The sequence below is a fragment of the Rhodanobacter sp. ANJX3 genome (genome assembly GCF_014200755.1).
Lineage (GTDB): Bacteria > Pseudomonadota > Gammaproteobacteria > Xanthomonadales > Rhodanobacteraceae > Rhodanobacter.
Genome location: NZ_JACHCM010000003.1, coordinates 167,864 through 629,236, shown reverse-complemented (window position 1 = coordinate 629,236; position 461,373 = coordinate 167,864). Strand labels below are relative to the sequence as shown.

General features: G+C 63.6%; 404 protein-coding genes, 9 tRNA genes and 1 pseudogene (2 of these 414 only partly in view). 249 read left to right on the top strand and 165 right to left on the bottom strand.

Annotation, left to right across the window (positions count from 1 at the left end):
* The 4 genes from lptD to HDE76_RS11305 form a co-directional block, all read right to left on the bottom strand.
* Window positions 1–438 carry the 5' end (the start) of an LPS assembly protein LptD gene (lptD, locus tag HDE76_RS11320; RefSeq protein ID WP_184507492.1) on the bottom strand. It extends 2,001 nt beyond the left edge of the window, so 438 of the gene's 2,439 nt are visible here — the first part of the coding sequence; the start codon lies at window positions 436–438; its stop codon lies beyond the left edge, outside the window.
* A gap of 197 nt (window positions 439–635) precedes the next feature.
* On the bottom strand, window positions 636–1,559 hold the full coding sequence (locus HDE76_RS11315; protein ID WP_184507784.1) for a histone deacetylase family protein: 924 nt from the start codon (window positions 1,557–1,559) through the stop codon (window positions 636–638).
* A gap of 29 nt (window positions 1,560–1,588) precedes the next feature.
* The gene (locus HDE76_RS11310; protein ID WP_184507489.1) at window positions 1,589–2,161 is read right to left on the bottom strand and encodes a cob(I)yrinic acid a,c-diamide adenosyltransferase; all 573 of its coding nucleotides are present in this window, start codon (window positions 2,159–2,161) and stop codon (window positions 1,589–1,591) included.
* A 1-nt stretch (window position 2,162) separates the two neighbouring features.
* On the bottom strand, window positions 2,163–2,768 hold the full coding sequence (locus HDE76_RS11305; protein ID WP_179477794.1) for a hypothetical protein: 606 nt from the start codon (window positions 2,766–2,768) through the stop codon (window positions 2,163–2,165).
* A gap of 96 nt (window positions 2,769–2,864) precedes the next feature.
* Between HDE76_RS11305 and ubiH the strand changes: the two genes are divergently transcribed.
* The 4 genes from ubiH (at window position 2,865) to HDE76_RS11285 (ending at window position 7,422) form a co-directional block, all read left to right on the top strand.
* Complete coding sequence (gene ubiH, locus HDE76_RS11300) at window positions 2,865–4,094, top strand: 2-octaprenyl-6-methoxyphenyl hydroxylase (protein WP_184507487.1); 1,230 nt, start codon at window positions 2,865–2,867, stop codon at window positions 4,092–4,094.
* A complete protein-coding gene (locus tag HDE76_RS11295) occupies window positions 4,091–5,302 on the top strand; it encodes a UbiH/UbiF/VisC/COQ6 family ubiquinone biosynthesis hydroxylase (protein ID WP_184507484.1) in 1,212 nt (403 codons plus the stop codon). The genes ubiH and HDE76_RS11295 overlap by 4 nt, the downstream gene beginning before the upstream one ends.
* Before the next feature lie 73 nt (window positions 5,303–5,375).
* Complete coding sequence (locus HDE76_RS11290) at window positions 5,376–6,170, top strand: dienelactone hydrolase family protein (RefSeq protein ID WP_184507481.1); 795 nt, start codon at window positions 5,376–5,378, stop codon at window positions 6,168–6,170.
* Between the two features lie 43 nt (window positions 6,171–6,213).
* Window positions 6,214–7,422, top strand: coding sequence for a DUF2252 family protein (locus HDE76_RS11285; protein ID WP_184507478.1), 1,209 nt, complete (start codon window positions 6,214–6,216; stop codon window positions 7,420–7,422).
* 170 nt (window positions 7,423–7,592) lie between these two features.
* Here HDE76_RS11285 and HDE76_RS11280 read toward each other — a convergent pair whose 3' ends face one another.
* A complete protein-coding gene (locus HDE76_RS11280) occupies window positions 7,593–8,594 on the bottom strand; it encodes a polyprenyl synthetase family protein (protein WP_184507476.1) in 1,002 nt (333 codons plus the stop codon).
* 157 nt (window positions 8,595–8,751) lie between these two features.
* Between HDE76_RS11280 and HDE76_RS11275 the strand changes: the two genes are divergently transcribed.
* From HDE76_RS11275 to HDE76_RS11235, 9 genes are all read left to right on the top strand, one after another.
* Window positions 8,752–8,892 (top strand): hypothetical protein, encoded by a 141-nt coding sequence (locus HDE76_RS11275; protein ID WP_184507473.1) that lies wholly within the window; start codon window positions 8,752–8,754, stop codon window positions 8,890–8,892.
* Window positions 8,893–8,979: 87 nt separating this feature from the next.
* On the top strand, window positions 8,980–9,072 hold the full coding sequence (gene kdpF / locus HDE76_RS11270; protein WP_179477788.1) for a K(+)-transporting ATPase subunit F: 93 nt from the start codon (window positions 8,980–8,982) through the stop codon (window positions 9,070–9,072).
* Complete coding sequence (kdpA, locus tag HDE76_RS11265) at window positions 9,069–10,871, top strand: potassium-transporting ATPase subunit KdpA (RefSeq protein ID WP_184507470.1); 1,803 nt, start codon at window positions 9,069–9,071, stop codon at window positions 10,869–10,871. The genes kdpF and kdpA overlap by 4 nt, the downstream gene beginning before the upstream one ends.
* 36 nt (window positions 10,872–10,907) lie before the next feature.
* Window positions 10,908–12,995, top strand: a complete 2,088-nt coding sequence (gene kdpB, locus HDE76_RS11260) for a potassium-transporting ATPase subunit KdpB (RefSeq protein ID WP_184507467.1) — start codon at window positions 10,908–10,910, stop codon at window positions 12,993–12,995.
* Window positions 12,996–13,070: 75 nt separating this feature from the next.
* A complete protein-coding gene (locus HDE76_RS11255) occupies window positions 13,071–13,280 on the top strand; it encodes a hypothetical protein (protein WP_179477785.1) in 210 nt (69 codons plus the stop codon).
* A 101-nt stretch (window positions 13,281–13,381) separates the two neighbouring features.
* On the top strand, window positions 13,382–14,878 hold the full coding sequence (locus HDE76_RS11250) for an outer membrane beta-barrel protein (RefSeq protein WP_184507464.1): 1,497 nt from the start codon (window positions 13,382–13,384) through the stop codon (window positions 14,876–14,878).
* Between the two features lie 8 nt (window positions 14,879–14,886).
* Window positions 14,887–15,465 carry a potassium-transporting ATPase subunit KdpC gene (gene kdpC, locus HDE76_RS11245; RefSeq protein ID WP_221262386.1) on the top strand — a complete coding sequence of 193 codons (579 nt, stop codon included), beginning with the start codon at window positions 14,887–14,889 and terminating at the stop codon, window positions 15,463–15,465.
* Between the two features lie 206 nt (window positions 15,466–15,671).
* Window positions 15,672–18,353: a sensor histidine kinase KdpD gene (locus HDE76_RS11240; RefSeq protein WP_184507461.1), complete on the top strand. Its 2,682-nt coding sequence runs from the start codon at window positions 15,672–15,674 to the stop codon at window positions 18,351–18,353.
* A 63-nt stretch (window positions 18,354–18,416) separates the two neighbouring features.
* Window positions 18,417–19,112, top strand: coding sequence for a response regulator transcription factor (locus tag HDE76_RS11235; protein WP_179477781.1), 696 nt, complete (start codon window positions 18,417–18,419; stop codon window positions 19,110–19,112).
* A gap of 112 nt (window positions 19,113–19,224) precedes the next feature.
* Here HDE76_RS11235 and HDE76_RS11230 read toward each other — a convergent pair whose 3' ends face one another.
* Window positions 19,225–19,962, bottom strand: a complete 738-nt coding sequence (locus HDE76_RS11230) for an ABC transporter substrate-binding protein (protein WP_184507458.1) — start codon at window positions 19,960–19,962, stop codon at window positions 19,225–19,227.
* Window positions 19,963–20,211: 249 nt separating this feature from the next.
* Window positions 20,212–20,886, bottom strand: a complete 675-nt coding sequence (locus tag HDE76_RS11225; RefSeq protein WP_221262385.1) for a TetR family transcriptional regulator — start codon at window positions 20,884–20,886, stop codon at window positions 20,212–20,214.
* Window positions 20,887–20,969: 83 nt separating this feature from the next.
* Here HDE76_RS11225 and HDE76_RS11220 point away from each other — a divergent pair, with 83 nt between their 5' ends.
* The gene (locus HDE76_RS11220) at window positions 20,970–22,091 is read left to right on the top strand and encodes an NAD(P)/FAD-dependent oxidoreductase (RefSeq protein ID WP_184507450.1); all 1,122 of its coding nucleotides are present in this window, start codon (window positions 20,970–20,972) and stop codon (window positions 22,089–22,091) included.
* Between the two features lie 86 nt (window positions 22,092–22,177).
* On the opposite strand, the gene HDE76_RS11215 is transcribed toward HDE76_RS11220, so the two are convergent.
* Complete coding sequence (locus HDE76_RS11215; RefSeq protein ID WP_184507447.1) at window positions 22,178–23,716, bottom strand: MFS transporter; 1,539 nt, start codon at window positions 23,714–23,716, stop codon at window positions 22,178–22,180.
* Window positions 23,717–23,827: 111 nt separating this feature from the next.
* On the opposite strand from HDE76_RS11215, the gene HDE76_RS11210 reads away from it, so the two are divergent.
* A complete protein-coding gene (locus tag HDE76_RS11210; protein ID WP_218862103.1) occupies window positions 23,828–24,751 on the top strand; it encodes a LysR family transcriptional regulator in 924 nt (307 codons plus the stop codon).
* On the opposite strand, the gene HDE76_RS11205 is transcribed toward HDE76_RS11210, so the two are convergent.
* The 4 genes from HDE76_RS11205 to HDE76_RS11190 all read right to left on the bottom strand — a co-directional run bounded on the left by HDE76_RS11205 (window position 24,744) and on the right by HDE76_RS11190 (window position 27,594).
* On the bottom strand, window positions 24,744–26,030 hold the full coding sequence (locus tag HDE76_RS11205) for an MFS transporter (protein ID WP_184507444.1): 1,287 nt from the start codon (window positions 26,028–26,030) through the stop codon (window positions 24,744–24,746). The two genes, HDE76_RS11210 and HDE76_RS11205, sit on opposite strands and share 8 nt — an antisense overlap.
* 6 nt (window positions 26,031–26,036) lie before the next feature.
* The gene (locus HDE76_RS11200; RefSeq protein ID WP_184507441.1) at window positions 26,037–26,366 is read right to left on the bottom strand and encodes a hypothetical protein; all 330 of its coding nucleotides are present in this window, start codon (window positions 26,364–26,366) and stop codon (window positions 26,037–26,039) included.
* A gap of 2 nt (window positions 26,367–26,368) precedes the next feature.
* Entirely contained in the window at window positions 26,369–26,929 is a 561-nt protein-coding gene (locus HDE76_RS11195; protein WP_184507438.1) for an isochorismatase family protein, read from the bottom strand.
* A gap of 212 nt (window positions 26,930–27,141) precedes the next feature.
* Complete coding sequence (locus HDE76_RS11190; protein ID WP_184507435.1) at window positions 27,142–27,594, bottom strand: MarR family transcriptional regulator; 453 nt, start codon at window positions 27,592–27,594, stop codon at window positions 27,142–27,144.
* A 261-nt stretch (window positions 27,595–27,855) separates the two neighbouring features.
* Here HDE76_RS11190 and HDE76_RS11185 point away from each other — a divergent pair, with 261 nt between their 5' ends.
* The 8 genes from HDE76_RS11185 (at window position 27,856) to tfpZ (ending at window position 35,319) form a co-directional block, all read left to right on the top strand.
* Complete coding sequence (locus HDE76_RS11185; protein WP_184507432.1) at window positions 27,856–28,563, top strand: FadR/GntR family transcriptional regulator; 708 nt, start codon at window positions 27,856–27,858, stop codon at window positions 28,561–28,563.
* Complete coding sequence (locus HDE76_RS11180) at window positions 28,560–29,489, top strand: 2-dehydro-3-deoxygalactonokinase (protein ID WP_184507429.1); 930 nt, start codon at window positions 28,560–28,562, stop codon at window positions 29,487–29,489. Before HDE76_RS11185 ends, HDE76_RS11180 begins: the two co-directional genes overlap by 4 nt.
* Window positions 29,486–30,118: a 2-dehydro-3-deoxy-6-phosphogalactonate aldolase gene (locus HDE76_RS11175; protein ID WP_179477770.1), complete on the top strand. Its 633-nt coding sequence runs from the start codon at window positions 29,486–29,488 to the stop codon at window positions 30,116–30,118. Before HDE76_RS11180 ends, HDE76_RS11175 begins: the two co-directional genes overlap by 4 nt.
* Complete coding sequence (dgoD, locus tag HDE76_RS11170; RefSeq protein WP_184507426.1) at window positions 30,115–31,263, top strand: galactonate dehydratase; 1,149 nt, start codon at window positions 30,115–30,117, stop codon at window positions 31,261–31,263. Before HDE76_RS11175 ends, dgoD begins: the two co-directional genes overlap by 4 nt.
* Before the next feature lie 46 nt (window positions 31,264–31,309).
* Window positions 31,310–32,077 carry an SDR family oxidoreductase gene (locus HDE76_RS11165; RefSeq protein WP_184507423.1) on the top strand — a complete coding sequence of 256 codons (768 nt, stop codon included), beginning with the start codon at window positions 31,310–31,312 and terminating at the stop codon, window positions 32,075–32,077.
* Window positions 32,074–32,970 (top strand): SMP-30/gluconolactonase/LRE family protein, encoded by an 897-nt coding sequence (locus HDE76_RS11160; protein ID WP_184507420.1) that lies wholly within the window; start codon window positions 32,074–32,076, stop codon window positions 32,968–32,970. The genes HDE76_RS11165 and HDE76_RS11160 overlap by 4 nt, the downstream gene beginning before the upstream one ends.
* A gap of 70 nt (window positions 32,971–33,040) precedes the next feature.
* Window positions 33,041–34,426, top strand: a complete 1,386-nt coding sequence (locus HDE76_RS11155; protein WP_184507417.1) for a sugar porter family MFS transporter — start codon at window positions 33,041–33,043, stop codon at window positions 34,424–34,426.
* A 152-nt stretch (window positions 34,427–34,578) separates the two neighbouring features.
* Window positions 34,579–35,319 (top strand): TfpX/TfpZ family type IV pilin accessory protein, encoded by a 741-nt coding sequence (gene tfpZ / locus HDE76_RS11150; protein WP_179477765.1) that lies wholly within the window; start codon window positions 34,579–34,581, stop codon window positions 35,317–35,319.
* A gap of 67 nt (window positions 35,320–35,386) precedes the next feature.
* Here the strand turns inward: tfpZ and HDE76_RS11145 are convergent, their stop codons facing one another.
* Window positions 35,387–35,566 (bottom strand): hypothetical protein, encoded by a 180-nt coding sequence (locus HDE76_RS11145; RefSeq protein ID WP_179477764.1) that lies wholly within the window; start codon window positions 35,564–35,566, stop codon window positions 35,387–35,389.
* 354 nt (window positions 35,567–35,920) lie between these two features.
* Between HDE76_RS11145 and HDE76_RS11140 the strand changes: the two genes are divergently transcribed.
* On the top strand, window positions 35,921–36,817 hold the full coding sequence (locus tag HDE76_RS11140) for a tetratricopeptide repeat protein (RefSeq protein WP_184507414.1): 897 nt from the start codon (window positions 35,921–35,923) through the stop codon (window positions 36,815–36,817).
* 206 nt (window positions 36,818–37,023) lie between these two features.
* Here HDE76_RS11140 and HDE76_RS11135 read toward each other — a convergent pair whose 3' ends face one another.
* Complete coding sequence (locus HDE76_RS11135) at window positions 37,024–37,833, bottom strand: hypothetical protein (protein WP_184507411.1); 810 nt, start codon at window positions 37,831–37,833, stop codon at window positions 37,024–37,026.
* A 244-nt stretch (window positions 37,834–38,077) separates the two neighbouring features.
* On the opposite strand from HDE76_RS11135, the gene ssb reads away from it, so the two are divergent.
* Window positions 38,078–38,602 carry a single-stranded DNA-binding protein gene (ssb, locus tag HDE76_RS11130; protein ID WP_179477761.1) on the top strand — a complete coding sequence of 175 codons (525 nt, stop codon included), beginning with the start codon at window positions 38,078–38,080 and terminating at the stop codon, window positions 38,600–38,602.
* 105 nt (window positions 38,603–38,707) lie between these two features.
* Here ssb and HDE76_RS11125 read toward each other — a convergent pair whose 3' ends face one another.
* The 5 genes from HDE76_RS11125 to HDE76_RS11105 all read right to left on the bottom strand — a co-directional run bounded on the left by HDE76_RS11125 (window position 38,708) and on the right by HDE76_RS11105 (window position 45,426).
* Complete coding sequence (locus HDE76_RS11125) at window positions 38,708–40,651, bottom strand: M1 family aminopeptidase (protein WP_184507408.1); 1,944 nt, start codon at window positions 40,649–40,651, stop codon at window positions 38,708–38,710.
* Between the two features lie 71 nt (window positions 40,652–40,722).
* Entirely contained in the window at window positions 40,723–41,964 is a 1,242-nt protein-coding gene (locus tag HDE76_RS11120; RefSeq protein WP_179477759.1) for an AGE family epimerase/isomerase, read from the bottom strand.
* Window positions 41,961–42,938, bottom strand: coding sequence for a carbohydrate kinase (locus tag HDE76_RS11115; RefSeq protein ID WP_179477758.1), 978 nt, complete (start codon window positions 42,936–42,938; stop codon window positions 41,961–41,963). The genes HDE76_RS11120 and HDE76_RS11115 overlap by 4 nt, the downstream gene beginning before the upstream one ends.
* 84 nt (window positions 42,939–43,022) lie before the next feature.
* Entirely contained in the window at window positions 43,023–44,258 is a 1,236-nt protein-coding gene (locus HDE76_RS11110) for a sugar MFS transporter (RefSeq protein WP_255481570.1), read from the bottom strand.
* A gap of 115 nt (window positions 44,259–44,373) precedes the next feature.
* On the bottom strand, window positions 44,374–45,426 hold the full coding sequence (locus HDE76_RS11105; RefSeq protein ID WP_343205694.1) for a LacI family DNA-binding transcriptional regulator: 1,053 nt from the start codon (window positions 45,424–45,426) through the stop codon (window positions 44,374–44,376).
* Between the two features lie 155 nt (window positions 45,427–45,581).
* Between HDE76_RS11105 and HDE76_RS11100 the strand changes: the two genes are divergently transcribed.
* From HDE76_RS11100 to HDE76_RS11085, 4 genes are all read left to right on the top strand, one after another.
* On the top strand, window positions 45,582–47,942 hold the full coding sequence (locus HDE76_RS11100; protein ID WP_184507775.1) for a GH92 family glycosyl hydrolase: 2,361 nt from the start codon (window positions 45,582–45,584) through the stop codon (window positions 47,940–47,942).
* Between the two features lie 147 nt (window positions 47,943–48,089).
* Window positions 48,090–49,892, top strand: a complete 1,803-nt coding sequence (locus tag HDE76_RS11095; RefSeq protein ID WP_184507402.1) for an ATP-binding protein — start codon at window positions 48,090–48,092, stop codon at window positions 49,890–49,892.
* Entirely contained in the window at window positions 49,889–50,335 is a 447-nt protein-coding gene (locus HDE76_RS11090; RefSeq protein ID WP_179477755.1) for a response regulator, read from the top strand. Before HDE76_RS11095 ends, HDE76_RS11090 begins: the two co-directional genes overlap by 4 nt.
* 202 nt (window positions 50,336–50,537) lie before the next feature.
* Window positions 50,538–52,100, top strand: a complete 1,563-nt coding sequence (locus tag HDE76_RS11085) for a response regulator (protein WP_179477754.1) — start codon at window positions 50,538–50,540, stop codon at window positions 52,098–52,100.
* A gap of 46 nt (window positions 52,101–52,146) precedes the next feature.
* On the opposite strand, the gene HDE76_RS11080 is transcribed toward HDE76_RS11085, so the two are convergent.
* From HDE76_RS11080 to pgmB, 8 genes are all read right to left on the bottom strand, one after another.
* Window positions 52,147–53,532, bottom strand: coding sequence for a sigma-54 dependent transcriptional regulator (locus HDE76_RS11080; protein WP_179477753.1), 1,386 nt, complete (start codon window positions 53,530–53,532; stop codon window positions 52,147–52,149).
* 125 nt (window positions 53,533–53,657) lie between these two features.
* Complete coding sequence (locus tag HDE76_RS11075; protein WP_255457678.1) at window positions 53,658–54,725, bottom strand: alpha/beta hydrolase fold domain-containing protein; 1,068 nt, start codon at window positions 54,723–54,725, stop codon at window positions 53,658–53,660.
* A gap of 42 nt (window positions 54,726–54,767) precedes the next feature.
* Window positions 54,768–57,038 carry a glycoside hydrolase family 65 protein gene (locus tag HDE76_RS11070; RefSeq protein WP_184507398.1) on the bottom strand — a complete coding sequence of 757 codons (2,271 nt, stop codon included), beginning with the start codon at window positions 57,036–57,038 and terminating at the stop codon, window positions 54,768–54,770.
* Entirely contained in the window at window positions 57,035–58,864 is a 1,830-nt protein-coding gene (locus HDE76_RS11065) for a putative 2OG-Fe(II) oxygenase (RefSeq protein ID WP_184507395.1), read from the bottom strand. Before HDE76_RS11065 ends, HDE76_RS11070 begins: the two co-directional genes overlap by 4 nt.
* Before the next feature lie 92 nt (window positions 58,865–58,956).
* Complete coding sequence (locus HDE76_RS11060) at window positions 58,957–61,224, bottom strand: glycoside hydrolase family 65 protein (protein ID WP_179477750.1); 2,268 nt, start codon at window positions 61,222–61,224, stop codon at window positions 58,957–58,959.
* A gap of 66 nt (window positions 61,225–61,290) precedes the next feature.
* Window positions 61,291–62,544, bottom strand: a complete 1,254-nt coding sequence (locus tag HDE76_RS11055; RefSeq protein WP_184507772.1) for an MFS transporter — start codon at window positions 62,542–62,544, stop codon at window positions 61,291–61,293.
* A 147-nt stretch (window positions 62,545–62,691) separates the two neighbouring features.
* Window positions 62,692–65,256 (bottom strand): TonB-dependent receptor, encoded by a 2,565-nt coding sequence (locus tag HDE76_RS11050; protein WP_179477749.1) that lies wholly within the window; start codon window positions 65,254–65,256, stop codon window positions 62,692–62,694.
* Window positions 65,257–65,325: 69 nt separating this feature from the next.
* Window positions 65,326–68,358, bottom strand: coding sequence for a beta-phosphoglucomutase (gene pgmB / locus HDE76_RS11045; RefSeq protein WP_179477748.1), 3,033 nt, complete (start codon window positions 68,356–68,358; stop codon window positions 65,326–65,328).
* 411 nt (window positions 68,359–68,769) lie between these two features.
* Here pgmB and HDE76_RS11040 point away from each other — a divergent pair, with 411 nt between their 5' ends.
* Window positions 68,770–69,729, top strand: coding sequence for a LacI family DNA-binding transcriptional regulator (locus HDE76_RS11040; protein ID WP_184507769.1), 960 nt, complete (start codon window positions 68,770–68,772; stop codon window positions 69,727–69,729).
* A 36-nt stretch (window positions 69,730–69,765) separates the two neighbouring features.
* Here the strand turns inward: HDE76_RS11040 and HDE76_RS11035 are convergent, their stop codons facing one another.
* A complete protein-coding gene (locus HDE76_RS11035; RefSeq protein ID WP_343205693.1) occupies window positions 69,766–71,361 on the bottom strand; it encodes a HAMP domain-containing sensor histidine kinase in 1,596 nt (531 codons plus the stop codon).
* Window positions 71,362–71,638: 277 nt separating this feature from the next.
* On the opposite strand from HDE76_RS11035, the gene sucC reads away from it, so the two are divergent.
* The gene (sucC, locus tag HDE76_RS11030; protein ID WP_343205692.1) at window positions 71,639–72,841 is read left to right on the top strand and encodes an ADP-forming succinate--CoA ligase subunit beta; all 1,203 of its coding nucleotides are present in this window, start codon (window positions 71,639–71,641) and stop codon (window positions 72,839–72,841) included.
* Window positions 72,842–72,856: 15 nt separating this feature from the next.
* Complete coding sequence (gene sucD / locus HDE76_RS11025) at window positions 72,857–73,732, top strand: succinate--CoA ligase subunit alpha (protein WP_179477745.1); 876 nt, start codon at window positions 72,857–72,859, stop codon at window positions 73,730–73,732.
* Between the two features lie 100 nt (window positions 73,733–73,832).
* On the opposite strand, the pseudogene HDE76_RS11020 reads toward sucD, so the two are convergent.
* Window positions 73,833–74,752: pseudogene (locus HDE76_RS11020) on the bottom strand (LysR family transcriptional regulator ArgP).
* A gap of 128 nt (window positions 74,753–74,880) precedes the next feature.
* Between HDE76_RS11020 and HDE76_RS11015 the strand changes: the two are divergent.
* Window positions 74,881–75,498, top strand: coding sequence for a LysE/ArgO family amino acid transporter (locus HDE76_RS11015; protein WP_179477743.1), 618 nt, complete (start codon window positions 74,881–74,883; stop codon window positions 75,496–75,498).
* 70 nt (window positions 75,499–75,568) lie between these two features.
* Window positions 75,569–77,191, top strand: a complete 1,623-nt coding sequence (locus tag HDE76_RS11010) for an NAD+ synthase (RefSeq protein ID WP_184507389.1) — start codon at window positions 75,569–75,571, stop codon at window positions 77,189–77,191.
* A 76-nt stretch (window positions 77,192–77,267) separates the two neighbouring features.
* On the opposite strand, the gene HDE76_RS11005 is transcribed toward HDE76_RS11010, so the two are convergent.
* Window positions 77,268–78,101 carry an outer membrane protein assembly factor BamD gene (locus HDE76_RS11005; RefSeq protein ID WP_255457676.1) on the bottom strand — a complete coding sequence of 278 codons (834 nt, stop codon included), beginning with the start codon at window positions 78,099–78,101 and terminating at the stop codon, window positions 77,268–77,270.
* Between the two features lie 92 nt (window positions 78,102–78,193).
* Here HDE76_RS11005 and rluD point away from each other — a divergent pair, with 92 nt between their 5' ends.
* Window positions 78,194–79,168, top strand: coding sequence for a 23S rRNA pseudouridine(1911/1915/1917) synthase RluD (rluD, locus tag HDE76_RS11000; RefSeq protein WP_184507386.1), 975 nt, complete (start codon window positions 78,194–78,196; stop codon window positions 79,166–79,168).
* 24 nt (window positions 79,169–79,192) lie between these two features.
* Window positions 79,193–79,960, top strand: a complete 768-nt coding sequence (gene pgeF, locus HDE76_RS10995) for a peptidoglycan editing factor PgeF (RefSeq protein WP_179477739.1) — start codon at window positions 79,193–79,195, stop codon at window positions 79,958–79,960.
* Here the strand turns inward: pgeF and otsA are convergent.
* The 3 genes from otsA to otsB are packed head-to-tail and all read right to left on the bottom strand — an operon-like array spanning window position 79,951 to window position 83,959.
* Entirely contained in the window at window positions 79,951–81,354 is a 1,404-nt protein-coding gene (otsA, locus tag HDE76_RS10990) for an alpha,alpha-trehalose-phosphate synthase (UDP-forming) (RefSeq protein WP_179477738.1), read from the bottom strand. The genes pgeF and otsA overlap by 10 nt on opposite strands.
* Entirely contained in the window at window positions 81,351–83,156 is a 1,806-nt protein-coding gene (locus tag HDE76_RS10985; RefSeq protein WP_184507383.1) for a glycoside hydrolase family 15 protein, read from the bottom strand. Before HDE76_RS10985 ends, otsA begins: the two co-directional genes overlap by 4 nt.
* Complete coding sequence (gene otsB, locus HDE76_RS10980) at window positions 83,153–83,959, bottom strand: trehalose-phosphatase (protein ID WP_255481542.1); 807 nt, start codon at window positions 83,957–83,959, stop codon at window positions 83,153–83,155. Before otsB ends, HDE76_RS10985 begins: the two co-directional genes overlap by 4 nt.
* Before the next feature lie 167 nt (window positions 83,960–84,126).
* Here otsB and clpB point away from each other — a divergent pair, with 167 nt between their 5' ends.
* Window positions 84,127–86,724: an ATP-dependent chaperone ClpB gene (gene clpB / locus HDE76_RS10975; protein ID WP_179477736.1), complete on the top strand. Its 2,598-nt coding sequence runs from the start codon at window positions 84,127–84,129 to the stop codon at window positions 86,722–86,724.
* Between the two features lie 78 nt (window positions 86,725–86,802).
* Here the strand turns inward: clpB and HDE76_RS10970 are convergent, their stop codons facing one another.
* Window positions 86,803–89,283, bottom strand: coding sequence for a TonB-dependent receptor (locus HDE76_RS10970; protein ID WP_184507380.1), 2,481 nt, complete (start codon window positions 89,281–89,283; stop codon window positions 86,803–86,805).
* Between the two features lie 248 nt (window positions 89,284–89,531).
* Window positions 89,532–92,000 carry a TonB-dependent receptor gene (locus HDE76_RS10965; RefSeq protein WP_343205691.1) on the bottom strand — a complete coding sequence of 823 codons (2,469 nt, stop codon included), beginning with the start codon at window positions 91,998–92,000 and terminating at the stop codon, window positions 89,532–89,534.
* 534 nt (window positions 92,001–92,534) lie between these two features.
* Here HDE76_RS10965 and HDE76_RS10960 point away from each other — a divergent pair.
* The 18 genes from HDE76_RS10960 (at window position 92,535) to HDE76_RS10875 (ending at window position 108,006) form a co-directional block, all read left to right on the top strand.
* On the top strand, window positions 92,535–92,882 hold the full coding sequence (locus HDE76_RS10960) for a zinc ribbon domain-containing protein (RefSeq protein ID WP_179477734.1): 348 nt from the start codon (window positions 92,535–92,537) through the stop codon (window positions 92,880–92,882).
* A 103-nt stretch (window positions 92,883–92,985) separates the two neighbouring features.
* Complete coding sequence (aspS, locus tag HDE76_RS10955) at window positions 92,986–94,752, top strand: aspartate--tRNA ligase (protein WP_184507377.1); 1,767 nt, start codon at window positions 92,986–92,988, stop codon at window positions 94,750–94,752.
* Between the two features lie 153 nt (window positions 94,753–94,905).
* The gene (locus HDE76_RS10950) at window positions 94,906–95,577 is read left to right on the top strand and encodes an alpha/beta fold hydrolase (protein ID WP_184507374.1); all 672 of its coding nucleotides are present in this window, start codon (window positions 94,906–94,908) and stop codon (window positions 95,575–95,577) included.
* Between the two features lie 94 nt (window positions 95,578–95,671).
* Complete coding sequence (locus tag HDE76_RS10945; RefSeq protein WP_184507371.1) at window positions 95,672–96,406, top strand: YebC/PmpR family DNA-binding transcriptional regulator; 735 nt, start codon at window positions 95,672–95,674, stop codon at window positions 96,404–96,406.
* An 81-nt stretch (window positions 96,407–96,487) separates the two neighbouring features.
* Window positions 96,488–97,009, top strand: coding sequence for a crossover junction endodeoxyribonuclease RuvC (ruvC, locus tag HDE76_RS10940; RefSeq protein ID WP_184507367.1), 522 nt, complete (start codon window positions 96,488–96,490; stop codon window positions 97,007–97,009).
* Window positions 97,010–97,073: 64 nt separating this feature from the next.
* The gene (ruvA, locus tag HDE76_RS10935; protein WP_184507364.1) at window positions 97,074–97,670 is read left to right on the top strand and encodes a Holliday junction branch migration protein RuvA; all 597 of its coding nucleotides are present in this window, start codon (window positions 97,074–97,076) and stop codon (window positions 97,668–97,670) included.
* A gap of 43 nt (window positions 97,671–97,713) precedes the next feature.
* Entirely contained in the window at window positions 97,714–99,576 is a 1,863-nt protein-coding gene (locus HDE76_RS10930; protein WP_184507760.1) for a potassium transporter Kup, read from the top strand.
* Window positions 99,577–99,730: 154 nt separating this feature from the next.
* A complete protein-coding gene (gene ruvB, locus HDE76_RS10925; RefSeq protein ID WP_179477728.1) occupies window positions 99,731–100,780 on the top strand; it encodes a Holliday junction branch migration DNA helicase RuvB in 1,050 nt (349 codons plus the stop codon).
* Window positions 100,773–101,189 (top strand): tol-pal system-associated acyl-CoA thioesterase, encoded by a 417-nt coding sequence (gene ybgC / locus HDE76_RS10920; RefSeq protein ID WP_179477727.1) that lies wholly within the window; start codon window positions 100,773–100,775, stop codon window positions 101,187–101,189. The genes ruvB and ybgC overlap by 8 nt, the downstream gene beginning before the upstream one ends.
* A 144-nt stretch (window positions 101,190–101,333) precedes the next feature.
* A complete protein-coding gene (gene tolQ, locus HDE76_RS10915) occupies window positions 101,334–102,017 on the top strand; it encodes a protein TolQ (protein WP_179477726.1) in 684 nt (227 codons plus the stop codon).
* Window positions 102,018–102,031: 14 nt separating this feature from the next.
* On the top strand, window positions 102,032–102,481 hold the full coding sequence (locus HDE76_RS10910) for an ExbD/TolR family protein (protein WP_179477725.1): 450 nt from the start codon (window positions 102,032–102,034) through the stop codon (window positions 102,479–102,481).
* A complete protein-coding gene (locus tag HDE76_RS10905; RefSeq protein WP_184507361.1) occupies window positions 102,468–103,409 on the top strand; it encodes a cell envelope integrity protein TolA in 942 nt (313 codons plus the stop codon). The genes HDE76_RS10910 and HDE76_RS10905 overlap by 14 nt, the downstream gene beginning before the upstream one ends.
* On the top strand, window positions 103,406–104,743 hold the full coding sequence (gene tolB, locus HDE76_RS10900) for a Tol-Pal system beta propeller repeat protein TolB (protein ID WP_179477723.1): 1,338 nt from the start codon (window positions 103,406–103,408) through the stop codon (window positions 104,741–104,743). The genes HDE76_RS10905 and tolB overlap by 4 nt, the downstream gene beginning before the upstream one ends.
* Window positions 104,744–104,988: 245 nt before the next feature.
* Window positions 104,989–105,501 (top strand): peptidoglycan-associated lipoprotein Pal, encoded by a 513-nt coding sequence (gene pal / locus HDE76_RS10895; protein WP_179477722.1) that lies wholly within the window; start codon window positions 104,989–104,991, stop codon window positions 105,499–105,501.
* A gap of 51 nt (window positions 105,502–105,552) precedes the next feature.
* On the top strand, window positions 105,553–106,341 hold the full coding sequence (ybgF, locus tag HDE76_RS10890; protein ID WP_184507358.1) for a tol-pal system protein YbgF: 789 nt from the start codon (window positions 105,553–105,555) through the stop codon (window positions 106,339–106,341).
* A gap of 10 nt (window positions 106,342–106,351) precedes the next feature.
* Window positions 106,352–107,044, top strand: coding sequence for a 7-carboxy-7-deazaguanine synthase QueE (gene queE, locus HDE76_RS10885; RefSeq protein WP_184507355.1), 693 nt, complete (start codon window positions 106,352–106,354; stop codon window positions 107,042–107,044).
* Window positions 107,045–107,182: 138 nt separating this feature from the next.
* Window positions 107,183–107,869, top strand: coding sequence for a 7-cyano-7-deazaguanine synthase QueC (gene queC / locus HDE76_RS10880; RefSeq protein WP_184507352.1), 687 nt, complete (start codon window positions 107,183–107,185; stop codon window positions 107,867–107,869).
* A 61-nt stretch (window positions 107,870–107,930) separates the two neighbouring features.
* A tRNA-Lys gene (locus HDE76_RS10875) sits at window positions 107,931–108,006 on the top strand.
* A gap of 65 nt (window positions 108,007–108,071) precedes the next feature.
* Here the strand turns inward: HDE76_RS10875 and HDE76_RS10870 are convergent.
* Genes HDE76_RS10870 through HDE76_RS10860 form a run of 3 tightly spaced genes read right to left on the bottom strand, consistent with a single transcriptional unit; the run spans window position 108,072 to window position 111,135 of the window.
* Complete coding sequence (locus HDE76_RS10870; RefSeq protein WP_179477718.1) at window positions 108,072–108,788, bottom strand: VTT domain-containing protein; 717 nt, start codon at window positions 108,786–108,788, stop codon at window positions 108,072–108,074.
* Window positions 108,785–109,345 (bottom strand): nucleoside deaminase, encoded by a 561-nt coding sequence (locus HDE76_RS10865; protein ID WP_184507349.1) that lies wholly within the window; start codon window positions 109,343–109,345, stop codon window positions 108,785–108,787. The genes HDE76_RS10870 and HDE76_RS10865 overlap by 4 nt, the downstream gene beginning before the upstream one ends.
* A 14-nt stretch (window positions 109,346–109,359) precedes the next feature.
* Window positions 109,360–111,135, bottom strand: a complete 1,776-nt coding sequence (locus HDE76_RS10860; RefSeq protein WP_184507346.1) for a glutamine--tRNA ligase/YqeY domain fusion protein — start codon at window positions 111,133–111,135, stop codon at window positions 109,360–109,362.
* A 134-nt stretch (window positions 111,136–111,269) separates the two neighbouring features.
* Here HDE76_RS10860 and HDE76_RS10855 point away from each other — a divergent pair, with 134 nt between their 5' ends.
* On the top strand, window positions 111,270–111,548 hold the full coding sequence (locus tag HDE76_RS10855; RefSeq protein ID WP_179477715.1) for a DUF2007 domain-containing protein: 279 nt from the start codon (window positions 111,270–111,272) through the stop codon (window positions 111,546–111,548).
* A gap of 66 nt (window positions 111,549–111,614) precedes the next feature.
* Window positions 111,615–112,133: an adenine phosphoribosyltransferase gene (locus HDE76_RS10850; protein ID WP_184507343.1), complete on the top strand. Its 519-nt coding sequence runs from the start codon at window positions 111,615–111,617 to the stop codon at window positions 112,131–112,133.
* A 41-nt stretch (window positions 112,134–112,174) separates the two neighbouring features.
* On the opposite strand, the gene HDE76_RS10845 is transcribed toward HDE76_RS10850, so the two are convergent.
* Both HDE76_RS10845 and HDE76_RS10840 read right to left on the bottom strand, forming a co-directional pair.
* Window positions 112,175–112,777, bottom strand: coding sequence for a hypothetical protein (locus HDE76_RS10845; RefSeq protein WP_184507340.1), 603 nt, complete (start codon window positions 112,775–112,777; stop codon window positions 112,175–112,177).
* A gap of 69 nt (window positions 112,778–112,846) precedes the next feature.
* Window positions 112,847–113,791, bottom strand: coding sequence for a LysR substrate-binding domain-containing protein (locus tag HDE76_RS10840; RefSeq protein ID WP_179477712.1), 945 nt, complete (start codon window positions 113,789–113,791; stop codon window positions 112,847–112,849).
* A gap of 190 nt (window positions 113,792–113,981) precedes the next feature.
* On the opposite strand from HDE76_RS10840, the gene HDE76_RS10835 reads away from it, so the two are divergent.
* The 3 genes from HDE76_RS10835 (at window position 113,982) to HDE76_RS10825 (ending at window position 118,070) form a co-directional block, all read left to right on the top strand.
* Window positions 113,982–114,521: a peroxiredoxin gene (locus tag HDE76_RS10835; RefSeq protein WP_179477711.1), complete on the top strand. Its 540-nt coding sequence runs from the start codon at window positions 113,982–113,984 to the stop codon at window positions 114,519–114,521.
* 160 nt (window positions 114,522–114,681) lie between these two features.
* Window positions 114,682–115,221 (top strand): carboxymuconolactone decarboxylase family protein, encoded by a 540-nt coding sequence (locus HDE76_RS10830; RefSeq protein ID WP_184507337.1) that lies wholly within the window; start codon window positions 114,682–114,684, stop codon window positions 115,219–115,221.
* 167 nt (window positions 115,222–115,388) lie between these two features.
* On the top strand, window positions 115,389–118,070 hold the full coding sequence (locus HDE76_RS10825) for a M1 family metallopeptidase (protein ID WP_184507334.1): 2,682 nt from the start codon (window positions 115,389–115,391) through the stop codon (window positions 118,068–118,070).
* A gap of 86 nt (window positions 118,071–118,156) precedes the next feature.
* Here the strand turns inward: HDE76_RS10825 and HDE76_RS10820 are convergent, their stop codons facing one another.
* A complete protein-coding gene (locus HDE76_RS10820; protein WP_184507331.1) occupies window positions 118,157–119,089 on the bottom strand; it encodes an alpha/beta hydrolase in 933 nt (310 codons plus the stop codon).
* A 211-nt stretch (window positions 119,090–119,300) separates the two neighbouring features.
* Between HDE76_RS10820 and HDE76_RS10815 the strand changes: the two genes are divergently transcribed.
* Together HDE76_RS10815 and prmC are read left to right on the top strand one after the other, a co-directional pair.
* On the top strand, window positions 119,301–123,461 hold the full coding sequence (locus tag HDE76_RS10815) for a hypothetical protein (protein ID WP_184507328.1): 4,161 nt from the start codon (window positions 119,301–119,303) through the stop codon (window positions 123,459–123,461).
* Window positions 123,454–124,275 (top strand): peptide chain release factor N(5)-glutamine methyltransferase, encoded by an 822-nt coding sequence (prmC, locus tag HDE76_RS10810; RefSeq protein WP_184507325.1) that lies wholly within the window; start codon window positions 123,454–123,456, stop codon window positions 124,273–124,275. Before HDE76_RS10815 ends, prmC begins: the two co-directional genes overlap by 8 nt.
* Before the next feature lie 44 nt (window positions 124,276–124,319).
* On the opposite strand, the gene dxs is transcribed toward prmC, so the two are convergent.
* Window positions 124,320–126,206 carry a 1-deoxy-D-xylulose-5-phosphate synthase gene (dxs, locus tag HDE76_RS10805; protein WP_184507322.1) on the bottom strand — a complete coding sequence of 629 codons (1,887 nt, stop codon included), beginning with the start codon at window positions 126,204–126,206 and terminating at the stop codon, window positions 124,320–124,322.
* A gap of 179 nt (window positions 126,207–126,385) precedes the next feature.
* Here dxs and HDE76_RS10800 point away from each other — a divergent pair, with 179 nt between their 5' ends.
* The gene (locus HDE76_RS10800) at window positions 126,386–126,778 is read left to right on the top strand and encodes a low affinity iron permease family protein (RefSeq protein ID WP_255481540.1); all 393 of its coding nucleotides are present in this window, start codon (window positions 126,386–126,388) and stop codon (window positions 126,776–126,778) included.
* A 13-nt stretch (window positions 126,779–126,791) separates the two neighbouring features.
* Here HDE76_RS10800 and HDE76_RS10795 read toward each other — a convergent pair whose 3' ends face one another.
* Window positions 126,792–127,418 (bottom strand): HNH endonuclease, encoded by a 627-nt coding sequence (locus HDE76_RS10795; protein ID WP_179477703.1) that lies wholly within the window; start codon window positions 127,416–127,418, stop codon window positions 126,792–126,794.
* A gap of 291 nt (window positions 127,419–127,709) precedes the next feature.
* Here HDE76_RS10795 and HDE76_RS10790 point away from each other — a divergent pair, with 291 nt between their 5' ends.
* Window positions 127,710–128,492, top strand: coding sequence for a SapC family protein (locus HDE76_RS10790; RefSeq protein WP_179477702.1), 783 nt, complete (start codon window positions 127,710–127,712; stop codon window positions 128,490–128,492).
* A gap of 52 nt (window positions 128,493–128,544) precedes the next feature.
* Here HDE76_RS10790 and HDE76_RS10785 read toward each other — a convergent pair whose 3' ends face one another.
* Window positions 128,545–129,018: a GNAT family N-acetyltransferase gene (locus HDE76_RS10785; RefSeq protein ID WP_184507757.1), complete on the bottom strand. Its 474-nt coding sequence runs from the start codon at window positions 129,016–129,018 to the stop codon at window positions 128,545–128,547.
* A 167-nt stretch (window positions 129,019–129,185) separates the two neighbouring features.
* Between HDE76_RS10785 and HDE76_RS10780 the strand changes: the two genes are divergently transcribed.
* Window positions 129,186–129,422 (top strand): hypothetical protein, encoded by a 237-nt coding sequence (locus HDE76_RS10780; RefSeq protein ID WP_184507316.1) that lies wholly within the window; start codon window positions 129,186–129,188, stop codon window positions 129,420–129,422.
* A gap of 203 nt (window positions 129,423–129,625) precedes the next feature.
* Here the strand turns inward: HDE76_RS10780 and HDE76_RS10775 are convergent, their stop codons facing one another.
* From HDE76_RS10775 to HDE76_RS10765, 3 genes are all read right to left on the bottom strand, one after another.
* The gene (locus tag HDE76_RS10775) at window positions 129,626–131,533 is read right to left on the bottom strand and encodes a CocE/NonD family hydrolase (protein WP_343205690.1); all 1,908 of its coding nucleotides are present in this window, start codon (window positions 131,531–131,533) and stop codon (window positions 129,626–129,628) included.
* 237 nt (window positions 131,534–131,770) lie between these two features.
* Window positions 131,771–133,558: an acyl-CoA dehydrogenase C-terminal domain-containing protein gene (locus HDE76_RS10770; protein ID WP_184507310.1), complete on the bottom strand. Its 1,788-nt coding sequence runs from the start codon at window positions 133,556–133,558 to the stop codon at window positions 131,771–131,773.
* A 90-nt stretch (window positions 133,559–133,648) separates the two neighbouring features.
* Window positions 133,649–134,131, bottom strand: a complete 483-nt coding sequence (locus tag HDE76_RS10765; protein WP_184507307.1) for a hypothetical protein — start codon at window positions 134,129–134,131, stop codon at window positions 133,649–133,651.
* Here HDE76_RS10765 and HDE76_RS10760 point away from each other — a divergent pair.
* From HDE76_RS10760 to HDE76_RS10730, 7 genes are all read left to right on the top strand, one after another.
* Window positions 134,130–134,294, top strand: coding sequence for a hypothetical protein (locus HDE76_RS10760; protein ID WP_184507304.1), 165 nt, complete (start codon window positions 134,130–134,132; stop codon window positions 134,292–134,294). The genes HDE76_RS10765 and HDE76_RS10760 overlap by 2 nt on opposite strands.
* Window positions 134,291–134,767 carry an SET domain-containing protein-lysine N-methyltransferase gene (locus tag HDE76_RS10755; protein ID WP_179477695.1) on the top strand — a complete coding sequence of 159 codons (477 nt, stop codon included), beginning with the start codon at window positions 134,291–134,293 and terminating at the stop codon, window positions 134,765–134,767. The genes HDE76_RS10760 and HDE76_RS10755 overlap by 4 nt, the downstream gene beginning before the upstream one ends.
* A 102-nt stretch (window positions 134,768–134,869) precedes the next feature.
* Window positions 134,870–135,415, top strand: coding sequence for a type 1 glutamine amidotransferase domain-containing protein (locus HDE76_RS10750; protein ID WP_179477694.1), 546 nt, complete (start codon window positions 134,870–134,872; stop codon window positions 135,413–135,415).
* A gap of 479 nt (window positions 135,416–135,894) precedes the next feature.
* Window positions 135,895–136,788: a hypothetical protein gene (locus tag HDE76_RS20895; RefSeq protein WP_184507301.1), complete on the top strand. Its 894-nt coding sequence runs from the start codon at window positions 135,895–135,897 to the stop codon at window positions 136,786–136,788.
* 128 nt (window positions 136,789–136,916) lie between these two features.
* On the top strand, window positions 136,917–138,932 hold the full coding sequence (locus HDE76_RS10740; protein WP_184507298.1) for a hypothetical protein: 2,016 nt from the start codon (window positions 136,917–136,919) through the stop codon (window positions 138,930–138,932).
* Window positions 138,933–139,110: 178 nt separating this feature from the next.
* A complete protein-coding gene (locus tag HDE76_RS10735; RefSeq protein WP_184507296.1) occupies window positions 139,111–139,443 on the top strand; it encodes an SMR family transporter in 333 nt (110 codons plus the stop codon).
* Between the two features lie 88 nt (window positions 139,444–139,531).
* Complete coding sequence (locus HDE76_RS10730; protein ID WP_343205699.1) at window positions 139,532–140,005, top strand: GNAT family N-acetyltransferase; 474 nt, start codon at window positions 139,532–139,534, stop codon at window positions 140,003–140,005.
* A gap of 74 nt (window positions 140,006–140,079) precedes the next feature.
* Here HDE76_RS10730 and HDE76_RS10725 read toward each other — a convergent pair whose 3' ends face one another.
* The 4 genes from HDE76_RS10725 to HDE76_RS10710 form a co-directional block, all read right to left on the bottom strand.
* Window positions 140,080–142,353, bottom strand: a complete 2,274-nt coding sequence (locus tag HDE76_RS10725) for a molybdopterin cofactor-binding domain-containing protein (protein WP_179477690.1) — start codon at window positions 142,351–142,353, stop codon at window positions 140,080–140,082.
* Complete coding sequence (locus tag HDE76_RS10720) at window positions 142,350–142,880, bottom strand: (2Fe-2S)-binding protein (protein WP_184507290.1); 531 nt, start codon at window positions 142,878–142,880, stop codon at window positions 142,350–142,352. Before HDE76_RS10720 ends, HDE76_RS10725 begins: the two co-directional genes overlap by 4 nt.
* Window positions 142,881–143,058: 178 nt before the next feature.
* Window positions 143,059–144,375 carry an amino acid permease gene (locus tag HDE76_RS10715; protein WP_184507287.1) on the bottom strand — a complete coding sequence of 439 codons (1,317 nt, stop codon included), beginning with the start codon at window positions 144,373–144,375 and terminating at the stop codon, window positions 143,059–143,061.
* A 351-nt stretch (window positions 144,376–144,726) separates the two neighbouring features.
* A complete protein-coding gene (locus HDE76_RS10710) occupies window positions 144,727–146,688 on the bottom strand; it encodes a S53 family peptidase (RefSeq protein WP_184507284.1) in 1,962 nt (653 codons plus the stop codon).
* Window positions 146,689–146,995: 307 nt separating this feature from the next.
* On the opposite strand from HDE76_RS10710, the gene HDE76_RS10705 reads away from it, so the two are divergent.
* Complete coding sequence (locus HDE76_RS10705) at window positions 146,996–147,769, top strand: outer membrane beta-barrel protein (protein ID WP_255481539.1); 774 nt, start codon at window positions 146,996–146,998, stop codon at window positions 147,767–147,769.
* A gap of 73 nt (window positions 147,770–147,842) precedes the next feature.
* On the opposite strand, the gene HDE76_RS10700 is transcribed toward HDE76_RS10705, so the two are convergent.
* Complete coding sequence (locus HDE76_RS10700) at window positions 147,843–148,724, bottom strand: PhzF family phenazine biosynthesis protein (RefSeq protein ID WP_184507281.1); 882 nt, start codon at window positions 148,722–148,724, stop codon at window positions 147,843–147,845.
* Window positions 148,725–148,928: 204 nt separating this feature from the next.
* Here HDE76_RS10700 and HDE76_RS10695 point away from each other — a divergent pair, with 204 nt between their 5' ends.
* The 5 genes from HDE76_RS10695 (at window position 148,929) to murD (ending at window position 156,412) form a co-directional block, all read left to right on the top strand.
* Window positions 148,929–150,443 carry a fumarate hydratase gene (locus tag HDE76_RS10695; RefSeq protein ID WP_184507278.1) on the top strand — a complete coding sequence of 505 codons (1,515 nt, stop codon included), beginning with the start codon at window positions 148,929–148,931 and terminating at the stop codon, window positions 150,441–150,443.
* 139 nt (window positions 150,444–150,582) lie between these two features.
* Entirely contained in the window at window positions 150,583–153,207 is a 2,625-nt protein-coding gene (locus tag HDE76_RS10690; RefSeq protein ID WP_343205689.1) for a bifunctional aspartate kinase/diaminopimelate decarboxylase, read from the top strand.
* Window positions 153,208–153,354: 147 nt separating this feature from the next.
* Window positions 153,355–153,714 (top strand): endonuclease domain-containing protein, encoded by a 360-nt coding sequence (locus HDE76_RS10685; protein WP_184507275.1) that lies wholly within the window; start codon window positions 153,355–153,357, stop codon window positions 153,712–153,714.
* The gene (gene murL, locus HDE76_RS10680; protein ID WP_184507272.1) at window positions 153,711–155,054 is read left to right on the top strand and encodes a UDP-N-acetyl-alpha-D-muramoyl-L-alanyl-L-glutamate epimerase; all 1,344 of its coding nucleotides are present in this window, start codon (window positions 153,711–153,713) and stop codon (window positions 155,052–155,054) included. The genes HDE76_RS10685 and murL overlap by 4 nt, the downstream gene beginning before the upstream one ends.
* Entirely contained in the window at window positions 155,054–156,412 is a 1,359-nt protein-coding gene (gene murD, locus HDE76_RS10675) for a UDP-N-acetylmuramoyl-L-alanine--D-glutamate ligase (RefSeq protein ID WP_184507748.1), read from the top strand. The genes murL and murD overlap by 1 nt, the downstream gene beginning before the upstream one ends.
* Before the next feature lie 17 nt (window positions 156,413–156,429).
* Here murD and HDE76_RS10670 read toward each other — a convergent pair whose 3' ends face one another.
* The 8 genes from HDE76_RS10670 to HDE76_RS10635 form a co-directional block, all read right to left on the bottom strand.
* Window positions 156,430–156,948, bottom strand: a complete 519-nt coding sequence (locus tag HDE76_RS10670; protein ID WP_184507268.1) for a DUF4019 domain-containing protein — start codon at window positions 156,946–156,948, stop codon at window positions 156,430–156,432.
* 100 nt (window positions 156,949–157,048) lie between these two features.
* Window positions 157,049–157,369: a hypothetical protein gene (locus HDE76_RS10665; RefSeq protein WP_184507264.1), complete on the bottom strand. Its 321-nt coding sequence runs from the start codon at window positions 157,367–157,369 to the stop codon at window positions 157,049–157,051.
* An 81-nt stretch (window positions 157,370–157,450) separates the two neighbouring features.
* The gene (locus HDE76_RS10660; RefSeq protein WP_184507261.1) at window positions 157,451–159,511 is read right to left on the bottom strand and encodes a M13 family metallopeptidase; all 2,061 of its coding nucleotides are present in this window, start codon (window positions 159,509–159,511) and stop codon (window positions 157,451–157,453) included.
* 208 nt (window positions 159,512–159,719) lie between these two features.
* On the bottom strand, window positions 159,720–161,447 hold the full coding sequence (locus tag HDE76_RS20585) for a DUF3300 domain-containing protein (RefSeq protein ID WP_221262383.1): 1,728 nt from the start codon (window positions 161,445–161,447) through the stop codon (window positions 159,720–159,722).
* A 197-nt stretch (window positions 161,448–161,644) separates the two neighbouring features.
* Window positions 161,645–165,469 (bottom strand): translocation/assembly module TamB domain-containing protein, encoded by a 3,825-nt coding sequence (locus HDE76_RS10650; RefSeq protein ID WP_179477679.1) that lies wholly within the window; start codon window positions 165,467–165,469, stop codon window positions 161,645–161,647.
* The gene (locus HDE76_RS10645) at window positions 165,466–167,244 is read right to left on the bottom strand and encodes an autotransporter assembly complex family protein (RefSeq protein WP_179477678.1); all 1,779 of its coding nucleotides are present in this window, start codon (window positions 167,242–167,244) and stop codon (window positions 165,466–165,468) included. The genes HDE76_RS10650 and HDE76_RS10645 overlap by 4 nt, the downstream gene beginning before the upstream one ends.
* 217 nt (window positions 167,245–167,461) lie before the next feature.
* On the bottom strand, window positions 167,462–170,083 hold the full coding sequence (locus HDE76_RS10640) for a glycosyltransferase family 2 protein (RefSeq protein ID WP_179477677.1): 2,622 nt from the start codon (window positions 170,081–170,083) through the stop codon (window positions 167,462–167,464).
* 231 nt (window positions 170,084–170,314) lie between these two features.
* Window positions 170,315–170,782, bottom strand: coding sequence for a Dps family protein (locus HDE76_RS10635; protein WP_179477676.1), 468 nt, complete (start codon window positions 170,780–170,782; stop codon window positions 170,315–170,317).
* Window positions 170,783–170,896: 114 nt separating this feature from the next.
* Here HDE76_RS10635 and hrpA point away from each other — a divergent pair, with 114 nt between their 5' ends.
* A complete protein-coding gene (hrpA, locus tag HDE76_RS10630) occupies window positions 170,897–175,099 on the top strand; it encodes an ATP-dependent RNA helicase HrpA (RefSeq protein ID WP_184507259.1) in 4,203 nt (1,400 codons plus the stop codon).
* A 31-nt stretch (window positions 175,100–175,130) separates the two neighbouring features.
* On the opposite strand, the gene HDE76_RS10625 is transcribed toward hrpA, so the two are convergent.
* Window positions 175,131–175,610 (bottom strand): hypothetical protein, encoded by a 480-nt coding sequence (locus HDE76_RS10625; protein ID WP_184507255.1) that lies wholly within the window; start codon window positions 175,608–175,610, stop codon window positions 175,131–175,133.
* A 198-nt stretch (window positions 175,611–175,808) separates the two neighbouring features.
* Between HDE76_RS10625 and HDE76_RS10620 the strand changes: the two genes are divergently transcribed.
* The 8 genes from HDE76_RS10620 to tsaB all read left to right on the top strand — a co-directional run bounded on the left by HDE76_RS10620 (window position 175,809) and on the right by tsaB (window position 188,428).
* Window positions 175,809–177,938, top strand: coding sequence for a bifunctional (p)ppGpp synthetase/guanosine-3',5'-bis(diphosphate) 3'-pyrophosphohydrolase (locus HDE76_RS10620; RefSeq protein WP_184507252.1), 2,130 nt, complete (start codon window positions 175,809–175,811; stop codon window positions 177,936–177,938).
* A gap of 136 nt (window positions 177,939–178,074) precedes the next feature.
* Complete coding sequence (locus HDE76_RS10615) at window positions 178,075–179,811, top strand: hypothetical protein (RefSeq protein WP_184507247.1); 1,737 nt, start codon at window positions 178,075–178,077, stop codon at window positions 179,809–179,811.
* Window positions 179,812–179,850: 39 nt separating this feature from the next.
* Entirely contained in the window at window positions 179,851–180,696 is an 846-nt protein-coding gene (locus HDE76_RS10610) for an NAD-dependent epimerase/dehydratase family protein (RefSeq protein ID WP_184507244.1), read from the top strand.
* 133 nt (window positions 180,697–180,829) lie between these two features.
* Window positions 180,830–183,190, top strand: a complete 2,361-nt coding sequence (mrcB, locus tag HDE76_RS10605; protein WP_184507241.1) for a penicillin-binding protein 1B — start codon at window positions 180,830–180,832, stop codon at window positions 183,188–183,190.
* A 2-nt stretch (window positions 183,191–183,192) separates the two neighbouring features.
* A complete protein-coding gene (locus HDE76_RS10600; protein ID WP_184507238.1) occupies window positions 183,193–183,732 on the top strand; it encodes a tetratricopeptide repeat protein in 540 nt (179 codons plus the stop codon).
* 58 nt (window positions 183,733–183,790) lie between these two features.
* Window positions 183,791–185,746 carry an ATP-dependent DNA helicase gene (locus HDE76_RS10595; RefSeq protein ID WP_184507234.1) on the top strand — a complete coding sequence of 652 codons (1,956 nt, stop codon included), beginning with the start codon at window positions 183,791–183,793 and terminating at the stop codon, window positions 185,744–185,746.
* A gap of 610 nt (window positions 185,747–186,356) precedes the next feature.
* Complete coding sequence (gene creD, locus HDE76_RS10590) at window positions 186,357–187,739, top strand: cell envelope integrity protein CreD (RefSeq protein ID WP_179477667.1); 1,383 nt, start codon at window positions 186,357–186,359, stop codon at window positions 187,737–187,739.
* On the top strand, window positions 187,736–188,428 hold the full coding sequence (gene tsaB, locus HDE76_RS10585) for a tRNA (adenosine(37)-N6)-threonylcarbamoyltransferase complex dimerization subunit type 1 TsaB (RefSeq protein WP_184507231.1): 693 nt from the start codon (window positions 187,736–187,738) through the stop codon (window positions 188,426–188,428). Before creD ends, tsaB begins: the two co-directional genes overlap by 4 nt.
* Before the next feature lie 215 nt (window positions 188,429–188,643).
* Here the strand turns inward: tsaB and HDE76_RS10580 are convergent, their stop codons facing one another.
* The gene (locus tag HDE76_RS10580; RefSeq protein WP_184507228.1) at window positions 188,644–189,840 is read right to left on the bottom strand and encodes an FAD-dependent monooxygenase; all 1,197 of its coding nucleotides are present in this window, start codon (window positions 189,838–189,840) and stop codon (window positions 188,644–188,646) included.
* 129 nt (window positions 189,841–189,969) lie between these two features.
* Between HDE76_RS10580 and HDE76_RS10575 the strand changes: the two genes are divergently transcribed.
* Entirely contained in the window at window positions 189,970–190,803 is an 834-nt protein-coding gene (locus tag HDE76_RS10575; RefSeq protein WP_184507225.1) for a helix-turn-helix transcriptional regulator, read from the top strand.
* A 298-nt stretch (window positions 190,804–191,101) separates the two neighbouring features.
* Here the strand turns inward: HDE76_RS10575 and HDE76_RS10570 are convergent, their stop codons facing one another.
* Window positions 191,102–192,139 carry a YeiH family protein gene (locus tag HDE76_RS10570; protein ID WP_184507222.1) on the bottom strand — a complete coding sequence of 346 codons (1,038 nt, stop codon included), beginning with the start codon at window positions 192,137–192,139 and terminating at the stop codon, window positions 191,102–191,104.
* 87 nt (window positions 192,140–192,226) lie between these two features.
* Here HDE76_RS10570 and HDE76_RS10565 point away from each other — a divergent pair, with 87 nt between their 5' ends.
* Window positions 192,227–193,114, top strand: a complete 888-nt coding sequence (locus tag HDE76_RS10565; RefSeq protein WP_184507219.1) for a LysR family transcriptional regulator — start codon at window positions 192,227–192,229, stop codon at window positions 193,112–193,114.
* Between the two features lie 13 nt (window positions 193,115–193,127).
* Here the strand turns inward: HDE76_RS10565 and HDE76_RS10560 are convergent, their stop codons facing one another.
* From HDE76_RS10560 to HDE76_RS10485, 16 genes are all read right to left on the bottom strand, one after another.
* Window positions 193,128–196,232: an error-prone DNA polymerase gene (locus HDE76_RS10560; protein WP_184507216.1), complete on the bottom strand. Its 3,105-nt coding sequence runs from the start codon at window positions 196,230–196,232 to the stop codon at window positions 193,128–193,130.
* A complete protein-coding gene (locus HDE76_RS10555) occupies window positions 196,229–197,635 on the bottom strand; it encodes a DNA polymerase Y family protein (protein ID WP_184507213.1) in 1,407 nt (468 codons plus the stop codon). The genes HDE76_RS10560 and HDE76_RS10555 overlap by 4 nt, the downstream gene beginning before the upstream one ends.
* A 10-nt stretch (window positions 197,636–197,645) precedes the next feature.
* Complete coding sequence (gene imuA, locus HDE76_RS10550) at window positions 197,646–198,281, bottom strand: translesion DNA synthesis-associated protein ImuA (RefSeq protein ID WP_184507210.1); 636 nt, start codon at window positions 198,279–198,281, stop codon at window positions 197,646–197,648.
* On the bottom strand, window positions 198,281–198,889 hold the full coding sequence (gene lexA, locus HDE76_RS10545) for a transcriptional repressor LexA (protein ID WP_184507207.1): 609 nt from the start codon (window positions 198,887–198,889) through the stop codon (window positions 198,281–198,283). The genes imuA and lexA overlap by 1 nt, the downstream gene beginning before the upstream one ends.
* Before the next feature lie 111 nt (window positions 198,890–199,000).
* Window positions 199,001–200,764, bottom strand: a complete 1,764-nt coding sequence (gene ptsP / locus HDE76_RS10540; protein WP_184507204.1) for a phosphoenolpyruvate--protein phosphotransferase — start codon at window positions 200,762–200,764, stop codon at window positions 199,001–199,003.
* A 246-nt stretch (window positions 200,765–201,010) separates the two neighbouring features.
* A complete protein-coding gene (locus HDE76_RS10535; RefSeq protein WP_179477656.1) occupies window positions 201,011–201,280 on the bottom strand; it encodes an HPr family phosphocarrier protein in 270 nt (89 codons plus the stop codon).
* Between the two features lie 8 nt (window positions 201,281–201,288).
* Window positions 201,289–201,681: a PTS fructose IIA subunit family protein gene (locus tag HDE76_RS10530; RefSeq protein ID WP_179477655.1), complete on the bottom strand. Its 393-nt coding sequence runs from the start codon at window positions 201,679–201,681 to the stop codon at window positions 201,289–201,291.
* 37 nt (window positions 201,682–201,718) lie between these two features.
* Window positions 201,719–202,639 (bottom strand): RNase adapter RapZ, encoded by a 921-nt coding sequence (gene rapZ / locus HDE76_RS10525; RefSeq protein ID WP_184507201.1) that lies wholly within the window; start codon window positions 202,637–202,639, stop codon window positions 201,719–201,721.
* Window positions 202,640–202,643: 4 nt separating this feature from the next.
* Window positions 202,644–203,594 carry an HPr(Ser) kinase/phosphatase gene (gene hprK / locus HDE76_RS10520; protein WP_179477653.1) on the bottom strand — a complete coding sequence of 317 codons (951 nt, stop codon included), beginning with the start codon at window positions 203,592–203,594 and terminating at the stop codon, window positions 202,644–202,646.
* 177 nt (window positions 203,595–203,771) lie between these two features.
* Entirely contained in the window at window positions 203,772–204,095 is a 324-nt protein-coding gene (raiA, locus tag HDE76_RS10515; RefSeq protein WP_179477652.1) for a ribosome-associated translation inhibitor RaiA, read from the bottom strand.
* Window positions 204,096–204,244: 149 nt separating this feature from the next.
* Window positions 204,245–205,723: an RNA polymerase factor sigma-54 gene (locus tag HDE76_RS10510; protein ID WP_184507198.1), complete on the bottom strand. Its 1,479-nt coding sequence runs from the start codon at window positions 205,721–205,723 to the stop codon at window positions 204,245–204,247.
* Window positions 205,724–205,823: 100 nt separating this feature from the next.
* Window positions 205,824–206,543, bottom strand: a complete 720-nt coding sequence (gene lptB, locus HDE76_RS10505; RefSeq protein ID WP_179477650.1) for an LPS export ABC transporter ATP-binding protein — start codon at window positions 206,541–206,543, stop codon at window positions 205,824–205,826.
* Window positions 206,544–206,546: 3 nt separating this feature from the next.
* A complete protein-coding gene (gene lptA / locus HDE76_RS10500) occupies window positions 206,547–207,032 on the bottom strand; it encodes a lipopolysaccharide transport periplasmic protein LptA (protein WP_255481537.1) in 486 nt (161 codons plus the stop codon).
* On the bottom strand, window positions 207,016–207,696 hold the full coding sequence (gene lptC / locus HDE76_RS10495; protein ID WP_179477648.1) for an LPS export ABC transporter periplasmic protein LptC: 681 nt from the start codon (window positions 207,694–207,696) through the stop codon (window positions 207,016–207,018). The genes lptA and lptC overlap by 17 nt, the downstream gene beginning before the upstream one ends.
* On the bottom strand, window positions 207,693–208,238 hold the full coding sequence (locus HDE76_RS10490; protein ID WP_184507192.1) for an HAD hydrolase family protein: 546 nt from the start codon (window positions 208,236–208,238) through the stop codon (window positions 207,693–207,695). Before HDE76_RS10490 ends, lptC begins: the two co-directional genes overlap by 4 nt.
* Before the next feature lie 68 nt (window positions 208,239–208,306).
* Window positions 208,307–209,317, bottom strand: coding sequence for a KpsF/GutQ family sugar-phosphate isomerase (locus HDE76_RS10485; RefSeq protein ID WP_179477646.1), 1,011 nt, complete (start codon window positions 209,315–209,317; stop codon window positions 208,307–208,309).
* Window positions 209,318–209,557: 240 nt separating this feature from the next.
* On the opposite strand from HDE76_RS10485, the gene HDE76_RS10480 reads away from it, so the two are divergent.
* Both HDE76_RS10480 and murA read left to right on the top strand, forming a co-directional pair.
* Window positions 209,558–209,797, top strand: a complete 240-nt coding sequence (locus tag HDE76_RS10480; protein ID WP_179477645.1) for a BolA/IbaG family iron-sulfur metabolism protein — start codon at window positions 209,558–209,560, stop codon at window positions 209,795–209,797.
* An 85-nt stretch (window positions 209,798–209,882) separates the two neighbouring features.
* Window positions 209,883–211,142 carry a UDP-N-acetylglucosamine 1-carboxyvinyltransferase gene (gene murA, locus HDE76_RS10475; RefSeq protein ID WP_184507189.1) on the top strand — a complete coding sequence of 420 codons (1,260 nt, stop codon included), beginning with the start codon at window positions 209,883–209,885 and terminating at the stop codon, window positions 211,140–211,142.
* 70 nt (window positions 211,143–211,212) lie between these two features.
* Here the strand turns inward: murA and HDE76_RS10470 are convergent, their stop codons facing one another.
* The 3 genes from HDE76_RS10470 to purM are packed head-to-tail and all read right to left on the bottom strand — an operon-like array spanning window position 211,213 to window position 213,724.
* Window positions 211,213–211,926, bottom strand: a complete 714-nt coding sequence (locus HDE76_RS10470) for a DUF3108 domain-containing protein (protein WP_184507186.1) — start codon at window positions 211,924–211,926, stop codon at window positions 211,213–211,215.
* Window positions 211,927–211,967: 41 nt separating this feature from the next.
* Window positions 211,968–212,645: a phosphoribosylglycinamide formyltransferase gene (purN, locus tag HDE76_RS10465; RefSeq protein WP_184507183.1), complete on the bottom strand. Its 678-nt coding sequence runs from the start codon at window positions 212,643–212,645 to the stop codon at window positions 211,968–211,970.
* 11 nt (window positions 212,646–212,656) lie between these two features.
* Window positions 212,657–213,724, bottom strand: coding sequence for a phosphoribosylformylglycinamidine cyclo-ligase (purM, locus tag HDE76_RS10460; protein WP_255481536.1), 1,068 nt, complete (start codon window positions 213,722–213,724; stop codon window positions 212,657–212,659).
* Between the two features lie 115 nt (window positions 213,725–213,839).
* Here purM and HDE76_RS10455 point away from each other — a divergent pair, with 115 nt between their 5' ends.
* The 16 genes from HDE76_RS10455 (at window position 213,840) to HDE76_RS10380 (ending at window position 229,871) form a co-directional block, all read left to right on the top strand.
* Window positions 213,840–214,823 carry a DUF2066 domain-containing protein gene (locus HDE76_RS10455; RefSeq protein WP_184507176.1) on the top strand — a complete coding sequence of 328 codons (984 nt, stop codon included), beginning with the start codon at window positions 213,840–213,842 and terminating at the stop codon, window positions 214,821–214,823.
* Between the two features lie 142 nt (window positions 214,824–214,965).
* Window positions 214,966–216,162 (top strand): AI-2E family transporter, encoded by a 1,197-nt coding sequence (locus HDE76_RS10450; RefSeq protein WP_255457667.1) that lies wholly within the window; start codon window positions 214,966–214,968, stop codon window positions 216,160–216,162.
* Entirely contained in the window at window positions 216,159–216,866 is a 708-nt protein-coding gene (gene hda, locus HDE76_RS10445; protein ID WP_184507173.1) for a DnaA regulatory inactivator Hda, read from the top strand. Before HDE76_RS10450 ends, hda begins: the two co-directional genes overlap by 4 nt.
* 593 nt (window positions 216,867–217,459) lie before the next feature.
* Complete coding sequence (locus HDE76_RS10440; protein ID WP_343205688.1) at window positions 217,460–217,705, top strand: Flp family type IVb pilin; 246 nt, start codon at window positions 217,460–217,462, stop codon at window positions 217,703–217,705.
* A gap of 113 nt (window positions 217,706–217,818) precedes the next feature.
* Window positions 217,819–218,352, top strand: a complete 534-nt coding sequence (locus HDE76_RS10435; RefSeq protein ID WP_255481535.1) for a prepilin peptidase — start codon at window positions 217,819–217,821, stop codon at window positions 218,350–218,352.
* 5 nt (window positions 218,353–218,357) lie between these two features.
* On the top strand, window positions 218,358–218,885 hold the full coding sequence (locus tag HDE76_RS10430; protein WP_255457665.1) for a TadE/TadG family type IV pilus assembly protein: 528 nt from the start codon (window positions 218,358–218,360) through the stop codon (window positions 218,883–218,885).
* A 35-nt stretch (window positions 218,886–218,920) separates the two neighbouring features.
* Window positions 218,921–219,985: a Flp pilus assembly protein CpaB gene (gene cpaB / locus HDE76_RS10425; RefSeq protein ID WP_184507170.1), complete on the top strand. Its 1,065-nt coding sequence runs from the start codon at window positions 218,921–218,923 to the stop codon at window positions 219,983–219,985.
* Window positions 219,986–220,068: 83 nt separating this feature from the next.
* Window positions 220,069–221,325 (top strand): type II and III secretion system protein family protein, encoded by a 1,257-nt coding sequence (locus HDE76_RS10420; protein WP_179477904.1) that lies wholly within the window; start codon window positions 220,069–220,071, stop codon window positions 221,323–221,325.
* A gap of 17 nt (window positions 221,326–221,342) precedes the next feature.
* A complete protein-coding gene (locus HDE76_RS10415) occupies window positions 221,343–222,617 on the top strand; it encodes a fimbrial protein (RefSeq protein ID WP_184507167.1) in 1,275 nt (424 codons plus the stop codon).
* Between the two features lies 1 nt (window position 222,618).
* Window positions 222,619–223,914, top strand: a complete 1,296-nt coding sequence (locus tag HDE76_RS10410; RefSeq protein ID WP_184507162.1) for a CpaF family protein — start codon at window positions 222,619–222,621, stop codon at window positions 223,912–223,914.
* A complete protein-coding gene (locus tag HDE76_RS10405) occupies window positions 223,911–224,837 on the top strand; it encodes a type II secretion system F family protein (RefSeq protein ID WP_184507160.1) in 927 nt (308 codons plus the stop codon). The genes HDE76_RS10410 and HDE76_RS10405 overlap by 4 nt, the downstream gene beginning before the upstream one ends.
* 36 nt (window positions 224,838–224,873) lie before the next feature.
* Window positions 224,874–225,830, top strand: coding sequence for a type II secretion system F family protein (locus HDE76_RS10400; protein WP_184507157.1), 957 nt, complete (start codon window positions 224,874–224,876; stop codon window positions 225,828–225,830).
* Window positions 225,831–225,832: 2 nt separating this feature from the next.
* Entirely contained in the window at window positions 225,833–226,723 is an 891-nt protein-coding gene (locus HDE76_RS10395; protein ID WP_179477633.1) for a Flp pilus assembly protein TadD, read from the top strand.
* A 44-nt stretch (window positions 226,724–226,767) separates the two neighbouring features.
* Complete coding sequence (locus HDE76_RS10390; protein WP_179477632.1) at window positions 226,768–227,169, top strand: DUF3613 domain-containing protein; 402 nt, start codon at window positions 226,768–226,770, stop codon at window positions 227,167–227,169.
* A gap of 39 nt (window positions 227,170–227,208) precedes the next feature.
* Complete coding sequence (locus HDE76_RS10385; RefSeq protein WP_179477631.1) at window positions 227,209–228,966, top strand: TadG family pilus assembly protein; 1,758 nt, start codon at window positions 227,209–227,211, stop codon at window positions 228,964–228,966.
* A gap of 161 nt (window positions 228,967–229,127) precedes the next feature.
* The gene (locus HDE76_RS10380) at window positions 229,128–229,871 is read left to right on the top strand and encodes a DUF2968 domain-containing protein (RefSeq protein ID WP_179477630.1); all 744 of its coding nucleotides are present in this window, start codon (window positions 229,128–229,130) and stop codon (window positions 229,869–229,871) included.
* A gap of 99 nt (window positions 229,872–229,970) precedes the next feature.
* Here HDE76_RS10380 and HDE76_RS10375 read toward each other — a convergent pair whose 3' ends face one another.
* Window positions 229,971–230,774, bottom strand: a complete 804-nt coding sequence (locus HDE76_RS10375) for an inositol monophosphatase family protein (RefSeq protein ID WP_179477629.1) — start codon at window positions 230,772–230,774, stop codon at window positions 229,971–229,973.
* Between the two features lie 145 nt (window positions 230,775–230,919).
* On the opposite strand from HDE76_RS10375, the gene HDE76_RS10370 reads away from it, so the two are divergent.
* The gene (locus HDE76_RS10370) at window positions 230,920–231,696 is read left to right on the top strand and encodes an RNA methyltransferase (RefSeq protein WP_179477628.1); all 777 of its coding nucleotides are present in this window, start codon (window positions 230,920–230,922) and stop codon (window positions 231,694–231,696) included.
* A gap of 104 nt (window positions 231,697–231,800) precedes the next feature.
* Here the strand turns inward: HDE76_RS10370 and HDE76_RS10365 are convergent, their stop codons facing one another.
* The gene (locus HDE76_RS10365; protein ID WP_179477627.1) at window positions 231,801–233,126 is read right to left on the bottom strand and encodes a hemolysin family protein; all 1,326 of its coding nucleotides are present in this window, start codon (window positions 233,124–233,126) and stop codon (window positions 231,801–231,803) included.
* A gap of 134 nt (window positions 233,127–233,260) precedes the next feature.
* Here HDE76_RS10365 and HDE76_RS10360 point away from each other — a divergent pair, with 134 nt between their 5' ends.
* Both HDE76_RS10360 and HDE76_RS10355 read left to right on the top strand, forming a co-directional pair.
* A complete protein-coding gene (locus HDE76_RS10360) occupies window positions 233,261–233,890 on the top strand; it encodes a pit accessory protein (RefSeq protein WP_179477626.1) in 630 nt (209 codons plus the stop codon).
* Window positions 233,891–233,983: 93 nt separating this feature from the next.
* The gene (locus HDE76_RS10355) at window positions 233,984–235,102 is read left to right on the top strand and encodes an inorganic phosphate transporter (RefSeq protein WP_179477625.1); all 1,119 of its coding nucleotides are present in this window, start codon (window positions 233,984–233,986) and stop codon (window positions 235,100–235,102) included.
* An 8-nt stretch (window positions 235,103–235,110) separates the two neighbouring features.
* On the opposite strand, the gene HDE76_RS10350 is transcribed toward HDE76_RS10355, so the two are convergent.
* Window positions 235,111–235,515, bottom strand: coding sequence for a hypothetical protein (locus HDE76_RS10350; protein WP_179477624.1), 405 nt, complete (start codon window positions 235,513–235,515; stop codon window positions 235,111–235,113).
* Between the two features lie 139 nt (window positions 235,516–235,654).
* On the opposite strand from HDE76_RS10350, the gene HDE76_RS10345 reads away from it, so the two are divergent.
* The gene (locus HDE76_RS10345) at window positions 235,655–235,996 is read left to right on the top strand and encodes an MGMT family protein (RefSeq protein WP_179477903.1); all 342 of its coding nucleotides are present in this window, start codon (window positions 235,655–235,657) and stop codon (window positions 235,994–235,996) included.
* Window positions 235,997–236,070: 74 nt separating this feature from the next.
* Here HDE76_RS10345 and HDE76_RS10340 read toward each other — a convergent pair whose 3' ends face one another.
* Window positions 236,071–236,502 (bottom strand): hypothetical protein, encoded by a 432-nt coding sequence (locus HDE76_RS10340; RefSeq protein ID WP_179477623.1) that lies wholly within the window; start codon window positions 236,500–236,502, stop codon window positions 236,071–236,073.
* A 145-nt stretch (window positions 236,503–236,647) separates the two neighbouring features.
* Entirely contained in the window at window positions 236,648–237,085 is a 438-nt protein-coding gene (locus HDE76_RS10335; protein ID WP_179477622.1) for a hypothetical protein, read from the bottom strand.
* 200 nt (window positions 237,086–237,285) lie between these two features.
* On the opposite strand from HDE76_RS10335, the gene HDE76_RS10330 reads away from it, so the two are divergent.
* The 3 genes from HDE76_RS10330 (at window position 237,286) to HDE76_RS10320 (ending at window position 241,356) form a co-directional block, all read left to right on the top strand.
* Window positions 237,286–237,837: a helix-turn-helix transcriptional regulator gene (locus tag HDE76_RS10330; RefSeq protein WP_179477621.1), complete on the top strand. Its 552-nt coding sequence runs from the start codon at window positions 237,286–237,288 to the stop codon at window positions 237,835–237,837.
* Window positions 237,838–238,299: 462 nt separating this feature from the next.
* Window positions 238,300–240,114, top strand: a complete 1,815-nt coding sequence (gene recQ, locus HDE76_RS10325; protein ID WP_179477620.1) for a DNA helicase RecQ — start codon at window positions 238,300–238,302, stop codon at window positions 240,112–240,114.
* A 183-nt stretch (window positions 240,115–240,297) separates the two neighbouring features.
* A complete protein-coding gene (locus HDE76_RS10320; RefSeq protein ID WP_179477619.1) occupies window positions 240,298–241,356 on the top strand; it encodes a LacI family DNA-binding transcriptional regulator in 1,059 nt (352 codons plus the stop codon).
* Between the two features lie 47 nt (window positions 241,357–241,403).
* Here HDE76_RS10320 and HDE76_RS10315 read toward each other — a convergent pair whose 3' ends face one another.
* From HDE76_RS10315 to HDE76_RS10280, 8 genes are all read right to left on the bottom strand, one after another.
* Window positions 241,404–242,879, bottom strand: coding sequence for an MFS transporter (locus tag HDE76_RS10315; RefSeq protein ID WP_179477618.1), 1,476 nt, complete (start codon window positions 242,877–242,879; stop codon window positions 241,404–241,406).
* Window positions 242,876–245,080 (bottom strand): Six-hairpin glycosidase-like protein, encoded by a 2,205-nt coding sequence (locus HDE76_RS10310; RefSeq protein ID WP_184507154.1) that lies wholly within the window; start codon window positions 245,078–245,080, stop codon window positions 242,876–242,878. The genes HDE76_RS10315 and HDE76_RS10310 overlap by 4 nt, the downstream gene beginning before the upstream one ends.
* 203 nt (window positions 245,081–245,283) lie before the next feature.
* On the bottom strand, window positions 245,284–247,671 hold the full coding sequence (locus HDE76_RS10305; RefSeq protein ID WP_255481534.1) for a TIM-barrel domain-containing protein: 2,388 nt from the start codon (window positions 247,669–247,671) through the stop codon (window positions 245,284–245,286).
* Window positions 247,672–247,885: 214 nt separating this feature from the next.
* Window positions 247,886–248,989, bottom strand: coding sequence for a putative zinc-binding peptidase (locus HDE76_RS10300; protein WP_179477615.1), 1,104 nt, complete (start codon window positions 248,987–248,989; stop codon window positions 247,886–247,888).
* Window positions 248,990–249,189: 200 nt separating this feature from the next.
* The gene (locus HDE76_RS10295; protein WP_184507152.1) at window positions 249,190–250,146 is read right to left on the bottom strand and encodes a transglutaminase family protein; all 957 of its coding nucleotides are present in this window, start codon (window positions 250,144–250,146) and stop codon (window positions 249,190–249,192) included.
* A 36-nt stretch (window positions 250,147–250,182) separates the two neighbouring features.
* Window positions 250,183–252,672, bottom strand: a complete 2,490-nt coding sequence (locus HDE76_RS10290; protein WP_184507149.1) for a circularly permuted type 2 ATP-grasp protein — start codon at window positions 252,670–252,672, stop codon at window positions 250,183–250,185.
* A 175-nt stretch (window positions 252,673–252,847) separates the two neighbouring features.
* Entirely contained in the window at window positions 252,848–253,594 is a 747-nt protein-coding gene (locus HDE76_RS10285; RefSeq protein ID WP_184507146.1) for a sulfite exporter TauE/SafE family protein, read from the bottom strand.
* 114 nt (window positions 253,595–253,708) lie between these two features.
* The gene (locus tag HDE76_RS10280) at window positions 253,709–257,026 is read right to left on the bottom strand and encodes a transglutaminase family protein (RefSeq protein ID WP_184507143.1); all 3,318 of its coding nucleotides are present in this window, start codon (window positions 257,024–257,026) and stop codon (window positions 253,709–253,711) included.
* 275 nt (window positions 257,027–257,301) lie between these two features.
* On the opposite strand from HDE76_RS10280, the gene HDE76_RS10275 reads away from it, so the two are divergent.
* Window positions 257,302–258,498: a cation:proton antiporter gene (locus HDE76_RS10275; RefSeq protein WP_184507140.1), complete on the top strand. Its 1,197-nt coding sequence runs from the start codon at window positions 257,302–257,304 to the stop codon at window positions 258,496–258,498.
* 136 nt (window positions 258,499–258,634) lie between these two features.
* Window positions 258,635–261,100: a TonB-dependent receptor gene (locus HDE76_RS10270; RefSeq protein ID WP_255481533.1), complete on the top strand. Its 2,466-nt coding sequence runs from the start codon at window positions 258,635–258,637 to the stop codon at window positions 261,098–261,100.
* Between the two features lie 97 nt (window positions 261,101–261,197).
* On the opposite strand, the gene HDE76_RS10265 is transcribed toward HDE76_RS10270, so the two are convergent.
* Window positions 261,198–262,781: an alpha-amylase family glycosyl hydrolase gene (locus HDE76_RS10265; RefSeq protein ID WP_184507137.1), complete on the bottom strand. Its 1,584-nt coding sequence runs from the start codon at window positions 262,779–262,781 to the stop codon at window positions 261,198–261,200.
* Window positions 262,782–262,912: 131 nt separating this feature from the next.
* On the bottom strand, window positions 262,913–265,897 hold the full coding sequence (locus HDE76_RS10260) for a TonB-dependent receptor (RefSeq protein WP_184507134.1): 2,985 nt from the start codon (window positions 265,895–265,897) through the stop codon (window positions 262,913–262,915).
* Window positions 265,898–266,344: 447 nt separating this feature from the next.
* Here HDE76_RS10260 and HDE76_RS10255 point away from each other — a divergent pair, with 447 nt between their 5' ends.
* Window positions 266,345–268,018, top strand: coding sequence for an alpha-glucosidase family protein (locus tag HDE76_RS10255; protein ID WP_184507132.1), 1,674 nt, complete (start codon window positions 266,345–266,347; stop codon window positions 268,016–268,018).
* 54 nt (window positions 268,019–268,072) lie between these two features.
* On the opposite strand, the gene HDE76_RS10250 is transcribed toward HDE76_RS10255, so the two are convergent.
* The 10 genes from HDE76_RS10250 to HDE76_RS10205 all read right to left on the bottom strand — a co-directional run bounded on the left by HDE76_RS10250 (window position 268,073) and on the right by HDE76_RS10205 (window position 276,603).
* Window positions 268,073–269,731 (bottom strand): M28 family metallopeptidase, encoded by a 1,659-nt coding sequence (locus tag HDE76_RS10250; protein WP_184507129.1) that lies wholly within the window; start codon window positions 269,729–269,731, stop codon window positions 268,073–268,075.
* Window positions 269,732–269,824: 93 nt separating this feature from the next.
* Window positions 269,825–270,580, bottom strand: a complete 756-nt coding sequence (locus HDE76_RS10245; protein ID WP_184507126.1) for a molybdopterin-binding protein — start codon at window positions 270,578–270,580, stop codon at window positions 269,825–269,827.
* Window positions 270,573–271,505 carry a cytochrome b/b6 domain-containing protein gene (locus tag HDE76_RS10240; protein ID WP_255481532.1) on the bottom strand — a complete coding sequence of 311 codons (933 nt, stop codon included), beginning with the start codon at window positions 271,503–271,505 and terminating at the stop codon, window positions 270,573–270,575. Before HDE76_RS10240 ends, HDE76_RS10245 begins: the two co-directional genes overlap by 8 nt.
* Window positions 271,506–271,623: 118 nt before the next feature.
* Complete coding sequence (locus HDE76_RS10235) at window positions 271,624–272,079, bottom strand: molybdenum cofactor biosynthesis protein MoaE (protein ID WP_184507123.1); 456 nt, start codon at window positions 272,077–272,079, stop codon at window positions 271,624–271,626.
* Window positions 272,076–272,318 carry a MoaD/ThiS family protein gene (locus HDE76_RS10230; protein WP_179477602.1) on the bottom strand — a complete coding sequence of 81 codons (243 nt, stop codon included), beginning with the start codon at window positions 272,316–272,318 and terminating at the stop codon, window positions 272,076–272,078. The genes HDE76_RS10235 and HDE76_RS10230 overlap by 4 nt, the downstream gene beginning before the upstream one ends.
* Window positions 272,315–272,920 carry an NTP transferase domain-containing protein gene (locus HDE76_RS10225; RefSeq protein ID WP_184507120.1) on the bottom strand — a complete coding sequence of 202 codons (606 nt, stop codon included), beginning with the start codon at window positions 272,918–272,920 and terminating at the stop codon, window positions 272,315–272,317. Before HDE76_RS10225 ends, HDE76_RS10230 begins: the two co-directional genes overlap by 4 nt.
* Window positions 272,917–273,396 carry a cyclic pyranopterin monophosphate synthase MoaC gene (gene moaC, locus HDE76_RS10220; protein WP_184507119.1) on the bottom strand — a complete coding sequence of 160 codons (480 nt, stop codon included), beginning with the start codon at window positions 273,394–273,396 and terminating at the stop codon, window positions 272,917–272,919. The genes HDE76_RS10225 and moaC overlap by 4 nt, the downstream gene beginning before the upstream one ends.
* Window positions 273,397–274,452 carry a GTP 3',8-cyclase MoaA gene (gene moaA, locus HDE76_RS10215; RefSeq protein ID WP_184507116.1) on the bottom strand — a complete coding sequence of 352 codons (1,056 nt, stop codon included), beginning with the start codon at window positions 274,450–274,452 and terminating at the stop codon, window positions 273,397–273,399.
* Between the two features lies 1 nt (window position 274,453).
* Entirely contained in the window at window positions 274,454–275,677 is a 1,224-nt protein-coding gene (locus HDE76_RS10210) for a molybdopterin molybdotransferase MoeA (RefSeq protein ID WP_184507113.1), read from the bottom strand.
* Window positions 275,678–275,949: 272 nt separating this feature from the next.
* Window positions 275,950–276,603 (bottom strand): DUF2968 domain-containing protein, encoded by a 654-nt coding sequence (locus tag HDE76_RS10205; RefSeq protein WP_255481531.1) that lies wholly within the window; start codon window positions 276,601–276,603, stop codon window positions 275,950–275,952.
* Between the two features lie 449 nt (window positions 276,604–277,052).
* Here HDE76_RS10205 and HDE76_RS10200 point away from each other — a divergent pair, with 449 nt between their 5' ends.
* On the top strand, window positions 277,053–278,066 hold the full coding sequence (locus HDE76_RS10200) for a helix-turn-helix domain-containing protein (protein ID WP_179477901.1): 1,014 nt from the start codon (window positions 277,053–277,055) through the stop codon (window positions 278,064–278,066).
* A 504-nt stretch (window positions 278,067–278,570) separates the two neighbouring features.
* Here the strand turns inward: HDE76_RS10200 and HDE76_RS20765 are convergent.
* Window positions 278,571–278,870 carry a hypothetical protein gene (locus tag HDE76_RS20765; protein ID WP_255481575.1) on the bottom strand — a complete coding sequence of 100 codons (300 nt, stop codon included), beginning with the start codon at window positions 278,868–278,870 and terminating at the stop codon, window positions 278,571–278,573.
* A gap of 769 nt (window positions 278,871–279,639) precedes the next feature.
* Here HDE76_RS20765 and HDE76_RS10195 point away from each other — a divergent pair.
* The 3 genes from HDE76_RS10195 (at window position 279,640) to HDE76_RS10185 (ending at window position 285,861) form a co-directional block, all read left to right on the top strand.
* Window positions 279,640–284,016, top strand: a complete 4,377-nt coding sequence (locus HDE76_RS10195) for a YadA-like family protein (protein ID WP_343205687.1) — start codon at window positions 279,640–279,642, stop codon at window positions 284,014–284,016.
* Window positions 284,017–284,180: 164 nt separating this feature from the next.
* Window positions 284,181–284,945 carry a YadA family autotransporter adhesin gene (locus HDE76_RS10190; RefSeq protein ID WP_184507104.1) on the top strand — a complete coding sequence of 255 codons (765 nt, stop codon included), beginning with the start codon at window positions 284,181–284,183 and terminating at the stop codon, window positions 284,943–284,945.
* Window positions 284,946–284,997: 52 nt separating this feature from the next.
* Window positions 284,998–285,861, top strand: coding sequence for an OmpA family protein (locus HDE76_RS10185; RefSeq protein WP_184507101.1), 864 nt, complete (start codon window positions 284,998–285,000; stop codon window positions 285,859–285,861).
* Window positions 285,862–286,051: 190 nt separating this feature from the next.
* Here HDE76_RS10185 and HDE76_RS10180 read toward each other — a convergent pair.
* The 5 genes from HDE76_RS10180 to ftsY all read right to left on the bottom strand — a co-directional run bounded on the left by HDE76_RS10180 (window position 286,052) and on the right by ftsY (window position 289,813).
* Window positions 286,052–286,127, bottom strand: a tRNA-Phe gene (locus HDE76_RS10180).
* Window positions 286,128–286,198: 71 nt separating this feature from the next.
* A complete protein-coding gene (locus HDE76_RS10175; protein WP_184507098.1) occupies window positions 286,199–286,477 on the bottom strand; it encodes an oxidative damage protection protein in 279 nt (92 codons plus the stop codon).
* Between the two features lie 57 nt (window positions 286,478–286,534).
* Entirely contained in the window at window positions 286,535–287,581 is a 1,047-nt protein-coding gene (mutY, locus tag HDE76_RS10170) for an A/G-specific adenine glycosylase (protein ID WP_184507095.1), read from the bottom strand.
* Window positions 287,578–288,657, bottom strand: coding sequence for an AsmA family protein (locus tag HDE76_RS10165; RefSeq protein WP_184507091.1), 1,080 nt, complete (start codon window positions 288,655–288,657; stop codon window positions 287,578–287,580). Before HDE76_RS10165 ends, mutY begins: the two co-directional genes overlap by 4 nt.
* 22 nt (window positions 288,658–288,679) lie before the next feature.
* A complete protein-coding gene (gene ftsY / locus HDE76_RS10160) occupies window positions 288,680–289,813 on the bottom strand; it encodes a signal recognition particle-docking protein FtsY (RefSeq protein WP_184507088.1) in 1,134 nt (377 codons plus the stop codon).
* A gap of 86 nt (window positions 289,814–289,899) precedes the next feature.
* Between ftsY and rsmD the strand changes: the two genes are divergently transcribed.
* The 6 genes from rsmD (at window position 289,900) to HDE76_RS10130 (ending at window position 294,942) form a co-directional block, all read left to right on the top strand.
* On the top strand, window positions 289,900–290,466 hold the full coding sequence (gene rsmD, locus HDE76_RS10155; protein ID WP_179479152.1) for a 16S rRNA (guanine(966)-N(2))-methyltransferase RsmD: 567 nt from the start codon (window positions 289,900–289,902) through the stop codon (window positions 290,464–290,466).
* 135 nt (window positions 290,467–290,601) lie between these two features.
* The gene (gene coaD / locus HDE76_RS10150) at window positions 290,602–291,141 is read left to right on the top strand and encodes a pantetheine-phosphate adenylyltransferase (RefSeq protein WP_179479727.1); all 540 of its coding nucleotides are present in this window, start codon (window positions 290,602–290,604) and stop codon (window positions 291,139–291,141) included.
* The gene (locus tag HDE76_RS10145) at window positions 291,134–291,637 is read left to right on the top strand and encodes a hypothetical protein (protein ID WP_184507085.1); all 504 of its coding nucleotides are present in this window, start codon (window positions 291,134–291,136) and stop codon (window positions 291,635–291,637) included. The genes coaD and HDE76_RS10145 overlap by 8 nt, the downstream gene beginning before the upstream one ends.
* Window positions 291,638–291,820: 183 nt before the next feature.
* Window positions 291,821–292,081, top strand: a complete 261-nt coding sequence (locus HDE76_RS10140; protein WP_179479162.1) for a YfhL family 4Fe-4S dicluster ferredoxin — start codon at window positions 291,821–291,823, stop codon at window positions 292,079–292,081.
* The gene (gene ggt / locus HDE76_RS10135) at window positions 292,078–293,832 is read left to right on the top strand and encodes a gamma-glutamyltransferase (protein ID WP_184507082.1); all 1,755 of its coding nucleotides are present in this window, start codon (window positions 292,078–292,080) and stop codon (window positions 293,830–293,832) included. Before HDE76_RS10140 ends, ggt begins: the two co-directional genes overlap by 4 nt.
* 54 nt (window positions 293,833–293,886) lie before the next feature.
* Entirely contained in the window at window positions 293,887–294,942 is a 1,056-nt protein-coding gene (locus HDE76_RS10130) for a TMEM43 family protein (protein WP_184507079.1), read from the top strand.
* 81 nt (window positions 294,943–295,023) lie between these two features.
* Here HDE76_RS10130 and HDE76_RS10125 read toward each other — a convergent pair whose 3' ends face one another.
* From HDE76_RS10125 to HDE76_RS10115, 3 genes are read right to left on the bottom strand one after another with little or no spacing between them, the layout of a single operon-like run.
* Entirely contained in the window at window positions 295,024–295,599 is a 576-nt protein-coding gene (locus tag HDE76_RS10125; protein WP_179479167.1) for an NUDIX hydrolase, read from the bottom strand.
* 25 nt (window positions 295,600–295,624) lie between these two features.
* A complete protein-coding gene (locus HDE76_RS10120) occupies window positions 295,625–296,539 on the bottom strand; it encodes a 5'-3' exonuclease H3TH domain-containing protein (RefSeq protein ID WP_184507076.1) in 915 nt (304 codons plus the stop codon).
* Entirely contained in the window at window positions 296,527–297,096 is a 570-nt protein-coding gene (locus HDE76_RS10115; RefSeq protein ID WP_184507073.1) for a nitroreductase, read from the bottom strand. The genes HDE76_RS10120 and HDE76_RS10115 overlap by 13 nt, the downstream gene beginning before the upstream one ends.
* 206 nt (window positions 297,097–297,302) lie before the next feature.
* Here HDE76_RS10115 and HDE76_RS10110 point away from each other — a divergent pair, with 206 nt between their 5' ends.
* On the top strand, window positions 297,303–297,794 hold the full coding sequence (locus tag HDE76_RS10110) for a DUF3465 domain-containing protein (protein ID WP_179479172.1): 492 nt from the start codon (window positions 297,303–297,305) through the stop codon (window positions 297,792–297,794).
* A 61-nt stretch (window positions 297,795–297,855) separates the two neighbouring features.
* Here the strand turns inward: HDE76_RS10110 and HDE76_RS10105 are convergent, their stop codons facing one another.
* On the bottom strand, window positions 297,856–298,512 hold the full coding sequence (locus tag HDE76_RS10105) for a MarC family protein (RefSeq protein WP_179479174.1): 657 nt from the start codon (window positions 298,510–298,512) through the stop codon (window positions 297,856–297,858).
* A 109-nt stretch (window positions 298,513–298,621) separates the two neighbouring features.
* A complete protein-coding gene (gene cdd / locus HDE76_RS10100; protein ID WP_184507070.1) occupies window positions 298,622–299,035 on the bottom strand; it encodes a cytidine deaminase in 414 nt (137 codons plus the stop codon).
* 180 nt (window positions 299,036–299,215) lie between these two features.
* Here cdd and HDE76_RS10095 point away from each other — a divergent pair, with 180 nt between their 5' ends.
* On the top strand, window positions 299,216–300,316 hold the full coding sequence (locus HDE76_RS10095; protein WP_184507067.1) for an NAD(P) transhydrogenase subunit alpha: 1,101 nt from the start codon (window positions 299,216–299,218) through the stop codon (window positions 300,314–300,316).
* 47 nt (window positions 300,317–300,363) lie between these two features.
* Here HDE76_RS10095 and HDE76_RS10090 read toward each other — a convergent pair whose 3' ends face one another.
* The 3 genes from HDE76_RS10090 to HDE76_RS10080 are packed head-to-tail and all read right to left on the bottom strand — an operon-like array spanning window position 300,364 to window position 301,916.
* Entirely contained in the window at window positions 300,364–300,885 is a 522-nt protein-coding gene (locus HDE76_RS10090) for a DUF3106 domain-containing protein (protein WP_184507064.1), read from the bottom strand.
* 3 nt (window positions 300,886–300,888) lie between these two features.
* Entirely contained in the window at window positions 300,889–301,332 is a 444-nt protein-coding gene (locus tag HDE76_RS10085; protein WP_184507061.1) for a DUF3619 family protein, read from the bottom strand.
* The gene (locus HDE76_RS10080) at window positions 301,329–301,916 is read right to left on the bottom strand and encodes an RNA polymerase sigma factor (protein WP_179479182.1); all 588 of its coding nucleotides are present in this window, start codon (window positions 301,914–301,916) and stop codon (window positions 301,329–301,331) included. Before HDE76_RS10080 ends, HDE76_RS10085 begins: the two co-directional genes overlap by 4 nt.
* A gap of 138 nt (window positions 301,917–302,054) precedes the next feature.
* Between HDE76_RS10080 and HDE76_RS10075 the strand changes: the two genes are divergently transcribed.
* Together HDE76_RS10075 and HDE76_RS10070 are read left to right on the top strand one after the other, a co-directional pair.
* A complete protein-coding gene (locus tag HDE76_RS10075; protein WP_179479184.1) occupies window positions 302,055–302,369 on the top strand; it encodes an NAD(P) transhydrogenase subunit alpha in 315 nt (104 codons plus the stop codon).
* Window positions 302,369–303,841: an NAD(P)(+) transhydrogenase (Re/Si-specific) subunit beta gene (locus tag HDE76_RS10070; RefSeq protein ID WP_184507058.1), complete on the top strand. Its 1,473-nt coding sequence runs from the start codon at window positions 302,369–302,371 to the stop codon at window positions 303,839–303,841. Before HDE76_RS10075 ends, HDE76_RS10070 begins: the two co-directional genes overlap by 1 nt.
* 3 nt (window positions 303,842–303,844) lie before the next feature.
* Here the strand turns inward: HDE76_RS10070 and HDE76_RS10065 are convergent, their stop codons facing one another.
* Window positions 303,845–304,285 carry a hypothetical protein gene (locus tag HDE76_RS10065; protein ID WP_179479188.1) on the bottom strand — a complete coding sequence of 147 codons (441 nt, stop codon included), beginning with the start codon at window positions 304,283–304,285 and terminating at the stop codon, window positions 303,845–303,847.
* Window positions 304,286–304,560: 275 nt separating this feature from the next.
* On the opposite strand from HDE76_RS10065, the gene sufT reads away from it, so the two are divergent.
* Together sufT and HDE76_RS10055 are read left to right on the top strand one after the other, a co-directional pair.
* A complete protein-coding gene (gene sufT / locus HDE76_RS10060; RefSeq protein ID WP_179479190.1) occupies window positions 304,561–305,118 on the top strand; it encodes a putative Fe-S cluster assembly protein SufT in 558 nt (185 codons plus the stop codon).
* 457 nt (window positions 305,119–305,575) lie between these two features.
* Window positions 305,576–307,393, top strand: a complete 1,818-nt coding sequence (locus HDE76_RS10055; RefSeq protein ID WP_179479192.1) for a M4 family metallopeptidase — start codon at window positions 305,576–305,578, stop codon at window positions 307,391–307,393.
* A 142-nt stretch (window positions 307,394–307,535) separates the two neighbouring features.
* On the opposite strand, the gene HDE76_RS10050 is transcribed toward HDE76_RS10055, so the two are convergent.
* A complete protein-coding gene (locus HDE76_RS10050; protein WP_179479193.1) occupies window positions 307,536–308,027 on the bottom strand; it encodes an asparaginase domain-containing protein in 492 nt (163 codons plus the stop codon).
* Between the two features lie 118 nt (window positions 308,028–308,145).
* Entirely contained in the window at window positions 308,146–309,804 is a 1,659-nt protein-coding gene (locus HDE76_RS10045; RefSeq protein WP_184507055.1) for an acyl-CoA dehydrogenase family protein, read from the bottom strand.
* 120 nt (window positions 309,805–309,924) lie between these two features.
* Between HDE76_RS10045 and HDE76_RS10040 the strand changes: the two genes are divergently transcribed.
* From HDE76_RS10040 to HDE76_RS10010, 7 genes are all read left to right on the top strand, one after another.
* The gene (locus tag HDE76_RS10040; RefSeq protein WP_255481530.1) at window positions 309,925–310,692 is read left to right on the top strand and encodes a thioesterase family protein; all 768 of its coding nucleotides are present in this window, start codon (window positions 309,925–309,927) and stop codon (window positions 310,690–310,692) included.
* A 102-nt stretch (window positions 310,693–310,794) separates the two neighbouring features.
* On the top strand, window positions 310,795–311,205 hold the full coding sequence (locus HDE76_RS10035) for a hypothetical protein (protein WP_221262380.1): 411 nt from the start codon (window positions 310,795–310,797) through the stop codon (window positions 311,203–311,205).
* A gap of 120 nt (window positions 311,206–311,325) precedes the next feature.
* Window positions 311,326–312,024 carry an MgtC/SapB family protein gene (locus tag HDE76_RS10030; protein WP_184507049.1) on the top strand — a complete coding sequence of 233 codons (699 nt, stop codon included), beginning with the start codon at window positions 311,326–311,328 and terminating at the stop codon, window positions 312,022–312,024.
* Between the two features lie 103 nt (window positions 312,025–312,127).
* The gene (locus HDE76_RS10025) at window positions 312,128–312,409 is read left to right on the top strand and encodes a hypothetical protein (RefSeq protein ID WP_179479201.1); all 282 of its coding nucleotides are present in this window, start codon (window positions 312,128–312,130) and stop codon (window positions 312,407–312,409) included.
* A 99-nt stretch (window positions 312,410–312,508) separates the two neighbouring features.
* The gene (locus HDE76_RS10020) at window positions 312,509–312,853 is read left to right on the top strand and encodes a hypothetical protein (protein WP_179479203.1); all 345 of its coding nucleotides are present in this window, start codon (window positions 312,509–312,511) and stop codon (window positions 312,851–312,853) included.
* A 38-nt stretch (window positions 312,854–312,891) separates the two neighbouring features.
* On the top strand, window positions 312,892–313,872 hold the full coding sequence (locus HDE76_RS10015) for an NADPH:quinone oxidoreductase family protein (protein WP_179479205.1): 981 nt from the start codon (window positions 312,892–312,894) through the stop codon (window positions 313,870–313,872).
* A gap of 249 nt (window positions 313,873–314,121) precedes the next feature.
* A complete protein-coding gene (locus tag HDE76_RS10010; protein ID WP_179479207.1) occupies window positions 314,122–315,351 on the top strand; it encodes a GAF domain-containing sensor histidine kinase in 1,230 nt (409 codons plus the stop codon).
* A gap of 46 nt (window positions 315,352–315,397) precedes the next feature.
* Here the strand turns inward: HDE76_RS10010 and HDE76_RS10005 are convergent, their stop codons facing one another.
* Both HDE76_RS10005 and wrbA read right to left on the bottom strand, forming a co-directional pair.
* Complete coding sequence (locus HDE76_RS10005) at window positions 315,398–315,766, bottom strand: DUF2069 domain-containing protein (protein ID WP_179479208.1); 369 nt, start codon at window positions 315,764–315,766, stop codon at window positions 315,398–315,400.
* Window positions 315,763–316,365, bottom strand: coding sequence for an NAD(P)H:quinone oxidoreductase (gene wrbA, locus HDE76_RS10000; protein WP_179479210.1), 603 nt, complete (start codon window positions 316,363–316,365; stop codon window positions 315,763–315,765). Before wrbA ends, HDE76_RS10005 begins: the two co-directional genes overlap by 4 nt.
* A 130-nt stretch (window positions 316,366–316,495) precedes the next feature.
* Here wrbA and HDE76_RS09995 point away from each other — a divergent pair, with 130 nt between their 5' ends.
* From HDE76_RS09995 to HDE76_RS09985, 3 genes are read left to right on the top strand one after another with little or no spacing between them, the layout of a single operon-like run.
* Entirely contained in the window at window positions 316,496–317,776 is a 1,281-nt protein-coding gene (locus tag HDE76_RS09995) for a YihY family inner membrane protein (protein WP_179479212.1), read from the top strand.
* Window positions 317,773–318,258, top strand: coding sequence for a TlpA disulfide reductase family protein (locus tag HDE76_RS09990; RefSeq protein WP_179479214.1), 486 nt, complete (start codon window positions 317,773–317,775; stop codon window positions 318,256–318,258). Before HDE76_RS09995 ends, HDE76_RS09990 begins: the two co-directional genes overlap by 4 nt.
* Window positions 318,258–318,539: an acylphosphatase gene (locus tag HDE76_RS09985; RefSeq protein WP_179479216.1), complete on the top strand. Its 282-nt coding sequence runs from the start codon at window positions 318,258–318,260 to the stop codon at window positions 318,537–318,539. The genes HDE76_RS09990 and HDE76_RS09985 overlap by 1 nt, the downstream gene beginning before the upstream one ends.
* A 9-nt stretch (window positions 318,540–318,548) precedes the next feature.
* Here the strand turns inward: HDE76_RS09985 and ppk2 are convergent, their stop codons facing one another.
* The 4 genes from ppk2 to hemA all read right to left on the bottom strand — a co-directional run bounded on the left by ppk2 (window position 318,549) and on the right by hemA (window position 323,988).
* Entirely contained in the window at window positions 318,549–319,334 is a 786-nt protein-coding gene (gene ppk2, locus HDE76_RS09980; protein ID WP_179479218.1) for a polyphosphate kinase 2, read from the bottom strand.
* Window positions 319,335–319,349: 15 nt separating this feature from the next.
* On the bottom strand, window positions 319,350–321,455 hold the full coding sequence (locus tag HDE76_RS09975) for a tetratricopeptide repeat protein (RefSeq protein ID WP_179479220.1): 2,106 nt from the start codon (window positions 321,453–321,455) through the stop codon (window positions 319,350–319,352).
* A gap of 59 nt (window positions 321,456–321,514) precedes the next feature.
* Window positions 321,515–322,594, bottom strand: a complete 1,080-nt coding sequence (gene prfA, locus HDE76_RS09970) for a peptide chain release factor 1 (RefSeq protein ID WP_179479222.1) — start codon at window positions 322,592–322,594, stop codon at window positions 321,515–321,517.
* A 98-nt stretch (window positions 322,595–322,692) separates the two neighbouring features.
* Window positions 322,693–323,988 (bottom strand): glutamyl-tRNA reductase, encoded by a 1,296-nt coding sequence (gene hemA / locus HDE76_RS09965; protein ID WP_179479224.1) that lies wholly within the window; start codon window positions 323,986–323,988, stop codon window positions 322,693–322,695.
* Between the two features lie 247 nt (window positions 323,989–324,235).
* Here hemA and HDE76_RS09960 point away from each other — a divergent pair, with 247 nt between their 5' ends.
* The 57 genes from HDE76_RS09960 to HDE76_RS09680 all read left to right on the top strand — a co-directional run bounded on the left by HDE76_RS09960 (window position 324,236) and on the right by HDE76_RS09680 (window position 370,367).
* Window positions 324,236–325,888 (top strand): tetratricopeptide repeat protein, encoded by a 1,653-nt coding sequence (locus HDE76_RS09960; RefSeq protein WP_255481528.1) that lies wholly within the window; start codon window positions 324,236–324,238, stop codon window positions 325,886–325,888.
* Window positions 325,889–325,899: 11 nt separating this feature from the next.
* Window positions 325,900–326,511, top strand: coding sequence for a lipoprotein insertase outer membrane protein LolB (lolB, locus tag HDE76_RS09955; RefSeq protein ID WP_179479228.1), 612 nt, complete (start codon window positions 325,900–325,902; stop codon window positions 326,509–326,511).
* Window positions 326,512–326,576: 65 nt separating this feature from the next.
* Window positions 326,577–327,995: a 4-(cytidine 5'-diphospho)-2-C-methyl-D-erythritol kinase gene (gene ispE / locus HDE76_RS09950; protein ID WP_179479230.1), complete on the top strand. Its 1,419-nt coding sequence runs from the start codon at window positions 326,577–326,579 to the stop codon at window positions 327,993–327,995.
* Window positions 327,996–328,072: 77 nt separating this feature from the next.
* A tRNA-Gln gene (locus HDE76_RS09945) sits at window positions 328,073–328,149 on the top strand.
* 50 nt (window positions 328,150–328,199) lie between these two features.
* Window positions 328,200–329,141 (top strand): ribose-phosphate diphosphokinase, encoded by a 942-nt coding sequence (locus tag HDE76_RS09940; RefSeq protein ID WP_179479731.1) that lies wholly within the window; start codon window positions 328,200–328,202, stop codon window positions 329,139–329,141.
* 175 nt (window positions 329,142–329,316) lie between these two features.
* A complete protein-coding gene (locus tag HDE76_RS09935; protein WP_179479232.1) occupies window positions 329,317–329,985 on the top strand; it encodes a 50S ribosomal protein L25/general stress protein Ctc in 669 nt (222 codons plus the stop codon).
* A 53-nt stretch (window positions 329,986–330,038) separates the two neighbouring features.
* Window positions 330,039–330,635, top strand: coding sequence for an aminoacyl-tRNA hydrolase (gene pth / locus HDE76_RS09930; protein WP_184507043.1), 597 nt, complete (start codon window positions 330,039–330,041; stop codon window positions 330,633–330,635).
* A gap of 81 nt (window positions 330,636–330,716) precedes the next feature.
* Complete coding sequence (ychF, locus tag HDE76_RS09925; RefSeq protein WP_179479236.1) at window positions 330,717–331,808, top strand: redox-regulated ATPase YchF; 1,092 nt, start codon at window positions 330,717–330,719, stop codon at window positions 331,806–331,808.
* Between the two features lie 43 nt (window positions 331,809–331,851).
* Window positions 331,852–332,340 carry an acyl-CoA thioesterase gene (locus HDE76_RS09920; protein WP_179479238.1) on the top strand — a complete coding sequence of 163 codons (489 nt, stop codon included), beginning with the start codon at window positions 331,852–331,854 and terminating at the stop codon, window positions 332,338–332,340.
* Window positions 332,341–332,440: 100 nt separating this feature from the next.
* Window positions 332,441–332,526 (top strand) — tRNA-Tyr (locus HDE76_RS09915).
* A gap of 215 nt (window positions 332,527–332,741) precedes the next feature.
* Window positions 332,742–332,815 (top strand) — tRNA-Gly (locus HDE76_RS09910).
* A gap of 121 nt (window positions 332,816–332,936) precedes the next feature.
* Window positions 332,937–333,012: transfer RNA gene (locus HDE76_RS09905), tRNA-Thr, on the top strand.
* An 83-nt stretch (window positions 333,013–333,095) separates the two neighbouring features.
* Entirely contained in the window at window positions 333,096–334,286 is a 1,191-nt protein-coding gene (gene tuf / locus HDE76_RS09900) for an elongation factor Tu (protein ID WP_179479240.1), read from the top strand.
* A 176-nt stretch (window positions 334,287–334,462) separates the two neighbouring features.
* Window positions 334,463–334,538, top strand: a tRNA-Trp gene (locus HDE76_RS09895).
* 81 nt (window positions 334,539–334,619) lie between these two features.
* Entirely contained in the window at window positions 334,620–335,018 is a 399-nt protein-coding gene (gene secE, locus HDE76_RS09890) for a preprotein translocase subunit SecE (protein ID WP_179479242.1), read from the top strand.
* Between the two features lie 10 nt (window positions 335,019–335,028).
* Window positions 335,029–335,589, top strand: a complete 561-nt coding sequence (nusG, locus tag HDE76_RS09885; protein WP_179479244.1) for a transcription termination/antitermination protein NusG — start codon at window positions 335,029–335,031, stop codon at window positions 335,587–335,589.
* 219 nt (window positions 335,590–335,808) lie between these two features.
* Window positions 335,809–336,237 (top strand): 50S ribosomal protein L11, encoded by a 429-nt coding sequence (gene rplK, locus HDE76_RS09880; RefSeq protein ID WP_179479246.1) that lies wholly within the window; start codon window positions 335,809–335,811, stop codon window positions 336,235–336,237.
* A 3-nt stretch (window positions 336,238–336,240) separates the two neighbouring features.
* Window positions 336,241–336,951 carry a 50S ribosomal protein L1 gene (gene rplA, locus HDE76_RS09875; protein WP_179479248.1) on the top strand — a complete coding sequence of 237 codons (711 nt, stop codon included), beginning with the start codon at window positions 336,241–336,243 and terminating at the stop codon, window positions 336,949–336,951.
* A 339-nt stretch (window positions 336,952–337,290) separates the two neighbouring features.
* Complete coding sequence (gene rplJ / locus HDE76_RS09870; protein ID WP_179479250.1) at window positions 337,291–337,827, top strand: 50S ribosomal protein L10; 537 nt, start codon at window positions 337,291–337,293, stop codon at window positions 337,825–337,827.
* Window positions 337,828–337,871: 44 nt separating this feature from the next.
* A complete protein-coding gene (rplL, locus tag HDE76_RS09865; RefSeq protein ID WP_179479251.1) occupies window positions 337,872–338,243 on the top strand; it encodes a 50S ribosomal protein L7/L12 in 372 nt (123 codons plus the stop codon).
* A 344-nt stretch (window positions 338,244–338,587) separates the two neighbouring features.
* A complete protein-coding gene (gene rpoB / locus HDE76_RS09860; RefSeq protein WP_179479733.1) occupies window positions 338,588–342,751 on the top strand; it encodes a DNA-directed RNA polymerase subunit beta in 4,164 nt (1,387 codons plus the stop codon).
* Window positions 342,752–342,776: 25 nt separating this feature from the next.
* Window positions 342,777–346,991, top strand: coding sequence for a DNA-directed RNA polymerase subunit beta' (rpoC, locus tag HDE76_RS09855; protein WP_179479253.1), 4,215 nt, complete (start codon window positions 342,777–342,779; stop codon window positions 346,989–346,991).
* A 191-nt stretch (window positions 346,992–347,182) separates the two neighbouring features.
* Complete coding sequence (gene rpsL, locus HDE76_RS09850; RefSeq protein WP_056386848.1) at window positions 347,183–347,557, top strand: 30S ribosomal protein S12; 375 nt, start codon at window positions 347,183–347,185, stop codon at window positions 347,555–347,557.
* 12 nt (window positions 347,558–347,569) lie between these two features.
* Entirely contained in the window at window positions 347,570–348,037 is a 468-nt protein-coding gene (rpsG, locus tag HDE76_RS09845; protein ID WP_179479260.1) for a 30S ribosomal protein S7, read from the top strand.
* 48 nt (window positions 348,038–348,085) lie between these two features.
* Window positions 348,086–350,176, top strand: a complete 2,091-nt coding sequence (gene fusA / locus HDE76_RS09840; RefSeq protein ID WP_184507040.1) for an elongation factor G — start codon at window positions 348,086–348,088, stop codon at window positions 350,174–350,176.
* A 140-nt stretch (window positions 350,177–350,316) separates the two neighbouring features.
* Window positions 350,317–351,507 (top strand): elongation factor Tu, encoded by a 1,191-nt coding sequence (gene tuf / locus HDE76_RS09835; RefSeq protein WP_179479240.1) that lies wholly within the window; start codon window positions 350,317–350,319, stop codon window positions 351,505–351,507.
* A gap of 260 nt (window positions 351,508–351,767) precedes the next feature.
* Entirely contained in the window at window positions 351,768–352,079 is a 312-nt protein-coding gene (rpsJ, locus tag HDE76_RS09830) for a 30S ribosomal protein S10 (protein ID WP_017461875.1), read from the top strand.
* 20 nt (window positions 352,080–352,099) lie between these two features.
* The gene (gene rplC / locus HDE76_RS09825; RefSeq protein ID WP_179479264.1) at window positions 352,100–352,741 is read left to right on the top strand and encodes a 50S ribosomal protein L3; all 642 of its coding nucleotides are present in this window, start codon (window positions 352,100–352,102) and stop codon (window positions 352,739–352,741) included.
* 10 nt (window positions 352,742–352,751) lie between these two features.
* On the top strand, window positions 352,752–353,354 hold the full coding sequence (rplD, locus tag HDE76_RS09820; RefSeq protein ID WP_179479266.1) for a 50S ribosomal protein L4: 603 nt from the start codon (window positions 352,752–352,754) through the stop codon (window positions 353,352–353,354).
* Entirely contained in the window at window positions 353,351–353,644 is a 294-nt protein-coding gene (rplW, locus tag HDE76_RS09815; protein ID WP_179479268.1) for a 50S ribosomal protein L23, read from the top strand. The genes rplD and rplW overlap by 4 nt, the downstream gene beginning before the upstream one ends.
* Before the next feature lie 17 nt (window positions 353,645–353,661).
* Entirely contained in the window at window positions 353,662–354,483 is an 822-nt protein-coding gene (rplB, locus tag HDE76_RS09810; protein WP_179479269.1) for a 50S ribosomal protein L2, read from the top strand.
* A 12-nt stretch (window positions 354,484–354,495) separates the two neighbouring features.
* Window positions 354,496–354,768, top strand: a complete 273-nt coding sequence (gene rpsS / locus HDE76_RS09805) for a 30S ribosomal protein S19 (protein ID WP_007082178.1) — start codon at window positions 354,496–354,498, stop codon at window positions 354,766–354,768.
* Window positions 354,768–355,103, top strand: a complete 336-nt coding sequence (gene rplV / locus HDE76_RS09800) for a 50S ribosomal protein L22 (RefSeq protein ID WP_179479277.1) — start codon at window positions 354,768–354,770, stop codon at window positions 355,101–355,103. The genes rpsS and rplV overlap by 1 nt, the downstream gene beginning before the upstream one ends.
* Before the next feature lie 15 nt (window positions 355,104–355,118).
* Window positions 355,119–355,877 carry a 30S ribosomal protein S3 gene (gene rpsC / locus HDE76_RS09795; protein WP_179479279.1) on the top strand — a complete coding sequence of 253 codons (759 nt, stop codon included), beginning with the start codon at window positions 355,119–355,121 and terminating at the stop codon, window positions 355,875–355,877.
* 11 nt (window positions 355,878–355,888) lie between these two features.
* Window positions 355,889–356,302, top strand: a complete 414-nt coding sequence (rplP, locus tag HDE76_RS09790) for a 50S ribosomal protein L16 (protein WP_179479281.1) — start codon at window positions 355,889–355,891, stop codon at window positions 356,300–356,302.
* Window positions 356,302–356,487 (top strand): 50S ribosomal protein L29, encoded by a 186-nt coding sequence (rpmC, locus tag HDE76_RS09785; RefSeq protein ID WP_179479283.1) that lies wholly within the window; start codon window positions 356,302–356,304, stop codon window positions 356,485–356,487. The genes rplP and rpmC overlap by 1 nt, the downstream gene beginning before the upstream one ends.
* A gap of 11 nt (window positions 356,488–356,498) precedes the next feature.
* Window positions 356,499–356,777 (top strand): 30S ribosomal protein S17, encoded by a 279-nt coding sequence (gene rpsQ / locus HDE76_RS09780; protein ID WP_179479285.1) that lies wholly within the window; start codon window positions 356,499–356,501, stop codon window positions 356,775–356,777.
* A 14-nt stretch (window positions 356,778–356,791) separates the two neighbouring features.
* Entirely contained in the window at window positions 356,792–357,160 is a 369-nt protein-coding gene (gene rplN / locus HDE76_RS09775) for a 50S ribosomal protein L14 (protein ID WP_007513359.1), read from the top strand.
* Window positions 357,161–357,174: 14 nt separating this feature from the next.
* On the top strand, window positions 357,175–357,489 hold the full coding sequence (gene rplX / locus HDE76_RS09770; RefSeq protein WP_179479286.1) for a 50S ribosomal protein L24: 315 nt from the start codon (window positions 357,175–357,177) through the stop codon (window positions 357,487–357,489).
* Between the two features lie 8 nt (window positions 357,490–357,497).
* Window positions 357,498–358,040: a 50S ribosomal protein L5 gene (gene rplE, locus HDE76_RS09765; protein ID WP_179479735.1), complete on the top strand. Its 543-nt coding sequence runs from the start codon at window positions 357,498–357,500 to the stop codon at window positions 358,038–358,040.
* Window positions 358,041–358,055: 15 nt separating this feature from the next.
* The gene (rpsN, locus tag HDE76_RS09760) at window positions 358,056–358,361 is read left to right on the top strand and encodes a 30S ribosomal protein S14 (RefSeq protein ID WP_179479294.1); all 306 of its coding nucleotides are present in this window, start codon (window positions 358,056–358,058) and stop codon (window positions 358,359–358,361) included.
* Window positions 358,362–358,584: 223 nt separating this feature from the next.
* Window positions 358,585–358,980: a 30S ribosomal protein S8 gene (rpsH, locus tag HDE76_RS09755; RefSeq protein WP_179479296.1), complete on the top strand. Its 396-nt coding sequence runs from the start codon at window positions 358,585–358,587 to the stop codon at window positions 358,978–358,980.
* A gap of 11 nt (window positions 358,981–358,991) precedes the next feature.
* The gene (rplF, locus tag HDE76_RS09750) at window positions 358,992–359,519 is read left to right on the top strand and encodes a 50S ribosomal protein L6 (protein WP_179479298.1); all 528 of its coding nucleotides are present in this window, start codon (window positions 358,992–358,994) and stop codon (window positions 359,517–359,519) included.
* 93 nt (window positions 359,520–359,612) lie between these two features.
* Window positions 359,613–359,972, top strand: coding sequence for a 50S ribosomal protein L18 (gene rplR / locus HDE76_RS09745; protein ID WP_179479737.1), 360 nt, complete (start codon window positions 359,613–359,615; stop codon window positions 359,970–359,972).
* Between the two features lie 112 nt (window positions 359,973–360,084).
* Window positions 360,085–360,594 (top strand): 30S ribosomal protein S5, encoded by a 510-nt coding sequence (gene rpsE / locus HDE76_RS09740; protein ID WP_077515254.1) that lies wholly within the window; start codon window positions 360,085–360,087, stop codon window positions 360,592–360,594.
* Window positions 360,587–360,787: a 50S ribosomal protein L30 gene (gene rpmD / locus HDE76_RS09735; RefSeq protein ID WP_179479300.1), complete on the top strand. Its 201-nt coding sequence runs from the start codon at window positions 360,587–360,589 to the stop codon at window positions 360,785–360,787. Before rpsE ends, rpmD begins: the two co-directional genes overlap by 8 nt.
* Before the next feature lie 3 nt (window positions 360,788–360,790).
* On the top strand, window positions 360,791–361,222 hold the full coding sequence (gene rplO, locus HDE76_RS09730) for a 50S ribosomal protein L15 (RefSeq protein WP_179479302.1): 432 nt from the start codon (window positions 360,791–360,793) through the stop codon (window positions 361,220–361,222).
* 6 nt (window positions 361,223–361,228) lie between these two features.
* A complete protein-coding gene (gene secY / locus HDE76_RS09725) occupies window positions 361,229–362,551 on the top strand; it encodes a preprotein translocase subunit SecY (protein ID WP_184507036.1) in 1,323 nt (440 codons plus the stop codon).
* A gap of 126 nt (window positions 362,552–362,677) precedes the next feature.
* Entirely contained in the window at window positions 362,678–363,034 is a 357-nt protein-coding gene (gene rpsM / locus HDE76_RS09720; RefSeq protein ID WP_179479306.1) for a 30S ribosomal protein S13, read from the top strand.
* A gap of 12 nt (window positions 363,035–363,046) precedes the next feature.
* On the top strand, window positions 363,047–363,433 hold the full coding sequence (gene rpsK / locus HDE76_RS09715; RefSeq protein ID WP_007513384.1) for a 30S ribosomal protein S11: 387 nt from the start codon (window positions 363,047–363,049) through the stop codon (window positions 363,431–363,433).
* Between the two features lie 11 nt (window positions 363,434–363,444).
* Window positions 363,445–364,071: a 30S ribosomal protein S4 gene (gene rpsD, locus HDE76_RS09710; RefSeq protein WP_179479314.1), complete on the top strand. Its 627-nt coding sequence runs from the start codon at window positions 363,445–363,447 to the stop codon at window positions 364,069–364,071.
* A gap of 17 nt (window positions 364,072–364,088) precedes the next feature.
* Complete coding sequence (rpoA, locus tag HDE76_RS09705) at window positions 364,089–365,087, top strand: DNA-directed RNA polymerase subunit alpha (RefSeq protein ID WP_179479316.1); 999 nt, start codon at window positions 364,089–364,091, stop codon at window positions 365,085–365,087.
* Between the two features lie 310 nt (window positions 365,088–365,397).
* Window positions 365,398–365,781, top strand: coding sequence for a 50S ribosomal protein L17 (gene rplQ, locus HDE76_RS09700; RefSeq protein WP_179479318.1), 384 nt, complete (start codon window positions 365,398–365,400; stop codon window positions 365,779–365,781).
* Between the two features lie 183 nt (window positions 365,782–365,964).
* A complete protein-coding gene (locus HDE76_RS09695) occupies window positions 365,965–366,468 on the top strand; it encodes a disulfide bond formation protein B (protein ID WP_179479320.1) in 504 nt (167 codons plus the stop codon).
* Window positions 366,465–367,862, top strand: coding sequence for a 3-deoxy-7-phosphoheptulonate synthase class II (locus HDE76_RS09690; RefSeq protein ID WP_179479322.1), 1,398 nt, complete (start codon window positions 366,465–366,467; stop codon window positions 367,860–367,862). The genes HDE76_RS09695 and HDE76_RS09690 overlap by 4 nt, the downstream gene beginning before the upstream one ends.
* A gap of 448 nt (window positions 367,863–368,310) precedes the next feature.
* The gene (locus HDE76_RS09685; RefSeq protein WP_179479323.1) at window positions 368,311–369,075 is read left to right on the top strand and encodes a c-type cytochrome; all 765 of its coding nucleotides are present in this window, start codon (window positions 368,311–368,313) and stop codon (window positions 369,073–369,075) included.
* Window positions 369,075–370,367 (top strand): cytochrome c, encoded by a 1,293-nt coding sequence (locus tag HDE76_RS09680; protein ID WP_184507730.1) that lies wholly within the window; start codon window positions 369,075–369,077, stop codon window positions 370,365–370,367. Before HDE76_RS09685 ends, HDE76_RS09680 begins: the two co-directional genes overlap by 1 nt.
* 5 nt (window positions 370,368–370,372) lie before the next feature.
* On the opposite strand, the gene HDE76_RS09675 is transcribed toward HDE76_RS09680, so the two are convergent.
* Together HDE76_RS09675 and HDE76_RS09670 are read right to left on the bottom strand one after the other, a co-directional pair.
* Window positions 370,373–370,897, bottom strand: coding sequence for a mismatch-specific DNA-glycosylase (locus HDE76_RS09675; protein ID WP_184507033.1), 525 nt, complete (start codon window positions 370,895–370,897; stop codon window positions 370,373–370,375).
* 14 nt (window positions 370,898–370,911) lie between these two features.
* Window positions 370,912–371,622, bottom strand: coding sequence for an ATP-binding protein (locus HDE76_RS09670; RefSeq protein WP_184507030.1), 711 nt, complete (start codon window positions 371,620–371,622; stop codon window positions 370,912–370,914).
* 93 nt (window positions 371,623–371,715) lie between these two features.
* Between HDE76_RS09670 and HDE76_RS09665 the strand changes: the two genes are divergently transcribed.
* The 3 genes from HDE76_RS09665 (at window position 371,716) to HDE76_RS09655 (ending at window position 378,402) form a co-directional block, all read left to right on the top strand.
* The gene (locus HDE76_RS09665) at window positions 371,716–372,819 is read left to right on the top strand and encodes a mechanosensitive ion channel domain-containing protein (protein ID WP_184507027.1); all 1,104 of its coding nucleotides are present in this window, start codon (window positions 371,716–371,718) and stop codon (window positions 372,817–372,819) included.
* Between the two features lie 120 nt (window positions 372,820–372,939).
* A complete protein-coding gene (gene rng, locus HDE76_RS09660; protein WP_179479331.1) occupies window positions 372,940–374,427 on the top strand; it encodes a ribonuclease G in 1,488 nt (495 codons plus the stop codon).
* 45 nt (window positions 374,428–374,472) lie between these two features.
* Window positions 374,473–378,402 carry a YhdP family protein gene (locus HDE76_RS09655; RefSeq protein WP_184507024.1) on the top strand — a complete coding sequence of 1,310 codons (3,930 nt, stop codon included), beginning with the start codon at window positions 374,473–374,475 and terminating at the stop codon, window positions 378,400–378,402.
* Between the two features lie 15 nt (window positions 378,403–378,417).
* Here HDE76_RS09655 and HDE76_RS09650 read toward each other — a convergent pair whose 3' ends face one another.
* Window positions 378,418–379,644 (bottom strand): sterol desaturase family protein, encoded by a 1,227-nt coding sequence (locus tag HDE76_RS09650; protein WP_184507020.1) that lies wholly within the window; start codon window positions 379,642–379,644, stop codon window positions 378,418–378,420.
* A gap of 195 nt (window positions 379,645–379,839) precedes the next feature.
* Here HDE76_RS09650 and tldD point away from each other — a divergent pair, with 195 nt between their 5' ends.
* Window positions 379,840–381,279, top strand: a complete 1,440-nt coding sequence (gene tldD / locus HDE76_RS09645) for a metalloprotease TldD (RefSeq protein WP_179479343.1) — start codon at window positions 379,840–379,842, stop codon at window positions 381,277–381,279.
* A gap of 505 nt (window positions 381,280–381,784) precedes the next feature.
* Window positions 381,785–383,197, top strand: a complete 1,413-nt coding sequence (locus HDE76_RS09640; protein ID WP_343205686.1) for a putative sulfate exporter family transporter — start codon at window positions 381,785–381,787, stop codon at window positions 383,195–383,197.
* A 284-nt stretch (window positions 383,198–383,481) separates the two neighbouring features.
* On the opposite strand, the gene yjgA is transcribed toward HDE76_RS09640, so the two are convergent.
* Together yjgA and HDE76_RS09630 are read right to left on the bottom strand one after the other, a co-directional pair.
* Window positions 383,482–384,078 carry a ribosome biogenesis factor YjgA gene (gene yjgA, locus HDE76_RS09635; protein WP_179479349.1) on the bottom strand — a complete coding sequence of 199 codons (597 nt, stop codon included), beginning with the start codon at window positions 384,076–384,078 and terminating at the stop codon, window positions 383,482–383,484.
* A gap of 30 nt (window positions 384,079–384,108) precedes the next feature.
* A complete protein-coding gene (locus HDE76_RS09630) occupies window positions 384,109–384,360 on the bottom strand; it encodes a DUF1653 domain-containing protein (RefSeq protein WP_179479351.1) in 252 nt (83 codons plus the stop codon).
* Window positions 384,361–384,497: 137 nt separating this feature from the next.
* Here HDE76_RS09630 and pmbA point away from each other — a divergent pair, with 137 nt between their 5' ends.
* The gene (gene pmbA, locus HDE76_RS09625) at window positions 384,498–385,895 is read left to right on the top strand and encodes a metalloprotease PmbA (RefSeq protein WP_184507014.1); all 1,398 of its coding nucleotides are present in this window, start codon (window positions 384,498–384,500) and stop codon (window positions 385,893–385,895) included.
* A gap of 89 nt (window positions 385,896–385,984) precedes the next feature.
* Entirely contained in the window at window positions 385,985–386,368 is a 384-nt protein-coding gene (locus HDE76_RS09620) for a DUF4870 domain-containing protein (RefSeq protein ID WP_179479355.1), read from the top strand.
* A gap of 79 nt (window positions 386,369–386,447) precedes the next feature.
* Here the strand turns inward: HDE76_RS09620 and HDE76_RS09615 are convergent, their stop codons facing one another.
* From HDE76_RS09615 to HDE76_RS09595, 5 genes are all read right to left on the bottom strand, one after another.
* The gene (locus HDE76_RS09615; RefSeq protein ID WP_179479357.1) at window positions 386,448–387,338 is read right to left on the bottom strand and encodes a farnesyl diphosphate synthase; all 891 of its coding nucleotides are present in this window, start codon (window positions 387,336–387,338) and stop codon (window positions 386,448–386,450) included.
* A complete protein-coding gene (locus HDE76_RS09610; protein WP_179479359.1) occupies window positions 387,322–387,579 on the bottom strand; it encodes an exodeoxyribonuclease VII small subunit in 258 nt (85 codons plus the stop codon). The genes HDE76_RS09615 and HDE76_RS09610 overlap by 17 nt, the downstream gene beginning before the upstream one ends.
* 74 nt (window positions 387,580–387,653) lie before the next feature.
* On the bottom strand, window positions 387,654–389,048 hold the full coding sequence (gene tilS, locus HDE76_RS09605; protein ID WP_343205685.1) for a tRNA lysidine(34) synthetase TilS: 1,395 nt from the start codon (window positions 389,046–389,048) through the stop codon (window positions 387,654–387,656).
* Between the two features lie 46 nt (window positions 389,049–389,094).
* Complete coding sequence (locus HDE76_RS09600) at window positions 389,095–389,481, bottom strand: diguanylate cyclase (RefSeq protein WP_184507012.1); 387 nt, start codon at window positions 389,479–389,481, stop codon at window positions 389,095–389,097.
* A gap of 4 nt (window positions 389,482–389,485) precedes the next feature.
* Window positions 389,486–390,442, bottom strand: a complete 957-nt coding sequence (locus HDE76_RS09595; protein WP_179479363.1) for an acetyl-CoA carboxylase carboxyltransferase subunit alpha — start codon at window positions 390,440–390,442, stop codon at window positions 389,486–389,488.
* 164 nt (window positions 390,443–390,606) lie between these two features.
* Here HDE76_RS09595 and HDE76_RS09590 point away from each other — a divergent pair, with 164 nt between their 5' ends.
* Window positions 390,607–390,987 carry a YajD family HNH nuclease gene (locus HDE76_RS09590; protein ID WP_179479365.1) on the top strand — a complete coding sequence of 127 codons (381 nt, stop codon included), beginning with the start codon at window positions 390,607–390,609 and terminating at the stop codon, window positions 390,985–390,987.
* A 47-nt stretch (window positions 390,988–391,034) separates the two neighbouring features.
* Here the strand turns inward: HDE76_RS09590 and dnaE are convergent, their stop codons facing one another.
* From dnaE to rpsB, 17 genes are all read right to left on the bottom strand, one after another.
* On the bottom strand, window positions 391,035–394,607 hold the full coding sequence (gene dnaE / locus HDE76_RS09585; protein WP_184507724.1) for a DNA polymerase III subunit alpha: 3,573 nt from the start codon (window positions 394,605–394,607) through the stop codon (window positions 391,035–391,037).
* A gap of 106 nt (window positions 394,608–394,713) precedes the next feature.
* Window positions 394,714–395,283 (bottom strand): TlpA disulfide reductase family protein, encoded by a 570-nt coding sequence (locus HDE76_RS09580; protein WP_184507009.1) that lies wholly within the window; start codon window positions 395,281–395,283, stop codon window positions 394,714–394,716.
* A gap of 70 nt (window positions 395,284–395,353) precedes the next feature.
* Complete coding sequence (locus HDE76_RS09575; protein WP_221262378.1) at window positions 395,354–396,643, bottom strand: Nramp family divalent metal transporter; 1,290 nt, start codon at window positions 396,641–396,643, stop codon at window positions 395,354–395,356.
* A 122-nt stretch (window positions 396,644–396,765) separates the two neighbouring features.
* Window positions 396,766–397,443, bottom strand: coding sequence for a ribonuclease HII (gene rnhB / locus HDE76_RS09570; protein ID WP_184507006.1), 678 nt, complete (start codon window positions 397,441–397,443; stop codon window positions 396,766–396,768).
* Window positions 397,433–398,650 carry a lipid-A-disaccharide synthase gene (lpxB, locus tag HDE76_RS09565; protein ID WP_184507004.1) on the bottom strand — a complete coding sequence of 406 codons (1,218 nt, stop codon included), beginning with the start codon at window positions 398,648–398,650 and terminating at the stop codon, window positions 397,433–397,435. The genes rnhB and lpxB overlap by 11 nt, the downstream gene beginning before the upstream one ends.
* A gap of 69 nt (window positions 398,651–398,719) precedes the next feature.
* Complete coding sequence (lpxA, locus tag HDE76_RS09560; protein WP_179479375.1) at window positions 398,720–399,493, bottom strand: acyl-ACP--UDP-N-acetylglucosamine O-acyltransferase; 774 nt, start codon at window positions 399,491–399,493, stop codon at window positions 398,720–398,722.
* A complete protein-coding gene (fabZ, locus tag HDE76_RS09555) occupies window positions 399,490–399,963 on the bottom strand; it encodes a 3-hydroxyacyl-ACP dehydratase FabZ (RefSeq protein ID WP_179479377.1) in 474 nt (157 codons plus the stop codon). Before fabZ ends, lpxA begins: the two co-directional genes overlap by 4 nt.
* A complete protein-coding gene (gene lpxD / locus HDE76_RS09550) occupies window positions 399,956–400,999 on the bottom strand; it encodes a UDP-3-O-(3-hydroxymyristoyl)glucosamine N-acyltransferase (protein ID WP_184507001.1) in 1,044 nt (347 codons plus the stop codon). Before lpxD ends, fabZ begins: the two co-directional genes overlap by 8 nt.
* A gap of 139 nt (window positions 401,000–401,138) precedes the next feature.
* Entirely contained in the window at window positions 401,139–403,544 is a 2,406-nt protein-coding gene (gene bamA / locus HDE76_RS09545; protein ID WP_179479381.1) for an outer membrane protein assembly factor BamA, read from the bottom strand.
* A gap of 195 nt (window positions 403,545–403,739) precedes the next feature.
* Window positions 403,740–405,086 (bottom strand): RIP metalloprotease RseP, encoded by a 1,347-nt coding sequence (gene rseP, locus HDE76_RS09540; RefSeq protein WP_184506998.1) that lies wholly within the window; start codon window positions 405,084–405,086, stop codon window positions 403,740–403,742.
* 50 nt (window positions 405,087–405,136) lie between these two features.
* Window positions 405,137–406,324 carry a 1-deoxy-D-xylulose-5-phosphate reductoisomerase gene (locus tag HDE76_RS09535; protein WP_184506995.1) on the bottom strand — a complete coding sequence of 396 codons (1,188 nt, stop codon included), beginning with the start codon at window positions 406,322–406,324 and terminating at the stop codon, window positions 405,137–405,139.
* Between the two features lies 1 nt (window position 406,325).
* Complete coding sequence (locus HDE76_RS09530) at window positions 406,326–407,162, bottom strand: phosphatidate cytidylyltransferase (RefSeq protein WP_184506992.1); 837 nt, start codon at window positions 407,160–407,162, stop codon at window positions 406,326–406,328.
* A gap of 8 nt (window positions 407,163–407,170) precedes the next feature.
* Window positions 407,171–407,911, bottom strand: coding sequence for a polyprenyl diphosphate synthase (gene uppS, locus HDE76_RS09525; protein WP_179479389.1), 741 nt, complete (start codon window positions 407,909–407,911; stop codon window positions 407,171–407,173).
* A gap of 17 nt (window positions 407,912–407,928) precedes the next feature.
* Window positions 407,929–408,486, bottom strand: a complete 558-nt coding sequence (gene frr, locus HDE76_RS09520; RefSeq protein ID WP_179479391.1) for a ribosome recycling factor — start codon at window positions 408,484–408,486, stop codon at window positions 407,929–407,931.
* Window positions 408,487–408,576: 90 nt separating this feature from the next.
* The gene (gene pyrH / locus HDE76_RS09515) at window positions 408,577–409,299 is read right to left on the bottom strand and encodes a UMP kinase (protein ID WP_179479393.1); all 723 of its coding nucleotides are present in this window, start codon (window positions 409,297–409,299) and stop codon (window positions 408,577–408,579) included.
* Between the two features lie 169 nt (window positions 409,300–409,468).
* Window positions 409,469–410,350, bottom strand: a complete 882-nt coding sequence (gene tsf / locus HDE76_RS09510; protein ID WP_184506990.1) for a translation elongation factor Ts — start codon at window positions 410,348–410,350, stop codon at window positions 409,469–409,471.
* 104 nt (window positions 410,351–410,454) lie between these two features.
* Window positions 410,455–411,330 carry a 30S ribosomal protein S2 gene (gene rpsB, locus HDE76_RS09505; protein ID WP_184506987.1) on the bottom strand — a complete coding sequence of 292 codons (876 nt, stop codon included), beginning with the start codon at window positions 411,328–411,330 and terminating at the stop codon, window positions 410,455–410,457.
* Window positions 411,331–411,654: 324 nt separating this feature from the next.
* Between rpsB and map the strand changes: the two genes are divergently transcribed.
* The 13 genes from map to HDE76_RS09440 all read left to right on the top strand — a co-directional run bounded on the left by map (window position 411,655) and on the right by HDE76_RS09440 (window position 424,446).
* Window positions 411,655–412,419 (top strand): type I methionyl aminopeptidase, encoded by a 765-nt coding sequence (gene map / locus HDE76_RS09500; RefSeq protein ID WP_184506984.1) that lies wholly within the window; start codon window positions 411,655–411,657, stop codon window positions 412,417–412,419.
* 132 nt (window positions 412,420–412,551) lie between these two features.
* Window positions 412,552–415,200, top strand: coding sequence for a [protein-PII] uridylyltransferase (gene glnD / locus HDE76_RS09495; RefSeq protein WP_184506981.1), 2,649 nt, complete (start codon window positions 412,552–412,554; stop codon window positions 415,198–415,200).
* A gap of 111 nt (window positions 415,201–415,311) precedes the next feature.
* The gene (locus tag HDE76_RS09490; RefSeq protein ID WP_179479752.1) at window positions 415,312–415,761 is read left to right on the top strand and encodes a CopD family protein; all 450 of its coding nucleotides are present in this window, start codon (window positions 415,312–415,314) and stop codon (window positions 415,759–415,761) included.
* Window positions 415,762–416,025: 264 nt separating this feature from the next.
* Window positions 416,026–417,927, top strand: a complete 1,902-nt coding sequence (gene thrS, locus HDE76_RS09485) for a threonine--tRNA ligase (protein WP_184506978.1) — start codon at window positions 416,026–416,028, stop codon at window positions 417,925–417,927.
* A 44-nt stretch (window positions 417,928–417,971) separates the two neighbouring features.
* Window positions 417,972–418,499 (top strand): translation initiation factor IF-3, encoded by a 528-nt coding sequence (gene infC / locus HDE76_RS09480; protein ID WP_343205698.1) that lies wholly within the window; start codon window positions 417,972–417,974, stop codon window positions 418,497–418,499.
* A 234-nt stretch (window positions 418,500–418,733) separates the two neighbouring features.
* Window positions 418,734–418,931, top strand: coding sequence for a 50S ribosomal protein L35 (gene rpmI / locus HDE76_RS09475; protein ID WP_077445148.1), 198 nt, complete (start codon window positions 418,734–418,736; stop codon window positions 418,929–418,931).
* A gap of 16 nt (window positions 418,932–418,947) precedes the next feature.
* Window positions 418,948–419,331: a 50S ribosomal protein L20 gene (gene rplT / locus HDE76_RS09470; RefSeq protein WP_179479405.1), complete on the top strand. Its 384-nt coding sequence runs from the start codon at window positions 418,948–418,950 to the stop codon at window positions 419,329–419,331.
* A gap of 200 nt (window positions 419,332–419,531) precedes the next feature.
* Window positions 419,532–420,527 carry a phenylalanine--tRNA ligase subunit alpha gene (pheS, locus tag HDE76_RS09465; protein ID WP_179479407.1) on the top strand — a complete coding sequence of 332 codons (996 nt, stop codon included), beginning with the start codon at window positions 419,532–419,534 and terminating at the stop codon, window positions 420,525–420,527.
* A 123-nt stretch (window positions 420,528–420,650) separates the two neighbouring features.
* The gene (gene pheT, locus HDE76_RS09460; RefSeq protein ID WP_179479409.1) at window positions 420,651–423,029 is read left to right on the top strand and encodes a phenylalanine--tRNA ligase subunit beta; all 2,379 of its coding nucleotides are present in this window, start codon (window positions 420,651–420,653) and stop codon (window positions 423,027–423,029) included.
* 1 nt (window position 423,030) lies between these two features.
* On the top strand, window positions 423,031–423,330 hold the full coding sequence (gene ihfA, locus HDE76_RS09455; protein ID WP_179479411.1) for an integration host factor subunit alpha: 300 nt from the start codon (window positions 423,031–423,033) through the stop codon (window positions 423,328–423,330).
* Window positions 423,311–423,667 (top strand): MerR family transcriptional regulator, encoded by a 357-nt coding sequence (locus tag HDE76_RS09450; RefSeq protein ID WP_056386704.1) that lies wholly within the window; start codon window positions 423,311–423,313, stop codon window positions 423,665–423,667. The genes ihfA and HDE76_RS09450 overlap by 20 nt, the downstream gene beginning before the upstream one ends.
* Before the next feature lie 71 nt (window positions 423,668–423,738).
* Window positions 423,739–423,815 (top strand) — tRNA-Pro (locus HDE76_RS09445).
* A gap of 217 nt (window positions 423,816–424,032) precedes the next feature.
* On the top strand, window positions 424,033–424,446 hold the full coding sequence (locus tag HDE76_RS09440; protein ID WP_179479756.1) for a host attachment family protein: 414 nt from the start codon (window positions 424,033–424,035) through the stop codon (window positions 424,444–424,446).
* A gap of 251 nt (window positions 424,447–424,697) precedes the next feature.
* Here HDE76_RS09440 and serA read toward each other — a convergent pair whose 3' ends face one another.
* On the bottom strand, window positions 424,698–425,930 hold the full coding sequence (serA, locus tag HDE76_RS09435) for a phosphoglycerate dehydrogenase (protein WP_179479413.1): 1,233 nt from the start codon (window positions 425,928–425,930) through the stop codon (window positions 424,698–424,700).
* A 122-nt stretch (window positions 425,931–426,052) separates the two neighbouring features.
* Here serA and HDE76_RS09430 point away from each other — a divergent pair, with 122 nt between their 5' ends.
* Together HDE76_RS09430 and pip are read left to right on the top strand one after the other, a co-directional pair.
* Window positions 426,053–427,444, top strand: a complete 1,392-nt coding sequence (locus tag HDE76_RS09430) for an FAD-binding oxidoreductase (RefSeq protein ID WP_184506975.1) — start codon at window positions 426,053–426,055, stop codon at window positions 427,442–427,444.
* A gap of 77 nt (window positions 427,445–427,521) precedes the next feature.
* Entirely contained in the window at window positions 427,522–428,466 is a 945-nt protein-coding gene (gene pip / locus HDE76_RS09425; RefSeq protein ID WP_221262396.1) for a prolyl aminopeptidase, read from the top strand.
* Between the two features lie 499 nt (window positions 428,467–428,965).
* Here pip and upp read toward each other — a convergent pair whose 3' ends face one another.
* The 3 genes from upp to HDE76_RS09410 form a co-directional block, all read right to left on the bottom strand.
* On the bottom strand, window positions 428,966–429,613 hold the full coding sequence (upp, locus tag HDE76_RS09420; RefSeq protein WP_179479758.1) for a uracil phosphoribosyltransferase: 648 nt from the start codon (window positions 429,611–429,613) through the stop codon (window positions 428,966–428,968).
* 136 nt (window positions 429,614–429,749) lie between these two features.
* On the bottom strand, window positions 429,750–430,022 hold the full coding sequence (locus tag HDE76_RS09415) for a PsiF family protein (protein ID WP_255481525.1): 273 nt from the start codon (window positions 430,020–430,022) through the stop codon (window positions 429,750–429,752).
* A gap of 265 nt (window positions 430,023–430,287) precedes the next feature.
* Window positions 430,288–431,787: an aminotransferase class III-fold pyridoxal phosphate-dependent enzyme gene (locus HDE76_RS09410; protein ID WP_179479423.1), complete on the bottom strand. Its 1,500-nt coding sequence runs from the start codon at window positions 431,785–431,787 to the stop codon at window positions 430,288–430,290.
* A gap of 316 nt (window positions 431,788–432,103) precedes the next feature.
* On the opposite strand from HDE76_RS09410, the gene HDE76_RS09405 reads away from it, so the two are divergent.
* The 10 genes from HDE76_RS09405 (at window position 432,104) to queA (ending at window position 444,357) form a co-directional block, all read left to right on the top strand.
* Entirely contained in the window at window positions 432,104–433,048 is a 945-nt protein-coding gene (locus HDE76_RS09405) for an ABC transporter ATP-binding protein (RefSeq protein ID WP_184506967.1), read from the top strand.
* A gap of 1 nt (window position 433,049) precedes the next feature.
* Entirely contained in the window at window positions 433,050–433,832 is a 783-nt protein-coding gene (locus HDE76_RS09400; RefSeq protein ID WP_184506964.1) for an ABC transporter permease, read from the top strand.
* Window positions 433,833–433,838: 6 nt separating this feature from the next.
* Window positions 433,839–435,086 carry a sensor histidine kinase gene (locus HDE76_RS09395; protein ID WP_255481524.1) on the top strand — a complete coding sequence of 416 codons (1,248 nt, stop codon included), beginning with the start codon at window positions 433,839–433,841 and terminating at the stop codon, window positions 435,084–435,086.
* A 46-nt stretch (window positions 435,087–435,132) separates the two neighbouring features.
* Window positions 435,133–435,735 carry a response regulator transcription factor gene (locus HDE76_RS09390; protein WP_184506961.1) on the top strand — a complete coding sequence of 201 codons (603 nt, stop codon included), beginning with the start codon at window positions 435,133–435,135 and terminating at the stop codon, window positions 435,733–435,735.
* 658 nt (window positions 435,736–436,393) lie between these two features.
* Window positions 436,394–436,465 (top strand) — tRNA-OTHER (locus tag HDE76_RS09385).
* 494 nt (window positions 436,466–436,959) lie between these two features.
* The gene (locus tag HDE76_RS09380; RefSeq protein ID WP_184506957.1) at window positions 436,960–438,081 is read left to right on the top strand and encodes a slipin family protein; all 1,122 of its coding nucleotides are present in this window, start codon (window positions 436,960–436,962) and stop codon (window positions 438,079–438,081) included.
* An 85-nt stretch (window positions 438,082–438,166) separates the two neighbouring features.
* Complete coding sequence (locus HDE76_RS09375) at window positions 438,167–439,390, top strand: RtcB family protein (RefSeq protein ID WP_184507714.1); 1,224 nt, start codon at window positions 438,167–438,169, stop codon at window positions 439,388–439,390.
* A 159-nt stretch (window positions 439,391–439,549) separates the two neighbouring features.
* Window positions 439,550–440,773: a DUF3142 domain-containing protein gene (locus HDE76_RS09370; RefSeq protein ID WP_184506955.1), complete on the top strand. Its 1,224-nt coding sequence runs from the start codon at window positions 439,550–439,552 to the stop codon at window positions 440,771–440,773.
* Complete coding sequence (locus HDE76_RS09365) at window positions 440,760–443,207, top strand: hypothetical protein (RefSeq protein ID WP_184506952.1); 2,448 nt, start codon at window positions 440,760–440,762, stop codon at window positions 443,205–443,207. The genes HDE76_RS09370 and HDE76_RS09365 overlap by 14 nt, the downstream gene beginning before the upstream one ends.
* Before the next feature lie 118 nt (window positions 443,208–443,325).
* On the top strand, window positions 443,326–444,357 hold the full coding sequence (gene queA / locus HDE76_RS09360) for a tRNA preQ1(34) S-adenosylmethionine ribosyltransferase-isomerase QueA (protein ID WP_184506949.1): 1,032 nt from the start codon (window positions 443,326–443,328) through the stop codon (window positions 444,355–444,357).
* Between the two features lie 9 nt (window positions 444,358–444,366).
* Here the strand turns inward: queA and HDE76_RS09355 are convergent, their stop codons facing one another.
* Window positions 444,367–444,648, bottom strand: a complete 282-nt coding sequence (locus HDE76_RS09355; RefSeq protein WP_184506946.1) for a PepSY domain-containing protein — start codon at window positions 444,646–444,648, stop codon at window positions 444,367–444,369.
* Window positions 444,649–444,784: 136 nt separating this feature from the next.
* On the opposite strand from HDE76_RS09355, the gene HDE76_RS09350 reads away from it, so the two are divergent.
* The 7 genes from HDE76_RS09350 to motB all read left to right on the top strand — a co-directional run bounded on the left by HDE76_RS09350 (window position 444,785) and on the right by motB (window position 452,304).
* A complete protein-coding gene (locus HDE76_RS09350; RefSeq protein WP_184506942.1) occupies window positions 444,785–445,393 on the top strand; it encodes a flavin reductase family protein in 609 nt (202 codons plus the stop codon).
* A 52-nt stretch (window positions 445,394–445,445) separates the two neighbouring features.
* Window positions 445,446–446,585 (top strand): tRNA guanosine(34) transglycosylase Tgt, encoded by a 1,140-nt coding sequence (gene tgt, locus HDE76_RS09345; RefSeq protein ID WP_184506939.1) that lies wholly within the window; start codon window positions 445,446–445,448, stop codon window positions 446,583–446,585.
* Window positions 446,586–446,818: 233 nt separating this feature from the next.
* On the top strand, window positions 446,819–447,157 hold the full coding sequence (gene yajC, locus HDE76_RS09340; protein ID WP_179479443.1) for a preprotein translocase subunit YajC: 339 nt from the start codon (window positions 446,819–446,821) through the stop codon (window positions 447,155–447,157).
* Window positions 447,158–447,284: 127 nt separating this feature from the next.
* Window positions 447,285–449,168, top strand: a complete 1,884-nt coding sequence (gene secD / locus HDE76_RS09335) for a protein translocase subunit SecD (RefSeq protein WP_179479445.1) — start codon at window positions 447,285–447,287, stop codon at window positions 449,166–449,168.
* A gap of 9 nt (window positions 449,169–449,177) precedes the next feature.
* Window positions 449,178–450,140 (top strand): protein translocase subunit SecF, encoded by a 963-nt coding sequence (secF, locus tag HDE76_RS09330; protein WP_179479447.1) that lies wholly within the window; start codon window positions 449,178–449,180, stop codon window positions 450,138–450,140.
* Window positions 450,141–450,325: 185 nt separating this feature from the next.
* A complete protein-coding gene (motA, locus tag HDE76_RS09325; RefSeq protein WP_179479449.1) occupies window positions 450,326–451,195 on the top strand; it encodes a flagellar motor stator protein MotA in 870 nt (289 codons plus the stop codon).
* Window positions 451,192–452,304, top strand: coding sequence for a flagellar motor protein MotB (gene motB, locus HDE76_RS09320; protein ID WP_179479451.1), 1,113 nt, complete (start codon window positions 451,192–451,194; stop codon window positions 452,302–452,304). Before motA ends, motB begins: the two co-directional genes overlap by 4 nt.
* A gap of 70 nt (window positions 452,305–452,374) precedes the next feature.
* On the opposite strand, the gene murU is transcribed toward motB, so the two are convergent.
* Both murU and HDE76_RS09310 read right to left on the bottom strand, forming a co-directional pair.
* On the bottom strand, window positions 452,375–453,043 hold the full coding sequence (gene murU, locus HDE76_RS09315) for an N-acetylmuramate alpha-1-phosphate uridylyltransferase MurU (protein ID WP_179479453.1): 669 nt from the start codon (window positions 453,041–453,043) through the stop codon (window positions 452,375–452,377).
* Entirely contained in the window at window positions 453,043–454,113 is a 1,071-nt protein-coding gene (locus HDE76_RS09310) for a phosphotransferase (RefSeq protein WP_184506936.1), read from the bottom strand. The genes murU and HDE76_RS09310 overlap by 1 nt, the downstream gene beginning before the upstream one ends.
* A gap of 248 nt (window positions 454,114–454,361) precedes the next feature.
* On the opposite strand from HDE76_RS09310, the gene HDE76_RS09305 reads away from it, so the two are divergent.
* The 3 genes from HDE76_RS09305 to HDE76_RS09295 are packed head-to-tail and all read left to right on the top strand — an operon-like array spanning window position 454,362 to window position 456,935.
* The gene (locus HDE76_RS09305; RefSeq protein WP_184507711.1) at window positions 454,362–455,942 is read left to right on the top strand and encodes a flavin monoamine oxidase family protein; all 1,581 of its coding nucleotides are present in this window, start codon (window positions 454,362–454,364) and stop codon (window positions 455,940–455,942) included.
* Window positions 455,939–456,391 (top strand): cytochrome c, encoded by a 453-nt coding sequence (locus tag HDE76_RS09300; protein WP_179479457.1) that lies wholly within the window; start codon window positions 455,939–455,941, stop codon window positions 456,389–456,391. Before HDE76_RS09305 ends, HDE76_RS09300 begins: the two co-directional genes overlap by 4 nt.
* Before the next feature lie 43 nt (window positions 456,392–456,434).
* A complete protein-coding gene (locus HDE76_RS09295; protein WP_179479459.1) occupies window positions 456,435–456,935 on the top strand; it encodes a RidA family protein in 501 nt (166 codons plus the stop codon).
* Window positions 456,936–456,975: 40 nt separating this feature from the next.
* On the opposite strand, the gene HDE76_RS09290 is transcribed toward HDE76_RS09295, so the two are convergent.
* Window positions 456,976–457,314, bottom strand: a complete 339-nt coding sequence (locus tag HDE76_RS09290) for a P-II family nitrogen regulator (RefSeq protein WP_179479461.1) — start codon at window positions 457,312–457,314, stop codon at window positions 456,976–456,978.
* Between the two features lie 252 nt (window positions 457,315–457,566).
* Between HDE76_RS09290 and HDE76_RS09285 the strand changes: the two genes are divergently transcribed.
* The 6 genes from HDE76_RS09285 to sufC form a co-directional block, all read left to right on the top strand.
* Entirely contained in the window at window positions 457,567–458,091 is a 525-nt protein-coding gene (locus HDE76_RS09285) for an SUF system Fe-S cluster assembly regulator (protein WP_179479463.1), read from the top strand.
* Window positions 458,092–458,099: 8 nt separating this feature from the next.
* Window positions 458,100–459,563: a Fe-S cluster assembly protein SufB gene (gene sufB / locus HDE76_RS09280; protein WP_179479465.1), complete on the top strand. Its 1,464-nt coding sequence runs from the start codon at window positions 458,100–458,102 to the stop codon at window positions 459,561–459,563.
* An 8-nt stretch (window positions 459,564–459,571) separates the two neighbouring features.
* The gene (locus HDE76_RS09275; protein ID WP_343205684.1) at window positions 459,572–460,093 is read left to right on the top strand and encodes a GNAT family N-acetyltransferase; all 522 of its coding nucleotides are present in this window, start codon (window positions 459,572–459,574) and stop codon (window positions 460,091–460,093) included.
* A gap of 43 nt (window positions 460,094–460,136) precedes the next feature.
* Window positions 460,137–460,655 (top strand): hypothetical protein, encoded by a 519-nt coding sequence (locus tag HDE76_RS09270; protein WP_184506929.1) that lies wholly within the window; start codon window positions 460,137–460,139, stop codon window positions 460,653–460,655.
* Between the two features lie 65 nt (window positions 460,656–460,720).
* On the top strand, window positions 460,721–461,155 hold the full coding sequence (locus tag HDE76_RS09265; RefSeq protein ID WP_184506926.1) for a hypothetical protein: 435 nt from the start codon (window positions 460,721–460,723) through the stop codon (window positions 461,153–461,155).
* Window positions 461,156–461,160: 5 nt separating this feature from the next.
* Window positions 461,161–461,373, top strand: the 5' end (the start) of a protein-coding gene (gene sufC / locus HDE76_RS09260; protein WP_179479764.1) for a Fe-S cluster assembly ATPase SufC. It continues 552 nt past the right edge of the window; only the first 213 of its 765 coding nucleotides appear in the window; the start codon lies at window positions 461,161–461,163; its stop codon lies off the right edge, out of view.

Below are 461,373 nucleotides of genomic sequence, written 5' to 3'. Positions count from 1 at the left end.
GCCGGCGATCAGCTGGCTGGCCTCCTGATAGCGCACGTTACCGCGCGCGTCGTAGTCGGTGGTGTCGTCGTGGTAATCGATCGTGTCCGCCTGCAGCTTCTGGTCGGCACGCTGCAGCATCACATTGCCTTCCAGGTGGTAGACGGTCTGATTGGAGCTGTCGACCCGATCGGACTTCACGTAGGTTTTGCTGATGTTGCGTAGCGACGGATCCTTGCCCAGCGTCGGATCGTAGAAATCCAGCAGCGCATTGGGCCGGCATATGGCGTAGTTGTAGGGGCGCGGCGCGCAGTGAAAGGTGCCCAATGGGCACACCGTCTCCGACCCGTCCAGCGACGTTTGAGGACGAGGCTGACCCTTGGCCTCGGCTTGGTTACCGATCAGGGCGAGTGCGGCGGCGACGGCCAGGAGGCGGCGCGGAGGTAGCTTATGCGTCACGGGCAAAGTCTGTCGGCTTCGAAGGCTCGTTAAGCTAACAGAAAGACCGCGTGTACGGCAGGCATACCTCGAGCGGCCGCGGTCGGATTCAGCTTGGTGAGGCCCGAGCCGGCCCGGGAGCCGACGGGGCCGCTGGTTTGCTGCGCCGTCCTGGTCGAATGCCCTGCCCGGGCAGCGGGTCAATGTCGACGTGGCGATCAGTCCATCAACGCCCCGACATGCGCCGAGGCGCTGGCCGCCAGCGCAGCCAGGTCGTAGCCGCCTTCCAGCGTGGACACCAGCCGGCCGTCGGCGTGTCGGCGGGCGAGGGCCACCAGCTGCTCGGTAATCCACACATAGTCGTCCTGGCCGAGCCGGATATCGGCCAGGGGATCGCTGCGGTGCGCGTCGAAGCCGGCCGACACCAGTATCAGCTGCGGCTTGAACGCGTTCAGCCGCGGCAGCAGCAGGTCGTTCCAGAGCTCGCGAAATTCGCGCGAGCCGTCGCCGGCCGACAGCGTGCCGTTGACGATGTTGCCGACACCTTGCTCGCTCTCGAAGCCGGTGCCCGGGTAAAGCGGCGACTGGTGACTGGAAACGAACAGCACGCGCTTGTCCGCTTCGAAAATGGCCTGGGTGCCGTTGCCGTGGTGTACGTCGAAATCGGCGACGGCGACACGCTTTAGGCCGTGCGCCGAGATCGCGTGCGCGGCGGCGACGGCAACGCTGTTGAACAGGCAAAAGCCCATTGCCTGATCGCGGGTGGCGTGGTGGCCGGGCGGACGCACGGCGCAGAAGGCGCGCTGCCCGTGATTTCCGCTCATCACGGCATCCACCGCGGCAACGACCGCGCCGGCGGCCCGCAGCGCGGCGTCCAGCGAGCCGGGCGACATCACCGTGTCTTCGTCGAGCCGGTGTGCGCCTTCCCGTGGCGCGTCGGCGAAGATGCGGTCCACGTACTCGGCGCTGTGCGCGCGCAGCAGCTGTTCGCGCGTGGCCAGCGGCGCTTCGATGCGGTCGAGCGCGGCGTAGCGGTCCATATCTAGAGCGTGCAGCACGGCCGACAGTCGCGCCGGACGCTCGGCGTGACCGGCACCCGGATCGTGCATCAGGCAGTCGGCGTGGGTGTAGAGCTGGAGCATGGCGTGGTGCTCGTCGGTCTTTGGGTCGGTCAGTTCGCGGCGGCGGGTTTGCGGCGGCGCTCGTGCTGCCACAGCACCTCGCCATGGCCGCTGGCGCGCGCCAGCACGCGGCAGAGCACAAACAGCAGATCGGACAGCCGGTTGAGATAGCGCGACGCCTGCGGACGAACGTCTTCGACGTGCGACAACGCCACCACATCGCGCTCGGCGCGCCGACACACGGTGCGCGCCAGATGGCAGGTGGCCGCGGCCATGCCGCCGCCGGGCAGGATGAAATCCTTCAGCGCCGGCAAGGGCTCATTGAAAGCGTCCAATACTGTTTCCAGCCGGTCGATATCGGCATCGTCGATCATCGCCATGCCGGGGATGCACAACTCGCCGCCGAGGTCGAACAGCTCGTGCTGCACCTGCGTCAGCGTCTCGCGCACCGCGTCGTCGACGCCTTCGCAGGCCAGCACCACGCCGATCGTGCTGTTGAGTTCGTCCACCGTGCCGTATGCGGTGACGCGCAGGGAATCTTTCGGCACGCGCGAGCCGTCGCCCAGGCCCGTGCTGCCGTCGTCGCCCGTGCGGGTGTATATCTTGGAAAGGCGGTTGCCCACGTCAGTGCAGCTGTGCGCCGCGCTGGCGCATGCGCGACAGCTGAACCGCCAGTACATGCATCACGGCGCCCAGGCCAACCCACACGGCGGTGGTTTCAAGGAACGGCAGATACCAGTCGCCGAGGTTTTCCAGCCAGCCGCTGAAGTTGCGCGCCGCCGCGGGCACGCTGGCGCTCAGCCAGAAGAAGCTGCCGTTGGAAATCAGGTAGCACACCGACACGCTGACCAGCAGCGCGACGGCGGCCGTCCCCAGCGTGGCAAGGCTCAGGCCGCGCTGATATTTGGCTACAACGCTGCCGCCCAGCCACAGGCTGAAATACGACGGGATCAGGAACCAGTAAGCCACCGACACGCAGTAGTGGCTCCAGAAATCCATGCCCTGATTCGTGATGACGACGTAGTCGACCAGCACCGCCTCGATCATCAGCAGAGGAAACGCCCAGCGCGCCGAACCGCGCAGCCAGACGCCGGCCAGGAAAAACACGCCCCACGACGCGTCCGGCAGTGCGTCAAAGTGATGCAGGAAAGAGTGATGAATGCGGGTAACCGCCATCACCAGGGCAAGGGCGAGCAAAATGCCCAGGCGTTGGGTCTGCGTCTTGGCCATGCGTTGCTCCGTGGCATCGTTTTATAGGGTCGAGTTAGGCCGATAGTCTAGCCCACCGGCCGCGATCCGGTCCGGTCGAACGGGTATCATCGGCGAATGAATGCCACCCAGTCTTCTTCTTGCAGCCGGAACAGCGTGCTGATCATCGGCGGCGGACTGGTCGGCGCCAGTCTGGCCATTGCGCTGGATGCGGCGGGCGTTGCCGCCACTCTGGTCGAGGCCGCGGCGCCGCGCATCGATGCGCAGCCCAGCTATGACGAGCGCAATCTCGCGCTGGCCCGCGCCACCGTCAACGGGCTCGACGCCATCGGCGTGTGGCGACACGCCGCGGCGCGCGCCACCCCGATCGAGCACATCCACGTCAGCCGCTCCGGCGAATTCGGCAGTGCGCGCATCGACGCGCATCGGCAGGGTGTCGACGCGCTGGGTTGGACCTTGCCTGCGCGCGAACTCGGCGCTGCGCTGCTGCGCAGGCTGGACGAGTGCACACGGCTCACGCGACTGGCGCCGGCCAGCCTCGTGGCGCTGGAGCCGATAGCCGATGGCTGGCGTGCCGACATCAAAACGGCTGACGGCGTACAGCGCGTCGATACGTCGTTGCTGGTCGGTGCCGACGGTACGGAATCCTTCGTACGCACCCGCTTGGGCATCGACGCCGAGCGGCACGATTATGAGCAGACGCTGTTCGTCTGCACCATCACGCCCGAGCGTGAGCACCGCAACCGCGCGTACGAACGTTTTGCCGACAGCGGCCCGGTGGCTCTGCTGCCGCTGGCCGAGCGCCGTTGCGGGCTGGTGGTGACCGTACCGGCGGCGGAGGCCGATGCCATCTCGGCGCTCGATGACGCTGGCTTTGCCGCCTTCGCGCAGCAGCGCTTCGGCTGGCGGTTAGGCCGGCTCAGCCGGCCGGGCAAGCGCCATCCGTATGCGATTCGCGCGCTGGCGGCACAAGCGCTGACCGCACCACGCGCTGTGCTGGTGGGCAATGCCGCGCAGACCGTGCATCCGATCGGCGCGCAGGGATTCAACCTCGGCTTGCGCGATGCGCTGACCCTCGCCGAGCTGGCGGCCGCTGCGGCTGATCCCGGCGCGGCGGATGTGCTGGCTCGTTACGCCGCACGCCGCGCGCCGGATCGCGAAGGCACGATCGCGATGAGCCATAGCCTGGTGCGTCTGGCCTGCCTGCCGCAGCCGCTGATCGCGCCGCTGCGCTCGCTGGCGCTGCTGGCATTCGACCGCCTGCCGCCGCTGCGCGATGCCATGGCCAGGCGCGGCATGGGCTTTCGCGGCGAGCCGCCGCTCGCGGTGCTGGAGCAGATGCCATGAGTGCATCGGTGCAGGATCTTTCAACCCGTCGCCGTCCGCCGACACTCGATGTGGCCGTGGTGGGTGGCGGCATGGTTGGCGCGGCCGCTGCGCTGACCCTGGCTCGCGCGGGTTTTGCCACAGCGCTGTTGGAGGCGCGTGCGCCAGCGCTTTGGCAGGTGCAGAACGAGGTCGATCTGCGCGTGGTCGGCCTCGCGGCATCGTCGATCAAGCTCCTCGACGATATGGACGTCTGGACTTCTATTCGAAAAGCGCGTGCCTGTGCGTATGCGCACATGCACGTATGGGATGCCGAGAGCGGGGCGTCGATTTCCTTCGACGCGGCCCGCGAAGGTCGCCAGCAGCTCGGTTACATCGTCGAAAACGCTCTGGTGCAGTGGGCGCTGTGGCAGGCCTTGGAATCCGCCGGCGTCCGTCGGCTCTGCCCTGCCCAGGTGCAGGCCTTCGAGGCGCGCGGGGATCGTATCCAGCTCGAACTCGCCGATGGCGAAGCGCTCAGCGCGGGTCTGGTGGTTGCCGCCGACGGCGCATCTTCGCCGCTGCGCCAACTGGCAGGCATCGCCACGCGCGGTCGCGACTATGGACAAAGCGCCGTGGTCGCGCACCTGCAGACCGAACGGCCGCACGAAAATACCGCGTGGCAGCGCTTTCTGCCGACCGGCCCGCTGGCCCTGCTGCCGCTTGCCGACGGCCGCAGCTCGCTGGTGTGGTCGCTGCCGGAAGATGAAGCGCGGCGCGTGCTGGCGCTGGACGACGACGCTTTTCTCGGCGAACTGGGTATCGCCAGCGATTTTCGACTGGGCCGTATCATCAAAACGTCCGCCCGCGCTGCTTTCCCGCTGAAGCTTCAGCTGGCCCGGAGCTATCAGGCCGAACGGTTCGTGCTGCTAGGCGATGCGGCGCACGCCGTGCATCCGCTGGCGGGGCAGGGCGTAAATCTTGGTCTGCGCGACGTCGCCGAGCTGCGCGACACGCTCGTCGCCGCCCGTAAGGCCGGTCGGGATATCGGCGCCCAACACGTGCTGCAGCAATACGCGCGCCGCCGACGCAGCGCCGATACGCTCGATGCACTCGGTCTTGACGCGCTGGCACGTATCTATGCGTGGCGGTCGACGCCGCTGGTGGCTGCTCGGGGGTTAGGCGTTCGGCTGCTGGACACCCTTTCGCCCATCAAACGTCATATTGCCGATCACGCAGCAGGAATCTGATCCGCGCTTGGCGCATCGCTCAAGCGCCGTTTTGAAGCGACATATTTTCCATCAACGCACCGAGGATTTCGTCATGCGACTCGTTCGACTTTGCTGCGCGCTCGTCCTTTGCACCGTCGCCATGGCGACTCAGGCCAAGATGGTCAACAAGCCGGTTGAGTGGACCCAAGACGGCACCCGCTTCCACAGCGTGCTGGTGTATGACGATGCGGTCAAAGCCAAGCGTCCGGGCCTCGTGATGGTGCCGAACTGGTACGGCATCAACGACATGGCGGTGCAAAAGGCCGAGATGATTGCCGGCAAGGATTACGTGATCCTGCTCACCGACATGTACGGCGCGAATGTGCGTCCCACGCAGGGCAACGCTGATCAGGCGATGGCCGCGGTCAAGCCGCTGTACGGCAATCGCGAACTCATGCGCAAGCGCATCAACGAAGCGCTGGCGCAGTTGAAGGCACAGGCCGGCAGTGCGCCGATCGATCTGAATAATCTGGCCGCCATCGGTTTCTGCTTTGGCGGTTCGGCCGTGCTCGACCTGGCGCGCAGCGGCGCCGATGTCAAAGCGGTCGTCTCGTTCCACGGCGGCCTGACGACTGACAATCCCGCGCTGGGCAAAAACATCAAGGCACGCGTGCTGGCGATGAACGGTGCGGATGATAAGAGCACGATGCCCGATGCCGACAAGTTCATGGACGAGATGCGCGGCAGCCCGGCCGACTGGCAGTTTGTGGTGATTGGCCACGCTGTGCATTGCTTCACCGAGAAAGGCGAGAATTCCGCCGGCTGCCGCTACGACGAAAAAGTGGCGCAGCGCAGCTACCGCCTGATGCACGACTGGCTGCGCGAATCGTTCGCCAACCAGCCCTAACGTTTACTCCATCGACCATTCGGTCGACTCTTCGGAAACATTGATGAAAGCCAGCAAGGGTGCAGTAAGGGTCGAAGATCGCGCAGCGGTATTGCACGCGCTGCAGAACGCCAAGATGGCGGCGTCGGCGCACGCGTACGTGCGCGGCGCCACCGTGCGGTTTTATCAGTGGCTGGAGGCGAACCACAGCTGGTCGATTCCGCAGGGGCCCGCGGTCTGGATCTGCGGCGACTGCCATCTCGGCAATCTCGGCCCGCTGGCCGATACCGAAGGCCGTGTGCAGGTACAGATTCGCGACCTCGATCAGACGGTGATCGGCAATCCCGCGCACGATCTGATCCGCCTCGGCCTGTCGCTGGCCACCGCGGCGCGCGGCTCGGACCTGCCGGGCATCACCACGGTGCGCATGATCGAGACCTTGATGGAAGGTTACGAATCGGCGTTCCCCGAGAACGACGAGCCGCATCCGGAAAAACCGCAGGCGGTGAAGCTGGTGATGAAAAAGGCCATGAAGCGCACCTGGAAGCAGCTGGCGCGCGAACGCATCGACGATCCCTCGCCGCAGATTCCGCTGGGCAAGCGCTTCTGGCCGCTCGCAAAAAACGAGCGCAAGGCGATCGAAGAGCTATTCAGTACCCCGGCGCTGGACGAATTGGTCACGCAGATCAACCACCGCGCCGACGGTTCGCGCATCAAGGTGCTCGACGCGGCTTACTGGCGCAAGGGCTGCAGCTCGCTCGGCAAACTCCGCTATGCAGTGCTGCTCGACGTCGATGGTGGCAACGTCAATGGTGACGATCTGTGCCTGATCGATATCAAGCAAGCCAACAAGGCTGCTGCACCGCATGCGGCGCGCGCCGTCATGCCGCGCGACCAGGCACGGCGCGTGGTGGAAGGCGCGCGGCATCTGTCACCGGCGCTCGGCGATCGCATGCGCAGCGCCACGCTGCTGGACATCCCAGTCATCATTCGAGAGCTGCTGCCGCAGGACTTGAAGCTGGAGATCGAGCATCTGGACGAGGAGGAGGCCATCAAGGCCGCACGCTTCCTCGCCAGCGTGGTCGGTCACGCGCACTGCCGTCAGATGGATGCCAAAACCCGCCGCGCCTGGCGCAAGGAGCTGCAGCGCAACCGCTCCAAGACCCTCGATGCGCCCTCGTGGCTATGGTCCAGCGTGGTCGATCTGGTCGCCGAACACGAGCGCGGATACCTGGAGCATTGCCGCAAGTATGTGTTGCTGGATCAGGGGTGATGGAGAGCGGGGAACGGGGACGTGCGAGTTCGCGGCAGACGGATAGGCTGCGCCTGAGTTGCCTACCCGATTTTTTCGCCATTCGTCTGCACTGCATGAGCGAAGAACGTGATCGTGCAACGCTTTACCGTTCCCCGTTCCCCGTTCCCCGTTCCTCGTTCCCCGCAACCTCAGCTCTTGCGTTCTACCGCATAAGCCGCCAATGCCAGCAGCGCATCGCGATGTGCTGAATCCGGTAGCACCTGCAGCGCGGCGCCGGCCGCATCGGAATGAAAGACGGCGCGCTGATGCGTGCGTTCCAGCGCACCGGAGTCGCGGATGGCGGCGATGATGCGGTCCAGCGAATCCAGGCCGCCGTGTTCGATGGCATGGCGCAACGATTGCGCCTGCTCGGGGGTGGATTTTTCCAGCGCGTAGATGACCGGCAGCGTGGGCTTGCCTTCGGCCAGGTCGTCGCCGATGTTTTTGCCCAAGGTGTCGGCATCGGAGACGTAGTCGAGCAGGTCGTCGGCGATCTGGAAGGCGTAGCCGAGCTGCATGCCGTACTCGCGCAGCGCGGCGATCTGTTTTTCCGGCAGGCCGCCGAGAATGCCGCCCAGTTCGGTGGCGGCGGCGAACAGCACCGCGGTCTTGCGTTCGATCACGGCCAGGTAGGCGGCCTCGTCGACGTCGGCATTGCCGATGTTCAGCAGCTGCAGCACCTCGCCTTCGGCGATGGTGTTGGTGGTGTCGGCCAGGATGCGCATGATCCGCATGTCGTCCAGCTCCACCATCAGCTGGAACGAGCGCGAGTACAGAAAATCGCCGACCAGCACGCTGGCGGCATTGCCCCACAGCGCGTTGGCGGTCTTGCGGCCGCGGCGCAGGTCCGATTCGTCGACTACGTCGTCGTGCAGCAGGGTCGAGGTGTGGATGAACTCGATGATCGCCGCCAGCTTGGTGTGCTGATCGCCGCGGTAGCCGGAGGCACCGGCGGCCAGCACGTGCAACATCGGGCGCAAGCGTTTGCCGCCGCTGGCGATGATGTGGTCGGCAATCTGGTTAATCAGCACCACGTCGGACGACAAACGCTGGCGGATCAGCGCGTCGACGCGCTGCATGTCGGCAGCGGCGAGAGCACGCACTTGGGAGAAGTCGGCGGGGCGGCTGGCGTCGGCTGGCATCGAGTTCATGAAGGCTTCAAATCGGCGTGTGCGTCGATTATAGGGTGCGACAGGTAATTACGCCGAGACACGACGCCGCGCGCACCGGCGAGCCCCGCCCAGCAGGCTCTTGCGAAAAACTTTACGGCTTGTTTACGCCCCGGCGCCGAATCGATACCCCTTTCTTATGCGCCAATTCCTACAGTGCGCTCCTTACTTTACCGAGCCTGCGCCGATGGATTTCGTCTACCTGCTGCTGCTGATCGTGCTGTGCGCAGCCACCCTGGGTCTGTTGCTGATCTGCGACCGACTCAGTCCGCGCAAGTAATCGTGAACGGGACAAACCCCGCCGAAACGCCTCCGCCGTTGCCTCGATCGACACGGCTTCTTCAGCAACGTTACTGAGTTCCCTCTCATGAATGTCCTCTATGTCCTCGCCGGGCTGATCGCTGTGGCGCTGACCGGCTACCTCTGCGTAGCTCTTCTCAAGCCGGAGTGGTTCGAATGACCACGAATGACTTCGTCCAGATCGGGTTTTTCCTGGTCATCCTGCTGCTGCTGGTCAAGCCGCTGGGCGGCTACATGGCCAGCGTGTTTTCCGACACCCCCAATCGCCTCACGCGTTTCGGCGGCGGTGCGGAGCGGCTGATCTATCGACTTTGCGGCATTCGCCAGGACGAAGACATGGGCTGGAAGCGCTATGCGCTGGCCGTGCTGGTGTTCAATGTCCTCGGCCTGCTGGTGGTCTATGCGCTGCAGCGCCTGCAGCAGTGGCTGCCGCTCAACCCGCAGCACTTTGCCGCCGTGTCGCCCGACTCGGCGCTCAACACGGCGATCAGTTTTGCCAGCAATACCAACTGGCAGGGCTACGGCGGCGAGTCGACGATGAGCTACTTCACCCAGATGCTCGGACTGGCGGTGCAGAATTTCCTCTCGGCCGCCACGGGTATCGCGGTGCTGATTGCGATCATCCGCGGCTTCAGCCGGCGCAGCGCGTTGGGCCTGGGCAATTTCTGGGTCGACATGACGCGCAGCACGCTTTACATCCTGATGCCGCTGTCGCTGGTCCTGACGCTGCTGCTGGTGTCGCAGGGCGTGGTGCAGAACTTCAAGTCCTACGTCGACGTGCCGGTGGTGCAGACCACGACGGTTAGCGAACCGGTGCTGGATGCTTCCGGCGCGGCGGTGAAAGACAAGGCCGGCAACCCGGTAATGAAGCCGACTGAAGTCTCGACGCAAACCCTGCCGATGGGCCCGGCCGCCTCGCAGATCGCGATCAAGCAGCTCGGTACCAACGGCGGCGGCTTCTTCAACGTCAACTCGGCGCATCCGTATGAGAACCCCACACCTTTCAGCAATTTCCTCGAGCTGCTGTCGATCCTGCTGATTCCCGCCGCGCTCTGCTATACCTTCGGCGAGCTGGTGAAGGACAAGCGCCAGGGCTGGGCACTGCTGGCGGTGATGCTGGTGATCTTTGTGCCGCTGCTGATCGCCTGCACGGTGGCCGAGCAGGCGGGTAATCCCGCGTTCAACGCGCTGCATGTCGACCAGACGGCCTCCGCGCTGCAGGCCGGCGGCAATATGGAAGGCAAGGAGACGCGCTTCGGTATCGTCAATTCCACCCTGTGGGCGACGGCGACCACCGCGGCGTCGAACGGCTCGGTCAATGCGATGCATGACTCGTTCACGCCGTTGGGCGGGTTGATTCCGATGTGGCTGATGCAGTTGGGCGAGGTGATCTTCGGCGGCGTCGGCTGTGGGTTGTACGGCATGCTCGCCTTCGCGGTGGTCGCCGTGTTCATTGCCGGACTGATGGTCGGCCGTACGCCGGAATACCTCGGCAAGAAGATCGAAGCCTACGAGATGAAAATGGCCAGCCTCGCCGTGCTGCTGCCGTGCGCCCTGGTGGTGATCGGCACGGCGATCGCGGTGATGGTGCCGGCCGGCTTTGCCGGTGTGGCCAACCCCGGCGCGCACGGCTTCACCGAAATGCTTTATGCGGTGAGTTCGGCCTCCAACAACAACGGCAGCGCGTTTGGTGGTTTGTCGGCCAACACGCCGTTCTGGAACGTGCTGCTGGGCATCTGCATGTTCCTCGCGCGGTTCCCGCTGATCATCGCGATGCTGGCGATGGCCGGCGCGCTGGCGGCCAAGCGTCATGTGCCCGCCACGGCCGGCACCTTGCCGACGCATACGCCGCTGTTCGTCACGCTGCTGGCTTGCGTGGTGATCGTGATCGGCGCGCTGACCTTTCTGCCGGCGCTGGCCCTGGGGCCGATCGCCGAATACCTGATGTCCGCCCACTGATGCACTCGCCATCGATCTTATCGGGACACTGATTGCATGACTTCGCATACTGAAACGATGGGCAATGCGCCCGTCAGCAACTTCAACCGCGCGCTGGTGATTGCCGCGCTCGGAGATTCATTCCGCAAGCTGTCGCCGCGGCTGCAGTTCCGCAACCCGGTGATGTTCGTGGTGTTCGTTTGCAGCGTGCTGACCACCCTGCTGTGGGTGCAGGCGCTGGCCGGTCACGGCGAGGCGCCGACGGCCTTCATCTTCTGGGTCAGCCTGTGGCTGTGGTTCACCCTGCTGTTTGCCAACTTTGCCGAAGCGCTGGCCGAAGGTCGCGGCAAGGCCCAGGCCGACGCGCTGCGCAGTTCGCGCAAGGACGTGATCGCCAACAAGCTGGCCAGCGCCGATCGCAACGCTGCGATCACGATGACGCCATCGAGCGAACTGCGCACCGGCAACTTTGTGCTGGTGATGGCGGGCGATCAGATTCCCGGCGACGGTGAAGTAGTGGTTGGCGCGGCCAGCGTCGACGAAAGCGCGATCACCGGCGAGTCTGCGCCGGTGATCCGCGAATCCGGCGGCGACCGCAGCGCCGTCACCGGCGGCACCAAGGTGCTGTCCGACTGGGTGGTGGTGCGCATCACCAGTAACCCGGGCGAGAGCTTTCTCGATCGCATGATCGCGATGGTGGAAGGTTCCAAGCGTCGCAAGACGCCGAACGAAATCGCGCTGACGATTCTGCTGGCCAAGTTCACCCTGATCTTTCTGCTTGCGTGCTCCACGCTGCTGCCGTATTCGATCTACAGCGTGAAAGTGGCCGGCGCCGGCAATCCGATCACGCTGACCGTGCTGATCGCGCTGCTGGTGTGCCTGATTCCCACCACCATTGGCGCGCTGCTGTCGGCCATCGGCATCGCCGGCATGGACCGGATGATCCGCGCCAATGTCATCGCCACCTCCGGTCGCGCCGTGGAGGCGGCCGGGGACGTCGACGTGCTGCTGCTGGACAAGACCGGCACCATCACGCTGGGCAACCGTCAGGCCGTGCAGTTTCATCCGGCGCCTGGCATTGCCGATCACGTGGTGGCCGAAGCCGCGCAGCTGGCTTCGCTGGCGGACGAAACGCCGGAAGGCCGCAGCGTGATCGTGCTGGCCAAGGAGAAGCATGGTCTGAGCGAGCCGCAGCTGGCCGAGGGTGAAGCGCAGTTCGTGCCGTTCACCGCGCAGACGCGTATGAGCGGCGTCGATATCGGCTCGCGCCAGATCCGCAAAGGTGCGCTGGACGCGGTCGAGCGTCATCTGGAAGCACAGAGCAGCCACCTGCCGCCGCTGGTCAAGCGCATGGCCGAGGACATCGCCCGTCGCGGTGCCACGCCGCTGATCGTCACCGAAGGCGCGCGCGCGCTCGGCGTGATCGAGCTGAAGGACATCGTCAAGGTCGGCATCAAGGAGCGCTTCGCCGAGATGCGCAAGATGGGCATCAAAACCATCATGATCACCGGCGACAATCCGCTCACGGCCGCGGCCATCGCGGCCGAAGCCGGCGTCGATGATTTCCTCGCCGAAGCCACGCCGGAAGCGAAGCTGAAGCTGATCCGCGACATGCAGGCCGAAAACCGCCTGGTCGCGATGTGCGGCGACGGCACCAACGATGCTCCCGCGCTGGCGCAGGCCGACGTGGCGGTGGCGATGAACACCGGTACGCAGGCGGCGAAAGAAGCCGGCAACATGGTCGACCTGGATTCGAACCCGACCAAGCTGATCGAAGTGGTGGCCATCGGCAAGCAGATGCTGATCACCCGCGGCGCGCTGACCACGTTCTCGATCTCCAACGATATCGCCAAGTATTTCGCGATCATTCCGGCGGCATTTGCCACCACGTATCCCGCGCTCAACGCGCTGAACGTGATGCATCTGGCCACGCCACAGAGCGCGATTCTGTCGGCGGTGATCTTCAACGCGCTGATCATCATTTTTCTGATCCCGCTGGCGCTGAAGGGCGTGAAATATCGCGCGCTGGGCGCAGGCGCGCTGCTGCGGCGCAATCTGCTGGTCTACGGCCTGGGCGGCATCGTGGTGCCTTTCATCGGCATCAAGATCATCGACATGCTGCTCGTCGTTTGCGGATTCGCCTGAGCATAGCTGGCCTGATGCATTTTCACCGTCATGCCTGAGTTGACATGACGACTTACTTCTCTCTGGAGTCTGTCGATGCAAACCCTGAAGCTTTCTGTCTCGCTACCCGACGCAACCCATCCCGATATGGAGCTGCGCCTGTCGGCCAATGATTCGGACTGCGAAGTCGTTATCGCCTTGCCCGCGGGCACACGCGTCGACCTGGCCAAGCCAGCGGTCGTCAGCGTCAACCCGCTGAGCGCGGTCAACGACGAATACGAGCTCGGCGGTTACGCCGGCATCTGATCAAAAGAATTACCGCGACACACTTCACCACTCACTTATTTCACCTATTTCACCACCAGTCTGGTCCGGCACGGACCGCAGTTGCAGGGGCTTTGACTTTTATGCAGTACAAAAAACTTCTTTCCGGCGCGATTCTCGTGGCGATGATGCCGGTCGGTCAGGCGATGGCCACGGTCAACGCCTCGTCCGACGCGGCGCTCAACTCCGATTCGCAGTCGGCCATGTCCGCTCCGGCGACGGCCAAGGTATCGAGCGGCGATTGTTCGGTCGGCTTTTTGAGCCGTTTTGCGGCGGCCTATCGCGAAGACGCGGAGCCGGCCGATCCGAACGCGCCTGCCACGCCGCGTCGTGCCATGCCGGCGCCGCTGGACTCGCCGCCTTTTCCCAACTCCGAATGGCAGCTGGGCGGCGTCGACGCGCCGATCGGTGTGCCGGATACGAACTCGCAGTATCCGCTGGAAAAAGCGCTGTCCTGCACGGCCTTCGGGCAGTGGATGAAAAACAACCGCATCGAGGTGTTCGGCTGGATCAATCCGTCGGCCAACGCCAGTACCTCCAACACGAGCAACTATCCGCTGTCGTACGCCACGCGGCCGAACCGATTGGAGTTCAACCAGTGGGTGCTGAATATCGAGCGCGTGCCCGACACGGTGCAGACCGATCATGTCGACTGGGGCTTCGACATCTCCAACCTGTACGGTTACGACTACCACTTCACCACCATGAAGGGCGTTTTCAGCAATCAGCTGTTGAACAATCCGGCCGGCGCCAACGAACCGCTGACGGGGAAGATCTACGGTGACGACCCGATGCTTTTTTACTACGACCTGTATATCCCTTCGGTCGCGCAGGGCATGGAGATACGTTTCGGCCGCTGGCTGTCGCTGCCGGATATCGAAGCACAGTTTTCGCCGCAGAACTATCTGGTCACGCACTCGATTCTGTACACCGTCGATCCCTACACCCAGATGGGTGTGATGACGACGACCAAGCTCAATAACCAGTGGACGGTGCAGCTTGGCGTCAACGGCAGCAACGATACGGCAATCTGGAATTCGGCTGCGCGGCCGTCGCTGCAGGCCTGCGTACGCTGGGTTTCCAAAAGCAACGACGACATGCTTTACCCCTGCGTCAATAATTTCAACGAGTCGGACTACAACTACAACAACGTGCAGATGTACGTGATGACCTGGGGCCATCGCTTCAGTCAGAGCTTCCATATGCTCACCGAGTCCTACTACATGTACGGCCGCAACGTGCCCGGCTTCGGCCCGGGCGAAACGCCGGGAATCACGGGATCCTCGCCGCTGCCGGGCAAGGCGGGCGAATACGGCATCGTCAATTATCTGAACTTCGAACTGAGCCCGAGCAACATGCTGTCGTTCCGCAACGAGTTCTACAACGACCAGAAGGGTCAGCGCACCGGTTTCGCCACTCGCTACACCAGCCACACGGTAGGCGTCACTCATTGGGTGTCACAGGACCTGGAGATTCGTCCGGAGCTTCGCTACGAGCACTCCTACGATCTTCCGGCCTATGACGAAGGCAAGAAGAGCAGCCAGACCGTGGCGCTGCTCGACGCCATCATTCACTACTGAGAAACATTATGGGCAAATTACTGCGTCAATCCATTGTCATGCTGCTGCTGATGACGGTTATTACCGGCATTGCTTATCCGCTGCTCGCCACCGGCTTGGCGCAGGTGATATTTCCCGGGCAGGCCAACGGCAGCCTGATCGAGAAGAACGGCAAACCGGTCGGCTCCGCGTTGATTGGTCAATCGTTCACCGATGCCAGGTACTTCTGGGGTCGTCCATCGGCCACGTCGCCGAACCCGAATAATTCGGCGTCGTCGAGCGGTTCGAACACCGGCCCGAGCAATCCGGCGCTGATCGACACGATCAAACAGCGCATCGACGCGTTGCACGCGGTCGATCCCGGCAACACGGCGCCGGTGCCGGTGGACTTGATCACCGCCTCGGGCAGCGGCCTCGATCCGGAAATCTCGCCGGCAGCGGCACAGTATCAAGTGTCGCGTGTGGCGCAGGCGCGCAAGCTCAGCGTGTCGCAGGTGCAGGCGCTCGTCGCCGAGTACACCAGCGGTCGCACGCTGGGCATCCTCGGCGAGCCGCGGGTCAACGTGCTCAAGCTCAACCTGGCGCTCGACGCGCCGCACGGCAGCTGACGCATCGAGTCGTTGAATGGGCGGTGGCACGCGTTTGTCGGGCCGCCGTCGCGAGGCGAGACCATCCGGCGTTGTCGCGGTGGCTTGCCGCGTTTTTTTGAGCCTTTCGCCGTCCTCGTTTTATCCGGCGCACGCTGGCATGCTTGATACTGAAGATGTGCGGACACCCCGACGTTCGAGGGGTGTTCTAACCGGAGTGGCACCGCATGAACGAATCCTCCCGTGACGCTCGTGCCGATGCGCTGCTCAATACCGCGCAGCAGGAGCAGGGCAGCCGGCTGAAGATTTTTCTCGGCGCCGCGCCCGGCGTCGGCAAAACCTACGCCATGCTTTCCGCCGCGCGTGAGCTGAAGCGGCAGGGCGTCGACGTGGTGGTCGGCCTGGTGGAAACGCACGGCCGCGCCGAAACGGCGGCTCTGCTCGAAGGCATGGAGGTGTTGCCGCGTCGGGCCGTGCGCTACGAATCGTTCAACGGCGGCGACCGCGAGTTCAGCGAGTTCGATCTGGACGCCGCGCTGGCGCGCAAGCCGGCCGTGCTGCTGGTCGACGAGCTGGCCCATCGCAACCTGCCCGGCGGCCGGCACGAGCGCCGCTGGCAGGATATCGCCGAGCTGATCGACGCCGACATCGAGGTCTACACCGCGCTCAACGTGCAGCACCTGGAAAGCCTCAACGATCAGGTGCAGCGCATCACCGGCATCACCGTGCGCGAAACCGTGCCCGATGCCTTTCTCGATCACGCGCGCGACATCGTGCTGATCGATCTGCCGCCGCGCGAGCTGATCGCGCGGTTGAAGCAGGGCAAGGTCTACGTGCCGGAGACGGCGGCCGCCGCGCTCAATGCGTTCTTCTCACCCACCAACCTCGCCGCGCTGCGCGAGCTGGCCCTGAGCACCATCGCCGATCACGTCGACAGCGATCTGCGCGAGCACATGCTGGCGCGCGGCAGCGCCATGACCGTGCGGCGTCGGGTGCTCGCGGCCATCGATGGCCATGCACAAAGCGATTACCTCGTCCGTGTGGCGCGGCGCATCGCCGAACGTCGCGGCGCGCCGTGGAGCGTGGCCTACGTCGATACGGGTGCTCGGCTTGATCCCGCAAGACGCGAGCAGCGGGACGCGGCGATGCGGCTCGCGCGTCGGCTCGGTGGCGAAACCATCATCCTGCGCGGCCATTCGATCGCGGACGAGTTGCTCGCCCATGCCGATCGCGAGGGCGTGGGCCAGATCATTCTCGGCCGTACACGCGAACGTCCGATCGCGCGCATGCTGGGTCGTTCGCTGACCCAGATGCTATTGCGTCGCGGCGCGCATATGGAGCTGACGATCATCGCCACGCCGGCCGAACGGGCCAAGGCACGCCGACGCCTGAAGCTGCCGCGCGATCGCGGCAGCCGCAGCGAATATGTCTACGCGACGCTGGCCACCTTCGTGGCATTCGGGCTTTCGTTCATTGCCGATCGCTATCTTTCGGTTGCCAATCTGTCGTTGATTTTTCTCACTGCCGTGCTGGTGGTGGCGGTTCGTACCCGCATGACGGTAGCCGTCTATACGGCTATCTTGTGTTTTCTTGGCTACAACTTCTTCTTTGCGCCACCGCGTTATACGCTGGAAATCGCCAATTTCGACGATGTGCTGGCCGTTACGCTGTTCCTGGTGGCCGCGCTGGTCTGCAGCCGTCTGGCCACGCGTCTGGCCAGTCAGGTGGAGTCACTGCGCGCCTCGCATGCGCAGACCCGCGCATTGCTGTCTCTGGGTCAGCAGCTGAGTACCAGTACCGATGCCGGCGGCATCCGCGATGCGGGCAGCAAGGGACTGGCTCAGGCGCTGCATTGCGACGCCTCGATGCTTGCGCGTGACGCCGACCAGGTACTGCGTGTCGTGGCCAGTGCACCGCGGGAGTACGCGCTGACCGCGCAGGATATGGCCGCGTCCGACTGGAGCGATCATCACGGCGAACAGGCCGGCCGTTTTACCGACACCTTGAATGCGGCGCCGTGCTGGATCCTGCCGCTGGGCACCGAGGCACGCCCGCTCGGCGTAGCGGCTCTGCGTTTTGATCCGAAGGAGGGCGAACCCGACGCCGACCGCCGCAGCCTGGCGCTGGCGATGGCGCAGGACATCGGTCAGGCGCTGGAGCGCGCGCGGCTGTCTGACGAGCTGGAGGGTGCGCGCGTGCAGGGCGAAACCGAGCGCCTGCGTAATGCGCTGCTGTCGTCCGTTTCGCACGATCTGCGCTCGCCGCTGGCCTCGATGATCGGCGCCGCCGGCACGCTGATAAGCTATGAGGCCAAGCTGCCGCAGGCCGAACGCACCGAGCTGCTGCAATCGATTCTCGGCGAAGGTCAGCGGCTGGATCGTTACATCCAGAATCTGCTCGACATGACCCGGCTTGGCCATGGCACGCTCAAGCTCAGCCGCGACTGGACCGACAGCAGCGAGATCATCGCGGCCGCTATCACGCGCCTGCGCAAGCTGTTTCCCGATCTGCGCGTGGAAACAGTGACGCCGCACGAGCCCATCCTGCTGTACGTGCACCCGGCGCTCATAGAGCAGGCGCTGTTCAACATTCTGGAGAACGCGGCGCGCTTCTCGCCGGCCGATGAAGCCGTGCGCGTCACCGTGCAGACGAAGGACGAACGCCTGCTGATCGACGTCAGTGACCGCGGCCCCGGTATTCCCGAGGCCGAGCGCGCGCAGATCTTCGATATGTTTTATTCCGTGTCGCGCGGCGATCGCGCACCGCAGGGCACCGGCCTTGGACTGGCGATTTGCCGCGGCATGATCGGCGCGCACGGCGGCAGCGTCGAGGCCTTGCCAGGCGATGGTATCGGCACCACCATCCGTATCAGCCTGCCGCTGCCGGCGCCGCCGGGTTCGGAGCCGTGACGCTGGCTCGCCAGTGGATTCGCGCGAAATGCTTTGCCATGACCTTATGACGATCAATCTGCCATGACCTCGGCTTCTCCACGCATTCTTGTGATCGACGACGAGGCGCAGATCCGGCGCTTCCTCGATATCGGCCTGCGCGCGGAAGGTTACGAGGTGTTTCTCGCGGCCAACGCGGCGGAAGGGCTGGCGCTGGCGGTGACGCAGTCGCCCGATCTGGTGATTCTCGATATTGGCCTGCCCGATCGCGAGGGACACGACGTGCTGGCCGAGCTGCGTCAGTGGACGCAGGTGCCGGTGATGATGCTGACCGTGCGCGATGCGGAAAAGGAAAAAGTGCGCGCGCTCGATGCCGGTGCCAACGATTATGTGACGAAGCCCTTCGGCATTCAGGAGCTGATGGCGCGACTGCGCGTGCTGCTACGCAGTCGCCCCGGAGAGCCTGCGACCCAACAGCGTTACGACGACGGCCATCTCATCATCGACCTGGCGCGGCGCGAAGTGCATCTGAACGGTGCGCTGCTATCGCTGACGCGCAAGGAATACGCCGTGCTCGCGCTGCTGCTGCGCCATGCCGGCCGCGTCGTCACGCAGCAACAGCTGCTGCGCGAACTGTGGGGCGCTACCCACGTGCAGGACACTCACTACCTGCGCATCGTGCTGGGCAAGCTGCGCCAGAAACTCGGCGACGATGCCGCCGCCCCGCGCTGGCTGAAAACCGAACCCGGAGTCGGCTATCGCTTTCTCGGCGTCGGCTGAGCAACGTCGCAGATGGCGTGGGTTGGGCTGAGCGCACGCGACCCCCAACATGTTGGCGCCGCGATGTTGGGATCCGCTAATGCTCATCCCAACCTACCAATGCCTGAGACACTTACTCTTTGGGCGGCGCCACCGACGCGCCGTTGATGCCGTGTCTGGCAAGCGCATCGGCCACGAAGCCTGAGGCTTTCATCTCTTCGACGAATTGCCGCAAAAACAGCGCGGCCTCGTCGCCGCGGCTCTTGGGCGTACCCATCGCTTGCTGGATCACCATGAATCGCTCGGGCAACAAATGCAGTCCAGGTTCTCCGGCGGCCTGCTGCTCCAGCTGCTGCTTGACGCCGGCGGCGACCTCGAGCTGTTGCTCGAGAAATGTCCTGACGACGGCCGGTGAACTCGGGGCGCGGACGATCTGCGCATGCTTGAGTTCACGGCTCAGAAAAAGATCGTAGGCGCTGCCCTGTCCAACGACTACACGATGCTCCGGTCGATCGACGTCGGCGTTGGTTTTTATGGGGGACGTTTCGCGGACCAGATAAAAGCCCTCGATCAGTACATAGGCCGCGGTGAACGCGATGCTCGCACCGCGTGCTGGATCGATGGCGAAGAAACCGACGTCGGCGTTCTCTTCGGCCACTGCCTGTACCGACTTGCCTGCCGTGTCGAACGCAATCAGTTCGACGTCGACACCCAGACGTCGCCCCATTTCCATCGCGAGGTCGATGGAAACGCCGCGTAGTCTTCCCGTGACCGGATCGGTGCCGGCAAGGATGGGATTGCCCAGATTGATCGAGGCGCGTAGGCGGTGATGAGGCGCAAGGCTTGCCCTGGTCGTGCTGTCTGGCTTCATGGCTTTATCCGAATACGCGGTTCGCGGGCTGCGAGCTTATGCTGTCGGCGCTTTATAAGGCCCGCCTCCGATATGCATGGTTGCCATCTGCGGAAAGGTGCTGCAAATTTTTTTCGGTTTCGAAAGAGTCCGGTCATGAATATCCGAAAATACTCGTGCTGATGAGCGGCATCCGAACGCGAACTGGACGACAACGAGTTGGCCGGCAACGCTCGCAAAGGGAACACGATGGCAGCGAGGTCAAATCCGTCAAGCTGGCTTGACGCAGGCCCCCAACAAAATCAGGTCCACGCCGGCGAGGAACTGCTGGCGATCGTCATGGTCGCGCAGTTGCGCCGCCACCTGCCGCAAAAACGGCCGTGAATCCGGGTCGCCCTGCGTCCACCGTGCGGTCATGGCCGTAAGGAAGTCCCCTCGATCCGTCTCGCGAGGAAGCAGGCGGGCGTTGGCCGCATTCTGGCAGGCCACGCCGAGGATATAGCTCGTCAGCGCGGAGGCGCAGTCGAATTGCGCGTCGGCAGGGACACCGATCGCCTGCAGTCGTCCGCCGATGTGTTCGAAGATCTCGCCGATCGCGGGATGCCACGGCTCGCGAGAAAGATGCGCACCGGCCCAGGGATGGGCGTCGATGGTGTCGAATACCCCGAGCGCGATAGCTCGGATAGTGGCTTTTGAATCTGTTTCCTCGCCCACCGCTACCAAGGCGGGAGCGAGAACATCCTCGGTCGCGGCCGAAAGAAGGCCGTTCCGATCAGCGATATGCCAATAGATCGCCCCGCTGCCTGTCGCCAACCGCGCGGCCAATCCCCGAAAAGTCAGTGCAGCTTCCCCCTCGGCATCGAGGATCTCGATCGCTGCCCGGACAATCCGCGCTTTTGAAAGTGCTTCAGCGCGATGCGCGGTTTGTTTGAGTCGTTTGGGCACGCGGTATCGTGGCATGTATGGAACACTGTTCCAACCAGTGCTATAAATGGAACACTGTTCCAGTCGTGCTTTGAGGCGAAGTTATGACCCATTCCATCGCAATCATCGGCGCAGGCCTAGGTGGTTTGGTCCTGGCCCGCGTGCTCCACGTCCACGGTATCCGCGCCACAGTCTATGAAGCGGAGGCTTCGGCCCAAGCCCGCACCCAAGGTGGCCAGCTCGATATTCACGAGCATGACGGCCAGCGCGCGCTCGCTGCAGCCGGTCTGACGGACGCGTTCCGCGCGATTATCCATGAAGGCGGCGACGCCATGCGTGCGCTCGACCGGATGGGCAACGTGCTGCTCGACCAGCCGGAAGATGGCAGGCGTCCCGAGGTGCTCAGAGGGGAGCTACGGCGAATCCTCGTCGACTCCTTGCCAGCGGGCACGATCCGGTGGGGATGCAAGCTCGACAGACTGATATCCACGAGGGCGGGAAGCCACGAACTGACGTTCGCCGACGGCTCAAGCGTGGAGGCCGACTTGCTGGTCGGCGCCGATGGCGCTTGGTCGAAGGTGCGGCCGCAGCTCTCGGACGCCGAGCCCACCTACGTCGGCGTGTCCTTGGTCGAAACTTACCTGCACGATGTCGATCGGCGGTTCCCCGCGTCCGCAGCGGCGGTCGGCGCCGGGGGCATGTTTGCGTTGGAGCCCGGCAAGGGCATCACCGCGCATCGGGAGCCGGGAGGCGTACTCCACACCTACGTTCAGTTGATGCGCCCGGTTTCCTGGTTCGCCGACATCGATTTCAGCGACGCCGCGACTGCTAAGGCGCGGATCGGAGCGGAGTTCGACGGCTGGGCCTCGCCGCTGACCACGTTGATCAGCGGGAGTGACACTTCGCCGGTCCTGCGACCGATCAACACACTGCCGATCGGCCATCGATGGGATCGCACCCCCGGCGTGACGCTGCTTGGCGACGCTGCCCATCTGTCACCGCCAGCCGGCGACGGCGCAAACCTGGCCATGCTCGACGGAGCCGAACTCGGCCTGGCCATCGCTGCCCATTCTGACGATGTCGAGGCCGCATTAGCCGCATACGAAACAGCGATGTTCCCCCGCAGCAAGGTCGCGGCCGTGGACGCGCACCGGATGTTGGACCTCTGCCTGGGCGCGCACGCTCCCTTCAGCCTTACCGACTTCCTCGCGGCGGCACATCGTTGATGCCGCCACCGTCCGTTCTTCGTCACTCAACCTGCTCGGGTACATCGATTCCCATCTTCACAAATTCACCCTGACATCTTAAGAGTTCAGTCGACCGAATCTCGTACGTCCGGCACTTTTGGTCTGGTCAGCAGGGTAAAAACGACGAGCGACGAAATCAGCGTCACGACAACCAGCAGATGGAGAAGTATTCGGAACGCCTCGCCGTATTGCGTAACCAGCATCGCGGCGCCGAGATCGGGTAATCGCAGAACAGCATGAGCAAGGTCGCCGGACGACAGGCGTGCAGCGGCCTCGTGGATCGACGAACGATCGTGCGCGTGCCGATCGGGCAGTAGACGAGCGAGCCGGGACTGCGTCAACACGCTGAGAATCGCCGTAACGATCGCCAGTGCAATGCTCTCTCCCGCGACGCGGGTCGTGCTGAAAATTCCCGTGGCCATGCCTGCACGCTCTTTGGGCACCACGCTTATCGACAAACCATCCATGAGTCCCCAGGGCAATCCGGTGCCGCATCCGATCAGCAGCATCGGCAACACCAGCTCGCCACTGGTTTCGCGAATGGCGACGCGGCTGAGCAGGTAGAGACCCGCCGCTGCGATCAGCAGGCCGGTGCCGGAAAGTAGGCCGGGCGAGAGCCAGCGAGTCAGCCATGAGGCGAACGTCGGCACGACCAGCATCGGCGCCGACAAGGCGAGCATGAGCATGCCGGCATCCGTTTCATGCAAACCGTTGACGCCGATAAATCGAAGCGGAAGCAGCACCAGCAGTACGATATAGCAGTAGCAGGTGCCGATCGGCAGCACCTGCACGCCGACGAAACGTGGATAGCGGAAAAGCGCCAGGTCGAGCATCGGACGAGGCACCCTCCGTTCGATCGCCACGAATAGCGTCGCAAAAATCGTCGATGCGAGCAGCGGGCCAACCACGGCGAGACTCGTCAACGCATGATCGGTGGCTTCGACGATGCCGCTGGTCAACAGCACCAGCGTCAGGGTGAAAGTCAGCGCGCCCGGCATATCCAATCCGGCCGCCTGCGGGTCGCGCGATTCTTGCATTCGCGGCACGCCGAAAACGAATGCGGCGACAGCCACCGCTGCAATGAATAAAAATATCGAACGCCATCCCGCATGAGCGATAAGAAAACCGGCCAATATCGGGCCAAAAGCGAGACCCGTGCCAAAACTTGTTCCCAGCATGCTGAAAGCTCGCGTACGTGCATGGCCGTCGAACACTTGGGCAAGCGCCGCAGATCCGCCCGACAGCGCGGCTGCAGCGGCAAGCCCCTGCAGCGCGCGCAGCATGTCGATCCATAACACGGACGGGGCTGCGGCCAGCAGCAGCGAAAGCACTGCAAAAGCACCGACGCCGATGGCAAAGAGTTTCTTTCTGCCATAGGCGTCGGCGAGAGCGCCGGCGGCCATCAGCGTGCTACCAAAAGCCAGCATGAAAGCATTGGTAATCCAGATCAGGCTAGTACTGCTTCCGCCGAGCTGTCTGCCGATGATCGGCGTGGCTATTGCACCGGCCGAAAAGCTCAACGGCAGAATCAGGGCGGCGAGGCAGACCGCGGCGAGTATTAGCCGTGAGGCTTTCGGTGAAGCGACACTCAATGAGCTGGACATGACGTTATTCCGGTCGATGAAAAGACGGCGCTGGTTGATCGGCGCGTGCCCAATACATGCTATAGAAGCGTCAATCGAGAATAATCAGCCTAAATATCCTCACACTGCGGAATGAATCGCTTGAATAAGTCGATCGAAAGCCTGGGGCGCGTCGCAACGTTTGTGCAGGCCGCCGAAAGCCTCAGTTTTGTGGGCGCTAGCCGCATTCTCGGTGTGTCGGCCTCTGCCGTAGGCAAGACCATCGCCGCGCTCGAGCAGGCGCTCGGTGTACGGCTGTTCCAGCGCAGCACGCGAACCGTCAGACTGACCACCGAGGGCGAGCTTTTCTACGAGCGCTGCCGCAAAGTGCTCGATGAGTTGCACGACGCCGAATCGATGCTTTCGCAGTCGGCCGAATTGCCGCGTGGCCGGTTACGCGTGAGTCTGCCGACCATCGGCTATCGCTTTCTGGTGCCGCATCTGGCCGAGTTTCAGCGGCTGTACCCGCAGATCGAACTCGATCTCGACTTCAGCGATCGGCTGGTCGATATCATCGAGGATGGCTTCGACGCGGTGATCCGCAGTGGCGATCTACCGGATTCGCGACTGATGTCCAAGCACCTCGGCCCATTTCGCTTCGTGCTTTGCGCGGCGCCGAAATACCTTGCGCAACATGGCGCGCCAAAAAAAATCGCGGACCTGGCCGATCACGCATGTCTGCAGTTTCGTTTTCCCACCAGCGGAAAAATTCGCGGCTGGCCGTTTCCGGATAACGCCGCTTCGCCGCAGCGAAGCCAGCTGTCGATGCTCACCTGCAGCAATATGGAAGCGATTCGCGCGCTGGCCATCGAAGGCCTCGGTCTGGGTTACATGCCGGACTTTCTCGCCAGCGACGCCATCGCGGAAGGACTGCTTGAAATGGTATCGCTGCCCCTGCCGAAAGATGAGGGGCAGTTTTCCGTGATCTGGCCATCGAGCCGTCAGCTGTCGCCGAAGATTCGCGTTTTTGTCGATTTCGTCTCTTCGCGGCTTTTCAAGGGGGCGCGGCTCACGTGATCGCCGAGTGCGAATCGTTCAACGCGCTGGCATCGGCCACGCTGAAACGGATGCGCCGCTCGCTGAAGCGCACGCGCAGTTGCCGATACTTGGTGAGATAGCGCACCCCTACCAACGCTGCGGCCAAACCTGCGCTGGCGCCGACGGCCATGGCCCAGCGGGGGCCAAACGTATCCGCGACCCAGCCGACGATGGGGGCGCCGATCGGCGTGCCGCCCAGGGCGATGGCCATGACGATCGCCATCACGCGGCCACGCATCGCCGGCGCTGTACTCAGTTGCACGGTGCTGATCACCGTGGTGGTGAAGGTTTGCGCAGCAATGCCGACAATCACCAGGGCCACACCGAACAGCCACACCGTTGGCATCAGCGCGGCGAACGCCAGGCCGAAGGCGAATACCGCGGCCGCCGAAAAAAGCAGTGCGGCATGGGCTTTGGCGCGCTGGGCCGCCAGGAGCGCGCCGACCACGGAGCCGATCGCCATCGTCGACGTCAGCAATCCGTACTCGCCGGCACCGGCGTGAAATGCCGTCACCGACATGGTGGAAATAAAGATGGGAAAGTTCAGGCCGAAGGTGCCGACGAACAGCAGCATGCACAGCACGGATTTCAGATCGGGGCGTTGCCACACATAGCGAAAGCCTTCGATCAGGCTGCCGCGTTTGCGCACGGCGCGCTCCCCGCGATGCAGCGTGTCCACCCGGATCAGGCAGAGCGAGAGGATCACGGCGGCGTACGAAACGGCATTGATCAAGAAGACCCATCCCGTGCCGACGCCGGCGATAAGCACGCCGGCAACCGCGGGCCCGATCATCCTCGCCGCGTTGAACGAGGTGGAGTTCAAACCCACGGCGTTGGATAGATCGTCCTCGCCCACCAGTTCGGAGACAAAGGTTTGTCGCGCCGGCGCGTCGAAAGCGGCGGCGCAGCCGAGCAGGAAGGCGAATACATATACATGCCACAGCTGTACCAGCCCCGTGACGGTCAACAGGCCCAGGCAAAGCGCCAGCAAACCCATCGATGCCTGGGTGGCCAGCAGCAGTTTGCGTCGGTCCAGATGGTCGGCGGCAAAGCCGCTGAAGGGCAGCATCAGCAGCTGCGGTCCGAACTGCAGGCCCATCACGATACCGACAGCCGTCGCGTTGTGATGAGTCAGCTGGGTCAGCACGATCCAGTCCTGGGCGGTGCGCTGCATCCAGGTGCCGACATTGGACACGATCGCGCCCCCGGCCCAGAGCCGGTAATTGGGATTGTGCAGCGAACGGAACGTACCCTTCATCCAGATTTACTTGGCGACCGTCGCATTGCCGCCGTGAAAGCGCCCGAAGTGCCGCGCCATCATCACGCCCATCAGGATCATGCCCAGGCCGAGTGCCATGGCGTCGTCGGCAGCGCGCAGGTCGAACTCGCCGACGTGACACAGCAATAGATAACTGAAGACCAGATTCAAGAATCCCCACAGCACGTTGACCGTGGACGAAGACAGTCCGCGACCGGGCGGTTTGGCGAACGGGCTCTGGAAGGCGCGGCCCAGCATGCCGCTGACAAAATGCGGGATGGCGTTGGCGAGAAAGGCGCCGCCGAAGAACCAGGCGATATAGTGGGTCCATGGCATGATCAGGCGCTCCTCTCCAGTCGATCGATGACATCTTGGGTGGTGCCGGTTTCCGCGATTCTCGGGAAAATTTGCGTGATGCTGTGGGTGTGATGGTCGAGGCTCATATCCGTCATGGCATCGACCGCCAGCGTGACGTTGAAGCCATTTTCGTAGGCATGCCGAGCCGTCGATTCGACGCCGGAACTGGTCGCGACGCCGACCACCACGACTTGCGTGACGCCCCGCTGCTTGAGGTAGGCATCGAGGTCCGTGCCGGTGAATGCGCTGCGGGTCTGTTTGGTCACCAGGTGATCCTGCGGCTGCGGATTCAGTTGCGGAATGAGATCGGCCCAGCCGGCAGGGAACTCGCCGCGCAGCCGCGACTGCTCGACGCGGCCCGGCGACACGCCTGTTACGTTGACCAGTACCACCGGCAGATCGTGCCGGCGGAAGGCCTCGATCAGGCGGCCAGCGTTGCCGATCACGTCGTCGATGGGATGAGCGGTGGGCAGGCCGACGATGCCTTTTTGCAGATCGATCACGATCAGCGCGGTGTGCTTGTCCAGCGTGGTGAGCGGCATGGGGTTCTCCTTGGAAGTCTTGTATGGCGAATGTGGCGTAAGCTGGGCTGAGCAAAGCGATGCCCAACACCGCCGGGCCAGACACGTTGCGTATACGGCGCGCTCCTGCGCGCCGCCCTTCGGGCCATTCGCTTCGCAAATGTTCGTTACGGCATCCTGCCTCCACAGTCGCTGCGCTCAGCCCGATATATAGGGCGCGCGAAGATGTGCGCCTATTCCTCGCTCAACCTTTTGAGCAACGCGATGCCTTGAGCGAGCTTCACCTGCTCCTTTGCGGTGAGCTTGCTGCTGATGGCGCGGCAGAGCCAGTCCTCCCGTGCCGCGCGACCGGCCTTCATCAATTTTCGGCAGTTCGCGGTCAGCGAAAGAACCGTTTGCCGGCCGTCGGTGGGATGCGGTGCGCTGGCGATCAGGCCCGCGGCCTGCAGCGACGAGACCGTGGCGCCCATCGACTGCGGGCGCACCCCGTCGGCCTTCGCCAGCGCCGTGATCGACGCCGAGCCCTCGCGTTCCAGATGCAGCAGCACCGATTTTTGCGAGGCGGTGAGATCGCTGGAGTGTGCCAGTTCACGCAGGCGCCGATTCAGGCGGCCGATCACGACGCGCATCTCGCTGGCCAACGCCAGTGCGCTGGCGGCCTCGTCCGTGTGCTGCGGATCGCCCATGCGTTTGCCTCGGATTAAAAGAAAAACTACAAAGTTAAACTTGTTATTTGGATCATCGTCCTACATGGGCTCGCTGTCAAGCGGCGGATGCCGCGATGGAATATTCTGCGGGGAAAAGTGGACGCATCGGTCGGCCGGGATGCGCTTATCCATCCCGCGCACCGAGCGGTTTGTCTTACGGCGATGGCCGCGGCCGCAAGCTTTTGGGCTGTCGATTGTGCTAAAACTATATTGTCGTACAAATGGATTCGAGCCAGCGCCATGCCTCCCGATGCTTCGCAACCCAACGTTCACCGGCAGGTCGTCGACCAGTTGGGTCGGTTGATCGTAGGCGGTTCGCTGGCGCCGGGTGACGCGCTGCCGAGCGAGGAGCTGCTGGCCGGCCAGCTCGTTGTCAGCCGTTCCGCGCTGCGTGAGGCGATGAAGGTGATCGGCGCCAAAGGCCTGATCGAAAGCCGCCAGAAAACCGGGGCGCGCGTGCGCGAGCGACGGTTCTGGCATCAGCTCGATGCCGACGTGCTGGGCTGGCGCTTCGCCACCATGCCGACCCAGGCCTTTATTGCCGAGCTGGTCGAGATGCGCGAGATCATCGAGCCCGCCGCTGCCGCTGCCGCCGCCAAAAAGCGCGATCGTGATCAGCTCGCCGCCATCGCCGCGGCCTATCAGGCCATGGCGGCGGCTGGCGATCGGGATGCATGGGCCAAAGCCGACGCAGAATTTCACAGTGCCGTACTGAACGCGGCGAATAATGAGCTGATGAGCTCGCTCTTCAACGTCATTGCCACGGCGCTGCACGGATTCTTTCTGCTCTCCGCGCGCGCGTCGGACGATTTCAAATATTCGCTGCCGCACCATTTCAACGTCTACGACGCGATTCGCAAGCGCAGCGCCCCGCAAGCCCGCATGGCCATGCAGAAAATGGTCGACGATTCACGGCGCCATCTTCAACACACGGGAGGAGTGGCATGAGCGGGTTGATCGCATTGGACTGGGGCACGTCGAGCCTGCGCGCCATACGGATGGATGCCGACGGCACGGTCTTGGAGACGCGCCGACAGCCCTGGGGTATCCGGCAGCTGCCGGACAGCGGCTTTGCCGGGGCGCTCGAGGCCGTAACCCAGGGCTGGCCGGCGCTGACCCGCATTGCGTCCGGCATGATCGGCAGCCGCAGCGGTTGGCGCGAGGTCGCCTATCTTGATCTGCCCGCCGGCGGGGACGACCTGGCCGGCGCGCTGGAGACCGCCGACGGCCTGACGATTGTGCCGGGCCTGCGCAATCCGCGCGGACCGGACGTGATGCGCGGTGAGGAAACCCAGATTGTGGGCCTGATGGCGCTTCATCCGACCGCCGCCGACGCCACGGTGCTGCTGCCCGGCACCCACAGCAAGTGGGTATCGCTGCGCCAGGGCAGGGTGGTCGATTTCTGCACGCTGATGACCGGCGAGCTGTTTGCATTATTGCGTCAGCATTCCATTCTTGCGGCCGGTGTCGATGCCGGAGCCGTGTTCGATGACGGCGACGCTTTTCTCGACGGCGTGCGGCAGGCGCGCGATAGCGGTGCCGCCGGTGTCTTGAGCCGTCTATTTGCCACGCGCGCACGCATGCTCGACGGCGATCTGCAACCGGCCTCCATTCCCGACTATCTCTCCGGCCTGCTGATCGGAGAGGAGTTTCGCTCGATGCGAGCCGACCGGCGCATGCCCACCGACCAGCCGCTGTGGTTGATCGGTGACGCGGCGCTGTGCGCGCGCTACCGCCTGGCCGCGGCCGAATGTTCCATCGCGCTGGCTCCCGCCGTCGACGATACCGCTGCCGCCGGGCTTTGGTGGCTGGCACGCGCGGCGGGTCTGCCGGGAGCCACTACGTCTCATTCTTCTGCAGGAGTTTCCCGATGATCGATCCCTGGTTCGAACCGCTGCCGCTGGTGGCGATACTGCGCGGCCTCACCCCGGACGAGGCTGTCGACGTCGGCAATGCCGTGCTCGATGCGGGCTTTCGCATCCTCGAGGTGCCGCTCAATTCCCCCGACCCGATGCGCAGCATCGGATTGATGGCTGAGGCCTTTGGCCATCGCGCGCTGGTCGGTGCAGGCACCGTCTTGAGCAAGGCGCAGGTGGGCCAGGTGGTGGCCGCCGGCGGCCAGCTCATCGTGATGCCGCATGGCGATGTGGAGGTGATTGCCGAAGCCAAGCGTCACGGCCTGTTCTGCATTCCCGGTATCGCCACGCCGACAGAAGCGTTTGCCGCCATCCATGCCGGTGCCGACGCGCTGAAAATCTTTGCCGCCGAGCACATCAGCCCCGCCGTGGTGAAGGCCTGGCGTGCGGTGCTGCCGAAGGATCTGGCCTTGCTGCCTGTCGGCGGCATCACGCCGGAAAACATGGGGCCATACGTGGCCGCCGGCGTACGCGGCTTCGGCATCGGCTCGGCGCTGTATGCGCCCGGTCGCAGCGCGGCGGAAACCGGTGAGCGCGCGAAGAAGTTCGCCCAGGCATGGGCCGAGGCGAAGACGTACGCGGCATGAAAATCACCGGCCTGAAAACGTATCTCGTGCCGCCGCGCTGGCTGTTTCTGAAAATCGAAACGGACAGTGGCATCGTCGGCTGGGGCGAGCCGGTGGTGGAAGGGCGCGCGCAAACGGTCGCCGCCGCCGTGGAAGAGCTGTCCGATTACCTGATCGGCAAGGACCCCGGCCGCATCGAGGATCTGTGGAGCGTGATGTATCGCGGCGGTTTTTATCGCGGCGGTCCGATTCTGATGAGCGCGATCGCCGGCATCGACCAGGCACTGTGGGACATCAAGGGCAAGCATCTCGGTGTGCCGGTGCATACCTTGCTGGGTGGTCCGGTACGCGATCGCATCCGCGTGTATTCGTGGATCGGCGGTGATCGTCCGGCCGACACCGCGCGCGCGGCCAGTGATGCGGTAGGCCGGGGGTTCACCGCGGTCAAGATGAATGGCACCGAGGAAATGCAGTACATCGACTCGCACGACAAGGTCGACAAGGTGCTGGCCAACGTCCAGGCGGTGCGCGATGCGGTGGGCCCGAACATCGGCCTGGGCGTCGACTTCCACGGCCGCGTGCACAAGCCGATGGCCAAAGTGCTCATGCGCGAGCTGGCGCCGTACAAGCTGATGTTTATCGAGGAGCCGGTGCTGTCGGAATACCTCGAATGCATCCCCGAGCTGGCCGCTATTTCGCCAGCGCCGATCGCGCTCGGCGAACGGCTGTATTCGCGCTGGGATTTCAAGCGCGTGCTGGATCGCGGTGGCGTCGACATCATCCAGCCCGACCCCTCGCATGCCGGCGGCATCACCGAAACGCGCAAGATCGCCGCGATGGCCGAAGCCTACGACGTGGCGCTGGCGTTGCATTGTCCGCTCGGCCCGATCGCGCTGGCGGCGAACCTGCAGCTCGACGCCGTCTGTCACAACGCCTTTATCCAAGAACAGAGCCTCGGCATCCACTACAACGCCGCCAACGATCTGCTCGACTACGTGGCCGATCGCAGCGTGTTCGCCTACGAGAACGGCTACGTCACCATTCCCGGTGGCCCCGGCCTCGGTATCGAGGTCAACGAGGCCTATGTGATCGAGCGCGCGGCGGTCGGCCATCGCTGGCGCAACCCGATCTGGCGGCACGCCGACGGTAGCGTCGCGGAGTGGTAAGCATCGCCTGCGCCTTACGCCCTCTTCGTTTTATGGAAAACCCATCATGACGGCACGTTTTGCCAATTACCCCAGCCTTGTCGATCGCAGCGTGCTCATTACCGGCGGCGCCAGCGGCATCGGCGCCTCGTTGGTAGAACACTTCGCGCGGCAGGGTGCGCGCGTCGGCTTCATCGATATCGACGATGCATCGGCAGCCGCGCTGATCGAGTCGCTCGCAGACGTGGCGCACACGCCGACGTACCAGCATGGCGATATCACCGACCTCGATGCGCTGGCACGGAGCATCGACACCTTGCGTAGCGCGGTGGGTCCGTTCTCGGTGCTCATCAACAATGCGGCGAATGACGGCCGCCATGCCCTGGACGACGTGGATGAGGCGTTCTTCGAGCGCAATATTGCCGTCAATCTGCGCCACCAGGTCTTTGTCACCAAGGCGGTGATGGCGGATATGCAACGGCTGGGCGGTGGCTCGATCATCTGCATGGGTTCCATCAGCTGGATCAGGAAAAATGGCGCCTTCCCGCTGTATGCGATGGCCAAGGCCGCGGTGCGCGGTTTCGTCAACGGCATGGCGCGTGAGCTCGGCGCGCAGCACATCCGCATCAACTGCCTGGTGCCCGGCTGGGTTATCACCGAGAAGCAGCGCACGCTGTGGCTCGATGCCGAGGGCGAAGCCTCGATCAAGCGCGGCCAGTGCCTGTCCGGACATCTGGAGCCTTCCGATGTGGCGCGCGCGGCGCTGTTTCTCGCGGCCGACGACAGCCGTATGTGCACCGGCCAGGATTTCATTGTCGATGGAGGTTGGGTATGAGCGCAGCGCCGACCGTTGCACACGCCGTGCCGCACGAGCTGGGCGAAGGCGTGCTGTGGGACGACCGCCTGCAGACGCTGTGGTGGACCGATATCGGCGGGCGCAAGCTGTGGCGTTTGCATCCTGACGATGGCCGCGTGCTGCACTGGGACATGCCCGAGCGGCTCGCCTCGTTCGCGTTGTGCGAAGCCGATGGCTGGCTGCTGCTGGCGCTGGCCTCGCGGCTGGCTTTCTTCCATCCCGACACGCGTGAACTGATTGAGCTGCACGCGGTGGAAAAAGAACTGCCGACGCGCAGCAACGACGGCGTCTGCGATCGGCAGGGTCGCTTCGTGTTCGGCACGCTGCACGAGCCGGCGCAGGGCGACAAGCAGGCCGTGGGCGGCTTCTATCGGCTCAACCGCGATCTGAGCCTGCAGCGGCTGCCGCTGCCCGACGTGGCGATCAGCAACAGCATCGCCTTCAGCCCGGCCGGCGATCGCATGTATTTCTGCGATTCGCCGACGCGCAAGATCTACTGTTGCGATTACGGCGACACGCTGGGCGAGCCACGCCTGTTCGTCGACCTCACCGGTATGAGCGGCGTGCCCGACGGCTCCACGGTCGATGCCGAGGGCGCGCTGTGGAACGCGCAATGGGGCATGGGCCGGGTGGTGCGTTACCTGGCCGACGGCAGCGAGGATCGCATCATCGCGCTGCCGGCCGCGCAGACGACCAAGCCGGCGTTTGGCGGCGCAAAACTCGACACGCTATTCGTCACCAGCGCCAGCGAAGACCTCACGGCCGAACAACTCGCCACCGATCCTCAGGCCGGCTACCTCTTCACCGTCGACGTCGGCATGACCGGCCTGCGCGAGTCGCGCTTTGCCGGTACACCGAATCGTGACGGATGACGCCGGATGATGCGCTTTGCGGTCATCCGATCCGGCGTCCCCATCCGCTTTCCTCTTCAGGAATAAAACCATGAACACTTCTGAGTCACCGCAAGCCGTCGCCCGAACGACGGTTATTTTTACCTGCATCCTGGCGGCGCTGGCCGGCCTGATGTTCGGTCTGGATATCGGCGTGATTTCCGGCGCCACCCAGTTCATCCAGAAAGATTTCAATATCGACGACCACACCGTGGAGTGGATCGTCAGCGCCATGATGCTCGGTGCGGCCATCGGCGCGCTCGGTGCCGCGTGGATGTCCTCGGCACTTGGCCGAAAAAAATCGCTTATCGCCGGCGCGGTGTTGTTCGTCCTCGGCTCGCTGCTGTGCGCGTTCGCCTGGTCGCCGATCACCTTGATTCTGGCGCGCATCGTGCTCGGCCTGGCGATCGGTATAGCAACCTTTACGGCGCCGCTGTATCTGGCGGAAGTGGCGCCGGAGAAAATTCGCGGTTCGATGATTTCGCTTTATCAGCTGATGATCACCACCGGTATTCTGGTGGCGTTCCTTTCCGATCTGGCTTTCAGCGCCGCAGGCGCTTGGCGCTGGATGCTTGGCATCATTGCCATCCCAGGCGTGCTGTTTCTGTTCGGCGTGTTCTTTCTGCCCGATAGCCCGCGTTGGCTGATGATGCGCGGTCGCAAACCCGACGCGATCAAGGTGCTCAAGCGTCTGCGCGGTGACGACGGTATCGTCGAGCACGAGATCGCCGACATCGAAGAACAGTTGAAGCAGCCACAGCTCGGCTGGCATCTGTTTCAGCAGAACAAGAATTTTCGTCGCTCGGTCGGCTTGGGCGTACTGCTGCAGCTGATGCAGCAGTTCACCGGCATGAACGTGGTGATGTACTACGCGCCGAAGATCTTCCAGACGATGGGCTACGACACCCACGCGCAGCTGTGGTTTACCGCCATCGTCGGTCTCACCAACGTGCTGGCTACTTTCATTGCGATCGGCTTTGTCGATCGTCTCGGGCGCAAGCCGATGCTCTACGCGGGTTTTGTGGTGATGGCGCTTGGCTTGGGCGTGGTTGGCGCGATGATGCATATGGGCATCAACGGCAAAGGCGAGCAGTACTTTACCGTGGGCATGTTGCTGCTCTTTATTGTCGGCTTCGCGATGTCGGCGGGTCCGCTGATCTGGACGCTATGCTCGGAAGTGCAGCCGCTCAAAGGCCGCGACTTTGGCATCGGCGCGTCCACTTTCACCAACTGGGTCGGCAACTACATCGTCGGCCTGACCTTCCTCAGCCTGCTCAACGGCATCGGCAATGCCAACACGTTCTGGCTCTACGCCGCGCTCAACGTGATCTTCATCGGCCTCACCTTTTGGCTCGTGCCTGAGACCAAAGGCGTGACGCTGGAACAGATCGAAACCAGGCTGATGGCCGGCAAGCCGTTGCGTGCGATTGGGCGGTAATCTTCTATCCGCCCTACACCAACGGTTAGAAAACGCCGGCTTCGCGCCGGCGTTTTTTGTCGGCAAACCGCCTGCTCAGCTGGATGAGGTGCAAGCAATTCTTGATCAGGCGTCGTATATTTCGTGCGCCCGCTTCGAGTCCTTTTCGCCCTATGAATCGCTGGAAAGCCGCTGCCGTTCATCTGTCGATAAGCATCGTGTTGACGGTGTTGATGCTGGCCTGGCTCTACTTCATCTGGTTCCCTTCGCCGTATTTTTCCGCGGCGGGGGCGAACCGGCTGATCTTGCTGCTGCTGGGCGTCGACATCTGCATCGGGCCACTCTTGACCTTGCTGGTGGTGAATCGTCATAAGGCGCGCAAACTGTTGCGGCTGGATCTCACCGTCATCGGCATACTGCAGATCGCCGCCTTGAGCTACGGCGTGCACGTGATTACCGATGCACGGCCGGTATTCATCGTCGCCGAAGTGGATAGACTGGTGATGGTCTCGGCCCAGCAGCTCAGCGATGCGGATCTGGCCAAGGGCGACAGGCCCGAGTTCCGCAAGCGTTCGTTGAACGGTCCCGTGCTGGTGGGCGCGCTCACGCCAAAAGACGTATCGCTCGGCGATTTTGCACTCAAGGTCATGCAGACCGGCAAGGATATCGATCGGCTGCCCCAATATTATGTGACTTACGATCAGGCAATCGATGCGGTGATGAAACATGCCAGGCCCTTGGCATCGCTCAAGAACGCCACGGATTCCCAACGGGCTTATCTTCGTCGTTTGCAGGCGTCGGAACCTTCGCAGACGCTGCTGGCGCTGCCGCTCCAGCGCGAGGACACGACCTACACCGCGATCATGTCGCCTGTGACCAAGCGTCCGATCGCCGTGCTGCCTATCGACGCTTAGCCATCGTCACGCAGAGTGCGTGTAGCGGCCTTGCAAGCGGCGAGCACAGAGCTACAGGTTGCCGAGCCTATCGCGGCGTGCGCAGCACGGATTCGCGTAGCGCGGTGTCGTGCTGGACTTCATCCTGATAGGCGGTTTCTTCGCTATCGAATTCGCCATGCAGCGGACGGTGCATGCCCGTGGGCGAGTGGCTGACGTCGGGCGGGGTGTTGACGAAGTCGGGATTGACGGGTCCGGTCGCGCCCATGGCTGGTCCTCGGGATGTTTATGGCTTAGGGCAAGAATGTAAGCCAGCCGGCGGTGCATTGCCAGAGCGCTGTGCCGCCTTGCTGCCGCCCGCCTGGGGCAACTTTTATATGCCGCGATGTCGGCACCCGCCTGGTGGCTGCAGTGCGGGGTACGTCGATATCTTCGTGTCGCAGATAGGTCTCTGCGCCCACTGGCGGTCGATGCTTCGAAGGTTAACGCGAGTGTGAACCGCGGCGCAGGACGTCTCGTTGCCTTAACGGCGAAACCACGGCGCAATGCTAGCCTTGCGCTCCGGCCCAATCGGCCCGATTTATCACCAGTCGACCGCCAGGTCGTGCCATCGGAGAAACGCGTGAAAAAGCTTTTGTTGACGGGACTATGGGTGCTTCTGGTCAGCGGATCGGCCTTCGCCGCCGACGGCCCGAAGGAAGTGCAGGCGGCCATCCAGCAGGGCAATTACACCCTGGCCGAGCAGGAGCTGCGCCAGGCGATCACCGAGCATCCGCAGAGCGCCAAGGCGCACTACTTGCTGGCCCAGGTGCTCGCCCATGAGGGCAATATCGGCGACGCGCAGAAGGAGGCCAGTCAGGCCAAGACGATCGATCCGAAGATCAGCTTTACCGACCCTGCAAAGTTCAACCGTTTCGAGGCCGAGTTGAATCAGGCCCTGGCGCCGTCGACCGGCGTACGCCGTCCGGCAGCGAGCGCACGCGAAGTGCCTTACGCGGCGGTCGAGCAGCCTGTGGCAGCCCAGCCGCGCTCCAGCGGCAGCATCTGGCCGTGGGTGATCGGCGCGGTGATCGTGGTGCTGCTGTTCGGCTGGTTCCGTCGCCGCCAGCAGGGCGCGATGAATAACTCCGGTTACGGCAATCAGGGCTATGGCCAGCAGGGTTATGGCGCGCCCGGCCCGCAGAACCCGTACGGCAACGGGCCGTACCCGCCGCCGGGCTATCAGCCGGGTCCGCAGGGCGGATCGGGGATCGGCGGCAGCATTCTCGGCGGGCTCGCCGGCGGCGTGCTGGGTGCGGCTGCGGTCAACGCGTACGAAAATCATGAGCGTCGCGAAGAAGAGCAGCGTGGCGATTTCCAGTCCGGCAACAACTTCGCGCCGAACGCGCCCGATCCGCAGGATCAGGCCTTTGACCAGCTGCGCAACCAGCCGATCGATATGGGAAATAACGACGACGGCTGGGACGACAACAGCGACGGCGGCTCGTTTGACGACAGCGGCGACGATAGCTGGAGCTGAAGTGGCGAAATGTAGGAGGTAGGTTGGGCTGAGCGCGAGCGAAGCCCAACATGGATTACCAGCTGACGTTGGGCATACGGCTCGCTCCAGCGAGCCGCCCTTTGGTCCATTCGCTACGCGAATGTTCGTTCCGGCATCCATGCCTCCACAGTCGCTTGAGTCGCTTGCGCTCAGCCCAACCTACACTCAACGTTCCTGCGCTTAGCTTACGGAATCTTGCACTGCCCGCCCAGCGGCTCCTTCGTGGCCGCATCCAGATCGGCACGGGCAACGTCCTTGTTTTTCGACGGATCGAACAGGATTTTGGCGCTGACGTTTTTGCCGCTGCTGCTGCGGATATTGGCAATACCGTCGAAGCTCAGCAGTTCATGCGTCTTGGCGTCGTAGGCTACGTCCAGATGGGGCAGGGCGAAGCCGATCATGCTGTCCAGGCTCAAACGGTACTGGCGCGCGGCGCGGCCTTCGATCTGGGCATCGGCCTGGCGCTTGACCCGAAAGCTGAGCGTGCCAAGGCGGCTGGGCACCAGAAACGGCAACGTGTCGCCGTCCTTGCTCAGCGTGTCCCAATGCACGCGGATATAGGCATCGAAGCCGGCGTCGATCACCGGCATGGGCGAGGTATCCAGCGTGGCCGTGCGCTCCCTGGCATTTGTGCTGTCGCGTACGAATACCTCGCGCTTGCCGCCGGCGTTGCGAACGCCCTCCCGGTAGCCGGTTCGGCCGTCGTCCAGCGTGAAATCGGGCGCCTGCGCGCCGCCGTCGTCGTGCAGGGTCTTGCGGGCGAACGGTTTGCCGTCGGGACAGCGATACAGCACCAGCCGCGACGGGTCGTCGCCATCGTCATAGATCCAGTGCGATTCGGTGTACATCACGTGGCCGTCCGAGGCGTAAGCCTTGCCTTCGACGTAGCGGATCGCATCGGATCCGGTAGGGCTGGCGCTTGCGGCAACCGCCGTAGCGCCCAGGCTCAGTGTCAGTCCAAGCGCACAAGCGCGGCGATGGAGAGGCATCGTCAAGAGGTATCTCCCGTCAGTTAGGGGGTTTGCGGCCGAAAGGTATGCGTGCCTGCCGTCGTGAGTCGCAGGACTTAATTACGGGGCGTTGCGGCGGATGGATGCATCGGCCGCGCATGCTGAATGTCGAAAACGGCCGCAGCCGGCTATGATGGGAGGCCGTCGGAGGCGTGAAAATCGTGCGCGACCGGCAATTATCGACAGGGTCGAGGCTACGGCTTCGGCCAAGCACAGCGAGGTTAGTGATATGGCACGTGGCGTCAACAAAGTCATTCTGGTCGGCAACCTCGGCGGCGATCCGGAAATGCGTCACACCGGCAGCGGCACCGCGATCACCACGATCAACATTGCCACTTCCGAGTCGTGGACCGACAAGCAGTCGGGTGAAAAGCAGGAGCGCACCGAGTGGCACCGGGTGAAGCTGTTCGGCCGCTTGGCCGAAATTGCCGGTGACTATCTGAAAAAGGGCCGTCAGGTCTATATCGAAGGTTCGCTGCGCACCGACAAATACACCGACAAGGCTGGCGTCGAGCGCTACAGCACCGACGTGATCGCCAGCGAAATGCAGATGCTCGGCGGCATGGAAGGCGGCGGTGGTAGCAGCGGCGGCGGTCAGCGCGAGCGTCCGCAGAGCTCGGGCGGTCAGCGCAGCAGCGGCGGCGGTTCCTCGCGTGGCGGCGATCGCGGCGGCGACGACTACGGCCAGCGCGCACCGGCCCCGTCGGCTCCGGCCGGCAACAACAGCTTCGACGACGACGATATCCCGTTCTGAAACCTACCAGAACACCATTTGTCATGGATTGAACCAAGCCCGCCGATCGGCGGGCTTTTTTTGAGGGCCTCTCCGCGGCGGGAGATGGCCATCTAAACTACAACGCTATTTCACCAGCGCGCTGTCGTTGGCCCGATTGCGATCCGGCAGTGCATGCGTGGGGTCGATGGTGACCGATTTCACCTTGCGCGCGCCATCGACGTGGACAACGTATGTGCGGTGCTGCTGCCAGGTTTCCCACGGCACGCGAACGTCCTGCTCGCTGCCGTCGTCGTAGATCACTTCGAGCGTGGCCGGCAGCACCAGCTGATCGAGGTTGGCGATGGTGACGTCGAGCCCCTTGCGGAAATCGCCGCCGGTATAGGCGGCTTTTTGCACCGCCAGATCGAGCTGCCAGTTGTGCTGGTACCAGGCGTTCCAGAACCAGCCCAGATCTTCGCCGGTTTCGCTTTCCATGAAACGGAAGAAGTCCGACGGACTGGGATGCTTATAAGCCCAGGTAGCGATATAGCGCCGGAACGCAGGGTCGAAACGCTCCGGCCCGATGATCTGTTCGCGCAACAAGGTGAGGCCGAAGGCGCCTTTGAAATAGGTGATTGGATGGCGGTACTTCTCGGGCACCATATCGGCCCCGATCAACAGCGGCGGCGCGTTCGTATCGGCCAGCACGGCAGCCATCTGGTCGGCCGGCGTACCTTTGCCGGGGGCGTATTCGCCGTCGCGCTTGGGTGCGAATTCGCCGTGGTTGAAATGGTCGGATTCGTAGACGTCGATGAAGGTATTGAAGCCTTCATCCATCCACGCATCGCGGCGCTCGTTGCTGCCCACGATCATCGGGAACCAGCTGTGGCCGATCTCGTGCGCGATCAGCGCGTGCAGGTCGCTGCCCGTGGTGGTTTTGTCGTCGAAGGTGATGCCGGGATATTCCATGCCGCCGGCGGTGCCGGCTTCGTTGACGGCCACCGGCCACGGGTAGGGGAACCACTGTGCCGAAAAATATTCGGTAGCGGCTTTCAGGTATTCGGTGGCGCGGCGCCAGCCTTTATCGCCGGCGCTTTCCACGGGATACAGCGACATCGCCAGCGCGGTCTTTCCGGCCGGCAGGTTGATGCGCGTGGCGTCCCAAACATACGCCTTTGATGCGCCGAACGCCACGTCGCGGCTGTTCTGCATGCGGAAATGCCAGGTCAGCGTGCCGCTGCGCTTTGGACGGCTGGACGGCTGGGTCACTTCCTCGGGCGTGCGTATCATCACCGTGGTATCGCTATGCCGCGCCTGCTCCAGCCGCTGCTGTTCGGTGGCGGTGAGCACGTCGGCGGGATTGAGCAGTTCGCCCGAGCCCGTGACAATCATGTCCCACGGCACGGTGACCGAATAATCGAAGTCGCCGTATTCCAGGTAGAACTCGCTGTTGAGGTAAGGCGCGGTGTCCCATCCGCGCAGGTCATCGTAGACGCAGAGCCGCGGATACCACTGCGCCATTTCGAAGATATCGCCGTTCTTGCTGGCATTAAAATCCGTGCGTCCGCCGAATTCGCCGGGCACGGTGTAGTTCCAGCGAATGTGCAGTCGAAGCCGGCCGTCCTTGGCTTTCAGTGCCGTCGGCAAACGCACCTGCATGCGCGTATCGGAAATCACCCAGGTCGCGTCCTGCAGCTTGCCGGTGCCGTCTTCGACCTGCACCGACTCGATATGTTCGCCATCGGTGAATTGGTTCGGGAACTTGTCGCTGAAGGCGCCGCGCGCGTCCTTGCGATAGCGGTTCTGCTCCACCTGCAGCCACAGCACGTCGAGCGCGTCGGGGCTATGGTTGGTGTAGGTAATGACTTCGCTGCCGCTGAGTTTTCGACTGACGGGATCGAGCGCGGCCTGGATCGTATAGTCTGTGCGGTTCTGCCAGAACAGCGGCCCCGGCATGCCGCTGGCGGAGCGAAAGGCGTTGGCCGGCTGCGGGTAGGCGTAGGGGGCGAACGTTTGCGACGGATCGAACCGTGAGGCGGATGATTTATCGGCTGCCGCCGCAGTTGATGCGCCGATCGTGGTCAGCATCAGCAGAGCGAAGCCAGTAGCGAGTAGCCTTGGGTTTAACGTAACTATGAGGGGTTTGTGCATAGCCTGGTTCACGGAATGCCGCCGGACTCGATGAGCGCTAGCACTTCATAGCACGCGCCCATGGTGTGATAGTCGGTCTTGCCGGCCGGGCTTTTTTCGTCGTCGATCTTTTGGTTGTCGACGGTGAGGATGCGATACCACGCGCCGTATTGGTGGTCGACGAAATGCTCCCACGCGTAGGCCCAGATTTTTCCGTACCAGTCGTCATAGACGGGCAAGCCGGTGCGCGCGTGCAGCAGGGCCGCGGCGGCCAGCGATTCGGCCTGCACCCAGAAGTATTTGTCGCCGTCGCAGACGCTGCCGTCCGGCGCGAAGCCGTAGGCGATGCCGCCGTTGGTTTCATCCCACGCGCGCGCCAGCGCGGTGTCGAACAGATGCATGGCGGTGGGCAGCAGCCAGTTCTCCTCGCGGCCGCGTTCGAGCAGTAGCGGCTCCATGATCATCAGCAGCTTGGCCCATTCGGTCTGATGGCCGGGCTGATAGCCCCAGGGACGGAAAAGGTCCTTCGGATTGTCGCGGTGGTAATCCCAGTCGATGTTCCACTCGCTGTCGTAATGCTCCCACACCAGGCCATCGGCCTTGGCCGCCTGCCGGCGCGTCATGTGATCGGCTAGCGTGAGCGCGCGCTCGAGATAGCGCGGATCGTCGCTGGCCTGGTACGCCGCGAGCATCGCTTCGCACATGTGCATGTTGGCGTTTTGGCCGCGATAGCTGCTGAAGTTCCAATCTACATCGGCCTCGTCGCGATAGAGGCCGGCTTCGGCATCCCAGAAGCGCTGCTCGAGCAGCTGCCAGGTTTCGTCCATCCACGCGGCGGCCTCGCCGATGCCTGCCTTTAGCGCCGTCGAGTAGGCCAGCAGCACGAAGGCCACGCCGTAGGCGTGATTGGTGCGATCCTCCGGCTGACCGTTGCGGATGGTCCAGGTGTAACCGCCGGTTTTCGGGTTGCGATGCACGTCGCGCAGGTAGCGCAGGCCGTGATGGGTGGCATCCATGTACTCCTTCGCCAGCGCAGCGTCTTCGGCGAACTCCATCGCGGCCATCGCGTAGTTGAAGACGAAGCGCGTGCTGCTGACCAGATGGCGGTGGCTGCGATCGTAGATCGTGCCGTCATCTTTGAAGTACTGAAAAAAGCCGCCGGCCGGATCGATCGCGTGCGGATGGTAGAACGCCATGGTGTGGGCGATGTGCTTGCGCAGAAAATCGGCGGAGCGGAAATCGGGCGTGCCGCGGGTGGCGTCGGAACTCATGCGTGGGTCTCCATGAAATGTCGGGTTTCGGCATCGGTCGGCATCGCGGTAAACGAGCCCTGGCGACCAACGGCGATCGCGCCGCAGGCGGCGGCGTAGCGCAATACCGCATGCAGATGCGGCAGCGAGGTGAGCAGCGGTTGCAGGCGTTCGACGCCGCGACCTTCGAGTGTGGCGAGTTGATACAGTAGGCCACCGACAAAGGCGTCGCCCGCCGCCGTGGCATCGACCATCGGCACCGAATAGCACGGCAGCTCGCCGTCCATGTCCGGATGAAACCAGCGCATCGGCTGATTGCCGTCGGTCACGATCAGCAAAGTGGCGCGGCCCTTCCACAGCGCATCGAGCGCCGCGTCTTCGCCGTCGACGGCAATGTAGGCAAATTCTTCCTTGCTGAGTTTGACCACGTCGGCCAGATGCAGGGCCTCCCACAGCGCGGCGTGCGGCTCGCTGCCGTGCGGCCACAGCGCGGGGCGAAGATTCATGTCGAAACTTATCAGCGCACCGGCCTCGCGTGCACGGCGCATGCCGGCGTAGGTGGCCTCGGCCAGCGCGGGATCGGTCAGGCTGTTGGAGCAGACGTGGAAGATCGCTACGTCGGCAAACGTTTCGTTACTGAAATGCTGGGCGCGAAACAGCAGGTCGGCCGACGGCGGACGGTAAAAGCTGAAGCTGCGCTCGCCCTTGGCATCGTGCGTCACGAAGGCGAGCGCGGTATTCGCTTCGCCAGTACGCGCCACGTCCTGGGTGCCGACGCCCTCGTGCTGCAGGCGGTCGAGCAGAAAGTCGCCGAAGCGATCCTTGCCCAGCATGCCGGCGAAGCGCGCGTCGCCGCCGAGCCGCGCCACGGCGACCGCCACGTTGGCCGGGGCGCCGCCGGCAAAGGGTACGAACTGCTGCGCGAATCCGCGTTCGTCGCTGCCCTGCGCATGAAAGTCGATCAGCGCCTCGCCGAAACAGAGAATGGGTTGCATGGTCACGGTCTTGAATTTTTGAGTTTGAAAAAAAACGGGGCGAAAAAAAACGAGGCGCCGGGGCGCCTCGTTGGGATGGGCCATTTACTTGATGGTGCGAACCTTCGAACCGCTGACGCCGTAAAACAGGATATAGGCGTAGCACAGCAGCGGCAGGAAAAACGCGTGCTGCAGGCCGATATGGTCGGCGAACACGCCCTGCACGTAGGGAATCAGCGCGCCGCCGACGATGGCCATGATCAGCAGGCTGGACGCCTTGCTGGTCAGCGTGCCGAGACGCTCGATGCCGAGCGCGAAGATGGTGGGGAACATGATCGAGTTGAACAGGCCGATTGCCACGATGCTGTAAACCGCCATGTCGCCGCTGGTGAGCATGGTGGTGAGCACGAGCAGGGCATTGATCGCCGCGAAGATCGACAGCAGCGTGCGCGGCAGCACTTTCGCCATCAGCGCTGAGCCGATGAAGCGGCCGACCATCGCGCCGCCCCAGTATAGCGACACGTAATGCGTGGCCTGCTGCTCGCTCATGTGACCGATATCCGGCATCGCCAGATAGTTGACCAGGAAGCTGCCGATGGAAACTTCGGCGCCCACGTAGAAAAAGATGCCCAGCACGCCGAACAGCACGTGCGGATGACGCAGCGCTTCCATCAGCGTGTGCTTGGTGGTGGCGCCCGGCTTTTCCGTGGTTTCTTCCAGCGTGGGCAGGCGGAACAGCCAGACGAAGACGGCCAGCAGAAACAGCACGATCGCCAGGCCGACGTACGGCATCTGCACGGCCTGCGCCTGTTGGGTCTGGTAGATCAGCTGCTGCGCCGGCGCGAGCTTGGCCAGCTCATCCGGCGTCTTGACCACGTTGGACAGAATCAGCAGTCCGCCGAACAGCGGCGCCAGCGTGGTGCCCAGCGAGTTCAGCGCCTGCGCCAGGGTCAGGCGGCTGGAGCTGGTTCGCTCCGGGCCGAGCAGGGCCACGTAGGGGTTGGCTGCCACCTGCAGCACGGTGATGCCGGTCGCCAGCACGAACAACGCGCCAAGAAAGGCGTTATAGGAATGCAGCGCTGCCGCGGGCCAGAAGCCCAGCGCGCCGATGCCGGCGATGGCCAGGCCGGCAACGATGCCTTTTTTGTAGCCCAGCGCGGCGACGAGCTTGCCGGAGGGCAGCGCCATCAAGAAGTACGCGCCGAAAAAGGTGAACTGGACCAGGATCGCCTGCGCATAGTTGAGCTGGAAAATGGACTTCAGATGCGGGATCAGAATGTCGTTGAGGCAGGTCAGGAAGCCCCACATGAAAAAGATCGTGGTGAGCACGCCGAGCGCCATCGGGTAATCGGTGTAGCGATTGCCCTTGCTCGGGCCTGACGCGGCGGCCGTGGGCGGGATGTTTGGAGCCATGGGAAGTCCTTGAGTGGGTTTTGCGTGAGTCGATCTGGGAGAGTCAGAAAGCAGGTGGTGGGCAGCTACTGGCGCGGATCACCAGTTTTACCGGCGCAACAGTTTGGCGATTGGGTGTACGCGGTTCGTGCAGGCGCTGCAGCATCAGCTGCGCAGCCTGCATGCCGCGCTCGTGCGGCGCGGTGGACAAGGTGGTGAGTGGCGGCATGCCCAGCGCGGCCTCGGCAATATCGTCGAAACCGGTCAAGGCGAAGTCCCTTCCCGGGCGCAAGCCGCGCTGGTTGAGGCCGAGCATCAGGCCCAGGGCGACCGCATCGTTGTAGCACACGGCGGCCGTAGGCGCGGCGTCACCGGCAAACAGCGCGGCCGTGCGGTGCGCTGCGTCGAGGCGGGTCGGCGCGCATTCGATCTGCCACGCCGGCTCGACCGGTAGGCCCGCCGCCTGCATCGCCTCGACGAAGCCGGCGCGCCGTTGGCTGCACGAGCTGGAGTCGTGGTGACCGCCAAAAAAGGCGATACGCCGATGGCCGCGCTCGATCAGGTGCTCGGTCGCCAGCCGGGCGCCGCGCTGGTTGTCCAGCGCCAGCTGATCCCAGCGCGCGATGTCGGGCGCCGCGCCGCCGAGCTCGCGATTGAACAGCAGCAGCGGCGACAGCGGACCGATGGCCGCGAGCACGTCCTGCGCATTGCTGTGCTCGGCCGGCGACAGGATGATGCCGGCCGGGCCGTGTTCCAGCAGCGAGCTGAGCACGGCCTGCTCGCGGCTGGCCGACTCGCCGGTGCAACCGAGCAGGGTGACGTAACCGGCCGCGGCCAGCGCTTCGTCCACGCCGGCGGCAAATTCCGCGAAGAAGGGGTTGGCCAGGTCGTTCAGTACCAGCGCGATGCTGGTCGAGGTGCGCCGGCGCAGATTGGCGGCAGCGCGGTTGTAGACGTAGCCCTGTCGTCGCAGTTCCTGTTCGACCCGTGTGCGCGTCTCACGATTGACCAGGGGACTGCCGCGCAGCACCAGCGATACCGTGGCGCGCGACAGGGCGCAACCGGCGGCAATATCGTTAAGCGTGACTTTGCGATGGGTCGGCGGGTGGCTGGACACGGTACTCTGCGAATGGCGGCGATGCAGATTTGGAACGATCCAAATGTAACTTATCGGCGCAGTTAAACACGCCGCGACGCAGCATGCGCCGGCCCGGTGCAGGATGCTAGCGTGCGATGCCTGTTGATGTTCCGACTCCCCTGTTCGAGGTTGAAATGGTGCTCTGTTCGCGTCGTGCGTTATCCCGGTTGATCTGTTGCGCGCTCGTTTCGGCGGCAGCCGTGCTTCCGGCCCAAGCCCAGAGCCCGCAGGGCGGGCATGCCGCCGAGGTCGATCCGCGCATCGGTACCGGCGGCGACGGCCACACCTTTCCGGGCGCCACGGTGCCGTTCGGCATGATCCAGCTGAGCCCGGATACGGCGATGCCGGACTTCAAGCACGCCTACAAATGGGCGGCCGGTTACCAGTACAACGACCCGACCATCATGGGTTTTTCGCACACGCACTTCTCCGGCTCGGGTCACTCGGATCTGGGCGACGTGCTGGTGATGCCGATCGCCGGCGACGTGAAGCTGGACCCGGGCGACGCGGCCAAACCCGGCAGCGGCTACCGCTCGCGCTTTTCCCACGACACCGAAGTCGAGCAGGCCGGTTACTACGCCGTGACCCTGGCCGATTACGGCGTGCGCGCCGAGCTGACCGCCGGCCAGCGGATCGGCTGGCATCGCTACACCTTCCCGCAGGGCAAGCTGGCGCATGTATTGCTCGACCTGCGCCCGAGCATTTACGACTACCCCGGCAAGGTGCTGTGGGCGCACCTGCGCGTGCAGGCCGACGGCACCGTCACCGGCTGCCGCACCACGCGCGGCTGGGCGCCCGGACGCGAGCTGTGTTTCGCCATGCGTTTTTCGCAGCCGATGACCTCGCGCGAGCTGTACAACCGCGAGACCGACACCGTCTACAAGGGCTTCGCCGGACCCGGCAACCAGCCGCAGGACAAGGACGCGCAGAACGGCCGCGCGTTGGTCGCCTCGTTCGATTTCGGTCAGCTCAAGCAGCCACTGGAAGTGAAAGTGGCGATTTCGACGGTCAGCGAGGTCAACGCGGTGGCCTCGCTGGACCAGGACGGCCAGGGCTGGGATTTCGACGCCCGCCGGGCCGAGGCCACGGCGGCCTGGAACAAGGCGCTGGCGGCGATCGACGTGGAAGGCTCCAAGGCCGAAACGACGAGCTTCTACACCGCGCTCTATCACGTGATGCTGGCGCCGACGCTGAGCACGGACGTCAACGGCGAGTTCCGCGGACCCGACCACGCCGTGCATAGCGCGCACGATGCCAATGGCGACTTCAACTTCTATTCGACTTGGTCGATGTGGGATGTCTACCGCGCCGAGGAACCGCTGATGGTGCTGCTGCGGCCGGACCTCAGCACGCTGTTCATCCGTTCGCTGATCGCCGCACGTGTTGCTAGCCCGTTCGGCATCCTGCCCGTGTGGGCGTATCAGGGGCTGGAAACCTGGTGCATGACCGGCTACCACGCGCTGCCGATCATCGCCGATGCCTACATCAAGGGCGTGCGCGGCTTCGACGCCGAGGCGGCGATGCGCGCCATGGTCGCCAGTGCGACCTATGCGCCGTACGGCGATCTGGGCGACTACATGAAGCTCGGCTACGTGCCCATCGACAAGGAAGCCGAGGGTGCGTCCAAGACCCAGGAATATGCCTACGACGACTGGTCGCTGGCGCAGATGGCCAAGGCGATGGGCAAGACCGACATCGCGGCGACGTTCGAGCAGCGCGCCGGCAACTGGCGCCACGTGTGGGACCCGAAAACCAGCTTTATGCGTGCGCGCTTGAGCAACGGCCAGTTCCGCGAGCCGTTCGATCCCAACTTCGCCGGCTACGGCAGCGACTACACCGAAGCCAATGCCTGGCAGTACTCCTGGTACGTGCCGCAGGATGTGGCCGGGTTGATCCATGCCTTCGGCGGCGACGCAAAGTTCACCGCCAAACTCGACCAGGTATTCGACGCCAAGGTCGATCCGGCGCAGTTCAAGGACGTGGAGGACATCACCGGGCTGATCGGCTGGTACGCGCACGGCAACGAGCCCAGCCATCACATCGCCTATCTCTACGACTACGCCGGCCAGCCCTGGAAAACCCAGCAACGGCTCAAGCAGATCATGGATACCCAGTACGCGCCGCGGCCCGACGGCCTGGCCGGCAACGACGACCTGGGCCAGATGTCGGCCTGGTACATCTTCACCGCGCTGGGCTTTTACCCGGTGACGCCGGCCAGCGACGAGTATGCGATCGGGCGCCCATTCGTGGCGCGGGCGGCCATCCATCTCGGCAACGGGCATACCTTTACAGTGAGCGCCGATCCGCTGGATGACGCGCACCCCTACGTCGGCGCGGTGACCCTCAACGGCAAGCCGCTCAATCGCGTGTACCTGCATCACGCCGAGCTGCTGGCCGGCGGCGAGCTGCATTTCAGCATGCAGGCGCAGCCGAACACGACCTGGGGAACGGCGCGCTCGGTACGACCGTCGTCCACCAGCGCCTACGGCCGCTGATCCCGCCACGGCAGGCGGACGCCCCCGCAGGCATCCAGCCTGCCGTGACGTTCAGCATTCCGTGAAACATGCAAGAATGCCGCGGCTGTTGAACCCGGCAGCCCGACCTTCAAGACCGACGCGAAAAGACCGACGATGGCGACAGAAATGAAAGCCAGAGACATGGTGAGCTGGCGTATTGCCGGCCTGCTGGTGGCCATCTTCATCATCGTCGGGCTGCCGTACCTCGTCACGCTGAACAATCTGCGCCAGACCGAGCAAACCACGGCTTGGGTGGCCCACTCGAACGCCGTCAAGGCGGTGACTTACGAGATCGCCTATCTGGTTCGCGACAGCGAAGCGGCGGCTTATCGCATGCTGGCCGGCGACGGTAGCAACGTCACGCAGATGCGCGTGGATCGCGCCGGTAGCGATGTGAAAGGCCTGCTGGCGCAGCTGCGCGACATGACCCGGGACAATCCCGATCAGCAGATCCTGATCGGCACGCTAGACAGCAGCGTCAACGGCCGCATTACCCTGATGAATCAGGCGACCGCACGGATCGAGCACGCCGATATCGCGGGAGGGCGGCAATCGCTGCGCGACGCCGGCGATCTGTTCAAGATCAACTCGACGGTCGTGTCCATCGTGAAAAACGAGGACGCCCTGCTCGCCTCGCGGCAGGCGGCGGCCAGCCATGAGGCGAGCACGGGCAAGCTGGTGCTCGCGGTAACCGCGCTGGCGCAGCTGCTGCTTCTGGCCATCATCGTGGTGGCGTCGGAGCGTCAGGTCGGTCGGCGGCTTGTCGCCGAGACGCGCGAGAGCAGTGCGGTGAAGCGTTCTCAGCAGATCCTGCATGCCGTTCGCGAACCCATCGCGCTGTTCGACGACAAGCTGAATGCGCTGTTGGTCAACACCGCTTTCAGCGAGCTGTATCAGATGGACGCCGACGAGCAGGCGCAGCCGCTGGCCGAGATCGGTCACGGCGCCTGGAACGACAGCGTGCTGCAGCAGCGGCTGCGCGACGTGCTGCTGCGCGACCGCGAGCTGTGGGATTACGACATGACCCAGCGCACGATCGACGGTGAGGACCGGCACGTCGTGGTCAATGCGCGCCGGCTGCAGCAGCAGGAGAGCGATGCGCCCACGCTGCTGCTGACGGTCAGCGACATCACGGCGCGCGCGATGGTCGAGCAGAAGGTCAGCGAGCTCAACCGCCAGCTCGAGGGCAAGGTCAGCCAGATCTCCGACGTCAACCGCGAGCTGGAGGCCTTCAGCTACTCGGTATCGCACGATCTGCGCGCACCGCTGCGACACATTGCGGGCTTTGCGCGCAAGCTCGAACATCATCTGGGCGAGCATGTCGACGAGAAGGCCGCGCACTATATCGAGGTCATCTCCAGCTCGGCGCAGCGCATGGCGCTGCTGATCGACGACCTGCTGGTTTTTTCGCGGCTGGGGCGAGGTGCGCTACGGCTGCAGGCGGTGGATATGCAGACCGTGGTTGAGGAGTCGCGCGCGATTGTCGAGTCCGGCGCGCAGGATCGGCGCATCGTGTGGGATCTGGAGCCATTGCCGATGGTGATCGGCGATGAGAACATGCTGCGCACGGTCTGGCAGAATCTGCTCGGCAACGCGGTGAAGTACACTGCGCAGCGCGACATCGCCACCATCAAGGTGACGGTGCAGCAAGGCGCCAACGGGGATTACGAATTTACCGTGGCCGACAATGGCGCGGGCTTCGATATGCAATATGCGGACAAGCTGTTCGGCGTGTTCCAGCGCCTGCATCGCGCGTCCGAATTCGCCGGCAACGGCATCGGTTTGGCCAATGTGCGGCGCATCATCAGCCGTCACGGTGGCCGGGTCTGGGCTGATGCCGAGCTGGGCAAGGGCGCCAACTTCCATTTTTCGCTACCGGCCACCGATCTGGCTGGGGCTTCGGCTTCAACGAATGAGACTCGCGTATGAATAAGCGTGACCTGCGTACCATCCTGCTGGTTGAAGACAGTCCCGCCGATGCCGAGATGGCGCTCGATGCGCTCAATGGCGCGCATCTGGCCAACCCTGTGGTACACGTCGAGGACGGCGTGGAATGCCTCGACTACCTGCATTGCCGCGGCGCGTTCGCCGGACGCCAGGACGGCGACCCGGCCGTCGTGCTGCTGGACATCAAGATGCCGCGCATGAACGGGCTGGACGTGCTCACCCAGATGCGCGCCGACGAGCGCATGCGGCGCATCCCGGTGGTGATTCTCTCGTCCTCGCGCGAAGAGAGCGACCTGGCCCGCAGTTGGGATCTCGGCGCCAATGCCTATGTGATCAAGCCGGTCGACGTCGACCAGTTTTTCGACGCGGTGCGTACCCTCGGCCAGTTCTGGGCGGTATTGAATCAGCCCCCGGAAAAAGAGTGATAGTCAGCGATAACCGGGGCGTGAAAGCCCCGCTGCAAACCCGGCAAGATGTGCAAACGAAAGGCTTGTAAAACCGCATCGAGGAGAGCAGGTCGCTGGCAGAGATTTTTCCGAAAGGCCCAGAACATTGTCGCGCCGGTTTTCATGCCGCCCGGCCGCACAGTTTCCGGTCACGCTGAATTCGTTTCCCTGGAACCCATCCATGCCACATCGGCAGACTCAATTACCGCCAAGCATTCGCGTGCTGCAGGTCGAGGACAGTGCACTCGATGCCGAGCTCGTACTGGCGCAGCTCGATGAAGACGGCATCGCCTACGAGGTGCGTCTGGTCGACGACGCGCCGCGCTTCCTGGCGGCTCTGGAGGAGTTCAAGCCGGACATCGTGCTCTCCGATCTGAGCATGCCGGGCTTTTCAGGCCAGCACGCGCTGGAGTTGCTGCGCCAACGCGACGAGGACCTGCCGTTTATCTTCGTCTCCGCCACGCTCGGCGAAGAGGCGGCCATCGAGGCGTTGCGCAACGGCGCCACCGATTACATTCTCAAGCAGAATCCGGCCCGACTGGCCAGCGCCGTGCGCCGCGCGCTGGCCGAGGCCGACGCGCGCCGCGCCAGCCGCCGTGCCGAAGCCGAGCTGATCCGCGCGCAGCGCTTCGAGAGCCTGGCCATGCTGGCCGGCGGCCTCAGCCACGACTTGCGCAACCTGCTGCAGCCGCTGCTGCTGGCCGGCGACAGCCTGCAGGATTACCAGGACGATCCGCGGCTGGCCCGGCTGGGCAAGCTGGTGCGCGACTGCGGCAAGCGCGGGCTGGACATGGTGCAGTCGATGCTATCGTTCGCACGCGGTGCGCGGCGGGCGGAAGAGGTGCGTCTGGGGGCGCTGCTCAACGCGCTCGACCTGCTCCTGCAGGGCAGCATTCCGCGTTCGGTGGCGATGGAGCTGGCGATCGAAGACCCCGAGCTGTCCTTCGAAGGCAATCACACCGAGCTGCAGCAGTGCCTGCTCAATCTCTGCCTCAACGCGATTCAGGCCATGCCCGACGGTGGCAACCTGCGCATCGAAACGGCGCAGATCCATCTGCCGCTGGATTTCTTTCTGCCCGAAGAGCACCCGCGTCAGGGCCGCTACCTGCGCATGAGCGTGATCGACAGCGGCGCGGGCATGAGCCAGGATGTGCTGGAGCGACTGTTCGAACCGTTTTTCACGACCAAGGAAACCGGTACCGGCCTTGGCCTGCTGTCGTGCAAGCGCATCATCAGCACCCACGGTGGCGTGATGCGCGTGAACAGCGAGCCAGGCAAAGGCACGCGGTTCGATCTGTATATCCCGCTGGAGGAGCTGGCGGCCGACAGCGAACACAGTGGCAGCAAGGACAGCCTGGAAGGTTCCGGCGAGCGTGTACTGGTGGTGGTGGAAGAGGCCGGGCAGCTCTCCCTGATGGTCGACACGCTCGACTCCTACGGTTACGAAGCGCATGCCAGCCAGAGCGGTACCGCGGCTTTGCAGTGGATCGAAGCCTGCGGTCTGCCCGATCTGGTCGTGCTCGATGCCGACATGAACCTGTACACCGGCGTGCGCACCTTGGCGGCATTGACCGAACATGGGTACAACGGTGCCGTCATCCTGCTCGGTCGCCCCGAGGCACCGCCGGATCTGCACGAGCTGCCGCCGTTCGATCACCTGTATGTGATGAACAAGCCGATCACCACGCCGCTGCTGCTGAAGACCTTGCGCAAGGCCCTGCTGGCGGCAAGCGGCGAACAGTAGCCACTGATCTGATACGGTTCCCGCACCGACGGGTGCTGGAACCGTATCAGTCGATGCCGAGCTTTTTCAGCTTGTAACGCAGCGCGCGAAAGGTGATGCCGAGTTTTCTGGCCGCGGCGGTCTTGTTGTAGCGCGACTCTTCCAGCGCCTTGATGATGGCGGTGCGCTCGAGGTTGCTGATGTAGTCGTCCAGCCCACCGTTATCGGCGGCTGGCGGCGGCGCATGGCCGCCCATCGTCGGCATGCTTTCCTGAAAGGAGGAGCGCGGCGCGCGCTGCGGCAGCATCAGGTCGTCGGCGTCGATGCTGTTGCCGTCGCACATCGCCATCGCGCGCTCGAGAATGTTTTCCAGCTCGCGCACGTTGCCGGGGAACTCGTAGGCCTCCAGCGCCTGCCTGGCCGCCGGCAGCAGCTGACCGACGGGTTCGCCGCTCTTGCCGGCGAGCGCTTTGAGAATAAAGGCCGACAGCAGCGGTACGTCGCCGCGGCGCTCGCGCAACGGCGGTACGCGCAGTTCGATCACGTTGATGCGATAGAACAGATCCTGGCGAAACTGACCCTGCTCGACCAACTGGCTGAGGTTCTTGTGCGTGGCCGAAAGAATGCGTGCGTCGACCGGAATCTCGTCGCGGCCGCCGATCGGGCGCACGGCTTTCTCCTGGATCGCGCGCAGCAGCTTCACTTGCATGTGTAGCGGCAGTTCGGCCACTTCATCGAGAAACAGCGTGCCGCCCTGCGCGGCCTGGAACAGGCCTTCCTTGTCGCTGCTGGCGCCGGTAAAGCTGCCCTTGCGATGGCCGAAGAATTCGCTTTCCATCAGCTCGGATGGAATCGCGCCGCAGTTGACCGGCACGAACGGACCGCTGGCGCGCGGCCCCTGCTCGTGGATCAACCGCGCGACCAGCTCCTTGCCCACGCCGGATTCGCCGGCGATATAGACCGGCGCCTGATTGCGCGCCAATTTGCCGATGGTGGCGCGCACCTGCTGCATCGCCGGCGAGTCGCCGATCAGGCGTTCGCTGGAGTCGCCGGGTTTGGCCGCGCCGACGCCGTTGCGCTTTTCTTCGGCAAGCTTGAGCGCGGTGCGCACGAGGCCACGCAGCATCTGGATATCGACCGGCTTGGAAACGAAATCGAACGCACCGGCCTTCAGCGCGTTCACCGCGGCGTCCACGTTGCCGTAGGCAGTGATCATCGCCACCGGCGTATCCGGCGCCGTGCTGGAGATCAGTTCGATGATTTCCTGTCCGTCACCGTCAGGCAGGCGCATGTCGGTGAAGCACAGGTCATAGGTTTTTTCGGAAAGGGCGCGACGCGCCTCCGCCACTGTGCCTACAGCATCGACTTGCAAATCCATCCGGCCCAGCGTGATGGTCAACAGTTCGCGGATGTCGCGCTCGTCATCAATGACCAGAACGGTCTGTAAGCTCATGGTGCGCCGTGTTGCGATAGGTTGGTCAGAGAATACCCGTCCAGGCCGAGCGGGGCAAAGATCGCAACCCAGGCGTGCGGTTTCCGTGACGCATGTCGCCATCGGCAAAGGCTCTGGCCAACCATCTAGCGGCCCAGATGGCGATCGAAGAAGCTCACCATCACGGCATAGGCCTCCTTCGACTCGGGCATCTGCGGATCGGAGAAGAACGAGTGCCACATGCCGTCCCACACGTGCAGCTCGGCGTCGACGCCCGCTGCACTGAGCAGACGCTGGCTCTGCATTTCGGTGCTCATGGCGAAGTCGCGGGTGCCGGTGATCAGCAGGGTTGGCGGGAATTTCGCCAATAGCGCCGGCGAGTTGGCCGGAAAGACCAGCGGATCGTCCGCTTTGGCATGGGCGAAGTAGGGCAGGCTGGCAAGCTTGAGCGGTGCGCTCGGTATGGCCTGACCGTTGAGGATCGGCGCCACATAGCTGGAGTCGCCGCTGAACTCGGCCACCGACCCGCAGAACGTGCCGATCGCGCCAGGTACCGGCAGCTTTTTCGAGATGATCCAGGCCACCGCCTCGGCGGTCAGCACGCCGCCGGCGGAACAGCCGTAGATGCCGATGTTCTTCGCCGGATACTGCTTCAGCAGGGCGCGGTAGACCGCGGCGACGTCTTCGCTGGCGGCGGGAAAGACGTGCTCCGGGCCTTCGCGATAGTCGACGGTGACGACCTTGATGCGGCCAAGGCTTGCTAGCGGAATCGACTCGACCAGTCCGCCGCTATGCGCCCCCCACAGAAAGCCGCCGCCGTGCAGATTGATCAGTACGCGCTTTTTTTGCGCCGCGGATACGCCGTTGGCGGGCAGCACGACATCGGTCGGCACCCCGCCGATGGTTTCCGCATGCGTCGTCACCGGATAGATCGTCTGCATGCGCCTGGCGCGATCGCTGTTGATCCGGTCGTAAAATGTGCGACTCGGCTCGATGCCGAGCGCCAGCGATGGCGTTTTCCTGCCGTCTGCCAATACCTTCTGAAACATCGCCGCCGCCTCGGGCGAGGCGTAGCTCGAATAGGGAATGGAGAACGCAGATCCTGTCGCCGTACCGCTCTTGTCGATGGCCGGTGGCGTGTCGGCGAGAACCGGAGCACCGGACAGAAAGGCCAGAATAGCGATGGACAAAGTGCGCAGGCGGGTCATTGGCATGATGCATTTCCTCGACGTCGGGTGGAATGCGAAATCGTCTTGTCAGTGGGCGGTGCGGGTCAGCCGCGTCTTGCCGGCGGCATCGCGATCGATGGTGATGTCGTAGGCGATGCCGCGAAAGCGAACGTGCTTCAGCGTCAGCGATTTCCATGAGGCTGGCAGCACCGGCGGATACGCTTCGACCACGCCCGCTTCTTCGATGCGCAGGCCGGTGAAGCCATACACCATGTTCTGCAGCAGCCCTGCGCTGGCGGTCAGGAAATAGCCGGTGTTGTTGGTCGCGGTTTCGGTGCGCACGTTGAATGGCGGCTTGATCACGTCGGCCGTGATGTTTCGCCGAAACCACTCGCTCGCCCCGACTGCATCGCCCAGTGTGGCGGCGGCGATCGAGGTGGGCGCCAGACCCATGCTGTTGGGGTCGCGATGCGAGCCGGTGATCGGACTCAGCGCAAAGTCGTAATCGCGTTGGCGCAGGGCCTGCGTCATCGGAAAGTCGAGTGAGGGATACGACAGCATCGGCAGTGAGCTGCCGCCCCACGAATCCATGTCGTGCGGCACGCTTTCGTCGAAGTCGAGGTGATGGCCGTCTTTTTCGGAGAACGGAATCAGCATGCGTGCGGCGATATCCGACCAGCGCGGGTCGGGTGTCTCGCCGACGATCGCCGCCGCCGCGGTGGCGATGTTCAGCGCTTTCGCGGCCGAGGCGTTGGTGAAGGTGTCGTTCGGCACGTCGTTGTAGTCCTCGTCGACCGAGGTGACGTGCAGGATTTCGTAGCGCTGTTTCTTGGCATTGAAGGTTGCGCGGCCGGTCCAGAATTTCGCGATCTCGCGGATCACCGGCCAGCCATGCTGTTTGAGCCAAATCTTGTCACCGCTGGCCAGGTAGTACTGCCACTGCGCGATGGCGATATCGGCATTGACGTGGATCTCGCGCTCGCCCAGCACGCGCGCGAAATACGGCGTCTGTTCGGTGCCGTTCTCGGGATCGGCTTCCCATGGGTACATCGCACCCGGCAGCCCGCGTTCGCGCGCGCGCTGCTGCGCAGCGGGCAGTGTGCGGTCGCGGAACATCACCAGCGACTTGGCGCGCGACGGATGCAGCAGCAACAGCGCGGGGAACACCCACGAATCGCTGTCCCAGAACGCATGACCGGCGTAACCGGGCGTCATCGCGCAGGCACCGATCGGCCACGCGGTATCGGCGGTGGAGTTCGACAGCAGGTAGTACAGATCCGAATGCACGATCTGCTGTGCCTTCGAATCGCCGTCGATCTGGACGTCCGTTTGCCAGAGCGCGTGCCACGCCGCCTGATGCGCGCTCAGCAGCGCGTCGAATCCCTGCGTGCGGGCTGTGCGCGCCAGAGCGAGGTCGTCGCGCGCGTCGCCGCCCCAGTTCTCGCGCGAGGCGGCGACGTATTTGGTAAAGGTATAGGTCTGGCCCTTGCGCACCGGGATGCGCAGGTTCAACGCGAGCCGATAGTCGCTCCGGTAGAACTTGCCGTCGATCGGCTTCAGCTGATCCGGCAGGCTGATCGCCGCGGCCTCGGCCATGCGCAGACCTCGTTCGGCGCGGCCATCGAGCGATAGCGTCAGATCCTTCGCGTCGCCGTGGCTGGTCAGTACGTGGGTATCACCGTGATACCAGAATGCGGCGCGATCGGAGGTGGCCGGCGCGATCGGCTCCAGCTTCATATTGTGCGCGGCGACCGCCTCCTGCATCTGCTCGCCGGTCAGCTTTCCCAGCGGCATGCGCGGTTGATACGGCGCCCAGGTATTGAGTGCGAAGGACAGTTCGACGATGCCGTCGAAATCCGGCGTGATCGACAGCTGCGTGGCCGCCAGGTGCGGCGACGCCTGGCTGACGAAGGTCGTCACGGCGACGTCGGTGGCACGGCTGTGATCGATATAGCGATAGCGCGTGCTCAGCGTGGCGTCGTGCAGGTTCAGCACCTGCCGGTAGTTCTGGAATACCGACGGCGCCAGCGCGACCTGATTCATCCAGAAGTGGCCGGCGCTGGAGGTGCCCGTGCTGTAGTCGATCTCGGTCCAGCCGGGTATGGCGGCGGGCCGCGAAAAGTCGTCCCTGGTGTAATCCATCAAGGCGACCATGTAGGCGAGGTTGCCTTCGGTGCCGCGCGGCGCGGTCATGGTCGAGAAATAGCCGTTGGCCAGCTGGCCGGGAAAGTAGGTAGCGAAATCGTTCGAGCTGGCGGTCAGCAGAAAGCTGGGGTCCGTTGCGGCGAACGAGGGCGCGACCGCTGAGAGAAGCAGCGCCAGCACGATCGGCCGGAGCCATGGCCGTGACGAATTCATGCGCTGTTTCCTGCCGCATCGGGCAACACGTCGAAGGCCACCGTCAGACGCGTGCGATCGCCTGTGAACGGTACGGTGCCGTGCCACAGGTAGGAAGGGAACAGCACCAGCATGCCGACCTCGGGTCGCAGTACGTGTTCGGCGGCTAACGCCGGAGTCGTCGCGATGCCCGGTGCACCGAACGCCAGGCAGCCTTCCGGCGTGGATGCCGTGGCGATGCCGTCGGGCATGTCGATATAGCAGGCGGACGAGATCCATCCACGCGGATGCACGTGATTGTTGTGAAAGCCCGACGTGCGTAGCCGCACCGACCAGCCGCCGTTGAATCGGTAGCTGCCGCGGTTGCGGCGGCGCATCGGGTCGTGGCCCTGGCCGATATGTGCGAGGTATTGACGTATCGGTGCGTCGAAGGCTGCGAACAGCGCCTGGATCGTCGGGTCGCTGCTGCGCGCCAGATCGTCGGTCGTTTCGGTGCCGTGGCGCAGCGACTGAAACAGCAGCGGATGTCCGTTCGCCGGATGCAGCCGTTCGAGGCTGCGTTTGACATCGGTCAGAAAACTGGCCATGTCAGCCCATGGTGCCGGCGCCTGCAATGGCTGGGGAACGACCAGCTGCGCGTAGTCGCACAGCTCGTCGTAGCGGGGATCGTCGAGCAGGCGCCACGCCGTCGTTTGCAGCGCGATGAGATACTGGTCGTCCGGCGTGCGCGACAAAAGCTCTTCGGTCTGCGCCAGCGCTTCGCCTGCCTCACCCACGCCGAGCAGCGACGCTACGCGAAGATTTTTTGCGGGCTCGTTGGCTGGCGACGTGCGCAGCGCTCGCTCGGCGAGCGCCAGCGATGCCGCCGGGTCGAATTCCAATGCTGCCAGGCCTGCACGCACCAAGAGCGCGGGCGTCGCCTGCGGTTTGCCGGCCTGCTCGGCCAGGCAGGCGTACGCGCCACGCGCGTCGCCGGCGCCCTGCAGAATCGCCGCTTTCGTGGCGCGCAGCGTGTCGTCGTCGGCAAACGTCTGCAGCGCCCGATCGAGCATCGCGGTGGTCTGGCCGATGTCGCCAGTGCGCATCCACACCAGCCGGGCCAGATGGTTTTGCGCATCGACGAGACGCGGGTTCTGTCGCAGGCAATCGTGCAGCGCCGCCTCGGCGCGATCGAACTTGCCCAGACCGATCAGGCTGCGCGCGTGCGTGAAATAGGCGGCGGCGGTCCGGTGTCCGCTCGCTATTGCCGATTGGGCTACTCGCTCGGCCTCCGCATGCCGGTTCGCGGCATCGAGCGCGATGGCCAGCGCGTGCGCAGCGGCAGGGTCGGCGGGAGATCGTTCGGCGCGTCGACGGTAGATCGCGATCGCTTCCTCGTGGCGACCCAGCGCCGCCAGTGCCGTCACGTGCTGCGTGACCAGTTCGACCTCGGCGTTTTCCACCGCGCAAAGCGGTGCGACTATGGCGAGGGCTTCGCTCGCGCGCTGCGCGTCGTTGTAATAGCGCGCCAGTGCCAGCGCGGCGTGCGGCAAACGCTGTGCTGCACGGCGCAGCAGCGGTTCGGCCTCATCGCCGCGGCCGCGACTGAGCAGCAGTTCGCCCAGCGTCGCCAGCGTCGGCGCCCAGTGCGTATCCTTGGCCAGCGCCTGGCGCAGCAGGGCTTCGGCGGCGTCGATGTCGCCCAGGGCCTGCTTGGTCCCGGCCAGCAGACGCAGCGGCTCGACCGCCTCGGGATGCTGCGCGACCAGCTCGGCGAGTCGATCGTGCGCGTCGCGCAGGTCGCCCGATTGCAACAGGGCGCCGACGCGGCGCATGGATTCGAGCAAGGCGTGCGGCAAGGTATCCATTCAAATGCCGTTGTTTGGATACCCATGCGAACCCGTCGCACCGGCGAAACGCGAACGGCCAGCGTGAGCGATGGTGAAGATATCCATCGCCGTCATAGCGACTTGCGCGTCAGCCGGGCCTTGCCTGCCGCATCGCGATCGACCGTGATGTCGTACAGCTTGCCGCGAAAGCTGATGTGCTTCAGCGTCATCGATCGCCAGGTCGGTGGGAGCGCAGGGGCATAGGCTTCGCTGAGGCCGCTATCGTCGATGCGCAGGCCGCTCAGTCCGTACACCAGACTCTGCACAAAGCCTGCCGAGGTGGCGAGAATATAGCCGGCGTTGTTCGAGGCGGTTTCGCTGCGTACGTTGTAGGGCGCTTTCAGAAAGCCGACCAGGTTGCGCTGCAACCACTCGCCGGCCGTCTTGCCATCGCCCACTTCGGCGGCGGCAGTGGCCAGCATCACCATCATCATTTCGTTGGGGTCGTTGCCGTGCACTTTCAGCTCTTCCAGCTGGAAGGCGAAGTCGTTCCGACGGATTTCCGGCGACATCGGCAGATCGAGATTGGGATACATCAGCCACGCCAGCGACGAGCCCATCCAGGTGATCTTGTCGTGCGGCACCGAGGCATCGAAGTCGAGATGACGCTGCGCCTTGGCATCGAACGGGATATACATCTTCCTGGCGATAGCGGCCCACTGCGGATCGGGCGTGGCACCGACCTTGAGCGCGGCGGCGGTCGCGATGTCCAGCGCCTTGCGCGCGGCGGCGTTAGTGAACGAGTCGTTCGGCACGTCGTCGTAGGCCTCGTCGGGCGACGTGACGTGCAGAATTTCGTAGCGGTCGTCGGTCTTGTCGTAACTGACGCGGCTGACCCAGAAATCGGCGATCTCCTTGATCACCGGCCAGCCGTTCGCCTTCAGCCAGGCGCTATCGCCGCTGGCCAGGTAGTACTGCCATTGCGCGATGGCGATGTCGGCGTTGACGTGCACCTCGCGGAACACACCATAAGCAAAGTGCGGCGTGTAGTCGATGCCGGTTTCCGGATCGGCCTCCCACGGATACATCGTGCCCTTGACGCCGTACTGCGCAGCGCGCTCACGCGCCGGCTGCATGGTGCGATGGCGGAACATCACGATCGGCTTGGCCCGCTCCGGGTGCAGCAGCAGCAGCGCGGGGAATACCCATGAATCGGAATCCCAGAACGCATGTCCGGCGTAGTTCGGGGTCAGCGCGCACGCGCCCATCGGCCATGCCGTGCCGGTGGTGGAGTTGGACAAGAGATAATAGAGATCCGAATGCACGGCCTGCTGCACCTTCGCGTCGCCATCGATCGCGATGTCCGACTGCCACAGCGTATGCCAGGCGGCCTGATGGTCGGCGAGCAGCTTGTCGAAGCCGGTGCCGCGCGCTTTTTTCGCTAACGTGGCGGTGGCTTCTGCATCGCCACCCCAGGTTTCGCGGGACATTGCCACGTATTTGGTGAAGGTATAGGTCTGGCCCTTCTTTACAGGCACCTTCAGATTCAGCGCCAGCTGATAGGTGCTTTTGTCGAGAGTGATGGCGCTAGGCTCGATGCCCTTGGGCAATTCGATCGCAGCCGCCTCGGCCATGCGCAAACCCTGCTCGGCCTTGCCGTCGAGCTGCAGGGTGAGATCCGTCGTGCTGCCGTTCTCGTTCGAGACGCCGGTGTCGCCGTGGTACCAGACCGGTGCGCGGTCGGCGGTGCGATAGTTGACCGGCTCGGTCACCGACATATTGTTGGCGGCGACCGCGGCCAGCATCTCGTCGCCGGTCATCTTGCCGATCGGGAAGCGCGGCTGGTGCGGTGCCCAGATATTCAACGGAAACGACAGCTGCACGGTGCCGTCGAATTCCGGCGTGACGCTGATGCGCGTCGCCGCCAGATGCGTATCCGCCTGGCTGACGAAGGTGGTGACGGCGATGCGCGTGGATTTGCCGCCGTCGTCGGTATAGCGGTAGCGCGTGGTCAAGGTGCCGTCGTGCATGTCCAGCGTCTGCTGGTAGTCGCCGAAGGCTTTCTCGCTGAGCAAGGTGCGGTTGAGCCAGAACTCGCCGGCGGTCGATTTGCCCGTGCTGTAGTCGATGCCGCTCCAGCCGGGGATGGCCGCCGGGCGAGCGATATCGTCCTTGGCGTAATCCATGAACGCGACCATGTACGCAAGATTGCCTTCGGTGCCACGCACCGAGGTCATGGTCGAGAAATAGCCGTTGGCCAGATAGCTGGGAAAGTAGTTGTCGAAATTCTTCGACGTGGCGCTCATGACGAAGCTTGGGTCCGTCGCGGCGTGCGCTGCCGGTGCGGCCAGAGCCAGCGCCACGAAGAGAGGGGATAACAGTCGATGAGCTAGCGTCATGTTATTTCCGTATGGATGGGGCCGGCGTGACTGGCCCGGTGTGGATGCGTGCAGGCAATCGCACGCTTATTTGCCGGCCAGGTTCAATGCGGTCGGTGCGGCGCCGCCGGCGCGGTCGGTCTCGCGTTTGAAAAAGAACAGCGTGACCAGTACCAAGACCATCGGCACCAGCGAAAAATAAAAGGCGTGGATGCCGTCGAAGCTGGCGAATACCCGCGCCGTGATGTACGAGCCCAAGGTGCCGCCGAGCGCCGAGAAAACCACGATCAGCCCGGTCATGGCCGCGTGCATGGGCTTGGGCAGGGAGCTCAGCGCCACCGAATTGATCACCGGATAGATCGGCGCCATCAGTAGACCGAGCAGGGGAATCAGATAGGCCGCGGTCGGTGCGTTGAACCAGCCCACGTCCGCTCGCGCCACCACGCCACGGGCCAGTGGCAGCACGATGATCACGAGCACGCCCATGCCGATCACGCAGACGTTGAGCAGGGTGTACCAGCGCACGCGCTTCAGCACGATGCCGGCGGCGATGCGCCCAAGCGCGGTCATGCCGGCCAGGATGCTGGCGAACTGGATGCTCATGGCATTGGGCAGTTTCAGTATTTCGTTGTTGAACGTCGGCAGCCAGGTGCCGAAGCTCTGCTCGATCAACACGTAGAGAAAGGCGGATGCCAGAAACACGTACACCAGCGGCCGTACGAACAGCCGGAACATTTCCATCAGCGAGTCGCCGAACGAATTGTTGTGCCCGTGCGAGTGCGCTGCGCTCTCGTCCAAGCGGCTGCTGGCCAGCAATACGATCACCAGAGCGCACAGCGTCGCCAGCACCCAGTAGACGTTGAACCATACCGGGTTGCCCGGATGCGCGCGATCGACAAAGCCGCTGAAGATCCAGTTGCCGGCGAGCACGCCGACCATGAACATGCCTTCGACGAAATTGGTCAGTCGCGAATGCGCGGTCTTGTCGGCGGTGAGCAGGCCGATCGATGAATACACGCCGACCTTGGCCAGCGCAAACGAAATGCCCACGCAGGCAAACAGCAACCGCGTAGTCAGGAAAGTAGGGTAGATCGGCATCAGCAGGCAGGCGCCGCCGACGATGGCCAATGCCAGCATCATCGACCGCTTGTAGCCGGCCAGCGGAATGAACGAGGCGACCAGAAACGAGGTGAGCGCGATCGACAAATCTTTGTAGCGCTCCAGCGCGCTGGCTTCGGGCTTGTCGATGCCGAACGTAGCGATCGACTGCAGGATCACCGTGCCTACGCTGTTGAGCAGGATCGCGAAGATCATGTAGATCAGTACCAGCGCGGCGATCATGCGGTATCGGTTCACGGCATTCTCTTGGTTCGTTTTCGGCAGCGTAGTAATGGCGTGGTCCGACCCGTCTTGGGGCGAGAGTCGGACCACGCTTTTCGCACTAACTCAGCTCTGTTATTGCAGCCTTGTCAACGCCGGGCGCATCGATCAGAAACTGTATTTCGCCTGGAAGTTGACCTCGCGACCTTCCAGCGGACGGGCGAGAATCACACCGCCGGAAACGCCGGTGCCGAAGATGCGCGAGTTGCTCTCGGTCAGGCCCAGCTCGTTGGTGATGTTGGTCCCCTGCAGGCGCAGCTGCCAGTTCTGCTCGACGTTGGCGACGATACCGAAGTCCAGCGTGTTGTAGCTGCCCAGCTGCTGCAGGCCGGAAACGTCCTGCGTGTGTGCGCCGACATGCGTGTAGGTGACGAAGGTGGTGATGTCGCCCCAGCCGAACGGAATGCGGTAGCTCGGCGTAAAGGCATAGTGCACCTTCGGCTGACGCTGCAGCTGCACGCCGTCGATAAAGGCGCAACCGGTCTCGCCCGTTACCGTGTTCGTGAACGAAAGGCAGGAATTGTTGTGCGTGTAATGCCCATCGAGATAGTTGGCTACGAGCGACAGCTTCAGGTTCTCGACCGGTGTGACCGAGCCGATAAAGTTCACACCCTTCGAGTCGGAGCCGTACAGCGCCTGTGGACCGATCGGCGTACCCGAGGCGGTCGTCGGCTGATAGGTCAGGCCGTTGAACTGCTTGTGATAGACACTGATGTCGGCGTAGAACAAGGGCGACTGATACTTGAAGCCGCCTTCGAAGTTCTGGATTTTCTGCAGCGGCGCGGTATTGCCGGTGGTGTTGCCGCGCAGCGCATTGTCGAAGTCGCCGAAATGCACGCCCTTGTTGGCTCGCACGTACAGGCTCATGTTGTCGGCCAGCTCGTAGTTCGCACCGACCGTCCATGAGGTATGCGTTTTGTTGTACGCCGTATGCGCATAAGTGCCATTGCAGACGGGAACGGCGTTGTTGTAGAGGGTGTAGGGATTGTTATCCAGATCCTCGTTGGTCATGTTGCAGACGTTGAGCGTGGATTCTTGGTTCTCCAGACGCGCCGACGCGTCGAACAGCCAGCGGTCCAGATGCCAGGAGTCGGACAGGTAGAACGCCTTGTTGTTCGAGACGCCCTGCTCGGTGATGTCGTAGTTGCCGTTGAGGTTGCTGAAGCCCTGCGGATCGGTCACGTAATAGGTCTTACCGTTGAGCTGATAGCTCACCGCGATCGGCCGCGCGTTCGGCGTATTGGTCATCAGCATCTGGTTGCCCAGCGCCCAGGCGTCGTCGTCGGTGTAATGCGCCAGGTAGACGCCGGCAGTGAGGGTATTGCCGTCGAAGATTTCCTTGCTGAGGCGGAAATCGTTGTTCATGTTGCGCAAATGCTTGTGGATGTACCACCAGCCCTGCTGGATCACGCTTTGATTCGCGCTTACCGGACCTCCACCACCGGGGCCGGCGTAGGTCGCCGTATAGGTTGAGCCGGCCGGCAGCAGCAGGCCGTTCTGGCTGGCGGGCACGTTGTAGAGCTCGTCGTTGAGCGATGCCGGGTTCGAGCCGGAGAACAGCGCGTTGGTGTTGACGTCGCCTTCGTCGAACAGAAACTTGTCGCTCAGCGTGATGCCGTTGCCGAGGTCGTAGTCGAAGTTCGCGCCGAAGAAATTCATCTTGGCACCGCGACCGTTGGCGAGGTTCGCGTTCGAGCCGCCGTTGGGATACGCGGCGAGGAACACATGCTGCAGGTACTTGCTGTTGTAGGTGTCGGTTAGCGGATCGAAGCCGGGGTAGGCGCTGAAATGATCGCTGCCGCTCTGCAGCAGCGGGATCGGCGTGATGAACTGGTTCTTGTCGTCCAGTGTGCGCGCGTACAGGGTGAACGAGCCGTTGTCCGAATCGTGGGTCAGTGTGCCGGTGAGCTGGCCGCCCTTGTCGGCGGCGAACTGCGGATCGCGCACGCCGGAGGAGTCGCGATAGAAACCGCCCACGCTGCCGTACCAGTTGTCGGCGATCTTGAAGCCGTAGAAGCCGTCGACGCGCTTGAGGTCTTCCGAGCCGTAGGTCACGCCGATGCTGCCCGACGGTACTTCGGTGCCCTGCTTGAGAATGAAGTTTTCCGTTGCGCCGATCTGGCCGTCGGCGAACACGACGGATGGGCCACCCTGCACGATTTCGACACGCTCGATGGTGTCATCGAGGCGGAAGATCGATGTCTGTTCGAAGAACGACAGCGACGGCATGCCGTACAGCGGTGAGCCCATCAGCTGCACCGTGTTGAACGGCGCATCGCCGCCGCCCGGAAAGCCGGCGATTTCGATATTGGCGCCGGTCTGGCCGCCGGTGGATTCGGGCCAGAGTCCCGGCGAGATCTTCAGCAGATCGGCGGTACTCTTCGGATTGGCCTGCCGGATCTGTTCGGCATTGGCCGTGGTGATCGTGTAGCTGGCGTCGATTTTCTTGACCCCGGTAGCCGAGCCGGTGACCACGACCTGATCGAGGTTCTTGGTCGTCTTCGCATCGGTGCCGGCGGCATTTTTCTTTGCCGCCGCCGGCGGTGGCGTGGCGGTGGCGTTCTGCGCCGGCGCGCTGGTCTGCGCGCTGGCGGCCGCTGACATCAGAATGCCGGAAATGGTCGCCGACAGTACGAGCATGGCCATGGGCCGGTTGCGCTTGGTGCTTGTCATTTCATCTCTCCCCATCACTTTGGTTTTGATCGCGGCCCCTCGACAGTGAGGGGCCGCGCCAGCTTGCTTTTAGATTTCTGCAAAACGGCCGATGTCGAACGCAGCGACGTCGGGCAACACCACATCCGCCTCGGGCAGCGCGTCCGCGCGTCCGATTCCCACCGCCGCCATCCCCGCGGCATGAATGCTGGCGATGCCAGCCGCAGCGTCCTCCACGCCGAGGCATTCGCTCGGTATCACACCGAGAGCGCTTGCCGCAGCGATAAAAATTTCCGGATCGGGTTTCGAACGAGCGATCCGGTTGGCATCGACCACGTAGTCGAACAAGTCGGCGATGCCCAACCGCTCCAGCAGCAGCGGGGCGTTCTTGCTTGCCGAAGCCAGCGCCGTTTTCAGTCCGGCTTTCTTTACCGAGGCGATCGCTGCGCGCGCGCCAGGCAGCAGGTTTTCCGGTCCGAAATGTTGAACCTGCTCGCGGTAGTAATCGTTCTTACGCGCGGCCAGTTCGAGCTTTTCATCGAGGCTGTACTGGCGCGTCGCGCGTTCCAGAACGATGTCGAGTGAGGCGAGCCGGTCGACGCCTTTCAAGCGTTCGCCTACGCTGTCGTCGAAGCCGATGCCGATCTCGTCGGCCAACTGCTTCCAGGCCGCGTGATGCACCACCGCCGTATCGGCGATCACCCCATCGAGATCGAAGATCACGGCTTTCAGCGGTCGTGGAAACGTATAGCTCGTCGCCGACGCGTCTGCGCAGGCAAGATGCAGCGGCCGTCCGGCGTTCAGCTGTTGCCGAACGCCGTTGTGCAGAAAAGTGAGGCTGTCACCATCGGTGAGCGAATAATGCACACCGTTGCGATCCACCTCGACGCGCAGGTGTGCATCGCGCCAGCGCAGGCCGAAGCGATAGCTGCTCCACGGCTGCGGCAGCTGCGGTGCGAGCGACGGCTCGCCGCCGCGTACCCGAAATCCGCCGAAGCCCCAGACCAGCGCCAGCCAGCTGCCGGCCATCGCGGCCATATGGATGCCATGCGCGGCGTTGCCGTGCAGATCGTCGAGGTCGACGCGCAAGGTATCGAGAAAATACTGGTAGGCCTTCTCGCCGAGGCCCACCTCGGTCGCCATCACCGCGAAGGTGGAGGCCGACAGTGTCGAGTCGTGTACGGTGACGCCTTCGTAGTAGTCGAAGTTGCGCCGCTTGGCCGCGGTGTCGATGCCGTCGCCGGCCAGCATCAGCGCCAGCACGGTGTCGGCCTGCTTGCATACCTGGTGGCGGTAGATGCTCATCGGGTGCAGGCGCAGCAGCAGCGGCTGATCGCTCGGCGCATCGGCAATCGCCGTAGGTAGACGCGGCTTGTCGAGAAAGCCGTCGTCCTGTGGAAAGATGTTCAGTCGGGCATCCACCGGCAGATACATCGCGTCGGCAGCGCGCTGCCACAGCGCGGCCTCATCGCTGGTCAGCTCGATGCGGCCGGCCAGCGCGGCGTACTCGGTCGGATGCGATGCCGCCAGCTGCGCCGCGACGGCTGCCGCATCGCGCAGGTGCCGCTGCGCCATGCGGTTGGTGTAGTAGTTGTTGTCGACCAGGGCGGAATACTCGTCCGGGCCGGTGACCTCATGGATGCAGAACGCGCCATCGTGACGCGCGTTGAAATGGCCGATGTCGAGCCAGATGCGCGCGGTTTCGAACAGCATCTCCGCACCCTGCGTGAGCAGAAACGCCTCGTCGCCGCTGGCGTCCAGGTAGAGCCGAATCGCCCAAGCGATGTCGGCATTGATGTGGTACTGCGCCGAACCGCCGGGGAAGTACGATGAACATTCGTCGCCGCTGATGGTGCGCCAGGCGTAGAGCGCGCCGCGCGGATGATCCAGTTCGCGCGCATGCAGACGGGCGCGGTCGAGCGTTTCGTAGCGGTAAGTCAGCAGGCTGCGCGCCAGGCGCGGCGCGGTGGATACCAGTGCGGGCAGCATGAAGGCTTCGGCGTCCCAGAAATAGTGGCCCTCATAGCCTTCGCCTGTGAGGCCCTTGGCTGCCGTGCTGCTGTGGCCGTCGCGCCCGCTGGACTGATACAGGTGGAACAGATTGAAGCGCAGCGCCTGTTCGATCTCGGCATCGCTGACGGCCAGATCGGCGTCGCGCCAGAACTGTTCCAGCGTGCGGGTCTGCCGGGCCAGCAGCGCAACGTAGCCCTGCGCCACGCTGGTCGACAGCGTACGCTCGACTTCACCGGTTAGATCGGTGTTCGGCTTGTCATCGTCCGGCAGCGACCAGGCATAGGCGACGTATTTTTCCAGCGTCACGCTCTGGCCCGGCAGCAGCATGCCGGTGAACGTCTGCGACACGCCGTCGGCAGCCGAGGAAGCGTGCTGAAAGCGCAGGCCGTCGTCGGTCAGTCGATGCTGTTGTCCGCAGGCCAGGCGGATGCGGCTGTTCGCCGTCTGCTGGCGAACCCAGCTGTGCGTATCGCCGGCCTGCGCGTCGATCGTCTGCAGGCCGCCGTGCAGCTGCGCGCCGATGCGCGGGTCGTCGCCCTGTCGGGCGGCGCCGTGTGCGGTGTTTATGGTCGACTCCAGGCTGATCGGCCCGGTGTAGTCGACCGACCTCACCTGGTAGCGCATGGCCAACAGGCCGGGCTCGTCCAGTGCCACGATGCGCTGGGCGGTGATTTCCAGCGTCGCGCCGGTGGGCGAACGCCAGCTCAGTTCGCGCCGGTAGCAGCCGCTGCGCAGATCGAGCGCGCGCTCGAAGCCCAGCCACTCGCCCTCGCCGAGCCGCACTGGCGCATTGCCCAGCTGCAGGCGAATGCCGGTGGCGTCGGCAACGGGCACGCGCGTATCGGTGGTGCGGGCATAGCCGGTAAAGCGCTCGTGATAGTCGATCGGCGAACGCTCCCACACGGCGGCCAGAAAGCTGCCCTGGCTCGCGCTCGGATACTCCTCGATTCCGCCGCGCACGCCGAGCGCGCCGTTGGCCAATGCGAACAGGCTTTCCTCCTGCGCGAAGTCCGCAGGGTTTGTGCCACGGCGCACGAGCTGCCAGGGATCGACGGATGATCCGTTGAAATCGGCCAGTTCGGATGGTTTCCCCTGTGTTGCTACTTGCATGTAGACAAGCTCGTGCTGACTTTCGATGGAGGCGCAACTTATGGCGAAGACGCAGGGCTTTTCGCCGAATGGCGGCGAGCTTGCCAGTAAATGATATCGTTATCAAGATATCGTTATCATTTGCTCAGGCGTTGCGGCACATGGGCTGGCGGCCGGAGGAATAGATGCCGTGGCAGGCAAGGGCTGAGCGCAGGTACCTGCTGTGGCCGCCTGTGATGGACGAATGCGTCGCAAGTAGCCAAACTGCAAGGCATTGTTGCGTCGCGCCATCGGATGGGCGAATGGCGCAGGCAAACCAGCAGTTGAGAAAACGGGCGACGATACGACGATGCCGAGCACAGGTCAGGGGGCGGAAACTTGAGTCGCACGGGCAAGAAGCAGCCGGACCCGCTGGGTTCGATGAGCCTGACCATGGCCGATCTGGCGCAGCTGGCCGGCGTGTCGAAGATCACGGTATCGCGCGCACTCAGCGACAGCCCGCTGGTTACCCTGAAAACCCGAGAGCGGATTCAGGCGCTGGCGCGCGAGCACGGCTACAAGCTCAACGTCAGCGCACGCAATCTGCGCTTGCGCCGCAGTCATACGGTGGCGGTGATCGTTGAAATGAAGCCGTCGATCGATCGCACGATGTTCGACCCGTATCCGCTGGTGCTGCTCGGCGGCATCTCGCAGGAGCTCACGGCGGCCGGATACAGTGTGCTGCTGACCACACGCCAGGGCGCTTCGGCGGCGGCGGTACAGGCCGCCGACGGGCTGATTCTGTTGGGCCAGGGTGTGCACCAGGATGCGGTACGCCGCTTCGACAAGCTCGGCCTGCCGATGGTGGTGTGGGGCTCGCGCGGCAAGGGCGATACGCAGATCGTGGTCGGCGGCGACAACCGGCAGGGCGGGGCCATCGTGGCCGATCATTTTGTGGCGATGGGGCGGCGGCATCCGGTATTTATCGGCAACCCCAGCCATCCGGAAATCTTTGAGCGCTTGAACGGGTTCGTCGATGCGTTGGCCTTGCACGGCATCAAGCCGTTGCTGATGCGCCGCGACGAGTTCACCCCCGACTCGGGCATGGACGCCGTGCATTCGCTCCATGCGCGCGGCGTGACCTTCGACGCGATTTTTGCCTGTAGCGATCTGCTGGCGATGGGCGCGATCCGCGCGACCATGGAGTTGGGTCATTCGGTGCCTGGCGATGTCTCGGTCGTCGGCTATGACGACATGCCGGTGGGTGCGAGCTTCATGCCGCCGCTCAGCTCGGTGCGGCAGGACTGGCAGGAAGGCGGCACACTGTTGGCGCGCAAGGTGCTGGCCCTGATCAACGGCCACTCGACCAGCTCGGAAACCCTGCCGGTCACCTTGATCGTGCGTTCGACCTAGCGCAATCTGCGCCGCACGTGCCGCGCGCGGCTTGAGTCACTTCGAGCCGGTTGCCGGCGTCAGAATCAGTCGGAAGCAGCTGCCGCCGCCGGCGACGCGCACGTATTCCAGTGCGGCCTGGTTCGCCTCGCTCATCTGCCGAGCGAGGTAGAGGCCCAGACCGGTACCGTATTCGTGGGTGGTGTAGAACGGTTCGAAGATCTGCGCCGCGACCTTGGGCACGATGCCCGGGCCGCGATCGATCACTTCCAGAATCGGCACGCCATGCTCGCCCGCGCGCGCCACCACCATCACCCGCGCCGGTTCGCCCGGCAGGCGGCCGTAGCGCAGCGCGTTCTGTACCAGATTCCACACTACCTGCTGCAGCTGCTGCGGGTCGGCCACCGCCGTCACCGGCGCGCCGGTGGTGGCGACCACCCGCAGCGAGTCGGCGCCGAGGTCATTGCCTTCGCTGTATTCGGCCACGAAATGCTGCGCCCAGTTGCCCAGATCCAGCGTCTCCGGTCGGGAGCGCTCGCGGCGCGACAGCTGCAGGATGTTTTCGATGATTTCGTTGAGCCGTATACAGTGGTTGTTGATGATCTCGACCATGCGCTGGTCGGTCTGATCCATGCTCTTGGACTCGGCCAGCAGCTGTGCCGAGTAGCGGATCGCCGCCAGCGGATTGCGGATCTCGTGCGCGATCGAGGCAGACAGTCGGCCCAGCGAGGTCAGCGTGAGCTCTTCGGCGCGGCGCGACAGCAGCGAGGTGTCGTCGAGAAAAATCAGCACGTGCGAATCGTCGTTCGGCGCCAGGCGGCTGAAGCGCGGCACCACTTCGGGCACGCCGTCGGCCAGTTGCGTCGCGGTTTCGTCGAGCTTGCCCGAGGTCATCCAGTGATACAGGCGCCGCGACAGCTCGGGCGCCAGCTGGCCCAGGTCGCGCTGATCGGCGCCGGGGTTGCCCAGCAGCATCCAGGCCGATTCGTTGATTTGATGAATGCGATTGGCGTCGTCGACCAGCAGCACGCCGGTCTTCATGCGCCGGATGATCAGCTCGTTGACCTGGGCCATGTTGGCCAGGTCGGTGCTGCGCTGCTCCGCCAGCGCCTCGGTCGCGCGCAGCTGGCGCCCCAGCACGTGGCACAGGGTGGTGGCGGCGAAATAGGCCAGGCAAAACAATGCCGATTCGAGCAGGTCCCGATCGCCGGGTCCGCCATGGCTGGCCTGCAGAAAGGTGTGGCCGAGAATGCCCACGGTGGCCAGCGCCGCGAAGAAGCTGGATAGCCGCAGTGGCAGAATCAGTGCGCCGGCGCACAAGTTGACCGCCAGCATCATCGAGATGCCGATGCGCGTGTCGTCCATCGCCGAAATGGCCAGCACTGCCGCAGCGATGTCGACCACCAGCGCGGCAGACACGGCCAGCGTCACAGAGCCCATGCTGCGGCGGTTGAGCGCCAGCGACAGCAGCGCGAACAGCAGATAGAGCGTGACCACGTAACCGGCAAAATGGAGACTGCCGAGCTGAAACCAGCCCAGCCCCAAGGGCGTAAAGGCCAGGCCGACGTAGACCAGCGCCTGGATCACACGGAACACGTTGAGAAACGTGAGCTCGTGGCGGATCGTTTGGTTGCCGGCGTAGCTGGTCGTCACGGATGGAACGCTGGACACGTGCGGGCATGCTCTGCGGTGGTTTGCGTGAGTATAGAGGCGAGATCGAGGCCGCGCGCGCCGCCTTGGCAGTGGCGGGCAGGCGCATCAAACCGCCATGCGTGACGGCCGGAACGCGCCGGCTCTTTCCATTGCCGCCGGCTTCCGCGAAAATAGGCGGCCGAATAGCGCGGTTTCCCCCCGCTGACGAGTCTGCAGCCCGCATATCGCCAGCGCGACACTCCGCCGTCCGACTCTCCCGACCCACGCGCCGTTTTGCGTGCGGCCTTTATGTTTCTCCGTTCGCTCGAGGTATCGAATGAATTTCCACGAGTACCAAGCCAAAGAGTTGTTCGCGCAGTACGGCATCGCCGTGCCGCCGGGCAAGGTTGCCAATTCCCCCGACGCCGCCGTCGACGCCGCCAAGCATCTTGGCGGTTCGCAGTGGATGGTCAAGGCGCAGATCCACGCAGGCGGCCGCGGCAAGGCCGGCGGCGTCAAGTTCTGCAAGAGCTTCGACGACGTCCGCGCTGCAGCCAAAGGCATGCTCGGCACCCGCATGGAAACCTACCAGTCGGCCGGCCGTGCGCTGCCGGTGAACCTGGTGCTGGTGACCGATGCGACCAATATCGCCAAAGAGCTGTATCTGTCGATCCTGGTCGACCGCGACAGCAAGTCGGTGTCCTTCATCGCCTCCAAGCACGGCGGCGTAGACATCGAGCAGGTGGCCAAGGAAACGCCGGAAGACATCCATACCATCGTCATCGACTTCGTCGAAGGCCTGCAGCCGTATCAGTGCCGTCAGCTCGGTTTTGCGATGGACCTCAACGGCAAGCAGGTCAATCAGCTGACCAAGATCATGCTGGGCCTGTACAAGCTGTTCAACGAAAAGGATCTGGCCCTGGTCGAGCTGAACCCGCTCGCCGTGCTCGAAGACGGCACGCTGGCCGCGCTCGACGGCAAGGTCGACTCGGACGACAACGCGGAATTCCGTCATCCGGATCTGGGCGCCATGCGCGACCTGACCCAGGAAGACGCGGCCGAAGCGGCCGCGGTGCAGAACAACCTCAACTACGTGACGATGGACGGCAGCATCGGCTGCATGGTCAACGGCGCGGGTCTGGCCATGGCCACGATGGACGTGATCAAGCTGGCGGGCGGCGAGCCGGCCAACTTCCTTGACGTCGGCGGCGGCGCCACCAAGGAGCGCGTGACCGAAGCGTTCAAGCTGATCCTGTCGTCGGACAAGGTCAGGGCCATCCTGGTCAACATCTTCGGCGGCATCGTGCGCTGCGACCTGATTGCCGAAGGCATCATCGCCGCGGTAAAGGAAGTGGGCCTGAAGATCCCCGTCATCGTTCGCCTGCAGGGCACGAATGTCGAGAAGGGCCGCGAACTGCTGGCCAACTCCGGACTGGCGATCACGCCGGCCGACGATCTCAACGACGCGGCGCAAAAGGCCGTGGCTGCGGCCAAGGCTTAAGGGAGACATGCAAGCATGAGCGTTCTCGTCAACAAAAATACCAAGGTCATCGTGCAGGGCTTCACCGGCCAGCAGGGCACCTTCCACGCCGAGCAGGCGATCGATTACGGCACCAAGGTCGTCGGTGGCGTGACACCGGGCAAGGGCGGTTCCGAGCACATCGGTCTGCCGGTCTTCAACTCGGTCGATGAAGCCGTGCTGGAAACCGGTGCCGACGCGTCGGTGATCTTCGTGCCGCCGCCGTTCGCGGCCGACTCGATCCTCGAAGCGATCGATGCCGGTATCAAGGTGATTGTGGCGATCACCGAAGGCATTCCCGTGCTGGACATGCTGCGCGTCAAGAACGTGCTGGCGCAGCACCCGGAAATCGTGCTGATCGGGCCGAACTGCCCCGGCATCATTACCCCGGGCGAGTGCAAGATCGGCATCATGCCGGGCCATATCCACAAGCCGGGCAAGGTCGGCATCGTGTCGCGCTCCGGCACGTTGACCTATGAAGCCGTGTTCCAGACCACCAACGAAGGCCTGGGCCAGTCCACCTGCATCGGCATCGGTGGCGATCCGATCAACGGCCTGAACTTCATCGACTGCCTGAAGCTGTTTCAGGACGACCCGCAGACCGAAGGCATCATCATGGTCGGCGAGATCGGCGGTTCGGCCGAGGAAGACGCCGCCGAGTTCATCGGCGAGTACGTCACCAAGCCGGTGGTGTCGTTTATCGCCGGCGCCTCGGCGCCGGCCGGCAAGCGCATGGGCCACGCCGGCGCGATAATCTCCGGCGGCAAGGGCACGGCCGCGGCGAAGTTCGCCGCGCTCGAAAAGGCCGGCGTCACCACGGTGAAGTCGCCTGCCGATCTGGGCAAGACGCTCGCCAAGCTGATGTCCAAGTAAGTCGACACTTAAGCCAAGTCGCCGCCGTTTGGTGACACGAAAGGCCGCGGTCATGCCGCGGCCTTTTTTATGGGTGCCGGGCATGGCTATACCGATGGCTTTAGCGTCGGTGCCTTGTGCCGTCGGAAATCTGCAGGTCTTGGGCCGCTGCGCGCAGCAGCGCACCGGTCAGTTGCGTCAGGGCCGGCGAGCGGATCGTCCAGTGCTGCCAGTACATCGGTACGTCTAGCCAGCGCTCGGGTGCCAGCGTTTGCACGGCGCCGCTGACTAGCGGCCCGGCGAGCATGGCTGCGGGCGCCATGGCCCAGCCGAGTCCTAGCGCGGTCGCTTCAATGAACGCGGTCGATGACGGTATGTAGTGAATGGGCGGCGCCAGCTTGGCGCGCGTGACAGCGCGCATGAATCGCGTCTGCAGGGCGTCCCTGCGGTTGAAGATCAATACGGGTGCTTGGCCCAGCGCCGCGGCATTGAGACCGTCGCTGAAATACTTTTCGACGAAGGCCGGCGAGGCGATCGGCAGATAACGCATCACGCCGAGCTTTTTCACCGCGCAGCCCTGCACCGGCTTGGCATCGGCCGTGATCGCACCCAGCACCGAGCCGTCGCGCAATAAATCGGCCGAGTGGTCCTGATCTTCCGTTCGGATGTCGAACAGCATGCCGTGCCGCGCGTGCAGCTCCGCCAGCGCCGGCAGCAACCAGCTGGCCAGCGAGTCGGCATTCGCGGCAATCGCCATGGTCGAGGCTGCCCGGTTTGCCGGATCGGTCGCGGCAAACTCGCCCAGCGTTTCGGCTTCCATCAATTGCATCTGCTGCACGCTGCGCAACAGGCGTTGCCCGCTGGGGTGGCTCGGCATGGCAGGCGGCGCAGGATAAGCACCTGGCCCAGCCGATCCTCCAGCGCTTTGATCCGCTGCGAGATGGCGGAGGGCGTCAGCGACAGTCGCCGGGCGGCGGCATCGAAGCTGCCTTCGGCAAGCACGGCGGCGAAGGCGGTGAGCTGGGGATTCAACAGGGTCATCAAGGATGCCTTCGGCGTGCGCCGATGCGCTGTCATTAGCTTAAGTAAATCTAATGTAGCTGAAAAATATTTAGCTTTACTGATGCTTTGCACTGCCCCAGATTGCGGTTTACCTGAAGGAAGTCACCATGTCATCCACGGCTTATCTGGCTGGTCTCGGGACCGGCGCCAGCCTGATCATTGCGATCGGTGCGCAAAATGCCTTCGTGCTACGGCAGGGGCTGCAGCGGCAGCATGTCGGTCTGGTGGTGGCGATCTGCACGCTCTCGGATATGTCGCTGATCCTGCTAGGCGTCGCTGGCATGGGCTTGGTGGTGCAGCAACATGCGGGCCTGCTGCAATGGCTGCGTTATATCGGCGCTATCTTTCTGTTCGGCTACGGCTTGCTTGCCGCGTGGCGGGCCTGTCGTGGCACATCCGGACTGCAGCCTGCAGGCAGCGATATCGATGGCACCCGCTGGCGCGTAGTTGCGGCCAGCCTGGGCTTCACCCTGCTCAATCCGCACGTCTATTTGGATACCGTGGTGTTGCTGGGATCGGTGTCCACGCATTACGTGGGTGCGGCGCGCTGGTGGTTTGCCGCTGGTGCCGCGACGGCAAGCGTGGCTTGGTTCATCAGCTTGGGATTTGGTGCGCGATTCCTGTTGCCTTGGTTTCGCAGCGCACTGGCCTGGCGACTGCTGGATGCCTTCGTCGCCGTACTGATGCTGCTGCTGGCGGCCGTGCTGCTCGGTCTTTTCGGCTGAGCGGCGCCGCCGTGGCGGTGCGGCGCTCGGTTATCATGCGCTTCTGCATTCGACGTCGGATCTTTTGGGCATGACCACCTTACGCTTCGCGCTGGCGCAATTCGATTTTTCGGTCGGTGCCGTGGGCGCCAATGCGAAGCGCATGCGCGGCCTCATCGATGAAGCGCAGGCGCAGGGTGCGGCGCTGATCGCGTTTCCCGAGCTGTCGCTGAGCGGTTATCCGCCGGAGGATCTGCTGTTGCGGCCGAGCTTTCTCGCCGCCTGCGAGAGCGAATTGCAGGCTTTGGCTGCAGCGACGTCGAGCACGGCGGTGATCGTCGGTCATCCGCACAGCGAGGGCGAGGTATTCAACGCGGCCAGCCTGCTGCGCGAAGGCGTCATCGAAGTCACCGCGCACAAGCAGGCGCTGCCCAACTACGGCGTCTTCGACGACAAGCGCTATTTCCGCCCTGGCCATGAAAGCGTGGTGGTTACCATCGACGGCGTCCGCGTGGGCCTGCTGATCTGCGAAGACGTCTGGATGCCCGAGCCGGCGGCCAAGGCGGCGGCCGCGGGCGCGGAGCTGATTATCGTGATCAACGCCTCGCCCTGGGACGATGCCAAGCAGTCGACCCGCGAAGCCGTGCTGACGGCGCGGGCGCTGGAAACCGGCTGCGCGATTGCCTACGTCAACGTGATCGGCGGTCAGGACGAGGTGGTCTACGACGGCGCTTCGCTGCTGGTGAACGGCGACGGTCGCATCGCGGGCCGCGCACCGGCGTTCGCCGAAGCGCTGCTGTGGGCGCAGTTCGATTCGAAGACGCGCACCCTGGTTGCCGAAGACTGGCCGCAAGCCACCGATACCTCGCACGAGGCGATTCTCTATGCGGCACTGGTGCGCGGCATTCGCGACTACATCGACAAGAACGGGTTCGGCGGCGTGCTGCTGGGCCTGTCCGGCGGCATCGATTCGGCACTGACGCTGGCGCTGGCGGTCGATGCGCTGGGCGCCGATCGCGTCACCGCCGTGATGATGCCGATGCGCTACACCTCGCAGCTGTCGCTGGACGGCGCGCGCGCACAGGCGCAGCTGCTCGGTGTCGACTATCACGTGATCTCGATCGAGCCGACCTATGCGTCGTTTATCGATGCGCTGACGCCGGCGTTTGCCGGCAAACCGGCGGATACGACCGAGGAAAACCTGCAATCGCGCACCCGTGGCGTGATGCTGATGGCGCTGTCCAACAAGCACGGACGGCTGCTGCTGGCGACCGGCAACAAAAGCGAGATGGCAGTCGGCTATGCCACGCTGTACGGCGATATGTGCGGTGCCTATGCGCCGCTCAAAGACGTCTACAAGACCGAGGTCTACAAGCTGTCGCGCTGGCGCAACACTCGGCCCGACGGCGCGGAGTTCATCCCGATGGCGGTGATCGAACGGCCGCCCTCGGCCGAACTGCGCGAGGATCAGACCGATCAGGATTCGCTGCCGCCCTACGACGAGCTCGATGCGATCCTCGAACGCTTTATCGAAGACGAGCAGTCGCAGGCGGAAATCGTCGCAGCCGGGTTCGATGCCGAGACGGTGCGCCGAGTCGCGCGGCTGGTGCTGGCCAACGAGTTCAAGCGGCGCCAGTCGGCACCGGGGCCGCGCGTGACCCGGCGCGCCTTCGGTCGCGAGCGGCGTTATCCGATCACCTCCGGCTGGCGCTGAAGGTACATCTGGTACTAAGGACATGAAAAAGCCGGCGATCGCTCGCCGGCTTTTTCATGTCGGACAAATGGCTGACTCAATAATGGCCGGAGAACGGCACCATCTTGCGCAACGTCGACGGCGCGTGCGGCCACTTGGGATCTTTCAGATAGGGATGATTCGGGTAGTTCAAAGCGAGCACCTGGCGGGTCTGGTCGGCCAGCTCCTTGTGATCGAGCGCTAGGTAACTGCGGGTGAGGATGGCCAGCGCGTCGCCGGTCTGCGGCGCCTGCTGGTAATGTTCGATGACATACTGCGAGCGGTCGGCCGCAGCGATGTAGGCTTTGTTGCGCAGATAGAACTCGGCCACATCGATCTCGAACTCGGCCAGGCTGTTGCGCAGATAGATCATGCGCTGGCGCGCGTCCGCGGCATACGCGCTGTCGGGATAGCGACGGGTCAGCTCGGAAAAGTCGTCGAACGACTGCAGGTTGTAACCCTGGTCGCGACGTGCCTGACCGTTTTCGCGGTAAACATAGCGTTCGATGACGCCGCTGGTGCGATCGAAATTGATCAGGCCGCGTAGGTAATAGGCATAATCGATGTGATTATTGGCCGGGTAGGTCTTGATGAAGCGGTTGATCGTCGAGTACGCGTCTTCCATCTGGTTGTTCTTGTACTGCGCGTAGGCCAGGTCGATCTGGGCCTGCTCGTTGTACGGGCCGGACGGGAAACGGGCGATCAGGCGCTGGTAGGCCTTGACGGCAGCCGCGTAGTCGGAGTTTTCCAGCGAATCGTGCGCGGTGTTGTAGAGCGCATCCACCGGCAGGGTATCGAGCGTGTCGCGCTTATGATGGAACAATGAGCACGCGCTCATCGACACCGCAAACGCGAGCACGACCAGCACCTTGAAAACACGCAATTGGGTCATCGGCAGTTTCATTACACGCATGGGAAAAGAATTCAGATGTTTGATCGAAGAGGCATGATAGCCGAAACCGGCCACAGCCCGTGGGGACGGCCATGACCACCATACGGCACGAGGCGGACGTCCCCCTGACCGCCGCGGGACGCAGATTCGACCAGGCATTGGCCGAGATGTTCCCCGATTACTCGCGTTCGCGGCTCAGCGGCTGGATCAAGTCCGGCGCGGTGACCCTGGACGGCGCCCAGGCGCCGCCGCGCCAGCTGCTGCGCGGCGGCGAGCAGGTGCGGCTGCGGGTGGAGCTGGCGGCCGAGGTCACCAGCGAGCCGGAGGCGATCGCGTTGGAGATCGTGCATGAGGACGAGCACCTGCTGGTGCTGAACAAACCGGCCGGGCTGGTGGTACATCCTGGCGCCGGCAACCCCGCCGGTACCCTGCTGAATGCGCTGCTGCATCACGACCCCAAGCTGGCCGAGCTGCCGCGCGGCGGCATCGTGCATCGGCTGGACAAGGACACCTCCGGCCTGATGGTGGTGGCGAAAACCCTGCCGACCTGCACCGCCCTAGTCGATTTGCTGTCCCGGCATGAGGTGGAGCGCCAGTACGAAGCGGTAGTGCTGGGCACGATGGTCTCCGGCGGCACCGTCGACGCACCGATCGGTCGGCACATGGGCGACCGCCTGCGCCAGTCCGTGCGCGACGAGGAGGACGGCAAGCACGCGGTCACGCATTACCGCCTGCGCGAGCGCTTCCGCGCCCACAGCCTGCTGCAGTGCCAGCTGGAAACCGGCCGTACGCATCAGATCCGTGTACACATGGCGCATATCAACCACCCGCTGCTGGGCGATCCGCTCTACGGCGGTGGCCTGAAGCTGCCCAAGGGCGCCTCGCCCGAGCTGATCGCCGTATTGCGCGGTTTTCGCCGGCAGGCGCTGCACGCCGAGCGGCTATCGTTCGTGCATCCGGTAACAGAAGAAACGCTCTCGTTCAGCGCAGAGCGCCCCGCCGACCAGCTGACGCTGATCGAGGCACTGCGGGCCGATCTGGCCGCGCACGGTGCCGACGATTATTGAGCACTATGGCCGAACAGCTTTCCGATGATCGATAGCTGGGTGTTTCCAGACTGGCCTGCGCCGCCTACTGTCCGTGCGGTGGTCACCACGCGGCACGGCCCCGGGGTGTCGGCGGCGCCGTTCGATCGTCTGAACCTCGGTTTGCGCAGCGGCGACGCCGTCGATACGGTGCAGGCCAATCGCGGTGGCTTGCAGCAGGCATTGGCGCTGCCGGCCGCGCCGCGCTGGCTGCGTCAGGTGCACGGCACGACGGTGGCGGAGCTCGGGCCGTTGCCCAGCGCGGATGAGCCGCAGGCGGATGCGGCCGTTTCGCATCTGCCGGGCACGGTGCTGGCGATTCTCACGGCGGATTGTCTGCCGGTGCTTTTCTGCACCACGGACGGTCGCGAAATCGCCGCCGCCCATGCCGGCTGGCGTGGCCTGTCGAACGGCATATTGGAAGAAACCCTCACCGGGCTGCGCGCGGCGCGGGAAAACATTCTCGCGTGGCTGGGGCCGTGCATCGGTGCGCCATCGTACGAAGTGGGCGAAGAGGTGCTTACCGCCTTCGTCGAATTCGACCCGTCCGCTGCGTCGTGCTTCGCCGCGACGCGCCCCGGCCATTGGCTGTGCGATCTGACCGCACTGGCGCGTCTTCGGCTGCAGACCGCCGGCGTATCGCGTGTTTACGGCGGCGGCTTCGACACGTTCACCGACCCACGCTTCTATTCCTACCGGCGCGACGGCGAGCGCAGCGGACGGTTCGGCAGTTTGATCTGGCTGGAGCGCGAGAAAGCTTTGCCTCAGGCCTGAGCCTCGGTCGGTTCGGCGTGGATATCCGTCAGCGCCGCGAGAAAGTTGTTGCGCCACGCGGTGAGATCGTGTTTTTCCAGCACGTCCATCATTGCTCGCCAGCGGCGCTTGCGTTCCTTGAGCGGCATTTTCAGCGCGCGCTCCAGCGCGTCGGCAACCTCGGCAGTATCGGCCGGATTGATCAACAAGGCCTCGGGCAGTTCGAACGCGGCGCCGGCGAAGCGCGAGAGCACAAGTACGCCGGGATCTTTCGGATCCTGGCTGGCGACATATTCCTTCGCCACGAGGTTCATGCCGTCACGCAGCGGCGTGACGAAACCCACGCGCGCATTGCGGTAATAGCCGGTGAGCACGCTGTGCGGAAAGGACTGATTGACGTACCGGATCGGCACCCAGTCCGGCGCAGCGTACATGCCGTTGATGTGGCCGGCGCTGCGCTCCAAGTCGCGGCGTATCTGCTGGTACTGCGGCACTACGCCACGAGAGGTCGGCGCGATCTGCAGAAAGGTGATCTGCCGGTGCAGCTCGGGCGCGCGTTCCAGCAGATGCGCGTAGCCCAGAAAGCGCTCGGGCAGGCCTTTGGAGTAATCGAGCCGGTCTACGCCGATGATCAGCGCGCGATCCGCCAGGCTGCTGTGCAGTTGCTTGATTTCATCGAGCGATTCGGCCTCCCTGGCGGTCTGGGCGACCAGCGTGGTGTCGATGCTGATGGGAAACACCGCTGCGCGAAAGCTGCGCCCGTCGGCGGCGCGCAGCCGGCCGCCGGTGCGCATCGCGCCGCCGATCTCGTGCAGGAAATAATCTTCCAGCGCGCGCAGGTCGCGCGCCGTTTGCAGGCCGACGAGGTCGTAGCTGGCCAGCGTCTCCAGCAGCGCGCGGTGCTTGGGCAGCACGATCAGCAGCGCGGCCGGCGGCAGCGGCGTGTGCAGGAAAAAGCCGATCCGGTTTTTTACGCCGCGCTCGCGCAGCATCGAGGCGACGGGAATTAGATGATAGTCGTGCACCCAGACGATATCGTCCGGCTTGAGCAGCTTCACCAGATGATCGGCGAACAGCGCGTTAGTGCGCATATAGCCGTCCAGATGGCTACGCTGGTAATCGACCATGTCGAGACGATAATGCAGCAGCGGCCACAGCGTGCGGTTGGCGAACCCCGCGTAGAATTCGTCGTGATCCTGACGCGAAAGATCGAAGGTCGCGTAGTCGATGGACTCGTGAGTGATCTGGTTGAGCTTTTCCTCGCTGGACACCTTGCCGCTCCAGCCGAACCACAGCCCGCCGTGCTCCTGCAGGGCGGCCTGCATGGCGGACGCCAGGCCGCCGGTGGAGGTTTCTCCGGGCAGCGCGATGCGGTTGGAAATTACCACCAGGCGACCGGGCTTCTTATCGCTCATAGCGCTTCCTCCCAGCGACGCGACAGACGCATGGCCGCCTGAATGAGACCGACCAGCGAATAGGTTTGCGGGTAATTGCCCCAGTGTTCGCCGCTGCCCGGTGCCAAGTCTTCCGACAGCAGGCCCAGCGCATTGCGCTTGCTCAGCATGTTTTCGAACATGGCGCGCGCCTGCTCTTCGCGACCGGTGGCGGCCAGCGCCTCGATGTACCAGAACGTGCAGATGTTGAAAGCGGTTTCGGGCGTGCCGAAATCGTCCGGCGCGATATAGCGAAACAGGTAATTGCCGCGGCCGAGCGCGGCGCCGATGGCATCCACCGTGGCGACGAAGCGCGGATCGGTCGCCTCGACAAAGCCGATGTTCGCCAGCAGCAGCAGGCTGGCGTCCAGGTTTTCGCCGTCGTACGCATCGACGAAATAGCCGAGCTTTTCATTCCACGCGCGTGCCTCGATACGCGCATGCAGCTCCAGCGCTTCGTGATGCCAGTAGCGCGCGCGGTCGTCCAGGCCCAGCTCGGTGGCGATATGCGCCAGCCGATCGCAGGCCGCCCAGCACATCGCCGCCGAGTAGGTATGTACCGAGGCGCGCCCGCGGAATTCCCACAAACCGGCGTCGGTCTGTTCGGCCATGCGCAGCGCAGCAGTGCCCATGCGTTCGAGCCGTTTGAACATGATGGCGTCGCCGCGGTGCTCGATGCGGCGATCGAAAAACAGCTGGGCCGACGACAGCACAACCGAGCCGTAGGCATCGTTCTGGCGCTGCTGCCACGCGTCGTTGCCCACGCGCACCGGGCCCATGCCGCGATAGCCGGCCAGCCCATCGACCTGGCGCTCGTGCAGCTCACGCTCGAAGGTGATACCGAAGACCGGGCCGACTTCGTCGTCGCCCTCGACCACGGCCAGGTTGAAGACATAGCGGATGTAGTCCTCCATGGTGCTGGTGACGCCGAGCCGGTTGAGCGTGCGCACGGTGAAAGCCGAGTCGCGCAGCCAGCAGTAGCGGTAATCCCAGTTGCGCGCGGTGCCCGGCGCTTCGGGAATGGAAGTGGTCAGGGCCGCCACGATGGCACCGGTCGCCTCGTACTGGCACAGCTTCAGCGTGATGGCGGCGCGGATCACCGCGTCCTGCCACTCGTAGGGAATCGACAGGCTGCGCACCCAATCGCGCCAATAGGCCTGGGTGCGCTCCAGCGCGCGATGGATGAAATCCGCCGGACTTTCGCTCAAGGTTTCATCGGGACCGAAAACGAAATGCGCCGGACGATCCAGGCTGAAAGGCAGGCTGCGTTCGATCAGCGGGGTGGCCACATCGCTGGTCAGGCGCTGGGTGACCTCGCTGAGGATGTAGCGGATATGGTTGCTGCCGGAGGTGGTTGCCGCCGGTTGCGTGCCGTAATCGCAAAGCGGCTGCAGCTTGACGCGGATGCGCGGCGAGCCGCTGAGTGGGCTGACTTTTCGGGCGAGCATCACCGGGTGATAGACGCGGCCGAGCGAACGGTGGCGCGGGGCGAAGTCGACGATTTCGATGGCGCCGCCGTGCTTGTCGAAAAGCTTGGTCACCAGCACGGCGGTGTTCGGCAGGTATCGCTGTTCCGCTCGCTCGAAGTCTTCCAGCTCGATGGCCCACTCGCCGCCGCCGATCTTCGGCGAGAGCAGCTTGCAGAAGCTGGCATCGGCATCGAAGCGAGGCAGGCAGCACCAGACGATGCTGCCGTGTGGATCGATCAGTGCGGCAATGCTGCCGTTGCCGATGACGCCGAGCTCAAGGCTGGCGGGTAGGTCGTTCGGCGGGTAGGTCGTCATATTTCGGAGGTTCCTCGCGAGAGTGCGTCAAGGACGCGAGCGAGCCAGGCCGCCACCGCAGCAGGGCCGGACAATGAAAAGAACGCGTGCGTGACGCGGGGCGAACCGACCAAAATGCCGACGCCGCCTCTTTTGTGGACGCTGGCAAAGGCGTGCTCGTCGGTCAGATCGTCGCCCAGGTACACCGGCAGCCGGCCGGCAAAAGGCGCGCTGGCCAGCAATTCGCTCACCGCGCGACCTTTGTCCATGCCGGCCGGTTTGAATTCGATCACCAGATTGCCAGGCTGCAGCTCATAGCCGGGCAGCTGGCCGATCATGTCGACAGCGGCATCGTGCAAAGGCTCGAACTGCTGCGGTGCGCGGCGGCAATGCAGGGCAACCGCCATCTGCTTGTCCTCGCGCTCCACGCCTTCGAAGCGGCCGGCAAGCGCCGCCGTGGCCTCATGCATGCGCTGCTGCTGTTCGCCGTCCACCGTTATCCTACGAAAACTGCCGTCGGCACGTCGCAGTTCCAGCCCGTGCAGGCCCGTCGCCGCCCACTGAGGTTTTCCGAAAAGTCGGTCCAGATCGTCCAGTGCGCGCCCGCTGACCAGCGCCAGCGCGCCGCCCAACGCTTCATGCAGCGCGTGCAGCAAGCACAATAAATCGTTGCTGACGCTGACGCTGCGTGGATCGTCCCGGAAATCCAGCAGCGTGCCGTCCACGTCCAGAAAAAGCGCCCATCGTGTGTCGCCGGAAGGCAGCGGCGGCGCGGTCAACGGCGCCTGTTCCATCAGATCGGATCGAGCGTTTGATGTGTCCATTGCTGCACCGTAGCAATTTCTATGTGAAAGATATCTTTGATCTGGATCAAATGGGACGCACAAGCGGGGCTGTCGCGTCTTGATTCACTTCGTGCCGTCCGCATCTTTCAGCCAGTGGCAGAGCGGCCGAGCGATGGCCGTCCGCCAAATCTACCGAGGGCTAATCGATGCGAATGGACAAACTCACGTCGCGTTTCCAGCAGGCGCTGGCGGACGCGCAGTCGCTGGCCGTGGGTCGCGACAACAACATGCTCGAACCTGCGCACGTCATGGCCGCGCTGCTCAATCAGCAGGGCGGTTCGACCGGGCCGCTGCTGACGCAGGCGCAGGTCAACGTGCCGGCGCTGCAGCAGCGCGTCAACGAATTGCTGGAACGGCTGCCGAAGGTTAGTGGTCAGGAAGGCAATATCCACGCGGGCAACGAGCTGACACGCTTGCTCAACCTCACCGACAAGCTGGCCCAGCAGCGTGGCGATCAGTTCATCGCCAGCGAGCTGTTCGTGCTGGCGGCGCTGGAAGACAAGGGCGAGCTCGGCGCGGCGCTGAAGGCGGCAGGTGCGACCAAGTCGAACCTGGAAGCGGCGATCGACAAACTGCGTGGCGGCGAAAAGGTACAGAGCGAAAATGCCGAGGAGCAGCGCCAAGCGCTGGAGAAATACTGCATCGACCTGACCGAGCGGGCCGAAAGCGGCAAGCTCGACCCGGTGATCGGTCGCGACGAAGAGATTCGCCGCACCATTCAGGTGCTGCAGCGGCGCACCAAGAACAACCCCGTGCTGATCGGCGAACCCGGCGTCGGCAAGACTGCCATCGTCGAAGGTCTGGCTCAGCGCATCGTCAAGGGCGAAGTGCCCGAAGGCCTGCGCGATCGCCGCGTGCTGTCGCTCGACATGGGCGCGCTGATTGCCGGCGCCAAATTCCGCGGCGAGTTCGAGGAGCGGCTCAAAGCCGTGCTCAGCGACCTGGCCAAGCAGGAAGGTCGGGTAATCCTGTTTATCGACGAGCTGCACACCGTCGTCGGCGCCGGCAAGGCCGACGGCGCGATGGACGCGGGCAACATGCTCAAGCCCGCTCTGGCGCGCGGCGAGCTGCACTGCATCGGTGCCACCACGCTGGACGAGTATCGCAAGTACATTGAGAAGGACGCCGCGCTGGAGCGCCGCTTTCAGAAGGTCTTTGTGGGCGAACCCAGCGTCGAGGACACCATTGCGATCCTGCGCGGGCTGAAGGAGCGCTATGCCGTGCATCACGGCGTGGAGATCACCGATCCGGCAATCGTCGCCGCAGCCACGCTGTCGCATCGCTATATCGCCGACCGCCAGCTGCCGGACAAGGCGATCGACCTGATGGACGAAGCCGCCTCGCGCATCCGCATGGAGATCGACTCCAAGCCGGAAGAGCTCGACCGGCTGGAGCGCCGGCTGATCCAGCTGAAGATCCAGCGCGAGATGCTGAAGAAGGAAAAGGACAGCGAATCGAAGCAGCGTCTGGCCGATCTGGAAACCGACGTCGACAAGCTCGAGCGCGAGTTTTCCGATCTCAACGAAATCTGGAAGTCCGAGAAGGCGGCCCTGCAGGGCGTCACTCGCGTGAAGGAACAGATCGAGCAGGCGCGGCAGGAGCTCGATGCGGCGCAGCGGCAGCAGGACTACGCCAAGATGAGCGAAATCCAGTACGGCAAGCTGCCCGAGCTGGAAAAGCAGCTCACTGCGGCACAGGCCGCCGAGACGCAGGATTTCAAGCTGCTGCAGGACAAGGTCACCGCCGAGGAAATCGCCGAAGTCGTGGCGCGCTGGACCGGTATCCCCGTCAGCAAGATGCTCGAAGGCGAGCGCGAAAAGCTGCTGCATATGGAAGACGATCTGCATCGTCGCGTGGTCGGTCAGGACGAGGCCGTTCGCGCCGTGTCCGACGCGATCCGGCGCGCGCGCGCCGGGCTGTCCGATCCGAATCGGCCCAGCGGCTCGTTCCTGTTTCTCGGCCCTACCGGCGTGGGCAAGACCGAGCTGTGCAAGGCGCTGGCCGAGTTCATGTTCGACACCACCGATGCGATGGTGCGCATCGACATGAGCGAGTTCATGGAAAAGCACTCGGTGAGCCGGTTGATCGGCGCGCCGCCCGGTTATGTGGGTTACGAGGAAGGCGGCTATCTCACCGAGGCAGTGCGTCGACGTCCGTACAGCGTGATCTTGCTGGACGAGGTGGAGAAGGCGCACTCGGACGTGTTCAACGTGCTGCTGCAGGTACTGGACGACGGCCGTCTCACCGACGGCCAGGGCCGCACAGTGGACTTTCGCAACACCGTCATCGTGATGACCTCGAACCTCGGTTCCAACGTGATCCAGGACATGTCGGACAACGGCGGCAGTCTGGACAGCGAAGAGCAATACACACAGATGAAGGCCTCGGTGCTCGGCGTGGTGCAGGCGCACTTCCGGCCGGAGTTCATCAACCGGCTCGACGAGCTGGTGGTGTTCCGTCCGCTGGACAAAAAGCAGATCGGCGCGATCGCACGCATCCAGCTGGCGTATCTGGAAAAACGACTGGCCGAGCGTCAGCTCAAGCTGGAAGTCAGCGATGACGCGCTGGTCCTGCTCGGCAACGTTGGCTTCGATCCGGTCTACGGCGCGCGGCCGCTGAAGCGGGCGATCCAGCAGCAGCTGGAAAATCCGCTGGCCAAGCAGATTCTGGAGGGACGCTACGCGGCCGGTTCCACGATCGGCGTGGACGTCGAAAGCGGTGAGCTGGCGTTTCACACACGCTGATCGTCGGCCTTCGCCGCGACATACGAACAAAAAAATCCCGGCGTCTGCGCCGGGATTTTTTGTCGAGCGATAGGGTGACTACCAGCTGTAGCGAACCTTGCCGTAGACGTAGGCGCCGTTGTAGCCGAACGGCGAGAAGGTCGAGTAGGGCAGGGTGCCGTTGTTGGTGTTGTTGGCGATATTGCGGTCCGGATAGGTGTCCAGCGCGTCGTCCGCGCCCACTGTGAAGGTCCAGTTGTTCAACCGGTAGTTAACCGCCAGATCCAGCAGCCACTTCGGCGAAAAGGTCTGGTCGACCACGCCGGTGGCGACGTTGTAACTGGCCAGGTTGCTGACATAGCTGGTGTAGCTGCCATAGCGGGTCAGGGTCGCAGTGACGCCCCAGTTGCCGACGTTGTACAGCTCGCTGAGGATCAGCTTGCTGCGGGGGGTGGAGTTGGCCAGATAACCCTCGATGTCCTGGCGGCTCAGGCGTACGAAGTTGACGCCGAGGTTTTGCAGCACCGCCGGATTGGCCTTGACCTGGGTGACCTTGTTCTGGTTGTAGTTGGCGCTGAGTGTGGTGGAGAGCGTTCCCGCGGTACCGAAATCGGCCAGATAGGTGCCGACGAAATCGACGCCGCGCGTGCGCGTGTCGGCCGCGTTGGTGAAGTAGTTGAGGCTGCTGTAATTGAGGTTGGTGATCCCATTGGCGGTCAGATAGCTCACCACGGACGGCGCCGTGGTCGAGATCGCACCGGACAGCGCAATGCGGTTCTGGATATCGATCTGGTAGATGTCCGCGCTGAGCGTCAGCGCATCGGTCGGGTTCCAGACCGCGCCGAAGGTGAAGTTTTCGGACTTCTCCGGTTTCAGCGGCTGCGCACCGAGCAGGCGCGCGATCGGACTGCTGACCGGTACCAGGCCCGAGTTGTAGATGCCGGCGGGCAGGCCGGCCGAATTGCCCGTGGCATAGAACAGCGACGATATCTGCGAGAAGTATTGCTGCCCCAGCGATGGTGCGCGGAAGCCGGTCGAGGCGCTGGCGCGCAGGGCAAAGCGGTCGGTGAAATCGAAGCGGCCGGCCAGCGAGCCCGACGTGGTGTTGCCGAAATCGTTGTAGTGCTCGTGCCGCACGGCGGCCGAAACCGCGAGGCGATCGGTCAGGTTGGTCTCCAGATCGAGGTATTCGGCCACGTCCTGCCGCGACGCGTCCACCGCATTGGCCGGCTGCCAGCCGGCGAACCCCTGCGCGCCGCCGGACACGCCCGATGTGCCGACATACCAGGACGGCAGCGAGCCGGCAGCGATGCTGTAGGTCTGTCGCAGGTATTCGGCGCCGAACGCCACCGTCAACGGGTTGGGCAGCCAGCTCGGCGAAAGGTCCTTGGCGATATCGAGGTCGACCGCTTCCTGGGCGGCGGTGAGAATGCCGTCGTCGAATGTCGTCGGCGTGGTGCCGAAGTCGTGCAGGTAGGCGTAGTTGAGACTGTTCTGGGTTTCGTAGGAAACCCGGTTGCGGCCGAAATTGCCGCTCAGGTCCCAGCGCCAGCCGTCGAGCGTGCCGCGCAGGCCGGTGACCAGCGACTGATCGGTCGAATCGGCGTGCTCCAGCGGCAAAAAGCCGTTGGGGTAGACCTCGCCGATCAGCGCGTTGTTGGACTTGGGCGCGTTGGTGCCGTAACGGAAAAACGCCGGCGAGGTGCTCTGGCGACGACCGAAATGGCCGAACGCGTAGAACTGCACATCGGGGGTGATGTCGTACTGGGTATTGAGCAGCACATTGCTGTCGTGCACGGCCGGATCGCCCTGGCGGTAGTTCACGCCCAGCGCGGTATAGCCCGGCCGCGTGTCCGGCGCGGCGCGGTTGGTGTAGTCCTCGTTGCCGCTCTGTACGGACAGGCGCAGCCAGCCCTTGTCGTCGGCGAGCGGTATGCCGAAGTCGGCCGACCCCTGCCACTGCCGGCCGTCGCCCGCCGAATACTGGCCGCCGGTGACCTCGACGTCGCCACCCTTGGCGCCCTTTTTCAGGATGATGTTGATCACACCGGCAATCGCGTCGGAGCCGTACTGGGCCGAGGCGCCGTCGCGCAGCACTTCGATATGATCGATGGCCGACAGCGGAATGGTGTTGAGATCGACCGACTGCGAACCCCGGCCAATGACGCCGTTGTTCAGCAGAATCGCGCCCGCATGCCAGCGCTTGCCGTTCACCAGCACCAGCACCTGGTCCGGCGAAAGGCCGCGCAGCTGGGCCGGGCGCTGGCTGTCCGCCGTATCCGATGCCGAGGGTCGCGGAAAATTCAGCGACGGGATAATGCGCGCGAGTGCCGTGGGCAAATCGTTGGTGCCGGTCTGCTGCAGCACTTTCGCCGAGACGACATCGATCGGCGTGAGCGAGCTGCTTTTCGTACGGCTATCCGAGCGCGTACCGGTCACGATCACTGCGCTGAGATCCTTGGTCTTGGCTGGCGTGGGTGCTGGTGTGGTGTCTTGCGCTGCCGCTGCATTTGAGAGTGCAAGCGCGATGATGGCGGGCAAATAGGCCGGGATAAAACGGCTTTGGCGCTTGCTGATCATTGCTTTCTCTAAACCTGTGTCTTTGATGGAAGAAATCGCAGGTTAACGACGAATGAATAATCGGTCAATCGATATAGACGTCTATATGTCCAAATGGATATAAGACCAATACATAAGGTTATGGCCGCTGGTTAAGCGTTTGGCTCTTCTTTTTGCCCTTTGTGCAGCGATGCGCTTTTGTACGGTGGTCGCCATCGAATGAAAATCCCGGCGTTGCGGCCGGGATTTTGTCTTGAGTCTATTCGAACTTAGAAACGATACGTGACCTTTCCGTACCAGTAGCGCCCGTTGAAACCGAACGGCGACAGAGCGGAGTACTGCAGGCCCGAGCCGTAGTCGTACTCGTTGTTCGGCGCCACCTTGGTCGGGTACTGATTGGTGACATTGTCCGCACCGACGGTAAAGGTCCAGGCATCCAGGTTGTAGCTGGCCGCCAGATCGAGCAGCCAGCGCGCGGAGAAGAATTGATCTTCGTCACCGTTGGCGTCGTCACCGCGACGTATCACCGAGCCGTAGCGGGTGAGGTTGGCATGCAGGTCGACATTCTGGATGGCCCAGTCGCCGTAAAGCACGTACTTGGTGCGCGGTGTGGACGAGGTCAGTAGGCCCTGGCTGGAACGGCCGAAGTTGGGATTGGTCACGTCCAGCACGACGGTCTTGTTGTAGTTGCCGCTGAGACCGACATTGACTTTGCCCCATTCGCTGAACTCGAAGCGCTGGTTCAGGATCAGGTCCGCGCCGCGTGTGCGGGTCGTGCCGCCGTTGACGAAGAACTGTGCGCCGCTGACTTCACCATTGGCGAGAGTGGGTGTGACATTCAACTGGTCGCTGTAGAGTATCTGGTCGTAAATCCGTACCTGATAGGCATCCAACGTTGCGCTGAAATCGTTGGTCGGTTGCCACACCGCACCCAGGCCATAGTTGGTGGACTTTTCCGGGGTCAACGGCTTGGCGCCCAGGGCAATGGCGGTGGGACTCGAGGTGCGGAACGTACCGACCTGTTGGAGTACGCCATTTTGTTGGAGGGTCACCACGGACTCGTAGTTCTGCTGCGCCAGCGAGGGTGCTCGGAAGCCGTTCGATGCGGTGCCCCGCAGGGCGAAGGTATCGGTCAGCTGATAGCGCAGCGACAGCTTGCCCGAGCGGGTCGAGCCCGAGTCGCTGTAGTCCTCGTAACGCGCGGCTACACCGGCGGACAGCTTGCTGGTGATATCCGTTTCCAGGTCGACGTAGGCTGCCTCACTGTGGCGCTGGAAGTTGCCGGCCACTTCTGGGCTGAGGCCCGGGTAGACCTGCGAGCCACCGGGCGCCACGTCACCGCTGATCGGATCGATGATAGCCGGATTGAAGTAATAGGAATTCGGGTCGCCCGCGCCGATATCGTAGTAATCCTTGCGGTATTCGCCGCCGAACGACACGGTGACGGGGTTGGGCAGGAAGCTCGGCGAGTATTCCTTGCTCAGATCGACGTTGGCCACGTCCTGCTTGGTGGTGAAGTTGCCGGCGTTGAAGTAGGTCGGGCTGAATCCGACGCCGGTGGCATCCAGCGTGCTGTAGTACTGGTTGATATTGAGGCTGTTGTTGATATCGAAAACCATGTGGTTGTAGCCGAAATCGGCCGAGGCATCCCAGTGCCAGCCGTTGTCGGTGGTGCCCTTGATGCCGACGACCGCAGAGGCATCGTTCACATGGTTGATGATCTGGGGGAGAAAGCCGTTCGGATAGATCGCCGTGGCATTTCGATAGTTGTCACCGGATCGGTAGTAGCCGTTCGAGGTGACATCGCGGCGGCTTAGATTGAGGTAGCCGTAGAGTTCGACGTTCGGCGTCAGGTCGTAGCCGAAGTTCAGCAGGGCCTGATAGGTCTTTACCGCCGGATCGCCGTAGCGCTCGTACGGCACGCCTTGCGCGTTCGCGTTGTCAGGGGTCAGTGTCGTGGCGATGTCGGTGTTCTGGGCGCGGTTGGTGTTCATCACGTCGGAGTAGTTCCACGCGAGTCTGGCCCAGCCTGGTGCGCTGCCTTGCGGGCCACTCAAGGGAATGCCGACCGATCCAGACAACCCATTTTGCGCGCCGTCGCCCTTGTCCATGATGCCGCCATTGGCGGTGATTTCATTGTTGCCTGGCGCGCTACCGCGCTTGAGGATGATGTTGACCACGCCGGCGATGGCGTCCGAGCCGTATTGCGCGGCGGCGCCATCGCGCAGCACTTCGATATGGTCGATGGCGGAAATAGGGATCGAGTTGAAATCGACCGGGGCCGAACCGCGACCGATCGAGTTGTTGTAATTGACCAGGCTGGTGGTGTGGTAACGCTTGCCGTCGACCAGCACGAGCACGTCATCCGGCGACAGGCCTCGCAGGGTCAGCGGGCGAACCGCGTCATTGCCGTCGTTGATGGCGGGCCGAGGAAAATTGAGCGACGGCAGCAGCGTGTTCAGGGCACTGGCGATATCGGTGGCGCCACTGGCGTTGATGTCGGCTGGCGTGAGCACATCGATCGGCGAAAGCGACTCGGCAACCGTGCGCGTGGATTGCCGGGTGCCGGTGACCACCACCTGCTGCAGCTGTTTGGTGTCTTTCGACGGTGCCGCAGCGGTATCGCTGGGCGCGGTGGAGCTTGCAGCGTCCTGTGCCCATAGTGCGGTGCTGAACAGGCTCATGCTGAGCAGTGGAATCAGCGCGCTGGCCAATCGATTACGACGAAATGTTGCCATATTGAAAATCTCCCCAGATTCACTTGCTAGTGGCGGCGGTCCCCTCACCGCGGCACGCTCTATCGGCAGTGCTGGTTCGACCCTAAGTGAAATTGATGCGATGCGCAATAAATAATTCACATGTATTTCCATTTGTTGAAACACTTGGCATTTCCAAATAAAACAAATACTTGCATATGAAACTATCTCGAGTGTTTCGATACGCATATGTTGCTTTGCAATAATCGATCCGGGGCCACTCCTGCAATGACGACCCGGGTGGTGTTTTGGCATGGCGCAAGCTGTGCGTCCTGGGCGAACGTGCATCAGGCGTCTGTGCCCGATCTCCGTAAATGGACGTCTGGACGCCTAAATAGGCATCGGGCCACGCGTATCCGCCTGACGCCGCCGATCGGGGCAGGACGAAGCCTCGACGCTTCTACCCCCGAGGGCCGGCGGCGAAGGAATGGCGTTGCCGGCGTTGAAATTCGGCCGATCGGGCCGATAATGGCGCGCTGTCGGTCATATGCCGACTTTGAAGTTGGAGTTTTTCAGATGCCTATCTACGAGTTCGAGTGCGCCAGCTGCGGGCATCGCTTCGATCGCCTGCAGAAACTGTCGGACGACGACCCGACGATCTGCCCCAGCTGCGGCGCTCCACAGCTCAAACGGCGCGTCAGCGCGCCCTCGTTCCGATTGGCCGGCAGCGGCTGGTACGAGACGGACTTCAAGTCCGACAGCGACAAGAAGCGCAATCTTGCCGACAGCAAGAGTGAGGGCGGCAGCGCCACCAGCGCCAAGCCCGAGTCTTCCGAAAAGAGCGCGCCTGCTGCCGCGCCTGCGCCTTCTGCGTCCGCGCCGGCGCCATCGCCCTCGACACCGGCCGGTGGCAGCGCCGATTGAGGCGCTTGCTGGCGGCCGGCGTGCGTGGCCGGCCGCCTCGGTGATACGATTGACGGTCTTTTCCACCTGATTCAGCCGCTTCGCGGTCCGGAGTTTCAAGCGCATGCGCACGCACTATTGCGGCCTCATCGACGAGTCGCTGATTGGCCAGACGGTCACGCTTTGCGGTTGGGTCAACACGTTGCGCCTGCAGAGTCACGTGGCGTTTGTCGACCTCAGGGATCATGAGGGTCTGGCGCAGGTGGTGATCGAGCGCGACAACGCGGCCGCCTTTGCCGTGGCTGGCGATATCGGCAACGAGTACTGCCTGCGCGTGACGGGCACCTTGCGTCGGCGCCTGTCCGTCAACGACAAGCTGAAAACCGGTAAGGTCGAGCTGCTGGCCGATAGCGTGGAAGTGCTCAACGCGGCGAAAGACCTGCCGTTCGCCCTGCACGAAAACCCGAACGAAGAGATGCGTCTGACGTATCGCTATCTGGATCTGCGCCGCCCCGAGATGCAGGCGATGATGCGCAAGCGGATCAAGCTGGTGCAGGCGCTGCGCCGCTATCTGGACGAGCGCGGCTTCCAGGACGTGGAAACGCCGATCCTGACCAAGGCCACGCCGGAAGGCGCGCGCGATTACCTGGTACCCAGCCGCGTGCATCCCGGCCAATTCTATGCATTGCCGCAGTCGCCGCAGCTGTTCAAACAGATTCTGATGATGGCCGGTTTCGATCGCTATTATCAGATTGCCCGCTGCTTCCGCGACGAGGACCTGCGCGCCGATCGCCAGCCGGAATTCACCCAGCTCGACCTGGAGTTCGCCTTCGTCGAAGAGAAGGACGTGCAGGATTTCGTCGAAGAGCTCATTCGTCACGTATTCCGGGAAGTGCAGGGCGTGGAACTCGACGCCGCCTTTCCGCGCATGACCTGGGCCGAGGCGATGCGCCGGTTCGGTTCGGACAAACCCGACCTGCGCATTGCGCTGGAGCTGATCGATATCGCCGACGCGGTGAAACATGTCGAATTCAAGGTGTTTGCCGAGCCGGCCAACGATGCCGGCGGCCGTGTGGCGGCGCTGCGCGTGCCGGGTGGCAGCACGCTGACGCGCAAGGAAATCGACCAGCTCAGCGAATACGTCACGCGTTATGGTGCCAAGGGCCTGGCCTGGCTGCGCATCGACGATCTGACCAAGGGCCGCGAGGGGATCAACTCGCCGGTGGCGAAGTTTCTCGACGACGCTGCGCTGGACAACGTGCTTCGGTCAACCGGTGCGCAGAGCGGCGACATGCTGTTCTTCGGCGCCGGTAGCTGGAAGACCGTCACCGATTTCATGGGCGCGCTGCGCCTGAAGGTCGCTAAGGATCGCGGTCTGGTCGAAGACGGCTGGAAGCCGCTGTGGGTCACCGATTTTCCGATGTTCGAGTACGACGATGAGGCGCAGCGCTACGTCGCCCTGCATCATCCGTTCACCGCACCGAAGGTTGACGACATCGGCGATCTGCGCGTCAACGCGGCTACGGCGGTGAGCCGCGGCTACGACATGGTGCTCAACGGTAACGAGATCGGCGGCGGCTCGATCCGTATCCATCGACCGGACATGCAGAGCGCGGTGTTCGAGCTGCTCGGCATCGGTGCGGAAGAGGCCGAGATGAAGTTCGGGTTTCTGCTGAAGGCGCTGAAATTCGGTGCGCCACCGCACGGTGGCCTGGCCTTCGGTATCGACCGTATCGCTGCGCTGATGGCCGGCACCGAGTCGATCCGCGATGTGATCGCCTTCCCCAAGACCACCAGCGCGCAGGATCTGATGACCGACGCGCCGTCGATGGTCGGCGATGCGCAGCTGAAAGAACTGCACGTACGGGTGGCGGCCGAGCCGATAGGCTGAGCATGGGTCGTCGGCTTTGCTGAGGCGTGTCGAGGGCGTTTGCACAACCCGTTGACATCGGCGACCGGCGTGGCGGGCACAATCGGGTTTCGTACCGCGGGAGTGATAAACGGCTCGCGGCTGTTCTTTCGTAGGTTTGCCGATACCTGTCCCATGACCGAACATGTCATCTTGCTGCACGGCCTGTGGATGCGCGGTTTCGCGCTGGCCATGCTGCATCGTCGGATGATCGAGCAGGGTTTCCGGGTTCACCGTTTCGACTACATGAGCGTGGCCAACTCGCAGGAGCGCATTCTTGGCCGCCTGCTCTCGCGCATGCAGCTGCTGGCCGAGGATTCCGTATCGGTGCATTTGGTGGGGCACAGCCTCGGCGGGTTGCTGGCACTGCAGGTCTGTCATGAAGAAGGCGAACTGCCCGCCGGCCGCATCGTTTGCCTGGGTTCGCCGCTGATGGGCAGCGCGGCGGCGCGCGGCTTTGCACGCTGGGGCCGCGGCAGCGAGGTGCTGCTGGGGCATAACCGCGAATTGCTGGAGCGCGGTTTCGAGCACTGGGATGGCGTGCGCGAGGTCGGCGTGATTGCCGGGCGCACGCCGATCGGCCTTGGCGCGGTGCTGGCCAATATCGAGGGCGAGCACGACGGCACCGTGGCGGTGGAGGAAACCCGGCTGCCCGGTCTGGCCGATCATTGCGTGGTGGACACCAGCCACACCGGCCTGCTTTTCTCCGCCGACGTGGCGCTGCATACGGGTCGGTTTCTGCGCCAGGGCTCGTTTGCGGCGGCAGCGTCGATGCCGGTCGGCGGCGGTTCGATCGCGTCGGTGTGAGCCAATGCATTCGGATCGTTACGCCTTTTGCCGTGTTGCCACCGGAGTGCGGTAAAATCGCCGGCTTGTCCATCCGCGCAGCGCAGGAATCGTCATGGGTAGAGGTCCGTCCATCGAAGGTCGCAAGAGCGTCGAAGACGCCAAGCGAGCCAAGGTGTTTACCAAGCTGATCCGCGAAATCACCGTGGCCACGCGCGCCGGTGTGGCCGATCCGGCCGATAACGCCCGGCTGCGTTCGGCGGTGGACAAAGCGCTGGCGGCGAACATGACGCGCGACACCATCGATCGCGCGATCAAGCGCGGCTCCGGTGCCGACGGCGGCGCGGAAATGCACGAGATGCGCTACGAGGGCTACGGCCCGGCCGGAATCGCCTTCATCATCGACTGCGTCACGGACAACCCGGTGCGCACCGTCGCCGACGTGCGCCACGCGCTGACCAAGCACGGCGGCAATCTGGGCACCAGCGGTTCGGTGGCATTCCAGTTCCGCCGCTGCGGCGAGCTGGTCTTCGTCACCGATGGCGACGAGGCGCTGGAGGAGAAGATTCTCGAGGCGGCGCTGGAAGCGGGCGCGGACGACGTGATCAACGAAGCGGGCGAAAGCAGCGTGCTTTGCACGCCGGACAGTCTCGATGCCGTGCAGCAGGCGCTCGCTGCGGCCGGGCTCACGCCGGCGCGCGCCGAGGTGGTGATGCGGCCGGCTAATCGCAGCGCGGTGCCGGCCGAAGCGCAGGAGCCCCTGCTCGATCTGATCGACTGGCTCGAAGAGCTGGACGATGTGCACGACGTGTATCACAACGCGCTGCTGCCGGCCGAGGCTCATCCGTAAGCGCCCGCCGGCGGGCGCCCCCGCCGCTGCGCCCGGACCTCTGGAACACGATGTCGTGCCCGTTTTCGTGAGCCGCCTTTCATGACCCGCATCATCGGCATCGATCCGGGCAGCCAGCGTACCGGCGTCGGCATCATCGATGTGGATGATGCCGGCAAGCTCAGCCACGTGTTTCATAGCGCGCTCGTGGTGGCGGCAGAGGCGACGTTTCCACTGCGGCTGAAACGCATCTTTGACGAACTGTGTGACATCATCGCCACGCATCGGCCGGCCGAGTGCGGCATCGAGCGCGTGTTCATGGCACGCAACCCGGACTCGGCGCTGAAGCTCGGTCAGGCGCGCGGTGCGGCGATCTGCGCCATCGTCAGTAGGGGCATCGAAGTGCATGAATACGCCGCCACGGAAGTGAAAAAATCCGTCGTTGGCGGCGGTCGCAGCGACAAGACTCAGGTGCAGCACATGATCGGTATCTTGCTGGGAATCAAGGGGCCGCTGCAGGCCGATGCGGCCGACGCACTGGCGATCGCGGTGACGCACGCCCATACGCGGGCGAGCCTGGCTCGCGTCGGTATTCCACGTACAGCCTGGAGACGCCGCCGATGAACATCCTGGGTGCCGCAACCGATAGAGCGATCGGTGACGTGGCAAGCAGCGAGATCCGCGGGCGATGATCGGTCGTCTTCGCGGCACCCTGATTTCCAAGCAGCCGCCGTGGCTGATGATTGAAGTTGGCGGCATCGGTTACGAACTTGAAGCGCCGATGTCGACCATTTACGACCTGCCGCCCAACGGCAAGGAAGTGACCTTGCTCACGCATTACGCGGTCAAGGAAGACAGCGTGGCGCTTTACGGTTTCATGCACGAATCCGAGCGGGCGCTGTTCCGCAGCCTGCAAAAGGTCAGCGGCATCGGCGCCAAGATCGCGCTGGCGGTGCTTTCCGGCGTGTCCACCGACCACTTCGCGCGTCTGGTGCAAACCGGCGACGTGGTGGCGCTGACCAAGATCCCCGGCATCGGCAAGAAAACCGCCGAACGCATCGTGATCGAGCTGCGCGACCGCGTCGACGGACTCACCAGCGTGTCCGGTACGCGGGTCGGCGGCGTCGACGTACCGCTCGATGCGGCGGGCGAAGCCACGGTGGCGCTGCAGCAGCTCGGTTACAAGCCGGCCGAAGTGACGCGGCTGGTACAAAAAGTGGCGGCCGACGGCGACAACGCCGAGGCCATTATTCGCAAGGCGCTGCGCGCCGCGTTGGGAGGTTGATTCCGTGACTCAGGCAATACCGCAGGTCGATGGCACGACCGATATGCGTCGTCGGCTCGCCATCCTGGCGCTGGGCGCGATCGGCGTGGTTTACGGCGATATCGGCACCAGTCCTCTTTACACCTTGCAAGTCACGCTGACCCACGACGGCATGAGGCCGACACCGGAAAGCATCTTCGGCGTGCTGTCGCTGATTTTCTGGGCGCAGATTCTGGTGGTGTCGCTGAAATACGTGGTCTTCATCATGCGCGCCGACAACAAGGGTGAGGGCGGCATCATGGCGCTGATGGCGCTGGCCCAGCGCAGCGTGCGCGACCGGCCTAATCTGCGCTGGGTGTTGGCGATTCTGGGCATTTTCGGCGCGTCGCTTTTCTACGGCGACGGCGTCATTACACCGGCGATTTCGGTGCTGTCGGCGGTGGAGGGCGTCAAAGTCGTTGCGCCGCACATGGCGAGCTGGGTGGTGCCGATAACGCTGGTCATCCTGCTGGTTCTTTTTGCGATCCAGCGCCGCGGCACCGAGCACGTGGGGCGGCTGTTCGGGCCGATCATGGTGGTGTGGTTTGTGGTGATCGCGCTGCTCGGCGTGCACATGATTCTGCGCAACCCGCACGTGCTTCTGGCGCTCAATCCCTGGTATGGCATTCGGTTTTTCGAGCTGCACGGCTTCCAGGGTTTCATCGCGCTGGGTGGCGTGGTGCTGGCGCTGACCGGCGCCGAGGCGCTGTATGCGGACATGGGGCATTTCGGTAAAAAGCCCATTCGGCTGGCCTGGTTCAGCTTCGTACTGCCGGCGCTGGTGCTCAACTATTTCGGTCAGGGTGCGCTGTTGCTGAGCGATCCGTCGGCCATCGACAGCCCGTTTTTCCGTCTGGCGCCGGACGTGCTGAAAATCCCGATGATTGCACTGGCCTGCGCGGCCACGGTGATTGCATCGCAGGCGGTTATTTCCGGCGCCTATTCGATGACGCGCGAGGCGATGTCGCTGGGTTATTCGCCGCGCATGGCCGTGGTGCACACGTCGAACGAAATGTCCGGCCAGGTGTTCGTGCCGTGGGTCAACCATTTTCTGCTGATCATGGTGATGCTGGCGGTGCTGGGTTTCCGCTCGTCGGACAATCTCAGCGCGGCTTACGGCATTGCGGTGACCGGCACCATGGCGATTACCTCGATGCTGGCCCTGGTCGTGGCCCGTTACCAGTGGCGCTGGAATTTGTTCGCCGTCATTGCCGTGGGCGCGCTGTTTTTGTTGATCGACCTGTCGTTCTTCAGCGCCAACCTGATCAAGATCGAATACGGCGGCTGGTTCCCACTGGCGCTGGGTGTGGTGGTTTTCGCCATGATGACCACCTGGCGTCGCGGCCGCGAGCTGGTGCTGCGCGAAATCAAGCAGTCGGGCCTTGCGCTGAAGCCGTTCATCGAAAACATCGGGCAACATCCGCCGCTGCGCGTGCCGGGCACGGCGGTGTTTCTCACCGGCAACCAGAACTCGGTGCCCAGCGCGCTGCTGCACAACCTCAAGCACAACAAGGTGCTGCACGAGCGCAACGTGCTGCTCACGGTGGAGATGCTGGAAACGCCCGTGGCCGAGCGCTCCGAGCGCATCAACCTGATCACTCTCGGCGACGATTTTTATGGGCTCGAGCTGCATTTCGGCTTTGCCGAGTATCCGAACATCCCGCAGGCGCTGATGGACTGCGGCCGCGAGGGCCTGATGTTCGACATGATGGATACCACGTTCTTCCTGTCGCGCGAAAACATCGTGGCCGATCGCCGCCGCCCGGGCATGGCGCTGTGGCGCGACAAGCTGTTCGTGTTCATGGCACGCAACGCGCTGCCGGCCACGGCGTTCTTCCAGATCCCGGGCAATCGGCTGATCGAGCTGGGCGCGCAGGTGGAAATTTAGGGCGGACGGGAACGGGGACTGGGCAATAGGGAACATCGGCTATTCCGCGACTATATGAATCTGTTGGGCGTCAAAATTTTGCGCGCGCCCGCGTTTTGCTCTCTGCGCTCTTTCCCGTTCCCCGTTCCCCGTTCCTGCCTGCCATAATTTCCGTATGACCGAAGCGCGAATCATCACTGCCGCCGCACAGCTGGATGACGCGGCCCTCGAAGCCACCATCCGCCCGCGGCGACTCGCCGAATACCTCGGCCAGCAGGCGGTGCGCGAGCAGCTGTCGATTTATATCGAGGCGGCGCGCAGGCGCGGCGGCGCGCTCGATCACGTACTGATCTTCGGGCCGCCCGGCCTGGGCAAGACCACGCTGAGCCATGTGATCGCCAACGAGCTGGGCGTCAACGTGCGCTCCACCTCCGGCCCGGTGCTGGAGCGCGCCGGCGATCTGGCCGCGCTGCTGACCAATCTCGAAGCGAACGACGTGCTGTTCGTCGACGAGATCCATCGGCTGTCGCCGGTGGTGGAGGAGGTGCTGTACCCGGCGATGGAAGATTTCCAGATCGACATCATGATCGGCGAAGGTCCGGCCGCGCGCTCGATCAAGCTCGACCTGCCGCCGTTCACCCTGATCGGCGCGACCACCCGCGCCGGCATGCTCACGGCGCCGCTGCGCGACCGCTTCGGCATCGTGCAGCGGCTGGAATTCTATTCCACCGACGAACTCACCCAGATCGTGCGCCGCGCCGCGCGCATCCTGGGCATCGTGTGTGCCCCCGAGGGTGCTACCGAAATCGCGCGCCGATCGCGCGGCACGCCGCGCATCGCCAACCGCCTGCTGCGGCGCGTGCGCGACTACGCCGAAGTGCGTGCGGAAGGCGAGATCACTCTCGCAGCGGCGAAGGCCGCGCTGGACATGTTGAAGATCGACCCGGAAGGTTTCGACGAACTCGACCGGCGTCTGCTCAGCCTGATCGTCGAGAACTTCGACGGCGGCCCGGTCGGCGTCGAATCGCTGGCCGCGGCGCTCAGCGAGGACCGCGGCACGCTGGAAGACGTGGTCGAGCCGTATCTGATCCAGCAGGGTTATCTGATCCGCACGGCGCGCGGTCGCATGGTCAGCGCCAAGGGTTGGCGCCATCTGGGCCTTGCACCGCCGCCGCGGGCGACGCAGTCGGCCGATCTTTTTCAGGCGGATGTCGGCGATGTCTGAAACCCTGCTGCCCTTCCACTGGCCGGTGCGCGTGTACTGGGAAGACACCGATGCCGGCGGCGTGGTGTACCACGCCAGCTATCTGCGCTTTCTCGAGCGCGCCCGCAGCGAGTGGCTGCGAGCCATCGGTATCGACCAGTCGATGTTGCGCAAGGCGACCGGGTTGGGCTTTGTGGTGAAGGATATGCAGATCGATTTCGTCCGGCCCGCCCTGCTGGATGATGAACTGTCGGTAACGGTGGACGTCAAAGAGCGCCGTGCAGCCAGTATCCTGTTCGCACAGACCGTGCTGCGCGGCGACGGCACCTGCCTGGTCCGAGCCACGGTTCGGGCCGCTTGCGTCGAGCTCGAGCGCATGCGGCCCACGCAAATCCCGGCGGACCTTTTTCCCGCCGGTTCCATCGCCTGAATTTCGAAACGCGGGTTCGGACCTGACTGTCTGGCCCGTCGACACAAGCTCGCGCGATCGGATTGCCATACGATCGACGCGGGCGCAAACCCGACAACCCAAGTTTTACCTCAATCAAGCCGACCGGCGGAGAACCCTCAAGCAATGAACGGTGGACTGAATATTTTTTCGCTGATCTCCGATTCCAGCATCCCGGTGAAACTGGTGCTGCTGGTGCTGGTGGTGTTTTCCTTCATGTCGTGGGTGATCATCATCCGCAAGCATTCGCAGACCAAGGCCGCGATGGAAAACGCCGAGGCGTTCGAGGAGCGCTTCTGGTCCGGCGGCGATCTGGCGCAGCTGTTTCGCGAGGTGAGCAATCGCGGCGGTGCCGGCGGCATCGAGAACATTTTCGAGTCGGGCTTTCGCGAGTTCGCTCGTCAGCGCCAGCGCAGGACGCACGACGTGCGCACTGTGGTGGAGAGCTCCGAGCGTGCCATGCGCGTCACCGGCACCAAGGAGATCGGCCTGCTCGAGCGCAACCTGGAATTCCTCGCCAACGTCGGTTCGATCAGCCCCTACGTGGGCCTGTTCGGCACGGTGTGGGGCATCATGGGTGCGTTCCAGGGTCTGGGTGAAATGAAGGACGTGACTATCGCCGTGGTCGCGCCGCACATCTCCGAAGCACTGATCGCCACCGCCATGGGCCTGTTCGCCGCGATCCCGGCGCAGTGGGCTTACAACCGCTTCGCCACCAAGGTCGAACGCGTGGCGTCGCATTACGAAGTGTTCCAGGAAGAGTTTTCCTCCGTGCTGCAGCGGCAGATCCAGACCGACGACGTGGTCTGAGCGGAGCAGCATTCATGGCCATTTCCCAGCGTCGCAAACGCTACAAGCTCAAGTCCGAGATCAACGTCGTACCCTACATCGACGTGATGCTGGTGCTGTTGATCATCTTCATGGTCACCACGCCGATGATGAAGAGCCTCGGCGTGCCGGTGCAGTTGCCCGAAAGCAACGCCAAATCGTTGAAGGACATCAAGGACCCGGTGGTCGTGTCGATCGAAGAGAACGGCCAGATCTCGCTCAAGGTCGGCGACGGCAAGGCCGAGCCGGTAAGCATCGAGGAGTTCACGGCCAAGATCACCGCTTTCCAGCAGGCCGATCCGGATCTGCAGGTAATACTTGCCGGTGACAAGAACGCGGTTTACGGCAAGGTCTACGTGATTTTGCCGATTCTCCAGCAGGCGGGGGTGAGCAAGATCGGACTGCTGAGCCAGCCGGGGTCGGGCGGGACGAATGGACGAAAGTAAGGGCACGCCGAAGGCGGTCATACTTTCCGCCATCCTGCACGTCGGTATCGTGGCGTTTCTGTTCCTCGCGACGCTGCCGTGCTCGAGCTTCGAAAACTTCATCAACGCGCTGGGCCTGCCCGCGTGGATGAATCCGATCACCTGTACACCGCCGCTGAATCTGCAGGGGCAGGTGATCCAAGCCGTTTTCATTGGCCCGACCGGCAGCCCGCCGCCGAAAACCGTGAAGAGCAAGGTGACCGACACGGTGCCACCGCCGCCGACCACGCCGCCGCCACCGCCGACGCCGCCCAAGCCGGACGAGCCCAAAATCAAGACCCTCCCGCCGCCGCCGGAGCACCCGGACACGGTGGATCAGGAGAAAGTGGTCGAGAACGCGCTGCAGAAAGCCGACGACGCGAAGAAGCTCCAGGAAGAAAAGGAGCAGCAGCGCCAGTCCGAGCTCGATGCGCAGGCGGTAAAGAAAAAGCAGGAAGAGCAGAAAAAGGTCGACGAACTGTTCAAAAAGATGGATGCGGCTGCCGATCAGACCAAAAAGCTCGACAGCAAGGCCAAGCAGGCCAAGCAGCAGATGGAGGATCTGGCCAGCGACCAGAACCAGCCGGATCTGCCCAAGGCCGACCAGCTGCAGAGCGGCAACAACAGCGATCACACCGATCTCAGCAGCGCGTACGCGGCCGCCATTCAGAATGCGGTCACGCCGAACTGGCTGCGGCCGGATAACATCGCTGCGGCGCCGTGCGACGTGAACATCGTGCAATCGCCGGGCGGCGACGTGATCAGCGCCACCGCCGCCGCCAACTGCCCGTATGACGATGCGGGCAAACGTTCGGTCGAAAATGCTGTTCTTCGTACCAAGACCTTGCCTTATAAAGGCTTCGAAAGCGTGTTCCGTCGCAACCTTACCTTCACCTTCAGGCCGCAATGATCAAGCCCATGCGCAAACTCAGCTCAAGCTTCGCCTTCATCCTGCTGGCCTTCGTGGCGATCTTCGCTACCTCCGCTAACGCGCAGCAGTCTTTGAAGATCGACATCGTCGGTGGCGTCAAGACCGCCACTCCGATCACCGTCGTGCCGTTCGCCCTGCAGGGCGGCTCGCAGCCGCCGACCGACGTGGCCGACGTCATCCATAACGATTTCAACCGCTCCGGCAAGTTTCGCGCGCTGGACAAGGCCAGCATCGTCGAGCTGCCGTCGCAGGGCTCTGACATCAAGTTCGCGACCTGGCGCCTGCTCAAGCAGGACTACATCGTGGTCGGCCGACTCAAGGACGCCGGCAACGGCATGGTCCAGGTCGAGTACGAGCTGTGGGATGTGAACAAGCAGCAGAGCTTGCTCTCGCAGGCGATGCAGCCGGCGCCGGTAGGCGATCTGCGTAACGTCGCGCACCAGATCGCCGACGCGATCTATGAAAAGATCACCGGTGTGCGCGGCGCTTTCTGGACTCGCATCGCCTACATCACGGCCGTCGGCCTTGGCAACAACACGACCTATTCGCTGCTGGTCGCCGATTCCGACGGCTTCAACCCGCAGGTGGTCGCCCGTTCGAAGGAGTCGCTGCTGTCGCCGGCGTGGTCGCCGGACGGCAAGAAGATCGCCTATGTTTCGTTCGAAAGCGGCAACTCCAACATCTACGTGCAGGACATCACTACCGGCTCGCGCCAGCTGGTGGAATCGCACCCCAAGGGCATCAACGGTGCGCCAGCCTGGTCGCCCGACGGCAGCAAGCTGGCCGTGGCGCTGTCGTTCTCGGGCAACTTGAACATCTACGTGCTGAACATGGCCAGCCGCCAGGAAACCCGATTGACCTCGGACAACCTCGCCATCAATACGCAGCCGGTGTGGTCGCCGGATGGCCAGACGATCTACTTCACTTCCGATCGTTCGGGTAAACCGCAGATCTATCAGATACCGGCCAGTGGCGGCACGGCGACGCGCATCAGCTTCCAGGGTCAGAACAACCAGAACGTCTCGGTGGGCTACGACGGCAAGCAGATCGCGATGGTGCAGGGCAACGGCAACGTGTATCGTATTGCGATCATGGACCAGAGTCTGGGCGGTCAGGTGCGCTTTGTGTCGCCCGGTCCCTATGACGAATCCCCGAGTTTTGCGCCGAACGCCAGCATGTTGCTGTATGCCGCGACCGAGGGAACGCGCGGTGTGCTGTATTCGGTATCGGCCGATGGCAATGTTCGCCAGCGGCTCGTGTTGTCCGACGGTGATGTGCGTGAACCCGCATGGGGGCCGTACCGCGAGCGTTGATTCTTGCAAGATGCCGGCCCGCGATTACGCGCTGGCATCGACCCTCCAAGGAAGGGGCAACGACGCTGCGAACGTTTTATTTCGGCCGCGACACTTCACTGTGTCGTGGTCGTCTCGCGTGGTTGCGCAAGATGATGCACAATCGCGCTCACAGTAGTGTCAAAATAACAGCCGGCCCACCGGCGTCGCTGTCCCGGTACCCATCGTCATCGTTGTCGGAAACTCAACCGTTAAGGAATGTCACCATGAATAAGACCGTACGTATTGCCCTGGTCGCTCTGCTGTGCGTCAGCGCGGCTGCCTGCTCCAAGAAAGCCGTCAAGCCCACCGCTCAGCCGGCCCCCGTCGACAACAGCGCGATGAGCCAGGGTGACAACACCGCCGGCAAATACAAGCTGGGCGACCTGGAAACCGACGCCTGCCTGCGCCAGCGCGTGGTGTACTTCGATTTCAACCAGACCGAGATCAAGCCGGAGTTCCAGCAGATCGTGGCTTGCCACGCGAAGTACCTGCAGGACCGTCCGACCTCGCAGATGCGTCTGGAAGGCAACACCGACGAGCGCGGCACGCGTGAGTACAACCTGGGCCTCGGCGAGCGTCGCGGCAAAGCTGTCTCCGATGCGTTGACAGCTGCCGGCGGTTCGGCCAGCCAGATCAACGTGATCAGCAACGGCAAAGAGAAGCCGGTCTGCCGCGAGCACAACGAGGATTGCTGGAGCAAGAATCGTCGCGTCGAGATCGTCTACACCGCCGAGTAATCAGCACGCATGAAGAAGAAACTGGCTATCAGCTTTGCAGCCAGAACAAGCATGGCGGGCGCGTTAGCGTCCGCCATGTTTTTTGCGTCCGCGGCCATCGCGCAGGACTCGCGTCTGAGTCTCGCCGACCGCGTCACGCGACTGGAGCAACAGGCACAGAACAAGGACCAGGGCGGCATCGGCATGGTCAACCAGATGCAGCAACTGCAGGCTCAGGTGCAGCAGCTGCAGGGTCAGATCGAGGAACTGCAGCACAGCCAGCAACAGCTCGACGACAAGAACAAAGCCCAGTACGGCGATATCGATGCCCGTCTGAGTCGACTCGAAAACGGCGCCGGCGCCAATGCCGCCAAGCCGCCGGCCAACAATCCTCCCGCGCCACCCCAGAATCCTGCGCCGGCCGCTGCCGCGCCAGCCGCCGGTGCCGCCGCCAGCCCCCCTGCCGCCGATCCCGGTGCAGCGGCGGCTTACGATGTCGCCTTCAAGGCGATTCGTGCCGGCGACTACGTATCGGCCTCGCGCGATTTTCGCGGCTTCATCCAGAAATACCCGAGCGATGCGCTGACGCCCAACGCTTTCTACTGGCTGGGCGAGTCGTACTACGCCACGATGAATTACCCCGTCGCGGTCGAGGCGTTCCAGCATCTGCTGACGCAGTTTCCGCAAAGTGAAAAGGCGCCGGATGCCTTGCTCAAGCTGGGCTACTGCCAGATCGAGCTGAAGCAGGTGCCGCAGGCAAAGGCCACGTTGACGGCGGTAGGCAGCAAGTATCCCGGTTCCAAGGCGGCGAGCCTGGCCAAGGAACGGCTGCGTCAGATCCAGCAGTCCTCGGCCAACTGAGGCCGTGGGGGTGAGCGCTGAAAACGCCCGCGTGGTCTCCGCCACGCCAGCCTCGCCCGTCGCCGAACGGCTGCGCATCACCGAGATTTTCCACTCGATCCAGGGCGAGGCCGATGCGATCGGCTGGCGCACAGTGTTTGTGCGCCTGACCGGGTGTCCACTGCGCTGTGTGTGGTGCGATACCGAATATTCGTTCTACGGCGGCGACTGGCACGCGATCGACGACATTCTCGCCGAGGTCGCCAGGCATGGCGTCAGGCATGTGTGCGTTACCGGCGGTGAGCCGCTGTCGCAGAAGCGTTGCCTGATCCTGCTGAAGAAACTGTGCGATGCCGGCTATGACGTGTCGCTGGAAACCTCCGGCGCGATCGACGTGGCGCCGGTCGATCCGCGCGTGCGCAAGGTGATGGATTTGAAGGCGCCCGATTCCGGCGAGAGCGGGCGCAATCTCTGGTCGAACCTCGATCACCTGCTGCCGCACGATCAGATCAAGATCGTGATCGCCAGCCGCGCCGATTACGAGTGGTCGCGCGCGATGCTGGAGGAACACGCGCTGGCGCAGCGCTGCATGGTGCTGTTCTCGCCCGTGCATGGTTCGGTGCAGCCGCGCGATCTGGCCGAGTGGATCATCGAAGACAAGCTGCCGGTGCGTTTCCAGCTGCAGCTGCACAAGCTGCTTTGGGACGATGCGGCCGGAAAATGATTTGCGCGTTCTAACGCGAAGATCAGCAAATCCGCGCTGTGGCGATGTTGCCGCAAGCGCCGGTAAAAACCGCGCGCCGGCCTGTGCTGCCGGTGGCGTTCGTGGCCGGTGACCGGTCAGCATCGTATGGAACATCTCATGTCAGAAAAATCTCTACCTCGCGCCGTCGTGCTGGTCTCCGGCGGCATGGACTCGGCTGTCACCATCGCGCTGGCGCGCGAGCAGGGCTACCGGGTGTACGCGCTCAGCGTCGCCTACGGACAGCGTCACAGCTCCGAGCTGGCCGCGTCGGCGCGCGTGTCGAGCATGCTCGGCGCGGTGGAACATAAAACGGTGACGGTGGATTTGCGCAGCATCGGCGGTTCCGCGCTGACCGCCGACATCGACGTGCCGCTGGATGCCGTGGACAACACCGATATCCCGGTGACCTATGTGCCTGCGCGCAACACCATCATGCTGTCGATCGCGCTGGGCTGGGCCGAAGTGCTGGGCTCCAGCGACATCTGGTGCGGCGTCAACGCGGTGGACTATTCCGGCTATCCGGACTGTCGTCCCGCCTTTATCGAAGCCTTCGAAACACTGGCCAATGTGGCGACCAAGGCCGGCGTGGAGGGTGCGGGCATGCGCATCCACGCGCCGCTGATGCGTATGGGCAAGGCCGATATCGCGCGCGAGGGTCGGCGCCTCGGCATCGATTTTTCCGCGACCGTCAGCTGCTACAACGCCGACAGCGAAGGTCGCGCCTGCGGCCACTGCGACGCTTGCCGGCTGCGTGCGCAGGGCTTCCGTGATGCCGGAATGCCCGATCCCACCCGCTACGTGTGAGCGGGGCTGCTTGTGCCGATGCGCCCCAGACCGTAAAATCGCGGGCTGGCTTTCGCTAGTCGGGTCGTTAGCTCAGTTGGTAGAGCAGTAGACTTTTAATCTATTGGTCCCGGGTTCGAATCCCGGACGACCCACCAACTTTCAAGGCGCCTCAGGGCGCCTTTTTCGTGAGCTCTCGACGTCGCCGTCGAGTCGCGCCGGATCACTGCGCAGATCGGCCGGTCTTTCGGTAACGACGCGTCAGCCGCTCGATCAACAGCGGCAGCAGCGCCAGCACGGCAAGTGCGGCCGATGGCAGCAGCACTTCGCGATGCATGAAAAGATCCATGCTGAAGCTCGTGCTCTGGCTGAGCACCGTGCCGATGCCGGCGCCGATCGAGGTTTCGAAAATCAGCGTGATCGTACCGCCCAGCCAGGTCGCGCCGATGAACAACCACAGCGGACAGCGCAGCCAGGCGAGTCCGACGGTGACGCCGCCGAACGGCAGAATAGGCAGGAAGCGCAGAAACAGCGTGTAACTCACCGGATGACACTCGAATCCGTGATGCAGTTTCGCCACGATAGCCGGCGCCTGGCGGTTGCCTGCACCAAACGCATAGCGGCTGGCGAGAAAGAGAACCAGCGAGCCCAGCGTCAGCGCGATCGATGAACACAGCGTGCCTTCGACGACGCCGAAGGCGAAACCCCCGGCGAGGATCACGATGATGGCACCAGGAATGCCGGTGCAGGTGGTCAGCGTGAGCAGGCCGACAAAGACCAGCCGACTTAGCCACGGATGCGCGGCAATGTGCGCATGGATCTGGGCCTGATGTGCGACCAGCCGCTGCGGTGTGAACCGATCGAGCGCGCCCGACGCGAACAGCACGATACCGGCCAGTATCAGCAGGATAAGCGGTAGCGAGGCGCGCAGGCGATTCAATACGGCGTACCGTTGGCGCCGTAATCGGCCAGCACCGCGCGGGCGCGATCGCGCAGAATGTCGCGACGTACGGCGATGCCGCGCCGCGCCAGTTCACCGATCCAGTCGTTCGGCAGCGGGCCTTCGTCGAACTCGGTGAGTTCCTCGACATCGTCGGCGCGGGCGCCGATCAGCAGCTCGTCGATGCCGGCCCACACCGTGGCGCCGTAGCACTGGCAGCACGGCTGTGCGCTGGTGGCTAGCACGTAGCGGCCACCGTCCTGATTCAAGCGGTGCTGTGTCAGGCGTTGTTGCGCCACCATCAGCGCCATGATTTCCGCATGGGCTACCGAGCAGCTTTGGGGCACCACGCGATTGACGCCGATGGAAATCAGACGTCCATTCGCCGCATCGAAAACGGCCGCGCCGAAAGGACCGCCGCTTCGCTCGGCCACGTTGCGCCGCGACAGCTCGATCGCCAGCCCGACGCGCTCTTCATCGCCGAGGTAAGCGCGGCCCATATCGACGACATCGCCCATCCAGGGCGGCAAGGTCAGATGGATCTGCAGTGGAAGCATGACGTTCCCTCCCTTTACTGCCCAGCTTGCCTCGCCCAGCTGTCACGCAAGGTGACAGTGCGGTTAAATACCGGTTTCGCGGGCTGATGGTCGACGCGGTCGGCGACAAAATAGCCCAGACGCTCGAACTGGAAGCGCTGTTCCGGCGCGACGTTTGCCGCGGCCGGTTCCAGCCACGCGTGCACCACGCGCTTGGCCTGCGGGTTGATGTGCTCCAGCCAGGTCTTGCCGTCTTCCTCGCTTTCGGGCGCGGCGACATTGAACTGACGATCGTAGATGCGGACCTCGGTGGCCACCGCATGCTTGGCGCTGACCCAGTGGATCGTGCCCTTGACCTTGCGGTCCGCGCCGGGCATGCCATGGCGCGTTTCCGGATCGAGCGTGCAATGCAGCTCTGTCACACGGCCGTCAGCGTCCTTGATCACCTGCTCGCACTTGATGATGCCGACACCGCGCAGGCGCACTTCGCCGTCGGGCTTCAGGCGATGAAAGCCCTTCGGCGGGATTTCGGCGAAATCCTCGCGCTCGATCCACAGCGCGGGCGAAAAGGGCACGTCGCGCTGCCCGAAACTTTCGTCCTTCGGGTGATTGGCGAAGCGCAGCGTTTCTTCGTGATCCGCGGGCAGGTTGGCGATCACCAGCTTGAGCGGATCGAGCACGGCCATGCGCCGTGCCGCGGTGACGTCGAGATCTTCGCGGATGCAGTTTTCCAGGATCGCGTAGTCGATCACGCTGTTCTGCTTGCTCACGCCCACACGCTCGATCAGCAGGCGCAGCCCGGCCGGCGTGAAGCCCCGGCGACGCAGGCCGCGCAGCGTGTTCATGCGCGGGTCGTCCCAGCCATCGACGAAGTTTTCCGCGACCAGCTGCGCCAGCTTGCGCTTGCTGGTGATGCAATAGCTGAGGTTGAGGCGCGAGAATTCGATCTGCCGCGGCTTGGCCGGCTGCGTGCGTACGCCGGCGTCGAGCAGCGACGTCCACAATTCGGGATGGTTCGGCAGATCGACGCTGTCGACAAACCAGTCGTACAGCGGGCGGTGATCCTCGAATTCCAGCGTGCACAGCGAGTGCGTAATGCCTTCCAGCGCGTCGGACAGGCAGTGCGCGTAGTCGTACATCGGATAGATCGGCCACGCGTTGCCGGTGTTCTGGTGGGCGATCTTGCGGATGCGGTAGATCGCCGGGTCGCGCATGTTCATGTTGCCGGAGGCCATGTCGATCTTCGCGCGCAGCGTCTTGCTGCCGTCGGCGAATTCGCCCGCGCGCATGCGGCGGAACAGGTCGAGGTTTTCCTCGACGCTGCGCTCGCGGTGCGGCGAATTGCGCCCGGCGGCGGTCAGCGTGCCGCGGTACTCGCGCATTTCTTCGGCGTTGAGATCGTCGACATACGCCTTGCCGTCCTCGATCAGCTTCAAGGCGGCGCGGTACATCACCTCGAAATAGTCCGAGGCATGACGCAGGTCGTGCCATTCGAAGCCGAGCCACTGCACGTCGTCCTTGATGCCTTCGACGAATTCGGGGTCTTCCTTGCCGGGGTTGGTATCGTCCAGGCGCAGATTGCACCAGCCCTTGAACTCGCCGGCGATGCCGAAATTCAGGCAGATCGCCTTGGCGTGGCCAATGTGCAGATAGCCGTTGGGCTCCGGCGGAAAGCGCGTGTGGATGGCGCGGTGCTTGCCGGAGGCGAGATCGTCGCGCACGATCTGCCGGATGAAATTCTGCTGCACGGTCGGCGTCCCGTTCGATGTGGCCGGGATGACAGGTTCGACGGTGAGGTTTTCGGTCGACATCGTGCAAAAACTCGCGGGCAGTAGCGGAAACGTGCCAGTTTACCCTGTCGCTGCCACCGGGCGCAGAAAGCGGCCGTGCCGGGGAGTCGCGGTACGGCTTGCCGATCGGTCCTGCGGGGGTTAGCTTTCGAGGCATGCAGATCATTTATCGTGCCGCCAACCTGTTTGACGCCCATCTGGTGAAGGATGCGCTGGAGGCTGAGGACATTCCGGCTTTCATCGCTGGCGAATACCTGACCGGCGCCGTCGGCCAGCTGCCGGCCATGGATTACATCGCCGTGATGGTGCCCGAATCGAGCCTGCCTTCGGCCAGCGATATCGTCAGAGACGTGGAGGCGCAGCTGAGCGAGGCGAGGCTGGCGATGAAGGCGCGGGAGGATGCGCCGGACGATCCACTGGCTGCGTTCTGCTAGCCGCCGGCTAAGCCGTTTTATCCCACCCAGATCAGGCCGCGCAGCCAGCGCGGTAAGCCATCAGCCATGAACGATATTGCCCCTTTGATTCGCGCCGTTCCGGACTTCCCCGTTGCCGGAGTGACCTTTCGCGATATCACGCCGCTGTTGGCCAACAGTCGGGCCTTTGCCCGATGTATCGATGCGCTGGCGGAGCCTTGGGAAGACCAGCGCGTGCATGTGGTTTGCGGCATCGAGGCGCGCGGCTTCATCGTCGGCGTGGCGCTGGCGCAGAAGCTGGGGGTCGGCTTTGTGCCGCTGCGCAAGCCCGGCAAGTTGCCGCCGCCGGTCGTGACGGTGGATTATCGGCTGGAGTACGGCAGCGATCGGCTCGAAGCCAGCACCGGCCTGCTTCTGCCCAGGCAGCGTGCGCTGATCGTCGATGATGTGCTGGCGACTGGCGGCACGCTGGCCGCCGCGCATGCATTGGTCGGGCGGCTGGGCGGCGAGGTGGCGGGCGCCAGCGTCCTGATCGAGCTCGATGCACTCGATGGACGAAGCCGCTGGCCGCACGACTCGCCTCTGCACAGTCTGGTTCACTACTGACGTTGAGCGAATCGAGCCCCGACATCGCCGCCGGATGGACGCTAAGGCTTCACGACAGCGAACTGTTCCACATACACCAGCTCGCACGCGCCAGCACCCACATCGTCTCGCGTCATCGAGGTTTTCCAGCGCCAGCCGTCCGGACGGCTGGCATCGACCAGAAAGCCTTCGAAGTGCACCACTTGGCCGACGCGTACGTGCTCGAGTTCGTATTTGACGCCGGCATCGGCCGGGATCATGTGCATGTTGGCGCTGGAGGTTTCGATCTCGCGGCGGGGAATCGGAAACTGTTCGACGCGCCAGTAATAAAAACGATCGGACTGCGTGATCTTGATATTGGCCAGCACGGCGCTGTCCGACATGCGGCCCCAACCGAGCGCTAGGTCTTCGGGGATCAGCTTGGCATCGGCGCCCCACGAATAGTTTTCGCGGGAAAGCACGCGTGCGGTCACCACGAAGTGCGCGCGCGTGGTGAGGGTGACATCGTCCTTCTGCAGAACCGGCGCATCGGCGCCGAAATCCTCCTGCAGTGGCACATCTGGCGCCAGCACGCCCGCGGGAGGCGTTACCGCGCGATGGCGCCAGTGGGAGAGGGCTCCCCAGCCAACCAGCAAGGCCAAAAGGGCGATCAGTAATCGACGCATGACGCTCTGGCCTTTGCCGGTGGGCTGAATGACGCGCTGGAGCGGTACACGGGTTCGACCGCGGCGAAATCAGTCCTTGGCCCGCTTCGCCTTTCTGGCCGCCTCGATCCCCGGCACAAACAGCTCCGGCGGCAGTTCCTGGAACACCTTGGCCAGACGCGTGAGAAAGCCGGTCATCGAGGCACTCTTGCGCCATACCATGGCGATACGCCGGCTCGGCGGATGGCCGGCGAATTCGATCAGATGCACGTTGTCGGTGCGTGCCATCGGCGGTTTGGTCGCCAGCGTGGGCAGCAGGGTGATGCCCACGTTGGCGGCCACCATCTGCCGCAAGGTTTCCAGGCTGGTCGCGCGGAAACCGGTTTTTTCGCCGGCGCCGGCGAGCTGGCACACTTCCAGCGCTTGATCGCGCAAACAGTGGCCGTCCTCAAGCAGCAGCAGCCGTTCCGCGGCCAGGTCGGACAGCTTGAGCCGGCCCTTCTGTTTCACCAGCGCATGGTTGTTCGGCACGGCGAGCACGAACGGTTCTTCAAACAGAAACTCCGAATGCAGCGAATCCTCGTGCAGCGGCAGCGCCAGAATGCCGGCGTCGAGCGAACCGTCGCGCAGCATGTGGATGATGTTCTCGGTCTTGCCCTCGGTCAGCAGCAGCTCCAGCCGCGGAAAACGGTGGCGCAGCAGAGGTATTACATGGGGCAGAAGGTAGGGCCCGAGGGTAGGGAAGATGCCCAGCCGCAGGGTGCCGGCTTCCGGGTCGCGCGTACGCTGAGCAGTGGCCTTGATCTCGTCGACCTCGGCCAGCACCATGCGTGCGCGGCGCGCAATTTCGCGACCGGTTTCAGTGAGCAACACTTTGCGCGGCATGCGTTCGACCAGCGTCACGCCGAGTTCCTCTTCAAGCTTTTTGATCTGGGTCGACAGGGTCGGCTGGCTGACGAAGCTGGCCTCGGCGGCGCGGCCGAAATGGCGGTGTTCGGCCAGAGCTACGAGGTAGTGCAGGTCGCGCAGATTCATGGGCGGAGTCGATTGCCGTGATAGTCGTCGCCTATGATTGTGATGTAAACCATCAATTTGAACAATCTGCGTCGTCTGCGTAGCATGGTGCATCGCGACACGCTGCAAATGGGATGGCTGCTCAAAAAATAGCCACCTGTTCTGCAGGGCGTCAATTTGCCACACCCCCCCCCATCATTGGAGAAAAACCATGCTGACCATCGGCGACAAGTTTCCGCAGTTCAACCTCCTCGCGACCGTCTCCACCGAGAGCGTCGAGAAGGCTTTCGCTCCGATCGACAATGGCACCTACAAGGGCAAGTGGCTGCTGGTGTTTTTCTATCCGAAGGACTTCACCTTCGTCTGCCCGACCGAAATCAAGGGCTTCGGCGACCTGAACAGCCAGTTCGCCGACCGCGACTGCCAGGTGCTGGCTGCCAGCACCGACAGCGAGTTCGTGCATCTGGCCTGGCGCAAGGATCACAAGGATCTGCGCGACCTGCCGTTCCCGATGCTGGCCGACATCAAGAAAGACCTGACCTCGGCTCTGGGCATCCTGGGCGACGACGGCGTGGCGCAGCGCGCTACCTTCCTGGTCGATCCGGACGGCATCATCCGCTTCGTCTACGTCACCGACGGTTCGGTCGGCCGCAACCCGCAGGAAGTGCTGCGCGTGCTGGATGCCCTGCAGACCGACGAGCTGTGCCCGTGCAACTGGAGCAAGGGTGAAGAGACCCTGCAGGTTGCCTGATAGCCGGCGCATGCCGACGGTCGATTGCTCGCAAGACCCCGCGCGTCAGAGTTTGTCCCTCCCCCGCTGACGCGCGGGCACCGGCGGCGAGGTTCGCTTCGCCGCCGGTTTTTTTTGCCCCGAATTTTTATCTACTCCCGAAATTTTACCGAGGTGTTCCATGAGTCTTGCCGATCTGAAAAGCCAGCTGCCCGACTATGCCAAGGACCTGCGCCTCAATCTCGAGTCGGTGCTGACCGAGGGCGGCGCGCCCGGCCTGAGCCAGAAGCAGATCGTGGTGATCGCGCTGGCTTCGGCGATCGCGTCGCGCTACAAGCCGCTGACCGCGGCCATCAACGAACTGGCCGTGCAGCATGCCAGCGAAGACGAGCTCAAAGGCGCGCGCGTGGCTGCGTCGATCATGGGCATGAACAACATCTACTACCGCTTCATCCATCTGGTTGGCGATGCCGAGTACGGCACGCTGCGCGCCAACCTGCGCATGAATGCGATGGCCAATCCCGGTGGCGACAAGGTCGACTTCGAGCTGGCCTCGCTGGCCGTGTCGGCGGTCAATGGCTGCGGCATGTGCCTGGAGTCGCACGAAAAGACCTTGCGCAAGCATGGCCTGTCGGCGCAACCGATCCAGAGCGCCGCACGCATCGCTGCCGTCATCCACGCGGTGGCCGTGGCGCTCGAGCAGGCCGACGTAGCCGGCTGATTCGCCACAGCGATGCCGCATTGAGCCAGGCAACACAGACGCCCCCGGTCAGCGATGGCCGGGGTTTTTTTGTGCGCGGGCGCTACCCGGGCATGCCTTCTGGCACTGTGTCGAAAGTCATGCGCCGCTTAGCGTGGGTGTTTACTTGTTCGGTACCGGGGTCTTCCATGCGTCGTTTTGTTCGTCCTCTTCTGCTCACGGCTTTGGCCAGCTGCTGTGCTGCCGCGTTTGCCGCCACCACCGATCAGGTGCCGCAGGGCAGGCTGCCGCAGTGGGCGGTGCCGCAGTCGTATGCGCTGTCGTTCAAGGTCGATCCGGCACGGGAGGATTTTTCCGGCACCACCAACATTACCGTCAAGCTCTCCAAAGCTTCCGATCACCTGTGGCTGGACGGTGCCGAATTGAAGGTGTCGAAGGTCGCCGTCACTGACGCGGCAGGCGCCACGCATGTCGGCACCTACACCGTGGCCGATGCGAAGGCCGGCGTGGCCCGCGTGGATTTCGGCAGCACGCTGAAGCCGCAGACGTTGACGCTGACCTTTGATTACACCGCGCCGCTCAACGCGCAGCTGCAGGGCCTGTATAAGGTCTCGGCCAAGGGACAGCCCTACGCGATGACGCAGATGGAGCCGATCAGCGCGCGCTTCGCCTTTCCGAGTTTCGACGAACCGGGCTTCAAGACGCCGTTCACCATCAGCCTGACGATTCCCGACAAGGACACCGCGGTCGCCAACACTCAGCAGGTGAAGGAAACCAAGGCCGAAGCCGGCTGGAAGACGCTCGACTTCGCGCCGACGCTGCCGTTGCCGACTTATCTAGTCGCCTTCGGCGTCGGTCCGTGGAGCATCGCCACGGCGCCGGATATTTCGCCGGATGCCTACCGCACCACGCCGCTGCCGCTGCGCGGCATCGCTTCCGATGGCGAGGCGCATCGCATGCAGCATGTGCTGGGCGAAACGCCCAGCATCATCCATGCGCTGGAAAACTATTACGGCTTCGGTTATCCGTGGGACAAGCTCGACGTGCTGGCCGCGCCAGACTTCTCCGCCGGCGCGATGGAAAACGCGGGGCTGGTCACCTTCCGCGACTGGCTGCTGCTGCTGGATAAGGATTCCCCGGCGCGCAACGTGCGCAACTCGTTCAACGTCACCGCGCACGAGCTGGCGCACCAGTGGACCGGCGATACGGTGACGCTGGAATGGTGGAACGACATCTGGCTCAACGAAGCGTTTGCCACCTGGATGCAGCAGAAGGTGACCGAGCAGGTGCATCCGGAATACCGCGCCGATCTCGACCGCGTCACCGGCGCGCAGGGCGCCATGGCCAACGACAGCCTGGTCAGCGCGCGCAAGATCCGCCAGCCGATCACCGGCAATGGCGACATCGAAACTGCCTTCGACGGCATTACCTATCAGAAAGGCGCCAGCGTTATCGGCATGTTCGAAAACTACGTGGGCGAAAAGACCTTCCAGAAGGGCATGCAGGCGTATATCCAGAAGCATAAGTTCGGGAACGCGGTGGCGGACGATCTGGTGTCCTCGATCGCCGCGGCTGCCGGCAAGGGCAACGATTTCAAGCAGGCCTTCAACAGCTTCCTTGACCAGTCCGGCGTGCCGTATGTACAGACGTCGCTGGAGCAGCAGGGCGGCAAGACCGTGCTGAAACTCAGCCAGAGTCGCTTCCTGCCGGTCGGGAGCACCGGCGACAGCAAGCGCGTGTGGGGCATTCCGGTATGCGTGCGCTACGGTACTGCCGATGGCAGCAAGGTGAGCTGCGACGTGCTCGCCAAGGCCAGCGGCAGCATGGTGCTTCCGGGCGCCAGCCAGCCGACCTGGATCATGCCCAACGCCAATGCCAGCGGCTATTACCGCTTCAGTCTCGGCAAGCAGGAGCTGAGCGATCTGACCGCTCATGTCGGCCAGCTCAGCGACGCCGAGCAGCTGGCCTATGCCGACGCCATCGACGCCAGCTTCCGGCATGGCGATATCGATGCCGGCGACGCGCTGGCTGCGCTGAAGCCGCTGACGTCGTCGACGATTCTGGTGGTGGCGACCGCGCCGCTCGATCAGGTCGAATGGATTTACCGCAACGAAGCCAGCACCGACGCCCAGCGCAGCAAACTTGCCGCATGGGTGAAGGACGCCTACCTGCCGCGCCTGCAGCAGCTCGGCTATCAGCGCAAGGACGGCGAGTCTGGCGATGATGCGCTGCTGCGCAGCGCGCTGGCCGGTGCGCTGGGCCTGCAGTACAAGCTGCCCGAAGTGCGCGCCGAGTTGCTCAAGCAGGGCGAGGCCGCGCTCGAGCGTCAGCCGAATGGACGTCTGAATCTCTCCGCGGCCGATCCCGATCTGCTCGGTGACGCGCTGGGCGTAGCGGTGCAGGAGCAGGGTAAGCCGGTGGTCGACGCGCTGATCGCCGAACTGCCGCAGACCAGCGATGCGGCGCTGCGCAACAGCATGCTGGCCGGGCTGGCCAGCGTCGAAGACCCCGCGCTGACCAACGAAGTGCGCGATTTTGCCCTGACCAAGCCGGTCAAGGTCGGCGAGATGGCGTCGCTGGTGCGTGGTGGTCGCGATACGCAGGTACAGCGTGATGCGCTGTGGTTCTGGTTTACTGCGCACTACCCGCAGATTTTGGCGCGCACGGGCAGCTTCGCCGGTGGTGCTCTGCCACGCTTTGCAGCGGGCGGCGGCTGTTCGACCGCCGAGGTGGATCGTCTACAGGCCTTCTTCAAGCCGCGTCTGAAAGATGCGGCGGGCATCGACCGCGGCCTGGCGCAGACCAGTGAATCGATCCAGCTATGCAGTGCGCTCAAGGCCAAACAGGATCCGGCATCGATCCTGCGCTAATCGTTTGGATGTTCGGCTGAGACCGGCCGCCGCAAACAAGAACGCCGGGCTTCAACGCCCGGCGTTTTTTATGGTGACATTCCGTTTTAGGGTGCCGTCGGTGCTGCCGCCTGACGCCGCTGACTCACCTGCGCTTGGATGAAGTTCACCGTGTCGTTCAGCGCCGGTGCCTTGCCGCGGAACTGCTGCGACAGGGAAAACAGCAACGCGAAGTGGCCGATGTCCGGATACAGTTTCACCTGCACCGGTTCGTGCTCGCGGCGCATCGCCGCCGCCAGCGAAAGCGTATTGCGCGGCCACACGATCTTGTCGGTCGTGCCTTGCAACAGCAGCATCGGCGGTTCGTCGCCGTTGACGAAATGCACCGGCTGCGAGCGCAGCTGCGCTTCGTGCGTGGAGCCGAACATGTCGACGAAATCCGGATCCTTCAGCGGCAGGAAATCGTACGGTCCGGCCAGGCCGATAAAGCCCGCCAGCTGCTTCGCGTGCATGCCGTCGGCAGCCAGCCACTCATCGTCGGTGGCCAGCAAGGCCGCGATGTGCGCGCCGGCGGAGTGACCCATCACGAACAGTTCGTTGCTGTCGCCGCCGTATTCGCCGGCGTGCGCATGCGTCCATGCCACAGCGCGGGCGCCGTCCTGCATAAAGCCGTCCAGTTTCACTGTCGGCCACAGCCGGTAGTCCGGAATCATCACCACCAGGCCACGCCTGGCCAGCGCCTCGCCGACAAAGCGATACCACTGGCGCTTGCCGGATTTCCAGCTGCCGCCGTAGAAATAGACCACCACCGGCGCGTGCTCGGTATGCGGCAGGCGATAGATGTCCATCGCCAGGCCATGTTCCGGATCGAACCTCACGTCGTGGTCGATGACCACGTCGCCGTGCCGGCTGGTCGCGTTGAGCCCGGCGAAAAACGTCGCTTGGCAACCGGCCAACAGGCCGGCACCGAGCGCCAGCGCGATCGCCGCCAGCAGTCCGGGGCGCTTGCGCACAGAGGTGATGTTGTTTTTGGACGGCATGCGGTTCCTTCAATTCCGGTAGCGCGGCGGCGCGGACATGTTCTCGAAGCGGCGGCAGCACCGGCCGCAGCAAGAGCCTCTACATACGTGACGGCGTCGAGGCAGGATGCAGGCGCCGCTGTATAGCAGCCGTGTTCCGCCTACACTGTGCCGCCACAGGTATCGAGCAGGGAGCGCAGGCATGACGGAAGCTGACATGGGGAGAATGGGAATGGATCGTCGGTCGTTGGCGTTGCTGTGCTTTTGCGTGCTGTTCGGCTGGCTGCTGGCACGACCGGCCTCGGCACAGGATATTCCGCCGCCGCTGCGCGATTGGCAGGGCTGGGTGCTGCACGGCGTGCCGCGGCATGACTGTCCGTTTCTCGCCAACCAGATGCCGAATCCCGAGAGCTTCCAGTGCGCATGGCCCGGCCGGCTGAGGCTAGATGCCGGCAGCGACGGCGGCCGCTTCAGTGTCGATGTGCATGTGGATGCGCCCAGCTGGATTGCCTTGCCGGGCGATGTCAGAAACTGGCCGCAGCAGGTCAGCGTCAACAACCAGCCGGCCACCGTCATGGCGCACGACGGCCAGCCGATGCTGTGGCTGGCGGCGAGCGACTACAAAGTGCAGGGCGCGCTGCCGTGGACTGCGCGGCCGCCGCGACTGCGCGTGCCCGCGGCGATCGGTCTGATCACGCTGAGCGTCGACGGCGCCGTGGTGAATCGCGTCGAACGTCAGGGCGATCAGCTCACCCTCGGCGAAGCCGCCTCGGCACAGCGCGCGGCGGACGCGCTGTCGCTGCGCGTCTATCGACGCTTGCAGGATGGTCTGCCGGCGACGCTGGAAACCCAGCTGCAATTCAACGTGACCGGCAGCGCGCGCGAGCAGCTGCTCGGTCCCGCACTGCCAACCGGTTTTGTCGCCACGGCGCTCGCGGGCGATCTGCCGGCGCGGCTGGAAAACGACGGCCGCCTGCGCGTGCAGCTGCGGCCGGGCCAATGGACCGTCACCCTGCTGGCGCGCCACACTGATGCGTTGCGCACGATCTCCCTGAAGCTGCCTGGCGCACCGTGGCCTCGGCAGGAAATCTGGAGTTATGCCGACGACAGCGACCTGCGCGGTACGCGTGTCGACGGTCGCGCGGCCGATGCGGTGCAGGCCGGCGTGCCGGACGACTGGCGCACGCTGCCGGCGTTCGCGCTCGACGATACCGATGGGCTCGCGATCGAACAGGGCACGCGCGGCGACGAAGGCGGCCAGGGCGCGCAGCTGCATCTGCAGCGCGAACTGTGGCTCGACTTCGATGGCGGCGGCCTGAGTATTGCCGATCGCCTCAGCGGCGATCTTCGCCATCATCAGCGGCTGGATGTGGCCGCGCCGTGGCAACTGCAGCGCGCCTCGCAGGGCGACGAACCCCTGCTGATCAGCAAAAGTGCGGACGGCCGCAGCGGCGTCGAAGTGCGTCAGCAGAAGATCGACCTCAGCGCCGGCCTGCGTTTGCCAAGCCACAGCGGTGCCGTGCCCAGCGCGGGCTGGCGGCTGCCGCTGGAAGGCATCGACGCTACGCTGCACCTGCCGCAGGGTTATCGGTTACTCGGCGCCATCGGCGCGGATCGCTCGCCCGACTCCTGGATAGCGCAGTGGAGCCTGCTCGATCTGTTCGTGGTCGCGGTGATCGCCTTGCTGGCCGGCCGCCTGCTGGGCTGGCCCTGGGCCGTGCTCGCCGTGGTGTTTCTGGCATTGGCACAGCACGAGGACGGCGCGCCGCGCTGGACGCTTGCCATGGCCATCGCCTTGTCGCTGCTGATGCAGGCGCTGCCGGAGGGACGTCTGCGCGTGGGCGCACGCGTGGCTGCGGTCGTGCTGTTCGCGCTGACCGTGCTGTGGACCTTGCCGTTCGCGTCGACGCAGCTGCAGTATGCGCTGCATCCGCAGTTGGAGAGTTCGACAGTTTCAAACGTCGAAAACGCGGCCATGGCGGTGGAAGAGGTCAGTCAGAACGCCGTGATGCCGCCGCCTCCTGCTCCCAGGATCGTCGGTGGTATGCCTGTCTCGCCGCCGGCCCCTGCGCCGATGGACAGCGAAGCGACGCCATCGTCGGCCATGGCCAGCAAATCCGTTTCGGAAGATGCCGATGGACGCTCACATGGGCAGTACATGTTGGGGTCGGCAGACACCGCTTCTCGAATCTCACCCGCCACACAGGTCGCCCGGGAGCAGAGCAATCCGGACCTGATTCAGGCCGGCGTCGGCATGCCGCGCTGGGATCAGGGCAACGATTATCATCTGGGCTGGTCGGGTCCGGTGACGGCCGAACAGACCACGCGGCTGGTGATCGCACCCTCGTGGCTGGTACGCGTGCTGCGCGTGCTGACAGTCGCCTTGCTGGCCGCCCTGTTGGCCAGACTGGCGCTGTTCTTGCTGCCGCCGCTCCGTGGATCGTTGAGCTTCCTGCGCGGCCGTGGAGCCATGGGTGCTGCGCTGCTGGCGCTGGCCATCGTGCCGCACATGGCGCGCGCGCAAAGCCTGCCGGACCAGCGGCTGCTCGATCAGCTGCGCACGCGCCTTACCGAGGCGCCGCCGTGCGCGCCCACGTGTGCGCAGATCGCCCAGGCGCAGCTGCAGGCAAGTGACGACGGCCTCGACGTTATGCTTGAGGCACATATCGGCGCACCGACCGCGCTGCCGCTGCCGCAAACCGACGATGCGCTGCCGCTGGTCGACGTCAGTGTGGATGGACACCCCGGCGCACCGCTGGCCCGTCGCGCCGATCAGCTGGTGCTGAGGCTCGATCGCGGCGTGCACAAGATCGGCTTGCACTATCGCGCAGGCGACGCGCAAAGCGTGAGCCTGCGCTTTGAGCTGCCGCCGCAGCATATCGCGTTCGACGGCGCCGGCTGGTCGCTCGATGGCGTCGATGCCGGCCGCATGCTGGGCGATAGCCTTGCGCTCAATCGCCTGCCTGCCGCCGGCGCCAGCAAGGATTCCGCGCCCGCGCAAAGCTTTCCACCTTACGTGCGGCTCACCCGTAGCCTGGCGCTGGGCCTGGACTGGACTGTGGAAAACGTGGCCGAACGAATCGCGCCGAAAGAGGGTGGCTCCAGCACCACACTGCCGCTGCTGCCCGGCGAGCATCCGCTGGGCGACGACGCGCTGGTCAACGACGGTCGCATCCATGTCACTTTCAGCGCCGGCACCGATACCGTGCGCTGGACCAGCCGGCTCGATCACAACGCAACACTGTCGCTGAAGGCGCCGGCGCTGGGCGAGCGGGCCGAGGTCTGGCTGATCAATACCGCGCCGATGTGGCACGTGGAGGCTACGGGTGTACCGACCAGCGCGAGCGACGAGGGGCTGCGGTATCAGCCGCTGCCCGGCGAAACGCTGAAACTGGTGCTGAGCCAGCCGACGGCCATCCAGGGCGACAGCCTCGCCTTCGATCACGTGCAACTGGACAGCGCTGTTGGCGAGCGCGTGACAGAAAGCACCCTGACCCTGCTGGCACGCAGCACCCGCGGCGGCGAGCATGCCATCAGCCTACCGAGCGGCGCCGAATTGATCGAGGCGAAGCGCGACGATGCAGCGATCAATCTCGCCATTCGCGATGGCAAACTGAGCCTGCCGCTGCTGCCGGGCGAACACACCTATGCGCTGCGGCTGCGCGTACCGGACGGCATCGCGTTGCAAACACGCGCGCCGGCTTTTGCGCTGCATGCGCCATCCGCAAATATCGATCTCAACCTGCAATTGCCGCAGGATCGCTGGGTGCTGTGGACGTGGGGCCCGACCGCCGGCCCGGCGGTACTGTACTGGTCGCAGCTGGTCGTACTGCTGTTGGCGTCTTGGCTGCTTGCGCGCTATGCGCCCACGCCGCTGCGGTTTCATCACTGGCTGCTGCTGGGGCTGGGGTTTTCCGCTTTTGCCTGGAGCGCGTATGCCCTGGTCGTGCTGTGGCTGATCCTGCTCGGTTTGCGCGCCCGCGGTATCGCGTCAACCCGACTCGGCCGGCCCACGTTCAATCTCATGCAGCTGGGGCTGGCGATTCTCACGTTGCTGTCGCTGCTCGTGCTGGTATCGGCCGTGCCCAAGGGTTTGCTCGGCCTACCTGACATGCATGTGGCCGGCAACGACTCCAGCGCGTGGCGGCTGCACTGGTTTGCCGACCAGACCGCCGATGCACTGCCGACGGGCGGCGTGCTCAGCGTGTCGTTGTGGGTCTACAAGCTGGCGATGCTGGCCTGGGCGCTGTGGCTGGCCAATGCCTTGATCGGCTGGCTGCGCTGGGGCTTCGAGGCATGGTCCAGCGGCGGCTACTGGCGGCAGCCGCCGGTCGCCGTTGCTCCCCCGCTACCGTCCATCCCGCCCGTGAACGAGGAGTCGCCGAATGTCTGATGTGCGCAGCGTGCTGACCGACGCCATGCAGCGTCTCGACGAGAGCATCGATGCCGAGATATTGCTGCTGCATGCGCTGGGGAAATCGCGCAGCTGGTTTATTTCGCATGCCGACGATGAGGTGGATATAGACGTCCAGACGACTTATGCCGCGCTGGTCGAGCGGCGGGTGAAGGGCGAGCCGGTGGCGTATATCACGGGTCGCCGCGGCTTCTGGTCGATGGATCTGGAGGTGACGCCGGATACGCTGATTCCCCGGCCCGAAACCGAACTCCTGGTCGAGCTGGCGCTGGAACGCCTGCCGCGCGGCACGACCGCACAGGTGGCGGATCTGGGCACCGGCAGCGGTGCGATTGCATTGGCGATTGCCAGCGCGCGTCCTCAGGCCGGCGTCACGGCCACGGACGCCAGCGCCGCCGCGCTGGCGGTAGCGATCAATAACGCCAGACGCCTGCGCATCGCCAATATCGACTTTGTCCAGGGTGACTGGCTGACGCCGCTGATCTTTCAGCGGTTCGCGCTGATCGTTTCCAATCCGCCGTACATCGAAGCCAACGATCCGCATCTCGCGCGCGGCGATCTGCGCTTCGAGCCGGCGAGTGCGCTGGTCTCCGGCAAGGACGGCCTGAACGATATTCGCCGCATCATTACCGACGCGCTCGCGCATCTGGAGCCCGGCGGCTGGCTGCTGCTCGAACACGGCTGGCATCAGGGCGAAGCCGTGCGCAAGCTGCTGGAAGCGGCGGGTTACATCAAGGTGTTTACCGCGCAGGATCTGGAGCAGCGTGACCGCGTGAGCGGCGGGCGCGTTTGATAAAGAGCCCCGCGCATCGGCGCGGGAAAGCGATGCCCGATGGCTCAGCCCGCGCTGGCGATCGTCGCCAGCTGTGGAAAGCGGGCCTTGATGGCGTGGCGGATACTGGGCAAGTCGAGTCCGGCCATGGTCAGCACTTCCTCGCGACTGCCGTGTTCCAGATAGACGTCTGGAAGGCCGAGATGCAGGATCGGTTTGACGATGCCGTGCGCAGCCAGACACTCGGCCACGCCCGAGCCGGCGCCGCCGGCGACGGCGTTGTCTTCCAGGGTGACGAAGGCATCGTGGGTCTTGGCCAGCTCCAGCAGCATCGCCTCGTCCAGCGGTTTTACGAAGCGCATGTTGACCAAGGTGGCGTCGAGTTCGGCGGCAATGGCGGCGGCGGGCGCCAGCATGGTGCCGAAGCTCAGCAGGGCGATACCGTGTCCGCGACGGCGCAGTTCGGCTTTGCCGATCGGCAGCGTGTCGAGGTTTTTGTGGATGGCGGCGCCCGGCCCGTTGCCGCGCGGGTAGCGAATCGCCGCCGGTCCAGCGTACTGAAAGCCGGTGCTGAGCATCATACGGCACTCGTTTTCATCGGCCGGCGCCATGATCACCATATTGGGCAGGCAGCGCAGAAAGGACAGATCGAAGGTGCCGGAATGCGTGGCGCCATCCGGCCCCACCACGCCGGCGCGATCGATCGCGAAGGTGACATCCAGGTTCTGCAGCGCCACGTCGTGGATGGCCTGATCGTAGGCGCGCTGCAGGAAGGTGGAGTAGATCGCCACGACTGGCTTGGCGCCTTCGCAGGCCATGCCGGCCGCCAGCGTCACCGCATGCTGCTCGGCAATGGCCACGTCGAAATAGCGCTGCGGGTATGCCTTGGAGAAGCGCACCAGGCCCGAACCTTCGCGCATCGCGGGGGTGATGCCCAGCAGGCGCTCGTCGCTGGCCGCCATATCGCACAGCCAGTCGCCGAAGATGTCGGTATAGGTCGGTTTGGCCGGCGCGGATTTTTTGGCCAGACCGGCCTGCGGGTCGAACGGGCCGACCGCGTGGTATTCGATCTGCGCCTGCTCGGCCGGCGCGTAGCCTTTGCCCTTGGTCGTGATCACATGCAGCAGCTGCGGGCCGGGCAGATTCTTTACCGTGCGCAGCGCGTGCAGCAGCTGTGGAATGTTGTGGCCGTCGATCGGGCCGGTGTAGTGAAAGCCCAGCTCCTCGAACAGCGTACTGGGCACGAACATGCCTTTGGCGTGCTCCTCCCAGCGCTTGAACCAGCGGCCGAAGAACGACTGCTTGGGTATCGCCCGCTTGGCCCGTTCGCGCCAGGTGTTCAAGGTCTGGCTGGCCATCGCGCGCGCCATCATCTTGGTCAGCGCGCCGACGTTCTCGCTGATGGACATGCCGTTGTCGTTGAACACCACCAGCATGTTCGGCTCGACGTCGCCGCCGTGGTTCAGCGCCTCGAAGGCCATGCCGGCGGTCATTGCACCGTCGCCGATCACCGCCACGACCTTGCGGTGGTCGCCCTTGCGCTGCGCCGCGATCGCCATGCCGAGGGCCGCCGAAATCGAGGTGGACGAGTGGCCAACGCCGAAGGTGTCGTACTCGCTTTCCTCACGACGCGGGAACGGCGCCAGGCCGTCCTTCTTCTTAATCGTGGTGATGCGGCTGCGGCGGCCGGTGAGGATCTTGTGCGGATAGCACTGGTGGCCGACGTCCCAGACCAGTCGATCGACCGGCGTGTTGAACACGTAGTGCAACGCCACGGTCAGCTCGACCACGCCCAGTCCGGCGCCGAAGTGGCCACCGGAGCTGGCGACCGCCTCGATCAGATACTGGCGAAGCTCGTCGGCAACCGCCGGCAGCTGATCGTCGGATACGCGGCGCAGATCGACGGGCGTGTCGATTTTGTCGAGGTGGGGGTAGCGGGAAAGCTCGGTCATTTGCGTATTGTTGGTCCAGCGGCGAGGCGGGGCAAGGGCGGCGCGCGGCAAATGGGCGGGCAGGCAGCTATGGTGTGGCCTCGGGCCGGTGTGCCCGATGGCTGCGGACGCCCGGCTGGCGGGCTTCTTCCGCTTTGCTTCTTCCACCTTTTAAGGACTTTTACATGAGTGCCTCGTCAATGTTTCGCCGTTTTGCCGCAGGCACGTCGTCCGCCGCCGGCAAGCCCGCCACGTTCCTGGCGGCCGTGCTGATCGTGCTGGTGTGGGCCGGAACCGGGCCCGTGTTCCATTTTGGCAATACCTGGCAGCTGGTCATCAATACCGGGACCACCATCATTACGTTCCTGATGGTGTTTTTGATCCAGAACACCCAGAACCGCGACGGTGCTGCCGTGCAGATCAAGCTGGACGAGCTGATTCGCAGCAGCCGGGCGCACAACGCGTTGCTCAATCTGGAGGAGCTCGACGACGAAACTCTAGCTCGAATCCGCAAGCACTATTGCCGCTTAGCCGACCAGGGGCGCGGTGAGTTGGATAACGTCGAGGAGGCGCTGGCGGCCGATACGGACTGAAGCGGCGCGTGCCCTAAGCGAAGGCCTCTGCCGCCGCAGGCCGGCGATTGCGTGGCAGGTGATTGACCAGAAACTCCATCTGGTCGGCCAGGATGTTGCGGTTGGACAGAATCAGATGCTCGACCCAGCTGGGCCGGTAGGGTACGGCCAGCAGCGGCATGTTGGCCTGTTGTGGCGTGCGGTTGCTCTTTTTCAGATTGCAGTGCAGGCAGGCGCTGACCACGTTTTCCCAGACGTCGGCGCCGCGCTTGGAAATGGGCAGCACGTGATCGCGGGTCAGTTCGCCGCGCGTGAAGCGATTGCCGCAGTACAGGCATAGATGGCGGTCGCGGGCGAACAGCGCGGTATTGGTCAGTGCGGGTGCGGGGTCGATCGCGTGATCGCGGCAGTGGCCGGTGCTGGCGATGATCGGATGCAGATGCATCAGGCTCTGCTCGCCGTGCAGGCGGTTGATGCCGCCGTGTACGGTCAGGCAGGGCTCGCCGAGCGTCCAGGCCACCGCGTCGCGCACATAGAGGCAGACCGCCTCCTGCCAGCTGATCCAGTCCAGGATGCGCCCGGCGGCATCGAGCGACAGCACGCGTGTCGCGTGGATGTCGGCCCGGGTGGGCACTTCTGTCAGAGGGACTTCCATAAGCATGCAGATCGTCCTTCAGCCAAGGCGTCGGAGAGCGCTACAACAATGCAGGATGCGTCATTCTCTCCAGCATAGAACACTTTGATTGCAATTCGCATGCTAACCGTATCGGCGTCCCGGGGGCCTGCCGGCACCGCGATGAGGCAAGGGAGGTTCGGGCCGTATTCCCTGCGGCGACAAGTCGCCCGCCCGCAGCGGCGCTGATATAGTCACCCATCACAACAACCCGACGCCGGGTTATGGGAGGGGACGCTTCGGTGGCGACCCCGGCACGGCGGGGCAGAGGTAGTCAACGTGGCTGAAGTCCTTTTCTACGAGCGTCCCGTTCCGCTCAATCGTGTCGATCACAAGGATCTGCGCCTAAAGAGCGTGCCGAACTTGAAATATGCCATGAAGGCGCATTCGGTGCCGCTGACCGGTACCGAGTTCTTCATTGCCGGGCGCGATCTGATGATCGTTTTCGCCGGCAACGATGTGAAGGACGCCGGCCCGGTGGCTTTGCTCGGCTTGCGCCAGGACGAGAATCTGTACATCGACGCGGAGGGTCATTGGGCCGCCGATACTTACGTGCCCGCCTTTATCCGCCGTTATCCGTTCGTACTGGCCGAGAAGCCGCAGGGACAGCCCGGCGAAGAGCTGACTGTTTTCCTCGATGAGGACTACGCCGGCTTCAACAAGACCGAAGGCGAGCGCCTGTTCAAGGAAGACGGCACCGATACCGAGATGTTGACCCAAGCCGTCGGCTTTCTGGGCGAGTTCCAGCAGAACATTGCGCGCACGCGCTGGTTCCTCGAGCAGCTCAACAAGCATGACCTGCTGATGCCGCGCAATATCCGCCTGACCCGCGGTGCGCCGGACAGTCCGGACAGCCGGTCGATCAACCTCAACGGTCTGTTTGTGGTCAACGAGGAAAAGCTTCGTACGCTGGACGAAAAGACCACGCACGAGTTTGCGAAGGAAGGCGTATTCGGCTGGATCTATGCACACCTGATGTCGCTCTCGAATATCGACCGCCTTGCGCGTCGACTCGAACAGCGCGAGCTGGCCGAAACCCCGGCCAGCGAAACCCGAAACTAACTGGTCGCGAACGGCTGGCGCGGCGCCTATGGCGTTGCGCCAGCCGTTTTTTCTAGCGCACCGCTTTGGCCAGCCGCAACAGATCCGGCGCATAGCCGCTGGCTTCATACAGCGCCCGTGCGCCCTCGTTACCCGGGAACACCGCCAGGGTCACCAGTTGGCAGTGGTGTTCACGTGCCCACGCTTCGGCGTGCGCCAGCAGGGCCTTGCCCACGCCCAGACGCTCGTGCTGGGGCACTACCGCCAGATCGGAGATATGGCAATTGCTTCGTCCGGTGAAGAAATCTTCAGTGCGCTGAAGATGGATAAAGCCGACCCGCTCGCCATCGGCATTCTCAGCCACGAACAGATAGCTGTTCGCCGGCTGATCTTCCAGATGTTTCAACAGGTCGTCGCGAATGCCTTCAATGCATTCATGCCGACGTCGCCACGGCGGCAATGTGAAATCCACGAATCGCGGCACCAGCGAAAGAATGAAGTCGTCGTCGTCTTCGGCAAGACGGATCAGCAAGTGTGGCTCGGTCATCAGTGTGAGGGGTAGCGGGGAGTCCATATTCTTTTCTACACCCTGCGCCGGCACGGCGGAAGGGCTCGCCCAGCCATCGGCGTCAATATCGCCGCCGGAACGGGCGAGAAGAGCGCCCTGCGCCGTCGCTCCTCGAACGTTGGCAAGCCTATTGCATTGCCTAGGACATGAGCGAATCAGCCTACGACATCTCCTATCTGCTTCAGGCCGAGCTGGTCAAGTTCAGTTCGCCGACGCCGTCAGCCTCTCAAACGGAAATGCTTTCGTCTGCCGCGAAGGCCGCCGAACAGGACGCCGCGGCCATCCATGCCGCCACGGCCCGCGAGCTGCTGGCGCTAGACGACGTGCATGAAGAGCTGATCCGACAATACATGCAGATCAGCAGCTTCAAGGTGCAGGCCTGAGCGAAACGTTTGTGGCGCGGGGGCTCTCGCGGTCATGACTGCATCGATCCCGAATTGACCCACTGCGGCACTTTTCTTCGTCTCCGACTGATCTGCTGACCATTTGTGACGCGTACGTTCGAAAGAGCCGTGCTTTGTCACCATCCCAGGAGCCCGGCCAGGCCGGGCTTTTTACCGGGTCAACCGCTGAGGCAAACGATCGCCTAGCTTCCGACGACCGGCAGCGCGATGTAGCTGGCCTGCTCCGGCGAGTGGTAAATCCGCTGGGTGGCCTTCTGGTAGTCGGCTGGCGTAGCCTCGAAGATGCTTGGTACGAAGGTCTGCGGATTTCGGTCGTAGAGCGGGAACCAGCTCGACTGCACTTGCACCAGGATGCGATGGCCCGGCAGGAAAACGTGGTTGGTCGCGGGCAGGGCAAAGCGATAAGCCAGCGGCTGGTTGGCGACCAGAGCCTTCGGCGTGACAAAGCTCTCGCGATAGCGACCGCGGAAAATATCCATCGCCACCGCCAGCTGATAACCGCCCAGATCGGGCCGGTCGGCCACCTGATCGGGGTATACATCGATCAGCTTGACCACCCAGTCGCTGTCGGTACCGCTGGTGGAGGCAGCCAGATGCACTTCCGGCACGCCGCTGATTTTCACCGGCGCGGTCAGCACGTCGCCGGTGAAGGTCAGCACGTCGGTGCGGCCGGAAGCCTCGCGCTGGTCGTCGACCAGCCACTGCGACCAGGTCTGGCCGGGATCGTAGCCGATCGGTTGGATCGGCCGCGCCCGGAAGGGCACGGGGTGCGTGGGATCGGAAACGTACTCGTCGTAGGCGGCGCCGGTGGCGGGCGCGTTGAAGCCGAGTTTCAGCCCCGGCCCCAGGTAGAGCGAGCGGCTTTTCGTCGGGCAGCCGCTTTCGCAGACCAGCGGCCAGCGGTCGAGGCGGCGCCATTGATTGGTGCCGGTTTCGAACGCGGTGACCGGTGCGAGATCCGCTTTCGGGGCACCATCCTTCAGATACTGCGCGAGGAAAGGACGCAGGATGTGCTCGCGAAAATACTTGCCGGTGTCGCTGTCGAAGCTGATTGCGCCCAGCGAGCTCGCCTCCTCGATCTCCTGGCCGTGGTGCCACGGACCCATCACCAGCTTGACCATGTCGCCTCCGCCGTCCTTGGGCTTGATCGCACGATAGACGGCCAGCGCGCCGTAGCTGTCTTCCTGATCCCACAGGCTGTGCACCAGCATCACCGGCACCTTCAGCGGCAGCGTAACCAGTACCTTGTCGACTGCCTGATCGCTCCAGAACGCATCGTATGACGGGTGCGCCAGCAGCTTGTTCCAGAAACCGAGCTGGGTCATGCCGTACTGGCGGCCCAGCTCGGCTGCCGAGCCGGCCTGCATGAACAGGTCGTATTCGTCGTGGTAGCTGCTCCACCACTTGATGCTGTTGTCGCGGCTGGCGGTCTGCTCGTAGATGTAGCTCATGTTCTGCTGGCGGAAGGCGCCGTTGTGGAACCAGTCGTCGCCCATCCAGCCGTCGACCATCGGGTTCATCGGCACCGACACTTTCAGCGCGGGGTGCGGGTTGACCAGGGCCATCAGAGGCTCGAAGCCGTCGTAGGAAATGCCCAGCGTGCCGACCTTGCCGTTGGACTCGGGCACGTGCTTCACCAGCCAGTCGATGGTGTCGTAGGTGTCGGTGGCATCGTCGACCGACGTCGGGTTCTGCGGACCGTGCACCGGACGGTTCATCACGTAGTCGCCCTCCGAGCCGTACTTGCCGCGCACGTCCTGCACCACGCGGATATAGCCGTCTTCGACAATCACGTCGGTGGCGTTGTCGTAGCCCTGCAGCATCGGGCCGAGGTGGCCGCTGGGAACGTGAGTCGTCAGCGCCTTGGCGTCGTACGGCGTGCGCGTCAGCAGCATGCCGGCATGCGCGGCGCCGGCGGTGGTCAGCACGCGGGGCACCAGAATGATCGTGTGCAGCTTCACGCCGTCGCGCATCGGAATCATCACCTCGCGCCGCACGTAGTCGTAGCTGGCGGTGGCCGGCTTGAAGTCGGCCGGCGTTTCGCTGGGATAGTTCGGGTATTTCGCGGCAGGCGGGTCCGTGGCCAGCAAGGCGCCGCTCATCGTGAGCAGCAGGGTGAACAGCGCAGGCCTCAGCCCGCGCCACGCGACGACGGCACGACTCTACTTCATGATGACTCCCCGTTGGATAGCTCCCCTAGAGTAGCCGCATGTTGCGGCCGCGAGTCATGGTGACGTTGCAATGCCGGTGGGCAAAGCATGGCGCATGAAAAAGCCCGGGCAAGAGAGCCCGGGCTTTTCATTTTCCACTGCCTGTACCGCGAGGACTCAGGCGATTTCAGGCACCGTCGCGATGCCGGCCTCGATCGCTGCCTGATGCATCAGGCAGCGCGGCAGCAGGCGGGCGAAGTAGAAGCTGGCCGTGTCGCGCTTGGCCTGCTTGAACGCTTCGGACTGCGTGCTGGTTTCCGCCGCCGTCACGCCCTTGGCCAGCAGGTAGGCGAGGGCGACATAGCCGGAGTAATACAGGTAGTCGTTCGCCGCGGCGCCCAGTTCTTCCGGGTTGGCCTGGATCTTCTGAGCCAGCTTCATGGTCAGGTCGCCCCACTGCTTGGTCGCCACGGCGAGCGGACCGATGAGCGAGCGCAGCGCTTCGTTGTCCTTCTGCGCGTGGCAGAACGTGCTGATCTCTTCCAGGAAGTGCTTCAGGCCGACGCCCTGCAGCTGGAGAATCTTGCGGCCCAGCAGGTCGGCCGCCTGGATGCCGGTCGTGCCTTCGTACAAGGTGATGATGCGGGCATCGCGGACGAACTGCTCCATGCCGTTTTCGGCGATGAAGCCGTGGCCGCCGTAGACCTGCAGCGCCTCCTTGGTGCACTCCTGCGCCAGCTCGGTGACCACACCCTTGGCAATCGGAATCAGGAACGCGACAAGCTCGCCGGCCTTCTTGCGTGCGGCCTCGTCAGTGGCGCGGGCTTCGATGTCGGTCTGCAGCGCGGTATAGAGCAGCAGTGCGCGCGAACCTTCCACGAAGGCGCGCTGGGTCAGCAGCATGCGCCGCACGTCCGGCTGCACCAGCAGATTGTCGGCGACCTTGTCGGGGAACTTGGCGCCGGAAAGCGCACGCGACTGCAGGCGTTCGCGGGCATAGTTGAGGCTGTTCTGCAACGCGCGCTCGGCCAGCGCCAGGCCCTGCACGCCGACGGACAGGCGCGCGGCATTCATCATGGTGAACATCGCAGCCAGGCCCTTGTGCGGCTTGCCGATCAGAAAGCCCTCGGCATTGTCGAAGTTCATCACGCAGGTGGAGCAGGCGTGGATGCCCATCTTGTGCTCGATCGAACCGGCGGTCACGGTGTTGCGCTCGCCGAGCGAGCCGTCCGCGTTGACCTTCACCTTGGGCACGATAAACATCGAGATGCCGCGGCTGCCGGCCGGCGCGTCGGGCAGGCGGGCCAGCACCAGATGCACGATATTTTCGGTGAGGTCGTGCTCGCCGGCGCTGATGAAGATCTTGGTACCGCTGATCTTGTACAGGTCGTGCTCGCCGGACTTCCCGGCCGGTTCGGCGCGGGTCTTGATCATGCCCAGGTCCGAGCCGGCCTGCGGCTCGGTCAGGCACATGGTGCCGGTCCAGCGGCCTTCGACGATCGGTTTCATGTACAGCTGGCGCTGCCATTCCTCACCGTGCATTTCCATCGCGTGGGTCGAACCCTCGGACAGCAGCGGGTACAGGCTCCAGGCCAGGTTGCCGGACTGGAAAATTTCGGTGGTGGCAGTGCCCAGCACGGCGGGCAGCGCCTGGCCGCCGTAGGCCTCGGGGTTGGTCAGGCCGGTCCAGCCGCCGTCGGCGAACTGCTTGAACGCCTCCTTGAAACCCTTCGGCGTGGTGACCGTGTGAGTGGCCTTGTCGAAGTGGCAGCCCTCGGTATCGGCGGGCCAGTTAGTCGGCGCCAGCAGCTGCTCGCTGAGGCGGCCGGCTTCTTCCAGCACGGCGTCGAACAGGTCGCGGCTGTGCGCTTCGCCGCCGCTCAGGCTGGTCAGCGTTTTCTCGGCGTCCAGCACGTCGAAGAGGGTGAAGCGCAGGTCGTCGAGGGGAGCTTTATAAGCGGTCATGGCAATTCCTTGGTCGAAGGGTCGTCGTGCAGAAAGTTTTCTGAGTTTGTGTCGAAGCGACGCGCTGCCTTGCGTCGTGTGTGGAAGCGATCAGCGGTAGGTGTTGGGTATGCCTGGCGTCGGCGACAGCGAATCGTTGCCGCTGAAATCGAAATCGCGCGCCTGTTTTTCCTGTTCGGGCTTGGCGTTGGCGCTGCCGCTGACGCGGTAGCCCAACGATCCGGCGCTGCCCTTGGCGCTCACCGCCTGCAGCGCCTTGGACATCGGTGCGGTCGGAAGGATGGTCAACGTGGTCACATCGCCGCTGAGCGCGGGGATATCCAGTTCGAACGTGCCGTGCAGCCGGACCGGTACCAAGTCGGCAATCTGCAGCTGTCCATCCAGCGAGGTGAAATCCATCTCGCCATAGCTGTTGTTCTGGATACGCACGCTCAGCTGCCACTCCCCGTCCGGCAGCAACTTCAGCTGTTGCACGCTGACGGTTGGCGGAAAGACGCTCTTCTTCGGCGGCCCGCAGGCAACCAGCCCGGCCGTCAGCAAAAACATTAGAGAATCGCGCAGCAGTCGATGCATGGATATCATCTCAAACGATTGTTTGAATATTAGCAGGAAGTCGCAAAAGTGCGGTGACGGCCTGGCAAACGTTTTGACGCATAGAAAAAGCCCGGGATGGTTCCCATGGCGCGATGCAGCAGGCATCATCGACTTTTCCATTTACACCGGCAGCCTTACATGACCCGTCGCATCGTCGCCCGTCGCTCCCCCATTCACGGCAATGGCGTCTTCGCCGTGGAGCCGTTGGCCAAGGGTGAGGAAGTGATCCAGTACAAGGGCAAGTTGCTGACCAACGACGAGGCCGACGAGCTCTATGGCGACGGCGGTGAAACCGGTCACACGTTCCTGTTCACGCTCAACGACGATTACATCATCGACGCCAACCAGAACGGCAATGGCGCGCGCTGGATCAACCACAGCTGTGAGCCGAACTGCCGCGCGGTGGTCGAGGAAAGTCCCAGCGGCAATCCGCGCCGCGACAAGGTCAAGATCGAGACCATTCGACGCATCAAGCCCGGCGAAGAGCTCACTTACGATTACGGCATCGTGCTCGAAGTACCGCATACGGCGCGGCTGAAAAAGCTGTGGAAGTGCCTGTGTGGCTCGCCCAAGTGCACTGGCACCTTGCTGAAATCGAAGACGCAGCACGCCTGACTCGAATTGCGCCATGCGGTGCTCACGCGCCGCAGACGCGACGGACACGCGGCGCGCATCCGCCTGCGGCGATAGTCGATGCTCGTCCCCACGGAGAGCGTCATGAGCAAACAAAATTTGAACGGCCGTCATATTGCAGTACTCGCTACCGACGGCTTCGAACAGAGTGAATTGCAAGAGCCCAAGCGCCTGCTGGAAGAAGCCGGTGCCACGGTGCATGTCATCGCCCCGGATGGCGCCAAGCAGATCAAGGGTTGGAACAAGAAAGACTGGGGCGACTCGGTCAAGGTCGACAAGCCGCTCGAACAGGCGCAGGCCGACGACTACGACGCGCTGGTGCTGCCGGGTGGGGTGATCAACCCGGACAAGCTTCGGCTCGATACCAAAGCCATTGCCCTGATCAAGGCCTTTGGCGCGGCCGACAAGCCGATCGCCGCCATCTGCCACGGGCCGTGGACGTTGATCAACGCCGAACTGGTCGAAGGCCGCAAGGTGACATCGTGGCCTTCGCTGCAAACCGACTTAGAGAACGCGGGCGCCAAGTGGCAGGACAGCGAGGTCGTGCACGACGGCAACCTCATCACCAGCCGCAAGCCGGACGACATCCCGGCCTTCACCAAGACGTTGATTGCGGCGATCGCGGCGTAACTATCGCCCGCGTTTCCCTCTATCAGAACAGGTCCTCACCGCCGCACCCACGGGTGCGGCTCTTTCATTCGGCCGTCCAGACGGCTCAGACCCCGGTCTGCTCATCGATCTAGCAGGGAACGCGGTTACTTGGTTAGCCATGTCAAAGATCGCTGAGCTTCCCGCGACAAGGCGGCTTTTCGTTAAGCCGTCTTCTCCAAATTTCGTTGACGATGGCCGTCTGCCAGGCTGTGGTCGACCGAATCGTGCGCGACAGGCGGAACCGCCGGCGCACTTCGAGGTCTGCAGGGGGCGGAATACTGCGCACATGAGATGTATCGGTCCTGCTTGGTTCAAGCGTCATACGGCATGCTTCACCGTTAACTTCGCCACGAGACACCGTCATTACCCATCCGTCGCAGCGCGATCAGCCCCCTGGGGCACCAAGTATCGACCGGCCCGCTCGCGGGCTGGTGCCGCTGGATGAGTCCACCAGCGCGATGCTCCGTGCGCTGCCGCGGCGCCGTTCGACGCGGGATCCCGGCTGGATATGGCTGTCCATCATTGCCGCACTGCTGCTGCACGGGTTCTTCACCTGGTTTGTATGGCGCCAGATGCGTCCGGACACGTCGCCCCAGGCCATTGCGGCGCCACCCGGCGCGGACGCGATCGAGATCCGCTTTATTCCTCGCCATCCACCGGTGACGGCACCCCTACCGCCGCCGCCCGCGCCGCTACCGCCGCCGCCGAAAGTGGCTGCCTCGCGTCCGCGCCCCGTGGCCAAGCCGGAGTCGCCGTCGAAAGATGCGATGACCGTGCAGTTGCCGGCGACCAAGCCGGACACCACGCCGCCGCCCACGTTGTTCGACAAGAATGGCCAGCCCCTGCTGCCTGCATCGGCCACCAGCACGCTGCCGAAGGCCGAAGCGGATTACGTTCAACGGATGCCGACGGACGACGACAAGGTGATGCAGCACAGTTCGCCGATCAAGTACGCGCCGACGCGCTTTGACAAGTACTGGCACAAGACCAGCACGGTGGACGGCGCCCTGCAGAAAGCGGTCGATGCCACCACGGTCAAAAAAACTTTCAATCTGCCTGGCGGGGTGCATATCCACTGCGCCGTTTCGGTGGCGATGCTGGCCGGCGGTTGCGGCGGCGATCCGCCACCGCCGCCGCCGAAGAAAGACGGCGACGAGCGCCTGAGCATGGCGCCATCGCAGCAGTTCGGCAAAGACCCGCATCCACCCACGCCGCCCACGCTGGAGGCGTGTATCGCCATGTATCGCGCGGACAAGCCACTGGAGCACGGCTGTCCGGTGGATACGCCCAGTCGCGCGGTCGATGCGGAAAAGGCGCAGGCCGCTGGCAAAGCGGCTACGGGCAAGCCATAGGCCATCGTCGATGACATAGCGGGTATCGGCGAAATCCCGGGGGCGCCGCTACACTGCCGGATATGCCTTTGCCGCCCACCGACCCTTCCGCTGCCGATGATCCCGCCAATCGCCCCGCACGAGTCCTGATGGACTCGCCGCTGGCGACGTCTACCCGCGTGATCGCCCGTCGCCGGCTCACGCGCGAAGAGCCACACGAAAGTTGGCGTCGCATCATCGGCATCGTCGGCGCGGTGCTGCTCCACATTGTGTTTTTGCTCGTTTTCATACTCGGGCCGGTCGACGAGGGCAGGTTGATTCCGGAGCCCAAGGTGGTGGCCCTGCACGTGCGTTTGATCGATGCGCCCGAACCGCCGCCACCGCCACCGATCCGCGGCACCCCGCCGAGAGAAAAGGGGCCTCGACACAAAGGCCAGGCCGCGGCGGCATCCAAGCAGCGCGCCAATGCCAGCCCGCGCAGCAGCGAGCCGTCGACCATGGCGGTCGCGCAGGCCAGCCCGGCGACCGCGCCGCCGGTGGTTGCGCAAACGACCGTAACGCGGTCGCCGACGCCTAAACGAGTCGCGGCCCCGAAACCGCCGGTCAGCCTGCCCAAGACCGCACCCACACCGCAGCTGCAGCCGATTCCCGTAGCCGGCCCGCCGCCGCCGGTGGTGCTGGCCGTGCCGACCATGCATGCGCCGGTACCGCCCAGATTTCAGCCTGAACCCGTGCGTGCGCCGCAGGCTGAGGGCAATCAGCCGATGCCGCCGCCTGCTTCGCTGGCCCTGCCGGACGTGCCGCCTCAGGCGATGCCTGCAGTGGACAAGCCGACCATCGCTCTGACCAGCGTTGCGCCGCCGGCGAACGTGCCGCCGAGCGTGGCCCCCGCGCGAGCGGAAATGCCGGCCGCTCCACCGGTGCCCGAATTACAGGCGATTCCTTTACCTGCGCAGACCGCGGCCACGGTCAACCTCAAGGCATCGGTGAGCGTGGCAGCTCCCGCGGCGCCGCGCGAGCTGCCGCAAGTGCAGGCGCCGACGGTGGAGCCGACCGAAGCTCGGCTCGAGGCGGTACCGGTGTCGCCCACCACCCGTCCGAAGGTGGCGTCCGTGGCGCCGACGGTGAAGATCGACGTGGCCGACAAGGCATCGGTGTCGGCTGTCCAGACGTCCATACCCAAGCCTGATCTTAGCCTGCAGCCGCTACCATCCGTACCGGCGCCCGCATCCGATCAGTCGTCCAGCGCCAATCAGGCGGCGCCTGCGGCGAGCAAGGCGGACGCTGCCGATAAATCGGCTGCCCCCGATTCGGCCGACAGCAAATCCGCCAGCACTCGGCCTGATGCCAGCGCCAGCCAGAGCAGCAACGATCGCGACGTCAGCACCGCGCCGAATGCCACGCCCCAGGGCAGCGATACCGCTACGCCCGGCCAAATCAACGGCGTAGCCAACGCGCCGGATACCGAAGGAAAGCAGGGTGCGCAGCCCTCGGCGACACAGGCGCAAGGGGCGGCCGGCGCGGCTCCGGCCAATGGCAAGAATGCCGGCGTCGGCAGGGCCGATACCGGTACTGGTCCTGTAGGCACGATTTCTCAGGCCGGTGCCGAGCAGGGCGCCAAGCAGGGCAACGTGGGCAGTTACGTGCAGGTGATCCCGCATGGCGACACCACGATCATGGATCACCGCGCGCCCAACATCGGCTACAAGCCGACGCGTTTCGACAAGGACTGGACGCCGCCTGGCGAAAGCTCGGTCGATACCGCGCTGCGTCACGCGGTAGAGAAGACCACGACAACGCATACGTTTCATCTGCCGCAGGGCGTACGCATCAAATGTGCGCTCACGCCGCTGCTGCCGATGGCGCTTTTGAGCTGTGGCAATGGCGACCCGCCGCCGACGCCGGTGGCCGACAAGGTCTACGACCGCATGCATCTCGCGCCGGCCAATCCGCCGGTGCCGCCCGCGCCCGCAGCCAGCGCGGCGCAAGTCGCCAAGGTGGCGCCGCTCAAGCTCGACAACAGCGCCGAGTGCGCCACCGCGCGCGTCAGCGGCGGTCCGCCGCCGCCGGGCTGCGAATCGATCATCCTGCCGGTGAAGTTGGCCCATCCCGCGTCGTCATCGTCGTCCAGTTCGTGGGTACCGGCTAGCGATCAGTTTCATTGAGCTTTACCTGACCGAACCAACGGGCCGCTGGCAAATGCGTCACCACGGCGCTCATCTGCCGAGTAGCCGACGTGCGCGACGCTCACTTCCCGATGCTCAGACAATTGGTTGCGCTGCAAGACTGTCGTTTGTCGGCAGGAACTCTCAAACTTCCTCTCCATGCTGGAGGGCTGAAACGATGAAAAACTGGCTGTTTCTTGCTGTTGCAATTATCGGCGAGGTTGTCGCCACGTCTGCTCTTAAATCCGCTGACGGCTTCACCAGACCTGTTCCATCGGTGGTGGTGCTTGTGGGTTACAGCATCGCTTTCTATTTCCTCTCTCGCGCGCTTGCGGTTATCCCGGTCGGTATTGCCTACGCTGTATGGGCTGGACTCGGCATTGTCCTTGTAGCGGCCATTGCGTGGATTTTTCACGGACAAAAGCTCGATCTATGGGCCTTTGTCGGCATGGGACTTATCGTGAGCGGCATATCGGTACTCAATGTGCTCTCGAAGGTCAGCGCTCACTAGCCAGCATCCGCCGGGTCAGGAGTGGCGTCCTGAAATTTTTCGAGGTCGAATCGGTTTCGCGTTTCAACTCAGGCTCAAGGTTTTGACGGTGCAGGCTTACCGATTGAGAAACGCAACTTTCGATGATCTCGAGCTCGCCTACGAGATCACCAAAGATGCCATGCGCGGTTATGTGAAGCATACCTGGGGCCGCTGGAATGAGCGCGAGCAATATCAGAAGCACCGGGATAACTACACATCTGAAACACACAGGCTTATCGAGGTCGGGAACGTGATTGCCGGTTTAGTCGCCACCGAGAACCTGCCTGATCACGTCTGGCTGGTTAAGCTGTATCTGCTGCAGGCCTTCCGTAGCCTGGGCATTGGAGCGGCGGTACTTGAGCAGGTTGTGCAGGAGGCGGCCGAAATGGGCCTGCCGGTGCGTTTGCGGGTGCTGCGTGTCAATGAGCATGCTCGGGCGCTATATGCGAGACACGGCTTCAGCGTGGTTGGAGAGACGTCCGAGCGCATTTTCATGGAGCGACCGTTGCGCACGCTGGATGTCAGGCCGGAAAAAGTGTGAAGAAATGTTCGTACTTACAGAAAATAAATGGCCGTAAAAACGGCCATTTATTCAGGTCCAAAGGAATATAAAATTCACGATAACCGCGACAGCTCCCGGGTCAGTGGAAGCCGCCTGATACGCACGGCGGTGGCGCGGAACACTGCATTGGCGAGCGCCGGCGCGGCCGTCGGCATGGCCAGAAAGCTGGCGCCGGCCGGGTCGCGATCGCCGGGTACGGTGATCACTTCCACCGCATCGGGCAGCTGCGCCATGCTAGCCAGGGGGTAATCCTTAGCGCTGTGCTGCTGGATCTGGCCATCCTTGAAGGTGATCGACAGATTCAGTGCGGTAGACAGTGCGTCCAACGTGGCGCCGGCGACCTGGCCTTCCAGGCCCATCGGATTGATGATACGCCCAACGTCCACGGCGCAGACTACGCGCTGGACGATGAGCTTTTGATCCTTGGTAGCCACCTCGACCGCATGCGCCACGTAAGCACCGTTGAAGTGCCAGCAGGCGATCCCCAGGCCGTTGACGCTGTGCAGCCAGTTTTTCCATTCGATGCGGTCGGCCACCAGCTTCAGCACGTTGATCAACCGGCCGGTATCGAACGTGCCGCCACCGCTCAGTGGCAGTTCGCGCGCGTCGCCAAGCAGGCGCAGGTGCGTGTCGAGCGGATCCTCTTTCATGCTGTGCGCGATTTCGTCGATGAAGCTCTCCACCGCGAAGGCGTTGCTGAGGTGCGGCATGCTGCGTGCCGGGCCTCGCGGTATGGCCGAGGTCTGCGCGTACCAGTCGCTGCGGTAGTTGGGTACCAGCGCGGCGGGCAGCTGGTCGACATCGACTTCGGAGGTCCACAGGCGGCTGTCCGGCACGCCGCGGTTGACCAGGGCCGAGGCGCTGACCATGCGCTGATACCAGCCGGTGATCTGGCGCTTGCGATCGATGATCACGCTGAGCTGGTGCACGCTGCCGGAGCGGTAGTAGTCGTGCGCGAGGTCCTGATCGTGCGTCCAGATCAGGCGTACCGAGGTGTCGATGTCCTTGTTGCTGGCCAGCATCACCGCCTCGGCCAGGTAATCGTGATCGAGCCGCCGACCGTAGCCGCCGCCGACCCGCGGCACGCCGATTTCGATCTGATCCGGCGAAAGGCCGGTAATCCGGTGTACGACGGCCCAGGCTTTCTGCGGCGCCTGCGTCGGTACGACCAGGGTCGCCTTGTTCTTTTCCACGCGAACCAGGCAGTTCATCGGCTCGGCGGTGGCGTGTGCCAGCCACGGCTGGAAATAGGTGGCTTCGAGTCGGCGCGCGGCCTTTTTGCTGGCCGCGTCATAGTCGCCATCGTTGCGCACGCGAGTGGTCGGGTCAGTCTTGCCCGCGAGCAGGGCGTTAGCCTGCTGCTCCAGCGCGTCGCTGCTTTCGCTGTTGCTCGCGCCCGCCTTCCATTTCAGCTTGAGCTTCTGGCGGCCCTTGAGCGCGGACCAGGTGTCTTCGGCGAGCACTACCACGGCGGTGGCGCTGAGCGTGGTACCGGCCTGCTGGCCGACTTCGGGGCTGAGCTGCAGCACCTTGCGCACGCCTTTGACGGCCAGCGTGTCGGTGAAGTCGATGCCGTCCAGCGTGCCGTCCGGCCACGGGCAGTGCACCACGACGGCGGTGAGCGTGTCGCCGTACTGCTGATCGATCGCAAAGCGCGTCTGGCCGGTGACGATTTCGCGCGCATCGACGTCGCCCGCGGGGTTGCCAATCAGCTGATAGCGCTCGGCGGTTTTCAGCGGCGGCACGCTGGTGGGCATGTCGATCTTGCTGGCGTCCTCGACCAGGCTGCCGTAGGTGAAGCGGCGGCCGTCCAGTGCGATCACCGTGCCCGATTCGCAGCGCAGTCGGTCGGCCGGCACGCCAAGACGACGCGCGGCCGCCTGCAATAGGAGCCAGCGCGCCACGGCACCGGCCTGACGCAGGTCGGCCCACGCGGCCGAAATGGAGCCGCCGGTACCGCCGAGCTGACGGCCGTAAATCCAGCTGGGCTGGCCGTTGTTGTCGGTCACGCCCAGGCCCAGCGATACCACGCTGACGCGGTTCCAGTCGGCGTCGAGCTCATCGGCGATGATGCGCGGCAGCGAAGTGGCCACGCCGGTGCCGGTGTCCGGATCGCGCACGCCGATCAGCACGTTGCCGTCGGTATCGATGCGCACATACGCACCGATACCATAGAAGGTGTCGCCGAGCAGCGACGGTGGCAGTGGTGCGTCGGTATCGGCGGCCTCGGCCGCGCGGATACCGATGACCAGCGCGCCGGCTGTGCCGGCCAGCACCTGCAGAAAGCGCCGGCGCGAGAGCCGGATGCCGCGGTTCGCATCGCTCATGGCTGGCCCGCCTTGCCGGCGGCCACGCGCTTGATCGCCCGGCGCACGCGCGTCTGGCAGCCGCAGCGACAGACATTGGGCAGGGTGTCGATATCGTCGTCGCTGGGCTGCTTCTTGCGCTTGAGCAGATCGACCGAGGCGATGATCCAGCCAGGGGTGCAGTAGCCACAGCCGATCGCGTCCTCGTCGATGAAAGCTTGTTGCACGGGATGCAGGGTGCCGTCGTTGGCGGCGAGTCCCTCGATGGTGACGATTTCAGTGTTCGCTGCCTTGGCCACGGTCACCGAAATGGCCGAGGTCGCCTTGCCCTTGAGCAGGATCAGGTCGGCGCCGTTCTCTCCATGTTCGCCGCCGTATTTGGTGCCGGTCAGCCGGAGCACGTCGCGCAGATACCAAAGCAGCGGCATTTGCGGATCGCCGGTGTGTCGGTAGTGCTCGCCGTTGATCTGCAGGTCGATGCCGTCACGGATCTTGTCGGGCACGATGGTCTCGGTGGCCGGCAGAGCCTGGGCTTGCGCAAGCGCCATTCAAAATCTCCTCGAAAGCTGTGAGTGCATTGTCGCATCTCGACAGCGTGCTCCGCTGAACAGGCGCTGCCGCGTATGGCAAACATCCCTGCTTCTAGCCGAAAAATTTTTGCCGCTTGTGGCAATCATTACGGCTTAAGGCCGAACAGGTGACGCCACTTGTGGGAGGCGTTACGGCTTAAGGCCGAAAAAGGTGACGCCAAATGAAATACACCGGCACGCCGGCGGCAATGATTATCAGCCCGATACCGGCGTTGACGGGGTTGTCGCGCATGGTGGCAAACACCACGCAGGCGATGACCGCGACAAACACCAGCGGCAGCAGCGGATAACCCGGCACGCGAAAGCGGATGGTTGCGTCGTCGTGACGGCGATACCAGAAAAGCGTCGCCACGCCCACGGCGCAGGCGAGCCAGTCGCCGAACGTGGCGTAATCGAGCAGTTGGCTATAGCTGCCGGTGACCCCAAGCAGGATCGACCAGCCGATCAGGATCAGCAGCGCGATATTCGGCGTTTTATAGCGCGGGTGAAGCCGCGCCACCGACCGAAAAAACAGGCCGTCCTCGCCCATCACCTGCAGCACGCGGGCACCAGCCACCAGCGTGATGTTGCAGAAACCAAGCGCGGAAATGGCCACGCCCAACGCAATAAGTCTGGCACCGAACGATCCGAAAACCATCTGCATCACGTCAGCAGCGGGCGCCTGGCTGGCCGCGAGCCCGGCATGTCCCAGTGCGGCCAGGTAGGCCACGTTGACCAATACGTAGGCCGCGATCACCAGCAGCATGCCGAGCGTCAGGGCGCGCGGTAGCGTGCGCTGCGGATCGCGTACTTCGCCCGCGAGGTTATTTAGGTAGGTGAAGCCCGAATACGCGAACAATACCGGCAGGGCCGCGCTCATGAAGCCGGTGCCGTGATGTGCGGGATCGACGGCCAGTATCTGCGCATGCCCGGCGCCGGCAAGAAACAGTCCGCACACCACCAGCACGGCCACTGCCAGCAGTTTCAGCAGCGCGAAAAGGTTTTGGATCCGCGCGCCCAGCCTGAGCCCGAACAGGTTCAGTCCCGCCACAAACACCAGCGCGCCGACGGTCAGCGGCATCGCCCACGCCGAGGAAAGGCCGAAAAGCGTGCTGGCGTATCCGGCAAAAATCTTGGCCACGAAAGCGGTGGAGCCGGAATAGATGACCAGCAGCATGGTCCAGCCGAACAGAAAGCCCGCCAGCGGCCCGAACGCTTCTCTTAAATACACATAGCTGCCGCCGGCATGCGGCCGCCGCGCACCGAGCTCGGCATAGCACAGCGCGCCGATCAGCGTGAGCAGGCCGGCTCCGACCCATAGCAGCAAGAGCGTCAGCCCGGAGTTCGTGCGCTGGGCGACGATACCCGGCGTGAGAAAAATACCGCCGCCGATAATGCCGCCCACTACGATCAGGGCAGCATCCCATGGGCGCAAACTTCGGAGATAACCGGAGGGTGTCGGCGAGGAACTCATTTATCGGGCCAGGGCGGAAACGACGCCAGAGCATGGCGTTTCCCCAGAACACCGGCAAGCCCTCAGTTAGAGCCGGTCCAATATCTCTGCGTGGTGCGCCAGGAGCTGTTTGCGCGAGCCGAGGAAAAACGAGGGAATGGACGTCGGTCCATGACCGAGTGGTGACGCAGCAAGGCGGGCAAACAGCCCCGGCCCTTCGCGTTGCCTCGTCGTGGCCGCCAAGGCAACGCGAGCTACGCGGAGATTATTGAGCAGGCTTCTTACCTCTGTCGTATCCGCATCGGAGAATGTCGGCGAGAGGTGCTGATCGCGGCGATATATCCGCCGTCAGCACCTCTCCTCTTCGACTAATCAGAGGCGAAAGCTGAAGAGCCCGCTTTTCAGATACAGATCGAGGTTGGTGACGTCCAGGGTGCCGATGCCTGCGCCCGGCTCATAGCCATGTTTTCCCTGGTAAAACCAGTTGTCGCCCTGGCGGATGTCGTTGAAGGGCGAGTAATTGCCGTAGCCGAAAATGTTCTGCATGGCATACACCTGCGGATTCCACAGGCCGATACGATGATGGTTGCTCTGCGTCAGCAAAGCACTGATGCCGTTGAGCTGGGGCGCAACAAAGCTTGTGCCGCCTTCAGCAATCAGCCCCCCGTCGTAAGTGGATACCACCAAATACCCCGTTTCCGGATCCGCATTGAGTGCGATATCCGGCACATTGCGGCCGCGGAAGTGCGCCGGCAACTTCAGCAGTGTCGTGGGACCTGCAGTCGGATCGTTGTAAGAAAGCGACTGTCCGCTCTCGCTGGTGCGGATGCCGTTGGTGAATAGTTGATAGAACGGCGTGTGCCAGTACACGCTGACGCCGCCGCCGCCGCCGACCGAGAACACATCGACCAAACCCGGACCGAAGTTGGTGTCGAAATAATTCTGGATGTAATCCCAGCCCCAGACGCTTTCCTGAGTAAGCGAAGCATTCGGGCCGCCGTTGAAGCTGTACGTGTAAGGTCGCGTGGTGCCGCCCGCCGCAGTGATATACGGATCGGAAGCCGGAGAGTCCACCGTTAGCGGAGCGGTATAAGTGCCGGGCGCCGTGCCGACGCCGAGGCCACGCACCGTATCGTAGGCGCCAGAGTCGCCGCTGGCAGCGAAGACCGACTGTCCTTGCGCTGCAGCCTCGAGGAAAATTTGATGGAAAGCCTGCAGATCGCCGGCGTCGCTGGTATCCGTAATGCTCGCGCCGTCTACATTCAACGCCGCAAAGTTGAAAATCTCCGGACCGCCCCAGCTGGTGGAAATACTGTCGGCCTTGTTGTCGGAAACGGCTTGTGCGAAGGCATCGACAAAGCCATTGCCTGCATTGGGTGCGTCATACACGATGATGCTGGCATCCGGGGCAATGCCGCCGGACTGCTCCACATCAAGCGCAGTCTCGCCGCTGCCGCTGTCGATCGCGCTACCGCCATCCACATGGACCTGGGTGATGCGATTCGGTTTGGTGGCCAGGCCGATGTCGGTCCAATAGGTCTGTGCATCGGCGGGGTAGAAGTTGGATAGGGTAACGATGGCCAGGGTGCTGCCTTTGCCGGTTACGCCACGCTTATACAAGGGATTGATGTTGTAGAAATTGGCCACGTCGCCGACCGTGTAGCTGCCAGGTTCGCCGGTAGCCGTCGGATTGCCTGCGGCAGCAGTGGCGGTAGCCGAATTCGCGATGGCGGCGGTTGCCAGCTTGGTCTTCTGTGCCGCTGTCGTTGGCGTGCCTGGCAAGTTCAATGCCTTTATCCGATGCGACAGATACTTCTTTTCATTGCTCAGGCCGGATGTGGCGACCACCAGGTCGGCGATCGCCGAAGGCATTAAGACGGTGGTCGAAGGGCGATGAAAATGCTGGCCGCTTGAGAGCGATACGTAGTTGTGGATAGGTGCATTGAAGGCTGCGCCGAGTTGGGCCAGAGTGCCCGTCGCACGAATCGTCATATGGTTGTCCAGCACTTGGCTGCTCAGCCCTTTCTGCTTCAGATAAGCCTGTACCCGGGCTATTTCAGCCGCACTCGCACCGTACTGGCTGGCGAACTCACTGGTGCTCAGAAACTGCTGAAAATGCCTGCTGCCGGGCGTTACGGTGTCCTGGATGTACTGCTCCAGGGCGGCCTGATTGTGCAGTTTGAGCACGACGGTGACCGTGCTGGTCTGATTGCCGGAGGCCATTCCGACATCGGCTTCCATGTGCGAGTTGGCTGCCATAGAGGCGCCGCTGAAGCCTGCCAGGGTGACGGCGAGGGACGTTGCGAGGGCCGTGCGATTGAAATGGCGAATCATCGGATTTTCCTTCTGGAATGAAAAACGTTGATACCAAGCCGCAACGCCGACTACTGCCCGTTAATGCAAGACAGCATGTTCTTGGTCGGTCTAAAAGCGGCGTCGAGAAATACCCTGAGCGGCGGAGCACGTCCCCCTGTCGTCCGTACAATGCCTGTTCATAAACTAGCGCAATGGGATGGCGAATTGAGCGTACAGTGGATCGAAAGTTCTTTCGATACGACTATTTCCTAGATGCTTCTCTAAAGTCCACGCGACGTAGCATTCTGACGATCGAGCGCTGCCGAAGTACGCCGACACCCGTGATATGAGCGGCTTTAACCTTTTAGAGTGCGCGAACTTTTTTAACCGGCCATGCCGGTTCGTCGCATCAATGACGATGTCCGCTGCGCCGGTGTCGCAGGTACAGATTCCCTATTTCACCCAATTTGGTGAAAATGCGCCGCCCGCATGCATGAGGCAGCGGGAGGGAAGTACCAACATAGGGGAAAATATGAAGAAGCAGATTTTATCGATCGCCGTTGTCGGCGCGCTGGCGGCTGCCTCGGGCAGCGCATTGGCTGACGAACCGGGAGCATTTTTCATCAACGGCAATCTCGGTCAATCGACTTATCACGACAGCACCTTCAGCAACAACACCGACACCAGCGGCGCGATTCGCGCCGGCTACAGTTGGCAGAGCGACGTCGTCGATTTCGGCGTGGAAGCCGGTTACGTTGATCTCGGTACGGCCTCTACCCAGTTGACGTCGGATCTGCCTGGCCTGAGCGAAAAAGTTAGCGCCAAGGCCAGTGGGCCGCTGCTTGGTTTGAACCTCAAGTACAAATTCCAGAACCACATGTTTGTCTCCGCGCGCGGAGGCCTTTTCCACTCATCGGTGGATGTCGATGTCGGGAACTTCGGATCGGAGCGTTTCCACGGCAACGGCGGTTATCTCGGTGCGGCGGCGGGTTACGATTTCAACCAGCATTTCAGCCTGGGTCTGGCCTACGACGGGTATCACGCACGCATCGACAGCGGCGAGGCGAAGGGCAACGAAAGCATCGGCGTTTTCTCGGGCTTTGCCGAATACCGCTTCTGAGCGGGCAGCTCGTCAAAAACAACGGCCGCGAAAGCGGCCGTTGTTTTTCCCGGGAGGACTGCTGCTGGGCGAGTTAATGCAGCCGCAGCTCGCCGCGCACGCCGATGGCGCACGCACCGCCGATGGTGATGGCCGATGTGGCGGCATCGACGCTGACTTCGACGATGCCGTTGCGGCCCACTTCGCGGCCCTGGCTTGCAAGATAGCGAGGGCCATAGGTTTTGAGTTCGTCTGTTTCCCGCAGGTAGGCGGCGATCGCTGCGTTGGCGCTGCCGGTGACAGGGTCTTCGGGCATGCCGTCGGCCGGACAAAAGGCGCGCACGGCGATGGAAGCGGTGCCGTCGCGCTCGCGTCCGAATACGCAGACGCCAATCGCAGACGCGGCTTCGCAGATCGACGCGATGGCGAGGAAGTCCGGATGGAGCGCCCTCACGACGCTCGCTTCGTCGAGATCGCAGACGAACCAGACAGGGCCGTTGTCGACCTTGCGCATGCGTGCCGTATTCAGCGGTGTATGCAGGGCCCCGGCTATTTCGCCAGCGAAGGCGTCATCGCAGCGTTCGATCGTCGCCGGTGGTGCCTGTACGTGGATGACGCGCGAATCGCCTTCGCCATCGACCTGCACCGGCAGCAACCCCGCGGCACATTCCTGCACGAGCGAGCGCTTGCCCGCGGTCACCTTGCCGGCCTCGATCGCGACATAGGCGCTGCCGACGCTGGGATGACCGGCGAACGGCAGCTCCTGCCGGGTGGTGAAAATGCGCACGCGGTAATCCGCCTGTGGCTGGGTCGGCCTCAGCAGGAATGCGGTTTCGGAGAGGTTGGTCCAGCGCGCGATGCGCTGCATGGCGTCGGTATCCAGGCCGTCGGCATCGATCACCACGGCCAGCGGATTGCCGTCGAACAGCCGGCTGGCGAAGACGTCGAGCTGGACGTACTTGAAACGACGGGTCATGGCGATCGCTTGCGCTGGGAAGGGCCTGGAACCATCGCACTGGCGCGCCTGCGCTGGCAAGCGCCCCCCGCGCGCCATCGTCCAGTCAGATGCCTGCGGGCCGCTTGCGGCACAATAGGCGGGTGGTGCGCGGCCGATCAAGGCCATGCACGGCACTTTTCCCCTTCACGCCGACCTGCACGGCCCATTTTCAAAAGTCGCCTCATGACCATCATCAAGCAAGCCGATCTGATCCAGTCCGTTGCCGATGCGTTGCAGTACATCAGCTATTACCACCCGGTCGACTACATCAAGGGACTCGCCGCCGCTTATGAGCACGAGGAGAGCCCGGCCGCCAAGGATGCGATGGCGCAGATCCTAATCAACTCGCGCATGGCCGCGGAAGGGCATCGGCCGCTGTGCCAGGACACCGGCATCGTCACGGTATTCGTCAAGGTCGGCATGAACGTGCAGTGGGACGCGACGATGTCGCTGGACGACATGATCAACGAAGGCGTGCGCCGCGCCTATAACGATCCGGACAACACGCTGCGCGCCAGCATTCTGGCCGACCCGGCCGGCAAGCGCACCAACACGAAGGACAACACGCCGGCGGTGATCAACGTCAGTATCGTGCCGGGCGACAAGCTTGATGTCATCGTCGCGGCCAAGGGCGGTGGCTCCGAGGCGAAGTCGAAATTCGCCATGCTCAATCCCTCCGACTCGATCGTCGACTGGGTGCTCAAGACCGTGCCGACCATGGGCGCCGGCTGGTGCCCGCCGGGCATGCTCGGCATCGGCATCGGCGGCACCGCCGAGAAGGCGATGCTGATGGCGAAGGAGTCGCTGATGGACCCGATCGACATCCAGGAGCTGATCGCCCGCGGCCCGAGCAATCGCGCTGAAGAGCTGCGCATCGAGCTGTACGACAAGGTCAACGCGCTGGGTATCGGCGCGCAAGGTCTCGGTGGCCTGACCACCGTGCTCGACATCAAGGTCAAGGATTACCCGACCCATGCGGCCAACCTGCCGGTGGCGCTGATCCCCAACTGCGCAGCCACCCGGCATGCGCATTTCGTGCTCGACGGCTCCGGTCCGGTCGCGCTCGATCCGCCGTCGCTGGAAGACTGGCCCAAGCTCACCTACAACCCGACCAACGCACGCCGGGTCGACCTCGATACGGTGACGCCGGAAGACGTGGCCAGCTTCAAGCCGGGCGAAGTGCTGCTGCTCAACGGCAAGCTGCTCACCGGCCGCGATGCCGCACACAAGCGGATGGTCGAGATGTTGAACAAGGGCGAGCCTCTGCCGGTCGACTTCAAGGGGCGCTTCATCTACTACGTGGGCCCGGTCGATCCGGTGCGCGACGAAGTGGTCGGCCCGGCCGGCCCGACTACAGCTACGCGCATGGACAAATTCACCGAGCAGGTGTTGGCGCAAACCGGTCTGCTCGGCATGGTCGGCAAGGCAGAGCGCGGTCCGGCGGCGATCGAGGCGATCAAAAAGCATCGCTCGGTGTATCTGATGGCCGTGGGCGGTGCCGCGTATCTGGTGGCCAAGGCGATCAAGGCATCGCGCGTGGTCGGCTTCGCCGATCTGGGTATGGAGGCGATCTACGAGTTCACCGTGCAGGACATGCCGGTGACGGTGGCGGTCGATTCGCTCGGCACATCGGTGCATCAGACCGGGCCCAAAGAATGGCAGGCGAAGATCGGCCGCATTCCGGTGGTCGTGGCGTAACTATCTGTCTGCCTTTTCGCGTCAGGTATCTATGGATGTCTAAACGTCTAAACGCGCAATGTCTCGAAGTCATTGCCATTTTTCCTGTGCAGCGCAACACTGGTGAGATGACCTTTCCCATCGCCGACAATCGACGACCGTGACCCAGACCAATTCAGCACCTCTGCCTGCGGGCGCCCCGTGGATCGTGATGAAGTTCGGCGGTACCAGCGTGGCGACGCTGCCGCGCTGGCAGAACATTCTCGAGCTGGTCGCCAGCCGCCGCGCCGAGGGTGCGCGCGTGCTGGTAGTGGTATCCGCATTGACCGGTATCACCGATGCGCTGAAACAGATGTGCGCGCAGACCGCCGCGGACCTTCGCCTGCTGTCCGCGCAGGCGATCGCGCAGCGGCATCATGAGCTGCTGGGGCATATGCAACTCGCTCTGCCCGAGACGCTGGCGGCGCGGCTGCACGACCTGGCAGGGCTGGCGGCGCATGGCGCCGGCGACCTGGCCTGGCAGGCGCAGGTGCAGGCGCATGGCGAACTGATGTCCAGCGCGCTGGGTGCCGCCTTTCTCAGCGCCAATGGGCTGAGCACCGAATGGTTGGACGCGCGCGAATGCCTGGAGGCGGTCACGCTGCCGAACCAGAACGAGCGCACGCGGCTGCTGTCGGCTATCGTCGATTCGCAGCCCGATCCGGTGCTGTCGGCGCATTTGGAGGCGCGCGGTGATGTGTTCATCACCCAGGGTTTCATCGCGCGCGAAGGCGTCGATCCGGACGACGCGTCGAACAAGGGCGGCCGCACGGTGCTGCTCGGTCGCGGCGGCTCGGATACCTCGGCCTCGTATTTCGGCGCGCTGCTGAAGGCGCTGCGGGTCGAAATATGGACCGATGTGGCCGGCATGTTTACCGCGAATCCACGACAGGTGCCCGGCGCGCGCCTGCTGCGCCGGCTCGACTACGAGGAAGCGCAGGAAATCGCTACCACCGGTGCCAAGGTGCTGCATCCGCGCTGCCTGTCGCCGCTGCGGCTGCCGCGCGTGCCGCTGCTGATCAAGGACACCAACCGGCCGGAGCTGGCCGGTACGCGCATCGGCCCGGAGCTGCGCGAGGAAGCGCCGAGCATCAAGGCGATCAGCACACGCAAGGGCATCACGCTGGTATCGATGGAGTCCGTCGGCATGTGGCAGCAGGTCGGCTTTCTGGCCGACGTGTTCAACCAGTTCAAGCAGCACGGCCTGTCGGTGGATCTGATCGGCTCGGCCGAAACCAACGTCACCGTATCGCTGGACCCCACCGAAAACCTGCTCGACTCCGACGTCCTGGCCGCACTGGCCACCGATCTGGCGAAAGTCTGCCGGGTCAAGGTGATCGCGCCCTGCGCCGCAGTGACCATGGTCGGGCGCGGCATGCGCTCGATGCTGCACCGGCTCAACCCGGTGATGGCCGAATTCGGCCAGCACCGCGTACACATGATTTCGCAGTCGTCGAACAACCTCAACCTGACCTTTGTGGTGGACGAGAACGTCGTCGACGGCATGCTGCCGCAGCTGCACGAGCAACTGGTGCGGGCCGGCGCCATGCGCACCGACGATGCCGATCTGTTCGGGCCGACCTGGGAAGGCATCTACGGTGCCGAAACGGCCCCGCACGATGAAGCCTGGTGGCTCAACGAACGCAAGAAGCTGATGCAGCTCGCCGAGCAACGCAGTCCGCGCTATGTGTACCACCTGGGCACCATCCGCGAGCGCGCCCGCGCGCTGAAGGCCAAGCTGCCGGTGGATCGCTTGTTCTATGCGATCAAGGCTAACTCGCATCCGGCGATCCTGCGCGCGCTGGCCGACGAAGGGCTGGGGTTGGAGTGCGTATCGCCCGGCGAACTGGCGCGCGTCGCCGACACCGTGCCGGCCGCGACGCCGCGATTGTTCACCCCCAACTTCGCCCCGCGCAGCGACTATCGCGACGCGCTCGAGGCCGGTGTGATGGTGACGCTCGACTCGCTGCATCCGATGGAGCACTGGGTCGAGACCTTCGACGGCCACGACATCAGCCTGCGCATCGACTTGGGCCGTGGCTCCGGTCACCACGACAAGGTGCGCACCGGCGGCAGCACCAGCAAGTTCGGCCTGCCGCTGGATCAGCTGGACGCCTTCGTGCATCTGGCCAACGCGCGCCACGCGCGCATCGTCGGGCTGCACGCGCATCTGGGTTCGGGCGTGCTCGAGCCGGGTCATTGGGCCGAGGTTTACGCGCAGCTAGCCAGCTTGGCCGAGCGCATTCCCAGCGTGGAGTTTCTCAATATCGGCGGCGGCCTTGGCGTGCCCTCGCATCCCGGCGAGCAGCCGCTGGATCTGGACGCCGTGGGCGAGGCGCTGGCCGAGGTCAAGCGTCTGTATCCGCGCTATCAGCTGTGGATGGAACCCGGCCGCTTCCTTGTCGCCGAGGCTGGCGTGCTGCTGGCCAAGGTTACCCAGCTCAAGGGCAAGGGCAGCTGGCGCTATCTCGGCGTGGATGCCGGTATGCACAACCTGATCCGGCCGGCGCTGTACGACGCCTGGCACGAGATCGTCAACCTCACGCGCTTCAACGAACCGGCTACAGCGATGTATCAGGTGGTCGGCCCGATCTGCGAATCCGGCGACGTGCTGGGCAGCGATCGCCGCCTGCCGGAGAGCCACGAGGGCGATGTCGTGCTGATCGCCACCACCGGCGCCTACGGCCAGGTGATGTCTTCACCGTACAATCTGCGCGGTCCGGCAGAAGAAATCATTATCGAATAGCGGGAAATTCAGGCAATGACCTCCTCTCCCCGTTGGGGAGAGGACTGAGGCGAGGTGCCAACCTCGCGAGATATATCAACTGGCAAACGGAGCGCTTCAGGGATGAAACGCCGCAATGTAGATCGAGCGCGCTAGCTGCGCGCAGGAATGACGGATGCGGAGCAGAAGTTGTGGCGCTATCTCCGCAATCGACAGCTGCATGGATTCAAATTCCGCCGACAACATGAAATCGGCTGTTACATCGTCGATTTCGTATGCACGGAGGCAAAGCTGATTGTCGAGCTGGACGGCGGGCAGCATCTCGAGCAGATGGCGTATGACGCACATCGAACACGGCAACTGAAGATCATGGGCTACAACCTTCTGCGTTTCTGGAACAATGATGTGCTGACGAATACCGAAAGCGTGCTTGAGGTGATTTTGAATACTTTGGCCAGCCCGGCCCCTCACCCCAGCCCTCTCCCCGACGGGGAGAGGGTGCAGGGTGCTGCGGAGATTGAAGCGTGACAACGACCATCCAACCGCGCCTGACCCAGGTGTTTCGTTTTGTTCGTCACGCCTATACCAATGGCGTGGTCGAGCTGGTCTATGCGTTCGACGATGGCGCCGAGCTGATCGAGAAAATCTATTTTCCCGAGGCGCCTGCGTTGCCGCCCAATCGTGCCGAAGCCTTCGCGCGTGCGCTGCAGCTGCTGCATTTGATCGCCGGCGTCAGCTACTACAAGGCCGGGGTTCCGCCAACGATTGAAGTGGCGGCTGGCCCCTTGGATGACGCGACGGCCGATGTGCTCGATGCGCTGTATCTGCATGGGCTGGCCGAGTTCGCCTATCGCAACGGCCTGGATTTGCGCGGGCGTATCGCCTTTCCGCGAGGTGGTTCCGCCCCATCTGCCGCGACATCGTTGGCTCTGCCGAAGCGCACCCTGGTGCCGATCGGCGGCGGCAAGGATTCGCTGGTGGCGGTCGAGGCGATCAAGGCTGTCGGCGGCGATGCGACTGCTGTGTGGGTCGGCAATTCGCCCTTGATCGCCGCCTGCGCCGAGCGCACCGGTTTACCGATGCTCAACATCCAGCGCGAGCTGGCGCCCGGGCTGTTCGAGTTGAACCGGCTCGGCGCGTGGAACGGCCATATTCCGGTGACGGCGGTGAACTCGGCGATCCTCGCGGTAGCGGCCGTTCTGTACGGCTATGATTCGATTGCCTTCGCCAACGAGCGTTCGGCCTCGGTCGCCACGCTGGAATACGACGGCCTGCAGGTGAACCACCAGTGGAGCAAGGGCTACGCGTTCGAGCAGCTGCTGGGAAACTGGCTGCGTACGCACGTGGCGGCCGATCTGGATTACTGCTCGCTACTACGCCCGTATTCGGAGCTGGCGATTACCCGCGCCTTCGCCAAACTCACGCCTTACTTCGACACGTTTTCCAGCTGCAACCGCAATTTCAAATTGCTCGGCCCGAAGCCGGCCGACCGCTGGTGCGGGCATTGCCCGAAATGCCATTTCGTGTTTTTGGCGCTGGCGCCATTCCTGTCCAAGCCGCGTCTGCTCGGCATCTTCGGGCGCAATCTGCTCGACGACGAAGCGCAGTCCGCCGGTTTCGATGCGCTGATGGAGTACCAGGACCATAAGCCGTTCGAATGCGTCGGTGAGGGTGCCGAAGCGCGTGCCGCCATGTTCGCCCTGAGCCAGCGACCGGAGTGGCAGGAGGATGCGCTGGTCGCGCGCTTCCACAGCGAAATCCTGCCGCAGCTCGATCCGGCGCTGCTGGCGCTGGAGCCGTGGCTGCAGCCGGATGCGGAGCATCGCGTGCCGGCGCGCCTGCAGCCGGCGCTGGCGATCATCGGCTGATGCGCATTGCCGAGCTGGCCGATCGGCGCGTCGCGGTCTGGGGTTTCGGTCGCGAGGGCAGGGCGACGATAGCTGCCGTACGCGAGCAGCTGCCCGAGCTACCGCTGACGCTGTATTGCACCGAGTCAGAAATCGACGCCGCGCGCCGTTTCGACAGCGCGTTGGTCGTGCACGCCAAGGAACCGGACGCGTCCGATTTGGCCGGCTATGACGTGGTCATCAAATCGCCCGGCATCTCGGCCTACAAGCCAGCCATTCTCGCGGCGAAAGCGCAGGGCACGCAGTTCACTTCGGGCACCGCGCTGTGGTTCGCGGAGAATCCTGCGGCGCGGGTGATCGCCGTCACCGGCACCAAGGGCAAGAGCACCACCAGTGCGATGATGGCGCACCTTGCGCGATCGCTCGGCGTGCGCACGGCGCTTGCCGGCAATATCGGTTTGCCGCTGCTCGAATTGCGCGGACAGACGGCCGAACTGTGGGTGATCGAGCTGTCCAGCTTTCAGACCGGCGAAGCCGGTGCGCTGGAGCTCGGCGTCATCACCAGCCTTTACGAAGAGCATCTGGACTGGCACGGCTCGCGCGAGCAGTACGTCACCGACAAACTGCGGCTGGCGACGGCATCACGCCAGCTGCTGGTCAATGCGCTGCAGCCGATCCTGATGGAGCGCACGCAGGACCATCCGCATCGCCTGCTGTTCGGGCAATCATCCGGCTGGCATGTCGCGGAAGGCTTTATTCGTCGCGGTACCGGCGAGGTGTTTCCCATCGACCAACTCGCCGCCCCCGGCCTGCACAACGCGTTGAACGCCTGCGCTGCCTTGGCCGCGCTGGCGGACATCGGCATGGATGCGCTCGCCGCCGCGCCTTCACTGGCGAGCTTTCGCCCGCTGCCGCATCGTCTGCAGCCGCTCGGCGAGCGCGACGGGTTGCAGTGGGTCAACGATTCCATCTGCACCACGCCGCAGGCTACGCTGGCGGCGCTGGAAAGCGTGCGAGGCCGACCGGTGACCGTACTGGTCGGCGGCTACGATCGCGGCCTGGACTGGACCGACTTCGCCGCCGCCGTGGCCCAATCGCCGCCGCATGCCATCGTCTGCATGGGCGGCAACGGCTCACGCATCGAGGCGCTGTTGAACGAAGCGGCGGTGCCTTGCCCTGTGCTGCGAGTCGACGATTTGCGCGCTGCGATTGTTGAGGCGAAGGCACACGCCCGCGCTCGTGGCGTGATCCTGCTTTCTCCCGGCGCGCCTAGCTTCGATCAGTTCAAGGATTACGCCGAGCGCGGCCGCCATTTCACCGAGCTGGCCGGTTTTGACGCCGCGCACATTGCCGGCATCGACGGGCTGGGCATCGCATAAATCTTCATCCCAATGACTCAGCGCAGGGTGTAGCCCGTCACGCGCCAGTGCTGGTCGGGATCGAGATGAAACGACACCAGCTCGTGAACGGTCTTCGGGCTATTGGCGAACTGCGTGGCAAAGACGACGTTGATATAAGTACCGGCGGGGACGATAGGGCCGCCTCCGGACGTGCCCTGGCCGCTGTAAACGGAGCTGGTGACGGTATCGAGCTTGCGCGATGTCACAGCACCCATCGAAGCACGCGCCGCGCTTACCTGGCTGATGAAAATGTCTCGGGTCACGATGGCTTTTGCGATGTCGGAGGCGTGGTCCCAGACATCGCCGGCCTTGTTCTGGTCGACCAGCTCGGCGACTTCCGTGGCCACCTTGATCAGCTGGGGCCCGACCTTGTCGACCACCGCCTGCAGCGATTTCTGCTGCGGGGTGAGCGCGACAGGCGCAGAGGGTTTGGAAGAATTCGGTGACGGTGTTTGCGCACGCGCTGCGGCCATCGAGAGCATCAGCAGGGCGGCGAAAAACAATCTGGCGGACATCGGACGATCTCCCTCGGGAAGCATGTCGATTCGGCGTTTTCGCTAAGACGTTATCACGGCCCGGCTTGCCGGGCGTGCCACGCCGCAGCACGGTCGAAGATCAAAGCGCTATGGCATCGAATTCGGCAAACATCTGCTGTGATTCCTTCAACCGAGCCAGCGGCGTGTAATCGCACGCCGCGCCGAACTCGGCCCATAGCGCGCCGACTGCCGCATTCGTATGCGCCTGCGCGATGGCCGCCGCCGACCGCCATTCGAATACCTCGACGATCGATCCGTCGACCGCGCGCATAACGTAGCCCGGACGATCCGTGATCAGATCTTCCGCCGCCAGTACATCCAGATGCTTTTTCACGGCGGCAAGCAGTTGCTCCTCCTTGCCGGGTTTGGGCGTGTAAGCAACGATGACGAAGCGTCCCATGGCAAGTCCTCGACGGATGGTGTGTTTACGTTGGCGGGCAACCGTACTTCGTGGCGACTAGGCACGGCCGCTCACGACGTCTTACCAGATGCGCACGCGATCGTCCGGCGCAAGGTAAAGCTTCTCGCCCGGCTGTGGCGAAAACGCGTCGTACCAGGCGTCGAGATTGCGCACGGTCTGCGCGCGGAAATTGCCAGGCGCGTGGCCATCGGAAATCACCTGCGCGCGCATCGCCGCGTCGCGGGTCTTTTCGCGCCACGACTGCGCGAAGGCGAGGAAGAAACGCTGGTCGCCGGTGAGTCCGTCGATCACCCGCGCGGGCTTGCCGCTGAGCGACTTGTGATAGGCCAGATAGGCCACGGTAAGGCCGGAGACATCGGCGATGTTCTCGCCCAACGTCTGCTGGCCGTTGATGTGCAGGCCGGGCAGCGCCTCGTAGGCGTTGTACTGTGTCACCAGCTTCTGCGTGGCGGCCTTGAAGTGCGCCTGGTCGGCCGGCGTCCACCAATTGGCCAGCTTGCCGCTGGCGTCGAACTCGGCGCCGGTATTGTCGAAGCTGTGGCTGATCTCGTGACCGATCACCGCGCCGATTGAGCCGTAGTTGGCAGCAGGGTCGGCTTTTGGGTCGAAGAACGGCGCCTCGAGAATTGCCGCCGGGAAGTTCAGCGCGTTCTGCAGCGGCAGGTTTACCGCGTTGACCGTCTGCGGCGTCATCCACCATTCGTTGCAATCGACCAGCGCGCCGAGTTTTGCCTTCTGGTGCTGGTATTCGTGCACCTCGGCGCGCAAACGGTTGCCGACCGGGTCGTCGGCCTTGATGGTGAGATCGGCGTAATTGCGCCAAGTTTCCGGATAGCCCACGCCGACATGGGTGGTGGCGATCTTGGCCTTGGCCTTGGCCTTGGTCGCCGGCGTCATCCAGGTCAGCTGGTCCACGCGGCTGTCGAACGCGGCCAGAATATTGCTGACCATCCGCTGCACTTCGGCCTTGGACGAGGCGGGAAAGTACTGCTTGACGTAGAGCTGGCCGACCGCATCGCCGAGATCCCGATTCACCGCGCCAAGCGCGAGCTTCCAGCGCTCGCTCTGCGTCGGTGTGCCCTGCAGCGTGTGGCCATAGAACTCGAAGCTGGCGTCGGCATAGGCCTTGGGCAGCAGGTTGGCGACATGGTTGATGGTGTGGAAAGTGAGGAAAGCCTTCCAGGTTTCCAGCGGCTCGTTGCCTACCAACGCCGATTCAGCGGTGATGGCTGCCGGCTGCCAAGCAACGATCTGCTTCTGGCTATCCAGCCCCGCAGCCTTGAAATAGGCGGCCCAGTCCAGGCCGGGCGCCTTGCCGGCAAAGTCGGCCAGCGACCAGGGATTGTTGGCCTTGTGCACGTCCTCGCTGTCGACCAGGCTTTCCTGCGCCTTGGCGATCTTGGTTTCCAGATCGAAGACGGCCTTGGCCTTGTCGTCCGCATCGGCGATGCCGGCGTTTTTCAATTGCGTGGCGATATAAGCCTGATACTTGGCGCGAAAGCCCGCCATGTCCTTGTCGGTATCGAGGTAGTAGTCGCGGTTCGGCATGCCCAGCCCACCCTGCAGCAGGTACGGCACGCTGCGCGAGGGGTCTTCCAGCCCCTGCGTCACGAACAGGCCGAACAGATGCTCGGTGCTGAAATGGGTCGCGTTGATCGGGTCCACGTCGGCGCGCAGTTCGCTGCCGAGTTCGGCCGCCAGCGCCTCTTTGCTGTCGATGGCGGCAATCGCCTTGAGCTGCGGCTGCAGCGGCGCGAGGCCACGTTTCTCGATACTGGCCATATCCATGAAGGCGGCGTAGTAGTCGGCGATCTTGCGCTGATTGGTGCCAGCCGGCGCCTTGCTGGCTGCGATGGTCTTGATCAGTTCGGCGTTGCGCTTTTCGGCTTTCTCGAACACCTGCAGAAATACGCCGGTGCTGGAACGATCGGCGGGAATCACCGCGGTCTTGCGCCAGTTTTCGTTGGCGTAGCCGTCGAAGTCATCACCGGGTTTGATGCTGTGATCGATGCCGGCCAGGTCGATGCCCGACGGGCCGCGCGGCGCGTCCGCGGCCTCGGTGGTCGCAACGCCGAGGCTGCAGAGAATGGCCGCGGCAAGAATCCATCGTTGGGTCGACATGGCTGGCTACACCTTCAGGAAAAAAGCGCCCCACGATAAACCGCGCCCGATGCCCTCTGTGTGCATGACCTATCTGTGTGCATGCCCGATGGGCCATGCAGTTTGTGAGCCATGGAGCTTGCCTTGGTTGCTGGCGCAGGGGGTATCGGCCTGCGCCAGCCGCGTCGGCTATCGAGCGAACGGTGGACCGTTCGCTCGATCAGTGCAGTCAACGGTGCTTGTCGTCCTTGTGCCGCTCGGCCGGATGCGGAGCGGGATGGCCGCCGCCATGCTGCTGCTGCGGACGAGGTGCCGCTTGCTGATGCGCGACCTGCCGCGGTTGCTCCATGCTCGGGCGCGGCTGCGCCATCGGATGCTCTGACGGGCGCGGCGCGGCCGCCTGATGCTGCTCCGGCTGATTCACGCGCTGCGTCTGGTTGAAACGCTGCGCTTCGGCGGGACGTGCCGCTGCGTGCTGTTGCATCGCGGTATTCGGGCGCTGCTGCGGCGCGAAGCCGGCGCTGCGTGTCGGCTCGACCGGGCGCTGGGCAGCATTGCCGACCCGATGGTTGATCGCTTCGCGGTTGGCTTGTGCGTTCGGCTCACTGTGCGCGATGTTGGCGGCGTTGGCGTGCGCAAAACCGTTCGGCGTGGCGTGTGCAGCGTTGCGCTCGCTTTGCGCCGTGGTCACACCCGGACGCGGCACACCATTGAAGTGCGGCATGCTCATCGGGCCGTGGGTACCGACGGCACCGCTCGCGTTCAGCCGCGCCACGCCCGGATTGCCCGCGATGCCGCGCTGAGCAGCAGCATTCACGCCGAAGTTTGGCGCGGTCGCGCCATGCTGGGCAAATCCGTTTGGACGTCCATTGGCTAGCGCGCCCACCGGGCCGGCACCGGGACGGTTGTTGACGATCGTATTGCCAACATTGCGGTTGTTATTGATGTTGTTGACCGTGCGATTGTTGTAGTTGTTGGTGATGTTGTGATTGACCACCGTGGTGGAACGCGACACATAGGTATTGTTGTTATAGACCACCGCCGGGCGCCCGCCGCCGCCGTAGCCGCCACCATAACCGCCGCCACCGTGGCCGCCCCAGTTCATGCCCCAGTTGTTCCAGCCATAGCCACCGTCATGGTGGTGGCCGAACAGCGAGCCGACCAGGACGGCGGCACCGAAACCGATGGCGCCGGCCACGATCAGATCGCCGCCGCTGTAGCCGCGCGGCTGCACATAGGTGTAACCGGGGTAGTAGGGTACTTCTTCGCCGTAAACGACCTGCGGGTTGTACTGCGGCACGTAAACCGTATCGGGATCGGTCGGCTGGATTTCGATCACCTGGCTCGGCGCTGGCACTACCGAATACACCGGCTGACCGCCGTTGCTGGCGTAATCGACCGGCGTCACCGTTTGGGTTTGCACGGTCAATTGCGAAGAGGTTTTAAGGCTGCCGTGCGAGGCAGCGCGCTGCCGCATCACCTGAATGGCATTCATTACATCGGTCGGGTCGTTGACATAGGCTTCGCCGAGCGAAGTGGTCCAGTCGATATTCTTGGCCATCTGATCGAGCACGCTGGGGAAAACGGTCAGGCCCTTGACGCTCGGATCCCACGGTTGCTGGGCGATCGCGGTTTGCAGGGGTTCGCCCTTGAGGTTGGGGTTCTGATCGACCACGCTGTCGGCGGCCGTAATTTGATCCGGATAGGTCGAGCCCGCAAGCACCTGAGCCACCAGCTTGTCCGGGAACAGTGCGATGGGTGCCACCATCTGATAGAGCTGGTCAGCGCTCGGCGGCGTATAGGCGGCTTGCTGTGCGCCCGCGCTGGTTTGCGCCGGTGCTGGCGCAGATGCGGAACTTGCCGGCGGCTGCGACGGCGATGCGGGCTGATTGCAGCCTGCTATCGCTACGAAGCCTGCGCAGAGCAGGGTGTACATCGCGTTTCGTGCAAGCGGCATGCGGGTCACGGGACAACCTCTCAGGTAAGGGTTAAGGGCGAAAATCCTGCCATGCGGTTTCTTTCAGGGACGTTCCGTCGAACCTAACGACCCGTGAGAAGTCGAAACATTGCGCGAGCACGCCGCCATTTCAGACGCCCAAGTGTGCGGTGGGGTGGATTATCAGGGCGTGATTTGAACGGTTGCTGTCGCGACCGTTACCGCTCGTAGCGATAGTTCAGGCTGGCGCGATTGAAGTCCGTAGCGTTTTGCGCCTCGAAGTTCCAGCGCTGGGTCAGCCGATAGCGCAGGGTAATCACCTGGCCGGGGTCGAACAGGCCGACGCCGTAACTCAGATAAAGCCGCGGCGACAAATACTTGCCCACGGTGAACGCCGAGTTGCCGTTCAGCGCATCGCTGCTGGTAACGCCGATGTCGTCCACGCCCAGTCGTGTGCCGATGCTCTTGGCGAGCATGTTGCCGCCGGCCGAACCCAGCGCCTGCGCCGCCGAACTCACCGCGCTGCCTTCGCCACCCTTGACGTCCGACAGCGGCTTGCCGGTAATCAGGTAGGACAGCGCGTCGGACTGTTGCATCACCGGATTGGAAAAGACGGTGATGTTCGGCCGCTGCGCCGTACCGGCGATGAGCAGGCCGACGACCTGGCCGTCGTCGATGGTGTTGTTCGGATTGATTTTGCGCACGGCGCGAATGTTGAGGCCCGGGTTGTCGATCGGCGTGGTGGCGAAGAGCAGCTGGCCGTTCTCGATCTGCAGGTTCTGACCGTAGGCCTTGTAGGTGCCGTCGACGGCGATCTGGCCGCGGCCGGTCGTTGCGCGACCGGGCGTGTCGCTGACGGTGAGCTGGCCGCTCAATTTGCCGTCGAGTCCCTTGCCGACCAGATGCGTCTTGTCGCCAAGATCGACCTTCACCTGCGCGCTGATCGGCAGCGCGGTGGCCGCCTGCTCCCGATCCTGCGGCTTCTGATCGACCAGCACGATGTCCGGCGATGCCTTGGTCGCGCCGGCGCCGGGCAGCTTTTCGAGATTGATGTCCGCGCTGTCCAGCGTCACTCCGCCGCCGATGGCGATGCCCTTGCTGTCCTGTTTGATCGTCATGTCGGGCGAGATCACCACTTTGGCGGCCGGGATATCGGCGGCGGTGAACCGGCTGCCTTTCAAGGTCACCAGGGTCTGTGCCGTGGCGCCCAAGCCGACGCTGCCGCCGATCGCCAACGAGCCTTTGCCGGATTGCACCGTGCCGTCCAAGCGGAAGTGCTGGCTGTCGAGCGCGCTGACCACGAGCTTGCCTTGGGTCAGCTTGAGCCCGGCCACAGGCACTTCGGCGGCGAAGTTGCTGAGCGAGGCGTTGCCCAGCAACGAGGGTTGCTTGAGCGTGCCGCCGATACGAAAGCTGCCGACTAAGGCACCCTTGACGTTGGCCACGTCGCTGGTCAGCAGCTCGACAAAGCCCAGTTTGTTGAGGTGCAGGTCCAGCTGTCCCGCCAGCGCCTGCTGCGCGCCGCTGACGGTGATTTGGCCATCCAGACGTCCGCCGCTGTCCAGGCCGCTATGCAGTTCGACGTGCTGGCTATCGGGCGACAGCGTCGCAGCAAGAGTCAACCGGTCGTAGGTGATCAGCGGCGCTTCCGCGTGATCGGTATAGGTGACACTGCCATGCGCCGAGGTGATCGACGCGTTGCCGCTGAACGCACCGGCGGCGTTGCGGCGGATGCTGCCGTTGCCTTCGAGCATGCCGTCCGCACGCATCGGTAGATTGGCTTCGCCCGCGGCGTTCATCAGCAGGGCCAGCGGCAGCTGGCGCAGGCGATAGCTGGCGTCGAGGTTGCCGGCCTTGTCCTGCGTGGCCTGCACGCAAAGCAGCGGATCGCCGGCGCTGAGGCAGGTGTCCGACATGCTCATCGCGCCTGCGACGTAAGCCAGTTGCGAGGGTTGCTGCAGGCGCAGACCGGGCAACCCCTGCGGGAGCACGGTGAGCTCGGACAGCGTGCCTCGCCAGTCCGAGCCCTTCAACGAGCCGCTCAGTGCCAGCGTTGCCGAAAGCTGCGTACCGCGCGCATCGAGATTCAAACGGTGCTGTGCCGCGGTGCCACTGGCCAGCAGGCCTATCTGCGAAAACAGCAGGCCGCCGGCGTTGACGCCATGCAGCTGCAGGTTGAACTTGCCGCCGGGATGGCTGATGTCCGGCACGTTGGCGTCCAGCTGCAGTCCGGCGACGCGCTGCTGCTGATACGCGATGGACTGTCCCTGCAGCTGACCGTCGATGCTGAGCTTCGGCTGCCGGCCGCGCACGTGGAACCCGCCGTTCAAGCGGCCGCCGGCATTGGGCAGCCAGTCGCCCAGCGATGTCACAGCGAGATTCAGCGCGATGTCGTTGGCGGCGGTGGCGCCGTTGTCCGACCTTTTTGCGTCGATGCGCACGGTACTGCCGCCCGAGGCCAGGTTGAGCTGGCCGTCGACGATTTGGTCGGGTGAAAGATGCAGGCTGCCGTCGCCCTTGATCGCGCGCTGGCGCAGCGTGCCACCGAGCTTGCGGATTTCCAGCGTCACGTCGGGGCGGTTCTGCGGAAGCGTACCGTGGCTGGCGATGTCGAAGTTCAGCGCCCCGTTCCAGCCGGCCAGCAGCTGGCCGGGATCGAGCTGATCGGCGGTAGCGTCGACCTGCCAGGCCAGCGCCGGTTGCAGGGTCAGCGTGCCGCTGACCTGCATGCCGCCACGCGCCTGCTTCAGCGCCAGCGTGTGCAGCGCGATCTGCTGCGGCGTGCCGTCGAGATTCAGCGCGAGCGCGGCCAGCTTGCCCGGCGGGCCGATCGCGACATCGCCTTCGGCGTGGTAGCGGTTGGCGCTGCCTTTGGCTTTCAGTGTGCCGTGGCTGACCAGCGGTTGGCCGACCAACTCGGTCGGCAGCTGCAGATCGTTCCATTGAACGGTCAGGTCGGCGCTGATCGGCTGCGCATCGAGCTGTACCGTGCCGCTGGCGGCGACGCTACCCTTGATCTGCGGCGAGCCGACATTGAGCTGACGCAGGGTCAGCGTCTTGAAGTCATGGCTGAACTGCACGCTGAGCGGCTGCAGCAGCAACTTGTAGTCGTTGAGGTCCAGCGTGCCGTCGAGGTTGCCGCTGTAGCGGTCGCCGTGCCCCTGCAGCGAAACGGCCAATGCCGTGAGCGAGCTGGGGCCGATCAACGGCTTCGGATCGAAACCCGGTGCGTCGAGTTTGGCCGTCCAAACGAAATCGCCGCTTTGCCGAAGATCGAGCTGCAGCTGCGCGACCATCGGCTGCGCCAGTTTGACGTCCACGTGCGCGCGATCGCCGTCGCTGTGCGCGGCGAGGCTGCCGGCGTAATCGTTGCCGCCGACCTTCCAGGCGAAGCTCGCGCTGCCGTCACCCCGATAGTTTTTACCGACCGCCAGCTTGCCGCCGAGCGCGGCATGGCCGTCCGGCGATCGTAGGTCGAGCTGGCGCAGCTCGATGCCATTAGCGGTCCAGCTGCCGGCCAGATCGAGGGTGTTCGAGGCGAACAACGGTTGGCCGCCCTGGGTGATGTTCACCGTGCCGACATGCACGCGATCGAGCAGCAGGTCGAGCGGCGGTTTCAGCGAAAAGCTCGAATCGCCTTTTTCCGTGCTCGGCGAGCTCGGTGCAAGAGTCACGTCGACGCCCTCGACGTCGAGATCGATCACCTGCAGCTGTTTGCGCAGCAGCGGCCATGCGCGCAGTTCGAGGTGCGCCTTGGCGACCTGCGCCTCGAGTCCGCTGCCGTCGCGATAGCGCACGCCGGAGAGATCTAGCGGGCCGAGCAGGCGCCCTGCGGCCGACTGCACTTGCAGTGCGCCGTGCGTCAGCGATTGCGCGCGCGCGAGCGCGAAGCGCAAGCCCGATGACGTACCGAGCAGCCACGCGCTGCCGGCAACGGTCAGCAGCAACAGCGTCAGCACGGTGACGCCGATCCAGCGCAGCCGGCGGCGGCGCGGTGCCGCGGTGGGAGCTGCGGGTGGATTCACGCTGCCGAGGTCGCTCATAGATCCGGCCCGATCACCAGATGCAGTTCGAGACCGCTCTGGCGAGAGTTGTGGATGGGGGTGCCGATATCGACGCGTATCATGCCGACCGGCGACAGATACCGCACGCCGAGCCCGGCGCCGATGACGGGGCTGAAAGAAGTGCCGGTGAAAGCGTTGCCTGCGTCGACGAATGCGGCCATACCCCAGGTGCGGTTGAAGTAATGCTCCACTTCGGTGCTCGCGACGAGCAGGTTTTCACCGCCGATCACGCGGCCGTAGCTGTTGAGCGGGCCGACCTGTTGATAGCCGTAACCGCGGATCGACTGGTCGCCGCCGGCGAAAAAGCGCAGCTGCGGCGGTAGGGCAGTGAAGTCGTTCGTCCAGGTGACGCCGGCGGTGCCGCGCAGAATCAGCCGGTTGCGATCGTCGGCACCGAAGGCATCGATCCACTTCGCGTTGGCCATCAGCTGGCTGAAGCGCGCATCGGACAGCAGAGTGCCGGCGGTGCTGCTGGCGGTGAGGCTGAGCGACCAGCCGTGGTGGACGAAGTTGGGGTTGTCGGCCTTCTTGCGCGACAGCGAAGCCTGACCAAACACCTCGGTGCTGCGTCCATGTTCGAGGCCCGGTGTGTTGTCAGGCTCGTCGCCGATCTTGCCGACAGTGAAGGTGCCGGACAGCGCATGCAGGCCGATCGTGCGCGTCCAGCCGCGCCATAGCTCGGTTTCGTTGGCGACCAGCTCCAGCGTGCGCGATTGCGAGGTATCGGTATCGGAATCGCGATAGGTGGCGCCATAGTTCAGGCTGCGCTGGTTCTGCCCAGGCAGGGGAATGGAGTAAAGCGTGGAAACCGTTTTCAGGCGCTGTGCCAGTACGACCTCGTTTTTCCACTTGTGCCCGCGGTCGTTGACCCAGCGCCGCTCGATGCCGCCGCGCACACCCAGGCCGGTATCGGTGCCGATGAACGGACCGCCGGTATAAATCGTGCGCTTGGCCGGCGCCAGCTGCACGGTAATATCGACGACGCCGTTTTTCGCGGTATCCACATCGGGCAGCACGTTGACGACCGAAAAATAGTCGGCGCCGTTCAGCGCCTGCTGCAGCTGCAGCAGCTGGTCCTGCGAGAAATAGTCGCCGGGCTTGAACGGCACGTAGCGATCGAGAAAGTCCTCGCGGAACTGCGAATTGTCGAAATGCACCTGACCGTAGCGATAGCGCTGGCCGGCCTGCCAAGACAGGTTGATCACGGCGCTGTGCTCGGCGCGATTCACCTCGACCCGATGCGTGACCAGCTTCGCATCGAGAAATCCGTTGGCGGTCAACGAACCGCTGATGCGATCGCGCAGATCGTCGTAGGCGCCGTCGTTCAGCGGCTGGCCTTTCTGGCGTTCCAGCGCGCGCATGGATCGGCGGATCGGCGCGATGTCCGATGCCTGTTTGTCCATGCTGAGATTGACGGCCGTGATTTTCACCGGCTCGCCGGGCGTGACGTGTAGGGCCACTTTCCAGTCCTTGCCCTGCTGCTGGATGTCGCCGGTGGTGGTTGCGTCGTAATAGCCGTAGGGCGCCAGCGCCGCTTTCACCTGGGCAGGCGCGTTTTCGTAGAGCCTGCGCACCTGCGCGGCACTGATGTCGCGCGCGGCGTACTGGGAAAGCTCCACGCCGGACGTCACCGCGCCTTTGAGCGTGTCGTCCACGCCGTCCACCGTCAGCTGGACGGCGGCGTGCGCCAGCGGCGTCGACAGCAGCAGAGCAACGATCAGCAGAAGCGGCGAGCGTCGTGAAAATCGGCGCATGCGTGGGGTTTCGTCCTCAATAGCTTCGATACAAACGTCGAACTTACTTACACAAATGTCCGCGTTGTATGAAGGTAACCCAGCGATACAGAACTCATCAGTGCAGGACCGATGAGTTCAGGCCGTTTCCCCGCTGCTGGGCTAGGTACCGCAGCGGGTGCTACCCATCGAGGCAGCCGGCAGTCGAGTCATGGACGCGCGACCTGGCGGCGGGCGTTCAACCGGCCTTGTCGCCGGCCCGATGGGCGATCCATGCACCGGCCACGGCCGAGAAATACGGAATCGACTGCGCGCACAGGATGAAGATCCACAGCTTGCCTTCGATGAGATGCGAGGCGTAGCCCATGGCGATGCCGACCACGCACATGCTGATGGCGAAGGCCATCATCATTTCCTCGCGCACCGGTGCAAACGCCGCGAAGCTCGATTCGCCCAGGCGCCGACTCTTTGCGGTCACCACGAAGGAGGTTTTTTCGCGCGTGAGACCGTGCAGGATGCCGCGCGCGATCGCATGGCTCAGGCCCATGCTGGCCAGCGAGGCCATCAGCGTGTCGTACCAGCTGCAAGGAACGCGAGCGCGATACAACACGATGCCGAAGATCGCCTTGGCGAAGAAGAAGCCGATGATCGGAATCAGGAACAGCTGCATCGGCAGGCTGAACAGTTCGGGGAAAGCGACCATGCCGGCGGTCCAGAAAATCGCCATCAGGCTGAAAAGCAGATGCAGCGCATCGGCGAACCAGCTGAACCAGCCGGTGAGGAAGTGGAAGCGCTGACCGCCAGACAGGGGGCCCGGCTTGGTCATCCAGCGCCAGCGGCCCTTGAGGATCTGCATCGCGCCGAAGGCCCAGCGGTAGCGCTGGCTCTTGTACGCCTTGAAGTCGGCCGGGGTCAGACCCTTGCCCATCAGCTCGTCGACGTAGACCAGGTCGTAGCCGGAGTGCATCAGGCGCAGGCCGAGCTCGGCGTCCTCGCAGATCGTCCATTCCGACCAGCCGCCGGTGCCTTCCAGCGCCGAACGTCGCACCATGGTCATGGTGCCGTGCTGGATGATCGCGTTGCGCTCGTTGCGGTGATGCATGCCGATGCGGAAGAAGCCATCGTATTCCCACGCGGTCATGCGGCGGAACGTATTGTTCTCGAACTCGCGATGCGCCTGCGGGCACTGCACCACGGCGACCTTTGGATCGTGAAAGTGGCCGGTGAGCGTGGCCAGCCAGTCGCTGCGCACCTCGTAGTCGGCGTCGATCACCGCCACCACGTCGGCGGCGGGGTCGGTTTCCTTCAGGCCGAAGTTCAGCGCGCCGGCTTTGAAGCCTGGCCACGGTTCCAGATGGAAGAAGCGGAAGCGCTTGCCGAGCTGCTCGCAGTACGCCTGCACCGGTTTCCACACGTCCGGATTCTTGGTGTTGTTGTCGATCACCAGCACTTCGAAGTTGGCGTAGTCGAGCGCGGCCAGCGAATCGAGCGTGATGATGACCATCTCCGGCGGCTCGTTGTAACAGGCCAGATGGATCGACACGAACGGCTGCTTTTCCGGGCGATCCGGCCGCAGCATGCCGGCACTGCGCACCCACTGGCGGCGCCACAGCACTTCGGTGAATTCGAAGCCGTTGATCAGCAAAATGGCCAGGATCGCGATCTGCGCCGGGAACAGCAGGGCCAGCATGGTCCAGTCGATCCAGCTCAGATAGAAGTTGAACGGCAGCGTCGCCGACCAGGTCAGCAGCCCGCAGGCCAGCTGGATCAAGGCGCAGAAAAACAGCCGGCCCATCGGCTTGAAGCGGCTGAAGCGACGGGCGAACCAGATCATCGGCAGCAGTGCCAAAAGGCTCGCAGCCAGCGCCTTCCACGGCCAGCTGGTGTCCTCGATGATCGGGCCGGTCAGGGGGAACTTCAGTTGGCGATCGGCGTTGAACACGCCCCAGTAGGCGCCGGTGCGGCCTTCACCGAGATTTTCTTTCCACGGCTGGTCGAAGGCTTCGAACAGGTAGTAGTCGATGTTCTCTTTCTTGGCCTCGTTCAGCCACAGGCGGTCGAAGATCGCCTCGTTGGAGATCGACGGATAGGACTGCTTCTGGCGATCGCCGGCGGACGGCCAGCCGATTTCGCCGACCACGATGTGCTTGTTCGGAAAGCGCTGCTGGATCGCGTGATAGGCGCCGAGCGCCTGCCCAACCGCGTCGGACTGGCCGTCTTCACCGCTGGATACGGTCACGCCGTTCCAGAACGGGAACAGATGGATGGTGATGAAGTCGACGTGGTCGGCCAGCTCGGGATACTTCAGCCAGATGTAGTCGGGTTCGGCGATGGATACCGGCTGGTGCAGCGCGGCGCGCACCCGGTCGGCATAGGCCATCATCTGTTCGGGCGTAAGGTCGTTTCGGAACAGAACTTCGTTGCCCACGATGACCCGATCGATCGTACCCGGGTAGCGGCGGGCCTGGGCAATCAGCGCGTCGATCTCTTTCTCGTTACCGTCCAGACCTTTCAGAATCTGTGCGCCGGCCATCACCTTAAGACCCTGCTTTTCGGCCAGTCGAGTGACCTGCGGGTTCTCGACCATCGAGTAGGTCGCGATGCGCGAGGTGTAGTGGCTGAGCAGCTTCAGATCGTTATCGATCTGCTCGTCGCTGGGAAAGTCGTGGTTGAACGGGCTCTGATAGCGCTGGAAGCCGGAGTAAGAGAAACCGCCGATCTGACCATGCCAGTCGCCCGGCCCGTTGGGCAGGTTGCCCCACCACCACAAGCCGATATTCAGGGCGGCCACGACCAGCGCAATCGCCAGGGCGGAGAGAAGCGGGTACTTGCTGTCTTGGTTTGCTGCCGTGGCGCTCAAAAAAATTCCCGAAAAAGCCTGCGTTGAAGCGCATAAGCTCAGGAAGCTTAACCAATACCGGGAGGTAGGCTCAACCAAGCTTGTCTAAGATGGTCAGCGCGAGGTCAGGACGGGTCGGGAAAGAGCCGTAGCAGCCGTGCCCCCCGCGGGCGCCGTCGGCGGCGGACATGAAAAACGGCGCCATCGCATGATGGCGCCGTTCTGTGGCTAAGCGAGAGCTGTGTCGGCTGTTTATTTCAGCAGTGAGCGCAGCATCCAGGCGGTTTTCTCGTGCTCTTTCAGGCGGCCAGTGACCATGTCGGCCGTGCCCTCGTCGCCGGGGCCATCGGCGGCCTTGATGGTCTCGCGAGCGGTGTGCGCGGCGATCTCGTGGCCCTCGACGAGCTGGGCGACCATCTCCTTCCAGTCCGGCACGCCGGCCTCTTCCTTGATCGAGGTGAGCTTGCCGAACTGGCTGTAGGAGCCCGGCGCGGCCACGTCGAGCGTGCGGATGCGCTCGGCGACTTCGTCGGCGGCCAGCCACAGCTCGTTGTATTGCACTTCGAACATGGCGTGCAGCGAGTTGAACTGCGGGCCGGTGACGTTCCAGTGGAAGCTGTGGGTCTTCAGATAGAGCGAGTACGTATCGGCCAGCAGCTTGGACAGGTGCTTGGCGATCGCTTCGCGATCTTTTTTGTCGATACCTATGGAAATGGCCATGTGTTGCTCCTTCCGATGTGAAATCTGTAGCGCTCACATTAGCCGCTGCGAGCGCACGAAGGAAATGAATCGTGCCGATGTCGCCGATAGTCACCGGCTATGATGTGCGGCTTCATGAATAACACCGCCAAGCCACAAGCCAACTCTGCTGCCGATAGCCGCCTGCGCGACCTGCGCCGGGCGCTCGACGGCGCAAGCAGCCGCGATTTCGGCCGGCTGCTGGGACGCTGGCGCGGCCTGTCCCGTCGTCCGGATGATGAAAACAGGCTGGCTTCGCTTGCTGCTGATATCGAAGCGTCTGCGGCAAGGCGTCGCGCCCGTGCGGCGGCCAAGCCGGCGATCACGCTGGACGAGTCGCTGCCGATCACTGCGCGCGCTGACGACATCATCGAACTCATCCGCAAACATCAGGTGGTCGTGATCGCCGGCGAGACCGGCTCGGGCAAAACCACCCAGCTGCCCAAGCTGTGTTTGGCCGCTGGCCGCGGCGAGGCGGGCATGATCGGCTGCACCCAGCCGCGCCGGCTGGCCGCACGATCGGTGGCTCGACGTGTGGCCGAGGAGCTGAACACGCCGCTCGGCGAGATCGTCGGCTTCCAGGTGCGCTTCAACGATCAGGTGTCCGAGCGCAGCCTGATCAAGTTCATGACCGACGGCATTCTGCTGGCCGAAACGCAGGGCGATCCCTGGCTCAGCCACTACGACACCATCATCATCGACGAGGCGCACGAGCGCAGCCTCAACATCGATTTTCTGCTGGGCTATCTGAAGCGGCTGGCAAGAAAGCGTCCCGAGCTGAAGATTATCGTCACCTCGGCGACCATCGACACGGCCCGTTTCGCCGAGCATTTCGAGGGTGCGCCGATCGTCTCGGTGGAAGGCCGCGCATTTCCGGTGGAAGTGCGCTGGCGCTCGCTCGATCAGATTGGCGCGGCGTCCGAATCTTCGCGCGGCAGCCGGGACATGCAGCAGGGCAGCGCCGAACATATCGCGGCGGTGCTGGATGAAATCAGCCACGACGATCCGCGCGGCGACGTGCTGGTGTTTCTGCCCGGCGAGCGCGAGATCCGCGACGCGCACCTGCTGCTCTCACGTCGGCAGTATCGAGAAACCGAGATTCTGCCGCTGTACGCGCGGCTGTCGGCGGGTGATCAGGATCGCGTGTTCAAACCCGGCAACAAGCGCCGCGTGGTCCTGGCCACCAACGTAGCCGAAACCTCGTTGACGGTGCCGCGCATCCGCTACGTGATCGATACAGGCACCGCGCGAGTCAAGCGTTACAGCCAGCGCAGCCAGCTCGAGCGGCTGCACGTCGAGCCGATTGCCCAGGCGGCGGCCGACCAGCGCAAGGGCCGCTGCGGCCGCGTGTCGGCCGGCATTTGCTACCGGCTTTACGACGAGGCCGACTTCGCCAGCCGGGCCGAATTTGCCGATCCCGAGCTGCTGCGCTCGTCGCTGGCCAATGTGATTCTGCGCATGCTCGCCCTGCAGCTGGGCGAAGTGGAAGACTTCCCGTTTCTCGACGCCCCCGATCCGCGCGTGGTTACCGACGGCTATCGCCGGCTGGCCGAAATTTCGGCCATCGACGAGTCGCGCAAGCTCACTGCCATCGGCCGCATGCTGGCGAAAATTCCGATCGACGTGCAGCTGGCGCGCATGCTGGTCGAAGGCGAGAAGCTTGGTTCTCTGCGCGACGTGCTGACCATTGTGAGCTTTCTCAGCGTGCAGGATCCGCGCGAGCGCCCGGCCGATGCGCGCCAGCAGGCCGACGCGGCGCACGCGCTGTTTGCCGACCCGAAGTCCGACTTCGTCGGCGTGCTGAATCTGTGGCGCGCCTATCACGACGTGCACGAAGAGCTGACCCAGTCCAAGCTGCGCGACTGGTGCTCGCGCCACTTTCTTAGCTTTATGCGCATGCGCGAGTGGCGCGAGCTGCATCGGCAGCTGTTGCTGGTGATTCAGGAGTTGGGTTGGCGGCAAGGTGGCGCGGCGACCGCCGATGACGTTGCCGCCCGCGCGCCGCGGCAGGAAGCCGGCCAGTCGCAGGCATCGGGACGCCGTCGACACGGCCGGCGCGCGCCGGCCGTGGCCGAAAAGCCCGCGGCGAAAGTCTTTCAGGCACCGGCGCATCATGGTGCAACCGATTCTGCTGGGCAGGACGCCGCCGTGCCGGGTGCCAAGCCGGTCGACAAGGGCGAGGCGCTATTCGAGTCGGTGCATCGCAGCCTGCTTGCGGGGCTGCCGACGCAGGTCGGCCACAAGGACGACAAGGGCGTGTATCGCAGCACGCGCGAAAGAAAGTTTCACGTTTTTCCGGGTTCCTCTTTGTCGAAAGTGCCGCCCGCCTGGATTTTTTCCGCGCAGATCCTGGATGTGGGCGGTCGCGTGTGGGGCATGATGAATGCGCGTATCGAACCGCTGTGGATCGAGCAGCAGGCGGCGCATCTGCTGCGCGCCAGCTGCCGCGACGCGCACTGGTCGAAGAAGCGTGGCTGCGTGGTGGCGTACGAACAGGTCAGCCTGTTCGGGCTGGTGCTGGTCGAGAAGCGGCCGGTGACGTTTCAGCTGCAGGATCCGCCGCTGGCGCACGCGATCTTCCTGCGCGAAGCGCTGACCCGCGGCGATATCGAAAGTCGGGCGGACTTTGTGCGCGCCAACCAGCGCGTGCTCGAGGAAGCCCTCGGCATCGAGGCGAAGCAGCGACGCGAGGGCCTGATCCGGCACGAAGACGATCTGGTCGCTTTCTTTGAAGGCAAAATTCCCGAGGAGATCGCCAGCAGCCGTGCGCTCGACGCGTGGTATCGCAAGGCGCGCCCAGCCGAGCAGGCCGCGCTGCGCTGGTCGCTGGATGATGTGATGGTGGGTGGGCTTGGGCTCGATGCCAGGGCCTTTCCGGCGATGCTGGAGATTCCACCGAAGCGATACCGCCTCGAATACCGCTTCACGCCCGGCGACGAAGCCGATGGCGTCACGCTTCACCTGCCGCTGGCGATGTTGAACGCGCTGCCGACCGCGCGCTGCGAGTGGTTGGTGCCGGGTCTGCTCGGTGAAAAAGTGGCCGAGCTGATCCGCGGCCTGCCCAAACCGCTGCGGCGCAATTTTGTGCCCGCCCCGGATTTTGCGCACGCGTTTATCGAAGCCGAGTCGCCGCGTGATGAGCCGCTGGCGAAAGCGCTGGCGGCATTTCTCAAGCGCGCGACCGGCGTGCAGATCAGTGCTGCTGACTTTGCTGCGGTCGAACTGCCGGCGCATTTCTCGATGCGCTACCGCCTGCACGAAGGCGACGACTCGAAGGGTCGTACCTTGGCGACCAGCCGTGATCTGGTAGCGCTGCGGCGGCAGTGGGAGGGCCAGGCACGCGAGGCATTTTCGCGCAAGACCGATATCGAGCTCACGCGAGAAGAGGTAGCTACCTGGGATTTCGAGGAGATACCGGCGCGCGTGCAGTCCGACGGCGGCCTGATGGCTTTTCCGGCGCTGGTGGATCTCGGCGAAACCGTGGCGCTGCGGGTGTTCGAGCGCAGCGACGAAGCTGCGCAAGCCCATCGACAGGGCGTCATCCGGCTGCTGCGCAATGCGCTGGCCAGCGATGCGAAGCAGGCGCGGCGTCGATTGCCGGTCGGCAATGCGCTGGCGCTCAAATATGCGCCGCTGGCCATGGATGGCCGAGTGCCGCGAGCGCTCCAAAAAGGGACACCCAAAGATCGGGCGCATGATGCGCAGGAGCGGCCGATGGGCGGTGTCGATGGTCTGCGTGAGGATCTGCTCGAAGGTGGCTTCGACGATCTGTTGGCGCGACACGATCTGGACGTCCGAACGGCCGGCGCCTTCGAAGCGCTGCGCACGCAGTGCGCGCGCGAACTGTTCGCCGCCGGCGTCGAGCGACTGAAGCTGGCCGAGCCGATCATCGAGGCGCAGGCCGAGCTCAGGCCATGGCTGCAGCCGCCGTTGCTGGGCTTCGCCAAGGCCAGCTACGACGACCTGCACGAGCAGCTCGACAGTCTGCTCAGCCCGGGCTTTCTGCGCGAGCTGCCGCTGACGCGGCTGCTGCATTTCCCGCGTTATCTCAAAGCGATGCGTCTGCGCGCCGAACGCTTGCAGCAAGACCCGGCCAAGGACCAGCAGCGCCTGCTGCAGGTCCTGCCGTATTGGCGCGAATACTTGAAACATCGTTCCGCCGGCGTCAGCGACACCGATCTTGCCGAACTGCGCTGGCTTATCGAGGAATGGCGCGTGTCGCTGTTCGCGCAGGAGTTGAAAACCGCCGAGCCGGTATCGGCGAAGCGGTTGGCAAAAGCGCTGGCAGCGCTGGACTGATACCTAACTGATATCGAGGCGTGGTTTGGCTTTACTTGACCCGCTCAACGTGTGCATCGTCGTTGCAGCCATTGACGAACATCAACCAGGTACCCATGAGCGATGGCTTGATCTTGACCGAAGGATTGTCCGAAGTCAGGCAGGACGGGCTGTCGCTGCCGACCTGTTTCCAAACCTGGCCATTGTCCAGCGTCAATTCTCTGCCGACAGACCACCCACCGAAATGTCCGACCAGATGCGCGTAAATTTTGCCGCGCTTGCCCTGCTCGGGATAAAAGACCGGCTTGCCGCTTTCGGTGACAACGCGAGTGGTCACCTTGACCTTGGCATGTGCACTGAGCCAACCGTCCAGATTCTGCAGCTCCTGCGGCGACAGCTTGTCCAGACCGGCGGCCTTGAACTCTTCGGCGCTCATGCGTTGCTGCAGACCGTCGGTCTGCTGGGCGTGTACGGACAGGCAGCACAGGGCGAGAGCTGCCGACAAAAGGGTGAAGCGCAGTCGAATCATCATGGAATGGATCCTTGGATAGCGGACAGGCGTGGGCGAAACAGGCGGGTCTAAAGCATGAGCCGATGTGCGATTCTGCGCGGTAAATCACCCGTAAGCCAAGCGTCGACACAGAATGTCTTCGCGAGATGGGGCGAACGTGCGGCCCATCCTGTCGACCAACGGCTAATATGCTTACCTAGCTCAAGGACTTATCGTTTCGTGCCGTCAGTCGTCAAACCCTCCAGCCTGCAGCACTGGCGCGATCGCGCCGGCCAGCTGTCGCCCGCGATGGCGGCAGCGTTGGATGCCTGCTCGTCGCAGCACTTGCCCGAAGTGGAATGCTGCGACGTGCTGGACCTGCTCGAGCTACTGGGCTGCGATGCGCAGACCCAGGCGGCTGCACTGTGGTTCGAGCTGGCGCGCGCAGCGCCGGCGGCATGGAAGGCGCAGAGCGTTACGTTGCCGGCAGAACTGAAGCGGCTGGTCGACGGCCAGCAGGCGGCAGAACAGGTGTGGGCGTTGCACGCCCAGCATGCGCCGGACAAGGCGACGGAAGGTTTGCGTCGACTGCTGCTGGCGATCGTGCGCGATCTGCGCGTGGTGTTCGTTTTGCTGGCGCGGCAGTTGGCCCGGATGCGCGCCGCGGTGGATCTGCCGGTCGAACAAAGCGCTGCGCTGGCGCGGCTGACCCGCGACATCCATGCGCCGCTGGCCAACCGTCTCGGCATCTGGCAGCTGAAGTGGGAACTGGAGGATCTGGCCTTTCGCTTCCTGCAGCCGGATGTCTACCGGCGCATCGCCAAGCTGCTCGACGAGCGCCGCGGCGATCGCGAAAAGTTCATTCGCGAGGCGCTGACCGAGCTGGGCCAGACGCTGGAGGCCGCAGGCATCCGCGCCGATCTGGCCGGCCGTCCGAAGCACATCTATTCGATCTGGAAAAAGATGCAGCGCAAGTCGCTGGATTTTTCCGACCTGTACGACATCCGCGCGGTGCGCATCCTGGTCGACAGCGTGGCCGACTGCTATGCGGCGCTCGGCCTGGTGCATGCGCGCTGGCCGCACTTGCCCGGCGAGTTCGACGACTACATCGCGCGGCCCAAGGCCAACGGCTACCGCTCGCTGCACACGGCCGTGCTCGGACCAGCCGGCAAGACGCTGGAGGTGCAGATCCGCACGCACGAAATGCATCACGCCAACGAGCTGGGCGTGGCCGCGCACTGGCGTTATAAAGAGGGCGGCAGCAGCGACGTCGAGTTCGAGGCGAAGATCGCCTGGATGCGCAAGCTGCTCGAACCGCGCGGCGAAGACGACAGCGCGCTGGCCGCCGACCTGCACAGCGAGCTGCTCGAAGACCGCGTCTACCTGCTGACGCCCAAAGGCGAGATTTTCGATCTGGCGCACGGCGCGACGGTGCTGGATTTCGCGTACCTCGTGCATACCGAAGTCGGCCATCGTTGCCGCGGCGCCAAGGTCAACGGCCGCATCGTGCCGCTGACGTTTCAGCCGCAGAGCGGCGATCGGGTCGAAATACTGACCACCAAACTGGGCGAGCCCAGCCGCGACTGGCTGTCGCCGCATCACGGCTATCTCACCACGGCGCGGGCGAAGGACAAGGTGCGGGCGTGGTTCCGGCGCATCGCGCATGACGCCAACGTTGCCGTGGGCCGCACGATGTTCGAGCGCGAAATGAAGCGGCTGGCGCTGCCGAGCATGGATATCGCCAAGCTGCCGGCGCACTTTCATCTGAAGAATCACGAGGAGCTGCTGGTCGCGCTGGCGCTCGGCGAACTGCTGCCCGGGCAGATTTCGCGCGTACTGCAGGAAGCCGCGCAGCCGCCGGCGGCGCCTGTCGCGCCGGCGCCGGCATACGTCGCGCGGCCGTCATCGCTCGATCACAGCGCGCTGAGCATCGAAGGCGTCGGCAACCTGCTCACCACGCTGGCGCGCTGCTGCCAACCGCTGCCTGGCGATGCGGTGCGCGGCTTCGTCACCAAGGGTCGCGGCGTGTCCGTGCATCGCGCCGACTGTGCCAGCCTGGCGCGGCTGATGCGCACCGATCCGGATCGGGTCATCGAGGTGAGCTGGGGCAACGCGGCCAACCAGGCCTACGAGATCGACATCGAAGTGCGCGGTTACGACCGCAAGGGTCTGCAAAAGGACGTGACCGGCATCATCAGCAATACCAATGCGCACATCATCGCCTCGTCCAGCCGTCTGTTCGCCCACACCGGCGAAGTGGAAATGCGCTACACCCTGCGCGTGCGCGACTTCGAACAGCTATCCACCCTGCTGAGCAAACTGACCGTGCTGCCCAATGTGGTCGACGCGCGCCGGCTGGGCACGGCCTAGCGCAGGGCCATTGCTGCGCGCCGTTGCGGCCGTGTCGAAAGCCCTTGCCGCGCAAGCTGAACGTGCGATTTTTCGAGCCGAAGCAGGCCCGCGGCGCGATGCTAAGCTGCCGCCATTCATTGGAAACCCCGGAACCATGAGCGGACGTCGAGACCAGCACGAAGCCGATCCCCATCGCCGCACCGAGCCCACGCTCGGCGACATCGATCACCTGGATTCGCCGCGCGGCCCGGCCAGCGACGGTCTGCCGCAGGTCAAGGTCGAAGCGCGCAGCGCGCGGCCTGGCGGCGGCCCGCCAGCACGCTCGCGTAACCGACCCGGGGGCAGGCGCGGCTGGCTGTTGCCGGTGCTGCTATTGGCACTTATCGCCGTCATTGCCACGGCGTGGCTCAACCAAGGCTGGCTGCGCGGCAAACTGCCCAATACCGAACTCAACGATGTATTGAGCCGTGCGCAGCAGGCGCTGCAGGCCGGCCATCTGGACGGCCAAGACGGCACCAGCGCGCGCGAACTTTTCCAGTCGGCGATCGCGCTGCAGCCGGATAACGATCGCGCCACCGACGGCTTGCGCCAGGTCGGGCAGGCCGAGCTGGCGCAAGCCGATGCCGCGCTGCAGGCCGGCCATCTAGATCAGGCCGCGCAGCAGGCCGCATCGGCTCGCGATCTGCTGGGTGGCGGCAGCGACGTCGACCGGCTCGATGCGCAGATCGTGCAGGCGCGCGCAGCGCAGGATTCATCGCAGGTGAAAACCGTCGACCTGGTCGATCAGGCGCAGCAGGCGCTGGCCGACGGCAAGCTCGAAGGGCCGCACGGCGCCGGTGCGTTGTACAAGCAGATGCTGCAGGCCGACCCGAACAACGCGGTGGCTGCGCACGGGCTCGATCAGGTCGGTGACGCCCTCGCGGTGCAGGCGCACAAGGCGTTCGACGCCAACGACAGCACCACCGCCAATGCGTTGGTCGAAGAACTGGCTGCACTGCAGCCGAACAGCGGCGCGCTGCCGGCGTTGCGCGCGCAGCAGGCGCAGACGCGCAAGCAGGACGACAGCGCACTGGACACCGAACTCAAGCAGGGCGCCGACGCGTTTCGCGCCGGCCGCATCGTGGGCCAGGGCGACGACACCGCGCTGGCGCATTACAAGGCGGCACTAGCGATCGATCTGGACAATGCCGAGGCGCACGCGGGACTGGGCAAGGTGGCGCAGGCGCTGACCGTGCAGGCCAGCGCGGCGATCGACGCCGGCGATAGCGCGCAGGCGACCCAGCTGCTCGATCAGGCCGCCGTGCTGGCGCCAAAATCGGCTGACCTCGCGGCGGCGCGCGCGCGCCTCAACGGCGCGTCCGCGCAGGGCGCGCCGCCCCAGGCGGCCGATCCGAATAACGCCTCGCCGGATGATTCTGTCCAGCCGTCCGCGCCGGTCGTGCTTTCGCCGCAGCAAAGCGCCGCCGTTGCGGGTCTGATTAAGCGCGCGCAGGTGGCCGCCGCGCGCGGTGACATCATGCTGCCGCCGGGCAACAGCGCCTACGATTTGTACCGCAACGCGCTGGTGATCGACGGCAGCAACGCGGCCGCGCTGCAGGGTTTGCAGGCGCTGCCGGTGCAGGTTGAAAAACAGTTCAACCAGGCGCTGGCCAACGGCAATCTCGGACAGGCCAGCAATATGCTGGACAACCTTGCCGAGCTGGCACCGGGCGAAGCATCGCAGGGCGCGCTCAGCGATCGCCTGGCCGGCGCATGGCTGGATCAGGCCGAACAGCAGCTGCGCGATGGCGATCGCGTCGGTGCGACGCAGTCGCTCGATCGGGCCCGCAAGCTGTCTCCCAACCAGCCGCGCGTGCTCGATCTAGCCGCGCGTCTGCAGGGCAGTCCGTGAGCCGCGCATGATGCCGGTTTCGAGCCAAAGGAAGTCGCCTTGACCGTATTGGTTCTCGGGGGAAGCAGCCAGATCGGTCATTTTCTGCTGCCGCGCCTACTCGATCGCGGCGAGTTGGTTATCGCGCTGAGCCGGCATCCGCCAGCCGGTGCACCGTCATCGGCGCAGTGGCGGCTCGGTCAGCTGCCCGATGCCGTGCCGGCACTGCCGCCGTTGTCGGCGATCATCAGCTTCGGCCCGCTGCTGGCGCTGGCGCAATGGCTGGCGGACAACCCGCTGATCGGCGCGCCGCGCGTGATCGCCACCAGCTCGATGAGCGCCGAAACCAAGCGCGATTCGAGCGTGCCAGCGGAGCGGGAAATTTCGCGCCAGCTGCGCGACGGCGAGACCGCGTTGGCGGCGGCGTGCGCGCGTCACGGTTGCAGTTGGACGGTGCTGCGACCCACGCTGATTTACGGCGCCGGCAAGGACAAGAGCCTGACGCCTATGGCGCACCGGGCGATGCGCTATCGGCTGTTTCCACTGCCGTCCGGTCGCGGCCTGCGCCAGCCGGTGCACGCCGACGATATCGCGCAGGCGGTGATCGCCGCGCTGGATTGCCCGGCCTCGGGCGGGCGCATTCTTTCGATCGGCGGCGGCGAGCGGCTGACTGCGGGCGAAATGTTTGCCCGCGTGCATCGCAGTCTGCCGTGCGCCACGTTGCCGTTGCCGCTGCCGGCGTGGCTGTTGCGGCTGGGTCGCCACGGCGTGCCGCGACTTCGCGGTCCCCTGCATCGGCTCGACGCCGATCTGATTGCCGACAACGGCGAACTGCAGCGCCTGCTCGGCATCAATCCGCGACCGTTTCGCCCCGACGCCTCGGTCTGGATGCCAACGCGTCGCTGAGCGCGCAGATTTGAATGTGTAAAGGCCCTTCACGGATTGCCCGCAAATTGCCTGCAAAGCGGCTGCTGCGTTCATGGGCGCGCGAGGATGCAGGCCTTATGATCGGCGCACCTGATTGCCGGATTTCCCCACGTTGGATTTTTTGAATCGTCTTGGCGCGTTCGCGCGCCGCTGCTGGCCCTGGCTGCGGATTCCTGTTTGGGTCGGTATGGGTCTGTTGTTCGGCTTCGTGCTGCCGTACACGCTGATCCTCAACAAGCGCGTGCAGGATCGCTTCAACGATCTGGTGTTCGCCGTGCCCACGCGTGTCTATGCCCGTCCGCTGGCGCTGGCTGTCGGCACGCCGATGACGCCCGCTGCGCTGGAGCTGGAGCTGACCTTTTCCGGCTACAGCCGCGACGGCGGTCAAATCGCCGGCAGCTGGAGTAAGCGGGGGGCCACGTACGTCATTTCCTCGCGCGGCTATGCCGGCCCGGACGGGGGCGAACTGCCCAAGCGCGTGGAGGTGACGCTGGGCAACGGCAGCGTGCAGCAGGTGCGCGACGCCGTTACCAAGGACGCGATTCCGCTGGCGCATCTGGACCCTGCACGTATAGCTACGCTCTACGGAGCCAAGCAGGAAGAACGTCGCTTTGTACAGCTGGCCGACGTGCCGCCGCTACTGCTCAGTGGACTGCAGGCGGTCGAGGATCGCGACTTCAAGCATCACATCGGCATCGATTTCAGCGCGATTGCGCGTGCGATGTTTGCCAATATGCGCGCCGGCCACACGGTGCAGGGTGGCTCGACGCTGACCCAGCAGCTGGTGCGCAACTTGTTTCTCACGCGCGATCAGAACTTCACCCGTAAATTCAACGAAGCGCTGATGTCGCTGCTGCTCGAAGCGCATTACAGCAAGGGCCGCATCCTTGAGGCCTACGTCAACGACGTGTTCCTCGGCCAGCAGGGCGATCAGGCGGTGCATGGTTTTGCCGCGGCGGCGGAGTTCTACTTCGGTCGCCGAATGGAAGATCTGCGCCCGCAGGAAATCGCCCTGCTGGTGGGCATGGTCAAAGGGCCGAGCTACTACGATCCGCGACGTTCGCCCGAACGCGCGTTGGCGCGGCGCAATCTGGTGATCCAGGAATTCGCCAATACCGGCCTGCTGACGGCGGCGCAGACCAATGCCGCACAGGCCTCGCCGCTGGGCGTGATCAGCGACGGCCAGCTGCCGCACAACCGCTTCCCGGCGTTTATGGAGCTGGTGCGCTCGCAGATCACCGCCGACTTCGACGAGCAGTCGTTGCGCGACGGCAACCTGTCGATCTTCACCACGCTCGATCCGACGGCGCAGCTGTATGCCGAGCAGGCGATCACCACTGCGCTGAAAGGTCTGGGCAAGCGCGCGAACGAGGTGCAGGCCGCCGGTGTAGTGACCGATGCACCTACCGGTAGCGTGCTCGCCGTCGTCGGCAGCCGCACGCCTGGCGAGCAGGGCTTCAATCGCGCCATCGATGCGCGGCGTCCGATCGGTTCGCTGGTCAAGCCCTTCGTCTATCTGGTGGCGCTGACCCAGCCCGATCGCTGGAACCTGGCGACGCTGCTCGACGACAGCCCGGTCAGCCTGCGTCAGCCCGACGGCAGCTACTGGGAGCCGCACAACGACGACAACCAGAGCCACGGGCAGCTGCCGATGGTCGATGCGCTGGCGCATTCGTGGAATCTCGCAACGATCCATCTCGGCCTCGCCGTGGGCCTGCCGCGGATCCAGGCGTTCCTGAAATCGTTCGGACTGGAAAACGTCAACCCGAGTCCTTCATTGCTGATCGGTGCACTGGATCTCTCGCCGCTGCAGGTGGCGCAGATGTACCAATACCTCGCCGCCGACGGCCACGCGCTGCCGCTGGTGGCGGTGCGCGGTGTGGTCAATGGCAGCGGTCAGACGATCAAGCGCTATCAGGTGCAGACGGGCCAGGGCGAGTATCAGGATGCGGTGCGCCTGACCACGTGGGCGCTGCAGCAGGTCACACTATTCGGCACCGCGCATTCGATCGGTGACTCCGACCTGGCGCGCCTCGATGCGGCCGGCAAAACCGGCACCAGCAACGACATGCGCGACAGTTGGTTCGCCGGCTACACCGGCCAGCATCTGGCGGTGTTCTGGATGGGCCGCGACGACAACAAGCCGACCGTGCTCTTCGGCGCTACCGGTGCCCTGCGCGCGTGGCGCGAACTGTTCGAGAAACTGCCGACCAAGCCGCTGTCGACGACGCCGGCACCGGGCCTCGAGCTGGCATGGATCAATCCGGCCGACGGCAAGCCGACGCAGTCCTCGTGCCAGGGCGCGCGTCAGTTCGAGGTGGTGGCGGGCTCGCTGCCTGCGGACACCGAGGGCTGTTTCTGGCAAGGTGTGAAAAGCCTGTTCGGCGGAAGCGATCAGCCTGCCGCCGCGGGTAGCGCGCAGTCGCCGCAACCCAACCCCGATACACCGCCCGATAACACGCTCCGGAATTGATCATGCTGCCTGTCACGAAACCCGTTTCATTCCTGTTGCTGGCATTCGCCGTCGTTTCGCTGAGCGCGTGCAGCTTGTTCGAGCCGCAGCCGACCGTGCCGGCCAAGCCGGTTTATACGCCGCCCACTTACGATCTGGTCGCCGCGATTCGCGCGGCGGGCGCGCACGAAAAATCGGTGATCGACGTCAACCCGTTGCGCGACGCCGGTGTGGCCGGCCTGCAGGACGCGGCGAAGAGCGACGAACAGGCCGGCCGCTACGCCGACGCTGCGGCCAAGCTCGATCAGGCTCTCAAGCTCAGCCCGAACTCGCCCGATCTGCTGCAGGACCGCGCCGAGATTGCCGTGCGGATGAAGGACTACCCGTTGGCCGAAAAGCTGGCGCATCAGTCGTGGTCGCTCGGTCCCAAGCTCGGGCCGCTGTGCGCACGCAACTGGCAGACCGTAGTGGAAATGCGCCTGCAGCAGAACGATCAGACTGGCGCCGAGACCGCGCGCAAGTGGGTGCAGCAGTGCCACAAGCCGGGCCAGCCGCGCTATTGATGTCACGCATTCGCTGCCGTGGTTTTGACGCATCGCCGCGGCAAGCGATACTGCATGAATGATTGAACACGACGACATCGGCGCCTTGCTCGGCGCCGACGGGCCGTTTGCCCGCGAGTTGCCGAACTTCGCGCCGCGCGAGGCACAGCAGACGATGGCGGTCGCCGTACAGCGGGCGATCACCGGCCGCGACACGCTGATCGCCGAGGCCGGCACCGGCACCGGCAAAACCTATGCGTACCTCGTGCCGGCGCTGCTGTCGGGCGAGCGCGTGATCATTTCCACAGGCACCAAGGCGCTGCAGGATCAGCTGTATTTTCGCGATTTGCCGAAGGTGCGCTCGGTGCTGGGCTCGCGCCTGAAAACGGCACTGCTGAAAGGCCGCTCCAATTACCTTTGCCTGTACCGGCTCGACCAGACCGTGCGCGAGGGCGCCACCTTCGACCGCACGCAGGCATCGCAACTGGCGACCATTCGCGCATGGTCGGCGCGCACGCGCCGCGGCGATCGCATGGAGCTGGCCGAGGTGCCGGAGGAATCGCCGCTGTGGCCGCGCGTCACCTCCACGCCGGAAAACTGCCTCGGTGTCGAGTGTCCGTTCTTCGACGACTGCCATGTGGTGAAGGCGCGACGCGAAGCGCAGGAGGCCGACGTGGTGGTGGTGAATCACCATCTGCTATTCGCCGATCTCGCCTTGAAACAGGAAGGCTTCGGCGAAATCCTGCCTGGCGCCGCGGCCTTCATTCTCGACGAGGCGCATCAGATTCCCGAACTCGCCGGCCAGTTTTTCTCGCAGAGCATCAGCGCGCGCCAGCTCACCGAACTGGCGCAGGACGCGCTGGCCGAATGCAGCGGCATCACCGGCGCGATCGGCCTGCTGCTGGAGCCGGTCGAAGCGCTGCAGAACGCCGTGCGCCAGCTACGCCTGACGATGGATGCGCTGCCGGCACGTGGCGCGTTTCAGCAGCTGGAAGACCAACCGGGTGTCGACGCGGCCCTCGGCGATCTGCGCGATCTGCTCTCCACCCTGGCCGAATTGCTGGCATCGCAGGCCGAGCGCTCGCGCGGCTTCGACAACCTGCACGAGCGCGCGCTGCTGTTGATCGGTCGACTCGATCGTATCGTCGAAGATCACACTGATCGCGACGTTCGCTGGTATGAGCATTACCCGCGCGGCTTCGTTTTATATGCCACGCCGCTCGATCTGGCCGAACCCATGCGCGGTCTGCGCGAACGCACGCAGGCGGCGTGGATCCATACCTCGGCCACGCTGTCGGTCGCTGGCGACTTCGGTCACTTCGCGAGGCAGATCGGTCTGGACGATCCGCAGACGCTGAGCCTGCAGAGTCCGTTCGATTATGCGCGACAGGCGCTGTGCTATCTGCCGCCGCCGCTGCCCGATCCCAACGCGCGCGACTACACCGACAAAGTCATCGAGGCGGTGCTGCCGGTGCTGCACGCGTCGAACGGCCGCGCGTTTTTGCTGTTCACCTCGCATCGCGCGCTGCGTCGCGCGGCCGAACTGCTGCAGGATCGGTGCCCATGGCCGCTGTTCGTGCAGGGCACGGCACCGCGTCCGCGCTTGCTGGAAGAATTTCGCGCCAGCGGCCACGGCGTGCTGCTCGGTGCCGCCAGCTTCTGGGAAGGTGTCGATGTGGCCGGCGAGGCGCTTTCCGTGGTGGTGATCGACAAGCTGCCGTTCGCCGCACCGGACGATCCGGTACTGATGGCGCGGTTGCAGGCGCTGGAACAATCCGGCATCAATCCCTTCATGGGCTGGCAGGTGCCCAACGCGGTGATCGCACTGAAGCAGGGCGCCGGCCGGCTGATACGCGACGTGCACGATCGCGGCGTACTGGTGCTGTGCGATCCGCGTTTGATCAGCAAAGGATATGGACGTCTGTTTCTGGCCAGCCTGCCGCCGATGCCGCGCACGCGGGAGTTGGCTGATGTGCGGAGTTTCTTTGCCGCAGAGGTGTCTTCGAGGGTCGCTTCTGGTCGTGAGGAAGGCTGATCGACAGTTGTCGTGTTGCTCGGGTGAGGCCGGTTTGTTTGAAATTACTTCCAGAGCAAAAGCTTTCTCTTGCGTGGACAAGAGAAAGTAGCCACTGCGCCGCAGGAGCGGCGCGAACAGCGAAGCTGGCCCGAAGGGCGAAGGGCAGGATGCCCGGAGTAAAGAGAAGGCCACCCCACTTGGCGCTTGCCGTGCTGCGCCCGCCAAGTACGTGAGCCGAGGTCTGGCTTTTCGCCAGTACGTCCATGTACTGGCGAAAAGGAATCGAAACCCATGTCGATTCCCCTTGCGGGCCTGGCGACCTCGCCTCACCGCCGCATAGGGGTTTGGTAGATCAACTGCAAAAGCTATGAAAGCTAAGTATTCAAGGCCAAAGCCCTTAGCTCAGAGCAGTTGCGGCACTTATTTTATTTTTACCGCTCACCCTGAGCGTGGACCCGCGGGCCAAAGTCGAAGGGATGGGGGTGATCAATGGAGTCGCCGTGAATACGCGATGCTTTGTCTTTCGACTTTCGTGCGCCACACAGCCGTCATGCAAAACACCGACGTTGCCTGAAGTACGCCTCCGCCGGCTGTTCTGATCGACGCTCCCCACGTGGAGATCGACACGATGAATGGATGGATGCAAACGGTAACAGCGAAAGTTCTGGGTATCGCCTTGTTGGCACTGCTGATGACGATACCGCTGATGCAGGTGAATGGGCTGGTGAGCGAGCGTCAGCAGCTGCGCGAAAAGGCGATTGCACAAATTGCACAGGGTTGGGGCGGCGAGCAGGTGCTGGGCAGTCCTGTGCTGGTGGTGCCGACGCATGAGGCGTTGCCGGTCGCGAGCGGCAGCCCAGCGCAGTGGCGTGCCGGTACGCAAAGCATGCTGGCCGACAGCACGACGCTGGACGTGGCGATGGCGGTGGAGAAGCGCAGCTACGGCATCTACAGCGCACCGGTGTTCGTTGCCACGGTGCAGATGCATGCGAGCTATCGCGCCGATGATCTGGCGAAACTGCGCCAGGCCGTCGGCACGCCGTGGCAGGGCGGCAAGGCCGAATTGCGTGTACCGATCAGCGATCTGCGCGGCCTGCAACAGGTGACCCATCTGCTGGTCAACGGCAAGCCGGCGCGGTTCGATTCTTCGGCGGAACATCTCGGCGCATGGACCACCATCGTCGTGCCGGTCGATCTGGATTCACTGGCTGGGACAACGGGGCCTCAGGTCACGGATCAGCCGCTGCAGGTCGACATCAGCTTCAAGCTCGCAGGTACGCAATCGCTGCAGCTGCTTCCACTGGCGCGCAGCACCGACGTGACGATGCATGCGCCGTGGCGCGATCCCAGCTTTATCGGTGCGGCGCTGCCGTTGGAGCGTCGGGTAGATGCCCACGGCTTCAGCGCACACTGGCACATGCTCGATCTCAACCGCAATTACGGTCAGCACTGGACCGATGGTGCGGCGGACATGACTGGCGCACTGCAGGCCTCCATTTTCGGCGTGCAGCTTTATCAGCCAGTGGATGTTTATCAGCGCAATGAACGGGCGGGCAAATACGGTCTGCTTTTCATTGCGATGACCTTTGTCGCGTTCTTTCTATTCGAAACGTTGAAAAAGCTGCGAGTGCACCCGGTGCAGTATCTACTGGTCGGCGCTGCTCTGGCGACGTTCTATGTCGTGCTGCTGGCGTTGTCCGAGCAGATAGGTTTTGCAGCGGCCTACGCGTTGGCGGCCAGCGCGGTCGTGCTGATCGTGGGCGGCTACGCTACCGCCGTGCTGCGCGCCGCACGCGCGGGTGCCTTGCTGGCCGCCGTCCTCGGACTGATCTACGTGATGCTGTACGCACTGATCGCCGCAGAGCAGTACGCGCTGCTGATCGGCGCACTGGTGCTGCTGACGATGGTAGCGCTGATGATGTATCTCACCCGCCGCATCGACTGGTACGCACACATTGCCAGCGTATCGGCGCCGACAACACCGCCGCCGGTTATCATGGAGCAGCCATGAACATTCTCGCCATCGAAACCGCTACCGAAGCCTGCTCCGTTGCCTTGATCCATGGGCAGGACATCATCGCGCGCAGCGAAATTGCCCCGCGCAGGCATACCGAACTGGTCTTGCCAATGGCCGATGCCCTGCTGGCCGAGGCTGGCATCGGCCGTCATGCGCTCGATGCCATCGCGGTGGGTCGCGGTCCCGGCGCCTTCACGGGCGTCCGCCTCGGCGTGTCGCTGGCTCAGGGCATGGCGCTGGCGCTCGACCTGCCGGTGATCACCATCTCCTCGCTGGCCGCGCTGGCGCTGGAAGCGCCCGAAGACGAGGGCGCCGCCATCCTCGCCGTCATCGATGCCCGCATGGGCGAAATCTACGCGGCCTGCTATCGCCGCGATGACAACGGCGGCCTGATCGCGCTGGACGACGATCGTGTGTGCACGCCCGAATCCCTGCAGCTGCCCGACGCACCAACCTGGCAAGTCGTCGGCACCGGCTGGGCCACGTATTCCACCCTTCTCAGTGAGCGCTTCACCGGCGTGCTCCGCTCCGCCGATGGCGCCCGCTACCCGCAGGCCGCGCACGTTGCCGAACTGGCGATGCAGGAGTTCAACGCCGGGCGTATCCACGCCCCCGAACTCGCGCTGCCTGTCTATCTGCGCGACAAGGTGGCGCTGACGTTGGTGGAGCAGGGCAGGGCCTGAGTGCTTCTATGAGGTACAAAAAGGTCGGATGGGACAAAATTCCGAGCGCTGAAATGGAGTTGTGGTGACCGCTTTCGACACATTAGCGACATTCGATTCCTCGGATTCGTCGCGGCACGGCGGCCGCTCATGGGGAGCGGTAACAGTAAACACGTGATCCAACTTCGGTACGGTAGGTACAGCAGCACTCGGATAGTCACGCTCCGGCGCTTTCATCAATAGACTGGGAGCGCGAAGTCCTCATCGATCTTGCGGGCCTTAGCTGCGGTGCTCGGCTTCAACAGCGATTGGATCAGCGCGCTGCCGAAGAACCGTTGCACGATACGAGCGACGGAGATTCCGAACCGCGTCTTCACGTGCATGAGTCGAATGAGTCGAGGGCTCAGCTCCTGCTGTGAACGCTCGGCGTACGGGCGAAGGATGCTTTCATATGTCTGGAAGGCTTTGGTGTGGGTCGAGCACTTCTTGATCTCCCCCGCCAGGACGTAGGCTCCCACAAGAGCCAAGGCAGTGCCCTTGCCTGTGAACGGCGTCGGGCAATGCGCCGCATCGCCCAGCAAAACCAGTCTGCCTTTCGACCACGTAGATGCTTGCACCTGGCTCATCGGTCCGAAGTAGAAGTCCTGTACGGCACCTAGTTCACCGACGATCCGATCGGCTACGGTGCCCCGGCCTTCCAGCGCTGCACGAAGCATGTCCCGCCGAGAGACCGTCGACGGTCTCTTCGGGTCGGGCTCATTGGCCAGAAAGGTAATCAGGACGGTAGTCTCCGTCGGGCCGCCAGGCCTAAGATTGATCATCGTTCCGCCAATGCCGTTGACGGAGCAGGCCCAGAAGTCGTCTTCCGGACGTCGGGGAATCTTGAAGAACGCCATGTAGGCGCCGAGGTAGCGCAGTCGCGTTTCCTGGGCAAGCGCCAAGTCCCTCGTCGACGAGCTCAGTCCGTCGGCGCAAATCACCAACTCGAACTCTTCTGTTGAGCCATCGGCGAAGGTCGCGCACACGTCGTCCTCTCTCTCTTCCATGCCAACCACGGAAGTACCAAAACGGTATTCGCAGGTGCTGCGGGTCGCATCGAACAGAACACGTGCGAAATCGCCTCGGAGGATTTCGAAATCGCTGGTCAGAGTGCCGAAGCCACCCTTAGGAAAAACTGCCACCACCTCGCCGGCCGCGTCCAGCCACTTCTGCCCGCATTCCAGCGTGTTGCGAGCCTCGATCTGCTCCGTCAAACCCATGAGGTTGATGACCTGCTGCCCAGCCCCCTTCACGTCGACGTTCTGCCCGCCGTCCCTGAACGCAGTGGCCTTTTCGACGACAACCACCGAGAAGCCGTATTTGGTCAGCCACCAGGCGCATGCTGGGCCCGCGATCCCGCCGCCGCAGATCAAGATTTTCTTCGATCGTTTCATGGTGACAGCTCTCGTGGTTGTGATTTCAGCGCCCATGTTAGGCGCACCACGTGTTGGCTAAAAAGGATCCAATATGCCATCGCATATTGAATTTTTGCCACAATGATCCATCGTCTTTGGAAGTTGCCAATGCCTGTTCTCAGCGACGCTTCGTCCATCGATTGGGAGGATCCTGACTTCGTCCCGAGGCCCGTGATCACTCTTGGTGCCGCAGGCGTGGATATGGCTGTCACAGGCAACGACGACACGCATCAGATCGACAGCCGCAAGGAAGCGGACTTCCACCACCATCGAAAAGGTCAGTTCCTGCTTTGGATGCGCGGAGTGCTCACCTGCGAGGTCGCCGGCGGCTTCTGGCTTGTGCCGCCGGGAAGCGCCATTTGGGTACCCGGCGGGGTGCAGCATCGAATGGAGGCCGCCGGCACGATCGAGTGTTACGTGGTCTATGTCGACCCTGCGGCGGGCAACGCGTTGCCGCGAGATTGCTGCACCTTGTCGACGACGCCACTGCTGCGCGAGTTGATCATCCGTTCAGCGGCATTGCCTATGCGTTACGAAGAAGGGGGCATGGCGTCGAGGGTGATGACGCTTCTTCTCGACGAAATGGCTTTGGCGCAGCCCGGGCGAGTGCATCTTCCCTTGCCGAAAGACAAGCGGCTGCGCAAATTGGTCGAGTGGATCATGGCGAGTCCGTCCGAGCCGGCAAGCATCGACTCGTGGGCACAGCGAATGGGCATGAGTTCGCGCACGCTCTCACGCGTCGTATCCCGGGAAACCGGCATGAGTTTCGGACGCTGGCGCAGGCAACTTCATATCCTGCTAGCCCTGCAATGGATGGCCAAGGGCGCGACCGTCCAAGATGTCGCCGACGGTCTGGGCTACGAGAACGCGAGCAATTTTGTGGTCATGTTTCGCAAAGTTCTTGGCGAAACACCCGGACGTTACTTGAAATCTAACGGTTGACGCTCTGAGATGGCTCATCACCTCCTGGTGTCTCTCAGCCCTAGGGTGATATGTGTCGACAGGTTCCTTGCAAGCCTCGGCGCAGCGTGGGTGCCGAGTGCCGAGCTTGATCGAACACTATGCACGTCTACGCGCGAATAGACGGCCCTAACGCGGTCGCTCACGACCGGCCGCTAGTGGCCGAGAATAGTCGATGCTCACTCGATGGCGCTCGGACGATCGATGCAGGAGTAAGTGAATTCAGCACCGTCCATTCAACGTTTTGGGCGTCGTTAGAGCATGGGCCGCCGGCGGGCTTTCAAAGCTGTCCGATCACACGCTGCACCAGCAAACTGCTGACGGCGACCGCCACCCAGACGCCGAGTCCCAGCAGGATGGGCTTGATGCCGCTGGCGGCCATGCGGCGCAGATTGGCGGACAGGCCGATGGCGGTGAGCGCCACGATGATCAGGAATTCGGCGGCGAAGTGAATGGACGGCTGGATGGCTGTAGGAATCAGGCCGGCGGTGCGGATGCCGGAGGCCACCAGAAACCACAGGATGAACCAGGGAAAGATTTTGGCGAGGCTGAAGTTGCTGGCGCTGCCGGTCTTCGCCGCGTGGCGCTTTTCGCGGGCGGCGACCACGAAGGCCAGCACCAGGCAGATGGGAATAATCAGCGTCGCGCGGGTCAGCTTGACGATGGTGGCGAAGTCGCCGGCGGTCTTGCTGTAGCTGTAGCCGGCGGCGACTACCGAGGAGGTGTCGTTGATCGCGGTGCCGGCCCACAGGCCGAAGCCGAGATCCGACAGGTGCATCAGATGACCGAGTAGCGGAAACAGCAGCACGGCGACCAGATTGAACAGGAAGATGGTCGAGATGGCGAAGGCAGTGTCGTGATCTTCCGGGCGGATGATAGGGGTGACGGCGGCAATCGCCGAGCCGCCGCAGATCGCCGTACCCACGCCGATCAAGATTTTCAGCTTGTCGTGCACGCCCAGCCAGCCGCCGAGCAGCCATGCCGAAAGAAACGCCACGGTCATCGTCACCAGCGTGACAGAGAGCGACTGCAGCCCGGTTTTCGCCACCTGACTCAGGCTCAGGCCGAACCCCAGCGCGATGATCGAGCACTGCAGCACATACTTGCCGGCAAAGGCGATGCCCGGCCGAAAGTGCGCGCCCGGCGAGGTCAGATTGCCGACAACGATGCCCAGCACGATGCCGATAACCGGCCCGCCGACCAACGGCAGCAGGTGCCCTAACCAGAGCGCCACCAGCGCAATGCCGGCCGCCAGGGCAATGCCGGAGACAATCGAGTGCTGCGGCGTGGGCTGGGCGTGGATGACCTGGGCGTTCATGACGTGTGTCCTTGGGATGCGCCATTGTCCTCGCCGTCATCCATCAGGAAAACTTGGAATATCTGATGGAAGCGATAAGATTGACTTATGATCAATATCAGCCCGCGCCAGCTTGAGGTATTTGTGCAGATCGCTCTGCACGGCAGCGTGCGTGCGGCGGCGGAGCGCCTGCACCTGACCCAGCCGGCCGCCAGCATGGCGCTGGCGGAAATGGAGCGTCAGCTCGATGCGCCGGTGTTTGCGCGCGAGCGTGGTCGTCTGCGGCTGAATGCGCGTGGCCGCGAGCTGCTGCCGCTGGCGCAGGAGCTGCTGGAGCGCCACGCCGAGTTCGGCCGTCGCGGCAGCGTAGGGGCGGCGACTCTGGCCGGCGAGCTGCGCATCGGTGCCAGCAATACCGTAGGCAACTACCGCGTCGGCGAACTGCTGGGCGCCTTTGTGCGCAGCCATGCGCAGGTGGCGATACGGCTGCGCGTGGCGAATACCGAAACCATCGCCGCGGGCGTGCTCGATCACAGTCTCGATGTCGGCTGTGTCGAAGGCCCGGTGACGCATCCTCTGCTGGAGGTGCGGCCATGGCGCGATGACGTGCTGGTGGTATGCGCGCCGCCGGATCATCCGCTGGCGCGCAAGCGCGGCCTGAAGCCGGCGAATTTTTCCGGCGCGCGCTGGGTCATGCGCGAGCCGGGCTCGGCCACGCGCACGATCAGCGAACGCGTGATGGCGCAGCTGCCGCCCGGAGAAACGGTGCTGGAACTCGACCAGATCGAGGCGATCAAGCAAAGCGTGGTGGCCGGTCTGGGCATCGCTTTTCTGCCTGCCGTGGCGGTCATCGATGCGTTGGCTGCGGGCCGATTGAAGGCCCTGAAGACGCCGTTCCTCGATCTGCAGCGCAAGCTTTCGATCGTGCTGCACCGGCAGAAATACCGCGGCGTGCTGCTGGATGCCTTTCTGGAAAGTGTCGCGCCCAAACGCTGATGGGCCGGTCGCTTCAGTGAAAATCGCGCGACTTGACGTCGAGCGAGCCGAGCATCGGCGTGATGTCTTCCAGCCGCTGCGCGATCAGGTGCTGCACGCCATGCTGGCTTTCCAGGTAACCGTGCACGGCCAGCAGGTTCGATTGCAGCAGCACGCGGCGCTGGCGTTCGGAGACGCTGGTCCACACCACGACATTGGTGAGGCCGTATTCGTCTTCCAGGGTGAGAAAAATCACGCCGCTGGCTGTCTGCGGCCGCTGCCGCAGGGTCACCATGCCGGCCACGCGGATGTGCCTGCCGTTGGGTATCGTGCCCAGTTCCGATGAATCGCGATAGCGCCGCCGTTGCAATTCGGGCCGCAAAAAGGCCAGCGGGTGCTGGCCTAGCGTGGTGCCGGTGAGCAGGTAGTCGGCGCGCATGTCCTCGCAGGCGGTGGGCACAGGCAGTACGACGGACTCGGGCTCGGCTTGAGCCGGCAGATGGGCGAACAGCGGCAGCGACGACTCCACTGCGGCGATGGCCCAGCGCGCGCGGTGGCGATGGCCGGCCAGTCCGCGCAAGGCGCCGGCATCGGCCAGCAGCGACTGCTGGCGTCGATCGATCTGCGTGCGTGCGCAAAGATCGGCGACATCGACGAAGGGCCGCTGTTCGCGTTGGAGCGCGATTTTTTCGGCCGTCGCCGGATGCAGACCATTGATCAGGCGCAGGCCCATGCGGATCGCCGGTTGCATGTGGCGGTCGACGTGATTCTGCAGCGTGCAGTCCCAGTGGCTGTGGCGTACGTCCACCGGCAGCACGCGGATGCCGTGACGTTTAGCATCCTGCAGCAGCTGGTCCGGCGAATAGAAACCCATCGGCGCGGAGTTGATCAGCGCGCAGGCGAAGGCGGCCGGCTCGTGGCATTTCAGCCAGCTGCTGACATAGACGATCAGTGCAAAGCTGGCGGCGTGCGATTCGGGAAAGCCGTAGCTGCCGAAGCCCTTGATCTGTTCGAACAGGCGCTCGGCGAAGTCGGCGGTGTAGCCATTTTTCAGCATGCCGGCGAGCAGCTTTTCGCGATGCGACTCCAGTCCGCCGTGGCGCTTCCACGCCGCCATCGAGCGTCGCAGCTGATCGGCTTCGCCGGGCGAGTAATCGGCCGCGGCGATGGCGATCTGCATCACCTGCTCTTGAAACAGCGGTACGCCCAGCGTGCGCTTCAGCACCGTCTCCAATTTTTTCGAGGGGTAGACCACCGGCTCCTGTCCGTTACGTCGGCGCAGGTAGGGATGCACCATGTCGCCCTGGATCGGGCCGGGGCGCACAATCGCCACTTCGATCACCAGGTCGTAATAGTTGGCTGGTTTCAGCCGCGGCAGCATAGCCATCTGTGCGCGCGATTCGATCTGGAACACGCCGACCGTATCGGCGCGACTGATCATGGCGTAGGTATCCGAGTCGTCCGGCGGGATGCTTTCCATCGTGTGGTCGCCGCGGCCGTGTTCGCGCAAAAGCGCCAGTGTCTTGCGCACCGCGGTGAGCATGCCGAGCGCGAGGCAGTCGACCTTGAGCATGCGCATCACGTCCAGGTCGTCCTTGTCCCACTGGATGACCGTGCGGTTTTCCATCGCCGCGTTCTCCACCGGCACCAGGGTCGACAGCGGATGCTCGGAAATCACGAAGCCGCCTGGATGCTGCGACAGATAATGCGGAAAACCGATCAGCTCGGTGGTCAGCGCGATCACCTGACGCAGCAGCGGCGAATCCGGATCGAAGCCGCACTCGCGCAGATACGCCGGGATCGGCGCTTCTTCGCTCCAGCGGTCCATGGTGGCGGCCAGTTCGCCGGCCAGATCGGATGACAAACCCAGCGCCCGCGCCACATCGCGCACGGCGCCGCGGCCGCGGTACTGCGTGGCGACCGCCGTGAGCGCAGCACGATCGCGGCCGTAGCGGTTGAACACGTATTGCAGCACTTCCTCGCGCCGCTCATGTTCGAAATCCACGTCGATATCCGGCGGCTCGTCGCGCTCGCTGGAGATGAAGCGCTCGAACAGCATCTCCATCTGCGTGGGATCGATCGCGGTGATGCCGAGCACATAGCAGACGACCGAGTTGGCCGCCGACCCGCGGCCTTGGCAGAGGATTTTTTCCCTGTGTGCAAAGTTCACGATGTCGTGCACGGTCAGAAAGTACGAGGCGTATTTCTTTTCCGTGATCAGCGCCAGCTCGTGCTCGATCTGTTGGCGCGCCTTGTCGGGCGTGCCCTTCGGCCAGCGCCAGCGTTCGCCTGCTGTCGTGAGATGGCGCAGCCAGCTATTCGGGTCGTGGCCCTCGGGCACCAGCTCGCGGGGATAGGCGTATTTCAGATCCTCCAGCCGGAACTGGCAGCGATCGGCAACCGCCACGCTTTGCGCCAGCAGCTGCGGTGGATAGATCGCGGCCAGAGCCTTGCGCGTGCGCAGATGGCGTTCACCGTTGGCGAACAGGCGGTGTCCTGCCTCAGCCACGGTGGTCTTGTAACGGATCGCGGTGAGCGTGTCCTGCAGTGCGCGGCGCGAGCGCACGTGCATGTGCACATCGCCACTGGCGACCAGCGGCAGCTGCAGGCGTTCGCCGAGTGCCTGCAGCCGGGCGAGCCTGGTTGCATCGTCGGCGCCACGATGCAGTTCGATGGCGAGCCAGCCGCGATCGGGGAAGCGCGAGGCGATCCATGCACCGTGAGCGTCGTCGCGCGCGGCATCTCTTTCCTCGGGAGGAAGCCACAAGGCCAGCAGGCCATCGGTATCCGTCACATCCTCGCGGCGCAGCTGATAGTGGCCTTTCGGCGCGCGCCGACGCGCCAAAGTGAGCAGCTGGCAAAGTCGCGTGTAGCCGGCCTGCGATGCCACCAGCAGCACCAGCTTGGGGCCATCGTCCAGCTGCACTTCGCTGCCGACGATCAGTTTCATGTCCGTCTTGCGCGAGGCCTGCAGCGCGCGCACGATGCCGGCCAGCGATCCGTCGTCGGTGATCGCCAGTGCGTGATAGCCCAGTGCCTTGGCACGTTCGAACAGTTCGATCGCCACCGACGCGCCGCGCTGGAAGCTGAAAGCCGACAGGCAGTGCAGCTCGGCATAGTCGGGCAGCGGCAAGCTCACGCAAACCAGCCGTGCAGCATGAATTCGCCCAGCTCGCCGGCCGGCCTGTAGGCCCACGCGCGTTGGCCCATGCTGGTTTCCACCACGTAGTAATCGCGGCGCACGTCGGCCTCCCACCAGCCGCTCTCGATGCGTTCGGGACCGGCCAGAACGCGCAGGCGATGATCGCGTAGCGGTACGGGCTGTTTAAGCAGCCAGCCCGGTCGCGGAAGGGACGTCGGCAGTGATTTGGTTTGGACGTCTATTTGCCACGACCGTTCGGGCCGGTGATCGGCGCGCACGGCCAGCCCATGCACGGCGTCATCGCCGAGCCGCGCGCGCAGCCGTTCGCGCAGCTGTTGCCAGGGCATGGCCTGCTGTGGTCGTGCATCGAACAGATCGCGTGCGGCCGGCACAAAAGGCGGCAGTTCGGTCGCGATCAGTTGCATCGCGCCGACCGATGCGCTCAGCGTCAGCGGTTCCAGCCGTCCGCGTGCGAATTCGAACAGCATCGCCGGATCGCGTTCGGCCGCCAGCAGGCCGATGCGCACGTCGGTGACCGGACCTCGATCGTGCTCCAGTCGCAGCAGGAACTGCTGCACGCCGCCGTCGCGACCGGCCAGATAGACGGCCATATCGTCGATCAGCCGACGCAGCGGAAACAGCAGCGCCTGGCTGGACGTAACGTCGTAGTTGAACTCGATGCGCGCCTCGAACATATCGGCAGGCTGGAAATACGGCAGCGGCGTGGCCAGTGCGCCGGTGAGGCGATCGAGCTGCTGCAGCGCCGGCGCACCGACGCGCTTGCCCAGCGACGCGCGCGGCAGGGCAAATACCTGTTGCAGCCTGCGCAGGCCCATCCGGCCCAGGCTTTCGCAGACATCGAGCGGCAGGCCACTGGCATCGATCGGTAGCTGGCCCAGCGCCTTCTGCAGCGGGGCTTCCTGGCTGATGGCCAGGCCATCGTGCCGGTTCACCAGCGCGCGCGCGGCCCAGGGATTAGGCGCCAGTACGATGCGGTGGCGGAAGCCCAGCTCGGAAAGGTCGTGGCGCAGGCGCGCTTCCAGCCGTGGCCAAGGGCCGAACAGTTTGAAGCTGGCCTCGACTTCCAGCAGCAGCGTCGAGGGCAGGCTGCGGCTGACCAGCGAACCGTAGCGGTACGCCCAGGCAGCGAGGAAATCGTGCGTGCGCTCGATCGCGGCGCTGTCGTAGTCGACCTTGGCAAAGTGATGGCAAAGCGTCTGTGCCGTGGTCAGCGGCTGGCCGGCCTGCAGCCCTTCGGCTTCGGCGGCCTCGTTGACGGCCTGCAGCACGCGCCGCTGCGAGGGGCCGCTGATCAGCGCCAGCGGCAGGTCGGGTGCGGCGTGTCGGCGAAGGACGCCGTCGAGCGCCAGTTGCGGCAGCAAAATGCAGGCCCACAGCATGGCGTCGGCCTCAATGTGCGAGTGCGGAAAGCGGCAGCGGCTGCGTCGGCGGATTGCCGCCGCGGCATTTGATGACGCGCAGCTGCGCCGGTGCGGTATCGATGACGATGCGCAGGGCCGCCGGTGACGGGTTGGCCGCAGCTTTGGCATCGCGCAAGGCAAAGCCAAGACACTGCCCGGTTTCTGCGGCCACCTGCAGCCGACGCAGCGCGCGATCGTCGGCCTGCAGCGGCCAGCACAGCACGGCCGCACACGCCGCCGAGCGCAGGCATTGCTCGGTCGCCCACAGTACGTCGCGCGGCTGGGCCAGCACGATCTGCAGCCTCTCCAGGCGGACGCCGGCATTTGCCCAGGCGCTGGCAAACGGCAGGTAGGGCGGGGCGATCAGCACGATTTTTTCATCGGATGAGGCGTCGCCGGCTTGCGATAGCCGCGCCAGCGTGGGCCACAGCAGGCGCAGCTCGCCGATGCCGTCCATCGGCAGCAGCAATTCACTGAGCGCCGATTCCGGCCAGCCGCCGCTGGGCAGCTGGGCGTCGAGCGCGGCAAAGCCGGTCGGCTGCCTCGATGTCGGGCGCGCCTGTGGCTGGCCGCGCCAGACCCGGCGCGAATCGAGCAGGCTGTCGAGGGCAACGACGCTGGCCATCAGCCAGGCCTGATCAGGCCGGCGAACAGGCCTTCGATGGCGAAGTCGTTGCTGCGCGGATCGACCTCGATCGGGGCGAACGCGGGATTGCGCGGCAGCAGGCGGATGCGCAATCCCTTGCGCTCCAGTCGCTTGACGGTGAACTCGCCATCGAGCCGTGCCACCACGGTCTGGCCGCTGCGCGCTTCTGGCGTGCGGTGCACGCCGATCAGGTCATGCGGCAAAATGCCATCGAGCAGCATCGATTCGCCGAGCACTTCCAGCAGGTAATCGGGCCGAAGTTGAAACAGCGCGGCATCCAGCGAAACCTGGCGACGCACCTCGGCATCCGAGGCGATCGGTTTGCCCGCCGCCACTCGGCCGAGCAGGGGCACCTGCATTATTTTGGCCGGCGTCTGACGGTTGATCAGCCGGATGCCGCGCGCCTGACCGCCCAACCATTCGATATGTCCGGCCTTGGCCAGTGCTTCCAGATGCAGTCGCGCCGAGCGGTTCTGCCGAAAGCCCAGCGCCGCGGCAATTTCCATTTGCGAAGGAGGGTAGCCCTGCGCATTGATGTGTTCGCGCAGGTAATCGAGCAAGGTTTGCTGGGTAGGCGAGAGTGACATGGTACTAATATTAGTACCGTCCGGCGTCGATTATGCAAGTGACGGGCAGACAAGGAAATCGTGATCGGGAAGCCGCACGCGTACGTGCTTTGATCGCTCTGCGGTCGGCGCTCAGCTCAGCGCGCGATCTGCCGGGGCCAGGCATTCACCGAGAATTTCATTCATCAGCGCCTCGGCCTGTTCGTGCGTATGCGCGCGCAGCAGGCGCGAAGCCTGACGGCGCAGATGGGCATGGTCGAGCGTGGCCAGGCGGTCGCGCACGTGCAAAATCTGTGTGGGGTGCATGCTGAATTCGCACAGGCCCAGCACCAGCAGCAGCGCAGTGAAGTTCACGTCGCCCGCGATCTCCCCGCACAGGCTGACCGGTTTTTTGGCGCGGCGACCTGAGCTGATGACGTGCGACAGCAGCCGCAGCAGCGCGGGCTGCAGCGGGTTGTAGATGTTTTCCAGCGCGTCGTTGCCGCGATCGGCGGCGAGCACGTACTGGGCCAGGTCGTTGGTGCCGATGGCCAGAAAATCCGAGTATTCCAGCAGTGCACGCACGTTGATCGCCGCGGCCGGCACTTCGATCATCGCGCCCAGCGGTAGCTTTTCCGGCAGGTCGACGTTTTCGCGTTTCAACTCCTGTCGAGCCAGCCGGAACAGGGTGCGCACGGCGATCAGCTCGTCGGGCTGGGTAACCATCGGCACCAGCACGCGCACCGGGCCGTAGCAGGCGGCGCGCAGGATCGCGCGGATCTGCGTGGTGAACACGGCCGGGTAGCGCAGCGACAGACGCACACCGCGCACGCCGAGCGCGGGGTTTTCCTCGCCGCGCACGACTAGCCCCGCGGCATCGGCCTTGTCGGCGCCGAGGTCGAGCGTGCGGATGGTGACGGGGAGACCGCCCATGCCCATCACCAGATCGCGATAGGCGATGAACTGCTCGTCTTCCGACGGCAAACCCTTGTGGCGCAGGAACAGGAATTCGGTGCGGTAAAGGCCTACGCCGTCGGCGCCGCGCGAGCGGGCGGCGGCCACGTCGCTGACGCTTTCGGCGTTGGCGAGCAGGCAGATCTCGATGCCGTCGCGGGTGCGCGTGGGCGCATTGGCCAGCATGGCCAGGCGTCGGCCCTCGATCGCCGCTTCGCGCTGCCAGGCGCGGTAGCGCGACAAGTCCTGCGCGGTAGGATGAACGATCGCCTCGCCGCGCTCGGCGTCGAGCAGGATCAGGTCGTCGTCGTGAATGGTCGACAGCGCGTCGCGCGTGCCCACCAGCATCGGCAGGCCGAGGCTGCGGGCGAGAATCGCGCTGTGCGAATACGGGCTGCCGGAACTGCCGACCACGCCGAGCAGACCGTTGCCGGCCAGCTGCGCCATGTCGCCCGGCGCGATGCTGTCGGCAATAAGGATTTCGCCGACGCGTGCAGCAAGTTTGCGTTCTTCGGGGCTGGTCTGGCGCTGCAGCGCGGAGATCACCCGGTTGATGACCTGCTCGATGTCTTCCTTGCGGCTGCGCAGGTAGGGATCGTCCATCGCCTCGAACACGGCGGACAAACGATCGCGCTGTTTTTTCAGCGCGGCGCCAGGACGGTAGTGGCCGATGCGCACCATGTCGTCCAGACCGCGCAGCAGTTCGGCATCGTCCAGCAGCAGGCTGTGCGCGTCGATGAACTCGTTGACCTCGCGTGCCAGTGCGCCGTGCAGCTTGCCGCGCAGTTCGCGCAGTTCCTGCCGCGCGGTATCGAGCGCGCGGTGCAGCAGTTCGATCTGTTCCTCGACTTCGTCCTCGGCCAGCGGTCGGGTGTCGACGCTGTAGCGGCTCGGCTGCACCAGACGCGCGCGACCCAGCGCCATGCCGTGCGCCGCGATGGTGCCGCTGAGGACGTGCCTCATGGCGCGGCACTCGCCGCGCGGGGAACAGGGACGCGCGCAGCGCGAACGCCAAAGGCGGCCCGAAGGGCGAGTGGCGAAGCCGCGAGTAACGGGGAATGGGGAACGTTAAGCATAAAGGAGGAGCGGGGCAGCTTCGGATAGGTAAGAAAAAAAGCGCAGGGTCTCAAACACGCCTTATGCGTGCCGTTTCCCATTCCCTGTTCCCTGCTGGGCCACCTCGGGTGGTTTCCCGTTCCCTGCTTCACCTCATGCTCCTTCGTCGAACTTGCGCGCAAACAGATCCGCCACGGCGGTGACGGCGGCCTGCTCGTCCGCGCCGTCGGCGCGAATGATCAGCGGCGTGCCGATGCCGGCGGCCAGCATCATCACGCCCATGATGCTCTGGGCATTGACTTCGCGACCGCGGCTGACCAGCCACACGGTCGCCTTGAACCCCTGAACAAGCTGCACCAGCTTGGCCGATGCGCGCGCATGCAGGCCAAGCTTGTTGGAAACCACGATTTCTTGTTCAAGCATAAATAAAATCAGGCATGGTCGATAAAGATTCCGCCGCGTCCGCCGCTGGCCGCGATCTCGGCCAGTTCGTCCAGCGGTTTGTCGGCGTAATTGAGGACACGCAACAGCATCGGCAGGTTGAGTCCGGACACGCAGCGCAGGTGCACGCCGAGTGCGCCGAGCGAGAGACCGATGTTGCATGGCGTAGCGCCATACAGATCGGCCAGCACTAGGACACCGTCGCCGTGATCGAGTTCGCGCGCGTGGCGTGCGGTGAGTGTTCGCATCACGTCCGGGTCGGCCTGCGGCGGAACCTCCACCGCAGCAACTTGCAGCGGCAGTTTGGGCATGACGTGATGCGCGGCGGCGATCAGCGCATTGCCGACCGCTTCGTGTGTCATCAAAAGCACGCTGACGTTCATGCCGGTGACCCTGTAGTGATATGACGAGGCATGGTGGTCACTCGAGTTCGCGATGGAAGGTGAGTACGCCCTCGCGTTGGGCGCGAAAATGGGCGGCAAGTTTTTCGACCAGATAGACCGAACGATGGCGACCGCCGGTGCAGCCGACAGCGATGGTCATATAGCTGCGATCGTCCTGTTCAAAGCGCGGCACCCACGCGTCCAGCCAGCGTGCGGTGTCGGCAAAGTATTCGCCGACCAGCGGCTCGACGTCGAGAAAGTCGCGTACCGGTGCGTCCTTGCCGGACAGCGGGCGCAGATGCGGCTGCCAGTGCGGATTGGGCAGACAGCGCGCGTCGAACACGAAGTCCGAATCCAGCGGCAGCCCGCGGCGGAACGCGAACGACTGGAACATCAGTGTCAGCCCTTCGGTGGCCCGGGCGTAGCCGGTGGCGATAAGCCGACGCAGCTGATGCACGTTGAGCTCGCTGGAGTCGATCACCTTTTCGGCGATCGCCATCAGCGGCCGCAGCAGGCGACGCTCCTCGGCAATGGCGTCGGCCAGCGACACGCCGCGCATCGCGAGTGGATGGCGCCGACGGCTTTCCGAATAGCGTTTGATCAGCACTTCGTCGCGGCAGTCGAGAAAGACCAACTGCACCTGGACGCCGGCCGCGGCCAGATCGGAAAGCACCTGCGGCATATGCGCGAAGTCGGTGCCGCGGTTGCGGACATCGACGCCCACGGCAATGCGCCGATGCATGCCGCCGCTGCCCGGGTCGTCATGACCGCCGATCACCGCGTTGACCAGCTGCGGCAGCAGTGCCGACGGCAGATTGTCGACGCAATAGAATTCGAGATCTTCCAGCGCGCGCAGCGCCACCGTCTTGCCGCCGCCGGACAGACCGGTCAGCACGATGAGATGAATCTCGCGCGCGTCGACCAGCGGTGTGATCAGTGGTTTGCCGTCGTCAGTCATGCCATCACCACGGCGGTAGCCGGTTCAGTTGATGCGCCTGGCGATCGATAAAGGTCTGCGCCGGGTCGATGCCCTTGCTCTTCAGCGCGTGGCTGCGCACAGCGGCCTCCACCAGCACGGCGAGGTTGCGTCCCGGCGCCACCGGGATGGTGATCATCGGTACGGCCACGTCGAAGATCTCGCGATGGCCGATGTCGCCGGTGAGCCGGGTCAGCGCGTCGGTATCCTCACCGTCGCGCAATGGCTTGAGGTGGATCACCAGGCGCAGGTACTTGGACGGCTTGACCGACATGTGGCCGAACATCTCGCGGATGTTGAGCACGCCCAGGCCGCGCACTTCGAGCAGATCCTGCAATAGTTCGGGGCAGGTGCCGTCGATCACGTCCGGCGCGATAAGGGTGAACTCGGTGGCGTCATCGGCGACCAGGCGATGGCCGCGGCTGATCAGCTCCAGCGCCAGCTCGCTCTTGCCCGAGCCGGCTTCGCCGGTGATCAGCACGCCGATGGAAAACACTTCCAGAAACACACCGTGCAGGGTGGTCTTGGCGGCCAGTAGGCGCGCCAGGTGATATTGCAGATAGGTGAGCAGCTCGTGCCCACGCTTGGGGCTGATCCACAGCGGGGTATTGGTTTCCTCGGCGACTTCGCGCAGGTCCGACGGAATCGCCTGATCCTTGCTCACGATGAGCGCGACCGGCTGGTAGGCGGCAACCTTGTGGATCACTTCCCAGCGCTGGCGCGAATCCAGTCCGTCGAGAAAATTCAGTTCTTCGGTGCCGACGATCTGGATCTTGTTCGGGTAGATGACATTGAGATAGCCGATCAGCGATGGCCGGCGTGACTGCGTAGCACCGGGGTCCAGCGCACGCGCCTCTCCCCGCATGCCGGAAATCCAGCGCAGGCCCATGCGTTCGTGAACGCCATCGTAAAGTTGTCGCGCGCTGATTCGATCCAAGGCCAGTCCTTCGCGCCGCGATAACAGCCCGGTGGGCCGGCGCGGCAGCATGACCATTGTGCCAGTTTGGACGTGGCGGCGCTCAGGCTGCGGCCTTTCAGCCCAAGCCTTGCAGACGAATCGACCCGCCGTGCCACCGATCGCGGATCGATGGCGGGGCGGGCCGTAGCGTGGGGTTTACACCGCCAGGCGGACTTCGCGCGCCTCGCGCTGATGCTTGTCGCAGACTTTTTCGCGATGCTTGCGCAGCTGGCAGAGCAGCTTGTCGAACATCACATCGATGGAAACGTACATGTCGGTTTCAGCGGCTTCGGCGTGCAGGGTCGCGCCGGTGGTGGCCAGGGTACCTTCAACAAACTGCTGCAGCTTGTCGACGGAGATGACGACGGAGAGGCTGATCAGCCGGTTGTCCAGTCGTGTGAGTTTGTCGAGCTTGGCAGTGACGTGGTCCCGTAAGGCCTGAGTGACTTCAATATGCTGACCGCTGAGTTGGAATTGCATGGGCGCCTCCTCTGTTGGTGCATTTGCCGCATTTCGCGGCGGGTGCGACGGGCCTCTGTCATGCGGCAGGCGACGCGTCGTTTATCACTCTCTACAGGTATGTGGACGCTTTGGGCAGGGACAAGTTCCCTCCAGGATTCCGCGATCTGTCAGTTGGCGCGCTGACGTTCGCTGGAGCTGGGGATGCGCAGGCCTTCGCGGTATTTGGCGACGGTGCGGCGGGCAACCTGGATGCCTTTGCGATGAAGTTCCTCGGCGATGGCTTGGTCGGATAGGGGCTTGCGCGCGTCTTCGGCGCCGATCAGCTTGCGCAGCATCGCCTGGATTGCGGTGGCCGATGCGCTGCCGCCGTCTTCGGTGGAGACGCCGCTGGAGAAAAAATACTTCAGTTCGAACGTACCACGCGGCGTGTGCAAATATTTGCGCGTGGTCACACGGGAGATGGTCGACTCGTGCATGCCGACTTCTTCGGCCACTTCGCGCAGCACCAGCGGATGCATCGCTTCCGGACCGTAGTCGAGAAAGGCGCTCTGCCGGCGCACGATGACCTCGGCGACCTTGAGCAGCGTTTCGGCACGCGATTCCAGGCTCTTGATCAGCCAGCGCGCCTCCTGCAGCTGGCCACGCATCCAGCTGGCGTCTTCGCCGCGGGCGCGGGCGATCAGGCCGCAATAATGCTGGTTGAGCCCCAATTTGGGCTGGCAGTCGGCGTTGAGGCTGACCCGCCAGCGAGTGCCGTCGCGCAGGGCATAGACGTCGGGCGCCACGTATTCCACCGGCGTGGCGTCGAAGGCTGCGCCGGGGCGTGGGTCGAGACTGCGGATGAGCAGGGCGGCCGAGACCACGTCGTCTTCGGTGACGTGCAGACGACGTGCCAGGCGCACCCTGTCGTTGCGCGCCAGCAGCTCCAGCTCGGTGTCGACGATACGCAGCGCCAGATCGCGATGCGGCGTGTCGGCGGCGAACTGCTCCAGCTGCACGCGCAGGCAGTCGCGCAGATCCAGGCTGCCCACGCCGGCCGGGTCGAAGCCCTGCAGGCGCCGGCGCACGGCGTCTATTTCCTCAATGCTGGCGCGGATGCCTTCCGGCAGCGCCGTCAGCAGGGTTTCCAGACTCTCGTCGAGGTAGCCATCGGCATTTATCGCGTCGATGAGCACGGCGGCGATGGCGTGCTGGCGTGGATTGAACGAGGCCATGTTGAGCTGCCACAGCAGGTGCTGCTGCAGCGTGTCGGGCGCGGCGTTCTGCGGTTCGAAATCCTCGTCGCCGCGCGATGCCGTGTTGCTGGTCTTGCTGCCCAGGCTGCTGCTGGAAAAATCGATCGGCGATTCGGCCGCACCGCCGCCTTCGGCCCATTCGCCGGTGTCGTCGTTGCTGTTGTCGTTTTCGGTGCCCGCGGCAGCGCTGGGGCGCTCCGGATTGACGTAGTCGGTATCGTCATCCGCGCCGTCGGCCGGCTCGACATCCTCGCTTTCTTCGGCGAACTCGAGCAGCGGGTTGCTCTCGGCGATCTGACGCAGTTCCGCCTCCAGCTCCAGCTGCGAGAGTTGCAACAGACGGATCGCCTGCTGCAGTTGCGGCGTCAGGGTCAGCTGCTGATGAAGACGAAACTGGAGAGCAGGTTTCATGCCAGCCTGTTCGAAGGAACTGACCAACATCCTAACGCTTGGCTGCCGATGCGGCCATAGGCATGTGTGGAGGGCAAAGGTGCCAGCCTTGACCAGCGTCTCAAAGACGGAATTCGCGGCCCAGATAAACCTCGCGCACCTTCTCGTCGGCCAGGATATGCGCCGGCGTACCACGCGACAGCACTTCGCCGTCGTTGAGGATGTAGGCGCGGTCGCAGATGCCCAGCGTCTCGCGCACATTGTGGTCGGTGATCAACACGCCGATGCCGCGTTCCTTCAGGTGCCGCACGATGCGCTGGATTTCGCCGACCGAGATCGGGTCGACGCCGGCGAAGGGTTCGTCCAGCAGCATGTAGCGCGGCTGCGCGGCCAGCGCGCGGGCAATTTCCACCCGTCGGCGCTCGCCGCCGGATAGGCTGATGCCCTTCTGGTCGGCGATGTGCCCGATCTTCAATTCATCGAGCAGGCTTTCCAGCTCGCTGGCACGCTGCTGCTGGCTGAGTCCGTCGCGCAGCTCGAGCACGGCCATGATGTTGTCCGACACGCTCAGGCGGCGGAACACCGATGCCTCCTGCGGCAGGTAGCCGATGCCCAGTTTGGCGCGCGAATGCATCGGCAGGCCGGTGATGTCCTGCTTGTCCAGCTTGATGCTGCCGGCATCGGCCTCGATCAGGCCGACCACCATATAGAAGCAGGTGGTCTTGCCGGCGCCGTTGGGGCCGAGCAGACCGACCACTTCGCCCTCGCGGATCGAGAACGCAAAATCGCGCACGACCTGGCGCGCCTTGAAACTTTTTTGCAGACCTTCGGCAGAAAGCATCGGTTATGGCTGCTTCGATGAGGCGGGCGCGGGCGCAGCGGCAGGCTGCGGTTTGGGCAGGATGACCATATGGACCTGGCCGTCGCTACCGCTGGTGCCGGTCATCTGCTGCGTCTGCGTGTTGTAGGTCAACTTGTCGCCGTGCGACTCGCCGCGGCCCTGCTGGTGCACGACCGCATGGCCGGTCAGTACGGCGATGCCGTTGATATTGTCGTAGTCCAGCGTGTCGGCGTCGCCGGTCATCAGATTGCCGGCATCGTCGATCTGCTCGATGTGCGCGAGCTTGCCCGGCGCAGCCGTGACATGGATGTGGCTGATTTGCGTATTGGCGTCGATACTCACCAGCGCCTTGTCGCCCGTCATCTTCAGCGTACCCTGCGTCGCCGTGACATTGCCGGTCAGCGTGGTGACGGTATTGGGCAGGTTGTAGCCATCGATGGACTTGGCATCCAGGTTCATCGGCTTCTGCCGGTCATCCTGTCGTGCCATCGCTGGCTGCAGCGCGAGCAGGCTTAGCAGCAGCAGGCCGAGCAGAGGACGGTTTGGGTGTGCGCGGCGGGAAAGTGATGTGGGAAGCATCGAGCAGCTCCAGATGGTTGTCGTTGAGACTGGCACGCATGCCGATCCCACGCATTGTACGTTGGCCTTGCACGATATTCGCCGATTCGGCGGTTTCCATGCGCTGTTCTTTCGGCCACGCCGTCACTTCGGACGTGTGCATGATCGTTTCGGCCTGGGCGACGCCCTTGGTATCGATGTAGGCCGGGCGATGCAGGTAGACCGGTCCCTGCAGTTTTAGCAGGGTGCCTTCCTTGTTGACCCAGCCGTACAGCGAGTTGCCGTCCCAGTCGGGCAGGCCGGGAATCTTGGGCGGAAGCTGGAAGGTGGGCGTATTGAGATAGAGCGATTCATCGCCCTCGCGCCGTTCGATATGCGGCGACTGCAGCCGCATGCTCTGCTTGCCCAGCACGTCGTATTCGGTGACGTGGCTGTTGATCAGGGTGTAGCCGGAACGCGGCGGTCCGACAAAATCATTCGGCGCGACCGATGGCCCGATCCACCAAAGCAATAATTGACCCATGCCGGCCAGCAGCGCGATGGCCAGCGTCGCCGCCAGCAGTCCGCGGTCGCGAAGATAACGGCGCAGGCTCACTGGGGCGGCACCGCAGCCGCGTCTTTGCCCTGGGCGTGCAGGATGAGATCGCAGACCTCGCGGGCGGCGCCAAGGCCGCCGCCCTTGCGGGTTTGCCAGTGCGCCTGTTCGGCAACCACCGGATGGGCATTGGCGACAGCCACCGAGAGCCCGGCGAGTTTCATCGGCGGCAGGTCGGGCAGATCGTCGCCGATGAAGGCAGCCTGTTCGGTCGTGAGATGGAGTGCGTCCAACAGTTCGAGCAGGCACGCCGCCTTGTCGTCCTGTGCCTGGTAGATGTGTTCGATACCGAGTTCCTCGGCGCGCAGCGCCACCGGATGGCTGATTCGCGCGCTGATGATGGCCACCACCACGCCGTTCTGCTTCAGCCGCTTCAGGCCCAGGCCGTCGTGCACATGAAACACCTTGGTTTCGCGGCCGTCTTCGCCATACCAGAGCCGACCGTCGGTCAGCGTACCGTCCACGTCGAACACGGCGACGCGGATAGCGGCCGCACGGGCGAGAATGTCGGAAGGGACGTCGGCAAGGTAATTAATGGGCACGGGATGATGTTCTGAGGAGAGCCAAGTCAAGAGCGGCGTGTTTGATTTTTCTGATTTGCCAAGTCAAATCAGACCACGCGAGCCCGGAGCAGATCATGAATATTCAGTGCGCCGACCACGTGCTGTTCATCATCGACGACCAGCAGGGCGTTGATCTTGAGCTTTTCCATCAACTGCGCCGCTTCGGCGGCGAGCTTGCCGGCACCGATGGTTTTAGGCTCACGCGTCATCAGCTCGCCGACCTTGGCGCCGCGCAGGTCCACGCCGACATCGTCCAGCGCGCGACGCAGGTCGCCGTCGGTGAATACACCGAGCAGCCGCTGGTCGGCGTCCACGACGGCGGTCATGCCCAGATGCTTGCGGGTCATCTCGACCAGTGCGGTGGTGATGCTGGCCTCGGGCGATACGCGCGGCACATCGGTACCGCTGTGCATCACGTCGCTGATATGCAGCAACAGCCGCCGGCCCAGGCTGCCGGCCGGATGCGAGCGGGCAAAATCGTCCGAAGTGAAGCCGCGGGCTTCCAGCAGGGCGATCGCCAGCGCGTCGCCCAGCACCAGGGCTACGGTCGTACTGGTGGTCGGCGCCAGGCCCAGTGGGCAGGCTTCGCTGGTAATGCTGCCGTCCAGAACCACGTCGGCCTCGGTCGCCAGCGACGATTGGGACTTGCCGGTGATGACGATCAGCGGAATCCCCTGGCGCTTGATCATCGGCAGGATGAACAGCAGCTCGTCGGTTTCGCCCGAATACGACAGCGCCAGCACCACGTCTTCGGGCAGGATCATGCCCAGATCGCCGTGGCTGGCCTCGCCCGGATGCACAAAGAACGCCGGTGTGCCGGTGGATGCCAGCGTGGCGGCGATCTTGCGCGCGACGTGGCCCGACTTGCCCATGCCGCTGACCACGACGCGGCCCTTGCAGGCCAGGATGATGCGGCAGGCCTCGACAAACGCCGGCCCGATCCGTGGCCGCAGCGCCTCGATCGCCGAGGCCTCCAGCCCGATGACCGAGCGCGCGCTGCGAACGATGAGGTCCGGATCCAGGGCGACGGTAGCAGGCGGAGCGATGCGAGCGTTCATGAAGTCTCTAGCGTGGGAAAGTATCGGCAACCGGCGGTTTCAACCCGGCGCCATGATGACACCGAACAGCGGCAGCCAAGACGCGGGCAATGTGGCTGCCATTTCTGCGCCAGCGTATTTCCATTACCATGGCACATTCGTATTTTAACGTCATAAGCCGACGCGTTGGATTCCAACGTCGCCAAACCGGCCTATCGGCTGACGCCCAGTCAGCTTTCATTCCCGAGGAAATCCCCTTTCATGGATCCAGCCAGCATCCAGGCACTGATCGAAAACGGCCTGGCCGGCGCCCAGGTTGACGTCAGCGGGGCCGATGGCGTGCATTTCGAGGCCACCGTGATCGCCAGCCAGTTCGCCGGCAAGCTGCCGCTGGCCCGTCATCGTCTGGTTTACGCCACGCTGGGCGACCTGATGGGCGGGGCGATCCACGCGTTGGCGCTCAAAACACTGACTCCCGAGGAAGCCGCGGCGCGTCAGTAATGTTTTTGCATTAATTGAAGCGTCCGGCATGGATGCCGGTTTGTTCTTTGCGCTCACGGAGGAGCGTACAAACTTTAGGAACATGATGGCCAAGATTTTGATCAGCGGCGGCGTGCCGCTCAACGGCGAGGTCGGCATTTCCGGCGCCAAGAACGCCGTATTGCCGATACTTGCCGGCTGCCTGCTGGCCGACGAGCCGGTCAGCATCGGCAACGTGCCGCACTTGCACGACGTCACCACGTTTATCGAACTGCTGGGCCAGATGGGCGTGCAGCTGGTGCTGGACGACCGCATGAAGATGCACGTCGATCCGCGTACCACCAGCACCTGCGTGGCGCCGTACGATCTGGTGCGCACGATGCGCGCCTCGATCCTGGTGCTCGGTCCGCTGGTGGCGCGCTTCGGGCAGGCCGAGGTGTCGCTGCCGGGCGGCTGCGCGATCGGCTCGCGTCCGGTTGACCAGCACATCCGCGGCCTGCAGGCGCTGGGTGCCGAGATCACCGTCGAAAACGGCTATATCAAGGCTCGTGCGAAACGGCTCAAAGGCGCGCGCATCCTGATGGACATGGTTACCGTCACCGGTACCGAAAACATCATGATGGCGGCGACGCTGGCGCAGGGCACCACGATCATCGAAAACGCGGCGCAGGAGCCGGAGGTGGTCGATCTGGCCCACTGCCTGATCGCGATGGGCGCGCAGATCGAAGGTGCGGGTACGTCCACCATGATCATCCATGGCGTAGAGCGTTTGCACGGCGCCGAATACGAAGTGCTGCCCGATCGCATCGAAACCGGCACTTTCCTGGTCGGCGCGGCGATGACCGGCGGCAAGGTGCGCGCCCGCCATGCGCGCGCGGACACGCTGGACGCGGTGCTGACGAAGCTGGAACAGGCCGGTGCGCATATTTCCACCGGCCCGGACTGGATCGAGCTGGACATGCAGGGCCGCCGGCCGAAGGCCGTGGATATCAGCACTGCGCCGTATCCGGCCTTCCCGACCGATATGCAGGCTCAGTTCACTGCGCTCAACTGCGTGGCCGAAGGCACCGGCATCGTCACGGAGACCGTGTTCGAGAACCGCTTCATGCACGCGCACGAACTGCAGCGGCTGGGTGCGGACATCCATCTGGAAGGCAATACCGCCGTTGTCAAGGGCGTCAAGGAAATGAGCGGTGCGCCGATCATGGCCACCGACCTGCGGGCGTCGGCCTGTCTGGTGCTCGCCGGCCTGGTAGCCACGGGCGATACCGTAGTCGATCGCGTTTATCACATCGATCGCGGCTACGAGAACATCGAAGAAAAGCTGGGCGTGCTGGGCGCCAAGATCCGTCGACTGCCGAACTGATCAGCTGCCTGCAACTCCCATAGAAAAGGCCGCTGATGCGGCCTTTTCTATGGGGCGATCACTCTCGGTTTTATGGACGGCTGAAGCTGACCAACTGCAAGGTGAGATCGCCGCCGTCCGCCTGCGTGATCTTTACCGGCACAGGATATTTCTGCGGCACATACCAGGCGTCGAAACGCTTGCTGCCGTCGTCGCTGCGCGCGACTTTTTCCGCCTTGAACGTGCCGGCCGGCACCTGCACCGATTCGGTGCCGGTAACCTTGTACTGCTGCTGCTCGACGCCCTGGCGCACGCCGACCGGTACGGTTACCGTCCGCTTGCCGCTGGCCAGCGCCAGCCCGATCGCCAACGGCAGGCTGTTGCGATCGGCCATGCCGGGAACGGCGGCGTAGCTGCCCGCACCCTTGCCCTCGTCGACGGTGACCTTGCCCGATGCCGGGTCCACGCTCATGTGGCGCTGCTTGCTTTTGAACGAGCTTTGCAGCTTGTAGTCGTAGCTGAGCGTGGCAGGTACGTCGTTCTGCCAGCGAAAACGCGTGGTTTCCTCCGAACTGGCGCCGATCATAGCGGCCATGCCGCCGGTGCCCTTGCTGGAGTTGCTGTAGGAATACTCGCCGTTGCCGGCGGTGCTGAGTTTGACGGTGGCGTCGCCGACCGGCTGACCATCGCTGAGCACCTGATAATGCGCGGTAAACGGCTGCGGCGAAGCGGCCAGCGCGTTACCGGTGGCGAGGGCCAGCGCGAGACCGGCAGCAAGAGCGGGGAGGCGGGAGAAAGTTTTCATGCCGCAAGTTTTGCGCAGACATCCTGAACGTGCCGTGCAGATCAGTCGGCGATGACCAGGCCGTCGTCGATCCACTGCAGCGGCTGCGCAAGCGCCCGCCCGTCGAATTGCACGGTGTCGTGCTCGATCGCGAGCTTGCCAGCGGCGATATCGGCAACCACTGCGACAAGCAGCCGATGCTCCAGCGGCAGCAGGCGCTGCGCCAGCCGCTGTTCGTCGTCCTCGGGTTCGATGGCCATGCGCACCTGCGCAATCACCGGGCCGCCGTCCAGCTCGGCGGTGACGTAATGCACGCTGGCGCCGTGTTCGCGGTCGCCGGCTTCGAGCGCGCGACGGTGCGTATGCAGGCCGCGGTATTTGGGCAGCAGCGAGGGATGGATATTGATCATCCGGCCGATCCACGGCGTCAGCGCTTCGCCATCGATGATCCGCATAAAGCCGGCCATCACCAGCAGCTCGGCGCCGCTTTGGGCCAGGCGGCCAAACAGCGCCAGATCGAAGGCGCGGCGGTCGGGATAATCACGTGGATCGAGTACCAGCGTCGGAACGCCGGCCGATTCGGCAACCGCCAGCGCGCCGGCGTTCGCCTTGTCGCTGGCGACCAGCACGAACTCGATCGGCACGTCGCCGCACTCGCGCGCCAGCAGCAGCGCCGCAAAATTGCTGCCGCGGCCGGAGGCGAGCACGGCGACGCGCAAGTGCTGTTTTCGCGTAGACATCGACCGCGCGCTCAGCCGATGCGCACGCGCTCGTCGCCGCGAGCCGGCTCGACTTCGCCGATGATCGAGCTGGCCAGGCCGTGCTTCTGCAGCAGCGCCCTAGCGGCGGTTGCCGCGTCGCGGGGCAGGATCACAGTGAAACCGATGCCGCAGTTGAACGTGCGCCACATCTCCTCGCGCGCCACGTTGCCTTCGTGCATCAGCCAGTCGAATACCGGCGGCAGCACGATGGTGCTGGCGTCCAGTGCAATGCCCAGACCTTCGGGCACCACGCGGATGATGTTCTCCTTCAGCCCGCCGCCGGTGATGTGGGCCATGCCGTGAACCGTGCCTTGCTTGAGCAGATCCAGAATCGGCTTCACATAGATAGTGGTCGGCGCCATCAGCGCATCGGCCAGCGTGGTCTCGCCGACGTCGAGGTCGAGCGGGCTGCCGGCGCGGTCGAGAATCTTGCGGATCAGCGAGTAGCCGTTCGAGTGCGGGCCGCTGGAGGCCACGCCGAGAATCACGTCACCGGCGACGATCGTCTCGCCGCCGAGCATCTGCGATTTCTCGACCGCACCCACGGTGAAGCCGGCCAGATCGTATTCGCCCGGTGGATACATGTCGGGCATTTCGGCGGTTTCGCCGCCGATCAGTGCGCAGCCGGCCAACTCGCAGCCCCTGGCGATACCGCCGACCACGGCCACGGTGGTTTCCACATCGAGCTTGCCGGTGGCGAAATAGTCGAGGAAGAACAGCGGCTCGGCGCCCTGCACCAGCACATCGTTGACGCACATGCCGACCAGGTCGATGCCGATGGTGTCGTGGCGGCCGAGAATCTGCGCCAGCTTCAGCTTGGTACCCACGCCATCGGTGCCGGAGACCAATACCGGTTCTTTATACTTGCCCGAAAGGTCGAAAAGTCCGCCGAAACCGCCAAGCCCGCCCATCACTTCCGGGCGGAAAGTGCGCTTGACCAGGGGCTTGATGCGTTCGACCACGGCATTGCCGGCGTCGATATCCACGCCGGCGGCGCGGTAGGTGAGGGCGTCAGACATGGCAGAAACCGGCGTGGATTGAGCCGCGCAGTTTAGCATTATGTGAGGACGGCACCGGGCGACACAGTGCGACCGGGCAAGCTGCCGATAGACGCTGGCGGCGCGATTGGGCAGACTTCCCCAGGGATTTCCCCGTTCGAAGATATCCAAGCCCATGCGCCTGTCACGCCTGCTCCTCGTCACCCTGCTGTTCGGTCTCGCCGTGCTGTCGCCGCTGCGCTCGCAGGCGCAGGGTTCGCCGTACTCGGTCATTGTGCCGGTCAACGACATCAGCGACGCCCAGCGCGATATCGCCTTCACCACGGCGCTGGGGCAAGTGCTCGCACGGGTCGCCGGTGGCCAGGATCTGCGCAGCAACCCCGGTTATGCCGATGCCACCAAGAACGCGGCGTCGCTGGTGCGCAAGTATCAGTATCAGCGCTCCGCTACCGGCATCAGCCTGCAGGTGGATTTTGAGCCGGGCACGATTCGCCGGCTGATAGCGACGCTTGGCGTGCCCAGCGCGGGCGTCAAGCCGCCGGTGCTGCTGCTGGTCGAGGGCGCGGACGGCAAACTGTTCGATTCATCGTCCCTGGGCAGCCTGGCTTCCTCGGCCAGCGCGCGCGGCACCAACGTGACCTATCCCGACGCCACCACTCCCCCGGACGCCGACAAGGCAGCGGCGGGCGATGCGGCCACGCTGGCGGCGATCAATCAGCAGTACCACACCGGCCTGGTACTGGTGGGCAAGCTGCGCAACGGCGGTGCCTCGTGGACGCTGATTTCCGGCGGCCAGCCGCAGACCTGGAGCAACAAGGGCGCGACCGAGGATGCGGTGCTGAGCGACGCCGGCAATGGCATGGTCGATCGCCTCGGCAAGCAGCTCAACGTGATCGGCTCCGGCATCAGCGAGGGCAAGGTCTGGGTCGATGGCCTGAAATCGGCGATGGATTACGCCAGCTTGCTGTCCACGCTGCGTGCCGATCCGTCGGTCAGCAGCGTCAATACGATCGGCGCACAGAACGATGGCGTGCTGCTCGATGTCAAGGCGTCAGTGCCGCTGAGTGCGCTGGCCGCCAATCTCGCCGCCGGCGGTCGCCTGCTGTTGTCGAAGAGCGCGCACGATGGTGCTGATGCCACGTTGAGCTGGCTGCACTGAACGCGTTGCTCGGTCGCGGCTGAAGGGCTGCCGTCGCGACCCTTTCGACGCGGACGATTTTTGCGGTAGACCGACGTTTCTGTTTCCCAACCCGTCCATACCTACCCATCAGTATCCTTCGATCCGGTTTCAGGGGCTTTCCATGAACTTACCTGCGACGCACGACGCTATTTCCCGCCGCTGGCAGATGCTTGCCATAGCGACCGTCATCGTTTATCTGCTCTGGCTGTTGTCGCCCGTGCTGATGCCTTTTGCCGTGGCCGGCATGCTGGCGTATCTGGGCGATCCGCTCGCCGATCGGCTGGAGCGGCTGGGTCTGAGCCGGGCACTGGCGGCGAGCATCGTTTTCCTCGTGCTGGTCATTGTGTTTGTAGCGGTGCTGTTGCTGCTGATTCCGTTGATATCGCGGCAGATCGAAAACCTCATCTCCAACTGGCCGCACTACGTCGATTGGGCGCAGAACACCGCGTGGCCCTGGGTGCAGACCAAGCTGCATCTTGATCCGAAGATGTTCCAGAGCGATCAGCTGATGGCCGACATCAAGGCGCACATCGGTTCGATCGGCAGCATCGCGACCGAAGTGCTGGGCAAAGTTTCACGCTCGGGCCTGGGTATCGTGCTGTGGCTGACCAACCTGGTGCTGATTCCGGTCGTGGCGTTTTATCTGCTGCGCGACTGGGATCGCTTGGTTGGCGCCATCGACCGCATGCTGCCGCGCTCGATCGAACCGACTGTTGCCTATCTGGCGCGCGAGTCGGACAAGGTGCTGGGTGCCTTTGTCCGTGGTCAGCTGCTGGTGATGCTGGCATTGGGTATTTTCTATGGCGGCGCGCTGTCGCTGGTCGGCATTTCGGTGGGCTTATTGATCGGCATCGTGGCCGGTCTGCTGAGCTTTGTGCCTTACCTCGGTTTCATCGTCGGCTTCGGCGGCGCGGTGATTGCCGTGCTGGTGCAATACGGCGACTTGACGCATCTGCTGATCGTGTGCGGCGTGTTCGTGGTGGGCCAACTGCTGGAAGGCTATGTGCTGGTGCCGAAGCTGGTCGGCGACAAGATCGGCCTGCATCCGGTGGCCGTGATCTTCGCCGTGCTGGCCGGCGGCGAGCTGTTCGGATTCCTCGGCGTGTTGCTGGCCTTGCCCGCTGCGTCGGTGATCATGGTGCTGCTGCGCTATCTGGTGGAGCGCTATCGCCAGAGTGAGCTGTACACCGAGGAAGGCGAAGAAGACCCGGTGATCGCGGAAGTGGAAATCGTCGTGCATAACGCCGATGGCAGCACGGTGGAAAATGAAACGACGGTGCCGCTGAAAGCCGGTCAGGTTCGTCCAGGCCAACCATGACTACGCAGTTGCCGCTCGCGCTGCGCTGGCCGCGTCGCCAGCGTTTCGAGCATTTCCATGCAGGCGCCAATGCCGCCGCCGTCGCTGCCGTGCAGGCGCTGGCAGGCGAGACGGATGCACCGTGGATTTATCTGCACGGTGCCCCGGGCAGCGGACGTAGCCATCTGCTGGTGGCGGCGTGTCAGGCGGCGCACGCGGCAGGGCGGGTAGTGCAGTATCTACCGCTGTCGACGCTCGGCGACAAGGCGACCGCGCTGCGCGGTGTCGTCGGCAGCGAGCTGCTGGCGCTGGACGATCTGGGCGCGATTGCCGGTGACCGCGACGCCGAGCATGCGTTGTTCGATCTCTACAACCGCGCCAAGGCCGATGGCAGCGCGCTGCTGTTCGCTGCCGACGCCACGCCATCGCAGCTGGAGCTGACCCTGCCCGATCTGCGCTCGCGCCTGGGCGCCTGCACACAGTTCGCGCTCAAACCGCTGGATGACGACGAACGGCGCGCGGTGCTGAAGGCGCAGGCCACGTCGCGGGGCATCCAGCTCGATGACAGCGTGCTGGACTGGCTATTTTCCCGTTATGCGCGCGACTTGGGCGCATTGCTTGAGCTGCTGGATCGGCTCGATCAGGCATCGCTGGCGGCGCAGCGGCGAATTACGGTGCCGTTTCTGCGGGACTTTCTGCGTCAGGCCGATGATCCGCCGACCTGAGCGGCTGGTTTCTATGCCCAGCTGAGCACCGCACAAACCCGATTCCCCAGGCGCCTCGATGGCGCCTTTTTTCGGCTGCAACGATGCCTAAAGCGATCGCCGGTCCGATTGGACGTCTATCTCCATCGAGCTGGCGCCAAGCCGGTGGCATCCCTTTCGGGTCGCGGTACGTGCAGAGCGTATCTGGCGGCCGATTATCTGCATGCCGGGCAAACCCCCAAAGTGCGGCCGTGATTTCCCCGCGTCCTGTGCGGCCAGAACTGCCAAAAAAGGGCAGGTAGAAATCGTTTTAAGCCGTGCCGTTTTTGTGCATCGCCATTCAGAAAATGGGCAGAAAGTGAATGTCGAGGGGTCGTGAAGCAGAAAAACCTGAGGAAAATCACAAAATAATCGTCTTTTCCCACAGGTAACTTATTTCAGGCACGGCTAATGCATCAAATTACACGACGCTGGATACATCGAATCAATATTCAATTGGACAAAGTTTTTATTAAAGCATTAATCCGACGACTCGGTTATCAGCTAATAATCGGCTTGAGGATGTAAATACGGGGTGGGTCGTCCTGCAGCAATCGCCGCAGGTCTGTCGAACGGTGAAGAAGCTTTATCCGTTCATTGTCATGGTCGTACGAGGAGCACGTAGCTCCGGAGGTATTGAAATGAATGCATCAATCAGCAAGTTTCTTCGCGAAGAAGACGGCATTACGGCGCTGGAATACGGCATTCTGGCTGCGTTGGTGGCGACGGCATTGGGTGTTACCTTTCTGCCGAAGCTTAAGGATTTATACGCAACGCTATTTACGACCATGTCAAATGCGGTGGCGAATGCTAGCGGCTGAACTGGTGAAGAATATCTTCGCGGTTCCCGTTTCTTCATGACGACTAGTTGCCAAGAAGATACTTCATTGTGATTAGCCTATCTAACTAATAGCAAGTCATAGGGACGTAATGCATGACTTCACCCCCGCAGGCCATGGCTATTTTGCTCTGTCTTTTAACCATTGTCAGCGATGTTATTGAACACCGGGTGCGTAATACATGGTTGCTTGCGGCATTGATTATCGGCGCGGGTTGGATGATCTGGTCATGGCTGAATGAAAACGGCGCTCCGCCATGGACGGCAGGGGTCGGGTTGCTGATTGGTTTGCTGGCGTTACTGCCCTTTTACGTCATGCGCTGGATGGGGGCAGGTGACGTGAAGTTTTTTGCCACGGTGGGGTTTCTGCTGGGTGGCAAGGCATTACTGCCGATATGGATCATCGCCAGCGTGCTGGGGGGCATACATGCGGTCGCGATCTTGCTGTCCCGCCTCGTGATGCGACACGCCGGACCCGGGCTGACTGCCGTGCAGGCGCAGGTGGGGCAGTCGCATCTCTGGCAGCGTGTGCTCGCGGCCAGAGCCGGACGTAAAGGCCTGCCCTATGCCGCGTACATGGCCGTCGGCGCGCTGCTGACAATGAAATTTACGGATTTAACGCACTGGTGAAGCCGATGAATATCGCGACTCGCTCGGGTTTTGCTGTCTCAGGATTGTGCGGCCGCGCCGGCGCGACAGGTCGCGGGCAAGCAATGGCGCTGCGCTCCCGGCAGCGGGGCGTGGTCGCTATCGAATACGCGCTGGTCTTTATTTTCGGGCTGCTGCCGCTGCTGCTGCTGACGATTTCCGGCGTGCTGATTTTCGCGGCCAAGCAGTCTCTGACGCTGGCCGCCGATAACGGCGCGCGCGCTGCGCTGCAGTATGGCGTGAACAATGCGGCTCGGCAGGCCGCGGCTTGCGCGGTCGCCGAGCAGTCCATGCAGTGGTTGCTGAATTTTTCCGGCGACACCCCCGACTGTACCGATGGGCCGATCGTGGTGTCGACCATCGCGTGCCCCTCCAACACCAGCCTGAGCTGTGTGCAGGTCGTGACCACTTTCAACTACCAAGCACATCCTTTTATTCCAGGCACGCAAATCGCTTACAACTGGCTGCTGGATTCCATCAGCAGCTCCGCCATCGTCCAGCTCGACAACACGTGAACCTAAGGATCGCCTGGCGATCCGGAGATTAGTCGATGCCGAAATTCACCCGCATAGCGGCTTTGTTACTGGTGGCGGTAGCGGTCGTTCTGGCTGTTCTGGCCTTCAGCATCGGTCGGCGCGCGGCCACACCGGTCGCCGCCGATGCGTCGGCTACGCACGGGCTCGGCTTTGCGCCCGAGCCAGCGACAGTGCCGGTGGTCGTTGCGGCAACAGCGCTGCCCGCGGGTACGCCGCTTACCGTGTCCTCCTTGAAGCTGATTAACTGGGCGCAGCGCCCTGCCGACGGTTACGGTGACGTGGATGCGGTGGTGGGTGGCGTGCCTTTGATCGATATTCCGGCAGGCACGGCGGTGACCTCCAAGGTGCTGGCTCGCGGGTTGTCGATGGCATTGAAGCCGGGCGAACGCGCCGTGGCGGTGCCGGTCGATGAGCAGGCCGGTGCCGGCAACCGCATCGTGCCGGGCGACTACGTTGACGTTTTCGTCAGCCTGAAGGCGCCGCCGGCGACGAGTTATCAGCCCGCCGCGCACGAGGTTGTACCGGATACATCGCAAACGCGTCTGCTGCTTTCCCGACTGCGTGTGCTGGCCTACGGCAGCGACGATCTGCCGTCGTCACCGGCAAAAACGCAGGCAGCGCCGATAGCCGGTGATGGCAAGCCCAGACCGTCCGGTGATGGCGACGCCCGGCCGGTCGCCACCACGGCACCGAACCAGAGCTCGCCGAAAGACGTGCCGCATACCGCCGTGCTCGCGGTACCGGTGGGCGAGGCGAGCCAGCTGCTGCTGGGCGTGCAGAACGGCAAGCTGTCGCTGGGCGTGCGCCAGCCCACCGATGAAGGCCAGCCGGACGATGCGCTGTTCCCGCAACCGCGCCCGGTGCTGGCCGCGCGCAGCGATCTCACCGCAGAGCAAAGGCAGCAGCTGCGGCAGCCGGAAAATCAGGCCTATGCCGGCATCGACGGCTCGGGTCTGGCTGGCCACGATCCGGCGGCGAGAAGTTTCGTTCGCGCCGTGCGTTCGAGCTCTTCTCCAAGCATCCAGATCATTCGTGGTGCCTCAGACGACAGCGCCCGCCCGGCCCGGAACAACCCATGATGCGATGGATCCTCTCCATGACCTCGATTGTGCACACTGCGCCGGCCCATCGTCAGCGAGCCATCGGCTGCTTCGCCTTGGCGATGATGGCGGTGCCCGCGGTAGTCATGACGGTATCTGCCGAGACGCTCGATCTGCAGGCGCACGAGCAGCGTCCGCTGCGGCTGGCCAAGGATCTCGAGCGGATTGCCATCGCCGATCCGGCGGTGGCCGATGTGGTGATGCTCAAGGGCCGGCCCGAGGCGCTGCTGGTCGGCAAGAAGCCGGGGCAGACGACCCTGCTGCTGTGGCACCGCGGCGCGGCGTCGCCCGAGCGGCTGGTGGTCAACGTGCGCAGCGCGCTGCAGGCGCATACCGAAGACGGCGGCGTGGATTTATCCGTGCAGGACGATAGCGCGCTGGTGCAGGGCAGCTCGCCTACGCTGCTCGATCACGAGCAGACGCGCGAAGCGGCATCGGCGGCCGTGGGCAGCAAGGGCCGTATTGTCGATGCTTCCACCGTCGCTACCGGCGGCGTGGTGCAGGTCGACGTCAAAGTGGTCGAGTTCGACCGCACGGCGCTGAACCAGCTCGGCCTGAGCTTCACCAACACGAACGGCGGTTTCAGCTACGGCGTGACCAGCCCCACTGCGACAGCCAATACGTCCGGTACCGGCGGCAGCGCGCTCACGTCGGCGTTCAATCTGGTGGCCGGTTCCACCACCGGCAAATGGAAGGCAAGCCTCAACCTGCTCAAGAGTGACGGACTGGCGCGCGTGCTGGCCGAGCCGAGTCTGGTGGCGTTGTCCGGCCAGAGCGCCAGCTTTCTGGCCGGCGGCGAGCTGCCGATTCCGGAGCCGCAGGGCCTGGGCACTACCACGATCGTCTACAAGTCGTTCGGCATCGGTTTGACCGTTACGCCGACCGTGCTGTCGGCCGACCGCATCGCGTTGAAGGTGGCGCCGGAGGCGAGTGACCTGGACTATTCCAATGCGGTGATCCTCAACAACATCTCGGTGCCAGCGCTCACTACGCGCCGCGAGGACACCACGGTGGAGCTCGGGGACGGCGAAACCTTCGTCATCGGTGGACTGGTCAGCCAGTCGGTGATGAGCACGGTCAACAAGATTCCGCTGCTCGGCGACCTTCCGGTCATCGGCGTCTTTTTTCGCGATCTCAGCTACAGCCGCCAGGACAAGGAGCTGGTGATCATCGTGACGCCGCATCTGATCAAACCGTTTGCCCGCGGCACCACGCTGCCGTTGCCGGGGCAGCGCGAAGCGAATCCGAATCTGCCGGTGTGGGGATCGTTCCTGCTCAATCCTGCCGGCTCGGACCAGTTGCCCGGGTTTTCGCGCTGAAGGCAGGAGTAACGATCATGCAGACACGCCCGATGCTTTATTCGATCAACAGGCCGGAGCTCGGCGTGGATCTTCCGTTCTACTCCTCCGACGAAAAGCGCGCCAAGCATGTGGCGACGCGGCTGCGACACATGGCGAACGTGCACTGGGTCGACACGCGCGATATCGGCGGCACCGGCGAGCCGGTGCATCTGCCCGGCTCGCCGCTGGTGCTGCTGGATTACTCGCTGATGCAGGCCGAGCACTCGTCCATGCTCGCACGCCGGCTGATCGACGGCACACCGGGCGTTTCGCTGCTGGCGGTCGGTTCGCTGGGCAACGACAAGGCCGGCGTGGTGCTGGCGGCGATGCGCGCCGGCGTGAATGAATTTCTCGACATCGATGCCAAGGACGAAGACATTAGCGAACTGCTGGCGAGAATGAACTGCGAAGTGCGAAGCCCCGCCGCGACGCCCGCGCCGGTGCCGCGTTCGCGCGGACGGCTTGTGCTGCTGCTCGGCGTGCGTGCGGGCATGGGTACCAGCACGCTGGCCGCACACCTGGGTTCGCTGGCGAGTTCGGAAAAATCACCGGCGAAAGGTGCGCCATCCGATGCCGCGGGCGTGCAGGTGCTGTTGCTGGATCTCGGCCGTCCGGCGGGTGACGCGGCGCTCTATCTCAGCCTGCCCAACGAATTCCACTACGAAAATGCGCTGAAGAGCGCCCGTCGTATCGACGCCACGTTGATCAGTACGGCTTTCAGCACGCATGACGGCCGGCTGTCGGTGCTGTCGCAGACGGCCGGTACGCTGGAGAAACCGGCCGACACGGCCGAGCTGCCGGTGCTGCTCGATCGTCTGCGCCTGCATTTCGATCTGCTGTTGACCGATGTTGGCGGCCTGCCCGTTTCGGAAGTGCCGCTGCCCCTGCTGCGCGAAGCCGATGAAATATGGCTGGTCGTCGACCAGAGCATTGGCGCCATGATGTCGTTGGATGCCATCCTGCGGCAGCTCGACGCTCGCGCCATGCGCGATGCACGGCTGTCCCTGGTCGTCAACCGGCACGACCCGAATGACGGCGTCACCGCCGCGCAGATCGCCAGCCGTTTCAACCTGCCGCTGCTGGCGCTGTTGCCGGAGCGTTCGCGCGCGCTGCGCGGCAGCGCCAATCAGGGCCAGCTACTGCATCAGACCTCGCCACGCGACTTGTATGTGCGGGCCTTGAAGGGCCTGCTCGGGCGGCTGCAGGTAGCCGATGCGTCGACGAACGAACGTGCCTGGTGGAAAAAGCTGATCGACAGGAAGGGCCGGTGAGATGGATATCGATCTGATCCCTTTCGAACACACCCAGCAGTTTCACGACACGGTATCGGCCGCGCACGAATTCCTGCTGAACCGCATCGAGGATCAGCGCCTCGACATTGCGACTTGGTCGCAGGCTACGGCGAGCAAATACGTCGGCATCGAAACCAACGCTTTCGTGCAGGAATGGCGCATCCCGATCAACGAAAGCGAAGTGCAGAAGGTGGCCTCGGCGCTGCTCAAGGAGTTGACCGGATACGGCCCGCTTGACGATCTGCTGTCCGATCCCGAGGTCGAGGACATTCTGGTCAACGGCTATCAGGACGTGTACGTCTCGCGCCACGGCGTGCTCAAGCGCGAGCCGGTGCGTTTCAGCGACAACCGCCACGTATTGCGCATCGTTCGCCGCATCCTCGCGCCGCTGGGGCGGCGGCTGGATGAAGCCAACCCCATGGTCGATGCGCGCATGGCCAACGGCGGCCGCCTCAATGCGATCATCGAGCCGCTGGCGGTGAGCGGGCCGAGCGTCTCGATCCGCAAGTTTCGCCAGGATCCGTTCACGCCCGACGACCTGATGGCGCGCGGCGCGTTCGACCACAACCTGCGTGCGCTGCTGCAGGCGGCGGTGGAAAGCCGCTGCAATATTCTGATTTCCGGCGGCACCAGCTCGGGCAAGACCTCGCTGCTCAACGCGCTAGCGAGCTATATCCCGTTGAACGAACGCGTGGTCACCATCGAGGACACCGCCGAGCTGTCGCTCAACCACCCGCACGTGGTGCGGCTGGAAAGCCGGATCGGCGGCTTTGACGGCAGCGGCGCGGTGACCACCCGCGATCTGCTGCGCAACAGTCTGCGCATGCGGCCCGATCGCATCGTGGTCGGCGAGGTACGCGGCGCCGAAGTGCTGGAAATGCTGCAGGCCATGAACACCGGTCACGACGGTTCGATGTCCACCATCCATGCCAATTCGGCGCGCGATGCGCTGAGCCGATTGGAAATGCTATGCGGATTCGCCGGCTTTCAGGGCAGCGAAGACAGCCTGCGTCGGCAGATCGCCAGCGCGATCGACTTTGTCATCCAGATAGCGCGTCTGAGCAACGGCCATCGCGTGATCTCGTCGGTAACGGAGGTGATTGGCCTGACCGACAGGATCATCACCACGCAGGAGATGTTTCACCACGAGATGTTTGTCGACACCAACGGCAGCGAGCGGAACCGCTGGCCCGCTCTGGGCTTTCATCCGCACACGTACAAATTGCACCCGTTTCGGGAGTTTCTCCAGCGCACCGCGATGGAGGTGCATGGATGATCCTCACGCTGGCGCTGCTCAGCATGGTCTCGCTGCTCATGGCTGGCGCCGTCGAACTGTGGTGGGGCAGCACTGCGCGACAGCAGCGGCGTCGAAGCGCGGAGTTCATCGAGCGCAGCCTCGCCAGCCGGGCGCATGTTGCGCCGCCGCTGCCCGCTGTCGCCGCGGGCAAGCCGATGCGGTCGCAGGCGCTGCCGACCGACAGCCTCTTTTTGCGCGCGGGTCTGCCGACCGGTTGGCGTCTGCCGGTTCAACTGGCGATGCTGGGTCTGGGGCTGGCGTGGCTCGGCGCCTGGCGCATCGGTACGCTGTGGGCGATGCCTGTACTGCTGGTGGCGTACTCACTGCTTGTATGGCTGTGGCTGCGTGGGCGTATCGAAAAACAGCGCCGGCAGATGATTCACCAACTGCCCGATTTTCTCGACGGCGTCGTACGCCTGGCCACGATCGGCAACAGTTTGCCGATGGCCTTCCAGACGGCGTCGAGTACGGTGCCCTTGCCGCTTCGCAGCGTGCTCGATCGCACCATGGTTTCCGTGCGCAGCGGCATGGATCTCGATCAGGCGCTGCAGCTGGCATCGCAGCCTTATCGGCTGGAGGCCCTGCAACTGCTGCAAGTCGTGCTGGGTACGGCGGTGCGTATCGGTGGGCGGGCCGATCATATCGTGCAGCGCATGAGCGACTTCATGCGCGATCTGGATCAGGCCCAGCACGAGCTGAGGGCGATTACCGCCGAGACGCGCATGTCGGCCTGGGTGCTGGGTCTTCTGCCGGTGGCGGTCGCGATCATCCTATCGCTGCTGAATCCGGCTTTTTTCCATCCGATGTTTACCGAGTCGCTAGGTCGCAAAATTCTGCTGATCGCCCTGGTCATGGAATTGTTCGGCGGCTTTCTGCTTTACCGGCTGGCGAAGTCGCTGTGATGGTCTTTGCCTTGGCGCATGGGAGTGTGTCTCGCGATGGCTGAATTCCTGCTCGCATCGGCGGTTTTCGTGCTGGCCTTGGCGCTGGCCCTCGTGGCCTGGGGCCTGCTGAACCGCGTGCGGCAAAGCGATCAGCATGAGCAGGTGATCAACGAAGCGCTGGCGCGCGTGCTTCGTCGAGGTGCGCAAGCCGACGAGGAGGCGGGCGCGTTGGTTACGTTCTGGCGCAGGTGCCGGCGTTGGCTGGAGTCGATCGGCACGCACGTCGAGGACGGTCACCTCGGCAAGGCGCTGCTGGCCAAGGAAGATCTGCTGTTACTGGACCAGACCAATCACAACACCACATCGGGCCGCGCGCTTTTTCTGGGTCTGCGCCTGGTGATGGCGCTGCTGTTTCCGGTCATCGTGCTGGTTTTGCTGCACCCTTCCGGCGCGCGCGGGTTTGTCGAGCTGCTGGCCGGCCTGGCGGCGGGTTTGCTGCTGCCGAAGCTCTTTTTGAGTTCCTGGGCGGCGCGTCTGCGCAAGCGTGTCGACAACGAGCTGCCACTGCTGATCGATCTGCTGCGCTTGCTGCAGGGCATCGGTTTCAGCATGGATCAGAGCCTGCAGACGATTGCCGAGCGTTTTCGGGTGGTGATTCCGGTACTCGGTCGGGAGATTCGCGAGGCCAATATGTCCTACGCGCACGGCCGGCCGCGCGAGCAGTCGCTACGCCGTCTGGCCGAATCGTTCGACAACGCGGATCTGAAAAGCCTGGTGCAAATGATTCTGCAGGTGCATCAGCACGGCGGCGCGGTGCAGGAGCCGCTGCGCGAATTTGCGGAGCGGCTGCGCGAGCAGCGCAAGCTGAACATGAAAGAAAAGACCGGAAAGCTCTCGGTAAAAATGACCTTGGTCATGATGCTGGCCCTGCTGCCGGCGCTGATGGCGGTGCTTGCCGGGCCGGCCATCGTTTCGCTGATCGGCACCATGACCAAGCTGAGAGGACATTGACCATGACCTTATCGCCATCGCGACATGCCTGGCCTGCGCGACAGGCCTATTCGATGGCCGTGCTGGCAGCGTCGCTGCTGCTCGGGGCCTGCGCCAGTCACGGGGGCTACCTCAATCACGTTCAGCCCGAACTGGCGTCCGAGCCGGCGGCGCCGAGCGACAGGAACAGCAAGCCGATGTATCTGGATCTGATCCGGCAGATGCAGCAGCAGGGCGCGTATTACGCATCGCTGGCGAATATCGATGCGTATCGTCAGCGCTACGGCGACTCGCCGGAGTTGCGCCGCCTGCAGGCCGACGCCTTGCGCAAAACCGGACAGGCGGACGCGGCGAAAGCGCTCTACCAGGCGTTGGTGCATACCGATCAGGCTGCGGCTGCGTGGCATGGCCTGGGTATCATCGCGGCGGAGCAGCAGCAGAATGCCGCTGCCGAAGAAGCGCTGTCCCAGGCCGTGCAACGGGATCCGGTCAACGTGGATTATCTGGGCGACCTGGGCTACCAGCGCCTGCGCGCCGGCCAGGTGACCAGCGCGCACGAGCCGCTGGCCAAGGCGGCCGAACTGGCACCAAGCAACGTCAAGGCGGTGTCCAATCTGGTGCTGTGGATGCTGCTCGACAACGATGACGCCCAGGCCGACGCGACGATGCAGCAGGCCAATCTGCCGGAGGCCGCGCGCCAGCAGGTGCGCACGCTGGCGGCGCAGCTGCAGCCGAAGCCACCGGCGCATCCGAGGGTCGTTGCGTCGTTGTCGATCCATCGGCCGACGACCGCCGCTGCTTCGAGCACCGACCCTTCGGCAAGCCAGCCGTCCGCCGAACCGAGCGATGGCGTACCGCCGTCGATGCTGGAACGGTTCGGCGCATCGTCCACGAGCAGCGAGGCGCATCCATGAAGACTCCCTCGATACCCGCACGCGCTTTGGTCATGCGGTCACTCATGCTTTTTCTGCCGGCCGCGGCCATGGCCCAGCAAACGCCGGTGACCGGGCAAATGATGGGGCAGGGCAGTACCGTAGCGCCGGCATCGGGCAGTCCTACTTCGGCATCACCATCGACGGTCGCCATGAGCGCTGCGCCCGCGCCAAGGGGGTACGGCTCAGGCGGTATAGCGCCCCGAGCCGTCGAGTCGCCGCCGCCTGTCACGGTCATTGGCGAAACCACGCGCAGTCTGCTGCAGATGCAGGTCGACGGCGCGCAGGCCGGCAAACACCTGCCGATGCTCGGTGCGGAGGCCAGCGCCAGCTACGACCGCTATCTGAAAAGCTTCAGCCACGACATCCCAGAGTTCTATAAAACGGCGGTGAGCAAAGACAGCAACGGCAATGCCGGTGGTCAGTGACGGATCATCATGAGCGCCCTCACGCCGAGCACGAGAGCAATGCAGCGTTCTGCTGACGGCGCGGTCACGACGCTGGTCTTTGCGCGCAGCGGCCGCGCGCGCCAGCGCGGCTCGATGGCGGTCACCATGATGCTGATGCTGGCAGGTCTGGTCGCCATGCTCGGACTGGTCGAAATCGGTTACCTGTACTGGGCCAAGCGCGACACGCAGAAGGTGGTCGATCTGGCCGCACTGGCCGGTGCCCAGCAGCTGGCGACGTGCTCGACCGACAACACCGGCAACACGGCGGCGTTGGGCAATGCGACGGTCGACAACGGTTTTACCGGCACGCTGACGATCGACTGTGGCCATTGGGACAGCACCCAGCCGGGCGATCAGCACTTTGTCGGCGTCACGCCCACGCTGCCGCTGAATGCGGTGCGCGTGCAGGCCAGCCTGCCGCTGATCCCGTTTTTCGGCTTCGCCAACTTCAACAGCATCGGCGCCACCGCTATTGCGATCAGCCGCGGTCCGCCGATCGCATCGTTTTCTGTTGGGTCCAGCTTGCTCACCGTCGATCCGAGCAGCCCGTTGGGCCAACTGCTCAACCAGGCTCTTGGCTCCTCGCTGGGGCTGCAGTTGCTGAGCTACAACGGTATTGCCAACGCCAATATTTCGTTGCTTGATCTGGTCAAGACTCTGCCGGTCGATGTGGGCACCGTCAATGGCGTTCTTACGAGCCAGATCAGCCTCACTGATTTTCTGACGGCTTACGTGAATGCGCTCAACCAGAGCGCCAGTGGTTCGGGCATCGACATCGGCTTCGTCAATCAGCAGGTGGCCCTCATCGAAGCCCGGCTCGGCAATATTCCGATCAACCTGGGCGATATCCTCAACGTCGACGCGACGACCCAGGATCCCAACGTTGCGTTGAATACCAACGTCAACGCGCTGGACATACTCAATGCCGTTCTGCTGGCGGCCGACAGCGCCAACGCCGTTGCGCTTCCTGCGACGAGCGTCAATGTGCCGGGCGTAGCAACGGTCAGTCTGGCCATGAGCGTTATCGAGCCGCCGCAGATCGGCGTAGGTGGCGTTGGCACCGTGGCACACACCGCGCAAATTCGACTGGCCTTGAACATCTCTGCGCTGAGTACGCCGATCACCGGTCAGGCACTGGTGGGTATTCCGCTTTATCTCGAGGTGGCACCCACCGACGGCACGATAACCGCGCTCGAATGCAATGTGCCGGGCAGCGGCGGCCAGAACTCGGACAGCGTGACCATCACCACGGCGCCCGGCGTATTGAACGCGTTTCTCGGTACGTTACCGGCTGGCGCCATCAACAACATCCGCGAGTCCTGGTCATCGCTTATTTCAGCCGGGACCGTGGCGCCCCTGGTCAACGTTTTCGCCTTGGGCATCGAAATTGCCCAGTTGTCCGCATCGGCCAATGTGCAGATCGCCACCAATCCAGCCACGCCTCTGACCTTCAGCGTCGACCCGACGGTTCCCATTGCCCAACAGCCCAACATGACGCAGACGGCGGGCACATCGTCCGCGGTTCTTGGCACTCTGATTGGCAGCCTGCTGGGTTCGACCTCGTTGAAAACCACGCTCACTTTAGCGGGTGCTTCGGTCTCGCTACCCTTGGCTCCGCTGTTGGCTACGCTATCGGCCGCTCTGGTACCGGTGTTTTCAGCGCTGGACAGCGCACTGGTCGGCCCGCTGCTGCAGACTTTGGGCATCAATATCGGCACGGCCCAGGTCAACCTGCGCTCGGTCAACTGCGATACCAGTGCCCAGCTGGTGTATTGAGCGGCATTCGAGGTGGCGCGCTGCGGTGGATCGACAACCACTTGACCCTCGGTGCAGCGCCTTTAGACTCGGCGAATAAGAAAAGGGCCGGCGCATCGTTCGATGCCGTTATTGGCCGACCATCCAACGTACAATCGCCGGGAACGCAGGGGACGAACGCAATGAACAGCAGCGCGGGCACACGACGCGTCCGGAACGGGACGATCGCCCTGGCTTTGGCCAGCTTTTCGGTATTCTCCGTGGCGGCCACCGCACCACCGGCAGTGCCCGTAACGGCCCCGGCCCCATCGGCGAACGCTGACGTTGCCGATACGTCCGGCAGCTCGGTGGCGTACCTGCAGCATCTGGTCGATACGCACCAGCTGACGGAAATCCGTACCACCTACAATGGTAAGTACGGTGCCAGCGAGCTGTTTCAGCCGGAAAAACTCACCTATTTCGTGGCGTTGTTCCACGACAAGGTGTTCTGGCGCGTGATCCGCACCGACTCGATGAAGAACGCCGACGATGTCTATCGCGCCTTCGCCGCGCAGACCGAAAAGCTGGCCGAGGTGGATATCGATGCCTTGCGGCTGCAGGCGGGCAACAAGTACGCCGAGCAGATGGTGACGTTGAACCAGCAGCGCCTGCAGAACCTTCAACAGGATGCCGCGCACCAGCAGCAGCAATCGCAGCAGGTCGCGGCGCAGCAGCAGCAGGCCCAGCAGCAGGCAGTCTCGTTGAGCAATGACTTGCGCAATACCAGCAGCCAGCTCGATGCGGTGAAGCAGCAGATACGCGCTCTGGAGGCCCAGCAGAACAGCACCGAGATCGCGCTACCGCCGCCGCCGGAAACGCCCGCCGTTCCCGCTGCGAATGAAACCGTGCCCGCAGCCGCGCCGGCACCGGCCAATTCCACGCATTGATGCCTGAATTCGCACCACCCGCGCTCGGGCATCGGGTGGCTGCGACAGTGTTCGCCGATTCGCGTTTGCCGCTGAAGATAGCCGGCTAGACGGGAATCCTCAGGCCTTCAGCAGCGCAGGCGTCGCCTGCTGGCCGATGGCGTCGACCATGGCCTTGGCCACGTTGAGGTTGCCCGCCACGATATTGCCGCTGGCAGGAATGCCGTCGCGGCCGGCGAAGTCGCAGTAGCGACCGCCCGCCTCATGCACCAGCAGCACGCCGGCGGCCAGATCCCACGGCTTCAGGCCGATCTCGAAATAGCCGTCGTAGCGGCCTGCAGCCACATAGGCCAGATCGAGCGCGGCCGAGCCGGAGCGGCGGATGTCCTCGGCCTGGCCGAGCATCGCGCGGGTGATGTCCATCTGTGCAGTCAGATGCTCGCGCTGACGGAACGGAAAGCCTGTGCCGATCATCGCGCCGCCCAGGCTCTCGCGCTTGGATACGCGCATGCGGCGGTCGTTGAGGTAGGCGCCGTCGCCCTTGCTGGCGGTGTACAGCTCGTCGCGCAGCGGATCGAATACCACCGCGTGAATCGGCACGCCTCGTTCCAGCAGCGCGATGGAGACGCTGAAGTGCGGGATGCCGCGCAGGTAGTTATGGGTGCCGTCGAGCGGGTCGATCACCCACTGCAGCGGGCCCTTGCCGGTGGCGCCGCTCTCCTCGGCCAGGATCGAATGATCCGGGTAGGCGCGGCGCAGCTCCTTGATGATTTCCGCTTCGGCCAGCTTGTCGACTTCGGAAACGAAATCCAGCTGCTGCTTCTCGACGATATTGAGGCCGTCGATGCGGTTCATATAGCGCAGGATGATATTGCCTGCAGAACGCGCGGCGCGCGCCGCGATCGTGACGTGGGGTCTTGGCATGGCCTTGGACTTTGCAAAAGAGCGGAATCGCGACGCGCAAGTCTAGCAGAGGCGGGCGGTTCGGGCCTTTTTGGGCGATGGCTTCGGCTTCGGCGGGCGTCGCATCCGTTATCCTTGCTCGCTGATCCACATTCGGCACCGCGCCATGTCCGCATCCATCGACCTCGCCGCCCGCATCCGCTATGTGCTGGTGCGCACCTCACACCCGGGCAATATCGGCAGCGCGGCGCGGGCTATCCGCACCATGGGCTTTACCCGGCTGGAGCTGGTGCGGCCGGCGCGCTTTCCCGACGCCGAAGCCAACGCGCTGGCCGCGGGTGCGGACGACGTGCTCGGCAACGCTGGCGTCCACGATGGGCTGGTGGAAAGTCTTGCCGGTAGTCGGCTGGTGCTCGGCTTGTCGGCTCGCCGGCGCGGCATCAACCTGCCGGAAATCTCGCCGCGCGAGGCCGCCGCCCAGGCTCTGGCTGCGGCTGCTCGGGGTGAGGACGTAGCCCTGGTTTTCGGCAACGAGCGCACCGGCCTGGAGAACGACGAGCTGGCGCGCTGCCATGCGATGGTGCGCATCCCCAGCGTCGACGACTTCAGCTCGCTCAACCTGTCGCAGGCGGTGCAGGTGATGGCGTACGAAGTGCGCGTGGCCATGCTGGGCGACGTGCCGACGTTCGAGCCGGTGCAGGACGAACCGCCGGCCGACGCGGCACAGATGGAGCAGTTCTATACCCATCTGCTGCAGACGCTGGAAGATATCGATTTCCACAAAGGCCGTGCGCCCACTACGGTGATGCTGCGTCTGCGCAAGATCTATCAGCGCATCCAGCTGGACGAACGCGAGCTGCGCCTGCTGCATGGCATCCTGGCCGATACCCAGCGCATGGCGCGGCTTGCCGGCATCAAGTCAGCGGATGATGGCGACGCCTAGAGCGCCGTGCAGCAGCGCCTGAAGGTTTCGATTGCAATGGACGTCCAAATCGGTGTCCGGACGGGAATAGATCGACGCTGAGATCGTAAACAGGCTCTGAGGCGTCAGCCGGTTTTTTCATCCGCTTCGTATTCGGATACGCGCGTCACCAGCAGCTTGTCGATACGCGCGCCGTCGAGGTCCACCACTTCGAAGCGGATACCGCGCCACTCGAAGACTTCGCCGGTCTGCGGAATGCGGCCCAGCGCGGTCATCACCATGCCGGCAATGGTACGAAAGTCGTGCTCGTCCTCGCCCGGCAGGTGATCCAGACGCAGCAGCTCGCGCAGGTCGTCGGTCGACAGGCTGCCGTCGATCAGCCAGCTGCCGTCGGCGCGCTGCACGATCGGGCCGGTTTCGGTGCTGTCGCCGTGGGCGATCTGGCTGACGCCGACCACGGCGGCCAGCAGGTCGTTGACCGTCACCACGCCTTCGATATCGCCGTACTCGTCCACCACCAGGGCCAGTGGCGTTTCCGCGTCGCGGAATTCCTCCAGCAGATCCAGCGCGCGCGCCGTGGCCGGCACGAACAGCGGCTTGGACAAATGCTGGAACAGCTCCAGCTGGCCGTCGGCAAAGCTGTGCAGCAGGCGCTTGACCTCGACCACGCCGACCACGTCGCTTTCGTCGCCGCGATAGACCGGGTAGCGCGAGTACGGCGTCTGGCGCAGCACCTCGACGTTCTCTTCGCGTGGCGCGGCGATGTCCAGCCAGGCGATGCGCATGCGCGGCGTCATCACGCTATCGACCGTACGGTCGCCCAGGCGCAACACCCGGTTGACCATATTGTGTTCATCTGGATCGAGCACGCCCTGTTCGGCGCTTTCCGCTACCAGCATGCGGATTTCTTCTTCCGATACCACGCCGCGACCGTGCTGATTGATCCGCATCAGCCGCAGCAGCGCGTTGCTCGACACGTTCAACAGCCACACGAACGGTGCGGTAATGCGCGACAGCACCAGCATGGGAAACGCCATATAGCCGGAGAACTTCTCCGGCGACGACAGCGCCAGACGCTTGGGTACCAGTTCGCCGATCACGATCTGGATAAACGAAATCAGCACAAAGCCCAGCACGATGCCCAGCACGCGCGCATATGGTGCCAGCCATGCGGAGTGGCCCTCGTTGTGCAGAATCTCACCGATCTGGCTGCCCAGGGCATCGCCGGCAACCGAGCCGGTGATCAGCATCACCAGGGTGATGCCGACCTGCACCGTGGAGAGAAAGTGCTCGGGCGCCTCGGCATGGCGCAGTGCCATGGCGGCACGGCGACTGGTTTTGGCCATCTGCTTCAGGCGGCTCTTGCGCGAGGCCACCAGCGCCATTTCCGACAACGCGAAAAATCCGTTGCACAGCGCCAGCACGAGGACGAGCGCAATTTCAATCAGCATCGCGTAGAGGTTACCGGCCGGGAGATGGCCCCAGTGTAAGGGCTGGCGGGCTCCAGTTCACGTGCGCGCGGGTGCGGCGCGCGGCGGACGTCCTGTAACATTGTCGTCATCTCGCTCCCTCAGGCACGGCCCGCATGTTTTCACTGCAGACGATTTTCGGTAAAGGCGACAAGTTTTATGGCCTGCTCGAACAGAGCGCGGCCACCGTCTGCGAAAGCGCCAAGGCCCTGCACGAGCTGCTCAGCAAGCCGGGCCGGGGCTCGGTCATGGCGGCCTTTACCGCCACCCGCGCCCGCGAAAAGGCGCTGGCCGGACAGATCAGCGAGGGTCTGGTCAACACCTTCGTCACCGCGCTCGACCGCGAGGACATCGCCGCGCTCAACTCGGCGCTGTACAAGATTCCCAAGAGCATCGAGAAGTTCGCCGAGCGCTACGAGATCGTGTCCGATCGCCTGGTCGGGGTGAACTTCGCCCAGCGCGCGCTGATCCTCGAGCGCTCCACCGAGGTAGTCGAGGAGATGATCGGCGAGCTGCGTCGCGGCCTGCGCATCGATCCGGTGAAGAAGCTGCAGGACCGCCTGCAGGCCTTGGAGTCCGAGGGCGATCGCATGCTGCTCGATCCCTATCGCACGCTTTACGTCGAAGGCGGTGACGCGATGCGTGCCATGCTGGCCAAGGATTTGTTCGAGCTGATCGAAAAGGCGATCGACAAATGCCGCGACGTCGGCAATATCGTCTACTCGATCGTGCTCAAGAACTCCTGAGGGCGCCGCGGTGATCCTCAGTTTTCTTAGCGCGTGCAGTCCGGGCATGGCCTCGGCATTCGATGACCAGTGCGCGACCGCCGGAGATCGGGCATGAGTCTCGGCCTGGTCGTGGCTGAGGTGCTGATCGCCCTGGCCTTTACCTACATCAACGGTTTTCACGACACCGCCAACTCCATCGCTACTGTCGTCGCCACCAAGGTGCTGTCGCCCGGCCAGGCGGTGCTGCTGGCCGCGGTGACCAACCTGCTCGGCGCGATGCTCGGCACCGCCGTGGCCGCCACCATCGCCTCGGGCCTGATCAACGCCGGCGTGGTCGATGTCGGTCCGCAGCTGGTGATCTGTGCGCTGTTCTCGGCCATCGTGTGGAACCTGATCACCTGGTGGCTCGGCCTGCCTTCCAGTTCCAGCCACGCGCTGGTCGGCGCCCTGGTCGGTGCGGCGCTGGCCGCATCGGACAACGACATCGGCTCGGTGATCTGGGCGCAGGGCAATCTGATTACCGGCCACGGCGTGATCCCCAAGGTGATCATTCCGATGGTGCTGTCGCCGCTGGCCGGCTTTATCGTGGCCTTCGCCCTGATGGGTGCGCTGTACGCGCTGCTGGCGTGGTTCGCCAATCGGCATAACTGGCTGCAGCGCTTCGGCCGCACGCCCTTCGTCAATAGCTTTTTCGGCAAGGCGCAGATCGTATCGGCCACGGCGATGGGCGTGGCGCACGGCATGAACGATGCGCAGAAAAGCATGGGCATCATCGCGCTAGCACTGGCCGGTGGCACGGCCGCGCATCAGTTCGATCAGCTGCCGCAGTGGCTGGGCTTTTTGCGCATCGCCGAAAACACCGCCGGCGGTTTCGCCATTCCGATCTGGGTGAAGGTCGTCTGCGCGCTGACCATGGCCGCGGGCACGGCCGGCGGCGGCTGGCGCATCATCAAGACGCTGGGTCACAAGATGGTCAAGCTGCATCCGATCAACGGGTTTGCTGCGGAAACCAGCTCGGCGGCGGTGATCCTCACTGCCTCGATGTTCGGCATTCCGGTATCGACTACGCACAACGTCTCGGCATCGATCATGGGCGTAGGCGCGGCCAAGCGCTTCAGCGCCATCCGCTGGTCGGTGGTCGAGCGCATGGTGTGGGCCTGGATACTGACTCTGCCGGTCACGGCGCTGCTCGCCTACGGCTTCGTCAAAGCCGTCAGGATGATCTGGTAGTAAAGGAACTAGAGCGCGTTTTCGGGCGTGCTGATGATTTGCTCCAGCTGGTCGCCCAGGGTGCCGAGTTCGGCAATTAGCCGCTGCAGCTCGTCGCTGTCGAGAAATTCGTACGGCCGGTTTTCGCACAGGTGCAAATACGGCGCGCCGTCAAGATCGGCTACCGCCAGAAAGCCGGTGCGCTGCTGCCAGTTGAAGCGCAGGCACCGGCTGGGATCGGTGCCGGCGAGTGGACCGATCGGCGTCGAGATACGCAGATAGCGCCGCTCGGCTTCATCCTCCAGTTCGGCGAGATAAATGCCCTGGTGGCGATCCTTCGACAGCTCCAGATCAAAGCTGATCAGGTACGGATCGTTGTGGCGCAGCGCGTGCTGGCTGCCGATGTGTGAGCGCACGGCTTCGAAGTGGCGCATGGTGCAGCTACCTTCGCTTACGTCGGGCGCTCTACTGTGCCACGTCCATGCGTTAACGCGGCGTTGGCGACCGCCATCGCATGGCGTACCGTGTCGCGCGACGTCGCTTCGATGAGGGTAAGTCATGCTGAATTCGGCCATCGATGAAAAGCACGCCCGGGTGTACGCGGCGATTGCCGCGATCCCGTACGGTCGTGTGGCGAGCTACGGCGCCATAGCGGCACGCGCCGGCTTGCCCGGTCGCGCACGCCTGGTCGGACGACTGCTGGGCGAAGTCCCCGACGGCATGGTGCTGCCCTGGTATCGCGTACTGCGTGCCAGTGGGCATATCGCGATGCCGGTGGGCAGTCGCGGGTTCCGCGAGCAGAGTCGCCTGCTGCGATCGGAAGGTGTTGCGGTGATCAACGGGCGCGTCGCGCTTGCCGTGTTCGGGTTGGATGGGGATGTGGATCGGGAGTTGTGGGGTATGGGCGGCGAATGAGGCGGGCGGGCAACAGGGTGTTCGCGCGTCTCTACGGCCCAACCGTGGCTCGAACAACCTCGATGATCGCAGGCTTACGCCACGCTGTTCGGCGCCGGAGAGGGTTCATCGACGTGCTTCCACGCGTAGGCTCCTGGAATGATGTGGTCGCTGGTGCCGCTGACGTAGAACGTTTTCGTTCCCACCGTTTTGCGATAGGCCATGAAAACCGTCGGTGGCTCGTCGTTTTCCATCGATACACTGATCAGTACGTCTTCCAGAGGTGCGGGCTCCCGGTCAGTGATAGGTTTCCAGGGCGTTGCGGTCGCTAGCCAGTCGGGCGGATTGGCACCGACATGAATCACTCGCCAGATAACCGAGTTATTTGCTTCTCTGGAAATGGCCGTCACGGCGGTAGTGACGCGTTCGCGCTGGGCGGATTCGAAATAAAGCATGTCCAGCCAGCCACCCGACACGTAAATCTGCAGCTTGCAGGAAGTGGGCTCTCCGGCATTGCGTTCCATCATGCTTGTTCTCCAAAGTCAGGCTCATGTCGAGCTGGGTGCTTCGATGCTGCCGCCTCGTCAGGAAACGCGTCGGTGGGCGCTGGCGCCATGAGATATGCGTGGCATCGCCGCGGGTCTCGTCGTCATGACGCGATGGCGCGAAACCTCATGCGGCCAATGAAGCGCCGCGCGCTGCCGGTGTGTCCGTGGATATCGACGCGGTCAAGCCGGCTGCTCGGCCTTTAACGAGGCGCATGCCAACGAGGCTGGCGAATTTTGTGGATTGCCACGGCGCACGGCAGTGGTAGCCTTTGGCACAATACGGAAACAGTTCGGGTAGGGGTTCTGCGCCGAGCGTGCGGTTGTCGGTGACGTCGTCGTTGTAGCGGTAGCTGCGATCGCCTGAGTTCTGTGGCGTGTCGGCCATGCGTTGCTTTGGCCGGAAAGTCGGCCGGTGTAACGGACGGCAATGGCTGTGGGCAAACGGTAGCTGCGCATGGTCGTCCGATGCTGCGCGACCGGCGAGCTTGGCGTAGAGCAGCCACAACCGCTGCCGTATGCCTGTCGTTCGCGGCAGGTTTTCCCGGGCATCCGTGGTGGTCATGGTGTTCGGTTCCCTGAGGTATGGCTTCCACGGCATGGATATTGGCACAAATGTTCGGTCAATTGCAACAGATATTCGGTCGTCGGTTGTGATGCAGGCCAGCGCCGCTCATGGATACATTTATTTCTTGAAAAACAAATATTTATTTCCGAATAACGTCGCTGCTTCGCTATCGAATTCATCGCCGACGCGAGAATTTCATGAGCGATAAGCCAAAAATTCGGTTGGATACCGGCAAGCGGTTGGCACAAATTCGCGGTTCGACGAACCAGGCCGATTTCGCCGTTTCTCTCGGCGTCCATAAAAATACCTACGGTGGGTACGAGCGGGGCGAAGTAGAGGTCGGCGCCGAAGCGCTGCGCCAGCTGGCGAACAGCGGCTGGAGCCCGCTATGGGTGCTCATGGGCCAGGGAGAACCGCGCCTGCCGGACGGTGTCATGATCGCTACCGACCCATCGGCCGCATCGGCACATGGCGATGCCGATGCGCATTATCGCCGGGACGAGCGCCATACCTCTCCGGAGGGCGCTCGTGTACGCGACAGGGCGGCGAGAACGGCCTGGGACGATTCCGCCCGGCCAGTAAGACACGATGTGATGAAGGCCGCGCTGGAGTTGAGCGCCGAGGCGATCGGCGAAAAAGCATTGTCCGCGGCAAAGCATGCCGAGCTGATCGCCCTCGTTTATGAATTGCTTGAAGAAGGCCTGCCCAAGCCCAAGGTGCTGCGTTTCGCGCGAGCCGCTTCGACCTAAGAGCCTGTTCACGATCTCCCCGTACCTCGCGTTGTCATCGAGCGGCCGTCAGAGGGTGGCGCGTGGCGCCGGCTTGCCTGGCTGGCAAGCCAAGCGCCGAAAAGGTGTAAATCGCGCGCTGCCGCCTGGCGGCCGCTCGATGACAACCCTGCGGGCCGGGGCCGTTTGCGCGCCTCCCGGCGTCATCACTCCGTCGTGGACGGACGTCCACTCCTCGCTCCTCAAAGCCGGCGCCATCCATGGCGCCTCACCGCGTACCCTCGTTCTTCCTTAGCCTGCGCGCAAACGGCTCCCGGCGCGGGGCACACGGAGATCGTGAACAGGCTCTGATGACGCAACGCGTCGGTGCCGTGCCAGTGGGTTGGAGGCCGGCTCTTGTCAGCGGTAATCCGCAGACAACAGCGCCACCTACCCACATGTCTATCAGCCCAGCCGGTATGCCCCATTTGTTAGCATGAGCGAATGCCAAGCAACGCTCTCGACATTCTTCAAACTGTTTTCGGTTACCCGAATTTCCGCGGCCAGCAGCAGGCCATCGTCGACCATGTGGTCGAGGGTGGCGATGCGCTGGTGCTGATGCCGACCGGCGGCGGCAAGTCGCTGTGCTACCAGATCCCGGCGATGGCGCGGCAGGGCACGGGTATCGTGGTATCACCGCTGATTGCGCTGATGCAGGATCAGGTCGACGCGCTGCGCGAGGCCGGCGTGGCGGCGGCGTATCTCAATTCCAGCATCGGCGCGGAGGAACAGCGCGAGGTCGAGCGACAGCTGCTGGCGGGTGAGCTGAATCTGCTTTACGTGGCGCCGGAGCGACTGCTCACCGGGCGCTTTCTCAACCTGCTGGAACGTACCGAGGTGGCGCTGTTCGCGATCGACGAGGCGCACTGCGTGTCGCAGTGGGGGCATGATTTTCGGCCGGAGTATCGCGAGCTGGCGGTGCTGCACGAGCGCTTTGCGCAGGTGCCGCGCATTGCGCTGACGGCCACGGCCGACCCGCGCACGCGCGAGGAAATCGTCGAGCGGTTGTCGCTGCAGCAGGCGCGCCAGTTCGTGGCCAGCTTCGACCGACCGAACATCGGCTATCGGGTAGGCCTGCGGCATAACGCGAAGCGGCAGCTGGCGGAGTTTCTGGAAGGCCATCGCGGCGAGTCGGGCATCGTCTATTGCCTCAGCCGGCGCAAGGTGGACGAAACAGCCGAGTGGCTGGCCGAGTCGGGCGTGGAGGCGCTGCCGTATCACGCCGGTCTCGATGCGGCAAAGCGCAGCGCGAACCAGAAACGTTTTCTGCGCGAGGACGGCGTGGTGATGGTGGCCACGGTCGCCTTTGGCATGGGCATCGACAAGCCGGACGTGCGCTTTGTCGCGCATCTGGATCTGCCGCGCAGCATGGAGGGCTACTACCAGGAGACCGGTCGCGCCGGCCGCGACGGCCTGCCGGCGGAGGCGTGGATGATCTACGGCCTGTCCGACGTGGTAACGATGAGCCAGATGATTGCGCAGTCCGAGTCGGCGGACGATCGCAAGCGGGTGGAGCGGCAGAAACTGGAATCGCTGCTGGCGTATGCCGAAGCCACCGGTTGCCGCCGCCAACTGCTGCTGGGCGCGTTCGGCGAGGTGTATCCCGGCCCGTGCGGGCATTGCGACAACTGTATCGAGCCGCCGAAAACCTGGGACGCCACGGTGCCGGCGCAAAAGGCGCTGTCGGCGGTGTATCGCAGCGGCCAGCGTTTCGGCTCCGGCCACGTCATCGACATTCTGCGCGGCGAGGAAACGCCGAAGGTGCTCAGCTCCAATCATCATCAGCTCAGCACCTTCGGCATCGGTGCGTCGATGGACGAAAAGCAGTGGCGCTCGGTGTTTCGCCAGCTGCTGGCGGCCGGCCTGCTCGAGGCGGACGCCGAGGGCTACGGCACTCTGCGTCTGACGCCCGCCAGCCGCGCCGTGCTCAGCGGCGGCCAGACGGTGAAATTGCGCGAGGACGTACGGCCGCCGCGCGGCGGCAGCCGTCGGCGCGACAGCAAGCTCGTCACTGGTGGCAGCCTCGGGATCGAGGCATACGAGCAGTCGATGTGGGACGCGCTGCGCGCCGTGCGTACGCAGCTGGCCAAGCAGCACGGCGTGCCGCCGTACGTGGTGTTCCACGACGCCACGCTGCTGGCGATGCTGCGCGCGCTGCCGGCGAACGAAGAGGAGCTGGCCACCATAAGCGGCGTCGGCGAAGCCAAGCTCAAGCGCTACGGCCGGGATTTCCTTGCCGTGATCAACGCACAGGAATAGCTGCCGCGATCATCGCGTGGCCGAATTTGTACTTCCGCCGAATATCCCGCTTTTGCCGTTTCGTGCTGCGCTGCGGCGGGCGATCCGATGACCTACACGCAACAATTGGCGGGCATGGCCGCAAGGACTTGGCGTGCCTCGGCACGAGCGTGCCGCACTACAGAGGTTTAGTCGGCAGCACGCATGAAGGGCAAGTCCACCTCATTCGATATTGCGCATCTGGCCGGGGTTTCCCAGTCCACGGTGTCGCGCGCGCTGCGCGGCAGCCCGCTGGTGAACGAGGAGACGCGTCGGCGAATTCAGGCGGCGGTGGAGCAGCTCAATTACAAGGTCGACAAGAACGCCTCCAACCTGCGCCGCATGCACTCGGGCACGCTGGCACTGCTGCTGTTCGAAGACCCGACCACCGACGAGTCGCACATCAACCCGTTTTTCCTGTCGCTGCTTGGCTCGATCACCCGAGCCTGCGCCAAGCAGGGATACGACCTGCTGATCTCGTTTCAGCAGCTGTCGCACGACTGGCACGCCGATTTCGCCGAGAGCAAAAAGGCCGACGGCATCATCCTGCTGGGCTACGGCGATTACATTGCCTATCGCGACAAGCTCGACAAGCTGGTGGCGCACGGCACCTGCTTCGTCCGCTGGGGCGCGGTGCTGCCCGATCAGCCCGGCCTGTCGATCGGCTGCGACAATTTCGAAGGCGGCACCGCGGCCACGCAGCATCTGCTCGACCAGGGCTGCCAGCGCATCGCATTTCTCGGCGAAGCCTCCAGCCACTACCCGGAATTTTTCGAACGCTATCGTGGCTACGCCGAGGTGCTGGCGCAAGCCGGCCTCGCCGCGCGGGCAGAGCTGCAGGTGGATGCGGAAAGCACCGAACACTCCGGCTATGCGGCGATGCAGACGCTGCTCGCGCGCAAGGAGCGGTTCGACGCCATATTTGCCGCCAGCGATCTGATCGCCATCGGCGCGATGCGCGCGCTGTCCGATCAGGGCCTGCGTGTGCCGCAGGATGTGGCCATCGTCGGCTTCGACGACATCGCCATGGCCAGCTACGTCAACCCGCCGTTGACCACCGTGGTGCAGGACACGCGTCACGCCGGCGAGGTGCTGGTCGATAGGCTGCTCAGCCTGATCCGTGGGCAGCCCGCCGAGAGCGTCGTGCTACCGGCCAAGCTAATGGTGCGGCGTTCCAGCCAGAAAAGCGCTGCGCCTCCAAAAACAGGACGCGCGGCGCGCTAAACCGCTGGCGCCCGATGGCAATGCGCGCATCGGCTACGTGGTCACCGTCAGGTGAGCTTCGCCGCGAATGGCTCGCGCACGCGCAGCGTGCACAGGCCGGCGACGATCAGGCTGGCGCCGCCCAGCGCCAGCGCCCAGATCGGCTGGCCGTGAAAGAACAGCTTCAGCAGTACCCCCAGCACGCTGGCCGCGAGCAGCTGTGGAATGACGATAAAGAAATTGAAGATGCCCATATAGACGCCCATTTTCGCGGCGGGCAGGTTGTCCGATAAAAGTGCGTAAGGCAGCGAGAGAATCGAGGCCCAGGCAAAGCCGACGCCGACCATCGAGACCAGCAGCCAGTGCGGATCGCGAATGAATACGAACGAGATCAGCCCCGCACCGCCCAGCCAAAGATTGATCAGGTGGCTCACGCGCATGCCGAGCATCCGCACCAGCAGGGGAATGAGCACGGCTGCCAGCACACCGACGCCGTTATAGGTGCCCATCAGCACGCCGGCCCAGTTAGCGCCTTCGTTGTAGGCCACGGAGGTGGTGTCGCTGCTGCCGTAGAACGTTTGCGATACGGCCGAGGTGGTGTTGATCCACATCGCAAACATCGCAAACCACGAGAAGAACTGCACCCAGTTGAGTCGGCGCATCGGCCGCGGCATACCGTGCAGATCGCCCATGATCTGACGTAGCGGCCCCGTGCTGTGGGTCAGCGTCAGCCAGACAAACAGCAGTCCGAACAGGATTAGCCCGCCGGCCAGAAGATAGAGCTCCTTGGCCAGCGCAAAGTGGCTGATCAGGAACAGCATCAGCGCGCCCAGCGCGAGAAACAGTGCGCCGGGCTTCCAGGCGCCGGAAGCATTCGTCGGTTCGTTGGGCAGCGCCGGTTCGTCGAAGGACTGTAGCTGCTCGGGCGGGTATTCGCGCGTGCGCAGCACCGTCCACAGCATGGCGCCCAGCAGCACGGCGCCGCCGATATAGAAAGCGAACTTCACCGTGTGCGGCAGCTCGCCCGGTGCCGCGGTGTTGGCCACGCCCCAACGCGTCAGCAGGTACGGCAGGAACGAGGCCACCACCGCGCCCACGCCGATGAAGACGCTTTGCATCGAGTAGCCCAGTGCGCGCTGCGAGGGCGGTAGCTGATCACCGACAAAGGCGCGGAACGGCTCCATCGAGATATTGAACGAGGCGTCCATGATCCACAGCAGGCCGGCAGCCACCCACAGTACGGGCGCGTTGGGCATCGCCAGCAAGGCCAGCGTGGCCAGCACGGCGCCGGCAAAAAAATACGGGCGGCGGCGACCGAAGCGGTTCCAGGTGCGGTCGGAGCAGTAGCCGATGATCGGCTGCACGATCAGGCCGGTCAGCGGCGCGGCAATCCATAGCACCGGAATATCGTCGACGTTGGCGCCGAGCGTCTGAAAGATGCGGCTGACGTTGGCGTTCTGCAGCGCAAAGCCGAACTGGATGCCGAGAAAGCCGAAGCACATGTTCCAGATCTGCCAGAACGACAACGTGGGTTTGGCATTCATGGTGGGATGTTTCCGGGTGCGAGCAGAGCGATCTGCAATTCGTGGATATTGGCGTCGTTCAACGGCCCGCTATCACCGCCGGCGCCGCCGGTGTAATGCGCGAAGTGAGCGAGATAGCTCATGTTGAAGCCGTCGTCGAGATTGAAGCTGCAATGATTGCCGGCTTTGGCGGTGAACTCGCCATAGGTGGAGGCCTGCTCGCCGAGGCTGTGCGGCATCACCAGCGGCACGCGCTGGGCGTCTTCGTCGCCGCACTGCACGATCAGCATCTTTACCGCCGCAGTAATGCCTGTGTTTATCGGCCCGTGATCGTTGGCGTAGCTCAGCCACACGCGATAGTGGCCGCTCGTGGTGGCTGTCCACTGGCGCGGCCATGCGCCGCCGATTTTTGCGGTATCGCCAACGCATGTCGCCGGGCTTTGCAGGGATTCGAGGCCGTGTGTATCGACGCGCGTGGCGCTGAAACATTGCAGGCCGGGTTGCTTCGCGACGATCGTTGTTTCATCGATCGATTGCATCCGCCCGCCGTTGAGATAGATCGTCTCCTTGCCATCGACCTGCAAGCGCCAACCATCGGCCACGCTCGTCACGACCGGTGCATCCGGCCCCACCGGCGCGTACAGCGGCGCATCGGTACGCAAGGCCTCGTCCGTGACGCGGATCGCTTTCAACGTGACGAGTGTCGTCGTACCCGACGTGCTGGCGTGATCGGCAACCAGCAGATTGCCGTCGCCCAGCGTGGAAGGCAGCTGCAGCGTGACGGTCTGCTTTGGCAAGATCAGCGTGATGGTGCGTCGTGCGCCGAACAGCATCGGCACCAGCGAAGTCGGCAGCTTCGGTTCGATGCGGCCATCGTCGTTTAGCCCAAACACGCCTTCGGTGACGGCAGCCAGATACGCCGCGACCGACCACAGCTGACGCGGCGAATTAACGACCGGCCCGCTGAGCGGGCCGTCGTCGAGATGCTGGCCCTGGGTCAGCAGCTCGTAGTTTTCCATATTGGAGCCGTACAGCGCCGCGCCGCGCATGATCGACTGCAGTTCGTGCGCGATGCGCGCGGGATCGTCGATGCGACGCGCGGCGCGCAACGCATAGGCGCTGACGAAGGGCCAGATCGCGCGATTGTGATAGATCGGCTGATCGACACGCTCGGGCCAGATCACCGGGCTGCCGGCCGGCCAGGTCGGATAGCTGGCCAGCGCCTGCCGCGCGCGATCGCCCTCGGCCACGCCGCTGGTGATGGCCAGCGCGATGCCGAGCAGATCGTAGCTGTCGTAGGGCGTGCCGTCGCCGCCGATATAGCTCATGTACATACGGCGATCGTCGCGCCAGAAGCGCGCATTGATCGCCGATTTCAGCGCCGCCGCCTGCGCGCGATAATCCGCAGCAGCGCTGGGATCACCATGCGATAACGCCAGCGCGGCCGCCATCTGCAAGGCGCCGTAATGCAGCACGTTGGTCGACAGCGCGAACGACTGAGCGATCGCGACCACGTTGTTCTGCGTCCACGCGGGATAACTCTGCTCGCGCCAGTCCAGGAACGAGGTTTCACCGCGATACAGCCCGAAGCGCGCATCGAATGCATAGGTGCGATTCTGCGCCAGCGTGTTGCGCAGCGCGGGGTACACCTGCGCCGCAAACGCCCGCTCATCCAGCAGATGGCGCGCGCCGAGAAACCACACCACGCGATCGGTGCTGATCGGCCAGCTGCCGCCGGAGCCGGTGTCCTGCATCACCATACTTTGGCTGGCGGCCGCGCCTGCTGGCAACCGCACCTCGGACAGCTTGAACTGCAGGCCGTTGCGCGAGCGCGCGGGATCGAAACGCCACAGGCCCAGATCGACCGCGTACGACAGATCGCGCGTCCACACGTAGGGCCACTTCAGCCCGGTCTCGAAACACTGGCAGGGAATCGGCTGGCCGTGATCGAAGGCGTCGTCGCGGATCGCGCTGACCGAATCCTGGGCGAGATCGTCCTGCGCCATCGCGAAAAGGCCGTTGAACAGCGTGCTGGCCGTGTCGACCCGCATCGCCTGCGCGGCGATCGCGCGCTGGCCGTATGGCCATGCCAGCGTGTAACCGCCCTGCGCGCCGAGTGTCATCGCGACATGCACGCCGTGCCAGTCGAGGCCGTCCTGCCACTGCGGAGTCGGGGTGGCAGCACCGGCTGCCAGCGCCGCCGTGAGCAGCAGGCTCAGCATGCTGCCAAGGTGTGCAGCCGGTGGCTGGTGCGTGATGTCATCGATGGCTCCCCGCCGCGTGATGTGCCGTGCCTCGCCGTGATGGCGGGACGCAGGGCGCCATGGTAATCAGCGTCGCAATGCAGCAACCAGCGGCTGCATACGTATTCATCGACAGCGGCGTCGAAGCGTCTGCTGCAGGGCGGGCTGACTGAATCATCGCCTCAGCGCGCCAGCGACAGCACAACGTCCTGCGCCACGGCCGCCTTCACCCGCACATACGTCACCGCGCCATAGCGATCGTGCCCGCTCGACCATCCTTCGCCGCCTGCTTTGACGAGCGCATCGAGACTGTCGAACGAGGGCAGGGCGGCGCTTTCGCGGTTCACCGCGCTGGCTGAGCCGCGGTGGATCTTCAGCAGATAGAACGCCAGCGCCGGCGTGCAGCTGCCGACCACAGCGCCGATCTCGACGTGCACGGCGTTGTTTTGTCGCTGCAGGGCCAGCGACTGGCGGAACGACACACCGTGTTCGTAGGCGTAGGTGCTGCCGTCGTCGTCGTAATAATCGAACGTGGTGCGCCGGTCGTCGGGAAACATGTCGACATCAAGCTGGGTGAGCGGTCGCTGGCCGACGTAATCCATCACCGGCTGCGTCGGGATGATTGCGCCTTGGCGGATGAACAGCGGGATGTCGTGCCAGCGCACGCTGTCGATCGCGATGCGCACACGCTGGCCGCCGCGGTAGGCCTTGCCGCTAAACCAGTCGGTCCAGGTGCCGGCCGGCAAGTAGATATCCTTGGACGTCTGCCCCTCGATCACCACGGGCGACACCAGCAGGCTGTCGCCGAACAGCCAGGCGTCAACGTCGTTGCGCACCTGCGGGTCGCGCGGCCAGTCGAAGGCCAGCGGACGCACCAGGCCGACGCCGTCGATGTGGCGCGCGTATTCATAGCTGTAGATGTACGGGATCAGCGCGTAGCGCAGGCGGATCGCATCGGTGGCTGCCGCCTCGGCGTCGCTGCCGTACAGCCACGGCTGGCGCTTTTCGTTGAAGTCGCCGTGCACGCGGAAGATCGGCGTGAACGCGCCGAACTCGACCCAGCGTGCATAGTTTTCGTTCGACGGGTGGCCGTGGGTGAAGCCGCCGCCGTCCATGCCCCACTGCATCGCGCCCACGTCGATCGCACTGAGCATGCGCGCGCGCTGGCCGGCCATGCTGGCAAAGCCGGTGGCGATATCGCCCGACCACAGGCCGTAGGCGTAGCGCTGCGAGCCCAGCCAGAAATTGCGGTTGACCGACCACACGCGCTGGTCCGAATACGCGCGCTGGCCGTCGTAGAGGGCGCGCTGCATGTTGAGAAACTGGCTGTCGCCGCCGCTGTCGTCGGCCTCGTCGTTCCACCAGCCGACGATGCCGGTATCGAAGGAATGCTTCAGCGCGTCGTTGAAAAACCAGGCGCGTGCGGCAGCCTTGTCGAAGTCGATGACGCGCACCGGCTTGTGCGAGAAATAGTCGTCGCTGGTCGCTGTATCGGCCAGCCACAGGTCGTGCGCGGTGGCGTAACGCCCTTCGACCGTATCGACATGCACGCGTGGCTTCATGATGCCGGTGAGGTGCATGCCGCGCTGATCGAGCAGCGACTTCAGCTTGCCGCTGGGGCCGTCGGGAAATTTCACCGGGTTCCAGCGGAATTCGCCGTAGTCGTCTTCGCCCCAGGCTTTCCAGTCGAAGTCGAGGGTGAAGTTGTCGATCGGGATGTGTTTGGCGCGATATGTGTCGACGATCGACAGCAGCTCTTTCTGGTCGATATTCCACTGGCTGTTGGTAAAGCCCATCGCCCATTTCGGAAACAGCGGCGTATGGCCGCTGAGCCGTGCGATCGTGCCGAAGATCTCGGTCGGCCGTCCCAGCAGGATGAAATAATCGATATTGCCGACGGGCGTCTGGACGTCCATATGCGCGTCGGCGAGAACGAAGCTGACGCCCTGGCTATTCACTAGCAGCCCGTAACCCGCCGTGCTCCAGACGAAGGGCGCGCCGGCGTGTCCCTGCGCGCCGGCGGTGGCGAGCCGATGTCCCTGCCGCAGGAGTCCTGCCGAAGCACTTTCAGTCGCGTTATAGCCGCCGATGCCGTACATCGCATCGTCCGCATCGTGGGTGAGCTGCAGCTTGCCCTGCGCCAGCGAGGCGAGGTCGTGCTGGCGCAGCAGCAGACGATGCGCGGCATCCTCGATGCGCAGCTCGCGCTGGGCCTTGTCCCAGATCACGTGGACGTCGGACGCGTCGAGTTCCCGCGTGGGGGCCGTTTCCAGCTGTCGTACATTCGGCAGCACGGCAGGTTGCCAGGCAGGATCCAGCATCAGCGAATCGACCCCACCTGCTGGCGCGCTGGTTCCGGCGGTCCGTCCTGCGCGAAACTGCACGCGCACGGTATTTGCTTCGACCAGCGTGATGGTCAGCTGCCCGTGATCGACCGGGATACGCAGGCAGTTACTGCAGGGTGTCGAGAGCGCAGGCGCTGCGTCGGACGATCCAGCGCGCACTTGCGTGGCGGCCAGCAAGGCCATTGCCAGCAGCGATGCCAGCGCGGCGTTGCGGTGGCGGCGCATCGGTGCGGTTGCCTGACGATGCAGCCAAACGCGCCTGTAACTTTTCCGATCGACCATCGCCCGTCCCTTTTGCTGGAAGCGGCCATGGTAGGCCCGCCGTCGAGCCGGAGTGCGGCGCTGCATACGTATTCATGCGTGCGGTGAGATGTGCGGCCTGGGGCTGCATCGGCGTCCGGTGGTCAACCATCGGATGCCGACGTGCGATGTTGCCGCATCAAGTACGTTGCAATGCCGGGCTATTCGGCGTCGATGCCGGCACATTGCCCTGCGTGCGTATCACTTTATGGATAAAGCGCAGCTTGTCGATCACCGGCGGCGCCAGTGCGAATGGGTAGCCGTCGGGCGTACCCATGCTGCGGTTGAGGCTGTTCAGCACGTAGGTCAGCGGGAACCAGCGCTCGATCATTTCGCTGAAGGAGCGCGTCACTATGTCCACCGGCTCGACCTGCAGCGACGGTTCGCTGGGGTTGGACGGTGCCAGCATCAGGCCGCAGGCGCTGGCGGTTTCCAGCGTGTCGACCATGTGCATGTAATGTGCCCAGGTTTCCGCCCAATCCTCGAACGGGTGCATGGTGGCGTAGGCGCTGATGTAGGATGATTCCCAGTTCGCCGGCGGCCCTTCCTGGTAGTGACGCTTGATTTCTTCGCCGTAGTCCACGCGTTCGTCGCCGAAGATCGCACGGCACTCGTCCATCAGCGGGCCTTCTTGCATCAGGCGCATGAAGTAGTAGTGGCCGATCTCGTGGCGAAAGTGACCGAGCAGGGTGCGATAGGGTTCGTGCAGGCGCGTGCGGGTTTTTTCGCGATAGCCGTCGTCCGCCTCGGCGATGTTCAGCGTGATCAATCCGTCGGAGTGGCCGGTATGCACCGGCGGCTCGCCCAGCTGGTTTTCCAGAAACTCGAAGGCGAGCCCGGTTTCCGGATTCTCCTCGCGCGATTCGATCGGCAGGTCGAGGTGCGTGAGCGTATACAGCAGGCGGCGCTTGGCGCGCTCGAGCTTGTACCAATATTCGCGATTTTCGTCGGACGACAGCGTGGGAATGGTGAGCGTGAGCCGGCACGATTTGCACAGCGATTCGGGATCGTCCGTAGGAATCATCCGGTTGCACACGTGCTCGGCGATGTAGTTCTGGCACTGCTTGTAGCTGCGGCCGTTGCTGCGTGCGTCCAGGCTGCGCCAGAAGCCGTTGTCGTCCGGTTCGAACGCGGTCACGTCGTCCAGATCGTAGACGTAGCCCAGCATGTGGCCGCAGCGCTCGCACAATACGTTTTCGAAAAACACCTGCTGGTTGCAGCTATTGCAGTGGAACGTTTTCATGACCTTCGCAAACCCCCTGGCCGCGCCTTTGCGCACCTTCGAACCGTCATTCTGTCGATGCGCGCGCATGCTGGAAGTGAATCGTGGCGCGGGCTGCATCGATCGACCCGTTTAACACTTTTGAGCTTGGTCAGCGCCGTCATGCCGCGCCACCGCGAGAGGTGCGGCATGACGGCGAAGCGCCGGTGAAGCCCATGTAGTCAGGACTGTTTTTGCCACTGCGCCAGCGCATCGCTGGTGGCGTTATTCAGCGGCAGCTCGTCCAGCGGCAGCATGGTGACGCTCACTTTCAATTCCTGCTCCCCGCCGCCGAGAATCACGCCGCGCAGCGGCGACACATCGCCGAAGTCGCGGCCCCAGGCCAGCGTTATGTGCTGGCTGCCGGGCAGCAGGTTGTTGGTGGGGTCGGCGTCGATCCAGCGGTCTTCGTCCTCGCCCGGGCACCACACCGACACCCAGGCATGCGAAGCGTCGGCGCCGATCAGTCGTTCCTGGCCGGGCGGCGGCGTGGTGAGGATGTAGCCGCTGACGTAGCGCGCAGCCAGACCGATCGAGCGCAGGCACGACACCATCACGTGGGCGAAGTCCTGGCACACGCCGCGCCGACGCGTCAGCACATCGGCCACGGGCGTGGCGACGGTGGTGGCTTCGGGGTCGAAGGCGAAGTCGCGATGGATCTTTGCGTTCAACGCGAGCACGCTGTCCAGCATCGATCGACCGGGTGGGAAGCAGTCCGCCGCATAGTTGGCGAAGCGGCGTTTGATGCGTCCGTACGGCGAGCCGAAGCGGTATTGCAGCGCGGCCAGCGTGACCGGCGAGGGCGAGTCGCCGGCGTGGTATTGCAGGCGGTTGCGCACGGTTTCCCACGCCGGCGTATCGGCGAAGCTGGTCGGGTCGGGCGAAAACACCTCGACGACGCTTTCGGTGCGTACCCACAGTTCGTCGTGCGGTGCCTCGAACGCGAGCATCGCCGAGGCATTGCCGAAAGCATCGTCGTGTTCCCGTTGAAAGCTCGGCTCGGGGATGATCTGGCGCCGATGATCCAGGCACTGCTGGCGCGGCAGCTCGCGCGGCGTCAGGTGCAGCAGCTGACGCGACAAAGCCACCGGCGCGTCGTACCGGTAATGCGTGTCGTGGGTAACCCTGTAACGTGCCATGTGCGAACGATAGCAGGCTATCGCCGTGCCACTTCCTCAGGCGGCCAGCGTCTGCCGGCTGCGCTCGCCGACATGGGTGAAGTGGCGGGCGGCAAGCACGTCGGAAAGCTCGCGCGCCGCGCGGGCGGTGTTGCCAAGCAGTGTCGCCAGGGCCAGCAAGACCGACTCATCCGGTTGCTCCAGCGTGGACAGCTCGAACCCGGTGTATTCCTGCAGCACCGCCAGCAGCTCGTCCGCCAGCGCGTAGTGATCGCCGCCGAGATCGGCGGATAGTTCGCCCAGATGGATCAGCAGCTGGCGCAGCTGGAATACCACGCCGTGCGGATTGCTATCGTCGAACACCACCAGGTCGAGCACCGGCAGCAGCTCGGGCTGCGCGCGATAGCGGCTGCGATAGGTGATGGAGCTGTCGGCCACTTCGAGCAGCCAGTCCAGGCTGTGCCAGCCTTGATCGACGCCGTGATGCAGAAAACAGGCGCTGGCCGATGCCATAAAGGCCAGCCGCTCCAGATGACGGCCTATCATCAGAAAGCGCCAGCCGTTGTCGCGCGTCATGCCGTCCATCGCGAAACCCGACAGGCCCACGCCGAGAATCAGGCTGTTGTCCAGATACTCCAGGGCAGCGCTGAGTCCCGCTTTTTTGCGCGCATCCGTCGTCGGCGGAAGCGGCAGCTGGTTGAGCATCAGCCAGTTGTCCAGCGACAGATGCTCGCGGATCTGGGTGCCGGTCCAGGCCAGGTGACGCAGGTTGGCGGTCAGGCTCTCTACGCGCCTGGCATCGCAAATGGCCGTCCATATCGCGTCGTCGGGTTTGGGCTCGGGCTCGTCCTTCTCCACCGGCGCAAACAGATTCAGTCCCTTGCACAGCACCAGCGCCGATTCGCGCGCCGGCATGGCGCTGGTGTCGGCATAGCGCGTGAGCGTGATGCGCAACAGGCGCGCGCTGTCGTCGCAGCGGCTGGTATAGCGGCCGAACCAGAACAGATTTTCCACCAGTCGCGACGAAAGATTGGACGGGCTGCGCACCAGCTCTTTCGCGGTGATGGTGTTGGCCAGCAGGCTGAAGCGGCTCACCGGCACGTCGGAAAGTACCCAGGTGTCCTTGCTGCCGCCGCCGCGCTGCATGCTGATCATCTGCGCCACCGGCGTGCCGGCCACGCGCGCCAGACCGCCGGGCATCACCGTATAGCCACCGTCGGTATTCGCCGTGGCGTAAACGCGCAGGCCGACCGGCCGCGCCGCCAGGTGATGCTCTTGCGAGATCACTGGTACCTGCGACAGCCGCACCATCTCCTGCGCCACCCAGGCGCGCGGCTGTTTGCGCAGGCGCAGAATCAGCGCGGCGCGCGCCTTGCCGCGCATATCGCGACCGAGCATCGGTCGGTGCGTGGTCGACGGGTAGGCCGGCTTGATCACCAGTTCGTCCAGATGCGCGATCACGTACTCCAGCGCGGCCGGTTCGCCGCACCACCAGCTCGCCACCGCCGGCATCGCCAGCGATTCGCCGAGCAGGCGTTCGCACACGCGCGGCAGAAACGCGGCGATCGCGCCCGATTCGACCAGGCCGCTGCCCGGCGCGTTGGCGATCAGCACGCGTCCTGCGCGCGCCACCTGCAGCAGACCGGGAACGCCCAGGGCGGAATCGCCGCGCAGCTCCAGCGGGTCGCAGTAGTCGTCGTCGAGCCGGCGCAGAATCGCGTGCACGCGCTGCAGGCCGGTCAGGGTCTTCAGATACACCGTCTCGCCGCGTACGGTGAGATCCTGGCCTTCCACCAGCGGAAAGCCGAGATAACGCGCGAGGTAGGCGTGCTCGAAATAGGTTTCGTTGTACGGGCCGGGCGTCAGCAGCACGGTCAGCGGCGTTTCGCCGGCGTCGTGCGGCGCGTGCAGGGTCAGGTTCTGGCGCAGCGCGCGGAAAAACTCGGCGAGGTGCTGCACTTTCAAGTCACGAAAGAGTTCGGGAAAGGCGCGCGACACGATCAGCCGATTCTCCAGCGCGTAGCCCGCGCCCGACGGCGCCTGCGCCCGATCGCCGATCACCCACCACTGGCCATCGGCCGACCGCGCCAAGTCCACCGCGTACAGATGCAGAAAGCGCCCGCCCGGCGGCTGGAGCCCGCGGCACGGCCACAGAAAATCCGGATGCCCGTACACCGTCGCCGGCGGAATCAGCCCCTCGGCCAGCAGCGCTTGCGGGCCGTAAAGGTCAGCCAGCACCGCATCCAACAATCGCGCACGCTGCGCCACGGCGGTGGCAAGCTCCGACCATTCGCTGGCTGGCAGCAGCAGCGGCAGCGGATCCAGATCCCACGGCCGCGCCGCGCCCTGAGTCGACGCGTACATGTTGTACGTCACGCCGTTTTCCAGCACCTGGCTGCGCACAAACTCCTGCCGCTGGCGCATCTGCACCGCCGAGGTCTCGCGCAAGTGCGTCAGCATCGGCCGCCAGTGCGGCCGCGCCGCGCCGTTGGCGTCGAGCATCTCGTCATAGCGATCGCGATGCGGCTGGTAAGCGTCGGTGTTCATCGGAGCCGTGAAGGAAACGTATATCCGACAGTCTAAAGAAACACGACCTGATGTGGCAGCGCGGATTCCATCAGCGCCGTGCAATCCTCGCAGGTTGGGATGAGAGTCAGCGAACCCCAACATCGCACTCCCGTCATCGCCGCGGATTTTCGCTCCCTGGGGCCATCGACTCCCACTACTGGGTTATGAACAAGCCAACAGTCAGCACGATGCCGATGATCACAATAAGAATGCGCAGCAGCTTTTCCGGTACTCGTCGAAGCACCCACGCGCCCACCAGGCCGCCCAGAATGGCGCCTGCGCCCAGCAGCAGGGCCGGTATCCATATCAGCGACGGGGAAAACAAAAAGACCAGCAACGAAGTCGTGTTGATCACCGCGGCGAGCGCGTTTTTCGTCGCCGATGCCGGCCGCGCCGAGAGGCCCATCAGCCCGAGCGAGGCTACCGTCATGAAGCCGATGCCGCCGCCGAAATAGCCGCCGTATATCGATATTGCGCTCTGCAGGAAAACGGCCGCGGCCGTGGGTATCGGCTTGCGCTTTTCCGTCCTGCGGCGCCCGAAGGCGGACCACGCAAACAAGCATGTGGCGAACAGGATCAGCCACGGCAGCATGGATTTGAACAGGTCGCTCGGCGTCCACAGCAGGAGCAGTGCGCCGATCAGGCCACCGCTGGCACCGAGCACGCACATCATCTTGAACGAGAGTGTCTCGGCATCCTCGATAAGCCGCCGGCCAGCCAATCCGGTGACTACCTGTCCCGGATACAGCGCGACCGACGAGGTGATATTCGCGGACCGTGCATCGAGCCCCGCAAGCATCAACGCGGGAATCGTGATGAACGACCCACCACCTGCGAGTGCGTTCTGAGCTCCGGCCCAGAGGCCGGCAATAAAAAGCAGTCCGAGCGTGATGGGCGTCATGGCATCAAGCATAAGGGACGCAGGCATAAGCCTTCGAGTCTTGAAGACTGGCAGCTTAAACTCATTCTTAGCTGTCGATGCCTCAATCGACCCAAAGCTATGTTCGAAGAATTTCTAACGTCGAAGGTCTAGCGTAAACGGGAAATTCGGATTGCGCTCCGCGGGCTGTGCGCCAATACGGCCCGGGGTGTGTCCGAGGCGGAAGAAGCGGCTGAGGCGGCGGCTTTCGGCGGCGTAGGCGTTGACCGGGAAATCGTCGTAGCTGCGGCCGCCCGGATGCGCGACATGGTACTGGCAGCCACCCATGCTGCGGTCCATCCAGGTGTCGACCAGGTCGAACACCAGCGGGGCGTCCGCGGGGAGGGTGGGATGCAGGCTGGTCGGCGGCTGCCATGCCTTGTAGCGCACGCCGGCGACGAATTCACCGACGTCGCCGGTGGGCGTCAGCGGCAGGGCGCGGCCGTTGCAGGTAATCACATAGCGATCGCCGGCCATGCCACGCACCTTGACCTGCATGCGTTCGACCGAGGCGTCGACGTAGCGCACGTTGCCGCCGGCCGAACCTTCTTCGCCGAGCACGTGCCACGGTTCCAGCGCGTGACGCAGTTCGACGTCCACGCCGAGGCTGGCGAAATCGCCGACCTTGGGAAAGCGGAATTCGAGATGCGGCGCGAACCAGTCCAACTCGATCGGGTACCCGGCATTGCGGGTTTCCTCGAGCACATCGGCCAGGTCCTGCCTGACGAAATGCGGCAACATGAAACGATCGTGCAGTTCGGTGCCCCAGCGCATCAGTCGCGGCGGCGCGTAAGGCTCCTTCCAGAAGCGCGCGATCAATGCGCGGATCAGCAGCTGCTGCACCAGCGACATGCGCGCGTGCGGCGGCATTTCGAAGGCGCGCATCTCCAGCAGACCGAGGCGGCCGGTGGCGTTGTCGGGCGAGTACAGCTTGTCGATGCAGAACTCGGCGCGGTGCGTATTGCCGGTGACGTCGATCAGCAGATTGCGCAGCAGGCGATCGACCACCCAGGGTTCGATAGAGTCTGGTTCGATATCGCCGCCGGGCGAGGGCATCTGGCGGAAGGCGATTTCCAGCTCGTAGATCGAGTCGTTGCGCGCTTCGTCGATGCGCGGCGCCTGGCTGGTCGGGCCGATGAACAGGCCGGAAAACAGGAACGACAGCGACGGATGATTGTTCCAGTACGAAATCAGGCTGCGCAGCAGATCGGGCCGGCGCAGGAACGGCGAGTCCAGCGTCTGCGCCGCGCCAAGGGTGAAGTGGTTACCGCCGCCGGTGCCGGTGTGGCGGCCGTCGAGCATGAACTTTTCGGTGATCAATCGCGTTTCGCGCGCCGTGTCGTACAGGTGCGTGGTGCGCTCGACCAGCTCGTCCCAGCCGGTGGCTGGATGAATGTTCACCTCGATGACGCCCGGGTCCGGCGTGACGCGGAACTGGTTGATGCGCGGGTCGCGCGGCGGCTCGTAGCCCTCCAGGATCACCGGCGTTTTCAAAGCGGATGCAGTCGCTTCGATCGCGGCCACCAGCGCGATGTAATCGTCCACTTCGTCGGTCGGCGGCATGAACAGATACAGGATGCCGTCGCGCGCCTCGGCGCACAGTGCGCGGCGGGCGATGTTATCGGCCGACTCGCCGGCTGCCGGCGGAACATCCTCGGTGGTGGTGACATGCCCGCTCAATGCGACGCCGCTCTCGATCGGCAGCAGCTGTTTTTTCAGCGCGTCGGCGCTGGGCAGCTTCAGCACCGGGCGCGAAGGGTCGGGCGGTATGACAAACGGGAAATCGATCTTGCGCACCCACGGCTGCGAATCCAGCGGCAGGCGATAGCCCAAGGGGGAGTCGCCCGGCACCAGATAGCAGCGCTCGCTGCGCAGATACCACGAGCCGCTTTTCCAGCTGCCGTCGCTGCTGCGCGTCACCGGCAGCACGTGGCCGACGACTTTATCCAGGCCCTGACCGAAGACTTTGGCCAGCCGCTTGCGCTCCAGCGCATCGTCCAGCTTGGCATCGTGCGGATCGACGTTGACCGGGAGCTGGCGCTCGCGCCAGAGGTAATAGAACGCATCTTCGTACGCGGGGAATACGTGACCGGCCTGCACGCCCAGCGTTTTTGCCACGCCGTGCAGAAAGCGTTCGGCCAGTGCGGCATCGGCGCTGCCCGGCTTGCGCTCGTCGGCGTGCAGCGACGGGTCGCTCCACAGCGGCTCGCCGTCGCGGCGCCAGAAGCAGTTGAGCGACCAGCGCGGCAACTGTTCGCCCGGGTACCACTTGCCCTGGCCGAAATGCACGAGGCCGTGGGGCGCATACTTGGCTCGCAGCTTGTGGAACAGTTCGCCGGCCAGCTTGCGCTTGGTCGGGCCCAGCGCGGCGATGTTCCACTCGGCGCCGTCGGGGTCGTCCATCGCCACGAAGGTCGGCTCGCCGCCCATGGTCAGGCGCACGTCGAGCTTTTGCATATCCTCGTCGATGCGATGGCCGAGCGCCTCGATCGTCTGCCACTGGTCTTCGGTATACGGCTTGGTGACGCGCGGCGCTTCCCACACGCGCTCGATCCGCATGATGTGTTCGAACTCGACCTCGCTTTCGTCCACACCGCCGCTGATCGGCGCGGCCGAGGAGGGCTCCGGGGTCGCGGCCAGCGGGATATGTCCTTCGCCGGCGAACAGGCCCGAAGTCGGGTCCAGACCGATCCAGCCCGCGCCCGGCAGATAGACCTCGCACCAGGCATGCAGGTCGGTGAAGTCGACCGTGGTGCCGGATGGGCCGTCCAATGATTTGACGTCGGGCACCAGTTGGATCAGGTAACCGGAGACGAAGCGCGCGGCCAGCCCGAGATGGCGCAGCAGCTGCACCAGCAGCCACGCCGAATCGCGGCACGAGCCCGAACCGTTGGTCAGCGTTTCTTCCGGCGTCTGCACGCCTGGCTCCATGCGGATCAGGTAGCTGACGTCGCCCTGCACCAGCTGATTGATCATGACCAGGAAGTCCACGCTGCGCAGCGGCTCGCGCGGGATTTTGGCCAGGTAGCGCTCGAACAGCGGCGTCATCGGCAGTTTTTTCAGATACGGCGCCAGCTCCTCGCCCTGTTCCGCGTCGTATGCGAAGGGAATGGTTTCGGCGTACGGCTCGAGAAAAAAGTCGAACGGGTTGATCACCGACAGCTCGGCGACCAGGTCGACCTCGATGCGCAGCTCGCGCGTGGGCTCGGGGAACACCAGCCGCGCCAGCCAGTTGGCCTGTGGGTCCTGCTGCCAGTTCACGAAATGACCGGCCGGCTCGACCTTCAGCGAGTAGCTGAGGATCGGCGTGCGGCTGTGCGGTGCAGGCCGCAGGCGAACCACCTGCGGCCCCAGTTTCACCAGCCTGTCGTAGCGGTAATGCGTGATATGGGTCAGGGCAACATGGATCGACATGGGATCTCGATAGTGTTGTTGGCGGGCTTGTGACACCTGCCATGAGTGAAGATTTTCTACGCGTTGCGATCGGGGCTTAGGCCGTTGACCGGCGCCAGTAAAGTGCTGAAAGCCGACTCTATGTGTCTACCTTAACGGCCCTCGTGTGAGTAGACCATTGTGATGTGTCGTTATGGGCGCCCCCTGATCGCTTGGACGCATGCCAACGGCCGGCGCAGGAAAATCCGCTACGATCGTCGCGATAGTGCACCAGCCGGGGCAAGCGGGTAGAGCCAATGAACAGCACGGATATTTTCCTGATCGCCATGACGATCATCTTCAGCGTGCCGTACCTGATCTGGCGGCTGGGCCGCACGGATTACTATGCGCCGCTGGTGGTGGTGCAGATCGTTACCGGCATCGTGCTGGGGCCGGGCATTCTCGGCGCGGCATTCCCCGACTACTACGCCACCGTCTTCAGCCCGCCGGTGATCCAGGCGCTCAACGGCATCGCGTGGTGGGCGGTGATGGTATTCGTGTGGATTGCCGGCATCGAGCTCGATCTGAAGCAGGTCTGGCTGCAGCGGCGCGAGTGCGGCATTACCGCCGGCCTGGCACTGGGCGTACCGCTCATTTTTGGGAGCCTGGCGGCTGCCGGGCTGCTGGCGTGGCGCACGGGGTTTATCGGCGAGGCCGCCGCGCCCTGGCAGTTTCTGCTGGGCGTCGGCATGGCCTGCGCGGTGACCGCGCTGCCGATCCTGCTGCTGCTGATGGAGAAGCTTCAGATCATGCGCGCGCCGTTGGGTCAGCGCGTGCTGCGCTATGCGAGTCTGGACGATCTGGCGATCTGGGGCGTGCTGGCGCTGATCCTGCTCGACTGGCATCGGGTCGGGCTGCAGCTGCTGTTTCTGCTGCTGTTTGCGCCGACCGCGTGGCTGTTCCGTAGGCTGATGCAGCGGATACCCGAGTCCGATCGCTGGTACGTCGGCCTGATCTGGCTGGCCGCCTGCGGCTTTGCCGCCGATCGCGCGGGCCTGCACTTCATGGTCGGCGCGTTTCTGTCGGGGGCGGTGATCGATCGCGAGTGGTTCAACCAAGGCCATATGGACCTGCTGCGCAAGCACGTGCTGCTGGTGGTGATGCCGGTGTTTTTTCTCTCGACCGGGCTGCGCACCAACTGGACGGTCGGGGGAGGCGCGGTATTTATCGCCGCGGCGGTGCTGTTGGTCGCCGCCGTGGCCGGCAAGTTGGCCGGCATCCATCTGGCCGGCCGCTGGCTAGGCTGGCCGAAGGGCGATGCGTGGATCGTCGGCTGGCTGCTGCAGACCAAGGCGCTGATCATGATCATTTTCGTCAACATCCTGCTGGATCGTCATCTGATTACCGGCGCCACCTTTACCGCGCTGCTGCTGATGGCGGTGGCCAGCACCATGCTCACCGTGCCGATGGTCAGCCCGCGGCTGATACGCGCGAAGCTTTCGCCGAGCGGGTGACGTCGTTCTGTAACGTCAAACCAATCGCAATGACATGCCGATTGCCTAGCATTGCCGCAATAAGTTGCGTCGTGCTTCAACATCGGCGTTTGTGGCGGCCCTGGCGTGTGCCGGCCGCATCATTGGGAGGCTGAAAATGTCGTATTGCCCTTCCGCACGTATCACCGTGCGGCCTTATCGTGTTCGTCTGTTGGTCGCTGCCATCGCGGCGACCTTGGCCAGCCATGGCGCCATGGCCGCTGACGTCACGACGTCGTCGAGCGCCGTCACTGGCAGCGAAGCGAATACCGCGCCAGCGCCAGCGGCGCCACAGGACAGCCCTGCTTCGAGCGCCAGCGCTTCGCCCAAGGATCTCGACTCGGTGGTGGTGAGCGCCAAGAGCACGCGCTCGGCGGTGTCGCTGACCGGTAAGGAGATCCAGAAAATCCAGCCGGGCGCCAGCCCGCTGAAGGCAATTCAGACCCTGCCCGGCGTGCTGTATCTCACCGCCGATCCGTGGGGCAACAACGAGCAGAACACGCAGCTGTTCGTGCACGGTTTCAGCACGCAGCAGCTCGGGTACACGATGGACGGCGTGCCGCTGGGCGACCAGCAGTACGGCAACTACAACGGCCTGTCGCCGCAGCGCGCGGTGATCAGCGAAGACGTGGGCTCGGTGACGCTGGCTTCGGGCGCGGGCGATCTATCCACCGCGTCGACCTCGAATCTCGGCGGCACGGTGACCACGGTCTCCAGTGATCCGTCCAAGACTTCCGGCCTCAAGTTCGCACAGACCTTCGGCAGCTATTCGACCACGCGCAGCTACCTGCGCTACGACACCGGCGAATTCGGCAACGGCAATTCGGCGTATGCCTCGTTCGTCAACCAGGATCAGCGCGCGTGGGATTTTGCCGGCCATCAGCGCGGCGTGCAGGCCGACGGCAAGTTCGTGCACGACGACAGCAACGGCAAGTTCACTTTTTTCGCCGATTACTCGGACAAGGTCGAGCCTAACGAGGACAGCGTTTATCACGGCACCGCGGCGGGTCAGGGCACGGTGCTGCCGTATACGCGCGCCTTTACCTATCCGAATTTTCCGTACGCGCTGGCGTATCTGGGCGCCAATGGCGCACCGCCCGCGTCGGCCGGCAACAATTATCGCAACTATTACAGCGACGCTCAGCGTACCGACTATCTGACGTACGCCAAGTACGACTGGAAGATCAGCGACGGCGTAACCTGGAGCAACCAGGTCTACTTCCACCACAACGACGGCGTCGGCGTGGTGGCCGGCCCGATCCAGGTGGCGGGGCTGCCGGCACTTTTCAGCGTTTACTACCCGGGTCAGAACCTCAAGCAGGTGTTCGGCAATTCGGGCTATGCCACGCGTACCACCGAGTACCAGATCAACCGCACCGGCTTTCTCTCCAGCGTGGATTGGGTGGCCGGCAACAACCAGCTCGACGCCGGCATTTGGTACGAGTTGAACCGCTCGGGCCAATACCGCCGCTGGTATGCGCTGGACGTCAACGACCCCACCTCGCCGTATCAGCGGCCGAATGACGATCTGACGCCGCTGATCACACAGTACAACGTCGAGAACCGCACGCAGGTCGTGCAGCCGTACGTGTCCGATCAGTGGTTCATCACGCCGGAGATCACGCTGTCGGCAGGCTTCAAGTCCAGCTTCCAGTTCGCCACCGGCCGCGTGCCGACCCAGCCGCTGCCGGGTTCGACCGTGGGCGTGACGCAGCTGCCGGCGGGTACCATCGACACGCGGCAGAAATTTTTGCCGCAGATTGGCGCGACCTGGGATATCACCGCTCAGGATCAGCTGTTCGCCAACGTGCAGAAAAACACGCGCCAGTTCATCACCTACGGTGCGGGCGGACTGTCGCCGTGGAGCTTGGGTAGCCAGGCCGCGTTCAATCAGTTCAAGCAGACGGTGTCGCCGGAAACCTCGTGGACGGAAGAACTCGGGCTGCGTACGCAGCATGATTTCAATCTTGGGCCGGTGAGCGGTATCGATGGCCAGGTCAGCGTCTACCACGTCGACTTCTCTAACCGCCTGCTGTCGATCAGCCCGACCCCGGTGATTTCATCCATCGTCGGCGGCGCGCCGATCATCGCCAACGTCGGCAGCGTCACCACCAACGGCGTGGATATTGCCGGTACGCTGCATTTCGGCGATCACCTGAGTTTCTACGACGCCCTGTCGTACAACCAGTCGCAGTACAACGACAACTACCTCAGCGGCACTACCGTGGTGCCGACCTCGGGCAAGAACGTGCCGGGCAGCCCGGAGTGGCTGAACAAGTTCATTTTCAGCGCGAACTACGGCGCGATCAGCGGTCAGCTGGTGGGCGACTACGTCGGCAAGGTCTATGCGACCTATACCAACGATTTGTCGGTGCCGAGCTACTTCCTGCTCAGCGTGCAGGCCAGTTACGCGATACCGGGCACGCTGGGCATCCTGCACGATGCCAAAATCAGCTTGAACGTCAGCAACCTGCTACAGAAGAAGGGCGCGTACGAAGTGGTGGTCGGCGCCGCCTCGGGTACCTACAACACTTACCCGATCGCACCGCGGCAGTTTTTCGTGACGTTCTCGGCGAGTTTGTAAGAAGGTTGGAATAACCTCGCTTTCGAAACGCTTCGCGCAGAAATAAAAGGCCTCTTCCAAACGGAAGAGGCCTTTTTGCATCGACCTGCCGAAGCGCTCAGCGCACGATGGCGCTGCTGTACGGCGGTAGCCGCAGGTTTCCCTGAGCAAGCGTAATGTCTTGACGACTTTTTTCCTGCAGCGTGTCGAAGCGGTGTCCGAGAGCATGCGATACGTCGACCGTCTGCGTCTCGCCCGACAGGTTGTGTACGACGAGCACATGGCTTTGCGCATCGCTGAGCTGCCAGGCGGCGATCTGCGGATTGGATGGCGACCATGCGCTCAGCGTGCCGTCGCGCAGGGCGCTGATCTGGCGGCGCCAGCCGATCAGGGTGGTGTAGTAGTGCAGCAGCGAATGGGCATCGGCCTGTTCGGCGTCGACCGAAACCTCAGGGCCGTCGCCGGCGCTGAAGGCCTTCCAGTGCGTTTCATCGGCGCCATGATCGTCGCGATGCCAGCGCATCGGCTCGCGGATATTTTCGTCAGGCTTCTGTCCGCGCATGCCAAGCTCTTCACCGTAGTAGATGAAGGGATGGCCGGGCAGGGTCAGCAGCATCGCTGCGGCCATACGCATATGCTGCGCGCTGCCGTCGAGCTGGCTCATTACCCGGCTCTGATCGTGATTGGAAAGGAAGGGCGCATCGACGCCTGACTTGCCGGTCACTTGGCGATACGCCGCTTCGGTGCGATCCAGCAGCGCGCCGAGATTACCCGCGCGTTCGCTCTTGGCGCTTTCGATCAACTGCGTGGCCAGCGGAAAATCGAAGGCCGCACTGAGCGGCTTGAAATAGGGCGCGATCTCCTGCGGGTTATCGCGCGTCACTTCGCCGACCACATACGCATCGGGTTTGACGGTATCGAGGCCGTGGCGAAAGTCCGACCACCAGGTGATGTTCTTGGCCAGAATCTTCGGATCGTTCCGTTGTGACTTCAGGTCGAAGTAGATGTGCTGCGCGGCATCGAGCCGGAAGCCGTCGACGCCCTTGCCGAGCCAGTAGCGCCCGAGCTTGATCATTTCCTGGCGCACTGCGGGCGTGTCGTAGTCGAGGTCGGGCATGGCACGGGTGAACGTGCCCAGATAATGCTGGTCGCCCAGCACATGCCACGCCGGCGTATCCGTGGCACTGATGGCCTTGAGGTCGGTGTGCGCGTTCGACCAGCTGTACCAGTCGTGTTTCGGATTCTTCGGGTCCACTGCGGACTGGAACCACGGATGCTGATCGCTGGTGTGGTTGATCACCAAGTCGATGATCACCGCAATACCGCGCTTGTGCGCCTCGTCGAGCAGCTTCTGAAAATCCGCTGCCGTACCGAACTGCCTGTTGATGCCGTAATAGTCGGTGACGTCGTAGCCGTGATAACTCGGCGAGGGATTGATCGGCGTCAGCCAGAGGCCGCTGACGCCGAGCGACTTCAGATAATCGAGCTTGCCTGTGATGCCGTTGAGATCGCCGATGCCGTCGCCGTTGCTGTCGGCGAATGCTCGTACAAAGATTTCGTAGTAAACGCCCGAAGGCGCCATGGCCGTGTCCGACGCATGTGGCGCGGTTGACGGCGCCTGTGCGCCGACGGACAGACTCAGCAGCGAGCCTAGAAATCCGAGTGCGATGGCGCGGCTCAAAAGGGGAAGTGTTCTCGACATACCGTATCCCGAAAGCATCGCGGCTATTTTGCGTCCACGAGAAAGAAAAAGCCGACCCCGAAGCCATGCCTCTGGATCGGCGGAGAAAGCATGGCCGGCCACCGTGAGGGCGATGGCCGGCGCGCCCGACGTTAGAACGTGAGATTGAAGCCAAAATACGACGTGCGACCGAAATACTGGATCGTGCCGGTCTCCTGCGAATTGCCGAAGTAGGTACGCGTCGGCTGATTGGTCAGGTTGAGCAGTTGATAGACCAGGCTGAAGTCCTTGTTGACCTTGTACGAGGCCTGGAAATCGAAAACGGTTTCCGGCGCGAAGTACACGACTTGATTGGTCACCGCGATCTGCGAGTTGGACACGAACGACGAGCGGTAGTTGCCGGAGATGCGTGCCGAGAACGGCCCGAGGTCATAGAACAAGGCGGCGCTGGCGACCTTGCGCGAATAGCCGGGCAGCCCTTGTTGCTGCGGTGCGCCGCCAAGTGTCGATTCCGCCTTGGTCGAGTTTTGCGTGTAGGCGTAATTCAGCTGTATGCCGAGGCCGGACAGGACGCCAGGCAGGATATGCGTCTTCTGGTAATCCAGCTCGACGCCGCGCAGATCGCCGCCTTTGGCATTGTAGGAGGTCTGATAATCGCCATTGAGATACGGCTTGCCGGTGGCCGGATCCGTCGGTACGACAATGCCGATCGTGGAGAAATCGAAGTTGCTGTAGGTAATGGTCTGCACGAACGAGTCGATGTGCTTGAAGAACGCATCGGCCACGAACACGCCGGTGGAATCGTCGAAATAATGCTCGTAGGTCAGATCGTACTGCCGGGCACGCAGCGGATTGAGATACGGGCTGGTACTGCCGTAAATGTTGTAGGTGTTGTTGTTGGTGATGTATGAGCCGGCACCGGCCAGCATCGTCTCGATGGGCGGATGCGACAGCACCTTGCCTGCCGAGAAGCGCATCTGATCGCTGTCGGTGAGGTGGTAGGCGAGATTCAGCGAAGGCAGGTAATCGGTATAGGTCTTGCCGACGTCGACATAGTGGTAATCGCGATTGACCACGCCATAGCCGTCGGTGATCGGATCGCCGGTGCCCGCAGCGACCGGCTGGATGCCGTCGCTGTATTGGGAGAAGCGGGCGACGCGGACGCCGACGTTACCGGTCAGCTGATGATCGAACACTTGGGTGTCGATATCCGCCATCACAAAAAGATCGCGTGATTTTTCGTTGACCGAACCGCTTTGAATTTCCGTCCAGCTATTGTTCCAGTCTTTCACCGGATTGATATTGGTAATGCCATTGGCCGCGAGAATCGCCGGTCCGTTGAGTTGCAGGAAGCACGGGAAAGCGCCGAACTTGCCCTGCCAGCAGGTGGGCGTGGCGTTATTGCTGTTGAGCCTCAGCGGCGGTTCACCGGCCACTGGCGATACGTTCCATTCCGAGCCGTAGGCGTATACGCTGCGATCGGCTTGGTACGTGTGGTTATCCAGATAGACGCCAGCCTCGAGCGCAGAGACGACCGGGTTATTGAGAAAGTCGTATTTCACGCTGGTGCGGAATGCCTTTTCGCGATCGTGATACACGTACGGATACACGCCGTAGCGCGATAGAGCCATATCGTTGAGATTGGTGTACATGCCTGGGTTGGCAAAGCTCGCCGTACCCACCTGGCTGCCGTTCAACCGATACGTGACGGACTGTGCGGCCAGGGTCGGATTGGCCGTGCCGAGGTTGTTGTACGGATCGGCGGTGGCATCGACGTTGATCTGGTTGCTGGAGGCGTGCGACAGCGAGGCGTCCATATCGACGTGCCAGGGGCCATCGTTCCATTTCAGGTTCAACCCACCGGAAAATACATTGGTGATCTTGGTGTAGTTGTCCAGCGTGGTCTCGTTGGAAAACTGATTGCCCTGCGCGCCGTTGGCGTTGCTGCTGACTGTGGCGCCGAGCAGCGAACCGTTCGCGCCGAGTACGGGATTGGTGATCAAGGTGTTGCCATAGTCGAACTGCTGCGAGCGGAAACCGTAGCCGAACGAGCTGTTGTTGAACTTGGAGAAAAAGCTGTCGCCGGTGATCTGCAGGTGATCGGTCGGTTTCCACACAATGGTGCTCAGATAGCCAGTACGCTTCTCTTCGCCGCCGTTCTGCTGCAGCTGGATGCCGTCGGGCACATAGACGTTCTGGCCGGCGGCGCCGACTACGGTTGTCTTTCCGGCCTGATTGGCCAGCGATCCCGCGCTCGCCTGACCGGTGAACGGCGAAGAATCGTACGACTCGCCCACGAACTGCTCCGACACATGCGGCTGATACAGTTGCGCAAAGCCGAGACCCACGCCCAGCGTGTCGTTCAAGAACTTGCCCTGCCATGCGGCACTGAGGCGATATCCCAGCGAGTTGGCGCCGGTCACGTCGTGCGCCTGACCGTCGTAGCTGCCGCGCGCATCGATGTTGAGCGACTGTTCCTTCGTGTTTTCCAGCGGATTGGCGGTGCCCATGTCGATGGTGGCGCCGACGCCGCCTTCGACCAACGAAGCCTGCGACGACTTGTAGACCGTCGCCATGTTGATCAGCTCGGACGGATACTGATCGAAGTCGGTGTAGTTGCTGCCGCTGGTCGACGGCTGAACGCGGCCGTTCAAGGTGGTCAGCACAAAGTTGCCGTCGAGGCCGCGCACGTTGATCTGCGATGCCTGTCCCGAGATGCGCTCGGCGGCGACGCCCGGCAGACGGGTCAACGCATCGGCGATCGACTGGTCGGGCAAGCCGCCGATATCTGCGGCAGTGACCACGTTCTGGATGTTGTCGGCGTAGCGCTGGTAGTCGATCGACTTTTCGATGCTGCTGCTGAAGCCGGTCACGGTGATCGCCGACAGGCTCTTGGCCAGCTTCTTCTTTTCGCTGGGGCTGGCGGCGTCGCTATCGTCCTTGGCTTTCTTGGCGGCGCTGGCCTTGGTGTCGGTGGTGTCGTCCTGCGGTGTGGCCGCGGGCGATGCCGACGTATCGACCGAAGCGGTAGTACCCGGCTTGGTCGCGCTATCGCCCGGCGTCGCGTAGGCAGTGGCCGTGATGAACAGCCCGGCCGATATCAGCGCCACAGCCATTACGTTGCGTTTCAGTAGCATGTTCTCGTCTCCCCACGAAAATGTGTTGGTGCTTGGGCGCTTGCTGCCCCAGGCCTTGTTGGCGGCGGTGGCAGGCGGCGCTGGTCGGTGATCCCAGCGGCGTGCCGGCATGGTAGGGCCGACGTTCCGGCACTCACCAGTTTCTGCATACGTATTCATCACGGCGGCACCCCGTCGCCCATCGCGGTGCAGCATGTGACGCTCGCGCTGTATTCCGCACGCCGCCATGCGCATGCAAATCGTTGTGAGGAAACAATGTTTCGCCAGTTTGAAGCCGGCGGTCGGATGCTTTTTGGCAGCCTCTATCGACCGATGTAACGCAATTGCAGCACGAATGAATACGTATGCAGACCTCTGCGTGATGCCACGAGCCTGCCGCTAAGCTGCTGCCACTCGCCGACGAGCGCCCGCGTGGCACGGACGGCTCATGTCATGGGGTTTCGTTCAATGTCCGACGCAAGCTGGTGGCGCGGTGCCGTCATCTACCAGATCTATCCGCGCAGTTTTCTCGACACCAACGGCGACGGCGTCGGCGATCTGCCGGGCATTGTCGAGCGGCTCGACTATGTCGCCAGCCTTGGCGTGGACGCAATCTGGATTTCGCCGTTTTTCAAATCGCCGATGGCCGACTTTGGCTACGACATTGCCGATTACCGCGACGTCGATCCCTTGTTCGGCACGCTGGCGGATTTCGATCGGCTGCTGACCAAGGCGCACGGGCTTGGCCTGAAGGTGATGATCGATCAGGTGCTTAGCCATACCTCGGTAGAGCACGCATGGTTTCACGAAAGCCGAGAGAGCCGCGACAACGCCAAGGCCGACTGGTACGTGTGGGCCGACGCACGCGACGACGGCAGCCCGCCCAACAACTGGCTGTCGCTGTTCGGTGGCTCGGCCTGGCAGTGGGAGCCGCGGCGAGGTCAGTATTACCTGCACAACTTCCTTGCCGCGCAGCCGGATTTGAATTTTCATAATCCGCAAGTGCGCGGGGCGATACTCGACAGCGTGCGGTTCTGGTTGAACAGGGGCGTGGACGGTGTGCGGCTGGATGCCATCAACTTCTGCTTTCACGATCGTCAGCTGCGGGACAACCCGCCCAAGCCGAAGGACAAGCGCGTGGGCCGCGGTTTCAGTCCGGACAACCCCTACGCTTTTCAGTATCACTACTACAACAATACGCAGCCGGAGAATCTCGCGTTTCTAGGCGAGCTGCGCGCGCTGATGGACGGCTATACGGACGTCGCGGCGCTGGGCGAAATTTCCTCGGAGGATTCGCTCGCCACCATGGCCGAATACACCCAGCCGCATCGCTTGCACATGGGCTACAGCTTCGAACTGCTGACCGAAGATTTCAGCGCTACTTATATCCGCGATACGGTGCAGCGGCTCGAAGCGAAGATGACCCAGGGCTGGCCATGCTGGGCGATCTCCAACCACGACGTGGAACGAGTGCTGTCGCGTTGGGGCAAGGGCAGGCCGGCCGGGGCTCTGGCCAATCTGCTGACCGCGATGGTTTGTTCGTTGCGTGGTTCGGTCTGCGTGTATCAGGGCGAAGAGTTGGGTCTGACCGAAGCCGAGCTGTCGTACGAGTCGCTGCGGGATCCTTACGGCATCGCCTTCTGGCCGCAGTTCAAAGGCCGCGACGGCTGCCGCACGCCGATGCCGTGGGACGAAGGTGAGCACGCCGGCTTCAGCCGAGGCACGCCATGGCTGCCCGTACCAGAACAGCATCGCGCACTGGCCGTGATCCGCCAGGAAAGCGACCCGCATTCGACGCTGCACGGCTTTCGCGCCTTCATGCACTGGCGCCGGTCGCATCCGGCGCTGCGCTGGGGCGATATCCGCTTCATCGAAACCGCCGAACCGGTGCTGGCCTTCACGCGCAGTTTCCAGGGCAAGACCGTGTTGGCGGTATTCAATTTGGCCGATGCGCCGGTGGAGCTCGAACTGCCGCAGGCAGCTGAATCGGTGGAAATGCTTGGCCACGGCCTCGCGCGCGGCGAACTGCAAAACCGGCAGATGCATCTGCCCGCCTACGGCGTGTGGTTTGCGTCGTTGCCATCCAGTCGCGTCCGTCACGGGGCTGAGGACATGGCTCAGATGGCTGTCGAATCACGCTGAAAAAAAGCCACTCCGGTCAGGGAGTGGCTTGGTGGGTTTGGCTACTGCTGAGGATTACTTGCGTTCGGCAGCGGTCTTGTCGCGGGTGGCGCGGAACTCGGAATCCTTGCTCCAGTCCGGCCACTCGTCGGAGTTGGCCAGTTGGCTGCCGAGCACGTAAAGCACCTGCAGATCGCGCGCCATGCCCGTGAACGGCCAGTCGGCCTGCCACTCGTCGCCCTGCTGGTGATAGCGCTTGGCGGTGTAGTCATCCTCAGCGGCCTTGCCCGCCGCCAGTCCGCCGTCGACCCAGTCGTTACCCGAACCGAACGAGATCGCCGGCACCCCGCGCTTGGCAAACGAGAAGTGATCGGAGCGGAAAAAGTGTCCCGCTTCCGGCTTCGGATCGGGGCTATAGACCATGCCGAACGTCTTGGCGTCGGCGATCAGGTCGTCCAGCAGGCCCAGTTTGGCGCTGCCCGAGATGGTGAAATTGCGCGACGGTCCGTGCGGGTCGAGCGCGTCCATATTGATCACGCCCACCGTCGTGGCCAGCGGGTACAGCGGCTTGGCAGCATAGTATTCCGAGCCGAGCAGGCCTTTCTCTTCGGCGGTGACGTTGAGGAACACCACCGAGCGTTCCGATCGCGGCGCCTTGGCAAAGGCGCGGCCCAGCTCGATCAACGCCGCCGTGCCTGTGGCATTGTCGACGGCACCGTTGTAGATGCGGTCTCCCTTGGCATCGGGCTGGCCGACGCCCAGATGATCCCAGTGCGCGCTGTAGATCACGGTCTGGTCGGGCTTTTTGCTGCCGTCGATGCGGCCGACGATGTTGTGCGAAGTGATAACTTTGGAATCGACCTTGAAACTGGCCGAGAAGCTTTCGCCCTTCAGTGTCACCGGCTTGAACGCACGCGTCTGCGCTTGTTTTTTCAGCGCCTCGAAATCGAGCCCGGCGCGCTTGAACATGTCGACGGCGAGGTCGTGCTGAATCCACGCTTCCAGCTGCGGGTGCACGGCGGCCGGTTTGTCGCGCACGATGTCAAACATAGTGATGATGTTGGAGTTCTTCACTGTGTTCCAGCCGTAGGAGGCCGGTGCGGTTTCGTGGATCACCAGCATGCCGAGCGCGCCCTGGCGCGCGGCCTCCTCGTACTTGTAGGTCCAGCGGCCGTAATAGGTCATGGCCTTGCCGCCGAAATCGCCGACGCCGGTTTCGAAGTCGGGATCGTTGATCAGCACCACGGCGATCTTGCCGTGCAGGTCGACACCTTTGAAATCGTCCCAGTGACGCTCGGGCGCGCTGACACCGTAGCCCACGAACACCAGCGGTGCATTGGCGATCGCCACGGACGTCGAGCCGTCCATCGGTGCGCGCACGGCGATTTCGTTGCCTTGTGCAAGCGACTGCGATTTGCCGTCGATCGACAGGCTCAACGTCGGCGTACCGACGATTTCGGTGCGCAGCAGCGGCACGGCCTGGGTCCACGCGCGCTTGCCGTTGACGAGGTCGCCACCGGGCTGCAGGCCGGCGGCCTTCATCTGCGCGACGACATAGTCGATGGTCTTGGTTTCGGCCGGTGTGGCCGGGCCGCGGCCTTCGAACGCATCGGAGGAAAGCGTCTTGACCTCGTCGGACAGACGGTGTGGATCGAAGGTGGGCGCATTGACGGCGGCGGCCATCACGGCCGTCGAGATGGCCAGCGCGAGCGTGGAAAGAATCAATCGTTTCAAGAGTGGCTACCTGTCGTGGGAATCCACTCCCGATAGTAGGGACCCGATGCCGACAGGTCTAGCCGTCCGAATGTCAGCGCAATCGTCGCCAGCTCAGATGCCGGCGTACCACTCGTAGCCCTGATCTTCCCAGTAGCCGCCGTTGCCGCTGCCGATCTTGGCGAAGCTATCGACCAGCTCGATGCTGCCGATGTACTTGGCCTGCTTGTAGCCCAGCTGGCGACCCACGCGCAGGCGCAGCGGCGCGCCGTTCGACACCGGCAGCGGCTTGTCGTTGAGGTTGAAGGCGAGCAGCGTCTGCGGATGGCGCGCCTCCTCGATATCGACGCTTTCGTAGTAGGGCGTGTCCACGTCCATATTGTCCAGGCAGTGGAACACCACGAAGCGCGCCTTGGGATCGACGCCGACGTGATCGAGCAGGGCGGACAGCTGCGTGCCCTGCCATTTGCCGATGGCGCTCCAGCCCTCGACGCAGTCGTGGCGGGTGATCTGCGTACGATTGTCGAGTTTTTTCAGATCGTCGATGGAGAACTCGCCTGGGGTCGTCACGAGGCCAGTCACTTTGAGTTTGTAATCGCGGAAGTTGTTCGCCATCAGCGCCTGGTATTCGTCCGTGTCCGGCATGGTGGTGCCGTTCGGATGGAAGGTCGGCGAGATATCGGCCTCGGTGTATTCCTTGGCCATGGCGCTGGAGGGCGACAGCAGCGCCTGCACGCGTCGGTTCAGCCCTTGAGCCTTGCCGAGCACCTTCGGGCCCCAGCTGCTTTGCGAAATCTTGTCGCAGCCGGCGACCAGCAGGCCCGCGGTGCCCATGATGGCCATACGCAGAAACGTCCGACGGTCAGTCATGGGTCGTCTCCTTAATCACCGCCACCGGTTCGTTTTTGACCACGCTCACCGGCTCTACGTCCACCTTGTAATAGCCTGTGATCATGCCGCGCAGCTGGTTGAACACGCCGCTGATCAACACCTCGAACACGTGGATCAGCACGAAGGCGACGAAGGCCCAGGCGATGATGAAGTGGATCGTACGCGCGGCCTGCCGGCCACCGACGAGCTCCACCATCGGCGACAGCACCGCATCCATTCGCGGCGACATCGCCAGGCCCATCAGCACGATGCCGATACCGAAGACGAAGATCACGATCAGATACGCCAGCCGCTGCAGGATGTTGTAGCGCAGCGCTTCCTCACCGTGCGGATGTTTGAAGCGCACGTGGTCGGCGATCGACTGGCCGATGCCGCGCCAGTCTGCCTTGGTCGGCCACAGGTCGCGCTGCACGTGCTTCTTCGTCAGCGAATAGCCGATGTAGCAAAGCCCGTTGAGCACGAAGATCCAAGCAAAGAAGAAATGCCATTGCCGGCCCATCGACAGCCAGCCCGGACCGGGCACGGTGAGCCAGGAGGGAAAGCCGCGCGCCGTCGGCGTGCCGTCCGGCCCTTTGGAAACACCGAGCACGCCGGTGGTGTTGAACTCGTGCTTACCGATGCGGGTAATGCCTATGAGGTTGCCGCTCGCGTCTTCGCGCGCATCCAGCGCCAGCAGCGGTTTGTCCGGGTTGTTGTAGTTGCCCCACGACAGGCTTGGATGCGCATTGAAGATCTGCAGGCCGCTGAAGAACATCAGCGACAGGCTGATCACGTTGATCCAGTGCATCAGCCGGATCGGCAGCGAGTGGCGGTAGACCAGCCGTTTTGATGTGGCCGGAGCGGGCGGCGTCATCGCCGCGGCGCTCTGGGATATCACGTTTTCAGTCACGGTTTCCGTGGTCATGGAAGGGTTCCCCAGCAGCAGATCGACGGCTTGATATCGAGTTTACGCAGTAAGTCTCTGATCCATTCGCTGCAGATACCTACCGGGTTACCTGCTACACACTCGGCGACATGTTCCGTCAGCCGTGGTGCGCGTGATCGTGATCGTCGGCCGGCCCGTGCGAGCAGGCGACCCAGGACGACTCCCCGACCAGATAGTGCTCTTTTTTCCAGATCGGCAGGCGCATCTTGACCTGATCGATGATGTAGCGGCAGGCGCGGAACGCCTCGTCTCGATGCGGCGAGACGACGCCGATCCACACCGCCGTATCGCCCACCGCCAGGCTGCCGACGCGATGCACGCAGCGGGCGTCGGCGATGCCGAAGCGCTGCACGGCCTCGTCGATGATGCGCTCGCCTTCGCTGATCGCCAGCTCGTTATAGGCTTCATAATCCAGGCCGCTGACCTCGCGCCCCTCGTTGGTTTCGCGCACCCAGCCTTCGAATACGCAAAAGCCGCCGCAGCCCGGGCGCTGTAGTTCACGCCGCAGCGTATTGGTGTCGACCGGCTGCGCGGCAATGCTGACGCGGCTCATCCGCCGGCCACCGGCGGAATGAAAACGATCACGTCGCCTTCGGCCAACGGCTGCTGCCAGTCGCGAAACTGCGCGTTCACGGCGACCTTGAGCTGGGCGGTATCCAGCCGGAAACCGTGCCTCTCGCGCAGCTCGGCGTAGAGCGCGGCGAGGGATTCGGCAGCGCTGGAAATGGTTTCGCGACCTTGCCCGGCCTGCTCGCGCAGCTGGGCAAAATATTCCACGGTAACGGAGGTCATCGGAGGGAGGCTCGCAGTGTGGCCAGTTCTTCGGGCGTATTGATGTTGTCCAGCGCGTGCGCGGTATATGGCTGCAGCAGTTGGGTGTTTCCCTGGATCAGCGCCTTGCGCGGGCAGCTGCGGCCGGCCTGGACGCGTTCCAGAAGTTTTTCGTGACTGGCTGGCTCCCACAGCGTGCACAGTGGCTCGGGCAGGCCGTCATGGCTGCTGACGAAGGCCGTCGCGTCGCGGTTCGGGTCGCGCGACTGCAGCAGATGTTGCAGCGTTGCGGCATCCAGCCGCGGTAAGTCGCAGGCCACGACCAACCACGCCACGTCGGGGTAGAGCGCTTGGGCGGACAGGATGCCGGCGGCGGGGCCGGCATCCTCGAACGCATCGACGATCTGCGGCAGGTCGCGACGCACGGGTTCGTCGCGCTGGTCACCTCGTACAGAAATAAACACGCGATCGAGGACCGACGAAAGCAGGCGATAGGTCCACCGCAGCTGCGGTTCGCCGTGGTAGTCGATGAGCGCCTTGTCGTGCTGCATGCGCCGGCTGGCGCCGCCGCTGAGCACCAGGCCATAGACGCCGCGGGCCGATGCTTGCACCGATGTGTTCATGCTGACGTCGCTCCGGTATCGACATCGCGCTTGCCGCCGGATTTGTGCAGCAGGCGCACCTCGCGGATGACGATGTCGTGCGACATCGCCTTGCACATGTCGTACACCGTCAGCGCGGCGATGCTGACACCGGTGAGGGCCTCCATCTCCACGCCGGTCGTGCCGTGGCAGGCGACTTCGCAGACGATGACGATTTCGTCGCCTTCGACCGTGAGATCGACGCGGCAGCGCTGAAGCATCAGCGGATGGCAGAGCGGAATCAGCTGCGGCGTGGCCTTGGCACCCATCACGCCGGCCAGGTTGGCGGTCGTCAGTACCGGGCCCTTGGGCGTCATATGGCCGGCCTCGCGCAGCTGCGATGCTACGTCGACTGGCAGCAGCACACGCGCCTGCGCCCGCGCCACGCGTTGCGTGGCAACCTTGGCGCCGACGCCGACCATGCGCGGCTGATTGTCCGAACCCACGTGCGAGAGCATTCAGCCTCCGATGTAATACATTTCGATTTTTTTGTGATGCTGCGCTTGCGGCGTGGCGCGCTCTTCGCTGTAACGATCCGTACGCTGCAGCCAGGCGCTGCGCATCATGTCGAGCAGCTGTTGGTCCGAGGCGCCGCCGCGCAGCGGCGTCTTCAGATCGATGCCGCGCTCGGCGAACAGGCAGGTATACAGCGAGCCGTCCGATGAAATGCGCGCGCGCGTGCAGGCGCCGCAGAACGGTGCCGTCACCGACGAGATAAAGCCGATCTCGCCTTGGCCGTCGCGGTAGCGATAGCGCTTGGCCACCTCGCCCTTATAGTGGCCGGACAGGGCTTCGAGCGGCCAGCGCTGCTCGATCTGCTGCAGCAGCTCGGCCGACGGCACCACTTCGGCCATCGACCAGTGGTTGAGGTTGCCTACGTCCATGAATTCGATAAAGCGCACCACTATGTCGCTGCCGCGGAAATACTCGAGCATGTCGATCAGCGTGTGATCGTTGACGCCGCGCTGCACCACTGTGTTGACCTTGAGATCGCCCAGCCCTGCGGCGCTCGCGGCGCGGATGCCTTGAAGCACACGCTCCAATTCGCCGCGGCCGCCGTTCATGCGCGAGAACACTGCGGGATCGAGCGAGTCCAGACTCACGGTGACGCGGTTCAGGCCGGCCGCCATCAGCGCAGGCGCCTGCTGGGCCAGCAGCACGCCGTTGGTGGTCAGCGCGATATCTTCGATCGATTCGATCGCGCGCAGCTCGCTGACCAGTTCGGCCAGATTCGGCCGCAGCAGCGGTTCGCCCCCGGTAATACGCACCTTGCGCACGCCCAGCAGGGCGGCAAGCCTGGTCAGTCGCACGATTTCATCGAAATCGAGCCGTTCGGCCGTCGGCAGAAAGGCGAAATCCTTGCCGTACTTGGCTTCCGGCATGCAGTACGGGCAGCGGAAGTTGCAGCGATCCATGACCGAAATGCGCAGGTCGTGCAGCGGGCGAGCGAACATGTCCAGCGGCGGAGCCAGCCTGGCAAGGAGCGCGTCGGGGAGGGCGTCCAGAGAGTTCATCTCACCAAGGATAGTAGGTAGCGATGAAACCGGCGGGAAAGTGCGACCTTTCAGGCGGCAGTTCGACAAAGCCGTGAGTCTGCGTCAGCGCGGAGAAATCGCCCGAGGTCTGCGGCGGCAGCGGCATGGCGATGGGCAGGCCGGCGATATCGGTCTGCATTCGCACGGGGACGAAATAGGTGAGCGTGGCGGCAAAGTCGATCGGCGCTGCCAGGGTCACGCAGGTCGGCGGCGGCGCCGTGCAACCCATGGCGCCGAGCAGCGCCGGCATCACGTATCGCGTGGCGCAGACCAGCACTGAGACCGGATTTCCGGGCAGCGCGAACACCGCCTGACCCTTCGGCCCCATGCCGAACCACATCGGCTTGCCCGGGCGCTGGGCGATCTTGTGGAACACTCGTTGCACGCCGAGCTCGCTGAGCACGCCCGGCACAAAGTCGCGCTGGCCCATCGACACGCCGCCGGAGAGGATCAATACATCGCGCGTATCGAGTTGCTCGGCAATAGCCGCTTTCAGCACGTCGCGTTCGTCGGTAACGTGCTTGAGCTTCACCTCGCTCAGACCGCGGCTGGCAAGCAGCGCGGCAAGTGCCCGATCGTTGGATCGGCGGATCTGCCAGGCGGCTACCGGGGCTTCCACATCCACCAGCTCGTCGCCGGTAGCGAGAATCGTCACGCGCGGCTGGGTGGACACCTCGACCGAGCCGTAGCCGTTGGCGGCGATCACGGCGATTTCCGGCGCGCGCAGCGTGGCACCGGGCTCGATAAGCGTTTCGCCGGCTTGGCAATCGTTGCCACGGCGGTGAATAAACTGTCCGCGCTGCGGCTCGTAGTCGGCCGCGACAGCCAGCTGCGATCCTTCACGCCGGGTTTGTTCGACGGCGATCACCGTGTCGCAGCCGTCCGGCATCACGGCGCCGGTCATCACCTCGACGCAGGCGCCTTCCGGATGCATTGTCATCGGTGCCATGCCGGCTGCCTGCATGCCCGCAATATCGAAGCGGCGCTTGCTGTTCGAGAAATCCTCGAAACGGATCGCCATACCGTCCATCGTGACGCGGTCGAACGGCGGCTGGTCGCGTTCGGCGACGATGGATTGACGCAAAATGCAGCCTGCGGCGTCATCGATGGAGCGGGTTTGCGCGGCGAACCGCCCCATGTGCTCGCGAATCAGCTGTTCCGCCTCGCTGGCAGAAATCATCGTGGTCAAAGGCTGATTGGGCATAGGTTGGTCAGTGTAGGCGGGCTTGCAACGAGCGCATAGAAGCATTCGACGCGTGAAGCCGCTGGGTTACTTCTCTTAAGCTCGACGCGTTATCCCGACAGCCGCTCGGGGGTGCCTCCATCCCGGTGTCATCGCTCCGTCTGAACCGACAGCTATTCCTCGCTCCTCAAAGCCGGCGCCATCCATGGCGCCTCCCCACCTACCCTCGTTCTTCCTTGGCCTGCGCGCCAACCCCTCCCGGCGCGCGGTAGGTAGAGATCATGAACAGGCTCTTAGTCAGACGGATTGGGGACTGACGGCTTGTCGATGGAAGATGGCGGCGGCAGAACCACCTCAGGATTGGCCTGTTGCGCCTCCAGTTCTCGGATTTTCGCTTTCAACGCGTCCAGCTGGCTGCTGGTATGGCGCAAATCATTGGAAAGCGCCACTGCCTGCTGTTGCGCCTGCTGTTGCTGCGCAACCACCTCCCGAGCCTGCTGCTGCTGGCGATCCGCATCCTGCTGCAGGTTTTTCAGCCGCTTTTCATTCATCGCCACCATCTGCTCGGCATACGCGTTGCCCGCCTTCAGCCTCAGTGCGTCGATATCGACTTCGGCCAGCTTTTCGGACTGTCGGGCGAAGGCGTCATAGATCGATTCCGCGCTTCGCTCCGAGTCGGTCTGGATGACGCGCCAGTACTCGTCGCCATGGAAAAGCGCCACGTAGTAGCTGAGCTTGTCCGGTTGAAAAAACAGCGTAGCGCCGTAGTGGCCGTTGAAGGTCGTGCGCAATTGGGTCAGCTGGCGGCTGTCGATCAGCTGGTGCAGATAGGCCACCGTTCCGCTGGAGGCCTGCTGGGGCGCACGCTTGCTCTGTGCGGCAGGTGCGCTGGGATGGTGAACGGGGGCGACACATGCCGAGACGCCGGTGAAAGTCAGTGCGATCAACCACCTGGAGAATCGTCGTCCGTGCCCGCTGTGGATCATCGATGCAACCCCTAACCTAACTTGAGCAGTGTTACCGGCGATGGCATAGCCCGCGGTGGGCGGATGGCCCAGTTTATTCCGCCCAAAACCAAAACTAAGGAGTCTAATAGTGCGGCGCAATGGGTCAAGTGGCGCTTGCCAGGCCCCTAGGCGCCTTGCGCGACTGGAGAGCGCGAGATTTTGCGCAATGACACTCGATTCAACGGGGAACGAAATGTTGCCGAATTTGCGCACTCTTTATCGAGGCGCAAGGCTTCAATCGAAACAGAGCCAGGCAATGAGCAAGATTTCAAGCGATTAAAGACTCGGCCGTCGCCAAGGAAGCGAAATTGGTCGAGCGAGCGGTCCGGGCTCAAATCGAAGTCGGTTCAAGTCGCCAATAGATTGGTCGCCAAATGGAGCAGGGCATCATGATTGCAAAAAACGCAGGCGCGTTACTTCCCCAAGACCTGATATCGCTCAATGGCGTACTCAAGGTCTGCGACATGGAAACGGTAGTGCTCGGCGCCCACCTCAAACGAGCGGCCATCGACTCCGAAGTCGTGGGCGACTCGGTTTTATGTCACATCGAAACGGATTTTTCTTTCCGCGGACGTTTCGCGATTCCCGCCGATTGGTGCCTGCTCGGTTGCCTGCACGACGCGAATAACGCAACCGGGTGCAACGGTACGCCGATATCGTCGGGCACGGCGTTTACGGTATTTCCCGGCAGCGTCAGCGAGTTTGTTTTCGGTGCCGACAGTCGCGCCAGCATCATGCTTGTGCCGTTACAGCGTCTAAGGCATAAATTTGCCAAGCTTGTGCATCCAGACTTGGATATCCCCGTCCGTCTTCTGGCGATGTTTGACCTTACCGGTTCGCAGCTCGGTACCACGCTGTCGGCCAATTTCGAAAAGGTGCATCAGCATCTATTCCAGGAGCCTCGTGCCGACGCGCCGGCTTCTCTCATCGAAAAAGAGCTCGATATCTTGCTGGAAAATCATCTGCTGGCCGGCCTCAGCGCGCAGGCCGATGATCGACCGCAATGTTCGCGAGGGCGGCGTGCTCATTATCAAATCGTGCAGCGGGCCGAATATTACATGCGCGAAAACATGCGTCGGGTGATTTATCTCGACGAACTCTGCAAAGCAGCCGGCGTCAGCGAGCGCGCATTGCGTTATGCATTTGACGATCTGCTGGGGCTTTCACCCAACCGCTATCTCTCCATGTTGCGGTTGTGCACGGCATTCAGGGCTTTGACGGTCGCGGATGCCAGTCGGCGCTCGGTGAAGTCGGTCGCATTGAGTTGCGGGCTATGGGATCTCTCCCGTTTTGCCGATCACTATCGACACACATTCGGCGAATTGCCTCGCGATACCTTGATGCGCGCACCGCCCGCCGAAACAACCGCTCCATCAACGGCGCGTGAAATTGCCTATAGCTGAATCTCAAATGGTGCTTTTTCAAAAAAAATAGCGATGCCGAATCAGCTCGTTTTTTTTGTGGTGCGCAACCGAATAAGCACGCTTTTCTCTGAGCGCGACTCTCGCGTGACTCGATTTAGATTCAACAAACAGCGCATTTTTCCATTTGTCTTGCCGAATCGGTATATATGCAAGCGCCACTTCGCGCTTCGATAGAAACCAAATCGACGCATCGGATCTCGCAGAAGCAGCAGTGCGCAAATGCTGTTCCAGTTGCGTCGAGGCATGGCGACATCTAGCATGAATCACGTATTAGGGGGCAGCTATGAATCGTATCTATCGTCTGGTGTGGTGCCGTTCGCGCAGAGTTTTGGTCGTAGCGTCGGAGCTGGCATCCTCCCACCACGGCGACTGCTCAAGTAGCGCGAGCAAGGTCGATCGACGTACCTTCGGTGCCACGCGCAAGCTGCTGTTTATTTCCCTTGTGGGTGCGAGCGGGCTGTTGTTTGCATCGGGCGCCAGTGCTCAATCCAGTGGCGATGCCAAGTTGGATGACCTGCAGTCGCTCATCGCCAGATACGATACAAGCCATGCCAGCGCTGCGCCGGTGCAGACGGTCGCCAAGAGCGCGGTGGGCGATGCCGGTACGGCGTCGAGCGAAACCTCGGCATCTTCTTCTCTTGCGTCAACGATGAAACGGCGCGCTTCAAATATCTCCATTGGCATGATGCCAGCGCACAAGTCTTCCGCTTCCACGACAGAGGTGGCTTCTTCGGCGACAACGTCGCCTTCAGTGTCCGCCAAGGCGACGGCAGCGTACACCACGCCAGCTGCTTCCTCGCAGCGCGCGCTCCACCCACGAGACGCGATCACTTCGGCCAACGCAGGCGAAGCGGATGGGGCTGCACTCACCACGGCCGATACGGCTGACCGAAAGCTCAATCAGGCGACCGGTGGTCCACTTGCGCAGCAGTCGAGCAGTGCGAAAGTGGGTTCGGGTTCCGCATCGGCAGCTAGTGTGCAGCCAGTGGCGATCAGCGGGCCCGCACAGCCGCCCGCAGCTACGGTAAGCGCACTGGACAAAGTGGGCTTGCTCCAGGCGAGCCTGCCGTCGACGCCGGAAGCAGGCATCGTGGATAAAGCAAGTCTGGTTGAGACGGCTCCGGCAGTTTCATCGACACCGGCAGTATCGGTTGCATCGACGCCAGTACCCAAGGCCCCGCTCGTTGTTTCGGTCGCCGCCGATGCGGTGGATAAAACTAGTCCCATAGCAACGATATCGACCCCATCTCTCCCTTCATCAGAGTTGGCTGTCAATGCGGCTGCCACGCTTCCACCGAAAACTCCCATCGCAGTAACTGCTACGGCGGACGCGGCAGATAAATCGAGTGCCGTTGAAACCTCGGCTGCCCTTTCTGCCGGGTCAGCAGTGCAGGCGGCGCCTGCACCTACCTCCGTCACCAGGGCGTCCCTCTCCGGCAGCCTTGCTGCGAATGCCTCAGCGACCGGCAGCCTGTCCGGCTCGGTGGCTTTCGTCGGCGACGCGGCCGATCGTCGCCTCAAGCATTCCGTGGATACGTCGGCAACGGCATCCGTGGAAACAAGCTCAAGCGATGTTGTCGACGATACCGACGCACAGAACGTCGCTACGACGGCAGCCGCGAGCGTATCTCCTCTGACATTCGCGCCGCTGAATTCGGTTTCGACGGCAGCGACGGGGGCACTGCTGCCGTCGCTGAACACGCCGGTTTCGCTGTCGGGATCGGTCGCCGCGTCCGTGCCTGTGTTCCCCACGCCCAGCAGTTCGCCGACGGGTCTGATTGTCGGCAATGGAGGCGTCGTCGGTACCGCGACGCAGCTGCTGGGCTCAACGACCAACAGTCTTTTTGCTGGCGGCAATGGCTACGTCACCAACGGCTCGCTGCAGGTCAGCAATGCCAACTTCAGCCAGGGCTATTCCGTTGTCAATGTGCTGGGCATTCCGACGCTCACGCTGAATCCGGTGGGCACGCTGCTGACCTCAACGACCGGCACCTTGGTCGGTGGCACGGGCGTGAACTCGCACCTGACCTTGCTTGGCGGGGTAACCTCCAATAGCTATATCTACAACATCAACAACGGTAACCAGAATGGAGTGCTAGGCCTGCTGTTGCCCAGCCAGGCGCCAGCCTTCGCCTCGACCTGCCTCAATGCTCTTGTGGTCAGCGTCGCCTGCTATGGCATCAATGCGGCGCAGGATTACCAGGTGCTCGTTGGCGACGGCGCCACGGCCAACGGTTCGAAGGAAGTGGTGATCGGCACCAATGCCAGCCACACGCTTCCCCCGGTGAATGCCAATGTCGCCTTTCCGGGTAGCGGGCCCAATGATCCCAACAACCCCACCGGCGTGCCCACAGCTGATTACGAGGCGAGGTTGGGTCACTCCGTGGTGATCGGCGATAGTGCGTCGGGTACGGCAAACGCCCAGGTCATCCTGGGTGCGGAGGCGACCGCCAGCGCCGCCAACAGCGTGGCGCTCGGTTATCAGTCCGTGGCTAGTCGAGGTGCATCGGCCAATTACACGGCCTATGGCCTGACCGCGTTGCAACAGTCGGCGGGAGAGGTGTCCATTGGTTCGCCGGGCCAGGAACGTCAGATAACCAATGTCGCGGCAGGAAGTGCTGCTACGGATGCGGTAAACGTGGCGCAATTGCAGGGTGTCGCTGCCGATGCGACTAATTCCGTGCAATACGACGATGCCAGCAAGGCAAGCATTACGCTCGCCGGCACCCCCAGCATCGACGGTGGCGTGACCGGTGGCACCAAGATCACCAACCTGCAGCAGGGGGCACTGAACGCCACCAGCACCGATGCCGTGAACGGTGCACAGCTCTACGCGACCAACAACACCGTCAGCAATATCTACAACACCACCAGCAAATATTTCCAGGCCAACAGCACCGGTATCGGCAGCAGCGCGCTCGGCGTGGATTCCATCGCCGCCGGCCCAGGCGCCATAGCGACAGGCAACACGTCCGTTGCTTTGGGCAGTGGCGCGGCGACGGGCAACGACAACGCTATCGCGATAGGTACGGGGGCCAACGCCAACTTTGCTAATAGCATTGCCTTGGGTAGCGGATCGGTCACGACGGTCGGTGCGCAGACCGGCTATATCGCTTACGGGCTTGTTGCGCCGCAGACGTCCGCCGGCGAGCTCAATATCGGTAATCGCAAGATCACGGGAGTTGCCCCCGGGCAGTTGGGCACAGATGCCGTCAACGTCGAGCAATTGCAGGGCGTGGCAACCACGGCGGCCAATTCAGTGCAGTACGACGATGCCAGCAAGGCGAGCATCACGCTCGCCGGCACTCCCAGCATCGACGGTGGCGTGACCGGTGGCACCAAGATCACCAACCTGCAGCAGGGGGCACTGAACGCCACCAGCACCGACGCGGTCAACGGTGCACAGCTCTACGCGACCAACAACACCGTCAGCAATATCTACAACACCACCAGCAAATACTTCCAGGCCAATAGCACCGGTATCGGCAGCAGCGCGCTTGGCGTGGATTCCATCGCTGCCGGCCCAGGCGCCATAGCGACAGGCAACACGTCCGTTGCTTTGGGCAGCGGCGCGGCGGCGGGCAACGACAACGCTATCGCGATAGGTACGGGGGCCAACGCCAACTTTGCCAACAGTATCGCCTTGGGCAGCGGATCGGTCACGACGGTCGGTGCGCAGACCGGCTATATCGCTTACGGGCTTGTTGCGCCGCAGACGTCCGCCGGCGAGCTCAATATCGGTAATCGCAAGATCACGGGAGTTGCCCCCGGGCAGTTGGGCACAGATGCCGTCAACGTCGAGCAATTGCAGGGCGTGGCAACCACGGCGGCCAATTCGGTGCAGTACGACGGTGCCAGCAAGGCGAGCATCACGCTCGCCGGCACCCCCAGCATCGACGGTGGCGTGACCGGTGGCACCAAGATCACCAACCTGCAGCAGGGGGCACTGAACGCCACCAGCACCGATGCCGTGAACGGTGCACAGCTCTACGCGACCAACAACACCGTCAGCAATATCTACAACACCACCAGCAAATACTTCCAGGCCAACAGCACGGGTATCGGCAGCAGCGCGCTCGGCGTGGATTCCATCGCCGCCGGCCCAGGCGCCATAGCGACAGGCAACACGTCCGTTGCTTTGGGCAGCGGCGCGGCGACGGGCAACGACAACGCTATCGCGATAGGCACGGGTGCCAACGCCAGCTTTGCCAACAGCATTGCCTTGGGCAGCGGATCGGTCACAACGGTCGGTGCACAGACCGGCTATATCGCTTACGGATTGGTCGCGCCGCAAATCTCCAGCGGCGAACTCAACATAGGCAACCGTCAGATCACCGGCGTCGCTCCCGGCAGCGCCCCGACGGACGCTGTCAACGTCGAGCAGTTGCAAGGCGTCTCGGCGGATGCCGCCAATTCAGTGCAGTACGACAGTGCCGCTAGAACCGGCGTGACGCTGGCCGGCGTGGTAAGTACGGATGGAGGGCTTACCAATGGCACTACGCTTACCAACCTGCATCAAGGTGTTTTGAGTGCGACAAGTACGGATGCAGTCAATGGCTCCCAGCTGTGGCACTGGACCCAGGACACAACGAATCAATACAGCAATTACAGTCTCTACAACGATCTCACAAATACCGCTGGCACCAAGTACTACAGCGTGCATTCCTTATTGGCTGGATCGATAGCCACCGGCTTGAATGCAGCGGCGGCAGGCCCGAATGCCCTGGCCTCCGGCACGGATAGTTTCGCGATGGGCAACGGTGCCACGGCGCAGGGCGATTATTCGCTGGCGGTAAGCGACAACACTCTTGCAACCGGCACCAACAGCATTGCCGTGGGAAGCGGGGCGACAGCCAGCTTTGCCAACAGCGTTGCGCTGGGTGCCGGGTCGGCGACCCTTGTCGGCGCCCAAATCAATTACGTTGCTTATGGCTTGGCCGCCCGGCAGACATCGGCGGGCGAAGTCAATATCGGCAATCGCCAGATTACCGGCGTTGCGGCAGGCTCTTCTCCCGATGATGCGGTGAATCTCGCGCAGCTGGAGGCGGTCACATCGCAGGCAGGGGGCGGCACAGCCAACAGCAAACTGGCCGTGGTGTACAACGCCGACTCATCCGGCAACCCAACCAACAGCGTGACGCTGACGGGGGACGGGACGGGCAAGCCGGTAACAGTGACCAACCTTGCCGCTGGTGCCGAGACGGCGGCAAGTACCGACGCCGTCAATGGAGGACAGCTGTATCACTGGACGCAGGACAGCACCAATGTCTACAGCAATTTGAGTCTGTACAACGACATTAGCGCTATCAATCAAAGTGGCGGGTCCAGCAGCAAATACGTGCAGGTCAATTCGACGGCCGGCGGCGCTACGGCTGGTGGCACCAATAGCGTGGCGATCGGTCCGACGGCCAGTTCCGCTGGCGCAAACAGTGTTGCGGTGGGCAGTGGTGCATCCGCCGCTGCCGACAACTCGGTGGCGCTTGGCGCAGGCTCGGTGGCCAGTCGCGACAATACGGTTTCGGTGGGCAGTCCCGGCAGCGAGCGGCAAATCACCAATGTGGCGGCGGGTACGGCCGATACCGATGCGGCGAACGTCGGTCAGGTCAATTCAGGCGTTCAACAGGCCGAGAACTGGGCTGCCAATTATACCGACCAGCGGTTCGGAGCACTCAGCAGCCAGATTCAGCAGATAGGCAATCGCGCCAATGCGGGTGTTGCGGCCGCCATGGCCATGGCGGGGCTGCCCCAGGCTTACGAGCCAGGCAAGAGTATGGCTGCCGTAGCCGCTGCCACGTTCCGCAGCGAATCCAGCATTGCGGTGGGCGTTTCAACGATCTCCGAAGGCGGGCGCTGGGTCTACAAACTGACCGGCTCGGTCGACACTCGCGGCGACGGAGGCTTGTCGGTCGGTGCCGGCATGCAATGGTAGCGCGGGGGATAGAAAGCTGACCGACACGTCGGAGAAGGGCACGCCACCACGCCGAATGGCTATCTGGCCCAACGCCACGACCATTTCCGCGCGCCATTTGGCGCCGATCGGGAATAGTGAGATATTGCGCACGGAACAGCGCAACTATCTTTGTTGGGAACCCGATGACTGTCATTCGAGTGCTGGAAATGCGCCCTTGGAAAGGGGTGCCGTTAAGTCTGGTCGCATTTCTACCCCTACTCTGTTTTGCAGTGCCGCAGCAAACGCATGCGTCTGACGCGGATGCAGCTCAGCCTGCCGCCGCGTCGTCTTCGACAGCGCCTCAAGCAAGGGTCTTCTTGATGCCCTTGGCCAACCCGCAGGCGGCCCATGCCACGGTTGTCGATAGCGTGGCGATTGGCAGCGGATCGGCGGTCACTGGCGACAACGCTGTAGCCGTCGGTGCCGGTGCCTCGGCGACGGCCGATAACTCGGTGGCCTTGGGGGCGGGTTCCGTAGCGAACGCTGCCAATACGGTTTCCGTGGGAAGCACTGCAACCACCCGACAGATAAGCAATGTGGCGGCAGGAACCGCCAGTACCGATGCTGCAAACGTGGCCCAGTTGAATGCGGGGGTGCAGCAGGCACAAAACTGGGCGCAAACCTATACCGATCAGCGAACCGCTGTGCTCGATAGCCAGATCCAGCGGGTAGGGAATCAGGTCAATGCCGGCGTTGCCGGCGCCATGGCGATGGCAGGGCTGCCGCAGGCCTATCTGCCGGGCAAAACCATGGCGGCCGCATCGGCTGGTACGTTCCGCGGTCAATCCGGTGTTGCGGTTGGCGTATCAACCATTTCCGAAAACGGCCGCTGGGTCTACAAGGCAACCGGTTCCTCCGATAGTCGTGGCAACGATGGCCTGACGATTGGCGCGGGAATGCAATGGTGAGATATTCCTCATCGGAAGCATAAAATTTACCGACCGGAATTCAGGGGACGTCATGCAAGGGTTCAAAGCACACCCGTGGTTGGTTCTGCCGGTTGCCTGCGCGTGGTTGTTGCTGACTACTGGGTGCAGCACGTTGCCCCAACATGCGCCTAAGGCGAGCCAAGCGCAGGGTGAAGTGGCGTTCCCGGATCCGGCCAAGTCCACCGTGCCCGAAGGCGCTTACGTCAGCCCGGAAAACCTGCGGCAGGTTATCCCCGGCATGACCAAGGATCAGCTGTACAAATTGCTCGGTACGCCGCATTTCGACGAAGGCGTGTTCGGCGTCAAAGAGTGGAATTACATCTTCAACTTTCGCCGTGAAGACGGCGAGGCGGACTTCTCCCGTTGTCAGTACCAGATCGACTTCGACAGCAAACATCGCGTGCAGACGACGCACTGGAAACCGGAATCATGTCGGCTGATCGTCGACAAACCGAAGGCGATTGAAGTGCCGGCGGCGCAAACGGCGTCAGCCGCGCCGGCACCGATGCCGACGCTACCGAGCGACCCGATTCGGTTGTCGGCCGACGCGCTGTTTGCGTTCAACAGTGCAGACCTGACCGAAGAAGGCCGCGAAAGCCTGGGCCAGTTCATGCAGGAGGTGCTGGTCGCGAGCCAGCTGCAGGATATTCTGGTCGTCGGTTACACCGATCGTATCGGCAGCAAGAAGGCCAACTTACGCCTGTCCAAGCAGCGCGCGGAATCGGTGCAGGGTTATCTGATCCAGGGCGGCGTTCCGGTCAGCGCCATCCACAGTGAGGGTAGGGGCGAGGCGAGCCCGGTCGTGCAGTGCAACGACAAAAAACGTGCTGCATTGATCGCCTGCCTCTCGCCGAATCGACGCGTCGAACTGTCCGGCAGCACGCGTCAGAAATAAGGTGCCGATAGTCTCGCAGCTTGGCTGCGCTAGAGCGCGGGAATGCGTTTGTGAGGCAGCCGGCAGCTTTTAATTGCCGTGTCCTCGGCTCGGCAGGCGCTCGGTCATGCGCGACAGTTCGCATAAAACCTATACAAACCGATACAACGAAAAGGCCACCCGTTGAGGTGGCCTAAGTCATTGTTCTACATGGTGGCCGGGGACGGAATCGAACCGCCGACACGGGGATTTTCAATCCCCTGCTCTACCAACTGAGCTACCCGGCCGAAGATGCACAACCGCGCGGGTTGTTCGTTCCATGTAGAGCCGCGCATTAAACCGAATACTCGGGTTTTCGTCAAGGCTCATGATCGGGAGCGACGTAACCGGTGGGTTTGGCGACGTCGCCGCCGAACAGGAATTTTTCCATTTCCTCGCCGAGATACTTGCGCGCCTTGGGGTCGAGCGGGTTGAGCCGATACTCGTTGATCAGCATGGTCTGGTGGCTGAGCCACTGCTGCCAGGCTGGCTTGGATATCTGCGCGTAAATGCGCTGACCGAGCGGCCCCGGCCACGGAGCGAAGTCCAGGCCTTCGGCATTGATGTCGAGTTTGCTGCAATGGATGGTGCGGCTCATCGGGTTCCTTGGTTGTCGGCGTCACACTCAGGTGCCGCACCGATATGGGTTCAGCGCTCAGATTACTTCATCGATCTTCAGCAGCAGTTCGCGCACGGGGGCGGGCAGACCGAGTGTGGTCAGTTCGTTCGCGCTGCACCAGCGCTGCAGAGGGTTATCGGCCACGCCACGGTGCGCTACGGCATCCTCGAACAGCAGCGGTTCGATATCCAGGCGGTAGTGGCTGAACACGTGTACGAACGAAGCCAATGCCTGCGCGTCGTCGATGCGCGCGAATTTTTGCGCGATGGACCACGCGTTGTCCGAATCGGTGGCTTCGGGCAGGCTCCACAAGCCAGGCCACACGCCAACCGGGCCTCGCCGTTCGAGCAGCACGCGTCGCTGCGCGTCTCTGAGAATCAGCATGACCGTGCTGCGCGTGGGAATGACCTTGGCAGGCTTGCGGCTGGGCAATTGTGCGGTGAGGTTGTCGCGGCAGGCAACGCAGTCGTTCTGCAGCGGACAGGCCTCGCACGCCGGTCGCGAGCGCACGCAGATCGTGGCGCCAAGATCCATGATCGCCTGCGTGTAGTCAGCCACGCGCTCCGCTGGCGTGTGGGCGTCGGCGTGCCGCCACAACTGTTTTTCAACCGCGCTCTGGCCAGGCTGACCGTGGATGCCGCGATAGCGGGTCAGCACGCGTTTGACGTTGCCGTCGAGTATGGGGAAGCGCATGCCGTACGCTTGCGCGAGGATGGCGCCGGCGGTTGAGCGGCCGATGCCGGGCAGGGCAGCCAGCGCTTCGTAGTCGCGCGGCATCTCGCCGTTGTGCCGTTCCACGCAAATCTGCGCCGCCCGATGCAGAAAGCGCGCGCGGCGGTAGTAGCCCAGGCCGGACCACAGGGCGAGCACGGTGTCTTCATCGGCTGAAGCGAGATCGCGCAGCGTGGGCAGCGCGCCGACGAAGCGCTCGAAGTAACCGATGACCGTGCTTACCTGGGTCTGCTGCAGCATTACCTCCGATAGCCACACCCGGTATGCGTCGCGCGGGTGCTGCCACGGCAGGTCCTTGCGGCCGTGCCGGTCGAACCAGCGCAGTAGGCGCTGTGCGAAGGATGAACTCATGGTTTTTTCTTGCCGGCCGGTTTTCCGGGGGCGGACTTGGCGGCCGTTGCCGTAGCAGCGACCGCTGGCGCTGTGTCTCCGGTATCCAGCGTCAGCCCTTCAATGGTGATGCCGGCAGCTTGGAATTTCGACATTTCCAGATGGCCATTTGCAGGGGGTACGGTCAGCGGGAGGGCCTGCGACCCGGCGAGCTGGCTCCACCAGCTGGCAAGCGCCAGCGGCGGCAGGCGCAAATCTGCGTGGTTGTCCGGGCCATCCAGTTTCAGGGCGAGCAGCAGTGGGTTGGTTTGATCCGCGGGTTTGAGTTTTACCGAGATGACGTAGTGCCCGGCGTCCGACTGGTCGAGCGTGCCGCTCAGGTCGGCAGCGGCATCGGCGGCGCCGTGCCAGCGTGCACTGCCTTGTAGGGCCAGCGCCAGCGAACTGCCTTGTGCAATATGCAGCGAGACATCATCGAGCTGCAGCGAGTTTTCCTCGATGCGCGGGGTTGCCAGCAGGCGAAGCTGCAGCGGCAGGCCCGAAGCCGTCGTGGCCGACAAGGAGAGCGGGAATGGTTGGCCCGAGATCAGGCTTCCGGCATCCAGCGAGACGTTGCCCAACAGCAGTTCGTCACCGCGGACGATGCTGCCGCGGATGATGCTCACTCCTGTATCGATCCGCGGGATATTGGTCGGCGCGCCTTGCGGCTGAGCAGGCAGCTTCGTCAGCCATGCCTGCAGCGCTTCAAGGTCGACACGAGGCGCATCGATCTGAAGCTGCGAGATCACGGTCGGACCGCCCAGCAAGGTGCGCCACGGCAGCGCGAGTTGCCCGCGCGCTGCCAGCAGGATCGGCACGTTGGCGTCCTGCGCGTTGATGGTGATGCCGCTGAGATCCAGTGCCGGCCGTGGGAACAGCGTAGGGCTGGCCGGGCTGGCGAGATTCAATTCCAACCCGGCAGCGCGGGCCTGGGCTTGCAGCATGGCGGTGAAGCGCTCGGGCCGCAGCAGCAGATAGACGGCCATGATGGCCGCGAGCGCCACCGTCAGCGCAACGCCGCCCAATACCAGCAAGGTAAGTCGCCAGCGGCGCCGCATCGATCAACCGTACCGTTGCAGGTCAGTCATGGCCGCGATCGCTGCCGAGGTTGGCCGGAAGCAGGCCATCGACGAAGACTTCGGCATCGAACGTGCGCAGATCGGTGGCCGTTTCGCCCAGTCCGACAAAGCGGATCGGCAGGCCGAACTCGCGCGCCAGCGCAAAGATCACGCCGCCCTTGGCCGTGCCGTCGAGCTTGGTGACGACCAGCCCTGTGACGCCGACGATCTGGCGGAACTGGCGCACCTGATTCACGGCGTTCTGACCGGTGGTGCCGTCGATCACCATCAGCACTTCGTGTGGCGCATCGGCATCGATTTTTTTCAGCACGCGGGCGATCTTGCCCAGCTCGTCCATCAGGCCGCCCTGCGTGTGCAGGCGGCCGGCGGTGTCGGCGATCAGTACGTCGGCACCGCGCGAACGAGCGGCCTGCAGTGCATCGAAGATCACGCTGGCCGAATCGGCGTCCTGCCCCTGCGAGATCACCGGTACCTGATTGCGCTCGCCCCAGGTTTTCAGCTGGTTGACGGCCGCGGCGCGAAAGGTGTCGCCCGCCGCCAGAATCACGGCGCGCTTTTCGTCGCTCCAGCGCCGCGCCAGCTTGCCGATTGTGGTGGTCTTGCCTGCGCCGTTGATGCCCACGGTAAGTACGACGAAAGGCTTGCGGCCGGAAATATCCAGCGGCTTCTCGATCGGCCGGAGCATGGCGAGCAAGGATGCGCGCAGCGCTCTCAGCAGCGCGGGCGCATCGGCGAACTCGCGCTTGTGCATGCGCTTGCGCAGGTTTTCCACCAGCTCGGTGCTGGCCTCGATACCGACATCGGCGGTGATCAGCGTGGTTTCGAGTTCATCGAGTAAATCGTCATCGAGTTTGGGATGACGGACGAACAGCGAGGTGAGGCCGCGCGAAAAGGCATTGCCGGACAGGCGGTCGCGCCAGCTGCGTTTGGTCGGCGGCTCTTCCACGGCGGCGTTGTCAGTGTCACGCGCGATGTCCGGCGGGCGGGGTGATTCAATACTTGCCGACGGTTCGACCGGTGGCGCCGCGTCGACCTGTGTCGCGTGCGGGCTGCTCTCGAGTGTCGGACTATCCGCCGGCGTCGCCGGTGGCTCCGACGGGGTTTCGGCGGGCTTTTTCTTCCAGAACTTGAGCATTGCGGCGGCGATTCAAAGACAATGGCCGGCATGCTATCACTCCAACTTGTAACGGCCGGTGATGATTCCATGCCGCGGACGCGCGCATGAGCGCGCCGCGTGGCCCCGGCTCGGGACGAATACGCATCATCGGCGGCAATCTGCGTAATTCGCGGCTCGAGGTGCCCAATCTGCCCGGCCTTCGGCCCACGCCAGAGCGTGTGCGCGAGACTCTGTTCAACTGGCTGGCGCCGACGATCCAAGGCGCGCGTTGCCTCGACCTGTGTGCGGGTACCGGTGCGCTGGGTATCGAGGCGCTTTCGCGTGGCGCGGCGAGCGTGCAGTTCGTCGAGTGCGAAGCGCGGGCCGTGCAGGCCCTACGGAAGAACCTGGACAGACTCAAGCTCGCGACCGCCCAGCTTTCCGCCGGCGACGCGCAAGCGTTTCTCGGCGGGTCGCCGCAGCCGGTGGATATGGTGTTTCTCGATCCGCCATTCGCGCTGGATTTGTGGAGCGTGCTGGCACACCGGTTGGAGCAGGGGGGCTGGCTGACCAAGGCAGCCACCGTCTATGTGGAGAGCCCGCAAGCTTCGCCTCCATCACTGCCGTCGACCTGGCGACTGCACAAGGAAGGTCGCGCCGGCGAGGTGCGCTTTGCGCTTTACCGGCGTTGAGCCGGTTGGACGTCGTTTTATCCGTGTGTTCGCGCATGGCCGGTCGATTGAGCCAACGCCGCGCGGCTTGGGCTAAGCTACGCGGGCTTTTCGCCCTAACCCCGTCCTCAAGAACTTCGACTCGTGAACAAACCTTTGGGAAATCCGCGTTTTGCCGTTTATCCCGGCACGTTCGATCCGATCACGAACGGCCACGCCGATCTGGTGGCGCGTGCCGCGCCGCTGTTCGATCGCGTGCTGGTAGCGGTAGCGGACAGCTCCAGCAAGGGGCCCGCTTTCAGCATCGACGAGCGCATCACCCTGGCGCGACTCGCGCTGGGCGATCTGCCGAACGTGGAGGTGCGCGGCTTCGACTGCCTGCTGGCCACGTTTATCGAGGAAGTGGGTGCCGGCGTGATCATTCGCGGCCTGCGCGCGGTGTCGGATTTCGAATACGAATTTCAGCTGGCGAGCATGAATCGCCATCTGATCCCGCAGGCGGAAACGCTGTTTCTGACGCCGGCGGAGCAATACAGCTTTATTTCCTCGTCGCTGGTGCGCGAGATCGGACGCCTCGGTGGCGACATCTCCGGTTTCGTCCATCCGGCGGTACAACAGGCCATGCGGCAGCGCTGGCAAAAGAGCCGAGCCGGCTCCCACAAGCAACCCGAAACAGAAGGTGATCACTATGCGTAAGTTCGCTCTCATTGCTGCCCTCGCGCTGGCCGCTACCCTGTCCCTGAGCGCCTGCAACAAATCGCAGGACGATCAGCAGGCCGCCCAGCCGACCGAACAGGCGGCCCCGAAGCCCACCAATCCGAACGATACCAAGGGCTGGAATGCCTACCTCGGCGATCTGGTGCAGAAGAATCTGCAGGGCATGACCGCCAGCCAGCCGTTCGCCTATCTGGTGGACGCCGCCGATACCGACGAGGCCAAGGCCAACAACGATCGTCAGCTCTCCAACGTGAAAGACACGGTCGCCCGCGGCGTGCTGCCGGGTAACCTGATGGCCTTCGCCGGTGCCAACTCGGCCAAGACTGCCGATCTGCTGATCGCCGCATTCCAGGACGTCAAGCCCGGTTCGTTCAAGGACGTGATCGTAGTGTTCATCGGCGACAAGGCCGACGAGCAGCGCGTGACCGACGCGATCAAGCCCAGCGGCGCCACGTTCCGCTTCGTGGCGATGTAACTTTCTCGCAGAACACGTCCGTGGCCGCCACTACGCGGCCGCGATTTGCGGGTTTGCCCTGACGAAAGCTGGGCAAAACCGCAAGGTTTTCAGTCGATGCGGCGCCTGTGCGCGGCTGAAACGCGACGTGATTCCCCGGCCGTTGCCTCGGGGATCACGCGCGCAACATGTATTATTCAATGCATGTCTCTCAAAATCCTCGATACCTGCGTCAACTGCGACGTCTGCGAACCGGCCTGTCCGAACAAGGCGATTTCGCTGGGTGAGGAGTTCTATGTCATCGATCCGGATCTGTGCACCGAGTGCGTAGGTCACCACGACGAGCCGCAGTGCGTGGTCGTGTGTCCGGTCGAATGCATCATCACCGACCCCGAAAATATCGAGTCGATCGAGCAACTCGATCTCAAATATCAGCACCTGATGGCCAAGGAGTCCGCTGCATGAAGGTATCGCTGCGCTGGGGCGCACTGTCGTGCGGTCTATTTTTTGCGGGAGTCGTTATGGCGGCGGGCATCGCCTGCGCTGCCGACGTTTCGGCCAAGGATTCCACGCCGTCCGAGACAAAAACCTCGGTTCCATCCGTTGCCAGCCAGCGACCCGGGCACGCGGCGATAGCTAGCGCCAACTTTCTCGCCACCAATGCCGGCCTCGAAATCCTGGCCAAAGGTGGCAATGCGTTCGACGCGGCGATCGCGGTAGCGGCCGCGCTGTCGGTGGTCGAGCCGGAGAGCTCCGGCATCGGCGGCGGTTTCATGGCGGTGCTGCATCGGGCGAAGGACAACCACGACATCTTTATCGACGCCCGCGAAACTGCACCGGCGGCGGTCGACAGCAAGGATTACCTCAACGCCGACGGCAGCCCCAATCGCGATGCCGCGCTGAAAGGCCCGCTTTCGGCCGGCATTCCCGGCGAACCGGCGGGTCTGGTGCTGATCGCCAAGCGCTACGGCAAGCTTTCGCTGCAGCAGTCGCTGGCGCCGGCGATCCGCATTGCACGCGACGGGTTTCAGCCCGATCCGCGCCTGCTGGGTGCCATCGACGAGCAGCAAAAAGACCTGCAGCGCTGGCCTGCCTCGGCGGCCAAATACCTGCCCAACGGCGCGCCGCCAGTGCAGGGTGCGCTGTGGCGTGATCCCGATCAGGCGCGCACGCTCGAATTGATCGCGGCCAAAGGCAACGACGGTTTCTATCATGGCGAAACCGCGGCCAAGCTGATCGCCGCCGTGAAAGCGGCCGGCGGCAATTGGACGCTCGCCGACCTGGCCAGTTATCAGGCCAAGGAACGCACGCCGATCACGGTGAACTACCGTGGCTATCGCATCGTTACCGCGCCGCCGCCGTCGTCCGGCGGCGTGGCGATTGCGGAGATTCTGAATATCCTCTCCGGCGTGGATCTGGGCAAGCTCGATCAGGCGCATCGGGTGCATTACATCGTCGAGGCGATGCGTCGCGCGTTCCGCGATCACAACGATTATCTGGGCGATCCGGATTTCGTCAGCATGCCGCTCGAGATGCTTCTGTCGCCGTTTTATGCCGACGGCCTGCGTCAGAGCATTCTGCCGGACAAGGCCACACCGTCGTCGATGCTGCCGGTCGCCGAGGCGAGCCAGCCCGGCATGCACACCACGCATTTTTCGATCATCGACGCCGACGGCAATATGGTGGGCATTACCTCGACAGTGAACTACGTACTGGGCTCGACGTTTGTTGCCGCCGGCACCGGCGTGCTGCTAAACGACGAAATGGATGACTTTGCGCTGGTGCCGAACAAGCCCAACGTCTACGGTCTGCTGGGTAGCAAAGCGAATGCGCCGAAGGGCGGCAAGCGGCCGCTGTCGTCGATGTCGCCGAGCATCGTCATCGGCGCCGATCGCACGGCGGTGATCGGTTCGCCCGGTGGTTCGACCATCATCACCCAGGTGCTCGAAGGCATCCTGCATTTCATCGACGGCGAAACTGCGAAGCAGATCGTCGCCGACAAGCGCTATCACCATCAGTACCTGCCCGACGAGGTGATGGTGGAAGCGGGTACGTTCGATCAGCCGACCAGCGACGCGCTCACGGCGATGGGTTATGCGCTGAAGCAGCGCGAATCGTGGGGTTACATGAACGTAGTCACCTGGGATCGCAAGGCCAATCGGCTCGACGCGGCCAGCGATCCGAGGCATCCCTCCGGCCTCGGCAAGGTGCAGTAGGTACGTGGTGACAAACGCTCCGGTGGCCATGCCGTGCGTGACAGGCTCGCTCGGATGAGCCGACTCAACGGCGCGTCCATGCGTTGCATCATGCTGCACGTCATCGGCGTGCTGCTGATTCTTGCCGGTGTGGGACTGGCGGCGCTCACTGCGCACAGTCTGATGAACTACCGCGTGGCCGCGGAACGGCACGGTGGCGAGATGATGGATCTGGGCAGCGACGCCAGTCTGCAGCCGGGCCAGTACGGGCGCATGGCGCGTGTTGTTGGCACGCCCAGCGTGATCGAGCCGCCGAGCGATCCGGAGTTCGGCCTGAAGACGGATACGCCGTTACTCGTGCGCCATGTGGAAATGTTCCAGTGGCGCGAGCTGCATTTCGGCAGCGAGATGAGCTACGAACTCGCCTGGGTCGATCACCTGATCGACGCCAGCCGTTTCGTGCACCCTGCCGGTCATGCCAATCCGGCCAGCTTTCCGATCACGAAAAAGAAATTCGAGGCCGGGCTCGTGCAACTCGGCGGGTTCAGGCTTTCGCCGGAACTGATACGTGCGCTGCCGGGCACCGCCGCGGTGCAGCCAGACCTGAAGTCGCTGCCGGCCAATCTGGCGGCGAGCTTCGGCCCTTATCGGAACTACCTGACCACGAGCTCGCAGCCGGACAGCCCGCGCGTCGGCGACCTGCGCGTGAGCTGGGAAAAAATTCCGCTGCAGCCGATGACCGTATTCGCGCGCATCGATGGGGACAAACTGGTTCCCGCCACCGATACCCCCGACGGCAAGGGTTATGACATCGAGATCGGCAACGTATCGCTGCTTAACCTGCTGCCCGATATGCCGGTACCGCCGGAATACGTCATAGCCCGCCGCATCGCCGCAGTGCTATTGGCCGCTCTGGGCGCATTCGTGATGCTGGTCGCGCGCCGTCGACGCCGCGATCCGCTGCTGGCGCTCGGTCTGGGCGCGCTGGTGGTCGGTGCCGTGTCGACCGTGCTGTGGCTCGGCCACGACACGTCGGCGATGGTTGCCTGGCTGCTGACGACCCTGCTGGGCACGGCGCTGACGGTGTGGCGACTGCGCTGGCACAAGCGGCGGTCGACCGATCAACCTTGAGTGCGGTCGAGTACGCGGCGAGGTTTTGATCGGCCGTAGCTTTAAAGGCGCGCTAAAGGCGCACATCGTTTGGATGGCTATTCAGGGCCTGCTTAACTGGTTCTCGTGCTCGAGGAACCACAGGCCCGCGAACAGCTTCGGATCGATCGAATAACCTTCGTCGGCGCGCGCAAACAGCCATGCGCCTGCATCGTTGCGCGGCACCTCGTGCACGATGATGTTTTCCGATTCGTCACCGCCGCCGGCGCCGACTTTTTCCAGATCGTAGGCGCGCACGAAGGCGATCATCTCGGTGCTCATGCCCGATGACGAGGGTCCGCGATGGATGAACTCCACACGTCGGCAGCGATAGCCGGTTTCTTCCTCCAGTTCGCGCCGGGCGGCCAGCAGAGCGCCTTCGTCGGCCTGTCCGGCAATATCGCCGACCAGACCTGCAGGCATCTCGATCGTGCGCTGCTGTATCGGCACACGGTACTGCTCGACGAACAGCAGTTTATCGTCCGGGGTAACCGCGATGATGATCACGGCGCCGGCTGGATTGGTGCGCTCGGCATATTCCCAGCGGCCGCGTTTGCGCAGGCGTAGCCAGCGGCCTTCATACAGTGTTTCGGGTGGCGTATCGGCGTCGGGCGGCAAGCGTTTCGTGATATCGATCATGGGCTTTTCGTTGGGGTGCGTGGCGTCAGCGAAGCAATGAGCGCAGTCGGCTGCGGGTAAACGCGCCGAAGCCGAGCTGATCGCAAAGAAGGTCGAGGCGGTTCTGTGGGTCGGATTTGCGCAACAAGGTATCGACAGTACTGGCGCCGGGGGCGTCAAGTGCGATGCGCGTGAGGCGGCGATACAGCCGCGCTTTTTCGCCGTGTTCGCGCAGCTTCATCGCGCAGGCCGCGGCGCCGCGAAAGCGCAGGTAGCCCACTTCGTCGACGCGCTCGAGCAGAACGTCCAGACTGCCGAAATGCGAGAGCAGCGCGGCGGCGGTTTTTGCACCCACGCCGGGCACGCCGGGAATGTTGTCCACCGCGTCGCCGCACAGGGCCAGATAATCCGCCACCTGATGCGGGTGTACGCCGAGCCGCTCGTGCACGCCTGCGGCTCCCCAGCGCACGCCGCGCGCGTAATCCCACTGCTCGTCGTGTTCGCCCAGCAGCTGGCCGAAGTCCTTGTCGGCCGACACGATCACGCTACGCCAACCGAGCGCGCGAAAGTTCCACACCGTGCTGCCGATCAGATCGTCGGCCTCGAAGCTGTGGTCGATCATCAAGTGGATGCCGAGCGCCTCGGTAATGGCGCGGCACTGTACGAACTGTCGTTCCAGATCCGGCGGCGGCAGTTCGCGGTTGGCCTTGTAGGCTGGGTAAATCGCATTGCGAAACGAACTGGTCAGCGAGGCATCGAAGGCGACCGCAATGTGTTCGGGCTGCGCCCGCTCGAGCAGTTCGCACAGAAAGCGCGTATAGCCGTGTACGGCATTCACCGGGTGCCCGTCGACATCGAAAAATTCGTCCGGCATCGAATGCCAGGCCCGAAACACGTACAGGCTGCCGTCGACCAGATACGCCGCCGGTACCGCGTGGGTCGCCGTGTTCACGGCTTCCATGTGCTGAGCAGATTTTTCAATGCCGGTCGATCGCGGTCGGGCACGTCGATCTGCGGCGTACCCATATGGATAAAGGCGATCACCTGCTCGTTCGCCTTCAGTTGCAGCAGCTTCGCTACGCTTGCATCGTAGGCGGCCCAGCCGGTCAGCCACTGCGCACCGATGCCGAGCTCGAAAGCGCCCAGCAGAATATTCTGCGCGACGCAGCCCGCGGTCAGCTGCTGTTCGATCGCCGGCACCTTGCTGTGCGTGTCGATGCAGGCCACCAGCACCAGCACCAGCGGCGCAAACGTGTAGCGATGGCGCTCCTTGTCCAGCTTCGCTTCGGACATATCCGGATCGTTGCGTGCGGCGATGTCGGCGACCAATTCGCCAAAGCGCAATTTCGATTTGCCTTTCAGCTTGATCAGGCGAAACGGCACGAGCTTGCCATGGTCGGGCACGCGAATGGCCGCCTTCAGCAAGGCTTTGAGCCGATCCTTGTCCGGTGCGGGTTCGCCGAGCTGGCGCGATGGCGTGGAGTGGCGCTGCATCAGCAGCGAAAGTGGTTCGGACATGCGAAGGCTCGATAGCGAAAATGCTGGGAAGTCCATGCTAACCGGCCAAACGTTGTCGTGCCGACTTCGGTACGCGCGGTCGACGCGCTGTTTGCGTTTTTGCTGCGCTGCGATGACGCCACATGTCTTTTTTTCTTAAAGAAACCGCAAAGGAGTTCTTTTATTGTGGGTCGCGCAGGGGACAACACATACAAAGGAACGTATTCATGAAGCTTCGTTACATGTCATTCGCGCTGCTCAGCGCGACACTGATGATCGGTACGGCAGCGCATGCCCAGGACAGCTACAGCACGGGCGTGTTCTCGCCGGCGAAAACGACCAAGACGTATCCGTGCAACAACACCCAGTTTCTGCAGGATCAGCAGGCTTTCGAAAACGGCCAGATCACCGCCGATCAACCCGAAGACGTCTGCGGCATGGTCACGGCCGTGCTGCCGGCCAAGAAAACCAAGAGCGGCAACCACGGCTATTTCTATGTGCAGGTTGCTTCCGGCGTCACTATCGAAATCGTTTCCGATCTCGACCAGATGAACGCGCCGAAGTGGCCGTGGGTTGCCGTCGGCGATACGACGTACGTGCAGGGCCGCTATTACTACGACAACGACGACAGCCAGGGCATCGACTGGACCCATCACGGAACCAGCAGCTCGTGGCCGCACGCCGGCTACGTCGTGGTCAACGGCACCGAATATCAATAAGCGTTCGTTTCAGCAAAGAAAACGGCGCGTGATGCGCCGTTTTCTTGTATTGGCGTGGCAATCAGTGCGGCAGCGACCGCAGCAGCGTATCCAGTCCGCCCCAGGCGATCTGCACGCCGATGCACAGCAGGATGAATGAGATCAGGCGCTGCACGCCGTTGAACGCATGCTCGGGAATTTTGCGCGCCAACGCGGGCGCGTAGCCGTAGCTCAGAAACACCAGCAGGGCCAGGAGTGTCGAGGCCACGAAAATGGAAACGTGCGCCAACAGAATATCCGACCAGCCATGGCCCGACGCATTCGCGCTCAGCGTCAGTACCACCACGATGGTGCCGGGGCCTACGGTCAACGGAAAGGTCAGCGGATAGAAGACCTTGTCGATCGCCGCATGGCTGTCGCTTTCGATCGCCGCGGCGGCAGGCGTGGCATCCGGTGCATTGAGCATCCGCCAACCCATCGCCGCCAGCGTGACGCCGCCACCCACCTGCAGAATCGGCAGCGAGATGCCGAAGAATTTCAGAATCCACGCGCCGAGCAGTTCGATCACGGCAATGAAGATCAGCATGTTGATCGCAATGCGCAGCGCCAGCTGGCGATACACCGTCGGCGGCTCCGGCCCGACGATACCCAGAAAGATCAGCGCCGATCCCACCGGATTGATGATCGGCAGCAGCGCGGCGAAGGCCAGCGGTATGAAGTGCAGCGCGTAGTCGAACATGGTCTGGCTTTTCTCAAAAATATGGCTTGATTTTCGATGGGCCGCTCGGCCGTTTTTTCGCCGGGGCTCTGATCGTCGTCCGTCCCCGATCGCCGATATGACACGGTGGTCAGGTCGACGTTGGAAACTTGAATGATCCGGGCAACAGCGCCGCAACCGTCGTCCGCTGCACCTCACCGTGCAGATTGGTCAGCAGCACCGGCATGTCGTCGTCGCACAGTTCGGCCATGACCTGTCGGCAGGAGCCGCAGGGGCTGACCGGGCCGGGACAGTCGGCGATCACGGCGATCGCGGCAAAATCTCCCGGCTTGCAGCCGGCGGCCATGGCGCTGAACAGCGCGGTGCGCTCGGCGCAGTTGCACAGGCCGTAGGCTGCGTTCTCCACGTTGCAGCCGCTGAACTGCCGGCCGTCTTTCGCCAGCAAGGCGGCGCCGACCTGGAAACGGGAGTAGGGTGCGTACGCTATCTCGCGCGCGTGGCGAGCGGCGGACAGCAGTGGGTCAAATGCATTCGCTGCAGGCATCGAAATCTCCGGTGACCCCGAATGATCGACGGCGCCGCGCCGCGCTGCTGCGTCGGGCGACCGCTTCCGGCGGGCCAGCTTACTCTGCCCGATGCGCGGCGCAAACCCGGCAAAACCCGGCAAAACCCGAGCTAGCGAGTGCCGCTAAGATAGTCGGACCTTTTGAGGGGGAGCCGTCTCATGCCTATTACCGTTGCCGCCTTGCGTGAAACCGCCGCGGGAGAGCGCCGCGTGGCGATCACGCCGGAGATGGCCAAAAAGCTGCGCGGCAAGGGCGTACGGATTCTGCTTGAGCATGATGCGGGGCGTGCGGCGGGTTTCCCGGATAGCTCGTATGCCGATGTCGAGTTTGCCGACGCCGCCGGCGTGCTGGCTCGGGCGGATTTGCTCGCCTGCGTTCTGCCACCCGACGACTCGGTGCTTTCACGGCTGCGCGAGGGCGCGGTGCTGGTGGGCCAACTGCGACCGTACGGTGCGCCCGAACGCGTGGCTACGCTGGCGGCGCGCAGGCTCACCGCGTTTTCGCTGGAGCTGTTGCCACGCACCACACGAGCGCAGGCGATGGACGTGCTCAGTTCGCAGGCGGCCGTGGCCGGTTATCGCGCCATGCTCATCGCGGCCGAGTCCTCGCCGAAATTCTTTCCGATGCTGACCACGGCCGCTGGCACTATTCGGCCATCCAAAGTGCTGGTTATCGGCGCGGGTGTGGCGGGGTTGCAGGCCATCGCCACCGCCCGCCGTCTCGGTGCGCAAACCGAAGGTTATGACGTAAGGCCGGAAACGCGCGAGCAGGTCGAATCGCTGGGTGCCAAATTTCTCGAGCTCGGCGTCAGCGCGGCAGGCAGCGGCGGCTACGCGCGCGAGCTGTCCGCCGAGGAGCGCAGGGCGCAGCAGGAGGCATTGGGCGAGCATTTGAAGACGATCGATGTGATCGTCACCACCGCGGCGGTGCCGGGCCGGCCGGCGCCCAAGATTCTCACCGCAGCGATGGTGGAAGGCATGAAGCCGGGCGCGCTGATCGTCGACCTAGCCGCCGAAAGCGGCGGCAACTGCGAGCTGACTCGACCCGGCGAACGGATCGAACACGGCGGCGTGGTGATCCTCGGTCCGCTCAATCTTTCCGCAGGCGCACCGCTGCACGCGTCGGAAATGTACGCGCGCAATGTGTACAACTTCGTTGAGCTGCTTGTGCAAGACGGCGTGCTGCAGCCGGATTTTAACGATGAGCTGGTGGCCAAGAGCTGCCTGAGCCACGCCGGCGAAACGCGTTTCACCGGCTGAGTCCTCGCTGCAAGGAAATCGTCGGCAGTTAGCCGGTGGGCAGGTGCTTACTGGCCGCCCGGTGGGGGAGCGGGTTGTCCCTGGAATCGCACGCGCTGTTCCGGCGGCAGCTGACGAAACTGCTGCATCAGCTTTTCTCGCTGCTCTGGCGGCAGCTCCTGAAAATGTTCGAACGTGGCATGCAGCCGGGCGCGCTCCTCCGGCGGCAGCTGACGAAACTGCTGCAGGTTGGCGCGAGCTTCTTTGCGCTGTTCCGGCGTCATGGCCTGCCAATGCGCAATACGTAAACGTACCTCGTCACGCTTTTCCGGCGGCAAGGTCACCCAGTGTTCGGACTTCTGCAGCATGTTCTGCTGTCGCCGCGGCGGCAGGGTGTCCCATTTGTCGCGCAGCGGCGACAGGACGTCGCGCTGCGCGGGAGTCAGGCTGCTCCATGGCCGCGGCGGCGGTGGCGGCATGTTCTGGTTCGGCGGCGCTGGAAAGTTCTGCGCGTGCAGCGATGCGGCAGTCGGTCCGGCCAGCAATGCGGCCAGCAGCAGCGGCAAAATCCATGAAAGAGATCGACGCATGGCTCAGCGATTCGCCGGCTGGCTGTCCGACGCACTGTTGGCCGCCAGCCAGCCATAGAAGTCGAGGTTCTGGTAGAGGTTCGGATCGGTCTTTTCCGCGTCGGGCGGCAGATCGCTGTCGGCTTCGGCGCTTTGCTCCAGGCTGACGGGCTGACTGGTGGGCACGCTGGGTCCGTGCGACAGCGGTTGCCACACCATCAGCATGGCAAAGGCAATGGCGGCAAACGCGCCGGTGGGAACCAGCCAGCGTGCGGTGTGATGTTGCGGTGTCTTGGCGGCGCTCAGCGCCTCTCGGCGCGCAGCGCGCAGGCGCCCGGCAGTGGTCGGGTCGATCCGCTGGCTGGCTTCGCGGTAGAGCGCGCGCGCGCGACGGGCGATTCGCTCATCGCGCAAATCGGTGTGACCCGCGATTGGATGATCGGATGTGTTGTTGCCAGGCGCAGTCATCGCCAGTCCTCCAGTTGGTCGCGCAGATGATGCATCGCGCGCGACAGATGTGTTTTGACGCTGCCTTCGGAGCAGCCCATGGCTCGGGCGGTTTCCGCGACATCCAGACCTTCCAGCATGCGCAGCATGAAAGCCTCGCGCTGGCGCTGCGGCAGCTGTTTCACCGCCGCCGCCATGTCGTTGTAGGACTGCGAATCGTGCAGCCGGTCGAGCGGGCCGGGGCCGCGATCGGCAGGCTCCCACACCGGCATCTCGCCGCCTTCGTCATCCTTGCCGCCGCCGAGCCAGCCGACCACGATCGAGCGCACCTTGCGGCGACGCTGCAGATCGACGATGCGTCGGCGCAGAATGCCCCAGAACAGAGGCGGCCACTCGGCGGCGGGCTTTTCGCGGTAATGCTTGACCAGCCGCAGCATGGCGTCCTGCACGGCGTCCATCGCATCCTCGCGATGGCGAAGATTGAGTTCCGCCATACGGAAAGCGCGCCGCTCGACCTGCGCCAAAAACGCATCCAGCGTGGCCGGCGTTTCTTGCGCGCCGTCCAGCAGTAGATCGGTTTCCAGGGTACCGGCCACCGTGCTCATGGCCAAGGCATCCGCATCGTCGGTTGATGCATGCTCAGGCTCCATCGGTTCGACACCCGTATTCAACGCAGCACGCTCGCACGGGTTGACTGGCAACCGTATAGTGTGCGGACAACTAAGTCCTGACGGGGTGGGGTCATGATCGACGGTTTCCTGGCGCTGTATATCTTCATGCTTGCCGCATTTACCGGCTATGAAATCATCGCGCGGGTACCGGTCATCCTGCACACGCCGCTGATGTCCGGGTCCAACTTTGTGCACGGTATTGTGCTGGTTGGCGCCATGATCGCGCTAGGCCATGCCGAAACGCCGCTGGAAATGGGCATTGGCTTCATCGGCGTGCTGCTGGGTGCGGGCAATGCGGCCGGTGGCTACGTGGTCACCGAGCGGATGCTGGAGATGTTCAAGTCCAGCAAGCCCGACGCCAAAGCGGCCAGCCGGGAGACCAAGTGATGGCCTGGTTGCCGACCCTGATCAAGGCCTGCTATTTCCTTGCGGCGCTGCTTTTCATCCTTGGCCTGAAGCGCATGAGCTCGCCGCGCACGGCCCGCGGCGGCATCGTGTGGGCGGGCTACGGCATGCTGGTGGCGATGCTGGCCACGTTTTTCCTGCCGGACATGCACAACCGCGGGCTGATTGTCGCAGCGGTGATCGTCGGCGTCGGCGCGGCGTGGTGGAGCGGCAAACGCGTGGCGATGACGGCCATGCCGCAGATGGTGGCGCTGTACAACGGCATGGGCGGTGGCGCCGCGGCATCGATCGGCGCGGTCGAGCTGATCGGCTATGTGCGTCATCGGCTGCTGACGCAGGGCATGCCCGATACGTCGCCGCTTCGACCGGAGGCCTGGGCCATCGATGCGCTGCATCCGGTCATGGCCGTGACGGCGCTTTCGCCGATCGAGCTGGCGCTGGGCGTGCTTGGCTCGCTCATCGGCGCGGTGAGTTTTTCCGGCTCGCTGATCGCCTTTTCCAAGCTGCAGGGCTGGTTGGACCGGCGGTTCGTGTTTCCGGGACAGCGCGCGGTGAATCTGCTGCTGCTCGCGGCGGCGGTCGTGATCGGCATTCTTCTGGCCAGCGGTTATGCCAGCTATCCGCTGATCGCAGCGTTCTTCGTGCTGGCACTGCTGTTCGGCCTGATGATGACGCTGCCGATCGGCGGCGCCGACATGCCGGTGGTGATCTCGCTGTACAACGCGTTTACCGGGCTGGCCGTGGCGTTCGAGGGCTTTGTGCTGGGCAACGAGACGATGATTATCGCCGGCACCGTGGTCGGTGCGGCTGGCACGCTGCTGACCCAGCTGATGGCCAAGGCGATGAACCGTTCGATCGGCAATGTGCTGTTCGGCAGCTTTGGCGCCAGCGGCGCCGAGGCTCAGGCGATCGACGGCGCGCAGAAGCCGGTCGACGCGGCCGATGCTGCGGTGATGATGGCCTACGCCGAGCGCGTGGTGATCGTGCCCGGCTACGGCATGGCCGTGGCGCAGGCGCAGCACAAGGTATGGGAGTTCGCCCAGCTGCTCATCAAGCGCGGCGTGAAGGTGAAGTTCGCCATCCATCCCGTCGCCGGCCGTATGCCTGGCCATATGAACGTACTGCTGGCCGAGGCCGGTGTGCCGTACGACCTGATCGCCGACATGGACGAGATCAATCCGGAGTTTCCCGCCACCGACGTGGCGCTGGTGATCGGCGCCAACGACGTGGTCAATCCGCTGGCCAAGACCGATCCGGCCTCGCCGATCTACGGCATGCCGATCCTCGACGTCGGCAACGCCAAGCACGTGATCGTGGTGAAGCGCGGCAAGGGCACCGGTTTTGCCGGCATCGAGAACGCGCTGTTCTATGCCGACAACACCCGTATGCTTTACGGCGATGGGCAGGCAGCGGCCGGCGAACTGGTCAGCGAGCTGAAGTCGATGGACGCCTGACGGCTATTTCGACAGCTTTTTGATCGGCGCGGGGCGGCGACCCAGCCAGGCCGCCAGCAGCACCGCCAGCACGGTCCACATGCCTTCCGATACCGATAGACCGATGCGCGCCAGCTGCCACAGCATGCCGGCACCGGCAGTCTGCAGGGTGTCGATCAGGCCCAGCCCCATGCTGCCGGCGATCCGTGCCGCCGCGATCAGCATGCTGACGTAGATCGATGCCAGCAAGGTGGCCAGCGCAGCTAACAGGGCTGCACCATTGCCCGGTCTGCGCACGCCGTTGCGTATCGCCCAGGCCAGAATGACGGCGATCGGCAGCGCCAGCCAGGGCATCGGCTGGCGTTGGTAAAGCGTGACCACCATCCACAGCGCGCCGGCCGCGAGTCCGAGCATCGCGGCGATGAACACCCCGAAGACCAGCCCGAAAATCGAGCGGGAGCTCATCCGTCGATCCGGTGTGGGCAAAGGGCGGGCGGGTGCTCGTGCAACGGACTGCGTCGGGTCATGCGGTGCGCCATCAGGCATTCGTCCATCGGGCAAAGCGGCCATCATAACGCGGCTGGCCGCTGGCCTTTTATCTCTCCGGATTCTTGAGTTCCGCGATTCCGGCCTGATCTTTCTCAAGCCAGCCCGCTTGGCGGGCGGCATAATAGGCGACTGGATGCGGCGCTCTGCCGCTCCGTCGACGTTTTTTCGCAGACAGCGCATTGGCAGGTGGCATGAGCGGTTTCAGTTTGAGCAGCGAGCCTTTCACCCTGCAGCGCGATTGCAGTGCGGTGATGGTGCCGCAGGGCGATGTGGTGGAGTTGCCGGCCGGTCAGATCGGCTATATCACGCAGGCGCTGGGCGGCAGCTTTACCGTCTACGTGGAGGGCAACCTGTTCCGCATCGCCGGCAAGGAGGCCGACGCGCTGGGCAAGGAACTGCCGCCGCCGATCGAGCTGGCGGCCAACGCCTCCGATGCCGACGTGGAAAAGGTCGCGTGGGATCAACTGCGCACCGTGTTCGACCCGGAGATTCCGGTCAATGTGGTCGAACTCGGCTTGGTCTACGACCTCAGCCTGGAGCAGACCGAGTCCGGCGCGCGCAAGGTCTACGTCAAGCTCACCCTCACCGCGCCTGGCTGCGGCATGGGCGATATTCTGGTGGACGACGCGCGGACCAAGCTGGAAATGATTCCCACCATCGTCGAAGCCGATGTGGATCTGGTGTTCGATCCGCCATGGACGCATTCGATGATGTCCGATGCGGCCAAACTCGAAACCGGCATGCTCTAGGGTTCCGCGGCGGTGCATCGTGGTTAGACCCAGATCGAGCAATGCTCGATTCGCAAAATATAACGAAAATCTCTTGCGGCTCGCCCTTACATCCGGCGGGCCGTTTGCTTGGCGAAGCGCTGATGGCGCTAAAGTTCCACCATGACGAGTATTCTGTGAGCGAATAGACAATCGTAAGAAATATTCGTATTGCCTGGTCATTTCGCAAGTAATAACGTCTAGATGTCTGGCTGATAGCGGGTTGATCGACAGTCAATTCGTCCCGTGCCGCTGCCGGCCAGTGCTGCGTCGTCAATCGAGCCGCGCCACAAGCGCGAGGGGACGCGACAGAACCTGTCCCGGCATCACCGGACAGTCAACGAGTGCGAGGCCGTGCCGCCAGCACGGCGAACTGGAATGGGGTCCATACGGCCGCATCGGGCGGTTTTGTCCCCACATATCGTGGAGTTCTCACCTAATGCTCAATACTTTTCGTTCCAAGCTGATGGTTGCAACGATCGGCATGGTTGCGGCGTCGACCGCGACGGCGGCCACCACGCAAACCCTGCGTGCGCAAAACCTCGCCGCGCAGCCGATCAGCACGCTGGCTGCCCGCTTAAATCTCGGTCAGGACATGACTCTGGTGGCGCGCAACGCCGTTCCATTGGCCAATGGCGCCCAGGTGGTGCGTCAGCAGCAGCTTTATCGCGGCGTGCCGGTGTATGGCCGCAGCATTGCCGTGGTGCAGGACGCCAGCGGCAACGCGCTGCGCGCCACCGGCGAGCTGATGCAGGGCACGGCAGCCGACCTGATTTCGGTCGTTCCCCAACTGACGCCGGCGGCCGCCATCGGCATTCTCAAAGGCCACGCCCACACGGTACTGGTGGCGGGCACCACCATGCAGAACCCGAAGACCGATCTATTCGTGTATCCGCAGGAGAATGGCCCGACGCGTCTGGTTTACCGCGTGTCGTACTTTGTGGATGACCCGCAAAAGCCGAGTCGCCCCACCGCCATCATCAATGCCAATACCGGCGAGGTGATCCAGAGCTGGGACGGCCTCACCGACGCCAGCGCCAACGGCCCGGGCGGCAACACCAAGACCGGCAAATATACCTACGGCACGGATTTCGCCGCGCTCAACGTAACCCAGTCGGGCACGACCTGCACGCTGAAAAATACCGACGTTGCCACCTACAACCTCAAGAACGCCACCTCGGGTGCTGGCACCCTGGTGAGCTTTGTCTGCCCGACCAGCAACACCGACGCGATCAACGGCGCGTACTCGCCGGCCAACGACGCACACCACTTCGGCAGCGTCGTGCATGACATGTATCAGGGCTATACCGGCGGCAATCCGCTGAGCTTTTCGCTGGTGATGAAGGTGCATTACGGCAAGAACTACGAGAACGCGTTCTGGGATGGCTCGGTGATGAGCTTCGGCGACGGCGCCAGCACCTTCTATCCGCTGGTGTCGCTGGATGTGACCGGTCATGAGATCAGCCACGGTTACACCGAGCAGCATTCGGCACTGGAGTACACGGGACAGTCCGGCGGCATGAACGAGGCCTATTCGGATATAGCCGGTGAGGCGGCGGAGTATTTCGACCGTGGCACCAACGACTTTCTAGTCGGTGCCGACATCATCAAGAACGGCACCGCGCTGCGCTACATGTGCAACCCGCCGCAGGATGGCGGATCGATCGACAACGCGGCCAACTACACCTCCAACCTCGACGTGCACTACTCCAGCGGCGTCTACAACAAGTCGTTCTGCCTGCTGGCCAAGACCTCTGGTTGGGATACCAAGAAAGCTTTCCAGGCCTATGCGCTGGCCAACAAGGTGTATTGGACAGCCACCTCAACCTTCAACTCCGGTGCCTGCGGGGTGGAGTCAGCGGCGACCGATCTGGGTTACAACAAGAACGACGTGATCGCTGCCTTCAACGCCGTCGGCGTGACCTGCCCGGGTACCGGTGGCGGTGGCAGCACCGGTGGCCTGCAGAACGGTGTGGCAGTGACCGGATTGAGCGCAGTCAAGGGCGGCTCGTTGAACTATACGGTGACCGTGCCGGCCGGTTCGGGCACGCTGACCATCGCCACCTCCGGTGGCACCGGTGATGCCGATCTCTACGTCAAGCTCGGCTCCGCGCCGACCACCAGCAGCTACAGCTGCCGCCCGTACAAGACCGGCAACGCGGAAAGCTGCAGCTTCAGCGCGCCGTCCGGCACGTACTACATCATGCTCAACGCGTACGCAGCGTTCTCGGGTGTTTCGCTGAAAGCCAGCTGGTAATCCATGGGCGGATCAGGGCAATCCGCCTGTTATGAATCGACTTCAAGAGGGATAAAAAACGGGCCTGACGGTATGTCGTCAGGCCCGTTTCGTATTTTCGGTGTTGATCGCTCTACCGAAAGATCGACAAAAACAAAATGCCTCAGTCCGCCGCTTCCTCGAAGCGATTGGCGTCGCGATTCTTGCGCACCTTGGCCGGATCCCACACGCGGCCGTTCATGGCGATATATACGCCGTCGGGCAGGGTCTGCACGGCGGCGACAGCGCAGCCGATATTGAACACCGCGTCCGAACCCTGAAAGCGCGCGGGATTCAGCGCACCGGTCAGCACGATAACCTTGCCTTCGATAGCGGCAAGCTCGCGTGCCGTTTCCACCATGGTGTCCGTGCCGTGCGTCACCAGCACGTGCCGGTTTGCTTGGCCCTCGATGGTCGAACGCACCAGGCCTCGATCTTCCGCGCCCATGTGCAGACTGTCCTTGCGCAGAATCGGAATCACCTCGAACTGAAACGCCACGCCGAGCTGTGCGAGGATCTCGCCGATCTGCGGTGCACCGATCTTGTAGTCCGACTTGTCGTCGAAATAGATCTTGTCGATGGTGCCGCCGGTGGTGACGATGGTCAGATGCTGCATGAGGATAGCCAGGGTGAGGATTGCCTATTTTAGCTGCTGCGCTCGCGCCGCGCCTCCCTTCCCTGTTTCGAGACTCTTCGCCCCAACGATCGGTGCCTTCCATGGATTTCATGGAGCACTAACCCAGCAACAGCGCCGTATCGTCCGCATCCTGTGTGCTCAGACGCAGCAGGCCGTGCCCGACAAAACGTCGTAACGCAGCGGCAGGCCTTGCATCGCCGCGGGCGCTCGACCACGTGGCCTGCCGCGCGAGCAAGGCGGCAGCGGCGCAGCGTGCCAGAGTGATCGCCAATCCGCGCGCGCCGGCTTCCAGCGCATCGCGGCTGATGTGCTGAGCATCGATAAAGGCCGCGGCTGCATCGAGCGCAGCGCGATTCGCATGAATCGCCGTCGCATCGGTGCAGCCCTCCTGCCAACCGTCAATGGCGGTGCGCAGCGCGCTCAAACTCTCACCGGCCAGCGCGCGCAGGCTGTCCAGCGACAGCACGTTGGTGGTGCCTTCCCAGATCGAATACACCTGCGCGTCGCGCAACAGCTGCGGCAGACCAGTGTCCTCGATATAGCCCGCGCCGCCGAAGCATTCCAGGGCCTCGGAACATATCCTGACGGCCAGCTTGCCGGTCCACAGCTTGGCCAGTGGCGTGAGCAGGCGCAGCAGCAGCGTTTCGTGCGGCGCGGCGACGTGCCGCTCGACGCAGCCGAGCAGATACGCCACCTCGAACGTCAACGCGAAGGCGGCTTCGAACTCTGCCTGCATGTCGGCCAACGTCTGTGCATGCAGCGGTTGCTCAATCAATGGACGTCCAAACGATTGCCTGCGCATGGCGTAATCGCGCGTCAGGCTGATCGCGCGCGCCATGCTGGCGGTCGCGCAAACCGCGTTCCAGGTGCGTGTGACATTGAGCATCGGTGCAATTTGCCGCACGCCGTTGGCCAGCTCGCCGAGCGGCCAGGCGGGCAATCCCTCCAGATGGATTTCTGCCGTGGGCAGTTCATGCGTACCGAGCTTGTCCTTGAGCCGATCGATGACGAGCTCGGGTTTGCGTCGGTTGCCGTCGCTGGCCGCGTCGTCTTCCATCGTTTCGACATAGAAAAGCGCCAGCGCGCCCGTGCCGCTGCCGGCACCTTCCGGCCGCGCCAGCGCCAGCGCAGCTTCGCCTACCACCGCCGAGCTGAACCACTTGCGGCCATGCAAGCGCCATTGGCCTTCCACATCCTGTCGCGCGACGGTTTCGGTATTGCCCACATCGGAGCCGCCGGCGTTCTCGGTCATCCACTGTCCGCTGAGCCAGAAGCTCGACGCATCGCGACTGAGAAAATGCGGCAATGCGCGATCGATCAGCTCTTTGTTGCCGGAAGCCTTGAGTGCGGTGGCCGCACCGTCGGTCATCGCCAGCGGGCAGGTGTAGAACTCGCTGGCCACGTGATAGAGATAGACGCGAGCGAACTGCTCCAATCGCGCGTATTCATTGTCGGCATGACCTGCGGAAAGTACGCCGTGGCGCGTGGTGAGCTGCGGTCCTTCCAGCCACGCGGTAGTCAGCTCGATCCGGTCGACCCGACGACCCCACGCATCCCACTGCGTGAGCACGGGTTTGCGCCGTGTGCTGCTGCTTGCCCGCTGCCACGCCATCTGCGCGTAATCGCCCAGCGCATCCAGGTCGGCATCCAGCGCCGCCATGCGCGCCGTCGGCACGACGCGATCGAGCAACGCGCGCAGCGAGCGATCGGTGCGGTACGGGTGAGCCAGCTGCGGTGCATCCTGCAGGAAGGCCATGGCGCTCTCCATCCACTGTCGAAGTACCAAAGTATAAGCACGCAAGCAGTCGGTCCGCTGTGCTGGCATCATCGGGCGCAGGTTTCCCTTGCAGAGAACGACATGCGATTTTCCGAAGCGATGCAATCTGTTACTCGTCACGGCGACGGCTGGCAGGCGACGATTGGCGAGGACTGGCTGCAGGGGCGCAGCGCATTCGGTGGCATTCAGGCGGCGCTGGCGCTGCGTGCCATGCGCGAGCTGGTGAGTGCGGATATGCCGTTGCGCAGCCTGCAGACGACGTTCGTCGCGCCGGTGCCGGCTGGTCCGGTCGCCATTCACGCGCGAATCTTGCGCGAGGGGCGCAGCGCCACGCAGATCGAAGCCAGCCTCGGCGACGGCGAGCAGACGCTGTGCCGACTGGTCGGCGTGTTCGGCAGCGCGCGGCCTTCGGTGCTCGACTTTCAGCCCGAACAGCCGGCGGTCGAGAGTAACGTACCGCGCGAACTGCGCTATGTGGAAGGCCGGATGCCGGCCTTCATGCAGCACTTTGGCGCGCGTTGGCTGCGCGGCGATCTGCCGTTTACCGGTGGCCACAGTCGGGAAAGCGTACTGCAGGTATCGCTGCGCGATGAAGGCACGCCGGACGAAACCCACGTGCTCGCTTTCGCCGATTTCATTCCACCGATCGCCCTGGGCATGTTCAAGCAGCCTACGCCAGGCAGCTCGCTGACCTGGATGATCGAACTGCTGCGCGATCGCTACGACGACCTCGGCCTGGACGACTGGCGCATCGACGCCCAGCTGATTGCCGCCCGCGATGGCTATACCAACCAGAGCCTGATGCTTTGGGGCCCTCGAGGCGAACCCGTCGCGCTGAGTCGGCAGAGCATGGTGGTGTTTGGTTAGTGATCTGCGCCAGCACCCGTGACGATTTCTTCCCGGTGTAGGCTGGCGTCTGAATGCATCCAGACCCTCGAGCACATCATGTTCCCATCATCGCCTTCTGCCATGGCCCGATTTATCGCAGTCGCCGATCTGAGCCGCTGGCGCATCGCCGGCATCGTCTTCGTGTTTCTGTGGTTTTTCCTGGGCGGCATTGCGCATTTCGCGTTGACGCAAACGGAGATGCGCATCGTGCCGCCGTTTATTTCCTGGCCGCGGGCGGCGGTGTTGGCGAGCGGCGTTTTCGAGCTGATCGGTGCGGCGGGGCTGCTCTGGGGCAGAACGCGACGTGCGGCCGGCATCGGTCTTTTCGTTCTGACGCTGGCGGTGACGCCGGCGCACTTTTATATGCTGCAGCATCCGGAGATGTTCGGCGTTCCGTACTGGGCGCTGATCGTGCGCCTGCCGATACAGGTCGCGCTGCTTGCGCTTATCGGGTGGAGTACGGCCAAGCCACGGGCCCGTCGCAGCGTGTAGTTTCATCGATCCGATAGTGTTTAGTCGGCACAATCGTTCTGCATTGTTGTTCTATGGTTCGTTCGGCCTGTTTGATGTCGGGCCGATGATGTGCCGGACCGTGTCCGCAAGGAGCTTGCCGTGATTTCAGATGTTGATGTGGTGCTTCGACTGCTTGTCGCAGCCGTATTGGGATCGATCATCGGGGTGAATCGCGGACGGCTGGAATGGGCGGCCGGACTGCGCACGCATATGCTGGTCAGCGTGGGTGCTGCCCTGACGGTGATCGTTTCCGCTTACGGATTCAGCCATGCGATCCAACAGGACCACGTGGTGCTGGACCCCTCGCGTATTGCCGCGCAGGTAATCAGCGGCATCGGTTTTCTCGGTGCCGGCACCATTCTGTTTCTGCAGAAAGAGCAGGTCATCAAGGGACTGACCACGGCGGCGAGCCTGTGGGCGGTGGCTGCGGTGGGTCTGGCCGCCGGCACTGGGCTGTATTTTCCGGCCATTTTCGCCACGGCCGTTCTTTGGGTCATTCTTGCCCTGCTGAAACCGATCGAGCGCCGGTTTGTGCGGCCGCGTCGCAAGTACGCCTCGATCCAGGTATCCATCACGCGGGGCCAGGCCCTGGCGGCGGTTGAAGCGGTGGTGGGCGACTTCCGAGCCCCGGTGGATCGCATGCTGCTGCGCCGGGATGCCGATGGCTCGGATATGGTAATTATCCGTTTCGCTGCCGATTTCCCCAGCGACAAACTGGCGGCGATCGCGGATGCGTGCCGCGAGATCGACGGCGCTGTGGCGGTGTCGTTCTCGGCGGCGGGCAGAGTTGCGCCGTAGCGGGCGTGCCAACGCGCTGCCGTCACGCATTCTTGTTCTATCGCCTGACACATTGGCAAGATAAACAGGCATGCACAGTTTGGGTAAACCCATGGAGATATTGATGACCGAGTCGGTGACGCTACCAACCGCCGAAGGGGTGCGGCGCTACCCGCGTACGGAGGGGTATTTTCCCGAATTGCCGTCGACGGAGCTTTCCCCCGATCTGGACAAGCCGTGCACCTGCACGCCGGCGTGCAAGTTCCGCTGCGGCGGCGAGTGCGGCTGTGCGGCGTGTCATATGCAGTTTTCGGTCTGGCGCGAGGAGCGCGGCGTGCAGGCGATTCGTCCTACGGAGCCCGAGCACGAAACCCAGCTGAAACGCTATCGCGGTGAAGTGCGCTGAGCGAAAGCTCGTCGTAAGGTAATCGGTGAGATTTTAGCGACGCCGTTAACCGTCCACGCTGTCTCCATAACCGACGCATTTGAACGAAGAGGACATCGCATGAAAGCACGTTGGATTATTCTGGCTGGCGCCCTGGTTCTGGCCGGCTGCGGCAAGGATCATCAGGGCAGTGAGACTTACGACGCGTCGATCCTGCGCGAGACCCAGTGCGTCGCGGCATCGGAGCGCTTTCAGCTTTACGATGAAGCCAAGAAACACACCGAGCATGCGAAAGACGCCGAAGACGAACGCTTCGACAAAACCAAGCTGCGCAGCGATCTGGGCCAGAGGCTGAAAGAAGCGCGCGTGGCGATGATCGCGCAGGACAAGTCGGACAACGCCACGTTTTTGAAGAACCGCTGCAATACCGAAATGTCGCAAGATCAGTTCAACGACGCCGAATAAGCGGTTTCATCGGCTGCTTGGCCGCCAAAGGATTTCCCGTGAAAGCTCTTCTCTGCAAAGCGTTCGGTCCGATCGAAAATCTGCGGGTCGAGGATATCGAGGCACCGACCGCCGGGCCTGGCCAGGTGTTGGTATCGATTCGGGCGGCGGCGCTTAATTTTCCCGATGCGCTGATCGTGCAGGGCCTGTATCAGGTCAAGCCGGCGCTGCCGTTTTCGCCCGGCGCCGAGTTTGCCGGCGTGGTGAAAACCGTGGGCGAGGGCGTGAGTCATCTGAAGGTCGGTGACCGCGTAATGGCGTTGGTGCCGCACGGTGCGCTGGCCGAAGAGTGCGCGGTCGATGCGCGCGGCGTGATTCCTTTACCCGATGATATGGATTTCGTCACCGGTTCGGCGCTGCTGCTGACCTACTGCACGTCGCTGCACGCGCTGAAAGACGTGGCGAAACTGGCCGCCGGCGAAACGTTGCTGGTGCTCGGTGCGTCCGGCGGGGTGGGTATCGCGGCGATCGAAATCGGCAAGCTGATGGGCGCACGGGTCATCGCCGCCGCCTCGAGCGAGGAAAAGCTGGCGCTGTGCCGCGAGCACGGTGCCGACGAGACGATCGACTATGCGCGTGATGACCTGCGCGAATGCGTCGACGCGCTCACCGAAAAGCGCGGTGTCGACGTGGTGTACGACGCGGTTGGCGGTGCCTACAGCGAAGCGGCACTGCGCGCCACCGGCTGGGGCGGCCGCCTGCTGGTGGTAGGCTTTGCTACGGGCGATATTCCGCGCCTGCCGTTGAATCTGGCGTTGCTGAAGGAGCGCCAGATTCTCGGCGTGTACTGGGGCGACTGGGCCAAACGCCATCCCAAGCTGCAGCAGGAGCATTTGATGCAGTTGCTGGCGTGGTTCCGCGGCGGGAAGATTGCGCCGCCGGTCACCGAGCAGTTGCCGCTGTCGGGCGCTGTCGATGCGCTGCAGCGCATGGCCCGGCGCGAAGTGCGCGGCAAACTGGTCGTGCTCACCGGCAGCTAGGGCCTGCTCACGCTCTCCCCGTACCTCTGCGTTGTCGCAGGGATGGTTTTTCGACCGACTCTTGTGGCGGGAGCGGCGCCTGTCGGCGCGGGGAATCTAGGCAACCGTGGCGTTTCCGGGCATATTGACGCACTGGCGCATCGCGCATTCCTGTGAGAACCGGCTTTCCGTTGGCGTTTGGGGTCCGCTGGTGCAGGGCAACCGACTTGACCACGGCCGCAGTACCTCGTCTATGAGCCCCGGCAAGTGATGGCCAACCAATCCTCCATCGAGCGCGATATTGCGCTGATTTCCCGATCCAATGCCGTGCCCACGATATTGGAAGTGGTGGCGCGTACGACCGGCATGCGTTTCACCGCCGTTGCCAGAGTGACCGATACCCATTGGACGGCGTGCGCCGTCTACGATCGAATCGAATTCGGTCTGAGGCCGGGCGGCGAGCTGGTGCTCAAGTCGACCATCTGCAATGAGATTCGCGAGCACCGTCAGCCGATAATCTTCGGGCATGCCAGCAAGCACACGGTATTCGCCAATCACCCCACGCCTAAGTTGTACGGCTTCGAAAGTTATATTTCGATCCCTATTTTCCTGTCGGACGAAAGCTTTTTCGGCACGCTGTGTGCGATCGATCCGGCGCCGGCAAAAATCGACGATCCGGAACTGCTGAAGACGCTGCAGCTCTTCGCCCAGCTGATCGCCGCCCAGTACGAGGCCGAACGGCGCAGCGACGCGGCGGAGTCGGCCCTGCTCGACGCGCAGTCGACGGCGCGTCTGCGCGACCAGTTCGTCGCCGTGCTGGGGCACGATCTGCGCAATCCCGTGCAGTCGATCAGCATGGGTGCGGACATGCTCGATCGCGACCTCCCCGACGGGCGCGAGCGACGCATCGCCAAGCACATCCAGCGTAGCTGCCAGCGTATGAGCGAGCTGATCAGCAATATCATGGATTTTGCGCTGGGTAAGCTCGGCGAGGGCATCGCGGCATCGATGGAACGACCACACGATCTTGCCAGCGATCTGGAGCACGTCGTATCGGAAATACAGCGCGCGCATCCCGACCGCGAGATTGTCGTCACCACGTCGCTGCAGCAGGCCTTTGCCTGCGATCAACGACGCATCGGGCAGTTGCTCGGCAATCTGCTCTCCAATGCCATCACGCATGGGTCGCACACGTCGCCTGTGCGCGTTTTTATCCTCAGCAACGCATCGCACTTCGAGCTGGCCGTAGAAAACGCGGGCAAGCCGATTGCCGAAGATACGATCGATCGCCTTTTCCAGCCTTTCACCCGGGGCACGTCCACCTCGCCCAAACCGGGGCTCGGACTCGGCCTGTATATCGCTGCCGAGATCGCCAAGGCCCACGGCGGCACGCTGCAGGCGATATCGAATACGGCGTTTACCCGCTTCGTGTTCCGCATGCGGCTGGATGGCGATACCAACAGTCTGCATCAGGGCAAGGTCGAAGGCACAGGCGCCTGAGCTTCTTCGGCCACGCTTGCGAGCGGCGCGACAGCGGCGGTTCGGGTCAGGCCAGAGGCGGTTTTGTCGCTGCCTTCGGACGGCGCCGCACACCGGCACCCAGGGTGCCGATCAGCAGCAGCGTCAGGAGCACTTCCACCAGCGCAAGCCAGCGCTCGTGGGGCGAACTCCATGCTTCGGCGACGCCGTGGCAGAAATAGAACAGACTGAGAATGCCGACCCACAGCAGTGCGCGCCGAATCCTGCGGATCGCCAGGAGTGGCAACACCAAGGGAGCTACCGTGATAGCGAGCACGAGCCACAGCGGCACCGTTTGCGCCGGCACCAGCCACGCGTGCCAGATCAGCTGCAGCAGCACCAGGCCACCCCAGGCGTAGAGTCCCCAACGCTGCTCGGAAGTCACGCGTGTCGTCACGCGCTGGCCGCCAGTTTGCGCGCAGTGTCGGCGAGCCGACGGCCCAGCGCGCGCGCCAGTTCGCGTTCGTGTTCGCTGATCGGATTTTCGCCCTTGCCGCCGGCGACGTGACTGGCGCCGTAGGGCGTGCCGCCGGTTTGCGTCGTGCTCAGCGCAGGCTCCGTATAAGGCAGACCGAGCAGCAACATGCCGTGGTGGAGCAGCGGCAGCGCCATCGTCAGCAACGTGGATTCCTGGCCGCCGTGCATGCTGCTGGTAGAGGTGAACAGCGCGGCCGGCTTGCCGACCAGCGCACCGTTGGCCCATTCCGTGCCGGTACTGTCGAGAAAGTATTTCAGCGGCGCAGCCATATTGCCGAAGCGCGTGGGACTGCCCATTGCCAGGCCGATACATTCGAGCAGATCGTTTTTCTGCACGTAGGGTGCGCCTTCCTCGGGCTCGGGCGGCTGCGCGATTTCTGTCACCGGCGCGACCGGTGGGACCTGGCGCAGGCGCGCGCGCATGCCGGGCACTTCTTCGATGCCGCGGGCGACGAGTCGGGCCAGCTGTGCGGTGCTGCCGGTACGGCTGTAGTACAGAACGAGAATGTCGTGACTCATGTGGTTGGACCTGTGATGGTGTCTTGCGTGCCGGGCGAATGCGTTGAGGCTTTCACAGGCGATACGCTAGTGTACCTACCGATATCCAACGCGTCGGCTGCTGTGACGCGAACTTCCTTTGAGAAAATCGATGGCCTTGCGCTTCAACCGCAATCGCGTAGTGCAGTTCAGCCGCTTTCTGTGGCAACGCTTTCTCGACGACAAGTGCTTCGAGACGGCTGGTGCGCTGTCGTACACCACGCTGGTCTCGCTGGTGCCGCTGACCGTGGCGGTGTTTGCCATGTTTTCGGCGTTTCCGGTATTTCAGGGCGCGCGTACTACGCTGGTGGATTTCGTGTTCGACAACTTCGTGCCGGCCGCCGGCGAGACAGTGCAGAAAGCGATCCAGAGTTTTGCCGACAACGCGAGCAAGCTGACCGGCATCAGCATTTTGGTCATGCTGTTCAGCGCGCTGTCGATGATGATCAGCATCGAGGATCGGCTCAACCAGATCTGGCGCGTGCACAAGGCGCGCGGCTGGGGTTCGCGACTGCTGCTTTACTGGGCGGCGCTGACCCTGGGTCCGATACTCGTGGTCGGCGGTATCGCGGTCACCTCCTACGTCACGGCGCTACCGCTGTTGCAAGGTGCGGCAAGCCAGATCTACGGCATCGGCCACAGTCTGCTCAGCGTGCTGCCGTTCGTGGTGACCTTTCTCACGTTGTGGCTGCTGTATGCGGTGGTGCCCAACTGCAAAGTATCCCGGCGCGATGCGCTGATCGGCGCCACGCTGGGCGCCGTGCTGTTCGAGATCGTGCGCTGGGGCTTCACCTTGTTCGTGCGGCAGGCGCAGACGTATCAGCAGATCTACGGCGCCGCGCTGGCGGCGATTCCCATTTTTCTGCTGTGGATTTATCTCTCGTGGGTGATCGTGATTCTGTCCGCGTCGATTGCGGCATCGGTATCGGCGTTCGACTTTCACGCGCCGAAAGAGCGCCTGCCGGCCGGTGCCGAGTTTCTCGGCCTGCTGGTGGTGCTGGGGCATTTCATCGACGCGCAGCGCAGCGGAGACACGGTAGATCAGGCCAAGATACGGCAGTACGAGCCGTATCTGCATCGCGGCACGATCGCCGATTATTTCTTCGAGCTGGAGCAGGCCGAACTGATCACCCAAAGCGAGCTGGGCAGCTGGCTGTTGTGCCGCAGCCTGGACAGCACCGATCTGCTGCGCGTTTACGAACATTCCCGCTATCGCCTGCCGCTCAATCCCGTGGAAGAGGCGGCCGAACTCGGCATCGCACTGCCCCAGCCGCTGCTGGGGCTACTGGCGGTGTTGGCTGACGAAGTCGCGGCCACACTGACCACACGGCTCAACACCGTTTATCCCCCGGACGCGAACCGCGCGGCCGATACCAAGGAACTTCCTGCATGATTTCTGCGCTACGCAAACTCGGCTTCACCTCGCTGATATTCGTCGCACTGGCCGTGGCCATTCCGGCGCAAGCCGCGATGCCCGAAAAGCCCACGCTGAAAGTCGTCACGATCGATGGCAAGACCTTCGATCTGGCAGCCGAGCGCGGCAAGTGGGTGATCGTCAATTATTGGGCGACCTGGTGCGTGCCCTGCATCAAGGAGATGCCGGACATCTCCCACTTTGTGGCAACCCACAAAAACGTCGCCGCGATCGGCCTGGCATTCGACGACAGCGAGCCCGCAGACATCAAGGCCTTCGTGGCCAAGCATCCGGTGGTGTATCCCATCGCGCAAGTGACGATGGACAAACCGGTCAAGGATTTCGACGAGCCGCGCGGCCTGCCGACCACTTGGCTGATCGACCCGCAGGGCAAGGTGGCCAAGCCTTTCGTGGGGCCGGTGACCTCGTCGATGCTTGCCGCGGCGATCGGCGCCAAGTAATGCCGGCAGCGAGGTTCATCGTCAGCGGCCACGTGCAGGGCGTGTTCTATCGCGCCAGCACGCGTGAGCAGGCCTCGAATCTCGGTTTGGCAGGTCATGCGAAAAATCTGCCTGGCGGCGAAGTCGAAGTGCTGGCCATCGGCGATATCGCCGCACTGGATGCGCTGGAGCAGTGGCTGCAGCGTGGGCCGCCAGCGGCGACGGTAGCATCGGTTCATCGCGACGAGCTGGCTGGCGAAATCACTGCCGAGAGCTTCGGCAAGGACTTCCATATCCGCTAGCTTTTTGCGTTAGCTATCGCCGAACGTATCGGCGACCCACACGGCCTTGTCGGTAACGTTCTCGTGCGCGGGATCGCCTTTCAGTGCCGACAGTTCCACTTCGGCGATCGGTTCGTCGTCGAACGGTAGTTGCTTCAGCAGATGTCGGATCAGATTTACGCGGCCGCGCTTCTGGTCGTTGAAGTCCACCACGAACCACGGCGCATGCTTGGCGTCGGTGCGTTTGATCATGGTGTCGCGCAGCTTGCCGATTTCGGTGTATTTCTGCCGCGCAGCCATATCCACCGGCGACAGCTTCCAGCGTTTCAGCGGATTCTCGGCGCGCTGGTTGAAGCGCTCTTCCTGCTCCTGCTGATCCACGGCCAGCCAGTACTTCAGCAGGATAATGCCGTCGTCGGTGAGCAGCTTTTCGAAAGTCGGCACCGCGTCGAGAAAGGCCTTGTATTCGTCCTTGCTGCAAAAGCCCATGGCCGGTTCGACCACCGCGCGGTTGTACCAGCTGCGATCGAACAGCACGAACTCGCCGGCGCTGGGCAAGTGCTCGACATAGCGCTGGAAATACCACTGGCTCGACTCGTGTTCGCTGGGTTTGGACAGCGCGGCAATGCGATAGCTGCGCGTATCCAGGCTTTCGGTAATCGCCTTGATCGTGCCGCCTTTGCCGGCCGCGTCGCGCCCCTCGAAGATCACCACCAGCCGCTTGCCGCTGCGCTTGAGCCCGTGCTGCAGGCGTATCAGCTCGAGCTGCAGCTCTTTCATGGCTTTGCGGTAGTGATGTTTGGCTTTCTTGCCCATGAGGATTCCGAGCGGCTAGGTGATATTGATGTCGGCGGCCGGACGGCCGATTCGGCGCCGGGCCACCATGGCCTGCACCGCGCGGCGGAAATCGGTGGCATAACCGGCCATGTCGAACAGCTTGCCGCGCTGGCGCTGCTGTTCCAGATGATGGCGCAGCAGCTGCAAGGCTTCGTGATGGCTGCCCAGGTTCACGGCGAGCGCGACGAAGCTGTCCTCGTCCTCGGTCACCAGTTCGGGCAGGCCGACGTGCTGCAGCAGGCTAGCCGCCACGCGGCCGGCAAAGGTGTTGCCCACCAGCGTCAGCAGCGGGCAGCCGGCCCATAGCGCGTCGGACGCGGTGGTGTGCGCGTTGTAGGGGAGGGTATCGAGAAACAGATCGACGTGCGCATAGCGCGCCAGATATTCCCGATGCGGCAGCTTGGCCATGAAGATCAAGCGATCGGCGGCGATGCCCGCCTGGACCGCGTGCTCGCGCAGACGCCGATCGGCGTTTTCCGGCCCGCTCAGCAGCCACAGCACGCTGCCCGGCGTCTGATCGAGAATGCTGAGAAAGCGGTTGAACGAGGGCGGATTGATCTTGTAGCTGGCGTTGAAGCAGGCAAACACCGTACCTTGCGCCGGCAGTCCACACGCTTCGCGCGGGGGCGCCGGCGGGATGTTCCGGGTCGGGTCGTTGGGCTGAAAGCAGCGCGGCAGCAGCAGCAGTTTTTCGCTGATCGTCGAGCGCAGCGATGTCGGCGCGACGATGGCGTCGGCGAGCAGATAATCGATCCAGGCGGCACCGGAGGTGCCCGGATAGCCGAGCCAGTTGAGCTGCAGCGGCGCTGGGCGCAGCGCAAAAAGTTTGGCGTTGGAGCCGCTGGAATACACCGTGAGATCGACCAGCAGTTCGATCCGATCGGCGTGGATGCGTTCGGCCAGCGGGCCGTGGCCCAGGCCGCTGACGTCATCGACGTGGCACGCGGCTTCGAGCCGCGTACGAATGGCGCCGCCGTCGTTAGGTGCGGTAGCGTAAAGGTGCAGCTCCAGCTCGCTCTCGGCCAGCGCCTCGATCATCGCGACCACCAGCAAGCCGGTGGCATGCTCGCCGAAGCCGTTGGAGACAAAGCCCACCCGTATCGGCGTATTCGCCGCAGGCATAGTATGCGTGAAGGCCAGCTGTCGGCGCAGCGGCGCCATCTCGGCGTCGATGGCGGCGGCAAAGGTTTCGGCGCAGTGACGCTGCTCTTCCGCGCTGGCGTCCTCGGCCAGAAAGCTGAAGGGCGTAATGCCCGGCATGCCGTCGGCTACGGCGACGCGCAGCCGTGCGGCGAGAGTTTCCAGTTCGCTCCATTGGCACAGCTGGCGCAAGGTGAAAATCCGCTGGCTCAGGGCTGCACCGTTGTTTCCATCGAGCTGCAGTGATCGTGCGAAGGCTGCCTGCGCGTCGTCGAGCCGGCCCAGCTCATCGAGCATCATGCCCGCGTGGTAGGGATGCTCGCCGTTGCGTGGCTCCAGCGCTTCGGCGCGCAGGTAGGCCTGAAACGCTTCAGTAAACTGGCCGCGTGCTCGATGCGTGTGTCCGAGCATCGCGTGCGCCGGCCCCATGGTTGGCGCGATCTGCAGCGCCTCGCGTGCATGCACTTCGGCCTGGGCGGCGTGGTCGATCGCCAGTTCGGCGGCGGCCACGTTCAGCCGCAGGCCGGGATGGCCCGGTGCGCCGTAGGTCGCCATGGCGTACGAATCGCGCGCCTGGCCGTAGCGCGCCGCCGCCATCAGCGCGTTGCCCAGTGTCAGCAGGATGACCGGATGACCCGGGGAGACGCGCAGCGCGGCGCGCATGCGCTCGATCGCCTCGTCGGCGCGGCCGTCGGCCACTTCGAGACTGGCCAGATTGCACTGCACTTCGAGACTGTCGGGGCTGAGTTTTTCGGCCTTGTACAAAAGGCGCAGCGCCTCGTCGCGCCGATCGAGCTGATGCAGGGTGATGGCATAGATGCGCAGCAGCTCGGCGGAATCGGGGAAGCGCTTCATCGCGTCTTCGGCGACCGGCACGGCGTCGGCAAAGGCGTGGGCTTCCAGCAGCGTGGTCAGGCGCGCCAGGTAGCCGTCGAGTTCGGATTGGAAGAGGTCGGTCATGGGCTCACGCTAGCGTATGGTCGGATGGGCGCCAAGCGCCCTCGGGCAGAGGCGCATCGTCAACCGCCGCTCAGCGACTTCAGCTCATCGGCCTGATGCTCGCGGGTCAGCGTATCGACCAGCTCGGCCAGATCGCCCTGCATGATTTCGGTGAGCCGATAAAGATTCAGGCCGATTCGGTGATCGGTCACCAGGTTGTCCTTGTAACGGTAGGTGCGGATGCGCTGGCTGCGGTCGCCGGTGCCGACCTGCAGCCGGCGCGACTCGGCCTGCGCTTCGCTCTGCTTGCTGCGTTCGGCGTCGAGCAGGCGCGCCTTCAGCAGGCTCATCGCGCGGGCGCGGTTCTTGTGCTGGCTGCGCTCTTCCTGACACTCGACGATCGTGCCGGTGGGAATGTGCGTAATGCGAATGGCCGAGTCGGTCTTGTTGACGTGCTGACCGCCGGCGCCGGAGGCGCGAAAGGTATCGGTCTTCAGATCGGACGGATTGATGACGACGTCATCGATCTCATCGAGTTCCGGCAGCACGGCGACGGTGGCGGTGGAGGTGTGCACGCGGCCTTGTGACTCGGTGACCGGCACGCGCTTGACGCAGTGCGCGCCGGATTCGAACTTCAGCTTGGAATACGCGCCGGCGCCTTCGACGCGTGCGACCACCTCCTTGAAGCCGCCGTGCTCGCCGGCGTGTTCGCTGAGAATTTCCACGTGCCAACGGCGGCTTTCGGCATAGCGCAGATACATGCGCAGCAGGTCGCCGGCGAAGATCGCCGCTTCGTCGCCGCCGGCGCCCGCGCGCACTTCGAGGTAGAGGTTCGCCTCGTCGCGTGGATCTTTCGGCAACAGCAGCAGCTGCAGTTCGCTGTCCAGTTCGAGCAGTCGCTGCTGCAGTCGGCCGATGTCCTCGCTGGCCATGTCGCGCAGCTCGGGATCGTCGAGCATGGCGCGCGTGTCGGCCAGCTCGCGCTCGGCTTGGTCGTGCTCGCGCAGCGAGGTGGCGACAGGTTCGAGCTGGGCGTATTCCTGCGACAGAGTGCGGAATCGGGTGTTGTCGGCGAGCACGTCGGGCTGGCTCAGCAGCAGGCCGATTTCCTCGTGGCGCTCGGCCAGTGCTTCGAGTTTGCGGCGGATCGATGGGGTCATGGGAGAAGGGGCGAGTAGAGAGGGGCGAGGGATGAGCAAAAGCGCCTAGACCAGTGAGCGATCCGGGCAAGGATGAAAGCGGCAGCCAGCCGCCCTCGCTATTTATCCCTTTTTTGGGACTCGCTTCTCGTCCCTTTCTCTTCGTCGTCGAGCCCGTACAAACGACCGGCGGCATGCAGCAGGTCGAGATCGCCGCTGAGCGCCGCTTCGCGCAGCCGCGCGCTGGGGTGGTGCAGCAGCTTGTTGGTCAGCGTGTTGGCGAGGAACGCCAGCGCCTCGTCGGCCGTCTTGCCGCGAGCGAGCATGGCGCGTGCCTTGTCGAGCACCTCGTCGCGGTAGACCTCGGCGTGCTGGCGCATGTCGAGCGCCGGGTTCTTCAGCGTGAGTGCGTGGCGCCAGGCCATGTAGCGATCGACCTGCAGATCGATGATGTCGCTGGCTTCGTGCGCGGCGGCTTCGCGTGAGCGGCGGTTGTCGTCGATGACCTGGCGCAGGTCGTCGATACCGTAGAGATAGACGTCGGGCAGGTCGCCCACGCCGTCCTCGATATCACGCGGCACCGCGATATCGACCATGAACATCGGTTTGCGCCTTCGCGCGGCCATGGCTTTCTCGACCATGGCACGGGTGAGAATCGGCTGTCGCGCCGCGGTGGAGGAGATCACGATATCGACCTCGGCCAGATGCTGCGGCAGATCGGCCAGCGCGATGGCGTAACCGCCGTAGCGGCCGGCCAGTTCCTGTGCAGTTTCGAGCGTGCGGTTGGCGACGATCAGCCGTCGCGCCTTTTTGTCGGCAAGATGCTTGGCCGCCAGTTCGATCGTGTCGCCGGCGCCGATCAACAGCACGCAGGCGTCGGACAGGTCCGCAAAGACTTGCTCGGCCAGCCGTACCGCGGTGAAGGCGACCGACACGGTAAACGCGCCGATCCGCGTGTCGGTGCGCACGCGCTTGGCGACCGCAAAGGTGTGCTGCAGCAGACGATCCAGCGGCGCGCGTAGCGACTGCGCTTCGCGTGCCTGCTGATAGGCGTCCTTCACCTGGCCGAGAATCTGCGGCTCGCCCAGCACCATCGAATCCAGCCCGGTAGCGACACGGAACATGTGGCGTACGGCCTCACGTTCATCGTGCCGATACAGGAACTCGTCCAGCTTGCCCGGAGTCAGACGGTGGTGACGGCTCAACCACGCCTGCGGAATGCTCTCGGCACCGGCAGTCACGCCAACGTAGAGCTCGGTGCGGTTGCAGGTCGAGAGAATCATCGCCTCTTCAACGCCCGGCTCGCGCGTCAGCTCGTGCAGCGCCTCGCCGGCGGCCTCCGGATCGAACGCCACCTGTTCGCGCAGGCTGACCGGCGCGGTGAGGTGGTTGATTCCGAGGGCTATCAGCGGCATGAGGGTGTAGGAGTTCCGGCATGGATGTCGCTGCGACGTTTTCGGCGCGATGCAGTGACGACGTAGACTAAGCTTGATGCAGTATCCGCGCGGTGACCGATATTGGCTTCGCCGGTCACGCGGCGGCAAACAAACAAAAGGTAGGCAGATGGAGGTGGATGTGCGGAGCGGGTCGGCCAGGTTCAAGCAACTGCGGCATTTTACGGCACTGACGGCCTCGGTGCTGGTTTTGTGCAGCTGTGCCCCGATGCCCGCGCGTTCGCCGCGGCAGGCGGCCGCAAACGCGCAGCCGCTGGCGCATCTGGTGGTTGCCACGCCCGACGCCGAGCACGATCTGCTGGCCCAACTGCTGGCCGGCGAAATGGCGCTGAGCCGCAACGATCTCAAAACCGCTTCGACGGCCTACGGTCACGCCGCCGGCCTGAGCCTGGATCCCGAAGTGGCCGAACGGGCTGCGCGCCTGGCCATCGCCGTGCATGACGACACCGCGGCTCAGCAAGCGCTGGATCGCTGGCAGGTGCTGGGCGCCGCGCCTGTCGGTATGGCCGAGGCCCGCGCCGAGCTGGCGCTCGATCGCGGCGACGCCGACGAAGCGCGTCGCCAGCTCACGCTTCTCATCGGCAGCAGCGACAAGGAAGTCTGGCGCCAGTTCGGCCGGGTGATGCTTGGCGCCCGCGATCAGGCACAAGCGGCCAACTTGCTGGTTGAGCTGGCGACGCCACAGCAGCTGCCGGCCGACCCGCAGGCATGGCTGGCGATGAGCGAACTGGGCGATAAATTCGGCCGGCACGCTTACGCGCTGGCCATCGCCGAAGCGGCCGTGCAGCGGTTCAAGAGCGCCGAAACCTACGCCTGGCTGGCGCAAATGAAATTCAAGGATGGCGATCACGACGGCGCCCGCGCGCTGCTGCAAAAGGCGATCGCCAAGGCACCCGACAATATTCAGTTGCGTCTGGCCTACGCCAGCATGCTCAGCCAGGCCGGTGACTATGCCGGCGCCTCCAAGGTGCTCGATCACGGCCCGCAAAATGCCGACACCTACGCCCTGCGCGTGGCTCTGGCGGCGCAGAACGGCAACGGTACCGGGCTGGCCGCGCTGTATCAGCAGCTGCAGAAAGCGCCGCCGGAGGTGCGCGCGAAAAGTGCCTATCTGCTGGGCCAGCTGGCCGAGGCGCAGCATCTCAACGACGAGGCGCTGGCCTGGTACAGCCAGGTCGACGATGACGACACCCATGCGTTCGACGCCGACCTGCGCAGCGCGGTGATCTTGCAATCGCAGGGCAAGAGCAACGAGGCGCATCAGGCGCTGGAACAGATGCAGGTCGATTACCTCGATCAGCCCACCCAGCTGCGCAAGGCCTATCAGGTCGATGCCGAACTTTACATGCGCGAACGCAAGTACCCGCAGGCGATCGCGGCATTCAGTCACGCCCTGCAGGTGGTGCCGGACGATCCGGACCTGCTCTACGGCCGCGGGCTGGCATACGCCGAGGCGAACGATGTCGATCTGGCGGTCAAGGATTTTCACCGCCTTCTGAAGATCAAGCCGGGTGACGTCGATGCCAGCAATGCGTTGGGTTTCACCCTGGCCGACGCCGATCGTGACCTGCCCGAAGCCGAGCAGCTGATCCAGACGGCCCGCGCGGCCAAGCCGAGCGATCCGGCCATCGCCGATTCCTGGGGTTGGCTGCAGTACCGGCTCGGTCATCTCGATCAGGCGGCGCAGGTGCTCAGCAGCGCGTGGCAAGCGCAGAAGGACGCCGACGTCGGCGTTCATCTGGGCGAGGTGCTGTGGAAGCTGGGTCACCAGCAGGAGGCACAACGCATTTTCGACGACGTGCGCAAGCTCGATCCGACCAACAAGAACCTGCAAGATGCGCTGCGGCGTCTGCACGCATGAAGGCTGCTGCGATGAACCGGGTTTTTCGATGCGTTGCCGTGTCGCTGCCGCTGTTGCTTGCCGCCTGCGTACCGGCGCCGGCGATAAGGACGAAGGGCGGTGCCGGCCAGCTGGCGGCGCAGCAGTCGCGCGAGCAGTCGTTGGCCCATGCTGATCATTGGGTCATGCAGGGGAGGTTGGGTGTGTCCGACGGCAAGGACGGCGGTAGCGGTAGCTTCAGCTGGACGCAGAATGGCGATCGCTACGAGTTCGTGCTGCGCGGGCCGGCCATCAGCGGCGCGGACTTCCGTCTCAGCGGCGGGCCCGACGGCGCGCAGCTGCAGGGCCTCAAGTCCGGACCGATCAGCGGCCCCGATGCCGAGGCGCTGATGCGCAAGGCGCTGGGCTGGGAAGTACCGCTGCGCGATCTGCGTGCCTGGGTGCTTGGCCTGCGCGCGGACAGCGGCGCAGCCGACGTCAGCTTTGGCGACAACGCGCTGCCGTCGCTGCTGGTGCAGGATGGCTGGTCGGTCGAGTACCGCGAATGGGACATCACGCGCCAGCCCGCTCTGCCGACCAAGGTCTACGCCAGCAAGCCGCCGTACAAGGTGAAGCTGTCGATCGAATCATGGCAGTTCCAGTGATGGCGATTCGCTGGCAGCTCGGCGATGCGCGCAGCGCACGAATGCGTTGAGTCGCCAGACCCGTCATGCCCGATCATCCGACCGAACGCGTTTTTTCCATCGAACGTGCGCTGCCTGACCAGGTTGCGGCGCTGTGTGCGATCGAGCGAAAAGCCGTGCAGCTTTTTCGCGGTCACCCGGCCTGGGCGGCCTATGCCGATATGCCGATCCCGCCCGAGCTGTTGCACCGGGCGATCGGTCGCGGTCTGGTCTGGGTCGCGCTGAGTGTGGACCAGGAGGCGGTGGGATTTGTCTGGCTGGATGCAGAGATAGACCGCGGGGCGGCTGATGAGGCGATCGGCGTCGCCGAAATCGACGTGCTGCCAAGTTACGGCCAGCGCGGCATCGGTGCCGCGTTGCTTGAACATGCCTGCCAATGGGCACGCGCCGCCGGCTATCGCCGGATCGCCCTGGGGACGCTGGCCGACGTGCCTTGGAACGCGCCGTTCTATGCCAAGCGCGGCTTTGCCGCGGTCGACAAGAACGATCCGGCGTTTGCCTTTGCGCGCCAGCGCGACCGCGAAAACGGTTTTCCAGACCGGCTGCGGGTATTTATGAGCCGCGCTTTGGCGCGTCCTGCCCGGAACGAATGGACGATATGGCCTGCGCCGGCCAAGTTGAACCTCTTTTTGCGCATCACCGGGCGGCGGCCCGACGGTTACCACGAGCTGCAGACGGTATTTCGGATCCTCGACTGGGGCGATGAGATCCGCCTGCGCCTGCGTGACGATGGCCAAGTTCGGCGGCTACACGAGGTGCCCGGCGTGCCGGAGTCGTCCGACCTGGCGGTGCGCGCGGCGCAGCTTTTGAAGACGCACGCCGGCGCAGCTGCGGGCGCGGACATCGAGGTAAACAAGCGCGTGCCGATGGGCGGCGGCTTGGGCGGTGGCAGTTCCGATGCGGCCACCGTGCTGGTGGCGCTGAACTGGCTGTGGCGGCTGAATCTGGGCGAAGACACCCTGGCCGAACTCGGGCGTCAGCTGGGTGCGGATGTGCCGGTCTTCGTGCGCGGTCGGTCGGCCTGGGCCGAGGGTATCGGCGAGCAGCTCACACCGCTGCCGCTGCCGCGGCGAACGTATGTGGTGCTCGACCCGCATGAGCATGTGCCGACGGCCGCGCTTTTCCAGGCGTCTGAATTGACACGAAATGCGCCGCGGGCGACAATTTCATCCTTTGCTTCTGGCGAAACGACAGAAAATGCCTTTGCGCCGGTAGTACGCGCGCGTCACCCGCGGGTGGCCGCCGCGCTCGACTGGCTGGGCGGCTTCGGTCAAGCGCGACTGTCCGGTAGTGGCGGCTGCGTGTTTCTGGAAACGAAATCATTCGAGCGGGCGGTATCGATCGCCGGGCAATGTCCGGTGGCCTTCACGGCCCACGTGGCCTCGGGGGTCGATGTTTCACCGCTGCAGCAGGCTCTGGCGCGGCATCAATCGCGCACGGAGTGAAACGACACACGGCGTTCGCTGGCGGCATGGCGAACCCCAACGAGTACGAACAAAAGCACAATCGAACAACCTACTACTGGGGCGTCGCCAAGCTGGTTAAGGCACGGGATTTTGATTCCCGCATACGCAGGTTCGAATCCTGCCGCCCCAGCCATTCCTGATGGCTTGAGTTCCGAGGTAACCACTGTGGACACGTCCACCCCGATGATGCTTTTTACCGGCAATGCGCATCGCGCGCTGTCCGAGGACGTCGCCCATCGACTGGGCGTGCCGCTTGGCAAGGCGCTGGTCAGCACGTTCAGCGACGGCGAAGTGCAGATCGAAATCGAGGAAAACGTCCGCCGGCAGGAGGTTTTCGTCATCCAGCCGACGGGTGCGCCGAGTGCGGAAAACCTGTTCGAGCTGCTGGCGCTGGTCGATGCGCTCAAGCGCGCTTCGGCCATGAGTGTGACCGCGGTGATGCCGTATTTCGGCTACGCGCGACAGGATCGCCGGCCGCGCTCGGCCCGCGTACCGATCACCGCCAAGCTGGCTGCCCGCATGATCGGCGCCGCGGGCGTCGACCGGGTGCTGACGGTGGATCTGCACGCCGACCAGATCCAGGGCTTCTTCGATATTCCGGTCGACAACGTGTACGCCTCGCCGGTGCTGCTGGCCGATATCTGGCGCCATCACAGCATGGACGATGTGATCGTGGTCAGCCCGGACGTGGGCGGCGTGGTGCGCGCCCGCGCACTGGCCAAGCGGCTCGACGACGCGGATCTGGCGATCATCGACAAGCGCCGCCCGAAGGCCAACGTGGCCACGGTGATGAACATCATCGGCGACGTGAACGGCAAGACCTGCGTGCTGATCGACGACATCGTCGATACCGCCGGCACGCTGTGTGCGGCCGCCGCTGCGCTGAAAGAGCGTGGCGCCCGCAAGGTGGTTGCCTACTGCGTGCATCCGGTGCTGTCGGGCGCGGCGGTCAGCAATATCGAAGGCTCCCAGCTCGATCAGCTGGTAGTCACCAATACGCTGCCGCTCAGTCCGCAGGTGCAGGCCTGTACCCGGATTCGTCAGCTGTCGGTCGCCGAGCTGCTGGCCGAAACCATTCGCCGCATCGCCTTTGGCGAGTCGGTGAGTTCGCTGTACGTGGACTGATGCGGCGGGATTGATTCAGTCGTATTGCTTCATACTGACTGGCTGATATTGCTGCACCCACAGTTTTTGGCTTCAAACGCGATGGCATTCGCCATCGCACCATCGACTTTTCTGGTCGCGGGAAAGTCACTCGACCGCTGCGAAGCGGTTACTACCCAACCAAGGCAATACCAACATGGCTAAGACACACGAAATCAAGGCGCAGAGCCGCAAAGACGAGGGGAAAGGTGCGAGCCGCCGCCTGCGTCATGCGAGCTTCGTGCCTGCCGTCGTTTACGGCGCCGGCAAGGATCCGCAGAGCATCCAGATCGAACACAACACCATCCTGCTCGCTGCCAAGCACGAGTGGTTCTTCTCCTCGGTGCTCGACCTCAACGTCGACGGCAAGGTGCAGAAGGTGCTGGTGCGCGACTGGCAGAAGCACCCGTTCAAGCAGCTGATGATGCACATGGATTTCCTGCGCATCAACGAGAACGAAGTCGTTCGCGTCAACGTGCCGCTGCACTTCCTCAACCAGGAAACCTCGCCGGCTGCCAAGACTTCCGGCGTGGTCATTTCGCACAACCTCACGGAAGTGGAAGTCTCCTGCCTGCCCAAGGATCTGCCGGAGTTCATCGAGCTCGATCTGGGCAAGCTGAAGGAAGGCGATATCATCCATCTGTCGCAGCTGACGCTGCCGGCGAACGTCGAAATTCCGGCGCTGGCGCTGGGCGAGGATCACGACATTGCCGTGGTCACCGTAATGTTCGTGCAGGAAGAAGTGGACGAAGCGCCGGAAGCTGTCGAGGGTGATGACGCTGCCGCCAAGCCCGCCGGCGACGCCAAGAAGGACGACAAGAAGTAAGCCGCTGCAGCCCGCACTGGAAACGGTGCGGGCTGCGCTGCTTGCCTTCCGTCATGGCAGGTTTGCGACTCATCGTCGGACTGGGCAACCCCGGTGCCGAATACCTCAGAACCCGGCACAACGCCGGGTTCTGGTTTGTGGACGCCCTCGCCAGCGCGCAGGGCCAGCGGTTCGGTTTCGACGGCAAGCTGCACGGCGAAGCCTGCAAGGTCGCCATCGGTGGCGAGTCGGTGTGGCTGCTGAAGCCTTCGACCTTCATGAACAAAAGCGGCATCGCGGTGGCTTCCGCGCTGCGCTACTACAAGATCGAGTCGGAGCAGTGCCTGGTCGCGCACGATGATCTCGATTTGCCGCCTGGCGTGGTGCGCCTCAAGTTCGACGGCGGCCATGGCGGTCAGAACGGCCTGCGCGACATCATGGCCCATCTGGGGCACGGTAAATTCCATCGGTTGCGCGTGGGTATCGGCCATCCCGGGCATCGGGATCAGGTCACGCCCTGGGTGCTGGGTCGGCCCTCGGCGGCTGACGAAGACGCCATGCTGTTCGGTATCGGCAGAGCACTTGATGTGCTGCCGCTGGCGACGAGGGGCGAGTTTGAAAAGGCAATGCATCAGCTGCACAGTGCGGAAGCCAGTGCAGTGAAAAAGTAGGTTTTCATTCGCAGCAGACGCGATGCGCAAGCCGAGCCACCGGATCGATTTGCGCCTCACGTTTCACGGCACGGAATCATCATGGGTATCAAATGCGGCATCGTCGGTCTGCCCAACGTCGGCAAGTCCACCCTGTTCAACGCGCTGACCAAGGCGGGCATTGAGGCGGCGAACTATCCGTTCTGCACCATCGAGCCCAATGTCGGCATCGTGGAAGTGCCGGACGTGCGACTGGCGCAGCTGTCCGAGATCGTCAAGCCGCAGAAAGTAGTGTCGGCCGTGGTCGAGTTCGTCGATATTGCCGGATTGGTGGCGGGCGCGTCGAAGGGCGAGGGCTTGGGCAACCAGTTCCTGGCCAATATTCGCGAGACCGACGCCATCGTCAACGTTGTGCGTTGTTTCAACGACGACAACATTATCCACGTGGCCGGCCGCATCGATCCGCTCGACGACATTATCGTTATCGGTACCGAGCTGGCGCTGGCCGATCTGGCTACGGCCGACAAGGCGCTGCAGCGCGAGCAGAAGAAAGCCCGCGCAGGCGACAAGGACGCCAAGCTGATGGTTGCCGCGCTGGAAAAAGTGGTGCCGCATCTGGATCAGGGCAATCCGGCGCGCTCGGCGCCGCTGTCCGATGAAGAAAAGCTGGCGCTCAAGCCGCTGTCGCTGCTGACCATCAAGCCGGCGATGTACGTGGCCAATGTGGCCGAAGACGGTTTCGAGAACAATCCGCTGCTGGACAAGGTGCGTGAGCATGCGGCCATCGAGGGTGCGCCGGTGGTCGCCGTGTGCGCGGCCATCGAGTCGGATATGGCCGAGATGGACGACGCCGACAAAGCGGAGTTTCTCGCCGAAATGGGCCTGAAGGAGCCGGGGCTTAATCGGCTGGCGCGCGCGGCGTTCGGGTTGCTCGGTCTGCAGACGTACTTCACTGCCGGCGTCAAGGAAGTGCGCGCCTGGACGATCCACATCGGCGACACCGCGCCGCAGGCGGCTGGCGTGATCCACACCGATTTCGAGCGCGGCTTTATTCGTGCGCAGACGATCGGTTTCGACGATTTCATCCGCTATCGCGGCGAGCAGGGCGCCAAGGAGGCGGGCAAGATGCGCGCCGAGGGCAAAGACTACGTCGTCAAGGACGGCGACGTGCTGAATTTCCTGTTCAACGTCTGACGCGCGTCGTCGTGAGTTTGTTCGACCTTTAGCCGGAGTTTCCATGTCAGGCCAGCAGCACGAAGTGACTTTCCGTTTTCTCGCCCAGCCCACCGACGTCAACTTCGGCGGCAAGGTGCACGGCGGCATGGCCATGAAGTGGATCGATCAGGCCGGTTATGCCTGTGCGGTGGGCTGGAGCGGCGCATATTGCGTCACCGCGTCGGTCAGCGGCATTCAGTTCGTGGCGCCGATCCTGATCGGCGACCTGGTCACGGTGCGGGCTCGTCTGATTCACACCGGCACATCGAGCATGCATATGGCCGTGGATGTGCTGGCGCGCGATCTGCGCAAGGGCGAGCAGCGGCTGGCAACCAGCTGCGTGATGGTGTTCGTGGCGCTCGACGGGCAGGACGGTAAACCCACTGCGGTGCCGCGCTGGGAGCCAAGTAACGACAACGAGCGCCGGCTGCAGCTGCAGGCGAAACAGCTTCTGGAACTGTCCAAGGGCATGGAGCAGCTGATCGATATGCACGGCGCGTCCGCGAGCTGACCTGCAGCCGTACGCGCAAAAACTGTGCGAAATACGCGCATTTGCACGCCTCAGGTGTTGACAGCTCAAGGCTCGATCCACACAATACGCGTTCTTTGTTGGAGGGATACCCAAGCGGCCAACGGGGGCAGACTGTAAATCTGCTGGCTTACGCCTTCGGTGGTTCGAATCCACCTCCCTCCACCAGCTTGGTCACTGCTTCGATTTGTGAAACGGTGAAGCGTCAAAAAGTGAGCGACGTTAGTTTTATCGCGGCGTTCAGTAGAACAAGTACACATGGTTGCAAGGAAGCAATTCTGATCGCGACGCGAAAGCGGCGCGGCCCTGATGGATGAGGCAGGTGGCATGATTCGATGTGGATCACGAAGCCCGTCCCGTTTATCGAGCGAGTTCCGCGCAGGGCGGGAGTAGTTCAATGGTAGAACATCAGTTTTCCAAACTGATTATGCGGGTTCGATTCCCGCCTTCCGCTCCATTGCGCTGCATCGGCCAAGCGGTCGACCTTTGCATGCAATGCGGAAGTCGACGCTTTTTTTGAATTGTCCGGCAGGATGCCGGTCTGTTCTTTGCCATCATGGAGGATGGCTGAAGTATCCGCTCATGTAGCTCAGTCGGTAGAGCACTTCCTTGGTAAGGAAGAGGTCACAGGTTCGATTCCTGTTATGAGCACCATTTCACTACGCCCGTAATGGCTCAGGTCGGATACGGTCGGTTTTTTTCCTTCAATTGATTGACTCCATCGGGGTTTAGCGCGCATGGCAAAGGGTAAATTCGAACGCACCAAGCCGCACGTCAACGTCGGCACGATTGGTCACGTGGATCACGGCAAGACGACGCTGACAGCGGCGCTGACGAAAGTCGGTGCAGAACGTTTCGGTGGCGAGTTCAAGGCCTATGACGCGATCGACGCGGCGCCGGAAGAGAAGGCGCGCGGCATCACGATCTCGACCGCGCACGTGGAATACGAGTCGCCGAACCGCCACTACGCGCACGTCGACTGCCCGGGTCACGCGGATTATGTGAAGAACATGATCACCGGTGCGGCGCAGATGGACGGCGCGATTCTGGTGTGCTCGGCCGCGGACGGCCCGATGCCGCAGACGCGCGAGCACATCCTGCTGTCGCGCCAGGTCGGCGTGCCGTACATCGTGGTCTACCTGAACAAGGCGGACATGGTCGACGACGCCGAGCTGCTCGAGCTGGTCGAGATGGAAGTGCGCGAGCTGCTGAGCAAGTACGACTTCCCGGGCGACGACACCCCGATGATCCATGGTTCGGCCAAGCTGGCGCTGGAAGGCGACCAGAGCGAAATCGGCGTGCCGTCGATCATCAAGCTGGTGGACGCGCTGGACGCGTACATCCCTGAGCCGGTGCGCGTGATCGACAAGCCGTTCCTGATGCCGGTCGAAGACGTGTTCTCGATCTCCGGCCGCGGCACGGTGGTGACCGGTCGTATCGAGCGCGGCATCATCAAGGTCGGCGACGAAATCGAAGTGGTGGGTATCCGCAATACGCAGAAGACCACCGTGACGGGCGTGGAAATGTTCCGCAAGCTGCTGGATCAGGGTCAGGCAGGCGACAACGCCGGTCTGCTGCTGCGCGGCCTGAAGCGTGACGACGTCGAGCGCGGCCAGGTGCTGGCCAAGCCGGGCACGATCACCCCGCATACGGACTTCGAGGCCGAGGTGTACGTTCTGTCGAAGGACGAGGGTGGCCGTCATACGCCGTTCTTCAAGGGCTACCGCCCGCAGTTCTACTTCCGCACCACCGACGTGACGGGCGCTTGCGAGCTGCCCGAGGGCGTGGAAATGGTGATGCCGGGTGACAACGTGAAGATGGTGGTGAGCCTGATCCACCCGATCGCGATGGACGAAGGCCTGCGCTTCGCCATCCGTGAAGGCGGTCGCACCGTCGGCGCCGGCGTCGTTGCCAAGGTCATCAAGTAACAAATTCGAACGGCGGGGCTCGAATTAACAAAGCCCCAAAGTGAGTAGCTCCTATGAAGAGTCCGGCATGGATGCCGGGCTTGGCTCCGCCATCAGGGATGATGGCTAAAATTAAATCTCTTCACGGGGCGAGCGGAACCATCCGCTCGCCGTCGTGTTTACAGTTCAAGTCATGTACGCCAGTAGCTCAATTGGCAGAGCAGCGGTCTCCAAAACCGCAGGTTGGGGGTTCAAGTCCCTCCTGGCGTGCCACTTTCCCGAGGATCGATGACGGGTGACGATGGCAAGGCCGCCCGAACAGGCCGGTATGCCGCTGACACTTGATCACTGTGCATGAATACCAAGGCAGAACAGCAGCCCAAAGGCACGAATGCCGCCGATGTTGCCAAGCTGGTATTGGCAGGGCTGATACTGGTTGGCGGCATCTTCGCCTATTCCTGGTTCGGTAACGACGCCAGCATCCCTTCATCCGTGCGCCTGCTCGGCGTACTCGCGGCGCTGGTCATCGCGCTGGCGATAGCGGCCTTCACGGCGCTGGGTCGTCGGGTGCGCAATTTCGTCGGCGAGTCGCAGTTCGAATTGCGCAAGGTGGTCTGGCCGACCAAAGATGAGACGATCAAGACTACCGGCATCATCATCGTGGTCGTGGTGGTGCTGTCGCTGTTGCTTGGCCTGATCGATCTGATCCTGAAGTCGGTCATCCTCGACTGGCTGCTCAAGTTGGGTACCTGAGGTGGAAAACATGAGCAAGCGTTGGTATGTGGTGCACGCCTATTCGGGTTTCGAGAATCAGGTGAAACGTTCCCTCGACGAGCGCATCAAGCGCGCCGAGATGGAAGAGAAATTCGGCGAAGTGCTGGTGCCGACCGAGGAAGTGATCGAGATGCGCGGCGGCCAGAAGCGTCGCAGCGAGCGCAAATTCTTCCCAGGCTACGTGCTGGTGCAGATCGAGACGAATACCGAGGGCAAATCGCCGCGGATCGACGATGAATGCTGGCATCTGATCAAGGAGACGCCGAAGGTCATGGGCTTTATCGGCGGTACCGCCGACCGTCCGCTGCCGATCAAGGACAGCGAGGCCGAAGCCATTCTCAGCCGCGTCCGCGAAGGTGTCGAAAAGCCGCGTCCGAAGGTGTTGTTCGAGCCGGGCGAGATGGTTCGGGTCACCGAAGGTCCATTCAACGACTTCAATGGCGTGGTCGAAGAAGTCAACTACGACAAGAGCCGTCTGCGCGTTGCCGTGCTGATCTTCGGCAGGTCGACCCCGGTGGAGCTGGAATTCGGTCAGGTCGAAAAAGCCTGATAGCTAGGTCTTGTCTCGACCTCGGTTGCTGAATCCGCGCCTTTGGCACGGGGCTTGCTGAAAGCCAGGTCAATCTCTATACTGCGCGGTTCACGTCGAGGTCTAACGATCTCGGCGTGTCCGTGTTTCAGGGTTTGCACGATGCAGACCTTCCTTCCATCCAGGGACCGGTGAACAGCGAGGAGCCGCAAGGCGCCTGAACTCGCGAGGAAAAATGCCATGGCAAAGAAAGTTACTGGTTACATCAAGCTGCAGGTCAAGGCCGGTCAAGCCAACCCGTCGCCGCCGGTGGGTCCAGCCCTCGGTCAGCGCGGCCTGAACATCATGGAATTCTGCAAGGCGTTCAATGCCGCCACGCAGAAGATGGAGCCGGGTGCTCCGATTCCTGTGGTGATCACCGCTTACTCCGATCGCAGCTTCACCTTCGCGATGAAGACGTCGCCCGCCACCTTCTGGCTGAAAAAACTGACCAATACGGCCAAGGGTTCGCCCAAGCCGAATACCGACAAGGTCGGCAAGGTCACTCGTGCACAGCTCGAAGAGATCGCCAAGCAGAAGAGCGCCGACCTCACGGCCGCCGAGCTCGAAGCCGCGGTTCGCACAATCGCCGGCAGCGCTCGTTCCATGGGCCTGGTAGTGGAGGGTTAAGACATGACGACCAAACTCACAAAACGTATGAAGGCCGCGCAGGGCGCGGTGCAGCCGGGCAAGTTCTACGGTCTGGATGAAGCGCTGAAGATCATCAAGGACAACGCCAAGGCTAAGTTCCCCGAGTCGGTGGACGTGGCCGTGCGCCTGGGCATCGACGCGAAAAAGTCGGACCAGGGCGTGCGCGGTTCCTCGCTGCTCCCGCACGGCACCGGCAAGACCGTCAAGGTCGCCGTGTTCTGCCCTCCGGGCGAAAAGGCTGAGGCTGCCAAAGCCGCCGGTGCTGACGCTGTCGGCATGGACGATCTGGCCGAGCGCATGCAGGCTGGCGATCTCGACTTCGGTCGCGTGATCGCCACGCCGGACGCGATGCGAGTGGTCGGCAAGCTCGGTCAGCTGCTGGGCCCGCGTGGCCTGATGCCGAACCCGAAGGACGGCTCGGTCACCGCCGACGTCGCCACGGCGGTCAAGAACGCCAAGGCGGGCCAGGTGAAGTTCCGCAACGACAAGGCCGGCATCATTCACGCCACCATCGGCAAGGCCAGCTTTGACGCTTCGCAGCTCGCGGACAATCTCAACACCCTGATTGCCGATCTGCTGAAGGCCAAGCCGTCCACGGCGAAGGGTCAGTTTTTGCAGAAGGTCGCTCTGTCCAGCACGATGGGCGTCGGCGTCGCCGTCGATACCTCGACGCTGGCCACCGCCGCCAAGTAAGAGATCAAGTCCTATACCGGCCTAGCCCGGTATAGGCAGTTTTTGAGGGCAGCTCCGATGCCATTCGCGATCGGGGCGGCTGTCAAAGACCGCAGGCGTGACCAGCGTGCGACGACGACGGGCAGGAGGCTCGCAAATGGCAGGGAATCGCCGTTGTCGCCAGCGGGGTCGCTTAATCGGATGTATCCCCATCCGGCCAGCGTAGATGGTGCTGCCCATTCTGGAATATTTTTCTGGAAAGGCCGACACCCGGGACCTTACGTCCTCGACGTCACGGACGGCGTCGCCCAGGACCGCAAGCGGCAGGAGCCGTGAGCGGAATTCATTTGGAGGAGTGCAATGGCTCTAAATCTGTCCCAGAAACAAGAAGTAGTTGCCGAACTGGCAGAAGTTGCCGCGAAGGCTCACTCCCTGATCGCTGCCGAGTATGCGGGCACCACGGTCGCTCAGATGACCGCGATGCGCAAGCAGGCTCGCGAATCCGGCGTGTACTTGAGAGTTGTCAAGAACACGCTCGCTTCGCGCGCTGTAGCCGGTACCGATTTCGAGGTCGTTCAAGACGCTCTGGTCGGTCCGCTGCTGTACGCGTTCTCGACCGAAGAACCAGGCGCTGCCGGGCGTCTGATCAAGGAGTTCGCCAAGAGCAACGACAAGCTGAAGCCGAAGGTCGTTTCGGTCGAAGGCAAGCTGTTTGCCGCCGAGCATGTCGACGTGCTGGCCTCGTTGCCGACCCGCGAGCAGGCGCTTTCCATGCTGGCACGCGTGCTGGCCGAGCCCGCTGCGATGTTCGCCCGCGCCGTCAAGGCCGTGGCCGACAAGCAGGACGGTGGTGGCGAAGTTGCCGCCGAAGCTCCGGTCGAAGCCGAGCCCGCTTAAGTTCGCTTTCTATTTAACTGAATCCATTTCCAGAGGTAAATAAAATGTCCCTTTCCAACGAACAGATCGTTGAAGCCGTTGCCGCCAAGTCGCTCATGGAAGTGATGGAGCTGGTGAAGGCCATCGAAGAGAAGTTTGGCGTGTCCGCTGCTGCCCCCGTGGCTGCTGCCGGTCCGGCCGCTGCCGCTGCCGCTCCGGCGGAAGCGCAGACCGAGTTTGACCTGATCCTGAAGACCGCCGGCGCCAAGAAGGTCGACGTGATCAAGGCCGTCCGCGCCATCACCGGCCTGGGTCTGAAGGAAGCCAAGGACCTCACCGAGGCCGGCGGCGTCCTGAAGGAAGGCTTGTCGAAGGAAGATGCCGACAAGTTCAAGAAGGATCTCGAAGCTGCCGGCGCCACTGTCGAACTGAAGTAATCGGCGTTTGCGCGCCGATAGTTCGACTTGACGTCAAGCAAGCCTGGGGGCGAAAGCTCCCGGGCTTTGCCTGTTAACGGTGAACTTCAACCGTTCGGTGGCATCGAAACCGTATCGGCGATTCAAAAGTAATCGACAACAAGCACTTGCAATAGCAGTACCTGTAACACGGCTCAGAAGTCAGCACTGAAAGATCGACGATGTTGGCTCCACGATCTTTGATTCATGCCTTTTGACGAAGCGGCGAACAAACCATCGTTTTCCGATTCATAGCGGCATCCACAGTTCTTACCATTTAGCCGGTGTATGCACCACCGGCGTCACTGCGAACCGAGGCGCTCCCGATCATGGCCTACTCGTTTACCGAGAAGAAACGCATCCGCAAGGACTTTGGCAAGCGTCCGCCCGTACTGGGCGTACCCAACCTGCTGACCATCCAGACCGATTCCTACCGCGAATTTCTGCAAGAGGAAATTTCGCCCAAGCAGCGTGCCGAAAAAGGTCTGCACGCGGCGCTGAAATCGGTGTTTCCGATTACCAGCTACTCGGGCAATGCCGCGCTGGAGTACGTCGAGTATCGCCTCGGCGAGCCGGCGTTCGACGAACGCGAATGCCGCAACCGCGGTATGACCTACGGTGCGCCGCTGCGCACCACGGTGCGTCTGGTCATTTATGACAAGGACAGCCCGGCTTCGAAGAAGGTGGTCAAGTACATCAAGGAGCAGGAGGTCTACATGGGCGAAATCCCGCTCATGACCGATACCGGCACCTTCATCATCAATGGCACCGAGCGCGTCATCGTCTCGCAGCTGCATCGTTCGCCGGGCGTGTTCTTCGACCACGATCGCGGCAAGACGCACAGCTCGGGCAAGCTGCTGTTCTCCGCGCGCGTGATTCCTTACCGTGGCTCGTGGCTCGACTTCGAGTTCGATCCGAAGGACGCGCTGTTCACCCGTATCGATCGTCGCCGCAAATTGCCGGTGACGGTGCTGCTGCGCGCGCTGGGCTATAACAACGAAGAAATGCTGGGCATCTTCTTCGAACACAACGTATTCCACCTCGGCAAGAAGGGTGGCACGACGCTGGAGCTGGTGGCCGAGCGTCTGCGCGGCGAGACGCTGAGCTTCGACCTGGCGGTCGGTGGCAACGTGCTGGTGGAAGCCGGCAAGCGCATCACCGCGCGCCACGTGCGTCAGCTGGCAGCCGAGAACATCACCGCGCTGGAAGTGCCGGACGACTATCCGGTCGGCCGCATCGTGGCTACCGACATCGTTGACCCTGCCACCGGCGAGCTGCTGGCGTCGGCGAACGACGAGATCACTGCCGAGCAGCTGGAAGCTTTCCGCAAGGCCGGTATCGAGGTCGTGCCGACGCTGTACGTCAACGATCTGGATCGCGGCGCGTACATCTCGCACACCTTGCGCATCGACAACACCAAGACGCCGCTGGAGGCGCTGGTGGAAATCTATCGCATGATGCGTCCGGGCGAGCCGCCGACCAAGGATGCCGCGCAGAACCTGTTCTTCAACCTGTTCTTCACCTTCGATCGCTACGACCTGTCGAGCGTCGGCCGGATGAAGTTCAACCGCCGCGTGGGCCGCAAGGACATCCTCGGTCCGGGCGTGCTGTATGACCACAAGTTCTTCAGCGAGCGCAAGGAAGAGGCTTCCCAGGCGCTGGTCAAGGAGCAGGGCGAGACGTCCGACATCCTCGACGTGCTCAAGGTCCTGATCGACATCAAGAACGGCCATGGCACCGTGGATGACATCGATCATCTCGGCAATCGTCGCGTGCGTTCGGTTGGCGAAATGGCGGAGAACACCTTCCGCATCGGCCTGGTGCGCGTCGAGCGCGCCGTGCGCGAGCGCCTGTCGCTGGCCGAGGCCGATGGCCTGACCCCGCAGGACCTGATCAACGCCAAGCCGGTGGCGGCGGCAGTGAAGGAGTTCTTCGGCTCTTCGCAGCTGTCCCAGTTCATGGATCAGAACAATCCGCTGTCGGAAGTGACCCACAAGCGTCGCGTGTCCGCGCTTGGACCGGGCGGCCTGACCCGCGAGCGCGCCGGTTTCGAAGTGCGCGACGTGCATCCGACCCATTACGGCCGCGTCTGCACCATCGAAACGCCGGAAGGCCCGAACATCGGCCTGATCAACTCGTTGGCCGTGTACGCTCGCACCAACTCCTACGGCTTCCTCGAGACGCCGTACCGCAAGGTCGCCAACAGCAAGGTCACCGACAAGGTGGATTACCTGTCGGCGATCGAAGAAGGCGATCACGTGATCGCGCAGGCGAACTCCCCGCTGGACAAGAACGGCGGCTTCATCGAGGACTTCGTGTCCTGCCGTTTCCGCGGTGAGTCCGAGCTGCGTCCGGCCGCCGAAGTCGACTACATGGACGTCTCGCCGATGCAGACCGTCTCTGTGGCGGCGGCGCTGGTGCCGTTCCTCGAGCACGACGATGCGAACCGCGCCCTGATGGGCGCGAACATGCAGCGTCAGGCCGTGCCGACGCTGCGTTCGCAGACGCCGCTGGTCGGTACCGGCATCGAGCGCGCCGTGGCGCGCGACTCCGGCGTCATTGCCACCGCCAAGCGCGGCGGCGTGATCGATCAGGTCGATGCAGCCCGTATCGTGGTGCGCGTCAACGAAGACGAAGTGGGTGACAACGACGCCGGCGTGGATATCTACACGCTGACCAAGTACACCCGTTCCAACCAGAACACCAACCTCAATCAGCGTCCGCTGGTGAACGTCGGCGATGTGGTGGAGAAGGGCGACACGCTGGCCGACGGTTCGTCGACCGATCTGGGTGAGCTCGCGCTCGGCCAGAACATGCTGATCGCCTTCATGCCGTGGAACGGCTACAACTTCGAAGACTCGATCCTGCTGTCCGAGCGCGTCGTGCAGGAAGACCGCTACACCTCGATCCACATCGAGGAGCTGTCGTGCCCTGCGCGTGACACCAAGCTGGGCGCCGAGGAAATCACCGCGGACATCCCGAACGTGGGCGAGCAGGCGCTGGCCAAGCTCGACGAGTCCGGCATCGTCTATATCGGTGCGGAAGTGAAGGCCGGCGACATCCTGGTCGGCAAGGTCACGCCGAAGGGCGAGAGCCAGCTCACGCCGGAAGAGAAGCTGCTGCGTGCGATCTTCGGCGAGAAGGCGTCCGACGTGAAGGACAGCTCGCTGCGCGTGCCGCCGGGCATGGACGGCACCGTCATCGACGTGCAGGTCTTCACCCGCGACGGCATCGACAAAGACAAGCGCGCCAAGCAGATCGAAGAGACCGAAATCAAACGCGTCCGCAAGGATCTGGACGATCAGTTCCGCATCCTCGAAGGCGCGATCTACAGCCGCATGCGCACCGCGCTGGTCGGCAAGTCGGCCATGAGCGGTCCGGGTGGCCTCAAGCGCGGCACGGAAATCACCGATGCCTACCTCGACGGCCTGAAGAAGGACGACTGGTTCAAGATCAACGTCAAGGACGAGGACGTCACCGAATTCCTCGAACGTGCGGCCGATCAGGTCAAGCGCCACAAAGAAGAGTTCGACAAGCGCTTCAAGGAGAAGCAGGGCAAGATCACCCAGGGCGACGATCTGGCCCCGGGCATGCTGAAGATGGTCAAGGTGTTCCTGGCCGTGAAGCGTCGCATCCAGCCCGGCGACAAGATGGCCGGTCGTCACGGTAACAAGGGTGTCGTCTCCAACGTGGTGCCGGTCGAAGACATGCCGTACTCCGCCGACGGCGTGCCGGTCGATATCGTGCTGAACCCGCTGGGCGTGCCGTCGCGCATGAACATCGGGCAGATTCTGGAAGTGCATCTGGGCTGGGCCGCCAAGGGCCTGGGCAAGAAGATCCAGAAGATGCTCGAAGCACAGGCGAAGGTGGCGCAGGTTCGTGAGTTCCTCGACCAGATCTACAACCACCATGTGGCCGGTGCCGTACAGCACGTCGACCTGAAGTCGCTCACCGACAAGGAAATCTTCACCCTCGCCACCAATCTGCAGGAAGGCGTGCCGATGGCGACGCCGGTGTTCGACGGTGCGGAAGAGTCCGAGATCAAGGCGATGCTGAAGCTGGCCGATCTGCCCGAGTCCGGTCAGACCATCCTGTTCGACGGGCGTACCGGCGAAGCGTTCGATCGCCCGGTCACCGTTGGCTACATGCATTACCTCAAGCTCAACCATCTGGTCGACGACAAGATGCACGCCCGTTCGACCGGCCCGTACTCGCTCGTTACCCAGCAGCCGCTGGGCGGCAAGGCGCAGTTCGGCGGTCAGCGCTTCGGCGAGATGGAAGTGTGGGCACTGGAAGCTTACGGCGCGGCATACACGCTGCAGGAAATGTTGACGGTGAAATCCGACGACGTGCAGGGCCGCAACCAGATGTACAAGAACATTGTCGACGGCAACCACGAGATGTCGGCCGGCATGCCGGAATCCTTCAACGTGTTGGTGAAGGAAATCCGCTCGCTCGCCATCGATATCGATCTGGAAGAGATCAAGTGACCCGCGCGCCTACAGGAGCCAAGCAATGAAAGACCTGCTCAATCTGTTCAATCAGCAGCGCGCTACGCCGGATTTTGACGCGATCAAGATCGCGCTGGCGTCGCCCGAGCTGATCCGTTCGTGGTCATTCGGCGAAGTCAAAAAGCCGGAAACCATCAATTACCGTACCTTCAAGCCCGAGCGCGACGGCCTGTTCTGCGCCGCCATCTTCGGACCGGTGAAGGACTACGAGTGCCTGTGCGGCAAGTACAAGCGCATGAAGCATCGTGGCGTGGTGTGTGAGAAGTGCGGCACGGAAGTGACGCTGGCCAAGGTGCGTCGCGAGCGCATGGGCCACATCGAGCTGGCCAGCCCGACCGCGCACATCTGGTTCCTCAAGTCGCTGCCGTCGCGCATCGGCCTGATGCTGGACATGACGCTGCGCGACATCGAGCGCATCCTGTACTTCGAGGCCTTCGTGGTGATCGATCCGGGCATGACGGCGCTCGAGCGCGGTCAGCTGCTCAGCGAAGACCAGTATCTGGAAGCGACCGAAGAGCATGGCGACGAGTTCGACGCCCGCATGGGTGCCGAGGCCGTGTTCCATCTGCTGAAGTCGCTCGACCTGCCGGGCGAAGTCATTCGTCTGAAGGAAGAGATCACCTCCACCAACTCCGAGACCAAGCTCAAGCGACTGACCAAGCGCGTGAAGCTTATCGAGGCGTTCCTGGAGTCCGGCAACAAGCCAGAGTGGATGGTGCTGACCGTACTGCCCGTGCTGCCGCCGGACCTGCGTCCGCTGGTGCCGCTGGACGGTGGCCGCTTTGCGACCTCCGATCTGAACGATTTGTACCGTCGCGTGATCAACCGCAACAACCGCCTGAAGCGTCTGCTCGAACTCAATGCGCCGGACATCATCGTGCGCAACGAAAAGCGCATGCTGCAGGAATCGGTCGATGCGCTGCTCGACAACGGTCGCCGCGGCCGTGCCATCACCGGCACCAACAAGCGCGCGCTGAAGTCGCTGGCCGACATGATCAAGGGCAAGCAGGGCCGGTTCCGTCAGAACCTGCTCGGCAAGCGCGTGGACTACTCCGGTCGTTCGGTGATCGTGGTCGGTCCGACCTTGCGTCTGCACCAGTGCGGTCTGCCGAAGAAAATGGCGCTCGAGCTGTTCAAGCCCTTCATCTTCGCCAAGCTGCAGGCGCGTGGCGAAGCCACTACCATCAAGGCGGCCAAGAAGCTGGTCGAGCGCGAAGAAGCACAGGTCTGGGACATCCTCGAAGAGGTGATTCGCGAACATCCGGTGCTGCTGAACCGTGCGCCGACCCTGCATCGTCTGGGCATCCAGGCGTTCGAGCCGAAACTGATCGAAGGCAAGGCGATCCAGCTGCATCCGCTGGTCTGTACTGCATTCAACGCCGACTTCGACGGCGATCAGATGGCCGTGCACGTGCCGCTCTCGATCGAGGCGCAGCTGGAAGCGCGCGCGCTGATGATGTCGTCCAACAACATCCTCAGCCCCGCCAACGGCGAGCCGATCATCGTGCCGACGCAGGACGTCGTGCTGGGCCTGTATTACATGACCCGCGAGCTGATCAACGTCAAGGGTGGCGGCATGGTGTTCTCCGGCATCGCCGAAGTGCGCCGTGCCTACGACAACCGTGCCGTCGAGCTGCACGCCAAGGTCAAGGTTCGCCTGAAGCTGGTGAACATTGCCGAGGACGGCACGCGCACCCACGAAACCAAGATCGTCGACACCACCGTCGGCCGCGCCCTGCTGGCTGAAATTCTGCCCGAGGGCCTGCCGTTCGAGCTGGCCAATACCGAGCTGACCAAGAAGGCGATCTCGCGCCTGATCAACTCCAGCTACCGTTTGCTGGGCTTGAAGGAAACCGTCGTGTTCGCCGACAAGCTGATGTACACGGGCTTCCGTTTCGCGACGCGCGCCGGTATCTCCATCGGCATCGACGACATGCTGATTCCGGACGAGAAGAAGCCGATCCTGGAAGAAGCCGAGAAGGAAGTCGTCGAGATCCAGCAGCAGTATCAGTCGGGCCTGGTCACGGCCGGCGAGCGCTACAACAAGGTGGTCGACATCTGGTCGCGTACCAGCGAACTGGTGGCCAAGGCCATGATCGACGGCATCGGTACCGAAAAGGTCAAGGATGTCGACGGCAAGACGGTCAATCAGAAGTCGATGAACTCGCTGTACATCATGGCCGACTCCGGCGCCCGTGGTTCCGTGGCGCAGATTCGTCAGCTGGCCGGCATGCGCGGCCTGATGGCGCGTCCGGATGGCTCGATCATCGAGACGCCGATCAAGGCGAACTTCCGCGAAGGCCTGAACGTGCTGCAGTACTTCAACTCCACCCACGGCGCTCGTAAGGGCCTGGCGGATACGGCGTTGAAGACGGCGAACTCCGGTTACTTGACCCGTCGACTCGTCGACGTGGCGCAGGACGTCGTGATCACGATGGACGATTGCGGCACCGAGAACGGCGTGATCATGCAGCCGATCGTCGAAGGCGGCGACGTGGTCGAGCCGTTGCGCGAGCGCGTGCTCGGTCGTGTGGTGGTCGAGGACGTTTACGGCCCCGGCGACGACGATCAGCCGATCGTCACCCGCGACACCCTGCTCAACGAAGCGCTGGTCGAAAAGCTGGACAAGGCCGGCGTACAGATCATCAAGGTCCGTTCGCCGATCACCTGCGCCGCCGCCCACGGCGTGTGCAAGTTCTGCTACGGCCGCGATCTGGCTCGTGGTCACCTGGTCAACATGGGTGAGGCCGTCGGCGTGGTTGCCGCACAGTCCATCGGTGAGCCCGGTACCCAGCTGACCATGCGTACGTTCCACATCGGCGGCGCGGCTTCGCGTGCGGCTGCAGTGGACAACGTGACGGTGAAGACCACCGGTTCGCTGAAGTTCAACAACCTGAAGTCGGTGCAGCACAAGCAGGGTCATCTGGTGGCTGTCTCGCGTTCAGGCGAACTGAGCGTGATCGATACCAGCGGCCGTGAGCGCGAGCGTTACAAGGTGCCTTACGGCGCCATCATCGCGGTCAAGGATGGTGCGCCGGTCAAGCCGGGCCAGACCGTAGCCAATTGGGATCCGCATACCCATCCGATCGTCACCGAAGTGGCGGGCGTGGTGCGCTTCATCGACTTCCTCGATGGCGTCACCGTGCAGAGCCAGACCGATGATCTGACCGGCCTCGAGTCTGCGGTGGTCACCGATCCGAAACGCCGCGGTGCGCAGGCGAAGGATCTGCGTCCGATCGTGCGCCTGGAAGACAGCAAGGGCCGCGAGCTCAAGCTGCCGGGTACGGACATCGCCGCGCAGTACTTCCTGCCGGCCGGTGCGATCGTGTCGATCCAGAACGGTGCCGAAGTGGGCGTGGGCGACGTGGTTGCCCGTATCCCGCAGGAGACCTCCAAGACCCGTGACATCACCGGTGGTCTGCCGCGCGTGGCCGACTTGTTCGAGGCACGCAAGCCGAAGGAGCCGGCGATCCTCGCGGAGCGCTCGGGCATCATCAGCTTCGGCAAGGACACCAAGGGCAAGCAGCGCCTGATCATCAAGGACGTGGATGGCAACGAGCACGAGGAGCTGATTCCGAAGTGGCGTCAGGTCATCGTGTTCGAGGGCGAGCATGTCGAGAAGGGCGAAACCGTCGTCGACGGCGAGCCGAGCCCGCATGACATCCTGCGCCTGCTGGGCGTGGAGCCGCTGGCCTCGTACCTGGTCAAGGAAATTCAGGACGTGTACCGCTTGCAGGGCGTGAAGATCAACGACAAGCACATCGAAGCGATCATTCGCCAGATGCTGCGCAAGGTCGAGATCGTCGAGCCGGGCGAGAGCCATTACCTGCGCGGCGAGCAGGTCGAGCGCGTGCGTATCAATGGCGAAAACGATCGTGCGATCGCCAAGGGCGAGCGTCCGGCCGAGTATCAGTCGGTATTGCTGGGTATCACCAAGGCGTCGCTGGCTACCGAGTCGTTCATCTCGGCAGCGTCGTTCCAGGAAACCACCCGCGTTCTGACCGAGGCAGCCGTCCGCGGCACGCGTGACACCTTGCGTGGCTTGAAGGAAAATGTTATTGTCGGCCGCTTGATTCCGGCTGGTACAGGCTTGGCATACCACGCGGCGCGCCGCCGTCAGGGTGGATTGACCGATTCGGAACTGGATGCGCTGTCCGGCTCCACTCCTGTCGTGTCGTTTGCCGAGGCGCCGGCCGGTAGCGATGACGGTTCAGAGTAAGCCTGCTCAAGGTTTGTCTCGCTGACATACGTAGGAGGTGCATGGATGCGCCTCGTGTTCGGCTCAAGGATGGCAGGGTTCTCGGTTGCCTCTGGCGACCTGCCCATGTTAAATTTCCGCTTCTTGGCAGACCGAGTACGTTCGGGCTGCCTTTGATGTTTTCAGAATCAGGTTTTCAGGATTAGCTTCGCATGACGACAGTCAATCAATTGGTGCGCAAGTCCCGCAGCCCCAAGACCTACAAGAGTGGGTCGCCGGCTCTGCAGAGCAGCCCGCAGCGCCGCGGCGTCTGCACGCGCGTTTACACAACCACCCCGAAAAAGCCGAACTCGGCCCTGCGTAAGGTTGCCAAGGTGCGCCTGACCAACGGCTTCGAGATCATCAGCTACATCGGTGGTGAAGGTCATAACCTGCAAGAGCACTCGGTGGTGCTGATCCGCGGCGGTCGCGTCAAGGATCTGCCGGGTGTGCGCTACCACACGGTGCGCGGCAGCCTCGATTGCGCTGGTGTCACCAAGCGTCGTCAATCGCGCTCCAAGTACGGCGCCAAGCGCCCGAAAAAGTAAAGGACAGCAAACATGTCGCGTAAAGGTTCACATCCCGCCCGTCAGATCCTTCCGGATCCGAAGCACGGCAGCCAGCTCATCGCCCGTTTCATCAACATGGTGATGAAGAGCGGTAAGAAATCAGTCGCAGAAAGCATCGTTTACGGCGCGCTGCTGCATATCGGCGAGAAGAACGGCGAGCCGGTAGCGCTGGTCGAGAAGGCGCTGAACAACATCGCGCCGGCCGTCGAGGTCAAGTCGCGCCGCGTCGGTGGTGCTACGTACCAGGTGCCGGTCGAAGTCCGTCCGGGTCGTCGCATGGCGTTGGCCATGCGTTGGGTCATCGATGCGGCGCGTAAGCGCGGCGAGACCTCGATGCCGAAAAAGCTTGCCGCCGAATTGCTGGAAGCTTCGGAAAGCCGCGGCGGCGCTGCCAAGAAGCGCGAAGAAACGCATCGTATGGCCGAGGCCAACAAGGCGTTCTCGCACTACCGCTGGTAATCGTCGGCTGTACCGGCAAGTGCTACATGCTTCTCCGAGGTTCATCCTGTGGCACGCACCACTCCCATCGACCGTTATCGTAACTTCGGCATCATGGCCCACATTGATGCCGGAAAAACCACGACAACGGAACGCATCCTGTTCTACACCGGCGTCAGCCACAGGATCGGGGAAGTGCATGACGGCGCGGCCACGATGGACTGGATGGAGCAAGAGCAGGAGCGCGGTATCACCATAACGTCGGCGGCGACGACGGCGTTCTGGAAGGGCATGGATCAGTCCATGCCCGAACATCGCTTCAATATTATCGATACGCCGGGGCACGTTGACTTCACGATCGAAGTTGAGCGGTCCCTACGCGTTTTGGATGGCGCGGTTTTCGTTCTGTGCGCCGTGGGTGGCGTACAGCCGCAGTCCGAAACAGTGTGGCGTCAGGCGAACAAGTATTCGGTACCACGGTTGGCTTTCGTCAACAAAATGGACCGTACCGGCGCCGACTTCGACGGCGTCGTGGGTCAGCTGAAGTCCCGCTTGGGCGCCAACCCGGTGCCGATGCAGGTGCCTATCGGTGCCGAAGAGGGTTTCGAAGGCGTTGTCGACCTGATCAAGATGAAAGCGGTGATCTGGGATATGGAATCCCAGGGCATGAAGTTCGACTACCGGGATATCCCGGCAGACTTGACGGACGCTGCCATCGAGGCGCGCAACTTCATGGTCGAAGCGGCGGCGGAAACGTCCGAAACGCTGATGAACAAGTACCTGGAAGAGGGTGATCTGGCTGAGGAGGACATTCTCGCCGGCATCCGCGCAGGGACTCTGGCGGCAACCTTGATTCCGGTGTTCTGCGGCTCGGCGTTCAAGAACAAAGGCGTGCAGGCGATGCTCGACGCGGTGGTGCAGTTTCTGCCATCGCCGGCCGATCGTCCTCCCGTCAAAGGTCTTGACGAGAGCGAGCGGGAAATCACCCGGACGGCGGGCGACGATCAGCCGTTCGCGGCGCTGGCCTTCAAGATCATGACGGATCCTTTCGTCGGGTCGCTGACGTTTTTTCGCGTCTATTCGGGCGTGTTGAAATCGGGCGACGCGTTGTACAACCCGACCAAGAGCAAAAAAGAGCGGATCGGCCGCCTGCTGCAAATGCATGCAAACGACCGCCAGGAACTGAAGGAAGTCTGCGCCGGCGATATCGCGGCAGCGGTCGGCCTGAAAGATGTCACCACCGGCGACACCCTGTGCGCTCAGGACCACCTGATCACGCTGGAGCGGATGGTTTTTCCGGAACCCGTCATTGCCATGGCGGTCGAGCCGAGAACCCAGTCGGACCAGGAGAAAATGGGTGTGGCGCTGGGTCGTCTCGCGTCGGAGGATCCGTCCTTTCGCGTGCGCACCGATGAGGAGTCGGGCCAGATCATCATCGCCGGTATGGGCGAGCTACATCTGGATATTCTGGTCGATCGGATGCGGCGCGAATATCATGTGGATGCGAACGTCGGCAAGCCGCAGGTGGCTTATCGCGAGACCATTCGCAAGTCGGTCAGGCAGGAAGGCAAGTTTATTCGCCAGTCCGGTGGCAAGGGTCAGTTCGGCCACGTGGTGCTGGAGATTGTTCCGCAGGAGCGCGGGCAGGGTTATGTGTTCGAGAATGCCATTGTCGGCGGCGCGATTCCGAAGGAATTCATTCCTGCGGTCGACAAGGGCATTCAAGAGGCGATGAGCTCTGGTCCGCTGGCCGGGTTTCCGGTCGTCGACGTTAAGATCCGGCTGATCGACGGCTCGTATCATGAGGTCGACTCCAACGAAATGGCGTTCAAAATCGCCGGTTCCATCGGTTTCAAGGAAGGTTTTCACAAGGCCAGCCCGGCTTTGTTGGAGCCAGTCATGAAGATCGAGGTGGTGACGCCCGAGGATTACATGGGTGATGTCATGGGAGACCTTAGCCGCCGCCGGGGCGTGCTGCAGGGCTCCGAAGACACCAATTCCGGAAAGGTGATCAACGCCACCGTTCCGCTGGGTGAGATGTTCGGTTACGCCACTAGTTTGCGTTCGCAGACGCAGGGTCGCGCCACGTACACCATGGAGTTCGATCACTATGCCGAGGCGCCGAACAACATCGCCGAGCAGGTCATGAAAAGGGCCTGAGGATTCAGCGGCAGAATGACGTTTTTGCATTCGCTGTTTTTGCATTCGTTCGTGAATGCGAAGATCAAGAAGCGGCCATTAGTGGCTGCACTTTTAAAAGTTCGTTTCTAAGTTCCATATTTCATTTAGAGGTTTAGGTCATGGCAAAGGGTAAATTCGAACGCACCAAGCCGCACGTCAACGTCGGCACGATTGGTCACGTGGATCACGGCAAGACGACGCTGACAGCGGCGCTGACGAAAGTCGGTGCAGAACGTTTCGGTGGCGAGTTCAAGGCCTATGACGCGATCGACGCGGCGCCGGAAGAGAAGGCGCGCGGCATCACGATCTCGACCGCGCACGTGGAATACGAGTCGCCGAACCGCCACTACGCGCACGTCGACTGCCCGGGTCACGCGGATTATGTGAAGAACATGATCACCGGTGCGGCGCAGATGGACGGCGCGATTCTGGTGTGCTCGGCCGCGGACGGCCCGATGCCGCAGACGCGCGAGCACATCCTGCTGTCGCGCCAGGTCGGCGTGCCGTACATCGTGGTCTACCTGAACAAGGCGGACATGGTCGACGACGCCGAGCTGCTCGAGCTGGTCGAGATGGAAGTGCGCGAGCTGCTGAGCAAGTACGACTTCCCGGGCGACGACACCCCGATGATCCATGGTTCGGCCAAGCTGGCGCTGGAAGGCGACCAGAGCGAAATCGGCGTGCCGTCGATCATCAAGCTGGTGGACGCGCTGGACGCGTACATCCCTGAGCCGGTGCGCGTGATCGACAAGCCGTTCCTGATGCCGGTCGAAGACGTGTTCTCGATCTCCGGCCGCGGCACGGTGGTGACCGGTCGTATCGAGCGCGGCATCATCAAGGTCGGCGACGAAATCGAAGTGGTGGGTATCCGCAATACGCAGAAGACCACCGTGACGGGCGTGGAAATGTTCCGCAAGCTGCTGGATCAGGGTCAGGCAGGCGACAACGCCGGTCTGCTGCTGCGCGGCCTGAAGCGTGACGACGTCGAGCGCGGCCAGGTGCTGGCCAAGCCGGGCACGATCACCCCGCATACGGACTTCGAGGCCGAGGTGTACGTTCTGTCGAAGGACGAGGGTGGCCGTCATACGCCGTTCTTCAAGGGCTACCGCCCGCAGTTCTACTTCCGCACCACCGACGTGACGGGCGCTTGCGAGCTGCCCGAGGGCGTGGAAATGGTGATGCCGGGTGACAACGTGAAGATGGTGGTGAGCCTGATCCACCCGATCGCGATGGACGAAGGCCTGCGCTTCGCCATCCGTGAAGGCGGTCGCACCGTCGGCGCCGGCGTCGTTGCCAAGGTCATCAAGTAAGCAAGATCCAACCTTGGGGCCGGATTACTCAAGCCCCAGGGTGAGTCGCTCTTATGAAGAGTCCGACATGGATGTCGGGCTTAGCTTTGCCAGCATGGACGATGGCTGAAATAAAGCTCTACTTTTTCATAAAATTGATGTAAGCTGTGCGGCTTGCCATACCTGCAATAGGCGTGGCGGCTGTGTAATACAAGGGTTGTGCAGGGCGGTGAGAAGCCGTTCTGTTTCACATTACGTTCTTTCGACAATAGGACACGGTTATGGCGAACCAGAAGATTCGGATTCGATTGAAGGCGTACGATCATCGTTTGATCGACCGCTCAGCCAGCGAGATCGTCGAGACGGCCAAGCGCACAGGCGCCACGGTCCTCGGCCCGATTCCGCTGCCGACCAAGATCGAGCGTTACACCATTCTGGTGTCTCCGCACGTCGACAAAGACGCACGCGACCAGTACGAAACTCGTACTCACAAGCGCGTGTTGGACATTGTTGACCCGAACGACAAAACCGTGGACGCGCTCATGAAGCTTGATCTCGCCGCTGGCGTCGATGTTCAGATCAAGCTCGGTTGAGCGATAGACAGGATACGAAGATGAGTATCGGATTGGTTGGCCGCAAATGCGGCATGAGCCGACTCTTCACTGAAGATGGCCGTTCGATTCCGGTGACGCTGATTGAAGCGACGCCGAACCGGGTGACCCAGTTGAAGACGGAAGATAACGACGGCTACAGCGCTGTTCAGGTCGCAGTGGGCACCAAGCGTGCAAACCTGCTGACTCAGCCGCTGAAGGGCCATTACGCCTCGGCCAAGGTCGAGCCGGGTCGTGGTTTGTGGGAGTTCCGCGTGTCTGCCGACGATCTCGGCAAGTATGCCGTGGGTAACGAGATCAAGGCTGACGAGGTGTTCACCGTCGGCCAGATCGTTGACGTTGCCGGCGTGTCGAAAGGCAAGGGCTTCCAGGGCACGATCAAGCGCTGGAACTTCAAGATGGGTGATGCCACCCACGGTAACTCGCTGTCGCATCGCGCGCCGGGTTCTATCGGCCAGCGCCAGACGCCGGGACGCGTGTTCCCAGGCAAGAAGATGTCCGGCCACATGGGTGCAGTGAACCGCACGCAGCAGGGTCTGGAAGTGATCAAGGTCGACGCCGAGCGTCATCTGATTGCGGTGAAGGGTGCGGTACCGGGTGCCACCGGTGGCGACGTCATCATCCGTCCGACGACGAAGAGCTGAGGAGTACGCCATGGAACTTAACGTTATTGGCGCAAAGCCGCTCAGCGTGTCGGACGAAGTGTTCGGTGCCGAGTTCAAGCAGGCCCTGATCCATCAGGTCGTGGTTGCCTACCAGGCAGCCGGCCGTGCCGGTACCCAGTCGCAGCTCTCGCGCGGCCAGATGTCCGGTACGACCAAGAAATTCAAGAAGCAGAAGGGCGGCGGTGCACGCCACGGCGATTACCGCGCTCCGATCTTCGTCGGCGGTGGCCGCACGTTCGCTGCCAAGCCGCGCAGCTACGAGCAGAAGGTCAACCGTAAGGCGTATCGCGTGGCGATCCGCTCGATCCTGGCTGAGCTGAACCGTGCCGGTCGTCTGAAAGTGGTCGAGAGCTTCGGCATCGACAACCCCAAGACCACCACCATGGTGGCCAAGCTGGCCGAGCTGGAAGTGACCGGTCGCGTGCTGCTGGTGTCGGAAGACGCCTCCGAGAACGTGTTCCTGGGTGCACGCAATATCCCGTACATCCATGTGCTGGACGTGATGGCGCTGAACCCGGTAAGCCTGGTCGGTTCCGACCATGTGGTGATGACGGTCGACGCCGTGAAGAAGATCGAGGAGTGGCTGGCATGAACAACGAACGCATTCTCGATACGCTGCGCGCGCCGCACATCTCGGAGAAGTCGGCCCGTCTGGCCGAACACAACCAGTACGTCTTCGTGGTTGCTCCTACCGCAACCAAGGCCGATGTCCGTGTTGCCGTGGAAAAGCTGTTCGACGTGACCGTCAAGCAGGTGAACCTGGTCAACACCAAGGGCAAGGTCAAGGCTTTCCGTCAGCGCGCCGGCAGCCGTCAGGGCAAGCGTAAGGCCTATGTGCGTCTTGCCGATGGCCAGACCATCGACGTTTCCGCCAAGGCCTGAGCCAGGAGTATTTTGAGATGACATTAATTACTCACAAGCCGACCTCGCCGGGCCGTCGCGACGCTGTAAGCGTCCGCACCGAAGGTCTGTACAAGGGCGCGCCGTATGCGCCGCTGGTCGAGGCGCAGTCGCGCACCGGTGGCCGCAACCATCATGGCCGCATCACCGTGCGTCATCGTGGCGGTGGCCATAAGCAGCATTACCGCATCATCGATTTCAAGCGTGACAAGGAAGGCGTGTCGGCCAAGGTCGAGCGGATCGAATACGATCCCAATCGCACGGCTCACATCGCTTTGCTTTGCTACACCGACGGCGAGCGTCGCTACATCATTGCGCCGAAGGGCGTGGCGGTAGGCGATGTGCTGTTGTCCGGTCGCGAAGCCCCGATCAAGGCTGGCAACTGCATGCAGCTGCGTAGCATCCCGATGGGTAGCACGATTCACTGCATCGAGCTGCGCCCTGGCAAGGGTGCCCAGATCGCTCGCAGCGCCGGTGCCTCGGTGCAGCTGGTGGCTCGCGAATCCGGTTACGCCACGCTGCGTCTTCGCTCCGGCGAAATGCGCCGGGTGCCGGTCGAGTGCCGCGCCACCATCGGTGAAGTCGGTAACGGCGAGCACAGCCTGAAGAAGCTCGGCAAGGCCGGCGCCAAGCGCTGGCTGGGTATTCGCCCGACCGTTCGCGGTGTGGTGATGAACCCGGTCGACCATCCGCACGGTGGTGGTGAAGGCAAGACTTCAGGTGGTCGTCATCCGGTCAGCCCGTGGGGCACGCCGGCCAAGGGCTACAAGACCCGTAACAACAAGCGCACGCAGCAGTTCATCGTGCGTCGTCGCAAGTAACAGGAAACCGACATGCCACGCTCTCTGAAAAAAGGTCCGTTTGTCGACCTTCACCTCGTCAAGAAGGTGGAAGCTGCGGTTTCCGCCAACAACAAGCGTCCGATCAAGACCTGGTCGCGCCGCTCGATGATTTTGCCGGAAATGGTCGGCTTGACCATCGCTATCCATAACGGCCGTCAGCACGTACCCGTACTGATCAACGAGAACATGGTCGGGCACAAGCTCGGCGAGTTCGCGGTGACCCGTACGTTCAAGGGCCATGTCGGCGACAAGAAGGGCAAGTGATGAGCACTGAAGCCAAAGCAATTCTGCGCGGCGCCCGCATCTCGGCGCAAAAGGCCCGCCTCGTGGCTGATCTGGTCCGCGGGCTCCCCGTCGGCCGTGCCAGCGACGTGCTGACCTTTACCAACAAGAAAGCCGCGCTCCTGGTCAAAAAGGTGCTGCTGTCGGCCGTCGCCAACGCTGAGAACAATCTCGGCGCTGACGTGGACGAGCTGAAAGTGTCCAGCATCTTCGTCGATGAGGGTCCGGCGATGAAACGTATGCACGCCCGCGCCAAAGGCCGCGGTTCGCGCATTCTCAAGCGCACCAGCCACATCACTGTGGTTGTTGGCAACTAACCGAGGATAGAGACGATGGGTCATAAAGTTCATCCCACCGGTATCCGCCTCGGCATTGCCAAGGACTGGAACTCGAAGTGGTTCGCCAACAAGCGCGATTACGCAACCTACCTGGTTGCCGACATCAAAGTGCGCGACATGCTGAAGAAGAAGCTGGCTGCTGCCGGTATCTCCCGCATCCAGATCGAGCGTCCGGCCAAGACCGCACGCGTGACGATCCACACCGCCCGTCCAGGCGTGGTGATCGGCAAGAAGGGTGAGGATATCGAGAAGCTGCGCAAGGAAGTCAGCGACATGATGGGCGTTCCGACGCACATCAACGTCAGCGAAGTCCGCAAGCCGGAAATCGATGCGCAGCTGGTGGCCGAGTCGATCGCGCAGCAGCTCGAGCGTCGCATCATGTTCCGCCGCGCGATGAAGCGCTCGGTCGGTAACGCGATGCGCCTTGGCGCGCTGGGTATCAAGATCAACGTGTCCGGTCGTCTGAACGGTGCCGAGATTGCCCGCTCCGAGTGGAGCCGTGAGGGTCGCGTGCCGCTGCATACGCTGCGCGCCGACATCGACTACGGCACTGCCGAAGCGAAAACCACGTACGGCATCATCGGTATCAAGGTCTGGATCTACAAGGGCGAGATCTTTGATCTGGCCGCTGCCAGCCAAGAGCAGAAAGATGAGCCGGCATCCGCGCAGCCGCGCCGCGAAGGTGGCGAAGGTCGTCGTAATGATTCGCGTCGCGAGGCCGGTGACGGCCGCCGCGAGCGGACGGCCAAGTAAGGAGAGTTGCCATGTTGCAACCGAAGCGAACCAAATATCGTAAGCAGTTCAAGGGCCGTAACGACGGCTTGGCCCAGTGCTCCAACCTCGTCAGCTTTGGCGAGTACGGCCTGAAAGCGACCACGCACGGCGCGCTCACCGCGCGCCAGATCGAGGCGGCTCGTCGTTGCATCACGCGTTTCGTCAAGCGTGGCGGCAAGTTGTGGATCCGCGTGTTCCCCGACAAGCCGATCACCAAGAAGCCGATCGAAGTGCGCATGGGCGCCGGTAAGGGCAGCGTTGAATTCTGGGTTGCCCCCATCCAGCCCGGCCGCATGCTTTATGAAATCGAGGGCGTCGATGAAATGACGGCGCGTGAGGCGTTCCGTCTGGCGGCAGCGAAGCTGTCCGTGCAGACCCAGTTTGTGACCAGGGCGGTGATGTGATGGCCACCAAAGATATCAACAACCAGTCGGCCGACGAGTTGCAGCAGCATTTGCTGGACCTTCGCAAGGAGCAGTTCAATCTGCGCATGCAGAAGGGTTCCGGTCAGCTCACTCAGCCGCACCAGCTTCGCCGCGTTCGGCGTGACATCGCCCGCACGAAGTTTGTGCTCGGCGGCAAGAAGTAAGGACGGCTGACATGAGCGCTAATCAAGAAGTAGTAGAAAACAAGAAGCAGGTGCGCACCCTCGAGGGTCGCGTGACCAGCAACAAGATGAACAAGACGGTGACCGTGCTGGTCGAGCGTCAGGTTCAGCACTGGCTGCTCGGCAAGATCATTCGCCGTTCGACCAAGTTGCATGCGCAGGACGATCTGGGTGCGAACGAGGGCGATGTGGTCCGTATCGCCGAGTGCCGTCCGTTGTCGAAGACCAAACATCACCGCGTGGTTGAAATCATCACGCGCGCCAACGTCTAAGGGAGGGTGCAGCCATGATCCAGATGCAAAGCACGCTTTCCGCAGCGGACAATAGCGGCGCGAAAGAACTGATGTGCATCAAGGTGCTCGGCGGGTCCAAGCGCCGCTACGCCGCCATCGGTGATGTGATCAAAGTGACCGTGAAGGATGCCATTCCCCGCGGTAAGGTAAAGAAAGGCGAGGTTTACAACGCCGTGGTGGTTCGCACCGCCAAGGGTGTGCGTCGTCCCGATGGCTCGCTGATCCGTTTCGACGGCAATGCAGCGGTGCTCCTCAACAACAAGCTCGAGCCGATCGGCACCCGTATCTTTGGGCCGGTCACCCGCGAGCTGCGCAGCGAGAAGTTCATGAAGATCGTCTCGCTTGCTCCCGAAGTGCTCTGAGCGGAGTTTAAGAAATGAACCGTATCCGCAAAGGTGATCAGGTCCTCGTGATCACCGGTAAAAACAAGGGTCAGCGCGGCGATGTGCTGCGTGTTGCAGACGATCGTGTATTCGTCTCCAACGTGAATCTGGTCAAGCGTCACACCAAGCCGAATCCCCAGGCCAACCAGGCTGGCGGCATCGTCGAGCGTGAAGCTTCGATCCATCTCTCCAATGTGCAGCTGTTCAACCCCGCCACGAACAAGGGTGAACGCGTCGGCACCAAAACGCTCGAAGATGGGCGCAAGGTCCGCGTGTTCCGTTCGAATGGCGAGGTCGTGGACGCGTAAGGAACACGATCATGACCCGCCTTGAAAATTTCTATAAAGAGCAGGTAGTCGCCAAGCTCACCGAGCAGTTCGGCTACCAGAACGTGATGCAGGTTCCCCGCATCACCAAGATCACGCTGAACATGGGCGTGGGCGAAGCTGCCGGCAACAAGAAGGTGCTCGAAAACGCCGTGGCCGACATGGCGAAGATCGCCGGTCAGAAGCCGATCACCACGAAGGCTCGCGTCTCGGTCGCTTCGTTCAAGATCCGTGACGGCTGGCCGATCGGCTGCAAGGTGACCTTGCGCCGCGCCCAGATGTGGGAGTTCATGGACCGCCTGATCAACATCTCGCTGCCGCGCGTGCGCGACTTCCGCGGTGTGTCGGCTCGTGCGTTCGATGGTCGCGGCAACTACAACTTCGGTATCAAGGAACAGATCATCTTTCCTGAAATCGACTTCGATCAGGTCGACGCGCTGCGTGGTATGGATATCTCCATCACCACGACCGCCAAGACCGACGAAGAGGCGAAAGCCTTGTTGGCCGCTTTCAGCTTTCCGTTCCGTAACTGATTAGGCGCGATATCCATGGCTAAGACATCAATGGTGAACCGCGATATCAAGCGGACCAAGCTCGTCAAGAAGTACGCTGCCAAGCGCAGCGAGTTCAAGGCGATCGTGCTGAGCACCACGGCCTCCTACGAGGAGAAAATGGAAGCACAGGCGAAATTGCAGAAGCTGCCGCGCGACGCCAGCCCGTCGCGTCAGCGCACGCGCTGCGCCCTCACGGGTCGTCCGCGCGCCGTCTATGCGAAGTTTGGCCTGGGCCGTAACAAGCTGCGTGAAGCGACCATGCGCGGTGACGTGCCGGGTCTTCGCAAGGCCAGCTGGTAACAAAGACTCTTACCGAATCGAAGTGTACCGACGGCACATTTCGACTCGACCGACAGCCCACCGGCTGCCGGCAAATGCGATTACCGCACGTGATACTCGCTAAAACCTGGTAAAGCTGATATAGTCGGCGGTCTGCGCAAAGCAGGCCGGCGCTCTCGGTCGGCTCACAATCTAATTGATTTCCGGTTTTATCGGATATCGGTGCACTCAGGAAGGACTTTTCATGAGCATGACTGATCCCATCGCCGATCTGTTTACGCGCGTCCGCAACGCCCAGTCCATGGGCAAGCCGGCCGTTCGTATGCCGTCGTCGAAACTGAAGGTGGCTATCGCCGACCTTCTCAAGAACGAGGGCTACATCCTCGACGCCAAGACTTCCAGCGAGGAAGGTAAACCGGTGCTCGAGATCAAGCTCAAGTATTTCGACGGCCAACCGGCCATCGAGACCATAGCCCGTGTCAGCCGCTCCGGCCTGCGTGTGTACCGCGGCAAGGACGAGTTGCCCAAGGTGCTTGGTGGCCTCGGTATTTCGATCATTTCGACTTCGGCCGGTCTGCTGACCGACGCCCAGGCCCGTGCCAAGGGTCTCGGTGGCGAAGTCATCGGCCGCGTGGCGTAAGGAGACTATCGATGTCACGTGTAGCCAAACAACCTATTTCCCTGCCCAAGGGCGTCGAGCTGACTGTCGCTAGCGACAACATCTCCGTCAAGGGTCCGAAGGGCACCCTTTCGATGCATCACCTGCCTGGCGTGTCCATCACCCAGGACAACGGTGTGGCCAGCATCAGCCTGGCCGAAGGCACCGACGACAAGTTCGGCGGCACTGCTCGCGCGCTGCTGTCCAACATGGTCAAGGGCGTTTCCGAAGGTTACGAGCGCAAGCTCGAACTGGTCGGCGTCGGCTACCGCGCTGCGATGCAGGGCAAGGCGCTGAATCTGAGCCTCGGCTTTTCGCATCCGGTGCTGTTCGAGGCACCGGAAGGCATAAGCCTCGAGACACCGACGCAGACCGAAGTTCTGATCAAGGGTTCGGACAAGCAGATCGTGGGTCAGGTTGCGGCAAAAATTCGCGGCTTCCGTCCGCCAGAGCCTTACAAGGGCAAGGGCGTGCGCTATGCCGGTGAGAAGATCACGCTGAAGGAAGCCAAGAAGGCATAAGTACGCAGTCCCTGCGTGTGGAAGCGGCCATCCGTGGCCGCACTCTTCACTAAAGCTGCCAGACCAAGCCGATCCGCTTTCGAGGAATTAACGATGAACAAGACGAAGAACGAAAATCGCATCCGCCGCGCCAAGTCGACGCGCAGTCATATCCGCAAGCTGGCCGTGCCTCGCTTGTCGGTGCATCGTACCGGGCAGCATATCTATGCGCAGGTGTTCGATGCTTCCGGTCTGAATGTGGTGGCTGCCGCCTCTACGCTGCAGAAGTCGGTTGCCGAGAGCCTGGAGGGTACGAAGAATTGCGATGCCGCTGCTGCTGTGGGCAAGGCCATTGCTGAGCGTGCGGTGGCTGCCGGTATCGAGTCGGTGGCGTTTGATCGTTCCGGTTTTCGCTACCACGGTCGCATCAAGGCCCTGGCCGATGCGGCTCGCGAAGCGGGCCTGAAGTTCTAAAAGTTTTAGCGGTACCGGGCGGCGTTCATTCCGCACCACAGAGTCAACTACAACTCCAAGCGGCAAAGCCGCAAGCAAAGTCCTGGCGTTTGCCGGGCACATGGAAAAGAACATGTCTTCTAACGATCGCGAAAATTCAGATGGCCTGCTTGAAAAGCTGATTGCCGTCAACCGCGTGGCCAAGACCGTAAAGGGCGGCCGCCAGATGAGCTTCACCGCGCTGACCGTCGTCGGCGACGGCGAGGGCAAGGTCGGCTTCGGTTATGGCAAGGCGCGTGAAGTGCCGGTGGCCATCTCCAAAGCGATGGAGCGTGCCCGTCGCCAGATGGTCGATATCGAGCTGAACAACGGCACCTTGTGGTACGCCATCAAGGCCAACCACGGTGCGGCGCGCGTTTATATGCAGCCGGCTTCCGAAGGTACCGGCGTGATTGCCGGCGGCGCTATGCGCGCTGTGCTGGAAGTGGTTGGCGTCAAGAACGTGCTGGCCAAGGCCGTGGGTTCACGTAACCCGATCAACCTGGTGCGCGCAACCATCAAGGGCCTGCAGGCTGTCGCCTCGCCCAAGAAAATCGCCGCCAAGCGTGGCAAGACTCTGGAAGAGGTGCTGGGCAATGGCTAAGTCAAAAGCAACCGCCGATGCGACCGTGCGCGTGCGCCTGGTCAAGGGCCTGCGCGGCGTGCAGGCGCGTCATCGTCTCAGCGTCAAGGCGCTGGGTCTGGGCAAGATCAACGACGTCCGTGAACTGAAGGACAGCCCGCAGGTGCGTGGCCTGATCAACACGGTCTATTACCTGGTCCGGGTCGAGGAGTAAGTCATGCATCTCAATACACTTAAGCCGAATGCCGGTTCGCACAAGACGCGTCTGCGCGTCGGTCGCGGTATCGGTTCGGGCATGGGCAAGACGGCCGGCCGCGGACACAAGGGTCAGCACGCTCGCGCCGGCGGTACCCACAAGTACGGTTTCGAAGGTGGTCAGATGCCACTGCAGCGCCGGTTGCCGAAGGTCGGCTTCCGTTCGCTGAAGAAGGCAGAGAGCCAGGAAGTGTTCCTGTATCAGCTGGCCAATATCAAGGAAGATGTGATCGATACCGTCGTGCTGCACAAGGCTGGCCTGATCAGCAGCCGTGCGAAAAAGGTCAAGGTGGTTCTGAAGGGTGAAATCGGTCGCGCCGTGAAGCTGACTGGTCTGCTGGCTACTGCCGGCGCCAAGGCAGCGATCGAAGCGGCCGGCGGAAGCGTGGAGTAATCGACGGTGGCTGAAGCCAAGGGCACACAGCTCGGCAAGCTCGGCAAGCTGACGGAGCTTCGTCAGCGCATCTTCTTTGTGATCGCGGCGCTGGTGGTGTTCCGGTTGGGTTCGTTCATACCGGTACCCGGCGTCAATCCGGAGGCGATGAGCAACCTGGTCAACGGCAACGGCCTGATGGACATGTTCAACATGTTCTCCGGCGGTGCGCTGTCACGCTTCTCGGTATTCGCGCTCGGCGTTATTCCGTACATCTCGGCATCGATCGTGTTCCAGATGATGGGCTCGGTGATTCCCAGCCTGCAGGGTCTGCGCAAAGAGGGCGAATCCGGCAAGCGCAAGCTGACGATGTATACGCGCTATGCGACGGTCGGTCTGGCAGCGTTTCAGTCGTTCGGTATTGCGGTGGCGCTGCAGAGTCAGGTAGCGGCAGGTGGTGCACCGGTGGTCTACACGCCAGGCTTCGGTTTCATCATGTCCTCGGTGGTGGGTTTGACCGCAGGTACGATGTTCCTGATGTGGCTGGGCGAGCAGATGACGGAGCGCGGCATCGGCAACGGTATCTCGCTGCTTATCTTTGCCGGCATTGTTGCGGGTTTGCCGGCGGCGGTGGTGCATACGCTCGGTATGGCCAGCAACGGTGAGTTGACGGTGCTGAAGCTGTTGATGGTGGTGGCGCTGGTCCTGGCGGTTACGGCCTTCGTGGTGTTTATGGAGCGCGCTCAACGGCGCATTACCGTGAACTACGCACGTCGCTCCGGTGGGCAGCGCGCGTATATGAATCAGACGTCGCATCTGCCGCTGAAGATCAATATGGCGGGCGTGATTCCGCCGATCTTTGCTTCCAGCTTGCTGATGTTTCCGGCGACTGCAGTGGCCTGGTTCGGTGCCAATCACCAGTCGCGCTGGTTGCAGGATCTGACGCAGCAGTTGAGTCCGGGCAATCCGCTGCACGATATCGTTTTTGCAGTGCTGGTGATCGCCTTTGCGTTCTTCTACACGGCGATTGTGTTCAATGCCGAAGAGACGGCCGATAACCTGAAGCGTTCGGGCGCTTTGATTCCGGGTATCCGCCCGGGTCGTGCGACCGCCAATTACGTCGATTCGGTGATGACGCGGTTGACCGGTGTCGGCGCGCTGTATCTGGTGCTGGTCTGTCTGGTGCCGTCGTTCATGCAGGCTACCTGGAATGTTCCGTTCGTCTTCGGTGGCACCTCGCTGCTGATCGTTGTGGTAGTGGTGATGGATTTTACGGCTCAGGTGCAGGCGCATCTGGTCAGTCACCAGTACGAGAGTTTGCTCAAGAAGGCCAATCTGCGTCGCAACTGAGGTTGCAGGCAGACGGTTAAAGGTGGCAAGCGCGGCGGCAGTGGATGCCGCAGGGCTTTCCAGTCAGGTTAATTCAGGTTAGAATTGCGCGTTTACCGCGCGCGAAAGCATCGGAGATAACACATCATGGCGCGCATTGCGGGTGTCAATTTGCCGGTCCAGAAGCATGTCTGGGTTGGGCTGCAGAGCATTTTCGGTATCGGCCGCAGCCGGGCCAAGAAAGTCTGCGTGGATGCAGGGGTGGTTCCGACCACGCCGATCAAATCACTCAGCGAAGGCGAGGTGGAGAAGATCCGCCACGAAATCGCTAAGTACACCGTCGAAGGCGATCTGCGCCGCGAGGTGGGTATTGCCATCAAGCGTCTGATGGATCTGGGCTGCTATCGCGGCCTGCGCCATCGTCGCGGTCTGCCGGTGCGCGGCCAGCGCACGCGTACCAACGCACGTACCCGCAAGGGTCCCCGTCGCGCGATCAAGAAGTAACGGATTTCGAATATGGCTAAGCCGGTTAAAACCAAGAAGAAGATCAAGCGCGTTGTCACGGATGCCGTGGCACACGTGCAGGCCTCCTTCAACAACACCATTGTCACCATCACCGATCGTCAGGGTAATGCTCTGTCGTGGGCTACTGCCGGCGGCGCCGGTTTCCGTGGCTCGCGCAAGTCCACCCCGTTCGCTGCTCAGGTCGCTGCCGAAAAGGCCGGCCGTGCAGCAGGCGATTACGGTGTAAAGACGGTCGAAGTGCGCATCAAGGGCCCAGGCCCGGGTCGCGAGTCGGCCGTGCGTTCGCTGAACGCGTTGGGCTACAAGGTGCTCAACATCATTGACGTTACGCCGATTCCGCATAACGGCTGCCGTCCCCCCAAGAAGCGTCGAGTCTAAGGAGCATACCCATGGCCCGTTATCGTGGAGCTACCTGCAAACTCGCCCGTCGTGAGGGTGCAGATCTCAGCCTGAAGAGCCCGGCGCGCGCGCTGGATTCCAAGTGCAAGCTGGAAAACAAGCCCGGCCAGCATGGCGCCAACAAGCGCATGCGCATGTCGGACTATGCCGTGCAGCTGCGTGAAAAGCAGAAGGTCAAGCGCATCTACGGTGTGCTCGAGCGTCAGTTCGCCAATTATTACTCGAAGGCGGCAACGTCGAAGGGCAATACGGGCGAGAACCTGCTGCAGTTGCTTGAAAGCCGTCTGGACAACGTCGTCTATCGCATGGGTTTTGCGGTCACCCGCGCCCAGGCTCGTCAGCTGGTCGCCCACAAGGCAGTCCTGGTGAACGGCAAGAAGGTCAATATCCCTTCGTACCAGGTGCGCCCGGGCGATGCGATCGCTCTGACCGAGCGTGCTCGTACTCAGCTGCGCGTGCAGGAAGCGTCGACCATCTTCGACACCATGGATCTGCGTCCGATCTGGGTCGAAGTCGATGCCAAGAAATTTGAAGGTACGTTTAAGTCGGTGCCGGAGCGCAGTGATCTGCCGTCCGACATCAATGAAGCCCTGATCGTCGAGCTTTACTCGAAGTAATTTTACCGGAGCTCTGCATGGCAGTTTCGTCAACTAGTGTGCTGCGGCCTCGGGGCCTCAGCGTCGAACAGCTCGGAGCCAATCGCGCCAAGGTCGTGGTAGAGCCGCTCGAGCGTGGTTTCGGCCACACCCTGGGCAATGCGCTGCGCCGCGTGCTGCTGTCCTCGATTCCCGGCAGCGCCATCGTCGAAGTCGAAATCGACGGCGTGCTGCACGAGTACACCACGCTCGAAGGTTTGCAGGAGGATGTGATCGAAGTCCTGCTCAACCTGAAAGATGTGGCCATTCGCCAGCATTCGGGCGATGAGGTAACGCTTACGCTGTCCAAGAAGGGCAAGGGTGTGGTCACGGCCGGAGACATCGTGGTCGATCACACGGTTGAGATCATCAACCCGGAGCACGTGCTCTGCCATCTGACCAAGGACATTGCGCTCAACATGCGTTTGAAGGTGCGTCGCGGCGTGGGCTACCAGCCTGCCAGCACGCGTCAGCATCCAGATGACGAGGCACGTCCGATCGGCCGTCTACAGCTCGACGCGTCGTTTGCGCCGATTCTGCGCGTGGCTTACGAAGTGGACGCCGCTCGCGTCGAGCAGCGCACCAACCTCGATAAGCTGGTGCTGGATATCGAGACCAATGGCACCATCGGCGCTGAAGATGCGGTTCGCAAGGCCGCTGAAATCATCAACGATCAGTTGTCCGTGTTCGGTGATTTCTCGCGTCGCGAGAGCGCTACCGACAAGGCTGAAAAGAGCGGCTTCGATCCGCTGCTGCTGCGCCCGATCGACGATCTGGAGCTCACGGTGCGTTCGGCCAACTGCCTCAAGGCCGAGAGCATCTACTACATCGGCGATCTGGTTCAGAAGACCGAAGTCGAGCTGCTGAAGACGCCGAACCTCGGCAAGAAGTCGCTGACGGAGATCAAGGATGTGCTCGGCGGCCGCGGTTTGGCCCTGGGTATGAAGCTTGAGAACTGGCCGCCGCCGGGTCTGTCGCACGGTATGCAGCTGGGCTGAGTTTGCTTATGCGATCGTTCTTGATCGCTGAGTCGTAAGCCTCCGGCTGGAGCGCATATAGCGCTCCAGCCAGATACAAGAAGCGGCCACCCGTGGCCGAGACGTTGTTTTTTGCGATCCTCTTTGATCGCTGAGTCACGCAGTTTGGCGAGTACGCGTTTATCCGCTCAGCCAAAACCGCCAAAGACGGCCATCCGTGGCCGTACTTCCAATAAGAGCCTGTTCTTAGAGGCTCCTCATAGCGGGTAACCGCGGGAAACCGGACATAAGCGCCGGCTTTTCATAACAACAGACATCAGAGACTTTTGCCATGCGCCATCAAAAATCCGGTCGCAAACTCAACCGCACCAGCTCGCATCGCGAAGCCATGTTCAAGAATATGGCGTCCTCGCTGTTCAAGCACGAGTTGATCCGCACCACCCTTCCCAAGGCGAAGGAACTTCGTCGCGTTGCCGAGCCGCTGATCACGCTCGCCAAGGTCGACGGCGTGGCCAATCGCCGCCTGGCTTTCTCGCGCATGCGCGACAAGGAAGCCGTAGGCAAGCTGTTCGTCGAGCTGGGCCCGCGTTACCGCGAGCGCGCCGGCGGCTATCTGCGTATCCTCAAGTGCGGCTTCCGTCCCGGCGACAACGCGCCGATGGCGTATGTCGAACTGGTCGGTCGTCCGCAGGTCGAGGCTGTCGACGCCGAGTAAATCGGTTTGGCGGGTTAGCGTCTCGTGCGTGCCACTCGTCTCGGCAAAGCAAAAACCCGGCAATAACTTGCCGGGTTTTTTGTTGTCTTTGGTTTCCGCATTAAAGCTACCGGCGACGCTGTGCTGCTGACAGCAGCTTGGTGAGCAGGTAATGTCACTATCCCTGCAAGGCATCAACGCGCCATGAACCCATTCCGCTGGTCTTACCGTTTCTGTTTTCTGCTCGGCTTTTTCATCTGCGTCGGGCTGCTCGGTTTTGCGCTGTATGCCGAGCGCGCATGGGGCATGAATCCCTGTCCGCTGTGCATTTTTCAGCGCATCGCCTTTATGGTGATGGGCGCCTTCTTTCTTCTCGGCGCCATCTTCGGGCCTCGATCGGGCGGTCTATGGGTGACCACAGGCGGCGCTTTGCTGGGCGCACTTTTCGGTATCGGTGTGGCCAGCCGACACTTGTGGATCCAGTCGTTGCCGGCCGATCAGATTCCCTCCTGCGGACCGCCGCTGGATTACATGTTCGGCGCGTTTCCGTTTGCCAAGGTGCTGAAGCTGGTATTTACCGGCTCCGGTGAGTGCGCCAAGGTCGAGCCGATACTCGGTTTGCCCATGCCCGCATGGAGTCTTTTGTGGTTTCTCTTGCTGGCGATATTGGCCATTGTCGCCACGCGTCGGCGGAGTACGCTGCGATGAATACTCGACCGCTGAACACAGCATCGGTGGACGCCCCTGGACTTCCGGAGCCGCTGGATTGGTCGCCGGAGTCCTGGCAGGCGCACGAAGCGCTGCAGCAGCCGCAATACAATGACGCCACCGAGCTTGCCGAAGCCAGCGCTCACCTCTCGCGCTTGCCGCCGTTGGTAACCTCCTGGGAAGTGCTGGCGCTGAAGCAGGCCCTGGCCGAGGCGCAGGACGGTCATCGCTTTGTGCTGCAGGGCGGCGATTGTGCGGAAAGCTTCAACGATTGCACTAGCCCGATCATTTCCAACCGCCTCAAAGTGCTGTTGCAGATGAGTCTGGTGCTGGTGCACGGGCTGAAGAAGCCCGTGCTGCGCGTGGGTCGCTTTGCCGGACAGTATGCGAAGCCGCGCTCGACCGACAACGAAACGCGAGACGGCGTGACCTTGCCGAGTTTCCGCGGCGATCTGATCAACGGTCAGGCCTTTACCCCGGAAGCGCGCCGTGCCGATCCGCAGCGGTTGATTCAGGCGCATGCGCACTCGGCGCTCACAATGAACTTCGTGCGCGCGCTGATCGACGGCGGTTTCGCCGATTTGCATCATCCCGAGTATTGGGATCTGGCGTGGGTCGAGAGCTCGCCGCTGGCCGCCGAATATCGCGAGATGGTCACCAACATCGGCGATTCGCTGCGTTTCATGGAGACGCTGGCCGGGCCTATCGCCGGTTTCTCGCGGGTGGATTTTTTTACCTCGCACGAGGCACTGTTGCTGCATTACGAGCAGGCACTGACCCGCCAGGTGCCGCGCCACCGCGGCTGGTTCAACCTGTCCACGCACTTTCCCTGGATCGGCATGCGTACGGCGGCACTGGACGGCGCGCACGTGGAATATTTCCGTGGCATCAGCAATCCGATCGCGGTGAAGATCGGGCCGACGGTCACGCCCGAAAAATTGCTGCCGCTGATCGAGGCGCTGAATCCGCATGACGAGCCGGGCCGGCTGACGCTGATCCATCGCATGGGCAACGCGCAGATCGCCGAAGCGCTGCCGCCGCTGCTGCAGGCGGTGAAGCGGGAAGGGCGGCGCGTGCTGTGGGTGGCCGATCCGATGCACGGCAATACCGAGAGCACCTCGAACGGCCACAAGACCCGCCGTTTCAACAATATTGCGGGCGAGCTCGATCAGGCGTTCGATATTCATGCTGCCGCCGGCACGCGGCTGGGTGGCGTGCATCTGGAGCTTACCGGTGAAGACGTCACCGAATGCATGGGTGGTGCGCGCGACCTGTCGGAAACCGATCTGGATCGTGCGTACAAATCGATGGTCGATCCCCGCCTGAACTACGAACAGTCGCTGGAACTGGCCATGCTCATCGTGCGCAAGTCGGTCGGCTCGACGAGCGCCTGATTCGACCAAGGTGGCGCTGAAATCGCGAGCGCTCAGCGGCCGCGGCGCCCGCCAGTCGCTGGGAGGCGCTGGGAGGGCGGCTCGCCGCCGTCACCCGTGAGTTTTCGGCCGACAACTTGTGCAGCGACGACGCCAGGCCTGTCGTGTCGGGATTGACCTCGAGCAGGGCGCGCAAGATCGGGCCGCCTTGATCGATTCGCCGAATGCGTGCGGCAAACCGGTGGCCAGGGTGGTTGTGCGAAGTTCGCCCGCTGGACTATCGGCACATAGTGCACGGCGGCGGCGCTGGCCACGCAAACGCCATCCGCCCAAAACGCGGGCGACAATCGTACGTACCGTAGCGGACTCCGGGCGTCGGGTTCACAGCTTGCCGCAGGCTGGCGTACTGGATGGCTCCTGTGCGCTTGCGACGCAGGCATGCGCGCACGATATCGATGAGAATGCGTGAATGAATGTTCGCGACATACTGAAAACAGCGGCGGTTTTTTTCGGCTGGCGCTCTGTCTTCGTGATTTTTACGCTGCTCGCGCTGCGCCCCGTCACGGCCGCTGACGCCGCCGCATCAGCGCCGATCCCCGATACGTTGCCGCAACGCATGGCGGCCTGTACCGCCTGCCACGGCGATCATGGCGAAGGCGCGGCGGACAGTCGCTTCTTTCCTCGCCTGGCGGGCAAGCCGGCCAGCTATCTCGCGCGTCAGCTGCACTATTTCCAGAGCGGTCAGCGCCGGTATGCGCCGATGCAGTACATCACCAAGCCACTGAGCCCGGCGTATATGCGCGAGATGGCCGAGTATTTTTCGGTGCAGCAGGTGCCGTACAAAAGCTCGCCCGTGCCGACTCTTCCTACGGCGGTACTTCAGCGCGGCGAGCAGATCGTCATGCAGGGCAATCCATCGGCAAAGCTTCCCGCATGCCAAAGCTGCCATGGCAAACAGCTCACCGGGGTGGAGCCGAACATTCCCGGGCTGGTCGGTTTGCCGTACGACTATGTGAGCTCGCAGCTGGGTTCGTGGCGAACCGGTACACGTGCGTCGGCGGCGCCCGATTGCATGGCGCAAATTGCCAATCGATTGAGCCCCGACGACATCACGGCGGTTTCCGCGTGGCTGGCCAGCCGACAGCCGCCCGCCGACACGCACGCGCAGGTGGCCGGTTCGGTGAATCCGCCTCTCGCGTGCGGCGTGCTGGGCGCCAAGGGAGACGGCGCATGATGAAGTGGCCGCGCCGCCTGTTTTTTCTGCTGGTGCTGTTGGTTCTCGTGGCGGCGCTGGTGCTCTGGCTTTGCCGCGATCTTGCCGAGCCGCTGCCCGCTGCGATGCGCAGCATCGGTGCGTCGACACTGAAAGATCCCGGACTCATTGCTCGCGGCGAATATCTCGCCACGGCCGGCGACTGCCGCGTTTGCCACACGGTACCCGGTGGCCAGCCGTATGCCGGCGGGCGCAGCGTGGTGACGCCGTTTGGCGATATTGCCTCGCCCAACATCACGCCGGACAACGCCACGGGTATCGGGCAATGGCGTTTCGAGGATTTCTGGCGCGCTCTGCACAGCGGTATCGGCCGCGATGGCAAGCTGCTTTATCCGGCCTTTTCCTATACGGCGTTTACCAAGGTGAGCGCAGACGATGCGCTGGCGATCTTCGCTTACCTGCGCTCGCTGCCGCCGGTGAATCAGCCGTCTGGACGGCTAAACCTGCGCTTTCCCTACAGCCTTCGTGACGTGCTGATCGGCTGGCGTCTGCTGTATTTTCGCGAAGGGCAGTACGCGGCGGATCCCGACCAATCCGCGCAATGGAATCGTGGCGCTTACCTGGTGCAGGGCCTGGGTCATTGCAACGAATGCCATGACGCGCGCAATGCCCTGGGGGCCGTGGCCGACCGGTCGATGCTGTCGGGTGGCGAAATGCCCGCGCAGAACTGGTATGCGCCCGATCTCAGCACCCGGCGCAATGGCGGTCTGCAGGGCTGGAGCCGTGCGGATATCGTCGACCTTCTGAAAACCGGTCAGTCGCGCCGAGGCGCGGCCTTCGGCCCGATGGCCGAGGTCGTGACCGAGAGCACGCAGCACCTGACCGACGATGATCTGCAGGCGATCGCGGTGTATCTGCAGTCGCTGCCCGCGCGGGCCGTGGCCGCAGCGCCGGACGAAGCGTTTCACGACAAGGCGTTGTTCGATCAGGGCGAGAAAATTTACGCGCAGCAGTGCGCGAGCTGTCACCGCCAGGACGGCAGCGGCGTCGCCGGCATCTATCCACCGCTCGACCGCAACGCGTCGGTCACCGAGCCCGTCGGTGTCAACGCCACTCGGGTGGTGTTGCTGGGCGGCTTTTCGCCGGGCACGGCGGCTAACCCGCGGCCGTATTCGATGCCGCCTTTCGCGCAGCAGCTCAGCGACGCCGAGGTTTCCGCCGTGGTGAGCTACATTCGACAAGCTTGGTCGAATCACGCGTCGGCCGTGCAGGAGCGCGACGTCGGCAAATACCGCACGACGCCGGTCGACTAGGCGCTTCAGCGGCTTGGCTTCGCACGCACCGTGCGGGTGAGTTCGGCCAGGGCCAGCCACGGCGCGATCGTCCAATGGCCGCGGGCTTGTCCCGATGGGGAGGGCAGCACGAAGATCTGCGTGTCGCCGATCGTGGCCGTTTGCAGGCCGTAGTCGACCGAATGGCCCAGCGCAGCGCGCGCGCCGTTTTTGCTGGTGAAGGCGAGCACGCGCGGCGCGTACTGTTCGATCTTGACGATCAGTGCGGCGGCATCGAAGGCATCGCGCGGCAGCTGGTTGTCGTTGCCGATGTGGTGTTTGGCCAGATCGGTCAGGCCGATGCCGTAGTTCGGCAGCTGGGGGAATTCGGCCGGCGCCAGCAGGCGCGGCGTCAGTTCCGATTGATGCAAGGCCCGCCAGAACAGATTGCCGGGGTGCGCATAGTAGGCGCCCTCCGCGGCGGAACGTTTGCCGGCGGCGGTGCCGCAGAACACCAGCGCGAGGCCGGGTTTCAGCACGTCGGGCAAGATGTGGCCGTTATCGGCGCGCATGGATTTTCGTGTCTTCAATCATCGAGCCGAGCACGCCGTGCTGGCGCGTCGTCGAGCAGAAAATCGGTGAACTGAAAGCGGTCGTCGCGCAGCACGGATTCACCGCGGCGCAGCTTCAGTGGCTGGCGAAACAGCGGGCCGTCGAAAGCCAGTGTATGGAATTCACCACGCTCGCCGCAGGGATCGACGCCGGACGGCAACTGGTCGAGCAGGGCGCTGTTGAACTCGCGGCCGCAGTATTCGGCGTCGAGCTGCTGGGTATCGACGCAGCAAAGCATGGCGCGATGGCCTTCGCTGACAAAGCGTCGCGATAGCGTGGCGGTATCTTCGCCCCACAGCGGAAACACCGCGCGCCAGTTGTCGCGGCCGAGCTGGCGTACGCGATAGTCGCGCACGTCCTGCAAAAACAGATCGCCGAAGGCGCAGTGACGCATGCCCGGCCAGCGCATGCGGGCTTCGACCAGTCCTTTGGCGTGCGCATCCTCGTAGGCCTCGTTGCTGCCCGGCCAGTCGAGCAGCACTTCGACCAGCGGCAGTCCCAGCGCTTCGGTTTGCGCCAGCAAAATATCGCGCTGGATGCCATGCATGGCGACGCGCGAATAGTGCCGGTTGATCGTGGTCAGCAGGCCGACCACCTGCCACTGTGGGTCGGCCAGCAGCCGCTGCAGCGCAAGCAGGCAGTCCTTGCCGCCGCTCCAGGCCAGTAGTGTCGGGGTCGCCGTCATGACGCTACTTTACGCGATGCATGGCAGGGATTTGAACGAGTTCTGTATTCCTCAGCGACACGCCGTGGACGTCGTGCCGGCCACACTGGCGCCATGTCATTGACCGAACTATGGAACCAGGAGCCGTGGGTGCGGCTGGGAGGCGCAGTCTGCGTCGCGCTGCTGCTTGCCGCGGTCATCCGGCGCGCCGGCTGGGCGGTGATGCGACGGCTGGCGCGCGGCCGTCCGCTGGCGGCCGACGTACTGCGCCGGGCCAGCGCACCGATGGAGTGGCTGGTGCCGCTGCTGATGCTGAGCCTTGCGCTGCGCCTCGCGCCCGAAGCAGGTCGGCTGCTGGCACTCGACTTGCTGCAGCATCTATTGCTGGTCGCGCTGATCGCGACAGCGGCGTGGCTGCTGGTGCGCTGCGTGGGCGCGCTGGAAGGACTGGCTATTCATCAATACCCGATGAACAAGGCCGATAACCTGCGCTCGCGTCGCGTGCTCACCCAGGTTCGCGTGCTCAGCCGTACCTTCAACGTGCTGATCGTGCTGCTGGCGTTGTCGATGATCCTGCTGACGTTTCCCAACGTTCGCCAGATCGGCACCAGCCTGCTGGCCTCGGCTGGCGTGGCCGGCCTGGCGCTCGGCTTCGCGGCCAAGCCGGTGCTGGGTAATCTCATCGCCGGTCTGCAGATCGCACTGACCCAGCCGATCCGGCTCGACGACGTGGTGATCATCGAGAACGAATGGGGGCGCATCGAGGAAATCACCGGCACTTACGTGGTGGTGAAAATCTGGGACGAGCGCCGCCTGGTTGTGCCGCTGAACTGGTTTATGGAAAACCCGTTCCAGAACTGGACGCGCACCAGCTCCAAGCTGATCGGTACAGTATTTTTATGGGTCGACTACAGCCTACCTTTGGAGCCACTGCGCGAGGAGCTCAAGCGCATCTGCGCGGCAGCACCCGAATGGGACGGCTGGGTCTGCCTGCTGCAGGTCACGGACGCCAACGAAAAAGCCATGCAGCTACGGGCTCTGGTCAGTTCGGCCGACTCACCATTGAGCTGGGACCTGCGCTGCCGTGTGCGCGAGGGCCTGATCGCGTTCGTGCAGGCCAACTACCCCCAAAGCCTGCCGCGCCTGCGCGCCGAGCTGGAACAACCGCCGCTGTCGCGATCCCTGGCGGACCCGACCATCGATCGCGCGCCGAACTGAGTCAAGCAACCCGTCAGAAGGGTGTCGTAAATCACTGATGTTGCAGACTACCCGCGAAAGGTTTCATCGACAGACAGGATCGTCAACGGCTATAAAGAAGATCAATTGGGGGAGTGTCCGGTGAGCGAAGAAATTCTGATCAACGTGACGCCGCGTGAGACGCGGGTGGGCGTTGTCGAGAACGGCATGCTGCAGGAGGTGCACGTGGAACGTGCCTCCAAGCGCGGCTATGTCGGCAATATTTACAAGGGCCGCGTGCAGCGCGTGATGCCCGGCATGCAGGCGGTGTTTGTCGAGATCGGACTGGATCGCGCCGCGTTTCTGCATGCCTCCGATATCGTGCGGCCGGCGCCGCCGCCATCGGCCGACGGCACTGAGCCAAGCGGCAATGGCAATGGCCACACGCCGTCGATCAGCGAGCTGGTGCATGAGGGTCAGGAGATCGTGGTACAGGTGGTCAAGGACCCGATCAGTACCAAGGGCGCGCGGCTCTCGGCGCATCTGTCCATCCCCTCGCGCTATCTGGTGCTGCTGCCGTATGCGCGCACGCTGGGTATTTCCACCCGCATCGAGGACGAGTCCGAGCGCCAGCGTCTGAAGGACGTGCTGACCCCGCTGATCGGCGAGAACCCGCTGGGCTATATCGTGCGCACCAACGCGGAAGGGCAGAGTGCCGAGTCGCTGGCGTTCGATGTGACCTACCTTGGCAAGGTCTGGCGCGTGGTGCAGGAAAACATCGCCAAGGCCAAGGTCGGCGAGCGTGTCTACGAGGAGCTGTCGCTGCCACTGCGCAGTTTGCGCGACATGCTCAATGACGACATCGAAAAGGTGCGCATCGATTCACACGCTACCTTCGAAAAGGTGGTCAAGTTCGTGCACAAGTTCATGCCGCACCTGGACGACCGCATCGAGCATTACGACGGCGAGCGCCCGATCTTCGACCTGTATGGCGTCGAGGATGAAATGCAGCGCGCGCTGAAAAAAGAGGTGCCGCTGAAATCGGGTGGTTACCTGATTGTCGATCAGACCGAGGCGATGACCACGATCGACGTCAACACCGGTGCCTATCTGGGCACACGCAATCTGGAGGAAACGGTTTACCGCACCAATCTGGAAGCGGCGCAGGCGGCATCGCGCCAGCTGCGGCTGCGCAATTTGGGCGGCATCATCATCATCGACTTCATCGACATGATCGACGAGGAGCACAAGCGCCAGGTACTGCGCATGCTGAGCAAGGGGCTCGCGCGCGACCATGCCAAGACCACGGTGTATCCGATGTCCGCGCTCGGTTTGGTGGAGATGACGCGCAAGCGCACGACGGAGAGTCTGGCGCGCCAGCTGTGCGAACCCTGCGCCACCTGCAGCGGGCGCGGCCAGCTGAAGACGGCCGAAACCGTGACCTACGAAATTTTTCGCGAAATCACCCGCGCCGTGCGCCAGTTCAATGCCGAGAAATTGCTGGTCATGGCCAGCCCGTCGGTGGTGACCCGCATCCTTGAAGAAGAGTCCGGCGCGGTCGCCGAATTGGAAGAGTTCATCTCCAAAAGCATACGATTCCAGGCCGAAGAGCACTATTCGCAGGAACAGTTTGATGTGGTTTTGCTGTAGGTCCGGCCTGAATTCGCTAGCTGCGTCTGGCGCGGACCGCCGCGCGTGAAGGCGCTGTGGCAGCGGCGGCTGCACGGCTGTGCGCGTGCAGCGGGATGGATCGCCGGCAGCGCGGTGATTCTGCTGGCGGTGGTGATGGCGTTGACGCAGCTGCTGCTTCCGCTGCTGGCGCGCCATCCCGAATGGGTCGCGGCACAGCTCAGCGAGCGCCTGCAGCGGCCGGTCAGCTTCGCCTCGATGGAGGGCCGCTGGACGCCCTCCGGTCCATTGTTCGTCATGCACGGCGTCACGGTCGGTGCGCAGAACGGTCAGGCCGGCGCGCCGTTGCAGATTCCCGAGTCCGAACTGAAGCTGGATTTTGGCGGCTGGCTGACGCCGTCGCGGCATCTGGTTAACCTGCGTGTGCGCGGCCTGGAGCTGGATCTGGTGCGCGATGCCGATGGCAGCTGGCACATTAACGGTATCGGCGTGGCCGGCGGTGGCCGTACGCAGCCGTTGTCGCTGGGCCCGCTGTCGATGGATATCTGGCTGGAAAACTTGCGCGTGGTCATCACCGATGCGCAGCTGGATAAAAGTTACACCCTGCTGGCGCCGCAGCTGCGTCTGAGCCGGCAGGGCGATCACGTGCGTTTCGGTGGGCTGCTGCAGCGTGATGGAGTGTCGGCGCTGCTACGCACTGCCGGGCGCTTTCGCGAGGACGGCAGCTCGGGCCATCTGTGGGTCGGCGCGAACGATGTCGATCTCAAGCCGCTGCTGCTCGGTATCGATATGGACGGCTACACGGCCGAACAGGGTCACGGCCAGTTGGCCTCGTGGCTCGACTGGTATCGCGGCAAAGTGGTGAGTGGCACCATTCGGTTCGATCTGGATCGGCTGGCGATATCGCACGCCGACGGAGCGCGTGCCAGCGTATCGGCCCTGCATGGCATCGCCGGCCTACGCCGCACGGCCGATGGCTACGATGTGCGCTGGGCTGGCGATGACGACAGCCGGCTTGCGTTGAGCCTGCATCAACCAGCGGGCCAGCCGATTCGAGTCGGTGTCGCTGCACGCGAATTGCAGCTGGCGCCGCTGCTGCCCTGGCTCGCCCTGAAGCCCGACCTCGGCCTGCCGCTGGCGCAGTGGCTAGGCGGCGGGCACCCGCGCGGCGATCTGAATCGGGTCGCCCTGCAGTGGAATCAAACCGACGGTTTGCAGGCCGTCGATCTGATGTTCACGGGGCTTGCTATCGATGCGGTCGGCAAGCTGCCCGGCGTGAGCGGCCTGCGCGGCGAGCTGCGTGGCGATGCCGACGCGTTCTCGCTGGAGTTGCCGGCGCAGTCCACCACGCTGCAGTTTCCGCAGATCTTTCGTCAGCCGTTCTCGTTGACGAGCTTGAGCGGCACGCTGGCGTTCTGGCCGGACAACGGCGATTGGCATATCGGCGTGGACGCTCTGGATTTCGCCGGCGCCGGTTACGCGGGCGATGCGCGCGGTGAAGTCACCCTGCCGGCGCAGGGCGCCCCCTTCCTGGATATTTATGCCGGCCTGGACCATGTCGACCTGCAGGCGGCCAAGGCCTACCTGCCCACCAATACGCTGCCGCCCGCCACGGTCGCGTGGCTCGATAACGCTCTGGTTGAAGGCCGTATCGATCAGGCCCAGGCACTGGTGCGCGGCAGCCTGGCCGACTGGCCGTTCCGGCACAACGAAGGCCGCTTCGAAGCGCGCGCGCCGGTCATGGGTCTGGTGTTCGACTACGGCAAGGGTTGGCCGCGCGGCGAAGGGCTCGATCTGGTTGCCAGCTTCGTCAACAACGGCTTGTCCGCCGAAGCCACCGCGGGGCAGGTGCTGGGCGTAAAAGTCGATCATGCCGCGGCGCAGATTCCCGATTTTGCCGATCCCGTGCTCGATCTTTCCGTCCAAGGCAGCGGCAGCGGCGCGAGTCTGATGGAGTTCGCGCGCAAAAGCCCGATCGGCAGCGCTCAGGCCGATACGCTGGCCAAGCTCAATCTGGGCGGCAGCGGCGTGGTCGATTTCCATCTGGCGCTGCCGCTGGCCAGACTGAACGAGGGACAGGTGAACGGTACGGCGCAATTGAAGGACGTCGACCTTACCGCGCCCGAGTGGAACCTCAAGCTCGACAAGATCAACGGCCCCCTGCACTTCGACGGGCACGGCATGCAGGGTGGCCCGTTGGACGTCGGCTTCCGCGGACAGCCGTCCAAACTGCAGCTGGCCATTGCCGGCGGCAATGCCGACCCCGGTACCACCTTTTCGGCACAGCTGAGCGGCAGTTATCAGCTGTCGGAGCTGGTGCAGGATTACCCTACGCTCAAATGGCTGGTGCCGCTGGCCGATGGGCGCAGCGATTTCGCCATCGGCTTCACGGTTGCCCATTCGGCGGGCAGCAAAGGACTGACGCAGACGCTCAGCGTGGATTCTCCACTGACCGGCATTGCGCTCAATCTGCCGGTGCCGTTGAAAAAGTCGGCACCGGAGAGTCTGCCGCTGCAGCTGACGTTGGGCCTGCCGGTGGGCGGCAGCGATATGCAGCTGGCCCTGGGTCAGATCGCACGCGGGCATTTTCGCCTGGCCGACGGCGCGCAGAAGCCGCTGGTAGGGACGATAGCGCTGGGCAGCGATATGCCGAACGATCTGCCGGCGCAGGGGCTGCGCATCCGCGGGCATACCGACCAGCTGGACGTCACCGGCTGGGTGCAGCATGTCGCTGCCGGCGGCAGCGGTGACGGCCCGTCGCTGGAAACCATCGACATCGGCGCGGCGCAGGCGACCCTGTTCGGCTATCCGTTCGGCGCCATGCAGATCAAGGCGAAGCCGCGGACCGATGCGATCAGCGTGGATGTGGCCGCCGCCACCATGAGCGGCAATTTCAACGTACCGACGCGCGAGATGGACAAGCGCGGTATCACCGCGCGCCTGCAGAAGCTTTACTGGCCGAAGGATACGGCTGTCGTCGCCAGCACAAATGGACGTCCAAACGGAACTTCTTCGTCCGCTGCCGTCCCCGTCGACGCCGCGTCGATCACGGTGCCGCCAGCGAATCCGGCCAATACCGGCATCAATCCCGCTGCGCTGCCGCCGTTTCACCTGTGGTTGGGCGATCTTCGTCTGGGCGATGCCAAGTTGGGCGAGGCGCGGCTGGAAACCTGGCCGACGGCCAGTGGCCTGCACATCGAGCAGCTGCGCGCGCTGTCCAGCCGCGTGCAAATCAATGCCAGTGGCGACTGGAACGGCAGCGCCACCGACAGCCATACGCGTATGAAGATCGGCTTCGCCGCGGAAGACCTTGGCGGCATGCTCGGCGCTTTCGGTTTCGAGGGTCTGGTCAACGGTGGCAAGACCACGGATGAACTCGACGCTAGCTGGCCCGGCGCGCCCAGCGCGCTCTCGTTGGCCAGCATGGACGGTACGCTCAGCGTGCACGTCAGCGACGGGCGTATTCCCGAGGTGTCGTCGCCGGGTGCGGGTCGGTTGCTGGGCCTGGCTTCGCTGGCCGAGCTGCCGCGGCGCATGACGCTGGATTTCGGCGACGTGTTCGGCAAAGGGTTGGCTTTCGACTCGATGACCGGCGACTTCAGTCTGGCCAACGGCGTGGCGACCACGAACAACTTCAAGATCCACAGCCCGGCCGCCGAAATTAGCATCACCGGTCGCACCGACCTGCGGGCGAAGAAGTTCGATCAGCAGATGGTGGTGGTGCCGCACGCCGGCAACAGCCTGCCGATCGTCGGTGCCGTCGTCGGTGGACCGATCGGTGCGGCCGCGGGTTTCGCCGTGCAGGGCCTGCTCGGGCGCGGCTTGAACAGGGCTGTCGGAGCGCGCTACAAGATCACCGGTAAGTGGGACAAGCCGGTCATGACGCTGATGGAAAAACATACGGCACCGGCCCTGCCGCCAGCCGCTGTGGCGCCCATGCCGATCAACGCATCGAAGAACGTCGAGCCGGCTTCGGCGCAGTCAGCCGGCCACTGACGGCACGCCGGCCAATCAGGCTGTCGGCTCGGCCGGCTTGGTGCTGCCACGAAACGGAAACAGCTGCTGGTTGATGAAGCCATCCGGCATGTAGTCGCCGACCACGCCGTAGTGCGCGGGAAACTTGTCATCGGTTTTGACGGCGGTGCCAAACAGGTAATCGATGAAGGCGTAGTGCGCGGCGTAATTCTTGTCGATGGCAATATCGTCCGAGGCGTGATGCCAGTGGTGGAAATTCGGCGTCACGATCACGTATTTCAGCGGTCCCCACGGCAGGTGCACGTTGGCGTGGTTGAAAACCGCTTGAAACCCCACGATCAGGATGTAGCCGTTCATCACCGCCTCGCTGAAGCCCAGGATATAAAGCGGCGCCAGCACGCAGACGCGGGTGGCGATCAGTTCGAGCATGCTCTGGCGCGAACCGGCCAGCCAGTCCATCGTCTTCACGCTGTGGTGCACGGAGTGGAAGCGCCACAAAAAAGGCACCTCGTGATACGCGCGATGCGTCCAATACTGCGCCATGTCGGCCACCAGCACGCACAGCAGCAACTGCGGTACGAACCCGATGTGTTGCACGAACTGCTGAAAGTCGCTGCGCACCAGCCAGCCGAACAAATGGTGCAGCAGGAAATTCACCGTCAGCAGCGCCAGCCCGACGATGAAGTGATTCACCGCGAAGTGCTTCATGTCGGTCTGCCACTCGGGCCGGAAGATCGGCTGCCCCTTGTACAGCGGGAACAGCTTTTCGATCACCACGAAGATCAGCGTGGAGCCAAGCAGGTCGAGGATGAACCAGTCCAGCCCGATATACGGCGTGTGATCGGGAAAGTTGCCGACCGGTACGCGTGAACCACCCAGCGCGACCGCAGCGATCACCAGGACGAACGCCGCGATATTGATATTGCGCTGCCGGTTGAGGATCAGATTGCCCAGCGACAGTGCGCCAGCCATCAGCAGGGCGCCGAACAGCGCCTGACGCAGCAGGTCCACCGAATACTTCGCGCGCAGCTCCGGCGTGGTCAGGTACTGCGGAAAGTGAAATGCCAGCACGCCGAGCAGACACAGGATCGCCAGCGACATGGCGATCGCAGTGGTCACCATCGCCTTGCCCGGTTCGAGCTCGCCGCTGCCGCGGAACATCTCCCTGGTATCGTCGACCACCACGCCAAGACGTTCGGCCGGTGCCATCACGGCGGCGTCGATCAGCTTGTGCGCGAACTTGCGTCGTGAGGGATGCGTCATCAAGCTTTCCTGCGTCAAAGGGTGCATACGAGGTGGTCTATCCGGCCTTCGGCGCATGGTAGCGCCAAGTTCGATCGGCGCGCGTGTCGGCGGCCGCCGTCTTCCGCTGACGGCCAGGCTTGCGGGAGCGGGCTTTAAGCCGCAGGATTTGGCCATATCTCTTCAGTCCCACCGCACCAGTAACGGCAGAAACCCATGGATTCATTGCTTGCCCAGGCCGAACGCCGGCTGCTCGCTCCGGGCGGCATCGCCGCCACCGACCTCGACCGCGTGTTCAATCAGCTGATGGGCCCGTCGATCGACGCGGCCGACCTGTATTTTCAGCATTCGCGCAGCGAGTCGTGGCTGCTGGAAGAGGGCATCGTCAAGGACGGCAGCCACTCGATCGAGCAGGGTGTGGGCGTGCGTGCCATCAGCGGCGAGAAAACCGGTTTCGCCTATTCCGACGAAATTGTCATGCCGCAGCTGTTGGACGCCTCGCGTGCCGCCCGCGCCATCGCCCACGACGGCAACGGCGCCGGCAAGCCGTTGGCGCTGAACGGCGCGCGCCAGCTGTATCCGGCCATCGATCCGGTCGACAGCCTGCCCAACCCGGAGAAGATCGCGCTGTTGCGCGAGGTCGATGCGTACGCGCGCTCGCGCGACCCACGCATCAAGCAGGTGATCGTCAGTATCGCCGCTACCATCGATACGATTCTTATCGCCGCTTCCGACGGCACCCTGGCCGCCGATGTGCGGCCGCTGGTGCGCTTGAACGTGCAGGTGATCGCCGAGCAGAACGGGCGTCGCGAGCAAGGGCATTCCGGCGGCGGTGGCCGTTATGGTTATGGCGAGCTGATCGAGAATGGCCGCGCGCTGTCTTTCGCCGACGAAGCCGTGCGCCAGGCGCTGGTGAACCTCGATTCGGTCGATGCGCCGGCCGGCAACATGACCGTGGTGCTCGGTCCGGGCTGGCCCGGGGTGTTGCTGCACGAAGCGATCGGTCATGGGCTGGAGGGAGACTTCAATCGTAAGGGCAGTTCGGCGTTCTCCGGTCGCATCGGCCAGCGCGTTGCCGCCAAGGGGGTGACCATCGTTGACGACGGCACCCTGCAGGGCCGCCGCGGTTCGCTCAGCATCGACGACGAGGGCACGCCGACCGAATGCACCACGCTGATCGAGGACGGCATCCTCAAGGGCTATATGCAGGACAAGCTCAACGCGCGACTGATGGGAATGAAGCCTACCGGCAATGGCCGCCGCGAATCGTTCACCTCGCTGCCGATGCCGCGCATGACCAATACCTACATGCTCGGCGGCCAGCACGATCCCGCCGAGATCATTCGCTCGGTCAAGAAGGGGTTGTATGCACCGAATTTCGGCGGTGGCCAGGTCGACATCACCAGCGGCAAGTTCACCTTCAGCGCCAGCGAGGCCTACCTTATCGAGGACGGCAAGATCACGCGTCCGGTGAAGGGCGCCACGTTGATCGGCTCCGGTCCGGAGGTGCTCAACCGCGTGTCGATGATCGGCAACGATATGAAGCTCGACGAAGGCGTCGGCGTCTGCGGCAAGGATGGCCAGAGCGTGCCGGTCGGCGTGGGCCAGCCGACCCTCAAGATCGACGGCATGACCGTTGGTGGTACCGCCTCGTAACCGTTTGGACGGCTATACGAAATAGTCTTCGAGCACGAACGTAGGTTGGGTCGGGCGCAGCAACTGTGTAGGCAGGATGCCGGAACGAACATTCGCGGAGCGAATGGCCCGGAGGGCGAGCCGCAGGAGCGGCTCGTAAACCCAACTTCAGGGAAGGTTGAAGGGAGCGTGTAAATGCGCTCGAACCAACGTACTCGGGAACAAAAAGGCGCTGTGGCGCCTTTTTTATGCTTTTTAATTGCGCGCAACGTAGTCCTCTCGCCTTGAGCGGCATCGTCGGTCGACACCGATGTTGTCTGAAGCTACTCATTCGGCTGGGGTAAGCCGTCCATCACGATCCGGCATATCGATAAAGCGAAACATCATTTTGCTGGGCCGGCCGTTCCGTCAACACTGGGCAGCAAGTCTGTCGCGCCAGCGTTGGTCTTCCGTTCCGGGCGATGTTTTCAGCCTGGACTTTCGGCAGGCCCGGCAGCGCCTTTATTGAGGGGGAGCGATGAATCAAGTGACGCGTGAATTACCGCAAGGCGGTGAAGTCGCCGCTGGCGGCGCGGTAAACAGCCGGCGTGGTCCGTTCTCCAACGAAGATTGGTGGTCGGTATGGGTGGGGCTGCTGCTGGTGGCCGTGGCGTGGCTGACGTTTGCCTCGGGTAGCAGCATCAGGTGGCTGGCCTCGGCGCCGGCGAAATGGACCAGCCTCGCACAGGCAGGGACCGATCTTGCCGCGCATGTGCCGAACTACGTGGCGCTGTTTGTGGTGTTTGCCGTGATCTTTGGTATCGCACTGGCAGTGTTGAAGCAGCGGCTCGCGCACTTTTTGCCGGCATTTCTGATTCTTTTTGTGGTCTCGCTGTTCATCTTTGAAACCGCGGCGTGGACGCAGGCCTCGCACTACAACCTCGAGGCGCCATTGGTGGCGCTGCTGCTCGGTCTGATCGTATCGAATCTGGTGCGTCTGCCGGCATGGTTTCAGGCCGGTTTGCGGGTGGAGTTTTTCATCAAGGTCGGCATTGTGCTGCTGGGTGCGACACTCCCGTTCACGCTGCTGGTGTGGGCCGGGCCGGTGGCGGTAGGACAGGCGACGGTGGTGTCGCTGCTGACCTTCTTTGTGATCTTTTTCACCGGCCGCGCGCTGGGGCTGGATCGTCGTTTTGCCGCGGTGCTTGGCGTGGGTGGTGCGGTATGCGGCGTGTCGGCAGCCATTGCGATCGCCGGCGCGGTACGCGCCAAACGCGAGCAGGCATCGGTGGCGATTACCCTGGTGGTGCTGTGGGCGATTGTGATGATCTTCGTGCTGCCATTCGCGTCGCACGCGTTGGGTCTGTCGACCGGCGTGGCCGGTGCGTGGATCGGCACATCCGAATTCGCCGATGCGGCCGGTATCGCCGCGGCGCAGGCCTACGGCGATATCGCACGCAACGCCGGTGGCGCGATTGCCGGCGCACCGGAGGCGGCGCTGCAGAACTTCACCTTGATGAAAGTCGTCGGGCGAGATATCTGGATCGGCATCTGGGCGTTCGTGCTGGCGTGGGTGGCGACGACCCGCTGGGACGCCTTCGAGGACGGCGTGCAGGTAAAGAAGGTAGATGCCGGCGAAATCTGGGCGCGCTTTCCGAAATTCGTGATCGGCTTTGTCATCGCTTCGGCGCTGATCACCTGGATCGCCAGTTCGTATTCGCTGGCCGATTACCGCAAGGTGGTCACGCCGGATCTGGTGGCGCCGATCACTGCGCTGCGCACCTGGGCTTTTACCTTCTGCTTTCTAAGCATCGGTTTGACCACGCGGCTGGGTTCGTTGAGCAAGACCGGTTGGAAGCCGTTTCTGGCTTTCACTGTCGGCGTGGCGATCAATATCGTTGTCGGCTACGTGATGTCGGTGCACGTGTTCGCCGGGTATTGGGACAGTGTGGGGCACTGATGCAAGCGCCACCCATGGTTGCCGCGAACACACTGCATCTTGCGCAGGCGGTTGTCTCACGCTGTGCCGACTGCCACCATCGCCTGGCCGACCGTCAGGCGATCGAACAGCGTGTTTCCGGGCTGGCCGTATTTGGCTCGGCTTATGGCGCAAGCATCGGTGAGAGCGGATTGTGCGTTTTGCACGACCGGCTGGTGTCGCCGGATGACCACTGCGCCCGATTCAGCGCAGCGGTACCAATCGATGCGCTAGGAATCAACGAAAGCTAGGGCCGGACGATGCCGTTACGCTTGGACGTCGTCGCCTTCATGGTCGATATCGGCGCTTTCGCCCGTGTCGTCCTGTTTGTTTCCCGCCAGATCCTTCAATAGCTGAAAAATCTCGCGATAAGCGCGCGGCGGCTTGTTCGGCGTTTCCTTCTCGATGCGCGCTTTGCGCACCAGCGAACGCAGATGCTGGCGATCGACCTGCGGGTGCTCGCTGATGAGCTCGGAGAGTGCGGCTTCTTCCTCATTGATTAGGCGGTCGCGCATCGCTTCAAGCCGATGCATGGCGGCGTTTTCCTGACGCTGCTTCTCACGATTTTCGCCGAGCTCGGCGCGTACCGAAGCGAATACTTCGTCTTCGTAGCGGCGCATGACTTTGGCGAGAAAGGCGAGCTGTCGTTTGTGCGCGATATGCGCAGTGATGTTGCGCGTACGGGTGATTTCCTCGCGCACGTCGTCGGGCAGTTCCAGCTTGGCGAGGCGGCTGGGCTGCATCGCGACGAGCTGGCTGGCCAGCGCCAGCACGGCCAGCGCCTCACGGCGCTGCTGGGTGCGGCTGGGACCGTAGTCTTCTTCGTCGAGTTCGGTCTGGTTGCGGCTGCGGCTCGGGCTCACGGTTTCAATTCCAGAATGGGACGTTGGGGATCAAGGTTGCGGCTGGCGATCGCCGGCTGTATCGGACGGGTCGGCCTGTTCGAGCGCAAACCGCGGAATCGGCTCGCCATCCAGTTCGATGGTTTCGACGAACATGGCCGCCGGGCGCACCCACAAGCCGTAATCGCCGTACAGCGCCTGATAGACCACCAGCGGCTCCATCGTTTCGCTGTGTTGCGCCGTACCCAGCACGCGGTAGCGCTGGCCCTTGTAATGGCGGTAGGTGCCGGGGATGGGTGTCATGTTGGTTCTCCGCGGCTCTTTTCATTTCGCCGCGGCGACCCCATTTGAAGGTGTCAACCCGTTTCGGGATCGCGTCGAATGGCAAGCCGGCTTTAGCGAGCCACTATTCTACGCGTCAAACCTTCAGGAAGCCCAACGTGAGCGAAGTCGTTAGCAGCCAGGACCACCGCCATCGCGGCGCCATCAGCCAGGATCGCAGCCTCGAAGAACTGGATCGTCTGTCGGAACTGGCCGAGGATGTGATTCGCCGCGCCCGTGCCGCCGGTGCCAGCCAGGCCGAGGTCGCCGCCAGTATCGACAGCGGGCTGAGCGTCAATGTGCGTCTGGGCGAGGTAGAAACGGTCGAGCACACGCGCGACCGTGGTTTCGGTCTGACCGTGTATTTCGGCCAGCGCAAAGGCTCGGCCAGTACGGCAGACCTGCATCCCGATTCGATCCAGGCGACACTCGATCAGGCCTGCGCGATAGCGCGCTATACCGAAGCCGATCCGTCGTCGGGCCTCGCCGATGCGTCGCGCATGGCGACGCAGTTTCCCGATCTCGATCTGTGGCATCCGTGGGATATCGACACCACGCGGGCGATCGAGCTGGGTATCGAAATCGAGGATATCGGTCGCGCACACGCCGGCATCACCAATTCGGACGGCGCCAGCGTGCAGGCCGGGCAGGGCGTCTCGGTGTACGCCAACTCGCACGGCTTTGTCGGACGCGAGCGCGGCACGCGGCACTCGCTGTCGCTGGCTCTTATCGCCGGCGACGAAGCGGGCATGCAGCGCGACTATTGGTACGACAGCGTGCGCCGCGCGGATCGTTTCATCAGCGCCAAGGCGCTGGCCGATCGCGCCGCCGAACGCACGCTGGCGCGCCTGGGCGCGCGCAGCCTGTCGACGCGGCAGAGTCCGGTGCTGTTTCCGCCGGAGCTGGCGCGTGGGTTGATCGGGCATCTTCTCGGCGCGGTGAGCGGTGGCGCGCTGTATCGCCGGGCCAGTTTTCTGCTCGACCATGTCGGTCAGCAGATCATGCCGTCATGGCTCGATATCAACGAGCGGCCGCACCTGATCGGCGGCCAGGGCTCGGGCAATTTCGACGCCGAAGGCGTGGCCACTCGCGACAGTTCGCTGATCGAGGGCGGCGTGCTCTCGCGCTATATCCTGGGCAGCTATTCGGCGCGCAAGCTCGGACTGGAATCCACCGGCAACGCGGGCGGTATCCACAACCTGATCGTCGAGCCCGGCAGCGTCGACAATTCAAAAGACGACTTTGCCGCGCTGCTCCAGCGCATGGGCACCGGGCTGCTGGTGACCGAGCTGATGGGTCAGGGCGTGTCGACCATCACCGGCGACTACTCGCGCGGCGCGGCGGGTTTCTGGGTCGAGAACGGCCAGATCGCCTATCCGGTGGAAGAAATCACGATTGCCGCCAATCTGCGCCAAATGTTCACCGGTATTCTCGCTGTCGGCGCGGATGTCGATGCACGCTCGGCTGTGCTTACCGGCTCCATTCTTGTCGATCGGATGACTATCGCCGGCGAGTAGTTCAAGGGTCATCTTGCGGTCGCTGGCCGCAAGGTCGAAGATGGCGCCAGCAAGCTTTCGCGGTACCACCACCAGGGAGAGCAGGGGCCATGAGTACACCGTCCGATCAGTTTTCGCCGATACCGCCGGAACCGCCCGTGGGCGTTCGGTCCACCGATGACAAGAACCTGGCGATGCTGACGCATCTGTCGGGTGTGATTCTGAGCATCGTCGTTCCGCTCATCATCTGGTTGATGAACAAGGATCGGCCCGAAAAGGCTTATCTCGTGAGTGAGGCCAAGGAAGCGTTGAACTTCCAGATCACCGTGCTTATCGGTTACGTCATCTGCTGGATTCTCACCATCATTATCATTGGTGCTTTCCTCACCTGGCTGCTGTGGATTGCGAATCTGGTGTTCTGCATCATCGCTGCCGTGAAGGTCAGTGCCGACGGAAGTTACCGCTATCCGTTTGCGCTGCGCCTGGTGAGCTGAGCGACCGAATCTTCAATGTTTGAATGAAAGAAAAAGCCCGCTGATCGGGCTTTTTCTTTGGACGGCTGGATGGCCAAACTCAGCTGTTGCGATGCGCTGCGTACAGCGCAAGCTCCTGCAGCAATGAGCCGGACGTGCCCAGAGGTGCGATAGCGGATAGCGCGAGATCGGTGAGCTCGCGCAAGCGATCACGCGATGCATTCAGACCGATAATCGATGGAAACGTGGGCTTGTCCGCGGCGGCATCTTTGCCGGCGGTCTTGCCGATGATGGTGGCGTCTCCCTCGACGTCCAGAATATCGTCGCGCACTTGGAATGCCAGGCCAACGGCGTCGGCATAGCGGTCGAATAAGGCCAATGTCGCCGCATCGGCCCCCGCTGTCAGCGCGCCGAGCTTTACCGATGCGCGGATGAGCGCGCCGGTCTTGCACGCGTGCATGTGCTCTAGTTCGGCAATGGTAAGCGTGCGGCCGACGGCGGCCAGATCCAGCGCCTGCCCGCCGGCCATGCCCTCCGCGCCGCAGGCGCGGCCAAGCACGCGCTGCTTTTTCATACCGATCGCGTCGTCGTCGGCAGCGTCGCTGAGTATCTCGAACGCCAGCGCCTGTAATGCGTCCCCGGCCAGAATCGCCATCGCTTCGCCAAACACGATGTGGCAGGTCGGGCGGCCGCGGCGCATCGCATCGTCATCCATCGCCGGCAGGTCGTCGTGCACCAGCGAATAGGCGTGAATTAGCTCCACCGCGCAGGCGGCAGCGTCGAGCGAAGGTCCGCTTTCGCCAAGTGCCTGTGCCGCGGCATAGACCAGCAAGGGTCGCAGACGCTTGCCGCCACCGAGCACGGCATAGCGCATCGCGCTGTGCAGGAGGGCGGGGGACTGTTCGGCAGGCGGCAGGCAATGTTCGAGTGCCTGCTCGGCACGGAGGATCAACGCCTTGAGGGCGGGACCTAACTCAGAGTTCGGGTTCAAACGGTTCGGCGCTCTCGGGGGCGTCGGGATCAAGCAGCAGGCGCACGCGCAGTTCGGCTTTTTCCAGCGACTGCTGGCAGTGACGGTACAGGCCGATGCCGCGTTCGAACGAGGCCAGCGACTCGTCCAGACTCATTTCGCCGCCTTCCATCTTCGCGACCAGCTGTTCGAGTTCGTCCAGCGAGTGCTCGAAGTCCACGGCGGGTGGCGTCTTGGTGGAAGCGGAAGCGGTCTTGGCCATGGACAGCAAAGCTAACCGAGTGACCGCGCGGAATCAATCGATTAGGCTATGAAAGGTACCTGCGGGTGATGGCGTCAGCGCGCAGGCGACCAGTGTGCCCGCGTGCCAGCCTGCTCGAAGATCAGCTTGCCTCGTTCGCTCAACCACCGATCGGCCACGCCGACAATTTCAGTGCCGACATACAGCAGCGGCACGCCAAATCGCCGCCACGGGGGGATCATGGCCTGCTGAAACAGGTCGCGCAGCTCGCGCGTATAGATATCGCCGGCCGGCTTGATACGCTCGCCGCCCTGGCGCAGGCGCACCTGGATCGGCTCGGTCAGGCGGACTTTGGTATCGACCAGCGACAACGTGCCGCCGTCGGGCAGCGCCAGCAGTTCGCCGTGCCACGTCGCTTGCCAGCTGCTGTCGACTATCCGTGGCGGCGACTGTGCCCACAGCCGCCCGCGCCAGATATGCAGCTCGGCGCCGCGCCATTGCACGCACGGCTGCTGCCCGGCGCGTGCGCCACACTGATGCTCGATCTGCTGGCGTTGTGCGGTAGTCGGTGCGGGCAGGCCGAGCCCGTGCAGCCAGTGATCGAGCAGCGGCTCGCGCAGCGCAGGGTGCAGGGCGAGCCACGTCGAGGCGTCGATCGTGTGCGTGGCCGCATCGTGCATGGTGTCGTAAGCCGCCAGCCAGTGCTGCTGCAGGGCATCGGCAGCGGCACGGCTGAGCGCGGCGCTGTGCACGATGGAATCCACCGCCTGCGGCCATAAACGTTCCAGCCTCGGCAGGATGTCGTGGCGCAGATGATTGCGCGCAAACCGCGTGTCGCCGTTGGACGGGTCGTCGATCGAAGGCAATTGCCGGGCATCGAGATAGTCGCGCAGCTGCCGTCGCGACAGCGCCAGCAGCGGACGCCACAGCTGTCCGCGCGCGAACGGACGCAGCGTGCGCATGCCGCCGAGGCTGTCCGGTCCCGCGCCGCGCAGCAGTTTCATCAATACGGTCTCGGCCTGATCGTCGCGATGATGCGCGAGCAGCAGGTACTCGCCCGGCTGCAAAGACGACTCAAATGCCTCGTAGCGCGCGTGGCGCGCGGCGGCTTCTAGGCCAAGGCCTTTGTCGAGCGGTACCTGCACACGTATCACTTCGCACGGCACGTCCACCGATTCGCAAAAGCGCTGGCAATGCGCGGACCAGGCCCCGCTTTGCGGGTTCATGGCATGGTCCACGTGCAGCGCGCGCAGGCCGCGTTTTCGCGCTTCCGGCATGCCGGCCAGCGCATGCAGCAGGGCGGTCGAATCCGGGCCGCCGCTGAAGGCCACGCATAACGGCGATGCCTGCGTATCCGCCAGCGCGGAGGCAAGATGCCGTTGCAGCGAATCGCTCATACTTCGCTCGCGCTGTAGAGCTTGTAGATCGTGAACAGGCTCTAAGAGGTCGGTATCGATCGGCACGACGCGCCCGGCGTTATCGTTGGCCATGATGTTTCCTGTCGTGCGGATAACGAGGCTACCTCGCCGCGGCGGCTCAGGGGCGAAAATTGAGCTCGACCGTGATGCCGGCCGGGTCGACGACGAAGATCTGCACCTGGGCACCGTCATCCAGCACGGCGATACGGTGCGGTACCTGCGCCTGATCGAGCCTGGCACGCGTCGTCTCCAGCTCCGTGCATGCAAACGCGACGTGGCTGAAATAGCCGTTGCCCTCGCCGCACGATCCGCCGGCATGGCCGGTGCTCAGATGCACTACGGCGGCGTTGCCGGCGTAAAGCCAGTAGCCGTGCGAGCCTGAGCTCATCGACGGCCGTGGACCGTCGTGCAGGCCCACCATGTCGATATAGAACGCGCGCACGGGTTCGAGCAGATCCGTCGGCACGCGCAGATTGATGTGATCCAGTCCGCGCACGCCGGCCATGGGTTTATTCCTGGAATGCGCCGTAGCTGCGCAGGCGCTTGTAGCGCTGTTCCAGGAGCTCGTTTACCGGCAGCGCTTCGAGCTCGTCGAGCTGTTTGAGCAGCACGGCTTTCAGACGTACCGCCATCGAGCGGGGGTTGCGATGCGCGCCGCCCAGCGGCTCGCGCACGACTTTGTCGATCAGGCCGAGTTCGAACAGGCGGGGAGCGGTCATGCCCATCGCCTCGGCCGCATCGCGGGCTTTGTCGGCGCTTTTCCACAGGATCGAGGCGCAGCCCTCGGGCGTAATGACGGAATAGGTCGAGTACTGCAGCATGAGAGTACGGTCGCCGACGCCGATGGCCAGCGCGCCGCCGGAGCCGCCTTCGCCGATCACGGTGCAGATGATAGGCACTTTCAGACTGGCCATTTCGATCAGATTGCGCGCGATGGCCTCGCTCTGGCCGCGTTCTTCGGCGCCGATGCCCGGGTACGCTCCGGGTGTGTCGATCAGGGTCAGCAGCGGCAGATGGAAGCGTTCGGCCATCTTCATCAGGCGCAGCGCCTTGCGATAGCCCTCGGGACGCGGCATGCCGAAGTTGCGGCGCACCTTGGTCTTGGTATCGCGGCCTTTCTGATGACCGACGATCACCACCGGGCGCCCATTGATGCGGCCCAGGCCGCCGACGATGGCGGCATCCTCGGCGTACATGCGGTCGCCCGCCAGCTCATGAAACTCTTCGCAGATCACGCCGATGTAATCCAGCGTGTACGGCCGCGCCGGATGGCGCGACAGCTGGGTCATCTGCCATGAACTGAGGTTGCGGAAAATCTCGGCCGTCTTGATCTTCAGCTTTTCGCGCAGACGATTGACGTCGTCCTCGATATTGAACGCCTGACCCTGGCTGGCGTGGCGAAGCTCTTCGATCTTCGCTTCCAGGTCGGCAATCGGTTGTTCGAAATCGAGGAAGTTAGGGTTCATTCGCGACATTTCGTGGCACAGAGCAGCGCAGTATACCGTTAGACGCGTGAAGGCGAGAACGCCGCCGTATGGCGGCCCGTGGATGCACTTACCGCGCGGGAGAAGCGACGCGGCGCCGGGTTGCGCTATGGTTCTCTTAAGACGCGCTATTTCCGGACTCGACCATGCCGATTCAACCGACCATCGACAACAACAAGCTCGACCGCATCGTGGCCGAAGCCCGTCGCAACGCCGAGCAGCGGGAGCTGGGCTATCGTGAGCGGGCGCTGAAAATGTACCCGTGGATCTGCGGCCGCTGCGCGCGCGAGTTCACCCGCACCAACCTGAGCGAGCTCACGGTGCACCATCGCAACCACGACCACGACTTCAACCCGGCCGATGGCAGCAACTGGGAGCTGCTGTGCGTGTACTGTCACGACAACGAGCATTCGCGCTATATCGACCACGTACGCGGCGCCGGTTACAGCGTGCAGGAGGAGGTCGCGCCGGCCACCGGCAATCCCTTCGCCGACCTGAAGGCGATGATGGAGCGCGGCAGGAAATAACCGAGTCGCGGCGTCGGTATCAGTCGACCTGCCTTCCGTCGGCCGTTTCAGTCGGCCTGCTTGACGATACGCAGCTTTGCGGCCTGCACACCGGGCAGCGCCCGTACCGTGCGCAGCAAGGCCGGTATCGCATCGACGCGCCAGGCGTCGCTCAGCTCCAGGTCGGCCTGCGCGTTCTGGTTGTGATAACCGTGCAGTATCACCGTGGCGCGACCGCCGCGGTAGCCGGCCAGCGCGTGCTGCAATTTTTCGACGAAGTCGGGCTTTACGCCGTTCAATTTCAGCTGCAGCAGGCGCGCATGCTTGCGGCAGGCATCGGTGAGCGAACTGGCGCTGCGCGCGCGGATCTGAAAGCCGCCGCCGGAGAAGTCGTCGATGCGCAAGCCACCCTCGACCACCAGCATTTCGTCGCGGGTCAACAGCGGTGCGATCTGCTGATACAGCTCGCCGAAGAAGCTCACCTCGATGCTGCCGGTGCCGTCCTCGATGCGCACGAAGGCATCGCTGTCGCCCCGCTTGCGCACCGCGGTCACCATGCCGGCGATCGTCCAGGGCGTGTCCGGGCCGCGGCGGAAACGGTTGCCGTCGTCGTTGTCGTTTTTCCGCGGCTTGGGCGGCTGGTAGCGCAGGGCGATTTCGCCGAGCGGGCAGGTCGACAGCTGCGCCAGCTCCTCTTTCCAGGGGTCGGTCGGGTGGCCGGACAGATAATGGCCGAGCGTGTCGCGCTCGCCCTGCAGCAGCTGCTCCAGCGGCCACTCCGGTGCCGTGGGCAGATCGATATGCACCACCGGCGTCAGCGCACCCGAGGCCGCACCGAACATGTCGTTCTGGCCGGACTGGCGGTCGCGCAGGTGCTGCTCGGCGGCCTTGATCGTATCGGGCAACTGCAGCATCAGGCTGGCGCGCGTCGGCGCCAGAGCGTCGAGCGCGCCGGAATAGATCAGCGCCTCGAGCACGCGCCGGTTGAGTTTGGTCGGATCGACGCGGCGGCAGAAGTCGGCCAGGTCGGTATAACGCCCGTTTTTGCGTTCGGCGACGATGGCTTCGCAGACGCCCTGGCCGACCCCCTTGATCGCGCCGAGGCCGTATTGGATCGTGCGAGCGCCCTGACGCGAGTGAATGGACGATGCGTCGGGTTCGACGGCGACGAACATGTAGTCCGATGCGTTGACGTCGGGCGGCAGCACGGTAAGGCCGATCGCGCGCGACTCGTCGAGAAAGATCACCGCCTTGTCGGTGTTGTCCATGTCCGACGAGATCGTCGCGGCCATGAATTCGGCCGGATAATGCGCCTTCAGCCACGCGGTCTGGTAGCTCACCAGGGCGTAGGCGGCGGCGTGCGACTTGTTGAAGCCGTAGCCGGCGAACTTCTCCATCAAGTCGAAGATTTCGTCGGCCTTGGAGCCGGCCAGACCGTCCTTGGCCGCACCGTCGCGAAACTTGGCGCGCTCCTCGGCCATCTTTTTGGCGTCTTTCTTGCCCATCGCGCGGCGCAGAAGGTCGGCGCCGCCGAGCGAGTAACCGCCGACGATCTGCGCCATCTGCATGACCTGCTCCTGGTAGACCATGATGCCGTAGGTCTCTTCCAGAATCGGCTGCACGCGCGGATCGGGATAGCTCACGTCCTCGCGGCCGTGCTTGCGCGCGACGAAGCTGGGGATCAGATCCATCGGGCCTGGGCGGTACAGCGCCACCAGCGCGATGATGTCCTCGAAGCGGTCGGGCTTGGCATCTTTCAGCATGCGCTGCATGCCGGACGATTCGAGCTGGAACACCGCGATGGTCTGCGCCTTTTTCAGCAGCTCATAGGGCTTGGGGTCGTCCAGCGGCAGCTGCGAAATATCCAGCGGCGCTTCGCCGGCTTTCGCACGGCGCGCGTTGATCGCCTTGACCGCCCAGTCGATGATGGTGAGCGTGCGCAGGCCGAGAAAGTCGAACTTCACCAGGCCGACGGCTTCCACGTCGTCCTTGTCGAACTGGGTGACCACGCCGGCACCGCCCGGCTCGCAGTACAGCGGTGCGAAATCGGTCAGCGCGGTCGGCGCGATCACCACGCCGCCGGCGTGCTTGCCGGCGTTGCGGGTCAGACTTTCTAGCTTCAGCGCCAGATCGATCAGCGCACGGGCGTCTTCGTCCTGCTCGTAGGCTTCGCAGAATTCCTTGACGACGCGATCGGTTTCTTTTTTCGATTTTTCCGAACGGCCCAGCGCGTCCGACAAGGTCAGGTCGAGCGGGCGCGGCGGCACCAATTTCGCCAGCCGATCGACCTGGCCGTACGGCATGCTCAGCACGCGGCCGGAATCGCGCAGCACGGCCTTCGCCGCCATCGAGCCGTAGGTGATGATCTGGCTGACGCGGTCGCGGCCGTATTTGCGCGATACGTAGTCGATCACCTCGTCGCGGCGATCCATGCAGAAGTCGATGTCGAAGTCGGGCATCGAGATGCGTTCGGGATTGAGGAATCGCTCGAACAGCAGGTCGAACTGCAGCGGGTCCAGATCCGTAATCTTCAGCGCCCATGCGACCAGCGAACCGGCGCCCGAACCGCGGCCGGGTCCGACCGGAATGCCGTGTTCCTTGCCCCAGTTGATGAAGTCCGCCACGATCAGAAAGTAGCCGGGGAAACCCATCTTGACGATGACGTCCAGCTCGCGGTCGAGCCGCTTTTCGTAGTCGGCCAGCGTGCAGTTGGCGGCGAGCGGCGCGGCGGACAGGCGCTGCTTCAGCCCTTCGTGCGACAGCTCGCGGATATAGCTGCCCAGGTCATGACCGTCGGGCACCGGAAAGTCGGGCAGGTAATACGTGCCGAACTGCAGTTCGACGTTGCAGCGCCGCGCCAGCTCGACCGTGTTTTCCAGCGCTTCGGGAATGTCGGCGAACAGCGTCGCCATTTCCTCGGGCGATTTCAGATACTGCTGGTTGCTGTAGTCGCGCGGGCGCTTGTTGTCGGCCAGCACGCGGCCCTGGTTGATGCACACGCGTGCCTCGTGCGCTTCGAAATCGTCCTGCAGCAGAAAACGCACGTCGTTGCTGGCGACCACCGGCAGGTCGAGTTCCACGGCCAATGCCAGTGCGAGGGCGTTCCAGTTTTCCTCGCCGTCGCGACCGCAGCGGGTCAGCTCCAGGTACAGCCGATCGGGGAAAAGCCGCGTCAATGGCCGCAGTTTCGCGAGGGCGGCCTCCAGACCCTGATTCAGGGCGATGCGGCCGACTTCGCTCTCGCGTCCGAGCAGCGCGATCAGTCCGTGCGTCGCCTCGGCGTGCAGCCAGCCGGCCTCGATCAGCGCGCGGCCGCTGTGCTGGCCCTCGCGCCAGGCACGCGACACCAGCCGCGACAGATTGAGGTAGCCGGCGCGGTTCTGGCACAGCAGGTTGAGCCGCCACGGCCGTGGGTCGTCCGGCGCGGAAATCCATAGGTCGCAACCGCTGATCGGCTTGATGCCGGCAGCGCTGCAGGCCTTGTAGAACTTCACCAGCGCGAACATGTTGCATTCGTCGGTGAGCGCCACGGCGGGCATACCGGCGCGCACGCAGGCGTCGACCAGCGCCTTGATGCGGATGGTCGAATCGACCAGCGAATACTCGCTGTGCAGATGCAGGTGGACGAAGCGGGTGGTCATGAAACTCACGCGGCGAGTCCATGAAGGCTACCCGCCTGGCTACGCACGGACAAGGTTTGACTTGTGCCGATTTTCCACGATCCGTTGCGCTGGGCGGGGCGGCTGCTCAATTCACCGAGGTGAGCGTTTTTTGCGTCGCCGACGAGCTCGACGCGGTCGGCAGCGCGGAGGGCTCGGCCATCAAGGTGTTTATCTCGGCGATCAGGCCGTCCAGCGCGTCTTCGCTATAGCCCACGTGGATGTCGGCCACGGTGCCGTCACGGTGAAGCATCACCATCACCGGAATGCCCTTGTTCGTGCCGAACGGCTTGCCGATCGAGCCGTCGCGATCCCAGCTCATCAGCAGGCCGGGCAGGCGCGGCCTGAGCACTCGGACGGTTCGTAGATAGACATCGCGACCTTCCTTGTGGTCGATCGAGACCACCTGCAGCGGCAGATGGCGATCGGTAGCCAGCTTCTGCAGGCCCGCCAGTACCGGCAATTCCTTCATGCAGTAAGTGCACCAGGTCGCCCAGAAGCTGATGACGACGACCTTGTCGCGCATCGATGCCAAGCTGACTGAGTCGCCACTGGGTGTTTTCCCCAGTGAGTCGGGCGGCACCGCGCCCGGCTGGATCTGCGCGTTGGCCGATACGCAGATCAAGGCCATGACCCAGGCAAAAATCATTTTGCGCATCGCGAGGACTCCCCTGTCTAAGCGTCTAGCCTACCGCCTTTGCGATGCGCACGATGGTCATGGTTGCCGATCAGCCGAAGGCGGTGATCAGCAGATAGCCATCCAGCACGATGACCAGGGCTGTGCCGGCGGCAGCCAGCGCCATGAAACCACGACCGAAGCCGTACTGGCCCATCAGATCGCGCTTGCCCGCCAGCATCAGCATGGGCAGCAGCGCGAACGGTAGGGCAATGCCGAGCACGCACTGGCTCAGCACCAGCAGCGTATCGGCGCCGATGCCGGGGCGCGCGGCGAGCAGCACGAAACCGATGCAGACGCCGGCCAGCCGTGTGGCGATGCCACGCAGCCAGGTGCGGCTTTCGCGCCCGCGAAAACCGCGGCTCAGAATGCATCCGGCCAGCACGCCGGTGATCGCCGAGCTCTGCCCCGCTGCGTACAGCGCGACCGCGAAAATCGCCGCCGCGCCGGCGCCAAGGGTCAGCGCGATGGCGTGGTAAGCGTCGTCCAGATTGTTCACCGGCATACCGATATGCGAGAGCGACGCGGCTGCCACCATCAGCATGGCGGCGTTGACCAGGGTGGCCAGCAGCAGCGAAACGCGGGTATCGGTTTCCACGACGCGCAGCGCCATCGGTCGTTCGTGCGCCGGCAGGTCCTTGCTGCGCTCGGCGATCAGGCCCGAATGCAGGAACAGATTGTGCGGCATCACCGTGGCGCCCACGATGCCCAGCGCCACCGTCAGCATGCCGTGGTTGCCGAATACCCTGGCGCTCGATGCCAATCCTTGCAGCACGTCGCCCCCGACGGGCCGGGCCTTGATCAGCAGATAGACGAAGGTCAGCGATACGATCGCCAGCAAGGCGCTGACCACGAACTCGTGGGCGCGCTGTCGGCGCTGTGACAGTGCCATGATCGCCAGCGTGCCCAGCGCTGCGACAATCATGCCTACCTGCAGCGGCAGGCCAAACAGCAGGCGCAAGGCGATGGCGCCGCCGACCAGCTCCGCCAGCGCGGTCGCCACGATCGCCAGCTCGCTGGCCAGCCACGCGCTGAGCGCCAGCGGACGTGGCAGCAGTCGACAGGTGAGTTCGGCGAGATCTTCGCCGGTGGCCATGCCCAGTCGTGCTGCCATCGTCTGAAACAGCAGTCCGAGCAGGCTGGCCAGCAGCACCGAGCCCAGCAGCGTGTAGCCATAGCTCGAGCCGGCGGCGATGTCGGTGGCCCAGTTGCCGGGGTCGACATAGCCCACCGCCACCAGCAGCCCGGGCCCGATCAGCCGACGCATGGAGCGTCGGGTCGCAGGGGATACCGACCGGTGGATGGGATGCAGCAAGCTCAAGGTTTCAATCAGCGCGGACATGACCGTAGGCAGGGATTCGGACGTCTCTATTGAGAGGCATCCCGCGCGTCGGTGTCCAACTGATCCTGCGCATGTCATTCATAGCCAAAAGCTATCGATGGAAGACCGCTCGACGCTGGAAACTATGGTCCGATCAGTCGCCTGACCGGCGCAAAGCTGCGCCGATGCTGCGGGCAGGGGCCTAGCAGACTCAGCGCAGCGAGATGGGCCGGCGTGGGATAACCCTTGTGCACGGCAAAGCCGTAGCCCGGATGGTGAGACTCCATCGTCACCATCAGTCGATCGCGCGTGACCTTGGCCAGAATCGAGGCAGCGCTGATCGCCGGTTCCAGCGCGTCGCCGCCGACGATGGCGCGACCGCGGCAGGGTAGATCCTTCGGCAGCTTGTTGCCGTCGATCAGCGCCTCTTCGGCCATCAGCGCAAGACCGGCGACCGCGCGGCTCATGCCGGTCATGGTGGCCTGGAAGATATTCAGCCTATCGATTTCTTCCGGCTCGATCAGCACCACGCACCAGGCCAACGCGCGCTCGACGATCAGCGGGTATAGCGCCTCGCGCTTCGCTTCGCTGAGCTTTTTCGAATCGTTGAGGCCGGCAATCGGCCGGTCGGGATCGAGAATGACCGCCGCGATGGAAAGCGGCCCGGCCAGCGGCCCGCGCCCCGCCTCGTCGACGCCCGCGACAAACCGGCTTTTCGCGTTCGCTGCCGGCGGCCCGCCGCGACCGAACAAGGCCCCCTGTTCGGGGAAGACGAATTGCGCCGAAGGGCGGAGGCTTGCCTCGATCACGTCAGCCGCCATCGGTGGCATCCACCAGTTCGGCAATCGCGGCGGCGGCGCGTTCGCCCGCGTGACCGTCGAGGCTGCTGCGCAGCGCTCGATGCAACTGCTCGAACGCGTTCACGATGTAACCGCGCCGTTCGCTGTCCTGAAACAGCGCCAGTGTGGCCGCGGCGAGATGGCTCGCGGTGCACTCGTCCTGCATGAACTCCGGTACCAGCAGTTCGCCGTCGATGCCGTTGGCGCGTGCGAGAATATTCGGCAGCGCGTAGACGTCGGTCTTCAGCATCTTCAAGGCGCGCGCTATGCGATAGCTCGCAGGCGCCACGCGATAGCCCACCACCATCGGCCGTTTGGCCAGCATCGCTTCCAGCGTGGCGGTGCCTGAAGCGAGCAGTACCACGTCGGCGGCCAGCATCGCTTCGTGCGCGTGGCCGTCCAGCAGCAGCGGCGCCGTTTCGTCGCGGGGAAGCTTGGCCAGCAAATCCTTGAGCTTTGCATGCATATGCGGATTGGCTGCGGGTATCACGATGCGCAAGCCGGGCAGTGCGCCGGCAACGCGCATCGCCGCATCGATAAAAACCGGCCCCATGCGCGACAGTTCCGAGGCGCGGCTGCCGGGAAGCAAGGCCAGAATCGGCGCCCGCTGCGGCAGCTGCAGAAACTCGCGCGCGCCCACGCGATCGGAGATCATCGCAAAGCGATCGGCCAGGGGATGTCCGACGAAGCGCGCGTCGATGCCGTGCCTGGCGTAGATCGGCGGCTCCATCGGAAACAGGCACAGCACGCGGTTGGCGCTGCGGCCGATTTTTTCCGCGCGCTTTTCGCGCCACGCCCATACCGACGGGCTGACGTAGTGCACGGTTTTCAGGCCGGCGTGTTTCAGGCGCTGCTCCAGGCCGAGATTGAAATCCGGTGCATCGATGCCGACGACGACCGCCGGCTGCACTTTCAGCAGCCGTGCGATCAGCTCCCGGCGCAGCCGCAGCAGCCGCGGTAAATGCCGAATGACCTCGCTGAAGCCGAACAGCGACAGCTCGCGAATGTCGTACCACGATTCGAAACCCTGCCCCTGCATGCGCGCGCCGCCAATGCCGACGAAACGCGCGTCGGGATAGCGTTCGCGCAGGGCGAGAATCAGGTCGGCGCCGAGCTGATCGCCGGAATCTTCGCCGGCGATCAGGGCGATCAGCGGGGTGTTGGTGGAGACGTCATTGAGCGTCGTCATGCTGTCTCCCTTTGGCTGACGAATGAGCACGAGCCGGAGCGCGCGTTTGATTCTCGATAAGCGGGACGCTTATCGAGCCAACGTTCGCTTGCTGCGATCGAGAAAGTCGAGCATGGCGCGCACGTCGTCGCTCTCGCCGGCCTGCTTTTCCAGCAGCTCGCGCGCCTCCGGCAACGACAGGCCGGCCATGTACAGCGTGCGGTAGGCCCGCTTGATCGCCGAAATGCGCGGCGCGTCGAAGCCGCGGCGTTTCAGGCCCTCGCTGTTGATGCCGCGCGGGCGACCGTGCTGCTCGTTGGCCATCATCACGAACGGCGGCACGTCCGAACCGACCAGGCAGCCCATGCCGATAAAGGCGTGCGCGCCGACCTTGCAGAACTGGTGTACGCCGGAGTAGCCGGACAGGATCGTCCAGTCGCCAATCTCCACATGTCCGGCCAGTGCCGAATAATTGGAGAAAACGATGTTGTTGCCGACCTGGCAGTCGTGCGCGATGTGTACATAGGCAAGCAGCCAGTTGTCGTTGCCGATACGCGTCACGCCACCGCCATCGCCGGTGCCGCGATTGATGCTGGCAAATTCGCGGATCAGATTGCGGTCGCCGATGATCAGCTCGGTGCGCTCGCCGGCGAACTTCTTGTCCTGCGGATCGCCGCCCAGCGAGGCGAATTGGGCGATGCGATTGTCGCGGCCGATCTTCGTCGGCCCTTCGATCACCACGTGCGGGCCGATGACGGTGCCGTCGCCGATTTCCACATCGGCGCCGATCACGCTGTAGGCGCCGATACGGACGTTTTCGCCGATAATGGCGGAAGGATCGATCAACGCAGTGGCGTGAATCATTTATCGGACCTCGCCGCGCACATCAGTTCGCAGCTGGCCACTTCCTTGCCGTCGACCAGGGTGCGCGCGACGAAGATGCCCATGCCGCGCATCAGGCGCTTCAAGCCCACTTCCATACGCAGCTGGTCGCCCGGGGAAACCACGGCGCTGAAGCGCGCGTTGTCGACTTTCACCAGATAGAACAGCGGGCTGCCCGTATTGCCTTTCATGCGGCTGCTGATCTGTGTCAGCAGGCCGGCGGTCTGCGCCATCGCCTCGACGATCAACACCCCAGGCATCACCGGATGCCCCGGAAAGTGGCCCTGGAAAAACGGCTCGTTGATGCTGACGTTTTTCAGCGCGACCACGCTGACATCCGGCACGATCTCGATCACGCGATCCACCAGCAGAAAGGGATAGCGGTGCGGCAGCAGTTCCTGGATCTGCTCGATGGTCACCGGCATGGTGAGGGCAGCGGGTTTGTCACTCATGATTCCTGTCCTTTTCCAGCGCCGAGAGCCGGCGCGCGTACTCATCAAGATGTTTGAAGCGAGCCGCATTCTTGCGCCACGCCAGATTTGCCTGCAGCGGTACGCCCGACGAGTATTCGCCCGGCTCGCGGATCGAGCTGGTGACCAGACTCTTCGCCGTAATGGTAACGCGGTCGGCGAGTTCGAGATGGCCCAGCACGCCGGCGTTGCCGCCGATCTGGCAGTAGCGGCCGATTTTGGCGCTGCCCGCCACCGCTGCGCAGCCGGCCATGGCGGTGTGTGCGCCGATATATACGTTGTGCGCGATCTGAATCTGGTTATCCAGCCGCACGTCTTCTTCCAGCACGGTATCTTCGAGTGCGCCGCGGTCGATGGTGGTGTTGGCACCGATCTCGCAGTCGTCGCCGATGCGCACGCCGCCGAGCTGCGGCAGCTTGATCCAGCCACCGTGATCGTAGGCGTCGCGGTCGAATGCCAGGCCGAAGCCGTCCGAGCCGATCACCGCGCCGGGATGCACCAGCACGCGTTTGCCTAGCGTCACGCGGGTCACCAGGGTCACACGCGCCACCAGGCGGGACTGCGCGCCGACCGTGCAGCCGGTGCCGATGATGCAGTGTGGGCCAAGTACGGCGCCATCCTCGACGACCGCGTCGTCCTCGATGACGCAACAGGGTCCCACGCTGGCGCTGGCGCTGACCCGCGCGCTGGCGGCGACCACCGCGCTGGGATGTACGCCTGGCGGCGCCAGCGGCTGGCGCTCGAACAGCGCGGCGATTTTCGCGTAGGCCACGTAGGGGTCTTTGGCGATCAGCGCCGCGGTGGGGCAAGCGGCGAGATTTTCTTCGCGCAGCACGACCACGCCGGCATGCGTGGCGGCCAGTTGCGCATCGTATTTGCTGTTGGAGAGAAAGCTCAGCTGATTGGCACCGGCGCCCGCCAGGGTGCCGACGCCATCGACGCGCCTCGCGCCGTCGCCGTGCGACGACAGCCCGAAACGTTCGGCCAGTTCGGCCACTGAATAAGACGCTGCGTTCAAGCGCATGCTCCGTGCATCGGCGCCCGGCGGGATGCCGGTACGCCGGGCTGGGTCATCAGAACGGTTTTGTTAGAGCTGATTTGTCAGCGCGGGATTATCCGAGCGAGATCATCGGTTCGAGATAATCAGCGTTGGATCGTCAGAACTGGCTGCCGAAGGTGAACTGGATTTTCTCTTCGTAATGGCTGTCGTCAGGCTGGGTGCGGAACGGGTGCGCCAGGCTGATGATCAGCGGGCCGATCGGGGCCTGCCAGTGCACCGAGATACCGGCCGATGCGCGCAGCGTGCTGGCGCTGAACGTGCTGAAGCTCTGATACGCGTTACCCACGTCCATGAATACCGACACGCGCGCCGTATTGATGTCTTTCAGGAACGGCAGCGGCAGATAGACCTCGGTCGTACCCAGCACCTTGAACGCGCCGCCGATCGGCTCGGCGTAGTTGCCGTCCGGGCAGAAGCCGTTCTTCGCCGGTGCGGTGTAAGCGATACAGACGCGCGGACCGAGCGTGTTGTCCTGGAAGCCGCGCACGTCGCGCACGCCGCCGGAGTAGAAGTTCTGCACGAACGGGAAATCCTGCCGCATATCGACCAGGGTATGGTCGGTGACGGCGCTCTGCAGCGTGGCGTACTGCGAATCGCTGATGCCGTTGTTGCCGTAGGTCTTGCCGTAGCCGACCTGGCCGTCCAGGTACAGCACGAAACCGCCACCGATCGGCCAGTAGTGGTTGGCTTCCGCCGTGAACTTCCAATACTGGACGGTGGAGCCCGGCAGGGCGATGTCGGTCGAGGCCGAGATCAGGCCGCCGCGGGTGGGCGAGAAGTAGGCGTTGCGCGTGTCGTGGTTCCAGCCCAGCGTGCCGGTCCAGGTATGCAGCGTGTCGTGGCCGATTTCGTTCTGATAGTCGATCAGCACCTGGGGGCTGAAGCCCGGAATCAGGCTGACCTTGTCGCTGCTGATGCCCATGCCGACGCGGATGCCGTCGGTTTCCGTGACCGGAATGCTCAGATAGGTCGAGAACGCCCGATCGCTGGTCGAGTAGTCGGCGAAATCGGTATTGCCGTAGTCGGTCTTCGAATAAGTGGCGTTGTAGCCGATGCCGATGTTGCTGTCGGTCAGATAGGGGTTGAAGTAGCTGACGCCGTACTTGGTGTAGTAGCTGCTGCGCTCGCCGCTGATCGAGGCGCTATCGCCGGTACCGAAGATGTTGTTCTGCGAGACGGAGGCATTGAGGATGATGCCCGAGTACTGCGAATAGCCCACGCCGAACTGCAGGCTGCCGGCGGACTGCTCTTCCACCTTGACCGTTACGTCGACCTGATCGAGCGAGCCGGGCACCAGCTTTTTGTCGATATCGACCGTCTTGAAATAACCCAGGCGCTGCAGGCGGATCTTGGAGCGGTCGAGGGCAGCCTGCGAATAGAACGTGCCCTCGAGCTGGCGCATTTCGCGGCGCAGCACGGCGTCTTCGGTACGGGTGTTGCCCTGGAATACCACGCGGCGCACGTAAACGCGCTGACCGGGCTCGACGAAAAGGGTGAGGTCGACAGTGCGCTTGTCCTTGTCCAGCTTCGGAATCGGCGTGACCTTGGCATAGGCGTACCCGATGTTGGACAGAATCGCCTTGATCGACTTGGTGCTGGCCTCGATCGCGGAGCGGTTGAACAGGTCTCCCGGCTTGACGTAGACCAGCTGGCGTATCGTGGCCTCGGGCAGGATCAGCGTGCCGAGCAGCTTCACGTCGGCGATCTTGTAGGTGTCGCCTTCCTTGACGCTGGCGTCGATGTACATCGAGCGGCGGTCCGGCGCGATGCTGACCTGGGTTGAATCCACGCCGAAGTCGGCGTAACCGCGGTTCATGTAGTACGACTGCAGTTTCTCCAGGTCGCCGGAGAGCTTTTCGCGCGAGTACTGGTCGTCTTTCGAGTACCAGGACAGCAGGCCGGGCGTGTTCGACTCGAAACCTTCGCGTACTTCCTTGTCGGTGAACGCGTGGTTGCCGATGATGTTCAGCTCTTCGATCTTGGCGGCCTTGCCTTCGCGGATTTCGATATCCACCGCAACGCGATTGCGCTCGAGCTGGGTCACGTGCGGGGTAACCGACACGTTGTACTTGCCGCGGTTGTAGTACTGGCGCACCAGCTCCTGCTGCACGTTGTCCAGCGCCAGCCGGTCAAAGGTTTCGCCTTCGGCCAGGCCGATCTGCTTCAGGCCCTTCTTCAGGTCGTCGGTCTTGATGTCCTTGTTGCCGCGCAGGGTCAGCTTGGCGATCGACGGACGCTCGACCACCTTGATCACCATGATGTCGCCTTCGCGATCGATTTCCACGTCGCTGAAGAACTTGGTCTGATACAGCGCACGGATGGCTTTTTGTGCCTGGTCGTTGGTCAGCCGGTCGCCCTTGTTGACGGGCAGGTAGGTGTAGACCGTACCGGGAGCGATGCGGCTGAGGCCGTCGATGCGGATGTCCGAGACCACGAACGGGTCGAACGCAAACGCATTGGCGGAGAGGGAGGCAAGCAGGATCAGCGCGGCGATACGCTTCATCGTCGGTTCCGTTGGGTTATTTCGATGGAGCCGCCAGCGCGGCGGCTCCGATCAACACATGAAGCAAGGCAACGCCCTGCTTCGAAAAAGGGTATGCGCTCGAGAAAAGCACATCGTTAAAGCCACCACATCGACCGGCTGCGTCAGCGGCAGTGAAGCCCGTCGTCGACCGATACCATGCGTCTCTCGCCGCTGTCACGACAACAAGATGCCATGGATATCGTTGTAAAACGCCAGCCCCATCACGGTAAACAGCAGCGCGATGCCGATGTACTGGCCAACAATCATCGTCTGCTCGCTGACCGGACTGCCTTTGATCAACTCGATCAGATAATACAGCAGGTGCCCACCGTCGAGGACGGGAATCGGCATCAGGTTGATAATGGCCAGGCTAAGCGACACCAGCGCAAGGAACTGCAGGAACGAAGCGAAGCCCATGCCGGCCGATGCGTTGGCTACCTGGGCGATACCGATCACGCCGTGCAGATTTTGGGTGGAGGCCTCGCCGGTAATCAACTTGCCGAACATCGCAAACGTCTGCATCGCGTTGTGCCAGGTGGTTTGCAGCGAGGCGTCGAGCGCCTTGATCGGCCCGTAGCGCACCATCGCCTGTTCGGGCATCGGCGCACCGATGCCCATGACCCACTTCTGTGGCTGGCCTTGCAGCGACTCCCACTTGGTAATGACGCTGAGTTTTTTCGGTTGGCCGTTGCGCTCGATCACTACCGACAGCGTCGGTGATTTGACCGCGTCGGCCTGGACCAGTCTGCCGAACGCCTCGAAATCGGCCACTGCTTGACCATTCACGCTGATCAGTCGATCGCCGCCCTGCATGCCCGCCAGCGAGGCCGGCTGGCCCGGTGTCACGGTGGCGGCAATCGCGGGCGGCGGCGCGGGTTTCAGCCCGAGCGCGTCGAAATACTTTTCTACCGGCTGCCCCGGCGGTAGCCGATCCAGCGGCAGCACCAACTGGCGGGGGCGACCATCTGCGCCGCTTACCGTTATCGGCAGCGGCGCGCGGCTCAGCAGACCGTTGGCGATGGCATCCAGGGAATCACCCAGGGTCGTTACGGGCTGGCCATCCACGCTCAGAATGCGATCACCCGGCAGGACGCCGGCCTTGGCGGCGATGCTTTGCGGTGTGGCGGTCACCACCGGTACGTAATCCGGCCGCCCCAGCATAAACATCAGCCAGAACGCAGCGAGGGTAAAGATCACATTGAAACCCGGCCCTGCCGCGACAATGGCGATGCGTTTCCACACCGACTTGCCGGTGAACTCCTGATCGCGCAGCGCCGGATCGATCTCGCCCTCGCGCGCGTCGAGCATCTTGACATAGCCGCCCAACGGGATCGAGGCGATCTGGTATTCCGTACCGTCGCGGCCGGTGCGCTTCCAGATGGCCTTGCCGAAGCCGACGGAGAAGCGCAGCACCTTGACGCCACAGCGGCGCGCGACCCAGTAATGGCCGAACTCATGAAAGGTCACCAGTACGCCGAGCGTGATGGCCAACCAGAAAACCGAGCCGAAAAAGGAATTCATCAATCGCCGTTGTGAGGGGACGTCACGCCAAGGGTATCAGGCCAAGAATATCAGCAAGCATTGCGCAGAATACGGCGGGCGGCTTCCCGGGCCACCCGATCACGTTCCAGCAGGGTCTGAACATCGACCACGGCTTGCGCCGGCAGTTCCGCAAGAACCGCATCCACGACGTCGGCAATCGAGAGAAACGCCAGCGAGCCGGCCAAAAAGGCCTCCACCGCGATCTCGTTGGCTGCGTTCAGCACCGCTGGCGCATCGCCACCGGCACGCAACGCCTGAAACGCCAGCGCCAGACAGCGGAACGTCGTCAGATCCGGCGGTTCAAAGGCGAGCGGGGCACAGGCGGTCAGGTCCAGCGGCGCCACGCCAGCGTTCACGCGCTCCGGCCACGCCAGCGCGTGGGCGATCGCGGTGCGCATATCGGGATTGCCCAGCTGGGCCAGCACGGAGCCGTCGACGTATTCGACAAAGGAGTGCACCAAGCTTTGTGGGTGAACTACGACATTGATCAGATCGGGCGCGGCGCCGAACAAGTGATGGGCTTCGATGACTTCCAGGCCCTTGTTCATCAGCGTGGCCGAATCGACCGAAATCTTGCGGCCCATGACCCAGTTGGGGTGTTTGCAGGCCTGTTCCGGCGTGATGCCGGCCAGTTCGGCGCGGTTGCGGCCGCGGAACGGGCCGCCCGAGGCGGTCAGCGTCAATTGCCGAACGCCCTTGTGCAGCGACGGCTTGCCGCCGGCCAAGCCTTCGGCGGGCAGGCATTGGAACAGCGCGTTGTGTTCGGAATCGACCGGAATCAGCGCGCCGCCGCCCGAGGTTACGGCATCGAGCAGCAGCGGCCCGGCCATCACGATGGCTTCCTTGTTCGCCAGCAGCAGGCGCTTGCCGGCGCGGGCGGCGGCGAGCGTGGACTCCAGCCCGGCCGCACCGACAATCGCCGCGACGACGGTATCGCACAGGTTGCCCGAGGCCGCGATGGCGAGGGCCTCGCGGCCGCTGGCGACGTCGCAGCGAACGCCGGCCGCCGTCAGCTTGCGCGACAGTTCGGCCTCCAGCGCAGGGTCGGCGATCACGGCCAGCTCGGGGCGGTGCTGCATGCACAGCGCGACCAGCGCGTCGACCTGGCGATGCGCGGTCAGCACCGTGGCGCGAAAGCGCTCCGGGTGGCGGGCGATCACGTCCAGCGTGTTGCCGCCGATCGAGCCGGTGGCGCCGAGTACGGCAACGTTCTTCATGTCATCCAGCCGCCATGAACAGGTTCAGCAGCAGCATGCCGGCAGCGAACACCGGCAGCGCGGCAAACACGCTGTCCAGGCGATCCATCATGCCGCCATGTCCAGGAATCATGGTGCCCGAATCTTTCACCTGCGCGTGGCGCTTCATCAGGCTTTCGATCAGGTCGCCGACGATGGATGCACCGACGGTGACAGCGGCCAGCACGGCCAGTCCGATCAGCTGTCCGCCGCGCATATCGAGCAGCCACCAGCCGCCCAGCGCCATGACTACGACGCCAGCCGCCAGCGCGCCATAGGCACCGGCCCAGGTCTTGCCGGGGCTGATCTGCGGGGCGAGTTTGCGCTTGCCGAACGTGCGGCCGCTGAAATAGGCGCCGATATCGGCGGCCCAGACAATCACCAGCGAGAGCAGGGCCAGGCCGTGGCCGTGCGGCCGGCCGGCGTGGATGGTGATCGCCGCGACCCACGCGGGGAAAATCACGAACGCGCCGGCGAGCAGCTTCAGTGCGCGGTTTTCCAGGGTCGGTGCGGCGCCGTAAGCGAAGTGACGCAGCCAGATACAGGCGACCAGCCACCAGAGCACGCCGAGTCCAATCACGGCCGGTGCGACGAGGGTAAAGCGCGCCATCCACAGCAACACGAACACCGCCGCCGACACGATCAACCACGCCGCCTGCAGCGCGACGCTTTTCAGTCCGCTCAAGCGCGCCCACTCCCACAGCGCGGCAAGAAACGCCGCCGCCGCGATCGCGGCAAACACCGCTGTCGACGCAAACAGAATGACGAAAATCACCAGCGGGGCGAGTATCGCGGCGGTGATGGCGCGCTGTAGCAGCATCGGAATCCTTAGTTGACGGCAGCGACCTGCTCACCGGTGCGGCCGTAACGGCGCTCGCGGCGGGCGTAGTCGTCGATGGCGAGACGCAGGCAGTCCCGATCGAAATCGGGCCAGAGCACGTCGGTAAAATACAGTTCGGCGTATGCAGCCTGCCACAGCAGGAAATTGCTGATGCGGGTTTCGCCGCCGGTGCGGATAAAAAGATCCAGCGGCGGCAGTTCGGACAGCGTCATCCACTGGCCCAGCGTCGTCTCGTCAATCTGGTCCGAACGTAGATCCCCGCGCTTGACCGCGTCGGCCGCCTGCCGCGCCGCCTGCACGATATCCCAGCGGCCGCCATAGTTCACCGCGATGCTGACGTGCAGCTTGTCGTTGCCGGCGGTGCGCGCCATCGAGGCGTGCATGCGATCTCGCAGCGGTTCCTCGAACGCGCTCAAGTCACCGACAAAGCGCAGGCGCACACCGTTGCTGTGCAGCTCGTCCACTTCCTTGTCCAGCGCCCGCACGAACAGACTCATCAGCGCCATCACTTCTTCGGGCGGGCGCTGCCAGTTCTCGCTGGAGAAGGCGAATACGGTCAGCGCCTGCACGCCTTCGCGCATGCACGATTCGATCGCTTCACGCACCGCCTTGCGGCCGGCGTTGTGGCCGAAGCTGCGCGGACGATGGCGCGCCTTCGCCCAGCGGCCGTTGCCATCCATCACGATGGCGATATGGCGCGGAACCCGAGCGGCTTCGGCGCCGGACATGCAAAGGGCGATGGCGCTCAGAGCGCCATCAGCTCCTCTTCCTTGGCCTTGACCACGGCGTCCACATCTTTCACGGCGCGGTCGGTGAGCTTTTGAATTTCGTCATCGACGCGGCGCTCGTCGTCCTCGGTGATCAGCTTTTCCTTCAGCAGGTCCTTGATCTGCTGAAGTGCGTCACGGCGCACGTTGCGGATAGCGATCTTCGCGTTCTCGCCCTCGTGGCCCACATGCTTGGCCAGCTCGCGGCGGCGCTCTTCGGTCAGCGGCGGCATGTTGAGGCGGATCACGGTGCCGGCGGTGGTCGGCGTGACGCCGATATCGGAAGCCATCAGCGCTTTTTCGATCGGCGCCACCATCGGCTTTTCCCACGGCGTGATGATGATCGTGCGCGCGTCGGCCAGCGAAACCGAGGCGACCTGGGTCAGCGGCATGTCGGCGCCGTAGTAGGACACCTTGATGTTATCGACCAGCGCGGTGCTGGCGCGGCCGGTGCGGATGCGGGTGAGGTCGTGCTTGAGTGACTCGATGCTTTTGCCCATGCGGGTCTGGGCGTCGGTCTTGATATCGTTGATCATGAAACGTTTCCCGATGAATCTGGCTAGCAGATGATTATAGCAGCCGGGTTACGGCGAGCTGTGAGCGATAAACGCGCTCCGGCGGGCGGTTCAGCCGCCGTCGACCAGGGTACCGATCGGCTCGCCGTGCATGATGCGCATGAGGTTGCCCGGCACGGTCATGTCGTAGATGCGCAGCGGCATGTCGTGGTCGCGGCACAGCGCGATGGCGGCGGTATCCATCACCGCCAGCTTGCGCTCGATCACCTCGTCGTAGTCGAGGCGGTCGTAGCGCACCGCGTCGCTGTGCTTGGCCGGGTCGGCGGTGTAGACGCCGTCGACCTTGGTGGCTTTCAGCAGCAGGTCGGCGCCGATTTCGACCGCGCGCAGTGCCGCGGCGGAGTCGGTGGTGAAGAACGGATTGCCGATGCCGGCAGCGAACAGCACGATGCGGCCCTTTTCGAGATGGCGGATCGCACGGCGGCGCACGAAATCCTCGCTGACGTCGTGGATCTGAATGGCACTCATCACGCGGGCAAAGCCGTTGCGCTTTTCGATCGCGTCCTGCATCGCCAGTGCGTTCATCACCGTGGCCAGCATGCCCATGTGGTCGCCGGTCACGCGGTCCATGCCCGCAGCCGCCAGTCCGGCGCCGCGAAAGATATTGCCGCCGCCGATGACGACGCCGATCTCGGCGCCAGCGCGTTGGACCTCGATGATTTCGTCGGCCAGCCGGCCGATTACCTTGGGGTCGATGCCGTAATCGCCCTGGCCCATCAGGGCTTCACCGGAAAGTTTGAGCAGAATGCGGCCGTAATTCAGCGGGGTGCTCATGGGGTCTCCGGGTTTGTGTGGCAAAACAGCGGCAGTGTAACGGCTGTCGTCAATGACGGGGAGAGGTTTCGCCGCGTCGCGCGGCATGTATGCGGGTTTTTCCGGCGATGCGCAGATACAAAAAAGCCGCGGTTTGCCGCGGCTTTTTTTGCTTGTTTACGGCGCTGACTCAGGCCAGGCCGGCCTGCTTCATCACTTCGGCGTGGAAATCCTCTTCCACTTTCTCGATGCCTTCGCCGACGGCCAGACGCACGACGGTGACCACGTCTGCGCCTTCCTTCTTCAGCGCCTCGGCCACCGTGGTATTGGTGTCCAGCACATACGGCTGGCCCAGCAGGGTGACTTCGGAGACGATCTTGTTGATCTTGCCGGCGATGATCTTCTCGAGGATTTCGGCCGGCTTGGCCTTGTCCTTCTCGGTCATCTGGCTCAGCGCGATCTCTTTTTCCTTGGCGACGAAATCGGCCGGCACGTCCTCGGCGCGGATGTGCGCCGGGTTCATGGCGGCGACGTGCATCGCGATGCCCTTGGCCAGCTCCTCGGAGCCGCCCTTGAGCGAGACCAGCACGCCGATGCGGCCGCCGTGGATGTAGCTGCCGATCACGCCATCGCTCTCGACGCGGGCCATGCGGCGCACGTCGATCTTCTCGCCGATCTTGGCGATCAGGGCCTTGGCGGCTTCTTCGACGTTGCCGGCATCCGGGTAAGCGGCGGCCTTCAGCGCGTCTACGTCAGTCGCGCCCGACTTCAGCGCGATATCGGCGACGGTGTCGGTGAACTTCAGGAAGCTGGCGTCTTTGCCGACGAAATCGGTCTCGCAGTTGACTTCGACCAGCACGGCAGTCTTGCCGGCCTGGGCGGCCACGATGCGGCCTTCGGCGGCCACGCGGCTGGCCTTCTTGTCGGCCTTGGACAGGCCGGACTTGCGCAGCCACTCCATCGCGGTCTCGATATCGCCGTTGTTTTCGACGAGGGCCTTCTTGCATTCCATCATGCCGGCGCCGGAACGCTCGCGCAGTTCCTTGACCAGCTGGGCGGAAATGTTGCTCATGGGTATTTCTCCAAAGCTTTGGATTGGATACGCCGCGGCGGTTGCCCGCAGCGGCGTTGATGTCTCAGGGCGAGACGACGGCCAGAGGCCGTCGCTGCACCGGCTTACTTGGCGGAAGCGCCGTCGCGCGAACCACGGCCACCGTCGCGGCCGCCGTCACGACGCGGAGCGCCGGCACCCTTCTTCGGGGCGGCATCGCGGCGCGGCGCGGCCTGCTTGCGGTCGACCTTGGCCACCGGGTTGCCTTCCTCGTCGAGCTCGACGAAATCGTTGGCATCGCCCTGGGCGGCGGCCGGCGCAGCGGCCTTGCCTTCCAGGATCGAGTCGGCCGCGGCGCGGGCGTACAGCTGGATGGCGCGGATGGCGTCGTCGTTGCCCGGGATGGCGTAGTCGACCAGCTCGGGGTTGTAGTTGGTGTCGACCACGGCGATCACCGGAATGCCGAGCTTCTTGGCTTCCTGCACGGCGATGTCTTCATGACCGATGTCCACGACGAACAGCGCGTCGGGCAGGCGGTTCATGTCCTTGATGCCGCCCAGCGACGCCTGCAGCTTGTCGCGCTCGCGACGACGGGACAGCACTTCGTGCTTGACCAGCTTCTCGAACGAACCGTCGGTCTCGGCCGCTTCCAGCTCTTTCAGGCGCGACACGGACTGCTTGACGGTGCGGAAGTTGGTCAGCATGCCGCCGAGCCAGCGCGAGGTGACATACGGCATGCCGGCGCGTGCGGCCTCTTCGGCCAACGGCTCGCGGGCCGAACGCTTGGTGCCGACGAACAGGATGGTGCCGCGCTTCTGCGCCAGCGCCGACAGGAAATTCATCGCGTCGGTGAACAGCGGCAGGGTCTTTTCGAGATTGATGATGTGGATCTTGCCGCGGGCGCCGAAGATGTACGGAGCCATCTTGGGGTTCCAGTAACGGGTCTGATGACCGAAATGGACGCCGGCCTCGAGCATTTGACGCATGGTGACTTGTGCCATGGTGAAACTCCTTGCATGGACCTTTATAAGGTCTGGGGGTTGGGACCTCCACGTACCCCCGACTTCGACCGCGAACGTCCCATTAAATGATGGGATCGAGCGCAGCACCCCGAAGGCGGTGCCGATACGTGTGTGGCGTTTGGTTGGGTATTGGACCGCTTGACGGTTACAATCCCGGGACGCTTTGCGCTGTACGCACCGGTGAAACCGGCCGCATCAGGTCAGCAAAACTCCCGAATTGTAGCCGGTGCTCCGGCAGCGCGGCAAGTTGCGGCGGATTCTCAGTTGAACCGACCGACCTGCGCCGCCATTTAGGCAGGACTTATGGCTATTACTCTGAAATCCCCCGAAGACCTCGAAGGCATGCGCGTCGCCGGCAAACTGGCCGCCGATGTGCTCGCCATGCTCAAGGACCACGTCAAGCCCGGTGTGACCACCGAAGAGCTGAATCGCCTAGCACACGACTACATCGTCAACGTGCAGCAGGCGATTCCGGCCAACGTCGGCTATCACGGTTTCCCCAAAACCCTGTGCGCCTCGGTCAACCACGTGATCTGTCACGGTATCCCGAACGAGGGCAAGGTGCTGAAGGATGGCGACATCGTCAATCTGGATGTCACCGTGATCAAGGACGGCTGGCACGGCGACACCAGCCGCATGTATTTCGTCGGCACGCCGTCGGTGCTGGCCAAGCGGCTGGTCGACACTACCTTCGAGGCGATGATGAACGGCATCAGGGCCGTGCGTCCGGGCGCCACGCTGGGCGACGTCGGTCACGCGATTCAGCAGCACGCCGAGGCGGCCGGCTTCAGCGTGGTGCGCGAGTACTGCGGCCACGGCATCGGCAAGGTCTACCACGACGAGCCGCAGGTACTGCATTACGGCAAGCCGGGTGCGGGCGTCGAACTGAAAAAGGGCATGACCTTCACCATCGAGCCGATGATCAACGCCGGCAAGCCGCAGACCCGGCAGCTGCCGGACGGCTGGACTGTCGTGACCAAGGACCACTCGCTGTCGGCGCAGTGGGAGCACACTATCGCGGTGACCGATGACGGTTACGAAATCCTCACGGCGTGGCCCGACGCCTGACCCGCATGGCTGAATCGCGGCGTCGAATAAGGCGCCGCGGATGCTGCTCGGCTGAGATGATTCGTCGAGATGATTCTTCGGCCCACCGCCGCGCCCGAGTCGTCACGTTCTCACGGAGCCACGCTTAAGATCATGTCGTCGATCCCCAGTCTTGCCGCACTGCCGCCGCTGCCACGCCTGCCGGTGGCGGTGCCACGCTCGGGCGTGTCGGCCGAGGCGCGGCTGGCGCTGCGGCAGCTGCTGGGTGACGTCAACCGCAGCCTTGCCACGGCCTTTCGCAACGGTGGCGATGCCGCCGTACTGGCACGCCGCCGCAGCGAGTCGGTCGAGCGGGTGGTGGCGCACGTATGGATGGCCTGTCTGGGCGACGTCAGTGGTGCAGCGCTTTTCGCCGTCGGCGGCTATGGCCGCGGCCTGCTTTTCCCCTATTCGGACGTCGACCTGCTGGCCCTCGTCGAGGCGCCGGCGCCGGCGCGACTGCGCGCGCTGGAGCAGTTTTTCGCCACCCTGTGGGACGTGGGTCTGAAAGTCGGTCACGCCGTGCGCGATGTGCCCCAGTGCCGCCAGCTGGCGTCGCAAGATGTCAGCGTGTTCACCAGCCTGCTGGATGCGCGCCGGCTGGCCGGCGATCCGGCACTGGCCGAGCAGCTGCGCGGCATCATCGACGACCCTGCGCGGTGGCCGCCGGCGAAATATCTGGCGGCGCGGCTGGCCGAACGCGATGCGCGCCACGCCCGCTACGACGACACCGCGCATAACCTCGAACCGAACATCAAGGACGGGCCGGGCGGTCTGCGCACGCTGGACGCGCTGCGCTGGCTGGGCCGCCGGCTGGCGCACGCCAACGGTTTTGCCGATCTGGTGACCGAGGGCTTGCTCGACTCGGCCGAGCAGCTGGCGCTTGAGGAATCCGAAGCCACGCTGCAGCGCTACCGGTACGCGTTGCATCTGGAAGCCGGCCGCGCCGAGGAGCGATTGCTGTTCGACTATCAGCGCGGTCTGGCGACGCGGCTGGGCTTCGAGGACGAGCACGAAAAGAATCTCGGCGTCGAACAGTTCATGCAGGGCTATTACCGCGCCGCCACGCAGATCGAGCGGCTCGGGGTGCAGGTGGCCGAGCGCTTCGAGGAAATGCTCGAGACGCCTTCGGCGGCACAGCCGGCGGGCGCGGATTTCGTGCGGTTCGGCAAGCGGCTGGCCGCGCGCGATCCCGAACTTTTCCTGCAGCGACCGGCGGCGCTGGTCGATGTGTTCATTGCGCGGCTCGATCAGCCGGGCGTAATCGGTTTTACCGCCGACACCATGCGCCGCATCCATCAGGCCACCGCCGCGCACGGCGAAACGCTGTCGACCGATCGCGGCGTGCTGGACGCGTTTCTGCATCTGCTTCGCCGCGGTGCGCCCGCGGTCAACGCGCTATGGAGCATGAATCGGCACGGTCTGCTGGCGGCGATTCTGCCGGCATTCGGCAAGGTCTTCGGCCGCATGCAGTACGACCTGTTTCACGTGTACACGGTCGACGAACACACCCTGCGCGTGCTGCACAATGTGGCGCGTTTTGCCGAGCCGTCGGCGCTCGCCGAATTTCCCGTCGCATGCCAGATCTGGGGCACGCTGCCGAAGCCGGAAATACTGCTGCTGGCGGCGCTGTTCCACGACATCGCCAAGGGGCGGGGGGGCGATCATTCCGTGCTGGGCGAGGACGATGCGCGCACGTTCTGCGCACAGCTGGGCTTGCCTCGCGCCGATATCGACCGTGTCGCGTGGCTGGTGCGCTGGCATCTGCTGATGAGCACCACCGCGCAGCGTCAGGACATTACCGACCCCGATGTCGTGCAGCGCTTTGCCGATCTCGTCGGCGATCGCGAGCGCCTCGGCCAGCTTTATCTGCTGACCATCGCCGACATCATCGGCACCAGCCCGCGCCTGTGGAACGCATGGAAAGATCGGCTGCTGTCCGATCTGTACACCGCGACGCGCTACGCGCTGCGCAGCGACGTCAACCTGCCGCGCGATGCGACCGAGCGCGTGCGCGAATGTTCCGAACACGCGCTGGCGCTGCTGATGAATGATGGTTTCGCCGAAGCCGACGTGGTTCGAGTGTGGGCCGATTTTCCGCCGCTGAGTTTCATGCGCCATCGCCCGGAACAGATCGCCTGGCAGACGCGGGCGATCCTGGCCGCGAAGGGCAAGGTGCCGCTGGTCGCGGTACAGCCTTTCTCGGTCCGCGGCAGCACCGAGCTTTTTGTCTACACACCCGATCGCGACGGCCTTTTTGCCACGGTGACCGCGGTGCTCGATCGGCTGCGCTTTTCAGTGATGGAGTCGCGCATTCTCAGTTCGCCGACCGGCATGGCGCTGGATACCTTTCTGCTGCTTGAGGCCGATACCCAACAGCCGGCGAGCGCCACGCGGGCGCAGGAGCTGCAGCAGCGGCTGCAGGGTGAGCTGGAGCGCCCCACCGGCATGCAGCCTTGCAGACGCAACATGACGCGTCATCAGAAGCATTTCCAGACGCCGCCGCGGATCACCTTTCACGCGGCCGGCGACCGCACTCAGCTCGCTCTGGTCGGCACCGATCGCCCGGGCATTCTGGCCGCGGTCGCGCAGGTGATGCTCGCCACCGGAGTGCGTGTGCACGACGCGCGCATCGCCACGTTCGGCGAGCGGGTCGAGGATTTCTTTCAGATTACCGACCGGCACAACGCACCACTCTCCGTGTTGCAGCAGGAGCAGCTGATGCAGGCGCTGATGTCGAGCATCGGGCCGGTTCGGAATTAGTCTGCCGATCCTGCTGCGGCGATGGCGCCGCGGCCCGCGCGATGGAAAGGGGCGATGTCCGCGCTATCATCGCCGCTGCTGCGCTTCGCAGCGATCAGGGTCGACTTCGCCATGACTTACCCGCTTGTCGAGACGCTGCACGTGCTCTTTGTGGTCGCGTGGATGGCGGCGGTTTTCTACCTGCCGCGGATTCTGGTGAACATGGCCGAGACGGCGGGTCAGCCGCCGGTGCAGGCGCGCCTGCAGCTGATGGGACGTCGGCTGTATCGCTTCGGCCACATTATGTTCGGGTTGGCGTTTGTACTCGGCCTGGCACTGTGGCAGGGCTGGAGGGTGTTTCCGGCGGCGTTGCCGAACGTGGTCGGTCCGATGCACTGGATCGATGCCAAGGTCACCTTGGTGATTCTGCTGCTGATCTATTTCATTTTCTGCGGGCGCATGCTCAAGCGTGCCGCGGCTGGCGGTTCGCTGCCGTCTCCAAAGGCCCTGCGCTGGACCAACGAGCTGCCGGTGCTATTGCTGCTCGGCGTGCTTTACCTGGCCATCGCCAAGCCGTTTTGAGGGCGGCGGCGCAGTCGGTTCGGCGACGAACTGCGCTAAACTGAGGCTTAGACAACTGACCGACAAGGTGGCCCGCGCATCGCGCCGGCCGAGCGTGCGACATGGCAACTACCCGCTACCACTGCTGATTCTGCTCGCCTTGTTTCGAAAGCAGGGGCGCAGCGCCCTTAGCTTTTATGTCCGATACCCGCAGGCGTGGCCAAAGACCTGCAGCCCAACACTTCATCAACGTGCGCCACCGGCGCGAACGTCCAGGGTTTCTCCATGATTGAAATTACGCTACCCGACGGCAGCAAGAAGCCGTTCGGTCATCCCGTTACCGTGCAGGACGTGGCCGCCTCGATCGGCGCCGGTCTGGCCAAGGCGACGTTGGCCGGCAAAGTCGACGGTCAACTGGTCGACGCCAGTTTCCCGATCGAGCACGACACTAGCCTGCAGATCATCACCGACAAGAGCCCGGAGGCGCTGGATATCCTGCGCCACTCCACCGCGCATCTGATGGGGCAGGCCGTGCAGCGGCTTTATCCCGGCGCGCAGGTCACGATCGGTCCGGTGATCGACAACGGCTTTTTCTACGACTTCGCCTACGAGCGGCCGTTCACTCCGGACGATCTGCCGAAGATCGAGGCCGAAATGGCCAAGATCGTGGCCGAACAGCTGCCGGTGACGCGCGATGTGAAAACGCGCGACGAGGCCGTGGCGTTTTTCCGCGGCCTTGGCGAGGAATACAAGGCCGAAATCATCGAAGGCATACCGGCCGATCAGCCGCTGTCGCTCTATACCCAGGGCGAGTTCACCGATCTTTGCCGTGGCCCGCATGTGCCCAATACCGGCAAGCTGCGCGCGTTCAAGCTGATGAAGGTAGCTGGCGCATATTGGCGCGGCGACTCCAACAACGCGATGCTGACCCGCATCTACGGCACCGCATGGCTCAACGACAAGGACCTGAAGGCCTATCTGTTCCAGCTGGAAGAAGCGGAAAAGCGCGACCATCGCAAGATCGGCAAGCAGCTCGACCTGTTTCATCAGCAGGAAGAGAGCCCGGGCATGGTGTTCTGGCATCCCAACGGCTGGGCGATCTGGCAGCAGGTCGAGCAGCACATGCGCAACGTCTACAAGCGCAGCGGTTACCAGGAAGTGCGCTGTCCGCAGGTGCTGGACGTGTCGCTATGGAAAAAGTCCGGCCACTGGGACAACTACGCCGAGAACATGTTTTTCACCGAGTCGGAAAAGCACACCTATGCGCTGAAGCCGATGAACTGCCCCGGTCACGTGCAGGTGTTCAACACCGGCCTGCACAGCTACCGCGAGCTGCCGATCCGTTACGGTGAGTTCGGCGGCTGCCATCGCAACGAACCCTCGGGCGCACTGCACGGCATCATGCGCGTGCGCGCGTTCACCCAGGACGACGGCCATATTTTCTGCACGCCCGAGCAGATCGAGTCCGAGGTCACGGCGTTCCATCGGCAGGCCATGCAGGTCTACGGCGACTTCGGCTTTCAGAACATCGGTCTGAAGATTGCGCTGCGCCCGGACAAGCGCATCGGTACCGACGAAGTGTGGGATCGTGCCGAAGCGGCGCTTCGCGCGGCGCTGTCGGTGGCCGGCGTGCAGTGGGAAGAGCTGCCGGGCGAGGGCGCTTTCTATGGTCCGAAGATCGAATACCACATGAAGGATTCGATCGGCCGCGCCTGGCAGGTCGGTACCATGCAGGTCGATTTCATGATGCCCGAGCGCCTTGGCGCCGAGTATGTCGACGAGCATTCGCAGAAAAAGCATCCGGTGATGCTGCACCGGGCCATCGTCGGTTCGATGGAGCGATTTATCGGCATCTTGATCGAGCACTATGCCGGTCAGCTGCCGTCCTGGCTGGCTCCGGTACAGGCCGTAGTGCTCAATATCACCGATGCGCAGGCCGATTATGTCCGCGAAGTGACGCAAACCCTTGTCGATAAAGGCTTCCGGGTGCAATCCGATTTGCGCAATGAGAAGGTCGGCTATAAAATCCGCGAACATACGATGCAGAAAGTGCCTTATTTGCTCGTGGTCGGTGACCGCGAGAAAGAAACGGGTACCCTAGCCGTGCGTACCCGTTCGGGTGAGGATCTGGGCAGCCTGTCGCTGACCGATTTCGCCGAACGGCTGGTGACCGAAACCAAGCGCTGAGCGCTTGGCGGTCAGTTCAATTCATTCTTCTGGAGGATCGTGGTATCGCAACCACCGACAACAAAGGCAATCGTCGCAACCTGGAAATCCGTGTGCCACGGGTACGTGTTATTGGTGCCGAAGCCGAACAGCTCGGCATTCTGACCCGCGACGAGGCGCTGGCGCTGGCGCAGGAAGCTGGCATGGATCTGGTCGAGATCCAGCCGAACGGCGATCCGCCGGTCTGCCGCATCATGGACTACGGCAAGTTCAAGTTCGAAGCGCAGAAGAAGGCACAGGCCGCCAAGAAGAAGCAGAAGCAGGTCGAGATCAAGGAAGTGAAGTTCCGTCCGGTCACGGACGTGGGCGACTACCAGATCAAGCTGCGCAACATGCTTCGCTTCCTCGAGGAAGGCGACAAGGTCAAGGTCACCATCCGCTTCCGCGGCCGCGAGATGTCGCATCAGGATCTGGGCCAGAATCTGGCCAAGAAGATCCAGGAAGACGTCGGCGAGAATGGCCAGATCGAGTCCTTTCCGCGTCTGGAAGGCCGTCAGATGGTCATGATGATCGGTCCGAAGAAAAAGTCCTGAGGCTTTCGGCGGCCGCCGGCCGCCGTTTTCATCATCGGATGATTTGGCAAGCGGCGACTGGCATGTCGCCGCGTTTGCCCGTACAATTCGCGGTTCGACCCGCCGGATGGGTCGTGCACCGATCGTGGCAGGACGGAAAGTGTGGCCGGATTCCCAAGGACTCCGAGGCACCGCCAGATCAGTCAGAAACCGGGACGCCCACTCCAACAGGCGTTCTCACACAAGGAAATAGTTATGCCCAAGATCAAGACCAACCGGGCGGCGGCGAAGCGTTTTCGCAAGACCGCGTCGGGCAAGATCAAGTGCGGCCACGCCTTCAAGTCACACATCCTGACCAAGAAGTCGACCAAGCGTAAGCGCGGTCTGCGTGCACCGAATCATCTCAAGGCGTGTGACACCAAAGGTGTAGCGCGCATGTTGCCGTACTTGTAAGACGAGGAGATAAACCATGGCTCGTGTAAAGCGTGGCGTTACCGCCCGTCGTCGTCACAAAAAAGTTATCGGTCGTGCCAAGGGCTATTACAACGCCCGCCGCAAGGTCTTCCGCGTTGCCAATCAGGCCGTCATCAAGGCCGGTCAGTACGCCTATATCGGCCGCAAGCAGCGCAAGCGTCAGTTCCGCGCGCTGTGGATTGTCCGTATCAATGCGGCAGCACGCATGTTCGGTCTTTCCTATAGCCGCTTGATCAATGGCCTGCTGCTTGCCGGTATCGAAGTCGACCGCAAGGTGCTGGCCGATATCGCGGTGCATGACATCAAGGCATTCGAAGTGATCGCTGAGAAGGCCAAGGCCAGCATCGCCGAGAAAGCGAAGGCCACTAAGGCCGCTTGATCGTCGGGCGCTTCGGCGCCAGTGCGATGTGATTGAAAGCAAGCGGGGAAGAGGCGAAAACCTCTTCCCCCTTTCGTTTCTGGAATACGGTTTTTACGGAACGCGGCGTTTGTTGAAGATGCGTTTTTAAGGAACCTGGTTGGGGAATTCGCGGATCCGCTCAGTGGATCTATTTACTAGGCAACACCGGAGTCGCATTGATGGACGACCTGGAAAGCCGCGCCACGCAGGCGCTGGCAGAAATCGACAAGTCCGACACGCTGGAGTCGCTTGATGCGTTGCGCGTTAGCCTGCTCGGCAAGAGCGGCATTGTCACTGCCGCATTGAAAGCACTGGGCGCGCTGGCGCCCGACGCACGCAAGGCGCGTGGCGCCGAAGTGAACACAGTCAAGGATCGTCTCGCTGAGGCATTGGCCGCACGTAAGCAGGCGCTGGAACAGGCCGAGCTCGATCGCCGCCTGGCGTCGGAGAAGCTTGACATCAGCCTGCCGGGTCGCGACGGCGAGCGCGGTGGCATTCATCCGATCACGCGCGCGCTGGAGCGCATCGCGTCGATCTTTTCGCGGTTGGGCTACCAGCGCGCCGACGGTCCGGAGATCGAGGACGACTGGCACAATTTCGAGGCGCTGAATTTTCCGCCGCATCATCCCGCGCGCGCCATGCACGACACCTTTTACTTCGGTGACGGCCGGCTGCTGCGCACGCATACCTCGCCGGTGCAGATCCGGTCCATGAAGGATAAACAGCCACCGATCCGCATCATTGCGCCGGGCAAGGTCTATCGCAGCGACTCGGATCAGACCCACTCGCCGATGTTTCATCAGATCGAAGGTCTGCTGATCGACGAAACCTCCAGCTTCGCCGATCTGAAAGGTACCCTGGCCGAATTCATTCGCGCGTTTTTCGAGCGCGACTTCGAGATGCGTTTTCGTCCGAGCTACTTCCCGTTTACCGAGCCGTCGGCCGAAGTCGACATCCGTTGGGACGCCCAAGACGGCAGCACGCGCTGGCTCGAAGTGCTGGGCTGCGGCATGGTGCATCCGAACGTGCTGAAAAACTGCGGCATCGATCCGGAGCGCTATACCGGCTTTGCTTTCGGTCTGGGCGTGGAGCGCTTCGCCATGCTGCGCTACGGCGTTTCCGATCTGCGCGCGTTCTTCGAGAACGATCTGCGCTTTCTCAAGCAGTTTGCTTAAGACGCAAGGGACGAGCGCAGAGGGGCGAGTAGCGAGAGCGTGGTTCATGCTGTTGCCAAAAGGCTGGAAGTGCCGCCCTCGCTACTCGTCCCTCGTCCCGCTTTTCGAACACAGTGAGCATCTATGAAATTCTCCGAAAACTGGCTGCGTGAACTCGTCGAGATAAAGGCCGATCGCGCCGAGTTGGCGCACGCGCTGACCATGGCCGGGCTCGAGGTGGAGGAGCTGACCACGCTTGGCGAACATCTCGATGGCGTGGTGGTGGCGGAAATTATTTCGGCCGAAAAGCATCCCGAAGCGGATCGGCTGCAGGTATGCAAGGTCGACGCGGGCTTGGCCGAACCGCTGCAGATTGTCTGCGGCGCGCCCAACGCACGCGTCGGCATCAAGGTGCCGCTGGCCAAGGTCGGGGCCAATCTTCCCAACGGTATCGCGATCAAGGCGGCCAAGCTGCGTGGCGTGGAATCGTTCGGCATGCTTTGTTCGGCCAAGGAACTGGCAATTGATACCGATGCCTCCGGCTTGCTCGAGCTTCCGCTTGACGCGCCGGTGGGCCAGCCACTGGCGGCTTATCTCGGCCTGCCTGACGCCAGCTTCGAACTGAAGCTCACCCCGAATCGTCCCGACTGCCTCGGCCTGGTTGGCCTGGCGCACGATGTGGCCGCCTTGTTTGGCAGCCGAGTGAAAGTCGCCGAGCAGGTGCCCGCCGCGGTAACGACCGACACGCATCGGGGCATTCGTCTCGACGCCGGCAAGGACGCGCCGCGCTACCTGGGCCGTATCGTTGAAGGCATCGACCCGACGGCGCGCAGTCCGCTCTGGTTGGCCGAGCGCTTGCGCCGTTCCGGTCTGCGCTCCATCAGCGCAGTGGTCGACATCACCGCGTACGTGATGCTGGAACTGGGTCAGCCGATGCACGCCTTCGACAACGACAAGCTGCACGGCGATATCGTGGTACGTCACGCGCACGCGGGCGAAACGCTGAAGCTGCTCGACGGCAGTGAAGCCAAGCTCGATGACACGTTTGTGCTGATCGCCGACGAGAAAAACGCGCTCGCGGTGGCCGGCGTGATGGGCGGCTTCGATTCGCGGGTTACCGATGCCACGCACAACGTCTTTCTCGAGTCGGCGCACTTTGTCCCCGCCGCCATCATGGGCCGCGCGCGCAAGCTGGGTTTGCATACCGATGCGTCGCATCGCTTCGAGCGCGGCGTCGATCCCGAGCTGCCGCGGCGTGCGCTGGAGCGCGCCACCGAGCTGCTGCTGTCGATCGCTGGCGGCAAGGCCGGTCCAGTCCTGGTGGCCGAGAATCTCGCCGATCTACCGGCACCGGTGCCGGTCACGCTGCGCCGCGCACGTCTCCAGCGTGTGCTCGGCGTCGAAGTGGCCGACGCCGAGGTCGCGCGCATCTTCACCGCGCTGGGCATGCAGGTGGAATCGAGCGGGGAAGGTTGGCGCATCACCGCGCCCAGCAGCCGTTTCGATATCGAGCGCGAGGAAGATCTGATCGAAGAGGTCGCGCGCATCTTCGGCTACGACAATATCCCCACGCATACGCCCGCCGGTGCGCTGGTGCTGGCGATCGAGCCGGAGGCGCGCATCAACGAACTGGCCCTGCGCGAGCAGTTGGCCGCGCGCGGCTACTACGAGGCGGTGAACCTTTCCTTTGTCGCGGCGGACCTGCTGACGCGCTGGGGTTTCACCGAGCGCCTCGTGCCGCTGGCCAATCCGCTCTCGGCGGATCTGGCGATCATGCGGCCCTCGCTGTTGCCGGGCTTGATCGAAGCGCTGCGGCACAATCGTGCACGCCAGCAGGATCGCGTTCGTCTGTTCGAAGTGGCCAGCGTGTTTGCGGCGGGCAATCCACCGGTCGAAACGCCGAGCGTGGCCATCGTCGCGTGCGGCAGCGCGCGCGAAGAGCAGTGGGGTGAGCCATCGCGCATGCTCGACTTCCATGACATCAAGGGCGATCTCGATGCGCTGATCGCCTGGGGCGGCGAGCCGTCGCGCTGGTCGGTGCATGCAGATAGCTTGCCGCCCTGGCTGCATCCGGGCCGCGCTGCGCGGGTCGCGCGCGACGGGCAGACAGTGGGTTATCTCGGAGCATTGCACCCCCAGTTGGCCAAGGTGCTCGATCTGGGCGCCGACGTTCACGTGCTGGAACTGGCCTTGGAGCCGGTGCTCGCCCGACGCCTGCCGAGTGCCCAGCCGGTATCGCGATTTCCTACGGTGCGTCGGGATATCGCCATGGACCTGCCGGAGGAGATCAGCTGGTCGCAAATCGAGCAAACTGTGCGTGCAACCCTCGTTACACGGCTGAAGCAGCTGCTGCTGTTCGACCGTTACAGCGGTAAAGGCGTCGAAGCGGGCCGAAAAAGCCTCGCTATGGGCTTGATTTTACAGGACGCTTCACGCACCCTTACTGACGACGACGCGGACCGTTGCGTACGGGAAGCAATTGCTGCGTTGGAGCAAACATGCAAGGCAAAGTTACGAGGATGACATGGCGCTGACCAAGGCGGAAATGGCCGAGCGGCTATTCCTCGAAGTGGGCCTCAACAAGCGTGAGGCGAAAGAATTCGTGGATGCGTACTTCGAAGAAGTGCGTGGGGCATTGGAAAACGGGGAGCAGGTCAAACTGTCCGGTTTCGGCAATTTCGATCTGCGGTTGAAAAACCAGCGGCCTGGACGTAATCCTAAAACCGGTGAGGAGATTCCCATCTCTGCCCGGCGCGTGGTGACGTTCCGTCCAGGGCAAAAACTCAAGGTAAGAGTGGAAGGGTATGCTGGATCAAGGGAATAACACCGAACTACCTGCCATACCGGCCAAGCGCTACTTCACCATCGGTGAGGTCGGCGAATTGTGCGGTGTGAAGCCTCATGTGCTGCGCTACTGGGAGCAGGAATTTCCTGCGCTCAATCCGGTCAAGCGCCGCGGCAACCGTCGTTACTATCAGCGTCACGATGTGCTGATGATCCGGCAAATCCGGTCGCTGTTGTACGACGAGGGTTTCACCATCACCGGCGCGCGCGCGCGTCTGGAAGGCCCGCAGGCGCGTATGGAGGCCAGCATCTCGCATCAGATCGTGCGTCAGGTGCGCATGGAATTGGAAGAAGTGCTGACGCTGCTGCGTCGCTGAGCCAGCGCGCGCTGCGTTTTTGCTTCCGGGATGTACCTGTGTGCTGTTAGAATGGCCGACTTGAATGCAGTCGGGGCGTAGCGCAGCCTGGTAGCGCATCTGCCTGGGGGGCAGAGGGTCGTGGGTTCGAATCCCGCCGCCCCGACCAATTCAGTGAAATAAGAAAAGCGCCCTTCCGGGCGCTTTTTTGTTGGTCCGAAAAGGCGCAGGGAGCCGGTCAACGTCTGTCATTTGGAATGCCTCCGGGCGTGCCGTAGGACGTAAGGTCGTCCACACGATTCTTTATCGGCGCCATCACGCTGTCAAGGCTACGTTGCATAGAACGAGGCGCAACGTTTGTAGTGTGCCTCCGCTTAAAGGAGTAACTGATGCACAAGATTCCTACGGGTACCTGGGTCGTGGTCGCCGATGGCACTCACGCCCGCTTATTTCACAATATCGGTAAAGGCGATGCGCTGCGGCTGAAGCAGGAAGACATCGTGAAGTTTGAAGTGGTCGATGAACAAGGGCAGGGTCCATCGGGACATCGTCCGCCGGAGGAGAGTCCCGAGCAGAACGACGAGGCAACCTTTGCCAAGCAGCTTGTGCATCGCCTGAACGCCGCGGCGTTGAAGCAGGAATTCGAGCACCTTTTCCTGATCGCCGATCCCAAGACGCTGGGCGAAATCCGGCCGCAGTTGCACATGGAAACAACTAAGCGCATCACGGGCGAGCTGGCCAAGACACTGACCAATTCCACCCTCGAAGACATCGAGAAAATCCTGCAGGCCCACGATTGATCGAGATGCGATCAGTCGATGATTTCGGGTCAAAACGATGGCGATGCACTCTATCGATATAGACCCAGCCAATGTGGCAAGCAATAAAAAAGCGCATAAGGGCGCTTTTTTATTGCACTTGCGAGCAAACAGGACAGTCGATGAAGAGGTGATGGATATTCAAGCGATCGAGCCAGGCTGACGCCAATGGCTGATGCTTTAGAGTTTCCAATGCGTCGTTGACGACTGCCGGATAGCGAATATCTACCGCGTCAATAAAGAACCCGACTGCGCAAAGTCCCCGGTATCGCCGCCAGCTGGCTTTTCAGGGCGGTGGCCTGGGCCTCGTCGGCAGTCACGTCGATCACGACGTAGCCGACTTCGCTGTCGGTCTGCAGGAACTGGGCGTCCACATTCATGTTGCCGTTGGAGAACAGCTCGTTGATGCGCGCGAGCATGCCCGGCACGTTGCGGTGGATATGCAGCAGGCGGTAGCTGTTGGGGTGCTCAGGCAGAGTGACTTCGGGGAAATTCACCGCCGACAGCGTCGAGCCGTTGTCGCTGTAGCGGATCAGCTTGCTGGCCACTTCGATGCCGATATTGTCCTGCGCTTCCAGCGTGCTGCCGCCGATATGCGGAGTGAGGATGACGTTGTCCATGCCGACCAACGGCGAGACGAAGGCGTCGTCGTTGCCCTTGGGCTCGACTGGGAATACGTCGACCGCCGCACCGGCCAGATGACCGGCACGCAGTGCTTCGGCCAGGGCGTCGATATCCACCACGGTGCCGCGCGAGGCGTTGATCAGCATCGCGCCCTCGTGCATTTTCGCCAGCTGCTCGGCGCCGATCATCATCTGCGTGGCCGGCGTTTCCGGCACGTGCAGGGTCACCACGTCGGCGCGTTCCAGCAGCTCGTCCAGGCTGTGTACGGCGCGCGCGTTGCCCAGCGAGAGCTTCGCTTCGATGTCGTAGAAGATCACCCGCATGCCCAGCCCTTCGGCCAGCACGCCGACCTGGGTGCCGATGTGGCCGTAGCCGACGATGCCCAGCACCTTGTCGCGCGTTTCGAAGCTGCCGGCGGCCGACTTGGTCCAGCCGCCTCGATGGCACAGCGCGTTCTTCTGCGGGATGCCACGCAGCAGCATGATCGCCTCGGCGATCACCAGTTCGGCCACGCTGCGCGTGTTGGAGTAGGGCGCATTGAACACCGGAATACCGAGCTTGCGCGCCGCGCCCAGATCCACCTGGTTGGTGCCGATGCAGAAGCAGCCGACCGCGATCAGTCGCTTGGCGTGCGCCAGCACGTCGTCGGTGAGCTGGGTGCGCGAACGGATGCCCACGATATGCGCATCGGCGATGCGCTGCTTGAGCTCGGCATCGGGCAGCGATTTGCTGTGCAACTCGACCTGGCTGTAGCCGGCTCGGTGGAAAACCTCGACACCGCTGGCGCTGACGCCTTCCAGCAGCAGCACCTTGATGTCTTGGCGGGGATACGAGGTTTCCATGACGAGCTTCCACACAAATGATGGCCCTTACTATGCCAGAGCGAGACAGGCTGTGTGGCAATGCAGCACTGGACGCGATGGCGCACGGCTGGCAGGCTTCGTTGGCCCCCCTGGAGCCCTGTATGTCGACCCACCCGCTCGCCGAACTGCGTCAACGACTGCCCGAATTGCGCGTGCTCACCGAGCCGGGCGATCTAGAGCATTACGGTCGCGACTGGACCCGCCGCTGGACGCCCGCGCCGCTGGCGATCGCACTGCCGGCGAGTATCGACGAGGTGCAGGCCATCGTGCGCTGGGCGAACGATTCGAATATCGCGCTGGTGCCGTCTGGTGGACGTACCGGCCTGTCCGGCGGCGCGGTGGCGGCCAACGGCGAACTGGTGTTGAGCCTGGAGCGGATGAATCGCGTGCTCGACTTCAACGCCGTCGATCGCACGCTGACCGTGCAGCCAGGCATTACGCTGCAGGCGGTGCACGACGCGTCGGCCGAACACGGCCTGCTCTATCCGGTCGATTTCGCGGCGCGCGGTTCGTGTTCGATCGGCGGGAACATCGCCACCAACGCCGGCGGCATTCGGGTGATCCGCTACGGCAACACGCGCGAGTGGATCGCCTCGCTGAAGGTGGTTGCCGGCAACGGCGAGCTGATCGAGTTCAACCGTGGCCTGATCAAGAACTCCAGCGGCTACGATTTTCGCCAGCTGATGATCGGCTCGGAGGGCACGCTGGGCATCGTGGTCGAGGCCACGCTGAAGCTCACCGATCGGCCGCTGCCGTCGCAGGTCATGCTGCTGGCGCTGCCTGACATGGATGCGCTGATGCAGGTGTTTGCGCTGTTCCGCGCGCAGCTGTCGCTGCAGGCGTTCGAGTTTTTTACCGATCGTGCATTGCATCACGTGCTGGCGCACGGGGCGCAGCGCGCGATCGAAGGCGAGCACCCGTATTACGTGGTTACCCAGTTCGACGCGGTCGACGAAAACACGCAGGAGCTCGCGCTGGCGACCTTCGAGCAGGCGGTGGAAAAAGGCTGGGTCAGCGACGGCGTGCTGGCGCAGAGCGACGCGCAGGCCGCGGCGTTGTGGCGATTGCGCGAAGGCATTACCGAAAGCTTGGCGCCGCATCGGCCTTACAAGAACGACGTGTCGGTAAAGGTCAGCACCGTGCCGGCGTTTCTGCACGAGATGCAGGCGCTGCTGGCGCACGAGTATCCGCATATCGAGGTGGTCTGGTTCGGTCACATCGGCGACGGCAATCTGCACATCAACGTGCTGCGGCCGGACGATCTGGATGAGGACGCGTTTATCGCGCAGTGCGAGCACGTCACCAAGCTGCTGGCCGCCACGCTGAAGAATCACGGCGGCAGCATCTCGGCCGAGCACGGCATCGGCCTGGTCAAGCGCGCGTATCTGGAAAGCACGCGCGACGCGGCTGAGATTCTGCTGATGAAAGGGGTGCGCAAGGTGTTCGATCCGCGCGGCATACTCAACCCCGGCAAGCTGTTTACCGACGGGTGAAATCGGCTCGACAGCGCTTGCGTGGTAGCCTTGGACGCTGAGTTTGCACGCCTCCTGGAGTCATCATGCCGTCGACCCTGCGTTCGCTTTATCCCGAGATCGAGCCCTTCAACAGTGGCACGCTGGCAGTCTCGCCGCTGCACACGCTGTACTACGAAGAGAACGGCAATCCGAACGGCAAGCCGGTGGTGTTTCTTCATGGCGGTCCCGGCGGCGGCACCAATCCGAAGTGCCGGCGCTTCTTCGACCCGGCGATCTATCGCATTGTGCTGTTCGATCAGCGCGGCTGCGGCAAATCCACGCCGCACGCGGAGCTCACTGACAACACCACCTGGGATCTGGTCGCCGACATTGAGCGCATACGCACGCACCTGTCGATCGATCGCTGGCAGGTGTTCGGCGGCTCATGGGGTTCGACCCTGGCGCTGGCCTATGCACAAACGCATCCGGACAAGGTGACCGAGCTCGTGCTGCGCGGCATTTTTCTGCTGCGTCGATCCGAGCTGGAGTGGTTTTATCAGCAAGGCTGCAATTCGCTGTATGCCGACGCCTGGGAAACCTATCGCGACGCGATTCCCGAAGTGGAACGCGCCGACATGATGAGCGCGTATTACCGCCGCCTCACCAGTCCGGATGCGGCAACCCGCGTGGCTGCCGCGCGCGCCTGGTCGGTATGGGAAGGTGCGACCAGTTTTCTGTGGCAGGACCGCACGCACATCGCGTCCAGCGGGGAGGACGAGTTTGCGCTGGCGTTCGCCCGCATCGAGTGCCATTACTTCGTCAACGGCGGCTTCCTCGAGCATGACGATCAGCTGCTGCGCAACGTCGAGCGCATTCGCCATATTCCCGCCGTTATCGTGCAGGGTCGCTACGACGTGGTCTGCCCGATGCGCAGCGCATGGGATCTGCATCGCGCCTGGCCCGAAGCGGATCTGAAGATCGTGCAGGATGCGGGTCATTCGGCGTTCGAGCCGGGCATCATGCATGAGTTGCTGGAGGCGACGGATCGCTTTGGTCGCTAAGGTTTTGTTGTGTTTTGCCTTCCTTCATCGGCGTTTCGAATAAAAAACAGAGCTTTCGTCCTCCTGCGGAAGGCGAGTAACTTTTCTCTGATGGCTAGAGAAAAGTCACCACTGCGCCGCAGGAGCGGCGCGAGCAGCGAAGCTGGCCAGAAGGGCGAAGGGCGAAGGGCAGGATGCCCGGAGTAAAAGAGAGGCCACCCCACTTGGCGCTTGCCGGGCTTCGCTCGGCAAGTCCGTGAATTGAAGCCGGGCTTTTCGACAGCACGTCCGTGTGCTGGCGAAAAGGAATCGGCATCGTGCCGATTCCCCTAGCGGGCCTATCGTCTCCAATTCACCGCCACATTGGGGGGTGAACAGCGGCGCGCTTCCGGCGTAACCGCAAGAGACGCACCTACCGTTTACCCTGAGAGCAGGTCCGTTGTGCCGAAGTCGAAGCGCACCTCTCGAAATCGATAAACGCGTAATGCGTGATGGACGTCTATTCGATGTCAGGCCAATTTCAATCGTTCGACGGCAGTTGTTTCGTTCCGAAAATCTTGTCGCCGGCGTCGCCCAGGCCCGGCAAGATATAGCCGTTTTCGTTGAGGTGATCGTCGATGGCGGCGGTGTAGATCTCGATGTCGGGGTGTGCGGCTTCGATGTTTCTTAGGCCTTCGGGCGCGGCGACCAGGAAGATGCCTTTGATCCGTTTGCAGCCGGCCGCCTTGAGCATGTCGACGGTGGCGATCAGGGTGCCGGCGGTAGCTAGCATCGGGTCGACGATCAGGGCGATGCGTTCGTCCATGCGGCCACTGAGCTTTTCATAGTAGGTGACCGGTTGCAGGGTGTGTTCATCCCGCTGCAGTCCGACCACGCTGACCTTGGCCGACGGAATCATGTCGAGCACGCCGGGCAGCATGCCCAGGCCTGCGCGCAGGATCGGCACGATGGTGATCTTCTTGCCCTTGATGCGCTGCACCGGCACGGGATCGCCCGCCCAGCCGGCGATGGATTCCTCGACGGTTTCCAGGTCGGCGGTAGCTTCATAAGTGAGCAAGGCGGCGACTTCACCGGCCAGTTCGCGAAACTCCTTAGTGCTGATCCCGGCGCGGCGCATAAGGCCGAGCTTGTGTCGGATCAGCGGATGACGGACTTCAACAATTTTCATGCGCGATGCTCTTCGTTGGCGAGGCACGGGTTCGAATGTTGCCCTGTGCCGATAACGCCTGAGCTTAACGAAGCAACCCCGCATGCGCATCTCGATAATCGAGAGCCGCACGCGGGGTTGCGGGTCGATACACCGGTTATGGAGTAGCCGGAGCGTTCTTCAGACACGAACTCATGAAAGTCTTGCGGTCGGCTCCCTTGAGCGCCTTGGTCTTGGCATCCGCATTGCAGCTGGTCATTTTCTGCTGCTGGGTCATCTTTGTCGGCGCGGCCATGGCGGTCGTCTGACCTTTCAGGCAACTGCTCATGAAGGTTTTGCGGTCGTCGCCCTTCTTGCCGGTCGCCTGCTTGTTGCAGTCGCTCATGCGCTGCTGCTGCGGCGTCGGTGTCTTGGCTGCAGGACCGGTCATGCTGGATTGCGGGGACGCAAAAACGGCTCCAGCGAAAGCAAACGCCGCGCTTATCGCCAATGTACGAAGAAGTGTCGTCGACATCGTGAAGTCCTCCCTAGGTGACCGGCGAGCGCCGGCCGCGCCAGTTTATGCTTCTGGTCGGCAGACCGGCAGTGAGGGAAGTCCTATTTCTTCTGCCGTATCCGCTGAACTGCACTGGTCGCAGATGACACAGAGCAGCGGCGATGTGTCGCTGAAACAGCATCGCCGCACCGCGATAACGTCAGGCGGCTTCGGCTCTGGCCTTGCACGGGCCTTCGAGCAACGCCTTGCGCAGGTTTGCCACGATCAAATCCACTTCCGCGCTGGTCACGTTGAAGTGCGGGGTGAAGCGCAGCGAATTGACGCCGCCGTGGATCACGCCGACGCCGCGCTCGCGCATGTATTCCTCGGTGGAGCCGGCGCCGTAGCATTTGTAGTCGCTCGACAGCTCGCACGAAAACAGCAGGCCGGTGCCCTGTACCTTTGTGATCATGCCGCCCAGCTCGCTCTTGAGCGCGTTTAGCTTGTCGAGAAACTCGTGACCACGGTCGCGGATGTTGTTGCGCAGTTCATCGGTCAGCAGATCCAGCGCGGCGCAGGCCACGTCGAGCGCGCGGGGGTTGGCCGTCATCGTGTTGCCGTAGATGCCCTTACGGTACAGCGCGGCGGTGCGTTCGGTCACGGCGAGTACCGACATCGGGTACTGGCCGCCGTTGAGCGCCTTGGAATAGGTTTCCATATCCGGCGCTTCGAAGTCCTGGAAGCCGGGATAGTCGATGATCGACAGCACGCCGTGCGCGCGCAGGCCGGCCTGGATCGAGTCGACCAGCAGCAAGGTGCCGTGGGCTTTCGTGAGCGCGCGGGCGGCGGCGTAGAACTGCGGCGTCACGGCGCGGCCCGGGTCGCCTTCGCCCATCACCGGCTCAAGGAACATCGCTTCGATATGCCAGCCGTTCTGTTCGGCGTCGGCAAAGGTCTGCTTCAACTGCTCGACGTTGTACGGCTCCACGATCAGCAGCTGGTCGTTGTGAAACTTGAAGCTGCCCAGGTGCTGCAGATAGGTCTTGCGGGTGGAGTCCGAATAAAGTGCGGGCAGCTCGGTGCGACCGTGGAACGCGCCGCGCACGGCAATGCGCTTGATTTTGCGGCCGGCGTGCGGGCCGCCTTCGTCGGTCATCAGCTTGGTATTGACGTCGGCCAGACGGCCGGCAAGGCTGACGCTTTCCGAGCCCGAGTTCAGGCACATGATGTGCGTATACGGGCTGCCGCCGCGGGTGTGGCCCAGCTCGCGCTGCAGGGCTTTGCTGAGGCGCATTTGCGCCACGCTCGGCGTCATGACGTTCGCCATGACCTGCGGCTTGGCCATCACCGCGGTAATATCGTGGTGGTTGTGGCCGAAGCCGAGCATGCCGTAGCCGCCGTTGTCGTGCAGCACCGCGCCTTTCAGCGTCACCACCCACGGGCCGCTGGCCGCCGCGGGCAGGTAGGGATTGATCGCGTCGTCGGGGTAGAAATTGATAAAGCCGGCCTGCGCCTGCGCCAACTGCTCGACCTCGTCCAGCTTCAGAAAATCGGCCATGTCAGCACGCAGTTCGCGGTGACGCGCCACCGCATCGGCAATCGCTTCGACCAGTTTGGGATCGATCGCGGCCATCCGCTCGATGCTGGCGTCATCCAGGCCGGCGGTACGCGGCTTGCCGCCGAATTCGCGCAGTTCACGCAGCTGTTCAATCATTCGCATGACGCTTCTCCTCACCCCGTCGGCGCCTCGCTCCGAACGCAAAGCAGGCCGCCAGGTTTTTCAATGCTCGATACGGACGCTGGGTTGGGTGTGCTGCACCGAAACGGTTGCGCATTCCCCGCCCCTTTTGCGGGCTCTAAGCCCTCTGATGCACCGCCGCACAAGGGCTGGCGGGCTCAAGCAGGCCTTGAGCATAGCGCGAGCAGGGGGTGGTCCGGTACCCCCTGTATGACTCCTGTCACCCGCGATCGCTGACGCTGGCGACTGCCTATGGCGCGTCGACAAGCCCAGCATCGGCAGTACAGGAGGAACACCCATGCCCGACATCACTGCCCCGATCGCCCGCCTCGATGGCGTCATCAAAACCTATGCACGACTCACCGCGCTGGACGGCGCCGATCTGCAGATTCGCCGTGGCGAGCTGCTGGCGCTGCTCGGCCCCAACGGTGCCGGCAAGACCACAGCGATAGCGCTGCTGCTGGGCCTGATTCGTGCCGATAGTGGCAAGGTCGAACTGTTCGGCCAGGATCCGCAGCACATCGATGCGCGCCGCCGCATCGGCGTGATGCTGCAGAACGCCGCGCTGCCGCCGACCCTGCGCGTGGGCGAACTCTTGCGGTTGACTGCCAGCTATTACCCGTCGCCGCGACCGCTGGCCGAAACCGCCGCGCTGGCCGGCATCGGCGAGCTGCTGCCGAGGCCTTACGCCAAGCTCTCCGGCGGCCAGCAGCGCAGCGTGCAGTTTGCGTTGGCCTTGTGTGGACGTCCCGAGCTGCTGTTTCTGGACGAGCCGACGGTCGGCATGGATATCGAGATACGTCAGAAGCTGTGGACGGCCATCCGCCAACTGATCGCCGAAGGCTGTTCGGTGCTGCTTACTACGCATTACCTGGAGGAAGCCGAAGCGTTGGCCGACCGCGTCTGCGTGATGGCGCATGGCCGCATGATTCACGAAGGTACGGTCGAAGCGCTGCGTTCGCGCGTGTCGCTCAAACGCATTCGCTGCATCAGCGCGCTGGATGTCGAACTGGTGCGCAGCTGGCAGCACGTTACCGACGTGCGCCGCGACAACAAGCGTCTGCACGTCACCACGGCCGAAGCCGAAACCATAGTGCGCCGATTGCTCGATGCCGACGCGCACCTGAGCGAGCTGGAGGTGCAGCGTGCCGGTCTGGCTGAAGCGTTTACCGAACTCACCCGCGATGCGGATCAGTCGTCCGCCGATCCGTCCTCCACTACCGACCAGCGCGAGGCTGCCTGATATGGAAAACGTTCTGTCGATCAATGATTCCACAGCTGCGAGCGCAATGCCGTGGCAGCGCGTGTTCGGCGCCTATGTGGCGGAGGCACGCAGCGAATGCCTGCGCTATCTGCGTGCGCCGGGATTCATTCTGCCGATGCTGCTGTTTTCGACCGTGTTCTATCTGATGTTCGGCGTGCTGCTGAATCACGGTGAAGCCTCACGCTACCTTCTGGCGAGCTATAGCGCGTTCGGCATCATCGGACCCGGACTGTTCGGTTTCGGCGTGTCGCTGGCGATCGAACGCGACGGCGGTCTGCTCACATTGAAGCGGGCACTGCCGATGCCGCCGGGTGCGTATCTGCTGGGCAAGATGGCGATGGCGATGATCGCGGCCACCATCGTTACCGTATTGCTGGTTTTGATCGGCGTGTTTCTGGCGCACGTGAGTCTCAGTGTGACGCAGATAGCCAAGCTGATGCTGACCGGTGCGTTCGGCGTGCTGCCGTTCTGCGCGCTGGGCATGTTGGTCGGGACGCTAATCAAGGGGCAGGGTGCGCCGGGTTTGCTCAACCTGGTCTACCTGCCGATGGCCTTTCTCTCCGGCCTGTGGCTGCCGCTGTCGATGCTGCCGCATGCTCTACAAACGATCGCGCCGATCTGGCCGAGCTACCACCTCAACCAGCTCACCCTCGCTGCCGTGGGCCTGAACAACGGTGCGCTGCTGCCGCACGTGCTGGCGCTGGCGGGATACACCATTGTCTTTCTGCTGCTGGCCGTACGTCAGCTGCGACGTTACGGTTGAAGTAGCATGTCAGATAACGACGCACCGATGGAGGCGCGGGGAATGTCCGAGTGGCTGCGTGAATGGTTTAGGCCGGCGCCCGATTCGCTGGTAGCGGGCAGCGTGCGCAAGGGCAAGTCGCCTTGGGTGGATTCCGTTCACTTGCTTTGGTCGGCGTGGATTTTCATCACGCCGGTCTTCGATCACTTCACTTGGCTTTGGGCTGCTCTTACGCTTCTCAGCTACCCCGTCTTTCTTTTGCTGTACGCGAAGTCTCATCTGGTATCACGTCGGGAAGCCCCCGCCTATGCGGTGTCGCTGCTCGCCATGTGCATGCTGTTGTTGCCATGGTATCCAAGCGGTCTGGTTTACTTCGTTTACAGCTGCGTGATGATGATCAGCTGCCGCATGAGTATGCGGCGTTATCTAGTGGTGCTCGCGGGTCTCAATGCGGTGATCCTGCTTGAAGCGTGGTTTCTTCATTATCCGTGGCAAGCGATTGTGTGGATGCCGCTGACCACTTTCATCATCGGCATGATTATCAGCGTTGAACGCACCAACGAAGCGAAGGACGCCGAACTGCAGCTCTCTCACGAGGAGGTTCGCCGCCTCGCCGGCCTGGCTGAGCGCGAGCGCATCGGCCGAGATCTGCACGATCTGCTGGGTCACACACTGTCGCTGATCACTTTGAAACTGGAGCTCTCGCGCAAGCTGTTCGATCGCGATAGCGAAGCGGCGCGGCGCGAGATGGAAGAGGCCGAAAAAGTGGCGCGCCACGCGCTGGCCGAGGTGCGCAGCGCGGTCAGCGGCATTCGCGCCACGGATCTGGCCGCTGAACTGGCATCGGCGCGACTGCTGCTGGAATCCTCGCGCGTGCATTTCGATTACGGCGATCTGCCGACCGATCTGCCGGCGGACATCGAGCGCGGCTTTTCGCTGATCGTGCGCGAGGCCGCCACCAATATCGCGCGCCATGCCGAAGCCAGCGCCGCGAAAATCGAAATCATCCGCGAGCATGCCAGCGTGCGCATGCTGATCAGCGACAATGGCCGCGGCGGCATCAGCAGCGATGGCAATGGCCTGTGCGGTATGCGCGAACGCGTTCGCGCGCTGGGCGCCACGCTCACCATCGAGTCGCCCCGCGGCCACGGCACCAAGCTTCGCATCGTGGCTCCCGTGCCGATTCTTCGGCTGGTCGAAACCTCGCGCGCGCCATCGGATCTCTCGCTGGGGCCGACATTGAACACCAACGCATCCGGAAATCCTGCCGTATGAATCGATCGCCTGTTGCTGTGCTTTTATCCCTCGACGAGGTGGTCGCATGATCCGCGTTCTGCTTGCCGAAGATCAGGCGATGGTGCGCGGCGCGCTGTTTGCACTGCTAAACCTGGAATCCGATATCGAGGTGCTGGGTTCGGCCGCCGACGGCGAAATCGCCTGGCGCGAACTGCAGCGGCTGAAGCCCGACGTGCTGGTGACCGACATCGAAATGCCCGGCCTTACGGGGCTGGAGCTGGCGCAGCGCATCCAGCGGCACGCGCTGCCGATCAAAGTGATCATCGTCACTACCTTCGCGCGCCCGGGCTTTCTGCGCCGCGCGCTGGATGCCGGCGTGGGCGGTTATCTATTGAAGGACGCGCCTGCCGAAAACTTGGCCGAAGCGCTGCGCAGCGTGCATCGCGGCGGCCGCGCCATCGATCCCCAGCTGGCGCTGGAAGCCTGGTCCGAGGCCGACCCGCTCAACGACCGCGAGCGCCAGGTGCTGCGTCTCGCCGGCGAGGGCCAGTCGGCCTGCGATATCGCCACCCAGTTGAACCTGTCGCACGGCACCGTGCGCAACTACCTCTCCGAAGCCATCGGCAAACTCGGCGTGGCCAATCGCATCGAGGCGTATCGCATGGCGCGGCAGAAAGGCTGGCTATAAATAATCCGGACTAAATAAATCGAATTTATTTATAAAAACGCTTGCGATTGAAAATAAACGCGCGTATTCTCCGTCACCTCGCCACTCCCGACGATAACCGAGTCATCTATTCATGTCATTCCATCTCGCCATTGTTGTCCAGCCAAATACGTCGCCGCTAATGCGTGACGGTGGCCGGCGCGTGCGCCCGGAACATGTGGCAGGAAAAGATTTCGTTCACTCACCAGACTGATTCCACTCGTGGAGATCGGTCACCCCGATCTCCCGAGGCAACGCGAAACGCCCTCGGGTCGCTACCCGGGGGCGTTTTGTTTTTGGCGTTCGCAAGGAAAGTCGTGAATCGACCAACGTTTATGGAATACGTTTCGCCCTGAAGCATCCGGCTGTTCCCAGCTGAGGCAGGGGCGCAGCTGCGACGGGCGCCTGTGCGCTGCGTCCCGATGCTTCGGCGCGGGCTGTGCGGGAATCGGATTCACCGAATAGGACGAGTGCAGCCGGATTAGCGGCGTGTTTGTCCACATGTATTGCCGGTTGGCGACGGCCGGCAATACGGAGCGCCGAAACAGCAGGTTCCCGCGGTATGGGTTCAACCCCCATCCGGTGCGCTCGGCCATGCCGATAGCGTATGCCAGACCCTGTCAGGCGGTGTTCCGAAAGCTGACGTTAGCTCAGAGGTAGAGCGGCAGCCTCGCGGTTGCTGGTCGCCGGTTCGACTCCGGCACGTCAACCACTGGATAGCTCAGATGGGTAGAGCATCGGTCCTAAGAAACCGACTGTCGCGGGTTCGACTCCCGCTCCAACACCATGACATGTCACGTCATGACACCAGGAACGAAAGTTCCGACCAGGAAACGCCTCGTGCGTTGCAGGGCATACACGCCATGGAGGGCGATATGCGTTGCAGGGCAGCGGAGGTGGAGCCGGACCCACGTCCTGAAACCGGGCGATCGGGTATCGCGACGGATGCCTCTGAGGAATATCGCAGGCTTCCGGCGAGATAACCGATTCCCCGTGAATGCACGCAGGTTTCGCTCCGTTGACGTTGGGAGGCGTTTCCACTTTATTTTTTATCAATTCGTTATTAATAGCGAATCGATTATCCCGAAAGGGAGATCCCTGCGTGGATCTAACTATTATCAAATCGACGTATGCGCCGTAACGATCCGGCGGCGCTTACGGATTATCTATCGGATCGAAACTAGAATCACCAAAAGGAGAATCATCATGTTCTGGCTCAAGCAAATCGTGATCGGCGACGGCGAGCGCGGTTTGCTGTATCGCAACCGTCGTTTCGAGCGCGTACTGCCTGCGGGCGTGTACCGGATCTTCGATCCGCGCAACCGCGTGGCCGTGACCGTCCACAACTTTGCCAAGCCCGAGTACGTCGGTGCGGATGCCGATGTGCTGATGGCGCAAATGGACGGCCCGCTGGCCGAATGCTTCGTGGTGGCCGACATCGGTACCTTGCAAGTCGGCCTGGTGCTGAAGAACGGCAAGCTGGAGGATGTGCTCGCACCCGGTACCCGCAAGCTGTATTGGAAGGGTCTGGTGCCGGTCGAGATACAGGCGGTATCGCTAGTCGATTCGCTGGAGGTCGATGCGCGCGTCGCCAGTCGTTTGCGTCAGCTCAGCCTGCTGGCCAAGGTGGCGGTGACGGTGGATGTGCCGGTGGAGTCGGCGGGCCTGCTGTTCGTCGACAGCAAGCTGCTGCGTACGCTGGCGCCCGGTGCCTACGCCTTCTGGAATTTCCAGAAGAACGTGGCGGCCGAGGTGATCGAGCTGCGCGTGCAGTCGCTGGAGGTGTCGGGTCAGGAGCTGTTGACGCGCGACAAGGTCAGCCTGCGGGTGAACCTGGCCGCCAGCCTGCGCGTGATCGACCCGGTCGCGGCGCGGACCAAGGTGGCCAAGTACGGCGACTACCTGTATCGCGAGCTGCAGTACGGTTTGCGCAAGGCCGTCTCGGACAAAACGCTGGACGAACTGCTCGGCGACAAGGCTTCGCTGGATGCGGACATCTTTGCCTACGTGCGTGGCCGCGTCAGCGAGCTGGGCCTGGAGGTGCTCGGTGTCGGCGTAAAGGACGTGATCCTGCCAGGCGAGATGAAGACCATCCTCAACAGCGTCGTGCAGGCGGAGAAGGCGGCCCAGGCCAACGTCATCCGTCGTCGCGAGGAGTCGAATGCCACCCGTTCGCTGCTCAACACCGCGCGTCTGATCGAGGAGAGCCCGACCCTCATGCGGCTCAAGGAGCTGGAGGCGCTGGAAAAGGTCACCGAGAAGATCGACAAGCTGACCGTGTTCGGCGGCCTGGATGGCGTGCTGAACCAGCTGGTCAGTCTGAAGTAAACACCGCGTGGCGATCGCACGGACGCGATCCCCACGATTTCATTCAAGGAAAGAATCATGCAAGGAAAGAGTCATGCGAGGAAGAATCATGGTGAAGCAAAACTATGAACTGCTGCACGCCGAAGGCAGCACCACGCCGATCAAGGGCTGGGTGCACGGCGTGCCGCTGGAGGATTCCGCCAGGCAGCAGCTGCGCAACATCGCCGCGCTGCCGTTCGTCGGCCCGTGGGTTGCGGTGATGCCGGACGTGCACTTGGGCAAGGGCGCGACGGTAGGTTCCGTTGTGCCGACCGAAGGCGCCATCATTCCCGCCGCTGTCGGTGTCGATATCGGCTGCGGTATGGCCGCGGTGCGGACCACGCTGACGGCGAAGGACCTGCCCGACAGTCTGGCGCAACTGCGTTCGAGCATCGAGCGTGGTGTGCCGGTCGGCAACGGCCGCGGCGGCGATCACGGGCGCATGCCCGACAGCATCGAAACGCGGCTGGCGCAGTCCGGGCTGGTTGCCAGGCTGGAGCTGATCAAGGCCAAGCACCGCAAGATCCGCACCGATAAGGTCGACAAGCAGATCGGCACGCTCGGCGGCGGCAATCACTTCATCGAGGTGTGTCTGGATGAGTCCGACGCCGTGTGGGTGATGCTGCACTCGGGTTCGCGCGGCACCGGCAACCTCATCGGCAGCTACTTCATCGAGAGGGCGCGCGAGCAGCTGGCGCATCGCGTGCTGGGTTTCCATCTGCCGGACAAGGATCTGGCGTTCTTCATGGAAGGCGAGGCGCTGTTCGATGACTACGTCGAAGCGGTGTCCTGGGCGCAGGATTACGCCCGCGCCAATCGTGAGGCGATGATGTCGCGGGTGCTGGCGGAAATGCGTCACCGCCTGCCCGCATTCCAGCTCGCCAAGATGGCGGTGAACTGCCATCACAACTACGTGCAGAAGGAGACGCACGGCGGCGACGCACTGCTGGTGACCCGCAAGGGAGCGGTCAGTGCGCGCGAGGGCGAGCTGGGCATCATTCCGGGCAGCATGGGGACGTGCAGCTACATCGTGCGCGGCAAGGGCAATGCCGACAGCTTCCACAGCTGCAGCCACGGTGCGGGTCGTGTGATGAGTCGTACCGCGGCGCGTCAGCAGATCACGCTGGCTCAGCATCGTGAAGCGACGGCGCATGTCGAATGCCGCAAGGACGCGGCGGTGATCGACGAGTCGCCGGCGGCGTACAAGTCGATCGACGCCGTGATGGCGGCACAGACCGATCTGGTCGAGGTGGTTCACACCTTGCGTCAGGTGCTCTGCGTGAAGGGATGAGGCCCGGGTGCTCGCCGGGTTTGCAGCAAGCGGCGCCGCCCCTCGTGAGCGGCGTTTTTTTGGGCATGAAAATCCGCTGCGCGGACTCTCATGCCAGTGGATGAGTGACTAGCCAAGGATGGCTAGAATGGGCTTCACATCGCACGGCGGTGCAGGGGCATGGGGTTGATGATCGTTATCCGGTTTCGCCTCGCAGCGTTTTTTCGCACGGCGCTCTTGGTCGCCTCGATGGGGCTGGTGGCTTGCAGCCACCCGTCCAGCGCGCTGACCAACGACGCCTACATCTGGCAGCGCGTATGGACGCCGGCCGTGGCGCAGGCGATGCATGACAGTGCCGCCGATATCCGCCAGTGGCGCGTACTGGCGGCGCAGACCGATCGCGCCGGGCGGCTGCAGGTGTTTCATCCGGATATTTCCGCGCTGTCGAGCAGCGGCAAGCCGGTCGTTATGGTCGTGCGTATAGACGGCCAATTGGTACAGTGGAACGAGGCGTTGCTGCTGGCCGATACCATGGCGCTCTGGAACGGTTGGCAGGGGCGCGGTATCCGCCTCGCTGGGCTGGAGATCGACCACGACTGCGGCACGGCGAGGCTGCCGGCCTATGCGCACTACCTCGCTGCACTGCGGTCGTCGCTGCCAGGCCTGACGCTGTCGATCACCGCATTGCCGGCGTGGCTGCATTCGCCTGACCTCGCGACCGTGCTGGCGCAAGTGGATGAGTCCGTGCTGCAGGTGCATGCCGTGCGCAATCCGCGCGCGGGGCTGTTCGACGGTGCGCTCGCGATGCGTTGGGTGGACGACTACGCGCAACGCGGCGACAAACCGTTTCGCGTAGCGTTGCCGACGTATGGCTCCCGCGTGAGCTGGGATACCCAGGGCCATTTGGTCAGCGTGCAGAGCGAAGCCGGCGTGCTGGATGCCGGCGACGATAGCCGGGAGCTGCTCGCCACACCGCAGGAGGTAGCCGCGTTTCTCGCGCGGCTGCAGCACGATCCGCCGGCTCACCTGGCGGGTATCGTCTGGTTCCGGCTGCCCATCGCTAGTGACGACCGTGCATGGAGCCTGCCGACGTGGCTGGCTGTCATGCAGCAGCAGCCCTTGCATGGCGAGGTGACGGCCAACGCGCGGCCCGGCAGTACGGCGGGTACGCTCGACCTAGCTCTGAAAAATCCTGGCGAGCTGGACCAGCCGCTGCCTGGGGCGGTGGTGCTGCCCAAGAGTTGCACGCTGACCGACGGCATCAACGGCTATGCACTGAGCGCTGGCCGCGACACACTACGCATCGAACGCCTGCAGCCGGGGTTGCTGCGGGCGCACAGCCAAAGAGTCATAGGGTGGGCGCGCTGCGCCACAGAGGGAGTACAGCCGCATGTGGAGCCGTAACGGGATTTGGGTGGTGTGCGCTGTCGCCGCGATTACCGCTGGCGCCGTGTGGGCGTGCGGCCCGGATTTCCCTACCCAGCTGCTTGATCATCGCGATGCCACGTTGAAGGCCACGCCGCAAAACAGCTTTGCCTGGGAGGCGGCGCATCTGCTGCCCGCCACCGACAAGCTGCAGGCGCACGAATCGGACGTGTCGCCCTACGACGCGCCCAAGCCCGCCGACGACGCTGCCTCGCAAGGTCTGACGGCGGCGCAGTGGCAGCGCTTGCTGGCGCTGCGGCAGTCGGCGGACGGCAGCAAGGCATATGACGATGGCAAGGATCTGCCCGAGGATCTGCGCCTGTATGTGGCCGGCGCAGTGGATTACGCCGCCGCCAATCAAGCGTGTGCCGCGGCGTCGAAACCCGCCGAGTCCACCACGGCGGCGACCGCCGCGACCACCGCCGCGACCACCGCGTGCGACAAACCCGATCAGGCAAAAATGGATCTGGCCATCGCCAGCTTCGAGAAAGTGCTGGCGCTGCCGCCAGATCAGGCGACGCTGCGCTCGGTGTGGGCGGCTTATTCGCTGGGCCGTATCCATGCGCAGCGCGCCAATGCCGCGGTCAACGACGCGGCGGCGTTCAAGCGCGAGCGCGATGCCGCCGCCAAGGCGTTTCAGCTGGCGCGCACTCGCGCCGTTGCCGGCGCTACGGATACGCAAGGCCTGGCCGTCTCCAGCTTCGGCGAGGAGGCGCGGCTGTATCTGTATAACGGCAAACAGCAGTGCAGCTGGGCCAGTCTCTACGTCGACGATAACGACTGCGGCACAGGCATCGCCGTGGCCGACCTCAAGCACGCGATCGCGCTTTACGCGGCGCAGGCCGGGCACGGTTCGGACAGCGCCGTGCAGTCGCTGGCCACCCTCGCCAATAACGTGCTGCGCGACGATGACCGCGCTGCCGCGCTCGTGGACGGCCCGCTTTCGCAGCGCCTGCTGGTGGCCTATGCGCTCGCCCGCGTAGGCGACGGCGCGGATAGCGACGCGACAACGAGCGCCTCGGCCAAGCCCAATCCGGTATTGCCGGCGTTGGTGCAGGCCATCGAAAAGCAGGGTCTCGATCATGTCGCTGGCGCCGACCGTCTGGCTGCGCTGGCCTATGGCAGTGGGCGCTATGACCTGGCGGCAACGTTGGCGGCCAAGGCGCCGGGCCCGTTGGCCAGCTGGGTCGACGCCAAACTCGCTTTGCACAAGGGCGATCTTGCCGCCGCCGCGGCTGCCTATGCGCAGGCCGCCAAAGCCTTTCCCACCGCGAACGATCCGAAGGCAGCCATCGAGCCGAGTAACGTGCTGCAGATAGGCGGGGAGCAGGGCGTGCTGGCGCTAGCGCGCGGTGAATACGTCGAGGCGATGGATCATCTCTATGCTGCGGCCAGTCGCGCCGGCGGCGACGGTAATACGTATACCGACGAGGATGGCGGCATCGGCTACGGCAACGACACGTTTTATGTCGCCGAGCGCGTGCTCACCATCGACGAACTGAAGGCTTTTGTCGACGCGCATGCTGCCGAGACGCCCGTGCCCGCCCCGAGCAAGGACAAGGATCACCAATACGGCTCGGGCACGTTGGCCGACAACCTGCGCTGGCTGCTGGCGCGCCGGCTGATGCGGGCGAAGCGTTACGACGAGGCGCAGGCATATTTTCCGGCCAGCGGCGACCCGCGTTTCGGCACCGTCGATTTGCGCGCCAAGGCGAGCGAGTATGCCAGCGACCTTCATCATGCCGACACCGCCTGGACCGATATCGGCAAGGCGCAGGCGCGCTATGCTGCCGCCGTGATCGCCCGCGAAAACGGCATGGAGCTGCTCGGCTTCGAGCAGGGCCCCGATTACGCAGACAACGGCGGTGGCCTTCAGGGTGGCAGCGGACACTCGGCCGCCGACCTGAAACAGGCCTTTGTCACCGACGGCGAACGCCAGCGCTTTGCCGACAGCGCGGCCAAGCTCAACTGGCGTTTTCATTATCGCTATATCGCCGCCGACGAGGCGGTTGCCGCGGCCGACCTGCTGCCGCCGCGCTCGCAAGCTTTCGCGGCCGTGCTGTGCAAAGCGGCCAGCTGGATGCGCGAAGGTCCGCCCGATTACGACGACCACTATCAGGGATATAGCGACACCAAGCCGACCGGACCGTCGGAAGCGCAGCGTCGCGTGGAAACCTATTACCAGCGTTACATCAAGCAGGGCGCCTACGTGAAGTGGAACGACAATTTCGGCGCCGACTGCGAAGCGCCGGATTTCGACCGCGCGCGGCAGCTGTTGCGGCATCAACGCTTCGTCAAGGCCAGGCACTTCATTCGGCATTGGCTGCCGGTCGAAATTGTCGCCTCCGTGTTAGTGCTGGGCGGCTTGGTCGGCTGGTGGTTGCGCCGTCGCCGCCGTCGCGCGACGGCCTGAGCGGGCGGGCAAAAGACGAGAGGCTTCGGCTGCGCGATAATGGCGCGCTGCAAACGCTTCGTCATCGACGTAGCGTCGCCTTTTTGCCAGCGGCAGCGGCCCCGAGAATGTCCATACCGTGAAGAAGTCCGATTTCGATTTTGAGTTACCGCCCGAGCTGATCGCGCAAGCGCCGCTGGCCGAGCGCTCGGCCAGCCGCTTGCTGCTGCTCGATGCGCAGAACGGCACGCGCGAGGATCGCCTGTTTCGCGAGCTGCCCGACTTTTTACAGCCGGGCGATCTGCTGGTGTTCAACGACACCCGCGTGCTGCCGGCGCGTCTATACGGGCGCAAAGGCACGGGCGGCGCGGTGGAGATTTTGATCGAGCGCGTCACCGGCGCGCACGAGGCCACGGTGCAGCTAGGCGTCAGCAAAAAGCCGAAAGAGGGCGCACGGATCGAGCTGGCCGACGGCAGCTTTGCCACCGTGCTGGGGCGGGACGATGCGTTCTTTAGGCTGCGCTTCGAATCGCCCGAGCCGCTGGAAAAGCTGCTGCTGAAGCTGGGCGAGATGCCGCTGCCGCCATACATCGAGCGGCATGCTGACGCCAGCGACATGGAGCGCTATCAGACGGTGTACGCGCGCGAGCCCGGTGCAGTGGCGGCGCCCACCGCCGGCCTGCATTTCGACGAGGCGATGCTGGCGACGCTGCGCGACAAGGGCGTCGACTTTGGCTACGTAACCCTGCACGTGGGCGCCGGCACGTTTCAGCCGATGCGCGCTGACGACGTGCGCGATCATGTGATGCATCGCGAGTGGCTCAACGTCGGCGCGGCGCTGGTGGAAAAGATCCGCCGCACGCGCGCCGCGGGCGGTCGCGTCGTGGCCGTGGGCACCACGGTGGTGCGCGCGCTGGAGAGTGCGACCCGCGATGGCGAACTTCAGCCATTTGCGGGCGAAACCCAGATCTTCATCTTCCCCGGCTACCGCATCACCAGCGTCGATGCGCTGGTGACCAATTTCCATCTGCCGCAGTCGACCCTGCTGATGCTGGTATCAGCGCTGGCAGGACGCGAGTTCATCCTGGAGTCCTACCGCCATGCGGTGGCGCAGCGTTATCGCTTTTTCTCCTACGGCGACGCGATGCTGATTCTGCCGAAGGGCAGGTAAGTCGACGCGTCAGTTGTTGCCTCTGGCGTTGTCCTTGGCTTTTTCAAACGTCACCTGACCAGTTTTGGCGTCGGCGTGGAACTTGACCAACTGGCCGTTCTGGAACGCCTCGCCCTCCCAGTGGCCGTGCACGGCCTGAAGGGCCTGCACATGCTTGAAACCCTGCGCGTCGAGCTTTTGCGTGACTTCCGCCGCGCTGAGCCAGCCGTTGTCGGGTGGGTCGGCCAGCGAGGTGCCGAACCAAAACAGCGCTGCGGTGAACGCCATGCACATAGCTGTCAGTTTTTTCATGGGGTGCTCCCGGAAGAATTGGCGTCACTATCGGCGCTCGCCAACGCGCTGTCGACGTGCCGTATGCACAATGGCGCGACAGTCCTTCATCAGAGCGCGCGGCTCTGATCTTCGAACCGAATGAGCAGGAAACACCATGCAGCTTGATTTCAGCCAGCTCGACGCCGCCGAATCCTACCGCTGGCTGTCGTCGACGGTGACGCCGCGGCCGATCGCTTGGGTGTCCACGGTGTCCGCCAACGGCATCACCAACCTGGCGCCCTTCAGTTTTTTCCAGGTGATCTGCGACGATCCGGCGACGCTGATGGTCAACGTCGGTCTGCGCGCCAACGGTGAGTTGAAAGACACCCTGCGCAACGCGCAAGACATCGGCGAGCTGGTGATCCATCTGGTCAGCAAGGCCGAGTCGGAGCATATGAACGCCACCGCGGCGACGCTGCCGCACGACGACAGCGAGTTCGACGCGGTCGGCATCGCCACGTTGCCCAGCGTGCGGGTGAAGCCGCCGCGCATCGCTGCCGCGTCGGTGGCGTTCGAGTGCACGCTGGCCGAAGTGATTCCGTACCCGGCGGAACATCCGCGCCAGTTTCTGATCTTTTCCCGCGTGCTGCTGGCGCATATCGACGACGCGGTGATGGCCGATGAGCGGTACGTCGATCCGGCCAAGCTCGATCTGGTCGGGCGCCTCAGCGGCAGCTGGTATTCGACCACGCGCGACCGCTTTGCGATGAAGCGCCCGGCCTGACGCTGAGTGCTGGTCGGTCGCCCGGCTACGGCGGCCCCGTATAATGGGTCGGATGACCTCCATGACTTTTGCGCTTTTCGCCACCGACGGCGCGGCCCGCCGCGGCCGCCTCACGTTCGACCGCGGCACGGTGGAAACGCCGGCCTTCATGCCCGTCGGCACTTATGGCTCGGTGAAGGCGATGACGCCGCGCGACGTCAATGACATCGGCGCGGAAATCATTCTCGGCAATACTTTTCACCTGTTTCTGCGGCCGGGGCTGGAGATCGTCGAGCAGTTCGGCGGCCTGCACAAATTCATCGGCTGGGATAAACCCATCCTCACCGACTCGGGCGGCTTTCAGGTTTTTTCGTTGGCACACAAGCGCAAGATCACCGAGGAGGGCGTGACTTTCGCCTCGCCGGTGGACGGCTCGAAAGTGTTCCTGTCGCCCGAAGTGTCGATGCAGATCCAGACCACGCTGGATTCGGACATCGCGATGATTTTCGACGAGTGCACGCCGTATCCGGCGACGGAAAAGGTCGCCAGCGACTCGATGGAGCTGAGCCTGCGCTGGGCCGAGCGGTCGCGCCGCGGCTTCGATGATCTGCAACGTGCCGGCTCAAAGCCGCGTAATGCGCTGTTCGGCATCGTGCAGGGCAGCGTCTACGAAAACCTGCGCACCCGCTCCGCCGAAGGTCTGATCGACATCGGCTTCGACGGCTATGCCGTCGGCGGCCTGGCCGTCGGCGAGCCGGAGGCCGAGCGCAACCACGCGCTGGATTTCACAGTGCCGCTGTTGCCGCAGGACAAGCCGCGCTATTTGATGGGCGTGGGTAGGCCGGAGGATATCGTCGAGGCGGTGCGTCGCGGTATCGACATGTTCGACTGCGTCATGCCCACCCGCAACGCCCGCAACGGCTTTCTGTTCACCGCCGAGGGCACGCTGCGCATCCGCAACGCCAAATATTCGCTGGACACCCGGGTGATCGAGGAGGGCTGCGACTGCTACGCCTGCGCCGGCGGCTTCAGCCGCGCCTATCTGCGCCACCTGGATCGCTGCAATGAGATTCTGGGCAGCCAGCTCGCCACCATGCACAACCTGCGCTACTACCAGCGACTGATGGCCGGCCTGCGCGAGGCCATTGCCGGCGGTACGCTGGACGCGTTCACGGCCGAGTTCTACGCCAGACGCCGCCCGACCGTCGCGTAGACGAACCGCTGGGCGCTCATGCCTGGCGAACTTTTGCGGTTGGTACGAGTCGCAGGGAAAGGCTCCGTCCGGCGAGCGCCCGCTGGGCTGGAAGGTTCCGCCGTTACCCGGTCCGTGCCCGGTACCGAGGCGCCCCAGCCGTGCACGGCTGGGGGGTGCATGGCATAATCGTTGATCTTTGACCGGCGGCAGCTGACTTCTCGGGCTGCGCCACCACTTGCGAGACAGACCCAATGACGTTTTCGATCCCGTTCGTGCTTGCCCAGGCTGCGCCCGCTGTCGCGCCTGCCGCAGGCAATCCGATCCTGACCTTTCTGCCGATCATCGTGCTGTTTGGCGTGTTCTATTTTCTGATGATCCGCCCGCAGATGAAGCGTCAGAAAGAGCTGCGCACCATGCTGTCGGCGCTGGCCAAGGGCGACGAAGTGGTGACCAATGGCGGCATTGCCGGCCGTATCGACGAGGTCGGTGAAACTTTTATCAGCGTCGAAATCGCCACCAATGTGGTGGTCAAGGTGCAGAAGGGTTCGGTGTCGCAGGTGCTGCCCAAGGGTTCGCTGAAGTCCGTCTGATCGACGGATGCCGGGCTTCGGTCCGGCCGCTTTGGGGGCTGCTTTTCACGGGATGTTTTCCGATGTTCGCTAACACCGCCGGCTGGTTGCTGCGGCTTCGATGGACGCTATCTGATGGATGCAAGGCATGAGTGATTTTCCCCGCTGGAAATACGCGCTGGTCGCGATAGTGATGTTGTTCGGCGTCCTCTACGCCTTGCCGAACGCCTTTTTCCCGGTGGCCGCCGTGCAGGTCAGCGCCAACCGCGGCAGCGCGCCGATCGATCAGTCGATTCAGCAGAAGGTGACCGCGGCGCTCGCGGCGCAGCACATCGCTGCCACCAGCGTGAGTGTGCAGGGCGACAACCTGATCGCCACCTTCGGCAATGGCGATACGCAGAAAAGCGCCGCCGATGCGATCAAGACGGCCCTGGGCGACGGTTACTCCACCGCATTCAAGCTGCAGTCGACCGTGCCGGGCTGGCTGCGCGCGATCGGCGCGCGCTCGATGCCGCTGGGCCTGGATCTGCAGGGCGGCGTGCACTTTCTGATGCAGGTGGATCAGAGCGGCATCGTCGACAAGCAGGAAACCAGCTATGCCGACGATATCCGCGCGCTGCTGCAGCAGAAGAACATTCGCTACGAGTCGGTGGCACGCAACCCGGTCGCCGGTCAGGGCATCGCCGTGATTCTGCGTTCGGCCGACGATCGCAGCAAGGCGTCCGACGCGATCGCCAACGAATTCACCGACATCATCGTGTCCAACGGCAGCAGTACGGGCGATCGCTTTCTGCTCAACGCGGTGATCAAGCCAGACAAGCTGCGCGACCTCTCGCGCAGCGCGATCCAGCAGAACCTCAGCACGCTGCGCAACCGCATCAATGCGCTCGGCGTGTCCGAGCCTCTGATCCAGCAGCAGGGCGACAGCCGCATCGTGGTGGAACTGGCCGGCGTGCAAGATGCGACCGAAGCCAAGAAGCTGATCGGCGCCACCGCCACGCTGGAATACCGCGCGGGCATCGGCTTTCCCGGCGACCCGCAGGCGCAGGAAGCGATGCGCACGGGCAGCATTCCACCAGACGCCAACCTCTATTACATGCGTGACACCCGCACCCCGGTCCTGGTCAGCAAACGCGTGATCGTCACCGGCAGCCAGCTGGTCGATGCGGCGTCGGGCACCGATACGCGCAACGGCACGCCGAACGTCAGCGTGACGTTGAACGCCGCGGGCGCCAAGAAGATGGGCGACTTCACCAACGCCAACGTCGGCAAGCCGATGGCGGTGGTCTACGTCGAGCGCGTCACCGAAACCAAGATCGTCGACGGCAAGGAAGTGCGCACGTCCAAAGACACCGAGTCGGTGATCAACGACGCGACCATCTCCAGCCCTTTCAGCCGGCAGTTCGAGACCAACGGTTTGGCCAGCTTGAAAGATGCTTCCGATCTTGCGCTGCTGCTCAAGGGCGGTGCGCTTGCCGCGCCGGTCGATATCGTCGAAGAGGGTGTGATCGGTGCCAGCCTGGGCGCGGACAATATCAACAAGGGCTTTATGGCGGTGATGCTGGGCCTGGGCCTGGTGCTGCTGGCCGCCGCGATTTACTACAAGCTGTTCGGCCTGGTGGCCGATATTGCGCTGTTCTTCAACCTGGTAATCCTGGTGGCGGTGATGTCGCTGATCGGCGTCACGCTGACCATGCCCGGCATCGCCGGTATCGTGCTGACGCTGGGCATGGCCATCGATGCGAACGTGCTGATCTGCGAACGCATCCGCGAGGAGCTGCGTAACGGTTCGAGTCCGCACGCGTCGATCCGCGCAGGTTATGAAAAAGCCTGGGCCACGATTCTCGATGCCAACGTCACCCATCTGATCGCCGCGCTGGCGCTGACCACCATGGGTACCGGCGCGATCAGGGGCTTCGGCGTGACGTTGATGATCGGCATCCTGACCTCGCTGTTCACCTCGGTAACGTTGACCCACGCGTTTACTGCGCTGATCCACGGCCACCGCAAGCTCAAGACGCTGTCGGTCTGAGGAATCGCAATGGAAATTTTCAATCACAACAGCAACGTCAACTTCCTCGGCATGCGCAAGTTCAGCATCGCGATTGCCGCGTTTCTGATGATTGCCTCGATAGTGCTGATCGCGACCAAGGGCCTCAACTACGGCCTGGATTTCAACGGCGGCGTGTCGCTGGTCGTGGACTACGATCAGCCGGTGCAGATCAACGACGTGCGCGCTGCGCTGGCCAAGGGCGGCGTCGAGAATCCGATCGTGCAGAGCCTGGGCGGTACGCGCGAAGTGTCGATCCGCATGCAACCCAAGGACGATCCGGCCTCGGTCCAGGCCGATGGCAAGGTCAACCTCGATCGCATATCCGCCGACGTTATCAAGATGCTGCAGGCGGCGCGTTCGGATGCGAAGGTGAAGAGCAAGGACTTCGTCAGTGCCGAAGTCGGTGCGGAGCTGCGCAGCGATGGCCTGTGGGCGGCGCTTTTCGTGGTGCTGGGCATCGGCTTCTACCTGGGCATTCGCTTCGAGCGCCGCTTCGCCTTCGCTGCCATCGTGACCGAGTTTCACGACGTGCTGGTGACGTTGGGCATCCTGGCCCTGGTGCAGCGCGAGTTCGACATGACCGTGCTGGCCTCCGTGCTGGCGGTGATCGGTTATTCGATCAACGACAAGGTAGTGGTGTTCGATCGTATCCGCGAGCTGTTCCGCCTGGCGCGCAAGGCCGAACCGGAAGAAATTCTCAACCGCTCGATCAACAATACGTTGTCGCGAACCATCATCACCTCGCTGTTTACCAGCATCACCATGGCCGCGCTGTTCTTTTTCGGCGGCACCGCGGTGCACGGTTTTGCCGTGACCATGCTGATCGGCATTCTGGTCGGTACGCTGTCGTCGATCTTCGTGGCCAGCCCGATCCTGCTGTGGCTGGGCGTGTCGAAAAAGGATCTGATGCCGGTGACCCGCGAGAACCCGGAGCTGGCGCGTCGGCCCTGATAGGCAACGCGTTGCGGGACATCACGAAGGCCCGGCGCAAGCCGGGCCTTCGTCGTTTCAGCGCCCGGATCGCGGCCTGGAAAGTGGTTGCTGCAAACGCAGCATTCTCCTCAACTTGTGGTCGCGCTAGCCGATAAGTCCTTGGTAAGAAAAAACGGACTTTTCCGTTTTCGGGGCAGTGCATCATGCTGGTTATTGTCGGGACGCTGGTCGTCTTGGGTTGTGTCATTGGCGGCTATCTGGCTTCCCACGGTCACTTGCTCGCCTTATGGCAGCCGTACGAGATGCTGATCATCTGCGGCGGGGCATTGGGCGCTTTTCTGATCGCGAACCCATTGAAGATCGTCAAGACGGCAGGCTCCGAGTTGCTGGGTCTCTTCAAGGGGCCGCGCTACAAGCGCGAGGACTACATAGACCTGCTGTCGCTGCTCTACGATATTTTCAACGCGATGCGTAAAGGCGGCCTGCTCAGCCTTGAAGAACATATCGAAGATCCGCATGCGAGTCCGATATTTTCCGCCTACCCGCGATTGATCCGGGAACATCATCTGATCGACTTCATCACCGATTGCCTGCGCCTGATGGTCAGCGGCAGCATGAATGCGCAGGAGCTCGAGCCGCTGCTGGACTACGAGCTGGAAACCCATCATCACGATGCACTGGCGCCGTCGAAGGCCATCAATCGATTGGGCGACGCGTTGCCGGGTTTCGGCATCGTCGCTGCCGTACTCGGCATCGTCACCACCATGTCGTCGCTCAATGGCGACACCTCGGCCATTGGCGAGCACATCGCCGGCGCACTGGTGGGCACCTTCGTCGGCATTCTGCTTTGCTATGGTTTCGTCGGGCCGCTGGCCTCGGCCATGGAGAACCGCACGAACGAGGACGGCAAGGCGTTCGAGTGCGTCAAGGTCGCACTGATCGCCAACCTGCGTGCCTACAACCCCAAGGTATCGGTGGAGTTTGCGCGCAAGGCGCTGTCGTCGCAGAGCCGTCCGACTTTTCAGGATTTCGATGAGCACCTCAAGGGCGACCGGGCGGGCACACGCGCATGAGCGAGCACGATAGCCAGCCCTCCATCATCGTGCGCAAAATCAAACGCGTGCACGGCGTGCACCATGGCGGTGAATGGAAGGTGGCCTATGCGGATTTCATGACCGCGATGATGGCTTTCTTTTTGGTGATGTGGATCCTGGGACAGGGTACGCGCGAACAGAAAGCGGCCATCTCCGAGTATTTCAAGAACCCGAGCATGACACCGGGAACTGCGACCATCGCGCCACCCGGGCGGGCCGGCCCTGGTGGCGCCAGCGACAGCCCGATCAAGCTTGGCGGCGGGATGGATATGTCGCACGGTCATGGCAAGGATCGGCACAGTGGACCGGCACCGGCGGCCAGCAGCAACGACAAATCGCCGCAGGAGATTTCGAAGCGCGTCAGGGCTCAGGACATGGCGCGGCTGGAAGAGCTGATGGCGCAGATGAACGCGGCTATCCAGAAAAGCCAGGCACTGGCGCCGTTCAAGGACCAGCTGTTGCTCGATATCACGTCGGAAGGATTGCGCATCCAGATCGTCGATAAATTGAACCGGCCGATGTTCGATACCGCCAGCGATCACATGAAGCCCTACAGCGAGATGATTCTGCGCGAGCTGGCCGGCTTCGTGAACAAGGTGCCGAACAAGATCAGCATTTCGGGCCATACCGACAATACGCCGTACAGCCGGGACGGTGAGTACGGCAACTGGGAGCTCTCAGCCGATCGCGCCAATGCGGCGCGCCGCGCCCTGTTATCCGGCGGCATGGCGGTGGACAAGGTCGCGCGCGTCGTGGGACTGGCCGACTCCGTGCCATTCGACCAGCAGCATCCGGATGCGCCGTTCAATCGCCGCATCAGCCTGATCGTGATGAACAAGGAGGCATCCGACGCGGCCTCCTCGCCGGAGACGGCGGGACTGAATGCCGCGCCCACTGCCGCCCCGGCCGCGCCAAACGCCGCGCCGCCGCAGCGTATGGGGAACCGGACTCCGGCGATCGAGCCGGTGTCGGTGATTATTCCTCTGACCCACCCACCAGCTGACGCCGTAGCGCCGGGTGCATCGTTGCCGTCGCTGCCGACGATTTCACCGATTGTCCAAGCGATAGGACCGAAGTCGTCCCGTTAGCGGGATACTGATGCGCGCGACCTCCGTCGACGTGTGTCGGAACGTGGTCGCGGTGGAGGCCGGTGCCGGGTCAGCCGCGCAAATGGGCATCCAGTTCGGCGAGCTGCTGCGGATTGCCGACATTCCACCAGTCACCGTCGTAGCGTTCGCCGGCGAGCTGCTGCTCGCGCATGGCCTGCTGGTAGAGCGGTAGAAGCTTGAAGCGTCCTTGGGCATGGCCGCGAACCAGTGCCGGGCGGTAGACACCGATGTTGCCGAAAGTCAGGCGTTCACCGTCGCCATCGGCGTGCAGCTTGTTCTGCTGCAACACGAAATCGCCCCGCGGATACCAGGATGGGTTGGGTACCATCACCAGATGCGCGTGGCCTGCCGGCTCGACCGGCAGCGTGGCGTAGTCGTACGCGCTCCAGATGTCCGCACTGATCGCGATAAACGGTTCGCTTCCCAGCAAGGGCAACGCGTTGAGCATGCCGCCGCCGGTTTCCAGCGGCGTTGGCCCTTCGTAGGCGTAGCGGATGCGCAAGCCCCAGCGCGAACCGTCGCCCAGCGCGTCGGGAAATTGATCGGCCAGATGCGAGGTGTTGATCACCACGTAGTGCACGCCAGCAGCGGCGAGCTTTTCCAGATGCCACTCGATCAGCGGTTTGCCGCCGACCGGCAACAGCGGCTTCGGCGTGCGGTCGGTGAGTGGACGCATGCGTTCGCCGAGGCCGGCGGCAAAGATCAGCGCATGTCTCATCAGTCGTTCGCCGTGCGCAGGTCGCGCTGGCCGACACGTCGCTGCAGCAACGCCGCGAGGTCGGCGAGTTCGGGATAACGATTCGCCACGCCGATCACGTAGTCGTAGACGCGCGGCACGTCGGCCAGGTAGCCCGCTTTGCCGTCGCGATACCACAGCCGATAGAACTGGCCGAGCACGCGCAGATGGCGCTGCAGCCCGGTCAGGTCGAACCAGCGCAGAAAGCGTGCCCGATCCACGCTGCTGTCGATGCGTCCAGCGGCCACTAGGCGCTGACGGTAGGACTCGACCCAGGCATCGACGCGCGCGTGTGGCCACACGATATAGGCGTCGCGCAGCAGCGAGGCGAGGTCGTAGGTCAGCGGGCCGTGGAGGGCGCCCTGGAAGTCGATAATCCCAGGGCTTAGGAGCTCAGACGCAATAATCCCAGGATGATCGAGTCGGTCGCCGATATTTTCTGGCGCGTCGTCGGATTCGATCACCAGCAGATTGCGGCTGTGAAAATCCCGGTGCACGAAACCGTGCGGCTGCTCTTCGTGATTGCGTGCGATAAGCTCGAACGCGGCGTCCAGCGTTGTCCGTTCGGCGGCGTCGGGCGCGCTTCCGAGATGCCGTTCGAGAAACCAGACGGGCATGATCTCCAGGCCCTGCAGCACGAGCGCACGATCGAAGCGCGGCAAGTCGGCGGTGTCGACGCGCTCCTGCATGCGCTGCAGTGCATCCATGGCGGCGCCATACAGCGCGTCCGCGTTGTCGTCGCGCAATTCGGATAGATACAACCGATGGCCCAGGTCCTCGATCAGCAGAAAACCCTGCTGCAAATCGTGCGCGTGAACCGCCGGTACGTGCACGCCGGCGGCAGCGAGTTTCGCGCCGAGCGCCAGCCATGGGCGCGGATCTTCAAGCGCGGGCGGCGAGTCCATCACGATCCAGCTGCGGCCCTGGTGATGCGTGCGCCAGTAGCTGCGGAAGCTGGCGTCGGCCGAGGCGGATTCGAGCGTCAGCGAATCATCGTGCAAGGTGGCCCGGGTCCAGGCCAGGCGGGCGGCGGCGCGATCGTGCGGTTCCATGAAACTCATACTGGCGGACGGCACGTCAGCTTAATGGTTTGTGCCGACCAGCGTGAGCGGCATGGCGATGACGCTCGCATTGGTGCGGCGCAGCAGCCTGTGGTAGTTATAACGACATAGCGATCGGTTTGGAGCACGAAGCGAGGGGAGCGCGCAGCGCGCATTCGACGACATGAGGCCATGCAGGCACGGCCTCCGGGGCAATCAACGAGGGGAGTTGAATGGGCGAAAGCGATCGTGGTTTCTCGATGACCCGGCGCCAGCTGCTGCGCATGATCGGCATGACCGCCGGCAGCGCAACGATGTATCAGGCGATGAGTGGACTGGGTTTTGCGGCGCAATCGCCGTACAAGGCGCCGATCAAACTCGGTCAAGCGCCGAAGGGTTCTTCGGTGCTGGTGCTTGGCGCCGGCATCGCCGGCTTGGTTGCCGCGTACGAATTGCGCGAAGCCGGCTACAAGGTGCAGGTGCTCGAATACAACGCGCGCGCCGGTGGCCGCAACTGGACGCTGCGCGGCGGCGATACCTACACCGAGCTCGGCGGCGCGACCCAGCACTGCGGTTTCGACAAGGGTCTGTATATCAACCCCGGCCCCTGGCGATTGCCCTACCATCATCACGGCATCCTGCACTACTGCAAGCAGCTCGGCGTGCCGCTGGAAGCGTTTGTGCAGGTCAACTACAACGCCTATCTGCACAGCACGAAAGGATTCGACGGCAAGCCGCAGCGCTTTCGTGCGGTCAAAGCCGACTATCAGGGCCACGTCGCCGAGCTGCTGGCCAAGACCACGCAGGCGAATCAGCTCGATGCGCTGGTCAGCAAGGAGGATCAGGAAAAACTGCTGCACTCCCTGCGCAGCTGGGGCGCGCTCGACAAGAACTACGCTTATGCCAAAGGCGAGCTGAGCAGCAACCGGCGCGGCTACGAAAAAGATCCTGGCGGCGGTTTGAGCGGTCACCCGATTGCTTCCGAACCGTTTGCGCTGAAGGACGTCCTCGATTCACGGCTTTGGCAAGGCTTGCCGGTGGGCGACAACTACGAGATGCAGACCACGCTGTTCCAACCGGTCGGCGGCATGGGGGTGATCGGTCAGGCCTTCGCGCGCGAGCTGGGGCCGCTGATCCGCTACAACGCCAAGGTCACGGCGATCCAGCAGGACGAGCGCGGCGTCACCGCGATGTATGAAGACACCACGGCACCGGGCGTCAAGCACACGGCGAGCGCCGACTGGTGCGTGTGCACGCTGCCGCTGTCGATCCTCGGTCAGATTCCGATGAACGTAGGGCAGGCGATGGCCGAAGCCATTGCCGCCGTGCCGTACGCGGCGGCGGTGAAGGTCGGCCTGCAGTTCAAGCGGCGCTTCTGGGAAGAGGACGATCAGATCTACGGCGGCATCACTTATACCGACCAGGCGATCACCAATATCAGCTACCCGAGCACGGGCTATTTCAGTGGTGGCAAGGGCGTGTTGCTGGGTGCGTATATCTGGGGCCTGGATGCGATGGAGTTCACCGCGATGTCGCCGGCCGAACGCATCCAACGCGCGCTTGAACAGGGCAGCAAGATTCACCCGCAGTATCCGAAAGAGTTTGACAACGGCATGGCGGTGGCCTGGCATCGCTCGCCCTTTACCCTCGGTTGTTTCGCCCAGTGGTCGGAGCAGGCGCGCGCCGACCATTACGACAACCTGTGCCAGTTCGATGGGCGCATCGTGCTGGCCGGTGAGCACGCGTCGTGCCTGCCGGCGTGGCAGGAGGGCGCGGTCACCTCGGCGCTGGACGCGATCGGTCGGCTGCATCGACGCGCCGCGGCGGGAGCGACGGCATGAAAAACATCGACGCCATAACGGCAAAATTCATCGCATTCGCTGCCCTGCTTTTGCTGACCAGCACGCAGGCCTTCGCCGACAGCGCAGGTATTCGCAACGACGCCTCGCTGAAGACCGACAGCGGCGCACAGATCTACGCGCATCTCTGCCAGGGCTGCCACATGCCGAACGGGCAGGGGGCGATCGGTGCGGGGCACTATCCGGCATTTGCGCACAATCCCACGATGTCATCCGCGTCGTACATGGCGCTGACCATCTTGCACGGCCGCCGCAACATGCCCGCGTTCGCGCCCAAAGATCCAGGCGACAGCGAGCGGGAGTCGTTTATCGATCCGGTCTGGCTGACCGACGAGCAGATCGCCAGCGTGATCAACTACATCCGCACGCACTTCGGCAACGACTACAAGGACACCATCACGGCGGCCGAGGTCAAGGCGCTGCATCCGTAGATCTTTCGATTTCATCAGCGGCATTCACTTACAAGGACATCCCATGCATCGCTTTTCCCGCACCGTTCTGCCCCTGCTGCTGTGCACGCTGCCGATCGTCGCCAGCGCCTCCGACGTGATCCGTTACAAGCTGCCCGACAGCACGTTCCCCATCTCGGCAGCGGTCGAAGTGCCGGCCGGCAAGACCATGGTCTATCTCAGCGGCCAGATGGGGCAGATGCCGAAGGATGCCAGCGCTTCGAACGGTGCGCCCGCGTCGATGGGTGATACCAAGACGCAGACGATCTCGGCCTTGGCCCATATCAAGAAGCAGCTGGAAAGCATGCATCTGAGCATGGGCGACGTGGTGAAGATGCAGGTGTTCCTGGTAGCCGACAAGAATAAAGGCGACAAGCTCGACTTCGCCGGCTTTATGGACGGCTATACGCAGTTCTTCGGTACCAAGGCGCAGCCGAACCTGCCGTCGCGTTCGGCGGTGCAGGTGGCCGCGCTGGTGGTTCCGGCGGCGCTGGTCGAGATCGAGGTCACCGCAGTGAGGCCGTAGTCGGCAAGGCGGCTAGAGCCGTTGCCGTTCTCGCGGATTTCTACAGCGCATCCCCATCGACTTCTTGCGTGCGGATGCGCACCGCCTGTTCGAGTTCGGCGACAAAAATCTTGCCGTCGCCGATCTTGCCGGTGCGTGCGGCCCCGGTGATCGCCTCGATGGCGTGATCGAGCCGGTCGTCCGCCACCGCCACTTCGATTTTCAGCTTGGGCAGGAAATCGACCACGTATTCGGCGCCGCGATACAGCTCGGTGTGACCGTGCTGGCGGCCGAAGCCTTTCACCTCGGTTACCGTCATGCCCTGCACGCCGGCTTCGCTGAGCGCCTCGCGCACATCGTCCAGCGTGAACGGTTTGATGATCGCCGTGATCCATTTCATAGTGGGTTCTCGCGCTGTGATGGTTGCAGTCAGCACGATGCATGCCATGCCGCTTCAGCTGCTGTGTCGCTGCATGGCGAGGATGGGGGCAATGCCTCAAGGATGGGCTGCACTAAAATCGTGCAATGCAGTCGGTCATTGCCTGTCATTGGTGCGTTTGAAAAGGGCCGGGCGCCGGCTTGGATTGACGCCAGTGGGTCGAATCAGTACCATTTTAGTCCCGATTACAGTTACTCAGGCCAGAGCGCTCCGATGTTACGCGTCAGCCGACTCACCGATTACGCCACCGTCGTGATGACCTGCATCGCAGCGCATCCGCATGATGTGCTCACCACGGGGCAGATCGCCGACGAAACCCGGCTGGAGCTGCCGACGGTGAGCAAGCTGCTGAAAGCGCTCGGGCACGCCTCGCTGGTCGAGTCGTTTCGTGGCGTCAACGGCGGTTATCGGCTGGCGCGGTCGGCCGCGGATATTTCGCTGGCCGAGATCGTGGAGGCACTGGAAGGCCCGATCGGCATGACCGAGTGCAGTCTGGCCGAAGGCCATTGCGATCGCGAATCGCAGTGCGGCGTGCGCGGCAGCTGGCAGCAGGTCAACAGCGTGCTGGACAGCGCGCTGCGCGCGGTTAGCCTGGCCGACATGCTCAAAACGCGCCTGCCGGTTGTCGATCTGAGCAACCCGCCGTCGCCCAAAAAAACAGCACCCCGGCGGATTGCCGCAACGGTCGCCGATACCGCGGCTGTCCGGTCAAACTCCGGCGGCGTCACTACCGAATGAACCAGACCATGACCAACGACAGCACCAGCACAGCGCTGCGCGACAACGCCGATGTGGCCGAGGCGCTAGGCCGCAGCTACTCGGCCGGTTTCGTCACCGATATCGAGATGACCAGCCTGCCGCCCGGCCTGAGCGAGGACATCATCCGCCAGCTCTCCGCGATCAAGCGCGAGCCGGAGTGGATGACCGACTGGCGCCTCGACGCCTATCGCCACTGGCTGACCATGCCGACGCCGGACTGGGCCAAGCTGAAGATCGAGCCGGTCGACTACCAGGCGCTGAGCTATTACGCCGCGCCCAAGGCCGGCCTGAAATCGCTCGATGAAGTCGATCCGAAACTGCTGGAAATGTACGAGAAGCTCGGCGTGCCGCTGCACGAGCGCGCCAAGCTGGCCGGGGTGGCGGTGGACGCGGTGTTCGACTCGGTGTCGGTCGGTACCACGTTCCGCAAGGAGCTGGCGGCGGCCGGCGTGATCTTCTGTTCGATGAGCGAAGCGATTCGCGAACATCCCGAACTGGTGCGGCAGTATCTGGGCAGCGTGGTGCCGACCGGCGACAACTTTTTCGCCGCGCTCAACTCCGCCGTGTTCTCCGACGGCAGCTTTGTCTTTATCCCCAAGGGCGTGCGCTGCCCGATGGAGCTGAGCACGTATTTTCGCATCAATGCGCAGAACACGGGCCAGTTCGAACGCACCCTGATCGTGGCCGAAGAAGGCAGCCACGTGTCGTATCTGGAAGGCTGCACCGCGCCCAAGCGCGATGAGAATCAGCTGCATGCGGCGGTGGTCGAACTGGTCGCGCTGGAGAAGGCGCAGATCAAATACTCGACCGTGCAGAACTGGTATCCCGGCGACGAAAACGGCGTCGGCGGTATCTACAACTTCGTGACCAAGCGCGGCGATTGTCGCGGCGACGACTCGAAAATTTCCTGGACCCAGGTGGAAACCGGTTCGGCGGTGACGTGGAAATATCCGAGCTGTGTGCTGCGCGGCGATCGTTCGGTGGGCGAGTTCTACTCGGTGGCGCTGACGCATCATCATCAGCAGGCCGACACCGGCACCAAGATGATCCATATCGGCAAGCACACCAAGTCGAAGATCGTCGCCAAGGGCATCAGCGCCGGACGCAGCTCCAACAGCTATCGCGGCCTGGTCAAGATGGAGAAGGGTGCCGACGGCGCACGCAACTACACCCAGTGCGACAGCCTGCTGATCGGCAAGCAGTGCGGCGCGCACACCTTCCCGTATATGGAAGTGAAAAATCCCACCGCTATCGTCGAGCACGAGGCGACCACGTCGAAAATTTCCGACGACCAGATGTTCTACTGCCGCGCCCGCGGTATCAGCGAGGAAGACGCCGTATCGATGATCGTCGACGGCTTCTGCAAGCAGGTTTTCCGCGAGCTGCCGATGGAGTTTGCCGTCGAGGCGAAAAAGCTTCTGGAAGTGTCGCTCGAAGGCGCGGTAGGCTGATGAGCGTCGTGGCGGATAAAACGGAATCGTTGCTGCAGCTGCGACCGGCAAACGTGCAGGATGTGGGCGAGATTCTGGCGCTGATCCGCGAGCTGGCCGATTACGAAAAGCTGCTCCACGAGGTCGACGCGACACAAGCCGATCTCGCGCGTGACCTGTTCGGCCCCGCGCCGCGTGCGCACTGCGATATCGCCATGTGGAATGGTGAAGTCGCCGGTATGGCTTTCTGGTTTTACAATTATTCGGCCTTTCTCGGCCGCGCCGGCATCTATCTGGAAGATCTGTTCGTGCGGCCCGCGTTTCGCGGCAACGGCATCGGCAAGAGACTGATTGCGCATCTGGCGCAGCGCTGCGTCGATGAAAACCTGCCGCGGCTGCAGTGGTCGGTGCTGGACTGGAATACGCCGTCCATCGCGTTCTACGAATCGCTGGGCGCCGACGTGCTGCGCGAGTGGTTCGCCTGCCTGATGAGCCGCAAGGCGATCGATGTGTTGGCAACGAGTTATGCCCGTGTCGAGGCATCTCCATGAGTTTCAAAACCATCGTGCATTTCCTCTTCAGAAGGATCGCGGCATGACGTCGTCTTCAAGGATTTTGCTCTGTGTACTGGCCGCTGCCGGCGTCGTCGGCTGCAGTGTGCCGATCAAGCACCGATATCTCACTGCGCCGCAGATCAGCGGCACCGTGACGCGTGCGGGCCAACCGGTGCAAGGTATGCACATGCAGCTGGTCGACGTGTTGAACGCATCGGGCGAGCCGCAGCCCGGAGCCCATACGCAGGAAGCGGTCACCGATGCGCAGGGTCATTTCACGCTGGGGCCGATCAAGCAGCAGGCGCGCAGGATCGACAACCCGCTGTTCAAGGTGGATCAGCACACCGTGCCGTGGGGGCTGCGCATGTCGCAAGACGGCCAGACCTGGAACGTCGGCTGGGTATCCGATCCGGACATGTTGGGCGAGGTGCCCAACATGGTCGTCACCGCACAGTGCGATCTGGCGGCTGACAGCAAGTCCAGCGTGATCGAGGGCGATATCGCCGTCGTCGGCATGGGTCCCTGCAAGCTGAAAGTTGCGGTAGCGTCGAAGAAATGAGTGCGAAATGGAGCCTTATCCAACTCAGCCTGCTGTGTGCCGCGCCGCTGTCGCTGAGCGCCTGCGTGCCGTGGCCGCATCACGAGCTGAGCGCGCCCGAGATCATCGGCAGCATCGAGAACTCCGGTGGGCCGGTGCCCCATGCGCATATCCAACTGATCGACCGGCTCGACGCGTCCGGCCACGCTGTCGCCAAGGCGAAGACCCTGGAGGTTGTCGCTGATGCCCGCGGACATTTTCAGATCGGGCCGATTCGCCGATTTGTATGGATATCCCATGTCGGTGATCGGCCCGTGCCGTGGGGATTGAGCTTTTCCGTCAACGATGAGCCGCAGCGCGCGGGCTGGCTGTCGGATCCTTCCGAAAACGGATTTGTGCTGGACGAGCCCATCATCGCCATCTGTGACTTGAAGTCATCGGCGGTGAGAAGTGGCATCGGTGGTTACCAACAATTGCAAGGCCATGGCGTGTGTTCCATGGCCGTCGTGGGATCAAAGTAATGAGTATGCTGAAAATCGAAAACCTGCACGCCCGCGTCGAGGGCAAGGAAATTCTCAAGGGGCTCAGCCTCACCGTGAACGCGGGCGAAGTGCACGCCATCATGGGACCGAACGGTGCGGGCAAATCCACCCTGGGCAACGTGTTGTCCGGTCGCGAGGGTTACGAAGTCACCGCCGGTTCGGTGATCTACAACGGCATCGATCTGCTGGCGCTTGAC

Bases quoted from the DNA above. Each gene is read 5' to 3' on its own strand.
- murU (WP_179479453.1), bottom strand. From the start codon at position 453,043: ATGAGACATGCGCTGATCTTTGCCGCCGGCCTCGGCGAACGCATGCGT.
- HDE76_RS10695 (WP_184507278.1), top strand. From the start codon at position 148,929: ATGACCATCATCAAGCAAGCCGATCTGATCCAGTCCGTTGCCGATGCG.
- HDE76_RS09675 (WP_184507033.1), bottom strand. From the start codon at position 370,897: ATGCGCGCCGATAACGGCCACATCTTGCCCGACGTGCTGAAACCCGGC.
- hrpA (WP_184507259.1), top strand. From the start codon at position 170,897: ATGAATAACACCGCCAAGCCACAAGCCAACTCTGCTGCCGATAGCCGC.
- tgt (WP_184506939.1), top strand. From the start codon at position 445,446: ATGACCTCCATGACTTTTGCGCTTTTCGCCACCGACGGCGCGGCCCGC.
- HDE76_RS09270 (WP_184506929.1), top strand. From the start codon at position 460,137: ATGACGTCGTCTTCAAGGATTTTGCTCTGTGTACTGGCCGCTGCCGGC.
- imuA (WP_184507210.1), bottom strand. From the start codon at position 198,281: ATGGCCAGCGTCGTTGCCCTCGACAGCCTGCTCGATTCGCGCCGGGTC.
- frr (WP_179479391.1), bottom strand. From the start codon at position 408,486: ATGATCAACGATATCAAGACCGACGCCCAGACCCGCATGGGCAAAAGC.
- HDE76_RS09300 (WP_179479457.1), top strand. From the start codon at position 455,939: ATGAAAAACATCGACGCCATAACGGCAAAATTCATCGCATTCGCTGCC.
- tilS (WP_343205685.1), bottom strand. From the start codon at position 389,048: ATGGCCAACGATAACGCCGGGCGCGTCGTGCCGATCGATACCGACCTC.
- HDE76_RS09350 (WP_184506942.1), top strand. From the start codon at position 444,785: ATGCAGCTTGATTTCAGCCAGCTCGACGCCGCCGAATCCTACCGCTGG.
- HDE76_RS09680 (WP_184507730.1), top strand. From the start codon at position 369,075: ATGAAGTGGCCGCGCCGCCTGTTTTTTCTGCTGGTGCTGTTGGTTCTC.
- HDE76_RS10580 (WP_184507228.1), bottom strand. From the start codon at position 189,840: ATGAAACGATCGAAGAAAATCTTGATCTGCGGCGGCGGGATCGCGGGC.
- moaA (WP_184507116.1), bottom strand. From the start codon at position 274,452: ATGAACTCTCTGGACGCCCTCCCCGACGCGCTCCTTGCCAGGCTGGCT.
- creD (WP_179477667.1), top strand. From the start codon at position 186,357: ATGAATGGATGGATGCAAACGGTAACAGCGAAAGTTCTGGGTATCGCC.
- HDE76_RS10010 (WP_179479207.1), top strand. From the start codon at position 314,122: ATGGCCAACCAATCCTCCATCGAGCGCGATATTGCGCTGATTTCCCGA.
- HDE76_RS10795 (WP_179477703.1), bottom strand. From the start codon at position 127,418: ATGCTTATGGAAGTCCCTCTGACAGAAGTGCCCACCCGGGCCGACATC.
- HDE76_RS11210 (WP_218862103.1), top strand. From the start codon at position 23,828: ATGAATCGCTTGAATAAGTCGATCGAAAGCCTGGGGCGCGTCGCAACG.
- HDE76_RS10265 (WP_184507137.1), bottom strand. From the start codon at position 262,781: ATGTCGAGAACACTTCCCCTTTTGAGCCGCGCCATCGCACTCGGATTT.
- rplC (WP_179479264.1), top strand. From the start codon at position 352,100: ATGAGTATCGGATTGGTTGGCCGCAAATGCGGCATGAGCCGACTCTTC.
- HDE76_RS10725 (WP_179477690.1), bottom strand. From the start codon at position 142,353: ATGAGCGATGCGAACCGCGGCATCCGGCTCTCGCGCCGGCGCTTTCTG.
- clpB (WP_179477736.1), top strand. From the start codon at position 84,127: ATGCGAATGGACAAACTCACGTCGCGTTTCCAGCAGGCGCTGGCGGAC.
- murD (WP_184507748.1), top strand. From the start codon at position 155,054: ATGCGCATTGCCGAGCTGGCCGATCGGCGCGTCGCGGTCTGGGGTTTC.
- HDE76_RS10190 (WP_184507104.1), top strand. From the start codon at position 284,181: ATGACTGTCATTCGAGTGCTGGAAATGCGCCCTTGGAAAGGGGTGCCG.
- tsaB (WP_184507231.1), top strand. From the start codon at position 187,736: ATGAACATTCTCGCCATCGAAACCGCTACCGAAGCCTGCTCCGTTGCC.
- rpsB (WP_184506987.1), bottom strand. From the start codon at position 411,330: ATGGCACAAGTCACCATGCGTCAAATGCTCGAGGCCGGCGTCCATTTC.
- HDE76_RS11160 (WP_184507420.1), top strand. From the start codon at position 32,074: ATGAGCGCAGCGCCGACCGTTGCACACGCCGTGCCGCACGAGCTGGGC.
- dnaE (WP_184507724.1), bottom strand. From the start codon at position 394,607: ATGACCACCCGCTTCGTCCACCTGCATCTGCACAGCGAGTATTCGCTG.
- mutY (WP_184507095.1), bottom strand. From the start codon at position 287,581: ATGAGTTCATCCTTCGCACAGCGCCTACTGCGCTGGTTCGACCGGCAC.
- otsB (WP_255481542.1), bottom strand. From the start codon at position 83,959: ATGGACACATCAAACGCTCGATCCGATCTGATGGAACAGGCGCCGTTG.
- ggt (WP_184507082.1), top strand. From the start codon at position 292,078: ATGAAGGTATCGCTGCGCTGGGGCGCACTGTCGTGCGGTCTATTTTTT.
- rpoA (WP_179479316.1), top strand. From the start codon at position 364,089: ATGGCAGTTTCGTCAACTAGTGTGCTGCGGCCTCGGGGCCTCAGCGTC.
- HDE76_RS10635 (WP_179477676.1), bottom strand. From the start codon at position 170,782: ATGGCCATTTCCATAGGTATCGACAAAAAAGATCGCGAAGCGATCGCC.
- HDE76_RS11125 (WP_184507408.1), bottom strand. From the start codon at position 40,651: ATGCTGACCACGATCGGCGCATCAACTGCGGCGGCAGCCGATAAATCA.
- HDE76_RS10555 (WP_184507213.1), bottom strand. From the start codon at position 197,635: ATGCTGTGGGCCTGCATTTTGCTGCCGCAACTGGCGCTCGACGGCGTC.
- HDE76_RS10770 (WP_184507310.1), bottom strand. From the start codon at position 133,558: ATGACCGCTTATAAAGCTCCCCTCGACGACCTGCGCTTCACCCTCTTC.
- rpmC (WP_179479283.1), top strand. From the start codon at position 356,302: ATGGCCACCAAAGATATCAACAACCAGTCGGCCGACGAGTTGCAGCAG.
- HDE76_RS10815 (WP_184507328.1), top strand. From the start codon at position 119,301: ATGGATCGTCGGTCGTTGGCGTTGCTGTGCTTTTGCGTGCTGTTCGGC.
- rsmD (WP_179479152.1), top strand. From the start codon at position 289,900: ATGAGCGCGCCGCGTGGCCCCGGCTCGGGACGAATACGCATCATCGGC.
- HDE76_RS10930 (WP_184507760.1), top strand. From the start codon at position 97,714: ATGCGTCGTCGGCTCGCCATCCTGGCGCTGGGCGCGATCGGCGTGGTT.
- tolQ (WP_179477726.1), top strand. From the start codon at position 101,334: ATGAACGGTGGACTGAATATTTTTTCGCTGATCTCCGATTCCAGCATC.
- HDE76_RS10120 (WP_184507076.1), bottom strand. From the start codon at position 296,539: ATGGAAGCCGTGAACACGGCGACCCACGCGGTACCGGCGGCGTATCTG.
- HDE76_RS10275 (WP_184507140.1), top strand. From the start codon at position 257,302: ATGAACAGCACGGATATTTTCCTGATCGCCATGACGATCATCTTCAGC.
- HDE76_RS10765 (WP_184507307.1), bottom strand. From the start codon at position 134,131: ATGCATCGACTGCTGCGCGATTCTCTAATGTTTTTGCTGACGGCCGGG.
- HDE76_RS11215 (WP_184507447.1), bottom strand. From the start codon at position 23,716: ATGTCCAGCTCATTGAGTGTCGCTTCACCGAAAGCCTCACGGCTAATA.
- rpsD (WP_179479314.1), top strand. From the start codon at position 363,445: ATGGCCCGTTATCGTGGAGCTACCTGCAAACTCGCCCGTCGTGAGGGT.
- HDE76_RS10530 (WP_179477655.1), bottom strand. From the start codon at position 201,681: ATGAACGTCAGCGTGCTTTTGATGACACACGAAGCGGTCGGCAATGCG.
- HDE76_RS10055 (WP_179479192.1), top strand. From the start codon at position 305,576: ATGCTCAATACTTTTCGTTCCAAGCTGATGGTTGCAACGATCGGCATG.
- HDE76_RS09985 (WP_179479216.1), top strand. From the start codon at position 318,258: ATGCCGGCAGCGAGGTTCATCGTCAGCGGCCACGTGCAGGGCGTGTTC.
- HDE76_RS10070 (WP_184507058.1), top strand. From the start codon at position 302,369: ATGGCCTGGTTGCCGACCCTGATCAAGGCCTGCTATTTCCTTGCGGCG.
- thrS (WP_184506978.1), top strand. From the start codon at position 416,026: ATGATTGAAATTACGCTACCCGACGGCAGCAAGAAGCCGTTCGGTCAT.
- HDE76_RS10225 (WP_184507120.1), bottom strand. From the start codon at position 272,920: ATGAACACATCGGTGCAAGCATCGGCCCGCGGCGTCTATGGCCTGGTG.
- HDE76_RS11120 (WP_179477759.1), bottom strand. From the start codon at position 41,964: ATGAGTTCCGACGCCACCCGCGGCACGCCCGATTTCCGCTCCGCCGAT.
- HDE76_RS10650 (WP_179477679.1), bottom strand. From the start codon at position 165,469: ATGAGCGACCTCGGCAGCGTGAATCCACCCGCAGCTCCCACCGCGGCA.
- HDE76_RS10705 (WP_255481539.1), top strand. From the start codon at position 146,996: ATGAGCGGCTTTAACCTTTTAGAGTGCGCGAACTTTTTTAACCGGCCA.
- HDE76_RS10600 (WP_184507238.1), top strand. From the start codon at position 183,193: ATGCTGCCTGTCACGAAACCCGTTTCATTCCTGTTGCTGGCATTCGCC.
- rplL (WP_179479251.1), top strand. From the start codon at position 337,872: ATGTCCCTTTCCAACGAACAGATCGTTGAAGCCGTTGCCGCCAAGTCG.
- HDE76_RS10285 (WP_184507146.1), bottom strand. From the start codon at position 253,594: ATGACGCCCATCACGCTCGGACTGCTTTTTATTGCCGGCCTCTGGGCC.
- HDE76_RS10435 (WP_255481535.1), top strand. From the start codon at position 217,819: ATGACTTCACCCCCGCAGGCCATGGCTATTTTGCTCTGTCTTTTAACC.
- purN (WP_184507183.1), bottom strand. From the start codon at position 212,645: ATGTCTACGCGAAAACAGCACTTGCGCGTCGCCGTGCTCGCCTCCGGC.
- ybgC (WP_179477727.1), top strand. From the start codon at position 100,773: ATGTCTGAAACCCTGCTGCCCTTCCACTGGCCGGTGCGCGTGTACTGG.
- ppk2 (WP_179479218.1), bottom strand. From the start codon at position 319,334: ATGGGCAAGAAAGCCAAACATCACTACCGCAAAGCCATGAAAGAGCTG.
- ptsP (WP_184507204.1), bottom strand. From the start codon at position 200,764: ATGAGGCACGTCCTCAGCGGCACCATCGCGGCGCACGGCATGGCGCTG.
- HDE76_RS10615 (WP_184507247.1), top strand. From the start codon at position 178,075: ATGAGCGGACGTCGAGACCAGCACGAAGCCGATCCCCATCGCCGCACC.
- HDE76_RS10855 (WP_179477715.1), top strand. From the start codon at position 111,270: ATGCAGATCATTTATCGTGCCGCCAACCTGTTTGACGCCCATCTGGTG.
- dgoD (WP_184507426.1), top strand. From the start codon at position 30,115: ATGAAAATCACCGGCCTGAAAACGTATCTCGTGCCGCCGCGCTGGCTG.
- HDE76_RS11010 (WP_184507389.1), top strand. From the start codon at position 75,569: ATGACCACCTTACGCTTCGCGCTGGCGCAATTCGATTTTTCGGTCGGT.
- tsf (WP_184506990.1), bottom strand. From the start codon at position 410,350: ATGAGCAACATTTCCGCCCAGCTGGTCAAGGAACTGCGCGAGCGTTCC.
- rpsL (WP_056386848.1), top strand. From the start codon at position 347,183: ATGACGACAGTCAATCAATTGGTGCGCAAGTCCCGCAGCCCCAAGACC.
- HDE76_RS10820 (WP_184507331.1), bottom strand. From the start codon at position 119,089: ATGCCGTCCAAAAACAACATCACCTCTGTGCGCAAGCGCCCCGGACTG.
- HDE76_RS09990 (WP_179479214.1), top strand. From the start codon at position 317,773: ATGATTTCTGCGCTACGCAAACTCGGCTTCACCTCGCTGATATTCGTC.
- rpsM (WP_179479306.1), top strand. From the start codon at position 362,678: ATGGCGCGCATTGCGGGTGTCAATTTGCCGGTCCAGAAGCATGTCTGG.
- prmC (WP_184507325.1), top strand. From the start codon at position 123,454: ATGTCTGATGTGCGCAGCGTGCTGACCGACGCCATGCAGCGTCTCGAC.
- HDE76_RS10800 (WP_255481540.1), top strand. From the start codon at position 126,386: ATGTTTCGCCGTTTTGCCGCAGGCACGTCGTCCGCCGCCGGCAAGCCC.
- HDE76_RS09535 (WP_184506995.1), bottom strand. From the start codon at position 406,324: ATGAAGAACGTTGCCGTACTCGGCGCCACCGGCTCGATCGGCGGCAAC.
- HDE76_RS10570 (WP_184507222.1), bottom strand. From the start codon at position 192,139: ATGAACGCCCAGGTCATCCACGCCCAGCCCACGCCGCAGCACTCGATT.
- HDE76_RS09960 (WP_255481528.1), top strand. From the start codon at position 324,236: ATGCCCGCGCGTTCGCCGCGGCAGGCGGCCGCAAACGCGCAGCCGCTG.
- rpsG (WP_179479260.1), top strand. From the start codon at position 347,570: ATGTCGCGTAAAGGTTCACATCCCGCCCGTCAGATCCTTCCGGATCCG.
- rplK (WP_179479246.1), top strand. From the start codon at position 335,809: ATGGCAAAGAAAGTTACTGGTTACATCAAGCTGCAGGTCAAGGCCGGT.
- HDE76_RS10830 (WP_184507337.1), top strand. From the start codon at position 114,682: ATGAGTCTTGCCGATCTGAAAAGCCAGCTGCCCGACTATGCCAAGGAC.
- rplR (WP_179479737.1), top strand. From the start codon at position 359,613: ATGAACAAGACGAAGAACGAAAATCGCATCCGCCGCGCCAAGTCGACG.
- motB (WP_179479451.1), top strand. From the start codon at position 451,192: ATGAGCGAGCACGATAGCCAGCCCTCCATCATCGTGCGCAAAATCAAA.
- HDE76_RS09355 (WP_184506946.1), bottom strand. From the start codon at position 444,648: ATGAAAAAACTGACAGCTATGTGCATGGCGTTCACCGCAGCGCTGTTT.
- HDE76_RS10045 (WP_184507055.1), bottom strand. From the start codon at position 309,804: ATGGCCTTCCTGCAGGATGCACCGCAGCTGGCTCACCCGTACCGCACC.
- HDE76_RS10350 (WP_179477624.1), bottom strand. From the start codon at position 235,515: ATGCGCCACTTCGAAGCCGTGCGCTCACACATCGGCAGCCAGCACGCG.
- HDE76_RS09305 (WP_184507711.1), top strand. From the start codon at position 454,362: ATGACCCGGCGCCAGCTGCTGCGCATGATCGGCATGACCGCCGGCAGC.
- lpxA (WP_179479375.1), bottom strand. From the start codon at position 399,493: ATGATTCACGCCACTGCGTTGATCGATCCTTCCGCCATTATCGGCGAA.
- HDE76_RS09590 (WP_179479365.1), top strand. From the start codon at position 390,607: ATGCCGATTCAACCGACCATCGACAACAACAAGCTCGACCGCATCGTG.
- secD (WP_179479445.1), top strand. From the start codon at position 447,285: ATGAGTGATTTTCCCCGCTGGAAATACGCGCTGGTCGCGATAGTGATG.
- HDE76_RS10125 (WP_179479167.1), bottom strand. From the start codon at position 295,599: ATGATCGATATCACGAAACGCTTGCCGCCCGACGCCGATACGCCACCC.
- HDE76_RS10960 (WP_179477734.1), top strand. From the start codon at position 92,535: ATGCCTATCTACGAGTTCGAGTGCGCCAGCTGCGGGCATCGCTTCGAT.
- HDE76_RS10740 (WP_184507298.1), top strand. From the start codon at position 136,917: ATGGACTCGCCGCTGGCGACGTCTACCCGCGTGATCGCCCGTCGCCGG.
- HDE76_RS11255 (WP_179477785.1), top strand. From the start codon at position 13,071: ATGCAAACCCTGAAGCTTTCTGTCTCGCTACCCGACGCAACCCATCCC.
- rpoC (WP_179479253.1), top strand. From the start codon at position 342,777: ATGAAAGACCTGCTCAATCTGTTCAATCAGCAGCGCGCTACGCCGGAT.
- HDE76_RS11240 (WP_184507461.1), top strand. From the start codon at position 15,672: ATGAACGAATCCTCCCGTGACGCTCGTGCCGATGCGCTGCTCAATACC.
- HDE76_RS11155 (WP_184507417.1), top strand. From the start codon at position 33,041: ATGAACACTTCTGAGTCACCGCAAGCCGTCGCCCGAACGACGGTTATT.
- wrbA (WP_179479210.1), bottom strand. From the start codon at position 316,365: ATGAGTCACGACATTCTCGTTCTGTACTACAGCCGTACCGGCAGCACC.
- ruvB (WP_179477728.1), top strand. From the start codon at position 99,731: ATGACCGAAGCGCGAATCATCACTGCCGCCGCACAGCTGGATGACGCG.
- HDE76_RS11040 (WP_184507769.1), top strand. From the start codon at position 68,770: ATGGCCGATCTGGCGCAGCTGGCCGGCGTGTCGAAGATCACGGTATCG.
- tuf (WP_179479240.1), top strand. From the start codon at position 333,096: ATGGCAAAGGGTAAATTCGAACGCACCAAGCCGCACGTCAACGTCGGC.
- rapZ (WP_184507201.1), bottom strand. From the start codon at position 202,639: ATGACTGACGACGGCAAACCACTGATCACACCGCTGGTCGACGCGCGC.
- prfA (WP_179479222.1), bottom strand. From the start codon at position 322,594: ATGACCCCATCGATCCGCCGCAAACTCGAAGCACTGGCCGAGCGCCAC.
- HDE76_RS10290 (WP_184507149.1), bottom strand. From the start codon at position 252,672: ATGAACACCGACGCTTACCAGCCGCATCGCGATCGCTATGACGAGATG.
- HDE76_RS10865 (WP_184507349.1), bottom strand. From the start codon at position 109,345: ATGCTTCCACTGCAGATCCATCTGACCTTGCCGCCCTGGATGGGCGAT.
- pal (WP_179477722.1), top strand. From the start codon at position 104,989: ATGAATAAGACCGTACGTATTGCCCTGGTCGCTCTGCTGTGCGTCAGC.
- lolB (WP_179479228.1), top strand. From the start codon at position 325,900: ATGAACCGGGTTTTTCGATGCGTTGCCGTGTCGCTGCCGCTGTTGCTT.
- HDE76_RS10085 (WP_184507061.1), bottom strand. From the start codon at position 301,332: ATGACTGCGCCTGGCAACAACACATCCGATCATCCAATCGCGGGTCAC.
- HDE76_RS09940 (WP_179479731.1), top strand. From the start codon at position 328,200: ATGATGCTTTTTACCGGCAATGCGCATCGCGCGCTGTCCGAGGACGTC.
- HDE76_RS09410 (WP_179479423.1), bottom strand. From the start codon at position 431,787: ATGCGAATGATTGAACAGCTGCGTGAACTGCGCGAATTCGGCGGCAAG.
- HDE76_RS10080 (WP_179479182.1), bottom strand. From the start codon at position 301,916: ATGAGCACGGTGGCCGGTACCCTGGAAACCGATCTACTGCTGGACGGC.
- HDE76_RS10395 (WP_179477633.1), top strand. From the start codon at position 225,833: ATGACCTTATCGCCATCGCGACATGCCTGGCCTGCGCGACAGGCCTAT.
- HDE76_RS10315 (WP_179477618.1), bottom strand. From the start codon at position 242,879: ATGAATGCCAAACCCACGTTGTCGTTCTGGCAGATCTGGAACATGTGC.
- HDE76_RS09920 (WP_179479238.1), top strand. From the start codon at position 331,852: ATGTCAGGCCAGCAGCACGAAGTGACTTTCCGTTTTCTCGCCCAGCCC.
- pgeF (WP_179477739.1), top strand. From the start codon at position 79,193: ATGATCGATAGCTGGGTGTTTCCAGACTGGCCTGCGCCGCCTACTGTC.
- rplW (WP_179479268.1), top strand. From the start codon at position 353,351: ATGAACAACGAACGCATTCTCGATACGCTGCGCGCGCCGCACATCTCG.
- HDE76_RS10700 (WP_184507281.1), bottom strand. From the start codon at position 148,724: ATGACCCGTCGTTTCAAGTACGTCCAGCTCGACGTCTTCGCCAGCCGG.
- rpmD (WP_179479300.1), top strand. From the start codon at position 360,587: ATGGCTAAGTCAAAAGCAACCGCCGATGCGACCGTGCGCGTGCGCCTG.
- HDE76_RS11090 (WP_179477755.1), top strand. From the start codon at position 49,889: ATGAATAAGCGTGACCTGCGTACCATCCTGCTGGTTGAAGACAGTCCC.
- HDE76_RS09595 (WP_179479363.1), bottom strand. From the start codon at position 390,442: ATGAACCCTAACTTCCTCGATTTCGAACAACCGATTGCCGACCTGGAA.
- HDE76_RS10535 (WP_179477656.1), bottom strand. From the start codon at position 201,280: ATGCTTGAACAAGAAATCGTGGTTTCCAACAAGCTTGGCCTGCATGCG.
- HDE76_RS09295 (WP_179479459.1), top strand. From the start codon at position 456,435: ATGCATCGCTTTTCCCGCACCGTTCTGCCCCTGCTGCTGTGCACGCTG.
- HDE76_RS10420 (WP_179477904.1), top strand. From the start codon at position 220,069: ATGATGGCGGTGCCCGCGGTAGTCATGACGGTATCTGCCGAGACGCTC.
- HDE76_RS10380 (WP_179477630.1), top strand. From the start codon at position 229,128: ATGAACAGCAGCGCGGGCACACGACGCGTCCGGAACGGGACGATCGCC.
- kdpF (WP_179477788.1), top strand. From the start codon at position 8,980: ATGAATGTCCTCTATGTCCTCGCCGGGCTGATCGCTGTGGCGCTGACC.
- HDE76_RS10485 (WP_179477646.1), bottom strand. From the start codon at position 209,317: ATGAACGCTCGCATCGCTCCGCCTGCTACCGTCGCCCTGGATCCGGAC.
- pgmB (WP_179477748.1), bottom strand. From the start codon at position 68,358: ATGCAAGTAGCAACACAGGGGAAACCATCCGAACTGGCCGATTTCAAC.
- sufT (WP_179479190.1), top strand. From the start codon at position 304,561: ATGAGCGGTTTCAGTTTGAGCAGCGAGCCTTTCACCCTGCAGCGCGAT.
- rplX (WP_179479286.1), top strand. From the start codon at position 357,175: ATGAACCGTATCCGCAAAGGTGATCAGGTCCTCGTGATCACCGGTAAA.
- yajC (WP_179479443.1), top strand. From the start codon at position 446,819: ATGACGTTTTCGATCCCGTTCGTGCTTGCCCAGGCTGCGCCCGCTGTC.
- HDE76_RS10280 (WP_184507143.1), bottom strand. From the start codon at position 257,026: ATGTCGATCCATGTTGCCCTGACCCATATCACGCATTACCGCTACGAC.
- HDE76_RS11220 (WP_184507450.1), top strand. From the start codon at position 20,970: ATGACCCATTCCATCGCAATCATCGGCGCAGGCCTAGGTGGTTTGGTC.
- HDE76_RS10270 (WP_255481533.1), top strand. From the start codon at position 258,635: ATGTCGTATTGCCCTTCCGCACGTATCACCGTGCGGCCTTATCGTGTT.
- HDE76_RS11285 (WP_184507478.1), top strand. From the start codon at position 6,214: ATGAAAGCCAGCAAGGGTGCAGTAAGGGTCGAAGATCGCGCAGCGGTA.
- rpsH (WP_179479296.1), top strand. From the start codon at position 358,585: ATGAGCATGACTGATCCCATCGCCGATCTGTTTACGCGCGTCCGCAAC.
- HDE76_RS10660 (WP_184507261.1), bottom strand. From the start codon at position 159,511: ATGTCGACCCAACGATGGATTCTTGCCGCGGCCATTCTCTGCAGCCTC.
- HDE76_RS10480 (WP_179477645.1), top strand. From the start codon at position 209,558: ATGGATCCAGCCAGCATCCAGGCACTGATCGAAAACGGCCTGGCCGGC.
- HDE76_RS10755 (WP_179477695.1), top strand. From the start codon at position 134,291: ATGACCCGTCGCATCGTCGCCCGTCGCTCCCCCATTCACGGCAATGGC.
- secF (WP_179479447.1), top strand. From the start codon at position 449,178: ATGGAAATTTTCAATCACAACAGCAACGTCAACTTCCTCGGCATGCGC.
- HDE76_RS10130 (WP_184507079.1), top strand. From the start codon at position 293,887: ATGAGCCGACTCAACGGCGCGTCCATGCGTTGCATCATGCTGCACGTC.
- ychF (WP_179479236.1), top strand. From the start codon at position 330,717: ATGGGTATCAAATGCGGCATCGTCGGTCTGCCCAACGTCGGCAAGTCC.
- HDE76_RS10760 (WP_184507304.1), top strand. From the start codon at position 134,130: ATGGATATCATCTCAAACGATTGTTTGAATATTAGCAGGAAGTCGCAA.
- HDE76_RS09370 (WP_184506955.1), top strand. From the start codon at position 439,550: ATGGGGTTGATGATCGTTATCCGGTTTCGCCTCGCAGCGTTTTTTCGC.
- tolB (WP_179477723.1), top strand. From the start codon at position 103,406: ATGATCAAGCCCATGCGCAAACTCAGCTCAAGCTTCGCCTTCATCCTG.
- HDE76_RS11305 (WP_179477794.1), bottom strand. From the start codon at position 2,768: ATGGCCAAGACGCAGACCCAACGCCTGGGCATTTTGCTCGCCCTTGCC.
- HDE76_RS11180 (WP_184507429.1), top strand. From the start codon at position 28,560: ATGAGCGGGTTGATCGCATTGGACTGGGGCACGTCGAGCCTGCGCGCC.
- dxs (WP_184507322.1), bottom strand. From the start codon at position 126,206: ATGACCGAGCTTTCCCGCTACCCCCACCTCGACAAAATCGACACGCCC.
- queC (WP_184507352.1), top strand. From the start codon at position 107,183: ATGTCAGAAAAATCTCTACCTCGCGCCGTCGTGCTGGTCTCCGGCGGC.
- upp (WP_179479758.1), bottom strand. From the start codon at position 429,613: ATGAAAATTGTTGAAGTCCGTCATCCGCTGATCCGACACAAGCTCGGC.
- rplT (WP_179479405.1), top strand. From the start codon at position 418,948: ATGGCTCGTGTAAAGCGTGGCGTTACCGCCCGTCGTCGTCACAAAAAA.
- HDE76_RS10835 (WP_179477711.1), top strand. From the start codon at position 113,982: ATGCTGACCATCGGCGACAAGTTTCCGCAGTTCAACCTCCTCGCGACC.
- HDE76_RS11295 (WP_184507484.1), top strand. From the start codon at position 4,091: ATGAGTGCATCGGTGCAGGATCTTTCAACCCGTCGCCGTCCGCCGACA.
- HDE76_RS11280 (WP_184507476.1), bottom strand. From the start codon at position 8,594: ATGAACTCGATGCCAGCCGACGCCAGCCGCCCCGCCGACTTCTCCCAA.
- otsA (WP_179477738.1), bottom strand. From the start codon at position 81,354: ATGAGCGATAAGAAGCCCGGTCGCCTGGTGGTAATTTCCAACCGCATC.
- HDE76_RS10415 (WP_184507167.1), top strand. From the start codon at position 221,343: ATGCAGACACGCCCGATGCTTTATTCGATCAACAGGCCGGAGCTCGGC.
- HDE76_RS10360 (WP_179477626.1), top strand. From the start codon at position 233,261: ATGTTTTCACTGCAGACGATTTTCGGTAAAGGCGACAAGTTTTATGGC.
- HDE76_RS11315 (WP_184507784.1), bottom strand. From the start codon at position 1,559: ATGCTCCAGCTCTACACCCACGCCGACTGCCTGATGCACGATCCGGGT.
- HDE76_RS11205 (WP_184507444.1), bottom strand. From the start codon at position 26,030: ATGAAGGGTACGTTCCGTTCGCTGCACAATCCCAATTACCGGCTCTGG.
- HDE76_RS09310 (WP_184506936.1), bottom strand. From the start codon at position 454,113: ATGGAACCGCACGATCGCGCCGCCGCCCGCCTGGCCTGGACCCGGGCC.
- rpmI (WP_077445148.1), top strand. From the start codon at position 418,734: ATGCCCAAGATCAAGACCAACCGGGCGGCGGCGAAGCGTTTTCGCAAG.
- lptB (WP_179477650.1), bottom strand. From the start codon at position 206,543: ATGCTTTCTGCCGAAGGTCTGCAAAAAAGTTTCAAGGCGCGCCAGGTC.
- secE (WP_179479242.1), top strand. From the start codon at position 334,620: ATGAATACCAAGGCAGAACAGCAGCCCAAAGGCACGAATGCCGCCGAT.
- HDE76_RS10470 (WP_184507186.1), bottom strand. From the start codon at position 211,926: ATGAAAACTTTCTCCCGCCTCCCCGCTCTTGCTGCCGGTCTCGCGCTG.
- murA (WP_184507189.1), top strand. From the start codon at position 209,883: ATGGCCAAGATTTTGATCAGCGGCGGCGTGCCGCTCAACGGCGAGGTC.
- HDE76_RS10780 (WP_184507316.1), top strand. From the start codon at position 129,186: ATGAGCGAATCAGCCTACGACATCTCCTATCTGCTTCAGGCCGAGCTG.
- aspS (WP_184507377.1), top strand. From the start codon at position 92,986: ATGCGCACGCACTATTGCGGCCTCATCGACGAGTCGCTGATTGGCCAG.
- HDE76_RS10090 (WP_184507064.1), bottom strand. From the start codon at position 300,885: ATGCGTCGATCTCTTTCATGGATTTTGCCGCTGCTGCTGGCCGCATTG.
- HDE76_RS09685 (WP_179479323.1), top strand. From the start codon at position 368,311: ATGAATGTTCGCGACATACTGAAAACAGCGGCGGTTTTTTTCGGCTGG.
- HDE76_RS09975 (WP_179479220.1), bottom strand. From the start codon at position 321,455: ATGACCGACCTCTTCCAATCCGAACTCGACGGCTACCTGGCGCGCCTG.
- HDE76_RS10200 (WP_179477901.1), top strand. From the start codon at position 277,053: ATGATTGCAAAAAACGCAGGCGCGTTACTTCCCCAAGACCTGATATCG.
- tldD (WP_179479343.1), top strand. From the start codon at position 379,840: ATGGATTCATTGCTTGCCCAGGCCGAACGCCGGCTGCTCGCTCCGGGC.
- kdpA (WP_184507470.1), top strand. From the start codon at position 9,069: ATGACCACGAATGACTTCGTCCAGATCGGGTTTTTCCTGGTCATCCTG.
- HDE76_RS11165 (WP_184507423.1), top strand. From the start codon at position 31,310: ATGACGGCACGTTTTGCCAATTACCCCAGCCTTGTCGATCGCAGCGTG.
- HDE76_RS11060 (WP_179477750.1), bottom strand. From the start codon at position 61,224: ATGACGCTAGCTCATCGACTGTTATCCCCTCTCTTCGTGGCGCTGGCT.
- HDE76_RS09620 (WP_179479355.1), top strand. From the start codon at position 385,985: ATGAGTACACCGTCCGATCAGTTTTCGCCGATACCGCCGGAACCGCCC.
- HDE76_RS10295 (WP_184507152.1), bottom strand. From the start codon at position 250,146: ATGGCACGTTACAGGGTTACCCACGACACGCATTACCGGTACGACGCG.
- HDE76_RS10455 (WP_184507176.1), top strand. From the start codon at position 213,840: ATGCGCCTGTCACGCCTGCTCCTCGTCACCCTGCTGTTCGGTCTCGCC.
- HDE76_RS10240 (WP_255481532.1), bottom strand. From the start codon at position 271,505: ATGACCACGGAAACCGTGACTGAAAACGTGATATCCCAGAGCGCCGCG.
- HDE76_RS09600 (WP_184507012.1), bottom strand. From the start codon at position 389,481: ATGGCCGGCGTGCGCGGACTGGATCACATCAATCTGCGCGTGCCGACG.
- lptA (WP_255481537.1), bottom strand. From the start codon at position 207,032: ATGGCACGACAGGATGACCGGCAGAAGCCGATGAACCTGGATGCCAAG.
- HDE76_RS10950 (WP_184507374.1), top strand. From the start codon at position 94,906: ATGACCGAACATGTCATCTTGCTGCACGGCCTGTGGATGCGCGGTTTC.
- HDE76_RS10625 (WP_184507255.1), bottom strand. From the start codon at position 175,610: ATGATGATTCGACTGCGCTTCACCCTTTTGTCGGCAGCTCTCGCCCTG.
- HDE76_RS10405 (WP_184507160.1), top strand. From the start codon at position 223,911: ATGATCCTCACGCTGGCGCTGCTCAGCATGGTCTCGCTGCTCATGGCT.
- HDE76_RS10355 (WP_179477625.1), top strand. From the start codon at position 233,984: ATGAGTCTCGGCCTGGTCGTGGCTGAGGTGCTGATCGCCCTGGCCTTT.
- ruvC (WP_184507367.1), top strand. From the start codon at position 96,488: ATGACCCGCATCATCGGCATCGATCCGGGCAGCCAGCGTACCGGCGTC.
- HDE76_RS09665 (WP_184507027.1), top strand. From the start codon at position 371,716: ATGTCATTGACCGAACTATGGAACCAGGAGCCGTGGGTGCGGCTGGGA.
- HDE76_RS11050 (WP_179477749.1), bottom strand. From the start codon at position 65,256: ATGACAAGCACCAAGCGCAACCGGCCCATGGCCATGCTCGTACTGTCG.
- HDE76_RS10300 (WP_179477615.1), bottom strand. From the start codon at position 248,989: ATGAAAACGTTCCACTGCAATAGCTGCAACCAGCAGGTGTTTTTCGAA.
- HDE76_RS10665 (WP_184507264.1), bottom strand. From the start codon at position 157,369: ATGGGACGCTTCGTCATCGTTGCTTACACGCCCAAACCCGGCAAGGAG.
- rplF (WP_179479298.1), top strand. From the start codon at position 358,992: ATGTCACGTGTAGCCAAACAACCTATTTCCCTGCCCAAGGGCGTCGAG.
- HDE76_RS10390 (WP_179477632.1), top strand. From the start codon at position 226,768: ATGCTTTTTCTGCCGGCCGCGGCCATGGCCCAGCAAACGCCGGTGACC.
- moaC (WP_184507119.1), bottom strand. From the start codon at position 273,396: ATGCTCTCGCACGTGGGTTCGGACAATCAGCCGCGCATGGTCGGCGTC.
- HDE76_RS09995 (WP_179479212.1), top strand. From the start codon at position 316,496: ATGGCCTTGCGCTTCAACCGCAATCGCGTAGTGCAGTTCAGCCGCTTT.
- HDE76_RS20895 (WP_184507301.1), top strand. From the start codon at position 135,895: ATGCTCCGTGCGCTGCCGCGGCGCCGTTCGACGCGGGATCCCGGCTGG.
- HDE76_RS10255 (WP_184507132.1), top strand. From the start codon at position 266,345: ATGTCCGACGCAAGCTGGTGGCGCGGTGCCGTCATCTACCAGATCTAT.
- HDE76_RS10965 (WP_343205691.1), bottom strand. From the start codon at position 92,000: ATGGCAACATTTCGTCGTAATCGATTGGCCAGCGCGCTGATTCCACTG.
- rplB (WP_179479269.1), top strand. From the start codon at position 353,662: ATGACATTAATTACTCACAAGCCGACCTCGCCGGGCCGTCGCGACGCT.
- HDE76_RS10075 (WP_179479184.1), top strand. From the start codon at position 302,055: ATGATCGACGGTTTCCTGGCGCTGTATATCTTCATGCTTGCCGCATTT.
- kdpC (WP_221262386.1), top strand. From the start codon at position 14,887: ATGGGCAAATTACTGCGTCAATCCATTGTCATGCTGCTGCTGATGACG.
- rluD (WP_184507386.1), top strand. From the start codon at position 78,194: ATGACCACCATACGGCACGAGGCGGACGTCCCCCTGACCGCCGCGGGA.
- nusG (WP_179479244.1), top strand. From the start codon at position 335,029: ATGAGCAAGCGTTGGTATGTGGTGCACGCCTATTCGGGTTTCGAGAAT.
- HDE76_RS10575 (WP_184507225.1), top strand. From the start codon at position 189,970: ATGCCTGTTCTCAGCGACGCTTCGTCCATCGATTGGGAGGATCCTGAC.
- HDE76_RS10050 (WP_179479193.1), bottom strand. From the start codon at position 308,027: ATGCAGCATCTGACCATCGTCACCACCGGCGGCACCATCGACAAGATC.
- HDE76_RS10400 (WP_184507157.1), top strand. From the start codon at position 224,874: ATGGCTGAATTCCTGCTCGCATCGGCGGTTTTCGTGCTGGCCTTGGCG.
- HDE76_RS10430 (WP_255457665.1), top strand. From the start codon at position 218,358: ATGAATATCGCGACTCGCTCGGGTTTTGCTGTCTCAGGATTGTGCGGC.
- rplV (WP_179479277.1), top strand. From the start codon at position 354,768: ATGAGCACTGAAGCCAAAGCAATTCTGCGCGGCGCCCGCATCTCGGCG.
- HDE76_RS10115 (WP_184507073.1), bottom strand. From the start codon at position 297,096: ATGTCCGAACCACTTTCGCTGCTGATGCAGCGCCACTCCACGCCATCG.
- HDE76_RS10840 (WP_179477712.1), bottom strand. From the start codon at position 113,791: ATGAATCTGCGCGACCTGCACTACCTCGTAGCTCTGGCCGAACACCGC.
- HDE76_RS10310 (WP_184507154.1), bottom strand. From the start codon at position 245,080: ATGCTGAGCCTGCTGCTCACGGCGGCGCTGGCAGCCGGTGCTGCCACC.
- purM (WP_255481536.1), bottom strand. From the start codon at position 213,724: ATGCTAAACTGCGCGGCTCAATCCACGCCGGTTTCTGCCATGTCTGAC.
- HDE76_RS10905 (WP_184507361.1), top strand. From the start codon at position 102,468: ATGGACGAAAGTAAGGGCACGCCGAAGGCGGTCATACTTTCCGCCATC.
- HDE76_RS09450 (WP_056386704.1), top strand. From the start codon at position 423,311: ATGCTGGATCAAGGGAATAACACCGAACTACCTGCCATACCGGCCAAG.
- ftsY (WP_184507088.1), bottom strand. From the start codon at position 289,813: ATGCTCAAGTTCTGGAAGAAAAAGCCCGCCGAAACCCCGTCGGAGCCA.
- rplD (WP_179479266.1), top strand. From the start codon at position 352,752: ATGGAACTTAACGTTATTGGCGCAAAGCCGCTCAGCGTGTCGGACGAA.
- HDE76_RS10235 (WP_184507123.1), bottom strand. From the start codon at position 272,079: ATGAGCCGCGTCAGCATTGCCGCGCAGCCGGTCGACACCAATACGCTG.
- HDE76_RS11005 (WP_255457676.1), bottom strand. From the start codon at position 78,101: ATGACCCAATTGCGTGTTTTCAAGGTGCTGGTCGTGCTCGCGTTTGCG.
- HDE76_RS10565 (WP_184507219.1), top strand. From the start codon at position 192,227: ATGATCAATATCAGCCCGCGCCAGCTTGAGGTATTTGTGCAGATCGCT.
- HDE76_RS11080 (WP_179477753.1), bottom strand. From the start codon at position 53,532: ATGAGCTTACAGACCGTTCTGGTCATTGATGACGAGCGCGACATCCGC.
- HDE76_RS11015 (WP_179477743.1), top strand. From the start codon at position 74,881: ATGTCATCCACGGCTTATCTGGCTGGTCTCGGGACCGGCGCCAGCCTG.
- HDE76_RS10670 (WP_184507268.1), bottom strand. From the start codon at position 156,948: ATGTCCGCCAGATTGTTTTTCGCCGCCCTGCTGATGCTCTCGATGGCC.
- HDE76_RS11100 (WP_184507775.1), top strand. From the start codon at position 45,582: ATGGTGCTCTGTTCGCGTCGTGCGTTATCCCGGTTGATCTGTTGCGCG.
- kdpB (WP_184507467.1), top strand. From the start codon at position 10,908: ATGACTTCGCATACTGAAACGATGGGCAATGCGCCCGTCAGCAACTTC.
- HDE76_RS10025 (WP_179479201.1), top strand. From the start codon at position 312,128: ATGACCGAGTCGGTGACGCTACCAACCGCCGAAGGGGTGCGGCGCTAC.
- rpsJ (WP_017461875.1), top strand. From the start codon at position 351,768: ATGGCGAACCAGAAGATTCGGATTCGATTGAAGGCGTACGATCATCGT.
- HDE76_RS10845 (WP_184507340.1), bottom strand. From the start codon at position 112,777: ATGCGTCGATTACTGATCGCCCTTTTGGCCTTGCTGGTTGGCTGGGGA.
- HDE76_RS10365 (WP_179477627.1), bottom strand. From the start codon at position 233,126: ATGCTGATTGAAATTGCGCTCGTCCTCGTGCTGGCGCTGTGCAACGGA.
- rpsN (WP_179479294.1), top strand. From the start codon at position 358,056: ATGGCTAAGACATCAATGGTGAACCGCGATATCAAGCGGACCAAGCTC.
- HDE76_RS11065 (WP_184507395.1), bottom strand. From the start codon at position 58,864: ATGGATACCTTGCCGCACGCCTTGCTCGAATCCATGCGCCGCGTCGGC.
- HDE76_RS10985 (WP_184507383.1), bottom strand. From the start codon at position 83,156: ATGACGACCTACCCGCCGAACGACCTACCCGCCAGCCTTGAGCTCGGC.
- rplP (WP_179479281.1), top strand. From the start codon at position 355,889: ATGTTGCAACCGAAGCGAACCAAATATCGTAAGCAGTTCAAGGGCCGT.
- rpsC (WP_179479279.1), top strand. From the start codon at position 355,119: ATGGGTCATAAAGTTCATCCCACCGGTATCCGCCTCGGCATTGCCAAG.
- tuf (WP_179479240.1), top strand. From the start codon at position 350,317: ATGGCAAAGGGTAAATTCGAACGCACCAAGCCGCACGTCAACGTCGGC.
- HDE76_RS11085 (WP_179477754.1), top strand. From the start codon at position 50,538: ATGCCACATCGGCAGACTCAATTACCGCCAAGCATTCGCGTGCTGCAG.
- HDE76_RS11075 (WP_255457678.1), bottom strand. From the start codon at position 54,725: ATGCCAATGACCCGCCTGCGCACTTTGTCCATCGCTATTCTGGCCTTT.
- HDE76_RS10145 (WP_184507085.1), top strand. From the start codon at position 291,134: ATGCGTAAGTTCGCTCTCATTGCTGCCCTCGCGCTGGCCGCTACCCTG.
- ssb (WP_179477761.1), top strand. From the start codon at position 38,078: ATGGCACGTGGCGTCAACAAAGTCATTCTGGTCGGCAACCTCGGCGGC.
- HDE76_RS10065 (WP_179479188.1), bottom strand. From the start codon at position 304,285: ATGAGCTCCCGCTCGATTTTCGGGCTGGTCTTCGGGGTGTTCATCGCC.
- serA (WP_179479413.1), bottom strand. From the start codon at position 425,930: ATGGAAACCTCGTATCCCCGCCAAGACATCAAGGTGCTGCTGCTGGAA.
- HDE76_RS09430 (WP_184506975.1), top strand. From the start codon at position 426,053: ATGTCGACCCACCCGCTCGCCGAACTGCGTCAACGACTGCCCGAATTG.
- HDE76_RS10510 (WP_184507198.1), bottom strand. From the start codon at position 205,723: ATGAAACCTGCTCTCCAGTTTCGTCTTCATCAGCAGCTGACCCTGACG.
- HDE76_RS10095 (WP_184507067.1), top strand. From the start codon at position 299,216: ATGCCTATTACCGTTGCCGCCTTGCGTGAAACCGCCGCGGGAGAGCGC.
- HDE76_RS10715 (WP_184507287.1), bottom strand. From the start codon at position 144,375: ATGAGTTCCTCGCCGACACCCTCCGGTTATCTCCGAAGTTTGCGCCCA.
- HDE76_RS10110 (WP_179479172.1), top strand. From the start codon at position 297,303: ATGAAGCTTCGTTACATGTCATTCGCGCTGCTCAGCGCGACACTGATG.
- HDE76_RS09390 (WP_184506961.1), top strand. From the start codon at position 435,133: ATGATCCGCGTTCTGCTTGCCGAAGATCAGGCGATGGTGCGCGGCGCG.
- HDE76_RS10720 (WP_184507290.1), bottom strand. From the start codon at position 142,880: ATGGCGCTTGCGCAAGCCCAGGCTCTGCCGGCCACCGAGACCATCGTG.
- rplN (WP_007513359.1), top strand. From the start codon at position 356,792: ATGATCCAGATGCAAAGCACGCTTTCCGCAGCGGACAATAGCGGCGCG.
- ybgF (WP_184507358.1), top strand. From the start codon at position 105,553: ATGGCGGGCGCGTTAGCGTCCGCCATGTTTTTTGCGTCCGCGGCCATC.
- HDE76_RS11190 (WP_184507435.1), bottom strand. From the start codon at position 27,594: ATGGGCGATCCGCAGCACACGGACGAGGCCGCCAGCGCACTGGCGTTG.
- pheT (WP_179479409.1), top strand. From the start codon at position 420,651: ATGAAATTCTCCGAAAACTGGCTGCGTGAACTCGTCGAGATAAAGGCC.
- HDE76_RS11230 (WP_184507458.1), bottom strand. From the start codon at position 19,962: ATGAAGCCAGACAGCACGACCAGGGCAAGCCTTGCGCCTCATCACCGC.
- HDE76_RS10340 (WP_179477623.1), bottom strand. From the start codon at position 236,502: ATGATGGAACGCAATGCCGGAGAGCCCACTTCCTGCAAGCTGCAGATT.
- HDE76_RS11185 (WP_184507432.1), top strand. From the start codon at position 27,856: ATGCCTCCCGATGCTTCGCAACCCAACGTTCACCGGCAGGTCGTCGAC.
- rplQ (WP_179479318.1), top strand. From the start codon at position 365,398: ATGCGCCATCAAAAATCCGGTCGCAAACTCAACCGCACCAGCTCGCAT.
- HDE76_RS10335 (WP_179477622.1), bottom strand. From the start codon at position 237,085: ATGACCACCACGGATGCCCGGGAAAACCTGCCGCGAACGACAGGCATA.
- motA (WP_179479449.1), top strand. From the start codon at position 450,326: ATGCTGGTTATTGTCGGGACGCTGGTCGTCTTGGGTTGTGTCATTGGC.
- HDE76_RS11290 (WP_184507481.1), top strand. From the start codon at position 5,376: ATGCGACTCGTTCGACTTTGCTGCGCGCTCGTCCTTTGCACCGTCGCC.
- HDE76_RS09580 (WP_184507009.1), bottom strand. From the start codon at position 395,283: ATGCGCAAAATGATTTTTGCCTGGGTCATGGCCTTGATCTGCGTATCG.
- pth (WP_184507043.1), top strand. From the start codon at position 330,039: ATGGCAGGTTTGCGACTCATCGTCGGACTGGGCAACCCCGGTGCCGAA.
- HDE76_RS10245 (WP_184507126.1), bottom strand. From the start codon at position 270,580: ATGACTGACCGTCGGACGTTTCTGCGTATGGCCATCATGGGCACCGCG.
- HDE76_RS09650 (WP_184507020.1), bottom strand. From the start codon at position 379,644: ATGACGCATCCCTCACGACGCAAGTTCGCGCACAAGCTGATCGACGCC.
- HDE76_RS11275 (WP_184507473.1), top strand. From the start codon at position 8,752: ATGCGCCAATTCCTACAGTGCGCTCCTTACTTTACCGAGCCTGCGCCG.
- HDE76_RS09490 (WP_179479752.1), top strand. From the start codon at position 415,312: ATGACTTACCCGCTTGTCGAGACGCTGCACGTGCTCTTTGTGGTCGCG.
- HDE76_RS10175 (WP_184507098.1), bottom strand. From the start codon at position 286,477: ATGAGCCGCACCATCCATTGCAGCAAACTCGACATCAATGCCGAAGGC.
- glnD (WP_184506981.1), top strand. From the start codon at position 412,552: ATGTCGTCGATCCCCAGTCTTGCCGCACTGCCGCCGCTGCCACGCCTG.
- lexA (WP_184507207.1), bottom strand. From the start codon at position 198,889: ATGTCACTCTCGCCTACCCAGCAAACCTTGCTCGATTACCTGCGCGAA.
- HDE76_RS09530 (WP_184506992.1), bottom strand. From the start codon at position 407,162: ATGCTGCTACAGCGCGCCATCACCGCCGCGATACTCGCCCCGCTGGTG.
- HDE76_RS09630 (WP_179479351.1), bottom strand. From the start codon at position 384,360: ATGACACCCATCCCCGGCACCTACCGCCATTACAAGGGCCAGCGCTAC.
- pyrH (WP_179479393.1), bottom strand. From the start codon at position 409,299: ATGAGCACCCCGCTGAATTACGGCCGCATTCTGCTCAAACTTTCCGGT.
- HDE76_RS11250 (WP_184507464.1), top strand. From the start codon at position 13,382: ATGCAGTACAAAAAACTTCTTTCCGGCGCGATTCTCGTGGCGATGATG.
- HDE76_RS09695 (WP_179479320.1), top strand. From the start codon at position 365,965: ATGAACCCATTCCGCTGGTCTTACCGTTTCTGTTTTCTGCTCGGCTTT.
- HDE76_RS10710 (WP_184507284.1), bottom strand. From the start codon at position 146,688: ATGATTCGCCATTTCAATCGCACGGCCCTCGCAACGTCCCTCGCCGTC.
- HDE76_RS10165 (WP_184507091.1), bottom strand. From the start codon at position 288,657: ATGCGGCGCCGCTGGCGACTTACCTTGCTGGTATTGGGCGGCGTTGCG.
- HDE76_RS10370 (WP_179477628.1), top strand. From the start codon at position 230,920: ATGTCCGCATCCATCGACCTCGCCGCCCGCATCCGCTATGTGCTGGTG.
- HDE76_RS09365 (WP_184506952.1), top strand. From the start codon at position 440,760: ATGTGGAGCCGTAACGGGATTTGGGTGGTGTGCGCTGTCGCCGCGATT.
- ispE (WP_179479230.1), top strand. From the start codon at position 326,577: ATGCCCGATCATCCGACCGAACGCGTTTTTTCCATCGAACGTGCGCTG.
- HDE76_RS09690 (WP_179479322.1), top strand. From the start codon at position 366,465: ATGAATACTCGACCGCTGAACACAGCATCGGTGGACGCCCCTGGACTT.
- HDE76_RS09290 (WP_179479461.1), bottom strand. From the start codon at position 457,314: ATGAAATGGATCACGGCGATCATCAAACCGTTCACGCTGGACGATGTG.
- HDE76_RS10595 (WP_184507234.1), top strand. From the start codon at position 183,791: ATGATTGAACACGACGACATCGGCGCCTTGCTCGGCGCCGACGGGCCG.
- pheS (WP_179479407.1), top strand. From the start codon at position 419,532: ATGGACGACCTGGAAAGCCGCGCCACGCAGGCGCTGGCAGAAATCGAC.
- HDE76_RS10825 (WP_184507334.1), top strand. From the start codon at position 115,389: ATGCGTCGTTTTGTTCGTCCTCTTCTGCTCACGGCTTTGGCCAGCTGC.
- HDE76_RS09400 (WP_184506964.1), top strand. From the start codon at position 433,050: ATGGAAAACGTTCTGTCGATCAATGATTCCACAGCTGCGAGCGCAATG.
- HDE76_RS10020 (WP_179479203.1), top strand. From the start codon at position 312,509: ATGAAAGCACGTTGGATTATTCTGGCTGGCGCCCTGGTTCTGGCCGGC.
- HDE76_RS11095 (WP_184507402.1), top strand. From the start codon at position 48,090: ATGAAAGCCAGAGACATGGTGAGCTGGCGTATTGCCGGCCTGCTGGTG.
- HDE76_RS10860 (WP_184507346.1), bottom strand. From the start codon at position 111,135: ATGTCGACCGAAAACCTCACCGTCGAACCTGTCATCCCGGCCACATCG.
- cpaB (WP_184507170.1), top strand. From the start codon at position 218,921: ATGCCGAAATTCACCCGCATAGCGGCTTTGTTACTGGTGGCGGTAGCG.
- HDE76_RS10785 (WP_184507757.1), bottom strand. From the start codon at position 129,018: ATGACCGAGCCACACTTGCTGATCCGTCTTGCCGAAGACGACGACGAC.
- HDE76_RS10185 (WP_184507101.1), top strand. From the start codon at position 284,998: ATGCAAGGGTTCAAAGCACACCCGTGGTTGGTTCTGCCGGTTGCCTGC.
- rpsS (WP_007082178.1), top strand. From the start codon at position 354,496: ATGCCACGCTCTCTGAAAAAAGGTCCGTTTGTCGACCTTCACCTCGTC.
- HDE76_RS11200 (WP_184507441.1), bottom strand. From the start codon at position 26,366: ATGCCATGGACCCACTATATCGCCTGGTTCTTCGGCGGCGCCTTTCTC.
- tfpZ (WP_179477765.1), top strand. From the start codon at position 34,579: ATGAATCGCTGGAAAGCCGCTGCCGTTCATCTGTCGATAAGCATCGTG.
- map (WP_184506984.1), top strand. From the start codon at position 411,655: ATGGCTATTACTCTGAAATCCCCCGAAGACCTCGAAGGCATGCGCGTC.
- rplA (WP_179479248.1), top strand. From the start codon at position 336,241: ATGACGACCAAACTCACAAAACGTATGAAGGCCGCGCAGGGCGCGGTG.
- lpxB (WP_184507004.1), bottom strand. From the start codon at position 398,650: ATGACGACGCTCAATGACGTCTCCACCAACACCCCGCTGATCGCCCTG.
- sucD (WP_179477745.1), top strand. From the start codon at position 72,857: ATGAGCGTTCTCGTCAACAAAAATACCAAGGTCATCGTGCAGGGCTTC.
- HDE76_RS09575 (WP_221262378.1), bottom strand. From the start codon at position 396,643: ATGTCCGCGCTGATTGAAACCTTGAGCTTGCTGCATCCCATCCACCGG.
- rpsE (WP_077515254.1), top strand. From the start codon at position 360,085: ATGTCTTCTAACGATCGCGAAAATTCAGATGGCCTGCTTGAAAAGCTG.
- cdd (WP_184507070.1), bottom strand. From the start codon at position 299,035: ATGCCTGCAGCGAATGCATTTGACCCACTGCTGTCCGCCGCTCGCCAC.
- HDE76_RS10685 (WP_184507275.1), top strand. From the start codon at position 153,355: ATGACGGATGCGGAGCAGAAGTTGTGGCGCTATCTCCGCAATCGACAG.
- HDE76_RS10970 (WP_184507380.1), bottom strand. From the start codon at position 89,283: ATGATCAGCAAGCGCCAAAGCCGTTTTATCCCGGCCTATTTGCCCGCC.
- HDE76_RS10035 (WP_221262380.1), top strand. From the start codon at position 310,795: ATGGCCCGATTTATCGCAGTCGCCGATCTGAGCCGCTGGCGCATCGCC.
- HDE76_RS10210 (WP_184507113.1), bottom strand. From the start codon at position 275,677: ATGCCCAATCAGCCTTTGACCACGATGATTTCTGCCAGCGAGGCGGAA.
- HDE76_RS11235 (WP_179477781.1), top strand. From the start codon at position 18,417: ATGACCTCGGCTTCTCCACGCATTCTTGTGATCGACGACGAGGCGCAG.
- HDE76_RS11055 (WP_184507772.1), bottom strand. From the start codon at position 62,544: ATGATCGCCGCGCTGGTACTGATCTACATGATCTTCGCGATCCTGCTC.
- bamA (WP_179479381.1), bottom strand. From the start codon at position 403,544: ATGAAGCGTATCGCCGCGCTGATCCTGCTTGCCTCCCTCTCCGCCAAT.
- HDE76_RS10450 (WP_255457667.1), top strand. From the start codon at position 214,966: ATGAACTTACCTGCGACGCACGACGCTATTTCCCGCCGCTGGCAGATG.
- ruvA (WP_184507364.1), top strand. From the start codon at position 97,074: ATGATCGGTCGTCTTCGCGGCACCCTGATTTCCAAGCAGCCGCCGTGG.
- HDE76_RS09285 (WP_179479463.1), top strand. From the start codon at position 457,567: ATGTTACGCGTCAGCCGACTCACCGATTACGCCACCGTCGTGATGACC.
- HDE76_RS09935 (WP_179479232.1), top strand. From the start codon at position 329,317: ATGGCTAAGACACACGAAATCAAGGCGCAGAGCCGCAAAGACGAGGGG.
- HDE76_RS11115 (WP_179477758.1), bottom strand. From the start codon at position 42,938: ATGCAACCCATTCTCTGTTTCGGCGAGGCGCTGATCGACTTTCATGCG.
- HDE76_RS10305 (WP_255481534.1), bottom strand. From the start codon at position 247,671: ATGCGCCGCCACCGCAACGCCGCGCTGGCATCGCTGCTGGCAATGGCC.
- HDE76_RS11070 (WP_184507398.1), bottom strand. From the start codon at position 57,038: ATGAATTCGTCACGGCCATGGCTCCGGCCGATCGTGCTGGCGCTGCTT.
- HDE76_RS10040 (WP_255481530.1), top strand. From the start codon at position 309,925: ATGCAATCTGTTACTCGTCACGGCGACGGCTGGCAGGCGACGATTGGC.
- HDE76_RS10945 (WP_184507371.1), top strand. From the start codon at position 95,672: ATGGGTAGAGGTCCGTCCATCGAAGGTCGCAAGAGCGTCGAAGACGCC.
- hda (WP_184507173.1), top strand. From the start codon at position 216,159: ATGACTACGCAGTTGCCGCTCGCGCTGCGCTGGCCGCGTCGCCAGCGT.
- HDE76_RS10230 (WP_179477602.1), bottom strand. From the start codon at position 272,318: ATGACCTCCGTTACCGTGGAATATTTTGCCCAGCTGCGCGAGCAGGCC.
- uppS (WP_179479389.1), bottom strand. From the start codon at position 407,911: ATGTCCGGCGCCGAAGCCGCTCGGGTTCCGCGCCATATCGCCATCGTG.
- HDE76_RS10910 (WP_179477725.1), top strand. From the start codon at position 102,032: ATGGCCATTTCCCAGCGTCGCAAACGCTACAAGCTCAAGTCCGAGATC.
- HDE76_RS10260 (WP_184507134.1), bottom strand. From the start codon at position 265,897: ATGCTACTGAAACGCAACGTAATGGCTGTGGCGCTGATATCGGCCGGG.
- HDE76_RS09610 (WP_179479359.1), bottom strand. From the start codon at position 387,579: ATGGCCAAGACCGCTTCCGCTTCCACCAAGACGCCACCCGCCGTGGAC.
- HDE76_RS09415 (WP_255481525.1), bottom strand. From the start codon at position 430,022: ATGACCGGTCCTGCAGCCAAGACACCGACGCCGCAGCAGCAGCGCATG.
- HDE76_RS10105 (WP_179479174.1), bottom strand. From the start codon at position 298,512: ATGTTCGACTACGCGCTGCACTTCATACCGCTGGCCTTCGCCGCGCTG.
- HDE76_RS10735 (WP_184507296.1), top strand. From the start codon at position 139,111: ATGAAAAACTGGCTGTTTCTTGCTGTTGCAATTATCGGCGAGGTTGTC.
- ihfA (WP_179479411.1), top strand. From the start codon at position 423,031: ATGGCGCTGACCAAGGCGGAAATGGCCGAGCGGCTATTCCTCGAAGTG.
- fabZ (WP_179479377.1), bottom strand. From the start codon at position 399,963: ATGAGTGACAAACCCGCTGCCCTCACCATGCCGGTGACCATCGAGCAG.
- HDE76_RS10320 (WP_179477619.1), top strand. From the start codon at position 240,298: ATGAAGGGCAAGTCCACCTCATTCGATATTGCGCATCTGGCCGGGGTT.
- HDE76_RS10410 (WP_184507162.1), top strand. From the start codon at position 222,619: ATGGATATCGATCTGATCCCTTTCGAACACACCCAGCAGTTTCACGAC.
- HDE76_RS20585 (WP_221262383.1), bottom strand. From the start codon at position 161,447: ATGCCGCTTGCACGAAACGCGATGTACACCCTGCTCTGCGCAGGCTTC.
- rnhB (WP_184507006.1), bottom strand. From the start codon at position 397,443: ATGGCGGCTGACGTGATCGAGGCAAGCCTCCGCCCTTCGGCGCAATTC.
- ubiH (WP_184507487.1), top strand. From the start codon at position 2,865: ATGAATGCCACCCAGTCTTCTTCTTGCAGCCGGAACAGCGTGCTGATC.
- rplJ (WP_179479250.1), top strand. From the start codon at position 337,291: ATGGCTCTAAATCTGTCCCAGAAACAAGAAGTAGTTGCCGAACTGGCA.
- rseP (WP_184506998.1), bottom strand. From the start codon at position 405,086: ATGAATTCCTTTTTCGGCTCGGTTTTCTGGTTGGCCATCACGCTCGGC.
- HDE76_RS11195 (WP_184507438.1), bottom strand. From the start codon at position 26,929: ATGCCGCTCACCACGCTGGACAAGCACACCGCGCTGATCGTGATCGAT.
- HDE76_RS09395 (WP_255481524.1), top strand. From the start codon at position 433,839: ATGTCAGATAACGACGCACCGATGGAGGCGCGGGGAATGTCCGAGTGG.
- HDE76_RS10140 (WP_179479162.1), top strand. From the start codon at position 291,821: ATGTCTCTCAAAATCCTCGATACCTGCGTCAACTGCGACGTCTGCGAA.
- HDE76_RS09380 (WP_184506957.1), top strand. From the start codon at position 436,960: ATGTTCTGGCTCAAGCAAATCGTGATCGGCGACGGCGAGCGCGGTTTG.
- HDE76_RS10385 (WP_179477631.1), top strand. From the start codon at position 227,209: ATGCAGCGTTCTGCTGACGGCGCGGTCACGACGCTGGTCTTTGCGCGC.
- recQ (WP_179477620.1), top strand. From the start codon at position 238,300: ATGCCAAGCAACGCTCTCGACATTCTTCAAACTGTTTTCGGTTACCCG.
- HDE76_RS11110 (WP_255481570.1), bottom strand. From the start codon at position 44,258: ATGGCGCTCGGCGTGCTCACCACGATCTTTTTCATGTGGGGCTTCCTG.
- raiA (WP_179477652.1), bottom strand. From the start codon at position 204,095: ATGCAATTCCAACTCAGCGGTCAGCATATTGAAGTCACTCAGGCCTTA.
- HDE76_RS09405 (WP_184506967.1), top strand. From the start codon at position 432,104: ATGCCCGACATCACTGCCCCGATCGCCCGCCTCGATGGCGTCATCAAA.
- HDE76_RS11145 (WP_179477764.1), bottom strand. From the start codon at position 35,566: ATGGGCGCGACCGGACCCGTCAATCCCGACTTCGTCAACACCCCGCCC.
- HDE76_RS10330 (WP_179477621.1), top strand. From the start codon at position 237,286: ATGAGCGATAAGCCAAAAATTCGGTTGGATACCGGCAAGCGGTTGGCA.
- HDE76_RS11175 (WP_179477770.1), top strand. From the start codon at position 29,486: ATGATCGATCCCTGGTTCGAACCGCTGCCGCTGGTGGCGATACTGCGC.
- rpsQ (WP_179479285.1), top strand. From the start codon at position 356,499: ATGAGCGCTAATCAAGAAGTAGTAGAAAACAAGAAGCAGGTGCGCACC.
- HDE76_RS10750 (WP_179477694.1), top strand. From the start codon at position 134,870: ATGAGCAAACAAAATTTGAACGGCCGTCATATTGCAGTACTCGCTACC.
- HDE76_RS09670 (WP_184507030.1), bottom strand. From the start codon at position 371,622: ATGACGGCGACCCCGACACTACTGGCCTGGAGCGGCGGCAAGGACTGC.
- HDE76_RS10375 (WP_179477629.1), bottom strand. From the start codon at position 230,774: ATGCCAAGACCCCACGTCACGATCGCGGCGCGCGCCGCGCGTTCTGCA.
- rpsK (WP_007513384.1), top strand. From the start codon at position 363,047: ATGGCTAAGCCGGTTAAAACCAAGAAGAAGATCAAGCGCGTTGTCACG.
- HDE76_RS10850 (WP_184507343.1), top strand. From the start codon at position 111,615: ATGAACGATATTGCCCCTTTGATTCGCGCCGTTCCGGACTTCCCCGTT.
- sufB (WP_179479465.1), top strand. From the start codon at position 458,100: ATGACCAACGACAGCACCAGCACAGCGCTGCGCGACAACGCCGATGTG.
- hemA (WP_179479224.1), bottom strand. From the start codon at position 323,988: ATGCCGCTGATAGCCCTCGGAATCAACCACCTCACCGCGCCGGTCAGC.
- HDE76_RS10645 (WP_179477678.1), bottom strand. From the start codon at position 167,244: ATGCGCCGATTTTCACGACGCTCGCCGCTTCTGCTGATCGTTGCTCTG.
- rplO (WP_179479302.1), top strand. From the start codon at position 360,791: ATGCATCTCAATACACTTAAGCCGAATGCCGGTTCGCACAAGACGCGT.